The sequence below is a fragment of the Pseudomonas hefeiensis genome (assembly GCF_030687835.1).
Taxonomy (GTDB): domain Bacteria; phylum Pseudomonadota; class Gammaproteobacteria; order Pseudomonadales; family Pseudomonadaceae; genus Aquipseudomonas; species Aquipseudomonas hefeiensis.
Genome location: NZ_CP117449.1, coordinates 4,476,601 through 4,937,973 on the forward strand (window position 1 = coordinate 4,476,601; position 461,373 = coordinate 4,937,973).

The following is a 461,373-nucleotide window of genomic DNA, read 5'->3' on the forward strand; positions in this document are numbered from 1 at the left end:
GGACCTGCTCGAACAGAGGGATTTCAATTTGGTCCTGATGGATTGCAACATGCCGGTCATGGACGGTTACGAAGCCAGTCGCCAGATCCGTCGCAGCGGTCGCTGGCCGGATCTGCCGATTGTCGCCCTGACGGCCAACGCCATGCCCGAGGAGCGTGAGCGATGCAGGGCGGCCGGCATGAACGATTACCTGTCCAAGCCGTTCCGCCGCGAAGAACTGGCAGCGTTGCTGGACCAATGGGTGCCGACTACGTCAGCGCTTTGATCTGCCCCAACAAATGATCGAGACCGTCTCGCAACTCCCCCAGGCGGTCCAGATCAAGCCCGCTGTCGCATAACAGACGGGCCTTGAGCGGCCCGACCTGTTCACGCAAGTTCCAGCCTGTTTGTGTAAGGCTCAGATGCACCTCCCGCTCATCGCGGGCCGAACGCTGGCGCTGGACCAGGCTCAGTTGTTCCAGGCGCTTGAGCAACGGCGTCAGCGTGCCCGAATCCAGCAGCAGTCGCTCGCCCAAGGCCTTGACCGTGGGTTGTTCCGGGGCTTTTTCCTGCCACTCCCACAGCACCAGCATCGCCAGGTATTGCGGATAGGTCAGGCCGAGCTGATCAAGCATCGGCTTGTAGCCGCGGATGACCGCCCGCGACGCGGCGTACAGCTTGAAGCACAGTTGGCTGTCGAGCTTCAGCGCATCGACTGACAAATCATTCATTTGAGCAAGGCTTCGATCTCACCAGTCAGGTCCTGGGGCTTGGTGGTCGGTGCAAAACGCTTGACCACCTGACCGTCCTTGCCGATCAGGAACTTGGTGAAATTCCACTTAATGCCTTTGGACCCCAGTACACCGGGCGCCCGCTGCTTGAGCTGGACAAACAGCGGATGGGCATTGGCACCGTTGACCTCGATTTTCTTGAACAGTGGAAAACTCACACCGAAGTTCAGCTCGCAGAACTCGGAAATCGCCCCCTCGTTGCCCGGCTCCTGCTTGCCAAACTGGTTGCAGGGAAAGCCCACCACCACCAGGCCCTGGTCCTTATAGGTTTGCCAGAGCGCCTCAAGCCCCTTGTACTGCGGGGTGAAGCCGCACTGACTGGCGGTGTTGACCACCAACACAGCCTTGCCGGCGAAATCGGCGAGGGTCTTTTGCTCACCCTTGATGGTGGTGCATGGGATGCTCAGCAGGTTGTCGCTCATGGCAAGGCTCCAGATGGGAAGAAGAAGACACTGAAGATAGCGAGCGATTAAATTGCATGCAATTTAATTATCAAAAATACCCGCATCTCAGACTGTGGGAGCAAGGCTTGCCCGCGATGAAGGCGACACGGTCTTTCAGAGATCGAGGTGCCTGTTTCGCGAGCAAGCTTTGCTCCCACAGAGTTACCCTCGGGCCACCATATCCAGGCACACCGAGTTGATGCAGTAACGCAGCCCCGTGGGTGGCGGGCCGTCGGGAAAGACGTGGCCCAGGTGCGCGTCACACTTGGCGCAGACCACTTCGGTACGGATCATGCCGTGGCTGACATCGCGCACTTCCACGACCGCGCTGCCTTCGATCGGCGCGTAGAAACTTGGCCAACCGCAGCCGGAATCGAACTTGGTCTGCGAATCGAACAGTGGCTCGTTGCAGCAGATGCAGTGGTACACGCCGTCAGTCTTGGTGTCGTTGTACTTACCGGAAAATGGCCGTTCGGTGCCCTTCAGCCGACAGACGTTGTACTGCTCCGGGTCGAGCATGGCGCGCCATTCTTCAAGGGTTTTCTGCAACTTTTCCATCGTCCTACCTCGGCAATTGAAAAAGCCCGATCCGACGCTTTTCCACAGATCGGGCGGCACGTATGATTGCGCCTCGTCAGGCGCCAGTCTGGCAGCCACGTCATGCGCATTCAAACGGATTGTCACGCATGTACCGCGTCAAGCCTGAGCACAGACGCAGGATCCCCAGTACGGTAGTTCACTCGCCGCCTGGATCGTTCATTTTCGGGAACACATCGCCATGCAGGTCAGCAAATCGAACAAGCTCGCCAACGTCTGCTACGACATTCGCGGCCCAGTGCTCAAGCACGCCAAGCGCCTGGAAGAGGAAGGCCATCGCATCCTCAAGCTGAACATCGGCAACCCGGCACCCTTTGGTTTCGAAGCGCCCGATGAAATCCTCCAGGACGTCATCCGCAACCTGCCGACCGCCCAGGGCTACAGCGACTCCAAAGGCCTGTTCAGCGCCCGCAAGGCCGTGATGCAGTATTACCAGCAAAAACAGGTCGAAGGTGTCGGTATCGAAGACATCTACCTGGGTAACGGCGTGTCCGAACTGATCGTAATGTCGATGCAAGCCTTGCTCAACAACGGCGACGAAGTGCTGGTGCCGGCCCCGGACTACCCATTGTGGACCGCCGCCGTGAGCCTGTCAGGCGGCAATCCGGTGCATTATCTGTGCGATGAACAGGCCAACTGGTTCCCCGACCTGGCGGACATCAAGGCCAAGATCACCCCGAACACCAAGGCACTGGTGATCATCAACCCGAACAACCCGACTGGCGCGGTGTACTCCAGGGAAGTCTTGCTGGGCATGCTGGAACTGGCTCGCCAGCACAACCTGGTGGTGGTTTTCCGACGAGATCGACAAGATCCTGTACGACGATGCCGTGCACATCTGCACCGCGTCCCTGGCTCCAGACCTGCTGTGCCTGACCTTCAACGGCTTGTCCAAATCCTACCGGGTGGCAGGTTTCCGCTCCGGCTGGATCGCCATCTCCGGCCCCAAACATCACGCCCAGAGCTACATCGAAGGCATCGACATGCTGGCCAACATGCGCCTGTGTGCCAACGTACCGAGCCAGCACGCGATCCAGACAGCGCTGGGCGGCTACCAGAGCATCAATGACCTGATCCTGCCACAGGGCCGGTTGCTGGAGCAGCGCAACCGCACCTGGGAACTGCTCAACGACATTCCTGGCGTCAGCTGCGTCAAGCCGATGGGTGCGTTGTACGCCTTCCCCCGGATCGACCCAAAGGTCTGCCCGATCCACAACGATGAAAAATTCGTACTCGACCTGTTGCTGTCGGAAAAGCTGCTGGTGGTCCAGGGCACGGCGTTCAACTGGCCGTGGCCGGATCACTTCCGCGTCGTGACCCTGCCTCGGGTCGACGACCTGGACCAGGCCATTGGCCGCATCGGCAATTTCCTCAAATCCTACCGCCAGTAATCCCAATGGCGTGCGAGGGCCTCGCCTCGCACGCTGTTTGATTCAGCAACATATCCGTTTCGCCAACTTGAACAGGCCTTCTACACTGAAGCCTCGGCAAGCAGTGCGCAGCGCGACTCAACGTTCACGGGGTACCGGCGCCCTATTTTTTTTCCACGGTCATTTTCAGAAAAGTCTTTCAATCATTTAGGACAGCTGTAGGACACAGTTTGAAATAGTCGGCGTGTTGAATAGCCTGCGGCGGCACCTTATATACCCCGCATAACGCTACATCTTTAGCATGAGGAGATTTCCACAACCATGATGCGCATCCTGCTGTTTTTGGCCACTAACCTGGCGGTCGTGCTGATTGCCAGCATCACCCTGAGCCTTTTCGGCTTCAACGGGTTCATGGCGGCCAACGGGGTTGACCTCAACCTCAGTCAGCTGCTGATCTTCTGTGCGGTGTTCGGTTTCGCCGGTTCCCTGTTCTCGCTGTTCATCTCCAAATGGATGGCGAAGATGAGCACCAGCACCCAGATCATCACTCAGCCGCGCACTCGCCACGAACAATGGCTGCTGCAAACCGTCGAGCAGCTGTCCCGCGAAGCCGGCATCAAGATGCCGGAAGTAGGCATCTTCCCAGCCTACGAGGCCAACGCCTTCGCCACCGGCTGGAACAAGAACGACGCATTAGTCGCTGTCAGCCAGGGCCTGCTCGAACGGTTTTCGCCGGATGAAGTCAAGGCCGTGCTGGCCCATGAGATCGGCCACGTCGCCAACGGCGACATGGTGACCCTGGCGCTGATCCAGGGTGTGGTGAACACCTTCGTCATGTTCTTTGCCCGCATCATTGGCAACTTCGTCGACAAGGTGATCTTCAAGAATGAAGAAGGCCAGGGTATCGCCTACTACGTGGCGACCATTTTCGCCGAACTGGTATTGGGCATCCTCGCCAGCGCCATCGTCATGTGGTTCTCGCGCAAACGTGAGTTCCGCGCAGATGACGCCGGCGCGCGCCTGGCCGGCACCAGCGCCATGATCGGCGCCCTGCAACGCCTGCGTGCCGAGCAAGGTTTGCCCGTACACATGCCCGACACCCTGAATGCCTTTGGCATCAACGGTGGCATCAAGCAAGGCCTGGCGCGCATGTTCATGAGCCACCCGCCACTGGAAGAGCGTATCGACGCACTGCGTCGTCGCGGCTGACAGGTTCAAGCTTCAAGAGAAAGCCCGCAGCGATGCGGGCTTTTTTTTATCTGCCTGATTTATGAATTGCCTGATCTGGCCCTATCGCGGGCAAGCCTTGCTCCCACAGGGCGCAATGTGGGAGCGAGCGATAAGGCCAGCGGACACGCCACATCAACGACTGGAAACCCGATACACCCGCTCATCCAGCCTTTTGACTCCAGCCTGCAAGAACTTCCAGCTTTCCCCCAGCACATCCTGTTCCTGCAAGACCTCCAGCCGCCAGACATTTCCCAGCAGCCGCAGCACCTCATCGTTTCCTACCGAGAAAGGTGGACCGGGCATTTCATCCTGGTTGTAATCCAGGGTAATCAACAGCCCAACACACTCCGGCAGGATCTTCTGCAAATGGGTCGCGTACCGCTCTCGCATCGCCACAGGCAAAGCGATCAATGCGGCGCGGTCGTAAAGCGCCGCGCAATCGGCCACATCCCCAGCGCCCAAGGCAAAAAAATCACCGCAGCGGATTTCGATATCCCCGGCACGAAACACCTTGAACGCACCCTCCTCACTCACGCTCGGCTCAAGCTGATGCTCAAGAAAGAAATCCTCTGCGGCTTTTTCCGACAGCTCCACCCCCAGTACCGAATACCCCTGCTGGGCGAGCCACAAGAGGTCGAGCGTTTTCCCGCATAGGGGTACCAGCACCCGACTGCCCTGCTCTACCCCCAATTGCGGCCAGTAACATTGCAGATAGGGGTTCACTTCCGGCAAATGAAAGCCAATCTGATTGGTTGACCAGCGCTTGTGCCAAAACTCGGGCTCCATGACTCACTCCAAAAAAACCGATTAAAACGGGCTAAAACTTATATTAGATTTAGATCATAGACCTGACAGAAGATGGCGACATCTTAACGCTCAGGAGTCCGTTCATGCTGCCCAGCCTGTTTATCTCCCATGGCTCACCGATGCTCGCCCTGGAACCCGGCGACAGCGGCCCGGCACTGGCTCGCCTCGCCGCGCAACTGCCCACACCCAAAGCCATCGTCATCGTGTCCGCGCACTGGGAAAGCAGTGAGCTGTTGGTCAGCGCCAATCCACATCCACGTACCTGGCATGACTTCGGCGGCTTCCCGCCAGCTCTGTACGAGGTGCAATATCCGGCGCCGGGCGATCCGCAACTGGCGGTGCAAGTGGCGGACCTGCTCAACGCCGCGCACCTGCCGGCACGCCTCGACACAGAGAGACCATCCGATCATGGGGTGTGGGTGCCGTTGTCCTTGATGTACCCCAAGGCCGAGGTTGCCGTCGTGCAGATCTCCCTGCCCACCCGACAAGGGCCGGCCCTGCAAACCCAGGTCGGCCGGGCCTTGGCAAGCCTGCGCCAGCAAGGCGTGTTGCTGATAGGCTCAGGCAGCATCACCCATAACCTGCGCGACCTGGACTGGAACGCCGGCCCCGATAGTATTGAGCCCTGGGCCAAGGCTTTTCGCGACTGGATGGTTGAGAAGCTGGCGGCCGATGACGAGGCCGCGCTGCATGATTACCGTCGCCAGGCGCCAAACGCCGTGCGCAGCCATCCCAGTGATGAGCATTTGTTGCCGTTGTATTTCGCCCGGGGTGCGGGGGGTGAATTCAGCGTTGCCCATGCGGGGTTCACGATGGGGACGCTGGGGATGGACATCTATCGGTTCGACTGACTGACCGAGTCGCTCCATTCGCGAGCAAGCCCGCTCCCACACTGGACTGCAGCGCACGCAAATGCGCCGTTCACTGCAATCACCTGTGGGAGCGGGCTTGCTCGCGAATGGGACAACGCCAATCGACCTGAAAGAACACCAAACGTCAGGCAAAAAAAATCCCCGAACCAGTCGGGGATTTTTTATGTTCGATCAATCAGCCCGAGAGCGGATCAATCTTCGCGATAGCGACGCAGTTTGAGCTGCTTGCCGGCGACACGAGTGTCCTTCAGTTTGGTCAGCAACTTCTCCAGACCATCTTCCGGCAGCTCTACCAGGCTGAAGCTGTCACGTACCTGGATGCGACCGATGGCCTCACGAGCCAGGCCGCCTTCGTTGAGGATGGCGCCCAGCAGGTTCTTGGCCGCGATGCCGTCACGGGCACCCAGCGCAGTACGGCAACGCGCACGGCCTTCGGCCAGCGGGATCGGTGCGCGACGCTCGCGATCACCACGGTCCGGTCGGTCACCGCTACGCTCTGGACGATCGCCACGCGGTGCGTTGTTCGGCACCAGTGGACGTTCCTTCTCGATCGCAGCCAGGGTCAGCGCCTGGCCATTAGTGGCCTTGCGCAGCAGAGCAGCGGCCAGGGCACGTGGGGTGCAACCGATGTCGGCGGTCAGGCGATCGAGCAGATCACCGTGGGTCGATTCGGCGTCAGCCACCAGTGGCGACAGGCTATTGGTGAGTTTCTTGATGCGGGCATCGAGAACTGCCTGGGCGTCCGGCAGGCGAACTTCAGCGACCTTCTGACCGGTTACACGCTCAATCACTTGCAGCATGCGGCGCTCACGCGGGGTGACCAGCAGCAGTGCACGACCTTCGCGACCGGCACGGCCGGTACGGCCGATACGGTGAACGTAGGATTCCGGATCGTACGGCATGTCCACGTTAAACACGTGGGTGATGCGCGGAACGTCCAGGCCACGGGCGGCAACGTCGGTCGCCACAACGATGTCCAGACGGCCATCCTTGAGGGAGTCGATCACGCGCTCGCGCTGATTCTGGGCAATGTCACCGTTCAGCGCAGCGGCTTTGTAGCCTTTGGCTTCCAGGGCACTGGCCAGGTCCAGGGTCGCTTGCTTGGTACGTACGAACATGATCAGGGCGTCGAAATCCTCGACTTCCAGCAGGCTCAGTACGGCCGAGGTCTTCTGGTCGGCGTGAACCAGCAGGTGAGCCTGCTCGATCGCGGTGACGGTCTGGGTCTTGGTCTGGATCTTTACGTGTTGCGGATCGCGCAGGTGGCGCTCGGCAATGGCGCGGATCGACTGCGGCAGCGTGGCCGAGAACAATACCGTCTGACGGGTCGCTGGCAGGGCCTTGAAGATGACTTCCAGGTCATCCATGAAACCCAGCTTGAGCATTTCGTCGGCTTCGTCGAGAACCAGGTGGTTCACGGTAGCCAGTACTTTTTCGTCACGACGCAGGTGGTCGCACAGACGGCCCGGAGTGGCGACAACGATTTGCGCGCCGTTACGGATGGCTTTCAACTGCGGGCCCATCGGAGCGCCGCCGTAAACAGCCACGACGGTTACACCAGGCATTTGCTTGGAGTAAGTTTCAAAAGCGGTGGCTACTTGCAGCGCCAACTCACGAGTTGGCGCCAGGATCAGGGCTTGCGGTTCGCGCTTAGCAGGATCGATGCGATGCAGGATCGGCAGGGCGAACGCGGCGGTTTTACCCGTACCGGTTTGCGCCTGACCAATCATGTCGTGACCGGCCATGATGATCGGGATCGATTGCTGCTGAATAGCCGAAGGTTCTTCGTAGCCGGTCGCAATGACGGCTGCAAGAATGTTCGGATTAAGATTAAAAGCGACGAAGCCGCCGGTTTCCTGGGTCATGGGTCTGCCTCTAAGTGCATCCGCAAAGACCCATGCTCCAAAGCTGCGCATGCCGTGTTGAGACTCAAGAGTCGCCCTGGCTGCTTTGTCGGCGGGGATTTGCGAAAACGAATGAATGAAAAGAACGTCGTGGAAGCATCCGTTGTGCGGACATGCAGCCGAAGCTGGCTTCGGGAAATTGCGCTACCTTGACGCGGCCCGGCTAAAGGCCGGCGCGCACTATACCGGAATTCGCCAAAAAAGGGAGATTTTTTATTGCCAGAACCCGGTCATGGGCCTCGCTGTCGCAGGCCCTGGGGTTCACGGTACAACCGTTTGTTTTGCACCGGCACGGCGTTGCGGGGGCGGGGTGCTAAAACGGTTCATCGTTACCTGTGGGAGCAAAGCTTGCTCGCGATGCAAACACTGCGCACTTGCGCAAGCACTGAGCTGTGTTTATCGCGAGCAAGCTTTGCTCCCACAGGGGGGTTGTCACACCTTGGACGAGTGTCAAGTCGCCGGGCGAATGGCCTTGATCAACGACTGCAATGAATAACCCAGTCGCGGCGTCAGCCCTTCGGCCCTGGCGAGCAGTGCTTGCATGTCCAGTTCCTGATCCAGATCCGCCGGCACGATCAGGATGACGTTGCCCTCCTTCACTGGCAGCTCCCAGTAATGCCGGTGGTACAGGCCCCGCAGCAGCGCCGCGCCCAATGGCTTGCCATCGTCAGTGGCCCATTGGTTGATCACCAACCAGCCACCCGGGTTGAGGCGTTTCTGGCAGTTCTCCAGAAAACGCCAGGCCAGGTGCCCGACGCCGGGACCGACGTCAGTGTAGAGGTCGACGAAGATCAGGTCCGCAGGCTCGGCGGTTTCAAGCAGCTCCAGAGCATCGCCGACGCGGATGTACAGCCGCGGATCGTCGTCCAGCCCCAGGTATTGGATGGCCAGGCGCGGCACATCGGGGCGCAGTTCGATGGCTTCGACATCTTCCAGCGGCAGAAACTTGAGGCAGGCCTGGGTCAGCGTCCCGGCGCCCAGCCCAAGAAACAGCGCGCTTTCCGGCTGCTCGTGGCACAACGCACCAATCAACATGGCGCGGGTGTAATCATATTCGAGCCAGCTCGGGTCGGCCGTGAACACGCAGCTCTGTTCGATGGCATCGCCAAACTCCAGAAAACGGTAGTCCGCCACTTCAAGAACCCGGATAACACCGAACTCGTCATGCACTTCGGCGAGCAAATGCTCGACGCGCTCCTCTGTCATTTCATCTCCTGTGGCTACGCTGACCCTGAGCGCAACCGGGGGCAAAAGCGCGATTGTCCGCGAAGCGACGCAAACAGGTCACGCACTAATTTGCTGATAACATGGCAGCCCGAGCGTAAACCACCTAGAGATCATGATGAGCCAACCCTGGAGCCCTGACAGCTGGCGCGCCCTGCCGATCCAGCAGCAACCCCGATACCCCGACGCGGCGCATTTGCTGCACGTCGAGCAGACCTTGGCCAGTTATCCGCCGCTAGTGTTTGCCGGTGAAGCCCGGGAGTTGCGCCGTCAGTTCGCCGAAGTCACCCAGGGGCGGGCCTTCCTGCTGCAAGGCGGCGACTGCGCCGAAAGTTTCGCCGAGTTCTCGGCGGCGAAGATCCGCGACACCTTCAAGGTCTTGCTGCAAATGGCCATCGTCATGACCTTTGCCGCCGGTTGCCCGGTGGTCAAGGTCGGTCGCATGGCCGGGCAGTTCGCCAAACCGCGCTCGGCCAACGATGAAACCATCGACGGCGTGACCCTGCCAGCCTACCGGGGCGACATCGTCAACGGCATCGCCTTCGACGAGAAAAGCCGCGTACCGGACCCGGAGCGGCTGCTGCAGTCCTACCACCAGTCCACGGCCACCTTGAACCTGCTGCGGGCCTTCGCCCAGGGCGGATTCGCCGACTTGCATCAGGTACACAAGTGGAACCTGGACTTCATCGCCAACTCGGCCCTGGCTGAGAAGTACAGCCACCTGGCCGACCGTATCGACGAAACCCTGGCCTTCATGCGCGCCTGCGGCATGGACAGCTTGCCGCAATTGCGCGAAACCAGTTTTTTCACCGCCCACGAAGCGCTGTTGCTCAATTACGAAGAAGCGTTCGTGCGCCGCGACAGCCTGACCAACGACTACTACGACTGCTCGGCTCACATGCTGTGGATCGGCGACCGCACCCGTCAGCTGGACGGCGCCCATGTCGAATTCCTGCGCGGGGTAAACAACCCGATCGGCGTCAAAGTCGGCCCGAGCATGAATCCTGATGATCTGATCCGCCTGATCGACGTACTCAACCCGGACAATGATCCGGGCCGGTTGAACCTGATCGCGCGAATGGGCGCCAACAAAGTCGGCGATCACCTGCCACAGCTATTGCGCGCCGTACAGCGAGAAGGCAAGCAGGTGCTGTGGAGTTCAGACCCGATGCACGGCAACACCATCAAGGCCAGCAGCGGTTACAAGACCCGGGATTTCGCGCAAATCCTCGGCGAAGTGAAGCAATTCTTCCAGGTTCACGAAGCCGAAGGCACTTATGCCGGCGGCATTCACATCGAAATGACCGGCCAGAACGTCACCGAGTGCATTGGCGGTGCGCGGCCGATCACCGAGGATGGACTGTCGGACCGTTACCACACTCATTGCGATCCGCGGATGAATGCCGATCAGTCGCTGGAACTGGCGTTTTTGATTGCCGAGACGTTGAAGCAGGTGAGGCGCTGAGTCAGTCAGTCATTCGTCGCTGGTAGGATGGCTATCGCGAGCAGGCTCGCTCCCACATTGACCGCGCCGTACACAAATACTGTGTCCAGCAAAGATCAACTGTGGGAGCGAGCCTGCTCGCGATGGGGCCAGCTCAGTCACCCCCCACCTCAGCCAGCGCCCCCGCCAACCGAACCCCGCCCGCCCGAGCGCAATTGAGCTGGACCCGCGCCAACCCCAGCCAGTCAGCCAAGCGTCGCAGATTCAACGCCAGGGCCTGCAGCCCCTCCTCGTCCAGCCCCGGCTCCTCCTCATGCACGGCATGCACCGCCAATCGACCCAAAGCCCGCTCCGCCCGCAGGTCGACCCGCGCCGCAATACGTTCGTTGTGCAGGAATGGCAACACGTAATAGCCATACACCCGTTTGTGAGCCGGGGTATAAATCTCCAGTCGATAACGGAAGTCGAACAGCCGCTCGGTACGGCTACGCTCCCAGACCAAGGAATCGAACGGCGACAACAACGCACTGACTGCCACCTTGCGCGGGATTTTCACGGTGGGTGGGCACCACGCCGGTTGCTTCCAGCCTTGCACCTGGCAGCGCACCAGCTCACCGGCCTCTTCCAACTCGGCCAGTCGCCCACGGCTATCGGCCGGATCGAGTCGAAAATAGTCGCGCAAATCTTTCTCGGTGCCCACGCCCAAGGCTTGGGCGGCATGCAGCAGCAAGGCGCGCTGGGCCTGAGGCTCGTCCGGCAGCGGTTGTTGCAGGACCGAGGTCGGGAGCACTCGCTCCGGCAAATCGTAAAGCCGCTCGAAGCCCCGCCGCCCCGCCACCGTCACTTCACCCGCCGCGAACAGCCACTCCAGCGCATGTTTCTCGGCGCTCCAGTCCCACCAGGGGCCGGCCTTTTCCTGGCGCGTGGACAAGCTGCCCGCACCCACGGCGCCTTGCTCACGGACCGAAGCCAGCACCCGACGAATGACATCCTGGCGCTCCTGACCGAACTGCGCCAACTGTCGATAAATGCCCTCACCACGGGACGCACGCTCCATGCGCCAGCGCATCAGCGGATACATCGCCATCGGCAGCAGCGAGGCTTCATGGCCCCAGTATTCGAACAGCGTACGACGTCGGCCCTGGCTCCAGGCTGCCTGATCGAGCAAATCAGGGGTGTAGTGACCGAGACGGGAAAACAGCGGAAGGTAGTGCGAACGCACCAATGCATTGACTGAATCAATCTGCAGGACGCCGAGGCGTTCAATCAGGCGGTTAAGGCGCGCCGGTTGCACCGAAGCTGACGTTGGCCGCCCGTCGAATCCTTGGGCGGCCAGCGCCAGACGCCGGGCCTGTTTGAGGGTAAAGGACAGAGTCGCGGGCATGAAGATCTCCTTGTCTGCTCGCAACCTACCTCACCATTAAGCGGTTTGTGTAGGGAAGGATGGCTCATTTGTGCATCGGGTCATCCCAGAATGGCCGAACCACTTCTTTTTCGACGTCGGCACGGCTGACGCCGATGTCCTTGAGCGCCTCATCGCTCATTCCGGCAAGCAGTTCACGTTCGTGGTGCAATTCGTACCAGCGGCTAAACTTGTGCAGCAGAGCGCTGATCGAAAAGCCGTGGGATGAGAGTTTTTCTATCAGTAGATAACCTTTTTGACCTTTCATCGTGATGTCCTCCGTTGGGGATGGCCCAAGTCTCGCGCTAACGCTAAGATCAATCCAACGAATGTTTCTTATGCAATACATCTCGGATATTGATCAATTGTCGAGTTACCCGAGCATCGATACGGAAGTGCTGCGTACCTTTGTCGCCATCGCTGACCAAGGCGGTTTCACTCGTGCCGGGGAGCTGGTCAATCGCACCCAGTCCGCCGTCAGCATGCAGATGAAGCGGCTGGAAGAAGATGTATTGCAGCGCCGGCTGTTCGAGCGTGACGGACGCCAGGTCAAGCTCACCGCCGAAGGCCAGGTGTTGCTCGGCTACGCCCGGCGGATCCTCAAGCTGCACAGCGAAGTGTTCAATACCCTGCGTGAACCGCACATGGTCGGCACGGTGCGCATTGGCACCCCGGACGATTATGTGATGCGTTTTTTGCCGGGGATCCTGCAGCGCTTCGCCCAGTTCTATCCCTTGATCGAAATTGAAGTGCACTGCGAGTCGTCCAAGCAGTTGCTGCTGCGCCAGGATCTGGACCTGTCCATCGTCACCCGCAAACCGGGGGACGAAATCGGCCAGTTATTGCGCAAGGAGCGCTTTGTCTGGGCCGAAGCGGCGTGCTTCAGCGTGCATGAGCAAACACCGTTGCCGCTGGCGATGTTCAACAGTGATTGCTTCTGCCGGCAATGGGCCTGCAATGCACTGGATGCCATGGGCCGCGATTATCGCGTGGCGTACAACAGCTCCAGCCTGTCGGCGCTCATGGCGGTGGTCGGCGCGGGCCTGGCGATCACCGCACAACTGGAAAGCCTGCTGACCCCGGACATGCGCGTGCTGGGCGAGGCGGAAAACCTGCCGGAGTTGCCCGAGGCGAGCATCATGCTGATCCGCAACCTTCATCATCCGTCGCCGATCACCGAGTGCCTGGCCGAGCACATCGTCGAAGGTTTCAAACTTTAAAGGCGAGCAAGATCGCGCACAGCACCAGGAAACCGCAGAACAACCCGCGCAGCAGCCGTTCCGGCATGGCGTGGGCGACCTTCACCCCCCAACTTATACTGAGCAGGCCGCCAGCGGCCAGCGGCAGGCCGATCCACCAGTCCACTTGATGATGCACCGCATACGTGGCAAGGGTCACGCCGGTGCTGGGCAAGGCCAGCGAGAGGGACAATCCCTGGGCGACCACCTGACTGGTGCCGAACAGGCTGGTCAGGAACGGCGTCGCAACGACCGCCCCGCCGACACCGAACAACCCGCCCATGGTCCCCGACGCCGCCCCCAGCACGGCGAGCCACGGCCAGCCATAACGCATCTGCGCCGAAGCCTGCGCGCTGGCGGCGAACATGCGGATCAGGTTGTAGGCCGCCAGGACGACCATGAAGGCCACGAAGCCGATTCGCATGCTCTGCGCGTCGATGCCTACGGCCCAGATCGAGCCAAGCCAGGCAAAGCAAAAACCCATGGAGGCCAGTGGCAGTGCATGACGCATTTCAATGCGATTGCGCTGGTGGTAGCGCCACAAGGCGAGCATCACATTTGGAACGACCATCACCAGGGCCGTCCCCTGAGCGATCTGCTGGTCGAGGCCGAACAACACGCCCAGCACCGGAATGGCAATCAACCCGCCACCGATCCCGAACAATCCCCCCAAAGTGCCTAATGCGGCACCGAACGCCAGATACATCACACCTTCGATCACAGCCGATTCCCCCTTCATCAGGGCGCTTATCCTACGCAGTCGGCGCCCACGGGGGAACGCAACATCTGATCAGCACGTTAGAATTATCTGGCGCATTAAAGGTTCGCCCGCTAGATTTGTAACGATCATTGATTGAAGGTTCTGCCATGAGCACCCAACGCGACACCCCCGAACCCTGCGAAGCCCTGTTGCTCGACAATCAGGTGTGCTTCGCCCTGCACTCCACGTCGCTGCTGATGACCAAAGTCTACAAGCCGCTGCTGCAAGCTCTGGGCCTGACTTATCCGCAGTACCTGGCGATGATGGTGTTGTGGGAAAAGGACGGCCTGACTGTCAGTGAAATCAGCAACCGCCTGCTCACCGATCCGGGTTCACTGACCCCGTTGCTCAAGCGCCTGGAGGCCGAGGGTTTGCTGAGCCGCACCCGCAGCCGTGAAGATGAACGCGTGGTCATCGTCGAGCTCACCAAGCAAGGCCGTGCCCTGCGGGAAAAGGCCCTCGACATTCCCCAGTGCATTCTCGGCGCCAGTGGCCAGACCCTGGAGCAGTTGAAGAAACTGCAGCTTGACCTGCAAGAACTGCGCGGGCATTTGCAAGACAGCCTCTGATTCCAACTCCAGGTACACCGCCGCTCCCACAGGCCCGAAGCCAGATGCTGTGAACACCACAGATCCAATGTGGGAGCGGGCTTGCTCGCGAAGGCGGTGGCACATCCTGAACCATCTTTAACTGACCCACCGCTTTCGCGAGCAAGCCCGCTCCCACAGGGAGAATGATGGCAAGCCTGGATTTTGCGTTCAACCTAGCGTCGCTAAAAAGTTAAATCCTCTGAAACAGCTCTAGCTCAAGGGTTACGCACCCTTTTAGCTTTGCAAATCCAATTTACTTCAAAAATTTATATTGCGCGCAAAATATTAGCGCTATACATTTGCCTCACACCTACTTAGCGCGCAAATATTTTGCGCAAAAACAGCAACCCAGAAACGAGGCTCTCACCATGCAAACTCTCTACACCGCAATCGCAACTTCCACCGGTGGCCGTGATGGTCGGGCAATCTCCAGCGACAACATCCTCGACGTCAAACTCGCCACCCCCAAAGAACTCGGCGGTGCAGGTGGCGCGGCAACCAACCCGGAACAGCTATTCGCTGCCGGCTACTCGGCCTGCTTCATCGGCGCCTTGAAATTCGTCGCAAGCCAAAGCAAGCGCAAAATTCCGGACGACGCCTCGATCACCGCCCATGTCGGCATCGGCCAGATTCCCGGTGGTTTCGGCCTCGACATCGACCTGCACATCAGCTTGCCCGGTCTGGACCAGGCCGAGGCACAGAGCCTGGTGGACGCCGCTCACCAAGTCTGCCCGTACTCCAACGCCACCCGCGGCAATGTCGATGTGCGCCTGCACGTCACTGTTTAACCAACGTCTTACGGCCTGTATTTAAGGAGATGCACATGAACACCTTCAGCAAAGCCTTGACCGGCACCCTTCTGGCACTGAGCGTCGGCAGCGCGTTCGCCGACGGCATCGTCGAACACAACACCCAGGCGTTTCTCGATGCGTTGAATGCCGGCACCGGCAAGCCATTGGAGCAACTGTCGCCCAAGGACGCCCGCGCGGTACTGGTCGGCGCCCAGGCAGGGGTGAAACTGAGCTTGCCCAAGGCCGACGTCAGCGAGAAGACCATTGAGGTCGATGGCCAGCCGATCAGCCTGACCATTGTCCGGCCGGCCGGGGTCAAGGGTGAGCTGCCGGTATTCATGTTCTTCCACGGCGGTGGTTGGGTATTGGGAGATTTCCCAACCCACGAACGGTTGGTTCGGGATCTGGTGGCCGGCTCAGGTGCTGTCGCGGTGTTCGTCAACTACACGCCTTCGCCGGAAGCGCACTACCCGGTGGCGATCAACCAGGCCTACGCGGCCACAAAATGGGTGGCCGAACACGGCAAGCAGCTCAACGTCGACGGCAAGCGCCTGGCGGTGGTGGGCAACAGCGTGGGGGGTAACATGGCCGCTGTCGTGGCGCTGATGGCCAAGGACAAAGGTACCCCGGCGATCAAAATTCCAGGCCTTGTTATGGCCGGTGACCGACGCCAGCTTCGAGACCGCATCCTACAAGCAGTTCGCCGAGGGGCACTTCCTCACCCGCAACATGATGAAGTGGTTCTGGGACAACTACACCACCGATGCCGGGCAACGTAACGAGATTTATGCCTCGCCGCTGCGGGCCACCCCTGCACAACTCAAGGGCCTGCCGCCAGCGCTGGTACAGACCGCCGAGGCCGACGTATTTGCGCGATGAAGGTGAGGCCTACGCGCGCAAACTGGACGCCGCTGGCGTACCGGTCACGGCGGTACGCTACAACGGCATGATTCACGATTATGGTTTGCTCAATGTGGTGAGCCAGGTGCCAGCGGTGCGTTCGGCGATGTTGCAGGTGTCGGAGGAGCTCAAGCAACATCTGAAATAACTTGTGGCAAGGGCTGTGGGAGCAAGGCTGCCCGCGATGAGAGCGGCACAGTACCTCTGGAACCGAGGTGCCTGAATCGCGAGCAAGCTTTGCTCCCACACAAGCTTCGCCACCCGCGCCCTCTGTTCCCGGTGTCTAAACATGATCCAGCAGAAACAAAAAAGCCCGACTCAATGGTCGGGCTTTTTCATACACAAGACTTCGCTTATTTAGCGCGGCCTTTGTAGGAACCGCCTTCGCGGGTATCGATCTCGATCATGTCGCCGATTTCGATGAAGTCAGCGACCGACAGTTCGGTACCGTTCTTCAGTTTGGCAGGCTTCATTACCTTGCCGGAAGTGTCACCGCGAGCGGAACCTTCGGTGTAGTCAACCTGACGCACGATGGTGGTCGGCAGTTCTACGGATACCAGACGCTCTTCGAAGAACACCGCTTCGCAGACGTCGGTCATGCCTTCTTCGATGAACGGCAGAACGCTTTCGATGTCTTCGGCATTCAGCTCGTACATGGTGTAGTCAGTGGTATCCATGAACGTGTAGGTGTCGCCGCTGATGAAGGACAGGGTCGCTTCTTTGCGGTCGAGGATTACATCGTCCAGTTTGTCATCGGCGCTGTAGACGATCTCGGTCTTGTAACCGGTCAGCAGGTTCTTCAGCTTGGTCTTCATGATCGCGCTGTTACGACCCGACTTGGTGAACTCAGCTTTCTGAACCAGCCAAGGATCGTTTTCGAGACGGATCACGGTCCCGGGTTTCAGTTCTTTACCAGTTTTCATTGCGAATATCCGAATTTGGATGGGATTTACAAAAATCTAGGCCGCGTATCATAGCCAATTTACATAAAACTTCACCAGCGCTGCGGCAAGATCGGGTCGCGAGGCCTGTTCCAGACACCATGCCTGGGCATGCTCGAGCAGTTCCTGTTGCTGTTGGTCGACCATTTTCCAGTGTTCGGCCATGTCCTGGCCGGCATTCCAGGATCGCCAGAGGCCGCTGATCGCTTTTTGTGCCGGCTCCGAAAGACCGTGGGTATACAGCCGGAGAAATGCCTCGAGTTTTTCCAGGTGGACGTCTTCTTCCTGCTGGTAGATATGCCAGAGCAGCGGCCGGCCAGCCCATTGGGCGCGTACGAAGGAGTCCTCACCCCGCACGGCGTTGAAATCGCAGCACCATAATAGTTGATCGTACTGATCCTGCCGGACGAACGGCAGCACCTGCACCGTCAGGGCGCCACGTTGATGTACCGCACCGGCCTTCAGGCCATCGATGCCAAGCCAACGCTGGACATCGCCGAGCACCCGCCCTTCGGGGATCAACACATGAGAGGCGTGGGGATCGGCCACCATGGCATCGAACCAACTGGCAAGCCCGGCGTTTTCGTAGGCAAACAGCGAGATCAGGCGTGCGCCCGGCGTCCGCTGGACTCCCAACGCCTCAAGGAAAATCCGTTGCGCCTGGGCATCCTGCTGAAACTGTCGACGCCGCTCCAGAAGGCCGGCTTCACGCAACAGCCCCCCCGTTCCCTCCCGAAAGCCCGGAAAAAAGAAATACTTCTGCACGTGCTTGTATTTGACCGAGGGCAATCCGTGGCACCCAATGACCCAATCCTCCGCACTCAGATAATCGAGGTTCATCCACAACGGCGTGGTCTGACGCTCGGCCATCGCGTCCATATAGGCGCTCGGCAACTGGCAGGCAAACGCGGCGATCACCACATCGGCGGCTTCGGTGGACGGCCAGCTCTCAGGCCAATGGCACACTTGCACACCCTGCTGCCATTGCTCGCACAGCGTGATATCGATTTGCGGACACAATCGCTCGAAGGCTCGCAGGTCATCGACCCATAACCGCACCGCACATTGATGCTCGGCCACCAATTGCCGAGCCAGGCGCCAAGTGACGCCGATGTCGCCAAAGTTATCGACGACGGTGCAAAAAATATCCCAGCGCACGGTCATTCCCGACTCCCTGTGGCAAAGGCCCGATTGTCCCGCATTAAACCGATGATGCAGAAGAGCCGACGGCGATTAATCTTCATGCGACAATCGCCGCCTATCACGTGTTCATTGCCAGGAAGCAGCCATGTCCGATCACCCGCCAGCGCCACGCGTTACCGCCTTGCAATTGACCGTCAGCATTGCCCTGGGCCTGTGGCTGGGGTTCCTCGCCATCGTGTTGACCGGTTGGCTGCTGTCCAGATTCCTGTTCAACGAACAACTGGCGCCAGTGGCAGCGGCCGTGCAGCAATTGGGGCAACCGCCGGCGGTGCAACCGGCCCCGGAACCGCCAACCCCCATGTTCGAGCAATACCAGCAAAACCTGCAACGAAACGAGCAACGGCAGGCTCTGGATCAAGCCCGCAGCGACCCTCGCAACCTGTCCAACCCCAAGTGCCAGTTCTGGCTACAACAGGACCAGAATGCGCCCAGTGAAAAGAGCCGTGCCAACGTTTTGCAATTTTGCGATTGATCATGAACAAACAGATCGTCCACCAACTGATTCTCGACAAACTCAGGGTTGACCTCAGTATCGCCGAGCGCGCCGCGCAGACGGCCTACGAAACCGCGACCCACGAGGAAAACATCGCCGAGAACAAATACGACACCCTGGGCCTTGAAGCGTCTTACCTCGCCGCCGGGCAAGCCAGGCGTGTCGAAGAAATCCGCCAGGCCCTCGCCCTTTGCCAGAACCTGGTGCTGCGGCCCTACGACGAACAGCGCGGCATTCAGATTGGCACGTTGATCGGGCTGGCGGATGAGGATGACCGCCAGCAATGGTTGTTTCTGGGGCCGGATGCAGCAGGGTTGAAAGTATCGCTGGTGGGCCAGCCGATCACCGTCATCACCCCTCGCTCACCGCTGGGACGAAGCCTGCTGGGCAAATTCGAAGGGGATGAAGTGGAGATCGTCGTCGCAGGCGCCCGGCAACAGTTCACTGTCACCGAGGCGATCTAGCGCTCACTGTTCAGTGCACCGGTAATTCCACACCGTCGAACAGCTCTTCGAGTTCCTGCTTGTTGTGGCACTGGATGGCCTTGGCCATGACTTCCCGGGTCAGGTGGGGGGCGAACTTTTCGATGAAGTCGCACATGAAGCCACGCAGGAAGGTGCCGCGCCGGAAACCGATTTTGGTCACGCTGGACTCGAACAACTCGCTGGCATCCAGCACCACCAGGTCGCCATCCAGCTTGGTATCGACGGCCATTTTCGCCACGATGCCCACGCCCAGGCCAAGGCGTACATAGGTCTTGATGACGTCGGCGTCGGCGGCGGTGAACACCACTTTCGGGGTCAGACCACGATGGCTGAAGGCTTCGTCGAGTTTCGAGCGGCCGGTGAAACCGAACACATAAGTCACGATGGGGTATTCGGCCAGGGCTTCAAGCGTCAGCTTTGGCAGTTTGGTCAACGGATGGCCCTGGGGGACAACCACGCAGCGGTTCCAGCGATAGCAGGGCATCATCACCAGGTCGCCGAACAACTCCAGGGCCTCGGTGGCGATGGCGAAATCCACGGTGCCATCGGCCGCCATTTCGGCGATCTGCATTGGCGAGCCCTGGTGCATATGCAAGGCCACGTCCGGGTATTGCTTGATGAAATTGCTGATCACCGGAGGCAGTGCATAACGGGCCTGGGTGTGGGTAGTGGCAATCGACAGCGTGCCTTTTTTCTCGTTGGAAAATTCCTGGGCAATCTGCTTGATGCTTTCGACCTTGCGCAGGATCTCCCCGGCCGTGGTGATGATGCGCTCACCGGCCGGGGTCACGCGGGTCAAGTGCTTGCCGCTGCGGGCGAAGACTTCAACACCCAGCTCATCCTCCAACAGGCGGATCTGCTTGCTGATGCCGGGTTGCGACGTGTAAAGGCTTTGGGCAGTAGCGGAAACGTTGAGGTCGTGGTGCGCCACTTCCCAGATGTAGCGCAGTTGTTGAAGCTTCATATGTATCCCTCAAAGCAGTTGGACGCCACGGGCATCAGCGACGGTATATAACTATATGAATGGTTGCATTAATTAATCTAGAACTTTTTATAAAAAAGCCACTACTTTGCCTCAAGACTCCCCCTGACGTCGCCGCTGCACCAGCGGCACCAGGTAGACCGGTACCCGGGATAACTGCAATACCCGCGCAGCGGTCCTGCCCAGAGGTGTTTCACCGCTCGCCCCTTGACAGTGACTGCCTAGGATCAGCAAATCGACAGAGAGTTTCGCAGCCTGTTCGAGAATGACCTGGGATGGATCGCCCTGAAACACCCTGACCGACTTGATCAGTTTCAAGTCCTGCTGCCCCTCACCCAACTCTTCACGAAAGCTGTCAAGCACCCGCTGTTCAATGTTGGCCATCACCGTATTCAGACCCTGGCGATGAAATTCGTTCAGCGCCTGCTCATCGAGATAACTTTGTAACACCGACTCCGCGAACAGCCCCATCGGCTCTACCGCATGCACCACATACAACTCGGCTTCAAACGTCCGTGCCAACGCCAAGGCATGCTGCATCACATAAGGGGCATAAAGTCCCAGGTCTGTGGCGTACAGCATCGAACCAATCATGTGACCTCCTCGCGTGCCAGAATGGCGGAGATGGATTCAGCTTAGCAGCGCCTTGAGGAGTACGACGTCTAGCGTAACGTCCCAAACAACGGGCAGTTAGAGCTTCACTTCATTACTGATGCCGTGAGGCACATGACCGGTGGCGACCACTTCGCGAGCCAGCTCGCAGTGGCCGGTCTGGTCGTCGAAAAAGACGTCGGCGGCGAAGGCTTCGAGAAACGCCGATTTGGTCAGGCCACCGAGAAACAGCGACTCATCCAGACGAATATCCCATTCGCGCAGCGTACGAATGACGCGCTCGTGGGCCGGTGCCGAACGGGCAGTGACCAACGCCGTGCGAATCGGACAGGCGTCTTCGGGGAACTCGCGTTGCAATGCATTGAGTGCCGCCAGAAACCCCTTGAACGGCCCGCCTCGCAGCGGCTCACGGGCCGCCTGCCGCTCGCTGGCCTGGAACGCAGCCAGGCCACCGCTCTGATAGACACGCTCGGACTCGTCGGAAAACAGCACCGCATCGCCGTCGAAAGCGATGCGCAGTTCCTCGCTCGCGGCGCGGCTGGCACCACCCGACAGAATGGTCGCAGCAGCAAATCCGGCGTCCAGGGCACTGCGCACATCTTCAGCGTGGGTGGACAGAAAAAGATCACAGCCGAACGCCTTCAAATAAGGGTAAGGACTGCGACCGCCGACGAACGCCGCGCGGGAAATCGCCAGCCCATAATGATGAATCGAGTTGAACACTCGCAGGCCGGTGTCGGCGCTGTTGCGCGACACCAGAACCACCTCGACCCGCGCACGCCCCAGGTGCTCGTTGAGACTCAGCAGCTTTTGTACGAGAGCGAAGGCGTCGCCGGGTTCGAGGACTTCATCCTCATGCTCAATCTGATATTGCCGGTAGGCCTCGACACCGCCCGACAGGTACACCTTGTGACTTTCACTCAGATCGAACAGCGCACGCGATGAAATCGCCAGCACCAGTTTGTCGTCGATGTTGTTTGCCATGTCGCTCCCCTTTCGCCCAATCAGCGGTTTCGTCGGTCTATATATGCCAACGCCTGATACAAGGCTTCGATTTTCGGCAGCTCACAACCGGCCCTTTTTGCTGCCGCCAATGGTCGGCTGTAAATAGCCTCCAGCTCCAGCGCGCGCTGGTGGGAGTAATCGTGATACATACTCGGCCAGTAGTCGGGCATTTTTTCGGTCATCGCAAACAGATATTCGGCGTAGCCCGGCGCAATGTGGTGGCCGCAAGCCTGAGCGCCACGCACCACCTCCCCCATCAGAGCCTGGATCAACCCCCGGCTGTCACCATCGGCCATCAACGGCGTGGTACTGGCATCGAGCAGAACCGAAAGGCCGTTGTACGGCACGTTCCACACCAGTTTCTGCCAGCGCGCCTGCTGCAGGTCGGGCATGGCCTGGGAGTCCACACCGGCGGTACGGAACAGTCCTGCCCCCTGCTCGACAATCGCCATGCGTTCAGCCTGATCGCGGCAAGGACCACTGTGGTAACCGATGTTGACTGCACCCAGGGCCTGGTGGGCGATGACGCCAGGAGCGACGCGATGTACACAGATCAGGCACAGACCGCCCAGCAGGTGCAGTGAATCAGGCAGCAACGGTCGAAGGTCGTCTTCAACATCAAGGCCATTCTGCAGCAACAGGACTTTCGCCCCCTCAGCGGCGGCCTGGATGATCGCCGGGGCCAGGTCGGCATTGCTGGTGGTCTTGGCCCCGACCAATAGCCAGTCGCAGGGTGGCATGTCGGCTGCTGAACGATACGCCTGGACCGGGTTGAGCGTCAGCGCGCCGTGAACCGCGCTGTCGACTCGCAAACCGCCCTCGGCCACCGGCCCAAATTCACTGCGCAGTAAAAAGTGCACGTCAAAACCGGCCCGAGCCAGCATCACCCCATAGAACCCGCCGATCGCACCGGTGCCGATTATCCCGATCCGCGGTTTAACGCCTGCCTGCATGATTGCCACTCCTCTGGTAAAACAGCCCATGCGCATCATTACATAGGAGCCGGCCAACGTGGCGGGGGGCTTGCTCCCGCCAGGCCGTTCCACCTTCGAGCGCAGCAGGCCCTTTTGTGAGCACAGCATACTCAAGCGCGAACAAGCTCCTCGGGACAATTAAACCCGTGCCTGCCCATTGTCGAGCAACCTCGTAACGCGCTAAGGTTCGGCTCCCCGACGCGCTTAAATCCGCTGTGCACCGCCGCGCGGGGATCGCTGGCGGCCGGCACCCGTGACCTGACGAGTAACACGATGGCTGATTTACCGATCAATGACCTAAACGTCGCCTCCAACGAGACCCTCATCACGCCTGACCAGCTCAAGCGCGATATCCCCTTGAGCGACGCTGCACTGCGCACCGTGACCAAGGGCCGGGAAGTCATTCGCAATATTCTCGACGGCACCGACCATCGCCTGTTCGTGGTCATCGGGCCCTGCTCGATCCATGACATCAAGGCCGCCCACGAATATGCCGAACGCCTGAAAGTGCTGGCGGCGGAAGTCTCCGACACCCTGTACCTGGTGATGCGGGTGTATTTCGAAAAGCCGCGCACCACCGTCGGCTGGAAAGGCCTGATCAACGACCCGTACCTGGACGACTCCTTCAAGATCCAGGACGGCCTGCACATCGGTCGCCAATTGCTGCTGGACCTCGCCGAAATGGGCCTGCCCACCGCTACCGAAGCCCTGGACCCGATCTCCCCGCAGTACTTGCAGGACCTGATCAGTTGGTCGGCCATCGGTGCACGGACCACCGAATCCCAGACTCACCGTGAAATGGCTTCGGGCCTGTCCTCGGCCGTAGGCTTCAAGAACGGCACCGACGGTGGTCTCACCGTGGCAATCAACGCCCTGCAATCGGTTTCCAGCCCTCACCGCTTCCTGGGCATCAACCAGGAAGGCGGCGTGTCGATCGTCACCACCAAGGGCAACGCCTATGGTCACGTGGTGTTGCGCGGTGGCAACGGCAAGCCGAACTACGACTCGGTCAGCGTCGCGCTGTGTGAACAGGCGCTGAACAAGGCCAAGATCAAGCCGAACATCATGGTCGACTGCAGTCACGCCAACTCCAACAAGGATCCGGCGCTGCAACCGCTGGTGATGGAAAATGTGGCCAACCAGATCCTGGAAGGCAACCAGTCGATTATCGGTCTGATGGTCGAAAGCCATCTGAACTGGGGCTGCCAGGCGATCCCCAAGGATCTGGCGGACTTGCAGTACGGCGTGTCCATCACCGATGCCTGCATTGACTGGAGCGCAACCGAGAACACCCTGCGCAGCATGCACGCCAAGCTCAAGGACGTGTTGCCTAAACGTCAGCGCGGCTAAAAGGATCGCAGCCTCGTTGCACTCGACAGCTCCTACGCCGGCTATGCGTAAGAGCTGACGAAGCCTGCGATCTTTGCTCTCCTCAAGGCATAAAAAAACGCCGGGCTTTTCAGCCCGGCGTTTTTTTGGGGTATCCGTTGAATCAGAGCTTGGCCGCGTGGCGCTGATGACGCTCCATGTAGCGTTCCACATAGGAGCATGACGGGATCACCGTGTAGCCCATTTCGTCGGCGTATTGCAGCGCCCTTTCGGTCAGTGCCGCCGCAATGCCGCGACCGCGCAAGGCGTTGGGCACGAAGGTGCGATAGATATCCAGGGTCTGTTTGCCCAGGTCCATATAGGTCAGATAGGCACGATGACCGTCCACATTGGTCTCGAACTGATGACCAGCCTGGTCATGGTGGATGGACAACGCCTCGCTCATCACTACTCCTCGCGGGTCTGAATGCTGACCCCTACCTTACCGATGTTTTTCCGGCGAAGGAACATCTACGCCACCCCGTGCCTGTCTGGTCACCGAGCGCCAACACCCACCGCTCAACCCCGAGCACGTCGTGAATAGTAGGCACCAATGACGCAAATGCTCAAGGCACGCCCGTCAACGGGGGTAAAACCCGGTCGGGTTTATCGATTGAGCGCCACCGTCACGCGCTAGTCGGCCAAGGCGCAATAGCTGAACATCGCCAGTTGTTGAGTCGTGAGACGAGCGCCGGTTATTAAAGTCACCGCCAACACCAATAAAGATACCCGACCCACTGAGCAAAAAACGCTCAAAAGTGTAGACGAATCAATAAACAACGACGATAACGGGGCTGGGGAAAAGTTCTCATGGGGCGGAACTTTTCGTCCTTCTTGTGCTCCAGCCATGGGCTTGCGGTTGCATATTTTTTAAACAACACCCCAAAAAGTTGCTCGAAAAAGAATCACCGCCTACAATTTTTTTGCTTCTTGCGCTACGTCAGTTTACTTACTACAAGTAATGGGTAGTATGTACGCCGGCTAACTCCTCACTGTGAGGAGACAGTCACTTAATAGAAAGTCCTTGAAGGGGAACACGATGAACAACGTTCTGAAATTCTCTGCTCTGGCCCTGGCCGCAGTTCTGGCTACCGGTTGCAGCAGCGCATCGAAAGAAACCGAAGCACGTCTGACTGCTACCGAAGACTCAGCAGCTCGCGCCCAAGCTCGTGCAGACGAAGCTTACCGTAAAGCTGATGAAGCTCTGGCTGCTGCTCAAAAAGCACAACAGACTGCTGACGAAGCTAACGAGCGTGCTCTGCGCATGCTGGAAAAAGCTAGCCGCAAGTAATAGTCCCCCGGGATTGTTATCGAGCCGACCCATTTTTTGGGTCGGCTTTTTTATTGCCTGGCGTTTCCCCAGGCAATAAAAAACCCGCCGACATCGCGAAACGCCGGCGAGTTTCTATTGCAGGTTTTACTGTTGCAGATCGATCGGTGCGCTCGAGACCATGGGTGTCGAAGTATTCGGAACGGCGATCTCGACCGGCAAACCGTCTTCGGCAGCCACCACGTCACGCACCACATCCCAGTCCATGCGCAGGTTGCTGGTGATGTCTTCACGCTTGAGCATCGTGTTGATCACCGCGGTGTGCTTGTCCACCACCGACGGGTTGCCGTTGTCGTCCAGCGGTGTATGGGCTTCCAGATAAACCTTGCCGCCGCTCACACCCAGCTTGTAGGGATCGTTGATGATCCGTACCGAAGTGCCCACTGGCACCATGCCGGCCATCTGCAGCACATTGTTGTTGAACATGCGGAAACAACCGTGGCTGGTGCGCATGCCGATGCCGAATTTCTTGTTCGAACCATGGATCAGGTAACCCGGAGTGCCCAGGGTGAACTTGAACGGACCCAAGGGGTTATCGGGACCGGCCGGCACCACGTTCGGCAACGGATCACCGTCGGCGGCATGCTCGGCCTTGATCGAGGCCGGCGGAGTCCAGGTCGGGTTAGGAGTCTTGGCAATGATGCTGGTGTGGGCGATTGGAGATCCCCAACCTTCACGACCAATGCCCAGCGGGAAGGTGTAGACCACGTCCCGGCCCTTGGGGAAGTAATAGAGGCGGTACTCGGCGAGGTTGATCACGATGCCTTCACGCGGGCCAGGCGGCAGGATGAAACGGGTCGGCAGCACGACCTCGGTGCCCGCGCCCGGCAACCAGGGGTCGACGCCGGGGTTGGCGGCAACCATCTCGGTGTAGCCCAGGTCGTAGGTAGTGCCCAGGTCGGCGAAGGTGTCTTCGTATTTGGCCTTGATGACCTGCACCTGGCCGACAATGTCTTCGCCTGGCGGTGGCAAAGGCAGCTCCAGAGCGGCAACGGGACCAGCCATGCACAGGGCGGCAAGAGACAGGCAGCGGGTGACGGCAGGCAAGCGCAGCAACATCCGGGAAATCCTTTGCAGGTCGAACAGAGGGTATGAAGATTATGATTGTACACCGCCCCCCGTTATTTCGGGGAGAGAGGCAATGAGGTGTCCGATGCGTAGCATTTCCAGAGACCCAAGAAACTCTGTGGGAGCGGGCTTGCTCGCGAAAGCGGCGGGTCTGCTTGCATTGATTACGAATGTGCCGCCTTCGCGAGCAAGCCCGCTCCCACAAAGGCAATACCTTGAATTGGGGGATTACAACTCGAACCGCAGTTCCGGCCAGATCGGCGAGGTGCCGCGCTTCTGGGACTCCAGGATCGCTCGGCACAATGAACACAGGCGATGATCCTGGAATATCTTGCGATCAACGGCCGACCAGCGCGGCTGGGCCGGCAGCAGGCTGCCGCACAGGGTGCGGTCGGCCGAGCCGCCGAGTTCCAGTTGCCGGGTCACCAGATGCACCCGCACTTCCTGGCAGGCGAACAGGTCCAGCTGTTCGTCAGGCTCGATCAGTTGGTAGGCAAACAGGGACCAGGCGGGACGCGGCATCGGGGGCTCCAAATCGGGGGCGCCACATTAGCCGAAAGACCGCCTGTAGAAAAGCGTCAAAGCAGCGGTTTTAGCGTCGGCCAGACATTTTCCAGCAACTTGCCCTGGGCCGCGACGGACGGGTGCAAGCCATCGCCCTGCATCATTCCCGGAACACCGCCAACGTCCTGAAGGAAAAACGGCACCAGCGGTACTTTTTTCTCTTCGGCCAGGGTGCTGTAGACCCGGGCGAAGGCATCGGTGTAGCGCCGCCCATAATTGGGCGGCAACTGCATGCCCAGCAGCAGCACCTTGGCACCACTGGCGCGGGAGCTGTCGATCATCGCTGCAAGGTTTTGTTGCAATTGCGTGGGTGGCTGTCCGCGCAAGCCATCGTTACCCCCCAGCTCCAGGATCACCAGGTCCGGCTTATGGGCTGCAAGCAGCGCAGGCAGCCGCGCCTGGCCCCCTGCACTGGTGTCGCCACTGATAGAAGCATTGACCACTTTGTCGTCGAAACCTTCGGCCTTGAGCCGTTGTTCGAGCAAGGATACCCAGCCTTGCCGGGTATCCAGGCCGAAAGCGGCGCTGATACTATCGCCAACGATCAGGACTGTACCCGCCGCTGCGTTCTGGGCCATGCACATCAAGGCCAGGCCGGCACTCAAAAACCACACACGCATCGGATTCTCCATGGGCTCAAGCATTCTCACCGCGAAGGACCTTAGCAAAGTGGTTCCCAGCGCGGAAGGTGAACTGACTATCCTGCACGAACTCAGCCTGGAACTGAACAAGGGCGACAGCCTGGCCATCGTCGGCGCATCCGGTTCCGGCAAATCCACCCTCCTGGGCCTGCTGGCCGGCCTCGACCTGCCCAGCAGCGGTGAAGTGACTCTGGCAGGTCAAGCCCTCAGCGTCCTGGATGAAGACCAGCGGGCGCGGATCCGCGCCGAGCATGTCGGCTTTGTCTTCCAGTCGTTCCAGTTGCTCGACAGCCTCAATGCGCTGGAAAACGTCATGCTGCCGTTGGAGCTTGACGGTCGCCAGGATGCCCGCGAACGCGCCACGGAATTGCTGCAGCGGGTCGGCCTGGGCCAGCGCCTGACCCACTCGCCCCGCCAGCTCTCCGGCGGCGAGCAGCAACGCGTGGCGATTGCCCGTGCTTTTGCGGCTGAGCCGGACGTGCTGTTTGCCGACGAACCCACTGGCAACCTCGACAGCCACACCGGTGAGCGCATCAGCGATCTTCTGTTCGAATTGAACAAGGAAAGCGGCACGACCCTGGTGCTGGTCACCCATGACGAACGCCTGGCCCATCGTTGCCGGCGCCTGATTCGACTTGAAGCCGGCCAGATGGTCGCCCCCCTGGAGCCTTGATGGCACGCTTGCCGCTGTTGCGCCTGTTCAGTCTCGCTGTCCGTCAATTGCTGCGCGACGCCCGCGCCGGCGAGTTGCGCGTGCTGTTCTTCGCCCTACTGGTGGCGGTGGCAGCGAGTACCGCCATCGGCTACTTCGGCGCCCGCCTCAACGGCGCGATGATGATGCGCGCCACCGAATTCCTTGGCGCCGACCTGCTGCTCGAAGGCAGCTCGCCTGCCCGCCCCGAACAGATTCGCGGTGGCATCGATCTGGGCCTCGAACATGCCCGGGTGGTGGAGTTCTCCAGCGTCGTGGCCACCGACAATGGCATTCAGCTTTCCAGCGTCAAGGCCGTCGATGACATCTACCCCCTGCGCGGCGAACTGAAAAGCGCCCCCGCCCCGTTCGCCCCGGAAGAAACCGGCGGACGACCGAACCCTGGCGAGGCCTGGGTCGAAGCACGGCTGCTGACAGCACTGGACCTGAAAATTGGCGACAGCATCGACGTCGGCAACCAGCCACTGCGCCTGAGCCGTGTGTTGACCTACGAACCGGATCGCGCCGGCAATTTCTATAGCCTCACGCCCCGGGTCATGATCAACCTCAAGGATCTGGACGCTACCGGCGTCGTGCAGCCCGGCAGCCGCGTCAGTTATCGCGACCTGTGGCGCGGCCCGGCGCCAGCGCTGCAAACCTACCGCGACCTGATCAAGCCGGGCCTGGAGCCCAACCAGCGTCTGCAGGATGCACGCGATGGCAACCGGCAGATCGGTGGCGCCCTGGGCAAAGCCGAACGGTACCTGAACATGGCCAGCCTGGTGGCAGTGCTGCTGTCCGGCGTCGCCGTCGCTCTTTCGGCCAACCGCTTTGCCACCCGACGTTTTGATGCCAGCGCACTGCTGCGCTGCCTGGGGTTGTCACGCCGGGAAACCATGGTGCTGTTCAGCCTGCAATTGACCGTGCTGGGTCTGCTGGCCAGCCTCAGCGGTGCCTTGCTCGGCTGGGTCGCCCAACTGGGACTGTTTGCACTGCTGCATGACCTGTTACCCACCACCGTCCCGCCGGGTGGCCTGCTGCCGGCCATTGCCGGAATCGGCACCGGAATGGTGGCGTTGGCGGGCTTCGCCCTGCCCCCACTGGCTGCATTGGGACGGGTCCCTCCCTTGCGCGTTTTGCGCCGGGACATGCTGCCGATTCCTTCCAGCACCTGGGTGGTCTATGGGGCCGCCCTGGGTGCCCTTGGCCTGATCATGTGGCGCTTGAGCCTGGACCTGGTCCTGACCTTCGCCCTGCTTGGCGGTGGCGTCATCGCAGCGTTGGTGCTCGGCGGCCTGCTGTTGCTGCTGCTCCAGAGCCTGCGCAGGATGCTGGCCCGCGCCTCGTTGCCCTGGCGGCTTGGCCTGGGCCAGCTACTGCGCCACCCGTTGGCGGCGGCCGGCCAGGCGTTGGCATTCGGCCTGATTCTGTTGTCCATGGCGCTGATCGCCCTCTTGCGCGGCGAGCTGCTGGACACCTGGCAAAACCAGTTGCCGAAAAACGCTCCGAACTATTTCGCCCTGAACATCCTGCCCAACGACAAGCAGGCCTTCACCGACAAGTTGCTGGAATTGTCAGCACAATCGGCTCCCCTCTACCCCGTGGTCCCGGGACGCCTGATCAGTATCAACGGCGAGCCGGCCAAGGAGTTTGTCACCAAGGACTCGGCCGGAGACCGGGCCCTGCAGCGCGACCTGAGCCTGACCTGGGCTGCGGACCTGCCGGCGGGCAACGTCGTCACGGCCGGGACCTGGTGGCCACAGCAGCCACCGGACGATATTCCGGGCGTTTCGGTAGAAGACAAGGTGGCCGAGAACCTCAAGATCCAACTGGGGGACCGTCTGGTTTTCAACGTGGGCGGCGTCAATCGCGAGGCGAAGGTCACCAGCTTGCGAGAGATCAACTGGGACAACTTCCAGCCTAACTTTTTCATGATCTTCCAACCCGGCACACTGAAGGATCTACCGGCCACCTATCTCACCAGCTTCTATCTGGCGGCGGGCCACGACCAGCAGATTGTCGACCTGTCCCGGGCCTTCCCGGCGGTGACGATCCTGCAAGTCGAAGCCCTGCTCGAACAGTTGCGCAGCATCCTGGCCCAGGTGACCCTGGCCGTGGAATATGTGTTGCTGTTTGTACTGGCTGCGGGAATGGCCGTGCTGTTCTCCGGCCTGCAAGCCACCCTCGATGAACGGATCCATCAGGGTGCGCTGCTCCGCGCACTGGGTGCCGAACGAACCTTGTTGGTCAAAGCCCGGCGCATCGAGTTCGGCCTGCTGGGAGCGGTCAGTGGCTTGCTCGCGGCCCTGGGTTCGGAACTGGTGAGCCTGGTGCTTTACCGTTACGCGTTCGACCTGCCCTGGCATCCGCATCCATGGCTGCTGGTACTGCCTTTGGTCGGAGCATTATTGATCGGGGCCGCCGGTGTGTTCGGCACGCGTCGAGCCCTCAATGCCAGCCCGCTGACAGTCTTGCGCGAGGGTTGATAGACTCCCGGCTTCGCCACCACAAGAAGTTGCCATGAGCCGTTATCGCCCACCCCGCACCGCCGGCACCGCGCTGATCACCCCCGAGGGCGAGGCGCGGATGCGCGCCGAATTTCATGAGCTGTGGCATGTGCGCCGTCCTCAGGTGACCCAGGCGGTCAGCGAGGCGGCGGCCCAGGGGGATCGCTCGGAAAATGCCGAATACACCTATGGCAAAAAAATGCTGCGGGAAATCGACAGCCGCGTGCGTTTCCTCACCAAGCGCCTGGAAGCCCTCAAGGTGGTCAGTGAAAAACCCAGTGACCCAAACAAAGTGTATTTCGGCGCCTGGGTCACGGTTGAAGATGAGGACGGCAAAGAGTCTCGCTATCGCATCGTCGGCCCCGACGAACTGGACCTGAAGAAGAACCTCATCAGCATCGACTCGCCGTTGGCGCGGGCGTTGATCGGCAAAGCGCTGGATGCTGAGATCAAGGTTCAAACGCCCGCCGGCGAACAACTTTTATATGTCACGCACATTGAATACATATAAAGCTTCAGCGACCCAGGCCCGAAAAACCAAGTCATTACTCTGAACGTCTGAGGGGTCGGCCCGCAGCCTCATTGTGCAAAACTGCATGCTGCCAACTGCCCGGCTCACCTCAACGCCGAGTAATCAGCCCCTGTCGGGCCACGCGGGTCAATTGCCGGATCATTTCGCTGGCGTGCGTCGCACTCGGGGACTGGATAACGGCCAGATCGAAACTGTCGTTGGCAAAACGCGCCAGGGACTCACCGTCTTCGACAAACTGAATAAGGAACGCCGCAGGCCCGTGCTTGCGTCGCGGCCAGCCGTCGAGATAGCGCAACAGCGTTGGCTGGTGAGTACCACCCAGGAGGATTTTTGGATTGCGTTGCAGAAGGTTCGCCGTGATCGGCGCAAGACGTACAAGGGGGCTGGATGCGTTCATCGTGTCGTGTCTCTGCCTCAAAAGTCTGCATGGCAGGTGAGAGGCAACACCGAACCAGCGCTTTAGCGGTATTTCGAAGCCCTGTGTGACCGGCTTCTATCGGTGACTGAATGAGTCACCTGGCGCCCCGCAAGTAGCTGTTTAAATCGGCGCATGAGCGGCATCCTAGAGAAGCTGACCGGCCAGTGTCAAGAATCTGCGCGCACAAAAAAGGCCCGTTCCAGACGGGCCTTCAATGATTCAGGTGTGCAATCAGCGAGCAATGGCCTGGTCGACCGACAGCTTGCCCGCACCTTCGATCAGCACCGCAACGCTGCCTGCCAGCAACGCCAGGGCAAACTCATAACCGTTGTTGGCCATGAACAGCCCGTTGCCAATGTGCACGGAGAAAATCGCCACCAGCGACAGGAAGGCCAGTCCCAACGCCGCTGGACGGGCCAACAGGCCGATGATCAATGCCAGCCCGGCGAAAAACTCGGTGCCGCCGGCCAGTGTCGCCATCAGGTAACCGGGAGTCAGGCCGATGCTTTCCATCCACTGCGCTGTCCCCGTCAAGCCGTAGCCACCGAACAGGCCGAAGAGTTTCTGTGAGCCGTGGGCGGTGAAGATGATCCCGACAACGATGCGCAGGACAGTCAGGCCATAGCCAGCTTGGGTAAACAGTACTTTGTTGATGAAAGTGCTCATTAGGTTCATTCCTTGGGATAAGTGGGTTGGCCGCTATATTAATCAACAAAATGCATGATAAAAGCGGAAAAAATCCGTGATACCAATCAATTTACTCGATCATTTACGTACAACAACCTTTTGCTCCCTGGGTTCTAGCGACTCCCGTTCACGATCAAACGCCAGATAATATTTGTTCACACTATTAACGTAGCTTACCGCGCCCATTCCCACCTGCTCCATGGCGATGCGTTCAACCTGGAAGAACCACTGATTGGGGTTCAGCCCCCGCCGCCTGGCCTCGGCACGCATGCCTTGGACCCGCTCAGGCCCCATGTTGTAGGCGGCCAGGACGAAGGCCATCCGCTCGCGCTCGTTGAGCTTGGGGCTGGCAAAAAACTTGCGGCGGATCATGGCCAGGTACTTGGCGCCGGCCTGCACGTTGGCGTCCAGGTTCTGGATGTTGTGGACCCCGACCCGCCGGGCTGCCGACGGGGTAATCTGCATCAGACCGGTCGGGCCGCTGCCGCTGCGGGCGTTGGGTTGAAGGGAGGACTCCTTGAAGGCCAGCGCCGCCAGGTTGAGCCAATCCATGCCCTGGGCCGCAGCATGCTTTTGCAGCACAGGACGCAATTTTTCAAGACGCTGGCGATTGGCACGGGCCAGCGGATTGTGAACCCGGTACAAGCGGCGATAAATGCGCAGAAACGCGGCGTCCTGATTAGAGGGCGCCTTATAGGTCGTCAGGAATCGGTTGATGCTCGCTCGCAGCATGGCGGCGTCACGGCGGACAAACCAATATTCGTCTGCCGGTTCGCCAATGAGCACCTGCCGGTCGAAACGCAGCTTGGGCAGGAGCTTGCTCCAGCGTTCGGCGATGGGCTGCTCGACGATGGTCAGGTGGAAAATCCCGGCCTGAACCATTTCCAGCACATCTTCTACCGCCAGGGTCGGGTCGACCCACTCGATCTTCACCGGCGGCAGTTTACGCAGCGCCAGCTTCTGGTTGATCTGCCCCAGGGCCTCCCCCGCGGCGCTACCGTTGGGCAACGCCAGGGTCTTGCCCGACAGTTGCTCTACGCGCGTGTAGCGCCGCTGGCCCTTGGCTCCCACCAGAAGCAACGGCACGTCGGTGCGAATCGGATGGCTGGCGCTGACCGAATGGCCTGCCTGGGGCTCGAGCAACTCACCGGGCGCGACCAGGTCGCCCTCTCCGCGCTGCAAGGCGCCCAGCAGTTGGTCCTTAGCCTTGGGAATGATTTTGAGGGTGATTTTCTGGTCATCCCGAGCGTGGCCGTTGAGGTATTGCTCGAAGGCACGTAACCGATGATATTCGACGCCAATGGGTTGCCCCTTGACTTCGCCTGAGCTGTTGCGGCTCTGGTTGACCAGTACCTTCAGGACCCGGCTGCTGCGGATTTGCGCAAGGTCGCGCACCGTCGTCGGCGCTACCACCTGTACCGGCCCGGGCAGCCGCGCCTCGGCCGGCATCGGCAGCAACAGCGAACAACACAGCAGCAATAACACTTGGGGACGTGTCATCCACTCTCCGAAAGGATACTGCGGCCCGCAGCCTTGAAGTATCGAAGCTGGGGTCGACAGAAACAGAGCACCTGAGGCGCTGAAAAGTGCGAAAGACTGGCACAGTGGTGGCGTTTATACCAACCCGACCGGTCTGATGGCCTCAACAGACAGCCTCAACTCGTTGTAGTTCTTGGCTTTTCTTATAAATCTACAGCTCTGATATGCTTTGCGGCCTTTGGGTCGAGGTAGCACCATGCAACTCATCGATATCGGCGTCAACCTGACCAACCCCAGTTTTGCCGACAAACACCAGGCGGTGCTTGAGCGCGCCTATGCAGCCGGTGTCTGCCAACTGGTCTTGACCGGTACCAGCGTCGAGGGTAGCGAACAGGCGCTTGAGTTATGCCAGCGCCTCGACGACACCGGCGAGCGGCTATTTTCCACCGCTGGTATTCACCCTCATAGCGCCAGCGACTGGAACGCCGATAGCGCCAGGCACCTCAAAGACCTGCTGACGCAAGACCGCGTCCGCGCAGTGGGTGAATGCGGGCTGGATTTCAACCGGGACTTCTCCCCGCGCCCGCAGCAGGAAAAAGTCCTGGAAGAACACCTCGCCCTGGCGGTGGAGTTGCAATTGCCGGTCTTCCTTCACGAACGTGATGCCGATCAGCGGCTGCTGGAAATCCTGCGGGAGTTTCGCGACCAATTGCCCGCAGCGGTGGTGCACTGCTTTACCGGTGAAAAAAAGGCCCTGTTCGCCTATCTCGACCTGGACTTGCATATAGGCATCACAGGCTGGATCTGCGATGAGCGCCGGGGGACACATCTGCATCCATTGGTGCGGGAAATACCTCGCAATCGCTTGATGCTTGAAAGCGATGCACCGTACCTGTTGCCTCGCACGCTGCGCCCAAAACCCAAAAATGGCCGCAACGAACCGGCCTACCTGACCGAAACATTGCGCGAAGTCGCCTTGCACCGAGGCGAAAGCCAGGAAGACCTGGCCGCCCATAGCAGCGCCTGTGCCCGCGCGTTTTTCGGGTTGCCCATCATTTCCGATTAAACACGCATCCCCTGTGGGAGCGGGCTTGCTCGCGAATGCGGTGGATCAGTCGCACATGTATGAACTGACCCGCCGCATTCGCGAGCAAGCCCGCTCCCACAGGGGGTGGCGTTGTCTGTTGACCCATATCAACACCCCAAGCCTTGGATAGCGGCAGAATAATGGCACCTTGCCAAAACTGTTTCCGCTATCAGAGAAGACCTTCCATGGGTGCCTGGCTTAGCAATATCTCACTGAAATACAAATTCTGGGCGGTCAATGCGGTCGCCTTTGTCACGACCCTGCTGCTCGTACTCTACGCGGTACAACTCGAACAACAGGCGCGCAACCATGCGGCCCAGACGAACGCCCAGGCCCAGGCGCGATTGCTGGCTGCCTGGCCCGCCGGGCAGCCATTGCCCAAGGCCGACCACCTGCTGGCATTCCAGCGCGGCCAGATCCCCACGTTCAACGATCAATCATTACCCTCCCTGGCAGAGGCCGGCGGCTGGGTAGCACTCTCGGCCAGCCCCCTGTTGGGCGACAATCCACTGCTGGGCGCCGAAGTGATCCGTGGCGGTGACGGCCAACAGCTCGCGGTGCTGGCCCAGGGCGCAAGCCTGAGCCAGGTGTTCGGGGAACGCTTCAGCCATTACGCCGTGGCGGTGTTCGTGCTGATGCTGGCCATGCTGGGCGCATCGCAGTTGCTAATCCGGTTTCTGCTCAGCCAGCTCAATACCCTGAAGGATGTGATGTTGCACGTGGAGAAAACCGGTGACCTGTCCGCCCGCGTACCCCTGGCCTGCAAGGACGAGGTAGGCCAGATGGCCGCGGCGTTCAACGCCATGCAAGCTGGATATCAACGTGTGGTTGACACCGTTGCCAGCACTGCCCGGCAACTGGACAGCGGTGCAGCACGCCTGGCCTCGAGCATGAACGATGTTCGCCACGGTATGCTCGGCCAGCAAAGCGAAACCGATCAGGCGGCCACGGCGATCAACGAGATGTCCGCCACGGTTTATCACATCGCCCAGCATGCCGGCGCCACCCGCGACCTGTCGAAAACCGCCGATACCCTGGCCGGCAATGGCCGCGAAGTGGTCAGCCGGGTGCAACAGTCCATTACCGGACTCTCCTGCGGGGTGCAGCAGACCGCCGAAATGATCCAGCGCCTGGCCGAGGACAGCCAGAAGATCAACAGCGTGGTCAGCGTGATCCACAGCATCGCCGAACAAACCAATCTACTGGCCCTCAACGCGGCCATTGAGGCAGCGCGAGCCGGGGAAATGGGTCGAGGGTTTGCGGTGGTCGCCGACGAAGTGCGTAACCTGGCAAAACGAGTGCAGACCTCCACGGATGAAATCACCACCATGGTCTCTGCCTTGCAGGCCGGAACCCGGGACGCGGTGGATTTCATGCAGGAAAGCTCCTACAAGGCCGACGAATGCGTGCAACAGGCTCTGGAAGCCGGTGAGGCGCTGGCGCAGATCACCGGGGCGGTGGCGCAGATGCGCGAGAGCAACACGCAGATCGCTGTGGCGGCCGAACAGCAAAGCCAGGTTGCCGAGGAAATGAACCGGGCGGTCGTGAGTATTCGTGACGTGACTGAAAACACCGTGCGCCAGACGGTGGACTCGGCCACCACCAGCCATGAGCTGGCGACGTTGGCGGGGGAACTGAACAAGGCGATCGGGCAGCTCAGGCTTTAGGGCACCGCCGCCCGTTGACCTGCCTGACAGAACTCTTGCGGCCTGGGGTTTATCTGTGGGAGCAAGGCTTGCCCGCGATACAGGCGCCTCGCTCCCCAGGGAGACCACGTCGTCTTCATCGCGGGCAAGCCTTGCTCCCACAGCGGGGATGAATCCCCTCCCCACAAAAAAGCAGTTCGTCGGTGAAAGGCTATGGCCACCTATCACGTCGATAGCCAACCGCGATTCGTCGCGCTGCCCGGTCGGGCTTACGCTTGGGTTATTCGGTTTTGCGAACTCAAGGATCAGCATCATGGGCAAACGTCACCCCCACTTCCCGGCCTGGCAATGGCGCACCTGCCTTGACCATCATGGTCACCCGAGCAATCCGGTGTTGCACCAGATTGCCGTACCGCTGTTCATCGTCGCGTTTTTGCTGATGGTATCGGGGGTGTTCAGCCTGAGCCTGGCCAACGTCGCCATCGGCTCCCTCGGCATGATTGCAGCACTCGTGTTGCAGTGCCACGGTCATGAAAAGCCTTAGCCGAAAATGGTCACTGTCTGCCGGCTCATGGCGATCAAACGACCATCAGCGCTCCAGAACCTCGCGGCGACATGGCCGTAGCCGTCCTGGGCATGCTCGATCTCGGCCAGGTATTTACACCAGTCCAGTGTCGTGAGCTCCAGCAGTGGCTGGACGAACTCAATGGTCCAGGTGAGCGTACTGCCCGGCGCCATTTGAGTGAGATGGGGCAGCAGCGCCGGAGGCCAGGCATCGACCAATGCCAGGATGTGTGCCTCGTTCAGCGGCTCCTCTTTGACATCACCGCGCAAGCGCACCCAGCCCCCCATGCTGCGGGATTTGTTGCCGGTAAACGGCAAGCCACCGACACTCCAGCACAGCGCCAGGTGACGCATGAATTCCGGCGTACCGCCCTTGATGTAGGGCAACTCCTGGCATTGCTCCACGCTTTTGAACTCAGGCGCGGGGTCGGCCTGCACCGCCACCACGGAGGAGCGCGATGCGCCGAAGCTGCCTTGTACCACGGTCACTACCTGACCGTTCTGTACCGCTCGCCCCAATACCTGACTGACCGCCTTGCCTTCACGCAATACATCGACTTCGAAACTGACGGGCACGTCGGCCTCTACCGGCCCGACAAAGGTGATCGCCAGCGAACGCACCGGGCGATCCGCCGGGACCCGCGCACGCATCGCTTCATATTGCAGCGCCGCCACCAGCCCGCCAAAACTGGCGCGCCCCTGCCCCCACTCAGGCGCGATGGTCACGGCGTCTGGCCGACGACGCACGGCATCGATCAAATCGGAAAAGCGCATGACAACCTCGAGAACCTGGGAAAAAGATGCAGGAATCTTAACCAGCCCGGACGGGTGGCACAGCACTCATTCCGGCCAAAGAGACTGACAGATAGGTCGCGGCGTCCCAATCCACCTCCAATCCAAATGTAGGAGCGGGCTTGCTCGCGAATGCGGAGGGTCAGTTCATCTATGTGTGACTGATCCACCGCATTCGCGAGCAAGCCCGCTCCCACAGGAAAAATACACAGGGCTCAGGATTTTTTGAAGCAACTGGCAACGAGTTTATCGAGCACTTTATCGGACTTGGCCTCGGCTTTTTCCATGGTGCTGAGCCAGACCGGGACGCAGGATTGCAAGTCGCTTTCCTGCTTGGCCCTGGCCAGCCATTGCCAGCAATCGTGCCAGTCACCCAGTGTGCCCTGGGCGGACTTGAGCCGTGGCATGGCCGCTTCGGGCAGGCGGTCAAGTTCGGGATAGGCTTCGATGGCGTAGCGCACGCGCTTGATCAGCAACCGCAAACGATGGCGGTCATGAGCCGGATCGCGCAGGGCTTCGCCGAGTTTTTTCCATTGTTTGTCCAGGCGCTTTTCGATGCGTTTGCGCAGACCTTTAAGCAGGTCCTGACGTTGCGCCGCGCGAATGAAGCGCGGGAAGGCGTCGAGCACCATCAGCAGTTGGGCCAGCTCCGGGCTGCCGGCAACGGCGGGATATGCATCGGCCATTTGTACCTGGCGCCGCCGCGCGGCTTCGATCTTGCCGTGCTGTTCAAGGTAAGCGGCCAGCACTTCCCGGTCACGTAAGGGCGTGGTCAACGTACCCACCGCCGAAGCCGCTGTTTCCAGCTGTTCGACGCCGGGCAAACCGCGCAACGGACGAAGCAGGCTACGCAAACGGCGAACCGTGGTCCGCAAGTCATGCAGGGCTTCACTGTCGGTATGGGCATTGAGGCGGGCCTGACAGGCCAGCAGCCGGACTTCCAGGCCCAATATCCGGGCCACCAGCCGATCAATCATGGGGACGTACTCCGTACGCAGCTTCGAGGGTCAAGCTGCAAGCTTCAAGTGAGAGCGGCATTGCCCTTCCCTTGTAGCTTGCAGTTGACGGCTTGTCGCTGTTTTTAACGCCCGGCGCGGGATTCGCGGATGTAGAAACGGGCCTTCTCAGCTTTTTTGGTGCACCCCTCAAATGCCTCGAACTGCTGCTGGGTCTTGGCGCCGGTCAACAGCGACAGGGCCTTGGAATAACTCACGGTGCCGGCAAAACCTTCGGCCTTGGCCAGGTCCAGTTCACGCCAGGCGCTGTCCAGTTGACTGCCACAGCTGTCGCGGTAAGCGGTCTTGCCGGCACAACCGGCCAGGGTCAACACCATCAAGGATGCCACCAGGGGCAGACAAATCCGGGCTTTCATCAATTACACCTCAAGTCAGGTCAACAGTCGTGCAGGTAAGACGGTCCAGCCGGCAAAAAGTGCCAAGGCCTGATCGTGTAAATTCAAGTGTGGGTGAGCATACGCAAATGCCGGCACGGCGTATCAAAAAACGACACCTGCGCCACAACGATTGAGCCCAGCCGTCGATGAGTGCATTGTTAAAGTCTGTTTACAAGAGGTCGGGTCATGACAAAACGTGTCGCATTGGTATTGGGTTCGGGTGGCGCCCGGGGCTACGCCCATATCGGGGTGATCGAAGAAATCGAACGACGTGGCTACGACATTGCCTGTATCGCCGGTTGCTCCATGGGTGCCGTCGTGGGCGGGATCTATGCCGCGGGCAAGCTCGACGATTACCGAAACTGGATCGAAAGCCTGGATTACCTGGATGTGCTGCGGCTGGTGGACGTCAGCTTTCGCCTGGGGGCGATTCGCGGCGAGAAAGTCTTCGGGCAGATCCGAAAGATCGTCGGCGAACTCAATATCGAAGACCTGCGCATTCCCTACACTGCCGTGGCCACCGACCTGACCAATCAGCAGGAAATCTGGTTCCAGGAAGGTTGCCTGCATCAGGCAATGCGCGCCTCGGCGGCGATTCCCAGCCTGTTTACCCCGGTGATGCAAGGCAACCGCATGCTGGTCGATGGCGGCCTGCTCAACCCGTTGCCCATCGTGCCGGTGGTGTCGAGCCATTGCGACCTGATCATCGCGGTCAACCTCAACGCCACCAACCAGAAACAATACAGACTGCCAGTCATCCAGCGCCCCGCCGCTTTCAGGCGCCGCTTCGACACCCTCGTCAGTTCCCTGGGTTCGCGCCTGCCGTTTCGTCGCAAGCAGGCCGAGCAGTTACTGCTACTGGAACAGGAGGCGTTAAAAGCCGAGGCCGCCGAGATCAACCCCTGGCTCGGATCCGCCGAGCCCGAAGGCCAACAACCCGCCGCCGCGCCGGAGTCCGAAGGTGCGCCGAAATCGGCGACCGGATCGTTCATCATCGACAACGTCGGCCCGGCCTCGCTGCTGGATTTGATCAACCAGAGTTTCGAGGTGATGCAAACGTCGCTGGCCCAGTACAAGATCGCCGGGTATCCACCGGATGTGCTGATCAACGTGCCGAAACGGGTGTGCCGGTTTTTCGAGTTCTACAAGGCGCCGGAGCTGATCGCCCTTGGGCGGGAAATTGCCAGCGACACGCTGGATCGCTATGAGAATGAGCAGAACTGAATGTGACACTAAACTCTGTGGCGAGGGGATTTATCCCCGCTGGGGTGCGAAGCAGCCCTAAAACCTGAACACTCGGTGTGTCAGACAAAATCATGTCTGATGCCTTTTTCGGGGCTGCTTCGCACCCCAGCGGGGCGGTGCGACGTTTCGCTAAATCCCCTCGCCACAATAGCGCTTGGCTTGAAACCTTGTGGTTAAACACCACCCTCCCCCAACAATCGATACCCAACCCCGGCCTCGGTCGCAATGAACCGGGGCCGGGTCGGGTCGTCAGCCAGCTTTTGCCGCAAATGACCGACCACGATCCGCAGGTAATGAGTGTCTTCAGTGTGGGTCGGGCCCCAAATATCCTTGAGCAATTGCTGCTGGGTAATGACCCGCCCAGGATGGCGCGCCAATTGCGCCAGCACGGCGTATTCCTTGCGGGTCAGGGCCACTTCGGTGCCATCGAGCAGGACCCGGCGATAAGCCAGGTCGACCGTCAGCGGACCGAACGTCAGCGCCGCTTCCCGCGCCTCGCCCGCCGGGGCCTGACGCAGCAGGGCACGAATGCGCGCCAGGAACTCCTGGATACCGAACGGCTTGGTCAGGTAATCATTAGCGCCGTTGTCCAGCGCCTCGACCTTCTGCGCTTCGCTGGCCCGTACCGAAAGCACCAGCACCGGCACCGTGGACCATTGGCGAAACTCGCGCAGCACCTGCTGGCCGTCCATGTCCGGCAGGCCCAGGTCGAGCACCAGCAAATCGGGTTTGTTCAGCGCCGCCTGGGCCAGGCCTTCGGTGCCGGTGCCGGCTTCGAGCACCTTGTAGCCTTGGGAGGTCAGGCTGATGCGCAGGAATTTGCGGATCTGCGGTTCGTCGTCGATGACCAAAAGGGTTGCGGTCTGGCTCATGAGGTCCGTTCAATGCAATCAGGTGGAAAGAGAGTAACCCAGCGCCGCTCAGGCTTCATCGTCCAGGCCCGGTTGTGTCTGTAATGGCAGGTGCAGGGTGATGCAGGTACCGCGCCCGTCCAGGCCGGTGTCCACGCTGATCCGCCCGCCATGGGCACCGACCATGCCCTGACAGATCGCCAGCCCCAGCCCCGTACCCTGCCCGCCGCGATCCCCGCGCGCAGCGGTGTAGAACATGTCGAAGATTTTCTCGCGCTCTTCTTCAGGGATCCCGGGCCCCTCGTCAGCCACGGCGAAGAAAACTTCGCTGTCCGTCGCCCCTGCGCTCAGCAGCAGACGCCCGTGAGCCGGGGAAAATCGTGCGGCATTCTCCAGCACATTCACCAGCGCCTGTTCGATCAGCGCCGCATGCACGTACAACAATGGCAACTCGGCCGGCACCTCGATGCCCACCGCCAACGGCGCCAGCACCGCCCGCAACCGGTTCAACGCGCTGCCGACGATATCGCCCGGCGATACCCAGTCCCGCGCCAGCTTCAGGGCGCCGTGGCCGAGGCGGGTCATGTCCAGCAGGTTCTGGATGTAGCGATCCAGGCGCTCGGCTTCATCGCGGGTGCCTTCCAGCAGTTCGCGGCGATCAGCCAGCGGGATCGCCTCGCCCAACGCCAGCAGGCTGTCGATACTGCCGCGCATGGAGGTCAGCGGCGTGCGCAAATCGTGGGACACCGACGCCAACAACGCACTGCGCAGTTGCTCGGTTTCACCGTGCAGGCGCGCCGCTTCCAGATCCTGGGCCAGTTGCGCCCGAGCCAGGGCCTGCGCCAGTGGCTGACTGAGGGCCGCCAACAGACGACGCCGCTGGCCACTCAACGGCTTGTCTTCTTTCGGGCACACGCCCAGCAATGCCAGTGGCCCCTCCTCTGTCGACAACGGCCACCACCACCAGCGCCCGGACGGCAGTGTTCCGGTACCGGCGCCGGCCGGTTGGTCGTGTTGCCAAGCCCAATCGGCGGCCGCGCGCTCAGCTTCGGTGAAGGTCAACGGTTCAGCCGTCTCAACCTTCCAGCCGCCCTGGCCGTCACGGTTGAGCAGGCACAGTTGCAGGTCGTGCCAGCCGTTGAGGTGTTGCGCGGCGGCGCTGATCACCGCCTGGCGGTCAGTCGCGGCGGTCAGCTTGCGGGACAGGTCAAGCAGCTCGCCGGTTTCCTGCTGGGTCTCGCGCAGCGCCTGCAACTGTCGTCGCTGGCGGGCCGCAAGGTTGCCGGTCAGGGCCGCCATGAGCAAGAAGAACACCAGGGTGAGCACGTCTTCTTCACGCTGGATGGTGAAGGAAAAATTCGGTGGGATGAACAGAAAGTCATAGGCCAGGAATGACAGCGCGGCGCAGGCCAGCGCCGGGCCGAGGCTGCTACGAACCGCCACCAGCAACACCGCCATCAGAAACACCAGGGAAATATTGGGCAAGGGCAGAAGCCCGGAGACCCCCCAGGCCAGCGCACTGGCCGCCGCCGTCGCCAACAGCGCCAACACGTAGTCGAAACCGCTCAGGACGGCGCTTGAACGCACGCGGGCCACAGGGGGCTGTTCATCGCGGTCCAGCACGTTGAGTTCCAGCCCCCTGGTATCGCGCAGCAGGCGGGAAGCCAAGCCACCACCAAACAGCCGCCGGCGCAGTCGCGGCCTGGACTGCCCCACCAGCACCAGCGTGGCACGACGTTCGGTGGCGTGCTGGATCAGGGTCCTGGCGACTTCACCGGCCCGTAGCAGCACTATTTCCCCGCCAAGGCGCTCGGCCAGTTGCTGGGCATTTTGCAGGCGCTGGCGCGATGTTTCGTCCCGCGTGCTGCCGTTGTCTACGTGTACCAGGCTCCAAGGAAGGTGCCGACGCTGGGCGACGCGACTGGCATGGCGCACCAGACGTTCGGCCTGGTCATTACCGTCGACCCCCACCAACAATCGTCCCTGCACCGCCGGAGCTGCCTGGCCCAGTTGCCGGTAGCCCTGGGCAAGATCGTTGTCCACCTGTGCCGCGGCGGTTTGCATGGCCAGCTCACGCAATGCAGTGAGGTTGGTCTGGCTGAAAAATGCATCGATCGCTGCGCGCGCCTGTTCCGGCACATACACCTTGCCATCGCGCAGGCGCTCCAGCAGTTCGCGCGGTGGCAGGTCGATCAACAGCAGTTCATCGGCCTCCTGCAGGACCCAGTCGGGCAGCGTCTCGCGAACTTGCACGCCGGTGATACCGCGCACCTGATCGTTGAGACTTTCCAGGTGCTGGACATTGACGGTGGTGTAGACATCGATGCCGGCGGCCAGCAATTCCTGAATGTCTTGCCAGCGTTTGGCGTGTCGGCTGCCGGGCGCGTTGCTGTGGGCCAGTTCGTCCACCAGCACCAAGGCCGGTCGAGTCGCGAGCAGACCATCAAGGTCCATTTCCTCGAGCATCACACCGCGATACTCCGAACGCACCAGCGGCTGCTGCACCAGACCGCCGAGCAGCGCTTCAGTCTCACTGCGGCCGTGGGTCTCCACCACGCCGGCGACCACCCTGACACCTTGGCGCAATTGCGTGTGGGCCGCCTGCAGCATGGCGTAGGTCTTGCCGACACCCGGCGACGCCCCCAGGAAGACCTTGAGCCGACCACGGTCGGTGCGGGGCAGCTTGGCTAACAGTGCGTCGGCGCGGCCGGAGTCGCTCATGTGTTGGGGTTCTCTTTCAGAGGTTGATCAAACGGCCGGCGGGAGCAGGCCCCACTCCACTCCCACAGAGGTCTAGAGTTTTTCCAGCGCCAGGTTCAGCGCCAGCACATTCACCACTGGCGGCCCCACCAGCGGTTGCTCGATGTGAGCGTCGAGCAGTTGCTGCACGGACGATACCGGTAGATTGCGTGCGGCGGCGACACGCGCCAGTTGATAGGCAATCGCTGCCGGTGGCAAGTGGGGATCCAGTCCGCTGCCCGAGGTGGTCAGCAGCGCCAACGGCACCGGGCCTTGACCGGGCACTTGCAACGCCTGGGCGTCACCGATCACCCGTGCGGCCAGGGCCGGATTGCTCGGGGAAAAGTTGCTGGCGCCGCTGGCCACCGTGGCGAAAGCGCCGGCCGATGGACGCGGATGGAACCAGGCATCGCCCTGGAAATCCTGGGCGATCAACAGGGAGCCACGGACCTTGCCGCCGGCATCAACGATCAGGCTGCCGTTGGCCTGGGCGGGAAAGGCGACTTGCGCCACGCCCGTAACCAGTAAGGGGTACGCAACGCCGGTGATCAGGGTCATCAGAAGCAATAGGCTCAAGGCCGGGCGTATCAGAGTGAACATCCAGAAATCCTCGAATTGAATGAAAAAATTACCTGTGCAAACCCCTTGTGGGAGCAAAGCTTGCTCGCGATGCAGTCACCTCGGTCTGAACCCACACCGCGCCATCGTTCATCGCGGGCAAGCCTTGCTCCCACAAGTTGAAGGTGAGCGTTGGTTATCCGCTCAAACCAGCCCCAACGCCGTCAGCAACATGTCGATCGCCTTGATCCCCACGAACGGCACCACGATCCCCCCCAGGCCATAGATCAGCAGATTGCGCCGCAGCAGCGCCGCCGCGCTGGCGGCCTGCACCCGCACACCACGCAACGCCAACGGGATCAGCACCACAATGATCAAGGCGTTGAACACAATGGCCGACAGAATCGCGCTTTGCGGGCTGCTCAGGTGCATCACGTTCAACACGCCCAGTTGTGGATAGATCGAGGCAAATAGCGCCGGCAGGATGGCGAAGTACTTGGCGATGTCGTTGGCGATGGAAAACGTCGTCAAGGCCCCACGGGTCACCAGCAGTTCCTTACCGATTTGCACCACGTCCAGCAACTTGGTCGGATCGCTGTCCAGATCGACCATGTTGGCCGCCTCTCGCGCCGCCTGTGTGCCGTCGTTCATCGCCATGCCGACGTCAGCCTGGGCCAGGGCCGGCGCATCGTTGGCACCGTCACCACACATCGCCACCAGACGACCGTCATTCTGCTCATGACGGATGCGCGCCAGTTTTTTCTCCGGTGTGGCCTCGGCCAGCACGTCATCAACGCCGGCCTCGGCCGCAATGGCGGCGGCGGTCAGCGGGTTGTCGCCGGTGACCATCACCGTGCGAATCCCCAACTTGCGCAGCTCGGCAAAGCGCTCGCGGATACCGGGCTTGACCACGTCCTTCAGATGAATCGCCCCCAGCAGCCTGCCGTCAACGCACACCAGCAAAGGGGTACCGCCGCTCTGGGCGATCTTGTCCACCTCCCGCGCCAGTGCCGGTGGCAGTTCGCTTTTCGACAGGCCGATAAAACTCAGCAGCGAATCCACGGCGCCCTTGCGGTACACCCGGCCCTGATAGTCGACACCGGACAATCGGGTTTCGGCACTGAACGGCACAGCAGTCAGCAGTTCGGCGCCCGGCTCGGGTTGCGAATGCAAACCCCGCAGGTACTCGACGATGGACTTGCCCTCCGCCGTGTCGTCGGCCAACGACGCGAATAACGCACCTTCGGTCAGCTCCTTGACGCTCACACCGGGCGCGGCGTGAACCGCGGCACAGCGACGATTGCCGAAGGTGATGGTGCCGGTCTTGTCCAGCATCAGCACATGCACGTCCCCCGCCGCTTCCACCGCGCGACCGGACTTGGCGATCACGTTCAGGCGCACCAGCCGATCCATCCCGGCGATGCCGATGGCCGACAACAGCCCGCCGATGGTGGTGGGAATCAACGTCACCAGCAGCGCCACCAGAAACACCAGCGGCAAATTACCGTTGGCGAAATGCGCGAACGGCTGCAGCGTTACCACCACCAGCAGGAAGATCAGCGTCAGGCCGATCAGCAAAATATCCAGCGCCACTTCGTTGGGCGTCTTCTGCCGCTTGGCGCCTTCGACGAGGGCGATCATGCGGTCCAGGGTGGATTCGCCGGGGTTACTGGTGACGCGCACCAGCAGCCAGTCGGAGACCAGGCGCGTGTTGCCGGTGACAGCCGAACGATCGCCGCCGGACTCGCGGATGACCGGGGCCGATTCGCCGGTAATCGCCGCCTCGTTGACGGCCGCGATGCCTTCGATCACTTCGCCATCGCCAGGAATCATCTCCCCAGCCTCGACGCGTACCACGTCGCCCTTTCGCAAGCGGGTGGCGGCTATCACCTCAAAGCCGCTGGCCGTCTGGCGGCGTGCGCTCAGGCCTTCGCTACCGGCCTTGAGGCTGTCTGCGCGAGCCTTGCCACGCCCTTCGGCCAGGGCTTCGGCAAAGTTGGCGAACAGCACCGTGAACCACAGCCACAGGGCAATTTGTGCGGCAACAAAGGTCGGCACGCTGCTGTCCGGAACGAAACACAGCACGGTGGTGAGAATCGCGGTCAGTTCCACCACCAGCATCACCGGGGCACGGTGCAACTGGCGCGGGTCGAGCTTGACGAAAGCTTGCACCAGCGCTGGCCGCCACAGGGCCGAAATCGCGGTTTTCGGTTGCTCCGACGCCTTGGCAACGACGGTTTTGCTCATTGGCATATTCATCATCAGATCCTCAGAAACCCAGGCTCAGGTGTTCGGCAATCGGCCCCAGGGCCAGGGTCGGCAGGAAGGTCAGGCCGCCCACCAACAGAATGGTCACGGTCAGCAAGGTGACGAACAGCGGGCCGTGGGTCGGAAAGCTGTTCGGGCCGATCGGCGCGGTTTTCTTCAGCGCCAGGCTACCGGCCAAGGCCAGTACCGGCAGGATGTAGCCGAAACGACCGATCAACATGCCCAGGCCCAGCATCAGATTGTGGAAGGGTGTATTGGCACCAAAGCCGGCGAAGGCCGAACCGTTGTTCGCACCCGCCGAGGTGTAGGCATACAACAACTGGCTGAAGCCGTGGGCGCCAGGGTTGCTCACCGCAGCAGCAGGCCCGGGCAGGCTCGCAGCAATCGCCCCCAGCCCCAGCACACTCACCGGCATGACCAAGAGGGTCACCACCAGCAGTTGCACTTCTCTGGCAGCAAGCTTCTTGCCCAGGTATTCCGGGGTACGGCCAATCATCAATCCAGCCAGGAACACCGCGATCAGCACGTTCAGCAGCATCCCGTAGAGCCCCGCGCCAACGCCGCCGAAAATGACTTCGCCGACCATCATATTCACCAGCGAGACCATGCCGCTCAGAGGATTGAGGCTGTCATGCATGCCATTGACCGAACCATTGGATGCCGCCGTGGTGGTGACTGACCACAGCACCGTGGCCGTGGTGCCAAAGCGCGCCTCCTTGCCTTCCAGTGGCGCGGTCTGCTCCACCGAAGCGTTGTGCAGCGCCGGGTTGGGTTGGGATTCGGCCCACAACGAGGTGGCACCGCCGATCAGAAACAGTGCGAGCATGCAGGCGATGATCGCCCGGCTCTGGCGCAGGTCCTTGACGTAATGGCCGAAGGTGAACACCAGCGCGGCGGGAATCAGGATGATCGAGGCGACTTCGAACAGGTTGCTCCAGGCCGTCGGGTTCTCGAACGGGTGCGCCGAATTGACGCCGAAGAAACCACCCCCGTTGGTGCCCAGTTGCTTGATCGCGATCTGGCTGGCGGCCGGGCCCAATGGAATCACTTGATCCGCGCCCTGCATCGTCAGCCCATGCACATAGTGCGCGAAGGTTTGCGGCACGCCCTGCCACACCAGGAACAGGGCCAACAACAGGCACAGCGGTAACAGCCCGTAGAGGGTGGCGCGGGTCATGTCGACCCAGAAGTTACCCAGCGTTGCAGCGGATTTACGGCCGATTCCGCGACACAGCGCCACCAGCACGGCCAGACCGGTGGCGGCGCTGACAAAGTTCTGCACGGCCAGGCCAAGCATCTGGCTCAGGTAACTCAACGACGCTTCACCGCTGTAGGACTGCCAATTGGTATTGGTGGTGAAGCTCACCGCCGTGTTGAATGCCTGGGTCCACTCCATACCCGGCACTTTTTCGGGGTTGAGTGGCAAATGCCCCTGTAACAGCAGAATGGCGAACAACAGCGAAAAACCGGCCAGGTTGAAGGCGAGCAAGGCCAGGGTGTATTTCTGCCAGCTCTGCTCAACGGCCGGATCGACGCCGGCCAAGCGATAGCAACCACGCTCCACCGGGCCAAGAACCGGTGAAAGCCAGGTGCGCTGGCCTTCCATCACCCGGTAGTAGAAACGCCCAAGAAACGGTGCAGGGATCAGCACCAGCGCGAAGAAGGCGAGGATCAGCCCGTAGTCATAACCGTGCATAGCCACTCCTAGTTCCGATCCGCGCGCAACAGCGCAATCAGTAGATAAATGAACAGCGCCGCTGCCAGCAGCAGCGACACCCCGTCCAGAAGGCTCATGGGATTTCTCCGTCGTACGGCGTCATGCCGTGTCTGGAGTGATTGTCGGCAGGGAGGGCGTAAAGGAACGAGATCGAGAGAGGGGTTGGGGGATAAAAAATCTGTAAAGAATGAATTTATGGCGTTGTTATAGCGGTGACCGGGTAGGACTCTTCGCGAGCAAGCCCGCTCCCACACTGGACTTGCGGTGAGCAGTAGATTTCATAAACACCACAAATCCCTGTGGGAGCGGGCTTGCTCGCGAAGGCGGCATCACTGCCAACGATGCCCCTAACTGGCGCGCAACAGGGGCACATCAAGCACGGAACATCCCCGATACGACACAATTTCACCCTTTACGACCACAGCCACCACACTGGCACGCCCACTGCACTGCGCCTCCACAGCGCTTTTGCTATCGATCGAGGGGGAGCCACCAATGAACACACAACTCAAACCCACTCTGGGCACCCTGCATCTATGGGGCATTGCCGTCGGGCTGGTGATCTCCGGCGAGTACTTCGGCTGGAGCTACGGCTGGGGCGTTGCCGGAACGCTGGGCTTTCTGGTGACATCATTCATGGTCGCGGCCATGTACACCTGCTTCATCTTCAGTTTCACCGAACTGACCACCGCCATTCCCCACGCAGGCGGGCCGTTCGCCTACAGCCGCCGGGCATTCGGCGAAAAAGGCGGGTTGATCGCCGGTCTGGCAACGCTGATCGAATTCGTCTTCGCACCACCGGCCATCGCCCTGGCCATCGGCGCCTACCTGAACGTGCAATTCCCGGCCCTGGACCCGAAACACGCGGCGGTCGGTGCCTATATCGTGTTCATGGGCCTGAACATCCTCGGGGTGAAACTGGCGGCAACCTTCGAACTGATCGTCTGTGTGCTGGCGGTGGCCGAACTGCTGGTGTTCATGGGTGTAGTCGCCCCGGCGTTCAGCTTCAGCAGCTTCGCCTTGAACGGCTGGGCCGGTTCCGATGTGTTCGGCGCGCCGGCCATTGCCGGGATGTTCGCCGCAATCCCCTTCGCCATCTGGTTTTTCCTGGCCATCGAAGGCGCGGCCATGGCCGCCGAAGAAGCCAAGGACCCGAAACGCACAATTCCCAAGGCCTACATCAGCGGCATCCTGACCCTGGTATTCCTGGCCATGGGCGTAATGTTCTTCGCCGGAGGTGTGGGCGACTGGCGCACCCTGTCCAACATCAACGACCCGCTGCCCCAAGCCATGAAAACCGTGGTCGGCGAAAGCTCCGGCTGGCTGCACATGCTCGTGTGGATCGGCCTATTCGGCCTGGTGGCAAGCTTCCACGGCATCATCCTCGGCTACTCGCGCCAGTTCTTCGCCCTCGCCCGCGCCGGCTACCTGCCCGCCTCACTCGCCAAACTGTCACGCTTCCGGACCCCGCACCGGGCCATCATCGCCGGCGGCCTGATCGGCATCGCGGCGATCTACAGCGACGGCCTGATCAACCTCGGCGGCATGACCCTCACCGCAGCGATGATCACCATGGCCGTATTCGGCGCCATCGTCATGTACATCATGAGCATGCTCAGCCTGTTCAAACTGCGTAAAACCGAACCCAACCTGGAACGCACCTTCCGCGCGCCGGGCTATCCGATCATCCCGGGTATCGCCCTGGTACTGGCAGTGGTGTGCCTGGTGGCGATGGCCTGGTTCAACGCGCTGATCGGGCTGATCTTCCTCGGTTTCATGGCGGTAGGCTTCCTGTACTTCATGCTAACGGCGCAACTGCGCGCCGATGCCCCGGCCGATGCGATGCTCACCGGGCTTTGAGGTGAACCCGGCAGAACGGGCGTAGTATGGAACCACTGCGAACAACCTTCGCTCATAAGTGGTAGGTGCGATGGACAGGCGAAATCTTCGTCATCCATCGCCCCCTCAAGGAGAACCCTATGCCCTGGTACGCCTGGTTAATTCTGATTGTCGCAATCGGCTCGATCGTGGGTGGCTTGATGATGCTGCGCGACACCGCCAACAAGGTCGAACTGACGGATGAACAGCGCAAGCGTGTTGCCGAGCGCAATGCCGAGATGGATGCGAAGGAGGCCAAGGATCGTTGATTGCTGACTTGCCCAACACTTTGGTGGTGAGTTTGTGGCGAGGGGATTTATCCCCGCTGGGCCGCGTAGCGGCCCCTTCAAAACACCATTTCCCTGACACGCGGGATTGGGTGAATTGGGGCTGCTGCGCAGCCCAGCGGGGCGGTGCGACGTTTCGCTAAATCCCCTCGCCACAACGGCCTGCACATAGACGGCCAGCGCCGCGCTACTTCTCCCAATCCGCCTTGGCAATCTGCAAGCCATGCAACCCCTTGTACGCCGCCCGCTCAGGCTGGCTCCAGCCTTCCAGCAATGAATCCTCCAACCGATAAATCTCCACCCCCAACGGACGACAGACACTGAGGGGATCCTGCGCATCCGGCCCCCACATCGCCAGCGACAAATCGCCGCCGGGGCAAGTGGACAAGGCACACAGCAAATCGATCTCGGCAAAAAACTCCAAATAATCGCCCTTCTTCGCCGGACAGGCCTTCATGAAGTACATGTCGTCATGATTGAGCCCAGTACATTGGAAAATATTCAGCACATCGTGCACATCGAACTCGGTCAGGCCATGGGGTAATACCGCACGGGTCAGGTTCGAGTGGCAGTGATGGTGAAAATCCTCGCCGGTCAGCATCCTGTTCACGTACGGATCACAGCGCGTGCCCAGCAGATCGTGCAACCGTCCACCATGCTCGTCGATACCATAATCAGCCAGACTGTCATCGGTAATGGTCACCAACGGCCGCAAAAACGGCAGGTTCGACCACAACCGGTCATGAGTGCTGACGTGGGCGCCCTGGAGCTGACGCGTACGCGCCGCCCACAGGCGCTCCCGCGGATCGTGGGCATTCCAGACGTTGAAGTCCCCTACCTGCGGGCCTACCGGAGTTGTAACGCGAAACACATGACCGGCGGGTACGTTCCAAGCGCGACCGGTGCGGATGGGGACCTCGAACTGTTCGATCAGGGTGCGCTTGTCCTGCTGGGTGCGGATGCGGTCGTAGAAGGGTTTGTCCACCTGCAGGGCTGAGCCTTTGCTGACTTGGTAGGCTGCTGGGTAGTTTTTGTGCATGGGGTGGGTCCTTGATCAGGGGTGATGGGTGGGAGTCAGCAGCTGCAAAAGCAGTTGCTCGGAATCGTCAAGGTAACGACTTATCGCTTCGTGGGCCGCAAGCTTGTCGCCTTCAGCCAGCGAATCATGGATGTGCCGGTCACGGGCCAGCAACGGTGCCTGGAAACGCGCCTCATTGGGTGCGGAGCTAAACACCAGGCGCAGCTGTGCGACCACATTAGTGAAGAACTCATCCAGCAACGGACTGCGCATCAAACCAACGATGTGCTGATGGAACGCCAGGCCATGGGTACCGACCGAACGCCAATCCTCACGCTCCCGAGCCAAATCCGCCGCCTCGAGGGCTTCGAGCATCCGGTCGGATTGATACTCACGTAATGGTTGGCTGCCCAGGATGGCTTGAAGCTCCAAGGCGCGACGGACCTTGAACAGATCTCGCACGTCATCGACACCTAACCTGCGGACCATTACTCCTTTGTTACGTAGGTAACGGGTCAGGCCTTCCTGGCCCAGGCGATGTAACGCTTCGCGAATGGTGTTGCGCGAAGCGTTGTAGGCAGAGACCAGGTTGTTCTCTATTAGCGCCATGCCTGGGAACAGGCGACCACCGATGATGTCGGCGCGTAGCTCCAGGGTGATCTGGTCGGCGAGGGAGAGTGTTTTGGTCATGGGAGGGAGGCCTTTGATTGTTGAACAATCGGTTGGCTGTAGGTAATCATTATTTGTGCCAACGACGGAGAAGACTCCGGAATTTGCATGCACCAGATGGCAAAAATGCCGGTCGATTCGACCGGCCTCCTTCAATCACATACTCAATTCACTTCCAGCTTTTCACGGTTCCTGTCGAGAATCGCCTTGCCGATCCCCTTGACCTCCAGCAGCTCCTCCACCGAAGAGAACGGCCCATTATCCTCACGATACGCAACAATCGCCTCGGCCTTGCCTTTGCCTATTCCCGATAGCTCGCGCTGCAACGTCGTGGCATCCGCCCCGTTCAAATCGACCTTCGCGCCCTGGGTTTTGGCTGGCTGCCCCACTGCTTGCGGCGCAGCGACCGACTCATGCTTGGCCGCTGGGGCGGCGATAGCAGCAATCGAGGCGCTGGTCAGAAGGGCAAAAATCAAAGAGTAGAAGTAGCCTGTACGCATAAATGACGCTCCATGAAATCGTTAAGAGAGAAGCAGCTTTTCCGAAGCTGCTTCTCAAACTTAGGTGATGGAGGTGGGTTGTCAAAGCTCTGAATGTTACAGAACGCGTAATAGAAAGCAGGAATTCATCGTGAGTCCACATAAAGCGGCGCTTCGAGGTCTTCAATCGAAGCAGCCTACGGCAAGCGCTATAGTACGTCACGCAGTAAAAAACAGCCGTAATGTACCGCTCCAGCCGCCTCCGGTTAGTGGCCAAATCACGCGCGGCCTCGCCCAAGGCACATTGTGATGTGACCTGCGGATAAGTTTTCTCCAGCCAATTCTTCAGATGCAAACAGAGGCCAGCTCTTTTCTTGACGCCCGACCGCACGCCAATCGTCCAAGACGTCTTTGCGTTCACCCTCGATGCCTTACAGCATGTTAACCATGATTAGTTAGTCGATATCCGCACGGCCCGTCTTGGATGTGACGACGCTTGAACATCAGGTCAAACGTTCCATGTTTGCGCCAGTCACAAAAATGTTGATTAACCCTAGACCATGTGTCAGTACCGATGCAAAACTGACCCACCCTACCGGTTGAAAACTGACCCACTTGGGCAAAATGCAGCTTTTGCGAGCTGCCCATGCTGTCCAAGGAGCAACACGTGGAAATCAGTGTTCTTGTTCGTCAGGGTTTGTCTATTCGAGCTATCGCTCGGCAGATGGGCTGCTCACGCAATACCATTCGACGCCACCTCAAATTACAAGCCCAGCGCCAACCCGTCGTCTACGGCCCGCGCGCGGAGCGCGTGGGCAAGCTTGCGCCTTTCGAGGCCTTCCTGCGTCAGCGCGTAGATACCGCTCGGCCACACTGGATCCCTGCGATTGTTCTGCTCAGAGAGATCCGAGAACAGGGCTATACGGGCGGTTACTCCATCCTCACCAGCTTTCTGCTGACCTTGAAATCCAAGGCCAACGAGCCCGTTGTGCGCTTTGAAACAGAGCCTGGCGAACAGATGCAGGCGGATTTCACGATCATTCGACGTGGCCGCGATCCGCTGTTGGCATTTGTCGCAACGCTGGGTTGGAGTCGCGCCACTTACGTTGTTTTCTCGCGACGGGAAGACTCCGCAGCCTGGTGCGCTGGCATTGAAAAAGCCCTGCATTTCTTCGGCGGCACGCCACGCAAAGTGTTGTTCGACAACGCCAAGACCATCATCCAAGAGCGCGATGTCTATGGCCCCGGCGAGCACCGTTGGAACCCGGCTCTGTTGAGCTTGGCAGAACGCTATGGCTTTACGCCAAAGGTCTGCCGGCCCTATCGAGCGCAAACCAAGGGCAAGGTTGAGCGCTTCAACCACTACCTGAAAAACAGTTTCGTCGTGCCGCTGGCAGCGACACTTAATCAGGTCGGTTTGGTGCTGGATGTCGAAGTCGCGAACAGCAAAATCGGCCCTTGGCTGATCGATATCGCCAATGCCCGAACTCACGCTACGACCGGTGAAATCCCTCAGTATCGCCTGGATAAAGAGGTGCACTATTTGCTGCCGCTGCCAGCGCTTCAAGACGTTCCGAGCGCTCTGATACAAGCCATTCAGCCCATACCGGTGGAGAGCCTGCAACATCCACTGTCGGTCTACCAAGCCCTGCTTGAGGTGCGAGCATGAGTCTTCAACACCTGCGCATTGAAGCGCTCTGCCAACAGTTCAAACTCGATACCTTCGCCACGGACTGGCCCGCTCTGGCGCAGCGAGCAGCCGAAAAAGAAACGAGTTACGCCGACTTCCTGGAACAACTTCTGTTGGGTGAAGATCGCGCCAGAAACGAACGGCGACGACAGACACTGCTGCACTTGTCCGGGCTGCCGGCTGTAAAAACCGTTGAGCAATACGACTTCAAATTCGCCAGCGGAGCGCCGCAAAGTCAGATCCTTGAACTGGCCGGACTGGCCTTTATCGAGCGTAAGGAAAACGTGGTGCTGGGGCCGTCCGGCGTTGGCAAAACGCACTTGGCCAGCGCGCTAGCTCACCGGGCGATCATGGCGGGCATCTCGACAAAGTTCATCACCGCCGCCGATCTGACATTGCAACTGGTCGCCGCACATCACCAGGGGCGCTTGGCTCAGTATTTCAGTCGAGTGGTGCAGCGCTCGAAATTGCTGGTGATCGATGAAATAGGCTACCTGCCTTTTGGCCGTGACGAAGCAAATCTGTTCTTCAACGTCATCGCCAAACGCTACGAACATGGCAGCATCGTGCTGACCAGCAATTTGCCGTTTAGCCAGTGGGCAACGACCTTTGCGGATGACTCGACACTGACCGCCGCGCTATTGGATCGGCTTCTGCATCATGCGCATATCGTTCAGGTCAGCGGGCAAAGTTACCGGTTGAAGGACAAGTTGAAATCTGGCCAGGTGGTACCGCGAGAGACGGCTTCGCCGAAGCTATAAACAGACTTTAAATACCGCCGGGGTGGGTCAGTTTTACTTCGGTAGGGTGGGTCAGTTTTCAACCGGTGTTGACAACCATGGGCCGAAGCGCTCGGGCATGTCGCGCCAGGCAGCGCTAAAAAAAGCACCCCACAGGATGCCATCGAGTACCAATCGCTCCTCTGTTCTTGGGCGCCCGCTAAGGCGAGGCTCATCGAAGATACCCGTACCAAATCAAAAACTGCATCGGGGAGTTCGTACCGTCTGGCCATCTGGGGTCTTGCCTTTGATGCGTACTTTACTGAATCTGGACGTGCGTGCATTGCAAATAGTTTCGGCTGATTGCGTACAGAACCTAACAAATAGCGGAACTCGGAGCGCATCGGGCAATAGTTTTGGACAGCATTTGCCCCAAATCAGGTAGAATCTCCGCGCTTTCAAAACCTTGGGGTGATCAATGCTTGGTAAAATCAAAGGACTTGACGGGCTTCGAGCCATCTCTGTCCTATTAGTAATCATGTCCCATGCCGAGGCATGGCAGGCGCTTGGAATTACAAGCAGTGCACTACGTTCCGCTCTAAGTGCACAGACAGGGGTTAGTGTATTTTTTGTTTTATCAGGATTTTTAATTACCTACCTTCTCATAAAAGAGAAAGAAGCAACTGGCAAAATAGATATTATCGCGTTTATAAAACGCCGAGCACTACGGATTTTTCCTCTCTACTATTTGGCGATTCTCTTCCTTGCGTATATAGACTACACAGGAAAGGCCAGAATTCCAACTTGCTCTTTTGCTTACGCACTCACATACACAATAAATTTCTATCCAAAAGAATGCGCCTACTCAGCAATGTCACACTTCTGGTCTTTATCTGTTGAAGAACATTTTTATCTGTTCTGGCCATTGATTTTTTGCTTGGGGAAACGAATTGCGGCATTAGTGGCACTGGCCATTGCAACAAGCTGCGTAATTTTTGGAACATCCCTGTATCCAGACAGCACATTGTATTATATGAACAGATGGACCTTCCCCGCTATGCTGCCAATTTTAGCTGGATGCCTATTAGCTTTTATCTGCAACACCGAAACAATTAAGACAACCATGACTAAAAAGCCCACATCGAACATATTGCTTATAGCTATACTTTCTGGCGCTGCTGCACCAGCATTCATCAATTCCGACGTAATCTGGCTAACATCCATCTGCGCTTTAGTTCTGTATGTATTCTACAATCAGAATTCAACATTAGTTAAATTATTGGAGTTTAAGCCACTGGCCAGCCTTGGCATTATTAGTTATGGGCTATATGTGTGGCAAGGTGTTTTCACTGGCAACGGCCCATATAGATCCGGAGCGCCATTTCCACCGAGTGTTGACGTCGGTGTCTGGCTGACATTTATAGTCGCACCATTAAGTTACGTATTTTTCGAAAAACCAATAATGAAGCTCAAGAAAAAATACTCGTGGCGATCAGCAACTCAACCACTTAGCGCACATTGACACTTTAGCCAACAGGGCCTCAAAATTATCTTTACGGACCAGCTTGCCAAATATTTTCGGTCTGAATTCGGCTTGTGGGATACCATGCTCGCCGCTAAAAAAAATGGATGGAATACCTAACTATGAAAACGCCTGTTTTTTTGATCACCCTCCTAGCACTTTCAAGCCCGTTACATGCTTCAGAGAACGTGCAGAAAAGGTTGGCGGCTGGCTCGGACGTTGAACTAGCCCCTTTTCAATGGTCATGGATGGATCCTGTTACATTCAACGAGGAAGGCCTTCAGAAAACTGCTTCCAAGAAAGATCCTCTGCGCCCCTTCTTCCTAGCGTTCCGATTGTTGACGATTTACGAAAAAACCGGCGATCCAGATGCATTGAAAAGCGCAAAGAGAGCCCTGAACTTCATGCTTGACGAATATCAGCCAGCAACTCGTGAAAGCGAAGGCACGCGTTGGTTTTATGGCTTCGACTACGACCGAGGCATCAAAGCCCCTTGGTGGTCTGGCATGGATGGGTTCTTCGGTCCGATGACATTGTTCGCCGGTTGGCAGGCTACGGGTGACGAACGCTATCGCGATGCTGCACTCAAGAGTGCGAAACTGATGCTTCGCCCGCCAACTGAAGGCGGCGTTCTATGGCGCGACGGTGAGAACTGCTGGATTTCCGAATATTCATGGAAGGGAATAACTCGTGACAAGGAATACCATGTATTAAATGGCCATCTTTGGGGGCTTCAAGCATTGTTCATGCTGGCCGACGCCTCTGGCGATAAAGATCTGAAAGAGGCATACAAATGCGCAAGACAAGGTACTATCAACCGACTTCCTGAGTATTACAACGCTACAGGCAGCTGGACGTGGTATCAACTAGTACCGCGTGTTATCAATCCTACGCACTACAACATCATTGAAACGGCTCAATTCAGAGCAATGACAGCACTAACGGGTGACGCTGTCTACAAAGAGCCAGAACAACGCCGCATTGCCATTTTCAAAAATGCCTATCCACTTTACTTGGTAAAAACAACAAAAGGCCTGCAAGTTCAATTCTCAATGATGGGCGCTCCGAATGCATATTGGACGGATACCTATCCCGTAACGGTGTCCTGCAAGGTTGGAAACCAAACGGTGTCTCAAACCAATCGAGATGTCTATAGTAAAAAGCCACTTCCAGAACGTATGGTTCTTCGTTTGCCAGTAAAAACTACCCCTGACCATTGTGCTGTCTCCATCCACAGCAACGTGGAAGTCAGCATGTATAAGCAAGATAAATTCAAGATTATAAAAAATCCAAATGAAGATAAAATCGACTTGATTCCCGTTGTCACAATGCAGGGCATGCTTACGCCAGATCAAAAAATCAGTATCACCCCAGCGAAGGGGGAAGCTGCAACTACTGGAGAGGCAAGGATTACAATGGATATAAATCGTGACGTGTCTGCGTCTGAAAAGATAGCCCTCGTCATCCATTCAACTGAAGACTCACAACTTGGTATTGTTCTTGATGGCGCGAATGGGAAACGCGCATCAAGCTATTATCCGATTTTAAAAGCTGGCAAAGACAACATTGTTGTACTTAACAAGCTTGGCTTTGACAAAGGCGCAGAGCTTGAAGAACGCATTTCAAAAATAATGCTGCGCATCTACACCAAACCCAACAGCAAGGACTTTGAGATCAAAATAAAAGAAGCTTCAGTGATCCGAAACACAGCTAATCTGGAGTTATTTCTTAAGCGCAATGAAGCGGCATATTTTCCTCAACAGTGAAACTGTCTAGTCCTGAAATAGGTTTACACCTATTTCACCCCAACGCCCGATGCATCGCATCGGGCGTTTTGTATTTCAGAGACAGGTGTGGACGCTCGCGGTTGTAGATCGATACCGACTCACTGACCATCTTCTTCGCCTGCGTTAAATCCTGTGGCCGCTGGAGCAAAAGCTCTGTCTTCAATATCCCGTTGACCCGCTCTGCCAAGGCGTTTTGGTAGCAGTCATAGCCATCAGTCATCGAGCACCTGATGCCGTGCTTCGCATGCAACTCCTGATATATTCCCGAGCAATACTGCCTCTATCTGAGTGATGCACCAGCGGCTGCTCCGTTCGACGGTATTTCACCGCTCGGCGCAGCGCCTGCGCGACCGACTTGGTGTGTAGGCTTTCATGGACGTGATAGCCCACGATCTTTCGTGAAAAAGCATCCGTCACAAGGCTCAAGTAGGCCACACCTTCCTGAGTGGGCAGATAGGTGATGTCAGCCACCCAGACTTGTTCCGGGCCGCTGGGAATAACTTGATTAGGGCCGGGTTTGAGCAGGTTTGGATGACGCCGAAAGCGGTGATGGCTGTCGGTTGTCTTGTGATACGCCCGCTTGCGGGCTACCAATAAACGCCGTTCACGCAGAATCGAAAACAGGCGATCTCGACCCACTTGCAGCTCAAGCTGAGGTTGGCACTGCAGCAAGTAATGCAGCTTTCGGGCGCCCAAACGTGGTTGCCGCTGATGTTTTTGCTGAACGAAATCGGCAACTTTCTGATCCAGAGCGAGACGCGCCGCATCGGCGCGATTGCGTTTGTAGTAAGCCTGGCGGCTTATCCCCATGAACTGGCAAGCCCTGCTGATGCTCAGGTTTTGGATTCGTTTTTGGGCGAGGACTTGCCGGGACGCTTTTTTACGACAGAGAGACCGTAGTCATTTTTCAAGACATCCACGACCGCCTCGAAAAACTGCGCTTTCTGATTGGACAGCGCCAACTGCTCTTCAAGCTCTTTGATGCGTTGCTCTGGCGTTAATGGTCGGTTTTTGTCGGGCATAGACCCCATCCTCGGCGAGCCAATGTATGCGCCTGGGCTCCAATCCTGCCGACCGTGCTTGCGTAACCACGTCAGAACGGTCGTTTTGCCTTGAATCCCGTAGCGCTCCTGAGCCTCTTTATAACTCAGCTCGCCTTTTTCGACCTGATCGACGACCGACAATTTAAAGGTCAGCGTGTAGTCTCGCTGACTACGCCTTTTTACTTATTCCATTACGTCCTCCTGAAAAGCAGATCAGAAGGTGTAAACCTTATTCAGGACGGGACAAACACTTAAATAAAAGCAGCTAGCGTCGCAGGGCTGCTTTTTTTTTTTGCCAGCGCTGCATGTACGTAAGCGTCTGGGCAACACACCTTCCTAACCCCGACGCCAAAGGCGATGGTGTCCACCTAATTTGATCTGACCCCGAAATGTTGGACGCCTTCTATGCCCGCCGTGCTTGAGTCCTGTATTCCACAGGGCTCAGGCCACTTAGCTTCAGCCTGATTCGCGAATGATTGTAGTAGTGTATGTAGTCCTCTATACCTGCTTCAAGCTCATCGAGACTGTTGAATTTGTTCAGGTAAAAGAACTCGGATTTCAACGTGCCAAAAAAGCTTTCCATAGCCGCATTGTCATAGCAATTTCCTTTGCGGGACATGCTTGGTTTTACCGCACGCTCGTTCAGCACGCGGCGGTAGATAGGCATCCGGTACTGCCATCCCTGGTCGGAATGCAAGATTGGTTTATCGCGTGGCCGCAGCCTCTCAAAAGCTTGCCGTAGCATCGCACCAACCATGTCGAACAGCGGGCGCCTCGCGGTCTTGAAGGCGATTATTTCGCCGTTATAGAGGTCAAGGATCGGCGAGAGATAAAGCTTCTGCCCCCCGACCCGAAACTCCGTCACATCGGTTACCCATTTCTGGTTCGGTCGTTTGGCATCGAACTTCCGTTTCAGCAGGTTCGGCGCTACCTGACCCTCTTCGCCTCTGTAGGCCCGGTATTTTTTTATGCGCACACGGCTTTTCAACTGAAGCTCGCCCATGAGGCGCTGAACAGTCTTGTGGTTCACGAGGTGGCCAGCTCGCCGAACGGCAGCAGTGATACGGCGATAGCCATATCGGCCCTTGTGCTCGTCGAAAATTGAGCAAATTCTGGACTTCAGCTCCGCGTATTTATCAACGGATTGCTGCACCTTTTGTTGATAGTAAAAAGTGCTACGGGCCAGGCCAGCCAATTTCAGAAGGCCTTCCAGAGGGTGCTCCTGCCTCAGTTCAATCACGATTTGCGCTTTTTCCGCTGCGCTGCTCGTTCCTTCGCTTGAACCAAGGCATCGAGCTTTTTTAAATAAGCAATTTCCATCCGCAACTGGCTCAATTCGGCCAGCAAATCATCACGCGTACGAGCTTCATCGTCCGAAGATTCAAGCTGAATGGACGGGATGGGGTTTGTCATTTTTTTGTGAAGTCCGCTTCCTGGCTGCCGGGACAAGGCCTCCAAACCGCCTTCATCATACCTGCGCTCCCATTCGCCAATGATGTCGGATTTCCGGATATCAAACAGGGCAGCGACTTGGCGATAGGACAGCTCTTCCTCTCGCATGCGCCGCAATACATTCAGCTTGAACTCAGGGCTGTAGTTCTTCTTTCTCTTACTTTTGAGGCCTGCGGCACCAAGCGCCTGATATGCCGCAATCCACTTTCGAAGCGAAGAGGCATTGACCCCGTGACGATGCGCGACCTCTCTGTGACCTGCGCTCCCCGAACAGTAATCTTCAACAACCGACAATTACGCCTGCTCTGTGTACTTTTTCATGACACCCCTGGATGTTGATGTCCAACAATTCGGGGTCAGATCAATTTAAGTGGACACCATTTCTAGCCTTTTTAGCGGGTCTTTCCATGCAGCCACAACGCCGTTCCTATTCCAAATCCTTCAAGGCCCAGGTTGTCCAAGAGTGCGCCCAGCCCGGCGCTTCGATTGCTAGCGTCGCGCAGCACCACAACCTCAACGCGAACCTCGTCCATAAATGGATTCGAGTGCAAACGAACAAAGCCATGGCGCTGCAACCTGCTTTCATTCCGCTGCCCTTGCAGCTAGCCGGAGGGCATTCGCAAGCGGCGTCATCGAGCATCTGCGTTGAAATCCAGCACCCGCGTGGCACCGTCAAAGTGAACTGGCCGGCTGAAAGCGCTGCCGCCTGTGCCACCTTTCTGCGAGACCTGTTGCGATGATTCGCATCGACGCCATCTGGCTTGCCACTGAACCGATGGACATGCGTGCCGGTACCGAGACCGCGTTAGCCCGGGTCATTGCTGTGTTCGGTGCGGCGAAGCCGCACTGTGCTTATCTCTTTGCCAATCGCCGTGCCAATCGGATGAAAGTTCTGGTGCATGACGGCGTGGGTATCTGGCTTGCGGCGCGAAGGCTGAATCAGGGCAAGTTTCACTGGCCAGGTACTCGGTACGGCTCGGAAGTCGAACTCGACAGCGAGCAACTTCAGGCCTTGGTGTTAGGGGTGCCTTGGCAACGAGTTGGCGCGGGCGGCGCGATCACAGTGCTTTAGCACCTGCCATTAGCCCATCGGTTTATCGCCGCTGATCGCCTGCTCTGGCACAATCAGCGGCATGAATTCCTCGCCCAACCTCGACCAGATGACACCGGAACAGCTTCGCGCCTTAGCTGAACAAGCTATGCAGTTACTGTCCCAGGTCGACGCAATGGGCCAGAGGATCCAACGCCTTGAAACGGTCAACGAGCAACTTGCTCACGAGATCGCCATCCTTAAGCGACACAAGTTCGCCAAGCGCAGCGAGCAACTGAGCCCCGACCAAGGCAGTCTGCTCGACGATCTGCTCGATACCGATATCGCAGCTATCGAAGCCGAGCTGAAGGCAGCCAATCCGCCGGCCGCACCGGCCGAGCCACGTCAGAAGCCCAAGCGTGCACCACTGCCACCGCAGTTCCCACGTACAGTGATCCGTCACGAGCCAGAAAACACCCAGTGCGTCTGCGGCTGCCAACTTCAGCGCATTGGCGAAGACGTCAGCGAGAAGCTCGATTACACACCCGGCGTGTTCACCGTCGAGCAGCATGTGCGTGGAAAATGGGCCTGCCGCCAGTGCGAAACACTGATCCAGGCGCCTGTACCGGCCCAAGTGATCGACAAGGGCATCCCGACCGCAGGCCTGTTGGCCCATGTGATGGTGGCGAAGTTCGCCGACCATTTACCGCTGTACCGGCAGGAGAAGATCTTCGGTCGTGCCGGTCTGGCTATCCCGCGTTCGACACTGGCGCAGTGGGTGGGCCAAACTGGCGTGCAGCTTCAGCCCCTGGTCGATGCGCTGCGTGAACAAGTGTTGGCCCAGGGCGTGATCCACGCCGATGAGACTCCGGTTCAGATGCTTGCGCCAGGCGAGAAGAAAACTCACCGCGCTTACGTCTGGGCCTACTGCACCACGCCGTTTTCGGCTCTCAAAGCTGTGGTTTATGACTTCAGTCCCAGCCGTGCAGGCGAGCATGCGCGCAACTTCCTTGGGCAGTGGAACGGCAAGCTGGTATGCGACGATTTCGCTGGCTACAAAGCCGGTTTCGAGAAAGGCATCACCGAAATTGGCTGCATGGCCCACGCCCGCCGCAAGTTCTTCGATCTGCACGTGGCGAACAAAAGCCAACTGGCTGAACAAGTGCTGTGCTCGATTGGCGGCTTGTACGAAGTCGAACGTCAAGCTCGGGACATGAGCGATGAGGATCGCTGGCGAATACGCCAGGACAAGGCAGCTCCAATCATCAAAACGCTGCAGGACTGGATGCTGACCCAGCGCGATCTTGTGCCCAATGGCTCAGCAACGGCCAAGGCCCTGGATTACAGCCTTAAACGCTGGGCAGCGCTCACGCGCTACCTCGAAGATGGGGCCGTGCCCATCGACAACAATCAGGTGGAGAACCAGATCCGACCATGGGCGCTTGGACGCTCAAACTGGTTGTTTGCCGGCTCGCTTCGCAGTGGAAAACGGGCGGCGGCGATCATGAGTTTGATCCAGTCTGCGCGCATGAATGGGCATGATCCGTATGCCTACCTGAAGGACGTCCTCACTCGCCTTCCGACGCAGCGGTCGAGTGAAATTGGTCGATTGTTACCCGATCACTGGCGACAGACGTAGTGGCCAAAAGGTGTGTCACTACAGGTGGGGAATTGCACTCCTCTTGACCAAGCATTTGCGTTGCACTTGCCCATCTCTTCGCATCTTCAACGAAATCGGCCAATAGCGGTCGGTCGACTGATTGGACTGGGACGGTTACGCTGGCGCTTCTCACCTGCACGGAACAGCCTATGACACAGGTATACCAAGGAAGCTGCTTATGCGCTGCCGTCAGTTACGAGCTACTCGTCTCACCAAAAGCAGTGAGTCATTGTCATTGCAGCCAGTGTCGCAAAGGTCACGGGGCAGCATTCGCTTCGTACGGCAGCATTCCGCGTAGCGCGCTTCGAATACTTCGCGGTTCCACCAGCATCAAAACCTATGCTTCGTCAGAGACGGTATTACGCGAGTTCTGCATGGACTGCGGTTCGACTCTGTTCTGGTCACGATCTGAAGGTAAGTTTGCCGACTGGGTCTCGATAGCGTTGGGCACGCTTGATACGCCCTTCCTGCCTCAAAAGCAGAAGCATGTTCATGTCGACTCCGCAGTCCTCTGGTTCAAATCATCTAACCTATGCCCTCAGGTCGACTGACGGCTTTGGGTCGCTTTCTGCCGGTCTAAGTCACCAAGTGTGCTGGTTAAGTCCGATGCAAACGACAGGGCAAGTCGAATACAAATGGTGGGCAAGCCTGTGCAATACCCAGTTGAGAACAATATGAAAGTTCGAAAAGCCTTACTAACCGATGCAGAATCGGTGTCCAAACTCCTGGGCCAGTTAGGCTACCAAGCCTCGCCAAAGCTAATCCGAGATAAGCTTGAGGCGTTAGAATTTAGCGCTCGCGATACCGTGCTGCTGGCACAAGACGGTAAAAACATTATCGGTGTCATAAGTTTACACGTACTTGAACTGTTTCATCAGCCGGGTAGGCTCGGACGCATTACCTCCCTTGTCATTGATGATGACTTCCGAGGACAAGGAGTAGGGGCAATGCTAGTTTCCGCTGCTGACGCGTTTTTTACAGAGCAACTTTGCGTCCGGGCTGAGGTGACTAGCAGTGACCACCGAATACAGGCTCACACTTTTTATCAGCAGCAAGGTTACGCGGTCGACGAGCGTCGGTTTGTCAAACGGTATGATTCTTCAGGGGCATAGTAAGTTTAAATTCGGCGAGCACGTCACCTTGATCAAAATATAAAACTGGTGAGCAGCGTGTATTGCCCGAACGCTTACGCATGTACCCAAGTTTCCGCTCCACGAACTGCATCCATGGTCGCGGTAGGGACGGTAGTTACTTATCGCATCATGGCAGACGGGATTTGGAAATAAATTGAGAGCAAAGCTTCCCAGATCACTTGGTAGCTTTTAATGAATAGTTCATGCGGGCGGGGGGAGAAGTAACAATGAGTTCCCTGTTCTTGCTTGCCTTTATTTCGAAACCAGGCTTTATGAACATAAAACGGAGCAATTAGAATCTGTTACAACTTAATCAAACCCGAACCTAAATCAGGCCGGGCATGCACACTTAATTTAACTCCAATGTCAAGGCTCAAGACGACGTTGCTGGTAGATCCAGTCGACAATCTCCCCGTCAGGGGCGTACCCACTGACAGTGTCACGCAGCAACTGACGAACTCTCGCGTAGTCATCATGCTCGATGGCCGCCAGCAGTTCAGCCAACTTAGCCTTAAGCACATCCCACGGCAGATGATCCTCGTTGGCACTCATGATCATCGGATGGGGGGTTGCGACGACGTTATCGCCAATCAGCAACTCTTCGTAAAGTTTCTCGCCAGGGCGCAGGCCTGTGAATTCGATTGAGATATCACCGTGAGGATTCTTCTCCGAACGAACGCTCAAGCCGGACAAGTGAATCATTTTTTCCGCCAGCTCGACAATTTTCACCGGCTCGCCCATGTCCAAAACAAACACATCCCCACCCAGCCCCATAGAGCCCGCCTGAATGACAAGCTGAGCGGCCTCTGGGATAGTCATGAAGTAACGTGTGATCTTGGGATGGGTGACGGTTAGCGGTCCACCTGATTTGATCTGCTTATGGAACAGTGGGATAACCGAACCGGACGATCCCAATACATTGCCGAAACGGACCATCGTAAAACGGGTCTTATTGACGCGAGATACATTAGCCTTATCGCCGAACAGCACAGGCGCCAGTTCACGGCTAAGCGCTTGCAGGGTCAGCTCAGCAAGGCGCTTGGTGCTGCCCATCACATTGGTTGGACGCACAGCCTTGTCCGTCGAAATCAGTACAAAATTCGATACACCTGCCTGAAGCGCCGCCTGCGCAGTGTTCAGCGTCCCGACCACATTATTTAGAACGCCTTCAGCAATATTATGCTCCACCATCGGCACATGCTTATAAGCGGCGGCGTGATAGACCGTGTCGACATTCCATGTCTTCATCACGTCCAGCAATTTCTCCTGATCCCGCACCGACCCGAGGATAGGTAATAATCGAACCGACAGCGACTCACGAGCGATTCGAGGCTCAAGTTCGGACAAAATGCTATAGAGATTGAATTCGCTATGTTCGAATAACAGCAACGTAGTTGGCTTGAGCGCGAGGATCTGCCTGCAAAGTTCGGAGCCGATCGAACCTCCCGCCCCTGTCACTAAAACCGACTGCCCCGAGACACAATGCTCAAGCAAATCAGCCTGTGCAGGGACCGGATCACGCCCAAGGAGATCGGCGATATCGACTTCCTGGATGTCGTCGACCTTTACCCGACCACTGGCCAAGTCCATGAATCCGGGGACACTACGTACATGCAGCGGAAAACCTTCGAGCAGCGTCAATATCTCCCGACGGCGTCCTCGAGACGAGGACGGAACGGCAAGCAAAATCTCTTGCGCGCCGGTTGTATCGATCATTTTTTGAATGTGTTTAGGTTGATAGACCTGCAGCCCGGCAATGACTCTATCGGCGATGCTCCTGTCATCGTCGATGAACGCGACCGGCCGCATCACTCGCCCCATGCGCAATGCCGCAACAAGTTGGTTACCTGCGGCTCCGGCACCATAAATAGCGACCTTGGGCAGGCCATCATCACGACTGGTAAACGGTACATGTTGGGCTGCGGTAAACCAGTCCCCCAGAAAATACTGCCGCATCACCAGGCGCAACCCGCCAATCATAATCAGGCTCAGCCACCAGTAGTTAAAAATGATAGAGCGAGGCACTACGGTCTTATGATTGCTGTACCAATACACCACAAGAGCCAGCAGCAAGGCTGAAAGGCTGACAGCCTTGCAGATGGTAATCAGCGCATCGTTGCCGAAATAACGCATGACCGCGCGATACATGCCAAAGCGGATGAAAATCGGGATGGCAATCAGCGGAGCGGAGGCAAAGAGCCAAAGATGCGTTTCGATCGGACTGGCCAAAGCTTCGACGCCCAACCGTACGACGAACGCCAGCCATAAGGCCGCCCAAACCAAAACTACATCCGTAGCTACTTGGAGAGCACGCTTGTGGCGTCTTGGCAACCCCAGCAGAGCTACTCTTAATTTATCCATAAACCCTTCACGCACCTTGGCCTGCTCCAAAAGCTAATCCATCCCGACTGTACGGAGATCTAGTATTTAACAATCGACAATAAAAACTCGAATTGTAGTCTGAATCACGTCCTTTCGAGTTCACCGGCATGAAACCTGACCGCCAGCAGCACCAGCGGTACGTAAGCCACTATCAGAGCTAACGCCCCGTCAACATCCCATAACACAACACACGCTGCCAGAGGCAGAAGCCAAAATAGGTTTATAGCCATCACCACTAAGGTCACCGGCAGATGACTTCCGTAGTGGCGCGAAGCGAATTGATAAGCATGGCTGCGATGAGCCTCATACACCTTGTCACCTCGCAATAGACGCCGTATCAGCGTAACGGTGGCATCGACGATAAAAACGCCTAGAAGGATCAGCCACACCCAAAGCAGCTTAGGGGCAAACCACGCGGCCTGCAGCGAAAGCACTCCCAAAACGATCCCAAGAAAACCACTTCCTGCGTCCCCCATGAATATTCGAGCCGGAGGGAAATTCCAATACAAGAACCCCATTACTGACATCGCCAGCGTGAAGGGAACGATAATCAAGCTGTGGAAGCCCGCCAGCCAATACAACAGGCAAGCCCCAAGACAAGCACAAACAGCCTCCACGCTTGCAATACCGTCAATACCGTCCATGAAATTGTAAAGATTCAGCATCCAAATGAGATAAAAAACGGCGAGGATGTGCCCCAAAAATCCTAAATTAATATCCACATTGAATAAAACTAATGGCGGCATACCACCCAAAAAGTACAGCGCCCATATCGCGGCAAAAAAATGCCCCAACAACCGCCAACGTGCCGGGATATGACCATGATCATCAAGAAAGCCCAAGAGCGCGATGCCAGTGCCTGAACCAAGTAATACAAAAGTGAAAGGCCAACTAATCCAGCTATTGGTACCTAAAAACACTACAGTTAATAAGAAGCTTATGACAATCGCTACTCCACCACCACGTGGAGTAGGTACCGAATGCGAGCTACGCGCGTTGGGGATATCGATCAAGCTTCGCGATAACGCGTAACGACGTAAAATACCGGTAAACAGAAGTGAGACGACAAAAACGAAAAAATAAAATAATAGCCATGAATTTATCATTGATAACTCACATTAAGCCTTTGAATTTCTGTCGGCGTATAACCGACCGACTTCTTCTAACTCTGAACAGGTTTTCGCTGTCGGTCGCCATCCAAGGGTACGCTGGGCTTTGGAAGAATCAATCTGCAGAGAACCAAAAAGCTGGGTGTACATTCCCGTTTTCCCAACGATTGCAGCTCCAACTTCAAGAAGTCTGCTCGGTAGAAAGAAAAAGAAATTCTTTTTTCCCATGCCGCAAGCGAGAGATCTGACGATCTGTGTCGTAGAGACATCGTCGCCGTTAGATAGCAGGAAAAGTTCTCCGGCAGCCGATGGATGGTGAATCGCAAGCTCTATAAAAGAAACAACGTCTTGAACAGAGACGAGACTGCGCAAATTATTTATATTCGACAACGGCAACGGCAAATTGGAAGCAACAACTTTTAGCAATCGTCCAAAGTTACCAGGGGCGTCAACACCGAAAATTAACGGTGGCCGAACAATAACCAGCTCCATGCTGGTAGTAGCCGCTAACTCTATGAGGCGCTGTTCCGCTTCAAATTTCGAAACAGCATAATACGCTTCCGGATTGGGCTGAGAAGATTCATCAAAAGGTCTTTCCTCAGTTTTATTTCCATTGACACCAATGGAGCTGATAAAAATAAACCGCCGCACACCCGACAACGCTGCTTGCCTAGCTAAGCGCAATGTCAGTTCGGAATTAACTTGGCGGAAGGCATCCAATGGATCTACTTTTTTTTCACGAAGGACGTGTGCTCGACCAGCTAAATGTACAACACAGTCAACACCTGAGCAAAGATCCACCAATGAGCGCTCAGTAAGCAAATCACTCTCTATGTAAATGACGCCCAAAGTTTGACTAAATTCCTTAGTTCTGTTCCGCACCACCGCACGTACGTCGTAAGACTCAGTGCCCAATTTTCTACATAGCATGCTGCCGACGAAGCCGCCAGCACCAGTAATCAGGACCGTTGATCTGCGCGGATCAGGATTTGGCATGTGGACCCGCCTCTAGTGCCTTCGTGACAGTCAAAGAAAGCTTTTCATAGGCATAAAAAGACATAACGGCCTCATGGCCTCGACGCCCCATCAAAACCCTTTCAGCTTCGGAAGTCTCATAGAGTTTCGAAATAGTCCTTGCGATATCCTCTGCGTCTTCAGGGTCAGCGCTAAAACCACAACTATAATCCTCGACCGGGTCATTTCCGGCTTTACATGCAAAAATAATAGGCAAACCGGAGAGCATATAATCCCATAACTTATTCGGGCTTATCCCAAACCTAAATATCGGTTGTCCTTTTAAAGAAATATAGCCAGCCGTCGCAATACTCAGAGCAGACAGGACCACTTCTTTGGGCTGCTGTTCAAAAAACTCCACCGAATTCAAAGCATTCAACACAACGAAATTCTTCAGCTCTTCTTTTCGTTCTCCCTTCCCAATCAGGAGAATTTTTATTTTAAGTTTTTTTGCTTCAAGAATTTTAGCGGCACGAACAAGCCCCTCTAAGGCATTAGGCTCACCGTGCGCCCCTGCATAAACAAGAATAAAATAACCTTCTTCCTTATAGCGCCGTGCATCCCGTAGCAACTGCCCACCTTCCGGAGTCTTCAGGTTAACTTCCTCTATATCGACACCATTAGGCACCCAAAGAAATTTTTGCGGATCCAACCCCCTTTCCATCATATGTTTATCGGCACAAGGTAATAAACTGATGACCTTATCTGCTTGTTTATATGCAAATTTTTCAATCCAACCCGTTATCCGCACTAGTAGACTATCGGGTCGCAAACCACCAAGCTCCACTAAACTGAGCGGCCAAATATCTCTCACTTCAAAGACAAACTTGGCACGAAAAATTTTTGCTGCCAACCAAGCACTCGGCACACCGAAAGGGTGAGGCGAAGAGTATATAATAACGTCAGGCTTTCCTGTTCTGTAGGCCTGCAGAAAGCAGAACGGAAACAACAAACACGAAAAAACCAGCATCGAAAGAGTTCGTTTAAAACCGTTCTTTCGATATCTAGTCGTTGGTACATACACATACTTAGCACCGTCTCTCTCAAGGGGGGCATGCCGATATTCATCGGGCTCTAAAAGATGGTGATAAGCGGCTGAGATAACTAAAGACTGACAACCAGCTCTATTCCAATATTTGGAGAAATAGTATGGCCGCCAGTACCGTCCAACTCCCGGACCACCCGCGTATGGATGTATATACCAAATTTTCATCATAATCCTTTAAAAACACGTTAAATAATATTTAGCTCCTCAAAAGATGGTCAGCTATACGGACGGCAGCCTGTCCTCCCCCATACAACTGGTCACTGTCGTTAACAGCTCTGTTAAGGTTATTAGTCACAGCGTTAACTATCGATCGACTCTGGGCACCCACCAGCACGTTGGCGCCCAAGGTGACTAGCTCAACCCACTCGGTTTGATCACGGACTGTTACGCAGGCTTTGTTGAAGAAAAACGCTTCTTTTTGCACTCCACCGCTATCGGTTAACACCAAGCCAGCTCTTTGAAGAAGCCAAATCATCTCTAAATATCCGACTGGCTCAATGACATTGACATCTAGTTTCAACCCCGCGCTGGCAAGCGCACTACGTGTGCGGGGATGCAGCGGCATAACCACAGGAGCTATTGATTGATGTATTTCATTCAACGCATTGACGATCGCCCCCAATCGCTGGAGGTCGTCAGTATTTTCTGCTCGATGCAACGTAGCAAGAACAAAACCTTGGGCTTGATCGAGACCTTTTGGAGCGACCGCCCTTTTGGCGAAAAATAATGCGCTATCCTGCATTACGTCGCCAACGTTTAATATTTCTACAGGCTTTTGGGAGAACCCCTCGCGCTGCAAATTATCCACCGCTGTCTGGGTTGGACAAAAAAGAATATCACTCACCTGATCAGTAACAATCCGATTTATCTCTTCGGGCATCCGCATATTATAACTACGCAAACCTGCCTCGATATGCGCTACAGGAACATGTAACTTCGCTGCAACTAAAGCGCCAGCCAAGGTTGAATTTGTATCCCCATAAACCAATACGCGATCAGGCTTCTCTCTGAGCATAACTTGTTCGATTTCTATCATCATACGACCCGTCATTTCTCCGTGCGAACCGCCATGTATATCTAACTGGTGATCAGGCCTAGGTATCCCGAGTTGATCAAAAAAAATATCAGACATATTGGAATCAAAGTGCTGACCCGTATGTATGATGGTTTCCGTCAGACCCTTCTTTTGAGCGATGGCCATAGAGACAACGCTGGCTTTGATGAACTGCGGGCGAGCGCCAATTATAGTGAAAATTTTCATACCAGCCCCTTCGATTTCTTTAAATCAGAGTAGTAGTTAAGCAGCTTACGGCCTTCGACATCCCAGTTGTAATGTGCAAACACCGCCTTTTGACCATTTAAGCCCATTTGCTTGGCACGATCAGGGTTGCCCAGTAAGTAATCTATGCACTCAGCAATAGCTTTAGAATCTAAAGGATCAACGCAAATACCACAGTCGTTTCCTTCTATAATCTCGCGCCACAGAGGAAAATTTGATGCAATCACCGGAATGCCCGAGGACATATATTCAAACATTTTGTTTGGCTGTGCATCTACGTGATTTGGCAATGGATGAAAGGTTACTAAGCCTGCGATCGACCTTCCCAAAACCTCCCGAACCTCCGCACGCCCTAGCTGACCACATTGATTAACAAATGACCAACCTTCCAACTGCTTGCTCTCAGCCTCCAGACCAGGTTCCGAAAATCCACCAACCAAATTCAGACGAACATCACTCTTAACATACTTCAAGGCGGTCACGACCTCTCGGATTCCGCGAATGGAGGTGATGCCGCCGACATAACAGATTTCATTCTTCTTTTGGTCCCAAGGTACGTCTGCATCCAGTTCGCCAATCATGGGAAAGTTGTTGATATCCAGCGTATTGGGATTAATAGCAAAAAACTTGTCACGAATAAATGGCGTTGCAGTAAGAATCCCGTCTAATTTGGGACATGCGAAACGTTCAAAAAAAGAAAAAGCAACAGAAACCAAACGACGAATGGTCGGTGAAAGATAAGGTTTGCTCAGCAGTTGCTTAGGAACGTCTTCATGTGAGTCAAATATGACGACCTTACCTTGTTTCTTCAATTTCAATCCTATTGGCAACAACTCCGGATCATGCAGATGATAAATATCAGCATTTAGCTCCTTTGACCGCCGCAACACATTCCTTGTTGTGCGAAATATACGGTTGAGTCGGCCACGAAGCAGCCCGGCGTCTATAATTTTGACCCCGTCACTAATTTCATCACCTTTTCCATCTGCTACAACTAAAAATACATCATATCCATTTGCTGCCAACGTTCTGCATTCTTTTCTAAAAATGCGTATGTCGTATCTAGAGTGAACTGAAGTCACGTGTGCTACTTTCAACAAAACCTCCAAACCGTCAAATTATTAGGAATAAACGCTGACACGTCGCCCAAGAATTCTCTGCAGCAGCATCTGAGATTTTTTAGCGAGTGACTGCAATTTATCCCAATTCTTAAAATCTGAATAATCATGGATTGGCATATTCATCAACTCATCGAATTGTTGACGGTTGATTCGTACCTTTTTGCAGAAGTAGTCGATATCGACTTCGAGTTCTTGTGGATCATAAAGCGGCTCAGCAAGTTTAGACAAAGCCTCTTCACGAGACAGCTGTCCGGAAAGGATCATGCTTGAGTAATGCAGCTTGCGCTTATCATAACCAAATTTCGTAGGGAGATAATAATTCTGGAACAACTTGGTAAAAATAGACTCGCCATGCTTACGTGCATAGGATCGATACCCTACAGTTTCCTGAAGATATGCCTCAGCCTTCTTTTTATCGTAATCCATAAAATTCAATGGGCGCACCGTGCGCATACCCTTAACAAATGGGTACCAAAAATAGTAGTCAATAAAACTAATAGTCTTATAATCTCTAAGAGGCTTAGATCCGTATCGATGATGAATATCCCTCAGGTTAATAGCGTCCATCGCACTGCCATGCCAATTATCAGGAAAAACAGATTCCGTCGCTAAATTTCCGCCACTGAGGATATATTTAATATTATTCTTTACAGCAAAATGATACATACTTGAAAAGAAAGCATGATCTTGAGGTACATCCTGATTCGCAACCGCAGCCTTCATGTAAGAAAGCTGCAGATCCCGCATTTCTTCCCAATTCATAACATGAGTATGAAGATCATAACCGCAATACTTAATAATTTTCTCGATATTACTAACAGCCAGCTCACTATTCCAACCTGCATCTACATGGACAACTAATGGGCGCAACCCTAAATCTTTAATCTTTACCGCCAAGTAAGAACTATCTACCCCCCCACTCAACCCGATGATGCAATCGTAATCTTTACCTAATCCGTCTTCTTTTATTTTTTTCACAAGGTTCTGCAAGCGAACCTCGCCTTCATTCCCGGTGAATAACTGATGAGACTGTACATCGTCAAATTTATGACAGTGGCTGCAGACGCCATTTTCATCAAACTTAATATTGGTATCAGTTTCATCCATTACACAACGAGCACATACTCTATACACAACTATCCCTCTCAAATTCAGAAATAACAGCGCAGTCTACAAGTTACATTTTATAGACGGCATCTAATTACAAATTCTTAACCCGTTAATCTCTCGAAAAGTTCTGATTAAGATCAGGATAGCTGATTAAAACAGCTTTATGCTTCCCGTGAAAAACGAAGAAACTTCCTGCAGCAACCGCAGACACCCCTGCCTTTTCGAACGGCTCGTTCAGATCAGCTATCGACCCCGCACCGCCACACGCTATGACAGGAATATCCACAGCAGCGACGACTGATTTTATTAAAGATATATCATACCCCTGCATCATTCCGTCACGATCAATGGAATTAAGGAATATTTCACCAGCCCCTGCCGCCTCAGCTTTCCTAGCCCATTCAATTGGCGAAATTTTGGTATCTTTCATGCCTGCTTGGGAATAAACCGAATATCTCCCGAGCAAGCTTTTTTTGCAATCTATTGAGCAAACCACACTTTGAGAGCCAAACTGATCTGCAATCTTTCTCAACAACTCAATATCGGCCAAGGCGGCGGAATTCAACGCGATTTTCTCAATACCTAACGAAAAAATTTTCTGCGCATGCTCAAGAGTACAAATGCCCCCGCCATAGCAAATGGGCATAAAACACTCCCCAGCAACTTCTGCGATTAACTCATAGTCTGGTTCGCGCCCTGATAATGACGCCTCAATATCTAACAGTACCAGTTCATCAACTTCTTTTTCATTAAAAATTCGGATGGCGTTTACTGGATCGCCAATATATTTAGGCGATTTGAATTTTACCGTTTTGACGAGTCCTCTATCCTTTAGTAGAAGACAGGGTATTACACGTTTTCTTTGCATCAGGCTAGCTCTACAAAATTTTTGAATAGCTGCATTCCAAACCGGTGACTTTTCTCCGGATGGAACTGAAATCCAAAAATGTTATTTTTAGCGACCGCCGCAGTAAACTTCTGCCCATAATCAGCAGTCAAAAGTGTGTCCTGATCGTTATCAGGCGACATGTAATACCCATGAACGAAATAAAAACGACTTTCATCAGTCAGCCCTTGCACCAAGGGATGTTCGTAATTTCGCGAAACATGGCTCCAGCCCATGTGCGGCACCTTCCTTTCGGCACGCTTTTCAAACCGCTTGATATCCATGTCGATCCACCCGAGCCCTGGTTCGTCTCCTTCTTCAGAGCCACGCCCCAACATTTGCGCCCCTAGGCACACCCCCATAACAGGTTTTCGAAAAACAACCGCCTGCTGATTGAGAACATCGATGAGTCCGCTTTGACGCAGCGTTCTCATTCCGGCGTCAAAGGCCCCCACGCCAGGCAGAATAAGCTTTTCTGCGCTCTCAATATCCTCAGCCAACCTGGAAGCCTTGGCTTTGGCACCAACCCGCTTAAGCATGTTCAATACTGAAGCAATGTTTCCTACCCCGTAGTCGACGACGACAATCATGAGGGGACTCCCTGAGCACAGCGATACGACACCGCGAAATAAATGGCATACATTATCGCATAGCTCAGGGAGTACCACCACAGGGCTTCCAGCACGTCACCTGCAAGCAAAAAGCATCCGCATGTAATGAATCGCAATGCAGCCTGCCACATCAAGTCCATTTGTTGTTTTTGCGCAATATATATCGTATAGCTTAATGGACTTATAACAAAGCGCATGTAAAACATAGGAATTAGCAACACTGCGTACTTACCAGACTCGTTCCATCCCACACCAAAAAAGAACGTGAAGATCCATTCTCCCAACCACCAAAAAAGTAGGAATGGAGGAATGGCAAGTAGCGCGAGAGCTACGAAAGTTTTAAGAAAAACGGACGTGCAGTTACCTGTATTCCTATAATCTCTAGCAGCCTGCTCTTTAAAGACATCCAAAACTGATGTAGCCAACAATGTGACCGGAGCCCCCATAATTTTCATGGTAAGCGCAAACAATCCCGCGGGCTCAGCGCCAAATCGAGCAGCAATTAATATAATAGGCATCTGACTGGCAATTGTATTTATTAAGTCTGCTGGTAATGAAAGCTGGGGGAATTTTCTGTACTTATGCGCTGTATTTCTTACCGTACCAAAGCTCACGCTCCAGCAACTTTTTAGCCAAGCTCGCTCGAACCACAAACAAACAAAAATTGTTGCTAACAGCACACCTGCTACTTGCCCATAAATTAATCCTGAAACGCCTAGAGCAAAGTACCCCGCAATTACCTGAGCCAAAGCAATCGCTATTGCCAGGAGAATTCTTGCGACGCCCAACTTATTAAACTCTTGCTGTAGCGCCAACACTGAGAGAGCGGCTTTATTGATCCCCATTCCAAAAATCACAAACGCCAGACCCACAGAATAAGATCTAACAACCGAAGGGATTTGCTCTATAAGCACACCAAACAAAACAAGACATAGAGTAGAAACAACGGAAAGAACGATAGCGATCAACAAAATTAACTTTACAATCGCCCTGGAATCATCATTTTTTTCACCGCTAAAAAGAGACAATTCATAACGAGCCGTAACAAGAACGGCCATAATGGTAGCAAATGAAAGCCAAACGTTAAATAAACCTAACTCATCGGGCGTATAAAGACGCACCAGCAACAACATTACACTCAAGGATACCAATTGAGCGCCCAATGTACCGACAAGCACCTTCCTGACACGAGAAAAGAACACACTATTCAAAATGCACTCCTGTCTCGCATCGCACTTCGCTTCGACAATGCCATCAACATTATTAGAAGCAGCATAAAGAAAACGCCTGACCCCAGGAGAACTGTCGGCAAAGACTGCTCAATTATTTTCGTCGCAAAAAGCAAAGCGATGGGCATCGCTGTAAAAGTAGACCGTGTTGAATATAAAAAATTGAGCAGAAACACAATTGCACTGACAATTAAAGCTTCGACGACTACCGCTAAATATCCGAGTCGAAGATAGGCTACGGCCAGGAAATTAATATTTGCATTATTATCTGGATTATTGTACATCCAGCGACCTATCTGAAAGGTGACCGGCTCACTTTTTGAGCCTCCAAAAATCGCCCCAAAAATCGTATCACCGTAATTATTTTCCCCCATCACCTGTACAAAAGTCTCTGCTCCACCTAATAAAGTTGATGGCACAGTAAATGCGCGCCTTATGAAGTAATCATTAATATAAGAATACCCTAAAGCCTCGTATTCAAGAACACCGACTAATAACAAACCTATTACAGCCAGCAAGAGCCAAGAAACATTAACGTGCCCCGCTCGCCTAAAGTACGCCATTAAAAAGTATATCAACACAATAACAAAAAACGGATATTTCTGTCCGAAGGCTCCCCAAAGCACAAAAACGTTAACAACGCCCAACCAAAGGAAAAACTTATCTTTCTTATAAACACCCCATGCAAATAAAACAGGAAATAACGCCTGCGTCCCTATCGAGGCGATATACCCTTCTAGGGATCCAGCAGAGAAAACATCTCGCGCAATAGCGCGTCGAAGATACTGCTCTGAAAAATCGAAAGAAAAGTATGAAGAACTTTTCAATATTATAAACACCAGAACAAAGGAGTTTATCAATGACACGCATAGCAAGTACTGTCGTCCACCCCCCCTTTCCTCATTACCAGAACGGAACTTGATCTTATTAAAAAGCGAGATCACGACACTTCCTAGCAAAATAGAAAAACAAACTCCGGAAAAGGGACTGGCGCCAGGATAAAACATGTTTGCGCCATTCAACACCAACGCGTGCGGCACAACAATCATGATCAAAAAAACTACAACAATATCTCCCGGCTTGCTTATCCTTGGGCCACATAAAAACGAACTAAGCAGCGCGAGTAAAAACAGATAGGCCAGCAACACCCCATCTAATGGCTTGGAGGCAGCCCCCATATATTCATATAACATGTAAACATAATTATTATTTACCCACACCAACAAGAAAAAATATAAAAAAAAGTAAAGGGCGTTAACGAAAATCGCCCTGTCAACCTTCAAAGAGATGTACATAACTTAGCCAACTACCGCAGCACAAATATTTGCAACAGTCTCGTCATCCAGATAAGGATGCATTGGCAAACTCATGACCTGCTCTGCGACGCGGTCTCCCGTAGGTAACTGGGCGCTTGCATCGGCTACAGCAGGCTGTTTGTTCAACGGGATCGGGTAATGAACAGCCGTAGGAATTCCCTGCTTCTTTAACGTCTCTTGTAACTGATCACGTTCGTCAACGAGAATAGTATATTGAGCGTAGGCACTGGTGTTCCACTCTTCCACATAAGGAACTGTGTTTACACCTAGGGCCCTGAGTGACTCATCATACAATTTTGCAACACGCTGACGTTGCTCAAGCTCCTTTTCAAAAATTTCAAGTTTGGGCAGGAGAATTGCCGCTTGCAGCGTATCCAGGCGACTATTAACTCCCACGCGCACATGGTGATAGCGGCGGTCCTGCCCGTGTCTGGCAATTTGGCGCAGTACTTTGGCCAGTTCGTCATCATTGGTAAAAATCGCACCACCGTCCCCATAGCATCCCAGCGGTTTGCTTGGAAAGAAGCTAGTGCACGCTATTGTGGTGAGGTTACAGGAGCGTTTCCCTTTGTAGGTAGCGCCAAAGCTTTGTGCCGCGTCTTCTATTACGGGGATTGAATATTTAGCGGCTATCGCATTGATCGCATCATAGTCCGCACATTGCCCGTATAGAGAAACAGGAATAATAGCTTTCGTACGCGGGGTAATAGCTGCTTCCAGCTTCTGTGGGTCAAGATTATATGTGCGCGGATCAATATCCACATATACCGGTTTTGCACCGAGTAAGGCAACTGTCTCGGCGGTTGCAATATAGGTGAAACCTGGTGTTATAACCTCGTCACTTGGCCCAATTCCCAGCGCCATTTGAGCGATTTGCAAGGCGTCTGTGCCATTGGCGCAGGTTATGCAGTGTTTGGCGCCAACAAACTGAGCAAGTTTTTCCTCGAGTTCCGCTACCTCTGGGCCGAGAATGTACTGGCCGTGGCTCAAGACACGCTGGATGCCGGCATCAATCTTGTCCTTGATACGTGCTTGCTGGCTTTTCAGGTCAATGAATTCAATCATGCTCAGGCATCCGTCTTGTTCAAAAATTTTCCGTTCAGCACGTAGCGCGCCCCCGTGTGCGAACAGAAGGCCTCGCCCTGCTCGTTCAACTGCAATTGCTCGCCAAATTCGCTCATCCAGCCAATCTGCCGCGCGGGCACACCCACCATCAATGCATAGGCCGGTACATCCTTGTTGATGACCGCGCCGGCACCGACGAAGGCATATTCACCAATGGTAACGCCGCAGACGATGGTGCAATTGGCGCCAAGGGTCGCGCCCTTTTTTACCAGCGTATCGAGGTACTGGTCCTTGCGCTCGATCAGCGAACGCGGGTTATAGACATTGGTGAAGACCATGCTGGGGCCACAGAACACGCCCTCTTCCAGCATGACATTGTCGTAGACCGACACATTGTTCTGGACCTTGCAGCGGTCGCCGATCACGACCTTGTTGCCCACAAACACATTCTGACCGAGCGAAACGCCCACACCGATGCGGGCGCCCCCGCAAACATGGACAAAGTGCCAGACCCGGGAGTTTTCACCGATCTGCGCGCCCTCATCGACGATCGCGCTTGGGTGCTGATAGTAATTCATGGCTTCAGACTCACATTGGACTGAGGTTGATCGAAAGCACGCTGCAGTTGCTCGGCAGCATAGTGCCCATAACGACTTGCACCTACCTCGTTGAGGTGGTGGCTGTCACGGTAGATGAGCAAGCCTTGCTGATAAGGCGCAGCGGCAAAGAAGTTGCTATTGGAAAAGTCCAGGAAACGCACGCCCGGCGTGCGGTCGACAATGGCCTGAACTTGCTGGTTGACACCCTGCCACTCGCGATTGAATGTCAATGGCGCCGGCAGGCCAAGCTCGGTAAAGCGCCTTACCCGCTGCACGTCTGTTTCAAACATTGGCACCTGAGCAAGCACCACGATGTGCTTATGGGCTCCCGCAGTATCGCCGAGAAATTCAGAAAACGCCTTGGCGAATGCTTGACTCTGCATCTGGTACTGCCACATGCCTGCGACGATCACCCGCTCCACCTTCGGCAACTCACGAGCCACGGCCTCGATCTGCGCACGGCAAGGTCTTTGCGCCCAGGCTGGCAGGCGTTCAAAGTCGAAGCCAGGGATAGGCACGCAACTGCTGGCAGTGAGCACACGGTAAGCGACGCCCTGCTCTTCGCCCACCTTGTCGAAGAAGTAGTTCAATTGGGCAGCATGGCTATCGCCAATTACCAGGACGGACACTTCGGCATCCGCCTTGCCTCGCTTGCACGCGCCCACTTGTGTGCCATGGCAGATAAGCTCTGGAGCAGCATAACGGGTGAGCTCCACAGGCAACGGAGCGACCAGCGAGGCGTTGACACGTTGCCCCCCCCATACCACCAGCACGACCACAGCACCGGCTACAGCCCACTTGGGCACCTGGCGCATGCCGGAAGCTTTTCTGGCGGGTGTTTCGACCAAGCGATAGGAAATCCATGCCAGCATTACAGAGCTGGCCACGAAAATCGGCAACCATGCAGCCGTCAGCTCGTACTGCCCCGTGTAATAGCGAATGAACGCCAGCACCGGCCAATGCCACAGGTACAACGAATAGGAAATGCCACCGATCCAGACCATCGGCCGAGTGGCCAGCAACGCGCTGACCGGACCACGCCGGGCGACGATGAGCAGCCCTGCTGCGACACAAGGCAGGATGGACCAGAAGCCTGGGAAGTGTTGCTTATCGATAGCCAGCACAGCCCACGCCAGCAGCATTGCGCCCAGCCCACCGAACACGCTTGCAAGTAACAGGGGCAGCTCGCGCTGGCGCATCAGCAAGGCAACGATGGCACCGACCATGAACTCGGGAATCCGTGCCGACAGGGCAAAGTACATCCCATCTTGCGATTCGCCCAGTCCACGGTAGCCGCTCCAGGCAAACAGACTGGCGGCTAGCAAGGCAAACGCCATGAGACGCCATTGCTTTGGCAAGCAAATGACCAGCACAGGGAAGAACAGATAGAACTGCATCTCGATGGCCAAGGACCAGGTATGCAGAAGCGGCAACTCATAGGCCCGCGGCGCGAAATAACTGCCAAAGCCAGAGAAGTACTGGTTGCTGGTAAACAGCGCCGAGGACTTCAGGCTGTCGAGAAAAAATGCAAAATCCTCAGGCAGAAACAGAAGCGCGGACAGCGCGCACACCACCACCAGCATGACGAAATACGCCGGCAGAATACGCTTGATGCGGCTGGCATAGAATGAAACAAGATCGACCTTGTCGCTTCGCTCGGTCAACAATGCCGTTATGATGAAGCCTGAGATAACAAAAAAGATGTCGACGCCAACATAGCCGGCTTTCAGCCAGCCACTATTGGCGTGATAAAGCATGACCGCCAGCACCGCGATTGCACGCAAGCCCTGAATATCGAGACGAATACTGCGCGCGTGGCGCATCGCACCCGCTTCGTTTGGCTTGTTGAAATTATCGTTCGACACGCTGGCTTGCGATCCTGCTTGGGAAACTTGAAACGGGTAGCGCAAGGCCACCCGTGTTGTCTCGCCGATCAGCGAGAAAGGGCTTGGACGAACGGATGCGCTTCGTTGTCCGCTGCCACGACGATGGCCGCACTGCGAATGGTATTGACCGTCTCCACGCAGTGGCGAGCATCCTCGATGCCATAACCACGACCAGCCAGGATTTCCTCGTAGCTGGTGGTGTGCAGGTCAGTGAAGCCTTCGGAGAACTCCATTTCCTCACCGTTGACGGTAATCGAACGGTAAGTCGGCTTCTTGCCCTTCACCGATTCCGGCAGGTCGTTGGCGTCGACCGACAAGAACCAGCGTACGCGTGCTTTCTCGTACTCCAGGTAACCGGCCGCCTTGTGTTCGGAAGTGAAGTGCACAACGTTACGCTGCAGCTTGCCGAAGATGAAATGCAGCATGTCGTAGAAGTGCACGCCGATGTTGGTGGCTACCCCGAACGACTTGCGTGGGTCACCTTTCCAGCTTTGCAGGTACCACTTGCCGCGGGAAGTGATGTAGGTCAGGTCGACTTCGTACTTGTGCGGGTTGTTCTCGCGGGCAACCTTGTCCTTCAAGGCAATGATTGCCTGGTGATGGCGCAGTTGCAGAATGTTGTACAGGCGCTTGCCGGTTTCCTGCTCGATCAAGGCCAACTGGTCCAACTGCTGCGGGGTCGGCACCAGCGGTTTTTCGCAGATCACGTCACAGCCCAGGCGCAGACCTGCGGCAATGTGCGGTTGGTGCAAGTAGTTGGGCGAGCAGATCGACACGTAATCCAAGGCGGTCGCTGGGTCGCGCTTGAGGCTGTGGGCGTGATCAAGGAAGAACTCGAACTCGGTAAAGAATTCGCTTTGCGGTGAAATGCTGTCGCTGATGCCTACCGAGTCATTGATGTCATAAGCGGACACTAATGTATTGCCGGTATCCTTAATGGCGCGCATATGGCGGGGAGCGATATATCCGGCGGCACCAATTAGAGCAAAACGTTTCATCCAGAACTCTCCTGTCATCAAGCTTTGATAATATTCGATTGAGGGGCGCGATATTTACCACGACTATCGATGATCAGTTGAGCATGTTGACTGATAAGCTCATAGTCGAACCTATCATGGTCTGTGGCCAGGATAACAGCATCATAATCCTTTAGGACTTCAGCGGTCAGAGGCTCACTGGAAAGGTCAAAGTGGTGCTCACGCATCTTCGGAAACTTCAGGACGTGGGGGTCGGAATATCCTACGACGCCTCCTTTGGCCTCGATCAACTCCATGATTTCAACCGAAGGCGACTCACGCATATCATCTACGTTCTTCTTGTAGGCGATACCAAGTACCAGAACTTTACTGCCTTTCAAAGGCTTACCGCGCTCATTCAGGCCGTCCATCAGTTTGCTCAGAACGTACTCTGGCATGGCTTGGTTGACCTCACCCGAAAGCTCAATAAAGCGTGTATGCAAACCATACTCACGGGCTTTCCAAGTCAGGTAAAACGGATCGATTGGAATGCAATGACCGCCGAGGCCAGGGCCTGGGTAGTAGGCAGTAAAGCCGAAGGGTTTGGTTGCAGCGGCGTCGACCACTTCGAAAATATCGATGCCCATACGGTCCGCGACCACCTTCATTTCATTCACCAAGCCGATGTTGACCGCGCGGTGGATATTTTCCAGCAGTTTGGTCATTTCAGCCGCTTTAGTAGAACTAACCTGTACGACCTGATCAATTGCGAGCTCATAGAGAGCGACACCCACTTCGAGACACGCAGGTGTATGCCCACCGATTACCTTCGGAATGGTACGAGTTTCAAAGTTTGGGTTGCCGGGATCTTCGCGCTCTGGAGAGTAAACCAGGAAGATGTTCTCACCAACACGCAAGCCTTTCTCCTGGACTCGCGGCAGTAGCTCTTCTTCTGTAGTGCCAGGGTAGGTTGTACTTTCAAGAGATACAATCTGTCCTGCCCTTAAATACGGTTTGATTGCATCAGTCGTGTTTATCACGAAGCTCATGTCTGGCTCGCGATATTTATTTAATGGCGTTGGCACACAGAGAATCAGCGCATCACATTCAGGCACACGAGCAAAATCGGTGGTCGCTTCGAATCCACTTTTCCGAGCAACTTCGATTTTTTCGCCCGGGATGTGTTCGATATAGCTTTTACCTGAATTCAACAGTTCAACTTTTGAGCTGTCGATATCAAGCCCAATCACTTTAAACCCAATCGCATTGTAACGCAGCATCAAAGGCAGGCCGACGTATCCAAGGCCGACGATACCGATGACGGCCACTTTTTCTTTAAATTTGGCGACGCTCGCCTGCTTTATGCTCGACATCCAACTCTCCATTCAACTTGTCAAAATCATGTAATTCATTAGAATCATGAACCAGGCCTGAATCCCACCTGACCCGACCTTCACATCTAGTAAAACCCCATCCCGGTCTGCGGCAGCGCCGGACGCGTTCTCTTCAGCCTTTATCGCTACAGGAGGCAGCCATCTGAGAGACGCTACGCCTCCAAGCGAGCACTGCCAGCATCTCCAGACAGTAAAAACCTCATCAACCAAGACCCAACGCTAATATCAACGCAGCAACAGGTCGCTAGCGACCCGCGAGCTCTTCCCAAACCACCATTATGCCCGTTGTGTAACAAAATGGCTTCCACGGATTGCACGACCTTGGGCGCATAGCTTGTCTTGGCGGCGCTTGCCACGTTAGCTAGCTGAATTTCATGCCCCCTCTGCGAAATCAGCCCAAACTGCTGCGCCATCTTATTATCACAACAGATAGGACCTCGGGGCGCTTCCCTTCGCATACCAAATCCTATCACCTTGTTTTCAAAAACCTACTTCACACGAGCGTTCTATTTCTACCGACAGAACTCTTTATTCCCATTAACGAAAAACCTGTCTATACGAAGATAATCTTCATACAGACAGGCTAAAAACACTATAACTTACAGCAAACCCCCAGAACTCAATACTGATCACTTTAGCCGTGCCACTTACCGCTCTCTATTTCGAACAACGGCAAATCTAACCAAGGCTATCAAGCTACCTAACACACCCCCAACAACGACACCCAACAACAAAATCAAAGCTTTTCTTGGTTTTATCGGACTCTCCGGTACTTCCACACTACCATCCGGCCGATAAACCGAAATACTTTCAGCGTCGATGTTCAATTTACGATAGAAGCTGTATCTCATTTGCAACGATCGCAAATCTTTAATAAAGGCATCGTCGGAAGACCTGGACTCCAGGGCTTCAATCTCCGCCGCCAACGCTTTACTGCCTCGTTGGTAGTCCATTTTATTTCCCGTTTCCACGGTGATATCTACTGCGGCGGTGGAGTTGATAGCAGGTGATGTCAGACCAATGGACTCAGCAATCTTCAACGCTTCGCGCAGCTGTTGAATCCGATCCTCGCGTACGCGCTGCGCATTCTCGCGCAAGCTGACAATCCTCTGCTCCAAATTTCGAGCCCTGACCGACGCTTCGGCTGTGACGTTCTTGATCAACTCCGACTCAGCAGCCTCACTGGCACGTTGGACATAGCTCCTTGCCCATTCAGTGGCTTTAACAGGATCTACACCTTGAACAGTAATCGAAAAGCGATCAGGCGTACCCTTACCAGGCCCCCTTATCGCCAGCTCTCGGGAAAAACGCTCGTATAAACGATCAAGCGCACCCTTTCGCTCATCCTCACTAAGAGACGGAAGGTAGACCTCATTAAAAAATTTCTGGCGAAGAGACTCACCCTGAAGATTTCGAGCAAACACATCATAAACATACTTAATGGAATAAATATTCAGCTCTGTACTTTTCCCACGGCCATAATTCAACTCAGCAATATCATTCTGAGTAGGTGGCATGATAAAAAGCTTGGCTTCATAGACAGGCTTGCTAAGGAAGGCGTAAAGGCCAGCCCCAACAGTAACCAGAAGAGTAACACCCAGAATCAACCATTTCTGAGCCCAAAGCCCCCGAACAAGCTCGATCAGATCAATCTCGTCTGCGTCACGCGCATCAACACGATCATTTTGCATGGAAAGCCTCGCTTGGCATCACGTTCGTGTACACACCAAACGCATCAAAAGGCAAGACGGGCAAGACGGGCAAGGCCGCGTCGGACTGAGCGGCAAACTGAGTTAGATTAAATACGAACAAAACGCACCCAAAGTCAGAAAAAATTGTAGACAGTGATCCTTACCAAGACTGCTGGGCCACACATCCATTTATTTCAATCGCCTACGCGCCCCCATGAACCACGCGAGCAACGGGCCAACCATCATACCAGCGAGAAGTGACACTAGCACGTAAACTGAAACAGGAAGTTGCGGTGCCGTCCAGCCCAGGAACAACAGCGCGACAGGCTGGGTATTTTCAAGCACGAACAGCACGATGGCTGCGGCCACTAGCAACGAGAGCACGACAAGAGAAAAACGTTTAAAGCTGCGCATGAATTCCCCCTTGCATAGACGCCTCCTTACAGCTCATCCCCCTCCTCCTCATTGACACGATCCCTGAGTTCCTTACCCGGCTTGAAATGAGGCACGAACTTGCCGTCAAGGCTCACGGACTGACCGGTTTTAGGATTGCGGCCTACCCGCGGGGCGCGGTAGTGCAGGGAGAAACTGCCAAACCCACGGATCTCAATTCGATCACCCGTGGCAAGGCACTGGGACATTTGCTCAAGCATGGTCTTGATGGCCAGCTCCACATCCTTGGATGAGAGCAGCCCTTGATGGGTGACAATTCGTTCGATCAACTCCGACTTCGTCATATTTTTCCCTTCTTTTTCAAGCAGCTAGGAAAATCGCTTCAAAGGTTTTAGCATGACCGGAGGAATTTGAACAGCCCAAGTCTTGACATATCTTCACCCTGTCGTATTTGCCCCGCTTCTGCACAGGCCTTGCACTTAAGCGCATTCAGCGACAAATGACCAACATCGTGCGGGTCAGGTAACCCGCTGGATTGAAGCCGAAAGGGTATTGATCTTCATCCTTGGCATCATCGGAGCGGGTGATGACTTTGTACCCTGCACCCTTGCACTCCTTCGCCGCGCGCTTGTGGCATTTTTCCCAGCCTGACCCCAGACCGGAACAGTCGACCTCGATGCCACTGACGCCACGCATAGCATGGGTCTTGGCGCTTGTAGTGCAACCTGCCAAGGCCAATACCGCAAATATCAGGATGAGCCTGTTCATTAATCTCCTTGAACATTCAGCACCCGACTGGGTGATGTCTGACCTGGCGCTATCGCGAGCTGGCTCGCTCCCACACTGACCCGGGGAGACTAGGGCAACCGCAGTCTAGCCCTGAATAGGTGATTGATCTGCTTAAAGAAAGAGACAGTTTGGTTGCAGGATTGGTTTCACTGCCGAGTCAGACAGAGGAGCCAACTTACAAACAGACCAGTTTTTGCCAAATCGCGCCCACAAAAAAGGGCGACCGAAGTCGCCCTTTTTCTATGGTCTGACAGAACTCAGTTCTGCTTTTCCATCTGTGCACGCAGCAGGTCGCCCAGAGTGGTAGGACCAGCAGCAATGTCAGAGGTAGCTGGCTTGTCGCGCAGGCTCTGGATTGCTTCTTTCTCTTCAGCGTCGTCTTTCGACTTGATGGAGAGCTGGATTACGCGGCTCTTGCGGTCAACGCTGATGATCTTGGCTTCTACTTCTTCGCCTTCTTTCAGAACGTTGCGCGCGTCTTCAACGCGGTCACGGCTGATTTCGGAGGCTTTCAGAGTCGCTTCGATATCGTCGGCCAAGGTGATGATGGCGCCTTTAGCGTCAACTTCTTTCACGATGCCCTTAACGATTGCGCCTTTGTCGTTCTCTTGAACGTACTCGGAGAACGGATCGCTTTCCAGTTGCTTGATGCCCAGGGAGATGCGCTCGCGCTCTGGGTCAACCGACAGGATAACGGTGTCCAGCTCGTCGCCCTTCTTGAAGCGGCGTACGGCTTCTTCGCCCACTTCGTTCCAGGAGATGTCGGACAGGTGAACCAGACCGTCGATGCCGCCGTCCAGACCAATGAAGATACCGAAATCGGTGATCGACTTGATGGTGCCGGAGATTTTATCGCCCTTGTTGAACTGGCCAGAGAAATCTTCCCATGGGTTAGATTTGCACTGCTTGATGCCCAGGGAGATACGACGACGCTCTTCGTCGATGTCCAGAACCATAACTTCCACTTCGTCGCCGACTTGTACGACTTTCGAAGGGTGGATGTTCTTGTTGGTCCAGTCCATTTCGGAAACGTGTACCAGACCTTCAACGCCTTCTTCCAGCTCAGCGAAGCAGCCGTAGTCGGTGAGGTTGGTAACACGAGCGGTGACGCGGGTGCTTTCTGGGTAACGGGCTTTGATAGCAACCCATGGATCTTCACCCAGTTGCTTGAGGCCCAGGGAAACACGATTGCGCTCGCGATCGTACTTCAGAACCTTGACATCGATCTCGTCGCCAACGTTGACGATTTCCGAAGGATGCTTGATACGCTTCCAGGCCATGTCGGTGATGTGCAGCAGGCCATCGACGCCACCCAGATCGACGAATGCGCCGTAATCGGTGAGGTTCTTGACGATACCCTTGACCTGTTGGCCTTCCTGCAGCGATTCCAGCAGAGCTTCACGCTCGGCGGAGTTCTCGGCTTCCAGGACACTGCGACGGGAAACGACAACGTTGTTGCGCTTCTGGTCCAGCTTGATGACCTTGAATTCCAGCTCTTTGCCTTCCAGGTGCGTGGTGTCGCGCACTGGACGGACGTCAACCAGGGAACCTGGCAGGAACGCACGGATGCCGTTAACGTCGACAGTGAAGCCGCCTTTAACCTTACCGTTGATAACGCCCTTGACCACTTCCTCAGCTGCGAAAGCCGCTTCCAGAACGATCCAGCATTCAGCGCGCTTGGCTTTTTCACGGGACAGCTTGGTTTCACCGAAGCCATCTTCAACCGAGTCCAGCGCAACGTGAACTTCGTCACCGACGTTGATGTTCAGTTCGCCAGCGTCGTTGTAGAACTGCTCAAGCGGGATGAGTGCTTCAGACTTCAGACCAGCGTGAACGGTTACCCAGCGAGCTTGGTAATCGATATCAACGATAACACCGGTGATGATGGAGCCTGCCTGAAGGTTCAGGGTTTTCAGGCTTTCTTCAAAGAGTTCCGCAAAGCTTTCGCTCATTTTAATTCCTGTTGATTAGGGCGAAGAATACGCCCGCCTCCACACCCCAGACGGTGTGGGTTAGTTTCATATAAAAGAAGCACCGCAGGACTATGACTGGTCCCCTGCGGAGCTTCCTGGTCACCCGGCGATATCGCGAATGGCGATCTCGCTCATGATGCGTTGCAACACCTGATCGATGGACAACTCCGTGGAATCCAGCTGTATCGCGTCAGCCGCCGGCTTGAGCGGGGCTACTGCGCGCTGGGTATCACGCTCGTCGCGTGCACGGATCTCATCTAGCAGACTCGACAGACTAACATCCTCACCTTTGCCCTTCAACTGCAAATATCGCCGGCGAGCCCTCTCCTCGGCGCTGGCGGTGAGAAAAATCTTCAGCGGGGCATCGGGAAACACCACGGTACCCATGTCGCGCCCATCGGCGACCAATCCTGGCGGCTCCTGAAAGGCGCGCTGGCGCTGCAGCAACGCCTCGCGCACCGCCGGCAGCGCGGCGACCTGGGAAGCCCCGGCACCCACGCTTTCGGTACGAATGACATTGCTGACTTCGTCACCCTCCAGAATGATGCGCTGCAGCTGACCGTCGGTCGCCGCGATGAACTGCACGTCCAGATGCGCAGCCAGAGCCTTGAGCAACTCTTCGTTGGTCAGATCGACGCCATGATTGGCGGCGGCGAACGCCAACAGGCGATATAAGGCACCCGAATCGAGCAGGTTCCAGCCCAATTGCTTGGCCAGTATTCCGGCGATGGTGCCCTTGCCTGAACCGCTTGGGCCATCGATGGTGATGACCGGTGCCTTGATGTTCACGACTGTGCCTCTTGTGCTACTCGAATACCGACCTGGGCACACAGCGCCAGGAAGTTCGGGAACGACGTCGCGACGTTGGCGCAATCATGGATGCGGATCGGCGCACTGGCGCGCAAAGACGCAACACTGAAGGCCATGGCGATACGGTGATCACCGTGACCATGGACTTCGCCGCCGCCGATCTGGCCGCCGTCGATGATGATGCCGTCCGGCGTCGGCTGGCATTTCACGCCCAACGCGATCAGGCCGTCAGCCATCACCTGGATACGATCCGATTCCTTGACCCGAAGCTCTTCGGCGCCGGTCAGCACGGTGCGCCCTTCAGCACAGGCCGCCGCCACGAACAGCACCGGGAATTCGTCGATGGCCAGCGGCACCAGCGCTTCGGGAATCTCGATACCCTTGAGTTTAGCTGCTCGTACGCGCAGGTCTGCAACTGGCTCGCCGCCCACTTCACGCTGGTTTTCCAGGGTGATGTCAGCGCCCATCAGCCGCAGGATGTCGATCACGCCGGTACGGGTCGGGTTGATGCCCACATGCTCGAGCACCAGATCAGAGCCTTCGGCAATCGACGCGGCCACCAGGAAAAACGCCGAGGACGAGATATCGCCCGGCACTTCAATGTGGGTCGCAGTCAATTTGCTGCCGGACTCTACCGAGGCTGTGGCACCGTTGACCGTGACCGGGTAGCCGAAGCCGCGCAGCATGCGCTCGGTGTGGTCGCGGGTCGGGGCCGGCTCGGTGACAGTGGTCTTGCCTTCGGCATAGAGCCCAGCCAACAGCAGGCAGGATTTCACCTGGGCGCTGGCCATCGGCATGGTGTAGGTCAGGCCCTTGAGCTTGTTGCCACCGCGAATGGTCATTGGCGGACGACCTTCGGCCGCCGTCTCGATCACCGCGCCCATTTCCCGCAGGGGATTGGCCACGCGATTCATCGGCCGCTTGGACAGCGAAGCGTCACCGGTCAGGGTGCTGTCGAAGTCCTGAGCGGCCAGCAGGCCGGACAGCAGGCGCATCGATGTACCGGAATTGCCCAGATAGATCGGGCCCGGGGCCGGCTTGAGGCCGTGCAGGCCAACACCATGGATGGTCACGCGACCGTGGTGCGGGCCTTCGATGACCACACCCATGTCGCGGAACGCTTGCAGCGTCGCCAGGGCGTCTTCACCTTCGAGAAAGCCTTCTACTTCGGTCACGCCTTCGGCCAGGGAGCCGAGCATGATCGAACGGTGGGAAATCGATTTATCGCCCGGTACACGAATACGCCCACTCAGGGAGCCACCAGGTTGTGCCAGGAAAATCAGATCATTGGAGTTCATAGCGTCCACATAGGCCCGACGGGCCAGGATTTTACTGAAATGCTCGCGGGCCACCCTGGCGCGCGTGAAAACGCCCAGCAATTGGTGCCCGTCCCCTGCATCGACCGCGTCGCGCAAGGCGTCGAGGTCGCTGCGAAATGTATCGAGTGTGCGCAGGACAGCTTCGCGGTTGGCGAGGAAGATGTCGTGCCACATGACCGGGTCGCTACCAGCGATTCTCGTGAAATCGCGGAAACCGCCGGCAGCGTAACGGAAGATCTCGAGATTTTCATTGCGTTTGGCCAATGAATCCACCAGGCCGAACGCCAGCAGGTGCGGCAAATGGCTGGTGGCAGCCAATACTTCATCGTGACGCTCGACCTGCATGTGCTCGACGTCCGCCCCCAGCTCGCGCCACAGGCGATCCACCACCGCCAGCGCAGCCGGATCGGTCTGGTCCAATGGCGTCAGTATTACTTTGTGGCGACGAAACAGCTCTGCGTTGGAGGCTTCCACCCCGCTCTGCTCGGAACCGGCAATCGGATGACCGGGCACAAAGCGCGCCGGCATCCCGCCGAAAGCGTCGGTGGCCGCCCGCACGACATTGCCCTTGGCACTGCCGACATCCGTGAGAATCGCTTGCCCCAGGTCCATGCTCGCCAGGCGCGCCAGCAGTTTCTCCATGGCCAGGATCGGCACGGCCAACTGGATAACGTCCGCGCCCTGGCAAGCGATCGCCAGGTCGTCCTCGCAGCGATCGACCACCCCCAGCTCCACCGCCAGCTTGCGCGACTGCGGATCCAGGTCGACACCCACCACTTCACGACACAGACCGCTTTCGCGCAGGCCTTTGGCGAACGAGCCGCCGATCAACCCCAGACCGACCACCACCAGGCGACCGATCATAGGTGCAGCAGGTTGCAGTGAAGTGACATCAACCACGAGCCAGAACCTTGCTCAACGCCTCAAGGAAGCGGCTGTTTTCCGCTGGCAGGCCAATGGTGACGCGCAAATGGTTCGGCATGCCGTAGTTGGCCACCGGACGCACGATCACACCCTCACGCAACAGGCCCTGGAACACCGGAGCTGCGACACGGCCGAGGTCGACGCAGATGAAGTTGCCTTTCGATGGAATCCAGCGCAGGCCCAGCTCACGGAACCCGGCTTCCAACTGCTGCATGCCCGCCTCGTTCAGACGGCGGCTTTCGGCCAGGTAGGCGTCGTCCCCGAGCGCAGCGCAGGCTGCGGCCAGGGCAAAGCTGTTGACGTTGAACGGCTGACGCACGCGGTTGAGCACATCGGCCACCACCGCGGTGGACAGGCCGTAGCCAACCCGCAACGACGCCAGGCCATAGGCCTTGGAGAACGTGCGCGAGACCAGCAGGTTCGGGTAGGCCGCGAGAAAATCCAGGCCATCGGGCAAATCGCTGCCTTCGGCGTATTCGATGTAGGCCTCATCCAGCACCACCAGCACATGCTCGGGCACGTCTTGCAGGAAGTCGTCCAACGCCTGGGCGTCGAACCAGGTGCCGGTCGGATTGTTTGGATTGGCAATAAAGACTACGCGGGTGTTGGCGTCGATGGCCGCCAGCATGGCGGGCAGGTCGTGCCCCCAATCCTTGGCCGGCACCACACGGGCGTCGGCGCCGACGGCCTGGGTGGCGATCGGGTAGACCGCAAACGCATGTTCGCTGAACACGGCATTGAGGCCCGGCGCCAGGTAGGCACGCGCCACCAGTTCGAGAATGTCATTGGACCCGTTACCCAGGGTCACCTGGTTCAGCTCGACGCCACAGCGCTCGGCCAGCAGGCTTTTGAGGGCGAAACCGTTGCCGTCGGGATAACGGGTCAGCTCGGCCAGCTCGTCACGGATCGCCTCCAGCGCCTTGGGGCTCGCCCCCAAAGGGTTTTCGTTGCTTGCCAGCTTGACGATGCTGGCCGGGTCCAGATCCAGCTCACGGGCCAATTCGTCCACCGGCTTGCCTGGAACGTAAGGCGAGAGTTGTTGCACGCCTGGCTGAGCCAGAGCGAGGAAGTTGCCACTCATTAGCTATCCGCCCTTAAAGAACTGCTTTGGGGTAGGAACCCAGCACCTTGAGTGCCACTGCTTCCTGACTGATTTTTTCCAGCACACCTTTTACCAGTGGATCGCGGTGGTGGCCGACAAAATCGATGAAAAACACGTAGGTCCATTTACCGCTGCGCGACGGACGGGTCTCGATCCGTGTCAGATCGATGCCATTGTCATGGAACGGCACCAGCAGCTCATGGAGCGCGCCGGGTTTGTTGCTCATGGAGACGATGATCGACGTCTTGTCGTCGCCGGTCGGCGGCACTTCCTGGCTGCCAATCATCAGGAATCGCGTGGAGTTGTCCGGGCGATCCTCGATTTTTTCCGCCAGGCGGGTCAGGCCGTAGAGGCCGGCCGCCATATCGCCAGCAATCGCCGCCGAGTTCCATTCACCCTTGACCCGCTTGGCCGCCTCGGCGTTGCTGGACACCGCCACGCGCTCGACATTCGGATAATGGGCATCCAGCCACTTGCGGCACTGGGCCAGGGACTGGGCGTGGGAGTAGATCCGGCTGATGCTGTCGGTCTTGGTGTTCTCCCCCACCAACAGGTGATGGTGGATGCGCAGCTCGACTTCGCCGCAGATCACCATGTCGTGCTCAAGGAAACTGTCCAGCGTATGGTTGACCGCGCCTTCGGTGGAGTTTTCCACCGGCACCACGCCGAAGTTCACCGCGCCCGCCGCCACTTCACGGAAGACTTCGTCGATGGCCGCCATCGGCTTGCTGATCACCGCGTGGCCGAAATGCTTCATGGCCGCAGCCTGGGTGAAGGTGCCTTCAGGGCCCAGGTAGGCGACTTTCAAAGGCTGCTCAAGGGCCAGGCACGAAGACATGATCTCGCGGAACAACCGCGCCATTTCTTCGTTGCCCAGGGGGCCCTTGTTGCGCTCCATGACGCGCTTGAGTACCTGCGCCTCACGTTCCGGGCGATAGAACACCGGTACTTCGCCTTCGGCCAGCGAGGCCATTTTCACCCGTGCCACTTCCTGGGCACAGCGTGCGCGCTCGCTGATCAGCTCCAGGACCTTTTCGTCCAGGGCATCGATGCGCAGGCGCAGCGCCTTGAGTTCTTGCTCAGACATCAACCATGTTCCTTCTCGAACTCTGCCATGTAGGAAATCAACGCATTGACCGCATTGATATCGACGGCGTTGTAGATGGAAGCGCGCATGCCGCCGACCGAACGGTGGCCCTTGAGATTCAGCAGCCCGCGCTCGTCGGCACCGGCCAGGAACGGCTTGTCGAGACGATCGTCGGCCAGGCGGAACGGTACATTCATCCACGAGCGATCAGTCTTGTTGATCGGGTTGCTGTAGAGACCGCTGGCATCAATGAAGTCATAGAGCGTGCGCTGCTTCACTTCGTTGAGCTTGCCGATGGCCTCGACACCGCCCTGCTCTTTCAGCCACTCGAATACCAGGCCGGACAGGTACCAGGCCAGGGTCGGCGGGGTGTTGTACATCGAGCCGTTGTCGGCCGCGACCTTGTAGTTGAGCATGGTCGGGCACAAGGAACGGGCGCGTCCCAGCAGATCTTCGCGAATGATGCTGACCAGGATGCCGCTGGGACCGATGTTCTTCTGGGCGCCGGCGTAGATCATGCCGAAACGGGAAATATCCACAGGGCGCGACAGGATGTCCGAAGACATGTCAGCCACCAATGGCACGTCGCCAGTTTCCGGAATCCAGTTGAATTCCAGGCCGCCGATGGTTTCGTTCGGCGCGTAATGAACGTAGGCAGCGTCCTTGGACAGGTTCCACTCGTTCTGGCCGGGGATGGCGAAATAGTCGTAGGGCTTGGCGCTGGCCGCGACATTGACGTGGCCGTAGCGCGAGGCTTCTTCGATGGCTTTCTGCGACCAGATCCCGGTGTCGATGTAGTCGGCCTTGCCGCTTTCGGGCAGCAGGTTCAGCGGAATCTGCGCAAACTGCTGGCTGGCGCCGCCCTGCAGGAACAGCACTTTGTAGTTGGAGGGGATGTTCAGCAGATCACGCAAGTCCTGCTCGGCCTTGGTGGCAATGGACACGAACTCATCGCTGCGATGGCTCATTTCCATGACGGACAGGCCCTTGCCATGCCAGTCGAGAAGTTCACCTTGGGCACGCTTCAGGACCGCTTCAGGAAGCGCCGCCGGGCCGGCACAGAAGTTATAGGCTCTCTTGCTCACATCCAATCTCGCTCTGATCTGGTGGTCACATCAATCTTCAATCAACACACCCCCTGTGGGAGCGGGCTTGCTCGCGAATGCAGTGTGCCAGTCGACATCCAATTGACTGATACACCGCATTCGCGAGCAAGCCCGCTCCCACAAGGGGGATATGCAGTGTCGCAAATTTTCAAACGGGACAAACAACAAGGGGGCGAATCTTCATCCGCCCCCTGCATGTCCGCTTAGTCCTGCGGTTCTTCTTCGTCTGCGGCAGCGTCGAGCGGTTGGTCGCCGGTCATGTCGTCAACGTCGGTAGCAAGAGTACCGTCGAACTCCACGCCCTCCTCGCCTTCCAGCTCCTCGCCTTCGACTTCCGATGGCTCCTGCACCCGCTCAAGCCCTACCAGCTTCTCGTCGCTGGCCAGCTTGATCAGCGTCACGCCCTGGGTGTTACGACCCAGGCTCGACACCTCGGCAACCCGCGTGCGCACCAGAGTGCCCTGGTCGGAGATCAACATGATCTCCTCGCCATCGAGTACCTGGACAGCGCCGACCAGACGACCGTTACGGTCGTTGCTGACCATGGCGATCACGCCCTGGCCGCCACGCTTGTATTCAGGGAACTCGCTGATGGCCGTGCGCTTGCCATAACCACGCGCCGAAGCGGTGAGGATCTGGCTGCCTTCTTCGGGGATCAGCATGGAGATCAGCTTCTGGCCTTCCGGCAGGCGCATGCCACGCACACCGCGGGCGGTACGGCCCATGGCGCGAACGTCGGATTCCTTGAAACGGGTAACCTTGCCGCCGTCGGAGAACAGCATGACCTCACGCTCACCGTCGGTGATGGCGGCGGAAATCAGCACGTCACCTTCGTCCAGCTCCAGCGCGATCAGGCCAACACTGCGCTGACGGCTGAAGGATTCCAGCGGCGTCTTCTTCACGGTGCCCTTGGCGGTGGCCATGAAGATGTAGTGACCTTCGGTGTATTCCTCCACCGGCAACATGGTGGTGATGTATTCATCACTATCAAGCGGCAGCAGGTTGACCAGCGGACGACCACGGGCGGCACGGGACGCTTCGGGAATTTCGTAGGTCTTGAGCCAGTACACCTTGCCCTTGCTGGAGAACAGCAACAGCGTGGTGTGGCTGTTGGCAACCAGCAGGTGAGCGATGTAGTCCTCGTCCTTGACGCCGGTGGCCGACTTGCCTTTGCCGCCGCGACGCTGGGCCTGGTAGGCGGCCAGCGGCTGGGTCTTGGCGTAACCGCCGTGGGAAATGGTCACCACGCGCTCTTCTTCCGGGATCATGTCACCCAGGGTCAGGTCCAGGCGCGCATCGAGAATCTCGGTACGGCGCACGTCGCCATATTCGGCACGGATCACTTCCAGCTCTTCGCGGATCACTTCCATCAGGCGCGTAGCGCTGTTGAGGATGCGGATCAGCTCGCCGATCTGGTTGAGGATTTCCTGGTATTCAGCCAGCAGCTTCTCGTGTTCCAGACCGGTCAGGCGGTGCAGACGCAGTTCCAGAATGGCTTGCGCCTGCTCCGGGGACAGGAAGTACTTGCCGTCGCGCAGGCCGTATTGCGGGTCGAGGTTTTCCGGACGGCACGAGTCGGCGCCAGCACGCTCGACCATCGCCACGACTGCGGTGGATTCCCAAGGCGTGCTGATCAGCGCTTCCTTGGCTTCCGACGGCGTTGGCGAGGCCTTGATCAGGGCGATGACCGGGTCAATGTTCGACAGGGCAACGGCCTGACCTTCGAGGATATGACCACGCTCGCGGGCCTTGCGCAGTTCGAACACGGTGCGGCGGGTGACCACTTCGCGACGGTGACGCACGAAGGCTTCCAGCAGGTCCTTGAGGTTCAGGATCCGCGGACGGCCATCGATCAGCGCCACGATATTGATGCCGAACACCGCTTGCAGCTGGGTCTGGGCGTAGAGGTTGTTGAGAATCACCTCAGGCACTTCGCCGCGACGCAATTCGATCACGACGCGCATGCCGTCCTTGTCGGACTCGTCCCGCAGCTCGGTGATGCCTTCAAGCTTCTTCTCTTTCACCAGCTCGGCGATCTTCTCGATCAGACGGGCCTTGTTCAGCTGGTACGGGAGTTCGGTGATGACGATCTGCTGGCGGCCACCGACCTTGTCGATGTCTTCGATGGTCGAGCGGGCGCGCATGTAAATGCGCCCGCGACCGGTACGGTAGGCTTCGATGATGCCGGCGCGACCGTTGATGATCGCGGCGGTCGGGAAGTCGGGACCGGGGATGTACTGCATCAGCTCATCGACCGTCAGCTCGGGATTGTCGATGAGGGCCAGGCAACCGTCGATGACTTCACCGAGGTTGTGCGGCGGGATGTTGGTCGCCATGCCCACGGCGATACCGCTGGAGCCGTTGACCAGCAGGTTCGGGATACGGGTCGGCATGACCGCCGGGATCATTTCGGTGCCGTCGTAGTTCGGCACCCAGTCCACGGTTTCTTTATGCAGGTCGGCCAGCAGTTCGTGGGCCAGCTTGGTCATGCGCACTTCGGTGTATCGCATGGCTGCGGCGTTGTCGCCGTCCACGGAACCGAAGTTGCCCTGGCCGTCTACCAGCAAGTAGCGCAGGGAGAATGGCTGGGCCATCCGGACGATGGTGTCGTACACGGCGGTGTCACCGTGGGGGTGATACTTACCGATCACGTCACCGACGACACGGGCTGATTTCTTGTACGGCTTGTTGAAGTCGTTGCCCAGCTCGCTCATCGCAAACAGCACGCGCCGGTGCACGGGCTTCAAGCCATCGCGCGCATCCGGCAGCGCCCGCCCGACGATTACGCTCATTGCGTAGTCGAGGTAGGACTGTTTCAGCTCGTCTTCGATATTGACCGGGAGGATTTCTTTGGCCAGTTCGCCCATGAGAAGCCTGATTCCTTTTTCTGGTGAAACCTCGTCACATCCAGATGGGACGAACGAAGCTCGCCGCTGCAGAACAAGTGCCATGCAGCGACTTACGACAAATCAACGAGTTATGCCATGGATCTGCGCAGTAAAGGCTACCTCGCGAGGCAGCCCTGGAAACCGCCGGATGTTATCACAAGAGCCGCCACGCACCTATCCCCCTGATGCGCATGGAGCATAGTTAGTTGACCGGTGACAGGCTGATATGGGACGAGAGGGGCTTAGAGGCGAGGCGAATGAAGATTTGAAGGGTAAATGCAAGGCATTTGTTGACTATTGGGGCCTCTTCGCGAGCAAGCCCGCTCCCACACTGGACCTGTGTCGTGCATCAATCATGCGAACGACGCGGTCACAATGTGGGAGCGGGCTTGCTCGCGAAGGCGATGGACCAGGCAACACCAATCGTCAATGCAACCGCTTGCGACACATCAACTGCGCCATCTTCGCCATGTCCGGGCGCTCGACGATGCCTTTTTCGGTGACAATGGCGTCGATCAGGTCCGCCGGGGTGACGTCGAACACCGGGTTGAAGGCATCCACATCCGCCCCGACCCGCTTGCCGCCAACCTCCAGCAGCTCGCGCCCGTCACGCTCCTCAATCGGAATGTCTTCGCCGCTGGCCAGGTTCATGTCGATGGTCGAACTCGGCGCCACCACCATGAAGCGCACGCCGTGGTGCATGGCGCAGACCGCCAGTTGATAGGTACCGATCTTGTTCGCCACGTCGCCATTGGCCGTGATGCGGTCGGCGCCAACGATCACCCAGGTCACGCCCTTGGTCTTCATGATGTGGGCGGCGGCGGAATCGGCATTGAGGGTCACCGGGATGCCTTCATTGGCCAGTTCCCACGCGGTGAGGCGCGAGCCTTGCAGCCACGGACGGGTTTCGTCGGCGTAGACGCGCTCGACCATACCCTCGAGGAACGCCCCCCGGATCACGCCAAGGGCCGTGCCAAAGCCGCCGGTGGCCAGGGCCCCGGTATTACAATGGGTCAGGATGGCCTGGGCGTTGCCCTGATGCTTGCGGATCAGGTCGACACCCAACTGAGCCATGGTCAGGTTGGCTTCGCGGTCGCTTTCATGGATTGCGACAGCTTCGGCCTCAAGGGCCGCCAGCGGTTCGGCATGCTCTTTCAAGCGCCCCAGCCGGTCACGCATCCGGTCCAGTGCCCAGAACAGGTTCACCGCCGTCGGCCGGGAGTCGGCCAGCAGGGCAAAATCGGCTTCCAGCGCCGCCTGCCAGTCCCCGCCCTCGGCCACCCGCGCCCGCGCTGCCAGCACCACGCCATAGGCCGCGCTGATGCCGATAGCCGGCGCGCCGCGCACCACCATCGAGCGAATGGCCTCAGCCACACCGGCCGCCGTGGTGTAGGCGATCCAGGTTTCCTCGAACGGCAAAATACGCTGATCCAACAGATAGAGGGCGCCATCACGCCAATCGATGGCCTTCACCTTCTCCGCAGCCAACAGTCGATCGCGCATCCCACACCCCGCACTCATGAACAAAAGCCGCCGATTATAGCGATCCCTCCGCGAAGACGCTCGGGTATACTTCGCCATCCTTTATACGCCATGGAACCGTTCCACGATGCCCAAGCCAGCCGTTGCGCTCGACTTATTATTGCTGCCGACCTGGTTGGTGCCTGTCGAACCCGCCGGTGTCGTGCTCAAGGACCATGGCCTGGGCATCCGCGACGGCTGCATCGTGTTCATCGGCCCTCGGGCAGAAGCCCTGAGGTGTGACGCCGCCGAGGTCCGTGAACTGCCGGGCATGCTCCTCAGCCCTGGGTTGATCAACGCCCACGGCCATGCGGCGATGACCCTGTTCCGCGGCTTGGCCGACGATCTGCCCTTGATGACCTGGCTCGAACAACACATCTGGCCGGCCGAGGGCAAATGGGTCGATGAAGAGTTTGTCCGCGACGGCACCGACCTGGCGATCGCCGAACAGCTCAAGGGCGGCATCACGTGCTTCTCGGACATGTATTTTTACCCCAAGGTTGCCAGCGAGCGAGTGCATAACAGCGGTATCCGCGCACAAATCGCCATTCCGATCCTCGATTTTCCGATCCCCGGGTGCCGCCAGCGCCGATGATGCCATTCGTCAGGGTATCGAATTGTTTGGCGACCTCAAGCACCATCCACGGATCAAAGTGGCATTCGGTCCCCATGCGCCCTACACCGTCGGTGACGAAAACCTGGAGAAAATCCGGGTGATCGCCGAAGAACTGGACGCGGCCATTCATATGCATGTTCACGAAACCGCCTTCGAAGTGCAGCAGGCTGTGGATAACACCGGTGAGCGGCCCATGGCCCGGCTGGGACGACTGGGCCTGCTGGGGCCGCGCTTTCAGGCAGTGCACATGACTCAGGTCAGCGATGAAGACCAGGCTTTGCTGGTAGAAAGCAACTGCAGCGTGATCCATTGCCCGGAATCGAATATGAAGCTGGCCAGTGGTTTCTGCCCGGTGGAGCGCCTGTGGCAGGCCGGGGTCAATGTCGCGGTCGGCACTGACGGCGCGGCGAGCAACAACGATCTGGACCTGCTGGGTGAAACTCGCACCGCCGCATTGCTGGCCAAGGCCGTCGCCGGTTCAGCCACGGCCCTGGACGCCCACAGGGCGTTGCGCATGGCCACGCTTAATGGCGCCCGGGCACTGGGCATCGAAGCGACGGTCGGCTCGCTGGAAGTCGGCAAGGCCGCTGACCTGGTGGCCTTTGATTTGTCGGGACTGGCCCAGCAGCCGGTCTATGACCCGGTGTCGCAACTGATCTACGCCACCGGTCGCGACTGCGTGAAACATCTGTGGGTGGCCGGCAAGCCCTTGCTTGAGGACGGCCGCCTGACCTGCCTGGACGAATCGCAGCTCAGTGCCACGGCACAGGCATGGGGTCGTCGCATCAGCGGCCACAACGAATAACCAGGTCCCTTGAGCCACGGCTCGGGGCCTACGATTTTTCAAGTTTTTCGAGGATCTGCACATGAGCAACGTCGACCACGCCGAAATCGCCAAATTCGAAGCCCTGGCCCATCGCTGGTGGGACCGTGAAAGCGAATTCAAACCGCTGCACGACATCAACCCGCTGCGGGTCAACTGGATTGACGAGCGGGTCAACCTGGCTGGCAAGAAAGTGCTCGATGTCGGCTGCGGCGGCGGCATCCTCAGCGAAGCCATGGCCCAGCGCGGAGCGACGGTGATGGGCATCGACATGGGCGAAGCACCGCTGGCGGTTGCGCAACTGCATCAACTGGAATCCGGCGTCAGCGTGGAATACCGGCAGACCACCGCCGAAGCCCTGGCCGAGGAAATGCCCGAACAGTTCGATGTAGTCACCTGCCTGGAAATGCTCGAACACGTGCCGGATCCGTCATCGGTCATTCGCGCGTGCTTTCGCATGGTCAAGCCCGGTGGCCAGGTGTTCTTCTCCACCATCAACCGCAATCCGAAGGCCTACCTGTTCGCCATCATCGGCGCCGAATACATCATGAAGCTGTTGCCACGTGGCACTCACGACTTCAAGAAATTCATCCGGCCTTCGGAGTTGGGCGCCTGGAGCCGCATGGCCGGGCTGACCGTAAAAGACATCATCGGCCTGACGTACAACCCGCTGACCAAGCACTACAAGCTGGCCGCCGACGTTGACGTCAACTACATGATCCAGACCTTGCGCGAGGAGTAAGTCGATGCGTCTCAAAGCAGTTCTCTTCGACATGGACGGCACGCTGCTCGACACCGCGCCGGACTTCATCGCCATCTGCCAGGCCATGCGTGCCGACCGTGGTCTGCCACCGATCAACACGCAGCATATTCGCGACGAGATTTCCGGCGGCGCCCGGGCGATGGTCGCGGTGACCTTTTCCATGGACCCGGAATCGCCGGGTTTCGAGGAACTGCGCCAGGAATTCCTCGACCGCTACCTCAAAGGTTGCGCGGTCCACAGCCATCTGTTTGACGGCATGGCCCAGGTGCTGGCCGACATTGAAGCGGCCAACCTGATCTGGGGGGTGGTCACCAACAAACCGGTGCGCTTCGCTGAGCCGATCATGCAGCAACTGGGCCTGGCCGAACGCTCGAAAGTGCTGATCTGCCCGGACCATGTAAAAAACAGCAAGCCGGACCCGGAGCCTCTGACCCTGGCGTGCAAGATGCTCGACCTGGACCCGGCCAGCGTATTGTTCGTGGGCGACGACCTGCGGGACATCGAGTCTGGCCGCAGCGCCGGCACCAGGACTTGCGCGGTGACCTACGGCTACATTCATCCAGACGACAACCCGAAACATTGGGGCGCGGATGTCGTGATCGACCACCCCTCGGCGCTGCGTGAAGTGCTGGATAACGCGTTGTGCAGTTGCTGAGCTGACCGTACTCACTGTTGTCGCTGCTTTGTGGCGAGGGGATTTATCCCCGCTGAGGCGCGAAGCGCCTCTCCTACAGCATCAGGCCAACCTGCAAAAATTTGGGGCTGCTTCGCAGCCCAGCGGGGATAAATCCCCTCGCCACAGATAAATCCCTTCGCCACACGTGCGCATCGCCACGCATTTGTTCTGTTTCGTGAGGTTTTTTATGTTTGATTATTCCGCCCGCCCCGACCTGCTCAATGGCCGGGTCATTCTGGTCACCGGCGCCGGTCGTGGCATTGGCGCCGCGGCCGCCAAAGCCTATGCCGCCCACGGTGCTACCGTCTTGCTGCTGGGCAAGACCGAAGCCAACCTGACCCAGGTCTACGATGAAATCGAAGCGGCCGGGCATCCACAGCCAGCGGTGATTCCGTTCAACCTCGAAACGGCCCTGCCCCATCAGTACGATGAACTGGCGGCCATGATCGAAACCGAGTTCGGCCATCTGGACGGCTTGCTGCACAACGCCTCGATCATCGGCCCGCGTACGCCGCTGGAGCAGTTGTCCGGCGAGAACTTCATGCGGGTGATGCAGGTGAACGTCAACGCCATGTTCATGCTTACCAGCACCTTGTTGCCGCTGCTCAAGCTGTCCAAGGACGCGTCCGTGGTGTTCACCTCCAGCAGCGTCGGGCGCAAGGGACGGGCTTACTGGGGCGCTTATGGCGTCTCCAAGTTTGCCACCGAGGGGCTGATGCAAACCCTGGCCGACGAAGTCGAGACCGTCGCACCGGTGCGCGCCAACAGCATCAACCCCGGCGCCACCCGCACCAGCATGCGCGCCCAGGCCTACCCGGGGGAAAACCCGCTCAACAACCCTACGCCTGAAGAAATCATGCCGATCTACCTATACCTCATGGGGCCGGATAGCACAGGCGTCAACGGTCAGGCTTTCAACGCCCAGTAACTGCCCACCTTGGCGTCGCGCCGGTTTACCGTCGCGACACCACTGCCCCCGATGCGTAGCCAGGCGAACCGCCAAGCCTATGTCGCCCAATGCCGACGGGCCCCTCACCGCTTGAGGTCAATTCATTGATTTGCAATCGGTTTTTTATTCTAATGAACCGAATGGCACGACTTTCGCTCTAAAGACCCTCAAACACGCCATGTTCGGCGGGTAATGGACGTTGAGATGAGACTTAGGTCTGCCCAGGTAAAGCGGACTAAACTCAAATCAGATGTCTTACGGGACTGAAGGAGTACGACGCGCCGGCCAAAGCTGCCTCACCCAACCTGTCAGGACAGATTTGCTTAGGGGCTCACGCCATATGAAAACGCCAACCCAGATCAACGCGATTGATTTCGACAGCGCCAAACTGCAGCGCCTGGGATTTGGCCAGCCATCACCACTGGTGGCACGCTCCGTCAATCTTTCGCAATTGCGCCAGCAACTGGGCCAGCAATTGCAAACCAGCCTGGAGCCGCAACGGATCCTGGGTCTGTTTTTCCGCGAGGTTCAGCGGCTGGTGCCTCTGGACGCGCTGATCTACCGGCACAGCCCCAGCGATCTGCGCCTGGAGCTGGGTCAACGCGGGCATCACACCCTCACCTATAACCTCAGCCATGAAGGCGAATACTTGGGCGAACTGGTGTTTCGCCGCAACCAGCGCTTCACCGAGACCGAACAAGCCGATCTTGAGTCAGTGTTGTCGACGCTGCTGTTTCCGTTGCGCAATGCCCTGCTCTATCGCGCCGCGACCCAAAGCGCCCTGCGTGACCCGCTGACCGGCACGGGCAACCGCATCGCCATGGACCAGACGCTGATCCGAGAAGTTGATATGGCCAAGCGTCATTTGCAACCGCTGTCACTGTTGATGCTGGACATCGATCATTTCAAGCGTGTCAACGACAGCCATGGCCACGGTATCGGCGATGAGGTATTGAAGGGTGTTGCCGAGGCCATCAAGAATCAGCTGCGCAATGTGGACATGGTGTTCAGATTCGGTGGCGAAGAATTCCTGATTCTGCTCTCGAACACCAGCCGGGACGCCGCGGCCTTGGTCGGAGAACGGCTGCGTCATGCCGCCCAAGCGCAGGATTATTTTGCCGCTGGCACGCGGATCGAACTGACCGTCAGCCTGGGTTGCGCGACGCTGCTGCCGGGCGAGTCAGTCGAAAGCCTGCTGCGCAGGGCCGACAACGCGCTGTACGTGGCCAAGCGCGAGGGCCGTAACCGGCTGGCGATGGCGGGTTGAAACCAGCCATTACCGATTCTGTGAACACCGTCGAAAAATGCGGGAGCGAGCCTGCTCGCGATAGCGGCAGTTCAGCTTGCATCCATCCTGAATGTGCCGCCGTCATCGCGGGCAAGCCTTGCTCCCACATTGGTTTTTCAGGGTTAACCGATTCGGCATCCACCGCAAATACCCTTGTGGGAGCGGGCTTGCTCGCGAAAGCGCTGGGTCAGCTTGCATCCATGCTGAATGTGCCACCGCCATCGCGGGCAAGCCTTGCTCCCACATTGGTTTTTCAGGGTTAACCGATTCGGTGTTCACCGCCAATCCCCTGTGGGAGCGGGCTTGCTCGCGAAAGCGGCAGGTCAGCCTGCATCCATGCTGAATGTGCCGCCGCCATCGCGGGCAAGCCTTGCTCCCACGGGGGTTTTTCAGGGTTAACCGATTCGGTATCCACCGCAAATACCCTTGTGGGAGCGAGCCTGCTCGCGAAAGCGCTGGGTCAGCTTGCATCCATGCTGAATGTGCCACCACCATCGCGGGCAAGCCTTGCTCCCACACTGGTTTTTTCAGGGTTAACCGATTCGGTGTTCACCCCAAGTCCCTTGTGGGAGCGGGCTTGCTCGCGAAAGCGGCAGGTCAGCTTGCATCCATCCTGAATGTGCCGCCGTCATCTCGGGCAAGCCTTGCTCCCACATTGGTTTTTCAGGGTTAACCGATTCGGCATCCACCGCAAATCCCTTGTGGGAGCGGGCTTGCTCGCGAAAGCGCTGGGTCAGCTTGCATCAGCGCTGAATGTGCCGCCGTCATCGCGGGCAGGCCTTGCTCCCACATTGGTTTTTCAGGGTTAACCGATTCGGTATCCACCGCAAATCCCTTGTGGGAGCGGGCTTGCTCGCGAAAGCGCTGGGTCAGCTTGCATCCATCCTGAATGTGCCGCCGTCATCGCGGGCAAGCCTTGCTCCCACATTGGTTTTTCAGGGTTAACCGATTCGGCATCCACCGCAAATCCCTTGTGGGAGCGGGCTTGCTCGCGAAAGCGCTGGGTCAGCTTGCATCCATGCTGAATGTGCCACCACCATCGCGGGCAAGCCTTGCTCCCACATTGGTTTTTCAGGGTTAACCGATTCGGCATCCACCGCAAATACCCTTGTGGGAGCGGGCTTGCTCGCGAAAGCGGCAGGTCAGCTTGCATCCATGCTGAATGTGCCACCACCATCGCGGGCAAGCCTTGCTCCCACATTGGTTTTTCAGGGTTAACCGATTCGGCATCCACCGCAAATCCCTTGTGGGAGCGGGCTTGCTCGCGAAAGCGCTGGGTCAGCTTGCATCCATCCTGAATGTGCCGCCGTCATCGCGGGCAAGCCTTGCTCCCACATTGGTTTTTCAGGGTTAACCGATTCGGTATCCACCGCAAATCCCTTGTGGGAGCGGGCTTGCTCGCCAAAGCGCTGGGTCAGCTTGCATCCATGCTGAATGTGCCGCCGTCATCGCGGGCAAGCCTTGCTCCCACACTGGTTTTTTCAGGGTTAACCGCTTCGGTGTTCACCCCAAGTCCCTTGTGGGAGCGGGCTTGCTCGCGAAAGCGGCAGGTCAGCTTGCATCCATGCTGAATGTGCCACCACCATCGCGGGCAAGCCTTGCTCCCACACTGGTTTTTTCAGGGTTAACCGCTTCGGTGTTCACCCCAAGTCCCTTGTGGGAGCGAGCCTGCTCGCGATGGCGATCGGGCAGTCAACCTCCCCGTTGACTGTCCTGCCCCCTTCGCGAGCATGCTGGCTCCCACATGGGTTGGCTATCGGCTATCAGCTCTCGGCCAGCGCCAGGCGCTCACGGGTCGATGAGGTTTTCCCCACGGATTCCGATTGCTCCAGTTGCATGCAGCGCTCCAGGAAGAGGTACATGTAGTCATAGCTCTTGCAGACGGCCTGACGTAGCTCGGTTTGCAGGGCCGTGCTCGGGTTCATGCCCGCCAGGGTGCAGATGATTTCCAGGGCTTCCCAAGGGTGGGCATCATCATACTGAGCGTGCATCTTCAGCCATTTCATGGCTCGCTTGCGGTCTTCCTCGGCAAAAGCCGCCGCATAGATGCCATTGGAACACACCAATGCCGACCACTCCCCGGTTGCCCCTTCGATGGCATAGTTGGTCGCGGCGATGGCCACGATCAGTGCGTCCGAAGAACTGGTATGCCAGCACCAGTGGCTCAGCGCATGGAGTTCGGGTGGCACCCGTTGGGCTTGTAAATCTTCCAGAGTCACGCCATGGGCGGCGCTCCAGTTGACCCAGTAATCGGCATGGTTGAGTTCGACACGAATGTTGCGCATCAGCCAGCGGCGCGCCATGTCCTCGCCGGGATGGCGGGCAAAGCGCGTCTTGGTGAGGTTCTGTGCCATGTATAAGGCGAACTGTTCAACGACCGGCCAACCACCAATAAGGTAGTGGCGCATGGTCTTGGCACTGAGCTTGTTATCGCGCATGCGCTGATACAGCTCGTGTTCGACAACCCGGCGTTTGCTCTCGCTGCAATCGGTAATGAGCTGTTGTGCCCATTTCGGATAGCTTGTGGCGTCCATGAGCGGGCCTGTTCGGTTGAATGTGTCGATCACTGTCGGGCTCCTTTTGATTGTGATTTTTCCAGATCAACAAGAGGTTCAGCGGAACGTGCCGGGGGCCTTGAATAACAGCGGCTGGGGTCGGGCCGGCCTGCTTTGCAACGTATCACAGGTAAACAATTGCGGGCGTTCGATCACATACCCTTGAGCGTAATCCACCCCGATCTCCAGCAATGCCTGCTCGATCTGGGTGGTTTCAACAAACTCGGCAATCGTGCGCTTACCCATGACGTGGCCGATGTGATTGATCACCTCGACCATTGCACGGTTAATCGGGTCGTCCAGCATATCCTTTACGAAACTCCCGTCGATCTTCAGGAAGTCTACAGGTAAATGTTTCAAGTAAGCGAATGAAGACATTCCGGCACAAAAGTCATCCAGCGAAAAATAACAACCCAAGCTCTTGAGTTCATTGATAAAGCGAATGGCACTGCCTAAATTTGAAATAGCGCTGGTCTCGGTTATTTCAAAACAAATCATTTCTGGTGGAATCGAGTAGGCCACGAACTGTTTACGCAGGAAATCAAGGAATGCCTGATCTCCGATAGTTGTGCCTGACAGATTAATCGCACACATGGCCATCGGTCCCTGTCGCGAATCGTTCAGGCATTGGCGGATGATTTTGAAGACGTTCTCCACCACCCAGCGATCCAGGGAAGTCATCAAACCATAACGTTCTGCCGCGGGAATGAAACTGTCCGGCAGGATCATCCTTCCGGCTTCGTCATGCAGGCGCAGCAGGATCTCGATATGTCCGCCGCCATGGTCACCCGGCCCCAGCGCGGCGATTTCCTGGGCATAAAGACAGAAGCGATTCTCCTCCAGGGCCATGTGCAAGCGCTGGACCCAAGCCATCTCGCCAAAGCGCAGGGACAGTTCAGAATCATCGGCGTGATAGACCTGGACGCGGTTGCGACCCTTTTCCTTGGCCATGTAACAGGCCATATCGGCGGCGCGCAGGGACGACTCCAGCGTCGTCGGGCTCTGCGCGATATGCACCAGGCCGATGCTCACGGTGGTCACGAACGGACGACCCTTCCAGACAAAGTGCAGGTTCTGTACGGTCTGGCGCAGCCCTTCGGCGATCTTTTCCGCGGCGTCCGGGGAGCAGTTCTCCAGCAAGATACCGAACTCATCGCCCCCCAATCGGGCCAGGGTGTCGTTTTCTCGCAACCCCGATTGCAGCAACGCGCAGATATGACGCAACAACTCGTCACCCGCTGCATGGCCGCAGGTGTCGTTGACCAGCTTGAACTGGTCCAGATCGAGGAACATCAACGCATGACGCCCGATCTGGCGTGTCAGATTGTGCAAGGCTTGCTCAAGGCGATATTCAAATTCCCGGCGGTTGGCCAGGCCGGTCAGGGCATCGTGGGTGGCCTGCCACGACAGGTTGGCGATGTATTGGCGTTCCTGGGTCATGTCATGCAACACCAGGACCGCTCCGCTGACCTTGCCGGCATGGCGGATCGGCGCGCCCACCAGGGTGACTGACACGGTGCTGCCATCCAGGCGCTGGATCAGCTTGGAATGCTCGCTGCCGCCACCGAGCCGACCGCTGAGAATGTGTTCGATCAGGGTCAAGCCTTCACTCTGGGCGTTGTCATCGAGCAAATTGAACAGTGCGGCCAAGGGCAGACCCGTGGCGTGTTCAGCCTTCCAGTGAGTCATCGCTTCGGCAGCGGGATTCATGTAAGCGATCGCCCCTTCCACATCGGTGGTGATCACCCCGTCACCAATGGATTGCAACGTGATCTGCGCCCGCTCTTTTTCCAGTTGCAGGGCGTTGGCGAAAACCTGTCGCTGGGCCAACAGTTTATGAGTGCGCAACAGCGCCAGCACGATCAACCCCAGGGCGGTGGCGAAGTTGGTCACCAGCAACAGGCGCAGGATGACGCGCGACCCCTCCCCCAGCGCATCGCTGAACGCCTTGGCCGCCGGGGTGACAGAATCGTTGATGGCAAAGATTTTTGCTTTCCAGCCGCGGATCTCGGCCTCCGAAACCTCACCCGCGGCGATGCGGCTGTGCATCTGGCGGGCGACGTTATCCAGTTCAATCAGGTATCCGTCGCCCACGGTCCAGAGATCGATGGCCTCTTCCAGGTAACTGAAGTGCCGAAAATTCAGGTAGAGCCAGATCACACTGGACACATCGTCCGGGTGGTTGCCGCCCTTGAGGATCCCCGCCCGTGCCGCCTGCAGATCCGGCGGCTGACGGTCCAGGGCCACCCGCAATTCATGACCACCCTCAGGTACGGCAATGGCCCGCTGGTATTTCTGAAAGATTGCGTCGTCGCGGCTGTCGGCATAAAGGTTGAGGTAGTAAATGGCGTCTTTCTGGCCCTTGGACCAAAGGCTTTCTCCTGCCACATAGCCGCGAACCGCGGACAATACATAAAGGCTGACGCCACCCAGCAATGCCTGAAACAGGACAACGGCGATAAAAGGCCAGACGATGCCCAACAACCGGGGGGTTCCGAGAGTCCGCGCTTGAGTCATGAGGTCCCTTGCATAGGCGTAGGCGATCAGCATTCAGACCGCTCATTCCCGCAAGACTAGGAGGCGTAGCAGCTCCCCGCAAGAGGCCGGGCACTATTTGACGCCGCATGCCCCTGGATGCCCGAGACAACACGGGCGATAAGCCCTGGCAAATGGCAAATACAGTTACAACTTTCCTGGGCGCCATACCTATCTACCACCCCCTGATTTTCCTGGACTGTTTTGATACGGGACCTTCTCTGCCTTGCGCCTTATCGAGGCATGTAGAGAAACGTTCGTTAATCACCAGGGAACCTTCATATGCAACCTACAGCCGCCCCAGGCCTTACAGATAACCTGAGCCCGACACCCTCTTATGCCGAACAACATCAGGGATTACTGGGCGATTACGAGGCAATGTTATCGCTTGTCCGAAACAATCAGACGCCGTCGCAGACGTTGACCGATAGTCTGGTCAAGCCCAGGCTTTGTTCACCCATGGCGCTGGAAAACGAAACCGGTCAGCGTGCGCTGCAAACACTCATCCAGGATAAAAGCTATCAGGCCTTGTGCAAAATAGTGCGTGCCCCTCATTACCACTTGATCGTCACCTTAAAAGACGGCGAAGCCATCTACGAAACACTGTCAAGGAACAGGGAAACAACCATCCCGGTTCTACTGAACAAGAAACCCGCCTGGAACGAGCTGCGTGGAAAAATTGAAAAAGCTGCTCGACTATTGGGTGGGCAAATTCGTTTCGACGGCCACGTAACACTTGCCCGGATGGCCTGGTTTTACGGTATTACCCCATGGAATCCGCAAAACACCGAACAACGCAACGACACGGTGAGTGCGCTGGAAGAAAAGCGTGCTCAGCACACACTGGGACTGGGAAACGGAGTAAACATCGACGCACTGAGCACGAATGCTGAAAGCCTGCTCATTGAAACGGTGCGTCAATTCCTGCCTACGCCGCAAACTCCTTTGCTGGCCTACCTCAGCGCTTTGGATATCGACACATTGACGACGACGCAAATCCGGGCGAAGCCTTCGGCGTATCTGGAAGATATCCTGCTATCGATGAACGCCCGGAAACTGGCAACCCAGCTATTGCAAGCGCTGGGCTGGTTTGGCGGCAGGCCCGGTGAGGATACGGCTTCGGGGATATGCACCAAGTTGCTTGCCAAAGCCATTCGTCTTTGGCTCGCGGATGGGCAAAACGAGAGCCCGGACAGTATCGCCGGTTACCCGTGGCAAAGTTCGTCCAACTGGGGGAAAAGCTATAGGCAGATTCGCGCCGAGTTCGAGGCGCATCTGCTTTCTTCAAAACGCGCCGCGTCAGTGAACGAATCAATTCTGCTCGCGTGTCTCTATCAACCGCTGTTCCCGCCGCAATTCCAGATTCGCGATATACCGGCGCAACTGCCTTATCGAAGCTCTACCGTCTGGGTAAATTTTGCCCATGGCGTCTATCTTGCTGACGCGATTGATCCGACATTGCTGCAAAGACTGAGTTTCCAGCAACTGGTCGATTTCCCTGGCAGGTACGCCAGTGAAGCCACGGCTGATGATCTGAAACTGGTCACTCTGACAAGATTGAAACCCATGCTGGAATGGGCCGTGACAAACGGCCTGGTGGTCCATAAGGCCGACGGGCACTACACGACGCAGGACATACAGAGCGCTGTACAAAAGCTCGATTTCAGCATCGACAGCTTGACCCGGGCGGTCAACTGGCTTGATAGCCGTCCCCCCGAGAGGCTGAACATTGCCAGACTTAAAATAGCGAAGCTCTTCGCAGACGGCCGGTTCGTCACGGATGGCAGAAAGCTGGTCAAGGAATCCAGCGCTTATACCGCGCCAGCGACTCGGCTCAGCGGCCCCATCGGGAGACTCGCACCCCAGGCCTACACATTCGCGGATGTGTATGCATCCGGACAACTCACTGAGCATAAATGGTTCATCACCAGGCCCGATGGAAAAGTCGTCACCGATATCTGGTTCAAGATCGATGACGATACGACCCTACAGACTAACTTTGCCGGGCCTGGCTTTACCGCGATTCCCCAGCAGGACAGAACGCTCCCCGATATCGAGCAGACGTTCAAAACCCATTTTGCCATCTACCTCAGCTTCATCAGAAGGTCCTATCGCACGTTAATCATCCATCTGCTCGCCTCCCAGCCCCTGGCTGATCGCCAAGCCTTGGAGTACGGCGTGATGAAGGTCTACACCCTCAGAAAAGAAACCACGGGCATTGAAGCAAACAATGAATCCGAAGATAAGACACTGCCCTTGCGAGCGCGCAACGGCTTCATTCTGGAAGTGACGGCCAACAACAAAACCTCATACTACGAACTCCTCCCACGCGCTGGTGTGATCCGCCCACGCCCGGATATTCAGCCACACCATATCGGCGCGGAGCGGAAAATCGAGAAGTGGAGAGTCAGCCGTGGCTCAGCCGTGAGTGTGGATGTTCTTCGCCATAAAACCCTTCCGTTCGATTGGGATGCCCATGTAAAAGGCACCATCCCCGGCGCTCACGAAGAGTGCCAAGCCATTCTGGACCCGCTTGGCGGCACGTTTGGTGAATCGAATAAAAGCGCCGCCGACCACAGCTTACCGCGGACATTGGAATCGAAAATCGCCCTGGACGTGGCCCGGTACATTTGCGAAAAGCTGCTGTTCGTTGACGAAAAACAACTCTACGACAGTTGTTATGGCGAAACCGAATTCGACCGTCAAAAGGCCAAGCGTGAAAAAACCCTGGACATCATAAAAACGTTTGTGCCCTTCTGGGGCAGTATCGAAGACCTGGTTTCGGGAGACCGTGATCGTCTGGTGAGTGGGGCCTTTGGCCTGTTCACTGACTTTGTTGCATTCGCCCGGCCCATGGGCAAGTTTGCGTCAGGTTCGCTGAAGTTGGTCAGCACGGCGGGTAAGTTAAGCCTCGACAAAACGCTGCCGGCCTTTGCGGCGCTAACAGGTAGTTTGCTCAACGCCACCCTGAACCCGCTCGACGGCATTGCGTCGTTGCTACGAGCAGGCAGCCAGAGTGTGTACAGGCTCAGTAAAAGAGCTTACTTAAGTCTCAAGACGTTGTCCGGGCGCGCCGGCCAGTACGATTTCGTCCAAGGCATGACCCAGGTCACGGACCCGGGCCGCTGGCGGCCACTGACAATGAATGACCAATTGAGCACGGTGCGTGGAGTTGACGATGTTCCTGTGCGCAACACCGCAGCCACAGGCAGAGCCGATTACCGTTTGATTGACCCTTTATCGTCCAGGCCTTACGGCCCCGAGCTGGGCGCTGACGTATCACCGGGCCGCTCCCATTTCAGCACACGGGCCCGAACCGACACCGAGGTCCTCGTCGAGTTGCCGGAAAATGCCCGAGTACGCGAAGTGCTTGAAATCGATGGCGGCCGCCTCTTTTATGTGGATGACGTTCCCTATCGTTTGAAGGCGGGAACCCTGCGCCGCATCGGCCACACGGATGACAGTCCACCCTTAAGGAAACTTGCCTGCCGTGTTCGTCGTGCGCCAGATGAGGTGTGCAAAACCGGATATGTAGTGCCGGACAAACCTGCCGAGCGCCCACCCGCGGGAGAGTTCAGCACTGAGTTAAGCTGGGCCCCCTGGTTTGGTGACGCAACGTTCTATCCCTCTACGCCGACGCACCCCAATGATCGCGCCCTGCTCGCCTTCGAAGGAAAAATCTATGAACTCAAGGACGGCAAGCTCAACACCTACAAAGGCAAACCACAATGGATCGGTCTCTCCAGCAGAGTTCCCATCCCCAAAGAAACAATTGCCGCGACGATAGAGTTTCAAACCGGTTTGTACGCAGGCATCAAAGTCACCGGTTCCGCAGAAAAAATTGACGATATACATCAAACCGGTGCGCTCATCATTCCCTCGATCGATGAGAACTTCACGTACATATTCACCCGCTTGAACACGGATGACTATTACATGACCAGATTGCTCTCCACTGAGAGTGTCGAGTCGCCCCTGAGCCTGAAAAGGCTTGGCCCAAGCGACCTGACTCCCGGCTCTTTGGGAGAAGAGCTACAACGGGTGTACATCGGTTCGTTGAACGCAAACAACGCCGCACGAATCTACGGCAGGGACCAGGTCGAGCGGGCACTGGACAAGATCGATGAAATTTCGATACCCATTGGCGCACCCAGCCATCCGCCCGCCAATATGAAGTGGCTGAAAGTCAGTACCTACCCCGCCGAGGCGGTGTTATTTGATCGTCGCACCAGAATGATTGTCTCTGATTTGCCTAACGGGGCAGCCGTGTGGCAACCCACCACACAGGCGCCCGAAGCCATACAAAAATCAACCGCGAACATCTTCAATGCACTTTTTACCTCGCCGTCCATCGCCGGCCCATCTCAATCAACAACCCGAGCGGTGACCATCAATGACGCCATGCAGGAACTGCAAAAAACCCTTCCCACCAAAAATCAAAAAAACATAGCTTTTGCCCACGTCATCACGGCATCAGGAAACAACGAAATCTATGTCAGTGTTTCCGGAATCGAGGACTACACCAGGCACTTGCCCCTGTTCAAATCCCACAGCGGCTATACGCAAGTAGACTTCAAGGAGGCCACTTACTTTAATGTTGATGGCATCAGGAACGCGATTGACCCTGCCGCCCTCACCCTGAGCGCCGATGGAAAATTGCTCGCTATCCCCCATCTGATGGATGCTCCGGGCACCTCGGACAGGCTCAGTCGAGTGACCTCCGCGGACAGTGAAAGCAAACTGATTGCCTACATCAGCGAAAAATACCCAAACCCTGAAGATATCAAGTCGATCACGCTTGCCACCACCCTGCCGCCCTGCGAATCCTGCGCGATTGTCATGAAGGAGTTCGGTCATGAGCGCGGAGCCGATGCACTGAACGTCATATGGGGACAGCGCCGTAAGCGTCCGGCAGCTGAAATGAACGCTTCAACCGAATCCGATTAACCCCAGGCGATCAATGCTGCTGCAGATGCCCGTAAAGCTTGGCGTATAAACCACCGTCAGCAATCAGTTGCTGATGGTCGCCATCCTCGGCGATTTGTCCGCCGTCGAACACCAGCACCCGATCGGCCTGCTTCACAGCCGACAAGCGGTGCGCGATGATCAAGGTGGTGCGGTTGCTCAAGAACCGCGCCAGCGCCTGATGCAGGTTGTACTCGGTGGCGGCGTCCAGCGCGGACGTGGCCTCGTCGAGGATCACGATCTTGGGCTCGGCCAGCACCATTCGGGCAATTGCCAGACGCTGGCGTTGCCCGCCGGACAGACGCACGCCGGAACGCCCGACGATGCTGTCCAGACCGTTGGGCAGGTTCAGGATCGTATGGTGCAGTTGGGCGATTTCCAGTGCCTGCCAACAGGCCTCGTCCGTGCGTTCACGACCCATGGTCAGGTTGGCCCGAACCGTGTCGTTGAACAGCGCGGGATGCTGCAGGACTACGGCGACATTGTCGCGCACGGTTTCCAGGCCGATTTCCTGCTGAGTCGAACCGCCAAAACGGATGGTCCCGGCCAACGGCGTGTACAGACCCAACAGCAACTGCACCAAGGTGCTTTTGCCACCCCCGCTGGCACCGACAATCGCGACTTTTTCACCGGGGGCAATCGACAGGTTCATCTGGTTCAACACCAGCTCGTCGCCGTAGCCGAAACTCAGCCCCTGAACTTCCATACCCAAGGTATCGCGCCCCTGGAACGGGTTAACACTGCCGATGTATTGCGGTTCGTCGGCACGAGCCAGCAACTCGTTGATCCGCGACAACGCGCCACCTGCGGCATAAAAGGCGTACTGCAGATTGAGCAGTTGTTCCACCGGTCCGATCATGAACCACAGGTAGCTGAACACCGCCAGCATCTGGCCGATGGAGAGGTCGGAAAACAGCACAGTGAGCATCGCCGCGGCGCGAAAAATATCGATACCAAACTGAAACAGCAAACCGCTGGCACGGTTCGAGGCATCGGTTTTCCACTGTGAACTCACTGCGTAATCACGGACCTCTCTGGCGCGCGTCCCCAATCGACCAAGGAAAAAGCCCTGACGGTTACCGGCGCGCACCTCCTGGATGGCATCCAGGGTTTCGGTCAGGGCCTGGGTGAAGCGCGAGGTGCTGTCGTTCTCCAGCTTCTTGAGGTGCTTGACCCGTTTGCCCAACTGCACGGTGGCGTAGATCACCAACGGGTTGAACAACAGGATCAGCAGCGCCAGTTGCCAGTGCATCCACATCAGAATGCCGGCAGTGCCCACCAGTGTCAGCATCGCCACGAGGAAACGACTGAGGGTTTCGCCGACGAATTTATCAAGGGTATCCAGGTCGGTGACCAGGTGCGTGGTCACGGTACCGCTGCCCAGGCTTTCGTATTCGCCCAGGGAAATACGCTTGAGCCGTTCGATCAACCGGATGCGAATGCGATAGACGATGTCCTTGGCCAGCCTGGCGAACAATCGCGCCTGCAGCACGTTGAACAGCAAAGCGCCGCAGCGCAGGGCCAGGGTCACCACCAGCATCAGACCAATATAGCCGGCCGCGCTTTGCCAACCGGTCGGCAATGCATGGTTCATGACCTTCAATGCCGCATCGCCCTGACCCAGCAGCACTTCGTCCACCAAAAGCGGCAACAGCAGCGGGATCGGTACGCTGCACAGCGTCGCCAGCACGGCCACGCCGTTGGCGATCCACAGGGCTTTCTTGTGTTTAAGGGCCAGGCGGCGGATTTCTGACCAGCTCAAGCGGTCGACGCGCTGCGCAGTCGAAGCGTCATCGGCCCGGTCAGGCACAGGCTGCGCGCTCCAGCCAACGGCCCAGCAGTGGAGACAACTGGCTCAAGGGCTGGTAGCCGTTGGTGAGCAAGGCCAACTGACCGTCACGCTCGGCCAACAGCGTAGGGAAACCAGCGATACCAAGATCCTGCACCCAGGTGAAATCCGCGGCAGTGGCCGCATGTTGCTCGGCGCGGTCAAATGCTGCGGCGAACTCGATACGTGGCAGCCCGGCCTGTTCAGCCAGCTCCACCAGGACGCTGGCGTGGGTCACATCACGACCTTCGACATAAAACGCCTGCTGGATCAGCTTCAACAGCTTCCAGGCCAGCTCCGGCGCCAGGCCGCGGGCCGTCACCACCGCCCGGCAGGCCGGTTCAGTGTCATAGACAAAACCGTCTGGCAACGCACCTTCAAGCTTGAACGTCTGGCCGGTGGCCTGGGTGACGGCCTGCCAATGCTCAAGGATGTAACGTCGGGTGGTCGGTTCCAGGGCCGAACCGCTGCCGGTGCGCAAACCGCCCACCACCAGGTGCAGTTCTACCCCGGCGGCCTGCGCCTGCTCGACCAGTGCCTGGGCGACCGGCGCAAAACCCCAGCACCAGGAACACATCGGGTCCATCACATAGAGCAAGCGTGGCGCCATGGTTCAAGCCTCGGAAGGTGATTGCTTATAGTTGTAGCCGATCGGGTGCGGCATGTTGCGGGCCTTGGCCAGTTCGATCTGCTTTTGCCGGTCGATGGCGCTACGACGGGTCTTCTCGCTCAGCTTATCCCAGCAATGCGGGCAACTGATGCCTGGCGCGTAGTGTTCCGAAGCGCGGTCTTCTACGCTCACGGGTGTACGACAGGCATGACATTGATCGTAGTCGCCTTCGCTAAGGTCATGGCGGACGGTCACGCGGTTATCGAACACGAAGCAGTCGCCGCGCCATTTGGTCTGTTCCTGAGGCACCTCTTCAAGGTATTTCAGGATGCCACCCTTGAGGTGATAGACCTCGTCGAAGCCCTGGCCGAGCATGTAGCTGGAGGCTTTCTCGCAGCGAATGCCACCGGTGCAGAACATCGCGACTTTCTTGTGCCTGGCCGGGTCGAAGTTGGCTTTGATGTACTCGGGGAACTCGCGAAAACTGGTGGTCTTGGGATCGACCGCGCCTTCGAAGGTGCCGATGGACACTTCGTAGTCGTTGCGAGTGTCGATCAACAAGACCTCCGGGTCGCTGATCAGCGCGTTCCAGTCTTGCGGTTCGACATAAGTGCCAACCTGCTTGTTGGGGTCCACGCCTTCGACGCCAAGGGTGACGATTTCCTTCTTGAGCTTGACTTTGGTGCGGTAGAACGGCTGCTCATCGCAGTACGACTCCTTGTGATCGATGTCGATCATGCGCGGGTCGTTCTTGAGCCAGGCCAGCAATCCGTCGATACCTTCGCGGGTGCCGGAAACGGTGCCGTTGATGCCTTCTTCGGCGATCAGCAGCGTGCCTTTGATGCCGTTGTCGAGCATGGCCTTGAGCAATGGCTCGCGCAGCTCGACGTAATCTTCCAGGGTGACGAACTTATACAGTGCCGCCACGACAATGGATGGTGTCATGGGTATTTCTCCAGGTGGCTACCCTCGCAAAGGGTGAACCGGATGCGAAAAAAAACGCGCCCTGTGAGGCGCGTTGCCGATTCTAACAAAAAACAGGGGGGGTGCAGACAGCGATTACTGTGGGCACAGTGCTGCGAAGATCACTCTGTGGGAGCAAAGCTTGCTCGCGATGCAGGCACCTCGATTTCTGAGAGACCGCGTCAACTTTATCGCGAGCAAGCTTTGCTCCCACAGCGCTTTGCCCCCACAGCAAGCTTTGCTTCCACAGCAAGCTTTGCTCCCACAGCGCCTTGTTCCACAGTCAGCTTCGCTCCTACAGATTCAGGCTTTGCCCCCCAAGAAGTCCAGTCAGTGCTTGCTGCCACCGGCACAGGTCGGCGAAGCCGGGGCTGTATCGATCTGCGCCCATTCCTCGGGGGTATAGGTGTGCAGCGCCAACGCATGGAACTCGCCCATCAGCTCGCCCAGCGTGCCGTAGACCTTCTGATGACGCTTGACGCGATTGAGCCCCTCGAACTGGTGGCTGACCACCACGGCCTTGAAATGGGTCTGTAGCCCACGACTGTGCATGTGACTTTCGTCCAGCACTTGCAGGTGCTCGGGCTGCAACAGCCCGAGCGTCGATTCGATGCGTTGTTGCATGCTCATACCGGGCTCCGCTTACGGCTTTTTCTTGGCAGGTGCGGCTTTTGGCTCAAGCTCGGCGGTCATGTCCGCCAGCAGCTTGTTGACCACCGGCACCGCGCTTTCCAGCTTGGCCTGGGTCAACTGGGCCGATTGCTGGGTCAGTTGAGGCATTTTCTCCAGGACTTTCTTGCCCAGGGGCGAGCGGTAGAAGGACACCAGCTCCTTGAGTTCCGGCTCGCTGAAGTTGGAGGTATAGAGCTTGACCATGTCCGGCTTGAGCTTCTTCCAGCCGATAGCCTGGTCCAGCGCGGCGTTGGCCTTGGCCTGGTAGGTTTCGAGGGTGGCTTTCTTCGACTCGGGGGCCTTGGTCTGTTCAAAGCGCTGGGCAAACATCTGCTGCACTTGCATGTACACCGGGGTACCCAGTTTGTCGGCGTGCGCCAGGGTCAGGAACTCTTCGGCACTGGCGTTGTGGCTGGCGGTATCGGCAAAAACAGGACCGCTGGCACACACCAGAGCAACTGCGGTACAGATGGCACGAAGACGGGTCATCGAGTTTCCTTTTCTACTGGCGAGGTAAAACCCCAAGGGCGATCATTCTGCGCCTAATAAACGCCGGCCCTCAACCCCATTACTCTGCGCGTCCGATTGACGGGCCGGACCGATTGAAAAACGATTGAGGGAACCCGTGTCGCCCTTCAGGGCCTAAACTGCGCATTCAGACCTACAGGAGTTTGACCCGATGAGCCGTATCGAAACCGACAGCCTTGGCCAGGTTGAAGTCCCGGATGAAGCCTACTGGGGCGCCCAGACGCAGCGCTCCATGATCAACTTTGCCATTGGCAACGAACGCATGCCGCTGTCGGTGCTGCACGCCCTGGCGCTGATCAAGAAAGCCGCCGCGCGGGTCAATGACCGCAATGGCGACTTGCCCGCCGACATCGCGCGCCTGATCGAACAGGCCGCCGACGAAGTCCTGGCCGGCCAGCATGACGACCAATTCCCGCTGGTGGTCTGGCAGACCGGCAGCGGAACCCAGAGCAACATGAACGCCAACGAAGTGATCGCCGGACGCGCCAATGAGCTGGCGGGCAATCCGCGCGGCGGCAAGAGCCCGGTACACCCGAACGATCACGTCAATCGCTCCCAGAGCTCCAACGACTGTTTCCCTACCGCCATGCACATCGCCGCCGTCCAGGCTGTCCATCAGCAATTGCTGCCAGCGATCGCCGAGTTGTCCGGCGCACTGGCGGAACTGGCGGCGCGCCACATGAAACTGGTCAAGACTGGTCGCACCCACATGATGGATGCCACGCCGATCACCTTCGGCCAGGAACTGTCGGCCTTCATCGCCCAACTCGATTACGCCGAACGGGCGATCCGCGCGGCGCTGCCGGCGGTTTGCGAGCTTGCCCAGGGCGGCACAGCAGTAGGCACCGGGCTCAATTCGCCCCATGGTTTCGGCGAAGCGATTGCCGCTGAACTGGCGGCGCTGTCCGGCCTGCCATTCGTCACCGCGCCAAACAAGTTCGCGGCGTTGGCTGGCCATGAGCCCCTGACCACGTTGTCCGGCGCACTGAAAACCCTGGCCGTGACCCTGATGAAGATTGCCAATGACCTGCGCCTGCTGGGTTCCGGGCCACGCGCAGGGTTCGCCGAAGTGAAACTGCCGGCCAATGAACCCGGCAGTTCCATCATGCCTGGCAAGGTCAACCCGACCCAGTGCGAAGCCTTGTCGATGCTGGCCTGCCAGGTCATGGGCAATGACGTGACCATCGGTTTCGCCGCCAGCCAGGGCCATTTGCAACTGAACGTGTTCAAGCCGGTGATCATTCACAACCTGCTGCAATCGATCCGGCTGCTGGCCGATGGCTGCAGCAATTTCCAGCAGCACTGCATCGCCGGGCTCGAGCCGGATGCCGAGCAGATGGCAGCGCACCTGGAACGTGGCTTGATGTTGGTCACCGCCCTGAACCCACACATCGGCTACGACAAATCCGCCGAAATCGCCAAGAAAGCCTACGGCGAAGGGCTGACCCTGCGCGAAGCGGCCTTGCAGTTGGGGTATCTGACCGATGAAGAGTTCGATGCCTGGGTGCGGCCGGAGAATATGCTGGAGGCGGGTAGCCAGGGCTGAGATGTGTGCTTCGTTGGGCGCAAAGAGTGCGCTCAACACAGCCCCCCTGTGGGAGCGAGCCTGCTCGCGATGTGGCCGGTCGGCTCGACATCATTATCGACTACCAGGCCGCTATCGCGAGCAGGCTCGCTCCCACAAAAGAGGTGTGCAGTCTATCGCCCGACAGCCAGTCGCCCGCGCCGGGCCCTGAGCCCGGCAATCAGCGACGGCCCCAGGGCAACCAGCGCCGAACCCAACACCACCAGTACCGCCCCACCATACCCCAACAGATTGATCTGCTCGGCATGCACGTAATCGGGCCACCACCAGGCTGCCAACGCCACTGCGGCGAAGGTCACCAGCGGGGTGATCGCCAGGGTCGCGCTGACACGTGAGGCTTCCCAGTGAGCCAGGGCCTCGGCAAACGCGCCATAGGCGATCAGCGTATTGAGGCAGCAGGCAAGCAGTAGCCAGCCTTGCAACGGGCTCAGTTGCAGCGCCTCCAGCGGATGCACCCAGGGCGTGAGCAACAGCGCGCAGAACAGGTAGATCACCATCATGACCTGCAACGAATTCCACACCGTCAACAGTTGCTTCTGGCCCAGGGCGTAGAAGGTCCAGACCGTCGACGCCAGCAGCACCATCAGCACCCCGGCGGTGTAATCGCTCAGGGAAGTCAGTAGTTCGCCGAGGCGCTGGTTGAAAAACAGCGCGAAACCGATCAACAACACCAGCAGGCCGATGCCCTGCCCCACGCTGAAACGCTCCTTGAACACAAACAGGCTGGCGACCAGCAACATGATCGGCCCCATCTGCACCACCAGTTGCGCGGTGCCGGGGCTCAAGCGATTGAGGCCCATCAGGTACAACACGTAGTTGCCGACCAGCCCCAGCACCGCCATCGCCACCAGCCAGCCGCCGCGAGGGCCCAGCACCTTGCGACTGGGCAAACGCCGGGTGGCCGTCAAATAGATGAACAGCAAGCCGCCAGACACCAGCAAGCGAAACCAGGTTACGGTGACCGGGTCCATCACTTGCAGCACTTGCTTGAGCTTGATCGGCAGAATGCCCCACAGCAGGGCGGTCAGCAGGGCGAGGAACAGGCCGTAGACCCAGCGACCGGACGATATGTGCATGCAATCCTCGAAGCTCAAGACAAAGAGCCTTCATTCTAGGCGCGGATTGTGCGGGGACACAGGGACAGTTAAGTCGTGGACGTCCATGAGACTGTACGGGTCGTTGCCGTCGATCGCCTGGCCAGGCGCGAATCAAGGACTGCACATAAGCTCAGATGGAACCGACTTCGCTGCCCTTTTGGAGACCCGCCATGTTTGGCAAACGCGCCCAGGATCCCGCCCCTACGACGATTTTTCGCAGTGACCGGATCTGCCGGGTAAACGGCGAATTTTATTTCAATACCCGGGAAGGCACCCAGGAAGGCCCGTTCGCCAGCCGCGAGGATGCGTTGCGGGAAGTGGAGGCGTATGTCCAGCGGATGTTGCAATTGACTCAGGTCGCCAGCTAGCGCAGCTGACGCAGCCCCCCTTGTGGCGAGGGGATTTATCCCCGCTGGGCTGCAAAGCAGCCCCAAAGCAGATCACTCTGTCAGCCTGATACACCTCGGTTGTAGATTTTAGGGTTGCTGCGCAACCCAGCGGGGATAAATCCCCTCGCCACAAGTAATCATCTCGCTAACTGTCAGCGCCCGGTTATCTCACCGCCTCGAACAACCCCGTAGCCCCCATCCCGCCTCCCACGCACATGGTCACGATGCCGTAGCGCAGGCTGCGTCGTTGCAGCTCTCGCACCAGATGCCCGACCTGGCGCGAACCGGTCATGCCGAACGGGTGGCCGATGGAAATCGAACCGCCATTGACGTTGTACTTCTCGTTATCGATTTCCAGCCGATTGCGGCTGTAGAGGCATTGGGACGCGAACGCTTCATTGAGCTCCCACAGGTCGATATCAGCGATCTGCAAGCCCTTGGCCTTGAGCAGTTTTGGCACCGAAAACACCGGACCAATGCCCATTTCGTCCGGTTCGCAACCGGCCACGGTAAAGCCACGGAAAAACGCCTTGGGCTTGAGCCCCAGGGCCAGGGCTTTTTCCAGGCTCATCACCAGGGTCATCGAGGCCCCGTCTGACAACTGCGACGAGTTACCCGCCGTCACCGAACCGTCTTCAGCGAACACCGGTTTCAGGCCCGCCAGGCTTTCATAGGTGGTGTCGGGGCGGTTGCAATCGTCGCGATCGACCACGCCCTCGAGCATCTGCACCGCACCGCTGTTCTTGTCCTCGACCTTGTACTTGACCGCCATCGGCACGATCTCGTCGTCGAACAGCCCGGCGGCCTGGGCCTGGGCAGTGCGTTGCTGGCTCTGCAAGGCGTAGCGGTCCTGTTCTTCACGGCTGACCTGATAACGGCGAGCGACAATCTCGGCGGTCTGGCCCATGGGAAAATAAATCCCCGGCACTTGCTCCTTGAGCAGCGGGTTGATCAGGTGATCGGTGTTGACGCTTTTCATCGTCAGGCTGATGGATTCCACGCCACCGGCAACGATGATATCGCTGCAACCGGAGGCAATCTGGTTGGCGGCGATGGCGATGGCTTGCAGGCCCGAGGAACAGAAGCGGTTGAGGGTCATGCCGGCGGTGCCGATGCCCAATTGCGAAAGCACCGCCACGTTACGACCGATGTTATAGCCCTGGGCGCCCTCGTTGGAACCGGCGCCGACGATGCAGTCCTCGACGCTGGCCGGATCGATCCCGTTGCGCGCCAACAATGCATCGACACAATGGGCCGCCATGTCGTCCGGACGGGTCATGTTGAACTTGCCGCGAAAGGATTTGGCCAGGCCGGTCCGCACACTGTCGACGATCACCACTTCACGCATGGCTGTACCTCAATTGTTGTTGTCGGTTAGGAGTGAATCGAGCATAAATCCACTGCATAACCGACCGCGACGATCATTCACCCCGCGTATGCGTTCCCATCGCCCACTACTTGCCCTTCTTCGCTTTGCGCGCCTGTTTCGCTGAGCGCTCGAAGGCCTCCTCCAGCGCTTCATTGAGCGTGCGCAACACCTTGACCCGCGCCCAGCGTTTGTCGTTGGCTTCTATCAGCGTCCAGGGAGAAATCTCAGTACTGGTGCGGTCAACCATGTCGCACACCGCCGCCCGGTAGTCATCCCATTTGTCACGGTTGCGCCAGTCGTCTTCGGTGATCTTGAAGCGTTTGAAAGGAATTTCCTCGCGTTCCTGGAAGCGCTCCAGTTGAGTCTCCTTGTCGATGGCCAGCCAGAACTTGACGACCACGACTCCGGCATCGGCAATCTGCTCCTCGAAATCGTTGATCTCGCTGTAGGCCCGCAGCCAGTCGGCCTTGCTGCAAAAGCCTTCGACCCGCTCCACCAGCACCCGGCCATACCAGGAGCGATCGAACACGGTGAACTTGCCCCGCGCCGGGATATGCCGCCAGAATCGCCACATGTAGGGATGGGCGCGCTCTTCTTCGGTGGGCGCGGCAATCGGCACGATGCTGTACTGACGCGGATCAAGCGCTGCCGCGACCCGCCGGATGGCTCCACCCTTGCCCGCCGCATCGTTACCTTCAAACACCGCCACCAGGGCGTGGCGGCGCATGCGTTTGTCGCGCAGCAGCCCGGAAAACCGCGCCTGCTCGGTGATCAGCTGTTCTTCGTAATCAGCCTTGTCCAGGCGCAGGGTCATGTCCAGGCTGTCCAACAGCGTGACCTGGTCGTCCAGCGGCGGCAGTGGCGCCACATTGACCCTTTCCGCCTTGATCCTTGATCGGTGCAAGGCCTGGCGCATCCCGTCAAGCAGGATCCGTCCGACCGTAAGGCTTCGATAGTAACTGTCCGCGCCTTCGATCACATGCCACGGGGCGTAGTCGCGACTGGTACGGCGCAGTACACGCTCACCGTATTTGACGAACTTGTCGTAGGTCTGGGACTGCTGCCAGTCCAGCGGGCTGATGCGCCAGCTGTGCAGCGGGTCGTCCTTGAGCCCCTTGAGCCGGGCTTTCATCTGTTTCTTGGACAGGTGGAACCAGAACTTGAAGATCAGCGCGCCTTCGTCGCAGAGCATTTTCTCTAACCGTTCAGCCCCATTGATGGCCTGGTCGAGCCGTGGGTCCTTGATCTGGCCATGAACGCGTCCCTGCAGCATCTGGCTGTACCAGTTGCCAAAGAAAATCCCCATGCGCCCCTTGGCCGGCAGCATCCGCCAATAGCGCCAGGCCGGTGGCCGCGCCAGTTCCTCGTCGGTCTGTTGATCGAAGGTACGCACCTCGATCAGCCGCGGGTCCATCCACTCGTTGAGCAATTTCACCGTTTCGCCCTTGCCCGCGCCTTCGATGCCGTTGATCAGCACAATGACCGGAAAACGACTCTGCTGGTGCAGCTCGTACTGGGCTTCGAGCAACGCCTCACGCAGTGCCGGCACTTCGGCGTCATAAGTATCTTTATCGACGACGTGACCGATTTCAGCGGATTCGAACATGGACAGCTCCTTCCAGGGAATGGGGCAAGACTAGCGGATTGGACGCGAGCCGGTGCAGCAGATTCCATCCAGACGAGCGCTGTATTGCGATGGGTCAAGCAAGCCAAGACCGATCGGCTAGAATGGCCTCCCAGTTTTGACCGAGCCTGCCATGACACCCGTACAGCACCACGCCCAACTCGACTGGGACGATCAGGGTCGCCCGCGCTCGCGGGTGTTCGACGATGTGTATTTTTCCGACCAGTCGGGTCTGGAAGAAACTCGCTACGTGTTCCTTGAACAGAACAACCTGGCCGAGCGTTTTGCCGCGCTGCCGGACGACGGGCGATTGGTGATCGGTGAAACCGGGTTCGGCACCGGGCTGAATTTTCTCTGCGCCTGGCAGTTGTTCGAGCAATGCGCACCGGCCGGGGCGCGGCTGCACTTTGTCAGTGTCGAGAAATTCCCCTTGAGCCCGCCCGACCTGCGCCGGGCACTGGATTTGTGGCCGCCACTCAAGCTTCAGGCGGATCAACTGCTTGCGCAGTACGTCGCAATCCATCAGGGCTTCCAGCGCCTGACGCTGGCGGGTGGCCGGGTCACGCTGACTTTGTTGATCGGCGACGCCCTGGAGCAATTGCCGCAACTGGATGCGCAAATCGATGCGTGGTTCCTGGACGGTTTCGCGCCGGCGAAAAATCCCGAGATGTGGACCGCCGAGCTGTTTGCCGAACTGGCGCGCCTGGCCGCCCCCGGCGCGACCCTCAGCACCTTCACCAGCACCGGCTGGGTGCGACGGTTGTTGAACGCGGCAGGCTTCAAGATGAAACGCACGCAGGGCATCGGCCATAAATGGGAAATCCTTCGCGGGGTCTTTCTCGGCTGGCCGCAGCTGACACCCGCACCGCCCCCGGTAAAACCCTGGTACGCCCGCCCCGCTGCGCACAGCGGCGAGCGTCGGGCCTTGGTGATCGGCGGCGGCCTGGCCGGTTGCGCCAGCGCGGCGAGCCTGGCGGCACGTGGCTGGCAGGTGACGCTGCTGGAACGGCATGCCGGGTTGGCCGAAGAAGCGTCCGGCAACCCGCAGGGCGTGCTGTATCTCAAGCTTTCGGCCCATGGCACGGCGTTGTCGCAGATGATCCTCAGCGGTTTCGGTTACACCCGGCGCCTGCTCGAACATCTGCAGCGAGGTGTTGACTGGGACGGCTGCGGTGTCTTGCAACTGGCCTTCAGCGACAAGGAAGCCGAGCGCCAGGCGCAATTGGCCGAGGCCTTTGCCGAGGATTTGCTGCATGCCCTGGATCAGCCCCAGGCCGAGGCGCGGTCCGGCATCGGCCTGGCCTGTGGCGGTCTGTTTTACCCGCAGGGCGGTTGGGTACATCCGCCCGCGCTGTGCCGCTGGCAGGCATCCGCTCCCAAGGTTGAGGTGCAAACCCACCATGAAGTCCTAAAGCTGCGCCGCGTCGACGGCCAGTGGCAGGCCTGGGACGGCGAGCGTTGCCTGGCGAGCGCACCGGTAGTGATCCTCGCCAGCGCCGCCGAGATCAAACGCTTCGACGCGGCCGCCGAGTTGCCCCTCAAGCGCATTCGCGGGCAAATCACCCGCCTGTCGCAAACCACCCACAGCCAGGCACTGCGCACGGTGGTCTGCGCCGAAGGCTACGTGGCTCCGGCACGGTTGGGCGAGCACACCCTGGGGGCCAGTTTCGATTTCAAGAACGACGACCTGACCCCCACCGCCGCCGAGCACGCCGGCAACCTGCAGATGCTGGAGCAAATCTCCACTGATCTGGTAGAGCGCCTGAACGCCAGCACCCTGGACCCGGAACACCTTCAAGGCCGCGCGGCGTTTCGTTGCACCAGCCCGGATTATTTGCCGATTGTCGGCCCCTTGGCTGAGAGTCCGGCCTTCACCCAGGCGTACTCGGCGCTGAACAAGGACGCCCGCCAGGTGCCGGACTGTCCATGTCCCTGGCTCGACGGCTTGTACATCAACAGCGGCCACGGTTCGCGGGGTCTGATCACCGCGCCATTGTCGGGCGAGTTAATTGCCGCCTGGCTGGACAACGAACCTTTGCCCCTGCCCCGAAGCGTGGCCGAGGCCTGCCATCCGAACCGGTTTGCGTTGCGGGCGTTGGTTCGGGGCAAGGCTCAGGGATAGGGAGGATCAGCAACCTGTGGCGAGGGGATTTATCCCCGCTGGGCTGCAAAGCAGCCCAAGATAGTGAGTCCACACTGTTGGCCTTATACACCGTGGTGTCAGGTTTTAGGACTGCTTCGCAGTCCAGCGGGGATAAATCCCCTCGCCACAAATATGCGTTCGGCTGACGTCGGAACCTTAACCCATCGGCCCCTACCTCACCTGCTTATAACGCATTGATCTAAAACTCACGCTAATCCCATCGGTCAGTTTCAAAGTACCCGCCATTTTGGCGTATGCTATTTGACCCTCCCCAACGGAAAAACCGGTAAGGACCTATGTGCGGATTAGCTGGAGAGTTACGTTTCGATCAACAACCTGCGGACCTTGCGGCCGTAGAGCGAATCACCCATCACCTGGCCCCTCGCGGCCCCGACGCGTGGGGTTTCCACAGTCAGGGCCCCATTGCCCTGGGCCATCGGCGCCTGAAAATCATGGACCTGTCCGACGGCTCGGCCCAGCCGATGATCGACAATCAACTGGGCCTGTCCCTGGCCTTCAACGGCGCGATCTACAACTACCCTGAATTGCGCGCCGAGCTGGAAGGCCTGGGCTACGCCTTCTATTCCGGTGGCGACACCGAAGTGCTGCTCAAGGGCTACCATGCCTGGGGCGAAGCGCTGTTACCCAAGCTCAACGGCATGTTCGCCTTCGCCATCTGGGAGCGCGACGCCAAGCGGCTGTTCATCGCTCGCGACCGTCTCGGTGTCAAGCCGCTGTACCTGTCGCGTACCGGCCAGCGCCTGCGCTTTGCCTCGGCGTTGCCGGCGCTGCTCAAGGGCGGTGACATCAGCCCGATGCTCGACCCGGTGGCGCTGAACCATTACCTGAATTTCCATGCCGTCGTCCCTGCGCCCCGCACTTTGCTGGCCGGCGTTGAAAAGCTGCCGCCCGCCACCTGGATGCGGGTCGAAGCCGACGGCACCACCGAGCAAAAAACCTGGTGGACCCTGCCCTACGGCCCACGGGCCGATGAGCAAAACCTGGACCTGCAAGACTGGATCGATCGCGTACTCGACAGCACCCGCGAAGCGGTCGCCATTCGTCAGCGTGCCGCCGTGGAAGTGGGCGTACTGCTTTCCGGCGGTGTGGACTCGAGCATGCTGGTGGGCCTGCTGCGGGAGGTCGGAGTGGAAAACCTCTCCACATTCTCCATCGGCTTCCAGGATGCCGGTGGCGAGCGCGGTGACGAGTTCCAGTATTCGGATCTGATCGCCAAGCACTACGGCACTCACCACCACCAGTTACGCATCGACGAAAAGGAAATCATCGAACAACTGCCGGCGGCGTTTCGGGCCATGAGCGAGCCGATGGTCAGTCATGACTGCATCGCTTTCTACCTGCTGTCGCGGGAAGTGTCCAAGCATTGCAAAGTGGTGCAAAGCGGCCAGGGCGCCGATGAACTGTTCGCCGGTTACCACTGGTACCCACAGGTGGACGGTGCCAGTGACCCGTACGCGGCCTATCGCGCCGCATTCTTCGATCGCAGCTACGAGGAATATGCCGCTACCGTGCAGCCCAAATGGCTGACGGCCAACGACGCGGCCGGCGACTTCGTCAAGGAACACTTCGCCCAGCCAGGCGCCGACGCCGCGGTAGACAAGGCCCTGCGCCTGGACAGCACCGTGATGCTGGTGGACGACCCAGTCAAGCGCGTCGACAACATGACCATGGCTTGGGGCCTGGAAGCGCGCACGCCGTTCCTGGACTACCGACTGGTGGAACTCTCGGCGCGGGTCCCGGCGAAATTCAAGCTGCCCGACGGCGGCAAACAGGTCCTGAAGGAAGCCGCTCGACGGGTGATTCCCGGCGAGGTCATCGACCGTAAAAAAGGCTATTTCCCTGTACCGGGTCTCAAGCATCTGGAAGGCAACACCTTGGCCTGGGTCCGCGAACTGCTGCTGGACCCGAGCCAGGATCGCGGCCTGTTCAACCCGGCGATGCTGGATCGACTGCTGACCGACCCCAACGGCCAGCTCACCCCGTTGCGCGGCTCAAGGCTGTGGCAACTGGCGGCGCTGAACCTGTGGCTCAGCGAGCAAGGAATCTGATCGATGAAACCCCACAACCAACGCCTGCTGCGGGGCCAGGCGCCCTCCTACGAACGCCTGCAGGCACGCTTGGCCGAAGACGGCAGCGAATTGGGCGCCGACCCGATCGCGGTGCACTGCGGCTGGGGCCGATTGCTGATCGGCCACACCTTCCCGGACCCGACGAGCCTGGCCCAAGAGTTGCTCAATGAACAATCCGGCGAGCGTGACATTGCCTTGTACGTCGCCGCGCCCCAGCAAATACTCGGGCTGGAGCCGGCGCAGCTGTTTCTCGATCCATCCGACACCTTGCGCCTGTGGTTCAGCGACTATCGCCAGTCCACCCGGGTATTTCGCGGTTTCCGGATTCGCCGGGCCCAGAGCGACGCCGACTGGCAGTCGATCAACCTGCTGTATCAGGCCCGGGGCATGCTACCCATCGATCCACAACGGCTCACGCCGCGCCATGAGGGCGGGCCGGTCTATTGGCTGGCCGAAGATGATGACACCGGCGCGGTGATCGGCAGCGTCATGGGCCTGAATCACCAGAAAGCCTTCAACGACCCGGAAAACGGCAGCAGCCTCTGGTGCCTGGCCGTGGATCCGCAGTGTTCGCGGCCCGGTGTCGGTGAGGTCCTGGTACGCCACCTCATCGAACACTTCATGAGCCGTGGCCTGAGTTACCTGGACCTTTCGGTGCTGCACGACAATCGCCTGGCGAAAAGTCTCTACGCCAAACTCGGGTTTCGAAATCTTTCGACGTTCGCCATCAAACGCAAAAATTGCATCAACCAGCCGCTGTTCCTCGGGCCAGGCCCCGAGGCGCAGTTCAATCCTTATGCGCGCATCATTGTCGAAGAGGCTCACCGTCGGGGCATCGAAGTCCAGGTAGACGACGCCGAAGGTGGATTGTTTACCCTGGTCCACGGCAGTCGCCGGGTCCGCTGCCGTGAATCCCTCAGCGACCTGACCAGCGCTATCAGCATGACCCTGTGCCAGAACAAAAGCCTGACCCACAAGGTGCTGAAAAACGCAGGCCTGAACTTGCCGGCCCAACAGTTGGCAGGCAATGCCGATGACAACCTGGCATTTCTCGATGAGCACGAACGTTTGGTGGTCAAGCCTCTGGACGGTGAACAGGGCCAAGGGGTAGCGGTGGATCTGCGCACGATTGAAGAAGTGCAGAGCGCGATTGAAACGGCCCGCCAGTTCGACACTCGGGTGCTGCTGGAAAGCTTCCACGAAGGCCTGGACCTGCGCGTGCTGGTGATCGGCTTTGAAGTGGTGGCGGCGGCGATTCGGCGTCCGGCTGAGGTGATCGGCGACGGTCGGCACACCATCGGTGCGCTGATCGAAGCCCAGAGCCGCCGCCGGCAAGCGGCCACGGGAGGTGAAAGCAAGATTCCGATGGACGCCGAGACCCAACGCACATTGAGCGCGGCAGGCTATGACTACGACAGCGTGCTGCCCGCCGGCAAACACCTGTTCGTACGACGTACGGCGAACCTTCATACGGGCGGCGTGCTGGAAGATGTCACGGGCATCCTCCATCCGACCCTGAGCGAAGCCGCAGTACGCGCCGCGCGAGCGCTGGATATCCCCATGGTTGGCCTCGACCTGTTAGTGCCGGCGGCCGATCAGCCCGAATACGTGTTCATCGAAGCCAACGAACGCGCGGGCCTGGCCAACCACGAACCGCAACCCACTGCCGAACGCTTTGTGGATTTGTTGTTTCCCCATAGTCAGGCTGTGGCTCAATAGGTGTAGTGCCTGGGCGGGCCTCATCGCGAGCAGGCTCGCTCCCACCCGGTGGTATGCACCACCGCAGAAACCCTGTGGGAGCGAACCTGTTCGCGATGGCGGCTTGAAGGACACCAACACTTCATAGGTCGGACACATTCCCTTCCTCATCGAAACCATCGATGCGCTCAATTCATCAGGAGTTTCCATGATCAGCAAAATTCCCGAACCGGATCTCGAATACCTGCAAAAGGTCCTGCTGGAAATGCTCGCCATTCCCAGCCCAACCGGCTTCACCGACACCATCGTGCGCTATGTCGCCGAGCGGCTCGAAGAATTGGGTATCGAGTTTGAAATGACCCGGCGCGGCACGATCCGCGCCACCCTCAAGGGCCGCAAGAGCAGCCCCGATCGGGCCGTGTCGGCTCACCTGGACACCATCGGCGCCTCGGTGCGCGCCATCAAGGACAACGGGCGCCTGACCCTGGCTCCGGTGGGCTGCTGGTCCAGTCGGTTTGCCGAGGGCAGTCGAGTCAGCCTGTTTACGGACACGGGGGTGATCCGCGGCAGCGTACTGCCGTTGATGGCCTCCGGGCATGCATTCAATACAGCCGTAGATGAAATGCCCATCAGTTGGGACCACATCGAACTGCGCCTGGACGCCTACTGCACCACCCGCGCCGATTGCGAAACGCTGGGGGTGGGCATTGGCGACTATGTGGCGTTCGATCCTTTGCCGGAATTCACCGAGAGTGGCCATATCAGCGCTCGGCACCTGGACGATAAAGCCGGGGTCGCGGCGCTGCTGGCGGCGCTCAAGGCGATTGTCGACAGCGGCGAAGAGCTGTTGATCGACTGCCACCCGCTCTTCACCATTACCGAAGAAACCGGCAGCGGCGCGGCGGCGGCTCTGCCTTGGGATGTCAGCGAGTTCGTCGGCATCGATATCGCGCCGGTCGCACCGGGCCAGCACTCGAGCGAACACGCGGTGAGCGTGGCGATGCAGGATTCCGGCGGGCCCTATGACTATCACCTGTCACGGCACTTGCTGAAGCTGGCCAGGGAAAACGAACTGCCGGCGCGCCGCGATCTGTTCCGTTATTACTTCAGCGACGCCCATTCCGCCGTCACCGCCGGCCACGATATCCGCACCGCCCTGCTCGCCTTTGGCTGCGATGCCACCCATGGCTACGAACGCACTCACATCGACAGCCTCGCCGCCCTGAGCCGCCTGCTGGGCGCCTACATCCTCAGCCCACCGGTATTCGCCAGCGACGCCCAACCGGCCCAGGGTTCACTGGACCGCTTCAGCCATCAACTCGAACACGATGCGCAGATGGAAAGCGATACCCGGGTGCCGTCGGTGGACAGCTTGATTGGGCAGCGGTCGGATAACTGAGCCAGGCATCGCGATGCCGGCTGACGGCATACCTGGCTCTCTCGGCGTGTACATAATCCAACTGTGGGAGCGGGCTTGCTCGCGAAGGCGGAGGTACGTTCAGCATTTATGCAAACTGACCCACCGCCTTCGCGAGCAAGCCCGCTCCCACAGGGATTTGCAATGGCCGAAAAAACCACAGGCTAGCCGCAAAAGCCCTTTGGTCGTAGCATCGCGACATTGTCTAGCCGAGGTACCCCATGCTGATCCCCCACGACCAACTCGAAGTCGACACGCTCACTCGCCTGATCGAAGATTTCGTGACCCGCGACGGCACCGACAATGGCGACGACACGCCGCTGGAAACCCGGGTATTGCGGGTCCGGCAGGCCTTGACCAAAGGCCAGGCGATGATCGTCTTCGACCCGGACAGCGAACAGTGCCAGTTGATGCTCAAGCACGACGTGCCCAAGCATCTATTCGACTGAACAGACCTTGCGACTGGCCTGGGCCCTTTTTTTCTGAATTTTTTCGTATATCTCGGAGCGATGAACGTCGATATGCCGTGGCGCTTCCACGCCGAAACGAACAGTGCTGCCGTTGACCGAGAGCACTCGGACGGAAATATCATCACCGATGGAAATCAGTTCACCCACAGCGCGGCTAAGTACGAGCATGGTTCTTGTCCTTAAGAATATCTGGACCTTGACCATGCCCGGCCCGCTTGAGGTTCTCAAGACACCCTCAATAATTCAGTAACGCCCTACAAACAACTCTCTGGCGACTGAAGGAAACTTCCTGCAAAACCCTGTCAGATAGCGAGTTTATTCAGGCGGCCGAGATCCGCGGACCGAACAGAATCACACTCGCGCCCACCACGCAGAGCGCCACACCCACCCAGTCGGAAGCCAGCGGTCGCGCTCGCTCCACCACGGCCAGCCAGCCGATCGAGGCGATGATATAGATACCGCCATAGGCGGCGTAGGCACGACCGGCGTATGTCGCTTCGATGCGGGTGAGCAACAGGGCAAACAGCGTAAGACTCAGCAGCGCCGGCGCGATCCACCAGGCGCTCTTGCCCTGGCGCAGCCACATCCAGAACGCGTAGCAGCCGGCGATTTCAAACAGCGCGGCGAGAAAAAACCAAAAGTAGTTGAGCATGGGAGCGTCCATCAGGAGGGCCGAATGCCGCCATCCTGAGGACGCCGGGCACCCAGGTCAACTCGGGTTCTGTCGGGCCTTGGCGCGCATCTTGTCGGCCATGACGGTCATTTCGTCGTACAGCAACTGCGGATTCTTCTGCTTGATGGCCCAGGCCATGCGCCCTTGCTCGTGGGGCAGGATCATGAACTGGCCTTGGGCGACCTGTTCATAGATGTAGTCGGCAATATCGGCCGCGCTGATCGGCGAGCTTTCCAGCAACTTGCCAACCTGGGCTTTCATCGCCGGCGTCGGGCCGCGGAAGGAGTCCAGCAGGTTGGTCTGGAAAAACGACGGGCACACCACATGCACGCCGACTTCCTGCTGCGCCAGTTCGATCAACAGGCTTTCCGACAGCGCCACCACGCCGGCCTTGGCCACGTTGTAGTTGCTCATGGCCGGGCCCTGCATCAGGGCGGCCATGGAGGCGATGTTGATGATCTTGCCGTGGCTTTTTTCCAGCAACGGCAAGAACGCCTTGCAACCCTTGACCACGCCCATCAAGTTGATCGCGATCTGCCAGTCCCAATCCTCCAGTGACAGCTCGCTGAAGAATCCACCCGAGGCCACACCGGCATTGTTGACGATGATGTCGATGCCACCGAGCTTCTCTTCGCAGGCCTGGGCAAACGCCGTCAGTTGGCTGTAGTCGCGTACGTCGCAGCGCTGGACGAAACCGTCACCGCCAGCGTCACGCACCAACCTGAGGGTTTCCTGAAGGCCCGGTTCACTGACGTCCGACAAGGCCAGGCGCCAGCCTTCGCGGGCCCAGCGCAGCGCGATTTCGCGACCCAGGCCAGAACCGGCACCGGTAATCATCATGCGATTTTGCATAGCAAACAGCCTTGTTGTTCCGGGAGAGATGAGCCGAGTGTAGCGAAGGTCCCCGCCGCACCCACGCTCCATCAGATTGCTGAATGGCGGGGGCAAACCTTAATAGGTTTTGAGGGGAACCACCCAGTTAAACCGCCTGTGGGAGCAAAGCTTGCTCGCGATCGGCGCGACACAGTTCTGGAAGATGGTGTCGTTTGCAGCGCAAGCACGCGTTGCTCCCAAAGACAGGTCTTTCACACCCCAAAAAGACTTTGAATTTTTTACAGGACGTTAAGGTCGTACTTGTTAAGCCGCCCGGATTTAACGCATGCGTGCTGGTAGTTGAAAGTTGCATCACTCCAGAACTGACCAATAAGGAAATCAACAATGGGCACAATACTCATCATTATCCTGATCCTCCTGCTGATCGGTGGCCTGCCGGTCTTCCCGCACTCTAGAAGTTGGGGTTACGGTCCGTCCGGAATCATCGGTGTCATACTGGTAGTGCTGTTGATTCTGCTATTACTGGGCAAGATATGAACCACTAAGTGACAAAAAAAAGAGGCCCGTTAAGGCCTCTTTTTTATGCGCTGCACTGCTCAGTCCGGTACGCCATCCACCACGCCGGCGGTGTTATCCAGCAAGCTTTTGGTGGCGGTCTGCAGAAACGCTTCAAGTTTCAACTTCATTTCGGCGGCGTCCGTTGCGTTTGGGATGAGATCCGCCCGCGGATTGGCACCGAGTTGGTAGCGGTACATCTTCGGCGCCATTTCCTTTTCCTTTGGCAGCACCAGGATTTTGTCGTCGCGAATGATCGCGGTGGTCTGGTCGCTGCCCGACGGTTTGATCACGCCAAAACCACTGTCGCCTGGCGGCAGGTTCAACAGATCGCGGCCCCAGCACTGGTTACGCACTTGCCCGCCAATACGGCCCATGATGGTCGGGACGATATCGACCTGAGTGCCCACGGTGTGGTTGCGCTGGCCGAACTTTTCCTGGATGCCCGGCCCGATCAACAGCATCGGTACGTTGAAACGGCCCAAGTCCATTTCGGTAATCTGGTGCTCGTTACCAAAGCCGTGGTCACCGACGATGACAAACAGCGTTTCCTTGAAATAAGCCTCCTTGCGTGCTTTTTCGAAGAACTGGCCCAGCGCCCAATCGGAATAACGCATGGCAGTCAGATGCGTATTCAGGCTGCCACGGTCGGTGACCGGCTCCACCGGCAACGGTGTCGGCAGCGCATAAGGCGTATGGTTGGACAGGGTTTGCAGCAACGCATAGAACGGCTTGCCGTTTTCCCGTGCCTTGAGTTCGATCAGACTACGGTCGAACATATCCTGGTCGGACACGCCCCAGGTCGGGTCGGAGAATACCGGGTTCACATAATCATTACGCCCGATGAACGTGGTCATGCCCTGGCCGCTGAAGAAACCCGACTGGTTGTCCCAGGCAAAATCGCCGTTGTAGACATACACGTCGTCGTAATCACGGGCACTGAGCAGTTGTGGCAGCCCCGAAAACTTGTGGCTGCCTTCAGGTGTCTGCATCAGGTACTCGAAGCCCGGCAGGTTCGGGAAGCAGGCCATGGTGGCAAACATGCCCTGGTGGGTGTGGGTGCCATTGGAGAAGAAGCGGTCAAACAGCAGACCTTCCTTGGACAGCTTGTCCAGATAAGGCGTGATATTGCCCGGCGCGCCCAGGGCACCGACCGAGTGACCCGCCATGCTTTCCATGAGAATCACCACCACGTTCTTGATCGGCAAAGTCTTGTCGGCGGGTGGCGTGTAGTCGCGACGTACGGCAGCGGTGTCGGCATCGACCAGTTTGTCGTCGGGCATCACCAGCATGTCACGTACCGTCTGCTGGGCCAGCGGCTGCTCGAGGGTGGCTTTCCAGATGTTGTCGCGGTGTTCGGACATCCGGCTCTTGGCCGCGGCCACCAGTGACAACGTGCCATTAAGGCCCAACTGATTGGCGAAGTTCGAATCGGTGGTGTAGACATCACCCCAGCGCAGAGGCGGCCCCTGGCGCAGTGTGCCCCGGGCGGCTCCCACGGCCACGACCAAACAGACCATGAACACCGCGACACGCCCGTACCACGGAGCAACCTGACGTGTGCCGATGGTGCCGCCACTGAACGGTCCGCGCGGTCGGGTGGCGCGGTCGGCGCCCTTGAATGCCATACTGAGGATCAGCGTGCCCACGGCCCACGCCAACAGGTAGCGCACCACCGGAAAACCATACCAGAGCATGCTCATTACGGTTTTCGGGTCTTCCTGCACATACTGGAAGACCAGGCCGTTGAGACGCTGGTGAAACTCGCGATAAAAGTCCATCTCCATCAGGCCGAGGAACAGCGCGATGCTGGTGGTCACGGTCAGCCAGAAACGAAAAAAACCGCGAGCCGCCATCGCCCGTGCGCTGAACAATGCCAGCAGCAGTGGGACACACAGGTAGACCACCAGACGCAGGTCGAAACGCAGACCGTTGACGAACGCTTCAACGAAGGTCGAGGCCGGGGTGTCGAGGATCATTTCGCGGTTGTAGACCAGCAGCGCCACGCGCAACAGGCTGAACATGATCATCATGACCAGCGCACAGAGCAACGTGTAGGACAGGTGTGATTTGACGGTCGGTTGCAGCAGGCGATGCGTGGTGCGTTGCTGACTCAGGGCGTCCGGGATTGCCATGTCGTGTAAGGACCTAATGGGATGGGAGGGCGAATAGAACAACGGCGCGTCCTATGCCAACCATCACCCGGGTCCCTGGGTCTCGCGAGTGCGCGAGCGTTGAATGAATGGCTGGGCATCGCCATTCATTCACCGACAGCAACAAGCGCCGGGATTGTCCGCAAGGTCCTGTGAAAATTTTGTTCAATGAATGTTCGAAAACACAAAAGCCGCGGATTGCCCGATGAGTTTGTGCCGAACCTCACTGTGGTGAAAGGAGCCCCCCTCGCCACAGGTCAGTGTGAGTCCTGATCAGTCGTTACCTGGCTTGTTGATCGCCTGCAAGACGTACTGCGGCATGGCGAACGCGCCGAGGTGAACTTCGGGGTTGTAGTAGCGGGTAACGATGCCGCTGCCAATGAAGCGCTCGCGCAGGGTCTCGCGCGACAGCTTGCGATAGGCGGTATCCGTCGAGCCCCAAGCGAAAGTCATGGCACCGCCAATGTAGGTCGGCACGGCGGCCTGGTAGAAATGCCAGTCGGCAAACAGGCCACGCAGACGCCCGGCGGTGGTTTGTACTTCACCCAGTTGCATGAACGGCGTGCCGTTCTGGGTCACCAGAATGCCGCCTTCGTTCAGGCAGCGGTGACAGGCCTGGTAGAAGTTTTCCGAAAACAACACTTCACCCGGACCGATCGGGTCGGTGGAGTCGGAAATGATGACGTCGAACTTCTCCTGGGTGGAGGAGACGAAACGCATGCCGTCGTCGATCACCAGGTTCAGCCGCGGGTCGTCGTAGGCGCCCTTGGAGTGGTTGGGCAGGAACTCCTTGCACATGTCCACCACGGTGCCGTCGATTTCCACCATGGTGATGTGCTCGACGCCCAGGTGTTTGGTCACCTCACGCAACATGCCGCCGTCGCCACCGCCGATGATCAGCACGCGCTTGGCCGCGCCATGGGCGAGGATCGGTACGTGGGTCAGCATTTCGTGGTAGATGAACTCGTCGGCTTCGGTGGTCTGGATCACGCCATCCAGCGCCATCACCCGGCCCATGCGCGGGTTCTCGAAAATCACCAGGTGCTGGTGCTCGGTGCGCACTTCGTGCAGCAGCTTGTCCATCCGAAAACGCTGGCCGTAGCCTTCGTAGAGGGTTTCCAGGTAGTCGCCGGTCGGGGTAGTCGTCATGGTCAGGTGCTCCGATAAATACGCGGTTGGCCGATGAAGGCGCGCAAAGGCGCGCATTCTACGACGCTGGGCATGACAGGTCGAACCTTGAAGACTCATCACCGGCCAAATTGCGTAGGAGCTGTCGAGCCCAGCCGGGGCTAGCCGGCTCGCCACAGGGTGGTCTCTCTTAGCGGAATTGACGCCCCAACCCCGCCGGAACGCCTTCGATGGTGGTTTCTTCCCACGGCCCGTTCGGGCTGACGGAGCGGCTCCAGCCGTTGCTCCAGCGGTAATAGGTGCGCTGGCGATAGAAGGTGTTGGTGTGGTTGTCCAGCACATAGACCCCAAGTTTGGCGTCCCAGTGGCTATTGCCCCCGGGTGGTGGGGCGAAGCTGGCGGAAGTACGAGGCAGCGGCCTGGCCGGTGTGTTCGGCGTGACAGGCTTGCTTGGGGCGGTCGACGGACCCGGTTTGGTGGCCGGGCCGGAAGACGGGATGGGAGGCAGCGGCGCCGACGGCTGCGGCGGACGCTGGACCGCACAAGCACTCAGGCCCAGGACGAGCGTGAGCAGGGTGATACGAGCGATGGCGGTCATGGTGCGAATTCCTGTTATTTATCCGGGCTGTCGATAGTCAGTTGTTGCTGCGCCGTGGTGCTGCTCGCCAGAGGCTTGCTGCGACCGATCCATTCGCCGGCGGTCGGCTGACCGGCCCGGGAAATGCGCGCCACCAGTTGGACTTCGGGGAAGTTCGACAGTTTCAGTTGCGGCATCATGGCGTCCGCATCGCCCAGCTCCACGGTAACAGGCAGGTCAGCGACCGTCAGACGCTTGGCCGCCAGCGGCGCCGGCGGGCCGGAAGCGGCGCGGGCAAAGATGAACACGCTGTCGCCCGGTTGCACCTTGGCCTTGAGCGCTGGCGCCAGCTCGACGCGCACCTTGAGCAATGCCGCAGCCTTGGTCACTGGCGCCTGGGCGACCTTGCCGCCGCTGGCCTCAAGCTTCTCGGTAGCGCGGCTGATACCGCCCTGCAGCGCCTCACGAGACTTGTCGCCTTCCGGCAGTTCCACCAGCAGACGCCCCCAGTAATCAATGGCCTCCTGATAGCGCTCGCCTTCAAACGCGGCGATTCCCAACAGACCCAGGCTGGTGACTTCCTTGGGATCGAGCTTGAGCGCTTCGTCGGTGAGGGCCTGGACCTTGTCCGACCATTTCTTGCCATCGGCGAAATACTGCGCCTGAGCCCACTGCCCCAATAACTCAGGTTGGCGACCGGCCACCGCCACGGTGCGCTCGAAGACCTTCGCCGCATCCGCCGGTCGGTCCTGCGCCATGTAGGTACGACCGAGGAAATACAGGCCCTCGGCGGAGTCCGGTTGCGCGGCCACTGCGCGTTCCAGGCGCAGGGTCATTTCTTCCATCGACTGCGGCGCCTGGGCGAATTCACGGGTCAGTTCGACCTTGTCGCTGGCGCCGAAATGCAGATACAGCCCCAGGCCCAGCACCGGCACCAGCACGGCGGCGAGCAACGGCAACGGCTTACCCAAGCGAGACTCGCGCGGCGCATCGGCGCCTTCGGTGTCGGCGAGCAGCTCACGAGCGGCTTCGGCGCGGCCGGTGTCCAGTTGCGCGGCGTTCAGCACGCCCTCTTCCTGCTCGGACTGCAACTCGGCGACGCGCTCCTGGTACAGCGCCACGTTGAGTGCGGTACGGTCCTCTTCACGCTGGGCGCGGCGAACACGCAATACGGGGATCAACAGAAAACTCAGGGCAATCAGGAGAAGCAGACCTGCGGCGAGCCAGAAATCAATCATGCTTGGTTTTATCCAACAGTTGGTCGAGGCGCTGGCGCTCTTCGACAGAAAGCGTATCCGGGGCAGCCGTGCGCTGGACCCGACGACGGCGCACAATCACCGCGATGACCACCAAACCACCGAACAACAGTCCGGCGGGGCCAAACCAGAGCAGCGCGGTCTTGGAGGTCAAGGCCGGGTTGTAGCGTACGAACTCACCGTAGCGGTCCACCATGAAATCGATGATCTGCTGGTTGTCCTTGCCCTCGCCGAGCATGCGGAAAATTTCCTTGCGCAGGTCGGCGGCAATCGGCGCGTTGGAATCGGCGATGTCCTGGTTCTGGCACTTGGGGCAGCGCAGTTCCTTGGTCAGTTCACGAAACCGCTCGCGCTCGCCCTCGTTGGCGAATTCGTAGGTGTCGATGGCCGCGTGGGCCACACCAGCCAGGCTCACCCCGAGGATGACGGCTGCTAACCAGCGCTTCATGGTTTGGCCTCATCGACCAGCGCCTGATACTTGGCGGCCAGTTTCTCGCGCCAGACCTGTTCGTCGATCACGCCGACGAACTTGTCGCGGATGACACCCTTGGCGTCGATGAAGAAGGTTTCCGGCGCCCCGTAGACGCCCAGGTTCAGGCCCAGGGAGCCTTCTTCATCGCGGATATCCAGTTGATACGGGTTGTGGAACTCGGCCAGCCACTTCAAGGCATCGGCGTTGACGTCCTTGTAGTTGACGCCGTAGATCACCACGCCGTTCTGGGCCAGTTTGTTCAGTACCGGATGTTCGACCCGGCAGGAAATGCACCAGGTGCCCCAGACATTGACCAGCGCCGGTTTGCCCAGCAGGTCCGCCCGCGTCAGTGTCTTGTCGCCCTGCACCGACGGCAGGGAAAACTCAGGGAACGGCTTGCCGATCATCGCCGACGGTAATTCGGCCGGGTTCAGGTAGAGCCCCCGGTACAAAAACACCGCCATCAACAGAAACAGCGCCAGCGGTAACAGCATCAACCAACGTTTCATGCAGGGGCTCCCGTCATGCCCAGGGTTTCACGCACCCGGGTTTTCACCTTGACTCGATAGCGACGATCCAGTGCCGCCAGCACGCCACCCAGGCCGGTAAGCAGGCCACCGAACCAGATCCAGCGCACGAACGGCTTGACGTGGACCCGCACCGCCCACGCGCCATCACCCAAAGACTCACCCAGCGCCACATAGAGGTCGCGGGTGAAGCCGGCATCGATCCCGGCTTCGGTCATCACCGAATTCTGCACGGTGTAGAGGCGCTTTTCCGGATGCAGCACGGTCACTTGCTGACCGTCGCGCAGCACCCGCACGGTGCCCTTGTCGGAGGTGAAGTTCGGGCCTTCGTAATGTTTGGCACCCTCGAACACGAACTGATAGCCACCCAGATCCATGGACTCCCCGGGTGCCAGACGCAGGTCGCGCTCGGCGCTGTTCTGGCTGGACAGCACCACGCCCAGGGCGCAGACGGCGATACCCAGGTGAGCGAGCTGCATGCCCCAGTAGCTGCGGGTCAGGGTTGGCAGGCCCTTGATCAAGCCCTTGTGGCGGGTCTTGTCGAAGATATCCCTGACGCCGGCCAGCAACACCCAGGCCGCCAGCACGAAGGTCGCCAGCACTGCCCAGTTGAAATCGCCATACGCGATCCCGGCGATGACGGCCAGGGCAGCAGTGCCCAGCAGCACGGGCGTCAACATGCCCATCAGCCATTTGACCGGTGTGTCTTTCCAGCGCACCAGCATGCCGATAGCCATCACCACCATCAGGATCGCCATCAGCGGAATGAACAAGGCATTGAAGTACGGCGGTCCAACCGACAGCTTGGCGCCAGTCAGCGCGTCGAGCACCAGCGGGTACAGCGTGCCCAGCAGGATCATCGACGCCGCGACCACCAGCACCAGGTTGTTGCCCAGTAACAGGGTTTCCCGGGACCAGAGGTTGAAGCCGACCTGGCTTTTCACCACCGGCGCCCGCAAAGCGAACAGTGTCAGCGAGCCGCCGACCACCAACAGCAGGAACATCAGGATGAACACCCCACGCTCAGGGTCGGAGGCAAAGGCATGCACCGACGTCAGCACGCCGGAACGCACCAGGAAGGTTCCCAGCAGGCTCAGGGAGAATGCCGCGATGGCCAGCAGTACCGTCCAGCTTTTGAACACGCCGCGTTTTTCCGTGACGGCCAAGGAGTGAATCAGCGCGGTGCCCACCAGCCAGGGCATGAAGGAGGCGTTTTCCACCGGGTCCCAGAACCACCAGCCACCCCAGCCGAGTTCGTAGTAAGCCCACCACGAACCGAGGGTGATGCCGACTCCGAGGAAAGCCCAGGCGACGATAGTCCAGGGGCGCGACCAGCGCGCCCATGCGGCATCGAGACGACCGCCCAGCAGCGCGGCGATGGCGAACGCGAAGGCCACGGAGAATCCGACGTACCCCATGTAGAGCATCGGCGGGTGAACGATCAGGCCGATGTCCTGCAGCAACGGGTTGAGGTCGCGACCGTCCATCGGCACCTGGGGCAGGATGCGCTCGAACGGATTAGAGGTAACGATCAGGAACAACAGGAAACCGATGCTGATCATCCCCATCACCGCCAGCACCCGGGCCAGCATCACCTGGGGCAACTGCCGGGAGAACACCGAGACCGCGAAGGTCCAGCCGGCTAGGATCAACGCCCAGAGCAACAGAGACCCTTCATGGGCGCCCCACACCGCGCTGAACTTGTAATACCACGGCAAGGCGCTGTTGGAGTTGCCGGCAACGTACGCTACGGAAAAATCATCGGCCATGAACGCGTAGGTCAGGCAACCGAAGGCGAACAACATGAAAGCGAACTGCCCCCACGCCGCCGGCTGGGCCAGGCTCATCCACAAACGATCGCCGCGCCAGGCACCGAGTAAAGGCACCACCGCCTGAACGATGGAGAAACACAAGGCCAGGATCATCGCCAGGTGGCCCAGCTCGGGAATATAGAGACCGGTCATCGATCAACCCTCCTTCACGGGAGCGGGCGCCGACTGGCCGCTGTCTTTCAAAGCCTTGGTCACTTCCGGCGGCATGTATTTTTCATCGTGCTTGGCCAGTACTTCATCGGCCACCACCACGCCAGCGGCGTTGAGTTTGCCCAGGGCGACGATGCCCTGCCCTTCGCGAAACAGGTCCGGCAGGATGCCACGGTAGGTGATGGTCACGGTCTTGTTGAAATCGGTGACGTTGAATTTCACGTCCAGCGAATCCCCGGTACGCACCAGGGACCCCTCCTCCACCATGCCGCCGGCACGAATGCGCGTGTCCTTGGGCGCTTCGCCGTTGGCAATCTGGGTCGGGGTGTAAAACAGGTTGATGTTCTGTTGCAGGGCGCTCAGGGCCAGGCCGACCGCGGCGCCGACACCCACCAGGATGGCAAGAATGATGACAAGACGTTTTTTGCGCAGCGGATTCACTGACCGTTCTCCCGGCGCAGACGACGCGCCTCTTGTTGCAGATACCGCTTGCGGGCCAGGATCGGCGCCGCCACGTTGAGGGCCAGCACCGCCAGGCAGATGCCATAGGCGGACCAGACATACAGGCCGTGATGGCCCATGGCGAGAAAATCGCCGAATGATGCAAAACTCATCGAGCGGCCTCCAGGCTGTTCTGTACTTCGGCCTTCACCCAACTGGCCCGGGACTCGCGCTTGAGCACTTCCAGGCGCATGCGTAATAACAGCACCGCGCCAAAAAAGCAGTAGAAACCCAGCACGGTCAACAACAGCGGCAGCCACATTTGCACGGGCATCGCCGGTTTTTCCGTGAGGGTGAAGGTCGCGCCCTGGTGCAGGGTGTTCCACCACTCCACCGAGTACTTGATGATCGGGATGTTGATCACGCCGACAATCGCCAGCACCGCGCAGGCCTTGGCGGCGCTGTCACGATTGCTGATGGCGTTGCCCAGCGCAATTAGACCGAAGTACAAAAACAGCAGGATCAGCATCGACGTCAGTCGGGCATCCCAGACCCACCACGAGCCCCAGGTCGGCTTGCCCCAGATCGCGCCGGTGACCAGCGCCACGGCGGTCATCCAGGCACCGATGGGCGCGGCGCATTGCAGAGCCACGTCCGCCAGCTTCATCTTCCACACCAGCCCGACCACGCCGCACACCGCCAGCATCACGTAGATGGACTGGGCCAACAGCGCCGTGGGAACGTGAATATAGATGATGCGAAAGCTGTTGCCTTGCTGGTAGTCCGGCGGTGCGAAGGCCAGGCCCCAGACCACGCCGACGCCGATCAGCAGCAGCGCGAAGAGGCTCAACCAAGGCAGCAGTTTGCCACTGATGCCGTAGAACCACTTGGGTGAGCCGAGCTTATGAAACCAGGTCCAGTTCATTGCTGTTTCCATCACGGTCGCGGCTCGCCATCACGAGCCGCCAGGTCAGCCTTTACTTCAAAAGAAGTGGTCAGTTCTTGACCAGGCCTCATTATTATTCGCCGACGCTGATCTTCAGGCCAGCGGCTATTGCAAAGGGTGTCAGGGTTATCGCCAGGGCGGTCAGGCTCCCAAGCCACAGCAGATAACCGGTTGCCGGCATGCCTTGCAGCGCGGCTTGCAAAGCACCACTGCCCAGGATCAACACCGGGATATACAGCGGCAGGATCAGCAGTGCCAGCAACAGGCCGCCGCGCTTCAACCCCACCGTCAATGCCGCGCCGACTGCACCGAGCAGGCTCAACACCGGCGTGCCCAGCAACAGCGACACCAACAATACCGGCATGCAGGCGGCGGGCAAGCCCAGCATCATCGCCAGCAGCGGCGAGAGCAGCACCAGCGCCAGGCCGGAAAAAACCCAGTGTGCCAGTACCTTGGCCAAAACCAGAAGGGCCAGGGGGTGCGACGAAAGGACCCACTGCTCCAGGGATCCGTCCTCGAAATCACTGCGGAAAAGCCCGTCCAGCGAGAGCAGGACCGATAAAAGCGCTGCCACCCAGACCAGCCCCGGCGACAAGGTTTGCAACAATTGAGTCTCAGGACCGACCGCCAACGGGAACAGCGCGATGACAATCGCGAAGAACACCAGCGGATTGGCCAGTTCGGCCGGACGGCGGAACAAAAGGCGCGCCTCGCGGGCAAGCAACAGGCCAAACACACTCATACGACCCAGTTCCCCAGATCAATGTTGCGATAACCGGACGGCATCCGCGCCAATGTGTGGTGGGTGGTCAACAGCACCAAGCCGCCACTCTCGCAGTGCCCGGCCAGGTGCTCCTCGAGCTGCGCCACACCCTGCTTGTCCAGGGCGGTGAACGGCTCGTCGAGAATCCACAGCGGCGGGCCGTCCAGATATAACCGGGCCAGGGCTACGCGGCGCTGTTGGCCGGCGGAAAGGGTGTGGCACGGCACGTCTTCGAAGCCGCGCAGGCCCACCGTCGCCAGCGCTTGCCAGATCGCCTCACGCCCGGCCGGTCGATGCAGCGCGCCGAGCCAACTGAGGTTTTCTTCAGGCGTCAGCAAATCCTTGATGCCGGCGGCATGGCCTATCCAGAGCAGATTACGGGCCAGTTCGCTGCGCTGGCTGTGCAACGGTTGACCATTGAGCAGCACCTGGCCGGCGGTGGGCTGCATCAACCCGGCCAACAGGCGCAACAGGCTGGTCTTGCCACTGCCGTTGGGACCGCTGATCTGCACCATATCGCCAGGCGAGAGTCTCAATTCGAGATTTTCGAAAAGCAGCCGCAAATCTCGCTCACAGGCGAGGCCGACGGTTTGCAGGAGAGGACTGGTCAAGGGATCGCGGGCCTTATACGGTTCAAGTCGGCAATGCAGCGGCCGTTAAAGAGGTGCAGCATAGATGCTTTGGTGGCCGGTTCCACAGAGCTGCGTCAAACAATTGCAAGGTTTTCGCCACTCCCTGAAAGACCGGCGGCATTATACATGTCATGCCCCAGGGGGCGTGCTCAATTAGTTTCCCAAGGTAAGACCGCAGATGACAGGCGACATGAACATCCCGCCGCTGCCTCAGGCCCCGGCAACGACACGTATGCCGGCGGTCACGGGTGAACTGCTCAAATTGCTGACGCCGGTCGAAGGCCTGATCGGTGCAGGCCAGACCGCCAAGGCCGAGGTGTTGTCGCTCAAGCAGGCGGAACAGGCCTTCCAGCTGTTGCTCAAGGTCACCCTGGAGAGCGGCCGCCAAACCACCGTGCAAGCCACCAGTACCCAGCCATTGCCCCAAGGCACCAGCCTGGCCGTGACTCAGCCGTCCGCCAGCAACCTGGCGATTACCGTGCAGCAGGCCATCGCCTCCAGCGTCGCCACCCTGACCCGAATCGACACGGCACAGATGCCGGTCGGCACTCTGTTGCAAGGCAAAGTACTCACCAGCCAGGCGTTACCGCAATTGCCGGGGCAACCGGCGGTTTACCGGTCGCTGGTGGGCCTGCTCAACACCGCCCAGGCCGGCAGTACCCTGGACATCGACAGCCCGCAGCCGCTGCGCATCGGCACGCTATTGAGCGCTCAGGTGCAGGACGCCCAGACCTTGAAATTCGTCCCCCTGAGCAACCGCCAGGAACAACTGGCGGTGAGCCAGCAACTGGTCACGCAGATGAACCGCCAGGGCTCGCTGGACAGTTTGATCAGCGCGTTGCAAAAGCTTCCGACCGGCGACGACACTGGTGCCGAGCTGCGCGCCGCAGTGACACGCCTGTTGGCGGGCCTGCCGGATGTCCAGCAACTGAGTACGCCCAAAGGGCTGGCCCTGGCCATGGCCGCCAGCGGCACGTTCCTGGAAAGCAAACTGCTGGCCGGGCAAGTACCGAGCCTGGCACCAGACATGAAGGGCGATCTGCTGAAACTGATCGCCCAACTGACCCCGGCCCTGCCCGCCTCAACCAACCTCGCCGCCATCATTGCCGCCAACACGTTGGCCCAGGCGCTGCCCAGCTTCGTGCGTAACGCTCTGGGAACCCTCGGCCAGGTCAGCGTCAAGCCGCAACCCACCAGTTTCCCCCTGCCTTCGCGCCTGTTGAAAGGCCAGGACGATGAAGGCGACCTGGAACAGCTGCTGCGCCTGGCCGCCGCCGCTGTGTCGCGCCTGCAAAGCCATCAGTTGTCTAGCCTGGAACAGACCGGTCTGACCGACGACGGTCGGCTGATGAGTACCTGGCAGTTGGAAATCCCCATGCGCAACCTGCAGGACATCGTGCCTCTGCAGGTCAAATTCCAGCGCGAGGAAACCCCGCCCCGGGAAGAGTCACAGGAACGCCGTGAAGAACGCGAGCCGAAACAACAGCTCTGGCGGGTTGAGCTGGCGTTCGACATGGAGCCGCTTGGGCCGTTGCAGATTCAGGCCCAGTTGCTCAGCGGCAGCCTGTCGAGCCAGCTGTGGGCCGAGCGGCCGTACACCGCAAGCCTGATTGAAAGCAATCTGACAGCGCTGCGGGAGCGCCTGGTGACCTGTGGCCTGAACGTTGGCGACCTGGACTGCCACCTCGGCTCCCCGCCCCAAGGCCCCAAGACTCGACTGGAACAACGCTGGGTGGACGAAACCGCATGACAACCGACACCGCACCACGCCAGGCCATCGCCCTCAAGTACGACGGCCTCCGCGCCCCGACCCTCACCGCCAAGGGCGATGAAGCCCTGGCCGAGGAAATCCTGCGGATCGCCCGGGAAAGCGAAGTGCCAATCTATGAAAACGCTGAATTGGTGAAGCTGTTGGCGCGGATGGAGTTGGGCGACAGCATCCCGGAAGAGTTGTATCGCACGATTGCCGAGATCATCGCGTTTGCCTGGAACTTGAAGGGGAAATTCCCGCAGGGCTACGACCCGGATGCGCCAAGTGTCGAGAAGGATGTGACAGAGCGCGGCGACGATTATTGATCACTGCGATGCTGTTCCTGTGGCGAGGGGATTTATCCCCGCTGGGTTGCGTAGCAACCCCAAAAAAAACGACTCATTTTCTCTGACTCGCCGGATCGCCCGGATTCAGGACCGCTTCGCGGTCCAGCGGGGATAAATCCCCTAGCCTCAAAAGTGCTCCCCCCAAAAAAAATCGCAGCCTTCAGCAGCGCCTACAGGTGAAGTGAACCCTGTAGGCGCTGCCAAAGGCTGCGATCTCTTGATCTTGCTTGCCGCTTGAAGTTATCAGCCGCCCTTATGCAACTTGCTCATCAACTCCGCCTCGGCCTGGGTCAAGCCGCAGGCCTGGGTCAATTCGTCGACACTGGCGCCCATGCCTACCAGGCGGGCGGCCTGGGCGAAGGACAGGCTCGAGGGATCGCGCTGCTCCAGTTGGGCCAGTTTGTCCGGCAACGGGGCGACCACGGCGCGTAACTCGTGCAGGGCTTCGCCCCATGCGCACGGTGCCGTTCTGGTAATCGTCGACGCGTTTGGCCAGGTCCCTGATGCGTTGATCACGCAACGCATCGCCCTGGGCCTGCTGAGCGGCGATCTGCCGCTGCCCGCGTATGTACGCGACAAACATCGCCAGCGTGCCTGCCCAGAAAAGGAACAGGACAATGACTGCTACCTCAAGAATCAAATCAGATACTCTCCAGTTCCGACCATTCCTCTTCGCTCATCATCTTCTCCAGCTCGACCAGGATCAGCAACTCGTTGTTCTTGTTGCACACGCCCTGGATGAACTTGGCCGACTCTTCGTTACCGACGTTAGGCGCGGTCTCGATCTCCGACTGACGCAAGTAAACCACTTCAGCGACGCTGTCGACGAGGATGCCGACCACTTGCTTATCGGCCTCGATGATCACGATCCGGGTGTTGTCGTTGACCTCGGTGGAGTTAAGGCCAAACCGCTGGCGAGTGTCGATCACCGTGACCACGTTACCGCGCAGGTTGATGATGCCCAGCACGTAGCTTGGCGCACCCGGTACCGGGGCGATCTCGGTATAGCGCAGCACTTCCTGAACACGCATCACGTTGATGCCGTAGGTTTCGTTATCGAGTTTGAAGGTTACCCATTGCAAAATCGGATCTTCGGAACCCTTGAGAGACGACGCCTTATCATTCATACCCTGACCCCTCGAAAAACCGCCTGTGGCGGTGTGTGTTCTGCCCCGTGACGCTGTGCGTCACCGGTTGTCTTATTTCGGTTTCTGGACCGGCTTGGCGCCGCCCAGGTGTTTTGCCCCGCCGCTGGCGATCAGCTCAGCCAGCTCGGAAACGTCCAGCAAGGCGCACATGTGTTCGATCACCGTACCGGCCAACCATGGCCGTTGCCCTCGATGGCTGCGCCACTTGATCTCGTTCGGATCCAGGCGCAGCGAGCGACTGACCTGATGCACCGCCAACCCCCATTCATAACCTTGCACTGAAATCACGTACTGCAGGCCCTGGCGAAAGTCATCGCGATAACGGTCCGGCATTACCCAGCGCGCGGTATCCAGCACTTTCAAGTTGCCGGCCTGGCTCGGCAGGATCCCCAGAAACCATTCAGGCTGGCCGAACAACGGCGTCAGTTCCTGCCCAGCCAGGGAATAAATCGATCCCAGGCATACCAGCGGCACCGCCAGGGTCAACCCGGCCACATCGAACAACAAACACTCGAACGGCTCAGCCGCCCAGGCCGGACGGTCGTCGGTCGGCACCAGCGGCGGTGGGCTACTGGGTGGCAGATGGACTTCCACCACCGGCGTCACCAGGCCCTGCAACAACGGTGCAACGGTCGAGACCGGCGCAAGGATCGGCGCAGGCGCCTCCATCACTGCCACCTGAGGCTTGATGAACGGAGCCTCGACTGCCGCGGCAATCACTGTTTTGTGTGCATCACGAGCCTGCTCTTCGAGCACGGCCGCTTGAAATTCATCCAGCACACCCTCGGCTTCTACGGGCTCGGGCAACGCCTCGGTCACGCTCGCTTGCGGTGGCAATTCTTCGGTTGCTTCCTGCAGCAGCCCATCCAGATAAGACTGCAGGGCCAATTGCGGACGCGAGGTTGTCTTTATCGGGCGGCTCATAGGAACAGTGCGCCACTTGAAAAGGTTATCGGCATGCATGCGCCAGGACTTGAGCGCTCACAAGCGAGTGCAGTGCCTTTGGTAAGCCTGGTCACCTTAAGCCACCTGCTGCGAAACGAGCTGCTGGGCCAGCAGGTGCTTGAGCAGCGCCCGGTAGGCCAGCACGCCGCGGCTCTTGCCATCGAATTGCGAAGGGGTCACGCCGGCACGACTGGCATCACGCAAACGGGTGTCCACTGGAATGTAGCCTTGCCAGATGTCATCCGGGTACATGTCCCGCAGGACGCGCAGGGTGCTCAGGGACGCCTGGGTGCGACGGTCAAACAGGGTCGGCACGATGTTGAAGGCCAACGTTTGCTTGCGCGAGCGGTTGATCATCGCCAGGGTATTGACCATGCGCTCCAGGCCCTTGACTGCCAGGTGCTCGGTCTGCACCGGGATAACCAGTTGCTGGCTGGCCGCCAGGGCGTTGACCATCAGCACGCCAAGTAGCGGCGGGCTGTCGATGATCGCGTAATCGAAATCTTGCCACAATTGCGCCAGACTCTTGGCGATCACCAGGCCCAGGCCGCTTTGTCCCGGCGACTGCCGTTCCAGGGTCGCCAGGGCGGTGCTGGATGGCAGCAGGGAGATCCGCTCATCGCTGGTGGACTGCAACAACTGCCCCGGCAGGCCTTCGGGCACACCGCCCTTGTGCAGGAACAGGTCGTAGTTGCTGTGCTCCAGGCTATCGGGATCATAACCAAAGTAGCTGGTCATCGAGCCGTGGGGGTCCAGATCGACCATGACCACGCGCTTGCCCGCCTCGGCCAGCAATCCGGCTAAAGCGATGGAAGATGTGGTTTTACCCACACCACCTTTTTGATTGGCGACTGCCCAGACTCTCATTCGGATTGTTCCTCCCGGCCGATACAGGCTCGGCCGAGAAATAGCTCAGTTATAAAGCGGGTGACGGAGAATTGACGGCGCTCTGTCTTCCCGGCGACTTGGGCTGGGGCGGTGCAGTTTGTGTGCCAGCGCGCTTCAATGCCGCATCCGGTGTTGCATGGGCCGTGCCGGTCCCGGTCAGGCTGCGGCGCACCTCAAGGTTGCGCGACACCACCAGCACCACCCGCCGGTTGCGCGCCCGCCCCTCGGCGGTGGCATTGTTGGCCACCGGCTGGAATTCACCATAGCCCACCGACGCCAGCCGGCCGGGGTTTACGCCCTGCATGGCGAGCATGCGCACAATGCTCGCCGAACGGGCCGATGACAGTTCCCAGTTGGTCGGGTACTGCGCGGTGCGGATCGGCTGGTCGTCAGTGAAGCCTTCAACGTGGATCGGATTGTCGAAGGGCCTGAGGATCGCGGCCACTTTATCGATGATGTTGAACGCCATGTCGCTGGGCATCGCGTCGCCGCTGCCAAACAACAGGCTGGAGTTGAGTTCGATCTCAACCCACAACTCGTTGCCGCGCACGGTCATCTGATTGGAGCTGATCAGGTCGCCAAACGCCGCGCTGATATCATCGGCAATGCTTTTCAACGGATCGCTGCCGCCGGCGATACCGGCATCGACCTGCTCGGAATCCCTGACCAGCGGCTTGGCCGGCGTGGTGGTCTTGGGTCGCTCATCGCCGATGGGAATCGGTTTGAGGGCGCGGTCGGAGTCGGTAAAGACCCCGATCAGCGCCTCGGAAATAACCTTGTACTTGCCTTCGTTGACCGACGAAATCGAATACATGACCACGAAAAAAGCGAACAGCAGCGTGATGAAGTCGGCGTAAGACACTAGCCAGCGTTCATGGTTGACGTGTTCTTCACGATGCCTGCGACGTGCCATGTTAGAGCGTGCCCATAGTAAATGACGAAACAGAGCTTGCCGCTGCCTTGGTGGCAAGGGGATTTAGCGAAACGTCGCACCGCCCCGCTGGGCTGCGCAGCAGCCCCAAGGCAAACGACTCGATCAATCTGGTACATCGAGGTACCAGGTTTTGGGGCCGCTTCGCGGCCCAACGGGGATAAATCCCCTCGCCACAAGTTTGGCGCAGACCTGAGCGCCCTACGTTTTCCATCAGTCCATGAAGCCCTGAAGCTTCAACTCAATGGAGCGCGGGTTTTCACCTTCGGCGATCGACAGGATCCCTTCCAGCAACATTTCGCGATAACGCGACTGGCGCAACGCAATGGACTTGAGCTTGGCGGCGATCGGCAACAGCACCAGGTTGGCACTGGCCACACCATAAATGGTCGCGACGAAGGCCACGGCGATACCGCTGCCCAGTTGCGACGGATCGGCCAGATTGCCCATCACGTGGATCAGGCCCATCACCGCACCGATGATGCCGATGGTCGGCGCATAGCCACCCATGCTTTCAAAAACTTTGGCCGCTTCGATGTCACGGCTTTCCTGGGTATAGAAATCCACTTCCAGGATGCCGCGGATGGCCTCCGGCTCAGCGCCGTCCACCAGCAGTTGCAGGCCTTTTCGCGAGTAGCTGTCCGGCTCGGCGTCGGCCACCCCTTCCAGCCCCAGCAAGCCTTCCTTGCGGGCGGTCAGGCTCCAGTTCACCACGCGGTCGATGCCACCGGCCAGGTCAACTCGCGGCGGGAACAGAATCCAGATAAGCACCTGCATGGCGCGTTTGAAGGCGCTCATGGGCGACTGCAACAGCGCCGCGCCGATGGTGCCGCCGATCACGATCAGCGCGGCCGGGCCGTTGGCCAAGGCTCCCAGGTGACCGCCTTCCAGGTAATTGCCACCAATAATGGCGACGAACGCCATGATGATGCCGATCAGGCTGAGCACATCCATTACAGGCACGCCTCGATCAGGTGTCTACCTATGTCGTCCAGCCCGTACACCGCGTCGGCCAGATCGGCTTTGACGATCGCCATCGGCATACCATAGATCACGCAACTGGCTTCATCCTGGGCCCAAATGGCGCTGCCGCCCTGCTTGAGCAGGCGCGCGCCTTCACGACCGTCGGCGCCCATGCCGGTAAGCACCACCGCCAGAACTTTGTCGCCGTAGGATTTAGCCGCGGAGCCGAAAGTGATGTCCACGCACGGCTTGTAATTGAGACGCTCATCGCCGGGCAGGATTTTCACCGCGCCGCGGCCATCGATCATCATCTGCTTGCCGCCCGGCGCCAGCAGCGCCAGGCCCGGACGCAGGATGTCGCCATCCTCGGCCTCCTTGACGCTGATACGACACAGCTTGTCGAGGCGCTCGGCGAACGCCTTGGTGAAGGCTGCGGGCATATGCTGGATCAGTACGATCGGAGCCGGAAAGTTGGCCGGCAACTGGGTCAGAACCCGCTGCAAGGCAACCGGGCCACCGGTGGACGTACCAATAGCGACCAGTTTGTAGGCTTTGCGCTTGGGAGCCGGCGACGACGCACTGGCTGGCGCGGAGCGAGCTGGCGCAGGGGCCGCAGCACTGCGCGCAGGGGCCGGATTGAAGCCGCCCGACGAAGCCGGGGCTGGAGCTGGAGCTGGAGCCGGCGCAGGTGCGCTATAGGTGCCGAGACGCCGGTTGCTGCGGGAAATGCTGTGGACCTTCTCGCATAGCAATTGCCGAACCTTGTCGGGGTTGCGCGAGATGTCTTCGAAATTTTTCGGCAGGAAATCCACCGCCCCGGCGTCCAGCGCATCGAGGGTCACCCGGGCGCCTTCATGTGTCAGGGAGGAGAACATCAATACTGGGGTCGGGCAGCGCTGCATGATATGCCGCACCGCCGTGATGCCGTCCATCATCGGCATCTCGTAGTCCATGGTGATCACGTCAGGCTTGAGCGCCAGCGCCTGATCGATTGCCTCTTTGCCGTTGGTCGCCGTACCGACGACCTGAATACTCGGGTCCGCCGAGAGAATTTCCGAGACGCGGCGGCGGAAAAACCCCGAATCGTCCACCACCAGGACTTTAACTACCATAAACACTCCGTTAGACGAGACGCGGCTGCGGGCCGCGCCCCTCCAGAATCAAATACGCCGTGCGGCGTAACGCTTGAGCATGCTTGGCACATCGAGAATCAAAGCGATGCGGCCGTCGCCGGTAATGGTGGCGCCGGACATGCCCGGAGTGCCCTGGAGCATCTTGCCTAGCGGCTTGATGACCACTTCCTCCTGGCCCACCAACTGGTCGACGACGAAGCCGATCCGCTGGGTGCCCACCGAAAGGATCACCACATGGCCTTCGCCCTGCTCGACATGAGCAGCGGAGCTGACCAGCCAGCGCTTGAGGTAGAACAGCGGCAGTGCCTTGTCCCGCACGATCACCACTTCCTGGCCGTCCACCACGTTGGTGCGCGACAGGTCGAGGTGGAAGATCTCGTTGACATTGACCAGCGGGAAGGCGAACGCCTGGTTGCCCAGCATCACCATCAGGGTCGGCATGATCGCCAGGGTCAGCGGGACCTTGATGACGATTTTCGAGCCCTGGCCCTTGGTCGAGTAGATGTTGATCGAACCGTTGAGCTGAGAAATCTTGGTTTTCACCACGTCCATGCCCACGCCACGGCCCGACACGTCGGAAATCTCGGTCTTGGTCGAGAAGCCCGGCGCAAAGATCAGGTTGTAGCACTCGGAGTCGCTCAGGCGGTCGGCGGCATCCTTGTCCATTACGCCACGCTTCACAGCGATGGCGCGCAGCACATTCGGGTCCATGCCTTTGCCATCGTCGGAGATCGACAGCAGGATGTGGTCGCCCTCCTGCTCGGCGGCCAGTATCACCTTGCCGCTACGGGGCTTGCCTGACTCTTCGCGCTCCTGCGGCGACTCGATGCCATGGTCGACCGCGTTGCGCACCAAGTGGACCAGCGGGTCGGCCAGGGCCTCGACAAGGTTCTTGTCCAGGTCGGTCTCTTCACCCACCAGTTCCAGGTTGATTTCTTTCTTGAGCTGGCGTGCCAGGTCGCGAACCAGGCGCGGGAAGCGCCCGAAGACTTTCTTGATCGGCTGCATCCGGGTCTTCATGACCGCAGTCTGCAAGTCAGCCGTGACCACGTCCAGGTTCGACACGGCCTTGGCCATGGCTTCGTCCTGGCTGTTGAGGCCCAGGCGCACCAGGCGGTTACGCACCAGCACCAGTTCGCCGACCATGTTCATGATCTCGTCCAGGCGAGCGGTGTCGACTCGAACGGTGGTCTCGGCTTCGCTGGCCGGCTTTTCCGCCGGTGCAGCCGCCGGTGCACGGGCTGGCGCCGGTGCGGCGGCAGCGGCGGGTTTGGGTGTCTCGGCTTTCGGTTCCGGCGCCTTGGCAGCGGGCTTGGACACTGCAGTCTGCGCCGGCGCAGCGGCAGTTGCGGCAGGCGCAGCCGTTGAGGCCGTGCCGACTTCGCTGAACTTGCCTTTGCCGTGCAGTTCGTCGAGTAGTGATTCGAATTCGTGATCGCTGATCAGGTCGCTGCCAGCCACTGCGGCGGCGGGCTTGGCCGGGGTCGGCGCCGAAGCGATGGCCGAGTCCAGTGCATCAACGGCAAAGGTGCCCTTGCCATGCAACTGATCGAGTAGGGCTTCGAATTCATCGTCAGTGATATCGGAGTTGTCGCCCGCCGCTTTCGGGGCGACCGGGGTCGCCGCCGGAACGGCCGCATCGGGGGCAAACTGGCCCTTACCGTGAAGCTGATCGAGCAGCGATTCGAACTCGGCGTCGGTAATTTCGTCGCTGGCGGCGGCATCGGTGGCTGGCGCGACCGGGGCAGCAGGCGCGGCCGGAGCCTGGGCTTGGGCCTTGACGGCGTTCAGAGAGTCCAGCAGTTGTTCGAATTCGTTATCAGTGATGTCGCCGGACTCCTCGGCGACCGGCTCCTCAACCACTGCTGCGGCTGCCGGTGCGGCTTCGTCAGCCGACTGCGGCTCGGCCAGGCGCGCCAGAGCGGCGAGCAGCTCAGGCGTAGCAGCGGTGATCGGTGAGCGCTCGCGCACTTCGCTGAACATGCTGTTGACCGCGTCCAGCGCTTCGAGCACCACGTCCATCAATTCCGAGTCAACGCGACGCTCACCCTTGCGCAGGATGTCGAACACGTTCTCGGCAATATGACAGCACTCCACCAGCTCATTGAGCTGGAGGAAGCCGGCGCCTCCTTTTACAGTGTGGAAACCGCGAAAAATTGCATTGAGCAGATCCGCATCATCTGGTCGGCTTTCCAGCTCGACCAATTGCTCGGACAGTTGCTCTAGAATCTCGCCGGCCTCAACCAGGAAATCCTGAAGGATCTCTTCATCGGCGCCGAAGCTCATTAATGGCTGCTCCTAAAACAGGGCTAAAACTCAGAATCCAAGGCTGGACAGCAAATCGTCCACATCGTCCTGACCGGACATAACGTCTTCTCTTTTATCGGCATGAATTTGCGGACCTTCACCCTGAGAGAGATGTTTTTGTGGATCTTTTTCCGCAAGCATCGCTTCACGGTCGTGTTCGATGCCTGCAAAGCGGTCGACCTGGCTGGCCATCAACACCAGTTTGAGCAGATTGCTTTCCACTTCGGTGACCAGTTGGGTCACCCGTTTGATCACCTGGCCGGTCAGGTCTTGATAGTCCTGAGCCAGCAGAATGTCGTTGAGGTTGCTCGCCACGGCGCGGTTCTCGGTGCTACTGCGCGTCAGGAAACCGTCGACCCGACGGGCCAGCTCCCGAAACTCTTCAGCACCGACTTCGCGCCGCATGAAACGGCCCCAGTCGGTGCTCAAGGCCTGGGCTTCATCACTCAGGCCATTGACCAGCGGCGTTGCGCTCTCCACCAGGTCCATGGTGCGGTTGGCCGCGGCCTCGGTCAGCTTGACCACATAACCCAGACGCTCGGTCGCGTCGGTGATCTGCGAGACCTCCTCGGCCTGCGGCATATTCGGATCGATCTGAAAATTGACAATCGCGCTGTGCAGTTCACGCGTGAGCTTGCCCACTTCCTGATACAGACCGCGGTCACGGGTCTGGTTGAGCTCATGGATCATTTGAACCGCATCGCCAAAGCGGCCTTTTTCAAGGCTGTCGACCAGTTCGCGGGCATGTTTTTTCAGGGTCGATTCAAAGTCGCCCATTGAAGATTCGTTATCCATAGCTCCCCCGTGGCGCCGTTAACCGATGCGTTCGAAGATTTTTTCGATCTTCTCTTTCAACGCCTGGGCCGTGAAGGGTTTGACCACGTAGCCGTTCACACCGGCCTGGGCCGCTTCGATGATCTGCTCGCGCTTGGCTTCGGCAGTGACCATCAGCACCGGAAGGTGCTTGAGTTTTTCGTCGGCGCGCACATGGCGCAGCAAGTCGATACCGGTCATGCCGGGCATGTTCCAGTCAGTCACCAGAAAGTCGATGCTTCCGCTGTTGAGAACCGGAATGGCAGTGGTGCCATCGTCGGCCTCGACAGTGTTGGTGAACCCAAGGTCACGCAACAGGTTTTTTATGATCCGCCGCATCGTTGAGAAGTCATCAACGATGAGGATTTTCATGTTCTTGTCCAATTCGACCTCCAAGCAGTCTTAAACGCGCCCAGCACCTGAACGCGCCATTTCAATCAATCCGGCACAACACTCGACAACGGTCTGGAGCACAACGGATGGAGACTGGCGCAGCGCAAGCCATGCCAATCCCGTTCGCAGTGTCCCCACACTGCCTGTCAGCGCGCTCGCCACTCCCCCAAACGCCCCCGCAAACGGGCCGCGCACTGGCTGTGTAACTGGCTGACCCGCGATTCGCTGACCCCCAGGACCTCACCGATTTCCTTGAGGTTCAGCTCTTCGTCGTAGTACAGCGCCAAGACCAGTCGCTCACGCTCCGGCAAATTGGCAATCGCATCCGCCAGCGCGCTCTGGAAACGCTCATCTTCCAGATCACGCGATGGCTCCATGTGAGCACTCGCGCCATCCTCGTGCAGCCCTTCGTGTTCGCCGTCCTGCAACAGGTCGTCGAAACTGAACAGGCGGCTGCCCAAGGTATCGTTCAAAATCCCGTAATAATCATCGAGACTCAATTGGAGTTCGGCCGCAACCTCGTGATCTTTAGCGTCACGCCCGGTTTTAGCTTCAATGGCGCGAATTGCGTCACTGACCATGCGGGTATTGCGATGCACCGAACGCGGCGCCCAATCACCCTTGCGGACTTCATCGAGCATCGCCCCGCGAATGCGGATACCTGCATAGGTCTCGAAACTGGCGCCCTTGCTCGCGTCGTATTTGTTCGACACTTCGAGCAGGCCGATCATGCCCGCCTGGATCAGGTCTTCGACCTGGACACTGGCCGGCAAACGCGCCAGCAAGTGATAGGCGATACGCTTGACCAAAGGCGCGTAACGCTCGATCAGTTCGTATTGGGCGTCCCGTGCCGATTTCTTGTAGAGATGGTTGTAACCGCTGGCTGTCATAACACGGGCCCTGCTGTTTGTTGCACGAGACGCTCGACGAAAAACTCCAGATGCCCGCGCGGGTTGGCCGGCAGCGGCCAGGTATCGACCTTCTGGGCGATTGCCTTGAACGCCAGCGCGCATTTGGAACGTGGAAAGGCTTCATAAACGGCACGTTGCTTCTGGACAGCCTTGCGTACGCTTTCGTCGTAGGGCACAGCGCCGACGTATTGTAGGGCGACATCCAGGAAGCGATCCGTGACCTTCGTCAACTTGGCGAACAGGTTGCGTCCTTCCTGGGGGCTCTGGGCCATGTTGGCCAGGACGCGGAAGCGGTTCATGCCGTAGTCGCGATTCAATAGCTTGATCAGGGCATAGGCGTCGGTGATGGACGTCGGTTCGTCGCAAACCACCAGGAGCACTTCCTGGGCAGCGCGTACGAAACTGACGACCGAATCACCGATACCGGCTGCGGTGTCGATCACCAGCACATCAAGGTTGTCACCGATGTCGCTGAAGGCCTGGATCAGGCCGGCGTGCTGGGCCGGGGTCAGGTGAACCATGCTCTGGGTACCGGACGCCGCGGGCACGATGCGGATTCCGCCCGGCCCCTGCAGCAGCACGTCGCGCAGTTCGCAGCGGCCCTCTATCACGTCCGCCAGCGTGCGCTTGGGTGTGAGCCCCAGCAGCACATCGACGTTCGCCAGGCCCAGGTCGGCGTCCAGCAGCATGACCCGTCGGCCAAGCTCTGCCAGAGCCAGGGACAAGTTCACTGACACGTTAGTCTTGCCGACGCCACCTTTGCCGCCGGTCACCGCGATCACCTGTACGGGATGCATGCTGCCCATGTTCGTTCTTTACCTTGTCTTACTTAGACGGAGGCCACATTACTGGCTGCGCGCTCGCATGAAGGAACAATGCATGGCAGACCATCGATGTAGGTACAAAAAATATTCATGATTACCTCAGCCGACCTGCTTGGTCGGGCTGTGGTAGATGTCAGCGAACATATCAGCCATGGCTTCTTCGCTGGGTTCTTCCTGCATTTGCACACTCACGGCACGACTGACCAGTTGATGACGGCGCGGCAGATGCAAATCATCCGGGATCCGCGGCCCGTCGGTCAGGTAGGCCACCGGTAAATCATGACCGATGGCCAGGCTCAACACCTCGCCCAGGCTTGCCGTTTCATCCAGCTTAGTCAGGATGCAGCCGGCCAGCCCGCAGCGTTTGTAGCTGTGGTATGCGGCGGTTAGAACCTGTTTCTGGCTGGTGGTTGCCAACACGAGATAATTTTTTGACCGGATACCGCGCCCGGCCAGGCTTTCGAGCTGCATGCGCAGGGCCGGATCGCTGGCTTGCAGGCCGGCGGTATCAATCAGTACGACGCGCTTGCGCAGCAGTGGTTCCAGCGCCTGGGCCAGGGACTTGGCCCGGATCCACATGGGTCACCGACACATTGAGGATCCGACCCAGGGTCTTGAGTTGTTCCTGGGCACCGATACGGAAGCTGTCCATGCTCACCAGGGCGATGCTCTGAGCGCCGTACTTGAGTACATAACGCGCTGCGAGCTTGGCCAGGGTGGTGGTCTTGCCCATGCCGGCCGGGCCGACCATGGCAATGACTCCACCTTCTTCGAGGGGCTCGACTTCCGGTGTGGCGATCATCCGCGCCAGGTGCGCCAGCAACATGCGCCAGGCCTGGCGAGGTTCTTCGATATCGTTGATCAGCGCCAGCAGGTCGCGGGACAACGGGCCGGACAGACCGATGCGTTGCAGGCGACGCCACAGGGTTAGCCTGGGCCGGACGGTTGCCTTGCAACTGGTTCCAGGCCAGGGAGCCGAGCTGAACTTCCATCAGTTCACGCAGGCTGTTGAGTTCGAAGCGCATTGAGTCCAAGGCACGCGGGTCGACGCCACCGCCTGACGCTACCTGGGTCGGTGCCGGACGACGCGGCTCGGCCTTGGCCTGCTCGACCAGCGGCTCGGCAGCGGTCAACGGCAGTCCGGCGGTCAGTGGCTGGCCGGCGAACAATTGACGATTGGTGCCCGCGCTGGCTTCGCCGTCGCTGCTGCGCAAGCTCAATTCGGCCTGGGCACTGGCGATGCGCGACTGGGTCTTGCGCAGCTCATCCTCAAGTTCCATGTTGGGAACACGTGGGGCCAGCGCCGACAATTTGTAATCCAGAGCCGCCGTCAGCTCGACACCGCCGGCGATCCGGCGGTTGCCGATGATGGCTGCTTCAGCACCCAGCTCGTCACGAACCAGCTTCATGGCCTGACGCATATCGGCGGCGAAAAAACGCTTCACTTGCATAAACCACTACCTCAGCCGTTGGGCCCTACTGTCGCAACGATGGTCACTTGCTTGTTGTCCGGTATTTCCTGGTACGCCAGCACATGCAGCCCCGGGACCGCGAGGCGCCCGAATCGCGAAAGCATCGCGCGAATCGGACCGGCCACCAGCAGGATCACCGGTTGGCCTTGCATCTCCTGCCGCTGGGCTGCATCGATCAACGAACGCTGCAGCTTCTCGGCCATGCTTGGCTCCAGCAGAACGCCCTCTTCCGAGCCTTGTCCTGCCTTCTGCAGACTATTGAGCAATATCTGTTCCAACCTTGGCTCCAGCGTGATCACAGGCAGCTCGGACTCAGTACCTACAATGCTTTGGACGATTGCGCGGGATACGCCAACCCGCACCGCAGCGACCAGAGCGGCGGTATCTTGACTCTTAGAAGCGTTGTTGGCGATAGCCTCGGCAATGCTGCGAATGTCGCGCACCGGCACCTGCTCGGCCAACAGCGCCTGCAACACCTTGAGCAATTGCGACAACGAAACCACGCCGGGCACCAACTCTTCGGCCAGTTTGGGCGAGCCTTTGGCCAGTACTTGCAGCAATTGCTGGACTTCTTCGTGGCCGATCAGCTCGCTGGAGTGCTTGTACAGAATCTGGTTCAAGTGGGTGGCGACCACGGTACTGGCATCCACCACGGTATAGCCGAGGGACTGAGCCTGGGCCCGCTGGCTGATTTCGATCCATACCGCTTCCAGGCCAAAAGCCGGATCCTTGGCGGTAATGCCGCTGAGCGAACCGTAGACCTGCCCCGGGTTGATCGCCAGCTCACGGTCCGGGTAGATCTCGGCTTCGGCCAGAATCACGCCCATCAGCGTCAAGCGATAGGCACTTGGCGCCAGATCGAGGTTGTCACGAATATGTACGGTGGGCATCAGAAAGCCCAGATCCTGGGACAGCTTCTTACGCACACCCTTGATCCGGGCGAGCAATTGCCCCCCCTGATTGCGATCCACCAAGGGGATCAGGCGGTAGCCGACTTCCAGGCCGATCATGTCAATGGGCGTCACGTCGTCCCAGCCCAACTCCTTGGTTTCCATGGCGCGAGCCGGCGATGGCAGCAGTTCCTGCTGGCGCTTGACCTCCTGCAGGGCCTGAACCTTTTGCACGTTCTGCTTCTTCCAGAACAGGTAGGCAGCACCCGCCGCCAGGGCGGCCATGCTCAGAAACGAGAAATGGGGCATCCCGGGGACCAGGCCCATCACGGCCATCAGTCCGGCTGCAACGGCCAACGCTTTGGGCGAAGCAAACATCTGCCGGCCGATTTGCTTGCCCATGTCTTCGGAGCCGGACGCACGGGTCACCATGATCGCGGCGGCTGTGGATAACAACAGTGATGGCAATTGCGCCACCAAACCGTCACCAATGGTTAACAGCGCGTAAACCTTGCCGGACTCGCCGAAGCTCATGCCGTGCTGAAAGATACCGACAGCCATGCCACCGATCAGGTTGATAAAGAGAATCAGCAGACCGGCGATGGCGTCGCCGCGCACGAATTTGCTGGCACCGTCCATGGAGCCATAGAACTCGGCTTCCTGGGCGACTTCCAGGCGACGGGCCTTGGCCTGGCCCTGGTCGATCAGGCCGGCGTTGAGGTCAGCGTCGATTGCCATTTGCTTGCCGGGCATTGCATCGAGGGTGAAACGCGCGCTCACCTCGGAAATCCGCCCGGCGCCCTTGGTCACCACGACAAAGTTGATGATCATCAAAATGGCGAAGACGACGATACCTACCACGTAGTTTCCGCCAATCACCACCTCACCGAAGGCCTGGATCACCTTACCGGCAGCGGCGTGGCCTTCATGCCCGTGGATCATCACTACCCGGGTGGACGCCACGTTCAGCGCCAGACGCATCAGCGTCGCCACCAGCAGAATGGTCGGGAACACCGCAAAATCCAGTGGCCGCAATGCATACACACACACCAGCAGTACAACGATGGACAAAGCAATGTTGAACGTGAAGAACACGTCCAGCAGAAACGGTGGCACCGGCAGCATCATCATGGCGAGCATGACCAGCAACAACAACGGCACGCCCAGATTACCCCGGCTGAGGTCGGCTACGTTGTTGCGCGCGGTGCTGAGTAACTGAGAGCGATCCACCAATAATCCCCGTTCCTGTGAAGCAAACTTTTGACGCCCGAAACGGGCGCAGACGGGGTATTGCAAGAAGCCTTCCAACTTTTGCCAGAGGCTGAAATAGAGGTGCTAACCAGGGCGCTGAATGCAATCCAGTGGGGGCAGGCTCGCCCCCACAGTTTTTCCGAGTCGTGCGTAGGCGCTGTATTCCCCCCAAAAAACTGTGGGAGCAAAGCTTGCTCGCGATAGCGGTGGGTCAGCTTGCCGGGATGCTGAATGTGTCGCCGTCATCGCGAGCAGGCTCGCTCCCACAGTTTCCGAGTCGTGTGCAGGCTTGTATTCACCCAAAAAAACCTGTGGGAGCAAAGCTTGCTCGCGATAGCGGCGGGTCAGCTTGCAGGGATGCTGAATGTGCCGCCGTCATCGCGAGCAGGCTCGCACACAGTTTCCGAGACGTGCGAGGGGTTGTATTCGCCCAAAAAAACCTGTGGGAGCAAAGCTTGCTCGCGATAGCGGCGGGTCAGCTTGCAGGGATGCTGAATGTGCCGCTGTCATCGCGAGCAAGCCCGCTCCCACAGTTTCCGAGTCGTGTGCAGGCTTGTATTCACCCAAAAAAACCTGTGGGAGCAAAGCTTGCTCGCGACTGCGGCGGGTCAGCTTGCAGGGATGCTGAATGTGCCGTCGTCATCGCGACCAGGCTCGCCCCCACAGTTTCCGAGTCGTGTGCAGGCTTGTATTCACCCAAAAAAACCTGTGGGAGCAAAGCTTGCTCGCGATAGCGGCGGGTCAGCTTGCAGGGATGCTGAATGTGCCGCCGTCATCGCGAGCAGGCTCGCTCCCACAGTTTCCGAGTCGTGCGCAGGCTTGTATTCGCCCAAGAAAACCTGTGGGAGCAAAGCTTGCTCGCGATTGCGGCGGGTTAGCTTGCAGGGATGTGAAATGTGCCGCCGTTATTGCGAGCAGGCCGCTTCCACAGGTTCTGCATCCAAGCGGAATCAGCACAGGCCCGAGTCAGGAGTCGCGCCGCAAATCCGGTGGAATCGGCAAGTCCTTTAGGGGCTCGGGACGCTTGCCTTTGCCGGCGCGGTGTTGACGGATCTGATAGACGTAGGCCAGCACTTGGGCTACGGCCAGGTACAGGCCGCCAGGAATTTCCTGGTCGAGTTCGGTGGAATAGTAAATCGACCGCGCCAAAGCCGGAGATTCGAGCAGCATCACTTCGTTGGCTACGGCGATCTCGCGGATTTTCAGCGCCAGGAAATCACTGCCCTTGGCCAGCAACACCGGGGCATTGCCTTTGTCGGGGTCGTACTTGAGTGCCACGGCGTAGTGGGTCGGGTTGGTGATGACCACATCGGCGTCCGGGATCGCTGCCATCATCCGGCGCTGGGACACTTCACGCTGCAACTGGCGAATCCGTTGCTTGACCTCCGGCTTGCCCTCCTGGTCCTTGTGCTCGTCGCGGATCTCCTGCTTGGTCATCAGCAGTTTCTGCTTGCTCTGATACAACTGGACCGGCACGTCGATGGCGGCGATCAGAATCAAGCCGCAAGCCATCCACAATGTACTCCAGCCCACCAGTTGCACGCTGTGGATGATCGCCTGCTCCAATGGTTCATGGGCGATGCGCAGCAAGTCGTCGATATCGGCCTGCAGTACCGTCAGCGCGACAAACAGGATCAGGAAAAACTTCCCAAGCGCCTTGAGCAACTCCATCAGCGCCGTGCTGGAGAACATTCGCTTGAGGCCGTTAGCCGGGTTCATCCGACTGAACTTGGGCGCCAGGCTCTTACCAGCAAACAGCCAGCCCCCCAGGGAAATCGGGCCGATAATGGCCGCAATCAGCAGAAAAATCAGGACCGGTTGCACGGCCAGGAGCGCGATCTTGCCGGAGTGCAGCAGGTATTGCCCCATGGCGCCGGGACTGAGCAGCACCTCGCGGGGCAGGGAAAAATTCAGGCGCATGATTTCCAGCAGATCCAGGGCCAGCCCGCCGCCATAAATCAACAGACCGCCCGCCCCGGCCAACATCACCGCCAGGGTATTGAGCTCCTTGGAGCGCGCAATCTCGCCCTTGTCGCGGGATTCTTTCTTGCGCTTCTCCGTGGGGTCTTCTGTCTTGTCCTGCCCACTCTCGCTTTCGGCCATGGTTCAGCGCGCCTGTGCCATGTCGCGTAACAGCTGCAGGGCCTGGGTCGCCAGCGGCTGATACTGGTTGAGAATATCCCCCAGGCTGATCCAGAAAATCACCAGGCCCAGCACCAGGGTCAGCGGAAAACCGATGGAGAAAATGTTCAACTGCGGCGCCGCCCGGGTCATGATGCCAAAGGCAATATTGACCACCAGCAACGCGGTAATCGCGGGCAACACCAACACCATCGCCGCCCCTAGAACCCAGCCGAGCTTGCCGGCGATATCCCAGAAATGATTGACCAGCATCGCGCTGCCCACCGGCAACGTGGTGAAGCTCTCGGTCAGCACCTCAAACACCACCAGGTGCCCGTTCATGGCCAGAAACAGCAGCGTCACCAGCATCGTCAAGAACTGACCGATCACAGCGCTGTTCACGCCGTTGGTGGGGTCGACCATGGACGCGAAACCCATGCCCATCTGGATCGAAATGATTTGCCCGGCCACCACGAACGACTGGAAAAACAGCTGCAGCGAAAAGCCCATCAAGACGCCAATCAGAATCTGCTCTGCTATCAGCATCAACGCACTGAGGTCCAGGGCGTTGACCGGCGGCATAGGCGGCAGCCCCGGCGCGATGACCACCGTGATCGCCAGGGCGAAATACAGCCGTACGCGGGTCGGCACAAGGGTGGTGCCAAAGACCGGCATGCTCATCAGCACCGCGGTGACACGAAACAGCGGCAGGATAAATGACGCCACCCAGGTACTGATCTGGGTATCCGTCAGTTCGAGCATCGACATCAGGTCAGCCGATCAACTGCGGAATACTGCCGTAAAGCTGCAGGATGTATTCCATGAAGGTTTGCACCAGCCAGGGCCCGGCGACGATCAATGTCACCAGCATCACCAGCAGGCGCGGCAGGAAGCTCAGGGTCTGTTCGTTGATCTGGGTCGCGGCCTGGAACATCGCCACCAGCAAGCCCACCAGCAGGCTGGGTATCACCAGCACGGCGACCATCATGGTCGTCAGCCAGAGCGCTTCGCGGAACAGGTCTACCGCTACTTCAGGCGTCATATTCTTGCTACCCGCACAAATGGCCTAAACACCGCCGAAACTGCCCGCCAGGGTGCCGATGATCAGCGCCCAGCCGTCCACGAGCACGAACAGCATGATTTTGAACGGCAGGGAAATGATTAATGGCGACAGCATCATCATACCCATGGCCATGAGCACGCTGGCGACCACCAGGTCGATGATCAGGAACGGGATGAAAATCATGAAACCAATCTGGAACGCGGTTTTCAGCTCGGAGGTCACGAATGCCGGCACCAGGATGGTCAGCGGCGCCTGATCCGGGCTGGCGATGTCAGTGCGCTTGGACAGGCGCATGAACAGTTCCAGGTCGCTGGTGCGGGTCTGGGCCAGCATGAAATCCTTGATCGGCACTTCAGCCTTGGCCACCGCGTCCTGGGCGCTGAGGGTTTCCGCCAGGTAGGGCTGCAGCGCATCCTGGTTCACCCGGTCGAAGACCGGTGCCATGATGAACATCGTCAAGAACAGCGCCATGCCGGTAAGAATCTGGTTCGATGGCGTCTGCTGCAAGCCCAGGGCCTGGCGCAGGATCGAAAAGACGATAATGATCCGGGTGAAACTGGTCATCAACATGACGAACGCCGGGATGAAACTCAGCGCGGTCATGATCAGCAGGATCTGCAGGCTGACCGAATATTCCTGAGCCCCTTCGGCGTTGGTGCCCAGGGTGATTGCCGGGATCGACAGCGGATCGGCGGCAAACACCAGCGGCGCGGCCAGCATCAGGACCACCGCCAACAGAATGCGCAACGGCATTACTTTTTATCCTTCTGATCTTTACCCAACAGTTCCATGAGGCGCTGGGCAAACTCGGGGGTGGCCTGGTCGGTGGCAGGCACCTGCACCGGCTCCTTGAGAACATGCAACGCCGTAATAGTGCCCGGGCTCAGACCCAGCAGAATCTGCTCATTGCCGACCTGAACCAGCACCAGCCGGTCTCGCGGGCCAAGCGCACGGGAAGCGACGATGTCGATGACCTGCCCCTTGCCGGCGGGCCCCGACTGTTGCACGCGGCGCAGCAACCAGGCCAGGAAGAAGATCAACCCCAGCACCAGCAGCAGACCAAGCACCAACTGCGCCAGTTGCCCGGCTATCCCGCTACCCGCCGCCGGAGCAGCAGCTACGGTGGCTGCCGGTTCGGCCGCCAGCACGCTGAACGGCAGCATCAAGGCTGTTGCGAAAAAACCTTTCACTCAGCGCAGCTTCTTGATGCGTTCGCTCGGACTGATCACGTCCGTCAAGCGAATGCCGAACTTCTCGTTGACCACCACAACCTCGCCATGGGCGATCAGCGTGCCGTTGACCAGTACATCCAGCGGCTCGCCAGCCAGGCGATCCAGTTCGATCACCGAGCCTTGGTTGAGTTGCAGCAGGTTACGGATATTGATGTCGGTGCTGCCCACTTCCATGGAAATCGACACCGGGATGTCGAGAATCACGTCCAGGTTCGGTCCGTCCAGCGTCACCTGTTCGTTGCTTTTGGGCACGCTGCCAAACTCTTCCATCGGCAGACGGCTGGAAGCGTGAGCACCCGTGTCGGCCGCCAGCAAAGCGTCAATGTCAGCTTGTCCGGCGTCGCCGGTTTCTTCCAGGGCTGCTGCCCATTCGTCGGCCAGCGCCTGGTCATCCTGGGTGTTCATATCGTCAGCCATCATTTGTCCTCGGCGGGCAAAAAATCAGTTAAAAACGTAAGGGTTTGACACCGCTCAGCGGCGTTCGATCGGCTCGATCACTTGCAATGCCAGGTTGCCTTTGTGAGAGCCCATCTTGACCTTGAAGGCCGGTACACCGTTGGCGCGCATGATCATGTCTCCAGGCATCTCGACAGGGATAATGTCCCCCGGCTGCATATGCAAGATGTCCCGCAGGCGCAGCTGACGCCGGGCAACCGTCGCGCCGATCGGCACGTCGACATCCAGCACATCCTGACGCAAAGCATTGATCCAGCGCTCATCCTGATCGTCGAGGTCCGACTGGAAGCCGGCGTCGAGCATTTCCCGTACCGGCTCGATCATCGAGTACGGCATAGTCACGTGCAGATCGCCGCCACCGCCATCGAGTTCGATGTGGAAGGTCGAAACCACAATGGCTTCGCTCGGGCCGACGATGTTGGCCATGGCCGGGTTCACTTCAGAGTTGATGTACTCGAAGTTCACTTCCATGATCGCCTGCCAGGCCTCCTTCAGGTCGACGAAGGCCTGCTCCAGCACCATGCGCACTACCCGCAGCTCGGTCGGGGTGAATTCACGCCCTTCGATCTTGGCGTGACGACCGTCGCCGCCGAAGAAATTGTCCACCAGTTTGAACACCAGCTTGGCGTCGAGGATAAACAGCGCAGTGCCGCGCAACGGCTTGATCTTTACCAGGTTGAGGCTGGTGGGTACATACAGCGAGTGCACGTACTCACCAAATTTCATCACCTGCACACCACCGACGGCCACATCGGCCGAACGGCGCAGCATGTTGAACATGCTGATGCGGGTGTATCGGGCGAAACGCTCGTTGATCATTTCCAGGGTCGGCATCCGTCCGCGAACGATGCGATCCTGGCTGGTCAGGTCGTAGCTTTTGACGCTGCCCGGCTCAGCAGCGTTTTCGGTCTGCACCAGGCCATCGTCGACACCATGCAACAGCGCATCGATTTCATCCTGGGACAACAGGTCCTGCACGGCCATGTCGGGTTCCTACTGCAATACAAAGTTAGTAAAGAGCAACTGTTCGATCACCACTTTGCCGAGCTCTTTTTGAGCCACTTCCTGCACGCTGGCCGTGGCTTGCTGACGCAGCATTTCCTGGCCGACGGGCGTGGCCAGGGTGTCGAAATTCTGTCCGGAAAAGAGCATCACCAGGTTATTGCGGATCAGTGGCATATGTACCCGCAGCGCTTCCAGGTCAGCCTGGTTGCGGCCCAACAGGGTGATACTGACCTGCATGTAGCGTTGACGACCGTTCTGGGTGTAGTTGGTCACGAAAGCGGGCGCCATTGGCTCGAAAATCGCCGGCTGCTTGCCTACCGGCGCGGCTTCGACTGCCGCGGCCGGCTTGCTTTGAGCATTGTGCATGAAATACCAGGTGGCCCCCACGGAGACCCCAATGGCCAGGAGCAAGCCCACTACGATCAAGATGATCAGCTTGAGTTTGCCCTTGGTTGCCGGGTCTTTTACAGCTGCTGCTTCGCTCTTCGCCATGCCAATAATCCGTCACTAATCGGGTTTTTCACTGTTGCACGGCAAGGCTGGAGCAAGTGTTATGCCAGAAGTGTTTGGAGACGGGATGTGAGACGAATCTTCAGGGCGCCATAAACTAATGTGGGAGCGGGCTTGCTCGCGAAGGCGTAGTGTCAGTCGATATCATTGCCAACTGAGACCCCGCCTTCGCGAGCAAGCCCGCTCCCACAGGAGTTACTGCATTGAATCAGGCGTAGAAATCGACCGCACTGGTGCCGATCACGCTGGTGGCAGTGGCTGCTACTTCAGCAATGCTGGCTGGCAGGTCTTCCTCTACCGAATCCACCCGTCCACCAGACGATGTTGTGCGCCCAGCCTGGGCCTGTTGCTGCGCTTGCTGTTCCTGCCCTTGGGAACCACGGGATTGATCCGAGACGCTGACGTCGACCTGGCCCATGCCTTGTTGGGCAAAACTGTCGCGCAGGCGATGCATCTGGCCTTCGAGCGCTTCGCGAACGCCGGAATGAGCGCTCATGAACGTCACTTGTGTCTGCTGGTCCGGAACCATGTTCACCCGTATATCCAGGCGCCCGAGTTCGGCCGGCTGCAACTGGATATCGGCCGCCTTGAGGTTAACGCTCGACAGATACATCACCCGGTTGACCACCTCTTCGGTCCAGCCGCTCTGATTCATGGCGATAGGCTGGTTGACCGGTATCGCATTGGCGGTCTTTGGCGTGGCGGCCTGGGTTAGCGCTGCCAGACGGTTGGCGAAATCATCCACTCGGGTATCGCTGGAAGCGGCGGTCAGATCCTTGAGGCCCTCATTGATCAAGCCGCCAAATGCCTTGTCACCGCCCTGGCTGCCGGGGCCGGTACTGTTCTGATCAGCCTGCACGGTGAGCATGCTCGCCATGCCGGCGGCAAAGGTCTGGGCTGATGTCGGCTCACCGTCGAGCGATGCCGGGGCAGGTGTCTTGGACTGCGCCTGGCTGGCAGCAGAAACATGACCGCCCTGCTCCATCGCCAGGCGCAAGGCTGGCAATGCATCGAGCGGATCGGCGGCCGGATCGAATTCAGGATCGACCGCAGCCGCCGAAGCCTGGGCTGAAGCGGTCATTGGGACAACCGGATTCGTAGCGGCTTGAGGCACCGTCGCGACCACCACGGGCGCGGGTTCCGCCTCGGCTGCAGCGACCGGTATCACCCTATCCGGCAGCAACGCGGGATCCACTGTCGGATCGCCTGAATCAGCTTGCGCGACCGGGGTTTCAGTCGTGTCGGTGCTGTCGTCACTGGCCGCCTTATCATCAGCCGTTGCCGGTTTGTCGGCGGGCAAGGATTTGCCGCTATCGGCAACCGCCGGCTCGGGGGCGGCAGCCGTTTCGTTGCCGTCGTCCTTTTTGACGGTGTTATCTGAGGCCTTGTCGCGCCCCGGTTTAACCGATGGCTCGGGGGTCGCCGATGATTTGGCGGGCGCCTGACGGGCGAAGACCTGGGCGAAGCTGGAGGCTCTATCCCCGAACTCCGGGGCCGCTGCCGGTGAATTGACGGCGGCCTGAGGCTTGGCCTGAACGGTGGCCTGAAGCAGTGTATTGGGCGTTACGGGCATAAAAAGGTCTCCGCTGCACTGAAATCATAGGTACAGGCGAGACAGGACAATGCAAGGGCCGGGCCAATGTATCGGCTACGTTTGAATTTCAACAGTGGAAGCCTTCACGCTCTTCCCTGCATAGCTTTCGAACGTGAGCGAACTCACTATCAATTTCGCTGACCAGTTTCTCGATCCCGCCCAATGACGGCTGTTTGGCACGCTGCTCCAGCTCACCACACAGCTCTGCCAGGCGGATGGCGCCCATGTTGCTGCTGCTGCCCTTGAAGCTGTGGGCCGTGGCGCTAAGCTTCTCCGCGTCCCGAGCTTCATGCAGCACACGCAGGCGTGCTTCGGAATCGTTGAGAAAGGTATCCAGCAACTCCAGATACCCGTCCTCCATGACTTCCTTCAACGTACTCAGTACGTCGCGGTCCAGATGAATCTCACTCACTTGTTCGCTCCCTGATCAAGAATAGCGCCGATTATGCCAGAGCCTCCCAGAAAAACTCCACGTGCGCACTACGACCATCGTCGGACCAGCAGGCTTGATGACTCAACTGCCGCACCAGGCTGACGCCGCGCCCCGACAGCCGGTTACAGTCCAACGGGCGCGCCAGCACCCGGGCGACATCGAAGCCCTGGCCACTGTCTTGGACCTCAACGACCAGACGACCACCTTCACCGTGAGGCGTGACGTGAAAATGGACCCGCACATGCCCGGTATTCAATTCATCCAGGCGCCGATTGCGCTCGCTGTAATAACGGGCGAAGCCCGACGCATCACGCTTGATGCTCGAATCGAGCCCCAATACGCCATGCTCCAAAGCATTGGAGTAGAGCTCCGACAGCACGCTGTAAAGGGCGCCACTCTGGGCCCTGAGCCCATGAACCTCAAGCAACAACTGCAACAGGTACGGCATCGGGTTGAACCGCTTGAGCGTCTGCGCCCGGAACTCGAACGTCATCGACCAGTCCAGCGGACTGGACTGGCCGCTATCGGAATAGACCGGCGGCGGAGGGTTGAGTTGCGTCGGCGCGACCAAGCGCACCTCAATCATGCTGAAGTCATCCCGCGGTTCGCCGCGAAAATCCCGCAGGGCCTGCTGGATGTCTTCGAACAGACAATCGGGTTCTCGATTGGCCGCAAATACCTGTTGCAACCGCTCCACGCCAAACAGTTGCTCACTGTCGTCAGCGGTGTCGATCACACCGTCGGACAACAGGAACACTCGATCACCCAGCGACATGGCGTGCACTTCAGTGCGGTCATCGAATAGCTGGGGAGTGAGCACGCCCAACGGCAAGTGCCGCGCCGGCAAGGGCGTACGCACGCCGCTGAGGCTGTCATGCAGGTAGCCATCGGGCATGCCGCCGTTCCAGACCTCCACCGTGCAGCGCTGGAAACTCAGGCATAACAGCGTCGCGCAACAAAACATGTCCACCGGCAAGATACGCTTGAGCTTGGCATTCATCTCTCGCAGGATCTGCGCCAGGCCGTACCCTTTGGCGGTCATCCCGTAGAACACCTCCGCCAGCGGCATCGCACCCACCGCGGCCGGCAAACCGTGTCCGGTGAAATCCCCCAGCAGAATGTGCATGTCGCCCGCCGGGTTGAATGCGGCCAGCAGCAAATCACCGTTGAACAGGGCGTAGGGAGATTGCAGGTAACGTATGTTCGGCGCGCTCAGGCAGCCGGAATGGGCGATCTTGTCGAACACGGCCTTGGCGACGCGCTGCTCGTTGAGCAGGTAATCATGATGCCGGGAGATCTGGTCGCGCTGCTCCACGACGGTGGCCTGCAACCGACGCAAACGGTCCATGGCCTTGATCTTGGCGGCCAGAATGACCTGGTTGTAGGGCTTGGCCAGAAAATCGTCACCGCCGGCCTCCAGGCAACGGGCCAGCGCCTCACTTTCCGTCAACGAGGTGAGGAAAATGATCGGAACCAACTGCTCCCCGGCCAGTTGCTTGATCTTTTGCGCCGCCTCGAAACCATCCATCACTGGCATCATCGCATCCATGAGCACCAGGTGCGGACGCTGTTCGATATAGATCTCGACCGCCTCTGCACCATCGGCCGCAGTGAGGACGTGATGGCCCTGGCGACGAACAATGGTCGACAACAACAGTCGGTCAGCGGCGCTGTCTTCGGCGATCAGGACCGTCAGCGGCTCGAGGTCGGGCAACATGGCTATGGGTCAGGCTTTGCCTGGATGAAGCTTGTCCTGGGGATGACCTGCCAGTGGCTTGTCTTGCTCTGCGGCGTTGTCCTTCACGACGCCTTCTTTCGGGTAGATATCGAACAGCTTGTCGAAATTTGAGATCGCGAGGATTTTCTTGACGTCACTGTTGCTGTTCACGATCCGGATATCCGAATCTTCGCCACCGGCATAATCGCGCAACAGCAGGAGCATGCCCAAGGCGGAACTGTCGAGATAATTGACTTCTTTCAAGTCCACCACGATGGAGGAGGGTATCGTATTGAGCCGTTCGTAAGACTCACGAAACTCCTGATGCCGGCCAAAATCGAAACGACCCTTGATCGAAATCGTCAGCTTCTGCCCATTAGGTGATACTTCGGTAACGACTGACATGTTCGGCTTCCTTGTCATGGACATACGTGTACAAGGTTTAGCACCTGGTAGAAGTCTGAGCAAGGTTTTGGATCACTTACCCACAAAATCCCGCGCCTATGATCAATATGGATCATGACGCGGCAGGCGCTGGGATAATTCATCCAGCAATTTTTGTTCACGCCGGTCCTCCAATCGCCGCGCTTCGTCGATGTAACGCTGTACGAGTTTGCGCAGCCCTTCGACGCGAGCGAAGGCTTCTTGCCAACTCTGACGGGCCTTTTCCAGGTTGTTCTGGTGCCAGACCAGACTCTGACGCTGCTGGTCGATGGCAGTGCCCAATTGCGCAAGAAAGCCCTGGTAACCCAGCAACCATTGACCCGAAACTCCGTGACTGCCACGGGCGATCCACTGCTCCTGATATTCGAGACGGAAGTTTTCCAGGTCCGCCAGTTTGCTCTCGGCGACTGCCACCTGCCCCTGGAAATACGCCAACCGCTGGACGGCGGTTTTTTCGGCTTTTTCCGCCATCTCCACCACGGGCGCCAGACGCGCCGCACGACTCGTGGCCATGGCCGGTTACCCGCCAGCGACCGGAGTGAAGATGCTCTGCAGGTGCGCTTCGCTGGCGCCCATGCCGATGTTGTCGTTCAGGCTCTGGCGCAGGTAAACCGCCATTGCCGGATAGAGATTGATGGCCGTATCGGTCTCGCGGTCACCGCCGGGCACGTAGGCACCGACACTGATCAGATCGCGGCTTTGCTGATAGCGCGACCAGTATTGCTTGAACTGTTGGGCCCGCTTGAGGTGCTCGGCACTGATGACCGACGGCATGACCCGGCTAATGGACGCCTCGATGTCGATGGCCGGATAGTGCCCCTCTTCGGCCAGACGCCGGGACAACACGATGTGACCGTCGAGCACGCCACGGGCCGAGTCGGCAATGGGATCCTGCTGGTCGTCGCCTTCGGACAGCACGGTATAGAACGCAGTGATCGAACCGCCGCCCTTCTCCGCATTACCCGCGCGCTCAACCAGCTTGGGTAACTTGGCAAATACCGAGGGAGGATAGCCCTTGGTGGCCGGTGGCTCGCCGATAGCCAGGGCGATTTCCCGCTGGGCCTGGGCGAAACGGGTCAACGAGTCCATCAGCAGCAGGACATTCTTGCCCTTGTCGCGGAAATACTCGGCGATTCGCGTGCAGTACATGGCGGCCCGCAGACGCATCAACGGCGCATCATCGGCCGGCGAAGCCACGACCACTGAGCGCTTGAGGCCCTCTTCGCCAAGGATGTGCTCGATGAACTCCTTCACCTCGCGACCCCGTTCGCCGATCAGCCCCACCACGATAATGTCCGCCTCGGTGAAACGGGTCATCATGCCCAGCAGCACACTCTTACCCACCCCCGTACCGGCAAACAGGCCCAGACGCTGACCGCGCCCGACCGTCAACAAACCGTTGATGCAACGGATGCCCACGTCCAACGGTACGCTGATGGGGTCGCGCTTGAGGGGGTTGATCGTCGGGCCGTCCATCGGCACCCAGTCCTCGGCCTTCATGCCGCCCTTGCCATCCAGGGCACGCCCGGCGCCGTCCAGCACCCGTCCAAGCATGCTCATGCCCATGGGCAGCCGACCGGTATCGGCCAAAGGCACCACCCGCGCACCAGGCGCAATGCCGGCGACGCTGCCCACCGGCATCAGAAAGACCTTGCTGCCGGAAAAGCCCATGACTTCGGCCTCGACCTGAACCGGGTGATAACTGTCGTCGTTGATCACCATGCAGCGACTACCCATGGCGGCACGCAGGCCCTCGGCTTCGAGGGTCAGGCCGACCATGCGCAGCAAGCGCCCTTCCAGGATTGGCTGTCCGGCCAGCTCAGTGGCCTCGGCGTAGCTACCCAGACGCTTGCCAAAGCTGGTTCGCTCAAGGCGCATCGCGGCCGTCCAGTTCAGGGGTATTGAGTTCAGGGGTATCCGATTCTGCGGCGTCCGGATCAATATGGGTGACGACCTGGGGCTCATCTGGCAATTCCAGGCTCAGGTCGGCAGCGGCCGGGTGCAGCGCCTGTTCGTGCAATTGGTCGAAGAGCTTGGCCATGATCTGGCTGATGCGGGTTTCGATGGTCGCATCAATGCGGCTGTGCTCGGTTTCCACACGGCAACCGCCAGGCAGCAGGGCTTCGTCCTCGACGATGCGCCAGGTTTCCTCATGACGCTCCCGCAGTGCCTTGACCAGTTCGAAATCCTGAGGATTGATGTACAACCGCACATTGCCCACGCCCAGCGGCAAAAGCTTGAGGGCTTCGCGCATGACGTGTTCGATCTGACTCGAATCAACGGCCAGTTCACGCTGGATCACTTGTCGGGTGATGTGCTGCACCAGCCCCACCAGGGATTTTTCGATCTGAGTGTCCTGTTCGGCGATGGGCTCGAACAGGTTGAGCATCAGCGATTCCAGCGCGCGGAGCTTGGCTGTCAGCGCTACGTCGGCTTCCTGGCGAACCTTGAGCGTGGTGCTATGGAAGCCTTCTTTTTCGCCAATGGCGAAGCCTTCGTTGTAGGCCTCCTGACGAATGCTTTCGACTTCTTCGAGAGTCAGTGGCTGGACTTCTTCCAGCGGCACCTCCTCCATTTCCGGCAGTTCTTCCTCAGGCTCCGGTTCTGGCTCGGGCACGTGGGGGTCGAAGCTGGGCAGCGACCAGACGTCAAAACCACCGACGTCCCGAGCGCGGATCAGGTCGCTGGGTGAATCATCACTCTTGGCAGACATAACGACCTTAGATCATCTCTTCGCCGCCCTTGCCACCGAGCACAATCTCTCCGGCTTCGGCCATACGGCGGGCGATGGTGAGGATTTCCTTTTGTGCGGTTTCCACGTCGCTGACACGTACCGGGCCCTTGGCCTCGAGATCGTCGCGCAACAGTTCGGCCGCTCGTTTGGACATGTTCTTGAAGATTTTTTCCTTGACGCCTTCGTCCGACCCCTTGAGGGCCAGTACCAGGACGTCGGAGGACACTTCGCGCAACAGTGCCTGGATGCCACGGTCGTCGACATCGGACAGGTTGTTGAACACGAACATGAGGTCTTCGATCTGACCGGACAGGTCTTCGTCGAACTCGCGGATCGAGTCCATGAGCTGACCTTCGATCGAACTGTCGAGGAAGTTCATGATGTCCGCCGCGCGCTTGATGCCACCCAGGGTGGTGCGCGAAGCATTGGAGTTGCCCGAGAACTGCTTCTCGAGAATCTGGTTCAATTCTTTCAGGGCCGCCGGCTGCACGGTATTGAGCGACGACACCCGCAGGATGATGTCCAGGCGCACCTTATGGTCGAAGTTGCCCAGCACTTCACCGGCCTGATCCGGGTCGAGGTAAGCCACCACGATCGCCTGGATCTGCGGGTGCTCGTAACGAATCACGTCAGCCACCGCGCGCGGCTCCATCCACTTGAGGCTGTCCAGGCCGCTGGTATTGCCGCCCAGCAGAATCCGGTCGATCAGGCCATTGGCCTTGTCCTCGCCCAGGGCCTGGGTGAGCATTTTGCGCACGTAATCGTCGGATCCGACGCCCAGGCTGGTCTGGTCGCCGACGATGTCGACGAACTCGCTCATCACCTGTTCGACTTGTTCACGGTGCACGTTGCCCATCTGCGCCATGGCCACGCCCACACGCTGGACCTCCTTGGGGCCCATGTGACGCAACACTTGTGCGGCGTCGGTCGACCCCAGGGACAGCAGCAAAATCGCGGCTTTGTCGACCCGGGACAGTTTGGCAACAGCGGCTCGATTATCACTCATCTGCGTTAATCCACTCTTTCACGACCTGGGCCACACGACCCGGGTCTTCTGCCACCAGACTCTTGATAGCGTTCAACTGAGCGTCATAGCCTTCGCTCGGGCTTGGCAGCAGAATGCTCTGCGGCCCGCCGAGGCTGACGCGATCATTGGCCAATTCGCCATCCAGGCCGCCCATGCCTCCCAGCTCTACATCACCCAAGCCAGCCAACTGCTTGCTCTTGCCGCCACCGGTGATGTTGTTGAGCACCGGACGCAGCACGCCGAACACCAGTATCAGGATGAACAGCACACCCAATACTTGCTTGACCACATCCCAGAACCAGGGTTGCGAATAAAACGGAATGTCGGCGATTTCTTCGCCGCGCTCTTGGGAGAACGGTACGTTGATCACGCTCACGCTATCGCCACGGCTGGCGTCGAAACCCACGGCGTCCTGCACCAGGCGAGTGAAGCGCGCCAATTCGTCGGCGCTCCACGGGGCACGGCTGGTTTCGCCATTGGCCGGGTTGATCTTGACCTGATCGTCCACCACCACCGCGACCGACAGGCGATTCAAACGGCCCTGCTGTTGCTTGGTGTGGCTGATGGAACGATCAAGCTCGAAGTTCTTGGTCGATTGTTGACGCTTGTCGGCCGGGTACGGCGCGAGCATGGGCTGACCGGTGGCCGGATCCATAATCTGCTGGCCGTTGGCATCGATCAGCGGTTGGCCCGGTTGCACCATGCCTGCCGCCGCAGCAGCGCCCCCCGCGACTTGCGGAGCAGCAGCCGGCGACGGTGGCTGGTTGCTAAGCGCACCAGGCACACCTTGCGGGCCATTGCTGGCGGTGCGTTGCTCGTTTACCGACTGCTCGCTGCGCAACGCCGGTTGATCGGGGTTGAACTGTTCGGACGTCGACTCAACGGAACTGAAATCCACATCGGCCGACACCTCGGCCTTGTAGCGGTCGTTACCCAGAATCGGTTGCAGGATGTTGTGCACCCGCTGGGTCAGCATGCCTTCCATGCGACGGCTGTAATCGAATTGCTTGCCGGCCATGGTCAGCGCAGAGTTCTCTGCCTGATCGGACAACAGGTTGCCTTTCTGGTCGACCACAGTGATCTGGGATTTGCTCAACTCGGGAACACTGGTCGCCACCAGATTGACGATGGCCACAACCTGGCCCGGCTCCAGGGAGCGGCCGGAATACAGTTCTACCAGTACCGAAGCACTCGGCTTGCGCTCATCGCGCACAAACACCGAGCTTTTTGGAATCGCCAGGTGCACACGGGCACCCTTGACGTTGTTCAGGCTGGCAATGGTACGCGCCAATTCGCCTTCAAGGCCGCGACGATAACGGGTCGCCTCCATGAACTGGCTGGTACCCAGGCCCTGATCCTTGTCGAGGATCTCGAAACCTATATTGCCGTCGCTGGGCGTTACGCCGGCAGCGGCGAGCTTGAGGCGCGCACGAGCAACGTCATCGGCCTTGACCAGCAAGGCGCCGGAATTGGGTTCGACGGTATAAGGAATGTCGGCGGCAGCCAGGGTCTCCATGACTTGCTTGGCGTCCATACCCTCCAGGCTGCCGTACAAAGGACGGTAGTCCGGCTGCTGGGACCACAGCACCACGGCAAACCCGATCGCCACGCTCGCAGCCAGACCGACCAACAGGCCCACCTGACGCAGCATGGTCATCTCGGAGAGGTTTTCCAGGAAGGACAGACCGAACAGCGGCGGTTTGCCGTCGGGCGGGGTGGCCTTGGCCGGAACGTTATCTACGACTGCTTCTGCCATGACTCAATAATTTCCTTAGACCGGCATCTGCATGATGTCTTGGTAGGCTTGAACCAGTTTGTTGCGTACCTGGGTCAACGCCTGAAACGAGACACTGGCTTTCTGCGAAGAGATCATCACGTCCGTCAGATCGACGCCACTTTTGCCAATCTCGAAAGCACTGGCCAATTGACTCGATGCCTGCTGGGTATCGTTCACTTTATTGACGGCTTGACCGAGCATGTCGGAAAAACTGCTGCCGCCCACTTCCGGGACCGCGACCGACTTAGGCTGTGCCATGGCGTCCATTTGCATGGCCCGCATGTCCAGCATCAACCGATTAAATTCAATACCTTGGCTCATGGTCTACTCTCTCTGGCGGCCCGCATTTTTTTGACACTTACTCAGCGGGTACACAGGTATTAGCAACAAGGGTGCCAGCTCCGTGGCCGCAGGAAACAAATGCGCACACAAGTGGGAGCGGGCTTGCTCGCAAAGGCGGTGGTTCAGTCAATGCAACGGAGACTGGCAAATCGCTTTCGCGAGCAAGCCCGCTCCCACAAAGGATATTCGGTGCACACCACTCAACTGGCGAACAGATAGGCCTCGACGTCCATGCCGGCATCACGCATTTGCGCCAGTTTGTAACGCAGGGTGCGCGGGCTGATCCCCAGGCGCTCAGCCGCTTCCTTGCGCCGGCCACGTTCGGCCCGCAGGGTATCGATGATCATCTGGAATTCACGACGACGCAGGTCGTCTCCCAAAGCACCGGCCGATTCGCCCTCCACTTCTACCGGAGGGGCGAATGCCGGGACCGCTGACACTGCCGGCAATGGCGCGCAGGCCACCGGGCCGCTCAGGCAGAAATCTTCCGGCTGGATCAAACCGCCCTGCTGCAGAATCAATGCCCGCTGAATGGCGTTATCCAGCTCCCGTACATTGCCAGGCCAACGGTAGGCAATCAGAAAAGCCTGGGCTTCGGGGGACAGCCTGGCCGCCGCGTGCTTCATTTTATTGACGTGTTTGTTCAGCAGACGCTCGGCCAGCGGCAGGATATCGGCGGTGCGCTCGCGCAACGGCCGCCAAGCCAGCGGAAATACTGACAGGCGGTAGTAAAGGTCTTCGCGAAAACGCCCTGCGGCCACTTCGCCGGCCAGGTCGCGGTTAGTGGTCGCCACCACGCGGATATCCAGACTGATAGGCTTGCGCGCACCGACCCGCTCCACTTCCCGCTCCTGCAACACGCGCAATAGCTTGGCTTGCAGGCCCAAGGGCATTTCGGAAATTTCATCGAGCAAAATGGTGCCACGATCGGCTTGCTCGAACTTGCCGGCCTGGGCCGAGATGGCGCCAGTGAACGAACCCTTTTCATGGCCGAACAGCGTCGCCTCAAGCATATTGTCGGGAATCGCCGCACAGTTGATGGCGATAAACGGCTCGCTGGCGCGCCGGGATTGCTGGTGAATGTAGCGCGCCAGCACCTCCTTGCCAGTGCCGGATTCGCCGGAAATCAACACAGTCGAGTCGCTACGAGCCACCCGCGCGGCCAACTCCAGCAACTGCGCGCTGGCCGGCTCAATCGCCACCGGGCCCTCACCCTCGACGGCAGGGCTGCCCAGGGCATGACGAGCCACCAGATCCAAAAGCGCTTTAGGCTCGAACGGCTTGACCAGATAATCCGCAGCCCCCTGGCGCATGGCATCCACCGCGCGCTCGACGGCACCGTGGGCCGTCATCAGCAGGACCGGCAATTGAGGTTGGCGGGCGCGCAACAGACCAAGCAGTTGATGGCCATCCATGCCCGGCATGTTGACGTCACTGACCACCAGGCCGAAGGTCTCTTGCGCCACGGCCAGCAAGGCATCTTCGGCCGAACCGACGGCGGTGTAATCGTGCCCGGCCAGCACCAGCGTATCGGCCAGCGCCTCGCGCAGGGCCCAGTCATCCTCAACCAGTAAGACCTTGATCGCCATGACCTTCACTCCACTCCCGGCGCACTGGAAAATAACGGCAAAAGCACCAGTGCACAGGTGCCACGCCCCAGACGCGAGCGCAGTTGCAATTCTCCCTGATGGGCACGAGCCACTGCCTTGACTACGGTCAGGCCCAGGCCCGTGCCTGTGGTTTTGGTCGTAAAGAAGGGTTCGCCCAAACGCGTCAGCACGCCAGGCTCGATGCCGCTACCACTGTCACTGACACATAAACGCAAGGTATCGCCCCGTGTGTACAAGTGCACTTTCAACCGGACATCGCCGCCACTGGCCTGGATCGCGTTTTCAATAAGATTCAACACCGCGCCTACCAGGGTGTCGCGGTTACACAACACTTCGCCAGCATGACTGTCGCATTGCCAGCGAATCGGCAGGTCCTGCACATGGGTCAATGCAGCAGCTTGCAAGGATTGCAGCAAGGCCTTGGGGGTAACGCGATCGGTAAGTGGCAACTCGCCACGAGCGAACACCAGCATGTCGCGCACCTGATGTTCCAGCTCGTGCAAACGCTCTTTCAGGCGCCCGGCGAAGCGCTGCTGGGTTTCCATCGGTAACTGCTGCTCGGTCAGATGACTGGCGTACAGCAGGGCGGCCGACAGCGGCGTACGAATCTGATGAGCCAGCGAGGCGACCATCCGCCCCAGAGACGACAGGCGTTCATGGCGAGCCAATTGATCTTGCAGGTGACGGGTTTCAGTCAGATCGTTGAGTAACACCAGTTGCCCAGGCTCGGCATCCAGCGAACGAGTAGAGATGGAGAGGCGTCGACCGTCCTTGAGGGATACTTCATGGCCGTCGTCTTCACGCGGGGCGAAGCAGCGGGCAATGACGTGCCGCCACAACTCGCCTTCCAATGGCAGGCCGAGCAGCTCACAAGCCGCCGGATTGGCTTCGCGCACACGCCCATGAGCATCAATGACGATAACGCCACCGGGCAACAGATCGAGGAGATTTTGCAGCCGATTGGCCAGGCGCTCCTTTTCCGCCAGTTCCTGCATGCGCTGGGCGCTGACCACTGCCAACTCGCCCTTGAGCTCGGTGACACGGGCTTCGAGCAGGCTGTAGGAATCGGTCAACTGGCTGGACATCTGGCTGAACAGCGAAAAGGCCTGCTCAAGTCCAAGCCGGCTTGCCTGCTCGGCGGACGGCATGAGCCCCGACTCGGGGACAGGGGACATCTGGGCGGCTTGGGTCATCGTGCTCTCTCGCTTGGCTGACCGTCAGTTAAACGGAACGTTGCGAGGGATGTAGCAATACCCGTGCCGAAAAAAAACCGCCTGAAAATCAGACGGTTGAAAAACAGGCGTCAATCATCCGCCTGTTCATCTCCTTCGCGACGGCTCATGCCGTACTTGCGCATCTTCTCCACCAGGGTCGTACGACGGATGCGCAGGCGTTCGGCGGCGCGGGCCACGATACCGTTGGCATCGTCCAGGGCCTGCTGGATAAGACCCTGTTCCAGGCCTCCCAGATAATCCTTGAGATCAAGGCCTTCTGGCGGCAGCAGGGCATGGGCGGTGAAGTCTGGCGTATGGCCGTTGATCGCCACCCGCTCTTCCAGATCGCTGCGCAGGCTATCGACCATTTGCTCGTCTTCATCGTCGACATAGCGGAATTTCTTCGGCAACTCGACCACGCCGATCACCCCGTAGGGATGCATGATCGCCATGCGCTCGACCAGGTTGGCCAGCTCACGAACGTTACCCGGCCAGCCGTGACGGCACAGGGACATGATTGCCGCCGAGTTGAAACGGATCGAACCGCGCTTTTCGTGCTCCATGCGCGAAATCAGTTCGTTCATCAGCAGCGGGATGTCTTCGACCCGCTCACGCAGCGGCGCCATTTCAATCGGGAATACATTGAGGCGGTAATAGAGGTCTTCGCGGAAACTGCCCACCTCGATCATGCTCTCGAGGTTCTTGTGGGTCGCGGCAATGATTCGCACATCGACGCTCTGGGTCTTGTTGCTGCCCACACGCTCGAAGGTGCGCTCTTGCAAGACTCGCAGCAACTTGACCTGCATCGGCAATGGCATATCACCGATTTCATCGAGAAACAGCGTACCGCCGTTGGCCAGTTCGAACCGCCCGGCCCGGCTGGTGATGGCGCCGGTGAAGGCGCCCTTCTCGTGCCCGAACAGCTCGCTTTCCAGCAACTCGGCCGGAATCGCGCCACAGTTGACCGGCACGAACGGCGCTTCGCGACGCTTGGAGTGGTAGTGCAGGTTACGCGCTACCACTTCCTTGCCGGTGCCCGACTCACCCAGGATCAACACACTGGCGTCCGTATCGGCGACCTGCTGCATCATCTGACGCACATGCTGGATCGCCCGGCTGGTGCCGACAAGGCTACGGAAAAGGTTGGGTTCACGATGCCGGCCGCGCTCGCGAGCCTGGTCGTACATTTCGCGATAAACCTGGGCGCGATGCAGCGAATCGAGCAATTTGCTGTAGCTGGGCGGCATTTCCAACGTGGAAAGCACCCGGCGGCGCTGATCTTCAGGCAAGTCAACGGAAGAATTTTCGCCCATTAACAAAACCGGAAGGAACTCATCCCAGGTTGAGAGTGTCTTTAGCAAGCCCAAAAGCGTTGCGGGCGCATTTACCGTCCCGATAAGGACGCAAATGACTTCACGACTGGACGACAAAGAGCCGACGGCCTGCTGCCAGTCATGGCTTCCGCAGGGTAAATTTTCTTCGCCAAGAAAATTTAAGATCACCGCCAAATCACGGCGGCGGACGCTATCGTCATCGATCAGGAGAATTTTGGTTTCACGCCACATGCAATAGCAACTTCCCTAGTCAACTCAATGCCCGGAATTAGGGGGCAAGCTAGACGCTTGCAGACTTGTCATGCCTGTAGACGCCTGAAATCTGTAAACAGCCACTAGTTAAGTCAAAAAACCGTGCACAGTCAAATTTATGGCGCACTTTGTTCAGATTAACTGAGCGTTAACCGAACAGATGGTAAACCTTTGCCGCGTTCTGCGCTTGATGGATCTGCGACATCTCGTCGACGATCGCCTGACGCTCACCCGTCGCCGCCTCCAGCAATTGCCGGTAGACCCCCAGCAACTCCTCAAGATTGCTCCGCAACGCCGCCTCGTCTACCTCAGGCTCGCTCAGAACGTCTTCCATGCAGGAACGGCAAGCCAGGTCCAATTGACCGATTGCCTCCCAGTTGCGCTCGGCCAGGGCACCGACCAGGGCATCACGGGTTTGTTCGATTCGCTGCAGGACAAGATTCATGAGCGTGCTCCTTAGAATTGCGGACCCGGTACAGCGATGGCATCCCAACCTTCCTTGACCGTGCTCAGCAGATCGGCGACTTCGTCGAGGATCTTTGGATCGGTCTTGGCATTGGCTTCGGCCAGGCGCTTCATCATGTAGGTATAGAGGCTATCCAGCTCGGTGACCGACTCGGCCTGGTTTTCCAGGTCCAGCCCTTCACGCAAACCGCCAACAATGCCGATGGCCTTGCTGATCAGTACGCCTTTGTTGGCGATATCCTTACGCTCCATCGCACCCTTGGCCTGGGCAATGCGATCCAGCCCGCCTTCCATCAGCATCTGCACCAGACGATGGGGACTTGCTTCGGAGGTTTGCGCCTGGGCGCCAATCTTCTGGTATTGGCGAAGGGCTAACATCGGATTCATGTTCTACCTCATCAAAAAAACTTCGGTTCGTATAAACAGCGTATCGACGCCGCGTCAAAAAACTTTAGATCGAAAAAGCCGAAAGCCCGGAGCGTCCTGAGACGCTACCGGGCTTTTGTGTATCAACCGGAATCAGCTGTTTTTCTGCTGTGCCGTCATGGCTTCGAACATGGAGGTGATGTTATTGGCGGTGGCTTTCAGCTTGCCGACCAGGGTGTCCATGTCGTTGTACTTTTTGGTCAGCACTGCAGTGAGGGTTTCGATTCGGCGATCAAGGGCCAACTGATCTTCGCTCAGCTTCGCCTTGAGAACTTCCAGGTTCTTGGATCGAGCCGTCAGGATGTTATCCACGGTCTTCCCGTTGGAGTCCTTCTTACTGGTCTCCGTGTAGGGATTGAGTGCATTCTGCATGCGCTCGATCAGGCCATTCTCCCCGGTGAACAGGGTCTGGATTTCTCCACCCAACTGCTTTTCGTTCACGGCAGTTGCGAACTTTGTACTGTCAAAATCCAGGGCGCCAGTCGTCTGGTTGGTGGTAATCCCCAGCTGGGACAACACGGTCAGCTTATCGCCAGCACCGGTTTCGGACAAAGGCGCGCGAATAGCCGCCAAAAGCGAACGAGGCAATGAGTCGCCGGTCAATGCTGCCGGAACCGAGTTACCCTCGGCATCTGTCGATGGCTTGGTCAGGGAAGTCACGGCCTTCGCGATCGCGTTATAAGCATCGACAAATTTCTGGATCGAAGCTTTCAGACCGTCGGTGTTGGCAGCAACGGTGACGGTCGTCGGGCCGGTATCGGCAACGACTAACGTCATACTCAAGCCTGAGACCACGTTATCCAACTTGTTGGTCGGACTGGTCATCTCCAGGCCGTCGACGCTGAACTTGGCATCCTGTGCGAACACCAGAGAACCTGAAGAAGTCGCGGTGGGGGGTGAAGCCATCGCTACAGAGCCGTCAGCCGCAAGACTGGCAACACCGCTGAGGGAAATATCGTTACCCGCACCAGTTTTAGTCGAGCCCACCACAAGACGTGAACCAAAACTGTCGGTCACGATGTTGGCAGTCAGGCCGCTGGAGGAGTATTTGCTGTTGATAGCGTCCCGAACCGACTGCAGCGTCGAATCAGCAGGTATATCAAGGGTGTAATCCGTACCGCCCTGACTGATGGTCAGCGTACCGGTCTCCACCGCACTGGAAGCACCACCTGCAAAAGCCGCCGTGGCAACTTTTGAGGAGGTTGCCAGTTGAGCGACTTCGACCGAGTAGATACCACTTACCGCCGAGTTCCCGGCTGTCACCGTCAGCGCACTGGTATTGGCCGAAGTAGCGGAAACACCGGTGAATTGAGGCGTGGTCGTGCTGCCCAGGCTTTCAAGTGCGGACTGAAAGGTAGCCAACAGTGACTTCAGGGTGCCGATCCCCGAAATATTGGCCGTATTGGTCTTGGTGGCACGGTCAATCTGACCTTGCTTGGCTGCTTTGTCAGAATCCACCAATGCCTTGACGATAGCACCGGTATCAAGGCCAGAGCCTAAACCCAAGCCAGGTAGAATTGGACTTGCCATGTGGGACTCCCTTCAGTGTGCCGTCGGTCTTTTGACGTTTAAAACGTCAAAAGAACCAAACAACAAAATTCGTGCCAGCTGTCAGGCTTGTGCGCTGAACAACAGGCTGCTTGCATCATTCAAACTGTTCGCCAGTTTAAGCACTTCTTCATTAGGGATCTGGCGAATCACTTCACCGGAGCCACTGGCAATCACTTTGACGACCACTTTGCCTGAAGGCTCATCGATTGAGAACTCCAGGTTGCGCTTGACCGACTGAACGAAGGTTTCGATTTCCTGAACCGCCTTCTTCAGTTTCTCCTGCTCGGTCTCGACATCTTTGGGCTCGTTCTTGACCGGTACCACGGTGGCAGCATCGGCTCGAGGCTTCTCCACTGGCTTTTCGGCAATTGTCGTCGCCGGCTTCGCAGCTGGATAAGACAAGTTCAGCTTCACGCTCATATCCATGCCCATCACCTCTTGAACGGAAAAAGCGAGAGAGTACGCAAGCGCACTCCCCCGCTAAAACTCATCCAGCTATTACTGAAGCAGCTTCAGTACAGCGGATGGCAACTGGTTGGCCTGGGCCAGAACCGAAGTGGAAGCCTGTTGCAGAGTCTGCTGCTTGGTCAGCTGGGCAGTTTCAGCAGCGAAGTCGGTGTCTTGTACGCGACCCAGTGCAGCGGCGGCGTTTTCGTTAACGTTCTGCAGGTTGGAGATGGTGCTGGTCAGACGGTTTTGTGCAGCACCGAGGTCAGCACGGCTGGAGTTGATGGTTGCCAGAGCAGCGTCGATTGCATCGATTGCAGCAGCGGTGCTGGCTTCGGCCGTGGCGCTGTCGTTACCGGTAATGGCGATGGCAGCAGAGTCAACGCTCAAGGTTGCAGCGTCGAAGCCGCTATCCAGGGTCAGAGTGATCTGGTTGGTAGCACCAGTGTTGGAACCGACCTGGAAAGTCATGGTGCCAGCGGAACCGTCGATCAGGTTCTTGCCGTTCAGGTTGGTCGACTCGGCGATACGGGTCAGTTCGTCCGACATCTGAGCAAATTCTTTGTTCAGAGCGTCACGGTCAGCAGTACCGTTGGAGTCGTTTCGAGCCTGGACAGCCAGTTCACGCATACGCTGCAGGATGTTGGTGGATTCCTGCAGAGCGCCTTCAGCGGTCTGAGCGATGGAGATACCGTCGTTGGCGTTTTTGATTGCAACAGTCTGACCGCGAATTTGCGAAGTCATACGGGTAGCGATCTGCAGGCCGGCGGCGTCATCTTTGGCGCTGTTGATTTTCAGGCCGGAAGACAGACGAGTCATCGAAGTGGAGAGAGCATCGGAAGCCCGGTTCAGGTTCTTCTGAACGTTCAACGATGTGACGTTGGTGTTTACTGTTAAAGCCATGACGAATTCCTCGTTGGTTGGGTACTGCGGCTTCCGGCCCTGGCAACCGCCGGGTGTGGCCTAGAGAACCTTCGTAATAGTTATCGTCGTAATCGGAACTTGCTTTAGCGGTTTTTTCAAATAATTTGCCATCAGGGTGCCACCCCTCGTAAATCAAGGACTTGGCAGCGCTCAGAAGGTAAAAAAATGACGTCAGGGAATTGCCGGAGCCGCTATTCGTCCAGACAGCGGTCCTAGCGGAGGGGAAAAAGACTTAAACCGCCTGACCAGCGGTCAATAGCTCAACCAGCTCGTACTCAAGATAATCCGCCAGCGAAAGCCAGTTCTGAGCCTGCTGATCGTTGAACATCAAGCCAAGCAAACCGCCCCACGATGACTGGACATCGCCTGGCATAAGCTCGACAAAAGGCTGGGCCGCCTCGACCACTGCAACCATCGCCAGCCCCGCCTCGACATCGCGGCCAAGACGAAACAGCCGAGCACACCCGCGCGCGTCTTCGATGACCACCTCAAGGCTGCTCATCGCACAAACTCCGGATGAAAAGCAGTGCCCACGATCATCGCTCCATCTCGACTGCTGTTATAAAAGCGCACCTGAGGGTGCCTGGCGACAAATCGCTCCAGCTCACACAAATAGCTACGGAAGTTGAGCTGAGTCTTGATGCGCTGGCCATGGCCATCAAGCACCCAATGCCTGGATGCGTCCAACTGTGGTCCCAAATCGCCGTCGCCCCAACCCGCATGGGTCTTGTCATGGGGAAAGGCGAAATCGGCTCCGAACAAAGTGACCTGCGCTGCGCCCATCCTGACGGCCAGGTCCACGGCCGGATGAATCACGCTGCCACCTACGTACAGCTCGCCCCGAGGCAGTTGCTGGCGCATTTGATGATAGACAGGGCTGGTGGAATAACCGGCATAACGCCGCCCCTGCCAGGCTTCAATCACCGATGGATCCGCCATGGGCAGGTAAACCAGTGCAATGGCACCGGTGTCTTCGGGCGGAAGGTGGCGCGCCGAAATGCGTTGATCAATGCTGACCACGATATCCGGTCGGATGCCCTGGGTGATCAAGGGCCGATAGGCCGTATCTACACAGATCAATAGCGGCCGCTCGGCTTGGCTATTCAAGCCGCGCAGTCTCTCGAAATGTTGCTCAAGGCTGGGACCGGTGGCAACGACGAACGCCTCACGCCCCTTGAACGCGCCGAAGAGCTCGGCAACATCGCGGTCGTCCCGCACGAGATTGAATGTCGATTGCAGCCGCTCGACGATCTCGGGGGCTTGGGAATCGAACTCCCTATTAGTGAAGTCCAGATGAATTTCGCTGATCAGGCGATCACGAATCTTGGCACTGTAATCATCGGCCAGTACCAGCTCGGCGGGGAGCGCGAAGAATGGCAATTGGATTTCCGCCAGATCGCCCGCGTAGAGCAACACCACCCTGGGATCGGCAAGCCATGGCATCTGATCCAGTACCTGCAGCACCAGGGCAAACACCGCGCCGTTGAGAACATGAACATACAACCGCTCGAGCCCTGCCCGCTCCAGCAAGCGGTTTTGCAGGTCACCCAACCCGGTGCCGTAGACATGCACCATGGTGGCATCCTGCGGCAGACTGGCCGCTTGCAGATCAGCTTCGGCGAGACGGTCATGCCGGCTGGTCAGCTGGATGCCGTTGATGCTCAGGGTCGACCCCAGGCCCTCCACCAGATCGGCCTGCAACTCACCGGCATTCTCCAGCAGCAACCGCTGGGCCACGGCCGGCCAGCGTTGCTCGATCACCTGGAAATTGCGCTCAAAGAACTCGCTCATGGCGTCTCGCTTTTCCATCAGGCAAAAAAATAGCGTTCAAGGTTACACCTAGAACGCTATTTTTTGTGCCCGGGCTTTAACGGCTCAAGGACGATAAATGATCGCCGAGCCCCAGGACAGACCCACGCCAAAACCACTTAACGCCACGCGCTTCCAGTCGGAATCGAGCACGTGCTTTTCCAGCAGCAATGGAATGCTCGACGACACGGTGTTCCCGGTTTCGACCATATCCTTGATGAACTTCTCCGGCTCGCCTTCGAAACGCCGCGCCACCGCATCGACAATCGCCGCACTGCCCTGGTGAATGCAGAACGCATCGATGTCGCTGGCTTGCAGATCGGAATCAGCCAGCAACTCATGCAAATGAGCCGGAACCTTGATCAAGGCGAAATTGAACACCTGACGACCGTTCATGAAAAACACACCGTCGCTGACCTTCAGGTGCGGCGCACCGGAGCCGTCGGTGCCGAACTTGGCCTTGCCCAGTTGCCAGGGTGCATCCTCGCCCATCCACGTAGCAGTCGCGGCATCACCGAACAGCATCGTCGTGTTGCGATCTTCCGGGTCGACGATTTTCGAATACGGGTCTGCGGTTATCAGCAGGCCATTCTTCAGGCCGGCGGCTTCCATGAAGCCCTTGATGGCGTAGATGCCATAGACATAACCCGAGCAGCCCAGGGAGATATCAAACGCTGCGACAGTGGTCGGCAAGCCGAGCTTGTCCTGAACAATGGCCGCCGTGTGAGGCAAGCCTTCTTCGTCGCCGTTCTGGGTAACGACGATCAATACATCGACAGATTCACGTTTCAGGCTGGGATTGTTGGCAAACAGCGCATTGGCCGCTTCTACACACAGGTCCGAGGTTTCCTGCCCGTCATCCTTGCGCGGCAAGAAGGCGGAACCAATCTTGCCCAGGATGAACTCTTCATCCTTGTCGAACTTCGCACCTTGTGCGTAATTATCCACGCCGGCTACAGGAACGTAGCTCGCAATGCCTTTTATGCCAATCATTACGGCTTCCCAATTAAAAACAGCCCAATACCACCGCTCGCAAGGATTCGAGGGGCGCCGACAAACGGGAAGTGTAAAGGGCTATCACTGGGCCTGATAAGGGCCAGGCGCCATCTTCCCGGTCAATACAATACAGTGAAGATGCGCGTTATGACTCACAGGTCACGCGATTTTGCTGATTAAGCTCGATCACAAAGCTATTCAACCAGCGCCCAGGCCAGGGGAGTACCCCGCGCGATCGCCTGGCGAGCGCATCGGCCCATCACCGACTCCGCATGCTTGGGAGCCAGCCCCAGGCCCGGGCGAATGGCTCGCAGGTTCTGCGGTGTAAACGCATCACCAGGGTTCATGTCTTGCGTCACGTACAGCGAACGACGATAGACCAGCGACTTGCGCTCAGCCTCCGTCACGCCATAGTGCACCTGCCCCAGCGCCTGCCAGGCGCGCTCGGTTTCGATCACCAGCGCCGCGAGTTCAGCCGGTTCCAGCGAGAAACTGGCGTCCACTCCGCCGGCGGCGCGGTCAAGAGTGAAATGTTTTTCCACCACGGTCGCGCCCAACGCCACGGCGGCGACAGACACCCCGACGCCCATGGAATGGTCCGACAAGCCCACCTCACAGCCGAACAATTCTCGTAAATGAGCGATGGTGCGCACGTTGCTGTTGACCGGCGTGGCCGGATAGGTGCTGGTGCATTTGAGCAGCACCAGATCCTTGCAGCCGGCCTGGCGGGCGGCACGCACGGTTTCGTCGAGCTCTGCGATGCTTGCCATGCCGGTGGAAATGATTAACGGCTTGCCGGTGGCGGCGACCCGACGGATCAGCGGCAGGTCCGTGTTTTCGAAACTGGCGATCTTGTAGGCCGGCACATCCAGACTCTCGAGGAAATCCACGGCTGTCTCGTCAAACGGTGTCGAGAACGCCAGCATGCCCAGCGCCTTTGCCCGGGCGAAAATCGGCGCGTGCCATTCCCACGGTGTATGGGCCTTTTCGTACAAGTCATAAAGCGAGGTCCCAGCCCACAGGCTGTTGGGGTCCTTGATGAAGAAATCACCCTCGCTCAAATCCAGCGTCATGGTATCGGCGGTGTAGGTTTGAAGCTTCAAGGCGTGGGCACCGGCCCGGGCGGCGGCCTCGACGATCTGCAACGCCACCTCCAGGGACTGGTTATGGTTGCCGCTCATCTCGGCAATGATGAACGGTGGCACCTGCGCCCCGATGCTGCGGTGGCCGATCTTGAAACTACTCATGGGGGTGATCCTTCAATACACGCGTAAACACGCAGGTACTTTGAATAAAACCGGCCTGCCGAAACAGGTTCAGGGATGCTTGGTTGCCGGGCAGTATTTGCGCGGTGAGAGTCCGCAGTTGAGGCCAATGGGCGCTGACAAAGGCTTCGCCATGGGCCAGCAGCGCCCTGCCCCAACCCAGCCCCAGGCGACTTTCGAACAGATAAATCGACACCAGCGCGTCGGTGCCTTGCAAGTCATAACGTAAGGCGCCCACGGGCCCGTCCGTGGTTTCACCGACCAGCAACAGGCGTTGTGCGTTGACCAGACTTGCTTGTAGCCATTGGCAATGGCGGTCCCAGTCAATGATCGACGTATCCAGCGATACGCGGCGTACGGCCTCGGCGTTACGACCGTCAAAAAGCAGCTGGGCGTCGGCTTGCGTGGCCGGGCGAACCTGCAGCAAGGCACCGGCCAGCGTCGCGGCGACCCTTTTTGCGCCCAAACCATCGACCAATTGCCGTGAGCGCTGGGCCAAACTACAGCGCAAGCCCTGATTGTCCGCGACGAACCCGATGGCCTGGCGCAACTGCTCGACGCTGACCGCCTCCCGAGGTCCGAGATAAACGTGTGCGCCGAACGTCGCCATCACTTCGCCATTGGCCTGCTGATTATTCGACACCGCAATGCATATCGTAGGCAGGCCCATGGCGGCGCGCTCCCAACTGGTACCTCCACCGGCGCCGACGAACAAATCCGCCTCGAACATGAGCTGATGAAAGTTGCGCACGAAACTGTGCAACCGCCAGCGCGGCCGACTCGCCACCATCGCCTGCATCTGGGCCCAGGCCGGATTGTCGGCACCGGCTACAAAATCGACGTCAAGATCATGAAAATCCGCCAGCGCCCGCATGGCGTGATGGGTTTGCATCGCAGCGTCAAACCCGCCGAAGTTAACCAGTACCCGCCTGGCCTTGGGTTTTGGCTCAATCGCCCGCCCACAAAACTCATCACGCAACAATGCGTACCGCGGCCCGAGCAGTGTCTGGCAATGCTCTGGTAATAACCCTGCGTAGGCGGCCCGGGTACCGGACAGGTTCTGATTGAGCAGTAGATCGACGCTATAGGTACGTGTTGCCAAGTCGTCCAGGGCCATGATCCGGGGCGCAAAGCGCCGTGCGGCGGTTTGCCAATGATGGTCCAGGCCGTAATGGTCGACGATGATCCAGTCGAAACGCTGCTGACCGCTCAAGGCCTGTTCCAACGCAGTGATATCCGCCTGCCAGGGCAGCAAAGACTCGATCGCCTGCTGCGGGTCCTCGCCGGGATAAAGATCCGGCAAGGCAAATGTTTCGAAGCCCTCGGTTGCCAATGCCTGTAATCGATGCCCTGACAGCGAACGACAGGCAAACGCGACGTGCGCCCCCTGCCCGCGCAACACGCGAGCCAACGTCAGGCAACGAGCAATGTGCCCGCTGCCAATGGTTGGCGAAGCGTCCGCGCGAATCAGCACCCTCATTGCAGCTCCCCGCCTGCTTTCAAGGCGGCGTAGAGGTATTCGGCCCGCTTCCAGTCTTCAGGGGTATCGATGTCCTGCACCAGATGGCGGGGCAGGATCACCGGTAGGCTGTTGGGGGAAAACAGCACGTCACCCCGCAACCAGGCCTCCCGACGCCCCCAGTAGAATTGGCCCGCGTCCTGAAACGCTTCGGGCAGGTCCTGGGATCGGCTGTCGCGAAACTGCGGATAGAGCGGCGTCAGCGCGCCCTGCTCATCCAGGGTCAAGGCCCGCTGTACAGGAAAACCGAAACCGGTCACGGAAAACGCGAACGACTTGTCAGGGTGCTCGCGCAGCAACTCAAATCCATCACGCAGGAACCGCGCCTGCAACAGCGGCGCGGTGGCATAGATACAACAGGCAACATCGAACGACCGCTCGTGCAACTCGCCCAACGCATGGGCGATCACCGCTGCCGTCCCGGTGAAATCATCAGCCAGCGCGGCCGGACGCATGAACGGTACCTGCGCGCCATGAACCTGCGCCAGCTCGGCGATTTCTTCGTCATCGGTGCTGACAATCACCTCATCGAACAACCGCGACGCCAGGGCCGTGCGAATCGAGTGGACAATAATGGGCACGTCAGCGAACAGCTTCAGGTTCTTGCGAGCAATCCGCTTGCTGCCGCCCCGGGCGGGAATGATCGCGATGGCGTTCACCTCGTTACTCCTCAAGCAATCGGCGCAGTTGCTCGACCACATAGTCCTGCTGTTCATCACTGAGGGAAGGAAACATGGGCAAGCTGATGGCTTCGCTGTAATAACGTTCGGCCTGGGGAAAATCACCTGTGGCGAATCCCTGGTCGCGGTAATACGGTTGCAAATGAACCGGAATGTAATGCAGGTTTACGCCAATCCCGGCCGCGCGCAAGCCCTCGAATACCTGAAGGTGGCTCAGGGCGATGCCATCGAGTTGCAGGCGCACCACATACAAATGCCAGGCCGACTCCGCCTCGGGCTGTGAGCCGGGCAAGGTCAATGGCAAGCCGCCCAGCAAACGATGGTACCGCGCTGCCAGCTCACGGCGCCGTGCGATAAACCCATCCAGCTTGTTCAACTGCGAGAGCCCCAGCGCGGCCTGCAGGTCTGTCATGCGGTAATTGAAACCCAACTCGACTTGCTGGTAATACCACGGCCCATGGCTGGGTTCGGTCATTTGGCCGGCGTCGCGGGTCATTCCGTGACTGCGCAGGCGTTGCAGGCGCTGTGCCAGTTCCGGGCGATTGGTCAGGACCATGCCGCCTTCGGCGCTGGTGATGATTTTCACCGGATGGAAGCTGAACACGGTCATGTCCGCGAATTCGCCACAGCCCACCGGCCGGCCTGCATAAGACGCCCCCACGGCATGGGAAGCATCTTCGATCACTGTGAAGCCGTATCGCTCGGATAACTGGCCGATTCTGCGCATGTCGCAGCTTTGCCCCGAGAACGCCACCGCCACCAACACCTTGGGCAGCGTCCCATCGCGCTCGGCCTCTTCAAGTTTTGTGGCAAGGGCATCGGCATCGATATTCCAGGTCAGCGGATCGATATCGACAAAATCGACCTGCGCGCCGCAATACCGCCCGCAGTTGGCCGAGGCCAGGAAGGTATTGGGGGTGGTCCACAAACGATCGCCTGACCCTAGCCCCGCCGCCACGCAGGCGATGTGCAGCGCAGCGGTCGCATTGCACACCGCCACGGCGTGATCGGCCTGGCAACGCAGGGCCATGGCCTGTTCGAAACGCTCAAGCGTCGGCCCCTGAGTCAGCCAATCGGAGTGCAATACCGCGACCACCGCATCGATGTCAGCTTGATCGAGGCTTTGCCGACCGTAGGGAATCATGTCGGCAACCGGGCATGAAGGTCGGCAATCTGATCCACCGACAAAAAGTGCGGGTTGGTGTCGGAGCGATACTCGAAATCCTCCGCCACAGGCTTGCCGCGCTCACCCAGCTTGTCCAGCGCGAAATCCACATCCACGCTGGTGAAGCGAATCGACGGCTGAATGGTGTAGTGGTCGGCAAACTCAATGGTCATGCGCGCGTCATCGAGCGGCACCATTAGCTCATGGAGTTTTTCGCCGGGACGAATCCCAACGTTCTTGTGAGGCAAATGCCCAGCCATGCCCAACGCGAGATCGACGATACGAATCGATGGAATCTTCGGCACGAATACTTCACCGCCGTGCATGCGGGCAAAGCTGTCGAGCACAAACTGCACGCCGTGGTCGAGGGTGATCCAGAAGCGGGTCATGCGCTCATCGGTAATCGGCAGCTGCGTCGCACCCTCGGCAATGAGCTTGCTGAAGAATGGCACCACCGAGCCTCGCGAACCGGCAACATTGCCATAACGCACCACGGCGAACCGGGTCTGCTGCTCACCCGCGATATTGTTGGCCGCCACGAACAATTTATCCGACAGCAACTTGGTAGCTCCGTACAGATTGATCGGACTGGCCGCTTTGTCGGTGGACAGCGCAACGACTTTTTTCACGCCGTTATCGATGGCCGCCGCAATGATGTTCTCGGCGCCATTGACGTTGGTGCGAATGCACTCGGTGGGATTGTATTCCGCCGCCGGCACCTGTTTGAGGGCGGCCGCGTGCACCACGTAATCAATCCCACGCATGGCCTGGCGCAAACGATCGGCATCACGCACGTCCCCGAGGAAATAACGCATGCAAGGGGCATTGAAGGTTTGTTGCATCTCGTACTGCTTGAGTTCGTCGCGGGAAAACACCACCACCCGCTTGGGCTGGTACTGCTCCAGCAACCGGCGGATGAAATTGCGCCCGAACGAACCGGTGCCGCCGGAGATGAAAATCGATTTACCGTTGAACATACCTTGAGTCCTTTTGCCTGACAGCCAGGCCTATGCAAGCAACCGCGCCCAGTCCACGGCCGTGGCGGTACCCAGCGCAAAGCCTGTGCCGGTCAAGGCCAGGTTAGGGTTGCGGGCCGGGTCGTGTTCGAAGCGCGCCTGCCACTTGTCCTGCAGGGCGTCGGCAGCCTGTGGCGCTTGGGCGAATGTGCCGGGGTGCAGCATCTGGGCCTGGGGGGTACAAACAGTGAGATAACCCGCATCGGCCGCTTTCAGGCACAGATCGACATCGGCAAACGCGTCAGCGAAGTGTTCCTCGTCCAGGCCACCCACGGCTTCGAACAGGTCCTTGCGGATCATCAGACAAGCGCCCGACACCGCCGAGTAGCTCTGCTCCACTTGATGGCCGTTGAGGTAGCCCTTGGCGTCCTTGCGTTCACCTACAAACACCGAACCCACCTGACCGTCGGGTTTAAGCACCAACCCGGCCTGGGTGGTGACACCGCGGATGTCCATCTGTTTGCTGCCGACGATCCCCACTTCAGGCCGCTGGGCCTGATTGAGCAGACCGTCGAGCCAGTTGGCATTGACCACTTGCACCTGCGCCGACAGCAGCACCAGATAGTCCCCTTTTGCCTGGCCACTGGCCCAGTTGTACAACGCCGAAGTGCTCAAGCGTCGGTCGCTGCGCAAAATACGAACCCGTTCGCTCTTGCCTTCCAGGCTGTCCAGCCACTGGATCAGGTCCTCGGATTGGCTGTGGTTGTCGGCAATCACGATTTCATGATGATGGTAGCGGGTACGTTGCAGCACGCTGACCAACGCCTGTTGGACGTGTTCGAAGTTGTCGCGGCTCTCGAGAATGATCGATACCAGCGGCCGCTCGGCGTGCTGGTAATCGATCTGATAGGTCAGCGGCTGAACCGAGGTGACCTGGGCGCGATAACCCCGGACAGTCAAGTGACGGGTCAGTACCTGACGCTCTTGAGGGTTTTCTTCCTGTGTCGGGGCGTTGCAGATCAACAGCGGCTCGGCCAGATGCGCCAGGCCGCTGAGCCCTTCATCCTCGATCAGGCGCAACAGCAGGTCCAGTTCCAGGGCCTGGGTATATTGCGCGGTGAAGCCACCGGCCTGGGCCAGCACCTCATGGCGAATCAGCCAGTGCCGCGCCATCAACGAAGGCACCGATTGCAACAGATCAAGGTTGACTCCCGGACGGAATACGTCGGTGAGGCCGCCATCGGCCTTGCGCTGGATTTCATCCATGGCCACCGCGCGCACGCCCTCGGCGCCGATCAGTTCGAGGCTGGCGCGCAGCAGGCCGCTTTGGGTGAACTGGTCACCGGCCTCGGCCAGCAGCAACCAGTCGGCGGTGGTTTGCCCGACGATCTGATTGATGCGCTCGACGTAATTGGTGGGGCTGACTTTGACGAAGTGCACGGTGTCACGCACGGTGGTGGTCGCCGGCAAGTCACCCGTGGTGAACACCACTACGTTGAATGCTTTGCAATGGCCGTTGACCAGGCTGTCGAAGGAGGCCTGCAACTTGAACATGTCAGCGTCCAGATCCAGCAACAGGATGCCAAACCGTGGCCCGCCCTGATGTTCGGCCAGATGGGCGGCGATGGATTTGAGCTGTTGTGCATCAGGATTGCGCGCGTCCAGCCAGCTCAACAGACGGCCGGAATGGGTGTTTTCCAGTATCCGGCGATCCTGCTGCCCCGGCACCGAGTCCAGACGCTCGAGCCAGGCTTGCAACTTCACCGCCTCCTCAGGCTCGTCGCTGTTTTTCAACGATTCGGCCAGGCGTTTGACCACGGTACGGTTGAACGCATAAAGACCTTGGGCTTCCCACAAGCGGCTGCGTATCGTGCGTTCGTTGTCGTTGGGTTGCACCTGCATCAGTTCGTGCTGGCGCAGCAGGATGCCTTCCAGTTGCTGAAGCTGAAGGCGACCGGCTGGCATGGCATGCAGCAGGAATTCGAACTGGGTCAGCAGATCGAATACCCGCTGGTTGTAGAAAGGCATCTCGACAAACTGCTGCGGGCCAAACGAACGCACCGGCTCACCACCCGCCTGGGGCCAGGCCGAACGAATGATCTGTGTGCCCTTGAGTGAACGCCCCTGTTGCAGGCAGTCAGCCATGGCCGCGAAGCTGTCCAGGGCGATCTGCTTGGCACGTCCTGGCGCTTGCTCGCACAGCGGCGTCGGAAGGGATGCCAGAAACTCGGCGAATTGCTCGCGCTCGGCAACGCTTTTGGCGTCCTTGTAACTAAGCACGGTCAACACATTGGTGTTGTGTTCGGAACCGCCGTAGTTGAGTTCGCGCACGGCGAACGGAATCGGCAAGATCCGCGCCTTGGCGCACGCCAACAAGTAAAAGGTATGACCGATTTCCTGCCATTCGAAACTGGTGCCTGGCGGCAGCATGCCGTACCACTGCTGCAGCAGGTCGGTGCGGGTCACAGCATAGAACGGCGGCAGGAACTGATCCATGAAACGGATCACCCGGTCTTCGGACAACTCGCTGTTGTAGTCCTCATGGACCTTGCGATCGCGACGGAAATAGTTCACTTCGGTTGCACAGGACAGATACATGATCCCGTAGCCATGACACAGGCCATAGTCAGGATTGGCTTCAAGAAACTCCACCGACTCAGTCAAGGCATCGTGCAGCAGGAAATCGTCATCGGCGGCGAATACCATGTAGGGCGTCGTGACCTGATTGACGCCGTACACCAGCTTGTCTTGCAGCCCCTTGTAGGTGAACTGAGGCAAATGCCGGTAGTCGACCGAAGGAAAGTCCCGGGCAATTTGCTCATCGCGCTCGACCGATGAATCAAGCACCAGCACCGAACACGGATAGCCGCTGTAGTAATGCAATGTCCGGCGCAGGAACGCACTGCGGTTGTGGGAGATCACCACCACTGTGAACCGCTCGTTCAGCGGTGCCACGTTGCTTTGAGCATTGTTTCGAACCTGCATATTTCCTGTCCCCACAACCTGCCAGACGCCAATGATTTGATACGGATGAATTAACGAACCCGACGCAGATAGCCATCCGGTGCAACGGTGATCAGCAGTTTGTTCTGCAACTGCCGGTCAATTTCGAAATCACCATTTTCCTCAAGGTATTTCCACACCGCGGTTTTCGGGTTGTCACCCGGACCCCATGGACGATCCGGGAAAAAGTCCGCCGGCATGTCCTCGACCACGGTGTCCATCACCACGCAATAGCTGCCTACCGAAACCAGCGGCGCGTACAGACGCAGTTCTTCGAGTACATGGTCGTGGGTGTGGTTGGAATCGAGCACCAGGATGACTTTCTTGCCTTTGGCCGCTGCATGAACCTGCTCGGCGATGGCCGCATCGATGCTCGAACCCTCGATCATCGAGATGCGTTTGCTCATCGGGTGGCTCTCGATGGCTTCGCGGTTATGCGGGCGGATATCCAGGTCGATGCCCAGGACTTCACCGTGGCCTTGCAACTCCAGCAGCGAGGCGTAATAGATGATCGAACCGCCGTGGGCGATGCCGCACTCGATGATCAGATCGGGCTTGATCTGCCAGATCAGTTCCTGCATGGCCATCATGTCCTGCGGCAGTTGGATGATGGGGCGGCCCATCCAGGAAAAATGGTAGCTGTACTTGTGACGGGCCGATTCGTTGAAAAACTCCTTGGCCAGGCCAACGAGTTTCTGGTCTTGGCCTTGAGCTGAGATTTCAGCCTGGCATTGGGCTTCGAAAGTTTTATGAAGAATATTGTCGGTCATGTTCGAATCTCGCGGTTATTGGAACGAAGCGCTGTCAACGGCGTGATAGACGTAGCGCCCACCGGTCATCCGCTTGATCTCTTCGAAGTAATTGGAATTCATCACAAACAGATTGGCGCCTTCAGGCAAGGTGTCCATCGCCTCCTGGGGGGAGGACACTCGCACACCACTCAGAGGCAAGTAGCGCCCCTGCTTGGCCGGATTGATATCCACCACGCGATCCACTGCCACGCCTGCACGTTGCAGCGCTAATGAATAGATCACGCCTTTGGACGAAGCGCCCCAGATCGCCGAACCTTGCGCAGGCGCGCCCCGGATGATCTGCACGGCACGGTCGAGGCTGGCGGTAAAATTTTCCGGCAGCATCAGCGGCCGTGGTGCCTCGGCGGGTGTGCTGCGCAAAGTGGAAAGATCGGCAACGATGTAAAGGTATTGGCCGCCAAACAAATGACCCGCCTCGTGCACCGTCCCGAACATTGCGCGCAAATCGGCGAGGCGGAAGTAATTCACGTGTTCGTAGAACACATCGAACCAGGCGCTGTGCTCGACAATCCAGTCGAAACACGGCACTTCGATATAAATCTGTCCGCCCTGGTTGGCAGCGGCGATTTCAGCCAGAAAACCGACCGGATGACTGATGTGCTCCAGCACATGGCGCAACACAATGGCGTCAGCCGCCAGGCCCAAGTCCCGATTGAAGGGAGCCTTGATCACATCAGGGTTGTCACCTTCATAGGAAGGATCGATCCCGGTGATGGCGTAGCCCAAGCCTCGCAGCATCTCCAGGAAGTAGCCTTTGCCACAACCGACTTCAATCAGGCTTTTGTCTTTGAAATGTCGCGCCAGGATCGCTTCGACGTCATTCAGGTGCTGTTGAAACTGCACTGAGTGTGCCTGCTCGTTTTGATAATCGACGTCATAACTGAGTTTGCTGGCGTCGAATGCCTGATTGAAGATCAGACCGCTCTGGCTGTCCTGCACCAGCACGATATCCGCACTGGCCGACGCCTGGGCCTGTTCAGCAGTGGCAAATGTACGGTTCTGCAGGATCGGCAGTCCGCTCGCCCGATACAGTTCATGCTGCATGTTCTTCTCTCCTGAGCTGCGAAATCCGCTGAGCATCACCCCAAAACGCCATGGGTTCATGACCCGAATACCCGTAGTGCCCCAGGTTCAAGGCGATGTCCGCCTGACGTTCGCGCACTCGCTGTTCAACCAAAGCCCGCACCGACACCGGATGACCACTGCAACAGTTGATCACCCCCTCGACATCGCGCCGGGCTATCAGCGAGGCCAATTGAGAAGCGGCTTGTCCGATTTCCAGGTAATCGCGCAACTGGTCGCCCGCAGACATGTTGAACTGCGCATCACCTTCGTCGATCGCCCGATCGAGACTGGCCAACAGACTGTTAGGATTCTGTCCCTCGCCGTGCAAATAAAACAGGCGTGCCCACTGCAACGTGAAGGCGCGCTCCTGCTGCAAGGCTTCAAGGAACCGGCGCAACGTATGTTTCGCCAGGCCATACGGCGTGCAAGGCTGTGCGATCACCGTCTCGCTCAATGGGCCACTTTGCAGCCCGTATTCAAAACAGGTACCGGTGACCAGAACATGGTTGACACCGGCCTCGATCACGCGTTTGAGAAACGCGTAGTCCGAAGGCAAGGTTCGCTCGAAATGGAACAGCGCCTGATAGTTCGGCAGGCCCGGCCAAGCCAGATGCGCGATGGCCTCGACCCCGTCAGTCAGAGCGCCCACGTCCAGGTCCGGTGCGTGGATGTCGGCAGTGCAGAACTCCACATCATCAAACCATGGCATAGCACGCGCGATTTCGACGTTTCGGCCTGAAGCTCGAACCTTGAAGCCTTTGGCGAGTAAAGCACTGACCAGATGCCGACCGACAAAACCGGTGGCTCCCGTAACCAGTACGGTCGAGGAATGACCCATTACAGCTCAACTCCACTGAAGTCTTTGTCCAGCAACGGATGACTCGCGTCTTTGGCCGACAGGTTTTTAACCGGCAGCGGCCAGGGGATGGACAGTGCAGGGTCAATGACTGAGAGGCCGGCTTCATGATCCGGAGCGTAGTCAGCATCGGTCAGGTACAGCACTTCAGCGTCATCGGTCAGGGCTTGGAAGCCATGGGCGAAGCCGGCAGGAATCAACAAACTGCGGCCGTCATCGGCTCGCAGTTCCTCGGCATGCCACTGCAGGTAGGTTGGTGATTGCGGCCTCAAATCGACCACCGCGTCCCATATCGCGCCCCGGACGCAAGTAATCAGCTTGGACTCTGCATACCCGGCTTTTTGGTAGTGCAAGCCTCGTACGCTACCTTTTTCGACCGTACGTGAATGGTTGATCTGGCGGATAGCGAAGGGACGTCCCTGAAGCGTGAGGCGGGACTGACAGAACAATCGGGCAAAACGCCCCCGATCATCGCAGAAGACTTTTTGCCGGATCAGATACAAGCCTTCCAGCGCTAACGCCTGAAGGGTGAAATCAGTCATAACCGACCCCTGTAGAGATTCAATTGATTCAGAGTTATCGCACGCATGTCATCGCCGTTCTGCCACGCCAAATGCCAATCGAGGGTCTGGGCAAGGCACTGCTGCAACGACCAACGCGGCTGCCAACCCAGCAATTGCCGGGCGCGGCTGCTGTCCAGGCGCAACAGGCCGGCTTCATGCAAATCACTCGGTTCGATCCGTAGGCCCGGCGCCAGCGGCCAGCGCTCGGCGAGCAACTGGACGACTTCGCCGACGCTGCACATGTCAGCCTCGCCCGGGCCAAAGTTCCAGGCGCCGGCGAACTCCGGGCCTTGCTCATAGAGGCGCGCGGCCAATTGCAGGTAACCGGCCAGCGGCTCCAGGGCGTGCTGCCAGGGGCGTACGGCCTGGGGATAGCGCAGCGTCACCGGTTCGTCCGCCGACCAGGCCTTGAGCACGTCCGGAATCAGCCGTTCAGGGGCGAAGTCACCACCGCCCAGTACGTTACCGGCCCGGGCCGTGGCCAGAGCCAGGCCGTGTTCGGCGTAACGATCGGCGGAAAAAAACGAGGCAGCGTAAGACTGGGCCAGCAACTCGCAGCAGGCCTTGCTACTGCTGTAAGGGTCGTGGCCGCCCAGGGCTTCGTTTTCGCGGTATGGCCACAGCCATTCCTGATTGGCGTAGACCTTGTCGGTAGTGACCAGAACACAGGCTCGCACGCCGCCAATCTGGCGGACCGCTTCGAGCAGGTTCAGGGTGCCCATGACGTTACTGGAATAAGTGCCCAGCGGATCGCGATACCCCTCGCGCACCAACGGCTGCGCCGCCAAGTGCAGGACGATCTGCGGCTGCACGTCGGCGAGCACTTCCAGCAACGCGCCGAGGTCGCGCAAGTCACCGCGCCGATCATCGATGCCCTCACCCACCCGTGCCAGCTCGAACAGGTTGGGCACGGTGGCCGGATCCAGGGAAAAACCGCTGACCCGGGCGCCCAGGCTTTGCAGCCACAGCGCCAGCCAACTGCCCTTGAAACCGGTGTGGCCGGTGACCAGCACCCGCTTGCCGCGCCAGAACTCCGGGCTCAACCCCATTGTTTCCATGGGGCCTCCCCGCTTTGCCACAGGGCCTCAAGATGATTTTTATCCCGCAGGGTGTCCATCGGGTGCCAGAAACCGTCGTGCTGGAACGCCTGCAGTTGCTGTTCGGTGGCCAACGCCGCCAGAGGTTCGGCCTCCCAGGACGTCTGATCGTCGGCGATATAAGGCAGGACCTTTGGCGAGAGTACAAAGAAACCACCGTTGATCCAGCCACCGTCACCCCGGGGTTTTTCAGTAAAGCCCAGGACCGTATCGCCATTGCGCTCCAGCGCACCGTAGCGTCCCGGCGGCTGGACCGCCGTGACCGTGGCGAGCTTGCCGTGCGCCAGGTGAAAATCTACCAGCGCGCCGATATTGAGGTCCGAAACGCCGTCGCCATAGGTAAAGCAAAACGCCTCTTCGTTTTCCAGATAACGGGCCGCCCGACGCAGCCGCCCGCCGGTCATGGTCTCTTCGCCCGTGTCGATCAGGGTCACGCGCCACGGCTCGCTGTAGTTCTGATGAACGTCCATGCGGTTGTTGCACATGTCGAACGTGACATCGGAGGTGTGGAGGAAGTAGTTGGCGAAGAAATCCTTGATGGCGTAGCCCTTGTAGCCCAGGCAAATGACGAAGTCGTGGATTCCATGGGCGGAATACTGCTTCATGATGTGCCAAAGAATTGGCTTGCCACCGATTTCGATCATCGGCTTAGGCTTGAGGTGCGACTCCTCGCTGATCCGCGTGCCGAGACCACCTGCCAAGATAACTGCCTTCATCGTCTCCCCTCTTGTCCATCACCGGGCTCGGCCAAGCGTTGTTTCGCTTTGCGGGCGCGGGGATTACACCTTCGATGCCGATCCGAGCGCCGCGATTTACCGCAAGCGCTCGTTTTATGGCGATATGAGGGGGGCTTGCAGGAAACGCGCCAGCTCGCTGGAGGGGATTTGAATAGAATCAGGGTTGAATATTGATCTGTGGGGCGAGGGGATTTTATCCCCTCGCCCCAGGCCTCCCGGCCCGAGCAGCTCATACTCAGTCCGGCAACCAACCCCACAACCAATGCTGCAAGTTATCGCCACTTAGCATGTAATCGCGAAGCACCGCTTCGCGCAGTTCATCGCCCATGCGGTAGCTGGCGTCAGGGTCGGCCAGGTGCATGCGGATCGCCGTGATCCATTCCTCAGTGCTGTTGCTGCGTACCTTGGTGCACGGCAGGAAGCCGTCGTAGGCCTTGGTATCGGTGCAGATCACCGGGTAGCCGCAGGCGCCGTATTCCAGCAAGCGCAAGTTGCTCTTGCAGTCGTTGAAGATGTGGAACTCCAACGGCGCCAGTGCCAGGTCGAGGTTCAGGCTGGCCAGTTTGAACGGGTAAGTCTGCAACCCGACGGAGCCGTGGAACTCATGAATGTAGGGACGCAGCGCGTCCGGGCACATCCCGAAGAACACCCACTCCACCTCATTGGCCAGTTCGCGGACGACCTCGGCAATGATTTCCAGATCGCCGCTGTGGCTGGTCCCCCCGCCCCAGCCAACCCGAGGTTTGGAAGATGTTCCGCGCCGGCTGGTCAAGCGGGTCCACGGTTCGGGCGGCAACATGTTGGGCACTACCCGAATTTCGCTATGCATGCTCGACAAGGCATCGGCCAGCGCCTGGGTCGTCACCACCACTCGGTCACACAAACCAATCCCCTCGCGCAGCATCTGCTCGGTGTTGACCGGTTTGTTGCGGGCGTGGGTGTTTTTCTTGGGGGCACTGACCACGTAGTCGTCGAGCTCGAAAACCCGCAAGGCACCGGAGTACTTCTTCATCCGCAGGATGTCACCGGCAGCACCCTCGCTGTAGCGCCCCTGCAACACGATGGTATCCGGGGACAGCCGTTCGATTTCCACAGTCGAAGGCGACTCGTAGGCGACCCGGGCAATCGCCCGTCCACTGGCTTCGAGTTCGGCCAGCGGGGCGGTGACCCGATAGTGGCCGACTGCGGTGGCGTTGACCGGCAGCCCGAGGACCAGTGGCAGCGCACGGGTGCAGAAGGGATTCCAGTTATTGCGCAGTGAAGGTTCCAGACTGAAACTGGAAGCCCCCAGGCTCAGGGAAGGACTGTAAGCCGGGTCACGAGCAATCTGCGGCAACCATTTGCGATAGAAAACTTCACGTTCGTGCTCCTGCAACACTTCTTCCGGCCGGGCTGACGATTGCCCGGTCGCTTGCATGACGCTGGCGTAGGGTGTCCAGACCACCAGGTAGCCATCTTTACCTGCACGCAAGCACAAATCGACGTCACTGAGGCCTTGGGTGAACGTCGCGTCATCGAGGCAACCCAGCGCCTCGAACACCTGCTTGCGCACCATCAGGCAGTCGCTGCTGACCGAACTCCAGTTCTGGGTCGTGTGCAGACGTTGCATGTAGCCACGAGAAGTCGCGGACTCGCCATAAAACGGTGTTCCCACCGGCCCGGCCAACCCGAGAATCTGCCCACCGCCGACAATCGTACCCTGGGGGCTGAGTATCCTTGCACCGACCACCGCGACTTCCGGGCGCAGGGCATGATTGATCAGCTCGTCCAACCAGTCACTTTCGCCTATGACCATCTGCGGGCTCAGCAGCAACAGGTAGTCGCCCCGGGCCTGGCTCGAGGCAAAGTTACGCACTGAGGCGTCATTGTCGTCACCGGCGTAACGCAGCACGCGCAGCATGCTCGCGCCCAACTGCGCCATGTCCGCCAGCCAGCCGAGCATGGCCGGGTCCCGGACGCCGCTGTCCACGATCAGGATTTCATAGTGCGTATAGGCAGTGCGCTCGATCAGGCTTTCGCAGCAGCGCTGCAAGGCCGCCAGTGAATCGCCCGTGCGCAGGATAATCGACACCAACGGACGGGTGTCGTAGCGGTAGTCGATGCGATTGATCAGCGGCAACACGTCCTGGCGAATCTCATGAGGCGCGCCAATACGCTCCAGGTGAGCGCCAACCATAGGGGCGTTACCCTCGATCACCTCGGGCAATGACAACCACTGGGCGAAGCTTAGCGTGGATTCAACCTGGATCTCGGCAATGTGCTCAATGGTTTGCGGACCGGCCTCTTCCACCAGCCGCCAGAGCAGATCGTGAGGCGCCAGCTCACCGCGGGCCGGGTCGAACCCGCCCAGGGTCATGAAGCGTTCACGCTCGAAGGCAAGGGCCCGACCGACGTAGGGATAGGCGCGCATCAGGTCGAGGTTGAAATCAGGCTTGAACACCGGCTCGATGGACTCACCGTTTACCAGTGCGCCTTCGTCGCTGTAAGCGCAGAGCATGCCGGTCTTGCCTGCCACGCGTTCGGCCAGGATCAACAACGCTGAATCACGGAGGGTGTCGCCAGCGCGCAGAAGATAGAACCAATGTGCGCCCTCCAACTGCGCAACAATGGCATTGAGTTGCCGTGCCCAGTCGGGCTGATAAGGCAACTGCAACACCCGATCATTGACCTCGCAACGGGCGTCGGAAAGCACCACGACAGCCTGGGCCGGATAGAGCTGGCCCTCTATGCCGCCCAGCGTGGTCGCCAATGCGACGTCGTCCCCGGCACTGTCGATGACAATCGGCACGATGTTCGGACGCAATGGCCAACTGTCGATGCGCGCAGGCATGACGCGCTGCTCGACCTCGCTGAAGCGACGAATCGACAGCCATTCGCGGTAGAACTGGGCATAACTCTCGCTCTGGGCGCCTACCCGGCCATTGACGACCGTATTACGATTGCCCAGCACGCGGGTCACGCACAGTTCCTGCCAGGCGTGAGGCTGATCGGTGACTTTGTCCAGGTCAACGCAGCGCACCCAGCCAGAGGCCGGAGCCGCTTCACCGTTGCGCGCGGCGAGCATCTGCGCCAGCCACTGCCATTCCACTTTCGCAGCCTTGAGCATTTCCGGGGTCTTGCTCAAACGCTCAGGGTACAAGCGCTCGACGCTCAAAACCGTATTGAGCGTCGCCAGGTTTCCGCGGCGCATCAGACAGACAAACAAGGCAAAATCGAGGGCAGCAACGAAACCGGCACCGCCCTGGACCAGCGCTGGCAGCAGTTCGAGCACATCGGCCCGGCGCATCAGGGCGGAACTGAAATTACCGACGAAATTGGTCGGGGTGCTCTCGAAAATCGCCAGCATGTCATCGCCCTTGAGCAGGGCATCGTTCGGCGAGAACCGGCAATTGTCGACGCGAGGCGGCAAGATGAAGTTGCCGGCGTCACATAACAACCGAAGGGCAAATACCACGCTGGCATCGGCGTGATCAATCAGCACCCGGGCCTGCTTGGCAATGCTCGGCGCAAACAGCCGATCATCGTCGCACAGCACTTTGATGAACTCGCCGCTGGCCTCTTCGACACAACGCAACAGGTTGCCCTGGAGCCCCAATCGCTGCGGGTTTCGCAGATAGCGGATCGGATGAGACGGTTCAGTAAAGGAATCGACTATCCGGCGAATCTCATCGCCAGGCGAATCGTCGCAAACAACGATTTCGATCTGTTCGTAAGTCTGGGCAAGGGCACTGAGCAGTGCCTGGTCGAAGAACCGGGGGTTGTAGGCAGGAATGACAATACTGACGAGGGGCATTGGTTTCACGGCAAAAACTCTCGAGCGGCGGGCCCCGACCCTTTCAGGCCGGCGCCCCGGAACCGCTTAAAAAAGACGGTTGGCGGCTCGGTCGATACCGGCTCAGATCTTGTTGAACAGGCCCAGTTGGGCGATCTTGCTGAAAGCCAGTTGCGAGGCCTGCAACATGGTCTGCTGCAAGGTCAGGCGGGTCATCACTTCGGCCGCATCGGAATCACGAATCGAGGATTGAGTCTGGGTATTGGCTAACAACAGGCTCTGGTTCGTGTCGCTTTGGGTTTCCAGAGCCTGACCCCGTCCACCGACCGAACTCAAGCCGCTGGACAACTGATCGGTGCCGCTGGCCAGGTTGCCAATACCGGAGGCCAGCGAAGCCTGCAGCTTTTGCAGCGCAATCGGATCATTGTTGGTCGGCGTGCTCAACGCGGTTTTCAACTGGTTCACGGTGTCCAGAATGTTCTGGGTCTCGTGGGTATTGACCGCGATGCTGAACTGATCGTCCGCACCGGGCGTACCGTCCAGGGTGAAGCTCACGCCCGAGGCGGTGGCCACGTTGCCGGCCAGGGTGCCGCTGGACACCGGTTGGCTGTTGGCGGTCAACGGCGCCGCGTACAAGTCAAAATCGGTGGCGCTGGTGAACTTCAATACGGCCGAACCGGTAGGGAAACTGGCGTGATACGCCACCGGGTCGGTGATCTCGCTGCCCGTGACCTGGACGGCGGTCGGGTTGCCCGGGCTGCGGGTCGCGGCAAAGGTGTCCGGCTTGGCGGCCAGGGTGAAGGTATGGCCCGGCAACACGGTATTGGCATCATCACCGGTTTGCAGATTGATGTTCAGGGTCAGTTCCAGACCACGGAACTGCACCGCCTGACCGTTTTTGCTGCTGGGATCAAACGCGCCGCCCTGGCTGGCTTCGGCGGTGACGTCGTTGCCGCCGGAGTCGGTGATTCTCAGCTGCGTGCCGCTGGTGAACTCAACGGTATACGGCTCGCCACTGCGGAATTTGCTGTTGTAGCTGACACTGGATGACACCTGACCGTCAGACAGCACGACGCGACCATCGTCCACCGCCGGCGCGGTCAGGGTGACCTGGCTGCGGCTGGTGTTGACGGCCTGCTGGAACACTTCCCAGCCGGTGCTGTTGGTGGCCATCGACATGGTATCGCCGACTGGCAGGTCGAGGGTCACCTGGTCACCGTTGTAGCTGTAGCTGCCATCAGTGTTGCGGGTGAACGGGATGGTGTCGCCCTTGGAACCGGCAAAAATGTACTTGCCGTTTTCGTCCTTGCTGTTCATCAGGCTCAGTAGCTGTTCTTCGATCTGCGCCAGCTCCGAGGCGTTGGCCTGGCGATCGGCGTCGGTGTAGCCAGCGTTGCCGGCGCCGACAGCCAATTCCTTGGCGCGCTGCAGCACGTTGCCAATGCTGGTCATCACCGCTTCAGTGGTGCCCAGGGTTGCCTTGATGGTGTTGGCGTTGGTTTCGTACTGAGCCAGCATCGAGGCTTGTGTGCCCAATTGCAGCAGACGCGAAGCTCCTACCGGATCATCGGCGGCGGTATTGACGCGCACCAGGCTGCTGGCCTCTTCGCTGGTCTTGACCACATTGGCGAAGTTTTTCTGATAGTTCGCAGCCGTGGATTCGTAAAACTGGGCGGTAGAAATTCGCATGGGCTACGACTCCTTAAAGACTGTTGATCAATGTGCTGAAGATTTCCTGCGCAGCCTTGATGATCTGCGAAGACGCGGTGTAGTACTGCTGATACTTGACCAGGTTGCCGGTTTCCTCGTCCAGGTCCACGCCCGACAGCGAGTCGCGAGCGCCCTTGGCGTTATCCAGGATCGCGCCGGTGGCGGCGCTGTCGAGCTTGCCTTGGGCGGCCTTGGAACCGACACCTTCCACCAGCTTGCCGTAGGCATCGTTCAACGAAATGCCCTTGCTGGCGGAACCGGTGTCCACGGTCTTGGCGGTCTGCAAACCGGCCAGGACAGTGCCGTTGCGGTTGTCCAGGCTGCCGGCCTGGCTGACGCTCACATCGATCGCGGCACCGTTGGACGGCGCGCCAGCAATCGACATGTCGAAGGTGACAGTACGCTGCACCGGCGGTGCGGAAGAATCCATGATCGGGTTGCCGCTGGCATCCTTGAGCGGAACACTCAGGCTCAAAGTATTGCTCTGGCCGGGCTTGATCGTGCCATTGCTGATCTCGACGCCCGTGGCATCGAGCAACTGATAACCCTGGCTGGTGCCGTCGGCGGACGTCGCGCCGAAGACCACCTTGACTGGCATCGAGGTCTTGATGCCGTTCTGGATGATGGTGGTGGTGGCTTCGTCGTAGATATCCAACTGCGACGTCATGGTCGGCTGACCGCTGGCCGGAATAGTCAGCGTACCGCTGCCGCCCGGCACGATGGCTGCGCCCAGCGGTGCGGCAATCGCCAGCCGCTTGGAGTCGGTCATCTCGGTCTTGATGCTGGCCGCTGCGTTGCGGGTCGGGGTGATCTTGAACGAATCGCCAGCGGCAGCGGTGCCATTGGCGAAGGTCATCGAGAAGCCGTCGATCACCGGCGGCGGGGTCGTCGCGGTATTGAACGAACCCATCGAAGTGCCGTCGGGCAGGCGCTGGACCGTGTAGTCGGTGCCGCTGGTGAACGTCACCTTGTAATCATTGGTGGTCAGCGCGCCGGTGTCTTCGATGGCCACGTTGAAGTTGCCGGAACCGGCGCTGTTGTCCAGCGCGGCAATGCTGCGCTGGCTCATCTGCGCGGCGCTGTTGATGTTGGTGAACAGGTTGGAACCGAAGGCGCCGTTCTTGTCGATGCCCGAGGCCTGGATCGCGTTCATCTGGTCGGCGACCACCAGGGCCACGCGGCCCAACTCGTTCATGGCCGGATCGAGCACGGTGCTGCGGTAACGCATCAGGCCGCCGATCTCGCCACCGGTGAGCACCTGGGTGAGGTCCATGACACTGGAACCGCTATTGAGCTGGATGCCCAGGCGCCCCGGATCGTTCTTGTCCGGCACGGTTTCCAGGGTATTGACGGTATTGCCCATCACCAGCGGCTGGCCGGACCCCAGGTAGATGTCCAGGCTGCTGCCGTTCTCCACGATCTGAGTGCCGGTGAAGGCCGAGAGCTGGAGAATGGTCTGGTTGCGGGCATCGAGCAGGTCGTTGGGGGCACCGCCGGAGTTGGAGACTTCGGCGATTTTCTTGTTCAGTTGAGCAACAGTGGTGGCCAGTTTGTTGACCTGGTCGACCATGCTCGTCAGGTTGCCGTTGATGTTCTGATTCTGCTCCGTCAATTGGCTGGCGACCGAATTGAAACGGTTGCTCAAGGCTTGCGCATCGCTGAGCAGCAATTGACGGGACGCATCATCGCCCGGCTTGGCGTTGACGTTCTGCACTGACGCAAAAAACTTGGTCAGCGCGCCATTGAGACCGGTGCCGGTGTCCGACAGCAAGGCATCGAGCGGGGTGATCTGCCCTTGATAGGCCGCCGCATCGCTGTTGAGCGAGGTCGTGGTCTTCAACTGCGCTTCAAGGTAGGAGTTATAGACCCGGCGCACATCGGCCAGGGTGGTGCCGGAGCCGATGAACACGTTGCCGTATTGATTGGACGCCTTGGTGGTCTGCACGGTCTGCTGACGCGAATAACCGGCGGTATCAGCGTTGGCAATGTTGTTACCCGTGGTCACCAATGAGGTCTGACTTGCGGACAGACCCGACATCCCGATATTGAGCAAACTCATGGTTCAGACCTTATAAAGTCGTAGTGGCGCCAGCCGAAGCGTAGTTTTGGTAACTGGTCATCTGCCGGGCTATATTCGAAATCTTGCTGGCGTAGTTCGGGTCGGTGGCGTAACCGGCCTTCTGCAACTCACGCACAAACTGTTCCGGGTTATCGGCCGACTTCAGTACATCTTGATAGCGACTGTTGCTTTGCAGCAGATTGACCAGGTCATGAAAACTGTCGCGATACGAGGCGTAGGAACGGAACTGGGCCGTCTCCTTGACCATCTCGCCATTACGGAATTCGCTGGTGATCGCCCGCGCCGAATCGCCCGTCCAGTTCTTGCTGGCCTTGATACCGAACAGGTTGTGACTGCTGCTGCCATCAGGCTGACGCATGACCGATTTGCCCCAGCCGGTTTCCAGCGCTGCCTGGGCCACCAGGTAACGAGGGTCGACGCCGATACGGTCCGCAGCTTCCTTGGCCATTGGCAGCATGGCATCGACGAATTCGTCGGCGTCGCGGAAGGCTTTGCGGGCTGGAGCCAGGGGTGGCTGCGCCACGGCGCGCCCGTACACCTGCATGGACCCGTTCGGTTCTGAGGCCTTGAGCGCGGCCAGCCAATCGCCATTGGCCAGTTCGCCGGTGGCAGGCTTGACGGCGGTGATGGCGCGATCCGGCAAAATGTTCTGCGCCTTGACTTCAGGCGTGGTCGCGGCAGAAGGCACCAGCCCGGCAAGCAGGCGGTCGGCCAGTTTTGGCGGCAAGGCCAGGCGGCGCTGGTTAAGCATTTCCATGTCGTTGCGGTGAACGCCCTCGCCCGCCCCTTGCGGCGCACTCACGGCCCGCGAGGCCCACAGCGGGCGCTGGCCGCTGGAGCGCGACAATGGCCCGTCGGGCAACGTGCCGGCGGCAATTGGCGTCGGCACCGGGGCCTTGATGGCCTCGTCCAACGCTTGTTCCTGCTTGCCGGCCGACAGCGTTGCCGCCTCGCCTGACACCAGGGGTTTGTTCTTGGACATCTGGCGCAGCAGCACGTCGGCCAAGCCGATACCGCCGCCCTCGCGAGACATGGAGACGGCCAGTTGCTGGTCGTACATTTCCTGGTATTGCTTGGCTTCAGCGGTATTGAGCGGATTGTCCTTGCCCATCGACTCGGTGGCCGCACGCATGGACTTGAGCATTTCACCGATGAACAGCGACTCGAATTCCTGCGCCACTTTGCGCAGGTTGCCGTCACTGTTCTTGTCGCCGACCTTGAGCTGGTTCAGACGATTGAGGTCCGAATAGGAACCCGAATCCCCGCTGATCAACGCGCCCTTGCGCATATCCATGGCTCGTTCCTTAAATCACGATCAGGTCGGCTTGCAACGCGCCGGCCTGCTTCAAGGCTTCGAGAATCGCCATCAAGTCGCCTGGCGCCGCGCCAACCTGATTCACCGCCCGGACAATTTCATCCAGGGTAGTGCCCGGGCCGAACTTGAACATCGGCTTGGCTTCCTGCTCGGCATTGACCCGCGAACGAGGCACCACCGCGGTCTGGCCGTTGGACAAAGGTCCAGGCTGGCTGACGATCGGATCTTCAGTGATGGTCACGGTCAGGCTGCCGTGGGTCACCGCGGCCGGTGAAACCTTGACGTTCTGGCCGATCACAATGGTGCCAGTGCGCGAGTTGATGATGACTTTCGCAACCGCCTGGCCCGGATCGACTTCAAGGTTTTCCAGGATCGACAAATAGTCGACCCGCTGGCTCGGATCCAGCGGCGCCGTGACGCGCACCGAACCACCGTCGATGGCCTGGGCCACGCCTGGGCCGAGCATGTCGTTGATCTTGTCGACGATGCGCTTGGCAGTCGTGAAGTCGTAACGGTTGAGGTTCAGGGTCAGGCTGTTGCCCTGGTTGAAACCGCTCGGCACCGCACGCTCCACCGATGCACCGCCAGGAATGCGACCGGCCGACGGAACGTTGACAGTGATCTTCGAACCGTCGCGCCCCTCGGCATCGAAACCGCCCACCACCAGGTTACCCTGGGCGATGGCATAGACGTTGCCGTCGATACCCTTGAGCGGCGTCAGCAGCAGGGTGCCGCCGCGCAGACTCTTGGAGTTACCGATGGAGGAAACAGTGATATCCACCTGCTGGCCAGGCTTGGCGAACGCCGGCAGGTCGGCACTGACCGACACCGCCGCCACGTTTTTCAACTGCACGTTGCCAGACCCGGCCGGCACCTTGATGCCGAACTGCGACAACATGTTGTTGAAGGTTTGCAGGGTGAACGGGGTTTGGGTGGTCTGGTCGCCCGTGCCGTTCAGACCCACGACCAGGCCATAGCCGATCAACTGGTTGGAACGCACGCCGGAAATGCTGGCGATGTCCTTCAGACGCTCGGCTTGAGCGGTGAAGGCCGCCGACATCAGCAGTGCCCCCATCAACAGCTGCTTGAGATTCAACCGCTTAAGATTCAACTGGGCCACCTAGAAAGGGAACTTCGGGCTGAGGAAGAAACGGTCGAACCAGCCTGGCTGACTCGCATCGGCAAAGGCACCGGTGCCCGAGTAGGTAATACGTGCATCGGCTACACGGGTCGACGATACGGTGTTGTCGGTAGCGATATCATCGGCGCGAACCATGCCGGCGATACGCACCAGTTCGTCACCGGTATTGAGCGTCAGCCATTTCTCGCCCCGCACGACGATGATGCCGTTGGGCAACACATCGGCAACGGTGACAGTGATCGAGCCGGTCAGGCTGTTGCTCTGGCCGGACTTGCTGTCGCCCTTGGTGGCCCGGTCGGAGCCATAACCGGCGTTGAGGCTCAGGTCCCCGCCACCGATCGGGTTGTTGGTGGTCAGACTGGAGCCAAACAATGACGTCAGGCCGACACTGGTCTCGCTGGTCTTGTCGATCTGCGAGTTGGCGTTCTTGCTGGCCTGGGTCCGCTCGTTCAGGGTGATGGTAATGATGTCCCCGACCCGGAAAGCCTTGCGGTCGCTGTACAGGTTCTGCTCGAAGCCGGCCTGGTAGATCGAACCGTTGTTGGCGGCGGCCGGCAACGGCGTGCGCGGCAACACCGGAGCGTAATACGGGTCATTGGCCTTGGGCGTTGGCGCGACACAGCCCGCGAGCGCGGTAACCCCACTCAGTGCCAGAACAGATACGAAGCGATTCATGACCCTACCTCTTGGTGTTGCAGGCGACCTCAGGCCGCCTTATAGACGTGATTACAGATTCTGCGTAACGAACGAGAGCATCTGGTCGGCGGTGGAGATCACCTTGGAGTTCATCTCATAGGCGCGCTGGGTGGTGATCATGTTGACCATCTCCTCAACGGTGCTCACGTTGGAGGTTTCCAGGGTGTTCTGCAGCGTGGTACCGAAACCGTTCAGGCCTGGCGTGCCGACTTGTGGCGCGCCGCTGGCGGCGGTTTCCAGGAACAGGTTGTTACCCACCGCTTGCAGGCCAGCCGGGTTGATGAAGTCGGCGGTCTGCAGGTTGCCGATCACCTGGGCGGCCGGGTTGCCCGTCACGGAGATGGACACGGTGCCGTCGCGGCCCACGGTGAACGTCTGGGCGTCGTTCGGAATGATGATGGCCGGCTCCAGGGCAAAACCGCTGGCGTTGACAATCTGGCCATTGGAGTCGAGGTGGAACGTACCGTCACGGGTATAGGACGTGGTGCCATCCGGCTGCAGGATCTGGAAGAAACCGCGACCGTCGATGGCCATGTCCAGCGGCTGCTCGGTGGTTTGCAGGCTGCCGGCGTTGAAGTTTTTCTGGGTGCCGACAATGCGCACACCGGTACCCACTTGCAGACCCGACGGCAGTTCGCTGTCCTGGGTCGATTGGGCGCCTGGCTGGCGTTTGACCTGGTACAGCAGGTCCTGGAACTCGGCGCGATCACGCTTGAAACCGGTGGTCGATACGTTCGCCAGGTTGTTGGAAATAGTAGAAAGGTTGGTGTCCTGGGCGGACAGACCTGTTTTGGCAACCCAAAGAGCCGGAAGCATTCGATTCTCCTCGTACGCCTGTTTTTCGGCGCAACGCTGTAATTAATGATTAGATCTGCAAGACCCGAGCCATGGCTTCGTCGCCTTCTTTGGCGGTGTTCATCATCTTGACGTGAAGCTCGAACTGCTTGGCCAGAGCCAGCACCGAAGTCATCTCGTCCACGGCATTGACGTTGCTCGCTTCCTGGAACCCCGACACCAGCTGCACGTTGGCATCAATGGGCGCCGGCTGGCCGTCCTTGGTGCGGATGGCGCCGTCCAGGCCTTTGGTCATGTTGCGAAGATCCGGGTTGACCAGCTTGATACGGTCGACTTCAGCCATCACGCGCGGGCCTTCACCCATGGCGCGGATACTGATGGTGCCGTCCTGGCCGATTTCGATTTTCTGCTCTGGCGGTACAGCGATCGGACCACCGTTGCCCATTACCGGCATACCGTTGCCGGCCCGCAGCACGCCCAGGGCGTCAACGTTGAGGCTGCCGGTGCGCACGTAGCTTTCACCGCCTTCAGGGTTCTGCACAGCCATCCAGCCCGGTCCGCTGACTGCCACGTCGAGGTCACGACCGGTTTCCACCAGCGCGCCAGGGGTGAAGTCGGTGGCCGGACGCTCGGACATGGCAAATGCCCGCGCCGGAAAGCTGTCGCCAAACACCGGCATCGAACGGGCCTGCTCCAGGTCTTTCTGGAAACCGTTGGTGGAGATGTTCGCCAGGTTGTTGGCATGAGCCCGCTGCGCCAGTGCGTTCTGGCTGGCGCCGGTCATTGCCACGTAAAGGTACTTGTCCACTGTCGTTCCTCTGCATGCCGGACGTTTGCCGTCCACTGCTGTACTGCTGAGCACTAAGCAATTTGCAGACCAACTTTTTTCTGGCGCCGTAAAGCGCCGCAAACAAAGGGCTTCAGGGTTTTTGAAGGGATATGGGGAAATGTATCGAAGACGAAAAACCGGCGGTGTCATGCCGTTTGGTGGCAACGCTTGACCTTGTGGCAATGGTTACTGTCGTCATCGCAAGCAGGCTCGCTTGCACTCTGGATTGTTGCCGTTCGCAAATGACGCGAACACCTCGGTCAAATAATGTGGGAGCGAGCCTGCTCGCGATGAAGTCACCCCAAACACAACAGGCAAGCAATTATGACTCGGCCTTGCCGACCTCATACTCACGCAACTTATTGGCAATGGTCGTATGGGAAACCCCCAGTCGCTTGCCCAGTTGCCGGCTGCTCGGGTGTTCGGAGTACAGGCGCTCAAGCACCGCCTTCTCGAATCGTCCGACGATGTCGTCCAGCCCGCCCTCCAGGGAAAAATCCCCCAGGGGCTGACGCACGCCGTAGTCCGGCAGGCGGATATGCTCAGCCTTCACCGTTCCGCCATCGCACAGGGAAACGGCCTGGAACAGCACGTTTTCCAACTGCCGAACGTTGCCCGGCCAGTGGTAGTGGCTGAGACGGTCCATCGCCGCGGGGGCCAGTTTCGGCAGCGCACAGCCAATTTGCCGACTGGCCTGGTCAAGAAAATGCTCCACCAGCGGCGTCAAGCCATCGAGGCATTCGCGCAGTGGCGGAATGTGCAGGGAAAGGACATTCAAGCGGTGGTACAGATCCTGACGGAATTCCCCTCGGGCACAGAGTTCGGACAAATCCACCTGGGTCGCGCAGATCACCCTGACATCCAGGTAGACCTCTTCATCGCTGCCTACACGACGGAAGCAACCATCCTGCAAAAAGCGCAGTAATTTCACTTGCAGGCGCGGGCTCATTTCCCCCACCCCGTCGAGAAACAACGTGCCCCCCGCTGTCAGCTCCAGCAAACCGAGCTTGCCTTCGGCCCGGGCGCCCTCGAAAGCACCGGGGCCGTAGCCGAACAGTTCAGTCTCGGCCATGGACTCGGGCAACCCTGCACAGTTGAGTGCCATCAACGGTGACTGCCCACGCGGACTCGCCAGGTGACAGGCGCGAGCCAGCAACTCCTTGCCAGTGCCAGTTTCGCCTTCTATCAATAGCGGTGCATCCAGTGGCGCCATGCGCCGGGCTTCCCGGACCACAGCCGCCATCACCTTCGAACTCTGGAAAATACTGTCGAAGCCGCGCAGTTCCTGCTTGCGCACGTTATAAATTCGCTCGCCGACCCGGTCGGCCCGATGCAGCGTCAGCACCGCACCGGCCATGGCCTCGCTGTCGTCGTGCTCAGATTGCAGCGGCGCGATATCCGCCAGAAACACATCGCCCCTGACCTTGACCCGCAGCCCGTTGATGCGCGACTGATTGGCGCGCACCAGCTCCGGCAGATCAAAATCCTCGGCGTACCGGGACAGTGGAATCCCCGGCACCTCGTCCACCCGCACCCCGAGCAACTGCGCTGCCGCCCGGTTGGCGGCGACGATGGAGCCCCCCATGTCGATGGACAGCACGGGAAACTCCAGGGCGCCGAGTAGCGCGTTGAGTTCCATGTGCCGACGCTCACTGGGCATCAACCCGACGCGCTTGACGCCGAAGACCCCGGCAATGCCTTCGAACTTCGGACGAAGCGCCTGAAACTGGATGTTGATCAGATTCGGGCAGTGCAGATAAATCGCATTGCCATGCTCACCGCCCACTTCCCCGCGGGCGACGTTGATGCCGTACTCCACCAGCAGGTTGAGAATATCCCGCAGGATGCCGATGCGGTTCTGGCAATGGACTTTGATGCGCATAAAAAGACCCGGGTGCGTATGAGATAGAAAGGCGCGCCATTCAAGCCCCCTCGCCACAAGACTTTCTGCAGTGGCGCGCAAATAGTCGTCAAGATTATGTGACAGTTGTAGGTCAATTCCCACCCGAAAATCTCCGGCACATGGCTACGCCAGCCAATACGTAACGAAAACTTTACGATATTGACCTTTATCAACGACTGATGTCTTCATCCTGCCGCTGCACCGACGCCTGCTTCGGGTTATCTCTAATGCATCGCTGGACATAACAACAAACAAGCCGTCCCCCAGAGGGAAATCAGCAGGAGAGCAGCATGAAGCAGACGCAGTACGTGGCCCGCGAGCCCGATGCGCAAGGTTTTATCCACTACACCGCCGAAGAACACGCGGTGTGGAACACGCTGATCACCCGCCAGCTCAAAGTCATCGAAGGCCGTGCGTGCCAAGAGTACCTGGACGGTATCGACAAGCTGGGCCTGCCCCACGACCGTATTCCGCAATTGGCTGAAATCAACAAGGTGCTGGGCGAAACCACTGGTTGGCAGGTGGCCCGGGTGCCGGCGCTGATCCCCTTCCAAACCTTTTTTGAATTGCTCGCCAGCAAGCAGTTTCCGGTCGCGACTTTTATTCGTACTCGCGAAGAATTGGATTACCTGCAAGAGCCGGACATTTTCCACGAGATATTTGGCCACTGCCCGCTGCTGACCAACCCCTGGTTTGCAGAATTTACCCACACCTACGGCAAACTCGGGCTACAGGCTTCCAAGGAAGAACGCGTCTACCTGGCGCGCTTGTATTGGATGACCATTGAGTTCGGCCTGGTGCAAACCCCGCAGGGCCGGCGCATCTACGGTGGCGGCATCCTGTCGTCGCCCAAGGAAACCGTTTACTGCCTGTCGGACGAGCCGGAGCATCAAGCCTTCGATCCGCTGGAAGCCATGCGCACGCCGTATCGCATCGACATCCTGCAACCGGTGTATTTCGTACTCCCCGAGCTCAAGCGCCTGTTTGACCTGGCCCACGAAGACATCATGGGCATGGTCAAGCGCGGTCGTGAACTGGGCTTGCACGCGCCGAAATTTCCGCCAAAAGCCGCGTGAACCGCGTCTTTTAATCTCAATTGAGTCTGTTGCATAACGCCGCTTTGCTTTAGCGTGAGTGCATCGACGTTTTTCAAATATTCGATCCAGGAACACACCATGAACACTCTGAACCAAGCCCATTGCGAAGCCTGCCGCGCCGACGCTCCACAAGTCAGCGACGAAGAACTGCCGGTATTGATCAAGCAGATCCCGGACTGGAATATCGAAGTGCGCGACGGCGTGATGCAGTTGGAAAAGGTCTTCCTGTTCAAGAACTTCAAGCACGCCCTGGCCTTCACCAACGCCGTTGGTGAAATCTCCGAGGCCGAAGGTCATCATCCGGGTTTGCTCACCGAATGGGGCAAAGTCACCGTGACCTGGTGGAGCCACTCCATCAAGGGCTTGCACCGCAATGACTTCATCATGGCCGCCCGCACCGATGACGTGGCCAAGAGCGCCGAGGGCCGCAAGTAATGCATTTCGATGCCATCGGCCGGGTACCCGGCGATCCGATTCTCGGCCTGATGGAGGCTTACGCGGCGGACAGCAATCCGCGTAAGTTCGACTTGGGCGTGGGTGTCTATAAAGACGCCCAGGGGCTGACGCCGATTCTTGCATCAGTCAAACAGGCCGAGCAGCGCCTGGTGGACCGCCAGAGCACCAAGACCTACATCGGCGGTCATGGCGACGCCGCGTTCGGCCAATTGATCAATGAATTGGTGTTGGGCGCCGACTCGACGCTGATCAAGGACAAACGCGCCGGTGCTACCCAGACGCCGGGCGGCACCGGCGCCCTGCGCCTGAGTGCCGACTTCATCGCCCAATGCCTGCCAGGCCGCGGCGTATGGTTGAGCAACCCGACCTGGCCGATTCACGAAACCATCTTCGCCGCCGCCGGGGTCAAGGCCAGCCATTATCCCTACGTAGGCACCGACAACCGCCTGGATTTCGACGCGATGCTGGCGACCCTGAGCCAGGCCCCCAAGGGCGATGTGGTGCTACTGCATGCTTGCTGCCACAACCCCACCGGCTTCGACCTGACACAGGAACAATGGCGCCTGGTACTGGAGGTGATGCGCAGCCGCAACCTGCTGCCGTTGATCGACTTCGCTTATCAAGGTTTCGGCGATGGGCTGGAGCAAGACGCCTGGGCCGTACGGCTGTTTGCCCAGGCACTGCCTGAAGTACTGATCACCAGTTCCTGTTCGAAGAATTTCGGCCTGTACCGCGACCGCACCGGTGCGCTGATCGTCTGCGCCGGCGATGCCGACAAACTGGTGGACATCCGCAGCCAACTGGCAAACATCGCCCGCAACCTGTGGTCAACGCCGCCGGATCATGGCGCGGCGGTAGTGGCGACGATCCTGGGCAACCCGGAACTCAAAAGCCTGTGGGCCGACGAAGTGCAGACCATGCGCCTGCGTATTGCGCAGTTGCGCAGCGGCCTGCTGGAAGCGCTCGAACCCCACGGCTTGCGTGAACGCTTCGCTCACATCGGCGTGCAACGGGGGATGTTTTCCTACACCGGCCTGACGCCGGAACAGGTCAGGCACCTGCGCGAACGCCACAGCGTGTACATGGTCGGCACAGGCCGGGCCAACGTGGCAGGCATCGATGCCACGCGCCTGGATTTGCTGGCTGAGGCGATTGCTGACGTGTGCAAGTAACCAGCCTTTGAATAGCTGAACACATCCCCTTGTGGCGAGGGGATTTATCCCTGCGCAGCAGGCCTTAAATCCGTCATCTCGGAGAGTCAGGTTGCCTTGTATCGAAGGTTTTGGGGCTGCTGCGCAGCCCAGCGGGGATAAATCCCCTCGCCACAGATAAGTCCTCTTCACCACAGATAAGACCTCTTCACCACAGAAGCTGCGCCAGACGTTAGACCTGTGGGCCCGTCCACTCCCGGACAAACTGCCCGACATCTTCCTTCGGCGCCGTGCGCGCTTCTTTCTGCGGTGTGCCCAGGTAGAGAAAACCGATCACTTCTTCACCGTCCTCAAGACCAAGCCCCTTGGCCACATGAGGCGAGTACGCCAGCTCACCTGTACGCCAGACCCCGCCCACCCCTTGGGCATAAGCCGCCAACAGGATCCCGTGGGCAGCGCAACCGGCCGCCAGCAGTTGCTCGGCTTTCGGGATTTTGAAATGGTCCTGCAAACGTGCAATCACCACCACAACCAGGGGCGCGCGCAACGGGCCGTTGAGCGCCTTCTCCACGACCGCTTCGGATACCAGCGGATCATTGAACCGCGCCGCTTCGGCCAGGAGTTCGCCCATGCGATGACGCGCTTGCCCTTCGACCGTCAGAAAACGCCACGGCCGCAACTGGCCGTGGTCCGGGGCCCGCATCGCAGCGGCGAACATGACCTCGCGTTGTTCGGCGGTAGGTGCCGGGTCCACCAGGCGCGGGACGGAAACACGGTTGAGCAAAGCGTCGAGAGCCTGCATCGGCCACCTCCTGAAAAAATGTCCAGCTATTCTAGAGGCTTGTGCAACGAGTTCGTTAGCTCAAATTCCAATGCCAGAAGGGCATGGCACAGAGCGCCGGCCTCAAGTGCCTCCGGGTTGCGGTTTACTTGCCGCTTGTCGCGGGTAGAATGACGCCCTTCCCTTTTCAGCCCGAGCGGACTTCATGGCGTTGCCGACCCTGCGGATCATTGGTTTCATCATCGGCATCTTCCTGATCACCCTGGCGATCTTCATGGTTGTGCCCATGGCCACCTTGCTGATCTTCGAGCGCACCAACGACCTGCCATCGTTCCTCTGGTCGAGCATGATCACTTTTGTCGCCGGCCTGGCCCTGGTCATTCCCGGACGCCCGGAACACGTGAACCTGCGGCCCCGGGACATGTATCTGCTGACCGTCAGCAGTTGGCTGGTGGTGTGTATCTTTGCCGCGTTGCCCTTCCTGCTGACCCAGCACATCAGCTATACCGATTCGTTCTTCGAAAGCATGTCCGGGATCACCGCCACTGGCGCCACGGTCCTGAGCGGCCTGGATAACATGTCCCCCGGCATCCTGATGTGGCGCTCGCTGCTGCACTGGCTCGGCGGTATCGGCTTCATCGCCATGGCGGTGGCGATCCTGCCGCTGTTGCGCATCGGTGGTATGCGGCTGTTCCAGACCGAGTCCTCCGACCGCTCGGAGAAAGTCATGCCGCGCTCCCATATGGTGGCGCGGCTGATCGTGGCGTCCTATGTGGGCATCACCATTCTCGGCACCCTGGCACTGTGGTGGGCAGGGATGAGTCTGTTCGATGCCATCAACCATGCGATGTCGGCGATCTCCACCGGCGGATTCTCGACATCGGACCAATCCCTGGCCAAATGGACCGAACCGGCGGTGCATTGGGTCATTATCGTTATCATGATTCTCGGCAGCCTGCCGTTTGCCTTGTACGTCTCGACGCTGCGAGGCAATCGCCGCGCGCTGATCAAGGACCAGCAGGTCCAGGGCCTGCTGACGGTGCTGCTGGTGACCTGGGTGGTGCTAGGCACCTGGTATTGGGCGACTACCGAACTGCACTGGCTGGAGGCTCTGCGGCACGTGGCGCTGAACGTGACATCAATCGTCACCACCACCGGCTTCTCCCTGGGAGACTACAGTCTGTGGGGTAATTTCTCGCTGATGTTGTTCTTCTACCTGGGTTTCGTCGGCGGCTGTTCAGGTTCGACGGCCGGCGGGATCAAGATTTTCCGCTTCCAGGTCGCCTACATCCTGCTCAGGGCTAACCTTAAGCAACTGATCCACCCGCGCGCGGTGATCAAGCAGAAATACAACGGCCACCGCCTCGACGAAGAAATCGTGCGCTCGATTCTCACCTTCTCGTTCTTCTTCGCCATCACCATCTGCGTGATTGCCCTGCTGCTTTCGCTACTGGGGGTGGAATGGATGACTGCGCTGACCGGCGCGGCCAGTACCGTGTCCGGCGTGGGCCCGGGGCTGGGAGAGACCATCGGCCCGGCCGGCAACTTTGCCCCGCTACCGGATGCCGCCAAGTGGATTCTGTCGGGAGGCATGCTGCTGGGCCGACTGGAGATCATCACCGTGTTCGTGCTGTGTATCCCGGCATTCTGGCGTCACTGACCGGCCTGGCCATGGGCTGACCGCGCCCGGTATTCACCGGGTGTCGTGTCGAACCAGCGTCGAAAGGCCCGGAAAAAATTGCTCGGGTCAGCGAACCCCAACAGATAAGCGATTTCCAGCAGGGTCAAGGCCGGTTGCGCCAGGTACTGTTCGGCCAGTTCGCGGCGGGTGTCATCGAGCAGGTTCTGGAAACTGGTGCCCTCTTCCTGCAAGCGTCGCTGCAAGGTGCGCTGGGACAGGTGCAGTGTCTGCGCCACCACGTCACGCTTGGGCTCCCCCCGTGGCAGCAGCCGGCACAGCACTTGCCGGGTCTGGTGAGTCACGCGGCTTTCGGAAAAACGCGCCAGGTACTCACCGGCAAACCGGTCGTGGAGCTGCGCCATGGCCTCGTTGGCGGTAGGTAGCGGTGCCTCCATGTCGCTGCGTTCGAAAATCAACGCGTCGTAGGGCGCGCCGAACACCAGCGGCGCGGGAAACGCCTGTTGATAAGGTGCCAGGTCAACGGGTTCGGCGCCCTGGAACAGCACCTTCATCGGGTGCAGGGTGCGCCCGGTCAACCAGTTGCACATGGCCAGCGCACAGGCCAGGGAAGCCTCAGCACTTTGGCGGGTGGGCGGGAGATGGTCGCCATGCACTGTCAGGACCAATCCGTAGCCACCCTCCAGCAGGCGAAAGCTCAGGTCGGCGCTTTCAGCGATGATCCGCTGATATCGAACGAGCCGCTGGAAACCCTCGACCAACGTGCGACTAGACATCAAGGCATACCCGACCACATGAAACGACGCCGGGCGCACCACTTTACCCATGTTCAAGGCGATGGCCGGGTTACCCGACAACTCCACCGCGCATTGCCAGAGTCGGGTCATCGAATCCTGAGGGAAACGTGCATCCGGATCCTCCAGCGCGTCAAAGTCCAGCCCCAGCTGGTTGAACAGCATTCGACAATCCAGGCCGTCCATTTCCAGTGCCTTGACAATCCCCATCGCCCAGCTTGAAGAAGTTGTTCGTTCGCTCATGACGTTTACTTGCATGACGAGCCGCAGGGTACGGCTTGATTTGCGAAGGATACTAAAGTGGCGCCCATTGTCACTGGTCGTTGCAAGTGATCGCTCTAGACTTCAAGCAAACGTTGGACGCACAGTGTCATCAGAACAATAACCACAGAGCCGACAGTCGTGGAAAACACCAGACGCTTCAATACGTTCGCTGAGTTCTACCCCTATTATCTCAACGAACACAACAACAGCACCTGCCGACGCTTGCACTTCATCGGCACCTCCCTGGTCATCCTGATTTTCGCCCTGGCCCTCATCATCGGGAATGGGTGGTGGCTGATCGCCTTGCCTTTTGCCGGCTACGGCTTCGCCTGGGTCGGGCATTTTTTCTTTGAAAAAAACCGTCCCGCCACCTTCCAGCACCCGCTCTACAGCTTGTTCGGCGATTTCGTCATGTATCGAGACATGCTGCTGGGCAAGGTTCCCTTCTAGATGCCTGCAACCAAAGGATTGTCGATGAGTTCACATGCACGTTTTACCCACATGCAGGAAGGCACCCAGGAAGACTGGGCGATCATCGCGGCCGATTTCAGCGCCTATGCCCGGCAACTACCGGGCCGAATCCTGACCCATTTGAAGTTGCTGGACGGCGACTTCGGCGGTTTTCCGGTGGATCGCCTGACCCATTCCCTGCAAACCGCCACCCGCGCCTATCGTGACGGACGGGACGAGGAGTATGTGATCTGCGCCCTGCTCCACGACATCGGCGACACCTTGGGCACGTACAATCACCCGGACATTGCCGCTGCCATCCTCAAGCCGTTCGTCAGCCCCGAAAACCTGTGGATGGTGGAGAAACACGGGATTTTCCAGGGCTATTACTTCTTCCATCACCTGGGCATGGACCGGCACCTGCGCGAGCAATTCAAAGCGCATCCTCAGTACCAGGCGACCATTGATTTCTGCGCCCGATACGACGCCGCGGCGTTCGATGCCGAGTACGACACCCTGCCGTTGAGTTTCTTCGAGCCGATGCTGGAAAGAGTGTTTGCCGCGCCGAAGCAGTCGATCTACAAGGCGGCGATGGCTGAACAGGTTTGAGCCTGGCTGATTGCTGGGGACCGCTGCGCGGTCCATCGCGGGCAAGCCTTGCTCCCACAGGCTGTGCTTGCTCTCACAGGCTGTACTTGCTTCCACAGGTAGTGCTTGCTCTCACAGCTAGTGCTGCTCTCACAGGCTGTGAATACCTGTGGGAGCAAGGCTTGCCCGCGATGGCGTCAGATCGGCTCACGCCGGCTCGCTGACTTTCAACTCAGCCTGGATCAACGCCTCACGCGCCTGGGCATCGGCCAACCGATACAACTCGATCGACCCGTCCCAGTGTTCGATCAGCGCCGTGCACGACTCAACCCAATCGCCACAATTGAGATACTCCACCTCGCCTACCCTGCGGATCTCGGCGTGGTGAATATGCCCGCACACCACGCCGTGCAGTTCACGCTTCACACATTCATGGGAGATGGCTTCTTCAAAATCACTGATAAAGCTGACCGCCGTCTTGACCTTGTGCTTGAGGTACGCCGACAACGACCAATAACCGTAGCCATAACGGGCCCGCCAATGGTTGAGCCAGCGGTTCAGCGTGAGGGTGAACTCGTAGGCCCAATCGCCAAGGAATGCCAGCCAACGGTGGTACCGGGTAATGACATCGAATTGATCGCCATGGATCACCAGCAAATGCCGGCCGTCCGCAGTGACGTGCACCGCTTCGTCCACCAGTTGGATATTGCCCAGGATCAGCTTGGAATAACGCCGCAGGAATTCGTCGTGGTTGCCGGTGACATAGATCACCTCGGTGCCGCGCTTGCTCATGGTCAGCAAGCGACGTATGACGTTGGTGTGAGCCTGTGGCCAGTATATGCCGCCGCGCAGCTTCCAGCCGTCGATGATGTCACCCACCAGATAGATCTTGTCGGCATGATAGCCCTTGAGAAACTGCGACAAATGCTCGGCCTGGCAGTCCCGGGTGCCCAGATGCACATCGGAAATCCATAGGGTGCGAACACGCTGTTTGCGGCTGGGTCTGGCGAGCTCGGCGCTGGTCATGGGCAACCCTCTGATCGTTTTAGCCACTTTGCCTCCCTGCGGTTAATACCCCATGACAAACACAAGTCGGTTACATGACAGCGCGAAGCACCGTGGCCTCGGTGTATGCTGACGGCCTGCCCCGGGAGACCGCGATGAGACCGATCCTCACGCTACGCCAGTACAGCCACGACCTGATTGTCCACAGCCACGACCATGCACAACTGGTGTTCGGGTTGTCCGGCCTATTGGATTTCGAGGTCGAAGGTTGTGGCAGCCAGGTCGTGCAGCAGAGCTTCGTGGTGATACCCGCCGGCGCCCATCACGCCTGCGGCAGCCCCCGTGGCAGCCGTTGCCTGGTACTGGATGTGCCGGGCGACGACTGGATCGGGCAAGCCTTGGGTGATCACGCCGACGCCAGCCGCCGATTGCTCGACAATACCGCTCGCAGGCCGTTGGATGCGGGGCAAAGCCAATTGGTCAGCTGGCTGGCGGGCAGCCCGGTGGACGACCCGGTGATCGCCCAACAAGGGGCGGTGCTGCTCCTGGCCAGCCTCAATGGCACTGGCCAGGACACCGTCGGTGGCCGGCGCCTGCCCTATGCGGCGCTCAACGCTCACATCGACCAGTATGCCGCCTACCCGCTGCAAGTGGCGGACCTGGCCCAGGTCGCGGGGCTCTCCAGCGCCCGCCTGCATGCACGCTTCGTCGCCGAATGCGGGCAAACCCCGATGGATTACATCCGCAGTCGCCGTTTGCACAAGGCCGTGGAACTGCTGCGTGATTCACAGCTGCCCATCGGGGAAATCGCCCATCGGGTCGGTTATAGCTCGCAAAGTGCCTTTGCCGCCGCCGTGCTGCGCGAATTCGGCGCTTCACCGGGCAAGCTGCGTCGCCAGCGCTAGCTTCGCGCTAAAAACCGCTAGGATCGCGACAGACAAGAACGGCCAGCAACGGGTTCAATACCCTGACGCTCAACCGTTGAACAAGGACTGCAATGACTCCCCGTACCGCCCTAGGCGCCCTGCACATTGGCGCACTCATGTTTGGCCTGACCGGTGTGTTCGGCAAGCTCGCCGCCGCCTCGCCAGCAGTCATCGTGTTCGGTCGTGCCGTATTCGCCGTGCTGGCCCTGGCGGTTTTTGCCCGTTTCGCCAGCAGCGCCCGCTGGCACAAGCTCCACGCACAGGACGTTCGACGCCTGCTGCTGGGCGGCCTACTGCTCGCCGGACACTGGGTGAGCTTCTTCATAGCGGTCAAAGTCGCCGGCGTGGCGATCGCCACGTTGGGCTTTACCAGCTTCCCGGCCTTCACGGTGCTGCTCGAAGGGTTGATTTTTCGCGAGCGGATCCGTGCCAATGAAATCCTGTTGGTGGCATTGGTGAGCATCGGCCTGGTGCTGGTCACACCGCACTTCGACCTGGCCAGCGGCGCCACCACCGGCCTGCTGTGGGCCGTGCTTTCGGGCTTGCTGTTCTCGCTGCTTTCGCTGGTCAACCGCGCCGGCTCCACAAGGGTGCCGCCGGTACAGGCCGCTTTGTGCCAAAACCTGGTGGTCGGGTTTTGCCTGTTGCCCATGGCAGCGCCGCAATTGATTGACGTGCGCCCTATCGACTGGCTGTGGATTGCCTTGTTGGGGGTGTTCTGCACCGGTCTGGCCCACAGCCTGTTCGTCGCCAGCCTGGCGGTGATCAAGGCCCGCACCGCGGCGGTGGTGTTTGCCATGGAGCCAGTCTATGGCATCACCATGGCCTGGTTGCTGTTCGATGAAAACCCGACCCTGCGCATGCTGTTGGGTGGCGCGCTGATCATCGTCGCGATCGTGGTGTCGAGCCAACTCAGTGGCGGCACAAAGAAACCGGGGGTAGGCGCCCAGGCCGCGTCTCACTGAACCCGGTCGTTGTGGCCCAGGTCCCGCTCCGGGTCGATCCGGTCGCGGACCCGCTGCTTGAGGACCTTGGCCTCGGGAAAACCACCATCGACCTTGCGCTCCCAGATCTGCGTGCCGTCGCAACTGATGTGAAACACTCCACCGGTGCCCGGCACCAACGACACTTTGCCCAAATCGTCGCCAAAGGTGCTGAGCAGCTCCTGAGCCAGCCAGGCGGCGCGAAGCAGCCACTGGCATTGGGTGCAATAGGTGATGACGACTTCCGGTTTGTGCTCGGTCATTGCGGGTGAACTCCTGGGGGCAAAGGCATCGCTATAATACCTGCCTTTGATCGCCCGCCCCGAGATTGACGATGCGCCGCCTGCTGCCTTGCCTGCTTCTGTTACTGCTGCCCCTGCTCGGCCATGCCAACGAGCCCGCCGTCGAGGCGTCGCCTCCGAAAATCGGCCTGGTACTGTCCGGCGGCGCCGCCCGGGGCCTGGCCCACATCGGTGTACTCAAAGCCCTGGAAGAACAAGGCATCCAGATCGACGCCATCGCCGGCACCAGCATGGGCGCAGTGATCGGTGGGTTGTATGCCTCGGGTTACAAAATCGACGAACTGGAAAAACTCGCCCTGGGCATCGATTGGCAACAGGCCTTGTCCGACGCCCCGCCGCGCAAGGACGTGCCATTCCGGCGCAAGCAGGATGACCGGGACTTTTTGGTGAAACAGAAACTGAGCTTTCGTGATGACGGCAGCCTCGGCCTGCCCTTGGGCGTCATCCAGGGGCAAAACCTTGCCCTGCTGCTCGAAAGCCTGCTGGCCCACGCCAGCGACACCCGGGACTTCGACAAACTACCAATCCCTTTCCGCGCCGTGGCGACCGACATCGCCAGCGGTGAGAAAGTGGTGTTTCGCAAGGGCCACTTGCCCAAGGTCATCCGCGCCAGCATGTCGATCCCGGCGGTGTTCGCGCCGGTGGAACTGGACGGCCGGTTGCTGGTGGATGGCGGCATGACCGACAACATCCCGCTGGACGTGGCCCGGGAAATGGGCGTGGACATGGCCATCGTGGTGGACATCGGCACCCCGCTGAGCACCCGCAAGCAATTGGTCACGGTGATCGATGTCCTGAACCAGTCGACCACCTTGATGACCCGACGCAACTCCGAAGAACAATTGGCAACGCTGAAAAAAGACGATGTGCTGATCCAGCCGGCGCTGGCGAGCTTCGGCGCCACAGACTTCGGCCGCGCCCAGGAAATGATCGACGCTGGTTACCGTGCCACCCAAATACTCCAGGCCCGCCTGACGCACCTTCGCCCCACAGAGCCGGCCGACCCCGAGCTCATGGCGGCGCGTACTCCGAGCGAGCGCACGCCGGTCATCACCGCCATTCGCGTGGAGAACGACTCGAAAGTCGGCGACGACGTGATTCGCTATTACGTTCGCCAGCAAGTCGGTGAGCCGCTGAACCTGGGTCGTTTGCAGACCGATATGGGCACGTTGTACGGCCTGGATTATTTCGAGCAGGTGCAATACCGCGTAGTGCACAAAGCCCCGGACCATACGCTGGTCATCAGTGCCCGGGGCAAACGCACCGGCACCGATTACCTGCGGCTGGGACTGAGTCTGTCGGACGACATGCGCGGCGACAGCGCTTTCAACCTTGGCGCCAGCTATCGGGTCAATGGCATCAATCGCCTGGGTGCGGAGTGGCTGACCCGGGCACAGATCGGCGACAAGCAAGAGCTGTACAGCGAGTTCTACCAGCCGCTGGATGTCGGCTCGCGCTACTTCATCGCACCCTATGGGCAGTTTGAATCCCGCAACGTGGAGTCCATCCTGGACAACGACCCGGTGGCCCAGTACCGCGTCGAACGCTACGGTTTTGGCCTGAACCTGGGCCGGCAGATTGGCAACAGCGGCGAAATCCGTTTCGGTGTCGGCCAGGCTTGGGGCGAGGCAGATGTACGCATTGGCGATCACGACCAGCCCAGCGAAAGCTTCAATGAAGGCTTCTACGACCTGAAATACTCATTCGACTCCTTCGACAATGTGTACTTCCCCCACGAAGGCGAAGACATCGGCCTGACCTGGCGCCAGTATGAGCCGGGATTGGGTTCCGACCAGCGCTACCGCCAATGGGAACTCAATCTGGACAAGGCGCTGAGCCGCGGCCCGGACACCTTCATCCTCGGCGGGCGTTACGGGCGCACCCTGGACACCGCCGAAGTGGTGACCTCAAGCTTTGTACTCGGCGGCGCGCGGCAGCTGTCAGGCTTTCGCGAAGACGGTATATCCGGGCAGAACATGAGCCTGATGCGCGCCGTGTATTACCGAAGGCTCACACCACGAGCCTACCTGCCGCTGGATTTCCCGCTATACATCGGCGGCTCCCTGGAACGGGGCCGGGCGTGGAACAACGACAATGAGTTCGACAGCGGCTACATCAACGCCGCCAGTATTTTCCTGGGGTTTGATACGCCGCTGGGGCCACTGAATTTCAGCTATGGGTTTAACGATGATGATGAGCAGGCGGTGTATCTGAATCTGGGGCAGACGTTTTGATGGCCATGCAACAAACCAAGGGGTGGCGTAGACACACCCCTGTATCCGCAACAGCTACTGTGTGGGAGCGAGCCTGCTCGCGATAGCGGTGGTTCAGTTGCAATGATGTCGACTGTGCTGCCGCTATCGCGAGCAGGCTCGCTCCCACATTGGCTTCGTGTCGTGCGCAGCATTGGCGTTCACCGTAACTCCCCTGTTGGAGCGGGCTTACCCGAGAAGGGGCCGGTAGGCTCATATCAATAAAAGACTTCAGCGAATCCCCGCCAGCAGCACCCGCGCGGTTTGCTTGAGAGGTTCATTGCCCTCTTCGAGCAACTGCTCAAGCAGCGCGACGGCGGTTTTCAGATCGCCATCGTCGATGCAGTTCTGCGCCTGCTCCAGCTTGTCGGAGTGCTCCGGTACCTGAGGCTCTTGACGGACAGGTTCGAGGACCATCGGCTCCAGTTCCAGCGACTGTTCTTCATCGGCAAACCCGTCGAGAAATGCATCGTCCAGCGATTCGGTTTCCGAGGGTGCGCTCCACTGCAGATCCGGCTCGTCGAAACTCGAAAGCGACAAGTCCCCAAAGCCTTCGGGCGCAACAGGTGTTTTTTCAGTAGCACTGTCCTGCGGCTCGGCAAGGTCCCAACTGGTTTCCATGGACAGCGCATCCAGATTGAGCTCGAACTCGTCACTGGACACAGGGGCGGCATCAGCCAGAGGCGCCGGCGGCTGGGGTTCTGTCACCATGGGCGCGGCCACCGCAGCGACCTTCGGGTAACGCCCGCGGATCTCCTCAAGTGTCCTGACCTCAACGCCCTGCGCCAACAAATGATGTTCCTGGGCCTGGAAACCGATGGTATCGCCCTGCTTGCCCAACACTTCCAGCAACTTGAGGCCCAGGTCGGTGCGCGCGGGCTCTGTCAGTAACGCGGCGCGCAGCAATCCTGCCGCTTCGGTGAAACGACCGTAGGTCAGGTAAATCCCGACCCCCTCCAGCACATCCCCCAAAGGTGCATCACCGTTACTGAACGATGTGGCGGCCTCGGGCTGTTCCGCGTCGGCGCTCGAAGCATAGGTTTGGGTGTCGTCTTCCAGCACCGGTTCAGGACGCTCGGGCATTGGCTCCATTTCGGCCTGCTCTTGCTGCCGGCGACGAAGCAACAGCAACAGCACAAGCAATCCTAAAAGCCCGGCCAGCCCCGTCACCCACAGCCAGTTAATGCCTTCTTCTGGTTCCGGGACCGGTTCGGTAACCGGTTGTACGTCAGCCGCCGGTGCCGGTGCGGGTGCGGGTGCGGCAGGCATTGATTCCGGCTGTGCAGATGCCACAGGGGCTGGGGTGACCTCGGCCAGTTGTGTCTGCAACTCGCTGATCTGCTTGCGCTGACTCGCGACTTCTTGGTCCTGGGCTTGAAGCAGCGCCTGCAGTTGCTCGATGGTTTTTTGTTGCTGCTCGTTGTGCAGCACGTTAGCAACCAGTTGCTCGTCGGACACGGCGGGGGCCGGGGCGGCAGCCGATTCTGCCGATGATGGCAGCACCGCAGAATCGGGCAGCAATAAACGCTGGCCCACGGAAAGCCGGTCGCTGCCGGGGTTCAGGGCCTGGATGCCCTGCATCAGCTCATTGACCGAAGCGTTGCTGCCGGCGTCATGCAGGCGCTTGGCGATGGCCCACGGGTTGTCCCCTTGCACGACGGTATAGCGCTTGCCTTGAGTAGCGGCAGGCGGCTTGGCCGCAGGTGTTGCCTGGGCTGCGGCGGAAGACTCGTCACGAGCCGGCACGATGCCCGGCGTGCCCGGCAGGTCGATCAGCACGGTGTATTCGCGCAGCAGACGCCCGTTGGGCTGATTGAGCTGCACCAGGAAATTGAGGAAGGGTTCCTCCACCGGTTTACTGGAGGTGACCCGAATGTAACTGCGCTCGCCGCGCAGCACTGGCGTGAAGCGCAGGTTATTGAGATAAAACACGCGTTCCACGCCGGCACGGCTGAAATCGTCCGGGCTCGCCAGGCTGGCCGACAAATCCCCTTCACTTACCCCGGCCACATCGACCAGGGCGATATCGGCCCGCAACGGCTGATTCAGGGCGGAATGGAGGGTGATCTCCCCAAGCCCCAGCGCCGATGCCAACGCCGAATATCCCATGGCTGCCACGACTACCAACACGTTGACCCAACTGCGCAACGTGAACTGCAAACTTACAAGCATGGGCATCCCTTTTGATTACCAGACTGAGCGCCTAAGTACTGGTTATAGTTCGCGAACCGCCGAATCTCAAAAGTCTGACGCCAGGGATATGCCTCAGGATTTTTCCAGATTGGCCAGAATCGTGCCATGGACCCGCATGCACACGCGCATGTCGGCTTCATCGACCCCTTCGAACAGCTCCCGCCGCAGTTGCGTGGCAATGGTTTCGATCTGTTCGATCAGCGGCAGCGCCGGCGCGCAGAGCACGATTTTCTTGGCTCGACGATCCTCGGCCACGGCTTGGCGCTGCACCAGGCCCTGAGCTTCCAGGCTGTCGAGCAACCGGGCCAGGGTCGGACCTTCGACAGCGACACTCTGGGCCAGTTCGCGCTGGGTCGGCGCCTGTTCGAAACGGGCCAGGTGCAACAGCACCAGCCAGCGCGCCTGAGACAGACCCAGCCCGGCCAGGCGACGATCCAGCTCGGCACGCCAGCCTCGAGACATCTGCGCCAACTGCATGCCAAAACGGTGTTGATCGGTTAACGGCATAAAAAAACTCATCAGATCTGAAATAGAGAAAAACTAATTATTAGTCAGCTAAGCATGAGCTTCGGATTCAGGCAAGGTTTACCCTGTAGTGAATCGTTAAAGGCACGTAACTCACTGATCAGACTTCAAATTCAGACTGCAACGCAGCCCTGACACAATACAGGACACCTTCCGGAACCCGACCGACAAACAGTGCTGCGACTTCCGACACCGCTGGCAACTCGCCCTCGCCGTCCAGAAACGCGTCCTGCACCTCGCCCATCAGTTCCTCGGGCAAGTCCAATGCCTGCTCCAAAGACAACTGCTGCTTGCCGATGGCTTCGGCCAGCATCGTATACACGTTCTTTTCCGAGCATTGCAGTTGCCCGGCAATCTGCAACGGGGTCATGCCGGCGCGGGCCAGGGTGATCAATTCGTGACGCACATCGGTCACCACTTTGGGCGCCTCGGCCTCGCCGCCCAGCACTTGGAGGAAGGCTTCGCCGTAACGCTCCAGCTTGCGCGCCCCCACGCCACTGACCCGGGCCATTTCCGCCAGGGAGGTGGGGTTGGCTGCGGAGCATTTCCAGCAGCGTCGAATCGGGGAAGATGACATACGGAGGCACGCCATGCTCTTCGGCCAGCTTGCGACGCAAGGCGCGCAAGGCTTCCCATTGGTCCCGCTCTTCGCCGCGCACCAATTGGCTGGCCTGGCTCTTGCTGTTCTTGATCGCCGTTGCCGGCTTGAGATCACGGCGCAGTTCGAGGGAGACCTCGCCTTTGAGCAACGGCCGACAGCTCGCACTCAAGCGCAGGCCGCCGTAGCCTTCCAGGTCGATATCGGCCAGACCGCGGGCTACGAGCTGGCGGAACAATGAACGCCATTCACTCTCCGAGCGCGCCTTGCCCACACCAAACACCGAAAGATGCTGGTGGCCGAAGCTGCGAACCTTCTCGTTGTCCTTGCCCAGCAACACGTCCACCAGATGCCCCACGCCATAGCGCTGGCCGGTGCGATAAATCGCCGACAACGCCTGACGGGCAGGTTCGGTGGCGTCCCAGGTTTCCACGCCGTCGACGCAGTGTCGCAATGTCCGCAAGGCTGGGGCATGTCTTCGTCGAAATAGGCCAGCAAGGTCTGGCGCCGGCAACGGGTTTCTTCGCACAGCGAAAGCATGGCGTCGAGCTTGTGCTGTTCCAGACGCTTGTGGCGCTCGTCACCTTCGGAGTTCTGCAGCATCTGCTTGAGCATCACCACGTCTTGCAGGCCGTAGGCCATCCACGCGTCGGCCGGCAAGCCATCACGGCCGGCACGCCCGGTTTCCTGGTAATACGCCTCGAGCGATTTGGGCAGGTCCAGGTGCGCGACAAAACGCACGTTGGGCTTGTCGATGCCCATGCCGAACGCCACGGTAGCCACCATGATCAGGCCTTCCTCATTGAGGAAGCGCTTCTGATGGTAGGCCCGCAGGTCATTGGGCAGGCCGGCGTGATACGGCAACGCCGGAAAACCTTGGTCGCAGAGAAACGCCGCTACTTCATCGACCTTTTTGCGCGACAGGCAATAAACGATGCCGGCATCGCTGCGTCGCTCGGCAATAAACGCCAGCAACTGCTTGCGCGGCTGCTCTTTGGGCACGATGCGGTAGAAAATGTTGGGTCGGTCGAAGCTGGAGAGGAAGCGCTCGGCGTTCTGCAAGTGCAAACGCTCGACGATTTCTTCGCGGGTGCGTTTGTCGGCGGTGGCGGTCAGGGCGATGCGTGGCACGTCGGGAAACAGTTCGGCCAGTTGCCCCAATTGCAGGTACTCGCGCCGGAAGTCGTGGCCCCATTGGGACACACAGTGGGCTTCGTCGATGGCGAACAAGGCGATTTCCAGGCTCTGCAGGAACGCCAGCATGCGCGGCTGCACCAGGCGTTCCGGGGCCAGGTAGAGCATTTTTATTTCACCGCGTTTGATGCGCGCCGCCAGGTCCCGCTGCTGCTCGGCGCTGAGGGTCGAGTTCAGCGAAGCGGCTGCAACCCCCAGCTCTTCAAGGGTCGCAACCTGGTCGTCCATCAACGCGATCAGCGGCGAAACCACCACCGCCAGGCCATTACGCAACAGCGCCGGCACCTGGAAGCACAAGGATTTGCCGCCGCCGGTGGGCATCAGTACCAGGGCATCGCCACCGCTGGCCACGCGCTCAATAATGGCACCCTGGCGGCCACGGAAACTGTCGTAGCCGAAGATGTCCTTGAGGACGCGTTGAGCCTGTTCGAGCATAAAAACTCCAAAAATCACCGAAACATCCCTGCAAGGCTGGTTCAGAATCAAAAACGCTGCACCGGCAAATCGTAAGTGCGCGTTTCGAAACGCCGGGACGCCGCAGGGCATCACAAAACGCGGCAGTATACCCGAGGCCTTCGTGGCAAAGGGCGCTGCTGACAAGAGGCTCTAATTGGACTTTGAAGATAAGGAAGCCGAACACTGCATTTGTGGCGAGGGGATTTATCCCCGCTGGGCTGCGCAGCAGCCCTCTCGGCTTATCAGGTGGATCGCACACTCGGTGGCCATTTTGGGTCTGCTGCGCAGCCCAGCGGGGATGAATCCCCTCGCCACAGAGACCGAGTTCAGACCTTCTTTTTCGGTACGCCCCCCAATCCAGCCCTCATGGGCAAGGCAAATACGCCACGCGGCTGGCCTGGGCGCTCAAGAAGGCCTAGAATTCCCGCATTGTTTATTCCCCAAGGTAGCCTGTAATGTCCTTCGCTGAGCAACTGACCCGCCTGCAAGTCTTCCTCGACGCCGATGAGCTGCACGAAGAGGCGCTGGATTACGTGGCCGCTCACGGCTACCTGACCGCCCTGTCGATCTGCGCCGAGACGGTACCGGAGCGTGAGTGGATCGACGCCCTGTTCGCCGAAGAGCCGCATTACACCGACGAAGCCCAGCGCACCGAAATCGAAACCACGCTGGTGGGCCTCAAGGCCCATATCGCCCGTCAACTGGCCTCCGACGAAGAATTCGAATTGCCATGCGAGCTGGACTTGGGCGATGACCCGGACGATTCGGAACTGCGTGGCTGGTGCATCGGCTTCATGGAAGGCGTGTTCCTGCGCGAAGCCGCCTGGTTCGAAACCGCCGAGGAAGAAGTCAGCGAAATGCTGCTGCCGATCATGGTCGGTTCCGGCCTGTTCGACGAGCAACCGGAGTTTTCCGACATCGCCGCCGACGCCAACCTGATGGACGACATGATCGTGCAGATCCCTGAAGCCCTCACCGCCCTGTACTTGCTGTGCAACGCCCCGGACGAGAAACCGGCAATCCTCAAGCCGCGCCACCACTGAGTGACCGGGTGCCCGCGCCAGTCGGCAACCGTCCGCTGATCCTGCGTTACGCTCTACTGGCCATCGGCTGGCTGAGCGTGGTGCTGGGGGTCATCGGCATTTTCATTCCCGTATTGCCCACCACCCCCTTCCTGCTGCTGGCCGCGGCCTGCTTCGCCCGCAGCTCGCCACGCTTTTATCGCTGGCTGGTGGGCCATCCGCGGCTCGGCCCCTGGATCGCCGATTACCTCAGCGGCAACGGCATCCCGCTCAAGGGCAAGATCTACGCCGTCGGGCTGATGTGGGCGAGCATCCTCTTGTCCTGCTACCTGGTACCCCTGCCGTGGGCGCGGGCATTCATGCTGACCAGTGCGGTGCTGGTGACGGTTTATATCCTTAGGCAGAAGACATTGCACAAACCTTAAATAGTGAAGGGGCAGCGGGCAGGTATTCAGCTCTTTTCATTCGCAGTAGAATTCGTGTCACATCCATTCGCTGGAACATCACCACTGCCGCAGCCTGGCATCGGTCCACATCGAGGAGAGTCTGTGAAACTGATCAGGCTGGAACTGGAAAACTACCGTTGTTTCCCTTCATTAACTCTTGAGCTGGACCCCCAATTGACCTTGCTCGTTGCACGTAACGGTCAAGGCAAGACGAGTCTGCTTGATGCCATCAAGGTCGCATTGTGGCCCTATGTTCGCGGTTTCGATCTCGGTAGCACAACCAACGACACTACCGGTATCCACCCGGAAGACGTCTTCTTACGCCCCCTCGCAGCCCATCAGATGGAGCCCTCTCTCCCCTCGCGGCTAACTGCCCACGCTTATTTTCAAGAGCAGCCCTGGAAATGGTCACGGCGTCGGGAAAGCATCCGCAAAGGGACGCAAACCCGCGGGGACGCAACGGCAAACTTGCTGGAAACCACCGCCGAGGCGCTTGAAGTGCGGATATTCCACAAAGCAACATCTGGCCAAGAGGCTCCCTTCGACTTGCCAGTCCTGGCGTACTACGGCACAGGCCGGCTCTGGAGTCAGAAGAAGCTGACTGCTGCTCATGAAAAAGCTGAAAACGCCGAGCTCTCAAGAACTTATGCCTATCGCGACTGCCTTGATCCGGCCTCAAGCTATAAACACTTTGCCAAGTGGTACACACGAATCTTTCGCAGCTATCGCGAGGAGCAGATTCGCAATATTGAACGTGGGAAGCTAAGCATTGATGTAAAGGACGAATTCTCACATCCGGTATTGGCTGTACAGAATGCGGTGAATGCCGTCCTCGCTACTCGGACGGGATGGCGAGATCTGGCGTATAGCAGTGAATTTTCCGACTTGGTGCTGGAACATCCATTTCACGGTGTGTTGAAGGTCAGTCAGCTCAGCGATGGGATCCGCAATATTGTCGCCTTGGCTGCGGACATCGCTTATCGCTGCGTAAAACTCAATCCGCATCTGGGCATCATGGCCCCGATTAGAAGTACAGGCGTCGTTTTGATAGATGAAGTCGACATGCATCTGCACCCTGCTTGGCAGCAGACCGTCGTACCAGATCTCCTCAGTGCTTTCCCGCATATCCAGTTCATCGTGACAACCCACAGCCCTCAGGTGATTACCTCTGTACCAGCTCACTGCATCCGCGTTCTTCAAACCGAAACCGACGAAAACGGACGACGGGTAACAGTGAGCAATGTGGATCAACAAACTCAAGGGGTCGCCAGCTCCCAAGTACTGGCGTACGTCATGGACCTCGATCCGACACCCGATAATGAACCCGCTCAAAAAATGAGCGAATACATGGGATTGATCCAACAAAACCTTCATGAAACAACGCGGGGCCAAGACCTGCGCAATTATCTGGATAAGCATTTCGGTAGTCAGCATCCGAATATGCTCGACTGCCATCGTCTGATCCGCTTGGAAACGTTCAAACGCAAGCAGCTGATAAAACAGTAAGACAAGGAAACTGGGTACATGCGAAAGCTTGTTCGAGGTGAGGGGCCGCACTGTCTTACCCGCTACAGACATGGATTGCACAATTGGTCGTTACAATCTCCGACATTGCAGGAACGTGGGCAGATCTGGGAAAGTCTCCAAGCCATGCAAGATACTCGTTGTGCTTATTGCGAGGTCGATATCAGAAAGCCCGGCCACGCACACATTGAGCACTTTCGACAACGAGACAGATACCCACAGGGCACCTTCGATTGGAACAACTTATTTGGCTCATGCTGCCGGGAAGATGCGTGCGGTAAGTTCAAGGACAGTTGCGGCCCGTATGATCACAGTATCTTGCTCAAGCCTGACGTGGACGACCCGGATGACTACTTCGTTTTCGTCAACGACGGCACCATCGTCCCACGGGCTGACCTGGACGATAGGTCACGGCAAAGGGCAATCGATACCTTGCGGATCTTCAACTTGGATGCTCAAAACGGAGCGCTACGTGAAATGAGGCGCGAGGCCATTCGACCCCATCGGGATACGGCACAAGCCCTCATGGAAATGTCTGAGGATTGTCCTGAAACCGATTTTCTTAAGTTCCTTGAAGAGGAAATTCAGACAATCGCGAGCTTGCCGTTCTCTACAGCGATCCGGCACACACTATCGAAAAGGTGTTGAGCGAAACACTACGCAAAAAGGGTGCTTTAAAAGGGTGCTTTGCTGGAAATCGTACGCTGGATTACGTCGGCCTACTCCAGTCAGGACAGCATGCCCCTCGCCACAAGGGCCAGTGTGCTTCCATAAAAATGAGGGGCTACCCAACCCACCTGTCTCCACCAAAACAAACAAAACCCGCCACATCCAAACTGAACATGACGGGTTTTGTCGTTTCAGCTCACCTCACACCGTGTCCACCTTCAACGAATGATCATTCAACATTCCGTTGATGATGGTCGCCGTATCTGCCCCCGCAATCATGCCATCCACGCCAGGCGTGACGCCGTAGTAACTGGCGAGGTTGACGCCGGCCAGGTCGATGGTCTGGTGCGGCGTGGCACCGGCCGTGGAGCTGACGTCGATGCTGGTGATAACCGAGGCGCCACTGCCAGTGATGCTGAAGTGCAGGTAGTCGTCCAGGGACGCGCTGCTGCCATTTTCCCCCAGCAACAGTTGCGACAGGTCGAGTTTGTCGAGGCCGGGGGTGAAGTCCGTGACCAGGTCATGGCCGCTGTTGCCCACTTGCCATTGGAAGGTATCGGCGCCGCTGCCACCGGTCAGGGTGTTGTTGCCCAGGCCGCCGATCAACACGTCATCGCCGCCACCGCCATTGAGCACGTCGTCGCCCAGGCCGCCGTTGAGGCGGTTGCTGGCGCCATCCCCCGTGAGGGTATCGTTGAAGTTCGAGCCGACCAGGTTTTCGATGCCCGCCAGGGTGTCGATGCCGGAGCCCAAGGTGTTTTGCGCGGCCAGCAAGCCCAGGTTCACCGTAACTCCGGCACTGGCGTGGGCGTAGCTGGCGGTGTCGTTGCCGGTGCCACCGTCGAGCAGGTCGTTGCCGGTGCCGCTGTAGAGCAAGTCGTTGCCCGCCTCGCCATGCAAGGTGTTGTTGCCCGAACCCGCGCTGAGTATGTCGTCGCCGTCGCCCGCGTTGAGGATGTTGTCACCCTCGCCGGCCATCAGTACGTCGTCTCCGGTGGTGCCCGTCAGGGTGTGGCCTGCCTGATAGCTGATGCCGACCGCCGCGCTGTCGCTGCCACCGTGATTGTCGCTGGTGGTGTAGCTGCCGTGGTAATCCGGCGTGCTGTCCTGGGCTCCGGCGTAGTTGACGGTCAAGGTCAGTTGGTAGTTTTCCGCGCCTTTGGGGTTGCCGCCACTGCCATTGGCGATGTTGGTGACGTGGATCTGGTAGTTGCCATCCGCCGCCGCAGTGAACGAGGCGCCATCGGTGATCGCGATGAAAGGCCCACCGTTGAGGGAGTATTCCAGGGCAATGCGGCCGGCCGCCAGGTTGTGGTCCAGGGTGAGAGTTTCGCCCTGCTTGAGGCTGATATTGAGCCGGTCTTCATCGTTGGCGTTGTGGTTGGACACCATCCCCAGTGCGCCGCTGACCACCAGCACCGCGGTCATGGTCGCGGCATTGGCGACAAAAGCGCCGCGATTGAGGTTGATCGACTGCACGTTGTTACCGGCGAAGCTGACCGTGCCGGTACTGCCGGTGAAGTCTGCACCTTTGGCGACCCATCCGGTATTGAAACTGGTGGGTGACGCCGTGAGCGGATCGCCGTTGGCGTCGCTGTCGTTGCCCAGCAGCATTTCCCCCGGGATCACGATGTTGCCCGACAGGACGTTGGTGATGATGTTGTCGTCGACCGCCACGGGCGGGCTGTTGGGCAGAACCTTGACCACCAGGCTGGAACTGGCCAGGTCGCCGTCGTTGTCGCTGACGGTGTAGCCGATGGTCTCGGTGATCAATGTGCTGGTGGCCGTCTGGGACGTGTAGCTGTACTCGCCGGTGTCGAGATTCACCAGCAGCGTGCCGTCGTGGTCGGTGGCGATACTCAGCGTGTTGTTGGCGGTATTGAAGGTGCCATGGTTGGCCCCGCCGCTGGCGGTCAGCGCACCCTGTCCGGCGTTGGCGGCCGGATCGTAGCTGTAGGTGGTGCCGTCGACCACCAGGCTTTTGACAAACCCGCCGTCTGCGCCGAACGAGCCGCCCTCGCCCAGCAGACTGCCAGTGACCGGTACACCTTGCACGGTGCCAGAGAGCACCGAGTTGAGCTGGTTCAGGTCGGTGACCAGCACCGCGTCGGTGTCGGTGTGGGTGCTGCCGTCGTAGGCCAGCGGGTCGAGGTGAGTATCACTGACCCCGCCGCCCAAGCCGATGGCGTAGTTCTTGATGCCATTGGCGTCGAGGAAAGCTTTCCACGCCGCTTCGTCCGCCGCACCGGTTCCCTGGCCCGTAGTGGGCTTGCCGTCGGAGAAGAAGTAGCCAATGTTCTGCGCTCCGGTCAGTTGCCCCGAGGTGACAAAAGCGGTCTTGGCTGCTGCCACCGCCGCGTCGTAGTTGGTCCCGCCGCCTGCCGACAGGCCGGTGAGGAGCGACTTGGCGGTCGCCACGTCCACCCACACAGAAGTCTGGTCGGTGGCGCTGCTGCTGAAGGTCACGAGCTGGACTTTCACATCCCCCAGGTCATCGTATTTATCGAGCAAGGCGCTGATCGCCTGTTTCGCCAGGTCCAGCCGCGAGAGCCCCGGCACACCAGAGGGGTCGGCCATGCTCCCGGACACATCGAGCACGATCAGCAGGTTCGAGTCGATCTCCACCGCCGTCACCGAACGCTCGGACGCGACGGCCGTGGGCACGTCGTCGACGATGCTCACCACCAGGTTGCCGGTGACACTGTTGCCCAAGGCGTCCGTAGCCTGATAGGTGAAGCTTTCGCTCAACACATTCGGGCCGTCGTTGGCGTTGGGTGCCGTCGTGGCTGGCGAAGTCAGCGTGTAGGTGTACGAGCCGTCGGGGTTGAGCAACAACTGGCCGTAGGCGCCGGTGGCGTTGCCCACCAGACTGAACGTCAGCGCACCGCTGGCACCGCTCACCGAACCGAGAAGACTACCGGTGGCGGTTTCGCTGGTGGCGCTCGGGTCGCTGCCGGTGACGGTACCGGGGGCCAGGTCCTGGCCATCCTGATTCAGGTCCAGGGCTTTTTCGTAGACGGTGATGTCCTGGTCGGTTTCGGCGACGAGGCAGCTGTTGTGGACATCGATGGTGATGGTGGTAGTGCTTTCATCGCCGTCGGCATCGCGCACGGTGTAGGTGAATACATCGGTGGCTCCCGGCGCGCCGACGCTGTTCGGATTGCTGTGGTAAACGGCGTTGCCATTGGCGTCCAGCGTGAGATAGCCGTAGGTGCCGTTGATCTGGGTGTTGAGGCCACCCAACGCGGGGGTTGAAGTGTCGTTGCCGGCACGAACGCCGATCACCGCACCACCGTCGGCGCCAAGCACGTCGTTGTCCAGCACATTGCCGTTGACCGTGCCGCCCTCCACTACCGAAGCCAAATCGGCATGGGCGGTGGGCACGTCGTCAACGACGTTGATAACGATGGTGCTGGTGACCGTATTGCCCAAAGAATCGGTGGCTTGATAGGTAAAGCTTTCACTCAGGACATTCGGACCATCGTTGGCCGAAGGTGCCGTGGTGGCTGGCGAGGTCAGGGTGTAGGTGTAGGAACCGTCCGGGTTGAGCAACAACTGTCCATAAGCACCGGTGGCGTTGCCTACAAGAGCAAAAGTCACGGCACCGACGGCACCAGTGACCGAGCCGACCAGGCTACCGCTGGCCGTTTCGCTGGTAGCGTTCGGCGTACTGCCGGTGACGGTGCCGGGGGCCAGGTCCTGGCCGTCCTGGTTCAGGTCCAGGGCTTTTTCGTAGACGGTAATGTCCTGGTCGGTTTCGGCGACGAGGCAGCTGTTGTGGACATCGATGGTGATGGTGGTAGTGCTTTCATCGCCGTCGGCATCGCGCACGGTGTAGGTGAATACATCGGTGGCTCCCGGCGCGCCGACGCTGTTCGGGTTGCTGTGGTAAACGGCGTTGCCATTGGCGTCCAGGGTCAGGTAGCCGTAGGTGCCGTTGATCTGGGTGTTGAGACCACCCAACGCAGGGTTTGAAGTGTCATTGCCGGCACGAACGCCGATCACGGTACCGCCGTCGGCGCCGAGCACGTCGTTGTCCAGCACATTGCCGCTGACCGTGCCGCCCTCCACTACCGAAGCCAAATCGGCATGGGCGGTGGGCACGTCGTCAACGACGTTGATAACGATGGTGCTGGTGACCGTATTGCCCAAAGAATCGGTGGCTTGATAGGTAAAGCTTTCACTCAGGACATTCGGACCATCGTTGGCCGAAGGTGCCGTGGTGGCTGGCGAGGTCAGGGTGTAGGTGTACGAACCATCGGGGTTGAGCAGCAACTGACCGTAGGCACCGGTGGCGTTGCCCACCAGGGCGAAAGTCACGGCGCCGATCGCACCTGTGACCGAACCGACCAGGCTACCGCTGGCGGTTTCGCTGGTAGCGTTCGGCGCACTGCCGGTGACGGTGCCGGGGGCCAGGTCCTGGCCGTCCTGGTTCAGGTCCAGGGCTTTTTCGTAGACAGTAATGTCCTGGTCGGTTTCGGCGACAAGGGCGCTGTTGTAGACATCGATGGTGATGGTGGTGGTGCTTTCATCGCCGTCGGCATCGCGCACGGTGTAGGTGAATACATCGGTGGCTCCCGGCGCGCCGACGCTGTTCGGGTTGCTGTGGTAAACGGCATTGCCGTTGGCGTCCAGGGTCAGGTAGCCATAGGTGCCGTTGATCTGGGTGTTAAGGCCGCCAACCGCCGAGGTTGACGTGTCGCTGCCAGCACGAACGCCGATCACCGCGCCACTTGCGGCGGGGCCGTCGGCACCGCCCACATCGTTGTTCAGGACGTTGCCGCTGACGGTCCCGCCTTCGTCCACCGAGGCGGAGTCAGCATGGGCGGTGGGCAAATCATCAACGATGTTCACGTCCAGGTTGCCATTGGCCGTAGTGCCGTTGTCGTCGGTGACCACGACGGCAAATTGTTCGCTGAGGCTGTTGGCGCGTCGTCGGCGTTGGCGTGGGCTTCGTTGTCCAGCAAGGTGTAGCTGTAACTCACCACGCCCGTGGCGGCGTTGAAGCCGGTGATGGTCAGCGTGTTGCCCAATGCCGTGGTGATGGATTGCGGGAAACCGGCTGCAACACCGCCCGTGACGACGTTGATGCCGCCCACGCTCAGGGTCTGCACACCGTCCAGCGCGGTGATGGTGAAGGTGCCGCTTTGGGTCAGCGCCGGAGCGTCCGGGCTGGTGCCGTCGCTGAGGTTTTTCTCCTGAAGATTCAGCTCGCCGCCTTCAGTGTCCAGGCCTTCAATGATCACCGGGTCGTCGTTGTTGTGTACCTGCAACACCAGGTTGGCGGTGCTGGTGTCGCCATCGGCGTCGGTCAGGGTGTAGGTGAAGGTTTCGCTACCGCTGCCGCCGCCGTGCAGGCCTTTGAAGTCTGCGTCGGCAGTGTTGAGCGTGTAGGTGTAGGAACCGTCAGCGTTAAGGACCAGCGTGCCGTAAGTGCCGGTAAAGGTACCGGGCGTGACCGGGCCGGACGCCACACGATCGGCGCCTTCGGTGTCATTGGTCAGCACGCTGCCGGTCAGGGTCAGGTTGGTTTCCGAGGCGGTGCCGGCGTTGCTGTCGTCCACGGCTTGAGGCACATCATCAACGATGTTCACGTCCAGGTTGCCATTGGCCGTGGTGCCGTTGTCGTCGGTGACCACGACGGCAAATTGTTCGCTGAGGCTGTTGGCACCGTTGGCGTTGGCGTGGGCTTCGTTGTCCAGCAAGGTGTAGCTGTAACTCACCACACCCGTGGCGGCGTTGAAGCCGGTGATGGTCAGCGTGTTGCCCAATGCCGTGGTGATGGACTGTGGGAAACCGGCGGCAACACCGCCCGTGACGACGTTGATGCCACCCACGCTCAGGGTCTGCACACCGTCCAGGGCGGTGATGGTGAAGGTGCCGCTTTGGGTCAACGCCGGAGCATCCGGGCTGGTGCCGTCGCTGAGGTTTTTCTCCTGAAGATTCAGCTCGCCGCCTTCAGTGTCCAGGCCTTCAATGATCACCGGATCGTCGTTGTTGTGTACCTGCAACACCAGGTTGGCGGTGCTGGTGTCGCCATCGGCGTCGGTCAGGGTGTAGGTGAAGGTTTCGCTACCGTTGCCGCCGCCGTGCAGGCCTTTGAAGTCTGCGTCGGCAGTGTTGAGCGTGTAGGTGTAGGAACCGTCAGCGTTAAGGACCAGCGTGCCGTAAGTGCCGGTAAAGGTACCGGGCGTGACCGGGCCGGACGCCACACGATCGGCGCCTTCGGTGTCATTGGTCAGCACGCTGCCGGTCAGGGTCAGGTTGGTTTCCGAGGCGGTGCCGGCGTTGCTGTCGTCCACGGCTTGAGGCACATCATCAACGATGTTCACGTCCAGGTTGCCATTGGCCGTGGTGCCGTTGTCGTCGGTGACCACGACAGCAAATTGCTCGCCGAGGCTGTTGGCGCCGTTGGCGTTGGCGTGGGCTTCGTTGTCCAGCAAGGTGTAGCTGTAACTCACCACGCCCGTGGCGGCGTTGAAGCCGGTGATGGTCAGCGTGTTGCCCAATGCCGTGGTGATGGATTGCGGGAAACCGGCGGCAACACCGCCCGTGACGACGTTGATGCCGCCCACGCTCAGGGTCTGCACACCGTCCAGCGCGGTGATGGTGAAGGTGCCGCTTTGGGTCAACGCCGGAGCATCCGGGCTGGTGCCGTCGCTGAGGTTTTTCTCCTGAAGATTCAGCTCGCCGCCTTCAGTGCCCAGGCCTTCAATGATCACCGGGTCGTCGTTGTTGTGTACCTGCAACACCAGGTTGGCGGTGCTGGTGTCGCCATCGGCGTCGGTCAGGGTGTAGGTGAAGGTTTCGCTACCGTTGCCGCCGCCGTGCAGGCCTTTGAAGTTTGCGTCGGCAGTGTTGAGCGTGTAGGTGTAGGAACCGTCAGCGTTAAGGACCAGCGTGCCGTAAGTGCCGGTAAAGGTACCGGGCGTGACCGGGCCGGACGCCACACGATCGGCGCCTTCGGTGTCATTGGTCAGCACGCTGCCGGTCAGGGTCAGGTTGGTTTCCGAGGCGGTGCCGGCGTTGCTGTCGTCCACGGCTTGAGGCACATCATCAACGATATTCACGTCCAGATTGCCGTTGGCCGTGGTGCCGTTGTCGTCGGTGACCACGACAGCAAATTGCTCGCCGAGGCTGTTGGCGCCGTTGGCGTTGGCGTGGGCTTCGTTGTCCAGCAAGGTGTAGCTGTAACTCACCACGCCCGTGGCGGCGTTAAAGCCGGTGATGGTCAGCGTGTTGCCCAATGCCGTGGTGATGGATTGCGGGAAACCGGCTGCAACACCGCCCGTGACGACGTTGATGCCGCCCACGCTCAGGGTCTGCACACCGTCCAGGGCGGTGATGGTGAAGGTGCCGCTTTGGGTCAACGCCGGAGCGTCCGGGCTGGTGCCGTCGCTGAGATTTTTTTCCTGAAGGTTCAGCTCGCCGCCTTCAGTGTCCAGGCCTTCAATGATCACCGGGTCGTCGTTGTTGTGTACCTGCAACACCAGGTTGGCGGTGCTGGTGTCGCCATCGGCGTCGGTCAGGGTGTAGGTGAAGGTTTCAGTGCCACTTCCGCCGCCATGCAACGCCACGAATTGCGGGTCGCTGGTGTTGAGGGTGTAGGTGTACGTGCCGTTGGGGTTCAGCACCAGGGTGCCGTAGGTGCCGGTGAACGTGCCGCCAATGATCGGCCCGCTGTCAGGCCCGGTGGGGATGCGGTCGGCGCCTTGGTGATCGTTGGGCAAGACGTTGCCGGTGAGCGTGACCAGACTTTCCGATGCGGTGCTGGCGTGGCTGTCGTCAATCGCCTGGGGGACGTCGTCGGTGATGTTGACGTCCAGAGTCCCGGTGGCAGTGTCGCCATCGGTATCGACGGCCACGACGGGGAACTGCTCGCTGATGTTATTGGCCCCGCCACCGGCGGGATGGCTTTCATTGTCCGTCAGGGTATAGCTGTAGCTGACCACACCGGTGGCGGGGTTGTAGCCGGTGATGGTCAAGGTGTTGCCCAGTGCCGAGGTGATGGATTGGGGAAAACCTGCGGGTACGCCGCCGGTGATCACGCTGATGCCACCGATGCTCAGGCTGCTCAATCCATCGGGCGCGGAAATGGTGAAGCTGCCGCTTTGCACCAGCGCCCCAGGATTGCTGGCAGAACCGTCAGACAGGTTCGCTTCATTGGCGGTCAACTCACCGCCATCCACGGTCAGGCCATCAAGGGTAACGGGGTTATCCGGGGTTTCAGGGTCTACCGGTGGCACGATTGCATCGTCGCCGCCGTCATCCGGATCACCGGCCAGACGCAGTTCTGGAAACTCGGGTATCCCGTTGAACCCGGCGGTGGGGAAACCGATCAGCGGGTCAACCTCCCCGCCGACTTCCTCCAACAACACAAAACTGTGCCCACCACCCACGCCCCCCGGATTACCACCCTCGGCGCCGGCGGCTGTTGCCTCGCCGGTCTGGGTCGGGTCGGCGCCGGCGGCGATGGCTTGTTGCAGTTTTTGCACATCGGTCAGCTGCGCATCGCTGGGAGTCGGCGCCTCAGACGTATCGCCGGCAGACGCCTGATTGGCGAGCAATTGCGGGCTCAAGGTCAGGTCACTTCCGCGGCCCAAGGTCAACTCCTTGCCGTTCTGCAACTGCACAGCCACCGCCCCTTCGGCCCCGGTGATCAGGTGCTCACCGGCATACAGCCGATCGCCTTCAACCAGAGGCCGTCGCAGGCCACCGACCGCTTCTGCGAAAACCTGCCCTACCACCTTGCTGACGGTACCGATGAGCGCTGCCATGTGCATTCCCTCCGTTGCCAACCGTGGTCGGCACCTGTTTGGGTGAAGAATTCGTGCTCGGTTGGCGGCCAGGAATTTGGAAAATCTGCCAGCCTTCGTGGGTGAAAAAGGCGCTAGCTATTCGCCACAATGACAAAAAACCGTCGCTTTAAACCGCCTCGCATTTCGCCCTTCCAGCCCTTCTTCACGTCGCTTCAAAATGAATACGGAACTTTTATTGACGCCTAAAATCCGTCAGAACCCGCAGATTCAAAGGCTTTCGTTTTGAACAATGTGCCGCTTTTTTCCAAGCACATAAGTTTTTTTTGGCATAAGACTTATGAGAAATTCTTCTTAGGTTTCGCGCAGGATGTTCTTAGCTGTGTTGTTACAAGCTTGAAACGGTTTTGATCTTAAGTACGTCAATATTTTGGCGACAGCGAAGCACAACAGACCTAAGGAGATGCACCCCATGCGCGTTCTTTCCCCCCTCTGCAGCGCGGTTTTGCTGGCCATGGCCTGCTCTTCTTCAGCGCAGGCCATGTCATTGACCGAAGCGATCCAGAGCACTATTGCTACGCACCCGGAACTGGCACAACGGGTCGATAGCCGTCTGTCGGCCAACGAAGACGTCAAGGTCGCCAGAGGGGGGTTCTTCCCGTCGGTGGATTTGAATGCCGGCTACGGTCGCGGCTACAGCGACAACACCAATACCCGGGCGCTGGGCAATCACCACACCAATATCCTGACTTACACCCAATCGGAGCTGCGCCTGCGGCAGATGCTTTTTGACGGGTTCAACACCGCCAATGAAGTGGAGCGGACCAAAGGCGTGGTCAATTCCCGGGCCTACTACGCCCAAGGCACTGCCCAGGATCTGGCGCTGCGCACCATCGAGGTTTATCTGGAAGTGCTCAAGCGGCGCGAGCTGGTGACGCTGGCCAAGAACAACCTGCAGGCTCACCTGCGCGTCAACGACCAGATCGGCCTACGCACCGAGCGTGGCGTGGGCAGTACCGCCGACTCCGATCAGTCCAATGCTCGCCGGGCCCTGGCGGAAAACAACTTCGACACCGCCCAGGTCGACCTGGCCGACGCCGAGGCAAACTTCTACAGCGTGGTCGGGCGCATGCCCGATGAGCTGGAAACACCGCCCTCGACCAAAGGCGAGATGCCCGCTGACCTGCTCCAAGCCCAGCAAAGCATGGTGGATAACAACCCGTACCTGAAATCGGCCCAGGCCGACGTGCAATCCGCCGAAAGCCAGTACGAAGTGGCCAAGTCGCCGTTCTATCCGCGTTTCGACGCCGAAGCGGCAGTGGGCGCCAATAACAACCTCGGCGGTGAAGAGGGTCACGACAACAACTGGAGGGTCGGCGTAGTGATGAACTACAACCTGTTTCGCGGCGGCAGCGACAAGGCGCGGTTGGCGTCCAATGCCCACCAGATCAACCAGGCCATGGACATCCGCAACAACGCCCTGCGCCAGCTCAACGAAGACACCCGCCTGGCCTGGAACGCGATGCTCAACGCCCGCAAACAGACCCCCACCGCCCGGGAATACGCCGAAACCACCTCCCGGGTGCGCGCCGCCTATCAGGACCAGTTCGGCCTCGGTCAGCGGACCCTGCTCGATGTGCTCGACAGCGAAAACGAGCTGTACAACGCCAACCGTCGCTACACCGAAGTACGCTACACCGAGGAATACTCGATGTATCGGGTGTTGGCGAACATGGGCCAGTTGTTGAGCAAACAGCGGGTGGTGCTGCCGGCCGACGCGGTCGCTCAAACAGAAGTCAAAAACGAAGCGCGGTTGCCCGAGCTGAAGTAGGCCCCCCAAAAAATGGGAGCGATCAATGTGACCAGCATGGAACCCGCAACGCCCAGCACGGATCCGCGGCTGAATTTCGATGATCCTTTGCTGGACGGTCTGTTGATCCTCTGCAAACTCCATGGCGCGACAGTCAGCCGCGCCAGCCTTGGCGCCGGGCTTCCAATGGCGCACCAACGTCTGAGCCTGGACCTGCTGCCGCGCGCAGCGGCCCGGGCCAGTTTGCAGGCACGCTTGCTGCGCCGTGACCTGACCGACATTTCGCCGCTCAACCTGCCGGTGATGCTGATTCTGGCCGGTGGTCGCTGCGCCGTGTTGCGGCGCTGGGGCGAGGACGGCCAGGCGCTGATCCTGCCCAGCGAAGCCGATGGCGGCGAGCAGTGGGTCAGCCGCGACGAACTGAGCGCCGTCTACAGCGGCCAGGCGTTGTTCGCCCGGCCGCGCCATGAGCTCGAAGACCTGCGCGCGCCCTTGGTTCCACGGGTCGAGGCGTGGTTTCGTGACACCTTGAAACTGTCGCGCTGGCTGTACAGCGACGCGATCCTGGCGAGTTTCCTGATTAACCTGCTGGGGCTGATGGTGCCGCTGTTCGTCATGCAGACCTACGACCGCGTGGTGCCGAACCAGGCCACGTCCACTTTGTGGGTGCTGGCCGTGGGGCTGTTGATCGGCACCGGTTTCGAACTGGTTTTGCGCGTGGTGCGCGCCCATCTGCTGGACACCGCCGGCAAGAAAACCGACGTGATCCTCTCCGCGACCCTGTTCGAACGCATCACCGGCATGGCGATGAAGGCCAAACCGGTGACCATCGGCGGGTTCGCCCAGAGCATCCATGACTTCCAGGGCCTGCGCGAATTCCTCACCGCTGTCACCCTTACTAGCCTGATCGACCTGCCCTTCGCGGTGCTGATGCTGGTGGTGATCGGGTTGCTGGGTGGCTGGCTGGTGGTGATTCCGGTGGTGGCTTTTCCACTCACCATTATTTTCGCGATGATCATCCAGACGCGCCTGCGCGACACCGTGCAAAAAAGCCTGGCCCTGGGCGCGCAGCGTCAGGCGTTGCTGATCGAAACCCTCGGAGGCTTGGAAACCCTCAAGGCCTGCAGCGCCGAAAGTGAGCGCCAGCATCAGTGGGAAAGCACCCACGGCGCCCTCACCCGCCTGGACAGCCACGCACGCAGCCTCTCGGCGCTGGCGACCAACGGCACGCTGTTCCTGCAACAACTGGCCGGCATGGCGACTATCGTCGCCGGGGTCTACAGCATCATCGCCGGCAACCTCAGCGTCGGCGCGCTGGTGGCGACCTACATGCTCGGCAGCCGGGTGTTGGCGCCGCTGGGGCAGATCGCAGGGCTGATCACCCGCTACCAGCAAGCCCAGCTCACCATGCGTAGCACCGACGCGCTGATGGCGCTGCCCCAGGAGCGCGATGCCAAACAACGGCCGCTGGACCGCACCCAGTTACAGGGCGCGCTGGACGTCAGCGGTGTGACCTTCCATTACGACGGCCAGAACGCCCCGGCGCTGGCGAATGTGAGTTTCAGCCTCAAGCCCGGCGAACGGGTCGGGATCATCGGTCGCAGTGGCTCGGGCAAAAGCACCCTGGCGCGCCTGGTGATGGGGTTTTATGAGCCGCAGGAAGGCCAGTTGCTGCTCGATGGGCTGGACCTTCGGCAACTGGACGTGGCGGACCTGCGTCAACAGATCGGTTATGTCGCCCATGACCTGCCGCTGCTGGCCGGCAGCCTGCGGGACAACCTCACCCTCGGCGCCCGCTACATCAGCGACGCACGCATGCTGGAAGTGGCGGAACTGACCGGCGTCACCGAACTGGCCCGCCAGCATCCCCAGGGCTTCGACCGCCCGGTGGGCGAGCGCGGGCAGTTGCTCTCCGGTGGGCAGCGCCAGGCCGTGCTGCTGGCCCGGGCCCTATTGCTCGACCCGCCGATCCTGCTGCTGGACGAACCCACCAGCGCCATGGACAACAGCAGCGAAGACGTGTTGCGGCAAAAGCTTCATACCCATGTGCAGGGCAAGACAGTGCTGCTGGTGACCCATCGCACGTCGATGCTGAGCCTGGTGGACCGGCTGGTGGTGCTGGACAACGGCCGGATCGTGGCCGACGGACCGAAAGAAGCGGTGATTGATGCGCTGCGCAAGGGACGGGTGGGGGCCGCGGCGGTATAACAGCCCACACAGCCCCTGTGGTGAGGGGATTTATCCCCGCTGGACTGCGAAGCTGCCCCAAGAGCAATCAACTCAATCAGGCTGGCACACCGAGGTGTCTGATTTTAGGGCTGCTTCGCAGCCCAGCGGGGATAAATCCCCTCGCCACAAAAGCCGCACCAACCTTAGTTCTTTTAACTGACGGGTATCGCCCATGTCTGCTCAAACACCCGATTCCGCGGCCCGAAGCTACTTCGGCAGTTTCAGCAAAAGCGCCGAAAGCGAGTTCATGCCGGAAACCGCCGGCGCGGCGCTGCAGGATTCGCCGCGGCGCTCGCGGGTCACGGTGTGGCTGGCGGCCGGGTTGATCATCGCCGCGCTGGTGTGGGCCAAACTGGCGGTGTTGCAGGAAGTCACCACCGGTGAAGGCAAGGCCATTCCCTCGAGCAAGATTCAGGTGATCCAGAACCTGGAGGGCGGCATCGTCACCGAAATTTTCGTGCGCGAAGGCCAGATGGTGAACAAGGGCGACACCCTGCTGCGCCTGGACGACACGCGGTTTCTGTCGAACAAGGGCGAGAGCGAGGTCGACCGCTATGCGCTGACCGCCCAGGTCGAACGCTTGTCGGCCGAAGCCGAGGGCCGGCCTTTCGAATTGTCCGCTGAAGTCATCAGCAAAGCCCCGCAGGTGGCCGAAGATGAGCGCTCACTGTATGAACAACGGCAGCGGCGCCTGGCCAGCGAACAGCGGACGCTGACCGAACAACTGCGCCAGAAAACCCAGGAGCTGGCGGAATTTCGCTCCAAGCAGGGCCAATTCAGTTCCAGCCTGGCCCTGCTGCAAGAGGAGATGAACATGTCGGCGCCGCTGGTGCGCACTGGAGCGGTGTCGCCGGTGGAAATCCTGCGGCTCAAACGCAGCGCGGTGGAAATCCGTGGCTCGCTCAACGCCACGACCCTGGCGATTCCTCGGGCCGAATCGGCGATCAACGAGATCAAGAGCAAGATCGACGAGTCGGAACAGTCCTTCCGTTCCGAGGCGGCCAAGGAACTCAACGAGAAACGCACGGAGTTGTCAAAAATCACTGCATCGAGCATTGCCATCGACGACCGCGTGACCCGCACCACCGTGGTCTCGCCGGTGTACGGGGTGATCAAGCAACTCAAGGTCAACACCATCGGCGGCGTGGTGCAGCCGGGCAGCGACATGGCAGAAATCGTGCCGCTGGAAGACAACTTGCTGATCGAAGCCAAGGTCCGCCCCCAGGACGTGGCCTTCCTGCATCCGGGCCAGAAAGCCATGGTCAAGTTCAGCGCCTATGACTACACGATCTATGGCGGAATGAGCGCCAGGCTCGAACTGATCGGCGCCGACACCATCACCGATGACAAGGGCAACAGCTTCTACCTGATCCAGGTGCGCACAGATAAAAATCACTTGGGCGGCGATGCCAATCCGTTGCTGATCATTCCAGGGATGGTGGCGACGGTGGACATCATTACCGGGGAGAAAAGTGTGCTGGATTACTTGCTCAAACCGGTGTTGAAGGCCCGGACTGAGGCGATGCGTGAGCGGTGATTTTTGCTGGGATATGCGGTGATTGAGAGGCCGCCTTCGCGAGCAAGCCCGCTCCCACAATGGATTTGCGGCAAACACAAATTTTGCGGCCACAGGCGATCAAATGTGGGAGCGGGCTTGCTCGCGAAGGCGCCGGCAAAGACAACCATTATTTCTCAGCATGGTTACGCCGAAACGTCGCCTCCCCCATCGCCGCAATCTGCCCCTCGATCAACGCCTCGAACGGCCTCAGCAACGGCTCAAAACGGGTCGGCGCCTCAAGGGTTTGCAGCGCCTGGACAACCGCCTCCACCGTCGACAAAGCACCAGGCCCTGGCGCCTTGCGCAAGCGGTAGCGAGACACACCGCCATCGGCCAGCGTCACCCTCGGCAGCGCCGCCAACAGAGGGTTGAGGTGCAGCAACTTGCGCGCCTTGCGCCAGGTACCGTCCGGGACGACCAGCAGCAGCGGGTCGTCAGACGGAGCATAAGCGTGCATGGGCTGCGCCTGTTCACCGGGAAACAACAGCCGCGCCTGATAACCCGGTTGATTGAGCAAGCCGGGCAAATCCTCGAACACCTCGCCCACGATCAACTCGGCATTATTAAGCCCCAAGGCCGCCAGCCGCGCGGTGTTCAAGGCGTGGTTCACTTCGCTGGGATGCTGCAACAGCAACACGCGGGTGCGGCTGTCGAGGCTGGGGATCAGCGGGCACAGGCAATGGCTTTGCGGCCTCTGGCAACGCGTGCACTGGATTCTGGACATGACGGCACCTCAGGCCTGGTTGAGTTGCGCCTTGAGCAGGTCGCGAAAAGTCTGGATCAGCGGCTCACGGCTGCGGCCACGACGCACGATCATCGAAAACGGTGCCTGATAACCAAAAGTGGCCGGCAGCAAGACGCGCAAGTCGCCCTTGTCCACCCAGGCCTGGGCGTAGTGCTCAGGCAGGTAACCGACGTAGGCGCCGGACAATACCAGGATCAACTGCGCCTCCATGCTCTCCACCGTCGCCGCGCTGTGCTTGAAGCCATGGCGAGCCAGTTCGGCCTGGCTCCAGTAACCGCGCCCGACCATGCGCTGCTGGGTGATGAGTTGCTCAGGGATACGCCGCTCGTTGAACAGCGGGTGACGGTTGCTGCAATACAACCAGTGCTGCTCACGGTACAGCGGCATGTAGACCAGGCCACTCATGCGCGTGGAAAACGCGCCAATGGCCAGGTCCAGGCGGTTGTCCTGCACGCCCAGTTGCAGTTCGTACGGGCTCATGACCGACAGGTGCAGGTGGACCGCCGGATGCTCCTGGCTGTAGGCGCCGATGGCTTCGGCGAACGGCAGGGCCTTGTCGCTGACGGTGGAATCGATCACCCCCAGATTCAACGTGCCGCGCAACTCGCCCTTCAGCGCGGCGGCGTATTGCTCGAAGCCTTCAAGCTCGCCCAACAGACGCAGGGTTTCCTGGTGGAACAACTCGCCCTTGCTGGTCAGGCTGAACCCACCCCGCCCACGATGACACAGCACCAGGCCCAGGGCCGATTCGAGCTGGCTCATGTAGGTGCTGATGGCCGACGTGGAGAGGTTGAGCTCGTGCTGGGCATTGGCAAACCCCTGGTGCCGCACCACGCTGACGAAAATGCGCAGCAGTTTCAGGTCGGGTAAAGCGTTGGCCATGGGGAACTCCAAATACAGACAGGACACTGCAAACTTTGTGGCAAGGGGGTTTATCTGTGGGAGCAAAGCTTGCTCGCGATACAGGCGCCTCGGTTCCAGAGCAAACCGCATGGACCTCATCGCGGGCAAGCCTTGCTCCCACAGGCTTGCACCCACCATTTAACCTCAACAGATCAATCGCGAGTCTATCGCCCCGCCCCGCATTAGTTTAGAAAAATCTGAACTAAGTATTTGCCCTCAGCGATTCTTCCCTACCCGCGCTTTTCGCAGAATCGACCCCTGATAAATAAAACAACGATGAGGCCCTACCCGTGGACAAGATTCTTCACCAACCACTGGGCGGCAACGAAATGCCGCGCTTCGGCGGCATCGCCACCATGATGCGACTCCCCCATTTGCAAACCGCTGCCGGCCTCGACGCTGCTTTCGTCGGCGTGCCGCTGGACATCGGCACCTCCCTGCGCGCCGGCACCCGTTTCGGGCCTCGCGAGATCCGCGCTGAATCGGTGATGATCCGCCCCTACAACATGGCCACCGGTGCCGCGCCGTTCGACTCGTTGTCGGTGGCCGATATCGGCGATGTGCCGATCAACACCTTCAACCTGCTGGACGCCGTGCGGATCATCGAAGAGTCGTACCACAAGATTCTGGAACACAACGTCATTCCCCTGACCCTGGGCGGCGATCACACCATCACCCTGCCGATCCTGCGGGCCATCCACAAGAAACACGGCAAGGTCGGCCTGGTACACATCGACGCCCATGCCGATGTGAACGATCACATGTTCGGTGAGAAAATCGCCCACGGCACCACCTTCCGTCGCGCTGTGGAAGAAGGCCTGCTCGATTGCGACCGCGTGGTGCAAATCGGCCTGCGGGCCCAGGGCTACACCGCCGATGACTTCAACTGGAGCCGCAACCAGGGTTTCCGCGTAGTCCAGGCCGAAGAGTGCTGGCACAAATCCCTCGCACCGTTGATGGCCGAAGTCCGCGAGAAAGTCGGCGGCGGCCCGGTGTACCTGAGCTTCGACATCGACGGCATCGATCCGGCCTGGGCGCCCGGCACCGGCACCCCGGAAATCGGTGGCCTGACCACCATCCAGGCCATCGAAATCGTGCGTGGCTGCCAGGGCCTGGACCTGGTCGGTTGCGATCTGGTAGAAGTCTCGCCGCCCTACGACACCACCGGTAACACCTCGCTGCTGGGCGCCAACCTGCTGTACGAGATGCTCTGCGTACTGCCCGGTGTGGTCCATCGCTGAGGTGCGGTCATGAACGATCAGGATCAAGTGCTCAAGGCCGCCGCTGAACTGGTGTCGGCCTTCGCCCGCAATGACCGCGACGCCTACTTCGGCGCCTTCACAGCCGACGCGAGTTTTGTGTTCTACACCCTCGAACAGCCTCTGCTGTCTCGCAATGCCTACCAGGCGTTGTGGGACCGCTGGCGGTCCGAGGATGGCTTCGAGGTGCTGTCGTGTACCTCGAGCAACGCCTTCGTCAGCCTGCAAGGGGACGTGGCGATTTTCATCCATGACGTGGCCACCGAGTTGCGCATGCAAGGGGAGCGACACTTTAGCCAGGAGCGCGAAACCATCCTGTTCCGCAAGCAGGAAGGACGCACACAAGAACAACAGGGCCTATGGCTGGCCTGCCATGAACATTTGTCCGCTATGCCGGAAGGGCTGCCACCCCCTTAGCCAAACAGACGACGCTCGCACACGATGAGCGCGCCTTTATGATCGGAGCAGATCATGCATAACAATAACGACAACAGCCTTACGCGAATCGAAACCAACGGGGTTGAACAGATCCCGGACCATGAACGAACCGCTGGCCCGACGGATCTGTTTCGACTGATCTTCGGCGGCGCCAACACCTTTGCCACCGCCGTGCTCGGCAGTTTCCCGGTGCTGTTCGGCCTCTCGTTCCAGGCCGGGGTCTGGGCGATTGTGCTGGGGGTGGTGCTCGGTTCGATCATCCTCGCGCCCATGGGTCTGTTCGGCCCGCTCAACGGCACCAACAACGCGGTCTCCTCCGGGGCGCATTTCGGCGTACACGGGCGGATCGTCGGCTCATTCCTGTCGCTGCTGACGGCCATCGCGTTCTTCTCGCTGTCGGTGTGGAGCTCGGGAGATGCGTTGATCGGTGGCGCCAAGCGCTTGATCGGCGTGCCGGAAACCGACCTGAGCCTGGGCCTGGCCTATGGCCTGTTCGCCCTGCTGGTATTGACGGTGTGCATCTACGGCTTTCGCTTCATGTTGTGGGTCAACCGCATCGCCGTGTGGGCTGCCAGTCTGCTGTTTCTGCTGGGCATCGTCGCCTTTGCGCCGACCTTCGACAGCCAGTTCGCCGGCACCGTTGGTCTTGGCCAACCAGGTTTCTGGGCGGCGTTCATCGGCGCGGCGCTGGTAGCCATGAGCAACCCGATTTCCTTCGGCGCGTTCCTGGGTGACTGGTCGCGCTACATCCCGCGCAACACGCCCAAGCGGCGCATCATGCTGGCGGTAATCGCCGCTCAACTGGCGACGCTGATCCCGTTCCTGTTCGGCCTCGCCACCGCCACCATCGTGGCGATCAAGGCACCGGACTACATCGCAGCCAACAACTATGTGGGCGGCCTGCTGGCAGTCTCGCCGGTCTGGTTCTTCCTGCCGGTGTGTCTGATCGCGGTGATCGGCGGCATGTCCACCGGCACCACGGCGCTGTATGGCACCGGGCTAGACATGTCCAGTGTGTTTCCACGGGTGCTGTCGCGGGTCAAGGCAACGCTGCTGATCGGCGTGCTGTCGATTGCCTTCATCTTCATCGGGCGCTTCGCCGCGAACCTGGTGCAAAGCGTATCGACCTTCGCCGTGCTGATCATCACCTGCACCACGCCATGGATGGTGATCATGATCATCGGCCTGCTGGTGCGCCGCGGCTTCTACTGCCCGGATGACCTGCAAGTGTTCACCCGTGGCGAAACCGGCGGCCGCTACTGGTTCACCCACGGCTGGAACTGGCGCGGCCTGGGGGCCTGGATTCCCAGCGCATTGGTGGGGCTGTGCTTCGTCAACCTGCCCGGGCAGTTCGTCGGACCGCTGGGCGAACTGGCCGGCGGCATCGACATTAGCCTGCCTGTGACCTTGGGTCTGGCCTCGGTGATTTACCTGGTGCTGCTTGGGTTGTTTCCGGAGCCGGCGCAGGTATATGGGCCGGATGATCCGCGTAGCAAGGGTTCGGTCTCACCAAGCGCTGAACCTGTGGCGAGGGGATTTATCCCCGCTGGAGCGCGCAGCGCTCCCAAACCCTGACATCTCGGTGTGCCTGACAGATTGAGTAGGCTGTTTTGGGGCTGCTTCGCAGCCCAGCGGGGATAAATCCCCTCGCCACAAAGGCATCAATCACCCGACTTCACTATAAAAAAGACAATCGGAGACACGCCATCATGGCTTTGGATTTAATCGTCGTTCTCATCTATGCCACCGGCATGATTGCCCTGGGTTGGTACGGCATGCGCCGCGCCAAGACCCGTGACGACTACCTGGTCGCCGGACGCAACCTCGGCCCCGGCTTTTACCTGGGCACCATGGCGGCTACCGTCTTGGGCGGCGCCTCCACCATTGGCACCGTGCGCCTGGGCTACGTCCATGGGATTTCCGGTTTCTGGCTGTGCGGCGCCATCGGCCTGGGCATCGTCGGCCTGAGCCTGTTCCTCGCCAAACCGTTGCTCAAACTCAAGATCTACACCGTGACCCAAGTGCTGGAGCGCCGCTACAATCCGGCAGCGCGCCACGCCAGTGCGCTGATCATGCTGGTTTATGCGTTGATGATCGGCGCCACCTCGACCATCGCCATCGGCACCGTGATGCAGGTGTTGTTCGGCCTGCCATTCTGGGTGTCGATCCTGGTGGGCGGTGGTGTCGTCGTGCTGTATTCCACCATTGGCGGCATGTGGTCGCTGACCCTCACCGACATCGTGCAGTTTTTGATCATGACCGTCGGCCTGGTGTTCCTGCTGATGCCGATGTCCATCAGCGATGCGGGTGGCTGGAACGCGATGGTGGCGGCCTTGCCGGCCAGCTACTTCGACTTCACCGCGATTGGCTGGGACACCATCCTCACCTACTTCCTGATCTACTTCTTTGGCATCTTCATTGGCCAGGACATCTGGCAGCGGGTGTTCACCGCCCGTAGCGAAGGCGTGGCGAAAGTGGCCGGTACCGCCGCTGGCCTGTACTGCGTGTTGTACGGCCTGGCGGGGGCATTGATCGGCATGGCGGCCAAGGTATTGCTGCCGGACCTGGAAAACGTCAACAACGCCTTTGCCAGCGTCGTCCAGACCACCCTGCCCAACGGCATTCGCGGGCTGGTGATCGCTGCGGCCCTGGCGGCCTTGATGTCCACCGCCGCCGCCGGCCTGCTGGCGGCCTCCACCACCGTGGTCCAGGACCTGCTGCCGCGTCTGCGCCAGGGCCGTGAAAGCGGCAATGGCGACGTCCACGAAAACCGCATCGCGACCCTGCTGCTGGGCGTGGTGGTGTTGGGCATCGCCCTGGTGGTGAGCGATGTGATCAGTGCCCTGACCCTGGCCTACAACCTGTTGGTGGGCGGCATGCTGATTCCGCTGATCGGCGCCATCTACTGGAAACGCGCAACCACGGCTGGCGCGATCACCAGCATGTCGCTGGGCTTTCTGACCGCGCTGTTCTTCATGATCAAGGACGGCCTGGACGCCAACACGCCGATCTACTACAGCCTGAGCGTGGCACTGGTGAGTTTTGTGGTGGTAAGCCTGTTGTCGCCCCGGTCGAAGGTGGTGGCCAAGGCGGTCTGAAAGCAGTTTTTCTTCGAAGGGTGTGGCGTCGGTGGCCACACCTTTTTTTTTGCCCTGTATCGCTCAGTTCCAGACGATGAAAACCCTGTGGGAGCGAGCCTGCTCGCGATAGCGGCGGATCAGCCACCATTGATATTGACTGATACACCGCTATCGCGAGCAGGCTCGCTCCCACAGAGATTGTCCTTCAAAAACAAAAAAGATCGCAGTCTCAGGCTGTTTCAACTGAAACAGCCTGAGACTGCGATCTCTCCGATATTCTGCGGTGTCTTTACCGGCGGCGCGGCTGGCGGCGGCGTTGCTCGTCATCGGTGCGGATAGGGATCGGTTGCATAGGCGGCTCGATCAGGCCGAGCGCGACACCCAAGTCATGAAGCCAGTTCTGGATTTTCTCTTTCATCGTGGTGCCCCCTTCAGGGTGGTACTAGCGGCAGAATTCTGTGGCCCCTTCGCACTGATAATAGTCCGAAGTCCTACGCAATGCTCGTCACACATTGCAATGATCTGTTACTGAATCCATCAAAATCCAACACCGGGCGCTCAAGCTGATCGTTCCACCATCAGAGGCGCCCGCGGCCAGGCCTGTTGTTGCAGTTCAATCCAAGCGGTGAGATTGGCCCCCACCATTCCTTTGCGCCACATCAGCCAGGTCGTTGCACGGACAAACGGTTCGGCCAGCGGATGCATCCTTACACGTTCGCGGCCCGGCAGGCTGGCAAGCATCGACTCGGACATCAGCGCCACCCCGGAGCCGGCGATCACACAGGCCAGCATCCCCTGATAAGACTCAATCTCCATCGCCCGGCCCATGGCCGCATGGTCATGGGCAAACCAGGCTTCCAGACGCATGCGGTAGGAACAGCCCTGGCGAAAGGTGAATACCGAACGGCCCTGAACATCCAGCGCACTGCGCACTGGCGGGTGATCGGCTTCGGTGATCAGCACCAACTGCTCGTCGCACAACGGCACCCCGTCCAACCCCGCCAGCTCCAGCGGGCCGTCCACCAGCGCCGCGTCAAGGCGCCCGGTGAGCAAGCCTTCGAGCAGTTCACCACTGGGCGCCGACTGCACCTGCAGGTTCACCGCCGGGTACATGCGGTGATAACTGGCCAGCAGGTCCGGCAAGTGAATCGCCGCTGTGCTGTACATCGTACCCAACACAAAATCCCCCGCCGGTTGCCCGCCCTGCACGGCGGCATGGGCTTCGTCGTGCAGAGCAAAAAGCCTGATCGCATAGTCCAGCAAGACTTTTCCCGCCGGCGATAGCTGCAAACGCTGACGCTCACGCCGGAAAAGATCCACGCCCAGTTGCTCTTCGAGCTGCTTGAGCCGGGTCGAAAGGTTCGACGGCACCCGGTGCAGACGCTCGGCAGCCCGGGTGATGGACCCTTCCTCGGCCACGGCCTGGAAAATCCGTAATTGGCTGAACTCCACGACTTTCTCCAAAAAAGAACAAGTTACTCACTATTATTCATTTTTAATGAAAGTCAATCGGTCCTAGCCTGACGGTCATTCGCCTCACGCTGGAGAACGACCATGTCACCTCTTATTCGTCTGCTCGGCAGTTTCATCGCCCTGATGATGGCCATGGGCATTGGCCGCTTCGCCTTAACGCCGCAGTTACCTCATTTAATCGGCGAAGGTCAGGTCGACTTGACCGCCGCCGGTCTGATTGCCGCCGCCAACTACCTGGGCTATTTCCTCGGCGCGCTGGACGCCATGTTCGCTCACCGCCCGGAACAGGTGCGGAGGCGTTTGCTCGGGGGCCTGTGGTTGTGCGTATTGCTGACCCTGGCCTCGTTCTGGGCCTGGGGCTTCTGGCCACACTTGGCGCTGCGCTTCGGCACCGGAGTGGCAAGCGCCTGGGTCATGGTGATGATCACCGCCCTGAGCCAACCGCTGGCCGCTGCCGCGGGACGGCCGCGCCTCGGCGCACTGGTGTTTGCCGGACCAGGATTGGGGATTTTCCTCACAGGTTTGCTCGCCCTGGGCTCAAACCTGCTGGGCCAGACGTCCGCAATGCTGTGGCTGGTGTATGCCGGCGTGGCATTGGCGATGTTGCTGGTCATTCTGCCGATCCTGCCGCAAGCCGCCACAAGCACGACCGTCGCCGCGCCGGTCACTCCCTCGCCGAACCGTGGCATCGCACGACTTGGCGTGGTGTACGTCCTGTACGGCTTGGGCTACATCATCCCGGCAACGTTCCTGTCGCAGATGGCCTCGGCGCAGTTCCGCGGGCAATGGCAAGCGGACCTGTTCTGGCCCTGCTTCGGCCTGGCCGCCGCCACCGGCGTGCTGCTGGTCAGCTTGCGGCGGCCGAACCCGAACACCACTGGCCGCTGGCTGATCGGTACGCTCTGGCTGCAAGCCGCCGGCGTATTCGCCTGCCTGCTAGGCAGCGGGCCGGGGCTGGTGTTGGGGGTGATCCTGTGTGGCACGCCGTTCCTGGCCTGCATGCAGCTGGTGATGCTGCGCTCGCGGGAGCTGGCGCCCCACACTACCCAGCGCAACGCCGGCCTGTTGACCGCCTGCTTTGCCGTAGGCCAACTCAGCGGGCCGCTGCTGGCGGCGCTGAGCAGCCATTTCAGCGGCGGGTTGCAACCGGCGCTGATCGTCGCCGGCAGCGGTCTGCTGCTGGCCGGCGGACTGTTGCTACGCCCCGCCAGCCGCAGCGCAGTAACCCCCTGCACCCAAACCGCCCTGCGTTGATCAGGCCTGGCCAGCCGGGCTGAGCGATTTGCTCAACTGCGCGGCCGGCTCACGGCGCGCCAGAGCGAAATACAACACCCCGCCCAGGAAGCAACCGGTGAACCAGGCGAAATTGGCCATCGGTTGCAACATCGGCGTGAAGGTAATCGCCACGCCCATCAACGTCGCCGGCACCAGCGCCTTGACCGCCGTCCAGTTGATGCCGCCGCTGTAGTAATAACGTCCGCTCGGCCCGTCGTTGAACAACGCATCCACGTCGATCTGCTGTTTTTTGATCAGGTAGTAATCCACCAGCAAAATCCCGAACAGCGGACCGATGAACGCTGCCAGCACGTCCAGGGTGTAGTGGATCACTTCGGGGTTGTTGAACAGGTTCCACGGCGTAATGAAAATCGACGCCACCGCTGCAATCATGCCGCCGGCACGCCAGCTGATCTTGCTGGGGGCGACGTTGGCGAAGTCGAACGCCGGGGAGACGAAGTTGGCGACAATATTGATGCCGATGGTGGCGGTCACGAAAGCAAAGGCGCCCAGCAAGACGGCCACATTGTTGTCGATGCGCGCCACAGTGGCGATCGGGTCATGGAGCATTTCGCCGAACACCGGCAACGTCCCGGAAACAATCACCACGGTCACCAGGGAGAACGCCAGGAAATTCACCGGCAACCCCCAGAAATTGCCTCGGCGCACGTCAGACATGCTCCGGCAATAGCGACTGAAATCGCCAAAATTGAGGGTCGGGCCGGAGAAATACGACACCACCAACGCCGTCGCCACAATCACCTGACCGAACGCCTGCCAGCCGGATAAGGACTTTTCCGCCAGGGTGAAATTGATGTTGCTCCAGCCGGCTTTCCATACGATCCAGCCGGCCAACAGGAACATCACGGCGTACACCACCGGACCGGCCCAGTCGATAAAGCGGCGAATCGACTCCATACCGGCCCAGAACACCAGCGCCTGGACGAACCATAAGCTGAGGAAACCGAACCAGCCCAAGTAGGACAAACCGGCAAATTGCGGCGTGGCATAGACTTCCATGGAAGGAAAAAACCGCAGCACCACGATGATCAGCGCGCTGGAAGCCAGGTACGTCTGAATGCCGTACCACGCCACCGCGATCAAGCCGCGGATCACCGCTGGAATATTCGCACCGAACACCCCAAACGCCAGCCGACAGATCACCGGATACGGCACCGCCGCTTGCTGGCTCGGTTTGGCAACCAGGTTGGCAATCAACTGCACAATGCAGATGCCGCAGAGCAACGCAATCAACACCTGCCAACTCGCCAGCCCCAACGCGAACAGGCTGGCAGCGAACACATAACCGCCGACGCTGTGCACATCACTCATCCAAAAGGCGAAAATGTTGTACCAGTTCCATTTCTGCGGCAGCGGACCCAGATCTTCGTTATAGAGACGAGGGCTGTAGCCGTTGGGCAATTGCTCGGACATTGCGGGGCTCCTTTTGAGTACCGCCGTGCCCCCGTATCGACCTGCTCACCATACTGCGCACGGGAGCCGGCATGGTTTGTATACGGGTTGCTACGCAGAATGCGTGCCATAGGTGGGGAATATGAGACAAACTGCGGTGTGTGGCGGGGATTAAAGCCGGGCAAGAGCAGGCATGCGCCCACGAACAGGGCGCAGGTGCATGCTAAAGGTGCAGGGTTTTGTATACAGAGGAACGCCGAACACCGTTCCTGTGGCGAGGGATTTGGAGGAACGGCACACCGCTGTGGGAGCAAAGCTTGCTCGCTATGGAGGCGATGCGGTCTTTCTGATACCGAGGCGCCTGTTTCGCGGGCAAGCCTTGCTCCCACAGCAGGCTCTCCTGGTCACATGAATCCTTATTTGCCACAGATGCTGTGGCTCGACTGAAGATCAGCTCAATTCGATGCGATCAGCATGAATGACAATTTGCCCATTCTTGTACAGCGCACCAATGGCTTTCTTGAAGTTACCCTTACTTACGCCGAACAAACTGCTGATCAGCACCGGGTCGCTCTTGTCGCTGACCGGCAGCGTGCCATTGTTTTCGCGCAACTTGGCGAGGATCTTGGCATTGAGGCTGGTCGCCGCTTCCTGGCCCACCGGTTGCAAACTCAAGCTGATCTTGCCGTCCGGGCGGATTTCCTTGATGAAACCTTTTTCCTGCTTGCCGGCGCGCATGAACTTGAAGATTTCGTTCTTGTGAATCAGGCCCCAGTGCTTGTTATTGATGATCGCCTTGAAGCCCATGTCGGTGGCTTCGGCGACCAGCAAATCGACTTCCTGTCCTGGCGTGTAGTTGGCCGGGGTCTTGTCCAGATAACGGTCCAGGCGCGCCGTGGCGGTGATGCGGCGGGTGTGCTTGTCGAGGTAGACGTGCACCACGCAATATTCGCCGGCGGTCATCTGGCGCTTTTCTTCGGAATACGGCAGCAGCAAGTCCTTGGGCAGGCCCCAGTCCAGGAACACGCCGATGCTGTTGACTTCAACCACTTTCAGGCTGGCAAACTCACCGACCTGAACCTTGGGTTTCTCCGTGGTAGCGATCAGTTTGTCGTCGCTGTCCAGATAAATAAAAACATTAAGCCAGTCTTCATCTTCGCTGGGAATATCCTTGGGAATATAACGATTGGGCAGCAGAATTTCGCCGTCCGCCCCGCCGTCCAGATATAAACCGAAGTGAGTGTGTTTAACCACTTGCAAACTGTTGTAGCGCCCGACTAAAGCCATTTCCAATACCCTCATTGCGTGGGCGGCATTCTACCCGGTTTTGCGGCGTGATTCGTGACCTCTGGCGCGGGCGGCCAGAAGGGCCTTGTGCAGCCGTTGATTTCCGTGGGTTTTCCTCGCGAATGCGGCCATTCGTCAGGCAGACAATGGCCCACTAGGCCGTTTCGGCCAGCCGATTTCAAGTTATACAGTCCAGAGGGTTGCTATTTAAAACAGTGGCTTAGGGCAATAATGACGGCATTAATCGCCCCTTATTCCAGCGCCCGGCGTGATAATTGAGGGGTATATTTGCCAAGCAATTGTCAAGTATTTCCTGTACGATGCCTGGCCCAATTAATTATTTACAGGTTAATGGCCGTCATGCGCGTAAAAGCATCCAACAGCAAAGCAAAGCCCGCTCCAGCCGTTGAAACCAGCGAGTCTATCAACGACCAGATCGCTGCATTCCTCAAGTCCGGCGGTGAAATCCAGCAAATTGCCAAGGGCGTCAGCGGCCAGACATTCGGCCCGTCCAAGCAGATCAGCCTGGGCAAGAAGTAACCCGCGCGTCACCTGGTCCCAAAGCGCTTTGAGCTTCGAAGCGCTTGGACTGGAACCTCCCCCGCTTATTCTCATCCTGCAAAAATCGACGAACGGCCTTCGCTGCCGAGCATTCGCCGGTATGCTTGCACCTCTCTAGCTCAAGTGTTTCAGCTTGATGACCGATCCTGCTCCTCGCTATCCATGGAGTGAAGCGTGCGCTTTCCCATTGTCTCCCTGACGCTCAGCCTGCTGGCGTGCCCCTTCGCCCATGGGCAGGTGTTTCAGCACGAGCTCGGCGACTTCGACCTCAAACTCGGCACCACGCCCAGCCGCAGCATGGCCCAGGGCCTGGTCACGCCGTCGAGCACCGGCTCGTTTCATGGCGGCCTGGACCTGAGCCACGACAGCGGCTGGTACGTGGGCCAGTGGTCGCCCAGTGTTGGCCTGAGCCCCTCGAGCAATCTTGAAGTCGATTCCTACATGGGCTTCAAACAGCCCTTCGACCAGACCCTGGGTTACGAAATCGGCCTGATCCACTACAGCTATCCCACTCTTGACACGCTCGACAGCCAGGAATTCTTCGGCGGCCTGACCATGCTGGGCAGCCGTTTCGGCGCAGCCTTCAGCAACGACCCGGACAAACAGAACAGCACCCTGTTTGCCGACCTGGGCGGCAACGTGCCGTTTGGCATTGGCATCAGCGCCAAGTACACCACCCACCAGTACAACTCACCGGTGTCGGTGGAGGACGGCTACGTAGGCAGTTTCAGCGACTGGTCGTTGAAAATTTCCCGCCCCTGGAGAGGCATCGACCTGGACCTGATCTACAGCGACTCAAGCCTGAGCGGCAGCAGTTGCTCGGCGTACTCCGGCCACAACAGCGAATGCGACGGCCTGCTGACCCTCAAGATGGCACACCCTTTTTACTAACCCTTTTTACTAAGCGTTACTTATTCGATCGGCTGAACTGCCGCGCACCTGCCATGCTCAAACAAGACAGTTACGCCTTCGCAACCCATGCCTTCGCAAGGACTCGCTATGTCGCGCTGGTTCACTCGCATCGCCCTGCTCATGGCCCTGCTGCTCACCGTCACCGCCTGCAGCCGCGTGGGCCTGGCTTACCGCAACCTCGACCTGATCATCCCCTGGACGCTCAACGACTATCTGGACATCAATGGCGAGCAAAAGGACTGGTTCAACGACCGTCTCAATGAACACTTGAACTGGCATTGCACCACACAACTGCCCGGCTACCTTGACTGGCTGGACCGCTTGAAGAACATGGTGCAAACCCACCAAGTGACCGACCAGGCCCTGCAACAGCGTACACGGGAGGCCAAGGCCGCCATCGCCGAAACCGCCCGGGAAATCACCCCATCGGCCATCGAGTTATTGCAGGGTTTGAACGACGATCAGGTCGCGGACATGGACGCCGCATTCGTCAAAGACCAACGCAAACGTCAGCAGCAATACCTCAAGCCGACGTTGCAACAGCAGATCCAGGAGCGCAGCGAACGCATGGAAAAACGCCTGAACGACTGGCTCGGCCCGCTCAGCGAAGCCCAGCGCCAACGCGTGCAGGCCTGGTCCCGCGCCTTGGGCGATCAAAACCAGCAATGGATCGCCAACCGCGCCCACTGGCAGAACCAGTTCAGCGAAGCCGTGGCCCAGCGCCACCGCCCCGATTTCCCCAAGCGCATCGAGCAACTGCTGGTCAACCGCGAAAGCCTATGGACCCCCGCCTACCGCCAGGCCTTCGACAAAACCGAAGCCCAGGCCCGCAGCCTGCTGGTAGACGTGATGGCCGACAGCACCCCGACGCAGCGCGAACACTTGCTGAGGAAGATCGACCGGGTGAAAAAGGATTTCAGCGACTTGAAGTGCCTGAAAGCAGCCCGTTCATAAAACCACTGAGATCCAATGTGGGAGCGAGCCTGCTCGCGATAGCAATGTCTCAGTCAACGTAATTGTTAACTGACACACCGCTATCGCGAGCAAGCCCGCTCCCACAATATCTGCGCCCGGCTCTAGGCAATCTGCGCCTTCGAAGCCACCTCATCAAACGTAAACTCATCCAGCGCATCGTCCTGCTCATCCAGCACCTGTCGCGGATGATCATTGCCCGGGATGCTACTGTCGATCAGGCTCAGCAACCGCGAGCCGCGCACCGTCAGCACAAAGTTCTCGCCGTTACCGCCGTCTTCCTCCGGCCGAGGCTCAATATAGCCACGCTCCAGCAGCAACTTTTCGTACTCCCCGGCGACCGTTTTCAGATGATCGAGGTTCTCGATCTCCTCGCCTGCGGCCGCTTTCTGCGCTGCGTACTGCTCCGCATAAGGCCGAGGGGTAAAGCTGTGGCCCGCGCCGTTCTGCACTTCGTGCAACAACCGTTCGATCAAGTCCCAGTTATAAGTCGTCATCCTGGTCCATCCTCCAAAGAGTGAGATGCCTACTTAACGTGTGACCCAGGCGCTGCGCCGCCGTTCAGCCGGGCTTACAGGTGGGCGATTTCAGAAGCCGACCAACGGCCTGTCGAATTCATCCAGGGCCAGACGACCACTTACAGAAAGCCGACTCAGCGGCTCTGCCACGCAGGAGAACTCACCATGAACGTAGAAAATCATGCCGTCGTCTCGCGGGAAGAATGGCTCACCGCCCGTCGCCAGCACCTGATCCACGAAAAAGCCTTCACCCGCGAACGCGACAAACTCAGCGCCGAACGCCGCGCCCTGCCCTGGGTAAAAATCGACAAACCATACCGCTTCCAGGACCCCCACGGCGAACTGAGCCTGGCCGACCTGTTCGGCGGCCGCAGCCAACTGATCATCTACCACTTCATGTTCGGCCCCGGCTGGACAGAAGGCTGCCAGGGCTGTTCGTTCCTGTCCGACCACATCGACGGCGCCAACCAACACCTGGCCCACCACGACGTCGCCGTGGTGGCCGTCTCCCGCGCACCGTTCGCCGAGTTCCAGCCGTTCAAACGTCGCATGGGCTGGGCCTTCGACTGGGTCTCGTCAGAAGGCTGCGACTTCAACTACGACTTCGGCGTCAGCTTCAAAACCGAGGACACCACCGCCGGAAAAGCCACCTACAACTACGAAAAAACCGACACCACCGAAGGCGAACTCCCCGGCCTGAGCGTCTTCTATCGCAACGAAGCCGGCGACATCTTCCACACCTACTCCACCTATGCCCGCGGCCTGGACATCCTGGTCGGCACCTACAACTACCTCGATCTCACGCCCAAGGGCCGCAACGAAGACGAAATCATGGATTGGGTGCGGCATCATGACAAATACGATGAGGGCAAACCCCATAGCTGCTGCCATGGCTGATGAATAAGCTGGCTCACCCAACCCAACTCGAGCACCGCTCCCGTGGCGAGGGAGCTTGCTCCCGCTGGGGTGCGAAGCAGTTGCGTAGGAGCTGTCGAGTGCAACGAGGCTGCGATCTCTTCCCAGACGCTTGAGTCCCAAGCGAAAGATCAAAAGATCGCAGGCTTCGCCAGCTCCTACAGAGCTCAGCGGGAGCAAGCTCTCATGGAATAAACTACAACCTGCTGATTTTTAAAAATAAAATTTTCTGCCAAACACAATTCGGCAATGTGATTTTAGTTAGGCGAGTGCGCCTCCCTTTGTGGCGAGGGGATTTATCCCCGCTGGGTTGCGCAGCAGCCCCGAAACCAGGCAACTCGGTGTGCCAGGAAGATTGAGTTAGCTGCTTTAGGGCCGCTGCGCAGCCCAACGGGGATAAATCCCCTCGCCACAGGGCCTGGCTCACTGCGCGACAGCGCAGCGTCGAAGACTCGGCGGCCACTCCCTCGCCACAAAGGCAGAGCCAATTCAGGTTTGGATTTCAATAAGAACCGGATTCAAGGTCCAGTTCTTTGTCGAAAGGGCTATCGCGCCAGCCTCAGAAAGCAGGGCTATCTCGCTTCGCCGATGTTTGGCGGCTACTTGCCCGCCGCCTCAACGGCTGCCGCATTCTGAGGACCGAAAGAGTATTTCAGGGCCCGTGCCTTCGAGGTCCGCGGATCAGGTAAGCCTACGGTCTCTGGGCCCGCAAAGCCGGTGACACCTTTGCTGAACGTGGGATTGATCGCATCGAACAGGAAGCTGAAACCTTGTTTCAGCGAGCTCTGGGCGATGCCGTGACACCCCATGCAGCCGCCCATGGTCAGGCTTTGAGTGCTGTGAGCATAATCCGGCACATTGATGTTCAGTTGGTTGCGTGCATTGGTCAGGGTGTTGTTCTCTCGAATCGGGAATACGTTGCTCCCACGAAACAGCTGGATCCCCGGCTGGCTGCTTTCGACCATGATGTTGGCCAGGTAGTAATCCGGGTCAGTTTGGGTGCTCGACGGGATGGCCTGCACGCCCTTGAGCCGATAGTGCTTCCAGACCGAATTGTTGAATTCGCTGCTGCCGTCCATGAGCTGCTTGACCTGATTGTTCACCGCTGCGACTTCGGAATGAATGGTTAAGGGTTGCACGACCGAGATCGGCCCGGCCTGGCCTTCGGGGATCCCATTACTGCCTGAGTAGACGGGTAAATTGGGGTTAGAGCTTACGACTTTGCCCTCCGGCGGCAGGGAAACCGTATAGGTTTTGTTGCCGTCAGAGAAGGTGGCGCTCGGCGGCGTGGCTGAATCGAGGCCGGGGTAATCGATCTTGTTGTAGTTGGCGATGTAGTAGAGTCCGGTCGGCGACTTACCGTCGGGCAACGTCAGGGCATCTTCGTGCTCGAACGTGGCGAAGATGAGGGTCGGGTAGTTGGGCGTCTTATGGATGATATGCAAGGCGACCAGTGCGTAGTCTTCGTTCTGCGCCTCCGGGTCAGTGTCGGTGCCCGTATAGGTCACCACCGTCGCCGTATGGTAGCGCGCACGATCCGGTACCGGGATGTCGGCCAGTTTGCGCCATGCAGCCTTGACCTCCACCGCACCGTCGGGCAGCACAATATGATCCGGATAACTGGTCAGGCCTTGCGCATACTTGTAAACGACGGGGTTGGCCTTGGCCTCGAACAGGATCTGGCTGTCGTTTGAAGGGGCGTAGTCTCCCCGTGCATCTGTTGTCTTCGCCACATTGGGAGGCTTAACCGGGAAGAAAATAGCGTTTTGCCCTATTTGGGTCGCCTCATCCAGATTGTTATAAAGGGTGAAGTCAGTGCCTGCCGCCATCCGTATCTTGTTCTTGAGGAACTGGGTATAGGTGTATAGCGGATCAGAACCAAACGAACGCGTAGGACCGCCAACGTTATTGAACCCTACCGCCGGAAACAACTCGCTGCGGTGGGCGAAGGTTTGCCACAACAACGGGCTGGAAGATTTTGGCACCCTGCCCGAATCGGCGAAGCTGCTGTCGGGATTGCCGACGCCGCGGTTAGCGGGCAATGGCGCCTTGGCCGTATTGTTCAGTGCAAAAAAGCTACGCCAGGCGAAGGTGGCATAGTCGGTATGACTGAGGCCCGTCGCTAGATCGGCTGGCAGCTGCGGGTTGTCCGCCATTAGATCGTTTGTGGTAATGACATAGGAAACGCCCAATCCCGATGGGCCGGTCAAACTGTCAGAGAAAAGCCTGGAATAATAGGGACTCCAGTTAACCCCATCGTTTGAACCAAAAGTGGTAGGGCCACTGCTGATAAAAATGCGGTTACCGGTGATGGTTGCACGGTTCAGGAAAATCTCGCTTTTTGCTATGCCCGACAGTCTTTGTTCATCTCCCCAGTGACCGCCCCGGTCGTAACTGCGCACGGCAAAATTACTAAGATCATAAGAGTAATAGACCAACAGCTCACCGTTATAGACCACGGGCACCAGACTCAGCACTCTGAGAGCATTTGCACTGAATCCAGGATTCTCCTTACTCCACAGCAAGCCATCGTCCGAGGTCACATAGTTAATCGTGTGATCGTCCTCCTCGCTGTACAGGACAAATAATTTTCCGTTGTACACCACAGGACTGTTAGTAGCGGCGTCGCTGGAAACCGCGATAGGATTAACATTGGACCAGGTTATGCCGTCCTCGGAGCTGATGCTATTTATATGATTCTCGTCGGTAAAGGTCAGTACCAGCTTTTGCTGAAACACGGTCACCGAGACATTACCCACGATGTCAGATACCGGAATGGGCTGTGGGGGGGACCAATTACTGCCCTGCGCCGAAGTGGAAAAATAGATAGCGGAATCACTATCGTTGGCCCAAAACATATAAACCTTGCCCTTGAACGATTGCACCGCGGGTGTAGCCAACCCTATCGAGGTAAATGGCACCATGCCCGACGAAGAAGGTAAGGCGTTTACGGCATCAGGACTGTCAAACACATCAACTACGATCCCCTCATCGGGTCGCGACGTGGCGATGATCACACTTTCCGAATAAGCCGATGAGACCGCGAATAAACCACACAGGCACAACATCAGTCGACTGAGTATCGATCTAAGGTTCATGAGTTTCATTCCTTTGAATTGTTGACTATGACAGGCCGCGGGTACGTCCTGACAGCACTTACATCCTGTGTTAAGGAGCGACCCTGCGTTGCCGGCACCGGGCTACCCTCGCATTCTCCATGGTAGACGAGTGTTTAATATCGGCTAGGGAAATCCTGAAAAAGACCTCCACTCATGGTTGCGCCTGCGCAGCAAGGGAATGCCAGCCAAGCGCCAGGCTAATGAACTTTCCACCCGGCACCGGCCTCAACCCATTACCTGCCCAACAAGAAATACGAGGCCCCTGCCATGAAAACCCTCCTCAAACTCACCCTCGCCGCCACCCTCACCTGCGCCCTGCCCGCCTGGGCCACTTGCACGCCCGAGCAAGCCACCGCCAAGCGTGAACAATTGGCCAAGGAAGTGACCAGGCTCACCGAACAGGACCCGGACAAGGCCAAGGAAATGAATAAAGAGCTACAGACCATGGACCTGGAGACCGCCAGCAAAGATGTGCCGGATAAGTGCCAGTTGATTGATGAGCGTCTGGAAGTGTCAACACCGGTTGAAAACTGACCCACCCTACCGAAGTAAAACTGACCCACCCCGGCGGTATTTAAAGTCTGTTTATAGCTTCGGCGAAGCCGTCTCTCGCGGTACCACCTGGCCAGATTTCAACTTGTCCTTCAACCGGTAACTTTGCCCGCTGACCTGAACGATATGCGCATGATGCAGAAGCCGATCCAATAGCGCGGCGGTCAGTGTCGAGTCATCCGCAAAGGTCGTTGCCCACTGGCTAAACGGCAAATTGCTGGTCAGCACGATGCTGCCATGTTCGTAGCGTTTGGCGATGACGTTGAAGAACAGATTTGCTTCGTCACGGCCAAAAGGCAGGTAGCCTATTTCATCGATCACCAGCAATTTCGAGCGCTGCACCACTCGACTGAAATACTGAGCCAAGCGCCCCTGGTGATGTGCGGCGACCAGTTGCAATGTCAGATCGGCGGCGGTGATGAACTTTGTCGAGATGCCCGCCATGATCGCCCGGTGAGCTAGCGCGCTGGCCAAGTGCGTTTTGCCAACGCCGGACGGCCCCAGCAGCACCACGTTTTCCTTACGCTCGATAAAGGCCAGTCCGGCCAGTTCAAGGATCTGACTTTGCGGCGCTCCGCTGGCGAATTTGAAGTCGTATTGCTCAACGGTTTTTACAGCCGGCAGCCCGGACAAGTGCAGCAGTGTCTGTCGTCGCCGTTCGTTTCTGGCGCGATCTTCACCCAACAGAAGTTGTTCCAGGAAGTCGGCGTAACTCGTTTCTTTTTCGGCTGCTCGCTGCGCCAGAGCGGGCCAGTCCGTGGCGAAGGTATCGAGTTTGAACTGTTGGCAGAGCGCTTCAATGCGCAGGTGTTGAAGACTCATGCTCGCACCTCAAGCAGGGCTTGGTAGACCGACAGTGGATGTTGCAGGCTCTCCACCGGTATGGGCTGAATGGCTTGTATCAGAGCGCTCGGAACGTCTTGAAGCGCTGGCAGCGGCAGCAAATAGTGCACCTCTTTATCCAGGCGATACTGAGGGATTTCACCGGTCGTAGCGTGAGTTCGGGCATTGGCGATATCGATCAGCCAAGGGCCGATTTTGCTGTTCGCGACTTCGACATCCAGCACCAAACCGACCTGATTAAGTGTCGCTGCCAGCGGCACGACGAAACTGTTTTTCAGGTAGTGGTTGAAGCGCTCAACCTTGCCCTTGGTTTGCGCTCGATAGGGCCGGCAGACCTTTGGCGTAAAGCCATAGCGTTCTGCCAAGCTCAACAGAGCCGGGTTCCAACGGTGCTCGCCGGGGCCATAGACATCGCGCTCTTGGATGATGGTCTTGGCGTTGTCGAACAACACTTTGCGTGGCGTGCCGCCGAAGAAATGCAGGGCTTTTTCAATGCCAGCGCACCAGGCTGCGGAGTCTTCCCGTCGCGAGAAAACAACGTAAGTGGCGCGACTCCAACCCAGCGTTGCGACAAATGCCAACAGCGGATCGCGGCCACGTCGAATGATCGTGAAATCCGCCTGCATCTGTTCGCCAGGCTCTGTTTCAAAGCGCACAACGGGCTCGTTGGCCTTGGATTTCAAGGTCAGCAGAAAGCTGGTGAGGATGGAGTAACCGCCCGTATAGCCCTGTTCTCGGATCTCTCTGAGCAGAACAATCGCAGGGATCCAGTGTGGCCGAGCGGTATCTACGCGCTGACGCAGGAAGGCCTCGAAAGGCGCAAGCTTGCCCACGCGCTCCGCGCGCGGGCCGTAGACGACGGGTTGGCGCTGGGCTTGTAATTTGAGGTGGCGTCGAATGGTATTGCGTGAGCAGCCCATCTGCCGAGCGATAGCTCGAATAGACAAACCCTGACGAACAAGAACACTGATTTCCACGTGTTGCTCCTTGGACAGCATGGGCAGCTCGCAAAAGCTGCATTTTGCCCAAGTGGGTCAGTTTTCAACCGGTAGGGTGGGTCAGTTTTGCATCGGTACTGACATGGAAGAACTGAAGAAGGCAGAAAAGAAAGCCGATTGACGGCTAAAAGCGCGCACAACCCGCCTCTGTGGCGAGGGGATTTATCCCCTCGCCACAGAGTTTTGTGCTGAATTCAAGTTGAACGACATACAGAAGCGGACCACGTTTACATTTCATTTGCGCAGCAGTTTTGATACCCACCCCCGCTTGGGCTCAGGTCGTATTAGGTGAGAGCCAGATCCGTTGGGACGCAAAAGATCACCAGGATAGTTTTCATGCCCCAGACATAGACTGTCATCTAGATCAAATGCTTTGACCGCAGCAACTCCCTCGATGCACCATCGACCGAAGTAGCTACCCTTTTCCAATGGGTGCTTTTCAGGATCACCGTACTGATACCACCATGGTTGCTCTTGGCCGCGTCGGTTGAGTTCCGGGTACCAATAATTGACAAACGCTCGCAACCGTATCGCCTGCTGTTCCTTGGGTGCATCGATGGCCTTAAGCAATCGGTTATAAGGTTTGTCATGCAGCAGGACGCTTCCAATGACACGTGAAGGCTGACGACTGACAATCACCCGATCCAGCAAAATATCTTTACCTTCCTCACCCACGAGAGCTAACAGCCGTCGCCACTGATCGTCAGGAATATCTAATACGAGCGCTAGTCCAACCAGCCAAAAACACCAAATATAATGATTTAGACTGGAAAGTTCGAATATCCAGTCGCGGCAGGTCTCTAAATGATATTCAGCACACACTTCATCAGCCAAACGGTTAGACAACTCCCACACATCCAGAATATCGGGGAACAATTTCTTCAAATCAGAAACAGGATCACCTTGGGAATATCGCCGGAGCACCAGACGCAAGATATCTCTGGACACATCCCATACAAACTGGGGTCGATACACCGGGTTCCCTGAAGGGGTATTAATCTGTGCACGATCCTTGACGATATTATTCTCGCTGTGTTTTATCCATTTACTCCAAAATTCTTTATCCCCCCTAGAATCGCGAATCATGGATGAGCTCCTGGAATATTTGTTTTAAACGCTAGTATTTTGGATGTATCAATGGGCTTTGGCTTACCCAAAGCGTCGAGCCCTTGAATCTCAATAAAACCATTTGCCCCCGTCCTCACCACCCACGTTTCAGTGCGTCCAGCATCAATGGCACGCCTGATATCAGGTGCATTTTGCTCGCCCACTGTCTTCTCTAACCGCCCGGAGCCTAACGTCCAACTGGTACGTCGGTCCGATTGACTCCGTACAAATCGTCAATCCCCGTCTCACCCGCCCTTGTATTCTCGCCGGTTTCAATTATTCATATCGAGGGCAAAAGACTGTCAGCACTTGAATTCTATAAATAAGCCCGGAGATACCTTGGTCTGTCGACAGCTGTGGCGAAACTGAATTGAAATCAATCCGCAAGATATCAACATGCCATTATCTGCATGAAAGTCTATGAACGGAAGTTTTGAAGATCAACGACGTATAGGTGAAGTATTTATTACAATTACAATTCAAACTATAAACGACGAAAATAATGCAGCAGCCTCTATTGAGATACCTCGCAACGTGAGCGGCTGTCAGAAAGATGAGCAAACCGGAAATAAAACTGACACGGCAAAAAGCCAATAAAGAATAGCTAGGGCACCCAATACCACCCATAAAAAAACCGGACCCAAGGTCCGGTTTTTTTATGCAGCACTACCGCCGTTTCACTCAGCCGCTGGCGTCTCTGGCTTGCGCCGCTTGAGTGGGGCCATGCCGTCCTTGCTGACCAGCGACAAGGCGTCGGTCTTCGGGCGGTTGGCGATCTTGCGCTTGGTCGGGGCCTTGGCGCCGGTTTTCTTTTTGTCGCCCTTGGCGTCGACCTTTTTCTTCTTCACGCCAACGGCCTTGCCCGAGGCCTTGACCTTTTTCGGTCCGCCGTAGGTGCCTTTGACTTCCTTGATGGTGCGGCGCTCGAAGCTCTGCTTGAGATAGCGCTCGACGCTCGACATCAGGTTCCAGTCGCCGTGGCAAATCAACGAGATCGCCAGGCCATCGTTGCCGGCGCGTCCGGTACGACCGATGCGGTGCACGTATTCGTCGCCGCTGCGGGGCATGTCGAAGTTGATGACCATGTCCAGGCCTTCCACGTCCAGACCGCGGGCGGCAACGTCGGTAGCGACGAGGATTTTCACGCCACCCTGCTTGAGGCGGTCGATGGCCAGCTTGCGGTCTTTCTGATCCTTCTCGCCGTGCAGCACGAACGCCTTGTATTCCTGGGCCACCAGGCGACCGTAGATGCGGTCGGCCATGGCTCGGGTGTTGGTGAACACAATGGCTTTTTCGTAAGTCTCGTTAGCCAGCAACCAGTTCACAATCTGTTCTTTGTGCTGGTTGTGGTCAGCGGTGATGATCTGCTGACGGGTCGTGGAGTTCAGCTGGCTGACCGCGTTGAGCTGCAAGTGCTCGGGGTTGTTCAGCACCTTGGCGATCATTTCCCGCAAGCCCGAACCGCCGGTGGTGGCGGAGAACAGCATGGTCTGCTGGCGGTTGGTGCATTCATCCACCAAGCGCTGCACGTCTTCGGCAAAACCCATGTCGAGCATGCGGTCGGCTTCGTCCAGCACCAGCACTTCGACTTCCTTGAGGTCGAGGTTGCCGGCGTTCAGTTGCTCGATCATCCGCCCTGGCGTGCCGATCAGGATGTCCGGTACTTTGCGCAGCATCGCGGCCTGGACCTTGAAGTCTTCGCCACCGGTGATCAGGCCGGACTTGATGAAGGTGAACTGCGAGAAGCGTTCCACTTCCTTGAGCGTTTGCTGGGCCAGTTCACGGGTCGGCAACAGGATCAGGGTCTTGATGCTGACGCGAACCTTGGCCGGGCCGATCAGGCGATTGAGGATCGGCAGCACGAACGCCGCGGTCTTGCCGCTGCCGGTCTGCGCCGTCACCCGCAGATCACGCCCCTGGAGCGCGAGCGGAATAGCCGCGGCCTGCACCGGCGTTGGCTCGACAAATTTAAGCTCGGCCACGGCTTTGAGCAGGCGTTCGTGCAGGGCGAATTGGGAAAACACGGATGCTACCTCGAAGAAATGCAAAAAAACAGCTGCATAGGGTAACGGTTTCGAGCGCGAAGGCCGAGTTTCTTTATACGAACGGCGCTAATCAGTGGCTTTTTTGTGAGCCGATTCGTCATCAAGGGTCACTTAACCTGGCTTAAATGCTCTAATCGCACCGTCGCGTCTTTATAGAAGAACCGTTTCGTCCATGGACATCAAACAGCTCTGGGTCAACATTCAAGACCTTTGGGGTGCCCTCGATAAGCACCCTCTCCTGCATTCCAGCCTTGCACTGATATTGCTGTTGGTGATTGCGCTGGTGCTCGGGCGCGTGGCGCGCTACCTGATCCTGCACGGTGCCAAGTTGCTGGGGCGCCAGCCGGCCCTGCACTGGGTCAACGACCTGCGCCAGAACAAGGTTTTCCATCGCCTGGCGCAGATGACGCCCTCGCTGGTCATCCAGTTCGGCCTGCACCTGGTGCCGGAACTGAGCAAGACCAGCATGGTTTTCCTGGGCAATGTCGCCCTGGCCTTCACCATTTTGTTCATGGTGCTGGCCATCAGTGCCCTGCTCAGCGCCCTGCTGGATGTCTACGCCCGCACCGAGCACGCCCGTACTCGCTCGATCAAAGGCTACGTGCAACTGGCGAAGATGGTGCTGTATGTGTTTGGCGCGATCATCATTGTCGCCACCCTGATCGACCGCTCGCCGCTGTTGCTGCTGTCGGGTTTGGGGGCCATGTCAGCGGTGATTCTGTTGGTCTACAAGGACACCTTGCTGTCGTTCGTCGCCAGCGTGCAGCTGACCAGCAACGACATGCTGCGGGTCGGTGACTGGATCGAGATGCCTCAGGTGGGGGCCGACGGTGATGTGGTGGACATCACGCTGCACACGGTCAAGGTGCAGAATTTCGACAAGACCATCGTCTCGATCCCCACCTGGCGCCTGATGTCCGAGTCGTTCAAAAACTGGCGCGGCATGCAGCAGTCCGGCGGGCGACGGATCAAGCGCAGCCTGTTCATCGACGCCGGCGGCGTGCGTTTTTTGCAGGACGAGGAAGAACAGCGCCTGACCCAGGTTCATCTGCTGACCGACTACATCAGCCGCAAACAGGCCGAACTCAAGGCCTGGAACGAAGCCCAGGGCAACGTTGCGGCGATGTCGGCCAACCGCCGACGCATGACCAACCTCGGCACCTTCCGCGCCTACGCCTTGGCGTATCTGAAAAGCCATCCGGACATCCAGCCAAACATGACCTGCATGGTCCGCCAGATGCAGACCACGGCCCAGGGCATCCCGCTGGAAATCTACTGCTTCACCCGCACCACGGCATGGACCGACTACGAACGTATCCAGGGCGATATTTTTGACTACCTGCTGGCGGTGATGCCGGAGTTCGGCTTGAACCTGTATCAACAGCCCAGTGGCATGGATTTGCGTTCGGGGCTGTTGCCGGCGGCGTTGGGGGCCAGCCATCTGCCGGAGCCGCAGAAGCAGGTGATCTGATACTCACAACAAATCCCCCTGTGGGAGCGGGCTTGCTCGCGAAAGCGGTGGGTCAGTCAATTAAGTACCGACTGATACTCCGCTTTCGCGAGCAAGCCCGCTCCCACAAGGGGGATCAGTGGGCAGGTAGCGGCTGGCGTATTCCCAATCGACTGATCCACACCGCCGCCAATATCACCGACCCGCCCAGCAGCAACCGCCCCAGCGCCTCGTGCTGGTTCCAGATCAGCAGGTTGACCAGCAACCCTACCGGCACATGCAGGTTGTTCATCACCGCCAGCGTGCCGCCGTTGACCATGCACGCGCCTTTGTTCCACCAGTACAGTCCCAACGCGGTGGAGACCAGGCCGAGGAATATCAGCACGCCCCACTGCAGCGGTGCTTCTGGCCAGAAATCCGCCTTGCCGAACATCAGGAAGGCCGGCAACGCCACCATCAGCGCACCGAGATAGAAATAGCCGAAACGCCGGTAGTGCGGCAGGTCGCTGGGATGGCGGGCGACCAGATGTTTGTACAGCACCTGCCCGGCCGCATAGGTGAAGTTGGCCAGTTGCAGCAGCAAAAAGCCCATGAAGAAATCCGGGTTGATCCGGTCGTAACGAATCACCGCCGCGCCAGCCACCGCCACCAGCGCCGCGATCAGTGCCCAGGGATTGAAGCGACGATTGAGCGCATCTTCGATCAGGGTCACGTGCAGCGGCGTCAGGATGGTGAAAAGCAGGACCTCGGGCACCGTCAGCACGCGAAAGCTCAGGTACAGACAGACGTAGGTCACGCCGAACTGCAACGCGCCGATCAACAGCATGCCGCGCATGAACGACGGTTCCACCTGGCGCCAGCGGGTCAGCGGAATGAACACCAGCCCCGCCAGCACAACCCGTACCAGCACCGCGAAATAACTGTCGACATGCCCGGCCAGGTATTCGCCGATCAGGCTGAAGGAAAACGCCTGAATCAGCGTCACAAAAAAGTAGATAGCCCATACGCCCCTCGTTTCGAATGGCGGCGAAGATAGCGGTTTTTGCCGGTTGTCGCTAACCGCAGTAGCCAGCCCAGGCACTGAACCCTGTGGGAGCGAGCCTGCTCGCGATGGCGGAGTGTCAGGTGATTTTCTCTTACACAGTCACACTGCAATCGCGAGCAGGCTCGCTCCCACAGGGTTGTGTGGCTGGCCTGGAATTGCAGGCAAAAAAAAGCCCGATCTCGCTAAAGCGTTCAATCGGGCGATTGCACTCAGGAGCAACAAGTGCCAAGGGAGGTTCGATGCGCAAAACAACTTGAAGGGAAGCGCCAGGCCACTAGACCACTTGGCGATTACCTGAGGATTAACGGATCAGGCGACCTGGGACAACTTGGCGTGGGCCTGATTCAAGCCCTTTTCCTGGAAGTCACCGCCCAGGTTCATGCCCTCGGCATGGATAAAGGTCACGTCGTGAATGCCGATGAAGGCCATGACCTGACGCAGGTAAGGTTCCTGATGGTCGGAGCTGGCGCCAGCGTGAATGCCGCCGCGGGCGGTCAGGACGAAAGCCCGTTTGCCGGTCAGCAGGCCCTGGGGACCGGTGGGGGTGTACTTGAAGGTCACACCGGCACGCAGTACGTGGTCCAGCCAGGCTTTCAAGGTACTTGGGATGGCGAAGTTGTACATCGGCGCGGCCATCACCAGCACATCAGCGGCCAGCAATTGATCGGTCAACTGGTTGGAGCGTTCCAGGGAAGCGTTTTCGATGTCGCTACGCTGCTCGACGGGCTTCATCCAGCCACCAAGCAGATTCGCGTCCAGGTGCGGCACCGGATCGATGGCCAGGTCACGAACACTGATTTCATCGGCCGGGTGCGCGGCTTTCCATTGGTTGATGAAGGTCTGGGTCAGTTGACGGGACACCGAGTCTTGCTGGCGGGCGCTGCTTTCGATGATCAGAACGCGGGACATGGGATGTAGCCTCCATCGGAGAATGTTGTCAGTCGATGGAGTGAAGATTAAACATGGTTACATCGATCAAAAAGCGCAAATAATTGCTGCAAAACATCGATAAATTCGTTTATAAGCGAAGCACCGTTTGGCTCGCTCCTGCGCCACCGGCTTATTTCGGCCGGCAGGTCAGTGTGATGCGCAGCTTGATGATGTTGCGGTTGAACTTGGCGGTGGCGTTCTTGAACTTGCCGGCGGCGACTTCGATCTTGCGGGTACGTGGCGCTTCAGGGCCGTTGCGAAACACCACGGCGCAGGCCGCGTCGGTGCCGCCGTAGTTGTTGACCTGAATGGAGCCGATGTCGGCATCGGTGTCATAGGCGGTGTAGTCGATGCTCAGGCCGTTGAGGTGTTTTTCCACATCGATCGGGTACGCGAACGCAGTCAGCGGCAACAGGGCCAGCACCACACAACAGATTTTTTTCATTAGGCAGTCTCCACCAAGGGACCGCCAGCTTAGGACAAGAGGAGCTCAATATGAAAGCGCCCCGCGTGACCCTGGATCAATGGCGAACGTTGCAGGCCGTGGTGGACCACGGTGGTTTTGCCCAGGCCGCCGAGGTGCTGCACCGCTCCCAGTCGTCGGTGAGTTACACCGTGGCGCGCATGCAGGACCAGCTCGGCGTGCCGTTGTTGCGCATTGATGGGCGCAAGGCCGTGTTGACCGAAGCTGGCGGCGTACTACTGCGTCGTTCCCGTCAATTGGTGAAACAGGCCAGCCAACTGGAAGACCTGGCCCATCACATGGAGCAAGGCTGGGAAGCGGAAGTGCGGCTGGTGGTCGATGCCGCCTATCCCAACGCCCGCCTCGTACGCGCCCTGACCGCGTTCATGCCGCAAAGCCGTGGCTGTCGTGTGCGCCTGCGCGAAGAAGTGCTATCGGGTGTTGAAGAAGTGTTGCTCGAAGGCGTGGCAGACCTGGCCATCAGCGGCTTCAGCATTCCCGGTTACCTGGGCGCCGAACTGAGCGATGTTGAGTTCGTCGCGGTCGCCCATCCCGAACACGCCTTGCATCGCCTCAACCGCGAACTGAGCTTCCAGGACCTGGAAAGCCAATTGCAGGTGGTGATCCGCGACTCCGGTCGCCAGCAACCCCGCGATGTGGGATGGCTGGGCGCCGAGCAACGCTGGACCGTCGGCAGCCTGGCCACCGCCGCAACGTTCGTCGGCAGCGGCCTGGGCTTCGCCTGGCTGCCGCGGCACATGATCGAGCGGGAACTCAAGGAAGGCTTGCTCAAGCGTCTACCCTTGGAGCAAGGCGGTACTCGCAACTCCACCTTCTACCTTTTTTCAAACAAGGAAAAACCCTTGGGCCCGGCCACGCAAATCCTCATCGAACTGCTGCGCACCTTCGATACCGCGCCGCTGGATGCACCGTTCGCTGCCCCTGAACAAGCCTGACAAGGACTTCGCCAATGGCCTATTTTGCCCACGAAGATTGCAACCTGCACTACGAGGAATACGGCCACGGCGCGCCCTTGATCCTGGTCCACGGGCTGGGCTCCAGCACCCGTGACTGGGAAAAACAGATCCCGGTATTGTCCGTCCATTACCGTTTGATCGTGGTGGATGTACGCGGCCATGGACGCTCCGACAAACCTCGTGGGCCTTACAGCATTGAAGGCTTCAGCGCCGACCTGATCGCCCTGATCGAACACCTGGACCTGGGTCCAGTGCATCTGGTGGGCTGGTCCATGGGCGGCATGATTTGTTTTCAACTGGCCGTGGATGAACCCGAGCGGGTCAAGAGCCTGTGCATCGTCAACAGCGCGCCGCAAGTCAAAGTCCGCACGCCTGATGACTGCTGGCAATGGTTCAAGCGCTGGAGCCTGATGCGCCTTCTGAGCCTTGAAACCATTGGCAAGGCCCTGGGCGCCAAGTTGTTTCCCAAACCGCAACAGACCGAGTTACGCCTGGAAATGGCCCGGCGCTGGGCAAAAAACGACAAACGTGCTTATCTCGCCAGCTTCGATGCCATCGTGGGCTGGGGGGTTCAGGAACGACTGTCGCAGGTGGCCTGTCCAACCCTGGTCATTTGCGCCGACCACGACTACACCCCCGTAGCACTGAAAGAAGCCTATGTGAAACTGCTGCCCGATGCCCGGCTGGTGGTCATTGCCGACTCACGGCACGCGACCCCGCTGGATCAACCCGAACGCTTCAACCAAACCCTGCTCGAATTTTTGACCGCAGTCGACTCAACTACTCAGGATCACTGAACCCATGCTGAAAAAAATCGCCCTCGCCGCCGGCTCCGTCCTGTTTGCCGCCAACCTGATGGCCGCGCAGCCGACCAAGGCGCCCCACGTATTGCTGAACACCACTAACGGTCAGATCGAAATCGAGCTGGACCCGGTCAAGGCACCGATCAGTACCAAGAACTTCCTTGAGTACGTGGACAGCGGCTTCTACGACAACACGATTTTCCACCGCGTGATCCCGGGCTTCATGGCCCAGGGCGGCGGTTTCACCCAACAGATGCAACAGAAAGACACCAAGCCACCGATCAAGAATGAGGCCAGCAATGGCCTGCATAACGTTCGTGGCACCTTGTCGATGGCGCGTACTTCCAACCCGAACTCGGCCACCAGCCAGTTCTTCATCAACGTAGCTGACAATGCGTTCCTCGACCCGGGCCGTGACGCCGGTTACGCGGTGTTCGCCAAAGTGGTCAAGGGCATGGACGTGGTGGACATCATCGTCAACTCCCAGACCACCACCAAACAAGGCATGCAAAACGTGCCGGTCGATCCTGTGATCATCAAGTCGGCCAAGCGCATCGACTAAACAGCACAGGGCAAGCCTGAGCGGCGGCGGCGATCCCGCGCCGCTCACAGGAACAAAGGAGAGCCCGGCCCGGGCTATGTACCCATGGTTTATCGCCGTTTCGAAACACTGATCGACATTTTCCGCGACGCCCCGACCTCGGCACCACCGAACCGCGTCCTGCCCTTCTACACCTATTATCTGAAACAAGTCTGGCCCAGCTTCGCCGTGCTGCTGGTGGTGGGCCTGATCGGCGCACTGATCGAAGTGGCGCTGTTCAGCTACCTGAGCCGCATCATCGACCTGACCCAGGGCACGCCGAATGTGGACTTCTTCAAGATCCACGGCCTGGAGCTGGCCTGGATGGCGGTGGTGGCGCTGGTTTTCCGGCCAATCTTCGTGGCCTTGCATGACTTGCTGGTGCATCAGACCCTGAGTCCGGGCATGACCAGCCTGATCCGCTGGCAAAACCACAGCTACGTGCTTAAGCAGAGCCTGAATTTCTTCCAGAACGACTTCGCCGGACGCATCGCCCAGCGCATCATGCAGACCGGCAACTCCTTGCGCGACTCAGCGGTGCAGGCCGTGGACGCGCTGTGGCACGTGCTGATCTACGCCATCAGCTCACTGGTGCTGTTTGCCGAAGCCGACTGGCGCCTGATGATCCCGCTGTTGATCTGGATCGCCGCCTACATCGGTGCGCTCTGCTACTTCGTGCCGCGGGTCAAGGAGCGCTCCGTGGTGTCGTCCGATGCCCGTTCCAAGCTCATGGGCCGGATCGTCGACGGCTACACCAACATCACCACGCTGAAGCTGTTCGCCCACACCAACTTCGAACAACAATACGCCCGCGAGGCCATTGAAGAGCAGACCGAGAAAGCCCAATTGGCCGGCCGCGTGGTCACCAGCATGGACGTGGTCATCACCGGCATGAACGGGATGCTGATTGTCGGCACCACGGCGCTGGCCCTGTGGCTGTGGACCCAGTCACTGATCAGCGTTGGCGCGATTGCCCTGGCGACCGGGCTGGTGATCCGCATCGTCAACATGTCCGGCTGGATCATGTGGGTGGTCAACGGTATCTTCGAAAACATCGGCATGGTCCAGGACGGTTTGCAGACCATCGCCCAGCCCGTCAGCGTCACCGACCGCGACCAGGCCAAGCCTTTGGCGGTGGCCCGTGGCGAAGTGCGCTTCGAGCATGTGGATTTCCACTATGGCAAGAAAAGCGGGGTGATTGGCGACCTCAACCTGGTGATCAAGCCGGGGGAAAAGATCGGCCTGATCGGCCCGTCCGGCGCGGGTAAATCCACGCTGGTCAACCTGCTGCTGCGTCTGTATGACGTGCAGGGCGGGCGCATTCTCATCGACGGCCAGGACATCGCTGAAGTGGCCCAGGAAAGCCTGCGCGAGCGCATTGGCATGATCACCCAGGACACGTCGCTGCTGCACCGCTCCATTCGCGACAACCTGCTCTACGGCAAGCCCGACGCCACCGATGCGCAACTCTGGGCGGCGGTGCACAAGGCCCGGGCCGATGAGTTCATCCCCCTGCTGTCGGACGCTGAAGGCCGTACCGGCTTCGATGCCCATGTGGGTGAACGCGGGGTGAAGCTGTCCGGTGGCCAGCGTCAGCGTATTGCCATCGCACGGGTGCTGCTCAAGGACGCGCCGATCCTGATCATGGACGAAGCGACCTCCGCGCTGGACTCGGAAGTCGAGGCGGCGATCCAGGAAAGCCTCGAGACCCTGATGCAAGGCAAGACCGTGATCGCCATCGCCCACCGCCTCTCCACCATCGCGCGAATGGACCGGCTGGTGGTGCTGGAAAACGGCCGTATCGCCGAAACCGGCAACCATGCTGAACTACTGGCCCATGGCGGGTTGTATGCGCGGCTGTGGCAGCATCAGACGGGTGGGTTTGTGGGGATTGATTGAACCGGGTTGGCTTCTACAGGCAAGAGCTGTGGGAATCGTGTGGGAGCAAGGCTTGCCCGCGATGGCGGCCGCACTTTCAGCATCAATGCAAGCTGACCCACCGCTATCGCGAGCAAGCTTTGCTCCCACAGCGGATTTATGGTGAACGCCGAATACATGAGCACTCGGGCCCCATGTGGGAGCAAGGTTTGCCCGCGATGGCGGCCGCACTTTCAGCATCAATGCAGACTGACCCACCGCTATCGCGAGCAAGCTTTGCTCCCACAGCGGATTTATGGTGAACCCCGAATCCCTGAGCACTCGGGCCCCATGTGGGAGCAAGGCTTGCCCGCGATGGCGGCCGTACTTTCAGCATCAATGCAGACTGACCCACCGCTATCGCGAGCAAGCTTTGCTCCCACGGGGATTTGTGGTGAAACACCAAATACATGAGCGCTCGTGCCCCACGTGGGAGCAAGGCTTGCCCGCGATGGCGGCCGCACTTTCAGCATCAATGTAAGCTGACCCACCGCTATCGCGAGCAAGCTTTGCTCCCACGGGGATTTGTGGTGAACCCCGAATACATGAGCGCTCGCGCCTCATGTGGGAGCAAGGCTTGCCTGCGATGGCGGCCGCACTTTCAGCATCAATGCAAGCTGGCCCACCGCTATCGCGAGCAAGCTTTGCTCCCACAGCGGATTTGTGGTGAACCCCGAATCCCTGAGCGCTCGCGCGCCATGTGGGAGCAAGGCTTGCCCGCGATAGCGGCCGCACTTTCAGCATCAATGCAAGCTGACCCACCGCTATCGCGAGCAAGCTCAGCTCCCACAGGGGATTTGTGGTGAACGCCGAATACATGAGCACTCGGGCCCCATGTGGGAGCAAGGCTTGCCCGCGATGGCGGCCGCACTTTCAGCATCAATGCAGCTGACCCACCGCTATCGCGAGCAAGCTTTGCTCCCACAGGGGATTTGTGGTGAACGCCGAATACATGAGCACTCGGGCCCCATGTGGGAGCAAGGCTTGCCCGCGATGGCGGCCGCACTTTCAGCATCAATGCAAACTGGCCCACCGCTATCGCGAGCAAGCTTTGCTCCCACGGGGATTTGTGGTGAAACACCAAATACATGAGCACTCGGGCCCCATGTGGGAGCAAGCTTTGCTCCCACAGCCCAGCGTCCGAGCGCCATTCTGAAAAAATCTGTCCAGCATCCATTGACCCTGCACCACAGCCGCATACTTCCAACCGACCACGGCCGAAACCGCCACCGTCCATGACGCTGGCGGTTTTTTTATGCCGCTGGATTCTTCGCAAAATCCTGCTGTACTCAGCCCAGGTTCTGGAGATGAACCTGTCGTAATTCTGCTGGATGCATAACCGATTATCACGACTGTTTTATCAAGGATGCTTATGTCTTTACTCAAACGTTCAACGACTGAGTTGTTGGGTACGTTCTGGCTCGTATTAGGCGGCTGCGGCAGCGCGGTATTGGCCGCTTCCGGGATTGGCGTGCTGGGGGTTGCCCTGGCGTTCGGTCTGACGGTGTTGACCATGGCGTTCGCCATCGGCCATATCTCGGGTTGCCACCTGAACCCGGCCGTGTCGGTGGGGTTGTACGTGGGCGGGCGGTTTCCGGCCAGGGAATTGCCTGCCTACATCATCGCCCAGCTCGTGGGTGGGGTGCTTGCCGCCGCGTTGATCTACTTCATCGCCAGCGGCAAGGAAGGCTTTGACCTGGCCGCTTCCGGCCTGGCAGCGAACGGTTACGGCGAACATTCGCCCGGTCAGTACTCCATGGTGGCCGGTTTTGTGACCGAGTTGGTCATGACGGCAATGTTCATCCTGATCATCCTCGGCGCCACCGATAAACGTGCGCCAGCCGGGCTGGCACCGATTGCCATCGGCCTGGCCCTGACGCTCATTCACCTGATCTCGATTCCGGTCACCAACACCTCCGTCAACCCGGCCCGCAGTACCGGCCCGGCACTGATCGTCGGCGGCTGGGCCCTCGAGCAATTGTGGCTGTTCTGGGTGGCACCGCTGCTGGGCGCCATCGTCGGCGGTGTTTCTTACCGCTGGCTGGGCAAGGAAAACAGCTGAGTCACGCCGGCGAAGATCAGCACTGCCGATAAGGCAGTGCGGTCTTCGCCTCTTCGGCATACGCCAGCACGCCCTCATGCTCGCGGACCAGAAAGTCTGCAACCGCCGCCTTCAGGCCAGGATGGCGCAAGTAGTGCCAGGAACGGGTGATCACCGGCTCGAAACCGCGAATCAATTTGTGCTCGCCCTGGGCACCGGCATCGAAACGCTGCAAGCCGTTGGCAATCGCGTAGTCCATGCCTTGATAGAAACAGGTCTCGAAGTGCAAACGGTCGAATTCCGCCAGACAACCCCAGTAACGCCCATAAAAACTGTCGCCGCCCACCAGGCTGAACGCCATCGCCACCGGCCGTGAACCTTGCTTGGCCAACACCACGCGAATGGCCTCGGGCATGCGCTCGGCCAGCAGACTGAAAAACGTCCGGGTCAGGTACGGCGCTTGCCGACGCACCGCGTAAGTGTTGGCGTAACAGGCGTAGACAAAATCCCATTGCGCCTGATCCAGTTGATGACCTTCCAGCCATTGGAACTCGATGCCCTGCCCCGCCACTTGCTCACGCTCCTTGCGCATCTGCTTGCGCTTGCGGGAACTGAGCGCGTCGAGAAAATCCTGAAAGTCCCGATAACCGCGATTCTGCCAGTGGTATTGGCAACCGATCCGCTGCAGCCAGCCCGGTTGCCCGGCCAACGCTGCGTCGGTGAAGGCATCGGTGAAGTTGATGTGGGCGCTGGAGAGCGATTCGATTTCCAGATAACCCGGCAGGCTGCCAAGCAACTCCAGCCCGTCTTCCCCACTCGCCGCCAGCAGCCGTGGGCCACTGACCGGGCTGAACGGCACCGCCGTCAACAGCTTGGGGTAATAGTCGATCCCGGCCCGGGCGCAGGCGTCGGCCCAGGCGTGGTCGAACACGTATTCGCCGTAGGAGTGCCACTTGCGATAACTGGGCAGAGCCGCCAGCACACGACCGTCTTCAATATGCAGCAGATGCTCGGCCTGCCAGCCGGATTGCGGCCCCAGGCTGCCACTGTCTTGCAGGGCCGTGAGGAAGGCGTGGCGCAGGAAGGGTTGATTGGCAGGCACCAGTGCGTCCCACTCTTGCGGCGCGATGGCGGACAGGCTGTCCAGAACGTGTAGCGGCATGCAATTCCCCGATATCCAGAATGCGGATGGGGCGAGTATCGCCGATCCTGACCGGACGGGCGTAAAAAAAACCCCGCCAGAGGCGGGGTTCAAAGGAGCTATAACGGATGAAAGATGAAGCTTTGTATCAAGTCAGCACGACTTAGAACACGTACTGGGCGCGCATGACAAAACCGTCGCCATCGTCGTCGCCGTTAGCATTGGTCACGTTGTCGGTCTTGGCCTTGACGTAAGCGGCGGAGATTTTCACCGCCTCGTTGGCGTACCAGTTCACACCCAGGTTGTGCACCTTGGCGTCGGCATCGCCCACGTCACGGGTCGCCGAGGCAGTGGTGATGTTGTCGTCTTCAACAGTCATGCTGTCGTAGCGATAGAACACTTCCCAAGCGCCGATGGACTTGTTGGCGGGCTTGATCGCGTCGAACTTGCCGATCTTATAACCACGGGACTCACCGGTGAGGGTGTAGGCGCCCTGGACATAAAAGCCGTGACCTTTGATGTCTTCAAAGGCGCTGTCGTCGGCCTTGGTTTTGCGGGAGATGTATTCACCCTGGATCGAGGCCGGGCCCATGGCAAAAGCGGCTTCCAGACCGAACGCGGTGTCGGTGTCGTACGAGCCGGCCGGCGAGTTGTTGGCACCACCCAGCAACGGACGGTTGCCGTTAGGGCCGGCATCGTTGCCACCCAATGTTTCGACGCCACGCATGCCCAGGCGGGAACGATAACGCGCATCGAATACGGTGTCAGAAACGTCACGGGAAGCGACGTTCACACCGAAGTGCAGGACGTTGCCGGAGTCGTGCATCGGCGCGAATACGAAGCGACCGTTAACCTGTTTGACGCTGTCGCCGTCGGTGTCGTTGTTATCCTTGGCGAATACGCCAGCGGAGGCATAGAACGAATCGGCGAAGGTGCTGGACGCTTGCAGGCCCAGACCGTTCTGATGGCCGTTGGCCCAGTCGATCAGGTCGTAGGCGGCGTTACGCTCCGGCGCGGTTACCCACTTGGAACTGGTGGCTTTTTCCAGGCCGAAATCCGGGTCGAAACGACCGAATTTGATCGAGACCGGCTTGAAGCCGTTATAGGCCATGGACGCTTCATCAAAGTAACCGTCGTCTGAACTGCCGGCGTTATGAGAGAAGTCGTAGCTGATGGTGTAGGCCCAATCCGTGTACAACACACCGGACAGTTCCAGGAAAGCGCGACGAAAGTAAGCGGCGTCGGCCGAATTGCCATTGTCGGTGTAGAGACCGTCGAACTGGCTGTAGTCAGCCTGCAAACGACCGCCAAGCTTGAAGCTGAACTCTTTGTCGGTGGTAGCGACCTCAAGGCCGCCCTTGGTTTTGACCACGATATCGGCGCCATCGGTAGTGACGGTGCCGGCGAAAGCCTGGGCGGTTACTGCCATTGCCAGTGCGCTGGCGGCAACACCTGCGAAGTGCTTGCGGATCATCGAAGAATTCCCCTGTTGGTAGTCTATGCCGTTAGAAAACACGCGGAACTGAGCCCGCTGGTGTTGGAGGGGATCTTGGCGATGGGTTATGTCAGCGCAGTTGCTATCAGATAAAGATTTTATGACAGGGGAACTTTTTACTTCGAAAGGGAATAACCGATGCGACAGAAGGCGTCGCAGAACCTGTGGGAGCGAGCCTTGCTCGCGATAGCGGTGAATCAGCCAGCATTGATGTTGACTGAAGCAATGCTATCGCGAGCAGACTCGCTCCCACAGGGCGTAAGGGTGTCTGGGACTCAGCGAATATTTTTGCGGCGCTCGACCGCGAGTTTCTCGGCCAGGTGATCCAGGTCGGGAATCGGTGGTTGCGGCAGTTTTTTGAGGGTCGCCTGCATCAGGCGCATCTGGCGGATGAAACGCCGGCATTTGGCACAGAACATCAGATGATGACGCATCATCAAGCGCTCACGGAGACTCAGTTGGCCGTCGAGAAAATCGCTGGAGCGTGCCACTTGTTCCTTGCAGGTCAGCATTCGCCGGTTTCCTCGAAATGTTCCACGGTTGCAAAGACCTTCAGCCGTGCCCGATGCAACAGCACACGTACGTTGGAGAGCGAGATGTCCAGAAGATTACAGATTTCCTCCAATTCCAGGCCCTGACGCTCACGCAAGGTCAAGACACTGCTTTGCAGTTGCGACAGGCTGAGCAGCGTGTGTTCAAGGCAATCGCGCAGTTCGCCCATCGTGAGCAGCGCCTCCGGTGTGTCCTGGTGCCAGGCGAACGGCGCCAGCAGCCAATGGCCATCAGCGGCGAAACGTTCATCGCCCAGGGTGCCGTGAGGCGACGGCAGATCATCGAGCAGCACTTCCCGACGGTTCTGCTTGTAGCGGCCCTTGGCGGCGTTGGCGGTGATGGTCAGCAGCCAGGTCTTGAGACTGGAGCGGCCCTGGAAGCCGTTGAGGTTGCGCACCACTGACAACCAGGCGTCCTGCACCACTTCATCGGCATGACGACTGCCCACGATGGCGTAGGCCACGGCACGCATCGGGCTCTGGTAGGTGCTGACCAGTTCCTTGTAGGCTTGTTGCTCACCGGCCAGTAGGCGTTGGAGAAGAAGGGTGTCGTCGGTGACCGTCATTCAACGTCCTATTGCTGGATAGATCCCGGTTGTTGCAGCTTGTGGGAGCAAGGCTTGCCCGCGATGAGGATGACTCCGTCTTCTGGGTGGCCCGAGGTGCCTGCATCGCGAGCAAGCTTTGCTCCCACAGACCACACAGACCACACAGACCACACAGACCACACAGACCACAGACCACAGACCAGCAGGAATAAATCCGCTGGCCGCCAAAGTGAATCAGTGCTTACGCAGAATCACGCTGCCAATTGAATACCCGGCGCCGAACGAGCTGAGTACGGCGACCGAACCGCTGGGCAAGTCATCCTGGTAGGTGTGAAACGCAATCACCGAACCGGCCGAACTGGTGTTGGCGTAGCGATCGAGGATCACTGGCGCTTCTTCTTCGGTGGCTTCGCGGCCCAGCAGCTTGCGCACGATCAGGTGGTTCATGCTCAGGTTGGCCTGGTGCAGCCAGAAGCGCTTCACTTCACTGACGTTCAGCTGATTTTCTTCCAGGTGGACGCCGATCAACTCAGCCACCATCGGGCAGACATCGCGGAAAACTTTGCGGCCTTCCTGGACGAACAGCTTGTCACGACTGCCGATCCCCTCTTCCCCGGCACGGTTGAGGAAGCCGAAATTGTTGCGGATGTTGTTGGAGAACTTGGTGAGTAGCTTGGTGCTGACCACGTCGAACTGATACGGCGAGGTCGCCTGGTCCGCCCGCTCGATGATCACGGCGGTGGCCGCGTCGCCGAAGATGAAGTGGCTGTCGCGATCGCGAAAATTCAGGTGCCCGGTGCACACTTCCGGATTGACCATCAGGATCGCCCGGGCCTGACCCAGTTGTACGCTGTTGGCCGCGGCCTGGATGCCGAATGTCGCCGAAGAACAGGCGACGTTCATGTCGTAACCAAAACCGTCGATGCCCAGCGCTTCCTGGACTTCAATGGCAATGGCCGGATACGCCCGCTGCAGGTTGGAACAGGCGACGATCACGCCATCGATGTCGGCGGCGGTACGGCCGGCACGTTCCAGGGCCTGTTTCGCGGCACCGACGGCCATCTCGCAAAGCACCGACCACTCGTCGTTGGAGCGCTCGGGCAGGCGCGGCGTCATGCGTTGCGGATCGAGAATACCGTCCTTGTCCATGACAAAGCGGCTCTTGATGCCGGAGGCTTTTTCGATGAACCCCGCACTGGACTCGGTCAATGCCTGGACTTCACCGCGCTCGATGGCCTCGGCGTTGTCGGCGTTGAACCGCTCGACATAGGCATTGAAAGATTGCACCAGCTCTTCATTGGAGATGCTGTTGGCCGGGGTGTACAGGCCGGTGCCGCTGATGACGACGTTATGCATGGTCGTGTCTCTGATCTGTTCAGGCAGAAAGCGTTGGCACCGACGTACCAACACACAAGGAGTCTTTTCCCATCCAGGGGAAGCAGACCTGGCAGCGCTTTATTCCGATCCGCCCGAGGCCATTGAAGCTCAAAACCACGGGACCGGCATTTATAGGCGCGAAGTTTGCCATAAACGCTGGCGTTTGGCCCATTTTCCGTTACTTACGCCCCAAAACCCTGTGGGAGCGGGCTTGCTCGCGAAGGCGGTTGTACATCCAACATTCATGCAAGCTGACCCACCGCTTTCGCGAGCAAGCCCGCTCCCACAGGGATTGAGGTGTTATGCCTCCACCTGCCCCCACTGCTTACTCAAACGCTTATCCGAAATCGGCACCTTGGTCCCCAGTTGCTGGGCAAACAGCGAGACCCGGTACTCTTCCAGCCACCAGCGGTACAGCTCCAGTTGCGGGTCGCGCTTGCCTTCCTGGGTATGTTTGCTGGCGCGCGCTTGGTACTGGGCCCAGAGATTCGACAGTTCACCGCTCCAGACCCGGTCCTTCTGCACCTGGCTGCCGAGTTTCTCGAAGCGCTGCTCGATGGCCTTGAGGTAGCGTGGCAGTTCCTTGAGCCACTGATGCGGGGTTTCGCGCACAAAGCCCGGGTACACCAGATGGCTGAGCTGCTGCTTGATGTCGTTCAGGGCGACGGCCTGGGCCAGGTCGATCTTGCCCTTGAAGCGTTTCTGCAGGCCGTGCCAGAGCTTGAGGATGTCCAGGGTCAACTTCGCCAGGCGTTCGGCGTGTTCGGTCCAGCCGCCGCGTTTGCGCTCGGCCAGGGACGCCAGCGCGGCACCATCACGGGGCAGGCTCGGCTCGCCTTCCAGCACACAACTGTCGAGGCTGACCAGCAGGATGTCCTCCACCAGGCTGTCGATGCGTCCCAGTTCGCGATACAGCAGGCCCAGCTCCGTCAACCCGGGCAGTTTGCCGCGCAGGAACTTGGCCGATTCAGCCAATTGCTGCATCAGCAGCCGCTGCAAGGCGCGACGGTGCTGGAACTCGGCTTCAGCCGGGGTCGGGAAGCGGCCTTCCTTGACCACACCGCCCTCTTCCACCAGCGCCGGGTACACCGTCATCGACAGCCCGGCGATCTTCTGTTGGGTTTTCTCGGCCACCGGGGCGAAGATTTTCGCCTCCACCGGCGCCTGGCTTTTCGCCGTCTGCGGCACGGCCAAGGCGGCCTGGCTGGCTTCGGCAAACCGCGCCGTCAGTTCGGCCAGGTCACGGCCTTCGCCGAGAAACTTGCCCTGGCCGTCGACGATTTCCAGATTCATGCGCAGATGGCTTTCCACCTGCTGCGCCGCTTGCGCCCAGGCTTCGTCACTGACCCGCGCGCCGGTCATGCGCAGCAGTTCGCGGCCCAAAGACTGCGGCAACGAACCCTCAGCGAAGGTGATGCGTTGCAGCGCGGCCTTGACGAAATCCGGCACTGGCACGAAGTTTTTGCGCAAAGCCTTGGGCAGGTTACGCACCAGGGCGATGCATTTGGCTTCGATCATCCCCGGCACCAGCCATTCCAGACGCTCCGGCGGCAGCATGGGCAGCAGCGGTGCCGGCACGCGCAAGGTCACGCCGTCGCGGGGATGGTTGGGCTCGAAGTGGTAGCTCAGCGGCAAGGTCAGCTCACCGACGCGCAAGGTGTCGGGGTAGTACGCGGCAGTGACTTCACTGGCCTCGCGGGCCAGCACATCTTCTTCGCGCATGATCAGCAGTTGCGGGTCTTTCTGGCTGTTGATCCGGTACCAGCTGTCGAACGTCGCGGTCTGGTGGATCTCGGCCGGCAAGCGCGCATCGTAGAAGGCGAACAGGGTTTCTTCGTCTGCCAGAATGTCGCGACGCCGGGCCTTGGCCTCCAGTTCGTCGAGTTGCTCCAGCAGTTGGGTATTGGCGCTCAGGCATTTGGCCCTGGACTGGATCTCGCCGCGCACCAGCGCCTCGCGAATGAACAGTTCCCGCGACACCACCGGGTCCACCGGACCGTAATGCACCGGCCGGCGACCGACCACGATCAGCCCGAACAGGGTGATTTGTTCATACGCCACCACTTGCCCGCGCTTCTTCTCCCAATGGGGTTCGAAGTGGTTTTTCTTGATCAGGTGGCCGGCCAGCGGTTCGATCCAGTCCGGCTCGATCTTGGCCACCATGCGCGCGTACAGCTTGGTGGTTTCCACCAGTTCGGCGGTCATCAGCCATTGCGGACGCTTCTTGCCCAGGCCCGACGAGGGGTGAACCCAGAACCGTCGTTGACGGGCACCGAGGTAGTCGCCGTCTTCGGTTTTCTGGCCGATCTGGCTCAGCAGGCCGGAAAGCACCGCTTTGTGCAGTTTCGGGAAATCGGCCGGCTCTTTATTGAGGCTCAGCTGCATGTCGCGGCAGATCAGGCTCAACTGCCGATGGGAATCGCGCCACTCGCGCAGGCGCAGGTAGTTGAGGAAGTTCTTGCGACACCAGTTGCGCAGCGGGCTGGCGGTCAGGGCCTGGCGCTGCTCTTCGAAACCGCGCCACAGATTGACCAGCCCGGCGAAGTCCGAGTCGGGGTCTTTCCACTGGGCGTGGGCCTGGTCGGCGGCCTGTTGGCGCTCGGGTGGACGCTCGCGCGGGTCCTGGATCGACATGGCGCTGGCGACGATCAGCACTTCCTGCAAGCTGCCCAGCTTCGCCGCTTCCAGCAGCATACGGCCCATGCGCGGGTCCACTGGCAAGCGCGCCAACTGGCGGCCCAGCGGGGTCAACTGACTGTTGCGGTCCACCGCCGACAGCTCTTGCAGCAGGTTGAAACCGTCGCTGATGGCCTTGCCATCCGGCGGTTCGATGAACGGAAAATCGGTGATCTCCCCCAGGCGCAGATGCAGCATCTGCAAGATGACCGCCGCCAGGTTGGTGCGCAGAATCTCCGGATCGGTGAATTCCGGCCGGCCGAGGAAATCTTCCTCGCTGTACAACCGCACACAAATCCCCGGCTCGACCCGTCCGCAGCGGCCCTTGCGCTGGTTGGCGCTGGCCTGGGAAATAGCTTCGATGGGCAGGCGCTGGACCTTGGCGCGATAGCTGTAGCGACTGATGCGCGCGGTGCCGCTGTCAATCACATAGCGAATGCCCGGCACGGTGAGCGACGTTTCGGCGACGTTGGTCGCCAGCACCACGCGACGGCCCGGGTGGGACTGGAAGATCCGCTGCTGTTCGGCTGGCGACAGCCGCGCATACAACGGCAGGATTTCGGTGTGCTTGAGCTGGGCCTTGCGCAGCATTTCCGCGGCGTCGCGAATCTCCCGCTCGCCCGGCAGGAACACCAGCACGTCACCGGGGTTGCGGCGTTCGCTGCGCTCATAAGCGGCGATTTCATCCAGCGTGGCGAGGATCGCCTGGTCGACGGTCAAGTCGTCCTCAACCCGATTGCCCTCCTCGTCCTGCTCCAGGGTCAACGGGCGATACCAGGTGTCCACCGGGAAGGTGCGGCCCGAGACCTCCACGATCGGCGCATCATCGAAGTGCTTGGAAAAACGCTCCAGGTCGATGGTCGCCGAGGTGATGATGACTTTCAGGTCCGGGCGGCGCGGCAGTAGGGTCTTGAGGTAGCCGAGCAAAAAATCGATGTTCAGGCTGCGCTCATGGGCCTCGTCGACGATGATCGTGTCATAGCGTTCCAGGTAACGGTCGTTCTGGGTCTCGGCCAGCAGGATGCCGTCGGTCATCAACTTGATCAGGGTGTTGGCGTCGCTCTGATCCTCGAACCGCACCTGGTAACCCACCAGCGCGCCCAAGGGTGTGGCCAGTTCTTCGGCGACACGGCTTGCCACGCTGCGTGCGGCGATGCGGCGCGGCTGGGTATGGCCGATCAAACCGTGCTGGCCGCGACCGATCTCCAGGCAGATTTTCGGCAACTGCGTGGTTTTGCCCGAACCGGTTTCGCCGGCGATGATCAGCACCTGGTGCTTGAGCAACGCGTCCTTGATTTCGTCACGCTTGGCGGCGATCGGCAAGCTGTCGTCATAACGAATGACCGGCAGGCTGGCCTTGCGCGCCAACACCTGATCGCACGACGCTTGCATGCGCGTCACCCACTGGGCCAGCCTGGCCTCGTCGGGTTTCTTGCGCAGCTCGAGCAACTGACGCCGCAACCGGTTACGGTCGGCGAGCATGGCGTGGTCGAGGTTTTTCAGCAGCTTGTCGATAGCGGGGGCTTGGTCAGTCATCAGGTACGCAAGGGTCGTCGGTTTGAGCAGGGGGCGATTGTCGCAGATTTGCGCACATGTGGGAGCAAGGCTTGCCCGCGATGAAGTTGACGCGGTCTCCCAGGGACCGAGGCGACAGTATCGCGAGCAAAGCTTTGCTCCCACAGGTTTTTTGAGGGCGCTCTTACCGGGTTATTCGTTGTCCAGGTCTTTGCGCCGATACGGGAACACGTCGATCACCTTGCCCGCGCGAATCGCCTCTTGCAGGCTCTTCCAGTAATCGGCGTTGTACAACTCGCCGTGCAGTTGATCGAACAGCTTGCGTTGCCCCGCATCGGCGAACAGGAACGGTGGGAATTCTTCGGGAAAAACGTCCAGTGGCCCGATGGAATACCACGGCTCGGAGGCCATTTCGTCTTCCGGGGTCCGCGGCTGGGGGATGTGACGGAAGTTGGCTTCGGTGAGGAAGCAGATTTCGTCGTAGTCGTAGAACACCACGCGACCGTGGCGGGTCACGCCGAAGTTCTTGAGCAGCATATCGCCAGGGAAGATGTTGGCCGCCGCCAGTTGCTTGATCGCCAGACCATAGTCTTCCAGCGCCTCACGCACCTGGTCCTGGTTGGCGTTTTCCAGGTAGAGGTTCAACGGCGTCATGCGTCGCTCGGTCCAGCAGTGACGAATCAATACCGTGTCGCCTTCCACCGACACCGTGGACGGCGCCACGTCCAGCAGTTCCTCCAGGCACGCCGGTTCGAATTTGCTCAAGGGAAAACGGAAATCAGCGAACTCCTGGGTATCGGCCATGCGCCCGACCCGGTCGACGCTTTTCACCAGCCGGTACTTTTCGATCACGGTCGCGCGGTCGACGTTCTTCGACGGCGAGAAGCGGTCCTTGATGATCTTGAATACGGTGTTGAAGCCCGGCAGGGTGAATACGCTCATGACCATGCCGCGCACGCCAGGGGCCATGATGAACTGGTCGTCGGTGTTCGCCAGATGGTTGATCAGCGCCCGGTAGAACTCGGATTTGCCGTGCTTGTAGAAACCGATGGAGGTGTACAGCTCAGCGATGTGCTTGCCCGGCAGGATGCGCTTGAGAAAGCCGATGAATTCCGCCGGCACCGGCACGTCCACCATGAAGTACGAACGGGTGAACGAGAAAATGATCGACACCTGCGCCTCGTCGGTGATCAGCGCGTCGATCTGGATGCCCCGGCCTTCGCGGTGCAGCAGCGGGATGACCAATGGCCATTGGTCATCCTGGGTGTAGATCCGGCCCACCAGATAGGCGCCCTTGTTGCGATAGAGCACCGACGAAAACAATTCCACCGTCAGTTGTGGGTCCTTGCAGACCCAATCAGGCAGGTTCTCCCGCAACTGGGCTTCAAGGCGCTGCAAATCGCCCGGCAAGTCGGCGTAATCTTCGCTGAAACGGTAGTCGGCGAAGATGGCCGCCAGCATCCGGTCCAACTGGCCCTCTGGTTTGTAGATACGGGTCTGGGCGGCGCGAGCGCGGCGCAGACTGGGCCGGGTGGTATGGATGAACATGGTGCCGTCGCTGATCAGGTCATGACTGAACAACCCGCAGAAAATCGAGTTGTACCAGGTCTCGGACAGCTCATCGTCGAAACGCAGGTCGATCAGGCTGATGTAGGCGCTTTTGACCAGTGGCCAGCAACTGACATCCATCAGCGCCTCGGCTTCGAAGGCCTTGCGCAAATGGGCCACGGTTTCGAAGACTTTTTCTTCGTACAAATTGATCCGCGCCGCCGACGCCTCTTGCGCCTCCTGCCATCGGGCCTGCTCGAACCGGGCGCGGGCGCCATCGGTGATTTGCCGGAAATGCTCACGGTAATCGTCAAAGCCTTCGAGGATCGAACGGGCGATATCGGCGGCGGGCCATGGCTGCGGCATAGGGTAAACCTCGGCGGGTCATGCTTGTTATTGGCGACTGAGCTTAGAGGCCAATCGCGCGGCAACGCAACCATTGCCATCGGTCTTTAGCGGGGCGACACTTGCGACCCGATCAAGGAAGGAATGCGCTGTGAACCCCGTTGATATCCTGCGTTTGCTGTCATTGGCCGCCATCTGGGGAGCCAGTTTCCTGTTCATGCGCATTATCGCCCCTGTCATTGGCACAATCCCCACTGCATTTTTTCGCGTTTCCATCGCTTTTGTCGGGTTGCTGGTGATCCTGGCATTGATGCGTATCGACTGGAATTTTCGCGGCAAGCTGAAAATCGTGATGGTGCTGGGCCTGATCAACTCGGGCATTCCGGCAACGTTTTATTCGGTGGCGGCCCAGGTGCTGCCGGCCGGTTACTCGGCGATCTTCAACGCCACCACACCGTTGATGGGGGTGTTGATCGGCGGGTTGTTCTTCAGCGAAAAACTCACCATGGCCAAGGTCAGCGGCGTATTCCTGGGGCTGTTCGGCGTCGGCATCCTGACCGGTGCGGGGCCGGTGGCTTTCGACCTGCAATTGCTGATGGGCGCCCTCGCCTGCCTGCTCGCCACCACCTGCTACGGCTTCGCCGGGTTCCTCACCCGCCGCTGGCTCGACCATCAAGGCGGGCTGGACAGTCGTCTCGCGGCCCTGGGCAGCATGTTCGGCGCCACGGTATTTTTGCTGCCACTGTTTGGTTACAGCGTTATCAGCCAGCCGCCGGCCAGCTGGGGTGGCTGGAGCGTCTGGCTGTCGCTGCTGGGACTGGGCCTGGTGTGTACGGCGCTGGCGTACATTCTTTACTTCCGGTTGCTCAGCTCCATCGGTCCGGTCAAATCCATGACCGTGACCTTCCTGATCCCCCCGTTCGGCGTGCTATGGGGGGCGTTGCTGCTGGATGAGCCGTTGGGGATGGCGCACCTGTATGGCGGGGTGTTGATTGCGGCGGCGCTGTGGCTGGTATTGAAACCAGCGGCGGCAGCAAGTGCGGTGAAGGGGCCTGCAAGGTAGGGCATCGGCGCGGCGCAATAGGTCATCGCGGGCAAGCCTTGCTCCCACAGAAGCTCCCCCCACCACAACTTGCTCCCACAAAAGCTCTCCCCACCACAATAAGGTTCACTCACGAGTCGCAGGGGGACACGATTACTGCTGAGTCTCCTGCTCGGTAAACAGGTCGCTGAACAACATGCTCGACAGGTAGCGCTCGCCCGAATCCGGCAGGATCACCACGATGGTCTTGCCCTGCATTTCCGGCTTTTGCGCCAGGCGCACGGCCACAGCCATCGCCGCGCCACAGGAAATGCCGCAAAGGATGCCTTCCTCCTGCATCAAGCGCAGGGCCATGGCCTTGGACTCTTCATCAGTCACCCGTTCGACCTGATCGACGATCGACAGATCGAGGTTTTTCGGCACGAACCCGGCACCGATCCCCTGGATCTTGTGCGGGCTGGGCTTGATTTCCTCCCCCGCCATCGCCTGGGTAATCACCGGCGAAACCACAGGTTCCACCGCTACCGACAGGATCGGTTTGCCGCAGGTGTTCTTGATGTATCGCGAAACCCCGGTAATGGTCCCGCCGGTGCCAACGCCCGCGACCAGCACGTCCACAGCGCCGTCGGTGTCGTTCCAGATTTCCGGGCCGGTGGTTTTTTCATGAATGGCCGGGTTGGCCGGGTTATCGAACTGCTGCGGCATGAAGTATTTGGCGGGGTCGCTGGCCAGAATCTCGGCAGCCTTCTCGATGGCACCTTTCATACCCTTGGCCGGATCGGTGAGCACCAACTCCGCGCCCAAGGCCTTGAGGACCTTGCGTCGCTCGATGCTCATGGAAGCCGGCATGGTCAACATCAGCTTATAGCCACGGGCCGCGGCCACGAACGCCAGGCCGATACCGGTATTGCCCGAAGTGGGCTCGACAATGGTCATGCCGGACTTGAGCTTGCCCGAGCTTTCGGCGTCCCAGATCATGCTTGCGCCGATCCGGCACTTGACCGAGTAACCTGGGTTGCGCCCTTCGATCTTGGCCAGGATGGTCACGCCACGCGGGGCAATGCGATTGATCTGCACTAGTGGCGTATTGCCAATGGAATGGGCGTTGTCAGCGAATATGCGGCTCATGACTGGGTCCTTAATGCAGCGGGGATTTAGCGCTTAAAGGTATGCCTGTTGCCCATGGGCGTCCAGTTGCACCGAACGTTCCAGTTGTTACAACAGTCAATGGTTTAACAACGCTGGAGACTGACTGAGATGAAGCGTCGATACAGCTGGCCACTGTGGACTTTCGCCGCCATCGTTGCGGTGCTGGTGGCCCTGCATTTCACCTTGCCGCTCCTGGTGCGCGACTACCTGAACGACAAACTGGCCGACATGGGTGACTACCGCGGCCAGGTGGCCGATGTCGACCTGGCGCTCTGGCGCGGGGCCTACCGGATCAACGGCCTGGAGATCGTCAAGGTCGACGGCAAGGTCCCGGTGCCGTTTGTCGAGGCGCCACTGATCGACCTGTCGGTCAGCTGGCATTCGCTGTGGTACGACCATGCGGTGGTGGCCGAGGCGGAGTTCGTGCGTCCCGAGGTGAATTTCGTCGACGGCGGAGCCGACCGGCAGAACTCCCAGACGGGTCGGGGCACCAACTGGCGCGAGCAACTGAGCAAGCTGCTGCCCATTACCTTCAACGAAGTGCGGATCCGGGACGGCAAGGTGACGTTCCGCAACTTCAACTCCAAGCCGCCCGTGAACCTGCGGGCTATCGACGTCAATGCCAGCTTCTATAACCTGACCAACGTGGTCGACACCGAAGGCAAGCGCGACGCTCGCTTCGAGGGCAAAGCCCTGGTGGCCGAACATGCGCCGCTGGAGGTGCAGGCGACCTTCGACCCGTTGAGCGATTTCGAGGATTTCGACTTCCGTTTGCGCGCCAGCAACATCGAACTCAAGCGGCTCAACGATTTCGCCGCGGCCTATGGCAAATTCGATTTCAATGCCGGCCATGGCGACCTGGTGGTGGAGGCAGAAGCCGAGAACGCCCGGCTCAGCGGCTACATCAAACCGCTGTTGCGGGACGTTGACGTGTTCGACTGGCAGCAGGATGTGGAAAACGAAAAAAAGAACATCTTCCGTTCGGTCTGGGAAGCCTTGGTCGGCGCGGGCGAAACGGCCCTGAAAAACCAGCGCAAGAACCAGTTTGCCACCCGGGTGGAGCTCAGCGGCAATGTCCATCAACAGGACATCAGCGCCTTCGAAGCCTTCCTGCAGATCCTGCGCAACGGTTTCGTCCAGGCCTTCAATGCCCGGTATGAGCAGCCGCCGCCGTCGGCCGATTAGGGTGTTTGCGGCTTTTTTGTGGCAGAGAGTGCTCGCCGCGTCTTTGACGCCGCGCTGTCGCACAGGTCCTGTGGCGAGGGGATTTATCCCCGCTGGGCTGCGCAGCAGCCCCCAAACCAGGCAACTCGGTGTGCCAGGAAGATTGAGTTCATTGCTTTAGGGCTGCTCCGCAGCCCAGCGGGGATAAATCCCCTCGCCACAAGACTGAGTCAACATGTGACGCCCCATTCAGAGACTGAATACAGCGTCTGCGTTCACAGTCGGCGGGGCGCCGCGTTATAGTCAGACACGACATTTATTTCGCGCGCCCCGCCTCGTCAGGCCGGCGACACGTTCGAGGAAACTGCAGATGAAGTTCGAAGGCACCAGCGCCTACGTGGCCACCGATGACCTGAAGCTGGCCGTCAATGCCGCCATCACCCTGGAGCGTCCCTTGCTGGTCAAGGGCGAACCGGGCACCGGCAAGACCATGCTGGCCGAACAACTGGCTGAATCCTTCGGTGCGCGCCTGATTACCTGGCACATCAAGTCCACCACCAAGGCCCATCAAGGCCTGTACGAGTACGATGCGGTCAGCCGCCTGCGGGACTCGCAGTTGGGCGTGGACAAGGTTCACGACGTGCGCAACTACCTGAAGAAGGGCAAGCTCTGGGAAGCGTTCGAGTCCGAAGAGCGGGTGATTCTGCTGATCGACGAGATCGACAAGGCCGACATCGAGTTCCCTAACGACCTGCTGCAAGAACTCGACAAGATGGAGTTCTACGTCTACGAGACCGATGAAACCATCAAGGCCAAACAGCGGCCGATCATCATCATTACCTCCAACAACGAAAAGGAACTGCCGGACGCCTTCCTGCGCCGTTGCTTCTTCCACTACATCGCCTTCCCCGACCGCGTCACCCTGCAGAAAATCGTCGACGTGCATTACCCGGACATCAAGAAAGACCTGGTCAGCGAAGCGCTGGACGTGTTCTTCGACGTGCGCAAGGTGCCGGGCCTGAAGAAAAAACCTTCCACCTCCGAACTGGTGGACTGGCTCAAGCTGCTGATGGCCGACAACATCGGCGAAGCGGTGCTGCGTGAGCGTGATCCGACCAAGGCCATTCCGCCCCTGGCCGGCGCCCTGGTCAAGAACGAACAGGACGTGCAACTGCTCGAGCGCCTGGCGTTCATGAGCCGCCGTGGCACCCGCTGAACCCTCTTCGTTTCAACAAGAGCGAGGGCGATTGCCATGCTGCTTAACCTGTTCAATGAAATGCGCGCCGCCAAGGTGCCGGTGTCGGTGCGTGAACTGCTGGACCTGATCAACGCTCTGAAACAGCGGGTGATCTTCGCCGACATGGACGAGTTTTATTACCTGTCCCGGGCGATCCTGGTGAAGGATGAACGGCATTTCGACAAGTTCGACCGGGCCTTCGCCGCTTACTTCAATGGCCTGGAGAAACTCGATGATCATCTCCAGGCGCTGATTCCCGAAGACTGGCTGCGCAAGGAATTCGAACGCTCGCTGTCCGACGAAGAGCGGGCACAGATCCAGTCCCTGGGCGGCCTGGACAAGCTGATCGAAGAATTCAAGAAGCGCCTGGAGGAACAGAAGGAGCGCCATGCCGGCGGCAACAAATGGATCGGCACCGGCGGCACCAGCCCGTTCGGCTCCGGCGGGTTCAACCCCGAAGGCATTCGCGTCGGCGACGCCGGCAAGCGCCAGGGCAAAGCCGTGAAGGTCTGGGACCAGCGCGAATACAAGAACCTGGACGATCAGGTGGAACTGGGCACCCGTAATATCAAGGTCGCCCTGCGCCGCCTGCGCAAGTTTGCCCGCCAGGGGGCCGCCGAAGAGCTGGATATCGATGGCACCATCGACCATACCGCCCGGGACGCCGGCCTGCTGAATATCCAGATGCGCCCGGAACGACGCAACACCGTCAAGTTGCTGTTGCTGTTCGACATCGGCGGCTCGATGGATGCCCACGTAAAAATCTGCGAAGAACTGTTCTCGGCCTGCAAGACCGAGTTCAAGCACCTGGAGTATTTCTACTTCCACAACTTCGTCTATGAATCAGTGTGGAAAAACAACCTGCGCCGCACCTCGGAGCGCACCTCGACCCAAGACTTGCTGCACAAGTACGGTGCCGACTACAAAGTGATCTTCATCGGTGACGCCGCCATGGCCCCATATGAAATCACCCAGGCCGGCGGCAGCGTCGAGCACTGGAACGAAGAGCCGGGGTATGTCTGGATGCAGCGCTTCATGGAGAAGTACAAGAAGCTCATCTGGATCAATCCTTACCCGAAGGACACCTGGGGCTACACCGCGTCGACCAACATCGTGCGCGAACTGGTGGAGGACCGGATGTTCCCGCTGACCTTGCGAGGGCTGGAAGAAGGGATGCGGTTGCTTTCCAAGTAAGATTTTTTCTGCCCTTCAGGGCAGAGCAGGCTCACCGCCACACCGGATCTTCGTCACACATGGACTGGCGCAACGCTATTGTGGCGAGGGGATTTATCCCCGCTGGGCTGCGCAGCAGCCCCCAAACCAGGCAAACCGGTGTGCCAGGAAGATTGAGTTAACTGCTTTAGGGCCGCTGCGCAGCCCTGCGGGGATAAATCCCCTCGCCACAGGACCTAGTTCACTGCGCGACAGCGCAGCGTCGCAGACGCGGCGGCCACTCCCTCGCCACAAGAAGCCACCTGGCCGGTCCAAACAAAGCCCTTTGATTCAAGCGATTACAACCCGCGCAAATCGCGCTCTTCAATCGGTCGGCTCTGGCGCAGACGCCTGCCGCCCAGCACCACCCAGTCGATCAGGCGGAACAGACACTCCAGGCCGAACGACAGCAACATGGCGCCACTGAGGCCCCAGATCATCGCCTCTGGGGTCAGGAGGATCTGGTAGCTGTAGCCATTCCAGGTTTCCTTGCGAATCTCCGGGTCGGCGGCCAGCGCCACTTGCAGCAAGCGGATGTACCACGGACCTTGCATCGCCTGGAATTGCTTGTCCAACGCCTGCTGACGGACGAGCAAGGTGTTCAGGCTGTCGGCATCACTGCGAAAGATCGGGTCTTCGCTGGCACGGTAATGAGCCACCAACGCCTGCATGTCGCCTTTGAAAAACTGATTGGCGGTGCCCTGGAAACCTTGCAGCCCGGTCTGCGCTTCGATCAGGTGCGCCTCGACCCGCTTGGCGTAATCACTGATGAAACCAGGCACCTGCACCCCCACCAGCAAGCCTACCGCGAACAACACCAGCCGTAGATAACTGAGCAACATAATCATGACGTCCTTATTCGGTCTGGCCGTGGCTGACGCATTCGCCGCGCCGCCACAGGCTCCATTGGCCCGGTTCGTAGCGGGTCCAGGTTTCGTTTTCGGTCAAGGGTTCGGTGGCAATTACCGTGACCACGTCGTTGGGCGTGGTTTCGGCGTGGAAATCCACGATCACGTCGACATCCTTGAGCCGCGCCGGGCCGAACGGCGCGCGACGGGTAATCTGGGCCAGTTTGGTCGAGCAATAGCAGAACAGCCAGTCGCCATCACTGAGCATGCAATTGAACACGCCCTTGCTGCGGTATTCGGTGCAGGCCTGGATCAACGACGGCAACAGTTGCTCCACCACCACCGGTTCCGGGAACGCCTGGCGCACGCGGTTAAGCAAATCACAGAACGCCGCCTCGCTGTCGGTATCGCCCACCGGACGATAGAAGCTTGCGCCCGGCTGGAAATCGGCGAGTTGACCATTGTGCGCGAAGCACCAGTTGCGGCCCCACAACTCACGCACGAACGGGTGGGTGTTGGACAGGCAGACCTTGCCGACATTGGCCTGGCGGATGTGCCCGATCACCACTTCGCTCTTGATGGGATAGCGCTGCACCAGGTTCGCCACTTCCGACTCGCTGCTGGCGGCCGGGTCCTGGAACAGGCGCAGGCCACGACCTTCATAGAACGCGATGCCCCAGCCGTCCCGATGCGGTCCGGTCTTGCCGCCGCGCTGCATCAGCCCGGTGAAGCTGAATACGATATCGGTCGGCACGTTGGCACTCATGCCCAGTAACTCACACATGCTCGGACCCTCGCTTCAATGGGGCAAGCCTGGTTACAGCCGCGGTTCGATACGCGAACGCTGAGGGTTGCTCGGTACTGGCGGGCGACCGTAACGGTCATCACCCGCCACGCCGAACGGTTGCTCATCCTGCTGCTCATCCTGTAGCTCATCAGCTGCGGCGGCGGCTTTGGCGGCAGCGGTTTTTTCCTTGCGAGCGCTGGCCGCACGCTCGATGGGGAAGCGGATCAGCACGACAATCAAATAGAGACCAAAGGCGATCATGCCGTACATGAACAGATCGGACACAGCACGCCAGGCGTTGTTGCCGACCTTGAACAGTACGTCCAGGGCGACGATGGCCAGGGCCGGGGCAACCTGTTCCTTCACGGGGTCGACGATAGTGGGGCTGAACAGCAACACCGCCATCAACAGGCGCAGCGGCTCGCGCAGCCAGCGCCAGATCCAGCGGGTCATGCGCATCCATACCAACAGGCAGCCCAGGGCGGCGAAGGCATAGAGGCCCCAGGCGATCAGATAGTCGTTCTCGGTCATGGTGTCCATGGCAAGGCAGGCAAATAGGCGCTTATAGTAACGGCTTTTCGCTCGTCAGGCTGCCCCGGCGTCTGTCGAGTGGTCTGTGCCGCGGTATCTGTCGGTTAATTTCTGGCGCCGACGGTGGCTGACAGAACTAACCACAGCGACCACCAGTCCCTATTTCGTACAATGTTCGAGAGCCTTTCATGCCCCTATCTGCCCACGTCTGCAACGCCCCGATTGCCCGCCGGGACGCCGGCGTTGACCCCTACGCCTGGCTGCAGGAGCGCGACACCGACGCCGTGCTCGACTACCTCAAGGCTGAAAACAGCTATCAGGACGCGCAACTGGCTGACCAGGGCGAACTGCGCGAAACCCTGTTCCAGGAAATCAAGGGCCGGATTCTGGAGACTGATCTGTCCCTGCCTTCGCCCTGGGGTCCGTACCTGTATTACACCCGCACCACGGCCGGAGACGAATACCCGCGTCACTACCGCTGCCCGCGTCCGGTGGATGACAGCCTGACCGTGGATGAAAGCCGCGAACAATTGTTGCTGGACCCTAACGTGCTGGCTGGCGGTGGTTTCTTTTCCCTGGGTGCCTTCAGCATCAGCCCCGACCACCAGCGCCTGGCCTACAGCCTGGACACCACCGGCGACGAGATCTACACCCTGTTCGTCAAGGAGCTGGCCAATGACAAAGTCAGTGAACTGTCCTTTGAGGATTGCGACGGCAGCATGACCTGGGCCAATGACAGCCTGACGCTGTTCTTTGGTGAGCTGGATGACACCCATCGCCCGCACAAACTCTTGCGCTATCGCCTGGACGGAACGGCTGCCGAAGAAGTGTTCCACGAGCCGGACGGGCGTTTTTTCCTGCATTGCTACCGCTCAAGTTCCGAGCGGCAGTTGATCCTGTCCCTGGGTAGTAAAACCACCAGTGAAGTCTGGGTCCTGGACGCCGCACAACCAGACCAGCCTTTCACCTGCCTGGCGCCACGGGTGGAAAACCATGAATACGACGTCGACCATGGCTTGCTCGATGGTCAGTGGAGCTGGTTGATCCGCAGCAACCGCGACGGGATCAACTTCGCGCTGTACCAGGCCCCCGACACGGGCCTGGCGCCGACCGAGGCCGACTGGCAGAACCTGATCCCCCACAGCGACACAGTGATGATCGACGGCCTGAGCCTGAACGCCAGCGCCATGACCCTGAGCCTGCGTGAAGGCGGCCTGCCAATCATCGAGGTTCACCCGCAAGGTTTACCAGCGTATCGGGTGCAACTGCCGGACGCGGCCTACAGCCTGCATGTGCAGAACAGCCTGGAATTCGTCAGCACCCGCATTCGCTTGCGCTACGAGGCGCTGAACCGTCCGGCACAGATCCGCCAATTGGATCTGACCAGCGGCGAACAGGTCGTACTCAAGCAAACCCCGGTCCTCGGCCCATTCGACGCTGATGACTATGTAAGCCAGCGGCTGTGGGCGACGGCACCGGACGGCACGCAGGTGCCTATCAGCCTGGTGGTCAAGCGCCAAGCCCTCGGCCAGCCGGTGCCGCTGTACCTGTATGGCTACGGCGCCTATGGCGAGAGTCTTGATCCGTGGTTTTCCCATGCGCGGCTGAGCCTGCTTGATCGCGGCGTGGCATTTGCCATTGCCCATGTGCGTGGGGGCGGTGAACTGGGGGAAGCCTGGTATCGCGCCGGCAAGCAGGAGCACAAACACAACACCTTCAGCGACTTCATCGCCTGCGCCGAGCATTTGATCGCCAACGGTGTCACCCGCGCCGATCAACTGGCGATCAGCGGCGGCAGCGCCGGTGGCTTGCTGATCGGCGCGGTGCTCAATCAACGGCCGGATCTGTTCAAGGTCGCGATTGCCGAAGTGCCGTTCGTCGATGTGCTTAACACCATGCTCGACCCGGACCTGCCGCTGACCGTCACCGAATACGACGAGTGGGGCAATCCCGAAGAGCCGGCCGTCTATGATCGGATCAGGGCCTACGCCCCGTACGAAAACGTCAGCGCCCAGGCGTATCCGGCGCTGCTGGTGATCGCCGGTTACAACGACAGCCGCGTGCAGTATTGGGAAGCGGCCAAGTGGGTGGCAAAATTGCGCGCCACCAAGACCGATGACAACCCCTTGCTGCTCAAGACCGAACTGGGCGCCGGCCACGGCGGAATGAGCGGGCGCTACCAGGGGTTACGTGACGTAGCCCTCGAATATGCATTTGTTTTGAAGGTTTTGGGATTGGTCTGAGGAACTCTGTGGCATGGCTGGGTCTTAGCTCCATACGCAGGGCTCTGATACCACCATCCAATGTGGGACGAGCCTTTGTGGGAGCAAGGCTTGCCCGCGATGGCATCAGCTTGATCTGACAGACAGACCGAGTCGTCTGTATCGCGGGCAAGCCTTGCTCCCACAAAGGAATCGCCTTACATCCAAACCCTTGCAACCGCACCAGCCACAAGAAAAAGACCGTGACGCCATGTCAGAACCCACTTTACTGAACAACGAAATCCGCGACTGGCTGATGGACTGCGGTCTGTTTGACCAGTTACAGCCTGTCGACTTCGCCGCGGCGTCGGGCTACTTCAGCATCAGCGCCATTGCCCAAGGAGAAGCGATTTTCCGCGAGGGCGATGCCGGCAGCTTCATGTGCATCATCCATTCAGGGCAGGTGGCCGTGCAGAAAACCGGCCCCGACGGCCAACCCGTCACCATCGCCACGCTGCGCAGCGGCCGGGCATTCGGGGAAATGGCGGTGCTTGACGGAGAACGGCGCTCGGCCAGTTGCATCGCCGCCAGTGATTGCCAATTACTGAACCTGGGCAAGGATTCCCTGGAAAAAATGCTCAACGATGCACCGAAGATCGCCGCCAAAATCATCCGCGCCCTCGCCGTCTCCCTGTCCAAGCGCCTGCGCATGGCCGATGGGCAGTTGCTGTCGCAGCAGGTCTGACTCGCTCTATCAGTTGAAACACAGAACCTGTGGGAGCAGCCCTGTGGGAGCAAAGCTTGCTCGCGATAGCGGTGTTGCCTATGCCGACGTCATCGCGAGCAAGCTTTGCTCCCACAGAGTTCACCGCAATGCCCGAACCCCCAGGGTTTTGCCATTCAGTTATTTCACCGACTGGCTTCAGACCTACCCCCCCGGCGATTTGGCCTTCGCGGGTTTCGGCTCCAGGCCCGGTATCGGCTGGTCCTTGGGCGGCTTGGGCATTTCAATTGGCGGTAGCAACGGCGGTCCGCTTCCGGGGCCGGGCGTAGGTACGCCGCTGGGCGTGACCGGTGGGTATGGCATCGGTGTGGGGGTGCCGGGCGAACCGGGAATGCTCGGTGGGTTCACCGGAATCGTGGGCTGCTGGGCCTGCGCCCAACTTATCGAGAGCGCTGCCAGGGCAATGGCCGTTAGAATGGTGCGCTTCATCAATGGCTCCGTGGCTATTGTCTGTCTTCAGGCTAGTCCTTACCGCGCCGCTTTGCCCCTCCTTTGCATGAGACATCCATGAAACGTTTCGTTCTACTGGACACCACCCCCATCCCTGATAACGGCGGTGCCCTGTGCCTGTTCGAGTACGGCGACGACTTCGTCATCAAGATCCAGGGCGGTGACGGCGGCCAGTTGATGAATACGCGCATGCACGGCTCCGAAGACGCCCTGGCAGAGATTCCTTGCCGCAAGGTCGCCGGCCGTCCCGGCTCGCGCGTACTGATTGGCGGTCTCGGCATGGGTTTCACGCTGGCCTCGGCCCTCAAGCACCTGGGCAAGAGTGCCGAAGTGGTGGTGGCCGAACTGGTGCCCGGCGTGGTGGAGTGGAACCGCGGCCCTTTGGGCGAAAAGGCCGGTCGACCACTGTCGGACCCGCGTACCGTGATCCGCATGGAAGATGTCGCCAAGGTGCTGCAAGCCGAACCCCAGGGCTTTGATGCCATCATGCTGGACGTCGACAATGGTCCCGAAGGCCTGACGCAGAAAGCCAACAGCTGGCTGTATTCAGCCGGTGGCCTGGCGGCCTGCGCCAAGGCCCTGCGACCCAAGGGTGTGCTGGCGGTATGGTCGGCCAGCGCTGACCGGCAGTTTTCCGACAAACTGAAAAAGGCCGGCTTCAAGGCCGAAGAAGTGCAAGTCTTCGCCCATGGCAACAAAGGCACCCGCCACACCATCTGGATTGCCGAGAAGCTCAAGGGCTGAGCTAAACTCTGCTCAACCGTCATCAGTCTTTTTTACAAAGGTGAACCCATGAGTTCGTCAACGCCACCGTCCAACACCGCCAAGCTGGATCGCATCCTGGCCGATGCCCAGCGTGACCGGGAAATGGGTTACCGCGACAAAGCCCTGAAAATGTACCCCCACGTCTGTGGCCGTTGCGCCCGTGAGTTTTCCGGCAAGCGCCTGAGTGAACTGACCGTTCACCACCGCGATCACAACCACGACAACAACCCGCAGGACGGTTCCAACTGGGAACTGCTGTGCCTGTACTGCCACGACAACGAACACTCGCGCTACACCGACCAGCAATATTTCGGCGACGGCTCCCTGAGCACCCCGAAAATCGCCAAGGCGACCCACAACCCGTTCGCAGCGCTGGCCGGGCTGATGAAAAAAGACGAGTAGCCTGCCATTGTGGCGAGAGGATTTATGTGGGAGCAAGGCGTGCCCGCGATGAAGCCGATGCGGTCTTTCAGAAACCGCGGCGGCTGTTTCGCGAGCAAGCTTTGCTCCCACAGGATTTTGTGAACAACACGAATCCACTGTGGGAGCGAGCCTGCTCGCGATGGCGATCTTCAGAGCAATACATCACCAGAACCGAGCCCAGCCCGGACATTCCCCGTATAATCGCGCCTTTTCCCCAAAGGCGCCCCGCCCGTGGCCAACAAACGCTACAGCTGCATCGGTTTGTTCAACCCCAAATCTCCGGAAAACGTCGGTTCGGTCATGCGTGCCGCCGGCTGCTACGGCGTGGCGTCGGTGTTCTACACCGGCAAGCGCTATGAGCGCGCCGCGGACTTCGTCACGGACACCAAGAAAGTCCACTACGACATCCCGTTGATCGGCATCGACGACCTGAAAAAAATCCTGCCCCTGGGCTGTGTGCCGGTGGCCGTGGAACTGGTGGAAGGCGCTCGCCCGTTGCCTGAATACACTCACCCGGACCGGGCGCTGTATATCTTCGGCCCGGAGGATGGCTCGCTGGATAAAGACATCCGTGACTGGTGCGAAGACGTGGTGTACATCCCCACCACCGGTTGCATGAACCTGGCAGCCACGGTCAACGTCGTGCTGTACGACCGCATGGCCAAAGGCAACAACACCCGTTCGGGGCCGCAACTCCGCTGATCGGTGCGAAATCCGATTGAACGAGGGAATTGCTCGGGCAGTCAGTTTTATACCAATCCCCACACCGGAGACAGATCATGAGCGATAACAATCCGTTCGAGCCGATTGAGACCACCCCTTTTCAATCCCATAGTTCGCAGAACGTGCATGGCTGGGAACGCGTTGGCTCATTGGCCGGGGGCGTGCTGATGATGGGCAAGGGCTTGCGTCGAGGCGGTGTGATCGGCCTGGCTCAACTGGCCATTGGCGGCATGGCCCTGGCGCGAGGCATCACCGGGCACTGTTCGGCCAAGACTCTGCTGGAAAAAAATCGTCAGAACCTGCACCACGCCCGTGCCCGGATCGAGCAGGCCGGTGAAGAGTTGAGCCGCATGAAGGCCAGTGCCGAGGCCGCGACCGGCACGGCTACGGTGACAGGGAATGATTCGTTGAATTCGCCGAAGGTTGGGCTCTGACTTTGCAGTGGGGCTGATGGCCTCATCGAGGGCAAGCCTTGCTCCCACAGGATCGAGTTGAATTCGCCGAAGGTTGGGCTCTGACTTTTGCGGTGGGGCTGATGGCCTCATCGCGGGCAAGCCTTGCTCCCACAGGATCGAGTTGAATTCGCCGAAGGTTGGGCTCTGACATTTGCGGTGGGGCTGATGGCCTCATCGCGGGCAAGCCTTGCTCCCACAGGATCGAGTTGAATTCGCAAGGTTGGGCTCTGACTTTTGCGGTGGGGCTGATGGCCTCATCGCGGGCAAGCCTTGCTCCCACAAGATCGAGTCGTACCAAATATTTCATCCGGCAAAGATCCAGTGTGGGAGCAAGGCTTGCCCGCGATAGCGGTATTACTGAAGTAACTTGCTATCCAGAACGGTGGAGCCCCCGCCCAATACACTTTCACTGAGTTGCACAAACTCCCGGGTATCGACCGTCTCCAGACGCATGGCGGCCTGCAGTACGTCATCAAGCGAGCGCTTGTTGCGGGTTTTCAAACGAATCTCGCGGTCCAGTTCCTGCAACAGCAACACCGCCTTGGCCACCGTCGCCGGGCGGATCTGCTCGCCGCGCAAGGTGGTGACGCTTTTGCTGTCCCGAGCGAGCCGGTCATTCAGGCTCTGGTAGCGCTCATCACTCATACCCCCGGCCCGGCGCAGCAATTCGATGGCGTAGTACTCGGCCAGCCCTTCGCTGATCCAGTCACTGCGCTCACGATCGTTGACGCGCACCAACATCTGCACCAGCTCCCGCAACATCGGGCTATTGCCGCGTTCGTTGACCAGAGGGAGGCGACTGTGCAGATAAATCGATTCATGCCCGGCCCGGGTACCACGCCACATCGGGTCTGACGCACCGATGATCAGCAGCTTGCCGGGATGACGCGGCACCAGCGCCTGCACCTGCGGCCAGACGAACGTCAGCAGCGTCAGCACATCCATTCGGCGCATGCCCTGGCCTTGGGGCGAGGCCACCGTCACCTCGGTTTCTCCCAGGCGCGTGCGGCGGCTGCCGAGTTTTCCGGCGAGCATCCAGCCGGTGGGGCGATCGAACAGCCGCGCGGGATTGTCGATGCGAAAGCGTTGCTTGCCGATGCGCGGCCAGGGCGTTTCGATGCTCTTCCAGCCTTCAGGCAGTTCAAACTCCAGACGTGCAACCAGCTCGACACCGTCCTGCTGGTCGAGCCGGGCCGATGGCACCAGGTCATCGCCGCGCAGCAAGGCCCAGCCGGGAGACATGCGGGTTTCGAAAGTGCCATTCTTGCGGGCCTGGCTGATGCGCACGCGATAGGTCAGGCTCGCCTTGTCAGCGGTCGGACGCCAAACACCGCGTGTTTCCTTGCCGGGGATGAGTTGCCATTGCCCGTCGGCCTTGAAGTGGCTGTAGCGGCTGCCATCGCCGAGATCGAAGTCCAGGCTGCGCACCGCCGAGCCCCGTGCCAATGTCAAGCGCACTTCGGCCTGATCGCTTTGCGGCAACAGATGCACGTGATAATCCAGATCGACTTTCTGCGCCGCCCACAGCGGCCCGCACACCGCCAACAACCCGGCTGCCAGTATCCGTTTCAATCCTGCCGCCATGGGTTCTCCCTGATGGTGCGATGCCCGGCCGTTCAGCCAGCGCGAAAAATCAGATGATCTTCCCAATCGTCTTCGGGCACGCTGCCTTCGGCCAGCATGCGCCCGGACTGAGAAATGCGTTCGTGGTGCACGGCATCGCGATCACCGCAGACCAGGTGGTGCCACAGCGGCAGATCCTTGCCCTCGCTGACCAGGCGATAACCGCAGGTCGGCGGCAACCATTTGAACTCATCGGCCTTGCCCGGCGTGAGCTGGATGCAATCGGGAACAAAGTCGCGGCGCCGGGGATAGTCGGTGCACTGGCAGGTCTTCAGGTCCAGCAATTTGCAGGCGATGCGCGTGTAGTAGACGCTGTTGTCGTCTTCGTCTTCGAGTTTTTGCAGACAGCACAGGCCACAGCCATCACACAGCGATTCCCATTCCTGCGCATCAAGCTGATCGAGGGTTTTACGTATCCAGAACGGTTCGACTTTGGCGGCCATGGCTCAAGCAATCAGCATCAGGTGGTGAAAAGGCCGTCAGTCTAGTGCCGGGGCCTCTTCAGGCCAAGCATGGGCGACTGTCGGTAGGGCGTTGTGTTGGCGAAGTCCGCAAGTGGATTGGCCGAGAACACCGATTGAATGACCGTTGAAGATCAACTGTGGGAGCGAGCCTGCTCGCGATAGCGCCAGATCAGCCAGCATTGATGCCGGCTGGCAAACCGCTATCGCGAGCAGGCTCGCTCCCACAAGTTGATTCGGGTCGGTCTAATAGCCCCGATCGAAATCCACTTCCCCACGCAATGCTGTTTCGCCGTCCTGGTAGGCCCGCAGGTTCTCCAGAAACAACTGCACCATCATCGCAGGCGACGTCGGTGCCGAGCTATGGCCAGTCAACAGCAAGCCCCAGGCCGTCCAGAACGGATGCCGCTGAGGCAAGGGTTCCTGACGGCAAACGTCAATGACCGCGCCGGCCAGGTGCCCTTCCTTCAAGGCTTGCACCAGATCCGCATCAACCACGGCCACGCCGCGCCCGACATTGATGAACAGCCCGGTGGGCTTGAATTGCCTGAACAGCGTCGCATCGTATATATCGTGGGTATCCGGCGTGTTGGGCAGCAGGTTGATCACGTAATCCACCTCGCCCACCATGCGCGGCAGATCCTTCAGCGCCCCAACCTCGATGAACGGCGCCAGCTCCCGGGCTTCGCTGGCAATGCCATACAACTGCACCCCAAACGGCAGCAGGAACTGCGCTACGCGCTGGCCGATATCGCCAGTCCCGACGATCAGTGCCTTGCGCCCGGCCAGGCTCTGGCCCTGACGGTTGTCCCACTTGCGCTCCACTTGGCTGACCAGCCTCGCCAGCACCTCACGCTCATGGCCGAGCATATAGGTAAGGACGTACTCGGCCATCACCTGGCCAAAAATGCCCACCGCACGGGTCAGACGATAATCGCGCGTCAAGCCCTCAGCCAGCAGCGGTGTGATGCCCGCCCAGGTTGATTGCAGCCAACCGGGTTGATGGCCTTGACGCAACAGGGTGGCCAGCAGGTCGGGCTGGCCCAGCCAGACCGGGCAGTCGGCGGCCAGTCGCGACAGTTCGGCGGAGTCGCCGCTGGTCAGGACTTCTAGATCGGGTGCAGCCTGTCGCAGAAGCTGGGCGTACACCGCGTGGTCGTGTTCGGCAATCAGAACGCGCATGGATCAAACCTTTCAAAAACTATGCAGACGACCGCCGACAGAGTGTCGCTCCATCCTTGCGGCCATCGTCAATAAACCATTCCAGTGTTTCAAGAGGCCGGGAAAGGGGCCTCAGGGTTCCGTCAGACCGGGTCGTTGCGTCGCAGCAACTCCTCAGGCAGATGCTCGATGTATTCGTCTTCGGCCGGCGGCATCTGCAGGTGATAACCCTGGGTATCGAGGTTTTCCAGCACCAGGCTGATGTCTTCCCGGGACAGTTTGCGCTCGGGGCTCAGCACCAGGTCAAAGGCATGGATCGCCTTGCCAAAGGCCGCCATCAAGGGCTCAGGCACACGCTCCAGGGCATCGCTTTTGAGCACATACAGGTACATCTCGTTTTTCTTCGAGCTTCGGTAGATCGAGCAGATACGTTTCAAGGCTGTTCTCCGGCGGTGGCCAGGCTATCGAGCAGCGCCTGGCCCATCAATTCGCGGCGCCAGCCACGCAGCGAATCGGGCAATTGGTAAGGGCCCTCGGGAAAGCCGCTTTTGATCAGCGCTTCGAGGGTTTTCTTGCGCAGCATCAATTCAGGGGCGATTCCCAGGCGCTCGGCCTCAGCCTGCCCCAGTGCCCGTAAACGCTTGACCAGCGCCGTGGCCTCGATGGGCAAGGGTTCGGCCACGGCTGGCGGCCATTGCTCGGGCGACACGCTGGCGGCGCGTTTAATCAGCTCCAGCAGAAACTCGCCGTCCTGGCGTACGGTACGCGGGTGCATGTCTTCAATTTTCGCCAGCGCACCGAGATTATCCGGCTGAGTACGGGCCAGAGGCCACAGCGAATGCTCGCGAATGACCCGGTTGCGCGGCAGGTCGCGAGCCCGCGCTTCCCGCTCGCGCCAGGCACATAGCTCGCGCAGCACGGCCAGTTGGGCACGGGAAAGTTTCCAGGCCAGCTTGGCCTCGCGATAAACCTCATAGGGGTCGACTTCGCGACGCAGGTTGGCCACCAGCTCGGCGCCATCCTCCAGGACCCAGGCGTATTTTTCGTCAGAAAGCTTCGGCCGCAGTTGTACGAAAACTTCCGCCAGATGCACTGCATCTTCAGCGGCGTAGCTGATCTGCGTTTCGGACAGTGGCCTTTGCAACCAATCAGAGCGGGTTTCGCCCTTGGGCAACTCGATGCCCAACACTTCCTGTACCAGCCGGGAATAACCCATGGAAAAACCCAGGTTCAGGTAGGCGGCCGCCAATTGAGTGTCGAACAGCGGCGCGGGCAGGCTGCCGGTCAAGCGCAGTAGCACTTCAAGGTCTTCGCTGCAGGCGTGCAGCACCTTGAGCACTGCCGGGTTTTCCAGCAACGCGGCCAGCGGTTTCCAGTTGTCGATGGTCAAGGGGTCGATCAGATAGGCGCGCTCGCCGTCGCCGATCTGCAACAAACCGGCAATGGGATAAAACGTGTCGACCCGCATGAATTCAGTGTCGAGGGCGACGAATGGCAACTGCTGCCATTGGGCGCAAAACTGACCGAGGCTATCGTTGTCGCGAATCCAGTGAATATCGATGGCCACACGGCTCTCCCTTGAAGAATGGCGCGCAGTATATATCGCCGTCAGCGATTGCGAGCATCCATAGAGCGGGAGCCTGAGAGAAATCGCCTGCGTGAAGGCAAGAATAGTCCTACATCGGCAATTAACCGGCCTTGCACAACGCATAAACCCGCTTCAGCGCAAACCCTGGCAAAAAATCCTGGTACCACAGCAAGGTGAAACCGGCCTGGCGAAACTCGGTTTCAACTTCAGCCTTGTCGGCCAGGCCGCGGTGCGGCGCAGGTCCGATGTTGAGGTGACCTTCAATTTGCACCGACACAATCACCGTGTCACGGCTGACCCGATGAAATTCGCGCAACAGCGCCAGCCGATGTTCACTGTCCCTGACGTGCCGAAACAGTTGCAGACACAAAATACAGTCCACCGCGTTAGCCGACAGGCCGAGGGTGAATGCCGAACTGGGAAAGGTCGTGACCCGCTCCAGCAACGCGCCGCCATGGTGGGTTCGGGCATGATCAAGCATGTCCGGCGAAGGGTCCGCTGCCAGGATCACCCGGTTGGCATGTTCGGCCAGCACCGGCCAGAACCGACCCGCGCCACAGGTCACATCCAGCACCAGTCCCGGTTCACCGGCGGCTTTCAAGGCATTGCGCACCAGTTGCTCGTCACGCCAGAACGCCAGGCGCAGTCGCTTGGGCACCGTTTGACGACAGATGCGCGCGTGTTCCCGGTCATGATGCCTGGCGAACTCGATCTCTACGGGGGATGGGGGTTGCCCGGACATACCAACCGCTCTTGGGAAAGATGAATAGGAACAGGCTAACCACCGGTACGTGAAAAAAAAGTCGAGGCACTCACTGCCGGGCCAACACGCCGTCAATGACCGCGCCACGGCAACCGGCGAACAGGTCCAGGTCCCGGTTGTAGACCTTGCTGTTGACTTCCAACAGCCCGAGCATCGAATGAAACAGATTGTCCTGGCTCAAGGGCTTGTCCCGGCTCAGTTGCAGGCAGTGGGTATCGACCGAGAAGGACTTCTGGTAGCTGTCGGAAAACCAGGCCAGCATCGCCACGTGTTTCTGTTGTTCCGGGGCGAGCATGTAGGGCGTGCCATGGAGAAACAGGTTGTACTCGCCCAGGGATTCGCCATGGTCCGACAGGTACAGCATCGCGGTGTCGACCTTGTCCTGATTGGCCCGCAGCAGGTCGATCAGGGTCGATAACACATGGTCGGTGTACACCAGCGTGTTGTCGTAGCCATTGACGATGCTCTGGCGGCTGCAATTGTTCAGCGCATTGCTTTGGCACACCGGGGTGAAATGTTCGTATTGCTTGGGATAGCGCTTAAAGTACTCCGGCCCGTGACTGCCCATTTGGTGGAGCACCAGCACGGTGTCCTTGTCCAGGTTGTCGATGAAATGCTGCAGGCCCTGGAGCAGAATTTCGTCGCGACACTCACTGTTGGCGCACAGGGCCGGGTCCTTGAGATTACTGACGTCCTGCACGGTGACCCGATCGCAAGTGCCTTTGCAGCCCGACTGGTTGTCACGCCAGATCACCTCCAGCCCAGCGCGCTTGAGCACATCCAGCAGGCCTTCTTCATTCTTCGCCTTGCTGGCGTCGTAGTTCTTGCGGCCCATGTTGGAAAACATACACGGTACCGATACCGCGGTTTCGGTACCGCAGGAGTGCACATCAGTGAAGGCGATCAGGCCGGTTTCTTTATTCAGTTCCGGCGTGGTATCGCGGTTATAGCCCAGGATGCCGAAGTTCTCGGCACGGGCGCTCTCCCCCACCACCAATACAGTCAGGGACTTGCGGGCATGGGATTGCCAGACCGGATTGCGACTCGCATCTTCACCCAAGGTGATGAACGGCTGTTTGGCCGACGCGACCTGCTCACGCAAGTACCCGATCGACGCACCGATGTAGTTGCTCGGCACCACCATCAAGTGCAACTCATGATGATTGCGAAACAATGAAGACAACCCTTGATAATTGGCCAGGGCGACCACGCCGATCAGCGCAGCCGACACCACACTCACCACTAACTTGCTTAATAACTCTCTGGGCCAGCGACGATACTTGATCGGTGTTTTCAATAATAACCAGGACGGCAACACGCCTAACAAACCGATGTAAAAAAACAACTTTAACGACAGTAAATCACGCACTTCCGTGGCATTGGTTTCCGCGAAGTTACGGAACATGCCGGCATCGATCAGCACACCATACTGAGCCATGAAATACGCCACACCGGCGCTGATCAGAAAAAGCATTATCAGCACAGGCTTGAGCAACGCACGGAACGCCACCAGTGTCAGCATCAGGTTGAAGGCGAACAACACCAGCAGCGCAAACGCCACGCCGATCAGCACGCCCCCGCCGTCACCTGCCGTAATGGTATGCAGGTGCTGCCAGAGCACGACGTTAAAGCCCACTAATAAAAAGGCACTGGCGACCAGCGTCACCCACTCGGGACGCACGGGTTTAAGAGTCAGCATGATGGTTGACCGTTTCCTGAAAGTTGCTCTTTGTAAAAGAAGTGCCGAAGGAAAGTATGAAAAAACCTTTCCCTACGGCAACGCAAACTTTAGGCAGCCCACTATCAATTTTTCGTGAAAAGGGTGCTCATAAATAATTTTTTAAGCCGCCCTTTTTAACGGTAAACCACACGCTTTAACCCATGTGTAGCGTATCGCTGAATTCAGGCCTGATTCAGATACCAACGCCAGTCCTGCTCTCCCACCTCGCCCATGAACTGGCGATATTCGGCGCGCTTGACCGCCAGGTAAACATTGAGGAATTCATCACCGAAAGCCTCCCGAGCCCAAATCGAAGCTTCAAGCGTGCGTAAGGTAGTGAGCCAGTCAGTGGGCAGCAATTCGCTCGCCTGGGCATAGCCATTGCCCTGCACCGGCGCACCGGGATCACACTGCTCACGGATGCCACGGTGGATGCCGGCCAGTATCGCCGCAGCGGCCAGGTAGGGGTTGGCGTCGGCCCCACAAATGCGATGTTCAATGTGCCGCGAGAACGCCGGGCCACCCGGTACCCTCAGGCTCACGGTGCGATTGTCCACGCCCCAGGTCGCCGCCAGCGGCGCGTAGCTGTTGCTCTGGAATCGCCGGTAGGAATTGGCATTCGGGCAGAACATCAGCAGTGAGTCGAGCAAAGTATCGAGCATCCCGCCCACCGCATGGCGCAGCAGCGGCGTGCCATCGGCGGCTTCGCTGGCAAACAGATTGTGGCCGTCGCGGTCCGCCAGGCTGACGTGCATGTGCATCCCCGAACCGGCCAGTTCCTCGAACGGCTTGGCCATGAAACACGCCTGCATGCCGTGTTTATGCGCCACGCCTTTGACCAGACGCTTGTAGCGCACCGCTTCATCCATGGCTTGCAAGGCATCGGTGCGGTGTTGGAGAGTGATTTCCACCTGACCCGGCGCGTATTCGGAAATGGCCGTTCGGGCCGGAATCCCCTGCGACTTGCAGGCGCTATAGAGGTCCGCCAGGAACGGCTCGATCTGTTCCAGTTCGCGCAAGCCATAGACCTGCGTGGCGCGGGGTCGGCCGCCATCAGCGTCCCGCGCCGGTTGCGGCCGGCCCAGGCTGTCGCGCTGCGCGTCCAACAGATAGAACTCCAGCTCCGCCGCCATCACCGGGTAATAACCGTCGGCCTGCAAAGCGTCGATCACTTGGCTGAGCAGGTAACGCGGATCGGCGATGGTCGCCGGCATGCCTTCCTGAGGATGCATGCTGACCTGCACTGCGGCAGTAGGAATCAGCCGCCACGGCATTCGCTGCAAACTGCCGCTGATGGGATACGCCCGACAATCGATGTCGCCAACATCCCACACCAGCCCGGAGTTTTCGACGTCATCGCCGTTGATGGTCAACCCGAGAATGGTACTGGGCAAGGGCCGCCCACTTTCGTAGACCGCCAACAACTCGTCGCGGTGCAGCAGTTTGCCCCCGAGGTACACCGTTGCTGTCGAGGATAAACAACTCGAACAGCTCGATATCCGGGTTTTGCGCCAGGAACGCCTGTGCTTGTTGCAAGGGGGCAAAAGAGAGAGGGGTAGAACTCATGAGAACGCTCGTATTTTCATGTCGGACGGGCGCCAACGCACCGTCAGTCTGTGCTCGCGGCGGTCAACGAACACTGTTTAACGATCAACAGGAAATACCAGTATCTGGAGGACGGGCGTGGCGACAATGCCAGAGTGCCCAAAAAGCCAGTTCTGAGGGCAGCGCACAAAGCGTGGGAGAGACACCGGACATAAACCTGCCGACCGGCCCCATTGCGGCGAATGACGGGTATTGGATTGCTGCAGGCCAACCGTCCATAAGGAACATCACAGGAAACACACCCTTGCAGCGTCCCACGTCACCCACGCCGGTTAAACCTTGATTTGATGAAGCTTGGATCGCAACGAGCTAAACAATCGGTAAACGGACCAAGTGATGATCGATCCGTCGTGTTCGTTACATTATCTGTCCCACTCCCGACCGTGAAACCGCTTGGCCGGCATTCTCCTGGGACGATCGTTCCGTTAGGATCAAAGGTCTGGTTTGCGCAAGATCCGCGCAAGGAGCACAGCGAGAGACAGAACGGATGCTGAACAGTAACTCCCTCAGAAAACTCGATATGCAAGACCTCATGGTGTTTAACGCTGTGTACGAGCAAAGCAGCGTCACCGGTGTATCCGAGGCGTTGTGTGTCAGTCAGTCAACAGTCAGCTACTGCCTCAAGAAACTGCGGACCTGTTTCGACGACGAACTGTTCATCAATACCCGCACCGGCATGCGCCCCACCTATAAAGCCGAGGGCATGTATTGCCATGTGCGCGCCATCTTGCAGAGCATCAACCTGTGTCATGCCGGTGCGGCCACGGTTGATCCCGCCCGGCAAGCCATCACGCGCCTGAAGGCCTGCCGGGATTTACCTTGATCAGGCCGTGCAGCCAGATCGCTGAAAGCGCCGAAGCCTGGCTGCGCAACAGGTCATCAAGGCGCGAGGCAATCTGGCCCTCAAACGCCGACGACAGCCTTGGCATAAGGGCCTCGATCAATGTCGAGGATTTCTACGCACAGCTGCACGGAAACGTCAGTTGGCCAGTCGCCTAGATCCTGGATCACCGCCAGCAGATTTTCGGCCAACTGCTTCTTGGTCTCTGGCGAACGGCCACTCAACAAGGCCAGCTTCACATGCACGAAACCTCGCTTTTCGAAAACAGTACCCACCAGGAAATTCTCTATTTTCACAGCCCGGCTTTTGATGTCCGATTCGGCAGCGAACTGACCGGATGCCACCAGCGCATTATTCAGGCGCAACAGTACGACACCTTCGTCCAGCTTGGGCAGGTTGGCGGTGTACTCCATGTGCAGGTGAGGCATGTGTTCGACTCCTGTTCGAAATATGACGATGTGGTTTCAGCCGTCGCAACCATACCTCGACTTTACTTTGCTCACGCAGGTTTTGTTTCGTGGAGCGGTTTCGGGATTTGCGCCGAGCCCCCGCGCTCACTCATGAACGCCTCCAGCCGTGAGCGCAACCAGCGTTCGGCCGGATCACTGTCGACATGGCTCAGCCAGACCATGGAGAGGTCCAGGGTCGGGGTTTTGAACGGAAAAGGTTCACTGAACAACTGGCCCGAAGCGGCCATGGCGGCGGCAGTATAGTCTGGCAGGCTGGCGATCAGATCGGTGCCCGCCAGCAACGCAGGCAGCGCACTGTACTGCGGCACGGACAGCACAACCTGGCGCTTGCGTCCGATTTCGGCCAGCCACTCATCAACAAAACCGGCGACGTTGGCGGTATGGGACACCAGCACATGAGGCCGTGAGCAATATTCGTCCAGGGTCAAGGGTGTGTCCGATGCATCGGCCCGCAGCACACTGGGCTGAATATGGCGCAACAGTTTGCGCTTGGCATTGGCCGGTAACCCGCGTGTCTGACTGATGCCCACGGTGATGTCGCCCGAGGCCAACAAATCAGGGATGCGCCAGTAATCGACATGCTGGACCACAAATACAATCTGCGGCGCCTCCTCGCGCAGACTGCGCAACAGCGGCGGCAACAGGCCAAACTCGACGTCGTCCGACAGCCCGATGCGAAACGTCATGGTGCTGCTGGCGGGGTCAAAATCGTGGGTCAGGCTCAGCGCCACCGACAGCGAGTCCAGCGCCGGTGACAAATGCTGGATGATCTCCTCGGCCCGCGCCGTGGGCTCCATGCGATGACCGACGCGAATGAACAGCGGGTCGTTGAACATCTTGCGCAACCGATTGAGGGCCGAGCTAATGGTCGGCTGGCCCAGAAACAGTTTTTCCGCCACCCGTGTCACGTTGCGCTCAAGCATCAGCGTTTCGAAAACCACCATCAAATTGATGTCAGCCTTGCGCAATTCATTGCGGTTCATCCACCGTCCCCGATTCGTATCATTTGAGCGAAAGCGCTGCAATTATTGGCAATATCTCATAATCATTGGAAACGAATTTCCAATAGCGAAAAGCTCCAGCTTGGCTAGGCTGCGACAACATGTTCAAAACATGTCTTGAATGAATTAATCGCAGGGAGCGAACCCATGTATTTTGAGATCTACAGGCAAAGCCGAGGCACCCAGAGCACTGGAAAAGGCCAGTGGCGGTGGCGCTTGAGAGCCGGCAACCACGAAACGATCGCCAGCGGCGAATCCTATGTGAACAAGGCCGATTGCCTTCACGTCATCGGGCTGATCAAGAGCGCCCAAGGCGAGACACCTGTGAAAGAAATCTGAAACAGCGACGCGCTGTACGGATCAGTAAGCTGCTCTGCGTGACGAGCAGCTTTCTGCGACCTGAGTCCGGCTCTCGCTTTTTACTGCTCCAACGCCTATCAGACAGGTATCGTGTACAGACAAAAGCGAGAGGCCGGTCTAAATGACTCAATCAAACCGTGATCGCGACTGGCTGGTGCGGGCTCCTGAATCGGGAAACATGGAACGCATCGAAGCCTATTTCAGTGGCCATGGCTACACCACCCACCGGCATGACACCTACGCCATCGGCGTCACGCTTTGCGGTGTTCAGAGCTTCAATTACCGCCATAGCAAACGCCATAGCCAGCCCGGCGGTACCATCGTCCTGCACCCGGATGAAGTTCACGATGGCGAAGCAGGCACGAGCGACGGCTTTCGTTACCGGATGTGCTATGTAGAACCCTCCGTGATCCAGCAAGTGCTGGGCGGCAAACCCTTGCCCTTCATCGAAGGAGGGTTGTCGAACGATCCTCACCTCAATGTCGCTACCCGCAGATTATTGAGTTGCATGGATCATCCGCTCGATCCGCTTGAGGAAGAAGACGGCATCTACGATGTAGCCCAGGCACTCGACAGCGCAGCGGGTAACCGGCGTGGACGGCGGTTGATTGACTACTCGGCGGCAGAGCGTGCACGACTGTTCATTCACGATGCTCTTGACCAGCCCATCAGCCTGGATGATCTGGTCTATGCGAGTGGCCGGGATCGATGGAGCCTGTCCCGGGACTTTCGAGCGCTGTACGGCACCAGCCCTTATCGGTATATCAACCAGCGTCGTCTGAATAAAGCCCGTCGTCTGGTCATTAATGGCATGCCATTGAGTGAAGCGGCCCTGGCTTGCGGCTTTTTCGATCAGAGCCACATGACCCGGCTGCATACCCAGGCGTTCGGCATTTCACCAGCCCGCTGGCTGAAGATGCTGCGCTAACTTCGGGCGCCATGCCCTGCGGATTCCACGCGCATTTGGACACCCATTCCACGAACACTTGGACAGCGATTCCACGCTGACTTGGACACTCATTCCACGGCCACTTGGACACTGATTCCACGAGCACTTGGACAGTGATTTCTCACTGAACCGACCCACGCTCAGGCAGGCGGCAACGCAGGACTATTCACTACCATCGGCCTCTTTTATCGAAGCGAAGAGGTCGTCGTGGAGCGTATATCCATGCGTAAAATCCGAGAGGTACTACGCCTAAAGTTCGACGCCGGCCTGTCCGTGCGCAAGATCGCCGCCAGCCTGCGCATCAGCAGCGGCAGTGCCGGCAATTACCTGCACCGTTTCAACGCTTGCGGGCTGACTTGGCCGACATCATTGTCGGACGCCGAGCTGGAGCGATGCCTGTTTCCGCCAGCACCAACAGTTCCCAGCGATCAAAGGCCGATGCCTGATTGGGCTTGGGCGCATGCCGAGCTGCGCCGCCCCGGCGTGACTCTGGCCTTGCTCTGGCAGGAATATCGACTGGCGCACCCGCAAGGCTTCCAGTACAGCTGGTTCTGCGAGCACTACCGCCTCTGGGCGGCCAAGGTCGACGTAGTCATGCGCCAGGAACACCGTGCCGGCGAAAAACTGTTCGTCGATTACGCGGGTCAGACCGTGCCGATCATCGACCGGCGAACCGGAGAGATCCGCCAGGCCCAGATTTTCGTCGCCGTCCTCGGCGCCTCCAGCTACACCTTCGCCGAAGCCACCTGGTCGCAGAAACTGCCCGACTGGCTGGGCTCGCACGCCCGCTGTTTTGCTTTTTTCGGCGGCACCGCACAGATCCTGGTGCCCGACAATCTGCGCAGTGGCGTGACCAAGGCGCACCGTTACGAGCCCGATATCAACCCCAGCTACCGCGATCTGGCCGAGCACTACGGCGTCGCCGTATTGCCCGCTCGCTCACGAAAACCCAAGGACAAAGCCAAGGTCGAAGTCGGTGTTCAAGTGGTCGAGCGCTGGATCCTGGCGGTGCTGCGCAATCGGCAGTTCTTTTCGCTGGGTGAACTCAACACGGCCATCGGACTGCTGCTGGATCGCCTCAACCAAAAGCCCTTCAAAAAGCTGCCCGGCTCACGCCGTTCGGCCTTCGAGGCCATCGACCAACCGGCGTTGCAACCGCTACCGGAACACCCTTACATCTACGCCGAATGGAAAAAAGTGCGGGTGCACATCGACTACCACGTCGAAGTCGACGGCCATTTTTACTCCGTGCCGTACCAACTGGTGAAACACCAACTCGAAGTACGCCTGACCGCACAGACCATCGAGTGCTTCCACGCCAACCAACGCGTGGCCAGCCATCTGCGCTCGCCACATAAAGGCCGCCACACCACCCAGATCGAGCACATGCCCAAGAGCCACCGCGAACACGCCGAATGGACACCGCAACGGCTGATCCTCTGGGCTGAGCAGACGGGCCCGAATACGGCCGGTGTCATCGCCTACATCCTCGAACGCCGAATCCACCCGCAGCATGGCTTCCGCGCCTGCCTGGGCATCCTGCGCCTGAGCAAGCAGCACGGCGAAGCGCGGCTGGAAGCCGCGTGCCAGCGTGCGCTGGCCCTAGGCGCATGCAGTTACAAGAGCCTCGAATCGATCCTGCGCCAAGGCCTGGAACGGCTACCTCTTGCCCAGCAAAACCTGCCGTTACTGCCCGACGAGCACATCAACCTGCGTGGCCCCGGCTACTACCACTGACCTGAAAAAGGAGCACCCAAATGCTGCCCAACCCGACCCTCGACAAGCTACAAACCCTGCGCCTGCACGGCATGATCAAGGCGCTTGGCGAACAACACGCAACGCCCGATATCAATGATCTCAGCTTCGACGAACGCTTCGGTCTGATGGTCGATCGCGAGCTGACCGAGCGCGAAGACGCCCGCCTGACCACTCGCCTCAAAGCAGCGCGGTTGCGCCATAACGCCTGCCTGGAAGACATCGACTACCGCAGCCCTCGTGGCCTGGACAAGGCGCTGATCCTGCAACTGGGCAGCGGCCAGTGGCTGCGCGACGGCCTGAACCTGATCATCGGCGGCCCAACTGGCGTAGGCAAAACCTGGCTTGCCTGCGCGCTGGCTCATAAGGCCTGCCGCGACGGTTATAGCGTGCGTTATCTGCGCCTGCCGCGCTTGATGGAAGAGCTGGGCCTGGCCCACGGCGATGGCCGCTTCGCCAAACTGATGGCCGGCTACGCCAAAACCGACCTGCTGATCCTGGATGACTGGGGCTTGGCGCCGTTTACCGCTGCTCAGCGGCGCGACATGCTTGAACTGCTGGACGACCGCTACGGCAACCGCTCGACGCTGGTGACTAGCCAGATGCCGGTGGACAAATGGCACGCACTGATCGGCGATCCGACCTTGGGCGATGCGATCCTTGACCGGCTGGTGCACAACGCATATAGGATCGAACTGAAGGGCGAATCGATGCGCAGGCGCGTGACGAAATTGACGACGGCAGGGACTTCAGACTAACAATGCAAACCTGCGTCGCTGCGCTCCGACTGCCTGTCCGAATGAGCGTGGAACGAGTGTCCGGATGTTCGTGGGCTGAGTGTCCAAGTGTCGTGGAATCCGCACCATGCCCCACAAAAAGCTGCACAATCATCCAATACCCGCTCAGGCTCAGGCAGTAAGGTCGCTCTCACCACCTTCACAAGACGAGCATTCCCCATGAGCACTCACTATTCCCCCATCAACTTCGCTCAGAAATACACACTCTTCCAGGAACAGTGGGCCCCGAAAGTCGTGGCCGAAATGAACGACTATCAGTTCAAGATCGTCCGGCTCGAAGGTGATTTCGTCTGGCATGCCCACGCCGATACCGATGAGACCTTCATCGTGCTGGAAGGCGAGCTTCGAATTGATTTTCGTGACGGTGCGGTGACGATTGGCGCGGGCGAGATGTACGTGGTAAAAAAAGGTGTCGAGCACAAACCCAGCGCTGCACTGGAGGTGAAATTGCTATTGATCGAACCTCGCGGCGTCATCAATACGGGCGATGAAACCAATGAGCGAACAGCGGTGAATGATGTCTGGATCTGACGTCGCGCCGTGACGCAACCGATGCCAAGAGGTCAATCGTACTCAGCCTCCTGATGCTCACCCAACAGGCGCTGCTGGCGAGGTGTCGCGGTACTCAACACCGCGGGCATCAGGACGAAACCGTCCTGATGCAGGGCGCGCAAGCGGTCGCCGGTGAGCGCCGCCAAGGATGGGACGGTGGCCAGGATCGCGCCTGGGCTCAGGTGCGAAAACGGCCGGTCAATTCCGCCAATGTCCTCGACAGGCCGGAAAGCTGCTGACTGGCATGCATGCTCTGGGCAGAGTTCTGTGCCGCTTCGTTGGACAGGTCGCGGATGTCGGAGATGTTGCGGGCGATTTCCTCGGTGACGCTGCTCTGCTCCTCACAAGCGTTGGCGATCTGTGCGGCCATGTCGTTGATCCGCTGTATGGAACCGCCCGTGCCGCTGAGTACCTGATCGACACTCGCAGCCCGCTCGACGCTGTCACGGGCCTTGGTGCTACCGACGTGCATCGCTTGCACGGCCTTAGCGACACCGGACTGCAGGCGCTCGATGCGAACCTGGATATCCTTGGTCGAATCCTGGGTCCGCGCCGCCAGCGCCCTGACTTCGTCAGCCACGACGGCAAAACCGCGGCCTTGCTCGCCGGCTCGCGCAGCCTCGATGGCGGCGTTCAGCGCCAGCAGGTTGGTCTGTTCAGCGATGCCACGGATCACCTCAAGGACCGCACCAATGCTGGAGGTTTCCTGGGCCAAGGCTTCGATCGTTCCCGACGCGCTTTCCACCTCCTGAGCCAGTTGGCGGATCGATTCGATGGTGCTACTGACAACCTCGGCACCATCACGGGACTGACTGGTGGCCTGTTGGGCGGCGTCCGAGGCATTCAGCGCGTTGTGAGCGACTTCATGCACGGCGGCGCTCATCTGCGTCGCGGCGGTGCTGACTTGGTCGAGTGCCGCATGCTCGCTACTGATCAGTTGGTCATTGGTTGCGGCCATGCTGGCCATGGCGCGTGCCGCGGCATCGACCTCCCCGGTCACCCGGCCTACCTCGGCAATCAGCGGCTGCAGTTTGTCGAGAAAGCGGTTGAACGCGCTGCCGAGCTGACCCAGTTCGTCAGCCGAACGGACCTCAAGACGCGCCTTCAAATCACCGCCACCCTCTGCAATCTGCTCGACGCGACTGAGCAAGCGACGCATAGGGCGCAGCACGACCATTGGCAGGGCAACAACGACCAGAATGCAACCCAGCAGACCGATCAACAGAATGCCGCCCTGATGCAACCCCACGTCCTCGCCGTTTTCTATCGCCGCGTCCCCCTCGCGATGGGACGCCTGGTCTTCCAGTTCGCCAAGCTTGTCGATGGGATCACGCATGGCCTCGAACAGGCGTTCGCCGTCACCAAAACTCAGCGTGCTGGCCGCCTCCATATCCCCCACGGACAGCTCCATTACCCGCCGCGAAACCTGCTTCCACTTTACAAAAGCGTCATTGAACTGACTGACCAACGCCAGCGCCTCGGCACCGGGCTGCATCGCGGCATATTGCTGCACGCGATCGTAAGCCTGCTTCGCATTCTCCTCATGACTGGCGCTCAGCGCCGTCAAATGCTCGTCCGCATGACCATCGAGCAGACTTCGCTCGGCAACAAAAGCCTGGTAAAGATCGCGATCGGCATTGAGCAGCAGGCTGATGGCCGGCAAGTAACGCTTGGTCAGCTGTGTGCTGGACGCCGTCACCTGGTCGATGCCTCGCATGCCCGACCACCCCATCAACACCAGCAACAGCGCCAGGAAAGCAATCGGCAGGGTAATTTTCCAGCGAAAACCCAGGTCGGCAAAAAACCGCATCATGGGGGCACTCCTTCTATGGGGGTTAGCTTACCTATCGGCAGGCATGCCTTGAGCTATAGACCATTAGTCTGATTGACACAAAGCTTTCAGCCTGGGAAACACTGTGGTTATGCGGGTTGCGGAGGGGTTGGCCGGGATAGAAAAAGGAGGGGAGACGCAATTGCTGCGGGGAATTTTCTGACATTTCCCGCCCACATAATTCAGGGAATTTTCTGACTCATCATCTGATTGATGATTTCTACAGAAGGGCCCTATAGTCCAAGCGTCGTTCGTAAGAGCGGCTATGGTTTGGCGACCCGATGACAAATGGTAAGAAGGCCCCCAATCAAATGGAGTTTAAATGAATAGATACATGGCTCTTACCAGCAATGCCGACGATCAACCCCTCTTCGTCGATACCTCCGCGCCTTTGCACATCCTGCTTGATACGGCGGGCTATAGAATTCGCGCAGTTACCCAGCTTTTAGAGAACCTCGCAATGCGAGGTGATATTCCCAGCGACTCCGTAATCCTTCAGGATTTTGCACAGCTGTGCTGTATCCCCTTGAGGGATGGTTGCGACGTACTCGATGTCATCGCCCGACGCTTGGATGCAGAGCCGGCCTAGTATTGAAGGGTCTCTACGAAGTGATGCCGATCAGTTACCTGTGGCGAGGGGATTTATCCCCGCTGGGCTGCAAAGCAGCCCTAAAAGCCAGACACCCTGTATGTCTGGCTGATTGAGTTGATGCTGGGATTGCTTCGTAGCCCAGCGGGGCGATGCGACGTTTCGCTAAATCCCCTCGCCACAAACTCAGTGCCTGACTCGATCGCTCTTAACTGACTGGCATTATCTCTCATGGGGCCATTTCGTCGGAGACGAGCATGAATCCCTGGCGCTGAAACCCTCTCCTTCCGGTTCGCCCGGACACGATTAATCACACCTCGGAGGCTCTGATGGCCACTATAAAAAAAGTCGACAAGACGCCCAAAAAAGTCACTCCCAATGAGCTGACATTTCTTGATGTTCGGCAAGCTGCACGTGATGGTCAGAAAGCTTTCGATAAATTTGTAATCACTGGCAAGCTTCCTATCAACTAGTGATTCCCCTACCCGCGCTCAGGCTGCTGGACGCCAGCGAGGCGCCACCCGGCCGCGATATCTGGATGGGTTATCACCACAATATGCGGCAAATGGACCGGCTTCATACACTCGCCGATCTGGCGGGGGAGATGATGGGTACAGCCTGAGCCAGCGGGTTCCAGTCATGTCCTGAAATAAACGCCAGAAACGAAAAAGCCCCTGAAATCTTCAAAAATTTCAGGGGCTTAGTCGTATTCAATAATGGCGGAGAGATAGGGATTTGAACCCTAGGTACTGTCGCCAGTACAACGGATTTCGAATCCGTCCCGTTCGGCCACTCCGGCATCTCTCCAGTGGCGCGCATCATACCAGCACATTCGCCGGAAGCGAACCCCCGGGCGAAATTTTTTCCGTGCTATCAGATGCTTGCGTCGATTACAGCGGTACGCCCAGACGCTGGGCGACTTCTTCGTAGGCTTCGATGACATCACCCAGACCCTGGCGGAAGCGGTCTTTGTCCATCTTCTTCTTGGTGTCCTTGTCCCAGAGGCGGCAGCCGTCCGGGCTGAATTCGTCACCCAGGACGATGGAGCCGTCGCTGAACACGCCGAACTCAAGCTTGAAGTCCACCAGCAGCAGGCCGGCGTCGTCGAACAGCTTGGTCAACACTTCGTTGACCTTGAGGGACAACTCCTTCATGCGCGCCAGTTGCTCGGTGGTGCCCCAACCGAACGCCACAACGTGGGATTCGTTGATGAATGGGTCGCCCTTGGCGTCGTCCTTCAGGAACAGCTCGAAGGTGTAAGGGTTGAGCTTCATGCCCTCTTCCACGCCCAGGCGCTTGACCAGGCTGCCGGCGGCGTAGTTACGCACGACGCATTCGACCGGGATCATGTCCAGCTTCTTGACCAGGCATTCGTTGTCGCCCAGCAGCTTGTCGAACTGGGTCGGCACGCCAGCGGCTTCGAGCTTCTGCATGATGAAGGCGTTGAACTTGTTGTTCACCATGCCTTTGCGATCGAGCTGTTCGATGCGCTTGCCGTCGAACGCCGAGGTGTCGTTGCGAAACAGCAGGATCAAGCGGTCTGCGTCGTCGGTCTTGTACACCGACTTGGCTTTGCCGCGGTAGAGTTCTTCACGTTTTTCCATGATGGGCTCCGCTTGCTAAGTAGATGGGCTAGGCGATATGTCGCCAGTCGAGCCCTGAATCTTGATCGGCCAGTTGCAGCCAGTCCGGGTCGCACCCGAGGGTGTCGACGAAACATTGCCGGGCCAGCTGCGGCAGGTTGTTCTTGCTGCTCAGATGGGCCAGGACCAGGTGTTGCAGGCCTTGCCAGCCCAACTCGGCCACCAGGAACGCCGCCTGGTGGTTGTTCAAATGTCCGTGCTCCCCGCCTACCCGCTGCTTGAGAAAGTACGGGTAGTACCCGCGCGCCAGCATGTCACGGCAGTGGTTGGACTCGATCATCAAAGCATCGAGGTCCCGGTAGCTGTCCATCACCCTGTCGCAATACGAACCCAGGTCGGTCAGCAACCCAAAGCGCCGCTCACCGTCGCTGAACACATACTGCGTTGGCTCCCGGGCATCGTGCGCCACGCTGACCACGCTGACATCCAGGGCACCAATGCGCAGTTGCTCGCCACCGGCCACGAAGCCAGCAGGTTCGATGGGCTTACGCAGACCCGCCAGTGTTCCGCGGCTCAGGTATACCGGCAGATTGTAGCGCCGAGACAGCAAACCCACGCCATGCACGTGATCGGCATGTTCGTGGGTTACGAGTATCGCGCTCAATTGCGCCGGGTGCACACCCAGGCGCAACAGGCGTTTCTCGGTTTCTCGCAAAGAGAAACCACAATCGACCAGCACATACGTGCCGGCGCTGGCTATCAGCGTGCCGTTCCCTTGGCTACCGCTGCCGAGAACGGCAAAACGCACCGGATCAGCCCAGGTTGTCCTGAATCACGCCCAACACCTTGCGGGCCACATCGGCCGGCGCCACGGTGTTGATGTTTTTCTCGACGGTCACCTGAACGCTCTCACCCACCTTGCTCAGGCGAACCTGATAACGCTCGGCACGGGCTTCAATTTCTTCCTTGTCCGGCGCGCTGCCGAACAGACCACTGAAGAAGCCAGGCTTCTCATCTTTATTCTCGGCCTTTTCGGCGAGGTTGATGTAGTACAGGCCCAGGCTGCGGTTGATGTCTTCAACCCGCCACTCACCCTGCTCCAGCGCGCGACCCACACTCGACCAGGCGCGATCCAGGTCGGAGCCGACGTTGAGCACCGGGTTGCCGCTGCCGTCTTCGCTCAGGCTGACGCGGCTCGGCACGTCGAAATCCCGGGATGCAAGCATCGAAACCGAACCGCCCTGTTCTGCGGTGCGGCTCATGCTGGCGAGCATGTCGTCCACCAGCGCGGCGTCCAGGCCGGTGTTGACCGAACGGTTGGTGAAGGCCACATCGGCGGTGCTGCCGGCAGGACGTTCGGCGCTGACCACGTAGATTTCACTGGTGTTGCGCTGCACGCCTGGCTCGATGCGAACCCGCACGCGGCTTTCGCTGTCGGCACCGACACCGGCGGCGCTCAGGCGCTTGGCCATGGCGGCGGACAGCTCATCGGCACGTTGCCAGGTCGTGGTGAACTCGCCCGTTTGCGGGCGCTGTTCGTCCAGGCGGAAACCGTTGTCCTGGAAGAACTGGATCGCCACGGGCCAGACTTCGGCCGGTGGATGCTGGGCCATGACCCAGCTTGAATCGCCACTCTTCTGCAGGGTGTAGTCGCTGGCATCGGCCATGGCCGTGAGCGGCTGTGGACGGGGGACGATGTATTCACCCTTGACGCTGTCGTCAGCCACATTACGCGGGATCGGCAGCAACGGATCCAGACGCTTGGCGACATTGACATCGGGGGGCAGTTGCATCGGTGCAGTCTGTTGCGCTTCCAGGTAATCGCTACCACGGTCGCGGAAGTAACCTTCCGGGCCCCAGACCCATCCGCAGCCGCTGGTGCTGGAGATAATCAAGGCAAGTGCGGAAAGTCCGGCCATTCGCTTCATGCGTTGTACTTCCTCAATTAAACCAGGACGCCCGACTGGCGCATGGCCTGCCGAAGCGGTTCGTGACAGGCTTCGCTCAGCCAGGTGAGCGGCAGGCGGATGCCTTGATGCATCAGGCCCATTTCAACCAAAGCCCACTTCACCGGAATCGGGTTGGCTTCGATGAACAGGTCCCTGTGCAGCGGCATCAGTTTTTCGTTGATGGCCCGCGCGGTCTCGGCGTCGCCCTTGAGCGCAGCCTCGCACAGGTCGGCCATTTCGCGCGGAGCGACGTTGGCGGTGACGGAGATATTGCCCTTGCCACCCAGCAGGATCAGTTCGACCGCGGTCGGATCATCGCCGGACAGCACGATGAAGTCATCGCTCACGCCAGCGAGGATGGCTTTGGCGCGGTCCAGGTGGCCGGTGGCTTCCTTGATGCCGATGATGTTCGGCACGGTGGAGAGGCGAATCACGGTCTCGGCCTGCATGTCGCAGGAGGTACGGCCAGGAACGTTGTAGAGAATCTGCGGGATGTCCACAGCCTCGGCAATGTGCTTGAAGTGCTGGTACAAGCCTTCCTGGGTTGGCTTGTTGTAATACGGCACGACGAGTAGGCAGGCGTCGGCGCCGGCTTCCTTGGCGTTACGGGTCAGCTCGACGGCTTCGCGGGTCGAATTGGCGCCGGTACCGGCGATCACCGGAATCTTCCCGGCTACCTGCTTGACCACGGCACGGATGACTTCGATGTGCTCATTGACGTCGAGGGTTGCCGACTCGCCGGTGGTACCGACGGCGACAATGGCATGGGTGCCGTTTTCAAGGTGGAAGTCCACGAGTTTGCTGAGGCTGGCCCAGTCAAGACGCCCTTGTGCATCCATGGGTGTGACCAGTGCCACCATACTGCCCGCAATCATGAAACCGCTCCTGCCGGAAAAAGAGAGCGGTAATGGTACTGGCGCCAAGATGCTTGTACAAGCGAACTACCATTCCCCTTGGCGATGGTTTTCGCTACCCTTCAGGCTTTGATCGGTACCGATAAGCTCATACGCCGGTTCCCAGCCTCCGTTTTCGTCGCCACAAGCCCCATTCCTGCGTTTGTCTTGCCGCATTCCCGCCGTCCCGGAATGCAGCGCAACCCCAGGCACAGGGCTTGAGTCGTTCGTTTCTCCAGGTCTGTCACCGTGCCGAGCTACAAAAGTGCCGACCGCTCATCGTTTTAGGAATGCTGCATGTCCACCCCCACAGTCCGCGAACAATTCCTTGTTATCAGTGCCCTTGGCGCCAACCCCATGGAGCTGACTAACGTCCTGTGCCGCGCCAGCCATGAAAATCGCTGCGCCGTCGTAACCTCACGCCTGACCCGTCACGGCGAATGCAGTGCGCTCGTGCTTGAAATCTCCGGCAGCTGGGACGCCCTGGCCCGCCTGGAAGCCAGCTTGCCAGTGCTGGCCAAGAAACACGCCTTCACCGTCAACGTGGTGCGCAGCGCCGCCCTGGAAAACCGTCCCCAGGCGCTACCCTATGTCGCATATGTGAGTTCGGCCTATCGCCCGGACATCATCAACGAGCTGTGCCAGTTCTTCATGGACCACCATGTCGAGCTGGAAAACCTGACCTGCGACACCTACCAGGCTCCGCAGACCGGCGGCACCATGCTCAATGCCACGTTCACCGTGACACTGCCGGCCGGCACCCAGATCAGTTGGCTGCGCGATCAGTTCCTGGATTTCGCCGACGCGATGAACCTCGATGCCCTGATCGAACCGTGGCGCCCTCAAAACCCAATGTAAGGAAGCGTTCATGGCCGTTGCCATCGACCAACCGGTTACCGATTTCCAGGCGCCCGCCACCAGCGGGCACACCGTCAGCCTCGCCGCCCTTAAAGGCAAGCAGGTGGTGATTTACTTCTACCCCAAGGACAGCACCCCGGGCTGTACTACCGAAGGCCAGGGTTTTCGTGACCAGTACGCGCAGTTCCAGGCTGCCAACACCGAAGTGTTCGGCGTATCGCGCGATAGCCTCAAGTCCCACGAGAACTTCAAGTGCAAGCAGGAGTTCCCGTTCGAACTGATCAGCGACAAGGACGAGGCCGTCTGCCAGCTGTTCGACGTGATCAAACTGAAAAAGCTCTATGGCAAGGAATACCTGGGCGTTGATCGCAGCACGTTCCTGATCGACAAGGATGGTGTGCTACGCCAGGAATGGCGCGGCGTGAAGGTGCCGGGACATGTGGAGGCGGTGTTGGCGGCGGCTCAGGCTCTGAACAAGGCCTGACTTTTGGGAGCGCCTGCTCCACCTCCTTCGCGAGCAAGCCCGCTCCCACATGGATCTGCGACAATCTAACCATGTGGGAGCGGGCTTGCTCGCGAAGGGGCCATCAGCCTCACCAGCTAATTCAGATTGACCGCTACAACAACGGCGCCACAACCGGCTCCCGGCTCGGCCACGCATCCAGCACCGCCTTGAACAGGGTCGCCAGGGGAATCGCAAAGAACACCCCCCAGAACCCCCACAGCCCGCCAAACAGCAACACCGCGCAGATGATCGCCACCGGATGCAGGTTCACCGCCTCGGAGAACAGCAGCGGCACCAGTACGTTGCCATCGAGCGTCTGGATGATCCCGTAGACCGCCATCAGATAAATGAACTGATCGCTCCACCCCCACTGGAACAGCGCAATCAACGCCACCGGCACGGTCACCACCACGGTACCGACGTAAGGCACCACCACCGAAATACCCACCAGCAGCGCCAGCAGTGCGGCGTAATTGAGCCCCAGGGCCACGAAGCCGATATAGGTCACGCCGCCGCAGATGAAAATCTCGATGACTTTTCCGCGAATGTAATTGGCGATCTGGTGATTCATTTCCTGGGCCACCCGAGTGATCAGCGCCCGCTCGCGGGGCAGATAGCCACGAACCCAGCGCCCGATCATTTCCCGATCCTTGAGAAAGAAAAACACCAGGATCGGCACCAGCACCAGGTAGATCATGATGTTCACCAGAAGCGGCAGGCTGGACAAAGAAAACGTCAGCGCCCACTGACCGAACGTGCCGATCTGGCCACGCACCACCTCAATGGCCTGCAGTACCTGTTCATCGGAGACCAGATGCGGATAGCGCTCAGGCAACAGCAATAACAGCGACTGCCATTTGACGAGCATCCCGGGCAATTCGTTGAACAGCGTCACCAACTGATGCCAGAGCAGCGGCATGATCACGACGACGAACACCACCAACAAACCCATGAACAGGGCGAATACCAGCCCTACCGCCATGGCGCCAGGCAGCCGCATCCGTTCCAGCGTCGTGACCAGCCCTTGCATCAGGTACGCCAGCACCATCCCTGCCAGCACCGGCGCGAGCATGCCGCCGAGCGTGAGGACTGCCGTGAATGCCAGGAACAGCAACACTGCCAGCACGACTGCCTCTTCGTCGGAGAAGTAGCGCTGGATCCAGTCGCGTAACACCTTGAACATTAAAAATCCTTAAGGGCCACTGTCGGTTTTTCAGGCTTTCTTCAGCCAGTAACGGTAGACGCCGTTGTCGTCTTCTTCACGCAGCAGGGTATGACCGGCCAGACGGGCAAAGGTGCGGAAATCACGCTGGGAGCCCGCATCCGTTGCGGTCACCTTGAGCACGGCGCCGCTGGCCAGACGATTGAGTTCCAGCTTGGCCTTGAGCAGTGGTAACGGACAATTCAGGCCACTGGCGTCCAGTTCGGCATCGGGGGCTACAGCATCGGTCATCGGTTCACTCCGCAGCAGGTCGTTGAGCGACTTAGAATATCTGGTCCCAGGCCTGGTGTCCGGCTACAGTAGGGTCTTTGTCAACTAAGGCTTCGTGCATGACATTTCTGCGCCCCACCCTGCTGACGCTCGCTTGCCTGCTTGCCTCACCGGGCTTCGCCGACGACCTGCCGTCACTTGGCGACGCCAGTTCTGCCATCGTCTCGCCACAACAGGAGCACCAGTTGGGTCGCGCCTGGCTGGCCTTGCTGCGCAGTCAGGTCTCACAGCTCAACGATCCACTGCTCAAGGACTACGTCGAGTCCAGCGTTTACAAACTGGTGGAGACCAGCCAGGTCAACGACCGACGCCTGGAATTCATCCTGATCAATAGCCCACAGCTCAACGCCTTCGCCGCACCCGGCGGAATCGTCGGGGTAAACGGTGGATTGTTCCTCAACGCGCAAACCGAAGGCGAATACGCCTCGGTCATGGCCCACGAGCTGGCGCACTTGTCGCAACGCCACTTTGCCCGGGGCGTCGAAGCCCAGCAACGCATGCAGGTGCCGATGATGGCAGCGCTGCTGGCCGGCATTGTGATCGCCGCCGCCGGGGGTGGTGATGCCGGGATCGCGGCCATTGCCGGCACCCAGGCGGCCGCCATCCAGGAACAACGGCGCTTCTCTCGTCAGAACGAGCAGGAAGCCGACCGCATCGGCATCCAGAACCTGGAAAAGGCCGGCTATGATCCGCGGTCCATGCCGAGCATGTTCGAGCGGCTGATGCGCCAGTACCGTTTCGACGCCAGGCCCCCTGAATTCCTCCTGACTCACCCGGTGACCGAATCCCGAATCGCTGACACCCGCAACCGCGCCGAACAGGCAAGGCCAGGTGGCATCGAGGACAGCATGCGTTATCAATTGATTCGCGCACGGGTCAAGTTGATCTACGAAGAAACTCCGGGACTGGGCGCCAAGCGCTTCCGGGCGCAGTTGGATGAAAACCCGAAGAACGACGTGGCCCGCTATGGTTTGGCGATCGCGCAGATCAAGGGCGGCCAGTTGAATGAGGCCCGGGAAAACCTCAAGCAGCTGCTGGTCAAATCGCCCAACGAGATCATCTATAACCTGGCCCAGGTCGATCTGGACATCACCAGCAACAAGCTGCCAGACGCTCAGGCTCGCGTCGACCGGATGCTGACCCAGTACCCGGGCAACTATCCATTGAATCAGGTGCGTGTCGACCTGCTGCTCAAGCAGAACCGTCCCGCCGACGCCGAGAAAGCGCTTGAGGACCTGCTCAAGACTCGCCCCGACGATCCGGACGTCTGGTACATGGTGGCAGAGACTCGGGGGCTGTCGGGCAATATCATTGGCCTGCATCAAGCCCGCGCCGAATATTTCGCACTGGTAGGCGACTACCGTCAGGCCATCCAGCAACTGGACTTCGCCAAACGGCGCGCCGGTAGCAATTTCCCGCTGTCGTCACGCATCGACGCCAGGCAGCGCGAGCTCATGGAGCAGGAGCGCATGGTCAAGGACATGATGGGGTAAGCCTTGAGTCAGAAAGGCGCCCCTCGTTTCAAGGACCTGTCCCGATCAGGTCTCCAGATGCGGTTTCATGAGTGCTTCGAACCACTCATGAAAGACCGCCAACCGTCGTGAACGCTGGCGCCGATGCGGGTAGAGCAAAGAGACCGGCATGGATGCCGCACGATAATCCGGCATGACCTCCATCAACTCACCTGAATCCAACAAATGCTGGACATCGAAGCGAGGAATCTGAATCAGCCCCAGGCCTCCACGACAGCAGGCGATGTAGCTTTCGGCATTGTTCACAACCACCTGACTGGGCAGCTCGATCAGATGTTCACTGTCATCGCTGGACAGGTACTCCCAGGGCAGTTCTCTGCCTGATTTCGGCGATGCGTAGCCCACAGCCCAATGTCCGCTGGACAGTTCCTCCGGCTTAAGCGGCTCTCCGTACTCACGCAAATAGTCGGGGCTTGCGCAATTGACCAAGGCAATGTGGCCCAGCGATCGCACGACGAGGCTGCTGTCATGCAGTGCACCGATGCGCACCGCGCAGTCCACACCTTCGCGCACCAGATCGACGGCACGATCGGTTGAACCCAGCGTCACGTGCAATCGAGGATAGCGACGCAGCAATCCGGCTAGCGCCGGGGCAATAAGGCGGCGGGCAATACGGCTGGGCGCATCAATGATCAATCGGCCGGAAACCTGATGCTTGCTGGCCTGAAACAACTGATCGATGTCTTCCACTTCGGCGAGCAGGGACCGCACGCGCTCCAGAAGCTGCTCGCCGTCAGCTGTCAGCCGCACCTGTCGTGTCGTCCGATGCAATAAACGCCCACCCAGGTGCGCCTCCAACTGCTGGATGGCCGCCGACACTGAAGCGCGTGGCAACTGCAGGGCATTGGCCGCCCTGATAAAGCTACCCATTTCCGCCACTTGCGCGAACACGCGGTACTGGTCGAATCTGTCCATTCATCTGCCCTGTCGATATTCCTGGGCTGGCAACGAGCCAACCGCAACGCCTACCTGGCGCCCAGCCCTCGGCTCATAAGCCACCAAAGCCCTGAACTTCCATTTTTGCCAAATGCGCACACGACAAGTAGAAGAATAGCCACAGTTGCGGGTCGCCCCACCTGTCCAACCCGCGCGGTGTAAGCCCAACGCGAGAGGGCCGGTATCAGCCAGATCAAAAGCGCAGTCAGCAACACGCCTACCGCGCCAAGCATCATGCTCTGAATGATCGGCTCACTTGGTGGTGTAGCCGCCGTTGATAAGGATGGTCTGCCCAGTGATCCACCAGCCATCGCTGACCAGATGACGAATGAAAGGCACGACGTCTTCAATATCGGTCAGACCCGTCTTGCTCGAGGACGACAGTGCGGCAGCTGTCTTGTGGTAGGCCACCGCGTCGGCACCTTCGGCCGGGTAGAAGAACGGCGTATCCATTGGACCGGGCCCCACGGCAGTCACCGAGATACCCCGTGCACCGAACTCCTTGGAGGCCGCACGAGTGTAATGCTCAACCGGTGCCTTGGTACCGGCATAGGCCGCATAGAACGGGGTGAATGCCCCCAGAAGAGAAGTCACCAGCGTACAGATCTTGCCATTGTCATTGACGTGCTTGCCTGCTTCCTTGAGAAAGAAAAAGGCCACCTTGGAATTGACCGCTGTCATCTCGTCGTAATCGACTTCGCTGACCTCGGCGAGTGGTTTTTTGAGTACTTTGCCCACGGTATTGATGGCGATGTCTGGCCTGCCGACCACGGCAATGGCGTCGGCAAACAGCTTTTCGACAGCACCGGCCGTCCTTAGGTCGCCCTGCAAGGCCACGGCCTGTGCACCGCAGGCCTGGATCGCTGCCACGGTCGCATCGGCGTCCGCTTTGGAAGCGGCGCTGTTGTAGTGGATCGCAACGGCTTTGGCGCCTTGCTCGGCCAAATCACGGGCGATCAAGCCGCCGAGGTTTTTGGCGCCGCCAGCGATGAGAACGATTTTGCCTTGGATGGAATGGTCTGGCATGGGATATCTCCTTCATGAATCGATGGAGATCGGAGCTTAGGCGACCCAAGCAAGCTGATAAATCGCCTGCGGCTGGATACATCATCCAGAAAAAACATCCAATCAAGGGCAATTGATCAGGTGTGACATGCAATCGACCAGCAATCCAAGCCACCAGCCAGGCCTGACACCCATAAAAAAACCGCCTCTATCGAGGCGGTTTTTTTGGGGTAGCTAAGCGATCATTCGGCCAGTTTGAAAGTAATGAAACTCGCACGGCCTTGACGCAGAACCCGCATCGAGACCGAACGATTTTTCGGCAACGCCTTGGCGATGTCGGTGAACTCCTTGGTCGAACCGATTGCCTGGTTGTTCAAATGAGTAATGATGTCGCCTGGTTGCAGGCCGATCATGGCCGCAGGACCGTCCTGCACCTCCTTGATCACTACACCACCTTGCAGCTCCAGGGTCCGCTTTTGCTCCGGCGTAAGCTCCGCTACCGCCACGCCCAGACGATTGCTGCTACGTTCCGCGCCTGACTTGGCCAGCGAATCCAGCTCCTTGCCTTCCTCAGGAATGGCGCCAACGGTCAACTCGACGTTTGTGCGTTTACCTTCGCGGATCACTTCCAAATTAGCCTTGGAACCGGCTTTGAGGGCGCCCACCAGATGTGGCAGGTCAGCGGACATGACGATCGGCTGGCCATTCATGCTCAGGATCACGTCGCCCACTTGCAGGCCACCTTTGGCAGCCGGACCATCCTCCTGAATTTGCGCCACCAGCGCACCGGCAGGTTTCTCCAGACCGAACGACTCGGCCAGGTCTTTGTTCACTTCCTGGATGACCACGCCCAACCAGCCGCGGCTGACCTTGCCTTCGGTTTTCAGTTGGTTGGATACGTCCATGGCAACATCGATCGGAATCGCGAAGGACACGCCCATGAAACCGCCCGAACGGGTATAGATCTGGGAGTTGATTCCCACTACTTCACCGTCGAGGTTGAACAGCGGGCCACCAGAGTTACCTGGGTTGATCGGCACGTCAGTCTGGATGAACGGCACGTAGTTTTCGTTCGGCAGGCTGCGACCGATTGCGCTGACGATGCCCTGGGTTACGGTATGGTCGAAGCCGAACGGCGAGCCGATGGCCACGACCCACTGGCCAGCTTTCAGGTTCTGGGATTTGCCCAGTTTGAGCACGGGCAGGTCTTTACCTTCGATCTTCAGCAGCGCCACGTCAGAACGCGGGTCAGTGCCGATCAGCTTGGCCTTGAGTTCACTACGGTCTGCCAGGCGTACCAGGATCTCGTCGGCATCGGCAATCACATGGTTATTGGTCAGGATGTAACCGTCGGGCGAAATAATGAAGCCTGAGCCCAGGGACTGCGCTTCACGTTGGCGGCCACCACCGGGAGAGCGCGGTTGCGGCATCCCGCGCTCGAAGAACTCGCGCAACATCGGCGGCAAACCTTCCAGATCCGGCATCTGCTGGTCCATCACCCTGCGTTCCGGCAGTTTCTGGGTGGTACTGATGTTCACCACCGCGGGCGAGGCTTGCTCGACCAGCTCAGTGAAGTCAGGCAATTCGACCGCCATAGCGGGAACGGCCTGACCGAGCACAAGCACAGTGGCAAAGATGGAGAGATAGGTTTTCAAGCGTGGTATCGACATACGGCTCCCGTTACGACGAGCGTGGTTAAGCGATATGGAGCAAGAAATACCAGGGGAAGATACGCCGGTATTTTTGTTCCGCAAACAGGCAAGGCCAGAGCCGAGCGGCTCTGACCTATAGAAAAAAAAATGGGATTTTGCAAATGAAAATACTGACAGGAAGTTTCGGCATTTCGATCAAGTCCCGGCATTACAAGCCTCTTTCCTAATCGAACCACCCAGGCAGCTATTGAGTCGCCGTGGCATCGGAACGCATGGAAAGCGCGATCCGTTCCGCTGTGCCAATGGGAATTTCGCCGACCACCGTAACCATCATTTCCCCTTGGGGTGTCGTGAGTCGACGCGAAACGGCAGCCGTCGGGCCGAGCTGAGTACGGGTATCAGTCACGGTAGCACCGTTCAATGGCTCCAGAAACACTGAGAAGCGAGCCAGGCCATCGTCGTACATCAGGCTGCTGACCTGAACCTTGGTCTCCGGGTCCTTTCTCATAGCGCTGCTGCTCAGCTCAAAACCGGGGGGCAGCCAGTCCGAATGCCAGGCAGTTTTCACGATCGGGTTCTTACCGGCGTTCTGCGCTACAACCTTGCATTCGGCAGTCGCTTGCAAATCGCCCTCTGACGGCTCGGTAATGTTCAAACGCGTGAACTGGAAACGTTCGAGCAATTGGCCCTTGTCATTGAGCAACAAAGACTTGAGGGGCAAGCCAGTCTCTCTGTCCAGATGCAATTCGAAACCATAACGATGCTGGTCCTTGGGCGTCAGCGCCACAATCACCGCCGGGCGCCCGGCCACACGCGACTTGCCAATGACGGCAAGGTCATACCAATTCTTGAGTTTTTGCGGATCAAGCGCACGTGCCGTGCCTTCAGGCGTATTCCCCACCCCTGCAACCAAGGAGCCACTTACGCATTGAGTACGTCCATCAATGCGCAGGACTTCCTGTGCCGAACCGTCGAGCTGGAGTAGCCGCTCGCGGACTTTGCCATCCTGGACACGATGCCAGATGTTATGGGTAGAAAAACTACCGTTGCGCTCGTAAACGAAAGTGCCCTGAAAGCTTTGCTGTTGCTCGGCTTGACTCAGACGATTCAGCCAGTCCTGAGCCTCACCGGCATGGGCTGGAATGACGCACCAGGCACCAAGCAGAACTGAAAAGAGAGGTATGGCGCGCAATGGTCCTCCTTAGCGGTTTTCCAGACTGGCTGCACGGGCGTAAGGCAGCGCGCTTTCGGTACCTTTCAGAGCAGCTTCTTGGGCATGCTGACGCAGGTAATTGGGCAGACGCTGATCATGCCAGCCTGGTTGGCCTTGCAGCACACCGTTGGCCATCGGACCTGCGACTTCTGAGCTTTCGCTGTAACCGGCCAACACTGCCGGCCCCTTGACCTGCGGAGCGGCCAAGCCTGGCTGATTGGACTGCTGCGCCATCTGCACGCCAGCAATCTCATCCTGGTTGTACAGGCGCACACCGGCCAGAACAGCTACGGTAACCGAAGCGGCAACCGCCAGACGACCCAGGTTACGCCATGGGCTACGGGAGGCTTTTGCCGGAACAGCTTCATCAGCCAGTGCAGCAGAAACAGCCGCAGCGATGTCCAGACGCGGAAGCAGCAGGTCCTTGTGCATGACAGCCCGGGCGATCTGGTAACGAGCCCAGGTCTCACGGGTTTCAACATCGTCGAAGGCATTCAGTACCCGACGCAATTCCAGTTCGTCCGCTTCGTTATCCATCACTGCGGACAGCGATTCCTGCAGGGCTTCACGACTCATGGCGTTCCTCTCTTGGCTGTCGCCGCTGTCTCAGTTTTCCTGCAACAATGGTTGCAGGGCTTTATCAATGGCCTCCCGAGCGCGGAAAATCCGGGAGCGCACGGTGCCCACTGGACATTGCATGACGCTGGCAATGTCCTCGTAAACTCAGACCGTCGAATTCACGTAAAGTTAGAGCCGTACGCAAATCTTCGGGCAGTTGCTGGATGGTTCGATGGACAGTGCCTTCGATCTCATCGCGCAGCAACGCTCGTTCTGGTGACTCAAGATCCTTGAGGCCATGATCGCCATCATAGAACTCTGCATCCTCAGAACTCACATCACTATCCGGCGGCCGGCGGCCGCGTGAAACCAGATAGTTTCGCCGTGTTAATGGCGATGCGGTAAAGCCACGTGTAAAACGCGCTGTCTCCGCGAAAATTACCAAGTGCACGGTAAGCCTTGATGAAGGCTTCCTGAGCAACATCCTGGGCTTCATGGGTGTCGTGCACAAAACGCACGATCAACCCGAGAATTTTGTGCTGGTATTTCAGCACTAGCAGATCGAAAGCTCGCTTGTCGCCGCGTTGAACGCGCTCGACCAGTTGCTGATCCTCTTCCTGGGTTAGCATGAACACTCCTCGATAAGCTCGAAGGAGGCCTGCATTACTAATCGACCGGGCTTGCAACCATAGACTCGGGCTTTTCGCAAAAGTTCTCCCCCTTCAAGCAAGTTTCCGGCGTGCTCTGATCCGGCACGCACGAAAAGCGCAGCACGAGATTCCCCGGCTGCGCGAATAATCTGTCGCCGGGCCTGTCGGCAAAGATTCAAATCCTAATCTTGCACCAACCCGACGTTGTTCCCTTTTGCAGACAACCGTCTATTGAACCCGGTCGCTCGGCAAAAGTTCCAACTATTTATAGCCGTGTGTATGGAACATCGGGGAACCCTGACGAGATAAACAGCCTTTCATCCTCGAAACGGTCGCCTTGTCGCCCATCCACCAAAATCGTGACCCGACGAAGCGCATCGCTTTTCTGTCATCTTGGTTTCACATTGCCATGAATACGCCGCTATTGTGCCGATCCCCCTCTCTATATACTAGTGGGCTGCATGGCTGCCTGACCCATTGAAACGGATGTCTTGCGCCAACCCCGACCCGGGTCGTTTTGAGCGGAAACCTTTCAAATGAGCCAACAGTTCCAACACGATGTTCTGGTAATCGGCAGCGGCGCCGCCGGATTGAGCCTTGCGCTGACCCTGCCTGAACATCTGCGCATCGCAGTACTGAGCAAAGGCGACCTGGCCAACGGTTCGACGTTCTGGGCCCAGGGCGGGGTCGCGGCCGTGCTGGATGACACCGACACTATTGAATCGCATGTCGATGACACCCTCAATGCCGGCGGCGGCCTGTGCAATCCAGACGCTGTGCGTTTCACCGTCGAGCACAGCAGGGAGGCCATACAGTGGCTGATTGACCAGGGTGTGCCTTTCACCCGTGACGAGCAATCGGGCACCGAAGACGGTGGTTTCGAATTTCACTTGACCCGCGAAGGCGGTCATAGTCATCGACGCATCATTCACGCGGCCGATGCCACCGGCGCGGCGATTTTCAAGACACTGCTGGCCAAGGCCCGCCAACGGCCAAATATTGAGCTTCTGGAACAACGAGTCGCGGTCGACCTGATTACCGAAAAACGCCTGGGCCTGGACGGTGATCGCTGCCTGGGCGCCTACGTACTCAACCGCGGCACCGGCGAAGTCGACACCTACGGCGCACGTTTCGTGATCCTGGCTTCCGGCGGCGCAGCGAAAGTCTATTTGTATACCAGTAACCCCGATGGCGCCTGTGGGGACGGCATTGCCATGGCCTGGCGCTCGGGTTGCCGGGTGGCGAACCTGGAGTTCAACCAGTTCCACCCTACATGCCTCTACCATCCGCTGGCCAAGAGCTTCCTGGTCACCGAGGCCCTGCGCGGTGAAGGTGCTCACCTGAAGCTTCCCAATGGCGAGCGCTTCATGCAGCGCTTCGATCCCCGTGCCGAACTGGCACCCCGGGATATCGTCGCCCGCGCCATCGACCACGAAATGAAGCGCCTGGGCATCGACTGCGTCTACCTGGACATCAGCCACAAACCCGAAGCGTTCATCAAGAGCCATTTCCCGACGGTGTACGAGCGTTGCCTGGAGTTTTCCATCGACATCACCAAGCAACCGATTCCGGTGGTGCCGGCGGCGCACTACACGTGCGGTGGGGTGATGGTGGACCAACAGGGTCGCACCGACGTACCAGGCCTGTATGCCATTGGCGAAACCAGTTTCACCGGCCTGCACGGCGCCAACCGCATGGCCAGCAACTCGCTGCTGGAGTGTTTCGTCTACGCCCGCTCGGCGGCGGCGGACATTCTTGAACAACTGCCGCAGATCGCCATTCCAGCCGCCCTCCCCTCGTGGGATGCCAGCCAGGTCACCGATTCGGACGAAGATGTGATCATTGCTCACAACTGGGACGAGCTGCGGCGCTTCATGTGGGACTACGTCGGCATCGTGCGCACCAACAAACGCCTGCAAAGGGCGCAGCATCGGGTGCGGCTGTTGCTGGATGAAATCGATGAGTTCTACAGCAACTACAAAGTCAGCCGCGACCTGATCGAGTTGCGCAATCTGGCACAGGTGGCTGAGTTGATGATCCGCTCGGCCATGGAACGCAAGGAAAGTCGGGGGTTGCACTACACCCTCGATTACCCGGACCTGCTGCCCGAAGCGCTGGACACTATTCTGGTGCCGCCCACCTACGCCGGCTGAACTTGAGCCGAACCCGCAGGCGCCGGTGCAGATCCGGCGCCAGCGCATCGCGGGGCACACACAGCGAGCGGACCCGCCACTCACCCCGCAAGCGAAAACGCAGCACGATAATCATCGGCAACGCCAGGCTGTCCGGGCGCAATTGCACCGCCTGCCAGCCAGCGGCCCTGTTCCACAGCTGCCAGCCATCGGCATCACGACGCAACCGACAAAAAGCCTGATGATGGGTCAACAATAGATGTCGCGGTAGCGTCCAGGCGCCATGGGCCAGGCACAGCACCACGCCAAGGGCGATTAACCAGAGCGGGACCGACAACAGCAACAACGAACCCAGAGCGAAGGCCTGAGCCAGGAGATAGGCCGCCAGCAGTTGCCCGGAGGCCTGCCAGCGGCATTCAAAGCGATTACTTGGGCTGGACACGGTCCAGGATCATCCGAACCATGCGCTGCAGCTCCGGGTCTTCGGATTCACTGCGCTCCATGAACCAGCCGAACATGTCCTCATCCTCGCACTCGAGCAGGCGCACGTAGCACGCACGGTCCACGTCGTTAAGGTGGGGATAGACTTCTTTCACGAACGGCACCAGCAACACATCAAGCTCAAGCATGCCGCGACGGCTGTGCCAGTAGAGGCGATTCAGTTCAACATCTTCGACCATGGAGCGCTCCTCAAATAGAGCGCAAGTATACAGGCCCCGCCGCGATGGAACAGACGGCTCAGCTCAGGCACCACCGATCCTTTGTGAACTACCCATTTCAAGGGCGCCCCCTTATGATGTCCACCAGACTATTTACCCTGCGATGACCCATGGCTGATTCCGCTTTTTTCTGCACCCTGTCCCACGAAGGCGTTCTCGCGGTCCGCGGCGTGGATGCTGGCAAATTCCTGCAAGGCCAATTGACCTGCAACCTCAACTACCTGAGCGACAGCCGGGCAAGCCTTGGTGCCCGCTGCACCCAGAAAGGCCGGATGCAATCGAGTTTCCGCATCCTGCTCCAAGGCGATGGTGTACTGATGGCAATGGCCACCGAATTGCTCGAACCGCAACTGGCGGACCTGAAAAAATATGCCGTGTTCTCCAAATCCCGACTGACCGATGAAAGCACCGCCTGGGTTCGCTTCGGTCTGGAAAACGCCGACACGGCACTCGTAGCCTTGGGCCCTCGAACTGCCGGCCGACACCGACAGCGTCGTTCGTCATGATTGCCTGATCGCCATTCGCGTCTCTCCCAACCGCGCCGAACTCTGGGCACCCGCTGAACAGGTCGAAACGCTTGTAGCCCGGCTGCGTCAACAGTTGACCGAGGGTGAGCTGAACCAGTGGCTGCTGGGCCAGATCCGCGCCGGGATCGGCCAGGTCATGCCGGCCACCCGTGAACTGTTCATACCGCAGATGCTTAATCTGCAAGCCGTCGGCGGTGTGAGTTTCAAGAAAGGCTGCTACACAGGCCAGGAAATCGTCGCCCGCATGCAGTACCTGGGCAAGCTCAAGCGGCGCCTGTATCGCCTGCAACTGGACGCCAGCGAGCTGCCCGAACCCGGTACCCCTTTGTTTTCCCCCACGCACGGCAGCTCCATCGGTGAAGTGGTGATGGCCGCTCGCGCCGAACGAAACATTGAACTGCTGGCCGTGGTACAGGGCCGAAGCTGCAGAAGATGACAATTTGCACCTCGGCGCGCTGGAAGGCCCGGGCCTGCAATTGCTCGACCTGCCTTACGAACTGGACCGCGACCGCGAAATCCAGCGCTGATCGCAGCATTTTGTCGTAACACCCTAGAGAAACGAAATGAGCGATTTGGCGGATAAGGTCCAACGGGATTTGGTGGAGGCCATCGATAACGATGACCTGGTTCTGCCAACATTACCGGAAGTGGCCCTGCAGATTCGCCGGGCCGCCGAAGACCCGGAGATCAGCGTCAGCAACCTGAGCAAAGTGATTGGTCGTGACACGGCGCTTTCAGCGCGCCTGATAAAAGTGGTCAACAGCCCACTGCTGCGAGCTACCCAGGAAGTCACAGACCTGCACACAGCCATTACCCGGCTGGGGGTCAACTACAGCAGCAACCTGGCCATCGGTCTGGTCATGGAGCAGATTTTCCATGCCCGTTCCGAAGTGGTAGAGCAGAAGATGCGCGAGGTCTGGCGCAAAAGCCTGGAAATCGCCGGCGTCAGCTATGCGTTGTGCCGTGTCTATACGCAACTCAAACCCGACCAGGCCGCGCTGGGCGGGCTGGTGCATCAGATCGGCGTACTGCCGATTCTCACCTACGCCGAAGACAACAATGAATTGTTGTCTGACCCGGTCAGCCTCACCCATGTCATCGAAACGATTCACCCGGTGCTGGGGGACAAGTTGCTCAGTGTGTGGGAGTTTCCAGAAAGACTGGTGAAGCTGCCGGGGTTGTATCTGGACTTCACCCGAGATTCGAAACAACTCGATTACGTCGACTTGGTGCAGGTCGCTGCCTTGTATTGCTACAAGGACACCGACCACCCCCTCGGCAGGATTGATGCCTTCGCGGTACCGGCTTTCAAGAAGCTGGGCATCGACCCGGAAAACAAAGCCAGGTGTGCGGAGATCGAAGAAGCGCGGTCGATGTTTTATTAAGCAACCAAGCTGAAGCCCATGAACTTGAGCCCAGGCACTGAACCTGTGGCGAGGGGATTTATCCCCGCTGGGCTGCGAAGCAGCCCCAAACTGGCGATTCAGGTGTATCAGACAGAGCGCCAGGGGCCGCTTCGCGACCCAGCGGGGATAAATCCCCTCGCCACAAATAGAGTTCGGCTCTGGATCAGTCTGAGCCTGGGATAAAACTCACCCGCACCTTCAACCCACCCTCCTGCCCGTCATGCAGCGTGATTTGCGCCAGATGCGCACGGCAGATTTCGCCAACGATCGCCAACCCCAAACCAGAACCAGCCACTTGCTGGTTACGTCGATAGAAGCGCTCGAACACGCGGTCCCGTTCATGCAGAGGGATGCCCGGCCCGTCGTCCTCGACCTCGAGCACCGCAGGCGCTGTAACCCGCAGAATCACATTGCCGCCCGACGGGGTATGGGCCAGGGCATTGTCCACCAGATTGCTCAACAACTCGTTCAACAAGGTCGGCTCACCTCGCAGCCACACCGGCTCGTCGGCTTCCAACGCCAACGCCACGCCGCGGGCATGGGCCAACGGGGCCATGGCCATGCCTAGCTCCCGTGCCAGTTGGCTGAGATCAAGCAACTGCGCGCCGCCCTCGGCGATGGCCCGGGCACCGTTCTCGACACGTGCCAAGGACAGCAACTGATTCGCCAGATGGGTCAACCGATCCGTGCCCTGGGCTGCGGTTTCCAGAGTTTCTCGCCAAGTCGCCGGCTCGCTGGCGCGTAGCCCCAGCTCAAGCCGAGCCTTCAACGCGGCCAAGGGCGTGCGCAGTTCATGGGCGGCATCGGCGATGAATTGCGCCTGACGCTCGAACTGCCCACGAAGACGTTCGGTAAAATGGTTGAGGGCTCGCACCAGTGGCCAGAGTTCATGCTGGACCTCCACCAGGGGTAACGGGCGCAGGTCGTCCGGCTGGCGCTCCTCCACCGCCGTGCGCAAGCGCTCCAGCGGGCGCAGGGCAGCACTGACGGCGAACCACACCATCAACAGCGCGCCCACCGCCAGCATGCCCAGGCGCAATAGCGTGTCAGCCATCAGGCCGCGGGCCATGCTGATCCGCGCTTCTTCGGTTTCCGCCACGCGAATTTCCGCCATGCCATTCATGTTTGGCTCACTCACCGCCTTGAGCAAACTCACCACCCGCACATCCTGTCCCTGATAGCTGGCGTTATAGAAGCGCGCCAGGGCCGGGTAATCGTCCGTACGCGGCGTACCGGGCGGTGGGCCCGGGAGGTTTTCGTAGCCGGAAATCAGTTTCTGGTGAATGTCATTGACCTGGTAGTAAATGCGCCCGGCGCTGTCGTAGGCGAATGTATCCAGAGCCACGTAAGGCACGTCCGCGCTAAGACTGCCGTCGCGTTGCGACAGGCCAGCGGCGATCGTCCGGGCGGAGGCCAGCAGCGTGCGGTCGTAGGCCGTGTCCGCAGCCTCGCGACCGTTCCAGTAAGCGCTCAGGCCACTGGCGAGCATCAGCACCACCAGCAACAGCGCCAGGTTCCAGAGCAGTCGCCAACGCAGGCTGTCGGGCTTATGCATCGCGGGTTTCCAGCAAGTAGCCCAGTCCCCTGAACGTCACGATCGCCACGGCATGGCCGTCGAGTTTCTTGCGCAGGCGGTGGACGTAGATTTCAATGGCATCGGGGCTGGCCTCTTCGTCCAGGCCAAACACCTGGGCCGCGAGTTGCTCCTTGCTCATCACCCGCCCGGGCCGGGCGATCAATGCCTCCAGCACGGCCTGCTCGCGGGAAGTCAGGGTCAGCAATTCGTCGTCGAGGGTGAAGCGGCGGGTGTCCAGGTCATAAATCAACCCACCACAGCGCTGTTGGCGTTCGCCACCCAGAACGCTGCGGCGCAACAGTGCCTTGACCCGAGCTTCCAGCTCAGTGAGTTCGAAGGGCTTGGCCAGGTAATCGTCAGCGCCCAGGTTCAGCCCATGGACCCGATCCTTGACGTCGCTACGGGCGGTCAGCATCAACACCGGCAAAGTCTTGCCCCGGGCCCGCAGCCGGGCCAGCACCTCGAAACCGTCCATACGCGGCAGCCCCACATCGAGAATCGCGACCGCGTACTCCTCGCTGCTCAAGGCCAGGTCGGCCGCCACCCCGTCGTGCAGCACATCCACGGTCAAACCGGTGCTCTTGAGCGCCTGGGCTACACTTTCGGCCAGCTGGAGATGGTCTTCGACGAGCAGGACACGCATTGGGTTTCACCTCGATTCAGGGATGGTCGGCACCCTTCTGTGGCGCGGAGTTTACAGCCGCATCCGCCTCTGTGAAGCCAAAAACATCGTGAAAGCTTTTGAAAGGTTAGCGAAAGGTTGGCCGGTTAGAGTCCTCCAACGGTCAGTTTCGACTGCCAATCGCGAGACACCTCGCGAACGAAAAACGCCCCGAAGCGTTTTCGCCAAATAAGAACAATAGAGCGGAGTATTCACCATGCTGTCCATACAGCTCCAGGCCCCGACGCCTGCTCGCCCTTCCCGCTTCAAGCAGACCACCTTCATTTGCGCCGCCGCTTTCGCCGGTCTTGCACCGTCGTCCCTGTGCGTCTGCGCCACGTGACCTCTTGCTCCTGATGGCCCGTTGTCGATTCCCGAAGGGTCCGGCAACACCAAATGTGCAACACACAACAACAACTCCTGTGGAGACAAAAATGAACCTATCACTGCGTAAAGTAGCCCTGGCCGCTGGTTGCCTGATGTTCGCCGGGCAGTTGCTCGCCGAACCCAAGCGTCCGGAATGCATCGCCCCGGCCGCGCCTGGCGGCGGCTTTGACCTGACATGCAAACTGGCCCAAAGCGCCCTGGTGAACGAAAAATTACTGACCAAACCGATGCGCGTGACCTACATGCCCGGCGGCGTCGGTGCGGTGGCCTACAACGCAGTGGTCGCGCAGCGCCCGGCCGACGCCGGCACGCTGGTGGCCTGGTCCAGTGGCTCGTTGCTGAACCTGGCCCAAGGCAAGTTCGGTCGTTTCGACGAAAACGCCGTTCGCTGGCTGGCAGCCGTTGGCACCAGTTATGGCGCCATCGCGGTGAAGAGCGATTCGCCCTACAAGAACCTCGATGATCTGGTACAGGCACTGAAGAAAGATCCAGGTTCCGTGGTGATCGGTTCCGGCGGTACCGTCGGCAGCCAGGACTGGATGCAAACCGCGCTGGTCGCCAAGGCCGCGGGTATCGACCCGCGCAAACTGCGCTACGTGGCACTCGAAGGCGGTGGCGAGATCGCAACGGCGCTGCTGGGCGGCCATATTCAGGTAGGCAGTACGGACATTTCCGACTCCATGCCACACATCCAGAGCGGCGACATGCGCCTGCTGGCAGTGTTCGCTGAGAAGCGCCTGGATGAGCCGGAAATGAAAGACATCCCGACTGCCCGCGAACAAGGCTATGAGATCGTCTGGCCGGTGGTTCGCGGCTTCTACCTCGGGCCAAAGGTCAGCGATGAAGACTACGCCTGGTGGAAAAACGCGTTCGACAAGCTGCTGGCTTCCGAAGACTTCGCCAAGTTGCGTGACCAGCGCGAACTGTTTCCGTTCGCCATGACCGGCCCGGAACTGGACACCTACGTGAAGAAGCAAGTGGCCGACTACAAGATGCTGGCCAAAGAGTTTGGCCTGGTCCAGTAATCGCCTCTGTTCTCGCGGCGGCGCCTGCATCACTGCGGCGCCGCCCAGGAGTTAGTCATGCTCATCCAACGTATTTTCGCTTCAGTGCTGCTGCTGGTTTGCGTCGGCCTCGCGCTGATGGCCTGGCCCTACCATGCGGCCTTTTCCTATGAGCCGGTCGGCCCGCGCGCCTTCCCCTTGCTGATGATCGGGCTTCTGAGCCTGGCCCTGCTCTATATGGTGTTTCGTCCGACGCCCATCGTGCACAGCGACGACGATCCGCAACTGGATCGGGAAACCCTGCAAAAAATCGGTATCTGCGTCGTACTGCTGCTGATATTCGCCGGGACCTTCGAACCCCTGGGTTTCATCCTCGCCAGCATTGTGGTCGGGGTTCCGATGGCGCGCCTGTATGGCGGTCGTTGGGTGCCGAGCGTGGTGATCATCAGCCTGATGGCCATCGGTCTCTATCTGTTGTTCGACAAGCTGATGGACGTGCCGCTGCCCTTGGGCCTGCTCGACGTTCTGGAGAATTGATATGGATACCCTGAATTATCTCGGCCAGGGTTTTGGCGTTGCACTGACCCCCTATAACCTCGTTACCGCCCTGAGTGGCACCCTGATCGGCACCGTGGTCGGCCTGCTGCCGGGCCTGGGACCGATCAATGGCGTAGCGCTGCTGATCCCGATTGCATTCGCCCTCGGCCTGCCACCGGAGTCGGCGCTGATCCTGCTGGCGGCCGTGTACCTGGGTTGCGAATACGGCGGACGAATCAGCTCGATCCTGCTCAATATCCCGGGTGAAGCCTCCACCGTCATGACCACCCTGGACGGCTACCCGATGGCCCGCAAAGGCATGGCCGGCGTCGCCCTTTCGCTGTCAGCGTGGAGCTCGTTCATCGGTGCGTTCATTGCCACCTGCGGCATGGTGCTGTTCGCCCCGCTGCTGGCCAAATGGGCGATTGCCTTCGGACCGGCGGAATACTTCGTCCTGATGGTGTTCGCCATCGTCTGCCTCGGCGGCATGGCCGGTGACCGCCCACTCAAGACCTTCATCGCGGCGCTGATCGGGCTGTTCCTGTCCTGCGTCGGGATTGATGCCAACAGCGGCGTGTACCGTTTCACCGGTGACAACATCCACTTGACCGACGGCATCCAGTTCGTCGTGCTGGTGCTGGGCCTGTTCTCCATCAGTGAAATTCTGTTGCTGCTGGAGAAGACCCATCGCGGCCAGGAAGCGGTGAAAGCCACCGGGCGGATGATGTTCAACTTCAAGGAAGCGGCATCGGTGTTCTGGGTGAACGTGCGATGCGGCGTGCTTGGCTTCGTCATGGGCGTGTTGCCAGGCGCCGGTGCGACCCTGGCCAGTGCCGTGGCGTACATGACTGAAAAACGCATCGCCGGTGCAGACGGTACGTTCGGCCAGGGCGACAAGCGAGGCCTCGCCGCCCCGGAAACCGCCATCGGCGGCGCCGCCTGCGGTGCATTGGTACCGATGCTGACCCTGGGTGTTCCGGGTTCCGGTACCACGGCGGTGATGATTGGCGCACTGTCGCTGTACAACATCACTCCGGGTCCGCTGCTGTTCCAGCAACAACCGGACATCGTCTGGGGCCTGATCGCTTCGTTGTTCGTCGCCAACATCATGCTGGTGATCCTCAACATCCCGATGATCCGCGTCTTCACCCGTATCCTGGCCGTGCCGAACTGGGCATTGGTACCGGTCATCGCGATCATCACCGGGATCGGCGTCTACGCGGTACACGCCACCACGTTCGACCTGTTCCTGATGATCGGTATCGGCATCTTCGGTTACATCCTGCGCAAGCTGGACTTCCCGTTGTCGCCGGTCCTGTTGGGCTTCATCCTCGGTGGCCTGATGGAACAGAACCTGCGTCGTGCGCTGTCGATTTCCAACGGTGCGCTGGAAATCCTCTGGTCGAGCCCGATCACCCTGGGTTGCTGGGTATTGACCGTCATCATGCTGCTGATGCCAGTGCTGCGGATCTGGCGCCGTCGTTCGGCTCAACGTCGCGCCCTGGCCAATGTCTGAGGCAACCCTCAGACAATGGTGGGGAACACCGCTGGTCGGTCTGGCCGGCGGTTATCTGGCCAGCCTGATCGGCTGGCCTTTGCCCTGGATGGTTGGCTCGTTGCTGGCGATCATCCTGGTGCGCTGCCTGACGCCATGGCAACTGATGGAAATCCCCGGCGGCCGTAAATGCGGCCAGTGGGTGGTAGGCATCGGTATCGGCCTGCACTTCACCCCGGTGGTGATGGAGCAGGTGTTGAGCCATTTTGGCCTGATCTTTTTCGGCGCGCTGATCACCAGCGTGTCCAGCGTGGTGAGTGTGTGGCTGATGCGCCGCACCGGCGAAGACCGCGCCACCGCTTTTTTCTCCAGCATGCCGGGCGGTTCCGGCGAGATGGTCAACCTCGGTGCCCGCAATGGCGCCGATCTGAGCCGCGTCGCTGCGGGGCAAAGCCTGCGGGTACTGGTAGTGGTGCTGTGCGTGCCGGCCGCTTTCAAGTACTTGCTCGGCGAAGGCGCCCCGGTGCAGCACGCTGCCACGGTGGACTGGCTGTGGCTGGCAGTGCTGTTCCCTGCAGGCGCCCTGCTCGCCTGGATCTGGGAACGTTTGCGCCAGCCCAATCCATGGCTGTTCGGGCCGTTGCTGGTGAGCGCGGCGGTGAGCATCAGCTGGGACCTGCACATCAGCCTGCCCGACGGTGGCAGCCAGATCGGCCAATGGTTGATCGGTAGCGGCTTGGGTTGTCATTTCAATCGGCAGTTCTTCCGCCGTGCGCCGTCGTTCATGGGACGTACCCTGATCGGCACGGTGTTGACGATGCTGATCGCCACCCTCGCGGCCTTGGGCCTGAGCACGCTGACTCATCTGGACTTGCGTTCGTTGACTCTGGGCATGATGCCCGGCGGTATCGCGGAGATGAGCCTGACGGCGGAGACGCTACAACTGTCGGTACCGCTGGTGACGGCGTTGCAGGTGATGCGGCTGCTGTTTGTGCTGTTTCTGGCGGAGCCGTTGTTCAGGTACTGGACTCGCAAGCCGGGTTCGGACTGATGCATTCATCGCGAGCAAGCAATTGCGGCTCACGCTGATCAATGTGGGAGCGGGCTTGCTCGCGAAGGCGCCGGCACATTCACCATTGATGCAAGCTGATCCGCCGCTTTCGCGAGCAAGCCCGCTCCCACAAGAAATAGTGGCGAGCCCCATTTTTGCGCCCCCCACAAACCCCATGTGGGAGCGAGCCTGCTCGCGATGAGGCCAGCCCGGTCAACGCATTAAACCGCCGGCAACCGCCAGTCGATCGGCGTCTCGCCCTGTTGCTCGAGAAATTTGTTGGCCCGGCTGAAATGCCCACATCCCAGGAAACCACGGTAAGCCGACAGCGGCGACGGGTGGACGGAGGTCAGCACCAGGTGTTTGGTGGCATCAATCAATTTCTGCTTGCCCTGGGCATGGGCGCCCCACAGTAGAAAGACCAAACTCGGCTGGTGCTCACTGACCACTTCAATGACCCGATCAGTAAAGTGCTGCCAGCCCTTGCCTGCGTGGGAATTGGCATTGGCACGTTCCACGGTCATGGTGGTGTTGAGCAACAGCACACCCTGGTCGGCCCAGCTTTGCAGGTAACCGTGATTAGGGATGTCGATATTCAGGTCGCGTTTCAATTCCTTGTAGATGTTCACCAGCGAAGGCGGTGCTGGCACGCCCGGCTGCACCGAAAAGCACAAGCCGTGGGCCTGGCCTGGGCCGTGGTAGGGGTCCTGGCCGAGGATCACGACCTTGACCTTGTCCAGCGGCGTGGAATTGAGGGCATTGAAAATCAACGATGCCGGTGGGTAAATTTCCTTGCCGGCCGCGTATTCCTGACGCAGGAACTCGCGCAACTCTGCCATGTAGGGCTGGTCGAACTCGGCACGCAGGGCTTGCTTCCAGCTCGGTTCGAGTTTGATACGGTCGTCAGCAGTCATGATTGCACCCGGTAAAAACAATGGGCGCACCCTAGGAAAGCCTACATGGCTTGTCAATTGATCTGACGCAGAACCGGCACTTTCCTACGCAGCGGTCATACTGATCATTCAAATTTCTGATCGAGGTCACGATGAATCTGCACTTCGAAGAACTCACCGGCATCAACGGCGCCCGTATCGGCATCGCCACTCTGGATGCTGAAAAATCCTTGAATGCCCTCTCCTTGCCGATGATCAACGCCCTGCGCGATCGTCTGGATGCCTGGGCCAGAGAACCGCAAATCGTCTGCGTATTGTTGCGCGGCAACGGTGCCAAGGCATTTTGCGCCGGCGGCGAAGTGCGCAGCCTGGTGGAGGCCTGCCGCGCTCAACCAGGTGAAGTACCGCCCTTGGCGGCGCAATTTTTTGCAGCGGAGTACCGATTGGACTTCAACCTGCACACTTTTCCCAAACCCTTGGTGTGCTGGGGCCATGGCTACGTGCTTGGCGGCGGCATGGGATTGTTGCAAGGCGCGAATATTCGGATCGTCACACCGAGCACGCGCCTGGCGATGCCGGAAATCAGCATCGGCCTGTACCCGGATGTCGGCGCCAGTTGGTTCCTGTCGCGGCTGCCCGGCAAGCTTGGTCTGTTCCTGGGCCTGACGGGCGCTCACATGAATGCCCGGGACGCCATTGACCTGGGTCTGGCCGACCGTTTCTTGCTGGATGAACAGCAGGACGACCTGATCGAGGGCCTGCTGCAACTCAACTGGCAGGAACAAACACCCATGCAGCTCAACAGCCTGCTCAAGGCCTTGCAGCAGGAAGCCGTCGCTCAGCTGCCCGAGGCACAATGGCTACCGCGCCGGCAGAAAATCGACGAATGGCTGGATGTCAGCGATGTACGTTGCGCCTGGAAAGCCCTCAGTCTGCTGGTTGACCATCCAGACCCGTTGATCGCGCGAGCGGCCAGGACCATGACCGAAGGCTCCCCGCTGACCGCTCATCTGGTCTGGGAACAGATCGCCCGAGCCCGGCATTTGTCATTGGCAGGAGTCTTGCGCATGGAGTACACCTTGAGCCTCAACTGCTGCCGACACCCTGAATTCAGCGAGGGCGTGCGGGCGCGGCTGATCGACAAAGACCATAAGCCCCACTGGCACTGGCCGGACATCAACCATGTACCCGACGCGACGGTCGAAGCGCATTTCCACAAGGCCTGGGAAGGGCGGCATCCGTTGGCGGATTTGTCGAATGAGTAAAGAACCTGGGTGACATCCTGTGAGAGTGACACCTTGTGAGAGTGACATCTGTGGAAGTGACATCTGTGGAATGTGACATCTGTGGATGTGACATCTGTGGGAGTGACATCTGAGGAAGTGACATCTGTGGAAGTGACATCTGTGGAAGTGACATCTGTGGGAAGTGACATCTGTGGAATGTGACATCTGTGGGAGCAAAGCTTGCTCGCGATAGCGGTATGCCAGTCACCGGGAAGCTGACTGATCCCCTGTCATCGCGAGCAAGCTTTGCTCCCACAAGCGTGATCCCATCGGGTTTGTTACAGGCACAAAAAAGCGGCGTTCAATGCGCCGCTTTTTTCTGCCGATGGATCAGCGGTGGTTACGCCGTCCATCACGATCACCGCGTCCCCGATGATCACGCCCGCCTCGACCACGACGGTCGTCATTCCAACCGCCCCGGTTATGGCCGTCCCAGCCGCCCCGGTGTGGATGAGACCGGTACGCCGTACGCGGTGGCGAGTAATGGCGTGGCACCGGCTGGTAATAACGCGGCGCCGAGTAATAGCGCGGTGCCGGTTGGTAATACCGCGGTGCGTAATAGCCACGCGGTGCCGAGTAGTAACTCCCGCCACCGTAATAGGCCGGCGCCGGTGAGGTGTAGACCTCGGAACGGTAGTAGCTTGAGCCTCCGTCGTAAGGAACACATGCCGAAAGTGTCAAACCCAGAAACGCAATGAGCAGAAGTCGTCGATACATGGCGGCCTCCTGGACCGCTAATGAGCCACATCAGCGACGCTGGCGGGCGGCAGTCATCTATTGGGTGACTGACGATTAATCTGACAGCGAAATCCGAATCTGGTGCGCCCTGGCAATAAGTTGAAACATGTAGCTCTGTGCCTCATCCCGGTGCAGGAAAGCACCACAACTATGCAGAACCTCCATCCGCCGCTCGTTCCCTCCAACACCCGGCCCCTCTGGACCGGGCCTTTACCTTACTTGGCACGGCTCTCGCTTTAACAAACTCCGTGCAGGAGTCATCACAGGTTCGCGGCACCACAATTTGCAATGGCTGACTAGGGTTCCGGCTCGCCTCTGGCGAGTGGCTGGTCCGAGAGTTGGCGACCTCCAGTTGAGGTTACACGGCGGGACAAAAGCCCGGGAGACAAGCCACCGTTCACGGTGCCGCGTTGCTCCTGTCCGCCCTTGATCAACTGGAGAACCACCATGCTCAAGCTTCGTCTTTGCGCCCTGCTCCTCGCCGCCCTCTCGGCCCTCGCGAGCTTCTCATCCGCCGCCGCACAAAAAGACCACTTCAGCGTCTGCTGGACCATTTACGCCGGCTGGATGCCCTGGGAATACGCCGGTAGCCAAGGCATTGTCGATAAATGGGCAAAAAAATACGGCATCAGCATCGATGTCGTGCAGCTCAACGACTACGTCGAATCCATCAACCAATACACCGCCGGCCAGTTCGACGGCTGCACCATGACCAACATGGACGCCCTGACCATTCCCGCCGCCGGGGGCGTGGACAGCACCGCGCTGATCGTCAGCGACTTTTCCAATGGCAACGACGGCATCGTGCTCAAGGGTGACGGCAAGCAAGTCGCTGACCTCAAGGGCATGGACGTCAACCTGGTGGAACTGTCGGTCTCCCACTACCTGCTGGCCCGCGCCCTGGACTCGGTCGGCCTCACCGAAAAAGACCTGAAAGTCGTCAACACTTCCGACGCCGATATCTCCGCGGCCTTCAATACCGATCAGGTCAAGGCCGTCACCACCTGGAACCCGATGCTCTCGGACATCAAGACCCAGCCCGGCGTGAGCGAGGTGTTCAACTCCAGCCAGATTCCGGGGGAGATCATGGACATGATGGTGGTCAACACCCGGACCCTGCAGGACAACCCGGCCCTGGGCAAAGCGTTGACCGGTGCCTGGTTTGAAGTGGTGGCGTTGATGAACGCAAAAAACGCGGCCAGCAAAACGGCACTGGAACACATGGCCAAAGCCTCGGGCACCGATCTGGCCGGTTTCCAGTCGCAACTGGGCACCACCAAGCTGTTCGCCACGCCCAAGGAGGCCCTGAGTTTCGCCACCAGCGAGCAACTGCCCGCCACCATGCGCAAGGTCGCCGAGTTCTCGTTCCAGCACGGTTTGCTCGGCGAAGGCGCCAAGGACACCGACGCGGTCGGCATGGCGTTCGCCAATGGCGTGACCCGCGGCGACAAGGCCAACCTCAAGCTGCGCTTTGACCCGACCTACGTGCAACTGGCCGCCGACGCCAAGTTGTAAACCGGAGGAGCTGGCATGCGCCTGATCAACCACTACCCGGATCGTCCCAGCCGCCTGTTGTTGGTGATCCTGCCCTTCGCGCTGGTGCTGTTCGCCTACTTCATGGGCTCGGCCGAACGGTTGACGGACAATCCCAACGACAAGCTGCTGCCCAGCGCGGTGCAGATGGCCGATGCGGTGAAACGCCTGGCCTTCACCGCTGACGTGCGCAGTGGCGATTACCTGCTCTGGCAAGACACCGCGTCGAGCCTGCGCAGACTGGCAATCGGCCTGGGCATCAGCGCCTTGGCCGGCCTGTGCCTGGGCATTGCCGCCGGTACGCTGCCGCTGTTCGGCGCACCGCTATCGCCTTTGCTTACCGTGCTGTCGATGGTGCCGCCGCTGGCGATCCTGCCGATTCTGTTCATCGTCTTCGGCCTGGGGGAATTGTCGAAAGTGATGCTGATCGTCATTGGCATCACCCCGTGCCTGGCCCGGGATCTGGAACAGCGCGCCCGGGAAATCCCGGTTGAGCTGCTGATCAAGGCGCAAACCCTCGGTGCCTCGACCTGGACCCTGATGTTGCGGGTGGTGCTGCCGCAATTGCTGCCACGCCTGTTGATTTCCCTGCGGCTGATGCTCGGTTCGGCCTGGTTGTTTCTGATCGCCGCCGAAGCCATCGCCTCCACCGATGGCCTGGGCTATCGGATTTTCCTGGTGCGGCGCTACCTGGCGATGGACGTGATCTTGCCGTACGTGGTGTGGATCACCCTGCTCGCCTGGCTGATGGACTGGGGTCTCAAGCGCCTGACCCGCCAAGCGTTCCCCTGGTATGAGGGGGCGAAGGCATGAGTTTCATCAAGGTCAACAACGTCTGGCAGCAATACGCCGATCAGGTGGTGCTCGAACGCTTGAACCTGAGCGTCGCCGAAGGCGAGTTCTGCACGCTGGTGGGGGCGTCGGGTTGTGGCAAGTCGACCTTTCTGCGGCTGCTATTGGGCCAGGAGCGCGCCAGTCGCGGGCAGATTCTGCTGGATGGCGAGCACCTGGCAGGCGAGCCGGACGCCAGCCGCGGTGTGGTGTTCCAGCGCTACTCGGTGTTCCCGCACCTGACGGTGCTGAACAACGTAGCCCTGGGCCTGGAACTGCCGCGCTCGCCGCTGCTGGGGCGCCTGTTCGGCAGCGCCAAACGCCAGGCCCGCGAAGAGGCCGCGCATCTGCTGAACAAGGTCGGCCTCGGCCACGCGCTGGACAAATACCCGGCGCAGTTGTCCGGGGGCATGCAACAGCGGCTGGCCATCGCCCAGGCGCTGATCATGAAACCCCGTGTCCTGCTGCTGGACGAACCCTTCGGCGCCCTCGACCCGGGCATTCGCAAAGACATGCACGCCCTGTTGCTGGAGCTGTGGCGCGAGACCCGGTTGACGGTGTTCATGGTCACCCATGACCTGTCCGAAGGTTTCAGCCTCGGCACCCGCCTGCTGGTGTTCGACAAGGTTCGCGTCGACCCCCATGCCCCTGGCGCCTATGGCGCGCGCATCACCTACGACATTCCACTGAACAGCGACCGCCGCACTGCCCGTGCCGCCGTCGACGCCCTGCCCGCCGAACTGGCCGGCACGTTGCGTATCGCTTGAAAGGAGTTTTCCCATGACCGATTCAATCCAATTGTTTCCGCCCTTCGCCGAAGAACTGCTGCCCGGTGGCGGCCACCGCTCTTTCGTGCTCAAGCGCGGCCAACTGCTGCGTCTTACCGACCTGCGCGGCGGGGCCAACGTGAGCCTGACGCTGCTCAATGCCAACGAAAAAACCGAGCGCCTGAACCTGCCCGACAGCCTCAAATGCCAACACACCGCCAAACTCACCACCGGCCATTGCCTGTACTCGGACATGGGCCGGGTGCTGGCAGCCATCACCGCCGACACGTGCGGCTGGAGCGATAGCCTTGGCGGTGTGCTCTGCGCCGAGGAAGTGGCCGAAAAATACGGCCAGGGCCGCTATCAGGAACTGCGCAACGGGTTCTTTCGCAACGGCACTGACAACCTGTTGGTGGAGCTGGGCAAATGGGGGTTGGGTCTGTCGGACCTGTTAATGACCCTCAACCTGTTCAGTCGGGTCAATGTCGATGAAGCCGGGAACTTTCACTTCGTAGAAGGCCATTCCAAGGCCGGCGATTACATCGAGCTCTACGCACCGATGGACACCCTGGTAGTCCTGACCGCGCTGCAACACCCCATGGACCCGAACCCGCAATACGCCCCGCAGCCGCTCAAGCTCAGCTGGATGAACGCCGAGCCCAGCGTCGCTGAGCACTGTCGTAACTCGCGCCCGGAAAACCAGCGCGGATTCATCAACACCGACCGCCTGTTCGCCTGAGGATCGCTGCCATGTCACTTGCCATCGCCACCCTGCAAAAGCAGCCTGACACCGCCATCTACCGCGCCACCATTCCCGCCGGGGAACCCTGGCTGGTCGAGGTCAAGGCCGGCCAGACCCTGCGCATCCTCGACCTGGAAGGCAACCAGGCGGTCGATACGCTGTTCTACAGCCTGGCCAACCCCAAAGAACGCTACGACGTGCAGCGCACCCTGCGCCGGCAGAACAGCGTGTACCTGAGCACCGGCAGCGTGCTGTATTCCAACCTCGGCCAGCCGATGCTGACCATCGTTGAAGACACCTGCGGGCGCCACGACACCCTCGGCGGTGCCTGCGCCCAGGAAAGCAACACCGTGCGCTACGCCCTGGAAAAACGCTACATGCACAGCTGCCGCGACAACTACCTGCGGACCTGCGCCCACGACGGTCGTCTGGGCAAGGGCGACATCGGGCCGAACATCAACTTCTTCATGAACGTGCCGGTCACCGCCGACGGCGGCCTGACGTTCGAGGACGGGATTTCGGCGCCCGGCAAATACGTCGACCTGCGGGCCGAGATGGACGTGATCGTCCTGATCTCCAACTGCCCGCAACTGAACAACCCGTGCAACGCCTACAACCCCACGCCAGCGGAGCTTTTGATATGGAACTGAAACTCACCCGCCTGCGGCGCTGGCTGTTTGCGCTGTGCCAGAGCCGGTCGGGGCAGTGCATCAAATAGCATTAACACCCACAACCCCATGTGGGAGCGGGCTTGCTCGCGAAAGCGATCCGACAGTGACATTGATGTTGACTGACACACCGCTTTCGCGAGCAAGCCCGCTCCCACAGGGTTCAGCGGTGTTTTGAAGTTGATTATTTCTCCGCCCGGGACGACCCCGGCGGCCATCGAAAACTGCGGGACGGCCCGCATCCCAGTTCAGGCTGACATGCATGCCTGAGGGGGTTACGCCATGTTCAAAAAAATCCTCATCGCCAACCGCGGCGCCATCGCCTGCCGGATCCTGCGGACCCTGCGCGAGCTGAAGGTCGAAGGCGTCGCGGTGTATTCCCAGGCCGACGCGGCCAGCTTGCATATCCTGCAGGCCGACGAAGCTCACTGCCTGGGCGAAGGTGCGGCGGCCGGTACTTACCTGGCGGTGGACAAACTTTTGGCGATTGCTAAAAGCAGCGGCGCGACCGCGATCCATCCCGGCTACGGCTTTCTCTCGGAAAACGCCGCCTTCGCGCAGGCCTGCGAAGCCGCCGGCATCGCTTTCATCGGCCCGACGCCAGAGCAACTGCGCGTGTTCGGCCTCAAGCACACCGCCCGCGACCTGGCGCGCCGGCACGGCGTGCCACTGCTCGAAGGCAGCGAACTGCTCGACAGCGTCGACGCCGCGCTCCTGGCCGCACCCCAGATTGGCTATCCGGTCATGCTCAAAAGCACCGCCGGGGGCGGTGGCATCGGCATGCGGGTCTGTCGCAATGCCGCCGAGTTAAGCGAGTCATTCGAAGCGGTCAAACGCTTGGGCCAGAACAACTTCAGCGATGCCGGCGTGTTCATCGAGAAGTACATCGAGCGGGCGCGCCATCTTGAGGTTCAGGTATTCGGCGACGGCCAGGGCCAGGTGATCGCGCTGGGTGTGCGCGACTGCTCGGTGCAGCGGCGCAATCAGAAAGTCATTGAAGAAACCCCGGCGCCGAACCTGCCCGAAGGCATGGCCGAGGAGCTCTGCGCAGCGGCGATCCAACTGGCCCAGGCGGTGAACTATCGCAGCGCTGGCACCGTGGAGTTCGTGTTCGACAGTGACGCCGGGCGCTTTTACTTTCTGGAAGTGAACACCCGCCTGCAAGTGGAGCACGGCGTCACCGAACAAGTGTGGAACGTCGACCTGGTGCGCTGGATGGTGCAATTGGCCGCCGGGGACCTGCCGCCACTGAGCGAGTTACGCCAGGGTTTGCAAGCCCAGGGCCACGCGATTCAGGCACGGTTGTACGCCGAGGATCCGGGCCGGGATTTCCAGCCAAGCCCTGGATTGCTGACCGCTGTGCAATTCCCGACGGCCGACGGCAAACAACTGCGCATCGACACCTGGGTTGAGGCCGGTTGCCAGATTCCACCCTACTTCGACCCGATGATCGCCAAAGTCATCCGTTGGGCGCCGACCCGTGAGCAGGCACGCCTGGGTTTGCATCAAGCGCTGAATGAAAGTGTGCTGTACGGCGTGGAAACCAACCGCGACTACCTGCAACAGATTCTCCTCGATGCCCCCTTTGCCAGCGGCCAGCCCTGGACTCGCTGCCTTGAGGCGCTGGTCTATCGCGCCAATACGTTTGAAGTACTCAGCCCCGGCACCCAGACCAGCATTCAGGACTACCCCGGCCGACTCGGCTATTGGGCGGTGGGTGTTCCGCCATCGGGACCGATGGACAGCCGCTCGCTGCGCCTGGGCAATCGCCTGCTGGGCAATGCAGAAGGCGCCGCGGCGCTGGAAATCACCATGAGCGGGCCGTTGCTGCGTTTCAACTGCGCTGCCAGGGTGGCTGTGACCGGCGCGGTCATTGCGCTGACCCTCGATGGCGAAGCTGTGCCGATGAACACTGCCCTGTCGATTCCTGCCGGTTCCACGTTGGCGATCGGCACCATCGCTGGGGCCGGGGCGCGCAGTTACTTGTGCCTGCAAGGCGGCGTGCAAGTGCCGGATTACCTGGGCAGTAAAAGCACCTTCACCCTCGGCCAGTTCGGCGGCCATGGCGGGCGGGCCTTGTGTACCGGCGACGTGTTACACCTGGCGCCCCTGGATGAGCGCGCAGCATTGCCGCAAACGAGCGAACCCACTCTGGAGCTGCCCGAGGTGCGGCAGATCCGCGTGATTTACGGCCCCCATGGCGCACCGGAATACTTCACCGAGCGCTACATCCAGACCTTCTTCGACACGTCCTGGGAAGTGCATTTCAACTCCAGCCGCACCGGTGTGCGCCTGATCGGGCCGAAACCCGAATGGGCGCGCGCCGACGGCGGCGAGGCCGGCCTGCATCCTTCCAATATCCATGACAACCCCTACGCCATCGGCGCCGTGGACTTCACCGGCGACATGCCCGTCATCCTCGGCCCCGACGGCCCGAGCCTGGGCGGCTTCGTCTGCCCGGTGACGGTGATCGAGGCGGATCTTTGGCAACTGGGGCAACTCAAGGCCGGGGACAGGGTGCGGTTTGTGCCGGTGGATGTATCGACCGCCCGATCTCTGGCCCTGCAATGGGCCCCCTGTGGGAGCGGGCTTGCTCGCGAAAGCGGTGTGTCAGATACATCAATGCTGAATGTGCCCTCGCTTTCGCGAGCAAGCCCGCTCCCACAGGGGTTTGGGTCGCCTGTGGTGTTGGATATCGGTCAGGACGACACCCGTCTGGTGGCGAGATTGGCCGGCGACACCCACCTGCTGCTGGAGATAGGTGCTCCTGAACTGGATCTGGTGCTGCGCTTTCGCGCCCATGCCTTGATGCAGGCGTTGGAACACAAACAGTTGCACGGCGTGATCGACCTCACGCCGGGCATTCGCTCGCTGCAAGTGCATTACCAACCCGAACAACTGCCGCTGGCCGAGCTACTGCAAATCGTCATCGGTGAATGGGACGCGGTGTGCGCCGCACAGGATCTGCAAGTGCCTTCACGCATCGTGCACCTGCCGCTGTCCTGGGACGATCCGGCCTGCCAACTGGCCATCGAAAAATACATGACCACGGTGCGCAAGGACGCGCCCTGGTGCCCGAGCAACCTGGAGTTCATCCGGCGCATCAACGACCTGCCCGACCTCGACGAAGTGCAACGCACGGTGTTCGACGCCAGCTACCTGGTGATGGGCCTTGGGGACGTCTACCTCGGCGCACCGGTCGCCACGCCACTGGACCCTCGGCATCGGCTGGTGACCACCAAATACAATCCGGCCCGCACCTGGACTGCGGAAAACTCGGTGGGCATCGGCGGCGCGTACATGTGCGTGTACGGCATGGAGGGCCCGGGGGGGTATCAGTTCGTCGGGCGCACGTTGCAGATGTGGAATCGTTATCGCGAGGTCGCCGCATTCGACGGTAAACCCTGGCTGCTGCGGTTCTTCGACCAGATCCGCTTCTACCCGGTCAGCGCCGATGAACTGCTGCGCATCCGCCGGGACTTCCCGCTGGGCCGCTTCGACCTGAACATCGAACACAGCCAGCTCAACCTTGCCGACTATCAGCGCTTCCTGGCCCAGGAGGCGGACAGCATCGCCGCGTTCCGAGCACAGCAACAAGGCGCCTTCAATGCCGAGCGCGAGCGCTGGATTGCCAGTGGCCAGGCGCACTTCGACAGCGAAGAACCGGTACCCGCGCCCAGCGAGGATTCGCTGCTGAGCGAGGATCAACTCAGCGTCGACAGCCACATCGCCGGCAATCTCTGGCAGGTCCAGGTGCAGGTGGGTGCTCGGGTCAGCGCGGGTGAAGTATTGGTGATTCTGGAGTCGATGAAGATGGAAATCCCGGTGCTCGCCCCCGTGTCCGGAGTGGTACGCCAGATTCGTGTACAGCCCGGCTCGGCGGTGCGCGCCGGACAACGTGTGGTGGTGCTGGAACGTGACTGAACTCAACAAAGGATTAATGCCATGAACCTGTCTTTACGCCTGGACGATCTGCGCGACGCCTACCGCAGCGGCGAACTTACACCTCGGAATTTACTGTTGAGCCTGCGGGAAAAAGCCGAGGCGCTGAACCCGGACTACCACCTGTTCATCCACCTGCTGACGCCCGGGGAACTGGAACCCTACCTCGCCGCGCTGGAGGACCAGGACCTGGAAAACCTGCCGTTGTATGGCGTGCCGTTCGCGATCAAGGACAACATCGACCTGGCTGGCATTCCCACCACGGCCGCCTGCCCGGCGTTCAGCTACGTGCCGCAACGTTCGGCCACCCTTGTCGAGCAGCTACTGGCCCTGGGCGCGATTCCCCTGGGCAAGACCAATCTCGACCAGTTCGCCACCGGGCTCAACGGCACCCGCTCGCCTTACGGTGCCTGTCGCAACAGCGTACTGCCCGACTATCCGGCCGGCGGTTCAAGCGCCGGCTCGTCGCTGGCGGTGGCCCTGGGTGTGGCAAGTTTTGCCCTGGGCACCGATACCGCAGGTTCGGGTCGGGTGCCGGCGGCGCTGAACAATCTGCTGGGATTGAAAGCCACCAAGGGCTTGATCTCCACGGCGGGTGTGGTGCCGGCCTGTCGCACGCTGGACTGCGTCACGACCTTCACCGCCACGGCGCGGGAAGCCAGCCAATTACTGGCACTGACCGCCCGCCTCGACCCTCGCGATGAGTACAGCCGCCGCAACCCGCTGTGGAACGACGGCACAGCGTTCGGCGCGCCACGGCGCTTTCGCTTCGGCGTGCCTCGTGGGCAAGACCTGGCTTTTTTCGGCTGCAACGAAGGTCCACGACTGTTTCAAGAAGCCATCGAGCGACTCAAGGGCCTGGGCGGTGAAGCAGTGGAACTGGACCTGTCCCCGTTTCTGGAGGCCGCCCGGCTCCTTTATGAAGGGCCTTGGGTGGCTGAGCGCTACACCGTTGCCGGGGAGTTGATGGAGCGCGAGCCCGACGCTGTGCTGCCGGTTATCCGCGCCGTATTGGCGAAAGCGCCTACCGTGGATGGCGTACAAACCTTCCGTGCCCAGTACCGTTTGCAAGCGCTCAAAGCCCAATGCGACCGCGTCATGGAAACGCTCGATTGCGTCCTCACACCGACCATCGGTCGCCCGGTGACTCTCGCCGAACTGGTCGCCGAACCGGTGCTGCGCAACTCGGAGCTGGGTTACTACACCAACTTCATGAACCTGCTGGACTACGCTGCCGTCGCTGTTCCCAGCGCATTCATGGCCAACGGCTTGCCCTGGGGCGTGACGCTGTTCGGTCGGGCCTTCACCGATCAATATTTGTTGAGCGTCGCCGATGCCTTGCAGCGTCAGCAAGAGCCGGCCGTGCCAGCGCCCGCCAACCCGGCTCGCCATGACCGGGCGCGGCTGGTGGTGTGCGGGGCGCATCTGGACGGATTGGCGCTGAACTGGCAGCTCAAGCAACGCGGTGCCCGTCTGATCGAAGCCACCCACAGCTCAGCCGATTACCGTCTCTACGCACTGGCCGGCGGCCCGCCTCTGCGCCCCGGCATGCTTCGGGTCAGTGAAGGCGGCGTGGCCATCGAGGTGGAGGTTTGGGAACTGCCGAGCAGCGAACTCGGCTCGTTCCTGACCGGTATCCCCGCGCCGCTTGGACTGGGCAAGGTACAACTGGCCGACGGCCGCTGGGAAAGCGGATTCATTTGTGAGCCGTATGGTTTGACGGGGGCGCAGGACATCAGTCATTTGGGCGGATGGCGGGCTTACCTTAATACCCGTCAATAAACATAACCCTGTGGCGAGGGGATTTAGCGAGACGTCGCACCGCCCCGTTGGGCCGCGAAGCGGCCCCAATGCACTTTGTCTGATACTCCGCGCTGACAGGCTTTAGGGCCGCTTCGCGGCCAGCGGGGATAAATCCCCTCGCCACAATTTTACAAACCTGCAAATCCGAGCACCTTTTCCTGCAAGGCCACTAAACTGACTTCATTGGGTCTGCGCCAAGGAAATCGCCATGTCGCTCCGTTCACCGTTGTATTCCCAGCGCAAGCCGCTCCTGCTCGTGGTGGGGCTGCTAGGTGCAGGCTTTCTGATCATTTCATTGTTGGGCTACCACGCGGCCAATACCTCGGTACGGGACCACACGCTCAGGATGCTGTACCTGAACCTGCTGATCGGCCTGCTCGTGACGCTGGCCGTGTTGGCAATCCTTTATCAATTGATCAACAACTATCAACGCCGCATCGACGCCCAGAGCACCCTCGACAGCCTGACTGAACTGCCCAACCGCCGTGGTTTCGACCTGCTGGCGGTGCAGGCCCTGCACGAAGCCCAACGCGAGCCCAAACCCCTGGCGGCGCTGCTGCTGGAGCTGGACGAGTTCAAGCGACTGGACACCACCCATGGTCATATCGCCAGCGACCAACTGTTGACCGGGTTCGCTCGCGACTTGACCGACAGCCTGCGGCATTCGGACATTGTGTGTCGCTGGAGTGGCGAGACGTTTATTGTGCTACTCAAGGACACCGACGGGCAGAACGGTCTGAAGATCGCCGAGAAAATTCGTCAACGGATCGAACAACAACGTTATTTCTGCAGTGGCAAAGAGCTGCGGGTCACCGTCAGCATCGGCCTCACCACCTTGCAGGACGAAGATACCTTGCACAGCCTGCTGTCGCGGACCGATCATGCGCTGCAACGCGCCCGGCAAACCGGGAACAACCGAACCTGTGTACAGATGCCTCACTCCAGCTATGAATAAACCTGACCTGTGCCCCGCCTGTGGCGCCAGCAACGACTGCACTCTGGCCGACCCACGAACCGCCGACCGCGCCTGCTGGTGTTACGGCGTGAGCATCGACCCGGCTGTGCTTGAAGCATTGCCGGCCGAGCTGCGCGATCAGTCCTGCCTGTGTCCACGTTGCGCCCAGGTCGAAGCCCAGTTGCGGGCCAAGCCGCAGCCGATCGCGTAAGATGCCCGCCCTCCGTTCTCTTGCCTGACCTGCCCCATGCGCCTTGACCGCTTCCTCAGTAATCTGCCGCGCTTCAATCGCCAACAAGTCCGGCTGTTATTGGTGGAACGCCGGGTGCGGATCGACGGGCAGATCGTCAGCGACCCTCACGCACAGGTGCGCGAATTCAGCCGGGTCGAAGTCGATGACCAGGTGCTGCAAGCCGGTCGCCCACCCCGGTACTTCATGCTGCACAAACCGCCCGGTTGCGTCAGCGCCACCCGCGACCCGCAGCACCCCACCGTGCTGGACCTGCTGGACGAGCCAGACAAGGACGACCTGCACATCGCCGGGCGACTGGACTTCAACACCACCGGACTGATGCTGATCACCAATGACGGCAGTTGGTCGCGGCGCCTGACCCAACCGCAGACCAAACTGCCCAAGGTCTATTACGTCGAGACCGAGCAACCCATCACCGCCGAATACGCCGTCACCTTCGCACGCGGGCTGTACTTCGCTTTCGAAAACCTCACCACCCAACCTGCGGAACTGCTACTGCTGGGGCCAAGATCGGCGCGACTGAGCATCGTTGAAGGCCGCTATCACCAGGTCAAACGCATGTTCGGCCACTTCGACAACAAGGTGTTGCGCCTGCACCGTGAATGCATGGGACCGCTGCTGCTGGACGCCGAACTTGAGCCGGGCCAATACCGTGCCCTGAGCCCTGAAGAGATCCAGCTGATCTGATCGTATGACCGCTCGGCAGAAGTGTCGGGCAATTGTCAAACAACACTTGCGCGACGGCCGGTCCACTGCTTGAATCAAACCGTCGGCCGAAATGTGACCGATGAGTCACCACATACTTCCAAGAAACTTTTTGCCGGCCGGAGCCTCCTCGGGTTCCTTCTTAACTCCGGCAAACTGCCCGCCATAACAACACCCGTCGACCGGCTTTTGTGGATCGACATGGGCCTTATCTTTCAGGCGTATGCCTACCTGTCACATTGCTCGTGCAATCTCATTGCGCGCATACCCGCTTGCCAGGAGTCTTATGACATGAGGCCAGAAATCGCTGTGCTGGATATACAGGGTCAGTATCGGGTTTACACGGAGTTCTATCGCGCAGACGCCGCGCAAAAGACCATCATCCTGGTCAACGGCTCAATGGCCACCACTGCGTCGTTTGCACAGACCGCCAAAAACCTCTACCCGCAATTCAACGTCGTGCTCTACGACCAACCCTATGCGGGCAAGTCCAAGCCCCACAACCGCCATGGAAAAATGCTGACCAAAGAGATCGAAGGCCAGATCCTCCTGGAGCTGATCGATCACTTCGCCGCTGAGCATGTGCTGTCTTTTTCCTGGGGCGGCGCCGCCACCCTGACCGCCTTGGCCCAGCGTCCACGGCGCATCGAAAAAGCCGTGATCAGCTCGTTCTCCCCAGTGCTCAATGCACCGATGCGCGACTACCTGGAACGCGGCGTGGATTACCTGGGCAGCCTGGACGGCGACCGTGTGGGACACCTGGTCAACAGCACCATCGGCAAACACTTGCCGCCGCTGTTCAAGCGTTTCAACTACCGCCACGTCAGCAGCCTGGCCGAGCATGAATATGGGCAGATGCACTTCCACATCAGCGATGTGCTCCACAGTGATCGGTTGTGCTACGTCAATGCGGCGAAAAAAATCAACGTGCCGGTGCTGTTCCTGAACGGCGAATGGGACGAATACACCTCAGCCAGCGATGCCAAGGTTTTTGCCGACCACGTGCAACACAGCACCTTCAGCACGCTGCAAGCCACCGGGCATTTCCTGGACATGGAACACAAAGCCGCCTGCCGCGACAGCCGCGACGCCTTGCTGGGTTTCCTCAAGTCGCCCCATCAAGAAAGCCGACCGCGCTACAACTACGTGCAGGACTACCATGCCCTGGCTATGTGAAACCGAGTCCTCGCGAGCAAGCCCCGCCCTGCCCCGACAGACACGGGGCTTGCCCGCGAACGACCGCTCTGGTTTGAGGCTTGCGTAGACGGTTAACTTCACCGTCCGTAAAGAAAAACTTCAAATCCCTGGCCACATCTGGTACAAAGTCAGCCGCTCTGAGCGGGTGTCGTATAATGGCATTACTCCAGCTTCCCAAGCTGATAACGAGGGTTCGATTCCCTTCACCCGCTCCAATCGAATTCTGGTCTCACGCCGTGTGGTTTTGGCGGGGGATACGAAAAAAACCGGCTCTTGGTGGCCGGTTTTTTTTGGTCTGGAGTTTGTGGGGCTCCGCCCTTAAAGCACAGTGTTTACAGTAATAGCGACCCAAGATGAGAGCGAAGAAAACCCGACCTGTTTAATTATCGTAAACACATCCAGCGAAGACACGTTTAAATACATTCCACGTTACGCCCAAGAGGCTACGAGACCTTGCGTCCTTACTTACGCGTGCGTCAGAATCCGCCGGCTTGTGCGCTTTGCCCCCGGCCTCTATCGTTTACCTGCCACTGCCCATCAGTGGTCGGGTTTAGTCGCTCGGTCGGTTTTAGTAAAGTGCATGAGTACCATTCAGTCAGGTCATTCTATTCCTGTACTTGATGGTGGTTGTGCGCAGGGCGCCCTTGGGCGCGCCGGGTTTGCTAATTCCACCGGTCGACTAACCTGCGTACAGCCGCCACCCTCTTTTAGTCGAGAACGGTTGCGGCCCCAACTCTGGAATTAGACATATGTTCAAGGTTACCCCCAACCCCCCGGATATTGATTCGGTACTCTACGGCGACTCTCTCGACCCCGAAAAGTTGAAAGAGGCGGCAGACCGCGCGCTCAAGCACTACCTGAACCCCGGGGCACCGAAAACGCAGATACGGCCCCGCAAGCCCAGCACGATCTTCACCATCGACGCAACGGTGGATGACGAAACGTTGCTCGTTGAAGCGTGTGAATCCCTGGCCTCCGCCAGCGTAATGGTCAGCGATCTCGCCGACTTGACGGACGGCCCCAGACGCCAAACGATGCTGGTGCTGCAACGGGTCATCATGTTGGGTGAGTTAGCGGTCAATCGAGTACTGGATAACCACAAGCCTGGGTAGTCGCCAGGTAATGTTGTGGGGGCGCTTGCGCCCCCACAACAGTCATTCAGTCCAACAACGAAGCCTGTTTGAGCAATTCGAAAAGTCCTTCAGGGACTAGCTCAGACGTAGCGGTGAAGCTGGAACCCAGGCACCACGTGGCTTTGAACGAAGCACCGTTGCTTTCATGACCGTCTAACCAAGATCGCTCATAGACGTCTACATCATCAAACCTTGCATCGTAGACCTGAACGATTTCATGTCCTGGCTTGCCTGCGTAGGTGAAAATGCTTTCCAACGTGCCAATCAATCGAACATCACTGATCGAAAGAGCCAGTTCTTCCTGCACTTCACGGACGATGGCATCGATACCTCGTTCGCCGAACTCAATGCCGCCGCCAATCGGGCGAAAGAGGGTTCGCTGTTCAACGGCGTCATAGAATTGGTTAACCAGTATTTTTCCGTGATGATGAAAGATACAGAGCGCGAGGGCACGAATGCGTGGTTCTGACATGAGTAAATTCCCTTTTGACTTGATGAGCTGACGGCACTGGATTCCCCCAACGTGAGGCATGAAATCCAGTAGAGGTGAGATCGCGACCCACAATACTCAATGTGCGAACAGACATTCTAAGCGGAGCCTGGCTGCCAATTATGCGCAAGCAGCTCGCCAATTTCACTTGTCCCGTGTGTGAGCGCGAAATCAATCGCTGGCTCGAACTGGCCGACAAAGCCAGTGGCTGATCAGCGTCACAACACCCACCACCAGACCCGCCAGCAACGCGCCGCCCGCCGCAGGTTGCGCACAGCAGGCACCTCAAAGCGTCGATAGGCTGGTGAGCGGTAGTATGACGGACGGTTTGCCGATTTCCCTCTGCTATATAGCTTGTCCGACGATGGCTGTCCGGCGCGAAAGGCCGTAATCGGCCAGAAGTGGACGATGGACACCGTGATGGCGAATGAGTAGTGTCACGGGAGTGCATTCGAGTCTAGAAGGCAGCAGGGGTTGCCGTCATCCATGTTGCGTGTCTCCTTGAGCAAGGACGGACTAAAATCCGCCCCTTAACCAAACATTACGACATCTGAGCATGGAAAAAATAGCCAAAGCCCCTAAAGACTGTAGCAGCACAGAGCTTAATACATTTGAGAGGTTAGTCTCCGATGGCGGAGAGGTTTCGCTGGCAGGTTTGCGACAGCGAATTCAGCGCGCAGAAAAACTTCTCTTCATCAACAACGGCGAGTGTGTTGCTGTTGGAGCAATTAAAAACCCTAATGCTGGGTATAAAATTGGTGTCTTTGAGAAATCTAACGCTCCAGAACAAAGCAAGTATCAATATGAGCTAGGTTGGTTGTACGTGTCGAGTGCGGCGAGAGGCAAAGGTTACGGGCGTGTTTTAATGGAAACAATTAAAGAGTCACTAGCTGGCAAGGCATGCTTTGCCACTACACGTGAAGATAATGCCCCTATGCGTTACTTGTTTAGCCAGTTTGGCTTTTCGAAGCTCGGGCAGCCTTACAAAAGCGAAAACGGAGACTATTCTCTTGTCCTCTACGCAAAAACATAACAATTGGTTCAACCCGCTCGCTTCGCTCACTCGGGACTGCGCTCCGAAACCCTTAACCTGAACGTTAGCGGGTAGGAATATCCGACTTGACCAGTACACACCGTATCGATGAGGGGTAGAGAATGGCCCAAAGCTGCCTTTACGATGGACAGCAATTGGTATAAAAACGGCCTCTCGAGCCCACACGCGACTAGGACCGCAGACTACGATAGTGAAGTATTAGGAAGCGCTAGTGAACCCAGATAATGATCAATGTAAAACATTTGAAAGGTTGCTCTCGACCTGAATCAGCCGGTCGAATGCGTAGGTAAGATAAGCCAGTGGTCTCGGCATCTCGATTTCCTTCGCACGGGTATATTAACTCATCTAAAAAGGATGTTTCAGTTATGGCAATTACTCAAGGCATGCATCCGCAGCCGGCTATAGCGATCACGGAGGTTATCCAGCAGGCGTGCGATGACTATAGGCATTACATTGAGTTCATTCTCGAACCTGCAAGGGACGAATTAGAGGGCAAAGTTCGTAACGACGAGGTGAAGCTGCACCATGCTTTCGGGGCAAACCTGATTTTAGCCCACAGCGTTGATTACCTTCAGGCTGTCCGAACAGCTATAGGCATAAAAGAAACGCGGAAGGATTTAGTTAAAGCATTTGACGAAAAATTTTCGATCGCTGGCGCCTACATTGACAACCGCAAAATGGAGTTAATTGACGCAATTAATAACGCGCTTAAACACATCAGGGTCGATCCAGTAAGATATAAAAAACTGGGTGATCAGTACGGCCAGATCTCTTTCAAAAGCCTTATTGAGGACGAAGGAGGCGTGGTTTGTCATATTGAAAAATATCGATTCGACTACTGCCGCGTTGTATTGCTAGCAGCTTTACGAGCATTATCAAATTGGAATTTTGAGCTCGCCGAAGATGTTTTAGACTTTGCGCAAGGACACATAACATTCAACACGATCACTTATTCGGACACCTACGATTCTGATGACCCATCTACGGCTATCGATCGTATGATTGAGCTGTGTTCATCTCCCTGTATGAATTGTGAAGAGGAGGCAGAAGACTGTCGTTGCTCTCAGTATGTATTTGATGGTGAAGAGGGGCACTTCGACCCACTTCATTCAGTTTCCAATGAGCAGTTCGAATTCATAATGGACCAAATTTCGCCATCTTACAGTCGATCTTAATCGGCTCCGATTAGAGATCTATCCTAGCCTTTTAGGTATCTAATATAGCTGCCTTCCTAAAGTGGCAGCTACGGATTGAAAGCGGTTCGTCCGGGCATGGAGGCATCAAGATAGACTCCTGCAAGCCTCACGAAGGTCAATATAAAGATAAGTGGTATAAACTTGCCTTACTACAGAAGAGTGCGAAATTCTCGCTGGAGACATAGAAATTGCATTGAATAGATGAGATGCGTGCCATGTCGATGCAAAAAAATTAATTTAACCAACTATCCACAAGGATGTTTCAGATGAGCAAATCAACATTGGCCGAAAGCTTTGGGTTTTCGGCCATGCCAAGAAATAATGAAGAGAGGGAATGGCAAATCCGCTTCATTACGGAGGTGGAATCAGAAACCACGAGAGGCGCAGTACTCAATATAACTTCATTCATAGATGAATTACTAATCAAACTTCTTTCAAGCTACTTCCCAAATACCCAGCACGCCGACTCATTACTAAAAAACCTTGACAGCTGCATTAGTTCGATAATGAGCAGAGCCCACATTGCGTACGCTTTGGCACTCGTGAGAAGGAAGGAGTTCGAAGCGATTAAAATCATCGCCCGAATTAGAAATGAATTTGCTCATAAATGGGACGGCTCGGGCTTTGATGCTGGCGAGTTGCCAAAGCTAATAGAAAAGCTGCCGAAAGATTATTTTGAATATGTTGATGGAAGCAATAAATCTAAATTCAACTTTGTATGCTCTCAAATAATACAAGAGTTATTGGAGCGCCATCATTATGCATCGGAGCTAAGACTCCGTTTGCCGGAAGAATACATGGATATTTTTGAGCTCCCTTTAGAGGAACGTCAAAAAATATTGAACAATCAAAAATCTTTAATATCTTTACTTCTCACTAGAAACAAATAGCTAATTAGTTATTTTCGCCGTAAAGCATGCTATTGGCTCACTGTATCCCCTTTCCGAAAATGAGACATGGGGCCAATAGCAGGCGCTCAAAATTAGGCTAGTCAAGCTAGGCTCAGGCAAGCCTGATGAAGGGCAATATGAATGCGCTTAAAGATTCCTACGAATCTAGAGTTCATTGCTATGAGAAGAAGAATGCTTGCTCTTCTATTTTTTCAAATAGATCGTCGGACACTACATAGCAATTTTGGCGCTCCCGAATTAAAGCTCGCTCAAATAAGTTGCTGATCTCAGGATCGTCGTCATCACCGAGCGCTCTCCACTCCTCCCCGTAATATTGTTTGAACACCAACATCGAGAAGGCGAGAGGCGTCAGGATTCTCTTAAGTGGCCAACGATTGTCAGAGTGGAACCCAATATGAAAATGTGAGCACGGATGAAAAAAACGCTTGCGTTGATCAGGGGCGTTTTCGTATCTCCACATAGGCTTTCCGTTCAAGCTCTTTTTGCTGTCCAGTAGACTAAGGTACTGTTCATGGGAAATAAACTCGTTTTCGAAGAGTTCGGTGATCTTTCTGAATGAATTGGTTTCTGACTCTGTTCCTGAGATAAATGGATTAGGATAATAGGCGTAACGCACGTACCCATCACGTTCCATACTGAACTGAAAATATGAGTAGTCAGACAAAATTATGTTGTGATGAGATAAGTTCATCGCTGTAAGATATACATCTATGTACGTGCTCTCTGCCGAAAGAATTGCATCTCGAAACTCAATGTTTAATGGGAGTAAGTTTGGATTGCTAAAAGCTGCAGCTAATCCAAGCTCATCCGCCAGATCCCAACTTTTGTTGATTCCTGACTGAACCTCCTGTCTATTCATCATCGTAATCCAAGTCGGCGTCTTCTTCCGACAATCCTTCACGACGAAGACTCTCTAAATAATCAGCCCTCAATTTCTTGGCTTTGATAGAGCGCTGACTTAGATCCCTCTGAATCATATCCAGTTTTGAGAGGTCAGGCATGGTGAAACGCAAGGCTGGGAAGTTTTGCTCTGCCTGAGACATCTCTTTGATAATTTGGCTCGTAGAGCCTTGCATCCCGGAAACACGAAGCCAAGCTTTAGTACGTGTGAGGGCCGTGAATAGCTTGTTACGATCTCCCCGTGTTTTAAGTGAAATCGCGTCGACACCAATCACGAATACTACAGCTGCCTCATTTCCTTTGGCGCGATAAATTGTGGAAAGCGTTACCTTATTCGGTATTGTAAAGGGTGGGTCAGAATATGGGTCTGCGTGAATGTTATTCGACGCAACCCCCAGATCCGCCAGCTTTGAAGACAGCTCTTTGAAGTAACCCTTCATGTGGCGGTCATCCAGAGCAACAATCATTATGTCTTCCGGATTTAACCCTTGCTCTAAAAAGTCAGATATCGAGGCTATGACCCAGTTAGTTTCATCATCCATCGACTGTGCGTTGTACTGCTCTATCAGTTCGGGTAGTTTTTCTCCAGACAAGCTGACCGGGCTGTTTTCAGCAGGACGTACTACTTCCACTTTTGCGTTGGCATAATAGTTTGGTGACGTGACTTCGTAGCCTACATCTTTCCAATGATCAGCACTTTCAAGTAGCTGCACGATGTTGGAATAAATTCCAAATCCGAGCGCGTGAGCAGTGATGAGGACTTCTCTCTGGTTGCGATAGCACTTGCTAAGAACAGTGTCATTGGTGAATTTGAAGGGCAGGCCTATTGCTGCCCTCTCAAGTGATATGCGCGGTTCAAGGTCGTGATCTATGCCAAATAGTTCAGCAGCACTCCGCATTCGGACCTTCATGATATTTTGAAGGTCGTCATAAGCCCATACGATGTTCTTTTTGTCTCGGTGGCCCTTCGCAAGCCGAAAACTTAACTCATAAAATCCAGCCGGAAAATCTTGCCCCTCATCGATTAGGATGTGGTCATAGTACTCTTCAACGTCACTTTTCTGCATGAGGTCTTGGCATGCGAACTCAAACGGGTCCACTCCATTAGGTGCACCACTGCGTGCTGTACTAAAGGTGAGAGGCGTTCTTCCTGCGCGTAAGCAGGCGTCGGAATAGGCACCACTTGTGTTAGAACCGCCCCAACCGTGCAGTATGTGGATGTTGTTCCAGTCTGGATCGACTTCCTTATAGTGCCTGTAAAATTTCGTGACTAAATTCTTAATGGAGGATTTCAGACTCTTTGTATAAAAGGTTAGGAGGATTTTGTCATTTGGCCTGTTCATATGAAGGTGTGCGGCCTTCATTGCCAAAATGATAGTTTTCCCTGAGCCAGCAAGCCCGCGTATCCGTTGAGGACCGTTAATGGTTATTAAGGCCGCAGAGCGTTGCTTCTGGTCAAAGTTTGCGATTTCAGATTCGAGCTCAGCTAGCGCACTAGCTGCGCGCTGGAGCTCTGGGTTTTCGACCAGGCGCTTATTCGAGCGAGTAAGGGCTTTAGCGCCTTCAATCACAGACCTGGCTTCGTCGTATGCCTCCGAACCTAAAAGCTCTTCTTCAAGATCCTGAATCAAGTCTTTCAATGAGTCCATTGAAGAGACAATCTCAGAGTCGCTTGAATCAAAAATCCTATCTGCTAAATTGCTGTCGCAAAAAATAATAGGTGTGACTTTCAGTGAGAGCTGTGACCGTGATTTCCTTAATATCTTACTTTTTAATAGCCTTCCTATTAGGAGGCTACAAAATTGATTGAGCGAATCGTCGACTGCTAAAAGAGTACTGGTGTTATCACGATCCGCCTGGATTGCAGTGATCACTCGGATGGCAATAATCCCGCAACTACGACTAAGCACCAGAATATCTGGCTTGTGATCTGCGCCATCGTAGTCTGAATACACAGGAAAATCATAGTAAAGCGCCGAGGGCGAGGAACTTATAGCGCTTTCTGAATTCTTAAGCGATTCAATAAGGTCTCTGCCCAGCGGGTCTTCTTGCAATCTTTCTGTCGTGACGAGAATATCTACTGCCATGCCAGGTACATCCTTGATGAATTTTTTTAGTTGGCAATCGTCGTTTTTTTTTGAAGCTATGGTTGCTATCTCAGGTGATCAATACATGATCGGGCCTAGAGCGTTGTACCCATACTAGCGGAGTGAGCGTAATACGCCACACCCTTTAGGATGTTTGATCTGCATAGCGACGTAGTTTGCAGCCAGTCGCGGACGGTAACCGGCGATGGACCGCTCCCCTGAATGCCCCGCAGCGGTGAAGACGTCCCTCATGACTGCTTTCGTGTGTAATCCAGCGAGGATGCGCTACAAACCTTGTTTGTTAGGTACCTGTGAAAGACTGCTCCTGGCCGATTGCGGCCTCTTGCGAATGGCTGCAGTCGACCCAGAGTGTGTAAAAACGTCAGATTGAGTTTTCTGTATCGACGTCAGCAGCCCGTGCTTTCGTTTCGCAAACTGATCAACATCACGACGCTTCCAGAAGCAGTCAAAACGACTCAGCAGCCTCTTAAAGTCCTTTGGGCGGGGCAAAAAGAGCGGTTTTTACGCCGCTAACGCTTTCATCAAATCAGCGGTGCCGATGATTTTCATGACCCTTTTCAAATTGTAGGCGAGCACGTTCAGACTCATCTCTGCACTGACCCCGTTGAGCTTTCGCGTGAGGAAGTGCGTTGCACCCATCCATTGTTTGAGCGTCCCGAAGGGATGCTCAACAGTCCGTTTTCGGATCCGCATCATTTCCGGCGCGTTGCTCAGCCTGTTCTGCATTTCCTCCAGGACGGCTTCATGCTCCCAGCGTCGAACCCGCCGTTCCGTGCTCGGTGTGCACTGCGGTTTCATTGCGCAACCCCGGCATTTCGAACTCCAGTAACGGTGCAACGCCAGGCCTTTTTCAACGTTGGTATAGCGCCAGATCAGGGCCTCTCCAGCCGGGCAAATGTATTCGTTTTTTGCCGCGTCATAGATGAAGGCATCGTTATTGAAACGCCCGTCTGCTTTGGCTCCAGAGGTCATCGGCTTGGGCACATAGGCGGTGATGCCTGCATCGTGGCAAGCCAGGATTTCTTCGCTTTTGAAGTAACCTCGGTCAGCCACTACCGAAAGCGTTTCTGACGCCATCGCTTCGCGGGCCTGCTTGGCCATCGCGCTGAGTTGATCACGGTCGGAACCGACGTTGGTAACCTCATGGGCAACGATCAAATGGTGCTGGGTATCGACCGCTGTCTGCACGTTGTAACCGACGATTCCAGTGCCGCGCGTCATCATGGAACGGGCGTCGGGATCGGTCAGTGAGACCTGTTTATCCGGTGATTCGTTGAGCTGAGTTTCAATGACCTGTAACTCTTTCATCTGAGCTTTGAGCTTGTCGATTTTCTCTTGCAGACGGGCAGCCTTGGGCTGAGCGATCGAGGGTTCTTGCCGATCGGCTTCGTCGAGCGCAGTCAGGTACCGATTGATACCCGATTCAATTTCTTCCATCCGCCGCTTCAGCTTGGCGCTGGTGAAATTGCGATCGCGGTTGTTGACGGCCTTGAATTTACTGCCGTCGATGGCGACCAGACATTTCTCCGAACAGTCCCAGTTGCTGGCACAGCACCACGAATTGGCGGCAGACGCCTCGGATGGCTTTGCTGTTGTCTTTTCGGAAGTTGGCGATGGTCTTGAAATCGGGTATCAAACGCCCGGTCAGCCACATCAGCTCGACGTTGCGTTGGGCTTCTCGTTCAAGACGCCGGCTCGATGGAATGCGGTTTAGATAGCCGTAGATGTAGATCTTCAGCAGGATCGCGGGATGGTAAGCCGGCCGGCCAGTATCAGCCGGTATGGCGCCCTCGAAACCCAGTTTGACCAGGTCGAGTTCGTCGACAAAGACGTCGACTACGCGCACCGGATTGGTATCGCTGACGTAATCGTCGAGGCTCTCCGGAAGGAAGGTACCTTGGCCTCGATGTTCACCTTGGATAAAGCGCTTCATGGGCGGTCCCTGCGATGAAATCCTCAGAAATCATAGCAAGGGTTTGCGAAAGCGTTTTTACACACTCTGGACCCGAAGCGGACGTTTACCAAGGCTGCTCTTCCGGCATCTCGATATTCGATTCGATCTTTTTGCCCATACTGATTCGCGGCTCGGTCGAGTAGCCCAGAGATTCGTAGAAGGTTTTGACATTTTCATTTGAGCTGACGATTTGCAGGTTGATTTTCATGCAGCCTCGCGCGGTCAGAGCATCCTCTGCATGACGGACTAGACTCATCCCTATGCCTTTTCTGCGGTGCGACGGGTGCACCGCCACCGAGTACAACCATCCACGATGGCCGTCGTATCCGGCGAGAACGGTGCCAACAACTTCATGTCCTGACAGGGCCACAAAGAAAAGGCCATCCGCTGCGGCCAGTTTTTTGTCGATAGCCAAGCTGGGGGTGTTATGCGCGGTTTCGTAACCGAATACGGTTTCCCAGAGTTCCACGACGCAACGGCGATGGTGTTCATTTGAGTAGTCGGCAATAGCATCCATGGTGTAGCCCTCGAATTGAAGGGGCTGACGCTAGCGCCTTGGCGTGGGTAATGTCCACTGTCTCTTTTTGGCCGAAAGGCGCATATTCGTGTGGAAGGTTCGAGCTTGAAAGATTGACAGACCGTTCGTACGTTTAAGTCCCTTTACTGTGGTTGCCTGAAGATGGAAAGCAATTTGTCTTTGCAGATCGAACAAGCCGCCTATGAGGAGTTCATTCGGCTGTGGGCCATAGGGAGCTTCGAGCATCAGCGATTGGGCCAAGCGTTCTATAACCATTTCAACCTGCACAAACTCACCGATCAAGCTTCATTGCGCGGCCTCTACGAGGCCGACGGTAAGAAAGCCTCGGGCCTGATCTTAAAGCTTTTCCATCTTCACTAAGCGTCAGCTGTCGACCCATTGCAGCCGGTCAGCACCGGCAGAAATCGGCCAAAAGCGGTCACTCACGTTTGAGTTAGGGTGATTCAAGGCTGTCTCCCAGAGACTATCAATCGAAGCGAATCGATCTCCGTTTGCAACGCTTTATTAGCTTCTAAAAGGGCAGCATTTTCTTTCTTTAAAATAGATTTTGAGGGCTTTTCAGGGTTTTCAAAGCTCGGAATGTCAAAAATCAGCTCCATCTCATCTTTATATGGCATTAACGGTTGATACAATTGATAGAATGCGCGACCTACGGCGCCGCGAAACAGCTCAAGCTCGGGTTTGTTTTTTCCAGCTGACAATATATGCTGGGTTGCGATACCAGGGTAAGGGTCGATATATATAATTTTTTTGAAGCCCAGTTGGTAAGCTTTTTTTGCACATAGTTCACAGGGGCTGGCGGTTGTAAAAAGCACACCCCCCAATAACTTCTGACCTCCGTGCTTGGAAATTTGCAAGAAGGCATTTTCTTCGGCGTGAAGCGCTCTTGTATGAACTTGGTTTTTCTCGCCCTCAATCTCATTTTGAATGCTTTTAAAACAAAATGAAAAATTTCTATTTGCATTTTTTGTTTGTCGCTATTAAGTTTGAATATTTAGAGGTAAGCGCTTTTCTGAAAGTCGGATTCGTTAGCTCATATTCACTGAAGTCTGATTTGTTTCGGCCGTGAATAAGGTCTTCTGCACTTCGTAGCAAGCAAGGCAATTGCCCTTGAGGAGTGCTATTCCAGCCTATTGCTTTTACACTATAAGATTCGTCTGTAACAACGGCACCCACCTGTCTTGAAATACAACCAGAACTCTGCTTGGCGGTGTACGCAATTTGCATGCAGTTCTCAATGGATGTAGGCATCACAAGGCCGGGATGCATCATTAGTGTGACATACCAAGCTAATTGGCTTACTAAGTCGTTTTGGGTGTATTCGCTGATTTTTGAATTATGAATATGTATATCAGATACTTCGATACACTCTTGAATATTCTGAACGACAAATTTTTTGGCGCCCGAAATTTTTTCTGGATACTCCTTATTGTCCAGAACTCTGATTTCGTCATCAGTTAACTTTCTGTACTCTCTGAGACTGCGTAAGCGCTCGGTGTTGGTTGTATTTATTGAGACTAGGTAGAAATTGGCGTAGCGTCTTTTTAAATAAAACGCTTCATAAGGATTTCTTATTGCATCGATCACAATCCTACACGGCACATTGTTTGCTCGAGCTTTTTTATGTGCCAGCTTTATTAAAAAATTCAAGTGTTTTGGGAAGTTGAAGAGCTGTTCAGGGTTGAAATTTTGATCGTTAGCTCTGCCGGAAGCCCTAACATTATCACCAGCACGTTGATAAAACTGAGTGAATTTAGCCTTACCTAATTTTGACTGAATTATTTTTGTTAATTCAGGAATGTCGATAAAATGGAAATCAAAAAATGTTTCGATTTCATGTTCTTGGATATGGTGCTTATTTCGTGTAGTGAGATTTTTTTTGCGGATTGACTCAAGCATCGAAAAAAGACTTGATGCTTCTTTTTGACTTAGTGGGTTGTCAAATGTTTGGCTGGAAAAATAAGCTATAAATTCGGACTTCGAAAGCTGTAATAATTGATAGGTAATTAAGCCACTGGCTTCTATTTTATAAAAAGGTATCCAGTCCACGCCATCTAAATATTTTTTTATTATCTGATGCTTTTTTAACTCGTTACGAGTTAGACCATCATAACCATCGGTTGGAATATTAAATTCGTCGCCACATAGTTTCTGAGCTGTTGTAGTGCATCCTGAGCCTGTGCGACCAGTTAGCCCAATGATCAGAAAATCCTTTGTATCTTCATATACGCTGTTAATGGCTGATGAGGTCTCCTGCATTTAATCTCTCCCTGTATAGTGCGGCTTAATAATTAAAAAACGCCAATTTTCAGTTTTTATATTTAAAATGATCACCTATAACTTTGTGATTGAATTCGGCTAAGCCTCAGGCGCTCATTACGACGAGAGTATGGCAAAGTGACTTCATTGCATAGCTGGATATTGAATTTTTTCATGTTGATTGAACGTTCTTCTGGCACGCTTACAAAACAATATCGCAATTAAGAAGCGTTATTATCCGAACCTACTTAGCGTCTAAGGATGTGTACGGCATAAGCTTTTGGCCCCCCTTGAGGACTCATTTTTGGCCAATATGCCCTAGGCCTAAACGTCCAATTTTGGCCGTTTTCAGCCCTTCGCGACAGGCAGAAATCGGCCATTTGCGGCCTGTTGCAAAGGTGGGCTACCGATCTATAGCTGCATCCTTTCGTTATCAGAATCAGGTCGAAGGCTCACACCGACAAGCTAAAGTTTTTCATACATCACCTCGAATTCTTCACCCAATTCCTGTTGGATGGATTTCAGTAATTTAGCGGCGGCCTCGTCAAATCTTGCGTAATCGTCTGCACTCCAAGGGCCGGGATCTGGTGGGTAATCCCAGTTCAGCGAGGTGTCATGCCACTGTGAAAGCTCGTTAAGCATTGCCTGGACTTCGTTACTGAGTGGTAGCCTCTCTTCAATAGGCCCTACAGAAAATTTATCCCGGGCAATATTGTTTCCACACCAAAGGCAACCGCCGCCCCATTCGAACATTAAGCGAACACGATAGCGTTCTGCCCCCATCATTGGGCTCCATTTTTTTGTGGGTACATGGTGCGCACAATAGGCTGGCAAAGATATCCACGCTAGGCCAGCAACTGGACGCAGGGTTTCTTCAATTTCCGTCAATCGACATTCCGACTTCAGCGACGCCCTCCCACACTGAAATACCTTGCAACCCTTACCTGATTGAGAAATCCCCCGCGCCTCTCTAAATTTTTTCCCACAACGCCGGGCCCCTCTGACAGCGAATCGCTGCCATGTCGGAGTTGCAGTTTGTACAACTTCGACACTGAGAGGAGGGGCTTATGACTGCCCTGGAACCGTTCTTTTTTGCCGAGTTTCTCGGCACCGCCACTTGGTTGTGGCTCGTTTTTATCAGCATCGTTATCAGCCTGTTGGTCTTCGACCTCGGGGTGCTACACCGTGAGCATCGAGAAATCGGCGTTCGTGAAAGCCTGCTGCTGTCTGCTGGCTATATCACGGCCAGCTTGCTGTTTGGGCTCTGGGTCTGGCAGGTCAAGGGCGGTGATGCCGGGATGGATTTCTACACCGGCTTTCTGATCGAGAAATCGTTGTCGATGGACAACGTATTTCTTATGGCGATGATCTTCAGCTTTCTCTCAATCCCGCGTAAGTATCAGCACGAGGTGCTGTTCTGGGGTATTCTCGGTGTGATAGTGCTGCGCGCGATCATGATTGGCCTAGGTGCGGCGCTGATCGCCGAGTTCAGCTGGATTCTCTATGTATTCGGCATCTTCCTGCTGTTGACCGGCGCCAAGATGCTGTTCAGCAAGATCGATGACCATCCGGACCTTAGTGAAAACCTGCTGGTGAAGTTCCTGCGCAAGCACATGCGGGTGACCGATCGCTTGCATGAAGGGCGCTTCTTCGTCCGCCAGGCGGATGCCAGTGGTAAGTCCGTGCTCTGGACGACGCCGTTGTTCCTGGCCCTGGTGCTGATTGAGTGTGCCGACTTGGTGTTCGCTGTGGACAGCGTGCCGGCGATCTTTGCCATCACCCAGGATCCCTTCATCGTCTACACCTCTAACATCTTCGCCATCCTTGGCCTGCGTGCGTTGTATTTCGCTCTGGCGGCGATGATTCACCGCTTCGCCTATCTCAAGTACGCCCTGGCGCTTGTGCTGGTGTTTATCGGCGGCAAGATCTTCCTGGTCGGCATCATCGGTAAGATTGCGCCGGTGATTTCCCTGAGCGTGACCCTGGCTTTGTTGCTGGGCGGTGTGCTGCTATCGCTTTGGAAAACCCGCGACCAGGCCTCTGCTCGCTCGCAGGTTTAGATCCAAACAGGCGGCGGCCGCTACACGAAAACAATATTTGCGCCTGCCATCGGGGGGTCATAGGCCGATGTCGTTGAATGGGTGAGGGGCAGCCGAAAGTGAGCAGCCCCTCGTCACTTAAACGCGATGTACTGTTGTGTAGGCGCGTTGGTGAATAGTCCGCCCCCCTTCGATGCGTTCTCGAATGCAGACGCGAATTGGTAGAGTCCGATATCGTTCATCTGCACGACCTTGCTTTCATTCACCGATCCGTGGAGCGAGTGAAAGACAATGCCTCGAACGGGAATCCCTCCTGGGTTGATTAATGCGTTGAGGATTTTTACAGGTAAATCCGTCTTCGTTTCAGGCCCTATGTACGATGCGTTTTTGTTTGCCATATTGATAAGGCACCAGAACAACCATTTGGGTGACATTTGCTGGCCGTTGGTGGGATGACCCAGTGTCGCGTTGACGCTTCCTTTCGCTTCAACAATCAGGTACTCAATTACGTTGCCTGTGCGCATGTCGCGCTTGACCCAAATCTGGTCTATTCCATTGGGGCGCATCCCGTTTGCGGACTTCCCCATTTTCATCTGGTAGTCCGTGCCACACACGGTGATCAGGAGTTTGCTTGCTGCATATTCCCCGCGGGCCGACGTTATAGACTGCGGGGTATTCAGATCTCCACCAAGGTTCGTGTAGTGGGTGCTCAAGCGATTTCCAGATTTGACATCGTTTCTTTTGAACCGGTCCCAGCCGAGGCTGTGATCCTCCCCCCGAAGCCAGGTGTTCACCGCTTCCTTGGTCGTGGCGTCAAGCCTGGAAACGGCGTCGTAGTGACCCCACGCTTCTTTTGCCTGCCGACGCACGATCCCTTGCTGCCGTATATCCTCGAATGCCCGCAACATCTGCTCACGATGCATCCGAATCCATTGCACATGCTGATTAGTTGAGTCGAACAGCAAATGACTATGGGCGCTACCTTGGGTATGACGCGCATCCCGCCTCAGTGCCTGTGAGATTTCAGTTTGGCCCTGCATGTCGAGTAGAACGAGTTGGTCGGCGCTGGAATTGCTCGGAAGGACGGCGTGACGGTTCACGATCTGGCTGACCAGGCTACTCTCGGGCGGATCCAGCAACTTTCGTATGCCTATCGTTCCGAGGGCTGTGTAAGGGTATTGCTGGCTCGATAAAAGCGTCAGGTTATTTGTAGTCAGATCCAGCGTAGGTTGGTCACCCAGATAAAGATCTACTTTCAGACCGCCAGGACGCCCCGCTTCCAGGTTGTTCAAGATGCGTTGATTCAACGGGTCGTTGATGTTGGTATAACTTGTCAACTGGTTCATATCAGGCGCCGTCCGTTGGCAAGGGTAAAGGCCGGATACAGAGCCGCAGTGAACGGTCGTTTACGGTCACTATCACTACGCGGGGCTTGATAGCAGCATAGAACACTGTGTCTGGAGTGTGAGTCTGAATTCAAAACCGGTGTAACGGGGGCTCAGGGGCATTCAGCGGGAATACGCGGATGCCTGCAACAAGCCGCCTGCGCAAGCGGCATGACGCGAAATGGGCCGGCCGCACATCGCCAACATGCACAGAGTGCTGGATCCTATTGTTTACAAGGTTCCGGTCAGTCGAAAAACCATCAACGTGCTCAATCAGAACCTTCAGTACCGTAGCGCCAGACTGAAGGCTATCCGCTCGGCCCTTAAAGGCCGTGAGTCACTACGCCAAAAGGTACAGTGATGGATGATAATCAGAGTCAAGGCTCACCAGTCCAGATGGTCAAGTGAGATGCAATGCCCCACTCGCGTCAGCCCTCCGCTAACAAGCAGAAAATGGGTTGACGAACGTGGCAATTCTCCCTAGATTCATCCCCATCGAAGCGACTGACCAGATGAGATTGAGCGCTTCCCAGCGACGAAAGTCGTAACCGCGCAAGGCGGTTCGTAAGTGGTGTCTGGATCTGCTTTACCGAATACGAAAAAGACGCCTGCGGCGTCTTTTTTCGTTTCTGTCTCTAACGCTTGGTCGATGTCGGCTGCCGCATGTGGATCTTACCGCACAGCAATATAAAGCCCATCCTGCCCAGTAATCGAGGCGGTTTGTCAGTTTGATGATAAGCGCTTTCAACGACAAGGTTCAGGTCCTGAGGCTTATCCTTGGCAGCCCGACGTATCTCAAAAAACATGTGGCTCGAAAAGGTGACGTGCACACCCAAATCACGTCCCGCCAAATCACTCTGTACTGTGAATGTAAACGGCTCAAGATGAGCAAAATCGTAAACCTGACCACCGATGGTCAGCGGTGGAAGATAGACGGTCACTGAGGTCTCCGTTCCGGCCAGCGAGTCAAAGTAAAATATCGAATAGTTCTGGGGAGGTTTGTAGGCAAACTCCGAGAGTTGCGTAGGGGGCCCAGCAAACCCCATCCGATAGGCAGCAAAAAGCCCCGATGCTTTCGCACCGGTGCGGATTCCACGCGCATTTGGACACCCATTCCACGAACACTTGGACAGCGATTCCACGCTGACTTGGACACTCATTCCACGGCCACTTGGACACTGATTCCACGAGCACTTGGACAGTGATTTCTCACTGAACCGACCCACGCTCAGGCAGGCGGCAACGCAGGACTATTCACTACCATCGGCCTCTTTTATCGAAGCGAAGAGGTCGTCGTGGAGCGTATATCCATGCGTAAAATCCGAGAGGTACTACGCCTAAAGTTCGACGCCGGCCTGTCCGTGCGCAAGATCGCCGCCAGCCTGCGCATCAGCAGCGGCAGTGCCGGCAATTACCTGCACCGTTTCAACGCTTGCGGGCTGACTTGGCCGACATCATTGTCGGACGCCGAGCTGGAGCGATGCCTGTTTCCGCCAGCACCAACAGTTCCCAGCGATCAAAGGCCGATGCCTGATTGGGCTTGGGCGCATGCCGAGCTGCGCCGCCCCGGCGTGACTCTGGCCTTGCTCTGGCAGGAATATCGACTGGCGCACCCGCAAGGCTTCCAGTACAGCTGGTTCTGCGAGCACTACCGCCTCTGGGCGGCCAAGGTCGACGTAGTCATGCGCCAGGAACACCGTGCCGGCGAAAAACTGTTCGTCGATTACGCGGGTCAGACCGTGCCGATCATCGACCGGCGAACCGGAGAGATCCGCCAGGCCCAGATTTTCGTCGCCGTCCTCGGCGCCTCCAGCTACACCTTCGCCGAAGCCACCTGGTCGCAGAAACTGCCCGACTGGCTGGGCTCGCACGCCCGCTGTTTTGCTTTTTTCGGCGGCAGCAGATCCTGGTGCCCGACAATCTGCGCAGTGGCGTGACCAAGGCGCACCGTTACGAGCCCGATATCAACCCCAGCTACCGCGATCTGGCCGAGCACTACGGCGTCGCCGTATTGCCCGCTCGCTCACGAAAACCCAAGGACAAAGCCAAGGTCGAAGTCGGTGTTCAAGTGGTCGAGCGCTGGATCCTGGCGGTGCTGCGCAATCGGCAGTTCTTTTCGCTGGGTGAACTCAACACGGCCATCGGACTGCTGCTGGATCGCCTCAACCAAAAGCCCTTCAAAAAGCTGCCCGGCTCACGCCGTTCGGCCTTCGAGGCCATCGACCAACCGGCGTTGCAACCGCTACCGGAACACCCTTACATCTACGCCGAATGGAAAAAAGTGCGGGTGCACATCGACTACCACGTCGAAGTCGACGGCCATTTTTACTCCGTGCCGTACCAACTGGTGAAACACCAACTCGAAGTACGCCTGACCGCACAGACCATCGAGTGCTTCCACGCCAACCAACGCGTGGCCAGCCATCTGCGCTCGCCACATAAAGGCCGCCACACCACCCAGATCGAGCACATGCCCAAGAGCCACCGCGAACACGCCGAATGGACACCGCAACGGCTGATCCTCTGGGCTGAGCAGACGGGCCCGAATACGGCCGGTGTCATCGCCTACATCCTCGAACGCCGAATCCACCCGCAGCATGGCTTCCGCGCCTGCCTGGGCATCCTGCGCCTGAGCAAGCAGCACGGCGAAGCGCGGCTGGAAGCCGCGTGCCAGCGTGCGCTGGCCCTAGGCGCATGCAGTTACAAGAGCCTCGAATCGATCCTGCGCCAAGGCCTGGAACGGCTACCTCTTGCCCAGCAAAACCTGCCGTTACTGCCCGAAGAACACATCAATCTGCGCGGCCCCGGCTACTACCACTGACCTGAAAAAGGAGCACGAACATGCTGCCCAACCCGACCCTCGACAAGCTACAAACCCTGCGACTGCACGGCATGATCAAGGCGCTTGGCGAACAACATGCAACACCGGACATCAACGATCTCAGCTTCGACGAACGCCTCGGCCTGATGGTCGACCGCGAGCTGACCGAGCGCGAAGACGCCCGCCTGACTACGCGTCTCAAAGCCGCACGACTACGCCATAACGCCTGCCTGGAAGACATCGACTACCGCAGCCCGCGCGGGCTGGACAAGGCGCTGATCCTGCAATTGGGCAGCGGCCAATGGCTACGCGATGGCCTGAACCTGATCATCGGCGGCCCGACTGGTGTAGGCAAAACCTGGCTTGCCTGCGCGCTGGCTCATAAGGCCTGCCGCGATGGTTACAGCGTGCGCTATCTGCGCCTGCCGCGCTTGATGGAAGAACTGGGCCTGGCCCACGGCGATGGGCGCTTCGCGAAACTGATGGTGGGTTATGCCAAGACCGACTTGCTGATCCTGGACGACTGGGGCCTGGCGCCGTTTACCGCAGCGCAACGGCGCGACATGCTCGAACTACTGGACGACCGCTACGGCAACCGCTCGACGCTGGTGACCAGCCAGATGCCGGTGGACAAATGGCATGCACTGATCGGCGATCCGACCCTGGGCGACGCGATCCTAGACCGGCTGGTGCACAACGCATATAGGATCGAACTGAAGGGCGAATCGATGCGCAGGCGCGCAACGAAATTGACGACGGCAGGGACTTCAGACTAACAATGCAAACCTGCGTCGCTGCGCTCCGACTGCCTGTCCAAGTGGACGTGGATCAGATGTCCAAGTGCGCGTGGAACGAGTGTCCAAATGATCGTGGGCTGAGTGTCCAAGTGTCGTGGAATCCGCACGCACCGGGGCTTTTTGTGAATATCAATATCGCTCGCCCTTTCACGGTTTCCCGCTTATCCCGCTCCCTCGGGTATCTGAGCGATAGAGAATCAAACATGCTTTGCGACAAAAGCGACGACGGCAAACAGGATCAGAGCGAACGCTGCACCGATGCTGAACGGCAACAACGTAACGCGCATTGTGGTCGGGGTCGGGCGCCTCATCTCTTCGGCTAACGCCTCTACCTCTTGATGCAATTGCTCGATGCTTGCTTGATAACTACGATGTGTAGGCATGTCTCATTTTCCTCCGAGGCCGCAGGCCGTGCTGAGCCTGTGAACCATTTCGATCGAGCTCTAAATTATCGCACTCGTTCTGAAGCATTGATCATCCCTCCAGGGTTTGAGCCACCGCCTCAGCGTCGCTTTCTGAGAAGCCAGCAAAATCTGTCGGACGTCCATCACCCATTGCCAATCGTGCAGCACATTTGCTAACCGCCAGCCTGAGTGTCCGCTTCAACCGAGTTGACACCCGCAAGATCATAAGAACCTGGATCGATCAGTTGTTTACGCATGGGTATGCAAGCCAATTGCAGCCCAGACGGAGAGTTGTAAACACTTTGGGCACCTGCGGTGAAGCCACACCGGCGATAGAAAGCTGCAGCGTTTAGAGTCGTTTCAAGATGGATCTCAGCAAGCCCCCCCTCCCGGGCCAGATGCTCGAGATAACTGACCATACGTTTACCAATGCCCTGCCCCATGAACTGCGGCAGCACAAAGACTGCGCCCAGTTCACCGCTTTGGAAATCTATCAGACCTGTCCCAACGGGAACCCCATCCAACAACGCCAGGTGATAGTCCTTTTCCACCCACGCCCTGTACTCGTCCGTAAATGGCACAGAAGTCCAAGCCATCACTTGATCGTTCGTGTAAGCAGTCATGCACTGGTGCTGTATTGCTTGAAGGCGGATATCAAAAGCAACCTGCGCGTCACCTCGTTTGGCTGGACGAATTTGCAGCATTTTCACGCTCCTTTCCTTGGCGACTATGGACGGGAAATCAAGTAAACAAGCCCAGATCAATGCCTTCAGTGGCCAACGCGCGTCGAACAGCCGGCCGCTCAATTACAAGGCTCATGGTATGTGCCCACATCGGATACTTCTTGCTCATATCCAGACCGATGCATTTACCCCAAAGCCAGAACACCAGAAGCACGGGATGCACGATCGTGAAGCTTTCAGTATCGGGTAATGTCCTCAACTGATGTTCGATAAAGGCATAGTCCCGCTCGACATTCTTTATGCCCATTGCAACGACATCGGGAAAGCACGACGGATCGTCGAGGACTCGCTGGGGCCTCCAGATCTGTCCGTATGCCAGTGTGTGCACGGTGCCCGACAGCCAATTCAACCATTCGATACAACGTGCCTGCGCGCCAGGCTCGCAAGGAAGGAGGTGGCCTTCCGGATGCCGGACAGCGAGAAAAAACAGAATGGCGGGCAGCTCGGTCAGGACACCACCGACGCCGCCGATATCCCCCGAACTTGATTGCAAGGCAGGCACTCGGCCCTTCGGGTTGACCGATAAATATTCGGGTGTCTGGGTCCCGCTGCCTTTGAGCGCAGAACGTAATTCCAATTCGAAGGGTAGCCCCAACTCTTCCAAGATTATATGTGCCGCCAACGAACAGGCGCCGGGAGAATAGTAAAGCCGATACATATGCATTCCTTGGATATCCTTATCGAGGCGCAGATTAGCCGCCGTAAATATTCAGCCCCCCGGCAAATGCCCCAACGGCAACGCCCCCGGAGTCTTCACCGTATGAATCGCAAAATTACTCCGGATATCACTCACCCCCGGCAACTTCAGCAGCCGGCCAGTGAGAAAACGGTCGTAGGCGCGCAAGTCCGGCACCACCACTTGCAACAGAAAGTCCGATTCGCCTGACACCAGAAACGCTGAAATCACTTCCGGCAACGCCGTGACCGCTTGGCGAAACGCTTCGGCCTGTTCGTCGTTGTGCCGTTCAACCTTGACGCCGACAAAGATCGTCAACCCGAGCCCCACTTCATCACGGTCGAGGATGGCTTGGTAGCCGCGAATCACGCCGGCTTCTTCCAGCATCCGCACGCGGCGCAGGCATGGCGATGCGGACAGGCCGATTTCCTCCGCCAGTTGCACATTGCTCAAGCGGCCGTCGCGTTGCAGCGCGGCGAGGATTTTGCGATCGAAGGCGCCCAGCTTCATGGGTTGGCAGTTTCCGATTTAACTTCACGATTACTTAGCAGGTTATGCCAATTACATAAGCTTCAGAAGCTGACTTCGCAACCACCTGCCCTCCCCGCCAGCCATAGACTGGCACTACCGAAATCGTCGAGTTTCGGGTAATCAAGGAAACTGCACGCTAACTCTCAAAGTCTTTGTGCAGCTTCGCCAAGACGTTGAAGATGGGCTCCCCTGCTTTATGTGGGATCTTCAATCGAGTGAATACCTCTTTCCAGTCTGACAGCGCGGCCAGGGTCTGCTCGATGTACTCCTCGGCTTTGAGGTATTTGTAATCCCTGCAGATCTCCATGATCCTCTTCCTCGTCGGTTTACCGGGAATGCGACCGCCGAAGTCAGTGGTGTGCTCACCCATAGCGTTTGCGAACGTAACGTCGTACGCGGGGGAAAGCGTCCAGGTCTCCTTTTCGCCAGGCTTTGCGGGATCGTGGCAAAGGAAAGCAAAGTTCTTCGCGTGATCGTCATGGTTGTGTGACAGAGCGTTGAAGATCATCAACCTGGCCATTTTTTCGACTTCGACAGAGCTTTTGGTCAGCATCTGGGTGAGCTTCAGCAGATTGGGGTAGTCGATGGATGACAAAGCGCGATAATTCGCATACACCAGTGCCGCTACGGTCATCATGTGTATCTTGCGCTCGCCATCTCGGTCGAAACGCTTGGTCGCGAAAAAATGCTCAAACTGGCCGTCGGGCATCTGCATGTTCAAGAGACTCGACTCAGCCATGGTCACTCCGGCGGCCCTCGCCATCTCTGCGTAGGCGAACTCAATTGATCCTGTTTCCCCCGGCTCGTGCAACGCTCTGAACTTAACGATCCAGTGTGCATAGCCCTCGGGCAGAGGCCCGAAGGGCGAGGTTGCATTAGCGCCATCGGCAGAGAGAGCCACAATCGCCTTTGGACGAGCACCACCTGGTGAACCACCGGCAAGCCGTAGTTTGGTGAGCACCGCTTGGGTCTCGCCCTCCTGAACCTCGATGGACGCCTCATATAGCTGGCAAAGATCAACAGGGCCAACTAGCACGGTTTTTTCAGCCTTCGGCTGATACTCAAAAGCGCCCATGCCTCGATCGCCCATGTAGGCAAGGCGATCCAGGGCGGTGACCGTGAGGTGGGTGCCGTCACCGAAGGTGCTGTTGAAGTATCGGTCCATCAGCAGCACGCCCCAACCATCTGGCAGGGAATCAGCGAACGGCCCATGGAGCCCTTCGAAGAGGCTTGTGTCTTTGGCTAGCTGGGGTTTTTCGTCCCAGGTCATCGTGAGCGGCGACAGATTGTAGCCAGTGGCGAGCCAAACCTGATCGTAAGCGAAGTAGATCCCCCTCCCTTCGGCTTTAAAGAGTTCCCCTACCTTAACGCCACTTTTCAAGACGGTCAGCGCTTCGGTGCGTTTGAACGCCTTCGTCATCACCTCATCCCCCGCTTGCGCTTGGCATTCTTGAGTTCATCAATTGAATTCGGATGCCCAGGCTTGAAGAGCCTGGTCACGCAAGCGAGCTCATCAAGCGCTGTGGCCAAAAGGATCAGAGCTTCCAGGGTCACCACTCCCGTCGTCTCAAATCGCTTGATGGTGGACTCAGACACCCCCGACTTTTCGGCAAGCGTCTTGCGGGAGAGGTTTTTAGAGAGACGGAGTGTCTTCGCGTTCTCTCCAACATTCCTGGCGATCTCAGCCGGCGAATAGAGCAAGTGCATGAACGACATGACCACCCTCAAAATTATCTGTTAATGGCTATATTTGACCAATTATAGATATAAATTGTCATATCGTGGTCGTATATGACCCTTTTTACCTCAACGCGCAACGACGCTTCTATTCATCATAAAAATGGTCATATAAGAGCTATATGGATAAAAATATACCGATAATGGATCATAAATGATCTTTTTAAAGAATTAACCAGCAAAATCCTGGAGATAGCAAATACCACCACCTCCGGCTTGATCACAAGATCGAAAACCCGCTCAGCTCATCCCCGGAATCAGTTCGAAGCACTCCCGGCATAGGCGTGGCGCAAACTGCCGATGCCCCTGCTGGTTTGCAAGGTTGCGGTCCGTGCTGGCGGACAGACCCTAATGGTAAACCCGGCAATATCAGCCGCCCCCTGGCAAATGCCCCAACGGCAACGCCCCCGGAGTCTTCACCGTATGAATCGCAAAATTACTCCGGATATCACTCACCCCCGGCAACTTCAGCAGCCGTCCTGTGAGAAAACGGTCGTAAGCGCGCAAGTCCGGCACCACCACTTGCAACAGAAAGTCCGATTCGCCTGACACCAGAAACGCCGAAATCACCTCCGGCAACGCCGTGACCGCTTGGCGAAACGCTTCGGCCTGTTCGTCGTTGTGCCGTTCAACTTTGACGCCGACAAAGATCGTCAACCCGAGCCCCACTTCATCACGGTCGAGGATGGCTTGGTAACCGCGAATCACGCCGGCTTCTTCCAGCATCCGCACGCGGCGCAGGCAGGGTGAGGCGGACAGGCCGATCTCTTCCGCCAGTTGCACGTTGCTCAAGCGGCCGTCGCGTTGCAGCGCGGCGAGGATTTTGCGATCGAAGGCGTCCAGCTTCATGAATTGGTAGTTTCCGATTGAATTTTGTGAATATGTAGCAGGTTATGCCAATTTCAGGAACTTTAGAAGCTGACTTCGCAAGCACCTGCCCTGCCCGTCAGCCATAGACTGGCACTACCGAAATCGTCGATGCAGGGGGTGTGGTGTGGCAGAGCTCTGGTTGTTTTTGATGGCGTTAGTGGTGGTGTATCTGTTGCCTGGGCCGGACATGATCCTGCTGCTGCAAACCGGCGCCCGTCAGGGTAAGGGCGCGGCGCTGGCGACAGCAGTGGGTCTGGGGATCGCTCGGGGGTGTCATGTTGCGCTGGCAGCCTTGGGGCTTTCGGTGTTGTTCAAGACCGCGCCCTGGACCTTTGACGCGGTGCGCCTGGCCGGCGCCGCTTATTTGTTATGGATTGGCGTTCAGTGCCTGCGAACCACGTTGTTGCCGAATTTTGAAAGTGCCGGCGTTGAGGCTGGAAAGCGGCATTGGCGCCAGGCGATTCGGCGCGGGTTGTTGACCAACTTGCTCAATCCCAAGGCGCTGCTGTTTTGCTCGGTACTCTTGCCGCAGTTCATCGACCCACAGGGCGGGCCGGTGCTTGGGCAGTTTGCGACCCTCGGGGTGGTGTTGGTCAGCGTCGGCTTTTTGTTTGATAGCGCCTATGCACTGATGGGCGTGGCGCTCGGGCGCTGGCTCCAGCGGTCCCCTTCGGCCCAACGCATGCAGCAGTGGTTGTTTGGGAGTCTTTTGATTGGGTTTGCGGTGCGGCTGACGTTTGTGCAGCAATCGTAGTGCTTTTGGACAAGCTGATTGAGGAGAACGAAGCAATCGGAGTCGAAAATCTGACCGACTTTTGGTGGTTATAGTGTTGATCATCAAAATAAAGTAGTTATAGTAACCACCAAAAACACCACGCAGAGGTGATGTGAATAGCCGATTTGCCCGTTACCCTGCACTCCCGGAGAACGATTGACATGCTTTACCCGATTGCAATTTCCATGGGCGATGAGAAGCACGCCTGGGGTGTTGAAGTACCGGATATTCCGGGTTGTTTTTCAGCAGGCGATGACCTGGACGATGCCATGGCGATGGCCCGCGAGGCTATTGAGGGGCACTTCGAGATTCTGGCTGAGGACGGCTCGCCGATTCCATCGGCCAATACAGTCACCTTGCATGCAGCCAATCCTAAATACACCGGTTGCACCTGGGCGCTGGTGGACATTGATGTGACCAAGTATTTGGGCAAGGCGCAGAAGCTCAATATCACCTTGCCTGGCTATCTGCTGAACCGTATTGACGAGTACGTGCTGCACCATCCTGAAGAAAAAAGCCGTTCCGGGTTTCTCGCTTCGGCGGCGCTGAAGGTGTTGCAGCAAGGACGTTGAAACCCAACCTGCCCCTAATCCCTTGTGGGAGCGAGCCTGCTCGCGATGGCGCCATGTCAGCCAAGAACAATCCTGCTGATCTGCCCACCGCGAGCAAGCTCGCTCCCACAGGTTCTTTGCAATAAGCCGGTTATTTTTTCTCCGAACCGGACTCCTGCATCTGCACCGACGACTTGGTGCCATCGGTGTTGTCCTTGGTCTCGTTGTCCGAGTTGTCGAAGCAGCCCTGCAGGGCGAACAGGCAACAGGTGAAACAAAAGGTGCGCGTGAGATTCATGGTGTACTCCGATTGATTGAGGGCTTTAAGGAGTGACCTCTGAATACGGTAAATGGTTGCGACGGCCTTGCAGGTCAATGAACTTAGGGCTGCGCCGCAAATGTAAGTAGAATTTTCATCGCTTCGTTGCTGTCACACCAGACAGGTGCATCCCAGAAGGAAACGCAGCAATGAACTTCGCAAAAATCGCACAAAAACTAGCCCTGTGGGCGGGCAGCCCCAAGACATTTTTGGGGGCGCTGGTGTTGTTGGTGCTCTGGGCAGTCAGCGGGCCGTTTTTCCAGTTCAACGACACCTGGCAACTGATCATCAACACCTCGACCACGATCATCACATTCCTGATGGTGTTCCTGATTCAGAACACGCAGAACCGTGATACCGACATCCTGCACCTGAAGGTCGACGAACTGATACGAGCGAACAAGAATGCGCACAATGCGATGCTCGGGCTGGAATCGCTGGACCTCAAGCAGTTGGAGGCGATGAGAAGGCACTACCAGGCCATGGGCGAGAAGGAGGCCAAGAATCTCGGCGCCGAGCAAGGCCTGGAGCCAAAAAACAAGATCGATCTGAATCAGTGCTGAGACTGGCGCACGCGAGCAGCGTTCGCCACTCGCGCGACCAAGCGTGAGGTCAGGGCAGCGGATTGCCGCCCGTCACACCGAACACTTCCCCGGTGATGTAGCTCGATTCCTGTGACGCCAGCAGCACATAAAGCGGTGCGCATTCGGCCGGTTGGCCTGGGCGTTTCATCGGCACCTGAGAGCCAAAGGTGGGAATTTTCTCCTGGGGTTGTCCCCCGCTGGGTTGCAGCACGGTCCAGATCGGCCCCGGTGCCACGGCATTGACCCGTATGCCCTTGCTGATCACTTGCCCCGCCAGCGCCTTGGTGAATGCGACGATGGCCGCTTTGGTGGTGGCGTAATCCAGCAGTGTTGCGGAAGGATCGTAGGACTGGATCGACGCGGTATTGATCACTGTCGCCCCTGCCGGCATCAGCGGCACTGCTGCCTTGCAGATCCAGAACATCGCATAGATGTTGGTTTTCATGGTGTCATCGAATTGCGCGGTGGTGATATCGGCAATGTCTTTCTGTGCTTCCTGCTTACCGGCGACATTCACCAGAATATCCAGGCCGCCCAGTTGCTCGTGGGCGCTGTTCACCAGTTGGACGCAGAATTTTTCATCCTTCAGATCGCCCGGGATTGCGATCGCCTTGCGCCCCTCGGCCTCAATCAGCTCAATGACTTGCCGGGCGTCACGCTCTTCGCTGGGCAGATAGTTGATCGCTACATCCGCGCCTTCCCGGGCGTAGGCAATGGCGGCGGCGCGACCGATGCCCGAGTCGCCACCGGTCACCAAAGCCTTGCGCCCTTCCAGGCGCCCAAAACCCTGGTAACTTTTTTCACCGTGATCGGGTCTTGGCACCATCTCCTGATCGATACCCGGCGGCGACTGTGGCTGGTCGGGGAAAGGGGGCCGGGGATATTGGGTCAACGGATTCTGCATCGCGTATTGGTTAGGTTCTCGGCGTGTGGACATCGAGCTTCTCCTTTTCGGCGGGCAAGATGAGCCGGGACGCGAGCGCCCCGGTCCTAAAGGTAAACAATGCGGCGAATCAGCGACTGGCCTGGAGCGCCCTCGCCATTTCGAGATGGGTCTGCAACTTAGGCAGGGTTTCGTCGGCAAACGCCTTGATTTCCGGCACTTCGGTGGTCTTGGCCTGCTCCTGGATCTGCGCGATGGCTTCCTCGGTGGCCTTGACCTGGTTGGCGGCATAGGCAGCCTCGAACGACTCGCCTTCCGGCACTTGTGGCATCAGAGCCTTGGCTTTGTCGGCTACTTCCTCCCGGGGTGCGACAGGCAGGTCGAGCTTTTTCGCAATCTTGGCCAAATGCTGGTTGGCGGTGGTGCGGTCGTTGATCACCATGATGGTGTAATCCTTGACCTCCCTGGATTCAGCTTTCCCATGGGCCATACGGCTGGCCTCGATGTCGGCCATGCCTTTGGCCGAAGCATCGTTGATGAATTCGGCAGGCGATTGTGCCCAGGCACTGTTGACACCCAGGCCCATCAGCACGACGAGACTGGTGGTGCGTAAAAAGGTGGCCATCCGGCTCATGGTCACGCCCTCCTCTAAAAAGTTGCGGCAGATTTCCCGCCACTGAATCAGAACCACCGGTAACGATCTGGACAAACGTCTGTCCCGAATACGGCCGATTCCGGCTTCATCGGGTGCATCTCGACGGACGATGAGGTTGGTGGTTCTCCCACATGTGCGACCCGATCCAGACGCCTTCGTTCGATCCAGGGCAATGTTTCCGGCGAGCGGGCCCTACCTGATATTGGAAAGGGTTGCGGACTGAAAGGTTTGGAAAATCGTCCCGCGCCACGACGAACGGTGGCCGTGGTCAAATACCGAACGCTTTGTGATTCTGGCGCTTAGCGGCGTACATCGCCTCGTCGGCGTGGCGGAACAGCGCCACGTCTTCGGCGCCGTGCTCGGGAAAACAGGCCACTCCGATGCTGGGTTCGATGCTCAGGCAGTGCCCGTCCAGGCGCAGCGGCTGGGTCAATGCATGACGGACTTTTTCCTGCACGCGATGGGCATCTTCCAAAGCCTGGACGCTGTGGAGCAGGACGACGAACTCATCACCGCCAATGCGCGCCACGGTATCGGTGTCGCGCACACAGCCCTGGAGCCGGCTGGCCACCGCCTGCAACAACATGTCGCCCACCGCGTGGCCGTAGGTATCGTTGATCTGTTTGAAGCGATCCAGATCGATATACAGCAGCGCCATGCACCCAGACGCGGCGCGGGCGGTGGCCAGTGCGGCCTTGAAGCGCTCGCGCAGCAATTCGCGGTTTGGCACCTGGGTCAACTGATCGTACTGAGCCATGCGCTGCAACCGGGCGTGCAATTGTTGGCGCTCAATGGCGATAGTCAGCTGTCCACAGACGTATTGCAGCAACTCCTTGTCTTGCTCGGTGTAGTGCTGGTTGTCTTGCGCGCTCTTGACGATCAACGCACCGATCGTGCCGTTCTGCGAGATCAGTGGTACACCCAGCCAGCAAGGCGCGTTCGGTTGCGCCACAAGGTCGCAAAACCCTGATGGCAACTGACTGCTACCGGGCGTCAGCAGGATCGGTTGGCCAGTGCGAATCACTTCTGCGCACAGGCGCTTGGTGACCGAGCCCGGTACATCGGGCTGTCGTTCCAGGTCATCGACGTGATAGGCAAAGTTCAACTGCGCGCACTGCTCGTCATACAGCGCCACTGAAAAATTCAGCGCCGGTAGCCACTCGCCAATGATCAAGTGAATGCGTTTGAACAACGCCAGCATGTCCGCCGCAGTGTTGGCGGCCTCGGAAACTGCATACAACGCCGCCTGCCGGGACTCGGCCTGCTTGCGTTCGGTGATATCCCGGGCCACGGCGATCCGCAATTGGTCCGCCGGCGACCAACGCGCCGACCACAAAATATGCACCACCCGACCGTCCTTGCGCAGGTAGCGGTTCTCGAAATTGAGCTTGGGTTCGCCGTCCATGATCTCCCGCGCCGCTTCAAGAGTCCGCTGGCGGTCGGCCGGATGCACCAGGTCGATCATTGGCTGGCCGATCAATTCCTGCGGGGTGTAACCGAAAATGCGCTCACAAGCGGCGCTGACAAACACGAAACGCCCCTGCCCGTCGACGGCGCACACGGCGTCCATCAAAAGGTCGATGTAACTGGCCAACGGTGCGCCACTGCGAGTGTCCATGGGGCTGGTGGTCATCCGATAATGCAGCGTTGAGAAGAACCTTACGTGCGACAGTCGGTACGTTGGTCTTACGTCCTGCTGGTCAACAAGCCCGGAACGGCATGCCACAAGGCGTTGATGGCAAACCCTATGAACATCACGCCGCACAACCGGGTGATTGTCAGTTCGTGACGCTGGTACAACGTGCGGATCCGACTCGCGCCCACAACACCAATGAGGATAGCGTAAGCAACCAGACCGCCGAGGAAACTGAGTGCGATCAGCCAGGGCAACATCGACCAATGCAGCAGCTCGGCACGGCTGGACAGCAACGCCGTGAAGGTCGCCACCGCCACCGGATATGCCTTGGGATTGGTCAGGCCGAATATCACACCGTGCCAGAACGGCTGACGCGCCGGACCTTGCGGCGCATCGGCGCTGCCCGCGCGAGCACGAACGGCGCGCAATCCCAACCAGAACAGATAAAGCCCGCTGAGCACTCCCAAGGCATCAAAAGCCGTGCTGCCTATCTCACGCGCTCCGACAATCGCTGCCAGCGCGGTGCCACACCAGACCACATCTCCCAAGAGGTGCCCGCAGAGAAACCCCGCCCCGGCCCGCCGCCCTCGCGCCGCGCCAATGCCGAACACCGCCAGCACCCCGGGTCCTGGCGTGATGCCATAGATGAAGCCGGAGGCAACGATGGTGAATAGTAGCGAGGGAGTCATGACGGACGGTCCTGTTGAAATTCGGCGTCGTGCAGTTTATCCAGCTCTGGATGACGGATCACGGAGCTGTGAAAAATTCCATAGCGACATAAGGCGCCTGCCGACAGGCCTGCAGGCGGGACGCCAGGTCCCCCACGTGGACTTCGAGTTTGTGCCCGTCCGGGTCGAGAAAGTAAAACGAGTCACCTTCGCTGCGATTGTCTCGCCAAGGTGCCACCTGGGCTGCGTGCAAGCGCGCCAGCAATAGCGGGAAGTTTTCAGCACTGATGCTGAATGCGTAATGGGTGTAGTCCGCCGCCGGCTCGGGATTGCGCAACGGATCAAGGGACAGGCACAACCACAGCCCAGGCAGCGACAAATAGGCCCCTTTGTCCCACTTGGCCTCCAAGCGAAGCTGCAACAGCTCGCTATAAAAAACCACACTTCGGTCCAGATCCGTGACGGCAAGTGTCAAATGATTGAGGCCTGAGAGCATCGACGAGCAACCTTTGGAAAGAATATGGATGAACCAAACCCAGTGGGCTTAGGGGGAAAACAGCGCCTTACCACGCTCCGACAGCGCAAATGGATTCCCCGCCCAGCCCCTTAGGCAAGATCCTACACAGAAGTCTCCGGTAACACTCAAACACGCCGGAAACGGCCGATTCAAAGCCCCGCATAACGATCTGTAAAGTCTGGAAACATACAAATGTCGTACCACTCACGGACAGCCACTCAACCAAGGAATGTAATCGCGCCATGAACCAGACTGCACAGCCGACCCATCGCTTTACCAACTACCGTAAGGTCATTTCCCTGGCGGACCAGGACTGGCGGAGCGCCGAAGTCGGAAAAATCTCAGGGCTGAACGTCGAGGTCAAGACACCCAACGTCCTGGTCGACCAGTACGGCCGAACCTTTCATCACTTTTGCACAACTTCCTACCTGGGCCTGGATCACCATCCGGCGTTGCTGGACGGTGCCATGACGGCCCTGTGGGAAACCGGGACCTTGCGCGTCGCCAACTCGAAAAATCGCTGCAAGCTGGCGATCCTGGACCGATACGAAACCCAATTGTCGGAGTTGTTTGGCGCCAGTTGTCTCAGCGCCCTGTCATGCAGTGCCGCGAGCGCCGGGATCCTGCCATTGCTGGCCAGCGGCGCGTTCACGGACAACCGGCCGCCGGTCATGGTGTTTGACAAGCATGCCCATTACTCGATGAATCACCTCAAGGCTGCTTGCGCCGATGAAACCCAGGTCATCACCGGGCCACACAACGACATGGATTTCCTTGAGGACGTGTGCAAACGGCAGCGCAACGTGGCGTATGTGGCCGACGGTGCCTACAGCATGGGTGGGGTGGCGGATCTGGATAGCCTGTTGTATCTCAAACGACGCTATGGCCTGTTTCTCTATCTGGACGACTCCCACGCGTTGTCCGCCGTAGGGCAATGCGGGGCTGGGCTGGTCCGTTCACGCTTGCACACCGTGGACGAGCGCACGCTGATTGTCGCCTCCTTGGCCAAATCATTCGGGGCCAGTGGCGGTCTGGCGATGTTTGGCAGTGAACGGCACAAAGCACTGGTGCAGCGCTATGGAGGGCCGAGCAATTGGTCCCAGAGCCTGAACGCAGCGGCCATTGGTGCCGGCATGGCCTCGATCCGCCTGCACAGAAGTCGAGAATTCAGCGCTTTGCAGGAGCGTTTGCAGGCTAATATCCGCTTCTTCGACAGCCTCATTCGCACCGAACAGCACGGCAGTGCCATGGCGATCCGTCTGGTAACTTGCGGTGAAGCAGCCCTGTCCAACAGCCTGGCGGTCGAACTGGCCGACCTGGGGTATTTCACTTCAGCGGTCTTTTTCCCGGTTGTGCCGCAAGACAAGGCCGCAATCCGCATCACCCTGCGCGCCGACATGGAGACGAACGTGATTCGCTCGTTCTGCGAACGAATCACCGATCTGCTGCTGGCACACGGGCGTGACATCCGTCCTTGAACGAGCGCCTTGATGAAGAATCGCACGACCCTGATCATCACCTGCACCACCGTCTTCCTGGCACAACTGGGCATGAGCATCTACTTGCCGGCCCTGCCTGACATCGCTCGGGATCTGGAGGCCGATGCGTCCCGGGTTTCCTGGGGCTTGTCGGTTTACCTGATCGGCATGGCGCTGCCGATGTTGCTGTGGGGCAGCGTGAGCCAGCGTCTGGGACGCAAACCGGTGTTACTGGCGGCATTGGGGCTGTATGGCCTGAGCAACCTGGCCTTACCGCTGGGCTCGACAGTGGAGGCGTTCCTGACGCTCAGGTTGATTCAGGGCATCGGCGCCAGCGGTATCTCGGTGATGGCCCGGGTATTGATCCGTGACAGTTTCAGCGGCGACCTGCTGGCCAAGGCCCTGTCATGGATCTCGATAGCCTTCGTGATTGCCCTTGGCATCGGTCAGTATCTGGGCTCTTTGATCCAGGTTGCCTTCGGCTGGGAAGCGATCTTCTACGGGTTGGGTGCGGTCAGCCTGGCCATGGCGGTCGCAGTGTCCCGGGTCGGGTTTCCAGTGCTGGCAGAAAGCAGCAACGGGCAATCGGCGTGGCGCGTGTACGGCAGGATACTCAGATACCGAGGTTTTTTACTGCCGGCATTGGCCGGTGGCCTGGGCTACGGCGTGATCGTCGCGTTCAACACCGCCGCGCCACTGATCCTGCAGGAAAGCTTTCATTGGTCAGCGATTGAGTACGGCCTGCTGGGCTGGCCGATCAGTGCGGCGTACCTGTTCGGCGCGCTGGCGGTAAATGCCTTTGTGCTTCGCACCGGCCAGCGACGGCTGATGAGCTGGGGCATTGCGCTGGTGCTGGGTGGCAGCGCGACCATGCTGCTGGGGAGCGTCGCGCTGAGCAGTGTCGCGTTGCTGTTCTGGTTGCCGTACTGCTTCGCGGTGTTCGGTCAATCGTTGAATTACCCCATCAGCCTGTCCCTGGCCAACGAGGGTTCACCGGTGACCGGGGCTTATGCCATGGCGTTGAGCGGTTTTCTGCATCAACTGATGGCCTCGGTGATCGGCGCCATGGCCAGCCTGTTGTTGAGCCAACAGGCCTGGCCGCTGGCGGCGTTGTGCACGCTGTTGGCAGTGGCGGCACTGCTGTGCGGGCGGTTCATGCCGCCACGGGTCGCTTAAAATGCACTGCGGAAAATCTCCTCGATCTGTCGTTGATCCCCCGCCCGCGGGTTGGTCAGGCCGCAAGCGTCTTTCAAAGCGTTGGCCGCCAGCACCGGCACGTCGTTGAGGCGCACGCCCAACTCCCGCAGGCCGGCTGGAATGTCTATGTCCAGAGCCAGGCTGCGGATCGCGGCGATGGCCACGCGTGCGCCCTCCTCCGGGTTGAGCTCGCGCGTATCGGCGCCCATGGCATGGGCCACGTCGGTCAGTCGAGCAGCACATACCGAGGCATTGAAACTCTGTACATGGGGCAACAGCACTGCGTTGCATACGCCGTGGGGCAAGTCATAAAAACCGCCCAGTTGATGGGCCATGGCATGCACGAAACCCAGCGAAGCATTGTTGAACGCCATCCCTGCGAGGAACTGCGCATAGGCCATGTTCTCCCGCGCCGTCAGATCGTTGCCGTCGCGCACCGCCTGGCGCAAATTGTTGCTGATCAACGTGACCGCTTTCAGCGCGCAGGCATCGGTGATCGGATTGGCGGCAGTGGATACGTAGGCCTCGATTGCGTGAGTCAACGCATCCATGCCAGTGGCGGCCGTCAATCCCTTGGGCATCGCCACCATCAACGCCGGATCGTTGACTGACATGAGCGGCGTCACGTTGCGGTCGACAATCGCCATTTTCACGTGGCGGGTCTCGTCGGTGATGATGCAAAAACGGGTCATCTCGCTGGCAGTACCTGCCGTAGTGTTAATGGCGATCAGCGGCAACTGCGGTTTACTCGAGCGATCAACGCCTTCGTAGTCACTAATCTGCCCACCGTTGGTGGCGCACAAGGCGATGCCCTTGGCGCAATCGTGGGGCGAGCCGCCACCCAGCGACACCACGAAATCGCATTGACTCTCCTTCAACAACCCCAGCCCGCGCTCGACATTGGCGATGCTGGGATTGGGCTTGGCACCGTCGAAAATCACCGAGTCGATGTCCTGTTGCGCCAGCAACTCGGCCACCTTGCTGGCGACGCCGGCCTTGGCCAACCCTGTGTCAGTGACAATCAGGGCCTTGCGAAAGCCGTAGTTGCGGATAGCGGTCATGGCCTCGTCGAGGCAACCCAGACCCATGACGTTCACGGAGGGAATGAAAAAAGTGCTGCTCATGGGAGATATCTCCTGGAAGAGGCCGGGATTGGCAGGGCTACCAGAATGACCGACTGGTCACGGCGCATCTTGATCTGGCTCAAGACTGGGTCGTGATAAAGTCGCGCCCTGCCTTAACCACGTTTTGAGATAATTTTCGCAATGACCGACTTCCAGGAATACGACGCCCGGCTCGAAGACTGGAGTGCCTTGCGCGCCAGCACCGCCTTCAGCGGCTTGCTGCTGGGGAACGGTGCCAGTCGCGCCGTGTGGGACGATTTCGGCTATGACTCGCTGTTCGAAAACGCTCGCACCGTCGAGGAAAAGCCTCTGAGCCCGTCGGAACTGAGCGTGTTCGACGCGATGCAGACCCGCAGTTTCGAACAGGTGCTCGGCGCGCTGAAAACCACCAGCCGGGTCAACAAGGCGCTGGCCGTCAGTTCCGCGGCCCCACGCAATCGTTACTACGCAATCAAGGAAGCGCTGATCAACACCGTGCACGCGGTGCATATCCCGTGGCGACTGGTACAACCCTCGACCCTGGCGACGCTTAGCCAGGAGCTGAGCCGCTATCGCACGGTGTTCACCACCAACTACGATCTGCTCAACTACTGGGCGATCCAGCATGCGCCCGAGACCGTCACCGACCTGTTCCTGGGCAGCGACCACAGTTTCGATCTGAGCCAGGTGGCCACGGACAAACCGCGCCTGCTGTACCTGCACGGTGGTCTGCACCTGGTGCGCAACCAGGACGGCACGGCGCGCAAACTCACGTCCACCGAGGGTACGCTGCTGGGCAGTTTCGCCATCAACAATACGATCAAGACCCTCGACGATGTGCCGTTGTTCGTCAATGAAGGCCCGAGCCAGGACAAGCTCAAGACCATCCGCAGCTCTGATTACCTATCGTTCTGCTACGACCAGTTGCTGCACCACGGCGACAACTTGTGTCTGTTTGGCCATGCCTTGGGCGAGCAGGACAGTCACATCGTCCACGCCCTGCGCCAGGCCGCGCCGAAAACCGTGGCAATCTCGATCTACCCCCGCAGCCAGGCGTTCATCCAGCACCAGAAGCGCCATTACGCCAAGGTATTCCAGGGGTTGGCGGTTGAACTGCGGTTCTTCGATGCCAAGACTCATCCGCTGGGCAACCCGCAACTGTCGGTGCCGGTGGAGGTTTAGAGCAAAGGCGGCCCGGACAGTAACGTGTGGGGAGAGGATTTATCTGTGGGAGAATTTATCTGTGGGAGCAAAGCTTGCTCGCGATGAACGATGCTTCGGTGTTTCCCGCACAATCGCAGCACCTACATCACAGGCAAGCCTTGCTCCCACATTGACCTTCGACTTTTGGCGTCCTGTCAAAGCGCCGCCAGCGTCTTGTCCTTGATCACCGTCGTCGGTCCGTTGGCCATGACGCTGGCAATGCCCTTGTCCCGGGCGGCGTCAGAGGAATAGCTTTCGCTGCTGCCGATCACTTCGTGATTGCCAGCCTTGAGGTTGAAGTAAGGATGGCCGTCCTTGGTGATCTTGAGCTCATAACGTTCGGCCAGTGGGCTGTTCTTCTGCACCGAAGCGATGCCGCCGTCGGCACCGCTGCGGGTCGTATACAGTTCGCTGGTCAAAATCGTTTCGGCGTTGGCCGCCTTGAGCACAAACCTAAACTGGCCGTTGCTGCTTTTGCTGACTTCGTACCATCCGGACATGTTCTTTCTCCTGGGCGGTTGAGACATCCCCGAGAGTAAAGACCCGCTGCGCTTGTTCTGCCAGTGCCTTACAAGGTGATGGCCGTGCCCAGCAGTGTCAGGAACCCCGCCAGCCAGTTCGGGTGCGCCGGCCAGGCTGGCGCGGTTGCCAGATTGCCCTGAACGTGGCCTTCGGTGACCGCGCGGTCGATAAAGGTCCCACCCGCCAGGCGCACCTCCGGGGCGCATGCGGGATAGGCACTGCATTCGCGCCCTTCCAGGATGCCCGCCGCTGCCAGCAATTGCGCACCATGGCATACCGCCGCAATCGGCTTGCCCGCCTGGTCGAAATCACGCACCAGTTGCAGGACTTTCTCATTCAGGCGCAGATATTCCGGCGCACGTCCGCCCGGCACCAGCAACGCATCGTAATCAGCGGCCTCGACACCGACGAAATCATGATTCAGCGCGAACAGATGTCCCGGTTTTTCGCTGTAGGTCTGGTCGCCCTCGAAGTCGTGGATCGCCGTACGTACGGTTTGCCCGGCGGTTTTGTCCGGGCACACGGCATGCACGGTGTGACCAATCATTTGCAAGGCCTGAAACGGCACCATCACTTCATAGTCTTCGACGTAATCGCCGACCAGCATGAGGATCTTTTTAGCGGCCATGGGGTGGGCTCCTTTGGGGATGCGTTAGGGGGAACGCATTAAAGGTAGACCGGTACGTCGGTAGATGAGGGATAAGCGGCGATTACCTGACGGGCTGCACATCTCTGGGTGCTGAATGCAACTTGTGGGAGCGAGCCTGCTCGCGATTCAGGCGACGCGGTTTTTCAGGTGCACCGCGTCATCGTTCATCGCGAGCAAGCTTTGCTCCCACAGGTTTGCTCCCAGTGTTTTGTTCCCACAGCTTTGCTCGCACAGCTTTGCTCCTAAAGGCTCGCTCCCACAGGGTAATGTGCCAGTCGCTCAGGCGAGGTAACCGTCGGCGCGCAGCAGGGTTTCGAGGCAGTGCTCGGTGATGTGGTAGAACGCCTTGAGTTCCTGGATCTTCGCCAGCAACTCTGCCGGGGCCACCGGTTCGGCGCGTTTGACTGCCAGGATCATCTTGTTCTTGTTGGTGTGGTCCAGGGAAATGAACTCGAACACCTTGGTTTCGTAGCCACATGCCTCCAGAAACAGCGCCCGCAGACTGTCAGTGACCATTTCTGCCTGCTGGCCCAGGTGCAGGCCATATTGCAGCATCGGCTTGAGCAACGCCGGACTCTGGATTTGCAAACGAATCTGCTTGTGGCAGCACGGCGAGCACATGATGATCGAAGCGCCCGAGCGAATGCCCATGTGGATCGCGTAATCGGTAGCGATATCACAGGCGTGCAAGGCAATCATCACATCCACCGCAGCCGGCGCGACGCTGCGCACATCGCCGTGCTGGAAGCTCAGGCCCGGGTGCTCCAGCCGCGCGGCGGCTGCGTTGCACAACTTGACCATGTCCTCTCGCAGTTCGACGCCGGTCACGATCCCTTCAGCCTGCAAGGTGTTGCGCAGGTAGTCATGGATGGCGAACGTCAGGTAGCCCTTGCCCGAGCCAAAGTCCGACACCCGCACCGGTTGATCCAGGGCCAGCGGCGAAGATGTCAGCGCATGGCTGAAGACTTCGATGAACTTGTTGATTTGCTTCCACTTGCGCGACATCGCCGGGATCAGCTCGTGCTTGTGGTTGGTCACACCCAAATCCGCCAGGAACGGTCGGTTCAGGTCGAGGAAGCGGTTTTTCTCGCGATTGTGCTCGGCCGATGGCACTTCTCGCAGTTGCTGGGGCTTGCTCTTGAACAGCGAGCTCTTGCCCTTCTTGCTGTATTCCAGTTGCGCTTCATCGGTGACAGCCAGCAGATGCGCATTCTTGAACGCCCCTGGCAACAGCGCGGCGATGGTCGCCACGCCTTCGGCCAGCGGGAAATTCTTGGTGATGTCGCGGGTTTTGTAGCGGTAAACGAAGGACAGGCATGACTGATCCTTGACCGTCAACTGCTTGATGATCAGCCGTTGCAAGTCCGCTTCGTCACCGACGTACTTGGCCAGCACCAGTTTGATGAAGGCGTTTTGCTCAAGGCTGGTTTGCAGCAACTCGATGAACTGGGCATGGTGATCCGGCGCAGGACGGGCGGGGGTAGCGGTGACAGACATGGAAAAAGCGGCCTCGGGGCGGGCGGATCGGGATTGGCGGTTATTTTAGGGGCGATGGGCAGCGAGGGCACGGAAAAGTTCGTGTGGCGAGCAGTAGCCTCTGTGGGAGCAAGGCTTGCCCGCGATGAACACGCCGCGACTCAGCAGGCCAAACCGAGTCATCGTTCATCGCGAGCAGGCTTTGCTCCCACAGGCTTGTGCTGGCAGAAATTTTTCAGCCCAGCACCACCAACCGATTCGGCAATTCATTACGTGCGTGAGTCACCGGGACGTGCTCCTTGAGCAATTCGCCGCAGGCCTCGATGCAGGTGACGAAGCCCTGCAACGTCTGTCCCTGGCGGACCTGTTGGGTGAACGCCGCGACAATGGCCTCCCAGTGCTTGTTGTCGAGTCGATTGGAAATGCCTTCGTCCACCAGGATCTCCACATACCGCTCGGCCTCACAAACGAAGATCAACATCCCGGTGCTGCCCACGGTGTGGTGCAGGTTTTGCTCGAGAAACTGCCGGCGCGCCAGATTGGAGGCGCGCCAGTGGCGCACGGAACGGGGGATCAGGTGAGTGGTGATTGCAGGAATGCGAAACGCCAGGCACAGCACGATAAACAGGACCCACTGCACCAGCAGCAGACTGTGCGTGGTCAGCGAGCCCGTGAGGTAATGCACCATGCCGGGCACCACCAGGGCGAGCAGGCTGGCCCACAGCAGCGGGATATAGGCATAGTCGTCGGCACGGGCGGCGAGCACGGTGACCAGCTCGGCGTCGGTATCGCGCTCCACCCGGGCGATGGCCTCGGCGACCTTGCGTTGTTCGTGTTCAGTCAGTAATGCCATGGTTATAAGTGCCTGCTCATTATTATTGTCACCAGCCGCCCGACGAACCGCCGCCCCCGAAACTGCCCCCACCGCCACTGAAGCCGCCGCCCCCACCGCCGAAACCACCGCCACCGCCATAGCCACCGCCATGGCCGCCCCCGGAACCGCCGCGTCCGGCCGGCAGGATACCGAGCATCTGGCACACGAACACCGTTACGATGAACAGCAGCACCAACAACACGAACAGCCCCGGATGACGCCCGACGAAATCGCCCTCCTCCTGGCCATCGGCACCGTAGGCCGCAGCCGGCTCATCCAGCGCGTTGCCGCCCAGCACCACCAGCATCGCCGCCACGCCGTCACTGATACCCTTGTTGAAATTGCCGGCCTTGAACGCCGGGGTGATCACCTGGTTGATAATCACCGAACTTTGGGCATCAGTCAGGCGGTCTTCCAGGCCATAGCCCACTTCGATCCGCAGTTTACGGTCATCCCGGGCCACGATCAGTAGCGCGCCGTTGTTTTTATCCTTCTGCCCGATGCCCCAGTGACGACCCAGTTGATAGCCGAAGTCTTCGATGCTGGTGCCTTGCAGGTCCGCCAGCGTGACAACGACCACCTGTTCACCGGTGGCCTGCTCATGGGCCTTGAGCTGCGCATCCAGTTGCGTGCGCACCGACGGTTCAAGCATCTGGGCAGTGTCCACGACCCGCCCGGTCAATGCCGGAAACTTCAGCTCGGCCTGGGCCGTGATGGCAAAGACCCAGAGCAACAGCACCAGGCCAAATTTCAACACTCGCATCGTAACTCCTGTGTGGGAACGAGCGGGTGTGGGAGCTGAGCGTGCTCGCGATGAAGGCACCTCGGTCTTTCTAATGACCGCGTTATCGTTCATCGCGAGCAAGCTTTGCTCCCACAGGCTCCCACGGTTTTTTTCAGAACTTCACTTCAGGGGGCTTTTTCGGCGTTGGGGCTGGTGGCTTCGAAGGTTTCGCGAATCGGCAGATCGCTGTACATCACGCTGTGCCATAGCCGGCCGGGGAAGGTGCGAATTTCGGTGTTGTAGTTCTGCACCGCCAGGATGAAGTCGCGGCGAGCCACGGCGATGCGGTTTTCGGTGCCTTCGAGTTGTGATTGCAAGGCCAGGAAATTCTGGTTGGCCTTGAGATCCGGATAACGTTCGACCACCACCATCAGCCGGCTCAACGCACGCTCAACTGGTCCTGGGCCTGTTGGAACTGCTTGAGTTTTTCCGGATTGTCCAGAGTGCTGGCATCGACCTGGATGGAGGTGGCCTTGGCCCGCGCCTCGACCACCGCCGTCAGGGTTTCCTGCTCGTGCTGCGCATAGCCCTTGACGGTTTCCACCAGGTTGGGGATCAGGTCGGCACGGCGCTGGTACTGGTTCTGCACCTGTCCCCAGGCGGCCTTGGCCTGTTCGTCCAGGGTTGGAATGTTGTTGATGCCGCAACCGGCCAGCAGCGTGGTGAACAACATCAGCGCCAGCATTTGCAGGCCGCAACGGTGGTTCAGTCGTAGATTCATCGAGTGAAGCTCCCCTATACAGTCCATTGAAAAAACACAGCCACCTATCGCACCGGTGTCTGGGGCATAATCTGCCGCCGCCACGGGATTGAATCGGGTCGATGGGCTAAAAGATGCCCGGTGCGAAACTAAGTTCATCCGCGTGCGTTCGAAAACAGTGCTGCTCTTATTCAGACAATACTCGAACAACAATAGCCGCTCCTCACATTTTGCTGACCGGCGTGTCCTGATTACCGCCCTTAGGCTTGCGAGAAACCATTCATGAAGAAGCTGTGTTTGCTGGGCCTGTTTGTCACACTGGCCAGTCAATCCGTATTAGCCGACAACCTGCCAGCCCCCATAGAGAACAAGGATGCCTTCATCAGCAACCTGATGAAGCAGATGACCCTTGAGGAAAAGATCGGCCAGTTGCGCCTGATCAGCATCGGCCCCGAGATGCCTCGGGAGATGATTCGCAAGGAAATCGCCGCCGGCAACATCGGCGGAACGTTCAACTCCATCACCCGGGCTGAAAACCGCCCGATGCAGGATGCGGCCATGCGCAGCCGGCTGAAGATCCCGATGTTCTTCGCCTATGACGTGATCCACGGCCACCGCACCATTTTCCCGATCCCCCTGGCCCTGGCCTCTAGCTGGGACATGGACGCCATCTACCGCTCCGGCCGCGTCGCCGCCCAGGAAGCGGCGGCCGACAGCCTGGACATCACCTTCGCGCCGATGGTGGATATTTCCCGCGACCCACGCTGGGGCCGGACCTCCGAGGGCTTTGGCGAGGACACCTACCTGGTGTCGCGCATCGCCGGGGTGATGGTCAAAGCGTTCCAGGGCAGTGGCGCCAACGCGGCCGACAGCATCATGGCCAGCGTCAAGCACTTCGCCCTGTACGGCGCGGTGGAAGGCGGCCGGGACTACAACATCGTGGACATGAGCCCGGTGAAGATGTACCAGGACTACCTGCCACCCTACCGCGCCGCCATCGATGCGGGTGCCGGCGGGGTGATGGTCGCGCTGAACTCCATCAATGGCGTACCCGCCACCGCCAACACCTGGTTGATGCACGACCTGTTGCGCAAGGAATGGGGGTTCAAGGGCCTGGCGGTCAGTGACCACGGCGCCATCTTCGAACTGATCAAACATGGCGTGGCCCGGGACGGTCGCGAAGCGGCGAAGCTGGCGATCAAGGCCGGCATCGACATGAGCATGAACGACTCGCTGTACGGCAAAGAGCTGCCTGGACTGCTCAAGGCCGGTGAAATCGAGCAGAGCGACATCGACAATGCGGTGCGCGAAGTCCTCGCCGCCAAATACGACATGGGCCTGTTCAAGGATCCGTACCTGCGCATCGGCAAGGCCGAGGACGACCCGGCCGACACCTACGCCGAAAGCCGCCTGCACCGCGACGATGCCCGTGACGTGGCCCGCCGCAGCCTGGTCCTGCTGGAAAACCGCAACCAGACCCTGCCCTTGAAGAAGAGCGCAAAAATCGCCCTGGTCGGACCGCTGGCCAAGGCACCGATCGACATGATGGGCAGTTGGGCCGCTGCCGGTCGCCCTGCGCAATCGGTAACCTTGTTCGACGGCATGACCCGTGCCCTGGGTGCCGAATCGAAGCTGATCTACGCCCGTGGCGCCAACATCACCGGCGACAAGAAGGTGCTCGACTACCTGAACTTCCTCAACTTCGACGCCCCGGAAGTGGTGGATGACCCTCGCCCTGCTCAAGCGCTGATCGACGAAGCCGTGAAGGCCGCCAGGCAAGCCGATGTAGTGGTGGCCGCCGTGGGCGAGTCCCGCGGCATGTCCCACGAATCCTCGAGCCGCACTGAACTGAGCATCCCCGCCAGCCAGCGCGAGCTGATCAAGGCCCTGAAGGCTACCGGCAAACCGCTGGTGCTGGTGCTGATGAACGGCCGCCCGCTGGCGTTGGTGGATGAAAAGCAACAGGCCGATGCGATCCTGGAAACCTGGTTCAGCGGCACCGAAGGCGGCAACGCCATCGCCGACGTATTGTTCGGCGACTACAACCCGTCGGGTAAACTGCCGATCTCCTTCCCGCGCTCGGTAGGACAGATTCCGACCTACTACAACCACCTGAGCATTGGCCGGCCTTTCACGCCGGGCAAGCCGGGCAACTACACCTCGCAATACTTCGATGACACTACAGGTCCGCTCTACCCGTTCGGCTACGGCCTGAGCTACACCGAATTCAGCCTGACGGACATGGCCCTGTCGTCCACCACGCTGAACAAGACCGGCAAGCTCGATGCCAGCGTGACCCTGGAAAACACCGGCGAGCGTGACGGCGAAACCGTGGTGCAACTCTATATCCAGGATGTGACCGGCTCGATCATCCGCCCAGTGAAGGAACTGAAGGACTTCCGCAAGGTGATGCTCAAGGCTGGCGAGAAGAAAGTCATTCACTTCACCATCACTGAAGACGATTTGAAGTTCTACAACGCCCAGCTCAAATATGCCGCTGAACCGGGCAAGTTCAACGTCCAGATCGGCCTGGATTCCCAAGTGGTGAAGCAACAGAGTTTTGAATTGCTCTGATCCTCAAGCTACACAAACTCCCTGTGGGAGCGGCGGTGCGGCGATCCGACTTGCTCGCGAAGGCGGTGTATCAGTCAGCAATTGAGTCGACTGACACACCGCCTTCGCGAGCAAGCCCGCTCCCACACTGGGTTCCAGTGTTTTCAAGGATTGCGCTTACCCCCGCCGCCCCAGCACATTCACCACCAACCGATCCACCAACCCCCATACCCGCTGCTTGACCCGTTTCCACAACGGGCGACGTTGCCAGGCCTCGAGGCTGACCTCCAGGCTCTGGGCGAAGTCGCGTTCGAAACTCGCTGCCACCGCAGTGCTGAGTGCGGAGTCGAGGGCTTCAAGATTGGCTTCCAGGTTGAAGCGCAGGTTCCAGTGATCGAAATTACAGGAGCCGATGCTGACCCAGTCGTCCACCAGCACCATCTTCAGGTGCAGGAAACACGGCTGGTATTCGAAGATCCTCACCCCGGCCTTGAGCAGACGCGGGTAATAACGGTGTCCGGCGTAGCGCACGGACGGGTGATCGGTGCGCGGGCCGGTGAGCAGCAGGCGCACGTCAATGCCCCGGGCGGCAGCCTTGCGCAAGGAACGGCGCACGTTCCAGGTGGGCAAAAAGTACGGGGTCGCCATCCAGATCCGCTTTTGACCGCTGTTCAGGGCCCGGGACAACGATTGCAGAATGTCGCGATTCTGGCGGGCATCGGCATAAGCCACCCGCCCCATGCCCTCGCCCATCGGCGGAACCCGGGGCAAGCGCGGCAAGCCGAAGTTGGACGCCGGCTTCCAGGCACGGCGATGTCGGTTGGCAATCCATTGGCGGTCAAACAGCAACTGCCAGTCCAGCACCAAGGGGCCGACGATTTCCACCATGACCTCGTGCCACTCGCAGCGGTCATCCAGCGGGCTCCAGAACTCATCGGTGACACCGGTGCCGCCAACCACCGCCAGGCGCTGGTCCACCAACAGCAGCTTGCGGTGGTCTCGGTATAAATTGCGTACCCAGCGGCGCCAACTCAGGCGATTGTAAAAACGCAACTCCACGCCCGCCTCGATCAGGCGGTTGCGCAGGCCCAGGGTAAACGCCAGGCTGCCGTAGTCATCGAACAGGCAACGCACACGAACACCGCGCTCGGCAGCCTGGACGAGTGCCTGGACCATCGCCTCGGCGCACGTCCCCGCTTCCACCAGGTACAGCTCCAGTTCGACCTGTTCCTGGGCGCGGGCGATTTCCACCAGCATGCGTGGGAAAAACTGCGGGCCGTCGATCAACAGCTCGAAGCGATTGCCTTCGCGCCACGGAAAGACCGGGCCGCTCATGTCAGCGCGCCGTGAAAATCAGCACCGCACTCACCGGCACCGCGAGGCTGATGGCCGACAGTCCGGCCTGCTTGCGCAACTTCTCCAATCCCGGCGCCAAGTCGAAATCCGCCGCATGGAGCACCACCGGCTCCAGGGTCACGACCTGGAACCGTCGTTCATCCAGGCGCGTTGCCAGCAGTTCGGCCTGATACACCTGTTGCTTGCCGTGCAGGTCCACGGTCAGCGGCAAGCGCAGTTCCAGTTGAGCGCCGTTGGCCAGGTCCTGGATCGGTAGCAGGTCGAGCTGCGCGGTAATGGAGGCGTCGGCAAATTGCTTGATCTCAAACAACTCGGCGCGCATGCGCTCGTCACGCAGGGGGATACCGCTGTTGACCGACTCCAGCTCCACTTCCAGCCGTACCATCCCCTTGGGCTGGACCTGGCCATGAAGCACCAGGAAGCGCTGGACCTCGGAAACGTTGCCGTTTTTGCTGCTGATAAACGACAGCCGCGACGATTCGCCGTCCAGGTACCAATTGGCCTGGGCCGGCAGCGCGGCGCAGGCCAGTAGCAAGGTCGCGACAGCGTGAGAAAAAGACCGCTTGAACATACACACTCGGAGGGCAGATAAACCTGTGGCGAACCTTAACCGGGCCGAGGGCACTTGCAAACTGTCCGTTTCAACAACGACCCAGGAATACAGAGAACCTGAGGTGATGGGTTTTATCTGTGGGAGCAAGGCTTGCCCGCGATGGCGTTCTCGGAATCGCCATCGCGGGCAAGCCTTGCTCCCACACTAGGATCGGCGTCAGGCCTTGCTCCATACCAGGATCGGCGTCAGCTTTGTTCCTAAAGGTTAGTTCAGGGCTCCAACCGACACCCCTGCCGCGTCCCCTGCCATCGTGCGCTATTGCTTCGCCCCAACCCGGCGACGGTGATGCGTTTGGCTTCAGGCGTCTCGAGAAAATCGCTGATGGGCACCCACTGTTTTACATAGCCACGGCAATAGTCAGCCGGTTGCTCCATCACGTAACGACACGAGCAATACTCCTTGGCGGTGTAGGCGCTGATGATGTCGGGGAAGGCCCGCAGCGCCACCCGCTCGAGCCAGATCCAGCCGAGCAGCGCCACAACAAGCACCGACATCAGCGTGAGCAGCGGTCTGCGTCTCATGGCTGCACCGTCCCGGCAAACGCGGCCATGGCTCGCTTGAGCAATTCGTTGTGGCGGTAGCTGCCGTCGCGGTCGTCACCGTAGCGCACGATCACCAGCCTGGCGCTCGGGATCACGTACAGCGCCTGGCCCCAATGGCCCAGCGCGGCAAACGTATCCGGCGGCGCATCCGGGGCCACGGGCGGATGACCGGATCGGCCGCGCGGTTGAGCCACCAATGTCCACCGGGCACCGCTTCGTCCTGGCCGGCCTGGAAGCGGGCGAAGGGCTCGCGATTGAACGCCACCCAGGCTTGAGGGATCAGTTGCCGCTCGCCCCAGCGTCCTTCCCGTTGCATCAACAGCCCCACCCGCGCCAGGTCCCGCGCCGTGAGGTAGGCGTAGGACGACCCGACAAAAGTGCCAGCGGCGTCGGTTTCCCAGGTGGCGTGGCGGATGCCCAGCGGTTCGAACAGGGCCGTCCAGGGATAATCGGGATACCGCGCCGGGCCAACGATATTTTTCAATGCCGCCGCCAGCAGGTTGCTGTCGCCGCTGGAGTAACGAAACACCTGCCCTGGCGGGCTGTCGCGTTCATGCTGCGCGGTGAACGCCGCCATGTCATGACGCCCCCGGGTATAAAGCATCGCCACCACCGAGGACTTGAGCGGTGCGTATTCGTAATCCTCCTGCCAGTCCAGCCCCGAGGCCCAATGGAAAAGATCGGCCAAGGCCATGTCCGGATACTTGCTCAACGCCGGGTAATACCTGGCGGCAGGATCCTGCAGACTGAACAGCTTTTGCCCATAGGCCACGCCAAACACCGTCGCCATCAGGCTTTTGCTGATCGACCAGGTCAGGTGCGCAGTGTCGGCGCTGGTGGGCCCGGCATAACGTTCGTAGACCAGCCGACCATCCTGGATCACCAGCAGCGCATCGGTACGGATGCCCTGGCGTGTGGCATCGTCGCGAGGTGCAAAGGCGTATTGCTCCAAGGCTTCGATGGCCGGCCCGGTGAGGGTCGGGCCACTTGGCCATTGCTCACCGGGCCAGTCTTCGGCCTGGGCAGGCAGGTTGAGCAATAGCAGCGGGATCAGGAACCAGCCTTTGGACATGCTTGGGGCTCGCAGGATTGAACCTTCGGAGCCTATTCAGACTTGATGACAATTTGGGTATTTGTGTCGACAGTACTGGCGCCATCGCGGGCAAGCCTTGCTCCCACAGGTTCAGTGCCAAATGACAGTCTGCCGTAGACCTGTGGGAGCAAGGCTTGCCCGCGATGAGGCCCTTCAACCCAATGAAGATCCCAACGCCTTGGCCAACCGCTTGGCCCGCGCACCCGCCGCCATATCCATTACGGCTTTATCCCGCGTCCACATCTCGTGCCACAACGCCGGGCCGACGACCAGGGCGTCGTTCAGTTCGCCATCGAGACCGTTGAACTGGGCGAACAACCCACCCAGCAACACATGCCCGGCCGCGCTGGACGGGTTGTGCCGGCTCACTTCAGCGCAACCTGCCAGCAACCCCAGCAGGCGCAACTGCAGGGCTTGGGGCCAAGCGCACTCCTGCCCCACGCCATACAGCCAGGCGGCCATGGCACTGAGCACATAAAGGTCTTCCAGGGTGCGGAACGGTTTGACGTAGGCGTCCCAGCCGTCCCCGGCCAACAACTCGCACAGCGCACCATCAAGCACTACCCGTCCATGGCTGATGTCTGGCATCAGGGCGATGGCCGGGAGTTTTTCCAGGGTCACACCCGGCTCTCCAGGATAAACCACCGCAAGATTCAACTGCGGCGGCTCGCCGAACGCTTCGCCGCGGGCGGCGACCAGCAGCCACTCGGCGGCATCGCCCGTGGTAACAAAATCCTTGCGCCCGTTCAAACGCAGGTCGGTGACGCGAGTCTGCATGTCCGCCGGGCGCAGGCTGCGCTGCTCCGTGGCGCACAAGGCGCCCAGGCTCTGCGGTGCGCTCGGCCAAAGCACTCGCAGCGCCGCCTGATACCCCACCAGAAAAGCCAACCCCGGCGTTGCCATCAATCGCGCCCCCGTGACGGCCAGTTCGAACGGCGTCACCGGCCCCAGGCGTTGCAGCAAGGACGCATAACCCTCGGCCAGGTCCGGATGGGCGGGCAGTCGTTCGCCGCGTTCGATCAGGTTTTGCCAGGGCATAGGAGGCTCCTCAATGGCTGTCACATAAGCATCACCAAAGCTTCATGGCGATGACACCGGGGCTACATAGCCTGACTTTGCACAACATGGCTGCATAAAGAAAGTCGATCGGCTGCAACTGAACAGCCCGCACGGAGATTCGCTATGACTCAGATCGCCCGCATCAGCGACACTGGCAATGAACGCCGCCTGCAAGCCGAACGCCTGATTGGCGCCAAGGCTTTGCAAGAAGCCCAGGCCCTGCGCTTCAACGTCTTCAGCGGCGAGTTCAACGCCAAGCTCAAAGGCGCGGAAATGGGTCTGGACATGGATGACTATGATGTTCACTGCGCCCACATCGGCGTACGCGACCTGAACACCGGCCGCCTCGTGGCGACGACGCGTCTGCTCGATCACCACGCCGCCAGCAGCCTGGGCCGGTTCTACAGCGAAGAAGAGTTCAGCCTTCACGGCCTGGTCCATCTCAAGGGCCCGATCCTGGAAATCGGCCGCACCTGCGTCGACCCGGCCTACCGCAACGGCGGCACCATCGCGGTACTTTGGGGCGAACTGGCCGAGGTGCTGAACGAGGGCGGCTACAGCTACCTGATGGGATGCGCGAGCATTCCAATGCAGGACGGTGGTGTCCAGGCCCAAGCGATCATGCAGCGTCTGCGCGAACGGTATCTGTGCACCGAACACCTGCGGGCGGTGCCGAAAAAACCATTGCCGGCCCTGGACGTGCCGTCCAACGTCATCGCCGAAATGCCACCTCTGCTCAAGGCTTATATGCGCCTGGGCGCGAAGATTTGCGGTGAGCCGTGCTGGGATGAAGATTTCCAGGTGGCCGACGTGTTCATCCTGCTCAAGCGCGACGAACTCTGCCCACGCTACGCCCGCCACTTCAAGGCAGCGGTGTGATGAGTCGGTTGCGGGTGTACGCGCGAATCGCGCGAGTGTTGCTGGTGGTGACGCTGGGCCTGAGCATGGCCAGCGTGTTCGGGCTGTTTGAACGGTTGGGTGTGGCCAACTCCATGCTGCGCCGCCAGCGCTGGTCGCGTTTTTTCATGGCGCGCCTGAGCCATGCCCTGCCCTTCTCCGTGACGGTGCACGGGCAAATGCCGCAACAACCCATGCTGTGGGTCAGCAACCATGTGTCCTGGACCGATATCCCACTGCTGGGCATGCTCACGCCAATGTCGTTCCTGTCCAAGGCCGAAGTGCGCACCTGGCCCGTGGCCGGATGGCTGGCGGCCAAGGCTGGCAGTTTGTTTATCCGGCGCGGCTCGGGTGACAGCCAGTTGATCCGCAAACAGATGAGCCGGCATCTGGAGCAGGCCCATCCGCTGCTGATGTTTCCCGAAGGCACCACCACCGATGGCCGCTCCCTGCGCACCTTCCATGGTCGTTTACTGTCGGCGGCCATCGATGCTGACGTGGCGCTGCAACCGGTGGCAATCCGTTATCTGCGCAACGGCGAGCCTGATTCACTGGCACCGTTCATTGGCGATGATGATCTGTTGTCGCACCTGATGCGGTTGTTCGCCAATGACCGGGGCGACGTGCATATCCATCTACTGCAACCCATCGCCTGCCACGGCCAGGAACGCGCGGCACTGGCGTTCCAGGCTCAGCAGGCGGTGCATAAGGCGTTGTTTGGGGCGATTCCCGAGAAACAGCAAGCGCCGATGCGACCCGCTGCAATTGCGGCCTGATCTGGATCTCTGCGGAGCCCCCCTGTGGGAGCGGGCTTGCTCGCGAAGACGGCGGTACATTCAACACAGATGTTGACTGATCCACCGCCTTCGCGAGCAAGCCCGCTCCCACAATTTAGTTATTTGGTGTTGTCTGGCTCAATGCAAAATCCTGCAACTGCGGGTAGAACAACCGAAAGTCTTCGCTCAACGGCTCATAAAGCATGATCAATTCTTCCATCGCCCCGGCCAGTTCCTCCGGCCGGGACAGGCGTCGGGAAATGCCTCGCAGCACCTGCCCCATCACTTCGAACTCCCGGTAAGACCCCAGCCAGTCATCCGCCGCCATATAAGGCGCGATTTGCGCCAAGCGCCCAGGCAACTGCGGCTCGGCGGCAAGCACGCGATAGACCTGAGAGGTGAAGTCCAGCAACGGCCCTTCTCCATACAGCGTCCAGTCCCGGGCCAGGCAATGATCGAAAAACACGTCGAGCACAATTCCGGCATAGCGCCGCCGCACGGTGGAAAAACGCGACAGAGCGATATCCACCACCGGGTGGTGATCGGTGTACATGTCGATGCGCCGATGCAGGGCAATCGCCGCTTCGATCTGCGGATCGTACAACCCTTGCAGCGGCCCTTTGACGAAGTCGCCATAGAGGCTGCCGAGCAGTTGTTCCCGGCCGGGGCCGCCGAGGTGCAGGTGTGCGAGATAGTTCATGGCGCCAAGCTTAGCACCGCCGCCTCCATATCGTTATAACCCGATATAGCGATTTATTCAGCTTTCAGATCAAATTCATATTGGTGTATCGCGAAATAACGATTTAAGGTTCGCCTCATCGCGATATAGCGTTTTACTCATCCCGAGCTGCCAACCATGACCCCCGACCTCGACGAAATAATAAAAGCCCTGGCGCACCCAGTACGGCGAGACATCCTCAACTGGCTCAAAGACCCCAAGATCCAGTTCCCCGAACAGTTGCACAACCACGAATTCGGCATTTGCGCCGGACAGATCGACCAGCGTTGCGGCCTGTCGCAGTCCACGGTGTCCGCCCATCTGGCGGTGTTGCAACGGGCGGGGCTGATCACCAGCCAGAAGGTCGGCCAATGGCATTTCTTCAAACGCAACGAGGACGTGATCCAGCAGTTCCTCAAGCAAATGAGCCAAGAGCTCTGACCCGACAAGGATCCACCATGCCCCTCTCACTTCTCATTCTGGCCCTGAGCGCCTTCGCCATCGGCACCACCGAGTTTGTCATCATGGGCCTGTTGCCTGAGGTGGCGGCCGACCTGGGTGTATCGATTCCCGGCGCTGGCTGGCTGGTGACCGGTTATGCCCTGGGTGTGGCCATCGGTGCACCGTTCATGGCCCTGGCCACCGCGCGCTTGCCGCGCAAGGCTGCCCTGGTAGCGCTGATGGGGATCTTCATCATCGGCAACCTGCTCTGCGCCATCGCCAGTGACTACAACGTGCTGATGTTCGCCAGGGTCGTCACCGCCCTGTGCCACGGTGCGTTCTTCGGCATCGGTTCGGTGGTGGCCGCCGGCCTGGTGGCACCCAACAAGCGCGCCTCGGCCGTGGCCCTGATGTTCACCGGCCTGACCCTGGCCAACGTGCTCGGCGTACCGCTGGGCACCGCGCTGGGTCAGGAAGCCGGCTGGCGCTCGACTTTCTGGGCCGTGACCGTCATCGGCGTGATTGCGCTGATCGGCCTGATCCGTTTTCTGCCAGCCAAGCGCGATGAAGAAAAACTCGACATGCGCTCGGAACTCGTCGCCCTCAAGGGCGCAGGCCTGTGGCTGTCCCTGAGCATGACCGCACTGTTTTCCGCCTCGGTGTTCACCCTGTTCACTTACGTCGCCCCGCTGCTGGGAGAAGTCACTGGCGTATCGCCCCGCGGCGTGACCTGGACCCTGGTGCTGATCGGCCTGGGCCTGACCCTGGGCAACATCATCGGCGGCAAGCTGGCGGACAAGAGCCTGGCGAACACGCTGATGGGGGTTTTCATCACCATGGCCGTGGTGTCCACCGTATTGAGCTGGACCAGCGTCGCGCTGATCCCCACTGAAATCACCCTGTTCCTCTGGGCCACCGCCTGCTTCGCCGCCGTGCCGGCCCTGCAAGTCAACGTGGTGACCTTCGGCAAAGCCGCGCCAAACCTGGTTTCCACCCTGAACATCGGCGCCTTCAACATCGGCAACGCCTTGGGCGCCTGGGTCGGCGGCAGTGTCATCAACCACGGCCTGGGCCTGACCAGCGTGCCCCTGGCCGCCGGCGCGCTGGCCGTACTGGCGCTGCTGGTCACCCTGATCACTTTCCGTCAGGGCGGCAATGCCGACCTGGCCCCTGCCACTCACTGACTTTTAACCCTTAACTTTCGAGGTTGTAATTGATGACGACTATTTTCGATCCGATCAAACTCGGCGACATCGAGCTGAAGAACCGCATCATCATGGCGCCGCTCACCCGCTGCCGCGCCGACGCGGGCCGTGTACCTAACGCACTGATGGCCGAGTACTACGTGCAGCGAGCCTCCGCAGGTCTGATCCTCAGCGAAGCCACCTCTGTCACCCCCATGGGCGTGGGCTACCCGGATACCCCCGGCATCTGGTCCAACGACCAGGTGCGCGGCTGGAGCAACGTGACCAAGGCAATCCACGGCGCAGGCGGCAAGATTTTCCTGCAACTGTGGCACGTGGGCCGGATCTCCCATCCGTCTTACCTGAACGGCGAAATGCCGGTAGCGCCGAGCGCCATCCAGCCCAAGGGTCATGTGAGCCTGGTGCGTCCGCTGGCCGACTACCCGACGCCGCGCGCGCTGGAAACCGAGGAGATCGCCGATATCATCGAGGCTTACCGCGTCGGCGCCGAGAACGCCAAGGCCGCCGGTTTCGACGGCGTGGAAATCCATGGCGCCAACGGCTACCTGCTCGACCAGTTCCTGCAAAGCAGCACCAACCAGCGCACTGACAACTATGGCGGCTCCTTGGAAAACCGTGCCCGCCTGCTGCTGGAAGTGACCGACGCCGTCATCGAAGTCTGGGGCGCCGGCCGGGTTGGCATGCACCTGGCACCACGTGCCGACTCCCATGACATGGGCGATGAGAACCGCCTGGAAACCTTCAGCTACGTCGCCCGCGAACTGGGCAAGCGTGGCATCGCCTTCATCTGCTCCCGCGAGAAGGAAGGCGAAGACAGCATCGGCCCGCAGCTCAAGCAAGCTTTCGGCGGCCCGTACATTGCCAACGAACGTTTCACCAAGGACAGCGCCAATGCCTGGCTGGCCGAGGGTAAGGCTGATGCCATCGCCTTCGGTGTGCCGTTCATTGCCAATCCGGACCTGCCAGCACGCCTGAAAGCTGACGCCCCGCTGAACGAGGCGCATCCGGAAACCTTCTATGGCAAAGGGCCGGTGGGGGTATATCGATTACCCTGTACTCTAATTAATACGCCAGTCAGAAGCCCTGCCTCGAAAGAGCCAGGGCTTTTTATTTGAGTTAAATATCCAGTCAAACATCCAAACTTTCTAAAACCCGTTCAACTACTCATAGTATCGCCAACAACAAAATGAACTGCCTTATTACAGCGCAGCCACTAGCAACCACTACTGAAAAGGAATTCAACGTGAACAACTCCACTGAAAACACCCAGCCGGCCAGCAGCAGTTTTTACGAAAACCTGCTGTCTCAGTTCAACTACGCGCCACTGACGATTCTGTACGAATACCTCAAGTCGCTCGACACGCAAGATTACACCCAGGTGCTCAAAGCCTTGATGGAAAAGGCCAGGCAGAACGACGAGGTCAACAGACAGCTTCAAACCTGGGAGCAGCAAAGCGTGCGCCCAAACCGCAGCCGTTTCCTGGTGAAGTTAATCAATCATACCGACCAGCCCCTTGAAGTCGGTGAAAACAATCTTAGCTTGGATGCCAACGAGCAAGCATTCATGAACATTCTCCCCTGGGACATCCAAGCCTTGAAGTTCGACTTCGCTTATTCCAGACCCTTGGGCAGTCGCAGCAAGGATATATTCCAGCGCTTTATTATATTTGGCGATCAGACTCTCGGCTTTCGCTTCGACTTCGGTTTACGCGTCAATACTTCTTTCGGCGTTATTTCGCCGACGCTGACGCCTGTCCGGACAAATAAGGTGAGTTCCATCGGCGCAACCCCCATCAAATGCGTGACGCGTATCACTCACTCGTCCAGTGAAGAACCCTACGGTTTTACCGTGGAAATTACCCTGAGTTGAAAATGCGCTCCCGCCAGGCCAGTCTGGCGGGACATCCGTCTGCCGCTTCGGACGCCCTTGTCGACCGGGCTTTCATCCGTATTCACAAGTGCGAAACAAATTTTCTACAAAATTCGCCGCCGATTGCCTATCAACCGAGCCAGTGTCGGTTTATAAAAGCATCCTTACGCGGATGTATTGACATAAACCGATGCAATTATACATTTTGCTTCATTTACGCAGGCTGGGGCTCAGGCACAGCATGTCCAGCCCGATCTCCACCCAGCGCTCGGCCTCAGCCGCCAGTGCGAAGCTGTCGGGGGCCAGTAGCCACTGGTATAAAATGCCGTCGATGTAAGCATGAATGGCGACCGCCGCCCTTTCGGGATCCAGATCGTCCGGCAACTGGCCGCGATTCATTGCATTGCGCAACGACAACGCGATACGCACATTGCAGTCGAGACTGACCTGGCGCCGTTGCTGGCGCAAATCGCACATTTCATCGGTGAATTCGCACTTATGAAACAGAATCTCATTAATGCGGCGGGTTTTAGGATCCAGGGCCACCTGTTGAAACAATCGCACCAGCAGCTTGCGAACACAGCCCAGCGGATCAAGCTCCTCTTCACGCTCACTGGCGCGGGCCAGGTCATCGAGCGGCTCGTGCAACGTATCGAGCATGGCCTGGAGCAGGTCAGCCTTGTTGCTGAAATGCCAGTAGATGGCCCCGCGCGTTACACCGGCCAGCGTCGCGATGTCAGCCAGTGTCGTGCGCGCCACACCGCGCTCGAAAAAGGCTTTCTCGGCCGCTTCGAGTATCTGGCTGCGAGTCTCCAGGGCTTCCTCTTTGGTACGACGAACCATGGCAGTAAACACCTCAATCAGGATGCGTAAGCAATGCGTAAGAATCAGCTGAACAAAATGTGAGGCGGCGTGTTCCGGAACGCGTCCCCGTCATGCCCAGGCCTTTTGTCAGGCTTTTGTAAATACGGATGGTACGCAATTTGGGTGTTTACAAACAACCGTGTACGTAAGTATATTTCTTAGCATCCTACTAATTGTTTATCTCGCTCTTTTCACCTTCCACTTTCGAGTGCGCCTGTTACGCGCCTGGACCCGAGGATTTCCATGCAATTCAAGCCAGCTGTTACCGCTCTGGTTACCGCCATCGCCCTGGCATCGCTGCTCAGCGGATGTAAAAAGGAAGAGGCGGCACCTGCCGCACCGGCTCCTCAGGTCGGCGTCGTAACTCTCAAGACTCAGCCTTTTACCCTGACGTCAGAGCTTCCCGGCCGCACCAGCGCGTTCCGCATCGCGGAAGTTCGTCCGCAAGTCAACGGCATCATCCTCAAGCGTCTGTTCAAGGAGGGGGCCGACGTCAAGGCCGGCCAACAGCTGTATCAGATTGACCCGGCCATGTACGAAGCGACCCTCAAAAGCGCAGAAGCGAACCTGCGGTCAACCAAGTCCATTTCCGATCGCTACAAGCAGTTGGTGGATGAACAGGCTGTCAGCCGTCAGGAATACGACACCGCCGTGGCCAACCGCCTGGAGTCGGAAGCCAACCTGCAAACCGCGCGGATCAACGTGCGCTACACCAAGGTCTACGCGCCGATTTCCGGTCGCATCGGTCGCTCCTCGGTGACCGAAGGTGCGCTGGTGAGCAACGGCCAGGCCGATGCCATGGCGACCATCCAGCAACTGGACCCGATCTACGTCGACGTGACGCAGAGCTCGGTGGAACTGCTGCAATTGCGCCGTGAACTGGAAAGCGGCCGCCTGCAGAAGGCTGGCGACAACGCCGCCATGGTCAAACTGACCCTGGAAGACGGCAGCGAGTATGCCCATGAGGGCAAGCTGGAGTTCTCCGAAGTGTCGGTAGACCAGACCACCGGTTCGGTGACCCTGCGCGCGGTGTTCCCTAACCCTGACCACACGCTGCTGCCGGGCATGTTCGTCCACGCGCAATTGAAGGCCGGGGTCAACAGCGCGGCGATTCTTGCGCCGCAGCAAGGCGTCACGCGCGACCTCAAAGGCATGCCGACCGCTCTGGTCGTGGGCCCGGACAACAAGGTCGAGCTGCGTCAGCTCAAGGCCAGCCGCACCGTCGGTAGCCAGTGGCTGATCGAAGACGGGCTCAAGGCTGGCGATCGCCTGATCACCGAAGGGTTGCAATACGTACGGCCAGGGGTGGAAGTCAAAGCCACTGAGGCCACCAACGTTGGCGAAAAGAACCCGGCCCCCGCACAGGCAGCTGACAAAGCCGCCGGCGGCAAAGGGGAGTAAACCATGTCGAAATTTTTTATCGACCGTCCGATTTTCGCCTGGGTTATCGCCCTGGTGATCATGTTGGTCGGGGCTCTATCGATCCTCAAGTTGCCCATCAACCAGTACCCCAGCATCGCGCCGCCGGCCATTGCGATCCAGGTAACCTACCCGGGCGCATCCGCGCAGACCGTGCAGGACACCGTGGTGCAGGTCATCGAGCAACAGCTCAACGGCATCGATAACCTGCGTTATGTCTCCTCGGAAAGTAACTCCGACGGCAGCATGACCATCACGGCGACCTTCGAACAAGGCACCAACTCCGATACCGCACAGGTCCAGGTCCAGAACAAGTTGAACCTGGCGACCCCGCTGCTGCCGCAAGAAGTGCAGCAACAGGGTATCCGCGTGACCAAGGCGGTGAAGAACTTCCTGATGGTGATCGGCGTGGTGTCGCGCGACGGCAGCATGACCAAGGACGACCTGTCCAACTACATCGTGTCCAACATGCAGGACCCGATCTCGCGCACCGCCGGTGTCGGTGACTTCCAGGTCTTCGGCGCCCAGTACGCGATGCGGATCTGGCTCGACCCGGCCAAGCTGAACAACTACAAACTGACCCCGGTGGATGTGAGGACCGCCATTGCGGCGCAGAACGTCCAGGTGTCGTCCGGCCAGCTCGGCGGCCTGCCTGCCCTGTCCGGTCAGCAACTGAACGCCACCATTATTGGCAAGACCCGCCTGCAGACCGCCGAGCAGTTCAAGGCCATCTTGCTCAAGGTCAACCCGGACGGCTCGCAAGTGCGCGTCGGTGACGTCGCCGATGTCGGCCTGGGCGGTGAGAACTACAGCGTCAGTGCCCAGTTCAACGGTGCCCCTGCTTCCGGTCTTGCCGTGAAGCTGGCCACCGGCGCCAACGCCCTCGACACAGCGAAAGCCCTGCGCGCCACCATCGACAGCCTCAAACCGTTCTTCCCGCAAGGGATGGAAGTGGTGTTCCCGTACGACACCACCCCGGTGGTGAGCGAATCGATCAAGGGTGTGGTTGAAACCCTGATCGAAGCGGTCGCACTGGTGTTCCTGGTGATGTTCCTGTTCCTGCAAAACTTCCGCGCCACCATCATCACCACGATGACGGTGCCGGTGGTTTTGCTCGGCACTTTCGGGATCCTCGCGGCGTTCGGCTTCAGCATCAACACCCTGACCATGTTCGGCATGGTGCTGGCCATCGGATTGCTGGTGGACGATGCCATCGTTGTGGTGGAAAACGTCGAACGGGTCATGAACGAAGAAGGCCTGTCGCCCAAGGAAGCCACCAAAAAATCCATGGGCCAGATCCAGGGCGCCCTGGTGGGTATCGCCCTGGTGCTGTCGGCGGTGCTGCTGCCGATGGCGTTCTTCAGCGGTTCCACCGGGGTGATCTACAAACAGTTCTCCATCACCATCGTCTCGGCCATGGCCCTGTCGGTACTGGTGGCCCTGATCTTTACCCCGGCCCTGTGCGCCACCATGCTCAAACCCATTCCCAAGGGTGAGCACGGCACGCCGAAACGCGGTTTCTTCGGCTGGTTCAACCGCACCTTCGACCGTGGCGTCAGAAGCTACGAGCGCGGTGTGGGCAACATGCTCAAGCACAAGGCGCCGTACCTGCTGGCTTATGTGATCATCGTGGTCGGCATGGTCTGGCTGTTCACCCGCATCCCGACGGCGTTCCTGCCGGAAGAGGACCAGGGCGTGCTGTTTGCCCAGGTGCAGACACCAGCCGGTTCCAGCGCCGAGCGGACCCAGGTGGTGGTGGACAAAATGCGTGAGTTCCTGCTGCGTCCGAGCAAGGACGGCGGTGAGGGCGATGGCGTGGCCTCGGTATTTACCGTGACCGGCTTCAACTTCGCCGGTCGTGGCCAGAGCTCCGGCATGGCGTTCATCATGCTCAAACCGTGGGACGAGCGTAACGCCGATAGCAGCGTGTTCAACGTCGCCGCCCGTGCCCAGCAACACTTTTTCACCTTCCGCGACGCGATGGTGTTCGCCTTCGCTCCGCCGGCGGTGATGGAGCTGGGTAACGCCACCGGTTTCGACGTGTTCCTGCAGGACCGCGCCGGCATCGGCCATGAGAAGTTGATGGAGGCCCGTAACCAGTTCCTCGGCATGGCCTCCCAGAGCAAGATTCTGTCCCAGGTGCGTCCCAATGGCCTGAACGACGAACCGCAGTACCAGCTGGAAATCGATGACGAGAAGGCCAGCGCCCTGGGCATTACCCTCTCGGACATCAACAACACCCTGTCGATTGGACTGGGCAGTAGCTATGTAAACGACTTCATCGACCGTGGCCGGGTGAAGAAGGTGTACATCCAGGGCCAACCGGGCGCTCGCATGAGCCCCGAAGACCTGCAGAAGTGGTATGTGCGCAACAGCGCCGGGACCATGGTGCCGTTCAGCGCATTCGCCAAAGGCGAGTGGGTCTACGGCTCGCCAAAACTGGCCCGTTACAACGGCGTGGAAGCGATGGAAATTCTGGGGGCGCCGGCGCCGGGTTACTCCACCGGTGAAGCCATGGCCGAAGTCGAGGCCATCGCGCAGAAGCTGCCGGCCGGCGTCGGTATTTCCTGGACGGGCCTGTCCTACGAGGAACGTCTGTCCGGCTCCCAGGCCCCAGCGTTGTACGCCTTGTCGCTGCTGATGGTATTCCTCTGCCTGGCGGCGCTGTATGAAAGCTGGTCGATTCCGATCGCGGTCATGCTCGTGGTACCACTGGGTATCATCGGTGCCTTGATGGCGACCAGCCTGCGCGGCCTGTCCAACGACGTGTACTTCCAGGTGGGCTTGTTGACGACCATCGGTCTGGCGGCGAAAAACGCCATTCTGATCGTGGAGTTCGCCAAGGAACTCCACGAACAGGGCCGCACACTGGTGGAAGCCGCCATTGAAGCCTGTAGGATGCGTCTGAGGCCGATCATCATGACGTCCCTGGCGTTCGTCCTCGGCGTGGTGCCGCTGGCGATTTCCACCGGCGCAGGCTCAGGCAGCCAGCACGCCATCGGCACCGGTGTGATCGGCGGTATGTTGACCGCCACCATCCTGGCGATTTTCTGGGTGCCATTGTTCTTCGTGACCGTGTCGTCGATAGGCCGTCGCAAAAATATCGACCAGGACGACACTCCTGAAACTTCTAAAGAGGCTGGCCAATGAGCAAGTCGCTCCTCTCTCTGACCATCGCTGCCGTCGTGCTCAGCGGCTGCTCGCTGATCCCCGATTATCAGCGGCCCGAAGCACCGGTCGCCACGCAATACCCGCAAGGTCCGGCCTACGAGCCGGCCAAGGCGGCCAGCCAGGCCGCCGCCGAACAGGGCTGGAAACAGTTTTTCCATGACCCGGCCCTGCAACAGCTGATCCAGGTTGCCCTGGAAAACAACCGCGACCTGCGCGTCGCGGCGCTGAATATCGATGCCTACGCCGCGCAATACCGCATCCAGCGGGCGGACCTGTTCCCGGCGGTCTCGGCCACCGGCTCCGGCAGCCGCCAGCGAGTGCCGGCACGGGCATCGCAAACCGGTGAAGCGGGCATCACCAGTTCCTATTCGGCAACCTTGGGCATCAGCGCCTATGAACTGGACCTGTTCGGCCGGGTGCGCAGCCTGAGCGAGCAAGCGCTGCAAAGCTACTTCGCCACCGAAGAGGCTCGTCGCAGTACCCAGATCAGCCTGGTGGCCAGCGTTGCCAACGCCTACCTGACCTGGCAGGCCGACAAGGAACTGCTCAAGCTGACCCAGGAAACCCTGGGCACCTATGAGCAAAGCCTCAAGCTGACCTCCCGCAGCGCCGAAGTCGGCGTGGCCTCGGCCCTGGACCTGAGCCAGGCACGCACGGCGGTGGAAAACGCCCGCGTACAACTGGCGCGCTACACCCGCCAGGTGGCTCAGGATGAAAACAGCCTGACCCTGCTGCTGGGCACCGGTCTGCCATCCAACCTGAGCACCCAACCGCTGAGCGATGACCTGCTCAGCGAAGTGCCGGCCGGATTGCCGTCAGACCTGTTGCAACGTCGCCCGGACATCCTCCAGGCTGAACGCAACCTGCTGGCCGCCAACGCCAACATCGGCGCCGCGCGGGCCGCGTTCTTCCCAAGCATCAGCCTGACGGCCAACGCCGGCACTTTGAGCCCGGACCTGTCCGGCCTGTTCAAGGGTGGTTCGGGCACCTGGACCTTCGCCCCGCAAATCAACCTGCCGATCTTCAACGCCGGCAGCCTGCGGGCAAGCCTGGATTACGCCAAAATCCAGAAAGACATCAACGTCGCGCAGTATGAGAAGTCGATTCAGACCGCGTTCCAGGAAGTCTCCGACGGCTTGGCGGCGCGCCAGACCTACAACGAACAGTTGCAGGCCCAGACCGACTTCGTCGCCGCCAACCAGGACTACTACCGCCTGGCCGAGCGTCGCTATCGCATCGGCGTCGACAGCAACCTGACCTTCCTCGACGCCCAACGTCAGTTGTTCAGCGCCCAACAATCGCTGATCACCGACCGCCTGGCGCAACTGACCAGCGAGGTCAATTTGTACAGGGCGTTGGGTGGCGGCTGGAATGCCGAGACCGGCAAGAACGAACCGGTGGCGGAGAAAGCGCCGCCGCTGAAATTGTTCTGACTTGATGCCTGAACGCTGAAACACGAAGCCCACCGAAAGGTGGGCTTTTTATTTGTGCGTGCTTTAACGCCAGCCTGTGTGGGAGCAAGGCTTGCCCGCGATGGCGGTCTGACAGTCGGCCAGGGTTTTGTTGATCGAGGACATATCCATTGCTGCGGTAACGGCCACTTAGGGTTCCGCCCTTACGGCGGCTCACTTTTGAAAAGCCCGGGAGCCGGCCCAGTCAAAAGTAAGCAAAACGCTTCTGCCCCACCACTCGGTGCCTCGCCTAGGCTCGGCATGCCCGCACTCCGGCATTGCTCCGTGGGCCGCCGCGAAGGGCCATCCATGGCCCAGCGCGGCTACCTCGGCATCCATGCCGAGGTGCCCACTGCGCAATGCCTGCGTGCGGCCAGCGTGGTTAACGGGGCGCCCGAGATCAACGTCCACCGCGAGGCGGCCTTATAGCCGACCTGATTTTTTGGTGATCGCGTTCCTCCTGTGAGAGCGGGCTTGCTCGCGAAGAGGCCGGAGCATTCAACATTATTCATCGACTGTGCCATCGCATTCGCGAGCAGGCTCGCTCCCACAGTTGATCGAAGTCTAGCTGCCAGAGCCTGGTCGGCTGTAAGGCCGCCTTCGCGAGCAAGCCCGCTCCCACAATTGGACCGGGATACGACCGGGAGAGCCAGGTCGGCTATCAGGCCGCCTCGCGAGCAAGCTTTGCTCCCACAGATCTGACAGGTGTACGACCGGAAGAATCAGGCCGGCTATAAGGCCGCCTCGCTTTTGATTTTGATCTGGGCGCCCCGTTAACCACGCTGGCCGAACGCAGCAGGCATTGTGGAGTGGGCATCCCGGCATGGATGCCGGGATAGCCGCGCTGGGCCATGGATGGCCCTTCGCGGCGGGCCCACGGAGCAATGCCGGAGTGAGGGCACACCGAGCCTAGGCGAGGTGCCGAGTGGTGGGGCAAAAGCGCTTTGCTTACTTTCGCGCTCTTCGAAAGTGAGTCGCTGTAAAAGCGAAACCATAAGTGGCCGTTACCGCAGCAATGGATATGTACCCGATCAACAACCCCCTGGCCGGCTGTCAGGCCGCCTTCGCGAGCAGGCTCGCTCCCACAGAGATCCAATCAGTTTTTTGCCGTTCGATAATCGCCCAAAACCCGCAAACGGCAATTGAACCGATCCCGGGTGGCCCTTCACCATCGCTCGCACAAAACCAATAACAACAGGTTCGACGCCATGCCCATAGGCCCCGCCTCGCCCGGCTGATCCTTCGATCGCCTTACCGTCCGGTTCCACCGTGCCGACTGCAACCCAAGGTTGCGGCAGCGACCCGCTTTGCCCACAAAAACTAGAGACATGCCCATGAAACCTACACAGCATTTGTTTCCCAGCCTTATCGCCATCGCCCTGTCTGGCGCCGCCCTGCCCGTTCTGGCCGCAGAGTCGGGGTTTGTTGAAGACGCCAAGGTCAACCTCAACCTGCGCAACTTCTACATCAACCGCAACTTCACCAACCCGGACAACGCCCAAGGCAAAGCCGAGGAATGGACCCAGAGTTTCATTCTCGACGCCAAGTCCGGCTTCACCCAAGGCGTGGTCGGTTTCGGCGTGGACGTGCTGGGCATGTACTCGGTCAAGCTCGACGGTGGTCGCGGTACTGCCAATACCGCCTTGTTGCCGGTGCATGATGATGGCCGTCCGGCCGACGACTTCGGTCGCCTGGGTGTCGCCCTCAAGGCCAAGGTGTCGAAAACCGAACTGAAGGTGGGCGAATGGATGCCGGTGCTGCCGATCCTGCGCTCGGACGACGGTCGCTCCCTGCCGCAAACCTTCCGCGGCGGCCAGGTAACCTCCACCGAAATCAGTGGCTTGAGCCTCTACGGCGGTCAGTTCCGCGCCAACAGCATGCGCAACGACGCGAGCATGGAAGACATGTCCATGAACGGCCGCGGTGCGTTCCTTTCGGACCGCTTTAACTTCGGCGGTGGCGAATACGCCTTCAACGACAAACGCACCCAGGTCGGTGTCTGGTATGCGGAACTGTCCGACATCTACCAGCAGAAGTATTTCAACCTGACCCACAGCCAGCCCGTCGGTGACTGGACCCTCGGCGCCAACCTCGGTTACTTCATCGGTAAGGAAGAAGGCAGCGCCTTGGCCGGCGACCTGGACAACAAAACCTTGTCCGCCATGCTCTCGGCCAAATACGGAGGCAACACCTTCTACGTCGGCCTGCAAAAACTCAGTGGCGACGATGGCTGGATGCGTGTCAACGGCACCAGCGGCGGCACCCTGGCCAACGACAGCTACAACTCCAGCTATGACAACGCCGAGGAAAGATCCTGGCAAGTGCGCCACGACTTCAACTTCGCCGCCGTCGGCGTACCGGGCCTGACCCTGATGAACCGTTACATCAGCGGTGACAACGTACACACCGGCACCATCACCGACGGTAAGGAATGGGGCCGCGAAAGCGAACTCGCTTACACCGTACAGAGCGGTGCGTTGAAGAGCCTCAATGTGAAATGGCGTAACTCGACGATGCGCCGGGATTACAGCACCAGTGAGTTCGATGAAAACCGCTTGATTGTCAGCTACCCGATCAGCTTGCTGTAAAAACCAACATGGATGGAGGCTGTACCACCGTCATCGCGAGCAGGCTCGCTCCCACAGGAGATCAGCGTTGAGCATAAAATTTGTGTTCACTGAAGATCCCGTGTGGGAGCGAGCCTGCTCGCGATGGCGTCATCACATTCAACATCGTCACAAGCTGACCCACCGCTTTCGCGAGCAAGCCCGCTCCCACAGGGGGATCAGTGTCGGGCACAAATGTGTGCTCACTGAAGATCCAGCGTGGGAGCAAAGCTTGCTCGCGATGGCGGCGGCACATTCAGCATCGTCACAAGCTGACCCACCGCTTTCGCGAGCAGGCTCGCTCCCACACAGGGGGATCAGTGTCGAGCATAAAATTTGTGCTCACTGAAGATCCAGTGTGGGAGCGGGCTTGCTCGCGAAGGCGGCGGTCCATCCAACATCATCGCCAACTGACCCACCACTTTCGCGAGCAAGCTTTGCTCCCACAGTCTTGACTCCCACAGGGGTTAGCGGTGGATGTTAAGCCCGTGATTCGACGCCCAGTTCATCCCACACCGACTCGGCCAGGTGGAAGGTGGCGTTGGCCGCCGGGATACCGCAATAGATAGCACTCTGCATGATCACTTCCTTGATCTCGCCGCGGCTCACGCCATTATTGGCAGCGGCGCGCAGGTGCAGTTTGAGTTCTTCGTTGCGGTTCATGCCGATCAGCATGGCGATGGTGATCAAGCTGCGGGTGTGGCGCGGCAGGCCCGGGCGGGTCCAGATGTCGCCCCAGGCATGACGGGTGATCATCTCCTGGAACTCACTGTTGAACTCGGTCAAGGCATTGAGGCTGCGGTCGACGTGGGCATCGCCCAGCACCGCGCGGCGTACTTGCATGCCTTCGTCGTAACGTTGCTTCTCGTCCACAAAATACTCCCTCAAGAACGACTGGAATCGAGCAGGAAAGCCAGCACCCGCTCGCTGAACGCAGCGCCGGCCTGGACATTGGACAGGTGCGCGGCATGGAATTGGGCGTACTCGGCGCCGTTGACCCGCTCCTGGATAAAGTGCCCACCCGACGGTGGCGTCACGGCATCTTCGGTGCCGGCGACCACCAACAGCGGTACGCGAATCGACGACAGCTGCTCACGGAAGTCGGCATCGCGCACCGCCGCGCAGTTAGCCGCGTAGCCCTGGGGCGAAGTGGCGGCAAGCATGTCGGTGATTTTCCTGGCCTTCTCTGGATGAGCCTGGGCAAAGTCCGGTGTGAACCAACGGGCAATCGAGGCATCCCGCAGCGCGACCATCGCCGCCTTGCCATCACGCAGTACGGTTTCAATCCGCGGGTCCCATACGGACGGGTCGCCAATCTTGGCGGCAGTGTTGCATACCACCAGTTTGTGCAGCCGCTCGCCGGCATTGATCCCCAGCCATTGGCCGATCAATCCGCCCATGGACAACCCACAAAAATGCACCTTGTCGATGTTCAACTGATCGAGCATCGCCAGCACGTCGCGGCCCAGTTGTTCAATGCTGTACGGGCCCTCTGTGACCAACGACTGACCGTGGCCGCGCGTGTCGAAACGCAGCACGCGAAAGTGTTCGCTGAAGGCGGCGATCTGCTCGTCCCACATGTGCAGGTCGGTACCCAGGGAGTTGGAGAGCACCAGCACCGGGCCATCTTGCGGCCCATCGAAGCAATAGTTCAGTTCGCCTTCGGCGAGTTTGACCAATCCCACAACAATCTCCTTTCAGGCGTTCAAGGCAAGGTGTTCAGCTACTGCGCGAGCGACCCAGGTCTGGGCCTGGCCCAGGTAATGGGCGGGGTCGAGCAAATGATCCAGCTCAGCGGCGGACAGTTGTGCGGTGACCTGGGGCTCGCTCCCCAACACGTCCCGTAAATGACGTTGCTCAGCCACTGCTCGTTTGCAGCATTGCTCCAGCAAATGGTGCGCGGTGTCGCGCCCCACCCGCTGGGCCAGGACGATGCTCACCGCCTCGGCCAGCACCAGCCCCTGGGTCAGTTCCAGGTTGCGAACCATGCGTGCCGCGTCCACTTCCAGGCCATCAGCCAGCAGCCGCGCCTGTTGCAGAGCACCGGATACCAGGCAGCAGATCTCCGGCAGGGTTTCCCATTCGGCGTGCCACAGGCCCAGGCTGCGTTCGTGCTCCTGGGGCATGGCGCTGAACAGCGTCGACAACAGGCCAGGGACCCGGGTCGCGGCGCCAATCAACACCGCCGCCCCCACCGGGTTACGCTTGTGCGGCATGGTGGACGAACCGCCCTTGCCCGACGCCGAGGGTTCGAACGCTTCACCGGCCTCGGTCTGCATCAACAAGCTGATGTCACGACCCAGTTTGCCCAGGCTGCCAGCGATCAACCCCAGTACCGAACCAAACTCAACCAGACGATCGCGCTGGGTGTGCCAAGGCTGCTCCGGCAAGCCCAGTTGCAGCTCGGCGGCCAGGGCTTCGGCGATGGGCAAGGCCTGTTCACCCAGTGCGGCAAGCGTCCCGGAGGCGCCACCGAACTGCAACACCAGCAAGCGCGGCTTGAGCTCATTCAGGCGCTGGCGGCTACGGGTGATCGCTCCCAGCCAACCGGCGATTTTCATGCCCAGGGTCACCGGTGTCGCATGTTGCAACCAAGTGCGCCCGGCCAATGGCGTGGCCGCGTAACGTTCGGCCTGCCGGGCGAGAATGATCGCCAGTTGCGCCAGTTCGTCTTCGATAAGTCCAAGAGCCTGGCGCAGTTGCAGCACCAACCCACTGTCCATCACGTCCTGGCTGGTAGCGCCCAGATGCACATAACGCTCAGCCTCGGTGTCCTCGTTCGCGATGCGCTTGCCCAGCGCCTTGACCAACGGGATCGCCGAATTGCCGGCACTGGCAATCGCTTCGCTCAACGCCAGAAAATCGTACAGCCGGGCGTGACAAGCGTTCTCGATCGGCGCCACCGCGCTCTGGGGAATCAACCCTACCCGCGCTTCAGCCCTGGCCAATGCTGCCTCGACATCCAGCATGGCCTGTAGCCGGCCCGCGTCGCAGAACACCTCGCGCATCGCGCGCGCTGTGAAGTAGGCATCGAAGAGCTGATTGCCCGGTCGTTCGTTCATAAACAATCCTTGGATGCGCCCGCCTCTCGGTCGGACGCGGTTAAGTCAAAGGTCATGATGCAAATACGCCGGTTGCTTGGGCAGGCGCAGGCTGAACAGAAACGCCACCACCATCATCACCGTGACGTACCAATAAAAGGTGTTTTCCATGCCTTGGGCCTTCAGGCTCAGGGCGACGTACTCGGCCGAGCCACCAAAAATCGCATTCGCCACCGCATAGGCCAACCCTACCCCCAGCGCCCGTACTTCGGGTGGAAACATTTCAGCTTTTACCAACCCGCTGATGGAGGTGTAGAAGCTGACGATCGCCAGCGCCAGGGTAATCAGCACAAACGCCAGGAACGGGCTGCTGATACTTTTGAGGGTCAGCAATATCGGCACTGTGCACAACGCGCCCAGAGCGCCGAACCAGAGCATGGAGTTACGCCGACCGATCTTGTCCGCCAGCATGCCGAACAGCGGCTGCATGCACATATAGAGGAACAACGCGCCGGTCATGATGTAGCTGGCGGTCTTGGCGTGCAGGCCGGCGGTGTTCACCAGGTATTTCTGCATGTAAGTGGTGAACGTGTAGAAAATCAGCGAGCCGCCAGCGGTGTAGCCCAGCACGGTGATGAACGCGGCCTTGTGGTCGCGAAACAGCGCGGCGATGCTACCGGCGTCCTTGTTCTCACGCATTTCCTTGCTGCTGGTTTCCTTCAGAGAGCGGCGCAGCAACAGAGAAATCAACGCCGCCACCGCGCCGACCACGAACGGGATCCGCCAGCCGTAGGCGCGCAGTTCGTCTTCGTTGAGAAACTGTTGCAGGACCACTACCAGCGACACCGCCAGCAATTGCCCGCCGATTAGCGTCACATACTGGAACGAGGCAAAAAAACCGCGCTGGCCCTTGAGAGCGACTTCGCTCATGTAGGTGGCCGTGGTGCCGTATTCACCGCCCACCGACAGGCCTTGCAGCAAGCGCGCGAGCAACAGCAGCACCGGCGCCCAGACGCCGATGTCCTTGTAGGTGGGCAGGCAGGCGATGAGCAACGAGCCGAAGCACATCATCAGCACCGAAATCATCATCGAGTTCTTGCGCCCGTGACGGTCCGCCACCCGGCCGAAAATCCAGCCGCCGATGGGTCGCATCAGGAACCCGGCGGCGAACACACCCGCGGTGTTGACCAGTTGCACCGTGGGGTTGTCCGACGGGAAGAACGCTGGCGCAAAATAAATCGCGCAGAACGCATAGACGTAGAAGTCGAACCATTCGACCAGATTGCCGGATGAGGCGCCGACGATGGCGAAGATGCGCTTGCTGCGCTCTTCGCCGGTGTAGTGACTGATTGGGACGGCCATGGGTTACTCACTCGTTGGGGACTGAACAACTCTAGACACACTTTGTAACATCCCCGTTCCACAATATTGCATTGCCTGGACTGACGCTATCGCGGGCAAGCCTTGCTCCCACAGAGGTGGTTGCCGTTGCCCACCGCATGTCGTGTAACCCTGTGGGAGCAAGGCTTGCCCGCGATGGCGCCACTGTTGGCACACTCAATAATCGAAGAACACCGTCTCGGCATCCGTTCCCTGCAGGACCACGTTCCACTGATACACGCCCGAAGCATCGGACTTGCTCACGATAGTGGCGCGACGCTCCTCGGGCACGCAGGCCAACAGCGGATCGGTTTCGTTGGCCTGTTCGCCATCGAAGTAGATTCGCGTCAGCAAATGCTTGACCAGGCCGCGGGCGAACACCAGCACGACGAGGTGCGGTGCCTGGGTCGTGCCGCCAAGTCCCGGCACGGAACCTGGCTTGATGGTGGTAAAACGAAAACGTCCTTCGGCATCCACCGGCACCCGGCCAAAGCCTTCGAAATTCGGGTCCAGGGGTTTGTCCTGATCATCTTCCGGGTGCGCGTATTTTCCGGCGGCGTTGGCTTGCCAGACTTCCAGCATCGCGTCATTGACGAACTCGCCGTTGCCGTCGATCACCTGCCCGGTGATCGCCACGCGCTGGCCGAGGGTTTGGGCGACGGTCAGGTCTTCGCGGTTCAGCCAGGTCAGGCCGATGTGGTAATAAGGACCAACGGTGTGGGAGGTGGTAGCGGTGAGCGTCATCTTATTTCTCCATCGGCGTGGCATCGCGGCCGCGCAATACGATGTCCCAGCGATAACCGAGGGCGTAGTGAGGAATGGTTTTTTCCAGGTCGAAACTGGCGATCAGACGTTCCTTGGCGCGGGTGTCCGGCACGCAGTTGTAGATCGGGTCGTAGGCCAGCAGCGGATCGCCGGGGAAATACATTTGCGTCACCAGGCGCGTCAGGATGCTCGGGCCGAACAGTGAGAAATGGATGTGCGCCGGGCGCCAGGCATTGTGGTGGTTACCCCAGGGATAGGCGCCAGGTTTGATGGTCTGGAACTGGTACCAGCCTTCGGCGTCGGTGACGGTGCGACCAGTGCCGGTGAAGTTCGGGTCCAGCGGCGCGTCGTGCTGGTCACGGTCATGGTTGTAACGACCGGCGGCGTTGGCCTGCCAGATCTCTACCAGAATGCCAGGCACGGGTTGGCCATGCTCATCCAGCACGCGCCCGTGAATGATGATGCGTTCCCCCAGTGGCTCGCCGACATGCTGGGCAGTCAGGTCATTGTCCTTCTCCTGCAGGCGATCGGCACCTACGGTCGGACCGGTAATTTCCGACAGCGAATGGGGCAGGTACACCAACGGCTTGGACGGCGAACGCAGGTTGGTGGACTGGTACGGCGGGTGCAGGTACTCCGGTTGGGTGCCCGCTTGGGGACGACGATAACCAGGCTTGTCAGTCATGAAGCATTCCTCGGTTTCTTATTAGTAGAACGACGTGTCAGACGCGTTCGATTGCCAACGCCAGACCCTGGCCGACGCCGACACACATGGTCGCCAGGCCTTTCTTGCCGCCGGTCTTTTCCAGATGATGCAACGCCGTCAGCACCAGCCGTGCTCCGCTCATACCCAGCGGATGGCCAAGGGCGATCGCGCCGCCATTGGGGTTCACTTGCGGCGCATCGTCCGCCAGGCCCAGATCGCGCAGCACCGCCAGGCCCTGGCTGGCGAAAGCTTCGTTGAGCTCGATCACGTCAAAGTCTGCGACCGCCAGGCCCAGGCGCTCAGTGAGCTTGCGCACTGCGGGCACCGGGCCGATGCCCATCACGCGTGGTGCCACGCCGGCGCTGGCCATGCCCAACACTTTGCCCCGAGGCGTCAGCCCGTGTTTCTTCACCGCTTCGGCCGAAGCCATGATCATAGCCGCCGCGCCATCATTCACGCCCGAGGCGTTGCCGGCGGTGACGGTTTTGTCCGGACCGTTGACCGGCTTGAGTTTGCTCAAGGTCGCCAGCGTGGTGTCGGCACGAGGATGTTCGTCCTGCTCGACCACGGTTTCGCCTTTCTTGTGGACTACGCGCACCGGGACGATTTCCTCGGCGAAATACCCTGCGGCCTGGGCCGCCGCCGTGCGCTGCTGACTGCGCAAGGCGAAAGCGTCCTGATCGGCGCGGGACACCAGGTAATCATCGGCCACGTTATCGGCGGTCTGGGGCATCGCGTCCACGCCGTACTGGGTTTTCATCAACGGGTTGATGAAGCGCCAGCCGATGGTGGTGTCTTCCAGTTTCATGTTGCGCGAGAACGCGGCATCGGCCTTGCCCATCACGAACGGTGCGCGGGACATCGACTCCACGCCGCCGGCGATGGCCAATTCCATTTCGCCGCTGGCGATGGCGCGGAACGCCGTGCCGATGGCATCCATGCCCGAGGCGCAGAGGCGGTTGAGGGTCACGCCGGGAATGCTCTGCGGCAGACCGGCCAGCAGCAGCGCCATGCGCGCCACGTTACGGTTGTCTTCACCGGCCTGGTTGGCACAACCGAGGAACACTTCGTCCACGGCACTCCAATCCACCGACGGGTTGCGCTCCATCAGCGCCTTGATCGGTACGGCGGCCAAGTCATCGGCGCGCACCGCGGACAAACCGCCACCGAAGCGTCCGATGGGCGTTCGAATCGCATCACAGATATAAACGTCACGCATCACGCTTCTCCCGGTGCCTGGCCGTGGGCCGCGGCGGTGCGAGCTTCCAGGTCGCGCAGCGCGCGCAGCTCTGTTTCGGTCGGCTCGGCGGTGGTCTGCACCTGGTCGGCAAAACGAATCGCCCAACCGGTGGCGGCAACGACTTGCTCGCGGGTCACGCCGGGGTGCAGCGCGGTGACCACGAACTCATGGCTGCCGGCTTCCGGCTCCATGATGCACAAGTCGGTGATGATACCTACCGGACCTGCGCCCGGCAGGCCCAGGCGTTTACGGGAATCCCCGCCCTCGCCGTGACCGACCGAGGTAATGAAGTCCAGCTTGTCGACGAAAGAGCGCGCCGACTGCTTGAGGATGATCAGCACGCTCTTGGCCGAACCGGCGATTTCCGGTGCACCACCGGCGCCCGGCAAGCGGACTTTCGGTTGATGGTAGTCGCCCACCACTGTGGTGTTGATGTTGCCAAAACGGTCAACCTGGGCTGCACCGAGGAAGCCGACGTCGATGCGTCCGCCCTGCAACCAGTAGCGAAAAATCTCACCGGTGGGTACGACAGTGTCCGCAGTTTCAGCCAGCTCACCATCACCGATGGACAGTGGCAATACGCTGGGTTTGGCCCCGATCGGACCGGACTCATAGATCAGAACAACATCCGGCGACGAGGTCAGCCGCGCCAGGTTGGCCGCCTTCGATGGCAGGCCGATGCCCACGAAACACACAGCGTTGTTTTGCAATCGACGGGCTGCGGCGACGGTCATCATTTCATTGGTGGAGTACGTCATTATTTCACCTGCGAAGTGGCAGCCAGTCGGGCCTGGAATTCACTGAAATCTTTCGTTGCGTGGATGTATTCGTTGATCCATGCGGTAAAAGTCTCACGGTCCCGGGCGATCGGATCCCACGCCTGGTAGAAACGGTTGTCACGTTCGGTGTAGCCGTGCGCGTAAGAAGGATGAGCGCCGCCCGGTACGTGGCACACCGCGCTTAACGCCCAGGTCGGCAGCACGCAGGCGTTCATTGGCGCGTTCAGGTCATCGACAATCTCTTCCACGGTGACGATGCAGCGCTTGGCAGCCAGGGCGGCTTCTTTCTGCACCCCGAGAATGCCCCACAACAGGACGTTGCCCTTGCGGTCGGCTTTTTGAGCGTGGATCACCGTAACGTCCGGGCGCACGGATGGCACGGCAGCCAGCACTTCCCCGGTGAAGGGGCAGGTCACGCTTTTGATCAGCGGATTGACCTTTGGCAGGTCGGAGCCGGCGTAGGCCCGCAGCACCGCGAATGGCAGGCCCGAGGCCCCGGCGACGTAGGCATTGGCCAGGTCGGCATGGCTGTGCTCTTCGATTTCCAGCGGGTGCGGCCATTGCTTTTCTACCGCATCGCGCAGCCGGTGCAGGGAGCCCACCCCAGGATTGCCGCCCCAGGAGAAGATCAGCTTGCGAGCACAACCGGCACCGATCAACTGATCGTAGATCAGGTCAGGCGTCATCCGCACCAGGGTCAGGTCTTTCTTGCCCTGGCGAATGATTTCATGACCCGCCGCCGTCGGAATCAAGTGAGTGAAGCCTTCGAGCGCGACGGTATCGCCGTCATTGACGAATTGCTTCACTGCGTCGTGCAGCGAAAGGATTTCAGCCATGGGGCAGGCTCCCGTTTTTCAGTAGACCAAGATGAAGAAAAAGGCGCGAGGTTAGGCGCCGCAATGACTGAAGATTAAGCTGAGGGTGGTAGCCAAACAATCCGATAATCGACTGAGTGTTCGTTTATCGAACAGATTGTTGTTTGGCTATCGATTCATCCAAGTACACAGAGACCCTATGGGAGAGGACCCTGTGGGAGCCAAGCTTGCTCGCGATAGCGATGTGTCAGCGATGGATACATGCCTGATCCACCGCTATCGCGAGCAAGCTCGGCTCCCACAGGGGTCCTGCCTGCCCTCAGGTTTGTCTTCCCACAGGGGTTATGCCGTGGGCTTACGTCGCATCCGCATGACTGACCATGCCCTTGATCACCACCGCCGCAGTCGCCAGGGCTGCGGGAATGACCAGGGCAGTCAGGACCTGTTCGAAATTCCAACCCAGGCCCAACAGCGTGGCGCCCATCCAGGCGCCGAGGATCGCGCCGAAACGACCGATGCCCAGCATCCACGACACACCGGTGGCCCGGCCTTGGGTCGGATAGAACCGCGCCGCCAGCGACGGCATCGCCGATTGCGCGCCGTTGACGCACATACCGGCCACCAGCACCAGCGTGGCGAGCAAGGTGATGTTGCCCAGGCTCTGCCCTACCGCGTAGGCAAATATCCCGGCCATCAAGTAGAAAATGCCGATGACCTTGTGCGGATTGAACCGGTCCATCGCCCACCCCACCCCAACAGCGCTCAATACGCCGCCGAACTGAAACAACGCCCCGATAAACGCCGCCTGCTCCATGCTCGCGCCGCTGTCGCGCATCAGGGTCGGTAACCAACTGGTCAGCAGGTAAACAATCACCAGCCCCATGAAATAGGTCAGCCACAACAATAGGGTCCCGGCGCTGTAGGTGCCGGAGAAGATCACCGCCAGCACATTGCGGGCTTTTACGGTTTTCTGTTCCGGTACGCTGAAGCTCGCCGCTTGGGCGACGGTATTCGGGTCGATCGGGGCCAGGGTCTTGCGCACTTTGTCAGTGCCGCGATTGCGCACCACCAGATAACGGGCCGACTCCGGCAGCCAGAACACCAGCACCACCGCCAGGATCAACGGCAGGATCCCGCCGATCAGCAGCAGGCTGTGCCAGCCGAACGCCGGTATCAACTTGGCCGAGATGAATCCACCGCCGGCCATACCCAGGTTGAAGCCGCAGAACATGCTGGTCACCAGCAACGACTTTTTACGCTCTGGGGTGTATTCCGACAGCAAGGTGGTGGCGTTCGGCATGCCGGCGCCCAACCCCAGGCCGGTCAGAAAACGCAGCACCAGCAATTGATCGATATTGGTACTGTAGGCCGATGCTAGGCTGAACGCGCCGAACAGCACGACCGCGCCTACCAGCACAACTTTGCGCCCGAAACGGTCTGCCAACGGACCGGAGCCGAGCGCACCGAAGACCATACCGATCAGCGCCGCACTCATGACCGGCCCCAGGCTGGCCCGATCAATGCCCCAGTCCTGGGAGAGCGCCGGAGCGATGAAGCCCATGGCTGCAGTGTCGAGGCCGTCGAGAAAAACAATCAGGAAGCACAGAATCACTACCCGCCACTGATAGCGCGAGATGGGTTGAGCGTTGATGAAGGACTGCACGTCAAGGCAATTGCCTACGGAGGTCTGGGGTTGGTTCATCTTGTTTTTATTCCACGCAAGAAAACGCAGGCGAACAGAGGCCCGGCAAAAAACCGGAAGGCTGTAAAGAAGGTGTTGGGTTAGCGAACGATCTGGGACGGGCAGGCCGGTCGATCATCAAGGTGAAGGCCGAGGGAGGTATGCATGGCAGGTGTGCCTCTCATTATTATGGGGTCGCCATCCATCGGTCGAGCCGGGCTCGATCACGCCGGATGACGCTGCCGCGACATTAATGATCCGAGGCAAATACCGTCAATTCGTCAGAGGCAACTCTGTGCGTTTATCGAACAGCTTAAGCGAACAGTTGCGCGCTCAAGTCGCGGCTGGCCCCCAACAGGCCCGGCAGGAAGCGCTGTTCCAGTTCGTTGCGGCTAACCCGCCCGGCATGGGTACTGACATTCAGCGCCGCCACCACCTGGCCGGAGGCATCGTAGACCGGCACGGCAATGGAACGCAGCCCCTGTTCCAGTTCCTGGTCGACGATGCACCATCCCTGCTGCCGCACCTCTTGCAAACACTCCAGCAACGCCTGGGGTGTGTGCAGGGTCCGGCTGGTCTTGGCCTGCAGGTCGGCATGGTCGAGGTAATCTCGCAGGGAAGCGTCGTCCAGTGCCGCCAGAAGGATCCTGCCCATGGAGGTGCAATAGGCCGGCAGGCGTCCACCGACGGACAGGTCCACGGATATCAGCCGCTGGGTGGTGGCCGACCGGGCGATATAAAGAATGTCGTCGCCCTCAAGCGTCGCCATATTGCAGGCCTCATGCAGCTGTTCGCTCATGCGATCCAGATATGGCTGCGCGGACACGGCCAGGGGCGTCGATGACAGATAGGCATGACCCAGGGTCAATACTTTGGGCAGCAGCGAATAGGTCCTTCCGTCCGTGGTGGCGTAGCCGAGTTTGATCAAGGTGTGCAGGCAACGTCTGACGGCGGCGCGGGGAATTTCCGTGCGGTGGCTGATCTGGGCGATGGTCAGGTGCCGCTTGCGCTCCTGGAACGCCTGAACCACGGCCAATCCACGAGCCAGCGACGTCATGAAATCCGGGTCGCCGGTCAGGGCCTGGATGCGCTTGGCCGGCGAGGCGACGATCGGTGGCGCTACAGAAGTGAAGGCATTGCGCATTTGGTCGTTCATGTCTGGTCCTTCCGGGGAATGACGGCTATTACAAGCGGCTGCCCAAGGACAGACAAGAGCTGACCACCAGGACCGTTCGATTATCGAACCCTCAACCGATAATCGCAATCAGCGCAACACCATCGGCCATCCGCTCTGACGTTAGCGCATGGCGGGCTTGATAAATAAGTTGAGGCACGACCCGCAGTATTGAACGTATTGCCGAGTTTGGCGTCAGGACACCGACATTGCCTGTCAACGCCTGAAACCTAATCGCCACAAGTTGCACATACAAATATTGATTCACACAACTACAGACTCTTTTAACTTTTCCCGATAGTGTTATTCAGGCAGGCCGCTATAATGCACCCCAGTGACGGTGCGGCAATCGACCGCTCCCGTCCGCAGGCATTGCGGGTTTCTATCCTGCGTGGTGCCGGCAGCCGGTGCCTGAAGCACCCGGATGGCGCTTCCCCCGTATCGGCGATATACGAAAGTCCTGATGCTACGTCAGCTGTCAGTTCTGGTGCCGTGGCCGTCTGCATGTCGACATGCAGTGCGTATCACCAGATCCATTCAATCCATTAGGTAATACTGTGACGAAAGACGAACTGCGCGCGGAACTTGAGCGCCAGGAACAACGTTACAAGGAAGTTTACGGCGGGGAAATCACCACCTACGCCGCGCAACCTGAACCGGAACGCAAACCCTGGCGTAAACGCGCCACTGTTCAGGACCAGGCCTTTACCCAGGAACTTCAGAAAATGGAACAGGAACTCAAAGCGGAAGAGCAGTGATGCTCGGCGCTTGATGTTCTTGTGAAGCGGTATCCGGCCGACACCCTGGCCGGGCCCGTATCGGACGCCCGCCACGAGTGGGCCGCCATTCCCCGACAACAGTCGAGGAATGGCTATGGCTTACCTTCTTTTCGGATTTTTCGCACAACCGCTTGAGAGTCTTTCAACGTTGGGGCGCCCCTTGCCTGGCGCGGTTTCCGTTCCCGAATCAATGGGTTGCGCCACCCGCTGAAAACCCGGGCTCGAAGGGGTTCTTGCAAATTATTTCGTTGAAGAATGTTACCGATGAGCAGGCAATGCATCGATTACCGAGGTTTTCTGGCATAATCGCGCCCCCTTACGACCGGGTCAGAAAACCTTCATGATCGATTTATTCAGCGGACTGGATGCTTGGGTGCTTGTGAGCCTCTTGCTCGCCCTGGCCTTTGTCCTCGCCTTCGAGTTCATCAACGGCTTTCATGACACCGCAAACGCGGTGGCCACTGTTATCTACACCAAAGCCATGCCGCCTCATCTGGCGGTGTTCTTTTCCGGTGTGTTCAACTTCCTCGGCGTGCTGCTGGGCGGTGTGGGCGTGGCGTATGCCATCGTTCACCTGCTGCCGGTGGAACTGCTGATCAATGTGAACACCGGACACGGGCTGGCCATGGTGTTCTCGCTGCTCGCAGCGGCCATCACCTGGAACCTGGGCACTTGGTACTTCGGTATCCCGGCCTCCAGTTCCCATACGCTGATCGGCTCGATCCTCGGCGTGGGCCTGGCGAACGCGCTGATCAACGATATCCCGTTGGCCGACGGGGTGAACTGGCAGAAGGCAATCGATATCGGTGCCTCCCTGGTGTTCTCACCCATGGCAGGCTTTCTGGTTGCCGCCCTGGTATTGATTGGCCTGAAGTGGTGGCGTCCGCTGTCGAAGATGCACAAGACGCCGGAACAGCGTCGCAAGATCGACGACAAGAAGCATCCACCATTCTGGAATCGTCTGGTGCTGGTAATTTCGGCCATGGCTGTCAGCTTCGTCCACGGCTCCAACGATGGTCAGAAAGGCATCGGCCTGATCATGCTGGTGCTGATCGGTATCGTACCTGCGCAGTTCGTGCTTGACCTGAACAGCACCACCTACCAGATCGAGCGCACCCGCGACGCGACTTTGCACCTGAGCCAGTTCTACCAGCGCAACAGCGAATCCCTGGGTGAATACCTGGCGCTGGGCAAAAGCGTGAAGGGTGATCTGCCAGAGAAATTCCGCTGCAACCCGCAGCAGACCGAACCCACCATCGCAGCCCTGCTCGACACCCTCAAAGGCGTGGCGGATTACCACTCGCTGTCGTCGGAAAGCCGCATCGAAGTGCGTCGCTACCTGCTCTGCCTGGACGACACGGCGAAGAAGGTTGGCAAATTGCCAGGGCTCGCCGCCCGTGAAAAAGATGACTTGAACAAGCTGCGCAAGGACCTGACCGCCACCACCGAATACGCCCCGTTCTGGGTGATTCTGGCAGTCGCCCTGGCCCTGGGCCTGGGCACCATGGTTGGCTGGAAGCGTGTGGTACTGACCATCGGTGAGAAGATCGGCAAGCAGGGCATGACCTACGCCCAAGGCATGTCGGCGCAAATTACCACCGCGTGCATGATCGGTGCGGCGAACATCTTCAGCCTGCCGGTATCCACCACCCACGTGCTGTCGTCCGGCGTGGCGGGCACCATGGTCGCCAACAAGAGCGGCCTGCAAAGTGGCACGGTACGGACCATCCTGCTGGCCTGGGTACTGACCCTGCCGGCGACGGTGGCCCTCTCGGCCGCGCTGTTCTGGCTGGCGTCCAAGGCCCTCGGCAGCTGATATCAGCGGCTCGTAAAAAAGGTGCGATCCTTGCGGATCGCACCTTTTTTTATGCCCAACACAGAACAACTTGTGGGAGCGGGCTTGCTCGCGAAAGCGTCAGTTCAGTCAGCTATTCAGGGGCTGACACACCGCTTTCGCGAGCAAGCCCGCTCCCACGGTAGTCTTGTGTGGAACAGAAAACTTGCCCAAAAAAAAGGGCGACCGAAGTCGCCCAAAATGCCTTGCGTGCTCGTTGTAGCTGGAAAGACCTATGGCTTTTTGCGCTTGTGTGCATCTTTCCAGATGAATAATCCAAAACCTGCGAAAAACACGACCATGAGGCCAACGGTCAACACCCCGGCAAACACCACATTATCGAAAAACATGACTGGCCTCCTGATCTTGCCCCTGTTGCGATGGGTTCAAGTTAACCAATCAGGCCTGGATGGAAATTGACCGGGGTCAATAACGCTCGCAACGCGGCGAAAAGGAGAGGAAATAACTGATCTGCATCAATGGATCGAGGGGGGGGGTCAGCGCTTTTTCGGTTTTTTCTTCGGCTTTTTCTTGGCCTTGCCCAACGGCATGGCTTGCTCGAAAGCCTGGCGGACTTCGTTAAGGCGTTTTTCGTTGAGGTCGTGAACGCGCTTGGCGCGCTCAGCACTGAGGTCGATCAGTTTGTCGTCTTGGCTCATGGCGTGTCGGCATCGTACGGTGAACTGCGGATGCTCCCATGATGAGGGCTGTTGACCGGGTTGACCAGCCTGTGTGCGTCGACAAAAGCCTGGATCAGACCTGGATATCGACCCACAAACCCTGACGCTCCTCCCCTTCCACCAGCGGCACCACTGGCACGGTGTTATCGGCGTTCAATTCAGTACCCGGTACGGCCAGGTGCTCTTCGGGATCTTCGTCAGCTTCACGGCGGCGCTTGTTGCGTTCCTGCTGGCGGCGCTGCTCCTCGCGCAATAACAGCGCGGTTTCTTCCGGGTCACGCTTTTGCAGGTCAATGGTGCTTTCGTTGGAGCTTTGCTGCACCGGGACCACGGGCGGTATGTCCGGTCGCTGGCGGACCGGATCCTGTTGAGCGGTGACGGGTACGGCGCTCAAGGGGAGCATGGGTGGCAACATAAAGGTCTCCTGTCTTCAGGTTGTCGGCTGAGGCGGTAACAGCTTGAACCGCTGGTCTGAAACTTGTGACCCGGTTGGCATTATCACAATAGGCCGGGCCAAGCTCGTTTGATCACTCAATACACTTTAGTTCCGCACCGCCGGTAAGCAATCAATGCCGATGGCAGCCCGATGTCTACGTAAATCCTTTGGTCTGAGGGATCATTCCGTTAAGATAACCGGCTTTTTCAAGGCGGGAGTCAGGCAGCATGGCGCAGCAGTATCAACCGGGGCAACGCTGGATCAGTGACAGCGAAGCCGAGCTGGGTTTAGGCACCGTTCTGGCACAGGACGGCCGCTTGTTGACCGTGCTCTATCCGGCCACTGGCGACACTCGCCAGTACGCGCTACGGAATGCGCCCCTCACCCGCGTGCGGTTTTCGCCGGGCGATGTGATCACTCACTTCGAAGGCTGGAAAATGACCGTGCGCGAAGTCGATGACGTCGATGGGCTGCTGGTCTACCACGGCCTCAATGGGCAGAACGAAGTCGTCACCCTGCCGGAAACCCAGCTGTCGAACTTTATCCAGTTCCGCCTGGCCAGCGACCGTCTGTTCGCCGGCCAGATCGACCCGCTGGCGTGGTTTTCCCTGCGTTACCACACCCTGGAACACACCAGCCGCCAGTTGCAATCGCCGCTCTGGGGCCTGGGTGGCGTCCGTGCCCAGCCTATCGCCCACCAGTTGCACATCGCCCGTGAAGTGGCCGACCGCATTGCGCCGCGGGTATTGCTGGCGGACGAGGTGGGCCTGGGCAAGACCATCGAAGCCGGCCTGATCATCCACCGTCAACTGCTCTCCGGCCGCGCCAACCGTGTGCTGATCCTGGTGCCGGAAAACCTTCAGCACCAGTGGCTGGTGGAGATGCGTCGGCGTTTCAACCTGCAGGTCGCCTTGTTCGACGAAGAACGCTTCATCGAAAGCGATGCCAGCAACCCGTTCGAAGACACCCAACTGGCCCTGGTGGCGTTGGAGTGGCTGGTGGACGATGAGAAGGCTCAGGACGCACTGTTTGCCGCCGGTTGGGACCTGATGGTAGTCGACGAAGCCCACCACCTGGTCTGGCATGAAGACCAGGTCAGCCCGCATTACGCCTTGGTCGAACAGCTTGCCGAGACAATCCCGGGTGTGCTGCTGCTGACCGCGACCCCGGAACAACTGGGCCAGGACAGCCACTTCGCGCGTCTACGCCTGCTGGACCCGAACCGTTTCCACGACCTCAAGGCCTTTCGCGCAGAGAGCGAGAATTATCGCCCGGTGGCCGAGGCCGTGCAGGAGCTGCTGGACAAGGGCCGTCTCTCGCCCGAAGCCCACAAAACCATCCACGGCTTCCTGGGCAACGAAGGCGAAGCGCTACTGACCGCCGTCAATGATGGTGATGTAGAAGCCAGCGCCCGCCTGGTCCGTGAGCTGCTGGACCGCCACGGCACTGGCCGCGTGCTGTTTCGCAATACTCGCGCCGCCGTACAGGGTTTCCCGGAGCGCAAGCTGCACGCCTATCCGCTGCCATGTCCGGATGAGTATCTCGAACTGCCCTTGGGCGATCACGCCGAGCTGTACCCGGAAGTCAGCTTCCAGGCTCAGCCGGACGCCAGTGAAGAACAACGCTGGTGGCGTTTCGACCCGCGGGTCGAGTGGCTGATCGATACGTTGAAGATGCTCAAACGCACCAAAGTGCTGGTGATCTGCGCCCACGCCGAGACCGCCATGGATCTGGAAGATGCCTTGCGGGTGCGCTCCGGCATCCCGGCGACGGTGTTCCATGAAGGCATGAACATTCTGGAGCGCGACCGCGCGGCGGCTTACTTCGCCGACGAAGAGTTCGGTGCCCAGGTGCTGATCTGCTCGGAAATCGGCAGCGAAGGCCGCAACTTCCAGTTCGCCCATCATTTGGTGCTGTTCGACCTGCCGTCGCACCCGGACTTGCTTGAACAACGGATCGGTCGTCTGGACCGGATCGGCCAGAAACACACCATCGAGCTGCACGCGCCGTACCTGGAAACCAGCCCGCAAGCCCGGCTGTTCCAGTGGTATCACGAGGCCCTGAACGCTTTCCTCAATACCTGCCCGACCGGTAACGCCTTGCAGCATCAGTTCGGCCCGCGCCTGCTGCCATTGCTGGAAGAAGCCGACGATGGCCAGTGGCAAGCGCTGATCGACGAAGCCCGCGCCGAACGCGAACGCCTGGAGGCCGAGCTGCACACCGGCCGCGACCGTCTGCTGGAGCTCAATTCCGGTGGTGCCGGTGAAGGCGATGCGCTGGTGGAGGCCATTCTCGAACAAGACGACCAGTTCGCCCTGCCGATCTACATGGAAACCCTGTTCGATGCGTTCGGCATCGACAGCGAGGACCATTCGGACAATGCGCTGATCCTCAAGCCGAGCGAAAAAATGCTCGACGCCAGCTTCCCGCTGGGCGACGACGAAGGCGTGACCATCACCTACGACCGCAACCAGGCGCTGTCGCGCGAAGACATGCAGTTCATCACCTGGGAACACCCGATGGTGCAAGGCGGCATGGACCTGGTGCTGTCCGGCTCCATGGGCAACACCGCTGTGGCGCTGATCAAGAACAAGGCCCTCAAACCCGGTACCGTGTTGCTGGAACTGCTCTATGTCAGTGAAGTGGTTGCCCCGCGCTCACTGCAATTGGGCCGTTACCTGCCGCCGGCCGCCCTGCGCTGCCTGTTGGACGCCAACGGCAACGACCTCGCGGCCCGTGTCTCGTTCGAGACCTTGAACGATCAATTGGAGAGCGTGCCCCGAGCCAGCGCCAACAAGTTCATCCAGGCCCAGCGTGACCAGCTCTCGCCACGGATCAACGCCGGCGAAGAGAAGATCGCCACGCGTCACGCCGAACGCGTGGCCGAAGCCCAGCGTCGCCTGGCCGCCGATACCGACGAAGAACTGGCGCGCCTGACCGCCCTGCAAGCGGTCAACCCGACCGTACGCGACAGCGAACTGGTGGCCCTGCGCCAACAGCGCGAGCAAGGTTTGGCGATGCTTGAGAAGGCAGCGCTGCGCCTGGAAGCCATTCGGGTGCTGGTGGCGGGCTGATTGCCGCAGCTACTCAACAAGAGGCCCGCAGCGATGCGGGCCTTTTTTTGTGCAAACTGCCAGACAAATACGTTCCCTTAACTGAGGGGCTTCAGCCTCATGGGCTGTAACACCCAAAATTCTGGAGGCGCCATGGCTCACAATGTGGGAGCGAGCCTGCTCGCGATGGCGGTGGCACATTAGACATTGATGCAAACTGACCCACTGCTCGCGACTACAGCTTTGTCACTGAGCCCGGCTGCCGAGTTGCTGCTGCAGGTTGCGGATCTGCGATTGCAGCGTGTTGATGTTGCGGGTGACCTGGCCGCGGAAGGCGTCGAACTCGGCGGTGCTGGTGCCACCGTTGTCCTGCTGGCTCTTGAGCACGATCATGTCCTGTTCCAGGCGGTCGATGGCAGAGTTGGAGGTGGCACGTTTCAGGGCGGTGATATCGGCCCCGATGCTCTTGAGCCGGGCATCGAGAGCACCATCCTCGCCCTGGTTTTTCAGGGCGGAAACTTCAGCCGCCAGCGCCTTGACCTGGTCCTGGAGCTCCTTGTTGGAAGCTTGCAACTGAGTGTTGGCGTTCTGCTGCTCAGTGGTCTGGGCAATGATCTGGGCCAGTTCCTTGTCCAGGTCGGCGGACGGACCGAACGCGACCATCTGTTGTTTGTACTGCTCCTGCAGCTTGCTGTCGAATTGCTTGCCCTGATCCTGAAGCTTTCCTTCCAGCTGTTTGATCTGCAACTTCAAGGCTTCGCTGTCGCTCATGACATTGGACTGACCGGCTACCACCTTGCCGGAAATGTCCTGCAAGCGCCCTGCCGCATCTTCACTGATACGGGCGAAACTTTCCTGGGTGGCCACCAGTTGCTGTTCCATCAGGGATATCTGCTGGAAGCTCCACCACGCCAGGAAGGCAAGCGCACACAACAGCGCACCGACCAGCGCCCACAACGGCCCGGTGCTGGGGCCCTTGACCTTGGCCGCCGCAACGGGTGCCGGGCGCGCTTGCACGTGGGGCGGGCGTTCGCGCTCAGGCAGAAAATCATCGTCATCGGGAATGTCGGCCCGCATCCGCAAGCTCGGTACATCATCGAAGTCGTCGTTGGCATCGTTACGCATGGGCATTGGGTTCAACCTTTGGGAAACCGGTGATGGCTTGATGCGGCGAGTATAACCCCCTCGCCCGCCGCACCGATTGACCCCGAACCTGGCACTCGGTTCATGACGGGGCGATCAGCGGGCATCCTGGGCTTTCCACCAGGCGCAGAACTCATCAAGAGCGGTCCACAGGCTGACCTGTGGATCGTAATCCAGATAATGCCGGGCCCGGCTGATGTCCAGGGTGAAACTCTTGTTCATGACCTGCATGCCCAGGCGCGACAACGTCGGTTCGGGACGGCCCGGCCATAACGTGCAGAAGCCTTCATTCAGGGCGGCGACGCTGTAGGCCAACCCGTAGGAACGATAACGCCGGACCTGTGGGACTTCCATTTGTCGCATCACATAATTGACCACATCCCACAACGGCACCGGCGTGCCGTTGCTGATGTTGTACGCCTTGCCAAGGGCCGATTCACTGGCCAAAAGACTGCTGAGCAGCGCTTGGTTGAGGTTCTGCACGCTGGTGAAGTCCACCTTGTTCAACCCGTTGCCGACAATGGCCAAGCGGCCCTTGCGTTGCATCTTCAACAGCCGGGGGAAAATGCTCATGTCGCCGGCGCCGGTCACGAACCGAGGGCGCAGGGCCAGCACTTCGAGGCCGAACTCCTGGGCACCGAAGACTTTCTGTTCGGCCAGGTATTTGGTGGCGGCGTAGGGATGCTTGAAGCGCTTGGGCACTTGTTCTTCGGTCAGGTCCAGATGGTCCCGGCCATCGAAGTAAATCGACGGCGACGACAGATGAACCAGGCGCCGGACCTTCTGCTTGAGGCAGGCTTCAACGACATTTTCCGTGACCTGGACGTTGCCCTGATGAAAGTCCTGGTAGCGGCCCCAGAGCCCCACGGCGCCGGCGCAATGCACGACGCTGTCTACACCCAGGCACAGATCGCGGGCCAGCAATGGGTCACTCAGGTCCCCCTGGATGAACTGCGCCCCGCGACGCACAAGGTGCTCAACGCTCTCGGCCCGGCGACCGGTGACCCGCACATCCAGGCCCTGCTCCAAGGCAAAACGCGCAAAGCGTCCGCCAATGAAGCCGCTTGCGCCGGTGACCAGAATTTTCATGAAGACTCCTAAAATCAGATTCGAGCTACAAGCTTCAAGCCAATCGCTTTCAACTAACCGCTTGTAGCTTGCTGCTTGCCGCCTTGATCAATCGTTCAGTCAACAAACCAAGCAACTGCCCACCATTGCGCCAATGATGCCAGTACAACGGCACATCGATCGGTTTATCTGCCAGCAATTCCACCAACTCGCCCCGCTCCAGTTGCTCACGCATTTGCAACTCCGGCACCAGCCCCCAGCCAAGCCCCGCTTCGGCGAGCCGAATAAAACCTTCGGACGACGGGCACAGATGGTGCTCGAAACCGCCTTCCACCCCAAGGGAAGCCAGGTAGCGATGCTGCAGAAAATCATCCGGGCCGAACACCAGCGCCGGCGTGCGCGCCAGTTGATCGGCGCGAACCCCATCGGGGAAGTGCCTGGCAATGAACGCCGGGCTGGCCAACGCCCGGTAACGCATGGCTCCCAACAATACGCTACGGGCACCGGCCACCGGACGTTCACTGGCGCAGACGCACGCCGCCACCTCACCGGCACGCATGCGCTTGAGCCCGACGTTCTGGTCTTCCACCACCAGGTCGAGCAACAGATGATGTTCAGCGCAGAAATCCCCAACGGCCACCGCCCACCAAGTGGCCAGACTGTCGGCATTCAAAGCGATGCGCAGTCGCTCGGGCAGGCCTGCTTCATCCAACGCCGGCACCAGGCTTTGCAGGTCGCGTTCCAATAGCCGCACCTGCTGCACATGGTTGAGCAAGCGGCGACCGATTTCGGTCGGTGCCGGCGGCGTGACGCGCACCAGCACCGGCTGGCCGACCCGCGCCTCCAGCAGTTTGATCCGCTGGGAAATAGCCGACTGCGACAAACCCAGCACCTGGGCGGCACGCTCGAATCCGGCCTGTTCGACAACCGCCGCCAGAGCGGAAAGCAATTTGTAATCGAACATCAGTTTTCCTAATGAGCAATCAGCAGGATTGGTTTTTCTTATACCGCTTTGCACCGGAGAATGACACCAGCATTCATACCTACTCGGGGAATAATTTATGTGGCAAAGCTACATGAACGGACTACTGGTGGCCCTCGGGCTGATCATGGCCATCGGCGCTCAGAACGCCTTTGTGCTGGCCCAAAGCCTGCGCCGCGAACATCACTTGCCGGTCGCCGCCCTGTGCGTGACTTGCGATGCTTTGCTGGTGGCCGCCGGGGTGTTCGGGCTGGCGACGCTGCTGGCCCAAAGCCCGATGCTGCTTTCGATTGCCCGTTGGGGCGGCGCGGCGTTCCTGCTCTGGTATGGCAGCCTGGCGCTGCGCCGGGCCTGTTCGAAACAGAGCCTGCAACAAGATGAAAAACAGGTGGTGCGCTCGCTACGGGCCGTGCTGCTCAGCGCGTTGGCGGTGACGCTGCTCAACCCACACGTGTACCTCGACACCGTGCTGCTGATCGGCTCACTCGGTGCCCAGCAAAGCGTGCCCGGCGCCTATGTCGTGGGAGCGGCCAGCGCCTCGTTGCTGTGGTTTTTCACCCTGGCTATCGGCGCGGCATGGCTGGCACCGTGGCTGGCCCGGCCGAGTACCTGGCGGATACTGGACGTGCTGGTGGCGACGATGATGTTCAGCGTGGCAATACAGTTGATAGTCTCTGGCTGATTATTCCAAACCGCTCTGGAACCTCTATTCCACACAGTTGTTGCGTGGTTATGCCGTTCCCCCGGTGCTATGATCCGACTCCTGCGCCGCAATGAGTACAAACTCCCCGGCGCTAGTCTGGCCGCCCGTGATCGGCCTTGCGCTCACCGCAACTGACCTGGTTAGGAGAATCACCATGGCTTTCGAATTGCCGCCGCTGCCTTATCCACACGATGCACTGCAGCCGCACATCTCCAAAGAAACTCTGGAATACCACCACGACAAGCAC

404 protein-coding genes, 2 tRNA genes, 23 pseudogenes and 1 riboswitch (2 of these 430 cut by a window edge) are annotated in these 461,373 nt (G+C 59.1%); of the genes and pseudogenes, 151 read left to right on the forward strand and 278 right to left on the reverse strand.

What is annotated here, in order from left to right:
* On the forward strand, window positions 1-265 hold the final stretch of the coding sequence (locus PSH57_RS20030; protein ID WP_305385059.1) for a hybrid sensor histidine kinase/response regulator. 2,057 nt of this gene lie to the left of the window's left edge; the window shows 265 of its 2,322 coding nt (coding positions 2,058-2,322); the start codon falls outside the window, past its left edge; it ends in the stop codon at window positions 263-265.
* On the opposite strand, the gene PSH57_RS20035 is transcribed toward PSH57_RS20030, so the two are convergent.
* The 3 genes from PSH57_RS20035 to msrB form a co-directional block, all read right to left on the reverse strand.
* Entirely contained in the window at window positions 249-710 is a 462-nt protein-coding gene (locus PSH57_RS20035) for a MarR family winged helix-turn-helix transcriptional regulator (RefSeq protein ID WP_305385061.1), read from the reverse strand. The two genes, PSH57_RS20030 and PSH57_RS20035, sit on opposite strands and share 17 nt — an antisense overlap.
* Window positions 707-1,192, reverse strand: coding sequence for a glutathione peroxidase (locus PSH57_RS20040; protein ID WP_305385062.1), 486 nt, complete (start codon window positions 1,190-1,192; stop codon window positions 707-709). Before PSH57_RS20040 ends, PSH57_RS20035 begins: the two co-directional genes overlap by 4 nt.
* Window positions 1,193-1,375: 183 nt before the next feature.
* Entirely contained in the window at window positions 1,376-1,771 is a 396-nt protein-coding gene (gene msrB, locus PSH57_RS20045; RefSeq protein ID WP_305385064.1) for a peptide-methionine (R)-S-oxide reductase MsrB, read from the reverse strand.
* 220 nt (window positions 1,772-1,991) lie between these two features.
* Here msrB and PSH57_RS20050 point away from each other — a divergent pair.
* Both PSH57_RS20050 and htpX read left to right on the forward strand, forming a co-directional pair.
* Window positions 1,992-3,201 (forward strand): annotated as a pseudogene (locus tag PSH57_RS20050) (pyridoxal phosphate-dependent aminotransferase).
* A 300-nt stretch (window positions 3,202-3,501) separates the two neighbouring features.
* Complete coding sequence (htpX, locus tag PSH57_RS20055; protein ID WP_047226371.1) at window positions 3,502-4,389, forward strand: protease HtpX; 888 nt, start codon at window positions 3,502-3,504, stop codon at window positions 4,387-4,389.
* A gap of 153 nt (window positions 4,390-4,542) precedes the next feature.
* On the opposite strand, the gene PSH57_RS20060 is transcribed toward htpX, so the two are convergent.
* Entirely contained in the window at window positions 4,543-5,196 is a 654-nt protein-coding gene (locus PSH57_RS20060) for a thiopurine S-methyltransferase (RefSeq protein WP_305385066.1), read from the reverse strand.
* Window positions 5,197-5,300: 104 nt separating this feature from the next.
* Here PSH57_RS20060 and PSH57_RS20065 point away from each other — a divergent pair, with 104 nt between their 5' ends.
* On the forward strand, window positions 5,301-6,068 hold the full coding sequence (locus PSH57_RS20065) for a DODA-type extradiol aromatic ring-opening family dioxygenase (protein ID WP_305385067.1): 768 nt from the start codon (window positions 5,301-5,303) through the stop codon (window positions 6,066-6,068).
* A 212-nt stretch (window positions 6,069-6,280) separates the two neighbouring features.
* On the opposite strand, the gene PSH57_RS20070 is transcribed toward PSH57_RS20065, so the two are convergent.
* Both PSH57_RS20070 and PSH57_RS20075 read right to left on the reverse strand, forming a co-directional pair.
* Window positions 6,281-7,954 carry a DEAD/DEAH box helicase gene (locus tag PSH57_RS20070; protein WP_047226368.1) on the reverse strand — a complete coding sequence of 558 codons (1,674 nt, stop codon included), beginning with the start codon at window positions 7,952-7,954 and terminating at the stop codon, window positions 6,281-6,283.
* Between the two features lie 489 nt (window positions 7,955-8,443).
* The gene (locus tag PSH57_RS20075; protein ID WP_305385070.1) at window positions 8,444-9,199 is read right to left on the reverse strand and encodes a spermidine synthase; all 756 of its coding nucleotides are present in this window, start codon (window positions 9,197-9,199) and stop codon (window positions 8,444-8,446) included.
* 136 nt (window positions 9,200-9,335) lie between these two features.
* On the opposite strand from PSH57_RS20075, the gene PSH57_RS20080 reads away from it, so the two are divergent.
* Complete coding sequence (locus PSH57_RS20080) at window positions 9,336-10,682, forward strand: class II 3-deoxy-7-phosphoheptulonate synthase (RefSeq protein WP_305385072.1); 1,347 nt, start codon at window positions 9,336-9,338, stop codon at window positions 10,680-10,682.
* Between the two features lie 133 nt (window positions 10,683-10,815).
* Here the strand turns inward: PSH57_RS20080 and PSH57_RS20085 are convergent, their stop codons facing one another.
* Both PSH57_RS20085 and PSH57_RS20090 read right to left on the reverse strand, forming a co-directional pair.
* Window positions 10,816-12,045 (reverse strand): winged helix-turn-helix domain-containing protein, encoded by a 1,230-nt coding sequence (locus PSH57_RS20085; RefSeq protein ID WP_305385074.1) that lies wholly within the window; start codon window positions 12,043-12,045, stop codon window positions 10,816-10,818.
* Window positions 12,046-12,109: 64 nt separating this feature from the next.
* A complete protein-coding gene (locus PSH57_RS20090; protein WP_047226364.1) occupies window positions 12,110-12,331 on the reverse strand; it encodes a DUF1127 domain-containing protein in 222 nt (73 codons plus the stop codon).
* Between the two features lie 97 nt (window positions 12,332-12,428).
* Between PSH57_RS20090 and PSH57_RS20095 the strand changes: the two genes are divergently transcribed.
* On the forward strand, window positions 12,429-13,283 hold the full coding sequence (locus PSH57_RS20095; protein ID WP_256231500.1) for a LysR substrate-binding domain-containing protein: 855 nt from the start codon (window positions 12,429-12,431) through the stop codon (window positions 13,281-13,283).
* On the opposite strand, the gene PSH57_RS20100 is transcribed toward PSH57_RS20095, so the two are convergent.
* A complete protein-coding gene (locus PSH57_RS20100; protein WP_305390434.1) occupies window positions 13,273-14,007 on the reverse strand; it encodes a sulfite exporter TauE/SafE family protein in 735 nt (244 codons plus the stop codon). The two genes, PSH57_RS20095 and PSH57_RS20100, sit on opposite strands and share 11 nt — an antisense overlap.
* 161 nt (window positions 14,008-14,168) lie before the next feature.
* On the opposite strand from PSH57_RS20100, the gene PSH57_RS20105 reads away from it, so the two are divergent.
* The 3 genes and pseudogenes from PSH57_RS20105 to PSH57_RS20115 all read left to right on the forward strand — a co-directional run bounded on the left by PSH57_RS20105 (window position 14,169) and on the right by PSH57_RS20115 (window position 16,490).
* Entirely contained in the window at window positions 14,169-14,630 is a 462-nt protein-coding gene (locus PSH57_RS20105; RefSeq protein ID WP_305385076.1) for a MarR family winged helix-turn-helix transcriptional regulator, read from the forward strand.
* Between the two features lie 389 nt (window positions 14,631-15,019).
* Window positions 15,020-15,439: an organic hydroperoxide resistance protein gene (locus PSH57_RS20110; RefSeq protein WP_305385078.1), complete on the forward strand. Its 420-nt coding sequence runs from the start codon at window positions 15,020-15,022 to the stop codon at window positions 15,437-15,439.
* A 35-nt stretch (window positions 15,440-15,474) separates the two neighbouring features.
* Window positions 15,475-16,490: pseudogene (locus PSH57_RS20115) on the forward strand (alpha/beta hydrolase).
* Window positions 16,491-16,695: 205 nt separating this feature from the next.
* On the opposite strand, the gene PSH57_RS20120 reads toward PSH57_RS20115, so the two are convergent.
* Window positions 16,696-17,265 carry an elongation factor P gene (locus PSH57_RS20120; RefSeq protein ID WP_003199385.1) on the reverse strand — a complete coding sequence of 190 codons (570 nt, stop codon included), beginning with the start codon at window positions 17,263-17,265 and terminating at the stop codon, window positions 16,696-16,698.
* 48 nt (window positions 17,266-17,313) lie between these two features.
* Window positions 17,314-18,447, reverse strand: a complete 1,134-nt coding sequence (earP, locus tag PSH57_RS20125) for an elongation factor P maturation arginine rhamnosyltransferase EarP (RefSeq protein ID WP_305385081.1) — start codon at window positions 18,445-18,447, stop codon at window positions 17,314-17,316.
* A gap of 124 nt (window positions 18,448-18,571) precedes the next feature.
* Here earP and PSH57_RS20130 point away from each other — a divergent pair, with 124 nt between their 5' ends.
* Both PSH57_RS20130 and PSH57_RS20135 read left to right on the forward strand, forming a co-directional pair.
* Window positions 18,572-18,958 (forward strand): hypothetical protein, encoded by a 387-nt coding sequence (locus PSH57_RS20130; RefSeq protein ID WP_305385082.1) that lies wholly within the window; start codon window positions 18,572-18,574, stop codon window positions 18,956-18,958.
* 2 nt (window positions 18,959-18,960) lie between these two features.
* Window positions 18,961-19,443 carry a GreA/GreB family elongation factor gene (locus tag PSH57_RS20135; protein ID WP_305385084.1) on the forward strand — a complete coding sequence of 161 codons (483 nt, stop codon included), beginning with the start codon at window positions 18,961-18,963 and terminating at the stop codon, window positions 19,441-19,443.
* A 10-nt stretch (window positions 19,444-19,453) separates the two neighbouring features.
* Here PSH57_RS20135 and cysB read toward each other — a convergent pair whose 3' ends face one another.
* The 4 genes from cysB to PSH57_RS20155 form a co-directional block, all read right to left on the reverse strand.
* Window positions 19,454-20,428, reverse strand: coding sequence for an HTH-type transcriptional regulator CysB (cysB, locus tag PSH57_RS20140; protein WP_018603112.1), 975 nt, complete (start codon window positions 20,426-20,428; stop codon window positions 19,454-19,456).
* 111 nt (window positions 20,429-20,539) lie between these two features.
* Window positions 20,540-21,040, reverse strand: a complete 501-nt coding sequence (locus PSH57_RS20145; protein WP_305385086.1) for a universal stress protein — start codon at window positions 21,038-21,040, stop codon at window positions 20,540-20,542.
* 96 nt (window positions 21,041-21,136) lie between these two features.
* On the reverse strand, window positions 21,137-22,042 hold the full coding sequence (locus PSH57_RS20150; RefSeq protein ID WP_305385088.1) for a 5'-nucleotidase: 906 nt from the start codon (window positions 22,040-22,042) through the stop codon (window positions 21,137-21,139).
* Window positions 22,043-22,062: 20 nt separating this feature from the next.
* Window positions 22,063-23,016, reverse strand: a complete 954-nt coding sequence (locus tag PSH57_RS20155) for a putative 2-dehydropantoate 2-reductase (protein WP_305385089.1) — start codon at window positions 23,014-23,016, stop codon at window positions 22,063-22,065.
* Window positions 23,017-23,310: 294 nt separating this feature from the next.
* Between PSH57_RS20155 and PSH57_RS20160 the strand changes: the two genes are divergently transcribed.
* Window positions 23,311-24,387 (forward strand): 3-deoxy-7-phosphoheptulonate synthase, encoded by a 1,077-nt coding sequence (locus PSH57_RS20160; protein WP_003199364.1) that lies wholly within the window; start codon window positions 23,311-23,313, stop codon window positions 24,385-24,387.
* Between the two features lie 142 nt (window positions 24,388-24,529).
* Here PSH57_RS20160 and PSH57_RS20165 read toward each other — a convergent pair whose 3' ends face one another.
* On the reverse strand, window positions 24,530-24,811 hold the full coding sequence (locus tag PSH57_RS20165) for a GNAT family N-acetyltransferase (protein ID WP_047226353.1): 282 nt from the start codon (window positions 24,809-24,811) through the stop codon (window positions 24,530-24,532).
* A 633-nt stretch (window positions 24,812-25,444) separates the two neighbouring features.
* On the opposite strand from PSH57_RS20165, the gene oprI reads away from it, so the two are divergent.
* The gene (gene oprI / locus PSH57_RS20170; RefSeq protein WP_256231415.1) at window positions 25,445-25,696 is read left to right on the forward strand and encodes an outer membrane lipoprotei OprI; all 252 of its coding nucleotides are present in this window, start codon (window positions 25,445-25,447) and stop codon (window positions 25,694-25,696) included.
* A 126-nt stretch (window positions 25,697-25,822) separates the two neighbouring features.
* On the opposite strand, the gene PSH57_RS20175 is transcribed toward oprI, so the two are convergent.
* The 3 genes from PSH57_RS20175 to PSH57_RS20185 form a co-directional block, all read right to left on the reverse strand.
* Window positions 25,823-26,794, reverse strand: coding sequence for a L,D-transpeptidase family protein (locus PSH57_RS20175; RefSeq protein WP_305385092.1), 972 nt, complete (start codon window positions 26,792-26,794; stop codon window positions 25,823-25,825).
* 237 nt (window positions 26,795-27,031) lie between these two features.
* Window positions 27,032-27,325, reverse strand: coding sequence for a hypothetical protein (locus tag PSH57_RS20180; protein WP_047226351.1), 294 nt, complete (start codon window positions 27,323-27,325; stop codon window positions 27,032-27,034).
* A gap of 56 nt (window positions 27,326-27,381) precedes the next feature.
* Window positions 27,382-27,987: an arylesterase gene (locus tag PSH57_RS20185; protein WP_256231417.1), complete on the reverse strand. Its 606-nt coding sequence runs from the start codon at window positions 27,985-27,987 to the stop codon at window positions 27,382-27,384.
* 10 nt (window positions 27,988-27,997) lie between these two features.
* Here PSH57_RS20185 and PSH57_RS20190 point away from each other — a divergent pair, with 10 nt between their 5' ends.
* The 3 genes from PSH57_RS20190 to greB are packed head-to-tail and all read left to right on the forward strand — an operon-like array spanning window position 27,998 to window position 31,717.
* A complete protein-coding gene (locus PSH57_RS20190) occupies window positions 27,998-28,681 on the forward strand; it encodes an ABC transporter ATP-binding protein (RefSeq protein ID WP_092397715.1) in 684 nt (227 codons plus the stop codon).
* Window positions 28,681-31,185 (forward strand): ABC transporter permease, encoded by a 2,505-nt coding sequence (locus PSH57_RS20195; protein ID WP_305416029.1) that lies wholly within the window; start codon window positions 28,681-28,683, stop codon window positions 31,183-31,185. The genes PSH57_RS20190 and PSH57_RS20195 overlap by 1 nt, the downstream gene beginning before the upstream one ends.
* Window positions 31,186-31,219: 34 nt before the next feature.
* Window positions 31,220-31,717, forward strand: a complete 498-nt coding sequence (greB, locus tag PSH57_RS20200) for a transcription elongation factor GreB (protein ID WP_047226347.1) — start codon at window positions 31,220-31,222, stop codon at window positions 31,715-31,717.
* Between the two features lie 109 nt (window positions 31,718-31,826).
* Here the strand turns inward: greB and PSH57_RS20205 are convergent, their stop codons facing one another.
* The 3 genes from PSH57_RS20205 to PSH57_RS20215 form a co-directional block, all read right to left on the reverse strand.
* Window positions 31,827-32,135: a class I SAM-dependent methyltransferase gene (locus PSH57_RS20205; RefSeq protein ID WP_305385094.1), complete on the reverse strand. Its 309-nt coding sequence runs from the start codon at window positions 32,133-32,135 to the stop codon at window positions 31,827-31,829.
* A 252-nt stretch (window positions 32,136-32,387) separates the two neighbouring features.
* Complete coding sequence (locus PSH57_RS20210) at window positions 32,388-32,822, reverse strand: DoxX family protein (protein WP_305385095.1); 435 nt, start codon at window positions 32,820-32,822, stop codon at window positions 32,388-32,390.
* Between the two features lie 99 nt (window positions 32,823-32,921).
* Window positions 32,922-34,343: an MltF family protein gene (locus PSH57_RS20215; RefSeq protein ID WP_305385096.1), complete on the reverse strand. Its 1,422-nt coding sequence runs from the start codon at window positions 34,341-34,343 to the stop codon at window positions 32,922-32,924.
* A gap of 235 nt (window positions 34,344-34,578) precedes the next feature.
* On the opposite strand from PSH57_RS20215, the gene PSH57_RS20220 reads away from it, so the two are divergent.
* The 3 genes and pseudogenes from PSH57_RS20220 to PSH57_RS20230 form a co-directional block, all read left to right on the forward strand.
* Window positions 34,579-35,388, forward strand: a complete 810-nt coding sequence (locus PSH57_RS20220; protein WP_305385097.1) for a TatD family hydrolase — start codon at window positions 34,579-34,581, stop codon at window positions 35,386-35,388.
* 206 nt (window positions 35,389-35,594) lie between these two features.
* Window positions 35,595-37,076 (forward strand): methyl-accepting chemotaxis protein, encoded by a 1,482-nt coding sequence (locus PSH57_RS20225; protein ID WP_305385098.1) that lies wholly within the window; start codon window positions 35,595-35,597, stop codon window positions 37,074-37,076.
* 292 nt (window positions 37,077-37,368) lie between these two features.
* A pseudogene (locus tag PSH57_RS20230) lies at window positions 37,369-37,587 on the forward strand (terminase); the annotation flags it as partial.
* 8 nt (window positions 37,588-37,595) lie between these two features.
* Here PSH57_RS20230 and PSH57_RS20235 read toward each other — a convergent pair.
* The 3 genes from PSH57_RS20235 to PSH57_RS20245 all read right to left on the reverse strand — a co-directional run bounded on the left by PSH57_RS20235 (window position 37,596) and on the right by PSH57_RS20245 (window position 39,783).
* On the reverse strand, window positions 37,596-38,393 hold the full coding sequence (locus PSH57_RS20235; protein ID WP_305385100.1) for an acyl-CoA thioesterase: 798 nt from the start codon (window positions 38,391-38,393) through the stop codon (window positions 37,596-37,598).
* Window positions 38,394-38,626: 233 nt separating this feature from the next.
* Entirely contained in the window at window positions 38,627-39,388 is a 762-nt protein-coding gene (locus PSH57_RS20240; protein WP_305385101.1) for a CHAD domain-containing protein, read from the reverse strand.
* A gap of 104 nt (window positions 39,389-39,492) precedes the next feature.
* Window positions 39,493-39,783, reverse strand: a complete 291-nt coding sequence (locus tag PSH57_RS20245; protein ID WP_305385102.1) for a hypothetical protein — start codon at window positions 39,781-39,783, stop codon at window positions 39,493-39,495.
* A 207-nt stretch (window positions 39,784-39,990) separates the two neighbouring features.
* Here PSH57_RS20245 and PSH57_RS20250 point away from each other — a divergent pair, with 207 nt between their 5' ends.
* Entirely contained in the window at window positions 39,991-41,028 is a 1,038-nt protein-coding gene (locus PSH57_RS20250; RefSeq protein WP_305385103.1) for a patatin-like phospholipase family protein, read from the forward strand.
* Between the two features lie 194 nt (window positions 41,029-41,222).
* Here the strand turns inward: PSH57_RS20250 and PSH57_RS20255 are convergent, their stop codons facing one another.
* The 6 genes from PSH57_RS20255 to kdpF all read right to left on the reverse strand — a co-directional run bounded on the left by PSH57_RS20255 (window position 41,223) and on the right by kdpF (window position 49,259).
* Window positions 41,223-41,921 carry a response regulator gene (locus PSH57_RS20255; RefSeq protein ID WP_305444718.1) on the reverse strand — a complete coding sequence of 233 codons (699 nt, stop codon included), beginning with the start codon at window positions 41,919-41,921 and terminating at the stop codon, window positions 41,223-41,225.
* Window positions 41,922-41,969: 48 nt separating this feature from the next.
* On the reverse strand, window positions 41,970-44,621 hold the full coding sequence (locus PSH57_RS20260) for a sensor histidine kinase (protein ID WP_305385106.1): 2,652 nt from the start codon (window positions 44,619-44,621) through the stop codon (window positions 41,970-41,972).
* A gap of 72 nt (window positions 44,622-44,693) precedes the next feature.
* Window positions 44,694-45,239, reverse strand: coding sequence for a potassium-transporting ATPase subunit KdpC (gene kdpC / locus PSH57_RS20265; protein WP_305385107.1), 546 nt, complete (start codon window positions 45,237-45,239; stop codon window positions 44,694-44,696).
* A gap of 162 nt (window positions 45,240-45,401) precedes the next feature.
* Entirely contained in the window at window positions 45,402-47,456 is a 2,055-nt protein-coding gene (gene kdpB / locus PSH57_RS20270) for a potassium-transporting ATPase subunit KdpB (protein ID WP_305385108.1), read from the reverse strand.
* 10 nt (window positions 47,457-47,466) lie between these two features.
* Window positions 47,467-49,161 (reverse strand): potassium-transporting ATPase subunit KdpA, encoded by a 1,695-nt coding sequence (gene kdpA / locus PSH57_RS20275; RefSeq protein WP_305385109.1) that lies wholly within the window; start codon window positions 49,159-49,161, stop codon window positions 47,467-47,469.
* Window positions 49,162-49,169: 8 nt separating this feature from the next.
* Window positions 49,170-49,259, reverse strand: coding sequence for a K(+)-transporting ATPase subunit F (gene kdpF, locus PSH57_RS20280; protein WP_047226333.1), 90 nt, complete (start codon window positions 49,257-49,259; stop codon window positions 49,170-49,172).
* Window positions 49,260-49,677: 418 nt separating this feature from the next.
* Here kdpF and eat point away from each other — a divergent pair, with 418 nt between their 5' ends.
* Together eat and PSH57_RS20290 are read left to right on the forward strand one after the other, a co-directional pair.
* Complete coding sequence (gene eat / locus PSH57_RS20285; RefSeq protein WP_305385110.1) at window positions 49,678-51,042, forward strand: ethanolamine permease; 1,365 nt, start codon at window positions 49,678-49,680, stop codon at window positions 51,040-51,042.
* Window positions 51,043-51,161: 119 nt separating this feature from the next.
* Complete coding sequence (locus PSH57_RS20290; RefSeq protein WP_003183831.1) at window positions 51,162-51,329, forward strand: DUF2897 family protein; 168 nt, start codon at window positions 51,162-51,164, stop codon at window positions 51,327-51,329.
* A 205-nt stretch (window positions 51,330-51,534) separates the two neighbouring features.
* Here PSH57_RS20290 and PSH57_RS20295 read toward each other — a convergent pair whose 3' ends face one another.
* The 4 genes and pseudogenes from PSH57_RS20295 to PSH57_RS20310 all read right to left on the reverse strand — a co-directional run.
* Window positions 51,535-52,386 carry an urea carboxylase-associated family protein gene (locus tag PSH57_RS20295; RefSeq protein WP_305385111.1) on the reverse strand — a complete coding sequence of 284 codons (852 nt, stop codon included), beginning with the start codon at window positions 52,384-52,386 and terminating at the stop codon, window positions 51,535-51,537.
* 15 nt (window positions 52,387-52,401) lie between these two features.
* Window positions 52,402-53,055, reverse strand: a complete 654-nt coding sequence (locus tag PSH57_RS20300; protein WP_305385112.1) for a GntR family transcriptional regulator — start codon at window positions 53,053-53,055, stop codon at window positions 52,402-52,404.
* Between the two features lie 143 nt (window positions 53,056-53,198).
* A complete protein-coding gene (locus PSH57_RS20305; protein WP_305385114.1) occupies window positions 53,199-53,534 on the reverse strand; it encodes a ComEA family DNA-binding protein in 336 nt (111 codons plus the stop codon).
* A gap of 207 nt (window positions 53,535-53,741) precedes the next feature.
* Window positions 53,742-53,944 (reverse strand): annotated as a pseudogene (locus PSH57_RS20310) (IS66 family transposase); the annotation flags it as partial.
* Window positions 53,945-54,159: 215 nt separating this feature from the next.
* Between PSH57_RS20310 and istA (PSH57_RS20315) the strand changes: the two are divergent.
* Window positions 54,160-55,182 (forward strand): IS21 family transposase, encoded by a 1,023-nt coding sequence (gene istA, locus PSH57_RS20315; protein ID WP_305385343.1) that lies wholly within the window; start codon window positions 54,160-54,162, stop codon window positions 55,180-55,182.
* A complete protein-coding gene (gene istB / locus PSH57_RS20320) occupies window positions 55,179-55,964 on the forward strand; it encodes an IS21-like element helper ATPase IstB (protein WP_305444720.1) in 786 nt (261 codons plus the stop codon). The genes istA (PSH57_RS20315) and istB (PSH57_RS20320) overlap by 4 nt, the downstream gene beginning before the upstream one ends.
* Before the next feature lie 51 nt (window positions 55,965-56,015).
* Here istB (PSH57_RS20320) and PSH57_RS29375 read toward each other — a convergent pair whose 3' ends face one another.
* Window positions 56,016-56,117, reverse strand: coding sequence for a transposase (locus PSH57_RS29375; RefSeq protein ID WP_422766047.1), 102 nt, complete (start codon window positions 56,115-56,117; stop codon window positions 56,016-56,018).
* 283 nt (window positions 56,118-56,400) lie between these two features.
* Between PSH57_RS29375 and PSH57_RS20325 the strand changes: the two genes are divergently transcribed.
* Together PSH57_RS20325 and PSH57_RS20330 are read left to right on the forward strand one after the other, a co-directional pair.
* Window positions 56,401-57,444: an acyltransferase family protein gene (locus tag PSH57_RS20325; RefSeq protein WP_305444722.1), complete on the forward strand. Its 1,044-nt coding sequence runs from the start codon at window positions 56,401-56,403 to the stop codon at window positions 57,442-57,444.
* Window positions 57,445-57,566: 122 nt separating this feature from the next.
* Window positions 57,567-59,210: a D-glucuronyl C5-epimerase family protein gene (locus tag PSH57_RS20330; RefSeq protein WP_305444723.1), complete on the forward strand. Its 1,644-nt coding sequence runs from the start codon at window positions 57,567-57,569 to the stop codon at window positions 59,208-59,210.
* A 34-nt stretch (window positions 59,211-59,244) separates the two neighbouring features.
* Here the strand turns inward: PSH57_RS20330 and PSH57_RS20335 are convergent.
* A pseudogene (locus PSH57_RS20335) lies at window positions 59,245-60,427 on the reverse strand (IS3 family transposase).
* 250 nt (window positions 60,428-60,677) lie between these two features.
* Window positions 60,678-62,020 (reverse strand): IS3 family transposase gene (locus PSH57_RS20340; RefSeq protein ID WP_305385117.1). Its coding sequence is split into 2 segments (ribosomal slippage): window positions 60,678-61,579 and window positions 61,579-62,020, totalling 1,344 coding nucleotides; the frame shifts between segments, so codons are not numbered across the junction.
* Window positions 62,021-62,064: 44 nt separating this feature from the next.
* Between PSH57_RS20340 and tnpA the strand changes: the two genes are divergently transcribed.
* The 5 genes from tnpA to PSH57_RS20365 all read left to right on the forward strand — a co-directional run bounded on the left by tnpA (window position 62,065) and on the right by PSH57_RS20365 (window position 65,528).
* On the forward strand, window positions 62,065-62,466 hold the full coding sequence (gene tnpA / locus PSH57_RS20345) for an IS66-like element accessory protein TnpA (RefSeq protein WP_305385119.1): 402 nt from the start codon (window positions 62,065-62,067) through the stop codon (window positions 62,464-62,466).
* Entirely contained in the window at window positions 62,463-62,798 is a 336-nt protein-coding gene (gene tnpB, locus PSH57_RS20350) for an IS66 family insertion sequence element accessory protein TnpB (RefSeq protein ID WP_305385121.1), read from the forward strand. Before tnpA ends, tnpB begins: the two co-directional genes overlap by 4 nt.
* A 61-nt stretch (window positions 62,799-62,859) precedes the next feature.
* Window positions 62,860-64,395 (forward strand): IS66 family transposase, encoded by a 1,536-nt coding sequence (gene tnpC / locus PSH57_RS20355; protein WP_305385122.1) that lies wholly within the window; start codon window positions 62,860-62,862, stop codon window positions 64,393-64,395.
* A gap of 170 nt (window positions 64,396-64,565) precedes the next feature.
* Window positions 64,566-64,967, forward strand: a complete 402-nt coding sequence (locus tag PSH57_RS20360; RefSeq protein ID WP_092147704.1) for a GFA family protein — start codon at window positions 64,566-64,568, stop codon at window positions 64,965-64,967.
* Between the two features lie 123 nt (window positions 64,968-65,090).
* Window positions 65,091-65,528, forward strand: a complete 438-nt coding sequence (locus PSH57_RS20365) for a GNAT family N-acetyltransferase (protein WP_305385124.1) — start codon at window positions 65,091-65,093, stop codon at window positions 65,526-65,528.
* A 387-nt stretch (window positions 65,529-65,915) separates the two neighbouring features.
* On the opposite strand, the gene PSH57_RS20370 is transcribed toward PSH57_RS20365, so the two are convergent.
* The 28 genes from PSH57_RS20370 to mtnA all read right to left on the reverse strand — a co-directional run bounded on the left by PSH57_RS20370 (window position 65,916) and on the right by mtnA (window position 100,139).
* Window positions 65,916-67,910 carry a polysaccharide biosynthesis protein gene (locus tag PSH57_RS20370; RefSeq protein WP_305390435.1) on the reverse strand — a complete coding sequence of 665 codons (1,995 nt, stop codon included), beginning with the start codon at window positions 67,908-67,910 and terminating at the stop codon, window positions 65,916-65,918.
* A 104-nt stretch (window positions 67,911-68,014) separates the two neighbouring features.
* Window positions 68,015-69,037, reverse strand: a complete 1,023-nt coding sequence (locus PSH57_RS20375; protein ID WP_305385126.1) for an MraY family glycosyltransferase — start codon at window positions 69,035-69,037, stop codon at window positions 68,015-68,017.
* 12 nt (window positions 69,038-69,049) lie between these two features.
* Window positions 69,050-70,036 (reverse strand): NAD-dependent epimerase/dehydratase family protein, encoded by a 987-nt coding sequence (locus PSH57_RS20380; RefSeq protein WP_305385128.1) that lies wholly within the window; start codon window positions 70,034-70,036, stop codon window positions 69,050-69,052.
* Window positions 70,023-71,270: a glycosyltransferase family 4 protein gene (locus PSH57_RS20385; protein ID WP_340368591.1), complete on the reverse strand. Its 1,248-nt coding sequence runs from the start codon at window positions 71,268-71,270 to the stop codon at window positions 70,023-70,025. Before PSH57_RS20385 ends, PSH57_RS20380 begins: the two co-directional genes overlap by 14 nt.
* Window positions 71,271-71,298: 28 nt before the next feature.
* A complete protein-coding gene (gene wecB, locus PSH57_RS20390) occupies window positions 71,299-72,363 on the reverse strand; it encodes a non-hydrolyzing UDP-N-acetylglucosamine 2-epimerase (RefSeq protein ID WP_305385132.1) in 1,065 nt (354 codons plus the stop codon).
* A complete protein-coding gene (locus tag PSH57_RS20395) occupies window positions 72,360-73,481 on the reverse strand; it encodes a glycosyltransferase family 4 protein (protein ID WP_305385134.1) in 1,122 nt (373 codons plus the stop codon). Before PSH57_RS20395 ends, wecB begins: the two co-directional genes overlap by 4 nt.
* Before the next feature lie 21 nt (window positions 73,482-73,502).
* Window positions 73,503-74,609, reverse strand: a complete 1,107-nt coding sequence (locus PSH57_RS20400; protein WP_422766048.1) for an N-acetyl sugar amidotransferase — start codon at window positions 74,607-74,609, stop codon at window positions 73,503-73,505.
* 112 nt (window positions 74,610-74,721) lie between these two features.
* On the reverse strand, window positions 74,722-75,480 hold the full coding sequence (locus tag PSH57_RS20405; protein ID WP_305385138.1) for an AglZ/HisF2 family acetamidino modification protein: 759 nt from the start codon (window positions 75,478-75,480) through the stop codon (window positions 74,722-74,724).
* Entirely contained in the window at window positions 75,480-76,088 is a 609-nt protein-coding gene (gene hisH / locus PSH57_RS20410) for an imidazole glycerol phosphate synthase subunit HisH (protein ID WP_305385140.1), read from the reverse strand. The genes PSH57_RS20405 and hisH overlap by 1 nt, the downstream gene beginning before the upstream one ends.
* Complete coding sequence (locus PSH57_RS20415; protein WP_305444926.1) at window positions 76,085-77,311, reverse strand: lipopolysaccharide biosynthesis protein; 1,227 nt, start codon at window positions 77,309-77,311, stop codon at window positions 76,085-76,087. Before PSH57_RS20415 ends, hisH begins: the two co-directional genes overlap by 4 nt.
* A gap of 5 nt (window positions 77,312-77,316) precedes the next feature.
* Complete coding sequence (locus PSH57_RS20420) at window positions 77,317-78,633, reverse strand: hypothetical protein (RefSeq protein ID WP_305385142.1); 1,317 nt, start codon at window positions 78,631-78,633, stop codon at window positions 77,317-77,319.
* Between the two features lie 3 nt (window positions 78,634-78,636).
* Window positions 78,637-79,719, reverse strand: coding sequence for a DegT/DnrJ/EryC1/StrS family aminotransferase (locus PSH57_RS20425; RefSeq protein ID WP_305385144.1), 1,083 nt, complete (start codon window positions 79,717-79,719; stop codon window positions 78,637-78,639).
* Window positions 79,720-79,721: 2 nt separating this feature from the next.
* Window positions 79,722-80,297, reverse strand: coding sequence for a UDP-2-acetamido-3-amino-2,3-dideoxy-D-glucuronate N-acetyltransferase (wbpD, locus tag PSH57_RS20430; RefSeq protein ID WP_305385146.1), 576 nt, complete (start codon window positions 80,295-80,297; stop codon window positions 79,722-79,724).
* The gene (locus PSH57_RS20435) at window positions 80,294-82,141 is read right to left on the reverse strand and encodes an acyltransferase family protein (protein ID WP_305390439.1); all 1,848 of its coding nucleotides are present in this window, start codon (window positions 82,139-82,141) and stop codon (window positions 80,294-80,296) included. Before PSH57_RS20435 ends, wbpD begins: the two co-directional genes overlap by 4 nt.
* Before the next feature lie 110 nt (window positions 82,142-82,251).
* The gene (gene wbpB, locus PSH57_RS20440; RefSeq protein ID WP_305444725.1) at window positions 82,252-83,202 is read right to left on the reverse strand and encodes a UDP-N-acetyl-2-amino-2-deoxy-D-glucuronate oxidase; all 951 of its coding nucleotides are present in this window, start codon (window positions 83,200-83,202) and stop codon (window positions 82,252-82,254) included.
* Window positions 83,203-83,219: 17 nt separating this feature from the next.
* Complete coding sequence (gene wbpA, locus PSH57_RS20445; RefSeq protein ID WP_305385150.1) at window positions 83,220-84,533, reverse strand: UDP-N-acetyl-D-glucosamine 6-dehydrogenase; 1,314 nt, start codon at window positions 84,531-84,533, stop codon at window positions 83,220-83,222.
* Window positions 84,534-85,201: 668 nt separating this feature from the next.
* Window positions 85,202-86,245 carry an LPS O-antigen chain length determinant protein WzzB gene (locus PSH57_RS20450; RefSeq protein WP_305444728.1) on the reverse strand — a complete coding sequence of 348 codons (1,044 nt, stop codon included), beginning with the start codon at window positions 86,243-86,245 and terminating at the stop codon, window positions 85,202-85,204.
* Window positions 86,246-86,434: 189 nt separating this feature from the next.
* On the reverse strand, window positions 86,435-86,659 hold the full coding sequence (locus tag PSH57_RS20455; protein WP_305385154.1) for a lipopolysaccharide assembly protein LapA domain-containing protein: 225 nt from the start codon (window positions 86,657-86,659) through the stop codon (window positions 86,435-86,437).
* 26 nt (window positions 86,660-86,685) lie between these two features.
* Entirely contained in the window at window positions 86,686-86,982 is a 297-nt protein-coding gene (ihfB, locus tag PSH57_RS20460; RefSeq protein ID WP_003199243.1) for an integration host factor subunit beta, read from the reverse strand.
* 145 nt (window positions 86,983-87,127) lie between these two features.
* Complete coding sequence (locus PSH57_RS20465; RefSeq protein ID WP_305385157.1) at window positions 87,128-87,406, reverse strand: hypothetical protein; 279 nt, start codon at window positions 87,404-87,406, stop codon at window positions 87,128-87,130.
* Window positions 87,407-87,684: 278 nt separating this feature from the next.
* Entirely contained in the window at window positions 87,685-89,379 is a 1,695-nt protein-coding gene (gene rpsA / locus PSH57_RS20470; RefSeq protein WP_014337228.1) for a 30S ribosomal protein S1, read from the reverse strand.
* 120 nt (window positions 89,380-89,499) lie between these two features.
* Complete coding sequence (cmk, locus tag PSH57_RS20475) at window positions 89,500-90,189, reverse strand: (d)CMP kinase (RefSeq protein WP_047226311.1); 690 nt, start codon at window positions 90,187-90,189, stop codon at window positions 89,500-89,502.
* The gene (locus PSH57_RS20480; RefSeq protein ID WP_305390440.1) at window positions 90,186-92,393 is read right to left on the reverse strand and encodes a bifunctional prephenate dehydrogenase/3-phosphoshikimate 1-carboxyvinyltransferase; all 2,208 of its coding nucleotides are present in this window, start codon (window positions 92,391-92,393) and stop codon (window positions 90,186-90,188) included. Before PSH57_RS20480 ends, cmk begins: the two co-directional genes overlap by 4 nt.
* A 28-nt stretch (window positions 92,394-92,421) precedes the next feature.
* Window positions 92,422-93,534: a histidinol-phosphate transaminase gene (gene hisC / locus PSH57_RS20485; RefSeq protein WP_305416046.1), complete on the reverse strand. Its 1,113-nt coding sequence runs from the start codon at window positions 93,532-93,534 to the stop codon at window positions 92,422-92,424.
* Between the two features lie 13 nt (window positions 93,535-93,547).
* Window positions 93,548-94,642 (reverse strand): prephenate dehydratase, encoded by a 1,095-nt coding sequence (gene pheA / locus PSH57_RS20490; protein WP_003199233.1) that lies wholly within the window; start codon window positions 94,640-94,642, stop codon window positions 93,548-93,550.
* Window positions 94,642-95,727, reverse strand: a complete 1,086-nt coding sequence (serC, locus tag PSH57_RS20495) for a 3-phosphoserine/phosphohydroxythreonine transaminase (RefSeq protein WP_305385162.1) — start codon at window positions 95,725-95,727, stop codon at window positions 94,642-94,644. The genes pheA and serC overlap by 1 nt, the downstream gene beginning before the upstream one ends.
* 224 nt (window positions 95,728-95,951) lie before the next feature.
* Window positions 95,952-98,615: a DNA gyrase subunit A gene (gene gyrA, locus PSH57_RS20500; RefSeq protein WP_305385164.1), complete on the reverse strand. Its 2,664-nt coding sequence runs from the start codon at window positions 98,613-98,615 to the stop codon at window positions 95,952-95,954.
* A 447-nt stretch (window positions 98,616-99,062) separates the two neighbouring features.
* Window positions 99,063-100,139: an S-methyl-5-thioribose-1-phosphate isomerase gene (mtnA, locus tag PSH57_RS20505; protein ID WP_305385166.1), complete on the reverse strand. Its 1,077-nt coding sequence runs from the start codon at window positions 100,137-100,139 to the stop codon at window positions 99,063-99,065.
* Window positions 100,140-100,473: 334 nt separating this feature from the next.
* Between mtnA and PSH57_RS20510 the strand changes: the two are divergent.
* The 5 genes and pseudogenes from PSH57_RS20510 to PSH57_RS20530 all read left to right on the forward strand — a co-directional run bounded on the left by PSH57_RS20510 (window position 100,474) and on the right by PSH57_RS20530 (window position 105,251).
* Window positions 100,474-101,578, forward strand: a pseudogene (locus PSH57_RS20510) (TRZ/ATZ family hydrolase).
* 61 nt (window positions 101,579-101,639) lie between these two features.
* Entirely contained in the window at window positions 101,640-102,338 is a 699-nt protein-coding gene (ubiG, locus tag PSH57_RS20515; RefSeq protein ID WP_135844350.1) for a bifunctional 2-polyprenyl-6-hydroxyphenol methylase/3-demethylubiquinol 3-O-methyltransferase UbiG, read from the forward strand.
* Window positions 102,339-102,342: 4 nt separating this feature from the next.
* Window positions 102,343-103,014, forward strand: a complete 672-nt coding sequence (mupP, locus tag PSH57_RS20520; RefSeq protein WP_256231457.1) for an N-acetylmuramic acid 6-phosphate phosphatase MupP — start codon at window positions 102,343-102,345, stop codon at window positions 103,012-103,014.
* Between the two features lie 208 nt (window positions 103,015-103,222).
* The gene (locus PSH57_RS20525; protein WP_305385172.1) at window positions 103,223-103,963 is read left to right on the forward strand and encodes a YciK family oxidoreductase; all 741 of its coding nucleotides are present in this window, start codon (window positions 103,223-103,225) and stop codon (window positions 103,961-103,963) included.
* Window positions 103,964-104,324: 361 nt separating this feature from the next.
* Window positions 104,325-105,251 carry a GGDEF domain-containing protein gene (locus PSH57_RS20530; protein WP_256231459.1) on the forward strand — a complete coding sequence of 309 codons (927 nt, stop codon included), beginning with the start codon at window positions 104,325-104,327 and terminating at the stop codon, window positions 105,249-105,251.
* Window positions 105,252-107,035: 1,784 nt separating this feature from the next.
* Here the strand turns inward: PSH57_RS20530 and PSH57_RS20535 are convergent.
* Together PSH57_RS20535 and PSH57_RS20540 are read right to left on the reverse strand one after the other, a co-directional pair.
* A complete protein-coding gene (locus PSH57_RS20535; RefSeq protein WP_422766049.1) occupies window positions 107,036-107,806 on the reverse strand; it encodes an iron-containing redox enzyme family protein in 771 nt (256 codons plus the stop codon).
* A 78-nt stretch (window positions 107,807-107,884) separates the two neighbouring features.
* On the reverse strand, window positions 107,885-110,344 hold the full coding sequence (locus PSH57_RS20540; RefSeq protein WP_305390442.1) for an EAL domain-containing protein: 2,460 nt from the start codon (window positions 110,342-110,344) through the stop codon (window positions 107,885-107,887).
* Window positions 110,345-110,644: 300 nt separating this feature from the next.
* Between PSH57_RS20540 and PSH57_RS20545 the strand changes: the two genes are divergently transcribed.
* A complete protein-coding gene (locus PSH57_RS20545; RefSeq protein WP_305416048.1) occupies window positions 110,645-115,309 on the forward strand; it encodes a deaminase domain-containing protein in 4,665 nt (1,554 codons plus the stop codon).
* 10 nt (window positions 115,310-115,319) lie between these two features.
* Here the strand turns inward: PSH57_RS20545 and PSH57_RS20550 are convergent, their stop codons facing one another.
* From PSH57_RS20550 to PSH57_RS20570, 5 genes are all read right to left on the reverse strand, one after another.
* Entirely contained in the window at window positions 115,320-117,137 is a 1,818-nt protein-coding gene (locus tag PSH57_RS20550; RefSeq protein WP_305444731.1) for an ABC transporter ATP-binding protein, read from the reverse strand.
* Window positions 117,130-117,765: a DsbA family protein gene (locus tag PSH57_RS20555; protein ID WP_256231462.1), complete on the reverse strand. Its 636-nt coding sequence runs from the start codon at window positions 117,763-117,765 to the stop codon at window positions 117,130-117,132. The genes PSH57_RS20550 and PSH57_RS20555 overlap by 8 nt, the downstream gene beginning before the upstream one ends.
* Window positions 117,766-117,768: 3 nt before the next feature.
* The gene (gene trhO / locus PSH57_RS20560) at window positions 117,769-118,710 is read right to left on the reverse strand and encodes an oxygen-dependent tRNA uridine(34) hydroxylase TrhO (RefSeq protein WP_305385179.1); all 942 of its coding nucleotides are present in this window, start codon (window positions 118,708-118,710) and stop codon (window positions 117,769-117,771) included.
* A 348-nt stretch (window positions 118,711-119,058) separates the two neighbouring features.
* A complete protein-coding gene (locus PSH57_RS20565; RefSeq protein ID WP_047226295.1) occupies window positions 119,059-119,358 on the reverse strand; it encodes a BolA family protein in 300 nt (99 codons plus the stop codon).
* Between the two features lie 12 nt (window positions 119,359-119,370).
* Window positions 119,371-119,889 carry a DUF2059 domain-containing protein gene (locus PSH57_RS20570; RefSeq protein WP_256231465.1) on the reverse strand — a complete coding sequence of 173 codons (519 nt, stop codon included), beginning with the start codon at window positions 119,887-119,889 and terminating at the stop codon, window positions 119,371-119,373.
* Window positions 119,890-120,079: 190 nt separating this feature from the next.
* On the opposite strand from PSH57_RS20570, the gene PSH57_RS20575 reads away from it, so the two are divergent.
* Window positions 120,080-121,474, forward strand: a complete 1,395-nt coding sequence (locus PSH57_RS20575; protein WP_305385181.1) for a class II fumarate hydratase — start codon at window positions 120,080-120,082, stop codon at window positions 121,472-121,474.
* A 152-nt stretch (window positions 121,475-121,626) separates the two neighbouring features.
* Here the strand turns inward: PSH57_RS20575 and PSH57_RS20580 are convergent, their stop codons facing one another.
* Window positions 121,627-122,589 carry a DMT family transporter gene (locus tag PSH57_RS20580; RefSeq protein WP_305385182.1) on the reverse strand — a complete coding sequence of 321 codons (963 nt, stop codon included), beginning with the start codon at window positions 122,587-122,589 and terminating at the stop codon, window positions 121,627-121,629.
* A gap of 191 nt (window positions 122,590-122,780) precedes the next feature.
* Between PSH57_RS20580 and PSH57_RS20585 the strand changes: the two genes are divergently transcribed.
* Window positions 122,781-122,978, forward strand: a complete 198-nt coding sequence (locus PSH57_RS20585; RefSeq protein ID WP_305385184.1) for a DUF6316 family protein — start codon at window positions 122,781-122,783, stop codon at window positions 122,976-122,978.
* Window positions 122,979-123,162: 184 nt separating this feature from the next.
* Here PSH57_RS20585 and PSH57_RS20590 read toward each other — a convergent pair whose 3' ends face one another.
* Both PSH57_RS20590 and pap read right to left on the reverse strand, forming a co-directional pair.
* Complete coding sequence (locus PSH57_RS20590) at window positions 123,163-124,347, reverse strand: thiolase family protein (protein ID WP_305385185.1); 1,185 nt, start codon at window positions 124,345-124,347, stop codon at window positions 123,163-123,165.
* A gap of 106 nt (window positions 124,348-124,453) precedes the next feature.
* Entirely contained in the window at window positions 124,454-125,974 is a 1,521-nt protein-coding gene (gene pap, locus PSH57_RS20595; protein ID WP_305385187.1) for a polyphosphate:AMP phosphotransferase, read from the reverse strand.
* A 151-nt stretch (window positions 125,975-126,125) separates the two neighbouring features.
* On the opposite strand from pap, the gene mnmC reads away from it, so the two are divergent.
* From mnmC to PSH57_RS20620, 5 genes are all read left to right on the forward strand, one after another.
* A complete protein-coding gene (gene mnmC / locus PSH57_RS20600; protein WP_305385189.1) occupies window positions 126,126-128,114 on the forward strand; it encodes a bifunctional tRNA (5-methylaminomethyl-2-thiouridine)(34)-methyltransferase MnmC2/FAD-dependent 5-carboxymethylaminomethyl-2-thiouridine(34) oxidoreductase MnmC1 in 1,989 nt (662 codons plus the stop codon).
* 317 nt (window positions 128,115-128,431) lie between these two features.
* A complete protein-coding gene (locus PSH57_RS20605; protein ID WP_305416051.1) occupies window positions 128,432-130,204 on the forward strand; it encodes an N-acetylglutaminylglutamine amidotransferase in 1,773 nt (590 codons plus the stop codon).
* Window positions 130,205-130,207: 3 nt separating this feature from the next.
* Entirely contained in the window at window positions 130,208-131,944 is a 1,737-nt protein-coding gene (gene ngg / locus PSH57_RS20610) for an N-acetylglutaminylglutamine synthetase (protein WP_305444733.1), read from the forward strand.
* Between the two features lie 187 nt (window positions 131,945-132,131).
* The gene (locus PSH57_RS20615; RefSeq protein ID WP_047226286.1) at window positions 132,132-133,322 is read left to right on the forward strand and encodes an osmoprotectant NAGGN system M42 family peptidase; all 1,191 of its coding nucleotides are present in this window, start codon (window positions 132,132-132,134) and stop codon (window positions 133,320-133,322) included.
* A gap of 239 nt (window positions 133,323-133,561) precedes the next feature.
* Window positions 133,562-133,789 carry a YheU family protein gene (locus PSH57_RS20620; RefSeq protein WP_305385193.1) on the forward strand — a complete coding sequence of 76 codons (228 nt, stop codon included), beginning with the start codon at window positions 133,562-133,564 and terminating at the stop codon, window positions 133,787-133,789.
* On the opposite strand, the gene csrA is transcribed toward PSH57_RS20620, so the two are convergent.
* The 3 genes from csrA to PSH57_RS20635 all read right to left on the reverse strand — a co-directional run bounded on the left by csrA (window position 133,778) and on the right by PSH57_RS20635 (window position 135,335).
* Complete coding sequence (gene csrA, locus PSH57_RS20625; RefSeq protein WP_256231474.1) at window positions 133,778-133,978, reverse strand: carbon storage regulator CsrA; 201 nt, start codon at window positions 133,976-133,978, stop codon at window positions 133,778-133,780. The two genes, PSH57_RS20620 and csrA, sit on opposite strands and share 12 nt — an antisense overlap.
* Before the next feature lie 151 nt (window positions 133,979-134,129).
* Window positions 134,130-134,462: a YnfA family protein gene (locus tag PSH57_RS20630; RefSeq protein ID WP_305385196.1), complete on the reverse strand. Its 333-nt coding sequence runs from the start codon at window positions 134,460-134,462 to the stop codon at window positions 134,130-134,132.
* A 57-nt stretch (window positions 134,463-134,519) separates the two neighbouring features.
* Window positions 134,520-135,335: an SDR family oxidoreductase gene (locus tag PSH57_RS20635; RefSeq protein ID WP_305385198.1), complete on the reverse strand. Its 816-nt coding sequence runs from the start codon at window positions 135,333-135,335 to the stop codon at window positions 134,520-134,522.
* A 366-nt stretch (window positions 135,336-135,701) separates the two neighbouring features.
* Between PSH57_RS20635 and PSH57_RS20640 the strand changes: the two genes are divergently transcribed.
* The gene (locus PSH57_RS20640) at window positions 135,702-135,854 is read left to right on the forward strand and encodes a DUF3309 family protein (protein ID WP_305385200.1); all 153 of its coding nucleotides are present in this window, start codon (window positions 135,702-135,704) and stop codon (window positions 135,852-135,854) included.
* Window positions 135,855-135,913: 59 nt separating this feature from the next.
* Here the strand turns inward: PSH57_RS20640 and PSH57_RS20645 are convergent, their stop codons facing one another.
* The 12 genes from PSH57_RS20645 to ccmA form a co-directional block, all read right to left on the reverse strand.
* Window positions 135,914-138,007: an LTA synthase family protein gene (locus PSH57_RS20645; RefSeq protein ID WP_305385201.1), complete on the reverse strand. Its 2,094-nt coding sequence runs from the start codon at window positions 138,005-138,007 to the stop codon at window positions 135,914-135,916.
* A gap of 291 nt (window positions 138,008-138,298) precedes the next feature.
* Complete coding sequence (speE, locus tag PSH57_RS20650) at window positions 138,299-139,174, reverse strand: polyamine aminopropyltransferase (protein WP_305385203.1); 876 nt, start codon at window positions 139,172-139,174, stop codon at window positions 138,299-138,301.
* Window positions 139,175-139,343: 169 nt separating this feature from the next.
* On the reverse strand, window positions 139,344-139,751 hold the full coding sequence (locus tag PSH57_RS20655; RefSeq protein WP_305416055.1) for a hypothetical protein: 408 nt from the start codon (window positions 139,749-139,751) through the stop codon (window positions 139,344-139,346).
* A gap of 14 nt (window positions 139,752-139,765) precedes the next feature.
* Window positions 139,766-140,968 (reverse strand): c-type cytochrome biogenesis protein CcmI, encoded by a 1,203-nt coding sequence (ccmI, locus tag PSH57_RS20660; protein WP_305416057.1) that lies wholly within the window; start codon window positions 140,966-140,968, stop codon window positions 139,766-139,768.
* Window positions 140,961-141,434 (reverse strand): cytochrome c-type biogenesis protein, encoded by a 474-nt coding sequence (locus PSH57_RS20665; RefSeq protein ID WP_305385205.1) that lies wholly within the window; start codon window positions 141,432-141,434, stop codon window positions 140,961-140,963. The genes ccmI and PSH57_RS20665 overlap by 8 nt, the downstream gene beginning before the upstream one ends.
* The gene (locus tag PSH57_RS20670) at window positions 141,431-141,967 is read right to left on the reverse strand and encodes a DsbE family thiol:disulfide interchange protein (RefSeq protein WP_047226276.1); all 537 of its coding nucleotides are present in this window, start codon (window positions 141,965-141,967) and stop codon (window positions 141,431-141,433) included. Before PSH57_RS20670 ends, PSH57_RS20665 begins: the two co-directional genes overlap by 4 nt.
* A complete protein-coding gene (locus tag PSH57_RS20675) occupies window positions 141,964-143,949 on the reverse strand; it encodes a heme lyase CcmF/NrfE family subunit (RefSeq protein ID WP_305385208.1) in 1,986 nt (661 codons plus the stop codon). The genes PSH57_RS20670 and PSH57_RS20675 overlap by 4 nt, the downstream gene beginning before the upstream one ends.
* Before the next feature lie 3 nt (window positions 143,950-143,952).
* Complete coding sequence (gene ccmE / locus PSH57_RS20680) at window positions 143,953-144,408, reverse strand: cytochrome c maturation protein CcmE (protein ID WP_305416059.1); 456 nt, start codon at window positions 144,406-144,408, stop codon at window positions 143,953-143,955.
* Window positions 144,405-144,581 (reverse strand): heme exporter protein CcmD, encoded by a 177-nt coding sequence (gene ccmD, locus PSH57_RS20685; protein WP_007939192.1) that lies wholly within the window; start codon window positions 144,579-144,581, stop codon window positions 144,405-144,407. Before ccmD ends, ccmE begins: the two co-directional genes overlap by 4 nt.
* Entirely contained in the window at window positions 144,578-145,333 is a 756-nt protein-coding gene (locus PSH57_RS20690) for a heme ABC transporter permease (protein WP_256231485.1), read from the reverse strand. Before PSH57_RS20690 ends, ccmD begins: the two co-directional genes overlap by 4 nt.
* A 94-nt stretch (window positions 145,334-145,427) precedes the next feature.
* The gene (ccmB, locus tag PSH57_RS20695) at window positions 145,428-146,096 is read right to left on the reverse strand and encodes a heme exporter protein CcmB (protein WP_003183957.1); all 669 of its coding nucleotides are present in this window, start codon (window positions 146,094-146,096) and stop codon (window positions 145,428-145,430) included.
* Entirely contained in the window at window positions 146,093-146,728 is a 636-nt protein-coding gene (gene ccmA / locus PSH57_RS20700) for a cytochrome c biogenesis heme-transporting ATPase CcmA (protein WP_305385210.1), read from the reverse strand. Before ccmA ends, ccmB begins: the two co-directional genes overlap by 4 nt.
* Window positions 146,729-146,927: 199 nt before the next feature.
* Here ccmA and fliK point away from each other — a divergent pair, with 199 nt between their 5' ends.
* Together fliK and PSH57_RS20710 are read left to right on the forward strand one after the other, a co-directional pair.
* Window positions 146,928-148,499: a flagellar hook-length control protein FliK gene (gene fliK, locus PSH57_RS20705; RefSeq protein ID WP_305385212.1), complete on the forward strand. Its 1,572-nt coding sequence runs from the start codon at window positions 146,928-146,930 to the stop codon at window positions 148,497-148,499.
* Window positions 148,496-148,825 (forward strand): EscU/YscU/HrcU family type III secretion system export apparatus switch protein, encoded by a 330-nt coding sequence (locus tag PSH57_RS20710; protein WP_305385214.1) that lies wholly within the window; start codon window positions 148,496-148,498, stop codon window positions 148,823-148,825. Before fliK ends, PSH57_RS20710 begins: the two co-directional genes overlap by 4 nt.
* Window positions 148,826-149,089: 264 nt before the next feature.
* On the opposite strand, the pseudogene PSH57_RS20715 reads toward PSH57_RS20710, so the two are convergent.
* From PSH57_RS20715 to PSH57_RS21030, 64 genes and pseudogenes are all read right to left on the reverse strand, one after another.
* Window positions 149,090-149,486 (reverse strand): annotated as a pseudogene (locus tag PSH57_RS20715) (DUF2802 domain-containing protein).
* A gap of 1 nt (window position 149,487) precedes the next feature.
* Complete coding sequence (locus PSH57_RS20720; protein WP_024778681.1) at window positions 149,488-149,973, reverse strand: chemotaxis protein CheW; 486 nt, start codon at window positions 149,971-149,973, stop codon at window positions 149,488-149,490.
* 72 nt (window positions 149,974-150,045) lie between these two features.
* Complete coding sequence (locus PSH57_RS20725; RefSeq protein ID WP_305385217.1) at window positions 150,046-150,918, reverse strand: CheW domain-containing protein; 873 nt, start codon at window positions 150,916-150,918, stop codon at window positions 150,046-150,048.
* 96 nt (window positions 150,919-151,014) lie between these two features.
* Entirely contained in the window at window positions 151,015-151,806 is a 792-nt protein-coding gene (locus PSH57_RS20730) for a ParA family protein (protein ID WP_256231492.1), read from the reverse strand.
* 49 nt (window positions 151,807-151,855) lie between these two features.
* A complete protein-coding gene (motD, locus tag PSH57_RS20735) occupies window positions 151,856-152,740 on the reverse strand; it encodes a flagellar motor protein MotD (protein WP_305385218.1) in 885 nt (294 codons plus the stop codon).
* A gap of 231 nt (window positions 152,741-152,971) precedes the next feature.
* A complete protein-coding gene (locus PSH57_RS20740) occupies window positions 152,972-153,712 on the reverse strand; it encodes a flagellar motor protein (RefSeq protein WP_305385219.1) in 741 nt (246 codons plus the stop codon).
* Window positions 153,712-154,833: a protein-glutamate methylesterase/protein-glutamine glutaminase gene (locus tag PSH57_RS20745; RefSeq protein WP_305444735.1), complete on the reverse strand. Its 1,122-nt coding sequence runs from the start codon at window positions 154,831-154,833 to the stop codon at window positions 153,712-153,714. The genes PSH57_RS20740 and PSH57_RS20745 overlap by 1 nt, the downstream gene beginning before the upstream one ends.
* A gap of 48 nt (window positions 154,834-154,881) precedes the next feature.
* Window positions 154,882-157,140, reverse strand: a complete 2,259-nt coding sequence (locus tag PSH57_RS20750; RefSeq protein WP_305385221.1) for a chemotaxis protein CheA — start codon at window positions 157,138-157,140, stop codon at window positions 154,882-154,884.
* Between the two features lie 30 nt (window positions 157,141-157,170).
* Complete coding sequence (locus PSH57_RS20755) at window positions 157,171-157,956, reverse strand: protein phosphatase CheZ (RefSeq protein ID WP_057448511.1); 786 nt, start codon at window positions 157,954-157,956, stop codon at window positions 157,171-157,173.
* A gap of 18 nt (window positions 157,957-157,974) precedes the next feature.
* A complete protein-coding gene (locus PSH57_RS20760; RefSeq protein WP_003183998.1) occupies window positions 157,975-158,346 on the reverse strand; it encodes a chemotaxis response regulator CheY in 372 nt (123 codons plus the stop codon).
* A gap of 167 nt (window positions 158,347-158,513) precedes the next feature.
* Complete coding sequence (fliA, locus tag PSH57_RS20765; RefSeq protein ID WP_003184000.1) at window positions 158,514-159,257, reverse strand: RNA polymerase sigma factor FliA; 744 nt, start codon at window positions 159,255-159,257, stop codon at window positions 158,514-158,516.
* On the reverse strand, window positions 159,254-160,084 hold the full coding sequence (gene fleN, locus PSH57_RS20770; RefSeq protein ID WP_003184001.1) for a flagellar synthesis regulator FleN: 831 nt from the start codon (window positions 160,082-160,084) through the stop codon (window positions 159,254-159,256). Before fleN ends, fliA begins: the two co-directional genes overlap by 4 nt.
* 117 nt (window positions 160,085-160,201) lie before the next feature.
* Window positions 160,202-161,553, reverse strand: a pseudogene (gene flhF / locus PSH57_RS20775) (flagellar biosynthesis protein FlhF).
* Between the two features lie 11 nt (window positions 161,554-161,564).
* A complete protein-coding gene (gene flhA, locus PSH57_RS20780; protein ID WP_305385230.1) occupies window positions 161,565-163,694 on the reverse strand; it encodes a flagellar biosynthesis protein FlhA in 2,130 nt (709 codons plus the stop codon).
* 987 nt (window positions 163,695-164,681) lie between these two features.
* The gene (flhB, locus tag PSH57_RS20785; protein ID WP_305385232.1) at window positions 164,682-165,818 is read right to left on the reverse strand and encodes a flagellar biosynthesis protein FlhB; all 1,137 of its coding nucleotides are present in this window, start codon (window positions 165,816-165,818) and stop codon (window positions 164,682-164,684) included.
* Between the two features lie 3 nt (window positions 165,819-165,821).
* Window positions 165,822-166,604, reverse strand: coding sequence for a flagellar biosynthetic protein FliR (gene fliR / locus PSH57_RS20790; RefSeq protein WP_305385234.1), 783 nt, complete (start codon window positions 166,602-166,604; stop codon window positions 165,822-165,824).
* 4 nt (window positions 166,605-166,608) lie between these two features.
* On the reverse strand, window positions 166,609-166,878 hold the full coding sequence (gene fliQ / locus PSH57_RS20795) for a flagellar biosynthesis protein FliQ (protein WP_047226258.1): 270 nt from the start codon (window positions 166,876-166,878) through the stop codon (window positions 166,609-166,611).
* A 24-nt stretch (window positions 166,879-166,902) separates the two neighbouring features.
* Window positions 166,903-167,652: a flagellar type III secretion system pore protein FliP gene (gene fliP, locus PSH57_RS20800; RefSeq protein WP_256232226.1), complete on the reverse strand. Its 750-nt coding sequence runs from the start codon at window positions 167,650-167,652 to the stop codon at window positions 166,903-166,905.
* Entirely contained in the window at window positions 167,652-168,089 is a 438-nt protein-coding gene (fliO, locus tag PSH57_RS20805) for a flagellar biosynthetic protein FliO (protein WP_305385237.1), read from the reverse strand. The genes fliP and fliO overlap by 1 nt, the downstream gene beginning before the upstream one ends.
* Entirely contained in the window at window positions 168,090-168,548 is a 459-nt protein-coding gene (gene fliN, locus PSH57_RS20810; RefSeq protein WP_305385239.1) for a flagellar motor switch protein FliN, read from the reverse strand. It abuts the gene before it with no gap.
* Between the two features lie 54 nt (window positions 168,549-168,602).
* Window positions 168,603-169,571 (reverse strand): flagellar motor switch protein FliM, encoded by a 969-nt coding sequence (fliM, locus tag PSH57_RS20815; RefSeq protein ID WP_305385241.1) that lies wholly within the window; start codon window positions 169,569-169,571, stop codon window positions 168,603-168,605.
* Between the two features lie 9 nt (window positions 169,572-169,580).
* Entirely contained in the window at window positions 169,581-170,084 is a 504-nt protein-coding gene (gene fliL / locus PSH57_RS20820) for a flagellar basal body-associated protein FliL (protein WP_305385243.1), read from the reverse strand.
* Between the two features lie 226 nt (window positions 170,085-170,310).
* A complete protein-coding gene (locus PSH57_RS20825; protein ID WP_305385245.1) occupies window positions 170,311-171,675 on the reverse strand; it encodes a flagellar hook-length control protein FliK in 1,365 nt (454 codons plus the stop codon).
* Window positions 171,676-171,763: 88 nt separating this feature from the next.
* Window positions 171,764-172,108, reverse strand: coding sequence for an Hpt domain-containing protein (locus PSH57_RS20830; protein ID WP_092458410.1), 345 nt, complete (start codon window positions 172,106-172,108; stop codon window positions 171,764-171,766).
* Window positions 172,109-172,139: 31 nt separating this feature from the next.
* Window positions 172,140-173,846: an ATP-binding SpoIIE family protein phosphatase gene (locus PSH57_RS20835; protein WP_305385247.1), complete on the reverse strand. Its 1,707-nt coding sequence runs from the start codon at window positions 173,844-173,846 to the stop codon at window positions 172,140-172,142.
* A gap of 105 nt (window positions 173,847-173,951) precedes the next feature.
* Window positions 173,952-174,251, reverse strand: a pseudogene (locus tag PSH57_RS20840) (STAS domain-containing protein); the annotation flags it as partial.
* 102 nt (window positions 174,252-174,353) lie between these two features.
* Window positions 174,354-174,803: a flagellar export protein FliJ gene (fliJ, locus tag PSH57_RS20845; protein WP_305385250.1), complete on the reverse strand. Its 450-nt coding sequence runs from the start codon at window positions 174,801-174,803 to the stop codon at window positions 174,354-174,356.
* A 6-nt stretch (window positions 174,804-174,809) separates the two neighbouring features.
* Window positions 174,810-176,168, reverse strand: coding sequence for a flagellar protein export ATPase FliI (fliI, locus tag PSH57_RS20850; RefSeq protein WP_047226249.1), 1,359 nt, complete (start codon window positions 176,166-176,168; stop codon window positions 174,810-174,812).
* Window positions 176,158-177,003: a flagellar assembly protein FliH gene (gene fliH, locus PSH57_RS20855; protein ID WP_305385252.1), complete on the reverse strand. Its 846-nt coding sequence runs from the start codon at window positions 177,001-177,003 to the stop codon at window positions 176,158-176,160. Before fliH ends, fliI begins: the two co-directional genes overlap by 11 nt.
* A gap of 7 nt (window positions 177,004-177,010) precedes the next feature.
* On the reverse strand, window positions 177,011-178,030 hold the full coding sequence (fliG, locus tag PSH57_RS20860) for a flagellar motor switch protein FliG (protein ID WP_003199086.1): 1,020 nt from the start codon (window positions 178,028-178,030) through the stop codon (window positions 177,011-177,013).
* Window positions 178,023-179,807, reverse strand: a complete 1,785-nt coding sequence (gene fliF / locus PSH57_RS20865; protein WP_305385254.1) for a flagellar basal-body MS-ring/collar protein FliF — start codon at window positions 179,805-179,807, stop codon at window positions 178,023-178,025. The genes fliG and fliF overlap by 8 nt, the downstream gene beginning before the upstream one ends.
* Before the next feature lie 15 nt (window positions 179,808-179,822).
* Window positions 179,823-180,149, reverse strand: coding sequence for a flagellar hook-basal body complex protein FliE (gene fliE / locus PSH57_RS20870; protein WP_256232214.1), 327 nt, complete (start codon window positions 180,147-180,149; stop codon window positions 179,823-179,825).
* A gap of 221 nt (window positions 180,150-180,370) precedes the next feature.
* Entirely contained in the window at window positions 180,371-181,759 is a 1,389-nt protein-coding gene (locus PSH57_RS20875; RefSeq protein WP_305385257.1) for a sigma-54-dependent transcriptional regulator, read from the reverse strand.
* A gap of 5 nt (window positions 181,760-181,764) precedes the next feature.
* Window positions 181,765-182,973, reverse strand: coding sequence for a sensor histidine kinase (locus PSH57_RS20880; protein ID WP_305416062.1), 1,209 nt, complete (start codon window positions 182,971-182,973; stop codon window positions 181,765-181,767).
* A gap of 110 nt (window positions 182,974-183,083) precedes the next feature.
* A complete protein-coding gene (locus PSH57_RS20885) occupies window positions 183,084-184,559 on the reverse strand; it encodes a sigma-54 dependent transcriptional regulator (protein ID WP_305385259.1) in 1,476 nt (491 codons plus the stop codon).
* A 169-nt stretch (window positions 184,560-184,728) separates the two neighbouring features.
* The gene (gene fliT / locus PSH57_RS20890; RefSeq protein ID WP_305385261.1) at window positions 184,729-185,025 is read right to left on the reverse strand and encodes a flagellar protein FliT; all 297 of its coding nucleotides are present in this window, start codon (window positions 185,023-185,025) and stop codon (window positions 184,729-184,731) included.
* Between the two features lie 11 nt (window positions 185,026-185,036).
* Window positions 185,037-185,432 (reverse strand): flagellar export chaperone FliS, encoded by a 396-nt coding sequence (fliS, locus tag PSH57_RS20895; RefSeq protein WP_256232208.1) that lies wholly within the window; start codon window positions 185,430-185,432, stop codon window positions 185,037-185,039.
* A gap of 132 nt (window positions 185,433-185,564) precedes the next feature.
* Window positions 185,565-187,001 (reverse strand): flagellar filament capping protein FliD, encoded by a 1,437-nt coding sequence (gene fliD, locus PSH57_RS20900; RefSeq protein WP_305385263.1) that lies wholly within the window; start codon window positions 186,999-187,001, stop codon window positions 185,565-185,567.
* A gap of 81 nt (window positions 187,002-187,082) precedes the next feature.
* A complete protein-coding gene (locus PSH57_RS20905) occupies window positions 187,083-187,448 on the reverse strand; it encodes a flagellar protein FlaG (RefSeq protein WP_305385265.1) in 366 nt (121 codons plus the stop codon).
* Window positions 187,449-187,520: 72 nt separating this feature from the next.
* Window positions 187,521-188,372, reverse strand: a complete 852-nt coding sequence (locus tag PSH57_RS20910) for a flagellin domain-containing protein (protein WP_047226238.1) — start codon at window positions 188,370-188,372, stop codon at window positions 187,521-187,523.
* A gap of 253 nt (window positions 188,373-188,625) precedes the next feature.
* A complete protein-coding gene (locus PSH57_RS20915) occupies window positions 188,626-188,895 on the reverse strand; it encodes a hypothetical protein (RefSeq protein ID WP_305385267.1) in 270 nt (89 codons plus the stop codon).
* The gene (locus PSH57_RS20920) at window positions 188,892-190,184 is read right to left on the reverse strand and encodes a motility associated factor glycosyltransferase family protein (RefSeq protein ID WP_305385269.1); all 1,293 of its coding nucleotides are present in this window, start codon (window positions 190,182-190,184) and stop codon (window positions 188,892-188,894) included. Before PSH57_RS20920 ends, PSH57_RS20915 begins: the two co-directional genes overlap by 4 nt.
* 84 nt (window positions 190,185-190,268) lie before the next feature.
* Complete coding sequence (locus PSH57_RS20925) at window positions 190,269-191,195, reverse strand: ketoacyl-ACP synthase III (RefSeq protein ID WP_305385270.1); 927 nt, start codon at window positions 191,193-191,195, stop codon at window positions 190,269-190,271.
* Between the two features lie 197 nt (window positions 191,196-191,392).
* Complete coding sequence (pseI, locus tag PSH57_RS20930) at window positions 191,393-192,445, reverse strand: pseudaminic acid synthase (protein WP_305385272.1); 1,053 nt, start codon at window positions 192,443-192,445, stop codon at window positions 191,393-191,395.
* Window positions 192,438-193,943: a UDP-2,4-diacetamido-2,4,6-trideoxy-beta-L-altropyranose hydrolase gene (pseG, locus tag PSH57_RS20935; RefSeq protein WP_305385273.1), complete on the reverse strand. Its 1,506-nt coding sequence runs from the start codon at window positions 193,941-193,943 to the stop codon at window positions 192,438-192,440. The genes pseI and pseG overlap by 8 nt, the downstream gene beginning before the upstream one ends.
* The gene (gene pseF / locus PSH57_RS20940) at window positions 193,940-194,641 is read right to left on the reverse strand and encodes a pseudaminic acid cytidylyltransferase (protein WP_305385274.1); all 702 of its coding nucleotides are present in this window, start codon (window positions 194,639-194,641) and stop codon (window positions 193,940-193,942) included. Before pseF ends, pseG begins: the two co-directional genes overlap by 4 nt.
* A 4-nt stretch (window positions 194,642-194,645) precedes the next feature.
* Window positions 194,646-195,806, reverse strand: a complete 1,161-nt coding sequence (gene pseC / locus PSH57_RS20945; RefSeq protein ID WP_305385275.1) for a UDP-4-amino-4,6-dideoxy-N-acetyl-beta-L-altrosamine transaminase — start codon at window positions 195,804-195,806, stop codon at window positions 194,646-194,648.
* Window positions 195,803-196,804 carry a UDP-N-acetylglucosamine 4,6-dehydratase (inverting) gene (pseB, locus tag PSH57_RS20950; protein ID WP_305385277.1) on the reverse strand — a complete coding sequence of 334 codons (1,002 nt, stop codon included), beginning with the start codon at window positions 196,802-196,804 and terminating at the stop codon, window positions 195,803-195,805. The genes pseC and pseB overlap by 4 nt, the downstream gene beginning before the upstream one ends.
* A gap of 30 nt (window positions 196,805-196,834) precedes the next feature.
* Entirely contained in the window at window positions 196,835-199,768 is a 2,934-nt protein-coding gene (locus PSH57_RS20955; RefSeq protein ID WP_305385278.1) for a TIGR00180 family glycosyltransferase, read from the reverse strand.
* A 50-nt stretch (window positions 199,769-199,818) separates the two neighbouring features.
* Window positions 199,819-200,556, reverse strand: coding sequence for a cephalosporin hydroxylase family protein (locus PSH57_RS20960; RefSeq protein ID WP_305385279.1), 738 nt, complete (start codon window positions 200,554-200,556; stop codon window positions 199,819-199,821).
* Window positions 200,557-200,571: 15 nt separating this feature from the next.
* Window positions 200,572-201,642 carry a class I SAM-dependent methyltransferase gene (locus PSH57_RS20965; RefSeq protein ID WP_305385280.1) on the reverse strand — a complete coding sequence of 357 codons (1,071 nt, stop codon included), beginning with the start codon at window positions 201,640-201,642 and terminating at the stop codon, window positions 200,572-200,574.
* Complete coding sequence (locus tag PSH57_RS20970; RefSeq protein WP_305385282.1) at window positions 201,632-202,501, reverse strand: NAD-dependent epimerase/dehydratase family protein; 870 nt, start codon at window positions 202,499-202,501, stop codon at window positions 201,632-201,634. Before PSH57_RS20970 ends, PSH57_RS20965 begins: the two co-directional genes overlap by 11 nt.
* The gene (gene rfbC, locus PSH57_RS20975) at window positions 202,501-203,061 is read right to left on the reverse strand and encodes a dTDP-4-dehydrorhamnose 3,5-epimerase (RefSeq protein WP_305385284.1); all 561 of its coding nucleotides are present in this window, start codon (window positions 203,059-203,061) and stop codon (window positions 202,501-202,503) included. Before rfbC ends, PSH57_RS20970 begins: the two co-directional genes overlap by 1 nt.
* Entirely contained in the window at window positions 203,058-204,140 is a 1,083-nt protein-coding gene (gene rfbG, locus PSH57_RS20980; RefSeq protein WP_305385286.1) for a CDP-glucose 4,6-dehydratase, read from the reverse strand. Before rfbG ends, rfbC begins: the two co-directional genes overlap by 4 nt.
* Window positions 204,122-204,895: a glucose-1-phosphate cytidylyltransferase gene (rfbF, locus tag PSH57_RS20985; RefSeq protein WP_186654069.1), complete on the reverse strand. Its 774-nt coding sequence runs from the start codon at window positions 204,893-204,895 to the stop codon at window positions 204,122-204,124. The genes rfbG and rfbF overlap by 19 nt, the downstream gene beginning before the upstream one ends.
* Window positions 204,896-205,151: 256 nt before the next feature.
* Entirely contained in the window at window positions 205,152-208,718 is a 3,567-nt protein-coding gene (locus tag PSH57_RS20990) for a glycosyltransferase (RefSeq protein ID WP_305385288.1), read from the reverse strand.
* 93 nt (window positions 208,719-208,811) lie between these two features.
* On the reverse strand, window positions 208,812-210,377 hold the full coding sequence (locus PSH57_RS20995) for a flagellar hook-associated protein 3 (RefSeq protein WP_305385290.1): 1,566 nt from the start codon (window positions 210,375-210,377) through the stop codon (window positions 208,812-208,814).
* 13 nt (window positions 210,378-210,390) lie between these two features.
* Entirely contained in the window at window positions 210,391-212,457 is a 2,067-nt protein-coding gene (flgK, locus tag PSH57_RS21000) for a flagellar hook-associated protein FlgK (RefSeq protein ID WP_305385292.1), read from the reverse strand.
* A gap of 10 nt (window positions 212,458-212,467) precedes the next feature.
* Window positions 212,468-213,772: a flagellar assembly peptidoglycan hydrolase FlgJ gene (gene flgJ / locus PSH57_RS21005; protein ID WP_305385294.1), complete on the reverse strand. Its 1,305-nt coding sequence runs from the start codon at window positions 213,770-213,772 to the stop codon at window positions 212,468-212,470.
* Between the two features lie 10 nt (window positions 213,773-213,782).
* Window positions 213,783-214,868: a flagellar basal body P-ring protein FlgI gene (locus PSH57_RS21010; RefSeq protein WP_256232234.1), complete on the reverse strand. Its 1,086-nt coding sequence runs from the start codon at window positions 214,866-214,868 to the stop codon at window positions 213,783-213,785.
* 45 nt (window positions 214,869-214,913) lie between these two features.
* On the reverse strand, window positions 214,914-215,609 hold the full coding sequence (gene flgH / locus PSH57_RS21015) for a flagellar basal body L-ring protein FlgH (RefSeq protein WP_047226218.1): 696 nt from the start codon (window positions 215,607-215,609) through the stop codon (window positions 214,914-214,916).
* Between the two features lie 51 nt (window positions 215,610-215,660).
* The gene (gene flgG, locus PSH57_RS21020) at window positions 215,661-216,446 is read right to left on the reverse strand and encodes a flagellar basal-body rod protein FlgG (RefSeq protein ID WP_305385295.1); all 786 of its coding nucleotides are present in this window, start codon (window positions 216,444-216,446) and stop codon (window positions 215,661-215,663) included.
* A 49-nt stretch (window positions 216,447-216,495) separates the two neighbouring features.
* Entirely contained in the window at window positions 216,496-217,233 is a 738-nt protein-coding gene (locus PSH57_RS21025) for a flagellar basal body rod protein FlgF (RefSeq protein ID WP_256232180.1), read from the reverse strand.
* A 343-nt stretch (window positions 217,234-217,576) separates the two neighbouring features.
* Window positions 217,577-219,136, reverse strand: a complete 1,560-nt coding sequence (locus PSH57_RS21030) for a sigma-54-dependent transcriptional regulator (protein ID WP_305385298.1) — start codon at window positions 219,134-219,136, stop codon at window positions 217,577-217,579.
* Window positions 219,137-219,447: 311 nt separating this feature from the next.
* Between PSH57_RS21030 and phhA the strand changes: the two genes are divergently transcribed.
* From phhA to PSH57_RS21045, 3 genes are all read left to right on the forward strand, one after another.
* Window positions 219,448-220,233 carry a phenylalanine 4-monooxygenase gene (gene phhA, locus PSH57_RS21035; RefSeq protein ID WP_305385300.1) on the forward strand — a complete coding sequence of 262 codons (786 nt, stop codon included), beginning with the start codon at window positions 219,448-219,450 and terminating at the stop codon, window positions 220,231-220,233.
* Window positions 220,234-220,332: 99 nt separating this feature from the next.
* Window positions 220,333-220,689: a 4a-hydroxytetrahydrobiopterin dehydratase gene (locus tag PSH57_RS21040; RefSeq protein ID WP_305385302.1), complete on the forward strand. Its 357-nt coding sequence runs from the start codon at window positions 220,333-220,335 to the stop codon at window positions 220,687-220,689.
* Window positions 220,689-221,882: an amino acid aminotransferase gene (locus PSH57_RS21045; protein WP_305385304.1), complete on the forward strand. Its 1,194-nt coding sequence runs from the start codon at window positions 220,689-220,691 to the stop codon at window positions 221,880-221,882. The genes PSH57_RS21040 and PSH57_RS21045 overlap by 1 nt, the downstream gene beginning before the upstream one ends.
* A gap of 211 nt (window positions 221,883-222,093) precedes the next feature.
* Here PSH57_RS21045 and PSH57_RS21050 read toward each other — a convergent pair whose 3' ends face one another.
* Window positions 222,094-222,663, reverse strand: coding sequence for an NAD(P)H nitroreductase (locus tag PSH57_RS21050; protein WP_305385306.1), 570 nt, complete (start codon window positions 222,661-222,663; stop codon window positions 222,094-222,096).
* A gap of 184 nt (window positions 222,664-222,847) precedes the next feature.
* Here PSH57_RS21050 and PSH57_RS21055 point away from each other — a divergent pair, with 184 nt between their 5' ends.
* Window positions 222,848-224,302 carry a TrkH family potassium uptake protein gene (locus PSH57_RS21055; RefSeq protein ID WP_305385308.1) on the forward strand — a complete coding sequence of 485 codons (1,455 nt, stop codon included), beginning with the start codon at window positions 222,848-222,850 and terminating at the stop codon, window positions 224,300-224,302.
* Here PSH57_RS21055 and PSH57_RS21060 read toward each other — a convergent pair.
* Window positions 224,259-225,318: pseudogene (locus tag PSH57_RS21060) on the reverse strand (AraC family transcriptional regulator). The gene PSH57_RS21055 and the pseudogene PSH57_RS21060 overlap by 44 nt on opposite strands.
* A gap of 159 nt (window positions 225,319-225,477) precedes the next feature.
* Between PSH57_RS21060 and PSH57_RS21065 the strand changes: the two are divergent.
* Together PSH57_RS21065 and PSH57_RS21070 are read left to right on the forward strand one after the other, a co-directional pair.
* On the forward strand, window positions 225,478-225,789 hold the full coding sequence (locus PSH57_RS21065; protein ID WP_305385310.1) for an Mpo1-like protein: 312 nt from the start codon (window positions 225,478-225,480) through the stop codon (window positions 225,787-225,789).
* Window positions 225,790-225,813: 24 nt separating this feature from the next.
* The gene (locus tag PSH57_RS21070; protein WP_256232172.1) at window positions 225,814-226,398 is read left to right on the forward strand and encodes an HD domain-containing protein; all 585 of its coding nucleotides are present in this window, start codon (window positions 225,814-225,816) and stop codon (window positions 226,396-226,398) included.
* A gap of 186 nt (window positions 226,399-226,584) precedes the next feature.
* Here PSH57_RS21070 and PSH57_RS21075 read toward each other — a convergent pair whose 3' ends face one another.
* On the reverse strand, window positions 226,585-227,403 hold the full coding sequence (locus tag PSH57_RS21075) for a UDP-2,3-diacylglucosamine diphosphatase (protein ID WP_305390449.1): 819 nt from the start codon (window positions 227,401-227,403) through the stop codon (window positions 226,585-226,587).
* 134 nt (window positions 227,404-227,537) lie between these two features.
* Here PSH57_RS21075 and PSH57_RS21080 point away from each other — a divergent pair, with 134 nt between their 5' ends.
* Both PSH57_RS21080 and PSH57_RS21085 read left to right on the forward strand, forming a co-directional pair.
* Window positions 227,538-228,287 (forward strand): helix-turn-helix transcriptional regulator, encoded by a 750-nt coding sequence (locus PSH57_RS21080; RefSeq protein ID WP_305385312.1) that lies wholly within the window; start codon window positions 227,538-227,540, stop codon window positions 228,285-228,287.
* A 92-nt stretch (window positions 228,288-228,379) separates the two neighbouring features.
* Window positions 228,380-229,273 carry a DMT family transporter gene (locus tag PSH57_RS21085; RefSeq protein ID WP_305385313.1) on the forward strand — a complete coding sequence of 298 codons (894 nt, stop codon included), beginning with the start codon at window positions 228,380-228,382 and terminating at the stop codon, window positions 229,271-229,273.
* On the opposite strand, the gene PSH57_RS21090 is transcribed toward PSH57_RS21085, so the two are convergent.
* A complete protein-coding gene (locus PSH57_RS21090; protein ID WP_305385315.1) occupies window positions 229,267-229,554 on the reverse strand; it encodes an Rdx family protein in 288 nt (95 codons plus the stop codon). The genes PSH57_RS21085 and PSH57_RS21090 overlap by 7 nt on opposite strands.
* Before the next feature lie 71 nt (window positions 229,555-229,625).
* Between PSH57_RS21090 and PSH57_RS21095 the strand changes: the two genes are divergently transcribed.
* A complete protein-coding gene (locus PSH57_RS21095) occupies window positions 229,626-231,827 on the forward strand; it encodes a patatin-like phospholipase family protein (RefSeq protein ID WP_305385316.1) in 2,202 nt (733 codons plus the stop codon).
* A 249-nt stretch (window positions 231,828-232,076) separates the two neighbouring features.
* Here PSH57_RS21095 and PSH57_RS21100 read toward each other — a convergent pair whose 3' ends face one another.
* From PSH57_RS21100 to recQ, 3 genes and pseudogenes are all read right to left on the reverse strand, one after another.
* Window positions 232,077-234,017 carry a motility hub landmark protein FimV gene (locus PSH57_RS21100; RefSeq protein WP_305385317.1) on the reverse strand — a complete coding sequence of 647 codons (1,941 nt, stop codon included), beginning with the start codon at window positions 234,015-234,017 and terminating at the stop codon, window positions 232,077-232,079.
* A gap of 93 nt (window positions 234,018-234,110) precedes the next feature.
* Window positions 234,111-234,545 (reverse strand): MarR family transcriptional regulator, encoded by a 435-nt coding sequence (locus PSH57_RS21105; protein WP_047226202.1) that lies wholly within the window; start codon window positions 234,543-234,545, stop codon window positions 234,111-234,113.
* Window positions 234,546-234,663: 118 nt separating this feature from the next.
* A pseudogene (recQ, locus tag PSH57_RS21110) lies at window positions 234,664-236,790 on the reverse strand (DNA helicase RecQ).
* A 476-nt stretch (window positions 236,791-237,266) separates the two neighbouring features.
* On the opposite strand from recQ, the gene PSH57_RS21115 reads away from it, so the two are divergent.
* The 4 genes from PSH57_RS21115 (at window position 237,267) to ptuB (ending at window position 240,451) form a co-directional block, all read left to right on the forward strand.
* Window positions 237,267-237,854 (forward strand): YecA/YgfB family protein, encoded by a 588-nt coding sequence (locus PSH57_RS21115; RefSeq protein ID WP_305385319.1) that lies wholly within the window; start codon window positions 237,267-237,269, stop codon window positions 237,852-237,854.
* 8 nt (window positions 237,855-237,862) lie between these two features.
* Window positions 237,863-238,258 (forward strand): YbaN family protein, encoded by a 396-nt coding sequence (locus tag PSH57_RS21120; protein WP_305385320.1) that lies wholly within the window; start codon window positions 237,863-237,865, stop codon window positions 238,256-238,258.
* Window positions 238,259-238,381: 123 nt separating this feature from the next.
* Window positions 238,382-239,785, forward strand: a complete 1,404-nt coding sequence (locus tag PSH57_RS21125; RefSeq protein WP_305385321.1) for an AAA family ATPase — start codon at window positions 238,382-238,384, stop codon at window positions 239,783-239,785.
* Between the two features lie 18 nt (window positions 239,786-239,803).
* Window positions 239,804-240,451 (forward strand): retron Ec78 anti-phage system effector HNH endonuclease PtuB, encoded by a 648-nt coding sequence (gene ptuB, locus PSH57_RS21130; protein WP_305385322.1) that lies wholly within the window; start codon window positions 239,804-239,806, stop codon window positions 240,449-240,451.
* 222 nt (window positions 240,452-240,673) lie between these two features.
* Here the strand turns inward: ptuB and PSH57_RS29380 are convergent, their stop codons facing one another.
* Complete coding sequence (locus PSH57_RS29380) at window positions 240,674-245,371, reverse strand: beta strand repeat-containing protein (RefSeq protein WP_422766050.1); 4,698 nt, start codon at window positions 245,369-245,371, stop codon at window positions 240,674-240,676.
* Window positions 245,323-249,249, reverse strand: coding sequence for a retention module-containing protein (locus PSH57_RS29385; protein WP_422766051.1), 3,927 nt, complete (start codon window positions 249,247-249,249; stop codon window positions 245,323-245,325). Before PSH57_RS29385 ends, PSH57_RS29380 begins: the two co-directional genes overlap by 49 nt.
* A gap of 451 nt (window positions 249,250-249,700) precedes the next feature.
* On the opposite strand from PSH57_RS29385, the gene PSH57_RS21140 reads away from it, so the two are divergent.
* The 3 genes from PSH57_RS21140 to PSH57_RS21150 all read left to right on the forward strand — a co-directional run bounded on the left by PSH57_RS21140 (window position 249,701) and on the right by PSH57_RS21150 (window position 254,804).
* Window positions 249,701-251,059: a TolC family outer membrane protein gene (locus tag PSH57_RS21140; protein ID WP_256232155.1), complete on the forward strand. Its 1,359-nt coding sequence runs from the start codon at window positions 249,701-249,703 to the stop codon at window positions 251,057-251,059.
* A 27-nt stretch (window positions 251,060-251,086) separates the two neighbouring features.
* Entirely contained in the window at window positions 251,087-253,246 is a 2,160-nt protein-coding gene (locus PSH57_RS21145; protein ID WP_305385325.1) for a type I secretion system permease/ATPase, read from the forward strand.
* A gap of 193 nt (window positions 253,247-253,439) precedes the next feature.
* A complete protein-coding gene (locus tag PSH57_RS21150) occupies window positions 253,440-254,804 on the forward strand; it encodes an HlyD family type I secretion periplasmic adaptor subunit (protein ID WP_305385326.1) in 1,365 nt (454 codons plus the stop codon).
* Window positions 254,805-254,952: 148 nt separating this feature from the next.
* On the opposite strand, the gene PSH57_RS21155 is transcribed toward PSH57_RS21150, so the two are convergent.
* Entirely contained in the window at window positions 254,953-255,549 is a 597-nt protein-coding gene (locus PSH57_RS21155; RefSeq protein WP_305416069.1) for a tRNA-uridine aminocarboxypropyltransferase, read from the reverse strand.
* 9 nt (window positions 255,550-255,558) lie between these two features.
* Complete coding sequence (locus PSH57_RS21160; protein ID WP_047227898.1) at window positions 255,559-256,452, reverse strand: LysR family transcriptional regulator; 894 nt, start codon at window positions 256,450-256,452, stop codon at window positions 255,559-255,561.
* 311 nt (window positions 256,453-256,763) lie between these two features.
* Here PSH57_RS21160 and speB point away from each other — a divergent pair, with 311 nt between their 5' ends.
* The 4 genes from speB to PSH57_RS21180 all read left to right on the forward strand — a co-directional run bounded on the left by speB (window position 256,764) and on the right by PSH57_RS21180 (window position 261,268).
* Window positions 256,764-257,714, forward strand: a complete 951-nt coding sequence (gene speB / locus PSH57_RS21165; protein ID WP_003198979.1) for an agmatinase — start codon at window positions 256,764-256,766, stop codon at window positions 257,712-257,714.
* A gap of 9 nt (window positions 257,715-257,723) precedes the next feature.
* Complete coding sequence (locus PSH57_RS21170) at window positions 257,724-258,149, forward strand: YybH family protein (protein ID WP_305385328.1); 426 nt, start codon at window positions 257,724-257,726, stop codon at window positions 258,147-258,149.
* A 51-nt stretch (window positions 258,150-258,200) separates the two neighbouring features.
* On the forward strand, window positions 258,201-259,745 hold the full coding sequence (locus tag PSH57_RS21175) for a purine-cytosine permease family protein (RefSeq protein ID WP_305390450.1): 1,545 nt from the start codon (window positions 258,201-258,203) through the stop codon (window positions 259,743-259,745).
* A gap of 134 nt (window positions 259,746-259,879) precedes the next feature.
* On the forward strand, window positions 259,880-261,268 hold the full coding sequence (locus PSH57_RS21180; protein WP_305385329.1) for a sodium:solute symporter family protein: 1,389 nt from the start codon (window positions 259,880-259,882) through the stop codon (window positions 261,266-261,268).
* A 271-nt stretch (window positions 261,269-261,539) separates the two neighbouring features.
* Here the strand turns inward: PSH57_RS21180 and PSH57_RS21185 are convergent, their stop codons facing one another.
* On the reverse strand, window positions 261,540-261,668 hold the full coding sequence (locus tag PSH57_RS21185; protein ID WP_256222727.1) for a PA1414 family protein: 129 nt from the start codon (window positions 261,666-261,668) through the stop codon (window positions 261,540-261,542).
* A 140-nt stretch (window positions 261,669-261,808) separates the two neighbouring features.
* Complete coding sequence (ptrR, locus tag PSH57_RS21190; RefSeq protein ID WP_305385331.1) at window positions 261,809-262,702, reverse strand: putrescine utilization regulator PtrR; 894 nt, start codon at window positions 262,700-262,702, stop codon at window positions 261,809-261,811.
* 102 nt (window positions 262,703-262,804) lie between these two features.
* On the opposite strand from ptrR, the gene PSH57_RS21195 reads away from it, so the two are divergent.
* On the forward strand, window positions 262,805-263,977 hold the full coding sequence (locus PSH57_RS21195; RefSeq protein WP_305385332.1) for an MFS transporter: 1,173 nt from the start codon (window positions 262,805-262,807) through the stop codon (window positions 263,975-263,977).
* On the opposite strand, the gene PSH57_RS21200 is transcribed toward PSH57_RS21195, so the two are convergent.
* Both PSH57_RS21200 and PSH57_RS21205 read right to left on the reverse strand, forming a co-directional pair.
* Window positions 263,978-265,432, reverse strand: a complete 1,455-nt coding sequence (locus PSH57_RS21200; RefSeq protein ID WP_305385333.1) for an NCS1 family nucleobase:cation symporter-1 — start codon at window positions 265,430-265,432, stop codon at window positions 263,978-263,980.
* 429 nt (window positions 265,433-265,861) lie between these two features.
* Entirely contained in the window at window positions 265,862-266,698 is an 837-nt protein-coding gene (locus tag PSH57_RS21205; RefSeq protein WP_047227905.1) for a CvfB family protein, read from the reverse strand.
* Window positions 266,699-267,049: 351 nt separating this feature from the next.
* On the opposite strand from PSH57_RS21205, the gene PSH57_RS21210 reads away from it, so the two are divergent.
* The 3 genes from PSH57_RS21210 (at window position 267,050) to PSH57_RS21220 (ending at window position 269,125) form a co-directional block, all read left to right on the forward strand.
* Window positions 267,050-267,238: a hypothetical protein gene (locus tag PSH57_RS21210; RefSeq protein WP_018607615.1), complete on the forward strand. Its 189-nt coding sequence runs from the start codon at window positions 267,050-267,052 to the stop codon at window positions 267,236-267,238.
* Between the two features lie 195 nt (window positions 267,239-267,433).
* Entirely contained in the window at window positions 267,434-268,150 is a 717-nt protein-coding gene (locus PSH57_RS21215) for a TorF family putative porin (RefSeq protein WP_256232142.1), read from the forward strand.
* A 108-nt stretch (window positions 268,151-268,258) separates the two neighbouring features.
* Entirely contained in the window at window positions 268,259-269,125 is an 867-nt protein-coding gene (locus tag PSH57_RS21220) for a DUF6279 family lipoprotein (RefSeq protein ID WP_305385334.1), read from the forward strand.
* 122 nt (window positions 269,126-269,247) lie between these two features.
* Here PSH57_RS21220 and PSH57_RS21225 read toward each other — a convergent pair whose 3' ends face one another.
* The gene (locus PSH57_RS21225) at window positions 269,248-269,640 is read right to left on the reverse strand and encodes a transcriptional regulator (protein ID WP_305385335.1); all 393 of its coding nucleotides are present in this window, start codon (window positions 269,638-269,640) and stop codon (window positions 269,248-269,250) included.
* A 186-nt stretch (window positions 269,641-269,826) separates the two neighbouring features.
* Between PSH57_RS21225 and PSH57_RS21230 the strand changes: the two genes are divergently transcribed.
* The gene (locus tag PSH57_RS21230) at window positions 269,827-270,558 is read left to right on the forward strand and encodes a DUF899 domain-containing protein (protein ID WP_305385337.1); all 732 of its coding nucleotides are present in this window, start codon (window positions 269,827-269,829) and stop codon (window positions 270,556-270,558) included.
* A gap of 617 nt (window positions 270,559-271,175) precedes the next feature.
* Here the strand turns inward: PSH57_RS21230 and PSH57_RS21235 are convergent.
* Window positions 271,176-273,674: an exo-alpha-sialidase gene (locus PSH57_RS21235; protein ID WP_305385339.1), complete on the reverse strand. Its 2,499-nt coding sequence runs from the start codon at window positions 273,672-273,674 to the stop codon at window positions 271,176-271,178.
* 288 nt (window positions 273,675-273,962) lie between these two features.
* On the opposite strand from PSH57_RS21235, the gene PSH57_RS21240 reads away from it, so the two are divergent.
* Window positions 273,963-274,229, forward strand: coding sequence for a hypothetical protein (locus PSH57_RS21240; protein ID WP_305385341.1), 267 nt, complete (start codon window positions 273,963-273,965; stop codon window positions 274,227-274,229).
* Window positions 274,230-274,280: 51 nt separating this feature from the next.
* Here PSH57_RS21240 and istB (PSH57_RS21245) read toward each other — a convergent pair whose 3' ends face one another.
* The 3 genes from istB (PSH57_RS21245) to PSH57_RS21255 form a co-directional block, all read right to left on the reverse strand.
* On the reverse strand, window positions 274,281-275,069 hold the full coding sequence (gene istB / locus PSH57_RS21245) for an IS21-like element helper ATPase IstB (protein WP_123359355.1): 789 nt from the start codon (window positions 275,067-275,069) through the stop codon (window positions 274,281-274,283).
* Window positions 275,066-276,088, reverse strand: coding sequence for an IS21 family transposase (gene istA / locus PSH57_RS21250; protein WP_305385343.1), 1,023 nt, complete (start codon window positions 276,086-276,088; stop codon window positions 275,066-275,068). The genes istB (PSH57_RS21245) and istA (PSH57_RS21250) overlap by 4 nt, the downstream gene beginning before the upstream one ends.
* A 234-nt stretch (window positions 276,089-276,322) precedes the next feature.
* On the reverse strand, window positions 276,323-277,174 hold the full coding sequence (locus tag PSH57_RS21255) for a PoNe immunity protein domain-containing protein (RefSeq protein WP_305385344.1): 852 nt from the start codon (window positions 277,172-277,174) through the stop codon (window positions 276,323-276,325).
* A 441-nt stretch (window positions 277,175-277,615) separates the two neighbouring features.
* On the opposite strand from PSH57_RS21255, the gene PSH57_RS21260 reads away from it, so the two are divergent.
* Entirely contained in the window at window positions 277,616-277,792 is a 177-nt protein-coding gene (locus PSH57_RS21260) for a hypothetical protein (protein ID WP_305385346.1), read from the forward strand.
* An 80-nt stretch (window positions 277,793-277,872) separates the two neighbouring features.
* Here the strand turns inward: PSH57_RS21260 and PSH57_RS21265 are convergent, their stop codons facing one another.
* The gene (locus PSH57_RS21265) at window positions 277,873-279,219 is read right to left on the reverse strand and encodes a DEAD/DEAH box helicase (protein WP_305385348.1); all 1,347 of its coding nucleotides are present in this window, start codon (window positions 279,217-279,219) and stop codon (window positions 277,873-277,875) included.
* Between the two features lie 193 nt (window positions 279,220-279,412).
* Between PSH57_RS21265 and PSH57_RS21270 the strand changes: the two genes are divergently transcribed.
* Window positions 279,413-280,711 carry a mechanosensitive ion channel family protein gene (locus PSH57_RS21270; RefSeq protein ID WP_305385349.1) on the forward strand — a complete coding sequence of 433 codons (1,299 nt, stop codon included), beginning with the start codon at window positions 279,413-279,415 and terminating at the stop codon, window positions 280,709-280,711.
* A 115-nt stretch (window positions 280,712-280,826) separates the two neighbouring features.
* Here the strand turns inward: PSH57_RS21270 and PSH57_RS21275 are convergent.
* The 3 genes and pseudogenes from PSH57_RS21275 to PSH57_RS21285 all read right to left on the reverse strand — a co-directional run bounded on the left by PSH57_RS21275 (window position 280,827) and on the right by PSH57_RS21285 (window position 283,110).
* Window positions 280,827-281,694, reverse strand: a pseudogene (locus PSH57_RS21275) (carboxylate/amino acid/amine transporter).
* Between the two features lie 350 nt (window positions 281,695-282,044).
* Window positions 282,045-282,644: an FMN-dependent NADH-azoreductase gene (locus tag PSH57_RS21280; protein WP_305385353.1), complete on the reverse strand. Its 600-nt coding sequence runs from the start codon at window positions 282,642-282,644 to the stop codon at window positions 282,045-282,047.
* A 151-nt stretch (window positions 282,645-282,795) separates the two neighbouring features.
* The gene (locus PSH57_RS21285; RefSeq protein ID WP_305385355.1) at window positions 282,796-283,110 is read right to left on the reverse strand and encodes a 3-phosphoglycerate kinase; all 315 of its coding nucleotides are present in this window, start codon (window positions 283,108-283,110) and stop codon (window positions 282,796-282,798) included.
* 50 nt (window positions 283,111-283,160) lie between these two features.
* Between PSH57_RS21285 and PSH57_RS21290 the strand changes: the two genes are divergently transcribed.
* The 5 genes from PSH57_RS21290 to aqpZ all read left to right on the forward strand — a co-directional run bounded on the left by PSH57_RS21290 (window position 283,161) and on the right by aqpZ (window position 289,467).
* Window positions 283,161-284,084 carry a PA3225 family LysR-type transcriptional regulator gene (locus PSH57_RS21290; RefSeq protein ID WP_305385357.1) on the forward strand — a complete coding sequence of 308 codons (924 nt, stop codon included), beginning with the start codon at window positions 283,161-283,163 and terminating at the stop codon, window positions 284,082-284,084.
* A gap of 14 nt (window positions 284,085-284,098) precedes the next feature.
* A complete protein-coding gene (locus PSH57_RS21295; protein ID WP_305385359.1) occupies window positions 284,099-284,902 on the forward strand; it encodes an alpha/beta fold hydrolase in 804 nt (267 codons plus the stop codon).
* A 4-nt stretch (window positions 284,903-284,906) separates the two neighbouring features.
* Window positions 284,907-285,470, forward strand: coding sequence for a peptidylprolyl isomerase (locus PSH57_RS21300; RefSeq protein ID WP_305385361.1), 564 nt, complete (start codon window positions 284,907-284,909; stop codon window positions 285,468-285,470).
* An 84-nt stretch (window positions 285,471-285,554) separates the two neighbouring features.
* Window positions 285,555-287,387: an ABC transporter ATP-binding protein gene (locus tag PSH57_RS21305; protein WP_305385363.1), complete on the forward strand. Its 1,833-nt coding sequence runs from the start codon at window positions 285,555-285,557 to the stop codon at window positions 287,385-287,387.
* A gap of 1,390 nt (window positions 287,388-288,777) precedes the next feature.
* Window positions 288,778-289,467: an aquaporin Z gene (gene aqpZ / locus PSH57_RS21310; protein WP_305385365.1), complete on the forward strand. Its 690-nt coding sequence runs from the start codon at window positions 288,778-288,780 to the stop codon at window positions 289,465-289,467.
* Between the two features lie 16 nt (window positions 289,468-289,483).
* Here aqpZ and PSH57_RS21315 read toward each other — a convergent pair whose 3' ends face one another.
* The 7 genes from PSH57_RS21315 to aceK form a co-directional block, all read right to left on the reverse strand.
* Complete coding sequence (locus tag PSH57_RS21315; RefSeq protein WP_305385367.1) at window positions 289,484-290,608, reverse strand: GNAT family N-acetyltransferase; 1,125 nt, start codon at window positions 290,606-290,608, stop codon at window positions 289,484-289,486.
* A gap of 142 nt (window positions 290,609-290,750) precedes the next feature.
* On the reverse strand, window positions 290,751-292,061 hold the full coding sequence (locus PSH57_RS21320) for an OprO/OprP family phosphate-selective porin (protein WP_305385369.1): 1,311 nt from the start codon (window positions 292,059-292,061) through the stop codon (window positions 290,751-290,753).
* A gap of 296 nt (window positions 292,062-292,357) precedes the next feature.
* Window positions 292,358-292,594 carry an anti-sigma factor family protein gene (locus tag PSH57_RS21325; RefSeq protein ID WP_305385371.1) on the reverse strand — a complete coding sequence of 79 codons (237 nt, stop codon included), beginning with the start codon at window positions 292,592-292,594 and terminating at the stop codon, window positions 292,358-292,360.
* On the reverse strand, window positions 292,588-293,199 hold the full coding sequence (locus PSH57_RS21330; RefSeq protein ID WP_305385372.1) for an RNA polymerase sigma factor: 612 nt from the start codon (window positions 293,197-293,199) through the stop codon (window positions 292,588-292,590). Before PSH57_RS21330 ends, PSH57_RS21325 begins: the two co-directional genes overlap by 7 nt.
* Before the next feature lie 216 nt (window positions 293,200-293,415).
* Window positions 293,416-294,537 carry a beta-ketoacyl-ACP synthase III gene (locus tag PSH57_RS21335; RefSeq protein ID WP_305385373.1) on the reverse strand — a complete coding sequence of 374 codons (1,122 nt, stop codon included), beginning with the start codon at window positions 294,535-294,537 and terminating at the stop codon, window positions 293,416-293,418.
* Between the two features lie 321 nt (window positions 294,538-294,858).
* Window positions 294,859-298,770 carry an ATP-dependent RNA helicase HrpA gene (hrpA, locus tag PSH57_RS21340; protein ID WP_305416073.1) on the reverse strand — a complete coding sequence of 1,304 codons (3,912 nt, stop codon included), beginning with the start codon at window positions 298,768-298,770 and terminating at the stop codon, window positions 294,859-294,861.
* Between the two features lie 171 nt (window positions 298,771-298,941).
* Entirely contained in the window at window positions 298,942-300,663 is a 1,722-nt protein-coding gene (gene aceK / locus PSH57_RS21345) for a bifunctional isocitrate dehydrogenase kinase/phosphatase (RefSeq protein WP_305385375.1), read from the reverse strand.
* 130 nt (window positions 300,664-300,793) lie between these two features.
* Between aceK and PSH57_RS21350 the strand changes: the two genes are divergently transcribed.
* Window positions 300,794-301,705: a DMT family transporter gene (locus PSH57_RS21350; RefSeq protein WP_305385377.1), complete on the forward strand. Its 912-nt coding sequence runs from the start codon at window positions 300,794-300,796 to the stop codon at window positions 301,703-301,705.
* A 132-nt stretch (window positions 301,706-301,837) separates the two neighbouring features.
* Here the strand turns inward: PSH57_RS21350 and cysK are convergent, their stop codons facing one another.
* Window positions 301,838-302,812: a cysteine synthase A gene (gene cysK, locus PSH57_RS21355; RefSeq protein WP_305385379.1), complete on the reverse strand. Its 975-nt coding sequence runs from the start codon at window positions 302,810-302,812 to the stop codon at window positions 301,838-301,840.
* 129 nt (window positions 302,813-302,941) lie between these two features.
* Here cysK and PSH57_RS21360 point away from each other — a divergent pair, with 129 nt between their 5' ends.
* The 3 genes from PSH57_RS21360 (at window position 302,942) to PSH57_RS21370 (ending at window position 306,428) form a co-directional block, all read left to right on the forward strand.
* A complete protein-coding gene (locus tag PSH57_RS21360) occupies window positions 302,942-304,018 on the forward strand; it encodes a DUF748 domain-containing protein (RefSeq protein ID WP_305385382.1) in 1,077 nt (358 codons plus the stop codon).
* A 349-nt stretch (window positions 304,019-304,367) separates the two neighbouring features.
* A complete protein-coding gene (locus tag PSH57_RS21365) occupies window positions 304,368-305,213 on the forward strand; it encodes an AAA family ATPase (RefSeq protein ID WP_003184225.1) in 846 nt (281 codons plus the stop codon).
* A gap of 36 nt (window positions 305,214-305,249) precedes the next feature.
* On the forward strand, window positions 305,250-306,428 hold the full coding sequence (locus PSH57_RS21370) for a vWA domain-containing protein (protein WP_305416076.1): 1,179 nt from the start codon (window positions 305,250-305,252) through the stop codon (window positions 306,426-306,428).
* Window positions 306,429-306,745: 317 nt separating this feature from the next.
* On the opposite strand, the gene PSH57_RS21375 is transcribed toward PSH57_RS21370, so the two are convergent.
* From PSH57_RS21375 to PSH57_RS21385, 3 genes are read right to left on the reverse strand one after another with little or no spacing between them, the layout of a single operon-like run.
* Window positions 306,746-307,288 carry a DUF2937 family protein gene (locus tag PSH57_RS21375; RefSeq protein WP_305416078.1) on the reverse strand — a complete coding sequence of 181 codons (543 nt, stop codon included), beginning with the start codon at window positions 307,286-307,288 and terminating at the stop codon, window positions 306,746-306,748.
* A gap of 13 nt (window positions 307,289-307,301) precedes the next feature.
* Complete coding sequence (locus tag PSH57_RS21380; protein WP_305385383.1) at window positions 307,302-308,078, reverse strand: class II glutamine amidotransferase; 777 nt, start codon at window positions 308,076-308,078, stop codon at window positions 307,302-307,304.
* Window positions 308,079-308,111: 33 nt separating this feature from the next.
* Window positions 308,112-308,621, reverse strand: a complete 510-nt coding sequence (locus PSH57_RS21385) for an MFS transporter (RefSeq protein ID WP_305385384.1) — start codon at window positions 308,619-308,621, stop codon at window positions 308,112-308,114.
* A gap of 179 nt (window positions 308,622-308,800) precedes the next feature.
* Here PSH57_RS21385 and PSH57_RS21390 point away from each other — a divergent pair, with 179 nt between their 5' ends.
* Both PSH57_RS21390 and PSH57_RS21395 read left to right on the forward strand, forming a co-directional pair.
* Window positions 308,801-310,855 carry a S9 family peptidase gene (locus tag PSH57_RS21390; protein ID WP_305385385.1) on the forward strand — a complete coding sequence of 685 codons (2,055 nt, stop codon included), beginning with the start codon at window positions 308,801-308,803 and terminating at the stop codon, window positions 310,853-310,855.
* Between the two features lie 229 nt (window positions 310,856-311,084).
* A complete protein-coding gene (locus PSH57_RS21395) occupies window positions 311,085-311,558 on the forward strand; it encodes a cyclic nucleotide-binding domain-containing protein (protein ID WP_047228036.1) in 474 nt (157 codons plus the stop codon).
* A 183-nt stretch (window positions 311,559-311,741) separates the two neighbouring features.
* Here PSH57_RS21395 and PSH57_RS21400 read toward each other — a convergent pair whose 3' ends face one another.
* Window positions 311,742-312,026: a hypothetical protein gene (locus PSH57_RS21400; RefSeq protein ID WP_305385386.1), complete on the reverse strand. Its 285-nt coding sequence runs from the start codon at window positions 312,024-312,026 to the stop codon at window positions 311,742-311,744.
* A gap of 78 nt (window positions 312,027-312,104) precedes the next feature.
* On the opposite strand from PSH57_RS21400, the gene PSH57_RS21405 reads away from it, so the two are divergent.
* From PSH57_RS21405 to PSH57_RS21420, 4 genes are all read left to right on the forward strand, one after another.
* A complete protein-coding gene (locus PSH57_RS21405; RefSeq protein ID WP_256231755.1) occupies window positions 312,105-312,791 on the forward strand; it encodes a spermidine synthase in 687 nt (228 codons plus the stop codon).
* Between the two features lie 48 nt (window positions 312,792-312,839).
* Window positions 312,840-313,214: a YajD family HNH nuclease gene (locus tag PSH57_RS21410; protein WP_003184246.1), complete on the forward strand. Its 375-nt coding sequence runs from the start codon at window positions 312,840-312,842 to the stop codon at window positions 313,212-313,214.
* A gap of 252 nt (window positions 313,215-313,466) precedes the next feature.
* Window positions 313,467-313,937 (forward strand): RNA methyltransferase, encoded by a 471-nt coding sequence (locus PSH57_RS21415; RefSeq protein WP_305385388.1) that lies wholly within the window; start codon window positions 313,467-313,469, stop codon window positions 313,935-313,937.
* A gap of 77 nt (window positions 313,938-314,014) precedes the next feature.
* Window positions 314,015-314,392, forward strand: coding sequence for a YgaP family membrane protein (locus tag PSH57_RS21420; RefSeq protein ID WP_256231756.1), 378 nt, complete (start codon window positions 314,015-314,017; stop codon window positions 314,390-314,392).
* Between the two features lie 375 nt (window positions 314,393-314,767).
* On the opposite strand, the gene PSH57_RS21425 is transcribed toward PSH57_RS21420, so the two are convergent.
* The 8 genes and pseudogenes from PSH57_RS21425 to PSH57_RS21460 all read right to left on the reverse strand — a co-directional run bounded on the left by PSH57_RS21425 (window position 314,768) and on the right by PSH57_RS21460 (window position 323,295).
* Window positions 314,768-315,997: a hypothetical protein gene (locus tag PSH57_RS21425; RefSeq protein WP_305385389.1), complete on the reverse strand. Its 1,230-nt coding sequence runs from the start codon at window positions 315,995-315,997 to the stop codon at window positions 314,768-314,770.
* 32 nt (window positions 315,998-316,029) lie between these two features.
* Window positions 316,030-316,479 (reverse strand): YcgN family cysteine cluster protein, encoded by a 450-nt coding sequence (locus PSH57_RS21430; RefSeq protein ID WP_186656064.1) that lies wholly within the window; start codon window positions 316,477-316,479, stop codon window positions 316,030-316,032.
* Window positions 316,480-316,743: 264 nt separating this feature from the next.
* Entirely contained in the window at window positions 316,744-317,679 is a 936-nt protein-coding gene (locus PSH57_RS21435) for a D-2-hydroxyacid dehydrogenase (RefSeq protein WP_305385394.1), read from the reverse strand.
* A gap of 122 nt (window positions 317,680-317,801) precedes the next feature.
* Window positions 317,802-318,095, reverse strand: a complete 294-nt coding sequence (locus PSH57_RS21440) for a YcgL domain-containing protein (RefSeq protein ID WP_305385395.1) — start codon at window positions 318,093-318,095, stop codon at window positions 317,802-317,804.
* The gene (gene rnd, locus PSH57_RS21445) at window positions 318,092-319,225 is read right to left on the reverse strand and encodes a ribonuclease D (protein ID WP_305385397.1); all 1,134 of its coding nucleotides are present in this window, start codon (window positions 319,223-319,225) and stop codon (window positions 318,092-318,094) included. Before rnd ends, PSH57_RS21440 begins: the two co-directional genes overlap by 4 nt.
* A 121-nt stretch (window positions 319,226-319,346) precedes the next feature.
* Window positions 319,347-319,988 carry a class I SAM-dependent methyltransferase gene (locus PSH57_RS21450; protein ID WP_305385398.1) on the reverse strand — a complete coding sequence of 214 codons (642 nt, stop codon included), beginning with the start codon at window positions 319,986-319,988 and terminating at the stop codon, window positions 319,347-319,349.
* Window positions 319,989-320,058: 70 nt separating this feature from the next.
* The gene (locus PSH57_RS21455) at window positions 320,059-321,708 is read right to left on the reverse strand and encodes a phosphoethanolamine transferase (RefSeq protein ID WP_305385399.1); all 1,650 of its coding nucleotides are present in this window, start codon (window positions 321,706-321,708) and stop codon (window positions 320,059-320,061) included.
* A gap of 203 nt (window positions 321,709-321,911) precedes the next feature.
* A pseudogene (locus PSH57_RS21460) lies at window positions 321,912-323,295 on the reverse strand (glutamine synthetase family protein).
* A 526-nt stretch (window positions 323,296-323,821) separates the two neighbouring features.
* Between PSH57_RS21460 and PSH57_RS21465 the strand changes: the two are divergent.
* Window positions 323,822-324,127 (forward strand): annotated as a pseudogene (locus PSH57_RS21465) (LysR family transcriptional regulator); the annotation flags it as partial.
* A gap of 110 nt (window positions 324,128-324,237) precedes the next feature.
* Here the strand turns inward: PSH57_RS21465 and PSH57_RS21470 are convergent.
* Window positions 324,238-324,603 carry a 5-carboxymethyl-2-hydroxymuconate Delta-isomerase gene (locus PSH57_RS21470; protein ID WP_305385402.1) on the reverse strand — a complete coding sequence of 122 codons (366 nt, stop codon included), beginning with the start codon at window positions 324,601-324,603 and terminating at the stop codon, window positions 324,238-324,240.
* 71 nt (window positions 324,604-324,674) lie between these two features.
* Window positions 324,675-325,628, reverse strand: a complete 954-nt coding sequence (locus PSH57_RS21475; protein ID WP_305385403.1) for a LysR substrate-binding domain-containing protein — start codon at window positions 325,626-325,628, stop codon at window positions 324,675-324,677.
* 165 nt (window positions 325,629-325,793) lie between these two features.
* On the opposite strand from PSH57_RS21475, the gene PSH57_RS21480 reads away from it, so the two are divergent.
* The 5 genes from PSH57_RS21480 (at window position 325,794) to PSH57_RS21500 (ending at window position 330,038) form a co-directional block, all read left to right on the forward strand.
* Window positions 325,794-325,985 carry a YegP family protein gene (locus PSH57_RS21480; protein WP_305385405.1) on the forward strand — a complete coding sequence of 64 codons (192 nt, stop codon included), beginning with the start codon at window positions 325,794-325,796 and terminating at the stop codon, window positions 325,983-325,985.
* 142 nt (window positions 325,986-326,127) lie between these two features.
* Window positions 326,128-326,934 (forward strand): helix-turn-helix domain-containing protein, encoded by an 807-nt coding sequence (locus PSH57_RS21485; protein WP_305385407.1) that lies wholly within the window; start codon window positions 326,128-326,130, stop codon window positions 326,932-326,934.
* 243 nt (window positions 326,935-327,177) lie between these two features.
* Window positions 327,178-328,692 (forward strand): IS21 family transposase, encoded by a 1,515-nt coding sequence (gene istA, locus PSH57_RS21490; protein WP_305385409.1) that lies wholly within the window; start codon window positions 327,178-327,180, stop codon window positions 328,690-328,692.
* A gap of 20 nt (window positions 328,693-328,712) precedes the next feature.
* Complete coding sequence (istB, locus tag PSH57_RS21495; RefSeq protein ID WP_305416080.1) at window positions 328,713-329,468, forward strand: IS21-like element ISPsy14 family helper ATPase IstB; 756 nt, start codon at window positions 328,713-328,715, stop codon at window positions 329,466-329,468.
* Between the two features lie 198 nt (window positions 329,469-329,666).
* Window positions 329,667-330,038, forward strand: a complete 372-nt coding sequence (locus PSH57_RS21500; RefSeq protein WP_305385412.1) for a cupin domain-containing protein — start codon at window positions 329,667-329,669, stop codon at window positions 330,036-330,038.
* A 32-nt stretch (window positions 330,039-330,070) separates the two neighbouring features.
* Here PSH57_RS21500 and PSH57_RS21505 read toward each other — a convergent pair whose 3' ends face one another.
* From PSH57_RS21505 to PSH57_RS29395, 3 genes and pseudogenes are all read right to left on the reverse strand, one after another.
* Window positions 330,071-330,205 (reverse strand): hypothetical protein, encoded by a 135-nt coding sequence (locus tag PSH57_RS21505; protein WP_305385414.1) that lies wholly within the window; start codon window positions 330,203-330,205, stop codon window positions 330,071-330,073.
* Window positions 330,206-330,237: 32 nt separating this feature from the next.
* Window positions 330,238-331,026, reverse strand: a complete 789-nt coding sequence (locus PSH57_RS29390; protein WP_371134788.1) for a methyl-accepting chemotaxis protein — start codon at window positions 331,024-331,026, stop codon at window positions 330,238-330,240.
* Window positions 331,027-331,143: 117 nt separating this feature from the next.
* Window positions 331,144-331,872 (reverse strand): annotated as a pseudogene (locus PSH57_RS29395) (MCP four helix bundle domain-containing protein); the annotation flags it as partial.
* Between the two features lie 340 nt (window positions 331,873-332,212).
* Between PSH57_RS29395 and PSH57_RS21515 the strand changes: the two are divergent.
* A complete protein-coding gene (locus tag PSH57_RS21515; protein ID WP_047227960.1) occupies window positions 332,213-332,479 on the forward strand; it encodes a hypothetical protein in 267 nt (88 codons plus the stop codon).
* 717 nt (window positions 332,480-333,196) lie between these two features.
* Here the strand turns inward: PSH57_RS21515 and PSH57_RS21520 are convergent.
* The 5 genes from PSH57_RS21520 to dapA form a co-directional block, all read right to left on the reverse strand.
* Window positions 333,197-333,286: transfer RNA gene (locus PSH57_RS21520), tRNA-Ser, on the reverse strand.
* An 83-nt stretch (window positions 333,287-333,369) separates the two neighbouring features.
* Window positions 333,370-334,083: a phosphoribosylaminoimidazolesuccinocarboxamide synthase gene (gene purC, locus PSH57_RS21525; RefSeq protein ID WP_057449754.1), complete on the reverse strand. Its 714-nt coding sequence runs from the start codon at window positions 334,081-334,083 to the stop codon at window positions 333,370-333,372.
* A gap of 28 nt (window positions 334,084-334,111) precedes the next feature.
* Window positions 334,112-334,870, reverse strand: a complete 759-nt coding sequence (locus PSH57_RS21530) for an MBL fold metallo-hydrolase (RefSeq protein ID WP_305385419.1) — start codon at window positions 334,868-334,870, stop codon at window positions 334,112-334,114.
* A 4-nt stretch (window positions 334,871-334,874) separates the two neighbouring features.
* Window positions 334,875-335,990, reverse strand: coding sequence for an outer membrane protein assembly factor BamC (bamC, locus tag PSH57_RS21535; RefSeq protein WP_305416084.1), 1,116 nt, complete (start codon window positions 335,988-335,990; stop codon window positions 334,875-334,877).
* A gap of 17 nt (window positions 335,991-336,007) precedes the next feature.
* Window positions 336,008-336,886 carry a 4-hydroxy-tetrahydrodipicolinate synthase gene (dapA, locus tag PSH57_RS21540; protein ID WP_305385421.1) on the reverse strand — a complete coding sequence of 293 codons (879 nt, stop codon included), beginning with the start codon at window positions 336,884-336,886 and terminating at the stop codon, window positions 336,008-336,010.
* A gap of 315 nt (window positions 336,887-337,201) precedes the next feature.
* On the opposite strand from dapA, the gene PSH57_RS21545 reads away from it, so the two are divergent.
* A complete protein-coding gene (locus PSH57_RS21545; RefSeq protein WP_047227965.1) occupies window positions 337,202-337,762 on the forward strand; it encodes a glycine cleavage system transcriptional repressor in 561 nt (186 codons plus the stop codon).
* Between the two features lie 10 nt (window positions 337,763-337,772).
* A complete protein-coding gene (locus tag PSH57_RS21550) occupies window positions 337,773-338,246 on the forward strand; it encodes a peroxiredoxin (protein WP_305385422.1) in 474 nt (157 codons plus the stop codon).
* 133 nt (window positions 338,247-338,379) lie between these two features.
* Here PSH57_RS21550 and PSH57_RS21555 read toward each other — a convergent pair whose 3' ends face one another.
* Window positions 338,380-339,450 (reverse strand): AI-2E family transporter, encoded by a 1,071-nt coding sequence (locus PSH57_RS21555; protein ID WP_305385424.1) that lies wholly within the window; start codon window positions 339,448-339,450, stop codon window positions 338,380-338,382.
* Window positions 339,451-339,480: 30 nt separating this feature from the next.
* Window positions 339,481-339,720: a sulfurtransferase TusA family protein gene (locus tag PSH57_RS21560; RefSeq protein WP_047227968.1), complete on the reverse strand. Its 240-nt coding sequence runs from the start codon at window positions 339,718-339,720 to the stop codon at window positions 339,481-339,483.
* Between the two features lie 98 nt (window positions 339,721-339,818).
* Between PSH57_RS21560 and PSH57_RS21565 the strand changes: the two genes are divergently transcribed.
* On the forward strand, window positions 339,819-341,252 hold the full coding sequence (locus PSH57_RS21565) for a M48 family metalloprotease (RefSeq protein WP_305385426.1): 1,434 nt from the start codon (window positions 339,819-339,821) through the stop codon (window positions 341,250-341,252).
* A 45-nt stretch (window positions 341,253-341,297) separates the two neighbouring features.
* Here PSH57_RS21565 and PSH57_RS21570 read toward each other — a convergent pair whose 3' ends face one another.
* The 6 genes and pseudogenes from PSH57_RS21570 to rpoE form a co-directional block, all read right to left on the reverse strand.
* Window positions 341,298-342,206: a LysR family transcriptional regulator gene (locus PSH57_RS21570; protein ID WP_305385428.1), complete on the reverse strand. Its 909-nt coding sequence runs from the start codon at window positions 342,204-342,206 to the stop codon at window positions 341,298-341,300.
* A 273-nt stretch (window positions 342,207-342,479) separates the two neighbouring features.
* Complete coding sequence (locus tag PSH57_RS21575; RefSeq protein WP_305385430.1) at window positions 342,480-343,253, reverse strand: SDR family oxidoreductase; 774 nt, start codon at window positions 343,251-343,253, stop codon at window positions 342,480-342,482.
* 221 nt (window positions 343,254-343,474) lie between these two features.
* Entirely contained in the window at window positions 343,475-344,902 is a 1,428-nt protein-coding gene (locus tag PSH57_RS21580; RefSeq protein ID WP_305385432.1) for a DegQ family serine endoprotease, read from the reverse strand.
* A gap of 226 nt (window positions 344,903-345,128) precedes the next feature.
* Complete coding sequence (locus PSH57_RS21585) at window positions 345,129-346,076, reverse strand: MucB/RseB C-terminal domain-containing protein (RefSeq protein WP_305385433.1); 948 nt, start codon at window positions 346,074-346,076, stop codon at window positions 345,129-345,131.
* Window positions 346,077-346,085: 9 nt separating this feature from the next.
* A complete protein-coding gene (locus tag PSH57_RS21590) occupies window positions 346,086-346,673 on the reverse strand; it encodes a sigma-E factor negative regulatory protein (RefSeq protein ID WP_256231798.1) in 588 nt (195 codons plus the stop codon).
* A gap of 30 nt (window positions 346,674-346,703) precedes the next feature.
* Window positions 346,704-347,284 (reverse strand): annotated as a pseudogene (gene rpoE, locus PSH57_RS29400) (RNA polymerase sigma factor RpoE/AlgU).
* A gap of 557 nt (window positions 347,285-347,841) precedes the next feature.
* Between rpoE and nadB the strand changes: the two are divergent.
* Complete coding sequence (nadB, locus tag PSH57_RS21605; RefSeq protein WP_305385434.1) at window positions 347,842-349,458, forward strand: L-aspartate oxidase; 1,617 nt, start codon at window positions 347,842-347,844, stop codon at window positions 349,456-349,458.
* Here the strand turns inward: nadB and PSH57_RS21610 are convergent.
* Window positions 349,427-349,879: a protein YgfX gene (locus PSH57_RS21610; RefSeq protein ID WP_305385435.1), complete on the reverse strand. Its 453-nt coding sequence runs from the start codon at window positions 349,877-349,879 to the stop codon at window positions 349,427-349,429. The genes nadB and PSH57_RS21610 overlap by 32 nt on opposite strands.
* Entirely contained in the window at window positions 349,863-350,117 is a 255-nt protein-coding gene (locus PSH57_RS21615) for an FAD assembly factor SdhE (RefSeq protein WP_305444738.1), read from the reverse strand. The genes PSH57_RS21610 and PSH57_RS21615 overlap by 17 nt, the downstream gene beginning before the upstream one ends.
* A gap of 149 nt (window positions 350,118-350,266) precedes the next feature.
* Between PSH57_RS21615 and ygfZ the strand changes: the two are divergent.
* Window positions 350,267-351,210, forward strand: a pseudogene (ygfZ, locus tag PSH57_RS21620) (CAF17-like 4Fe-4S cluster assembly/insertion protein YgfZ).
* A gap of 36 nt (window positions 351,211-351,246) precedes the next feature.
* Window positions 351,247-352,068 (forward strand): HDOD domain-containing protein, encoded by an 822-nt coding sequence (locus tag PSH57_RS21625; protein WP_305385448.1) that lies wholly within the window; start codon window positions 351,247-351,249, stop codon window positions 352,066-352,068.
* Between the two features lie 184 nt (window positions 352,069-352,252).
* Here the strand turns inward: PSH57_RS21625 and PSH57_RS21630 are convergent, their stop codons facing one another.
* Together PSH57_RS21630 and PSH57_RS21635 are read right to left on the reverse strand one after the other, a co-directional pair.
* Window positions 352,253-353,644 (reverse strand): sensor histidine kinase, encoded by a 1,392-nt coding sequence (locus PSH57_RS21630; protein WP_305385449.1) that lies wholly within the window; start codon window positions 353,642-353,644, stop codon window positions 352,253-352,255.
* Complete coding sequence (locus PSH57_RS21635) at window positions 353,637-354,308, reverse strand: response regulator (protein ID WP_047227978.1); 672 nt, start codon at window positions 354,306-354,308, stop codon at window positions 353,637-353,639. The genes PSH57_RS21630 and PSH57_RS21635 overlap by 8 nt, the downstream gene beginning before the upstream one ends.
* 235 nt (window positions 354,309-354,543) lie before the next feature.
* Between PSH57_RS21635 and PSH57_RS21640 the strand changes: the two genes are divergently transcribed.
* The 5 genes from PSH57_RS21640 (at window position 354,544) to PSH57_RS21660 (ending at window position 358,800) form a co-directional block, all read left to right on the forward strand.
* Window positions 354,544-354,669 carry a hypothetical protein gene (locus PSH57_RS21640; protein WP_305385452.1) on the forward strand — a complete coding sequence of 42 codons (126 nt, stop codon included), beginning with the start codon at window positions 354,544-354,546 and terminating at the stop codon, window positions 354,667-354,669.
* A gap of 91 nt (window positions 354,670-354,760) precedes the next feature.
* Complete coding sequence (locus tag PSH57_RS21645; protein WP_305385453.1) at window positions 354,761-355,738, forward strand: Bug family tripartite tricarboxylate transporter substrate binding protein; 978 nt, start codon at window positions 354,761-354,763, stop codon at window positions 355,736-355,738.
* A 57-nt stretch (window positions 355,739-355,795) separates the two neighbouring features.
* On the forward strand, window positions 355,796-356,254 hold the full coding sequence (locus PSH57_RS21650; protein WP_305385454.1) for a tripartite tricarboxylate transporter TctB family protein: 459 nt from the start codon (window positions 355,796-355,798) through the stop codon (window positions 356,252-356,254).
* Between the two features lies 1 nt (window position 356,255).
* Window positions 356,256-357,770, forward strand: coding sequence for a tripartite tricarboxylate transporter permease (locus PSH57_RS21655; protein ID WP_256231808.1), 1,515 nt, complete (start codon window positions 356,256-356,258; stop codon window positions 357,768-357,770).
* The gene (locus tag PSH57_RS21660; protein WP_305385455.1) at window positions 357,763-358,800 is read left to right on the forward strand and encodes an AbrB family transcriptional regulator; all 1,038 of its coding nucleotides are present in this window, start codon (window positions 357,763-357,765) and stop codon (window positions 358,798-358,800) included. Before PSH57_RS21655 ends, PSH57_RS21660 begins: the two co-directional genes overlap by 8 nt.
* A 221-nt stretch (window positions 358,801-359,021) precedes the next feature.
* On the opposite strand, the gene ung is transcribed toward PSH57_RS21660, so the two are convergent.
* The gene (gene ung / locus PSH57_RS21665) at window positions 359,022-359,714 is read right to left on the reverse strand and encodes a uracil-DNA glycosylase (RefSeq protein ID WP_422766052.1); all 693 of its coding nucleotides are present in this window, start codon (window positions 359,712-359,714) and stop codon (window positions 359,022-359,024) included.
* Window positions 359,715-359,845: 131 nt separating this feature from the next.
* On the opposite strand from ung, the gene PSH57_RS21670 reads away from it, so the two are divergent.
* Entirely contained in the window at window positions 359,846-360,958 is a 1,113-nt protein-coding gene (locus PSH57_RS21670) for an enoyl-CoA hydratase/isomerase family protein (protein WP_305385457.1), read from the forward strand.
* Between the two features lie 351 nt (window positions 360,959-361,309).
* Here the strand turns inward: PSH57_RS21670 and PSH57_RS21675 are convergent, their stop codons facing one another.
* Window positions 361,310-361,696: a hypothetical protein gene (locus PSH57_RS21675; protein WP_305385458.1), complete on the reverse strand. Its 387-nt coding sequence runs from the start codon at window positions 361,694-361,696 to the stop codon at window positions 361,310-361,312.
* 306 nt (window positions 361,697-362,002) lie between these two features.
* Window positions 362,003-362,104: riboswitch (guanidine-I (ykkC/yxkD leader) on the forward strand.
* A 60-nt stretch (window positions 362,105-362,164) separates the two neighbouring features.
* Here PSH57_RS21675 and PSH57_RS21680 point away from each other — a divergent pair.
* The 13 genes and pseudogenes from PSH57_RS21680 (at window position 362,165) to PSH57_RS21740 (ending at window position 376,225) form a co-directional block, all read left to right on the forward strand.
* The gene (locus tag PSH57_RS21680; RefSeq protein ID WP_305385461.1) at window positions 362,165-363,232 is read left to right on the forward strand and encodes a putative urea ABC transporter substrate-binding protein; all 1,068 of its coding nucleotides are present in this window, start codon (window positions 362,165-362,167) and stop codon (window positions 363,230-363,232) included.
* A 15-nt stretch (window positions 363,233-363,247) separates the two neighbouring features.
* Window positions 363,248-364,063: an ABC transporter permease gene (locus PSH57_RS21685; protein ID WP_305385463.1), complete on the forward strand. Its 816-nt coding sequence runs from the start codon at window positions 363,248-363,250 to the stop codon at window positions 364,061-364,063.
* Window positions 364,060-364,848 carry an ABC transporter ATP-binding protein gene (locus tag PSH57_RS21690; RefSeq protein WP_305385464.1) on the forward strand — a complete coding sequence of 263 codons (789 nt, stop codon included), beginning with the start codon at window positions 364,060-364,062 and terminating at the stop codon, window positions 364,846-364,848. Before PSH57_RS21685 ends, PSH57_RS21690 begins: the two co-directional genes overlap by 4 nt.
* Window positions 364,849-364,861: 13 nt before the next feature.
* Entirely contained in the window at window positions 364,862-365,587 is a 726-nt protein-coding gene (locus PSH57_RS21695; RefSeq protein ID WP_305385466.1) for an urea amidolyase associated protein UAAP1, read from the forward strand.
* Between the two features lie 11 nt (window positions 365,588-365,598).
* Window positions 365,599-366,240, forward strand: coding sequence for an urea amidolyase associated protein UAAP2 (locus tag PSH57_RS21700; protein ID WP_305385468.1), 642 nt, complete (start codon window positions 365,599-365,601; stop codon window positions 366,238-366,240).
* A 300-nt stretch (window positions 366,241-366,540) separates the two neighbouring features.
* Window positions 366,541-370,182: an urea carboxylase gene (gene uca / locus PSH57_RS21705; RefSeq protein WP_305385470.1), complete on the forward strand. Its 3,642-nt coding sequence runs from the start codon at window positions 366,541-366,543 to the stop codon at window positions 370,180-370,182.
* 21 nt (window positions 370,183-370,203) lie between these two features.
* A complete protein-coding gene (gene atzF, locus PSH57_RS21710; protein WP_305385472.1) occupies window positions 370,204-371,982 on the forward strand; it encodes an allophanate hydrolase in 1,779 nt (592 codons plus the stop codon).
* 370 nt (window positions 371,983-372,352) lie between these two features.
* Window positions 372,353-372,958, forward strand: a pseudogene (locus PSH57_RS21715) (GGDEF domain-containing protein); the annotation flags it as partial.
* A complete protein-coding gene (locus PSH57_RS21720) occupies window positions 372,951-373,169 on the forward strand; it encodes a cysteine-rich CWC family protein (RefSeq protein ID WP_305385473.1) in 219 nt (72 codons plus the stop codon). The pseudogene PSH57_RS21715 and the gene PSH57_RS21720, both read left to right, overlap by 8 nt.
* A 36-nt stretch (window positions 373,170-373,205) precedes the next feature.
* Entirely contained in the window at window positions 373,206-373,898 is a 693-nt protein-coding gene (locus PSH57_RS21725; protein WP_305385474.1) for a pseudouridine synthase, read from the forward strand.
* Window positions 373,899-374,207: 309 nt separating this feature from the next.
* Complete coding sequence (locus tag PSH57_RS21730) at window positions 374,208-375,092, forward strand: alpha/beta fold hydrolase (protein WP_305416089.1); 885 nt, start codon at window positions 374,208-374,210, stop codon at window positions 375,090-375,092.
* A gap of 162 nt (window positions 375,093-375,254) precedes the next feature.
* A tRNA-Gly gene (locus PSH57_RS21735) sits at window positions 375,255-375,328 on the forward strand.
* A 534-nt stretch (window positions 375,329-375,862) separates the two neighbouring features.
* Window positions 375,863-376,225 carry a DUF6124 family protein gene (locus PSH57_RS21740; protein WP_305385477.1) on the forward strand — a complete coding sequence of 121 codons (363 nt, stop codon included), beginning with the start codon at window positions 375,863-375,865 and terminating at the stop codon, window positions 376,223-376,225.
* A 46-nt stretch (window positions 376,226-376,271) separates the two neighbouring features.
* Here the strand turns inward: PSH57_RS21740 and PSH57_RS21745 are convergent, their stop codons facing one another.
* On the reverse strand, window positions 376,272-376,718 hold the full coding sequence (locus tag PSH57_RS21745; protein ID WP_092397277.1) for an NUDIX hydrolase: 447 nt from the start codon (window positions 376,716-376,718) through the stop codon (window positions 376,272-376,274).
* Window positions 376,719-377,292: 574 nt separating this feature from the next.
* On the opposite strand from PSH57_RS21745, the gene PSH57_RS21750 reads away from it, so the two are divergent.
* The 3 genes from PSH57_RS21750 to PSH57_RS21760 all read left to right on the forward strand — a co-directional run bounded on the left by PSH57_RS21750 (window position 377,293) and on the right by PSH57_RS21760 (window position 379,876).
* Window positions 377,293-377,769 carry a GNAT family N-acetyltransferase gene (locus tag PSH57_RS21750; protein ID WP_305385479.1) on the forward strand — a complete coding sequence of 159 codons (477 nt, stop codon included), beginning with the start codon at window positions 377,293-377,295 and terminating at the stop codon, window positions 377,767-377,769.
* A 386-nt stretch (window positions 377,770-378,155) separates the two neighbouring features.
* Window positions 378,156-378,965 carry a hypothetical protein gene (locus tag PSH57_RS21755; RefSeq protein WP_305385480.1) on the forward strand — a complete coding sequence of 270 codons (810 nt, stop codon included), beginning with the start codon at window positions 378,156-378,158 and terminating at the stop codon, window positions 378,963-378,965.
* A gap of 287 nt (window positions 378,966-379,252) precedes the next feature.
* Complete coding sequence (locus PSH57_RS21760; protein WP_305385482.1) at window positions 379,253-379,876, forward strand: hypothetical protein; 624 nt, start codon at window positions 379,253-379,255, stop codon at window positions 379,874-379,876.
* Window positions 379,877-380,054: 178 nt separating this feature from the next.
* Here PSH57_RS21760 and PSH57_RS21765 read toward each other — a convergent pair whose 3' ends face one another.
* From PSH57_RS21765 to PSH57_RS21780, 4 genes and pseudogenes are all read right to left on the reverse strand, one after another.
* Window positions 380,055-380,756, reverse strand: coding sequence for a DUF2290 domain-containing protein (locus tag PSH57_RS21765; RefSeq protein ID WP_305385483.1), 702 nt, complete (start codon window positions 380,754-380,756; stop codon window positions 380,055-380,057).
* Window positions 380,749-382,884, reverse strand: coding sequence for a DEAD/DEAH box helicase (locus PSH57_RS21770; RefSeq protein ID WP_305385485.1), 2,136 nt, complete (start codon window positions 382,882-382,884; stop codon window positions 380,749-380,751). Before PSH57_RS21770 ends, PSH57_RS21765 begins: the two co-directional genes overlap by 8 nt.
* A gap of 522 nt (window positions 382,885-383,406) precedes the next feature.
* Window positions 383,407-384,838: pseudogene (locus PSH57_RS21775) on the reverse strand (IS1182 family transposase).
* An 85-nt stretch (window positions 384,839-384,923) separates the two neighbouring features.
* A complete protein-coding gene (locus tag PSH57_RS21780; protein WP_305385487.1) occupies window positions 384,924-385,376 on the reverse strand; it encodes a GNAT family acetyltransferase in 453 nt (150 codons plus the stop codon).
* A gap of 162 nt (window positions 385,377-385,538) precedes the next feature.
* On the opposite strand from PSH57_RS21780, the gene PSH57_RS21785 reads away from it, so the two are divergent.
* On the forward strand, window positions 385,539-385,757 hold the full coding sequence (locus tag PSH57_RS21785) for a hypothetical protein (RefSeq protein ID WP_305385488.1): 219 nt from the start codon (window positions 385,539-385,541) through the stop codon (window positions 385,755-385,757).
* An 83-nt stretch (window positions 385,758-385,840) separates the two neighbouring features.
* On the opposite strand, the gene PSH57_RS21790 is transcribed toward PSH57_RS21785, so the two are convergent.
* The 3 genes from PSH57_RS21790 to PSH57_RS21800 all read right to left on the reverse strand — a co-directional run bounded on the left by PSH57_RS21790 (window position 385,841) and on the right by PSH57_RS21800 (window position 388,544).
* The gene (locus tag PSH57_RS21790) at window positions 385,841-386,254 is read right to left on the reverse strand and encodes a hypothetical protein (protein WP_305444741.1); all 414 of its coding nucleotides are present in this window, start codon (window positions 386,252-386,254) and stop codon (window positions 385,841-385,843) included.
* Between the two features lie 97 nt (window positions 386,255-386,351).
* On the reverse strand, window positions 386,352-387,656 hold the full coding sequence (locus PSH57_RS21795; RefSeq protein ID WP_305444743.1) for a hypothetical protein: 1,305 nt from the start codon (window positions 387,654-387,656) through the stop codon (window positions 386,352-386,354).
* 465 nt (window positions 387,657-388,121) lie between these two features.
* Window positions 388,122-388,544 (reverse strand): hypothetical protein, encoded by a 423-nt coding sequence (locus tag PSH57_RS21800; RefSeq protein ID WP_305385491.1) that lies wholly within the window; start codon window positions 388,542-388,544, stop codon window positions 388,122-388,124.
* A gap of 179 nt (window positions 388,545-388,723) precedes the next feature.
* On the opposite strand from PSH57_RS21800, the gene PSH57_RS21805 reads away from it, so the two are divergent.
* Window positions 388,724-389,716 carry a TerC family protein gene (locus PSH57_RS21805; protein ID WP_305385492.1) on the forward strand — a complete coding sequence of 331 codons (993 nt, stop codon included), beginning with the start codon at window positions 388,724-388,726 and terminating at the stop codon, window positions 389,714-389,716.
* 113 nt (window positions 389,717-389,829) lie between these two features.
* Here the strand turns inward: PSH57_RS21805 and PSH57_RS21810 are convergent, their stop codons facing one another.
* Window positions 389,830-391,041 (reverse strand): hypothetical protein, encoded by a 1,212-nt coding sequence (locus tag PSH57_RS21810; RefSeq protein WP_305385493.1) that lies wholly within the window; start codon window positions 391,039-391,041, stop codon window positions 389,830-389,832.
* A gap of 674 nt (window positions 391,042-391,715) precedes the next feature.
* Window positions 391,716-392,021, reverse strand: a complete 306-nt coding sequence (locus PSH57_RS21815; protein ID WP_305390452.1) for a hypothetical protein — start codon at window positions 392,019-392,021, stop codon at window positions 391,716-391,718.
* A 369-nt stretch (window positions 392,022-392,390) separates the two neighbouring features.
* On the opposite strand from PSH57_RS21815, the pseudogene istA (PSH57_RS21820) reads away from it, so the two are divergent.
* Both istA (PSH57_RS21820) and istB (PSH57_RS21825) read left to right on the forward strand, forming a co-directional pair.
* Window positions 392,391-393,901, forward strand: a pseudogene (istA, locus tag PSH57_RS21820) (IS21 family transposase).
* A gap of 20 nt (window positions 393,902-393,921) precedes the next feature.
* The gene (gene istB, locus PSH57_RS21825) at window positions 393,922-394,677 is read left to right on the forward strand and encodes an IS21-like element ISPsy14 family helper ATPase IstB (protein WP_305385494.1); all 756 of its coding nucleotides are present in this window, start codon (window positions 393,922-393,924) and stop codon (window positions 394,675-394,677) included.
* Between the two features lie 218 nt (window positions 394,678-394,895).
* Here the strand turns inward: istB (PSH57_RS21825) and PSH57_RS21830 are convergent, their stop codons facing one another.
* The 7 genes from PSH57_RS21830 to PSH57_RS21860 form a co-directional block, all read right to left on the reverse strand.
* Window positions 394,896-395,081, reverse strand: coding sequence for a hypothetical protein (locus PSH57_RS21830; protein ID WP_305385495.1), 186 nt, complete (start codon window positions 395,079-395,081; stop codon window positions 394,896-394,898).
* A gap of 194 nt (window positions 395,082-395,275) precedes the next feature.
* Entirely contained in the window at window positions 395,276-395,806 is a 531-nt protein-coding gene (locus tag PSH57_RS21835; RefSeq protein ID WP_305390453.1) for a GNAT family N-acetyltransferase, read from the reverse strand.
* A gap of 37 nt (window positions 395,807-395,843) precedes the next feature.
* On the reverse strand, window positions 395,844-396,503 hold the full coding sequence (locus PSH57_RS21840) for a glutathione S-transferase family protein (protein WP_305385496.1): 660 nt from the start codon (window positions 396,501-396,503) through the stop codon (window positions 395,844-395,846).
* A 51-nt stretch (window positions 396,504-396,554) separates the two neighbouring features.
* On the reverse strand, window positions 396,555-397,031 hold the full coding sequence (locus PSH57_RS21845) for an Lrp/AsnC family transcriptional regulator (RefSeq protein ID WP_305385497.1): 477 nt from the start codon (window positions 397,029-397,031) through the stop codon (window positions 396,555-396,557).
* Between the two features lie 157 nt (window positions 397,032-397,188).
* The gene (locus PSH57_RS21850) at window positions 397,189-398,472 is read right to left on the reverse strand and encodes a type II toxin-antitoxin system HipA family toxin (RefSeq protein ID WP_305416100.1); all 1,284 of its coding nucleotides are present in this window, start codon (window positions 398,470-398,472) and stop codon (window positions 397,189-397,191) included.
* Window positions 398,472-398,768, reverse strand: coding sequence for a helix-turn-helix domain-containing protein (locus PSH57_RS21855; protein ID WP_305385499.1), 297 nt, complete (start codon window positions 398,766-398,768; stop codon window positions 398,472-398,474). Before PSH57_RS21855 ends, PSH57_RS21850 begins: the two co-directional genes overlap by 1 nt.
* A 390-nt stretch (window positions 398,769-399,158) precedes the next feature.
* Entirely contained in the window at window positions 399,159-399,638 is a 480-nt protein-coding gene (locus PSH57_RS21860; RefSeq protein WP_047228001.1) for an Lrp/AsnC family transcriptional regulator, read from the reverse strand.
* A gap of 145 nt (window positions 399,639-399,783) precedes the next feature.
* Between PSH57_RS21860 and PSH57_RS21865 the strand changes: the two genes are divergently transcribed.
* Window positions 399,784-400,413 (forward strand): LysE family translocator, encoded by a 630-nt coding sequence (locus PSH57_RS21865; protein WP_305385500.1) that lies wholly within the window; start codon window positions 399,784-399,786, stop codon window positions 400,411-400,413.
* Window positions 400,414-400,595: 182 nt separating this feature from the next.
* Window positions 400,596-401,006: a type II toxin-antitoxin system HicB family antitoxin gene (locus PSH57_RS21870; RefSeq protein ID WP_256231832.1), complete on the forward strand. Its 411-nt coding sequence runs from the start codon at window positions 400,596-400,598 to the stop codon at window positions 401,004-401,006.
* Between the two features lie 130 nt (window positions 401,007-401,136).
* On the opposite strand, the gene PSH57_RS21875 is transcribed toward PSH57_RS21870, so the two are convergent.
* On the reverse strand, window positions 401,137-401,283 hold the full coding sequence (locus PSH57_RS21875) for a hypothetical protein (protein WP_305385501.1): 147 nt from the start codon (window positions 401,281-401,283) through the stop codon (window positions 401,137-401,139).
* Window positions 401,284-401,453: 170 nt separating this feature from the next.
* Here PSH57_RS21875 and PSH57_RS21880 point away from each other — a divergent pair, with 170 nt between their 5' ends.
* Window positions 401,454-401,867 (forward strand): low affinity iron permease family protein, encoded by a 414-nt coding sequence (locus tag PSH57_RS21880; RefSeq protein ID WP_256231833.1) that lies wholly within the window; start codon window positions 401,454-401,456, stop codon window positions 401,865-401,867.
* A gap of 49 nt (window positions 401,868-401,916) precedes the next feature.
* On the opposite strand, the gene PSH57_RS21885 is transcribed toward PSH57_RS21880, so the two are convergent.
* From PSH57_RS21885 to fos, 5 genes are all read right to left on the reverse strand, one after another.
* Window positions 401,917-402,825: an SDR family oxidoreductase gene (locus PSH57_RS21885; RefSeq protein WP_256231834.1), complete on the reverse strand. Its 909-nt coding sequence runs from the start codon at window positions 402,823-402,825 to the stop codon at window positions 401,917-401,919.
* A gap of 76 nt (window positions 402,826-402,901) precedes the next feature.
* Window positions 402,902-403,405 (reverse strand): DUF4142 domain-containing protein, encoded by a 504-nt coding sequence (locus PSH57_RS21890; RefSeq protein ID WP_305385502.1) that lies wholly within the window; start codon window positions 403,403-403,405, stop codon window positions 402,902-402,904.
* A 289-nt stretch (window positions 403,406-403,694) separates the two neighbouring features.
* Window positions 403,695-405,044, reverse strand: a complete 1,350-nt coding sequence (locus PSH57_RS21895) for a sensor domain-containing protein (protein WP_305385504.1) — start codon at window positions 405,042-405,044, stop codon at window positions 403,695-403,697.
* A 68-nt stretch (window positions 405,045-405,112) separates the two neighbouring features.
* Window positions 405,113-405,751 carry a LysE family translocator gene (locus tag PSH57_RS21900; protein ID WP_305385505.1) on the reverse strand — a complete coding sequence of 213 codons (639 nt, stop codon included), beginning with the start codon at window positions 405,749-405,751 and terminating at the stop codon, window positions 405,113-405,115.
* Window positions 405,752-405,809: 58 nt separating this feature from the next.
* Complete coding sequence (gene fos / locus PSH57_RS21905) at window positions 405,810-406,226, reverse strand: fosfomycin resistance glutathione transferase (RefSeq protein ID WP_305385506.1); 417 nt, start codon at window positions 406,224-406,226, stop codon at window positions 405,810-405,812.
* Between the two features lie 263 nt (window positions 406,227-406,489).
* On the opposite strand from fos, the gene PSH57_RS21910 reads away from it, so the two are divergent.
* Both PSH57_RS21910 and PSH57_RS21915 read left to right on the forward strand, forming a co-directional pair.
* On the forward strand, window positions 406,490-407,725 hold the full coding sequence (locus PSH57_RS21910; RefSeq protein WP_305385507.1) for an aminotransferase class I/II-fold pyridoxal phosphate-dependent enzyme: 1,236 nt from the start codon (window positions 406,490-406,492) through the stop codon (window positions 407,723-407,725).
* Window positions 407,726-407,737: 12 nt separating this feature from the next.
* Complete coding sequence (locus PSH57_RS21915; protein WP_305385509.1) at window positions 407,738-408,901, forward strand: MFS transporter; 1,164 nt, start codon at window positions 407,738-407,740, stop codon at window positions 408,899-408,901.
* Here the strand turns inward: PSH57_RS21915 and yiaY are convergent.
* Complete coding sequence (yiaY, locus tag PSH57_RS21920; protein WP_305385510.1) at window positions 408,898-410,046, reverse strand: L-threonine dehydrogenase; 1,149 nt, start codon at window positions 410,044-410,046, stop codon at window positions 408,898-408,900. The two genes, PSH57_RS21915 and yiaY, sit on opposite strands and share 4 nt — an antisense overlap.
* Window positions 410,047-410,187: 141 nt before the next feature.
* Between yiaY and PSH57_RS21925 the strand changes: the two genes are divergently transcribed.
* Complete coding sequence (locus PSH57_RS21925; protein ID WP_305385511.1) at window positions 410,188-411,207, forward strand: DUF4917 family protein; 1,020 nt, start codon at window positions 410,188-410,190, stop codon at window positions 411,205-411,207.
* 176 nt (window positions 411,208-411,383) lie between these two features.
* On the opposite strand, the gene PSH57_RS21930 is transcribed toward PSH57_RS21925, so the two are convergent.
* The 6 genes and pseudogenes from PSH57_RS21930 to PSH57_RS21955 form a co-directional block, all read right to left on the reverse strand.
* Window positions 411,384-411,728: a YegP family protein gene (locus PSH57_RS21930; RefSeq protein WP_305385512.1), complete on the reverse strand. Its 345-nt coding sequence runs from the start codon at window positions 411,726-411,728 to the stop codon at window positions 411,384-411,386.
* A 68-nt stretch (window positions 411,729-411,796) separates the two neighbouring features.
* Window positions 411,797-412,378, reverse strand: coding sequence for a DJ-1/PfpI family protein (locus tag PSH57_RS21935; protein WP_305385513.1), 582 nt, complete (start codon window positions 412,376-412,378; stop codon window positions 411,797-411,799).
* A gap of 300 nt (window positions 412,379-412,678) precedes the next feature.
* The gene (locus PSH57_RS21940; RefSeq protein WP_305416103.1) at window positions 412,679-413,896 is read right to left on the reverse strand and encodes a class I SAM-dependent methyltransferase; all 1,218 of its coding nucleotides are present in this window, start codon (window positions 413,894-413,896) and stop codon (window positions 412,679-412,681) included.
* Between the two features lie 214 nt (window positions 413,897-414,110).
* Window positions 414,111-414,728: a TPM domain-containing protein gene (locus tag PSH57_RS21945; protein ID WP_305385514.1), complete on the reverse strand. Its 618-nt coding sequence runs from the start codon at window positions 414,726-414,728 to the stop codon at window positions 414,111-414,113.
* Window positions 414,729-414,756: 28 nt separating this feature from the next.
* Complete coding sequence (locus PSH57_RS21950; RefSeq protein WP_305385515.1) at window positions 414,757-415,512, reverse strand: TPM domain-containing protein; 756 nt, start codon at window positions 415,510-415,512, stop codon at window positions 414,757-414,759.
* Window positions 415,513-415,645: 133 nt separating this feature from the next.
* Window positions 415,646-416,254 (reverse strand): annotated as a pseudogene (locus PSH57_RS21955) (LemA family protein).
* Between the two features lie 261 nt (window positions 416,255-416,515).
* Between PSH57_RS21955 and bglX the strand changes: the two are divergent.
* Entirely contained in the window at window positions 416,516-418,807 is a 2,292-nt protein-coding gene (gene bglX / locus PSH57_RS21960) for a beta-glucosidase BglX (protein ID WP_305385517.1), read from the forward strand.
* Between the two features lie 156 nt (window positions 418,808-418,963).
* Here bglX and PSH57_RS21965 read toward each other — a convergent pair whose 3' ends face one another.
* From PSH57_RS21965 to PSH57_RS21985, 5 genes and pseudogenes are all read right to left on the reverse strand, one after another.
* Window positions 418,964-420,121 (reverse strand): phospholipase D-like domain-containing protein, encoded by a 1,158-nt coding sequence (locus PSH57_RS21965; RefSeq protein WP_305385518.1) that lies wholly within the window; start codon window positions 420,119-420,121, stop codon window positions 418,964-418,966.
* A 1-nt stretch (window position 420,122) separates the two neighbouring features.
* Window positions 420,123-420,713: a YceI family protein gene (locus tag PSH57_RS21970; protein ID WP_305385519.1), complete on the reverse strand. Its 591-nt coding sequence runs from the start codon at window positions 420,711-420,713 to the stop codon at window positions 420,123-420,125.
* A gap of 251 nt (window positions 420,714-420,964) precedes the next feature.
* Window positions 420,965-421,276 (reverse strand): amidase, encoded by a 312-nt coding sequence (locus PSH57_RS21975; protein ID WP_305385520.1) that lies wholly within the window; start codon window positions 421,274-421,276, stop codon window positions 420,965-420,967.
* A pseudogene (locus PSH57_RS21980) lies at window positions 421,273-422,369 on the reverse strand (serine hydrolase domain-containing protein). The gene PSH57_RS21975 and the pseudogene PSH57_RS21980 overlap by 4 nt, the downstream one beginning before the upstream one ends.
* Window positions 422,370-422,543: 174 nt before the next feature.
* Window positions 422,544-423,428 (reverse strand): acyl-CoA dehydrogenase family protein, encoded by an 885-nt coding sequence (locus PSH57_RS21985; RefSeq protein WP_305385523.1) that lies wholly within the window; start codon window positions 423,426-423,428, stop codon window positions 422,544-422,546.
* Between the two features lie 144 nt (window positions 423,429-423,572).
* Between PSH57_RS21985 and olsB the strand changes: the two genes are divergently transcribed.
* Together olsB and PSH57_RS21995 are read left to right on the forward strand one after the other, a co-directional pair.
* Window positions 423,573-424,328, forward strand: a complete 756-nt coding sequence (gene olsB, locus PSH57_RS21990) for an L-ornithine N(alpha)-acyltransferase (protein WP_256231855.1) — start codon at window positions 423,573-423,575, stop codon at window positions 424,326-424,328.
* Window positions 424,328-425,122, forward strand: a complete 795-nt coding sequence (locus PSH57_RS21995; RefSeq protein ID WP_305385524.1) for a lysophospholipid acyltransferase family protein — start codon at window positions 424,328-424,330, stop codon at window positions 425,120-425,122. The genes olsB and PSH57_RS21995 overlap by 1 nt, the downstream gene beginning before the upstream one ends.
* 115 nt (window positions 425,123-425,237) lie before the next feature.
* Here the strand turns inward: PSH57_RS21995 and PSH57_RS22000 are convergent, their stop codons facing one another.
* Window positions 425,238-425,822, reverse strand: coding sequence for an acyl carrier protein phosphodiesterase (locus PSH57_RS22000; protein ID WP_305385525.1), 585 nt, complete (start codon window positions 425,820-425,822; stop codon window positions 425,238-425,240).
* A gap of 156 nt (window positions 425,823-425,978) precedes the next feature.
* On the opposite strand from PSH57_RS22000, the gene PSH57_RS22005 reads away from it, so the two are divergent.
* From PSH57_RS22005 to PSH57_RS22020, 4 genes and pseudogenes are all read left to right on the forward strand, one after another.
* Window positions 425,979-426,281 carry an ArsR/SmtB family transcription factor gene (locus PSH57_RS22005; protein ID WP_305385526.1) on the forward strand — a complete coding sequence of 101 codons (303 nt, stop codon included), beginning with the start codon at window positions 425,979-425,981 and terminating at the stop codon, window positions 426,279-426,281.
* Window positions 426,282-426,298: 17 nt separating this feature from the next.
* Window positions 426,299-427,465 (forward strand): MFS transporter, encoded by a 1,167-nt coding sequence (locus PSH57_RS22010; protein WP_305385527.1) that lies wholly within the window; start codon window positions 426,299-426,301, stop codon window positions 427,463-427,465.
* Between the two features lie 32 nt (window positions 427,466-427,497).
* Window positions 427,498-428,548: pseudogene (locus tag PSH57_RS22015) on the forward strand (alkene reductase).
* Window positions 428,549-428,729: 181 nt separating this feature from the next.
* Window positions 428,730-429,356 carry a hypothetical protein gene (locus PSH57_RS22020; RefSeq protein WP_305385530.1) on the forward strand — a complete coding sequence of 209 codons (627 nt, stop codon included), beginning with the start codon at window positions 428,730-428,732 and terminating at the stop codon, window positions 429,354-429,356.
* Window positions 429,357-429,566: 210 nt separating this feature from the next.
* On the opposite strand, the gene PSH57_RS22025 is transcribed toward PSH57_RS22020, so the two are convergent.
* Entirely contained in the window at window positions 429,567-430,199 is a 633-nt protein-coding gene (locus tag PSH57_RS22025) for a TetR family transcriptional regulator (RefSeq protein WP_305385531.1), read from the reverse strand.
* A 264-nt stretch (window positions 430,200-430,463) separates the two neighbouring features.
* Here PSH57_RS22025 and PSH57_RS22030 point away from each other — a divergent pair, with 264 nt between their 5' ends.
* From PSH57_RS22030 to PSH57_RS22045, 4 genes are all read left to right on the forward strand, one after another.
* Entirely contained in the window at window positions 430,464-431,621 is a 1,158-nt protein-coding gene (locus tag PSH57_RS22030) for an efflux RND transporter periplasmic adaptor subunit (RefSeq protein ID WP_305385532.1), read from the forward strand.
* 3 nt (window positions 431,622-431,624) lie between these two features.
* A complete protein-coding gene (gene emhB / locus PSH57_RS22035) occupies window positions 431,625-434,789 on the forward strand; it encodes an efflux RND transporter permease subunit EmhB (RefSeq protein WP_305385534.1) in 3,165 nt (1,054 codons plus the stop codon).
* Window positions 434,786-436,243, forward strand: a complete 1,458-nt coding sequence (gene adeC / locus PSH57_RS22040) for an AdeC/AdeK/OprM family multidrug efflux complex outer membrane factor (protein WP_305385535.1) — start codon at window positions 434,786-434,788, stop codon at window positions 436,241-436,243. The genes emhB and adeC overlap by 4 nt, the downstream gene beginning before the upstream one ends.
* Window positions 436,244-437,595: 1,352 nt before the next feature.
* Window positions 437,596-438,849: an OprD family porin gene (locus PSH57_RS22045; protein WP_256232129.1), complete on the forward strand. Its 1,254-nt coding sequence runs from the start codon at window positions 437,596-437,598 to the stop codon at window positions 438,847-438,849.
* Window positions 438,850-439,347: 498 nt separating this feature from the next.
* On the opposite strand, the gene pcaC is transcribed toward PSH57_RS22045, so the two are convergent.
* From pcaC to PSH57_RS22105, 12 genes are all read right to left on the reverse strand, one after another.
* Entirely contained in the window at window positions 439,348-439,740 is a 393-nt protein-coding gene (pcaC, locus tag PSH57_RS22050) for a 4-carboxymuconolactone decarboxylase (RefSeq protein ID WP_053178395.1), read from the reverse strand.
* A gap of 11 nt (window positions 439,741-439,751) precedes the next feature.
* On the reverse strand, window positions 439,752-440,552 hold the full coding sequence (gene pcaD, locus PSH57_RS22055; RefSeq protein ID WP_305385538.1) for a 3-oxoadipate enol-lactonase: 801 nt from the start codon (window positions 440,550-440,552) through the stop codon (window positions 439,752-439,754).
* Window positions 440,553-440,564: 12 nt separating this feature from the next.
* On the reverse strand, window positions 440,565-441,929 hold the full coding sequence (locus PSH57_RS22060; RefSeq protein ID WP_305385540.1) for a 3-carboxy-cis,cis-muconate cycloisomerase: 1,365 nt from the start codon (window positions 441,927-441,929) through the stop codon (window positions 440,565-440,567).
* 45 nt (window positions 441,930-441,974) lie between these two features.
* Window positions 441,975-443,270, reverse strand: coding sequence for an MFS family transporter (locus tag PSH57_RS22065; RefSeq protein ID WP_305385542.1), 1,296 nt, complete (start codon window positions 443,268-443,270; stop codon window positions 441,975-441,977).
* Between the two features lie 195 nt (window positions 443,271-443,465).
* The gene (gene pcaG / locus PSH57_RS22070) at window positions 443,466-444,032 is read right to left on the reverse strand and encodes a protocatechuate 3,4-dioxygenase subunit alpha (RefSeq protein WP_305385544.1); all 567 of its coding nucleotides are present in this window, start codon (window positions 444,030-444,032) and stop codon (window positions 443,466-443,468) included.
* A 1-nt stretch (window position 444,033) separates the two neighbouring features.
* A complete protein-coding gene (gene pcaH / locus PSH57_RS22075; RefSeq protein ID WP_305385546.1) occupies window positions 444,034-444,738 on the reverse strand; it encodes a protocatechuate 3,4-dioxygenase subunit beta in 705 nt (234 codons plus the stop codon).
* A 37-nt stretch (window positions 444,739-444,775) separates the two neighbouring features.
* Entirely contained in the window at window positions 444,776-445,981 is a 1,206-nt protein-coding gene (gene pcaF / locus PSH57_RS22080; RefSeq protein WP_305385548.1) for a 3-oxoadipyl-CoA thiolase, read from the reverse strand.
* On the reverse strand, window positions 445,978-446,760 hold the full coding sequence (locus tag PSH57_RS22085; RefSeq protein WP_171061413.1) for a CoA-transferase subunit beta: 783 nt from the start codon (window positions 446,758-446,760) through the stop codon (window positions 445,978-445,980). The genes pcaF and PSH57_RS22085 overlap by 4 nt, the downstream gene beginning before the upstream one ends.
* Window positions 446,757-447,614 carry a CoA transferase subunit A gene (locus PSH57_RS22090; protein WP_305385549.1) on the reverse strand — a complete coding sequence of 286 codons (858 nt, stop codon included), beginning with the start codon at window positions 447,612-447,614 and terminating at the stop codon, window positions 446,757-446,759. Before PSH57_RS22090 ends, PSH57_RS22085 begins: the two co-directional genes overlap by 4 nt.
* Before the next feature lie 334 nt (window positions 447,615-447,948).
* Window positions 447,949-449,295 (reverse strand): 4-hydroxybenzoate transporter PcaK, encoded by a 1,347-nt coding sequence (gene pcaK, locus PSH57_RS22095; protein ID WP_305385550.1) that lies wholly within the window; start codon window positions 449,293-449,295, stop codon window positions 447,949-447,951.
* 292 nt (window positions 449,296-449,587) lie between these two features.
* Window positions 449,588-450,430 (reverse strand): pca regulon transcriptional regulator PcaR, encoded by an 843-nt coding sequence (gene pcaR / locus PSH57_RS22100; RefSeq protein WP_305385551.1) that lies wholly within the window; start codon window positions 450,428-450,430, stop codon window positions 449,588-449,590.
* Between the two features lie 91 nt (window positions 450,431-450,521).
* Window positions 450,522-450,716, reverse strand: a complete 195-nt coding sequence (locus tag PSH57_RS22105) for a hypothetical protein (protein ID WP_305385552.1) — start codon at window positions 450,714-450,716, stop codon at window positions 450,522-450,524.
* Between the two features lie 289 nt (window positions 450,717-451,005).
* On the opposite strand from PSH57_RS22105, the gene PSH57_RS22110 reads away from it, so the two are divergent.
* Window positions 451,006-451,206: a hypothetical protein gene (locus tag PSH57_RS22110; protein WP_305385554.1), complete on the forward strand. Its 201-nt coding sequence runs from the start codon at window positions 451,006-451,008 to the stop codon at window positions 451,204-451,206.
* 361 nt (window positions 451,207-451,567) lie between these two features.
* A complete protein-coding gene (locus PSH57_RS22115; RefSeq protein ID WP_305385557.1) occupies window positions 451,568-453,043 on the forward strand; it encodes an inorganic phosphate transporter in 1,476 nt (491 codons plus the stop codon).
* Window positions 453,044-453,294: 251 nt separating this feature from the next.
* Here PSH57_RS22115 and ccoM read toward each other — a convergent pair whose 3' ends face one another.
* The 3 genes from ccoM to PSH57_RS22130 all read right to left on the reverse strand — a co-directional run bounded on the left by ccoM (window position 453,295) and on the right by PSH57_RS22130 (window position 454,156).
* On the reverse strand, window positions 453,295-453,411 hold the full coding sequence (gene ccoM, locus PSH57_RS22120) for a cytochrome c oxidase subunit CcoM (protein WP_014336959.1): 117 nt from the start codon (window positions 453,409-453,411) through the stop codon (window positions 453,295-453,297).
* Window positions 453,412-453,558: 147 nt separating this feature from the next.
* Window positions 453,559-453,720: a hypothetical protein gene (locus PSH57_RS22125; protein ID WP_256232117.1), complete on the reverse strand. Its 162-nt coding sequence runs from the start codon at window positions 453,718-453,720 to the stop codon at window positions 453,559-453,561.
* Between the two features lie 94 nt (window positions 453,721-453,814).
* Window positions 453,815-454,156: an aspartate-semialdehyde dehydrogenase gene (locus PSH57_RS22130; protein WP_256232116.1), complete on the reverse strand. Its 342-nt coding sequence runs from the start codon at window positions 454,154-454,156 to the stop codon at window positions 453,815-453,817.
* Window positions 454,157-454,404: 248 nt separating this feature from the next.
* Here PSH57_RS22130 and rapA point away from each other — a divergent pair, with 248 nt between their 5' ends.
* Entirely contained in the window at window positions 454,405-457,251 is a 2,847-nt protein-coding gene (rapA, locus tag PSH57_RS22135; RefSeq protein WP_256232115.1) for an RNA polymerase-associated protein RapA, read from the forward strand.
* A gap of 225 nt (window positions 457,252-457,476) precedes the next feature.
* Here rapA and PSH57_RS22140 read toward each other — a convergent pair whose 3' ends face one another.
* From PSH57_RS22140 to PSH57_RS22150, 3 genes are all read right to left on the reverse strand, one after another.
* Window positions 457,477-458,361 carry an ATPase gene (locus PSH57_RS22140; RefSeq protein WP_305385558.1) on the reverse strand — a complete coding sequence of 295 codons (885 nt, stop codon included), beginning with the start codon at window positions 458,359-458,361 and terminating at the stop codon, window positions 457,477-457,479.
* Between the two features lie 108 nt (window positions 458,362-458,469).
* Entirely contained in the window at window positions 458,470-459,462 is a 993-nt protein-coding gene (locus PSH57_RS22145; RefSeq protein ID WP_305385560.1) for an NAD-dependent epimerase/dehydratase family protein, read from the reverse strand.
* A gap of 49 nt (window positions 459,463-459,511) precedes the next feature.
* A complete protein-coding gene (locus tag PSH57_RS22150) occupies window positions 459,512-460,405 on the reverse strand; it encodes a LysR family transcriptional regulator ArgP (RefSeq protein ID WP_305385561.1) in 894 nt (297 codons plus the stop codon).
* 97 nt (window positions 460,406-460,502) lie between these two features.
* On the opposite strand from PSH57_RS22150, the gene PSH57_RS22155 reads away from it, so the two are divergent.
* Window positions 460,503-461,105, forward strand: a complete 603-nt coding sequence (locus PSH57_RS22155) for a LysE/ArgO family amino acid transporter (RefSeq protein ID WP_305385562.1) — start codon at window positions 460,503-460,505, stop codon at window positions 461,103-461,105.
* Window positions 461,106-461,280: 175 nt separating this feature from the next.
* Window positions 461,281-461,373: the 5' portion of a superoxide dismutase gene (locus PSH57_RS22160; protein WP_256232111.1), read on the forward strand. Its footprint extends 504 nt past the window's final position; 93 of the gene's 597 nt are visible here — the first part of the coding sequence; its start codon is at window positions 461,281-461,283; its stop codon lies off the right edge, out of view.

Coding starts and splice junctions, on each gene's coding strand:
- PSH57_RS20035 (WP_305385061.1), bottom strand. CDS start 710: ATGAATGATTTGTCAGTCGATGCGCTGAAGCTCGACAGCCAACTGTGC.
- PSH57_RS20040 (WP_305385062.1), bottom strand. CDS start 1,192: ATGAGCGACAACCTGCTGAGCATCCCATGCACCACCATCAAGGGTGAG.
- msrB (WP_305385064.1), bottom strand. CDS start 1,771: ATGGAAAAGTTGCAGAAAACCCTTGAAGAATGGCGCGCCATGCTCGAC.
- htpX (WP_047226371.1), top strand. CDS start 3,502: ATGATGCGCATCCTGCTGTTTTTGGCCACTAACCTGGCGGTCGTGCTG.
- PSH57_RS20060 (WP_305385066.1), bottom strand. CDS start 5,196: ATGGAGCCCGAGTTTTGGCACAAGCGCTGGTCAACCAATCAGATTGGC.
- PSH57_RS20065 (WP_305385067.1), top strand. CDS start 5,301: ATGCTGCCCAGCCTGTTTATCTCCCATGGCTCACCGATGCTCGCCCTG.
- PSH57_RS20070 (WP_047226368.1), bottom strand. CDS start 7,954: ATGACCCAGGAAACCGGCGGCTTCGTCGCTTTTAATCTTAATCCGAAC.
- PSH57_RS20075 (WP_305385070.1), bottom strand. CDS start 9,199: ATGACAGAGGAGCGCGTCGAGCATTTGCTCGCCGAAGTGCATGACGAG.
- PSH57_RS20080 (WP_305385072.1), top strand. CDS start 9,336: ATGAGCCAACCCTGGAGCCCTGACAGCTGGCGCGCCCTGCCGATCCAG.
- PSH57_RS20085 (WP_305385074.1), bottom strand. CDS start 12,045: ATGCCCGCGACTCTGTCCTTTACCCTCAAACAGGCCCGGCGTCTGGCG.
- PSH57_RS20090 (WP_047226364.1), bottom strand. CDS start 12,331: ATGAAAGGTCAAAAAGGTTATCTACTGATAGAAAAACTCTCATCCCAC.
- PSH57_RS20100 (WP_305390434.1), bottom strand. CDS start 14,007: ATGTATCTGGCGTTCGGTGCCGCATTAGGCACTTTGGGGGGATTGTTC.
- PSH57_RS20105 (WP_305385076.1), top strand. CDS start 14,169: ATGAGCACCCAACGCGACACCCCCGAACCCTGCGAAGCCCTGTTGCTC.
- PSH57_RS20110 (WP_305385078.1), top strand. CDS start 15,020: ATGCAAACTCTCTACACCGCAATCGCAACTTCCACCGGTGGCCGTGAT.
- PSH57_RS20120 (WP_003199385.1), bottom strand. CDS start 17,265: ATGAAAACTGGTAAAGAACTGAAACCCGGGACCGTGATCCGTCTCGAA.
- earP (WP_305385081.1), bottom strand. CDS start 18,447: ATGACCGTGCGCTGGGATATTTTTTGCACCGTCGTCGATAACTTTGGC.
- PSH57_RS20130 (WP_305385082.1), top strand. CDS start 18,572: ATGTCCGATCACCCGCCAGCGCCACGCGTTACCGCCTTGCAATTGACC.
- PSH57_RS20135 (WP_305385084.1), top strand. CDS start 18,961: ATGAACAAACAGATCGTCCACCAACTGATTCTCGACAAACTCAGGGTT.
- cysB (WP_018603112.1), bottom strand. CDS start 20,428: ATGAAGCTTCAACAACTGCGCTACATCTGGGAAGTGGCGCACCACGAC.
- PSH57_RS20145 (WP_305385086.1), bottom strand. CDS start 21,040: ATGATTGGTTCGATGCTGTACGCCACAGACCTGGGACTTTATGCCCCT.
- PSH57_RS20150 (WP_305385088.1), bottom strand. CDS start 22,042: ATGGCAAACAACATCGACGACAAACTGGTGCTGGCGATTTCATCGCGT.
- PSH57_RS20155 (WP_305385089.1), bottom strand. CDS start 23,016: ATGCAGGCAGGCGTTAAACCGCGGATCGGGATAATCGGCACCGGTGCG.
- PSH57_RS20160 (WP_003199364.1), top strand. CDS start 23,311: ATGGCTGATTTACCGATCAATGACCTAAACGTCGCCTCCAACGAGACC.
- PSH57_RS20165 (WP_047226353.1), bottom strand. CDS start 24,811: ATGAGCGAGGCGTTGTCCATCCACCATGACCAGGCTGGTCATCAGTTC.
- oprI (WP_256231415.1), top strand. CDS start 25,445: ATGAACAACGTTCTGAAATTCTCTGCTCTGGCCCTGGCCGCAGTTCTG.
- PSH57_RS20175 (WP_305385092.1), bottom strand. CDS start 26,794: ATGTTGCTGCGCTTGCCTGCCGTCACCCGCTGCCTGTCTCTTGCCGCC.
- PSH57_RS20180 (WP_047226351.1), bottom strand. CDS start 27,325: ATGCCGCGTCCCGCCTGGTCCCTGTTTGCCTACCAACTGATCGAGCCT.
- PSH57_RS20185 (WP_256231417.1), bottom strand. CDS start 27,987: ATGCGTGTGTGGTTTTTGAGTGCCGGCCTGGCCTTGATGTGCATGGCC.
- PSH57_RS20190 (WP_092397715.1), top strand. CDS start 27,998: ATGGGCTCAAGCATTCTCACCGCGAAGGACCTTAGCAAAGTGGTTCCC.
- PSH57_RS20195 (WP_305416029.1), top strand. CDS start 28,681: ATGGCACGCTTGCCGCTGTTGCGCCTGTTCAGTCTCGCTGTCCGTCAA.
- greB (WP_047226347.1), top strand. CDS start 31,220: ATGAGCCGTTATCGCCCACCCCGCACCGCCGGCACCGCGCTGATCACC.
- PSH57_RS20205 (WP_305385094.1), bottom strand. CDS start 32,135: ATGAACGCATCCAGCCCCCTTGTACGTCTTGCGCCGATCACGGCGAAC.
- PSH57_RS20210 (WP_305385095.1), bottom strand. CDS start 32,822: ATGAGCACTTTCATCAACAAAGTACTGTTTACCCAAGCTGGCTATGGC.
- PSH57_RS20215 (WP_305385096.1), bottom strand. CDS start 34,343: ATGACACGTCCCCAAGTGTTATTGCTGCTGTGTTGTTCGCTGTTGCTG.
- PSH57_RS20220 (WP_305385097.1), top strand. CDS start 34,579: ATGCAACTCATCGATATCGGCGTCAACCTGACCAACCCCAGTTTTGCC.
- PSH57_RS20225 (WP_305385098.1), top strand. CDS start 35,595: ATGGGTGCCTGGCTTAGCAATATCTCACTGAAATACAAATTCTGGGCG.
- PSH57_RS20235 (WP_305385100.1), bottom strand. CDS start 38,393: ATGCGCTTTTCCGATTTGATCGATGCCGTGCGTCGTCGGCCAGACGCC.
- PSH57_RS20240 (WP_305385101.1), bottom strand. CDS start 39,388: ATGATTGATCGGCTGGTGGCCCGGATATTGGGCCTGGAAGTCCGGCTG.
- PSH57_RS20245 (WP_305385102.1), bottom strand. CDS start 39,783: ATGAAAGCCCGGATTTGTCTGCCCCTGGTGGCATCCTTGATGGTGTTG.
- PSH57_RS20250 (WP_305385103.1), top strand. CDS start 39,991: ATGACAAAACGTGTCGCATTGGTATTGGGTTCGGGTGGCGCCCGGGGC.
- PSH57_RS20255 (WP_305444718.1), bottom strand. CDS start 41,921: ATGAGCCAGACCGCAACCCTTTTGGTCATCGACGACGAACCGCAGATC.
- PSH57_RS20260 (WP_305385106.1), bottom strand. CDS start 44,621: ATGAGCGACTCCGGCCGCGCCGACGCACTGTTAGCCAAGCTGCCCCGC.
- kdpC (WP_305385107.1), bottom strand. CDS start 45,239: ATGTTCACTCTGATACGCCCGGCCTTGAGCCTATTGCTTCTGATGACC.
- kdpB (WP_305385108.1), bottom strand. CDS start 47,456: ATGAATATGCCAATGAGCAAAACCGTCGTTGCCAAGGCGTCGGAGCAA.
- kdpA (WP_305385109.1), bottom strand. CDS start 49,161: ATGCACGGTTATGACTACGGGCTGATCCTCGCCTTCTTCGCGCTGGTG.
- kdpF (WP_047226333.1), bottom strand. CDS start 49,259: ATGAGCCTTCTGGACGGGGTGTCGCTGCTGCTGGCAGCGGCGCTGTTC.
- eat (WP_305385110.1), top strand. CDS start 49,678: ATGAACACACAACTCAAACCCACTCTGGGCACCCTGCATCTATGGGGC.
- PSH57_RS20290 (WP_003183831.1), top strand. CDS start 51,162: ATGCCCTGGTACGCCTGGTTAATTCTGATTGTCGCAATCGGCTCGATC.
- PSH57_RS20295 (WP_305385111.1), bottom strand. CDS start 52,386: ATGCACAAAAACTACCCAGCAGCCTACCAAGTCAGCAAAGGCTCAGCC.
- PSH57_RS20300 (WP_305385112.1), bottom strand. CDS start 53,055: ATGACCAAAACACTCTCCCTCGCCGACCAGATCACCCTGGAGCTACGC.
- PSH57_RS20305 (WP_305385114.1), bottom strand. CDS start 53,534: ATGCGTACAGGCTACTTCTACTCTTTGATTTTTGCCCTTCTGACCAGC.
- istA (WP_305385343.1), top strand. CDS start 54,160: ATGCTGTCCAAGGAGCAACACGTGGAAATCAGTGTTCTTGTTCGTCAG.
- istB (WP_305444720.1), top strand. CDS start 55,179: ATGAGTCTTCAACACCTGCGCATTGAAGCGCTCTGCCAACAGTTCAAA.
- PSH57_RS20325 (WP_305444722.1), top strand. CDS start 56,401: ATGCTTGGTAAAATCAAAGGACTTGACGGGCTTCGAGCCATCTCTGTC.
- PSH57_RS20330 (WP_305444723.1), top strand. CDS start 57,567: ATGAAAACGCCTGTTTTTTTGATCACCCTCCTAGCACTTTCAAGCCCG.
- tnpA (WP_305385119.1), top strand. CDS start 62,065: ATGTCCAACAATTCGGGGTCAGATCAATTTAAGTGGACACCATTTCTA.
- tnpB (WP_305385121.1), top strand. CDS start 62,463: ATGATTCGCATCGACGCCATCTGGCTTGCCACTGAACCGATGGACATG.
- tnpC (WP_305385122.1), top strand. CDS start 62,860: ATGAATTCCTCGCCCAACCTCGACCAGATGACACCGGAACAGCTTCGC.
- PSH57_RS20360 (WP_092147704.1), top strand. CDS start 64,566: ATGACACAGGTATACCAAGGAAGCTGCTTATGCGCTGCCGTCAGTTAC.
- PSH57_RS20365 (WP_305385124.1), top strand. CDS start 65,091: ATGAAAGTTCGAAAAGCCTTACTAACCGATGCAGAATCGGTGTCCAAA.
- PSH57_RS20370 (WP_305390435.1), bottom strand. CDS start 67,910: ATGGATAAATTAAGAGTAGCTCTGCTGGGGTTGCCAAGACGCCACAAG.
- PSH57_RS20375 (WP_305385126.1), bottom strand. CDS start 69,037: ATGATAAATTCATGGCTATTATTTTATTTTTTCGTTTTTGTCGTCTCA.
- PSH57_RS20380 (WP_305385128.1), bottom strand. CDS start 70,036: ATGCCAAATCCTGATCCGCGCAGATCAACGGTCCTGATTACTGGTGCT.
- PSH57_RS20385 (WP_340368591.1), bottom strand. CDS start 71,270: ATGATGAAAATTTGGTATATACATCCATACGCGGGTGGTCCGGGAGTT.
- wecB (WP_305385132.1), bottom strand. CDS start 72,363: ATGAAAATTTTCACTATAATTGGCGCTCGCCCGCAGTTCATCAAAGCC.
- PSH57_RS20400 (WP_422766048.1), bottom strand. CDS start 74,609: ATGGATGAAACTGATACCAATATTAAGTTTGATGAAAATGGCGTCTGC.
- PSH57_RS20405 (WP_305385138.1), bottom strand. CDS start 75,480: ATGCAAAGAAAACGTGTAATACCCTGTCTTCTACTAAAGGATAGAGGA.
- hisH (WP_305385140.1), bottom strand. CDS start 76,088: ATGATTGTCGTCGTCGACTACGGGGTAGGAAACATTGCTTCAGTATTG.
- PSH57_RS20420 (WP_305385142.1), bottom strand. CDS start 78,633: ATGTACATCTCTTTGAAGGTTGACAGGGCGATTTTCGTTAACGCCCTT.
- PSH57_RS20425 (WP_305385144.1), bottom strand. CDS start 79,719: ATGATTGAATTCATTGACCTGAAAAGCCAGCAAGCACGTATCAAGGAC.
- wbpD (WP_305385146.1), bottom strand. CDS start 80,297: ATGAATTACTATCAGCACCCAAGCGCGATCGTCGATGAGGGCGCGCAG.
- PSH57_RS20435 (WP_305390439.1), bottom strand. CDS start 82,141: ATGCGCCACGCGCGCAGTATTCGTCTCGATATTCAGGGCTTGCGTGCA.
- wbpB (WP_305444725.1), bottom strand. CDS start 83,202: ATGAAACGTTTTGCTCTAATTGGTGCCGCCGGATATATCGCTCCCCGC.
- wbpA (WP_305385150.1), bottom strand. CDS start 84,533: ATGTCGAGCATAAAGCAGGCGAGCGTCGCCAAATTTAAAGAAAAAGTG.
- PSH57_RS20450 (WP_305444728.1), bottom strand. CDS start 86,245: ATGCAAAATGATCGTGTTGATGCGCGTGACGCAGACGAGATTGATCTG.
- PSH57_RS20455 (WP_305385154.1), bottom strand. CDS start 86,659: ATGCGCAGCTTTAAACGTTTTTCTCTTGTCGTGCTCTCGTTGCTAGTG.
- ihfB (WP_003199243.1), bottom strand. CDS start 86,982: ATGACGAAGTCGGAGTTGATCGAACGAATTGTCACCCATCAAGGGCTG.
- PSH57_RS20465 (WP_305385157.1), bottom strand. CDS start 87,406: ATGAACAGGCTCATCCTGATATTTGCGGTATTGGCCTTGGCAGGTTGC.
- rpsA (WP_014337228.1), bottom strand. CDS start 89,379: ATGAGCGAAAGCTTTGCGGAACTCTTTGAAGAAAGCCTGAAAACCCTG.
- PSH57_RS20480 (WP_305390440.1), bottom strand. CDS start 92,393: ATGATCGGTCGCCTGGTGGTGGTCGGTCTGGGGTTGATCGGCGGCTCG.
- hisC (WP_305416046.1), bottom strand. CDS start 93,534: ATGAGTGGCAACTTCCTCGCTCTGGCTCAGCCAGGCGTGCAACAACTC.
- pheA (WP_003199233.1), bottom strand. CDS start 94,642: ATGTCTGAGCAAGAACTCAAGGCGCTGCGCCTGCGCATCGATGCCCTG.
- gyrA (WP_305385164.1), bottom strand. CDS start 98,615: ATGGGCGAACTGGCCAAAGAAATCCTCCCGGTCAATATCGAAGACGAG.
- mtnA (WP_305385166.1), bottom strand. CDS start 100,139: ATGCGCGATCGACTGTTGGCTGCGGAGAAGGTGAAGGCCATCGATTGG.
- ubiG (WP_135844350.1), top strand. CDS start 101,640: ATGAGCAACGTCGACCACGCCGAAATCGCCAAATTCGAAGCCCTGGCC.
- mupP (WP_256231457.1), top strand. CDS start 102,343: ATGCGTCTCAAAGCAGTTCTCTTCGACATGGACGGCACGCTGCTCGAC.
- PSH57_RS20525 (WP_305385172.1), top strand. CDS start 103,223: ATGTTTGATTATTCCGCCCGCCCCGACCTGCTCAATGGCCGGGTCATT.
- PSH57_RS20530 (WP_256231459.1), top strand. CDS start 104,325: ATGAAAACGCCAACCCAGATCAACGCGATTGATTTCGACAGCGCCAAA.
- PSH57_RS20535 (WP_422766049.1), bottom strand. CDS start 107,806: ATGGACGCCACAAGCTATCCGAAATGGGCACAACAGCTCATTACCGAT.
- PSH57_RS20540 (WP_305390442.1), bottom strand. CDS start 110,344: ATGACTCAAGCGCGGACTCTCGGAACCCCCCGGTTGTTGGGCATCGTC.
- PSH57_RS20545 (WP_305416048.1), top strand. CDS start 110,645: ATGCAACCTACAGCCGCCCCAGGCCTTACAGATAACCTGAGCCCGACA.
- PSH57_RS20555 (WP_256231462.1), bottom strand. CDS start 117,765: ATGGCGCCACGCTTGCTCTATGTGATGGACCCGATGTGTTCCTGGTGC.
- trhO (WP_305385179.1), bottom strand. CDS start 118,710: ATGACACCATCCATTGTCGTGGCGGCACTGTATAAGTTCGTCACCCTG.
- PSH57_RS20565 (WP_047226295.1), bottom strand. CDS start 119,358: ATGAGCATGCAACAACGCATCGAATCGACGCTCGGGCTGTTGCAGCCC.
- PSH57_RS20570 (WP_256231465.1), bottom strand. CDS start 119,889: ATGACCCGTCTTCGTGCCATCTGTACCGCAGTTGCTCTGGTGTGTGCC.
- PSH57_RS20575 (WP_305385181.1), top strand. CDS start 120,080: ATGAGCCGTATCGAAACCGACAGCCTTGGCCAGGTTGAAGTCCCGGAT.
- PSH57_RS20580 (WP_305385182.1), bottom strand. CDS start 122,589: ATGCACATATCGTCCGGTCGCTGGGTCTACGGCCTGTTCCTCGCCCTG.
- PSH57_RS20585 (WP_305385184.1), top strand. CDS start 122,781: ATGTTTGGCAAACGCGCCCAGGATCCCGCCCCTACGACGATTTTTCGC.
- PSH57_RS20590 (WP_305385185.1), bottom strand. CDS start 124,347: ATGCGTGAAGTGGTGATCGTCGACAGTGTGCGGACCGGCCTGGCCAAA.
- pap (WP_305385187.1), bottom strand. CDS start 125,974: ATGTTCGAATCCGCTGAAATCGGTCACGTCGTCGATAAAGATACTTAT.
- mnmC (WP_305385189.1), top strand. CDS start 126,126: ATGACACCCGTACAGCACCACGCCCAACTCGACTGGGACGATCAGGGT.
- PSH57_RS20605 (WP_305416051.1), top strand. CDS start 128,432: ATGTGCGGATTAGCTGGAGAGTTACGTTTCGATCAACAACCTGCGGAC.
- ngg (WP_305444733.1), top strand. CDS start 130,208: ATGAAACCCCACAACCAACGCCTGCTGCGGGGCCAGGCGCCCTCCTAC.
- PSH57_RS20615 (WP_047226286.1), top strand. CDS start 132,132: ATGATCAGCAAAATTCCCGAACCGGATCTCGAATACCTGCAAAAGGTC.
- PSH57_RS20620 (WP_305385193.1), top strand. CDS start 133,562: ATGCTGATCCCCCACGACCAACTCGAAGTCGACACGCTCACTCGCCTG.
- csrA (WP_256231474.1), bottom strand. CDS start 133,978: ATGCTCGTACTTAGCCGCGCTGTGGGTGAACTGATTTCCATCGGTGAT.
- PSH57_RS20630 (WP_305385196.1), bottom strand. CDS start 134,462: ATGCTCAACTACTTTTGGTTTTTTCTCGCCGCGCTGTTTGAAATCGCC.
- PSH57_RS20635 (WP_305385198.1), bottom strand. CDS start 135,335: ATGCAAAATCGCATGATGATTACCGGTGCCGGTTCTGGCCTGGGTCGC.
- PSH57_RS20640 (WP_305385200.1), top strand. CDS start 135,702: ATGGGCACAATACTCATCATTATCCTGATCCTCCTGCTGATCGGTGGC.
- PSH57_RS20645 (WP_305385201.1), bottom strand. CDS start 138,007: ATGGCAATCCCGGACGCCCTGAGTCAGCAACGCACCACGCATCGCCTG.
- speE (WP_305385203.1), bottom strand. CDS start 139,174: ATGACGACTACCCCGACCGGCGACTACCTGGAAACCCTCTACGAAGGC.
- PSH57_RS20655 (WP_305416055.1), bottom strand. CDS start 139,751: ATGACCGCCATCGCTCGTATCACCCTGCTCACGCTCGTCCTGGGCCTG.
- ccmI (WP_305416057.1), bottom strand. CDS start 140,968: ATGATTGATTTCTGGCTCGCCGCAGGTCTGCTTCTCCTGATTGCCCTG.
- PSH57_RS20665 (WP_305385205.1), bottom strand. CDS start 141,434: ATGAAGCGCTGGTTAGCAGCCGTCATCCTCGGGGTGAGCCTGGCTGGT.
- PSH57_RS20670 (WP_047226276.1), bottom strand. CDS start 141,967: ATGAAACGTTGGTTGATGCTGTTACCGCTGGCGCTGTTTCTGTTGATG.
- PSH57_RS20675 (WP_305385208.1), bottom strand. CDS start 143,949: ATGACCGGTCTCTATATTCCCGAGCTGGGCCACCTGGCGATGATCCTG.
- ccmD (WP_007939192.1), bottom strand. CDS start 144,581: ATGAGTTTTGCATCATTCGGCGATTTTCTCGCCATGGGCCATCACGGC.
- PSH57_RS20690 (WP_256231485.1), bottom strand. CDS start 145,333: ATGAACTGGACCTGGTTTCATAAGCTCGGCTCACCCAAGTGGTTCTAC.
- ccmB (WP_003183957.1), bottom strand. CDS start 146,096: ATGAGTGTGTTTGGCCTGTTGCTTGCCCGCGAGGCGCGCCTTTTGTTC.
- fliK (WP_305385212.1), top strand. CDS start 146,928: ATGACAGGCGACATGAACATCCCGCCGCTGCCTCAGGCCCCGGCAACG.
- PSH57_RS20710 (WP_305385214.1), top strand. CDS start 148,496: ATGACAACCGACACCGCACCACGCCAGGCCATCGCCCTCAAGTACGAC.
- PSH57_RS20720 (WP_024778681.1), bottom strand. CDS start 149,973: ATGAATGATAAGGCGTCGTCTCTCAAGGGTTCCGAAGATCCGATTTTG.
- PSH57_RS20725 (WP_305385217.1), bottom strand. CDS start 150,918: ATGAGCCGCCCGATAAAGACAACCTCGCGTCCGCAATTGGCCCTGCAG.
- PSH57_RS20730 (WP_256231492.1), bottom strand. CDS start 151,806: ATGAGAGTCTGGGCAGTCGCCAATCAAAAAGGTGGTGTGGGTAAAACC.
- motD (WP_305385218.1), bottom strand. CDS start 152,740: ATGGCACGTCGCAGGCATCGTGAAGAACACGTCAACCATGAACGCTGG.
- PSH57_RS20740 (WP_305385219.1), bottom strand. CDS start 153,712: ATGGATGTGCTCAGCCTGATCGGCATCATCATGGCGTTCGTCGCCATT.
- PSH57_RS20745 (WP_305444735.1), bottom strand. CDS start 154,833: ATGGTAGTTAAAGTCCTGGTGGTGGACGATTCGGGGTTTTTCCGCCGC.
- PSH57_RS20750 (WP_305385221.1), bottom strand. CDS start 157,140: ATGAGCTTCGGCGCCGATGAAGAGATCCTTCAGGATTTCCTGGTTGAG.
- PSH57_RS20755 (WP_057448511.1), bottom strand. CDS start 157,956: ATGGATAACGAATCTTCAATGGGCGACTTTGAATCGACCCTGAAAAAA.
- PSH57_RS20760 (WP_003183998.1), bottom strand. CDS start 158,346: ATGAAAATCCTCATCGTTGATGACTTCTCAACGATGCGGCGGATCATA.
- fliA (WP_003184000.1), bottom strand. CDS start 159,257: ATGACAGCCAGCGGTTACAACCATCTCTACAAGAAATCGGCACGGGAC.
- fleN (WP_003184001.1), bottom strand. CDS start 160,084: ATGGGCAGCATGCATCCCGTACAGGTGATCGCGGTGACCGGCGGCAAA.
- flhB (WP_305385232.1), bottom strand. CDS start 165,818: ATGGCCGAAAGCGAGAGTGGGCAGGACAAGACAGAAGACCCCACGGAG.
- fliR (WP_305385234.1), bottom strand. CDS start 166,604: ATGTCGATGCTCGAACTGACGGATACCCAGATCAGTACCTGGGTGGCG.
- fliQ (WP_047226258.1), bottom strand. CDS start 166,878: ATGACGCCTGAAGTAGCGGTAGACCTGTTCCGCGAAGCGCTCTGGCTG.
- fliP (WP_256232226.1), bottom strand. CDS start 167,652: ATGCCGTTGCGCATTCTGTTGGCGGTGGTCCTGATGCTGGCCGCGCCG.
- fliN (WP_305385239.1), bottom strand. CDS start 168,548: ATGGCTGACGATATGAACACCCAGGATGACCAGGCGCTGGCCGACGAA.
- fliM (WP_305385241.1), bottom strand. CDS start 169,571: ATGGCCGTGCAGGACCTGTTGTCCCAGGATGAAATCGATGCGCTGTTG.
- fliL (WP_305385243.1), bottom strand. CDS start 170,084: ATGGCGAAGAGCGAAGCAGCAGCTGTAAAAGACCCGGCAACCAAGGGC.
- PSH57_RS20825 (WP_305385245.1), bottom strand. CDS start 171,675: ATGCCCGTAACGCCCAATACACTGCTTCAGGCCACCGTTCAGGCCAAG.
- PSH57_RS20835 (WP_305385247.1), bottom strand. CDS start 173,846: ATGTTGCCCGACCTCGAGCCGCTGACGGTCCTGATCGCCGAAGACAGC.
- fliJ (WP_305385250.1), bottom strand. CDS start 174,803: ATGGCCACGAGTCGTGCGGCGCGTCTGGCGCCCGTGGTGGAGATGGCG.
- fliI (WP_047226249.1), bottom strand. CDS start 176,168: ATGCGCCTTGAGCGAACCAGCTTTGGCAAGCGTCTGGGTAGCTACGCC.
- fliH (WP_305385252.1), bottom strand. CDS start 177,003: ATGTCTGCCAAGAGTGATGATTCACCCAGCGACCTGATCCGCGCTCGG.
- fliG (WP_003199086.1), bottom strand. CDS start 178,030: ATGAGTGATAATCGAGCCGCTGTTGCCAAACTGTCCCGGGTCGACAAA.
- fliF (WP_305385254.1), bottom strand. CDS start 179,807: ATGGCAGAAGCAGTCGTAGATAACGTTCCGGCCAAGGCCACCCCGCCC.
- fliE (WP_256232214.1), bottom strand. CDS start 180,149: ATGAGCCAAGGTATTGAATTTAATCGGTTGATGCTGGACATGCGGGCC.
- PSH57_RS20875 (WP_305385257.1), bottom strand. CDS start 181,759: ATGGCGATCAAGGTCTTACTGGTTGAGGATGACTGGGCCCTGCGCGAG.
- PSH57_RS20880 (WP_305416062.1), bottom strand. CDS start 182,973: ATGACCCAAGCCGCCCAGATGTCCCCTGTCCCCGAGTCGGGGCTCATG.
- PSH57_RS20885 (WP_305385259.1), bottom strand. CDS start 184,559: ATGTGGCGTGAAACCAAAATTCTCCTGATCGATGACGATAGCGTCCGC.
- fliT (WP_305385261.1), bottom strand. CDS start 185,025: ATGAATCTTGTCCTGCAGCGAATCGAACAAACCCGTGATGCCCTGGTC.
- fliS (WP_256232208.1), bottom strand. CDS start 185,432: ATGAATCCGATGTTAGCCCTTCGCCAATACCAGAAGATTGGCGCCCAG.
- fliD (WP_305385263.1), bottom strand. CDS start 187,001: ATGGCAAGTCCAATTCTACCTGGCTTGGGTTTAGGCTCTGGCCTTGAT.
- PSH57_RS20905 (WP_305385265.1), bottom strand. CDS start 187,448: ATGGATATGAGCGTGAAGCTGAACTTGTCTTATCCAGCTGCGAAGCCG.
- PSH57_RS20910 (WP_047226238.1), bottom strand. CDS start 188,372: ATGGCTTTAACAGTAAACACCAACGTCACATCGTTGAACGTTCAGAAG.
- PSH57_RS20915 (WP_305385267.1), bottom strand. CDS start 188,895: ATGAGCAGCCTTGAGGTGGTCATCGAAGACGCGCGCGGGTGTGCTCGG.
- PSH57_RS20920 (WP_305385269.1), bottom strand. CDS start 190,184: ATGAGCGAGTTCTTTGAGCGCAATTTCCAGGTGATCGAGCAACGCTGG.
- PSH57_RS20925 (WP_305385270.1), bottom strand. CDS start 191,195: ATGATTGGCATAAAAGGCATTGCGAGCTACGTTCCTGTAGCCGGCGTG.
- pseI (WP_305385272.1), bottom strand. CDS start 192,445: ATGAGTAGTTTCAAGATCGGCCACCGCAGCATCGGGGCGCAGGTGCCA.
- pseG (WP_305385273.1), bottom strand. CDS start 193,943: ATGAGGGTGCTGATTCGCGCGGACGCTTCGCCAACCATTGGCAGCGGG.
- pseC (WP_305385275.1), bottom strand. CDS start 195,806: ATGATTCCCTACGGTCGGCAAAGCCTCGATCAAGCTGACATCGATGCG.
- pseB (WP_305385277.1), bottom strand. CDS start 196,804: ATGTTCAACGGTAAATCGATTTTCATCTCCGGCGGCACCGGTTCGTTC.
- PSH57_RS20955 (WP_305385278.1), bottom strand. CDS start 199,768: ATGCAGGTTCGAAACAATGCTCAAAGCAACGTGGCACCGCTGAACGAG.
- PSH57_RS20960 (WP_305385279.1), bottom strand. CDS start 200,556: ATGACCGACAATATTCTTCATAAAACTTTCGAAGCCCAATGCCAGGCT.
- PSH57_RS20965 (WP_305385280.1), bottom strand. CDS start 201,642: ATGCAGCATGAACTGTATCGGGCGAGCGGACTGCCGATCCTGCAGAAC.
- PSH57_RS20970 (WP_305385282.1), bottom strand. CDS start 202,501: ATGGGTCATTCCTCGACCGTACTGGTTACGGGAGCCACCGGTTTTGTC.
- rfbC (WP_305385284.1), bottom strand. CDS start 203,061: ATGACTGATTTCACCCTTCAGGCGTTAGCGCTGGAAGGCTTGTATCTG.
- rfbG (WP_305385286.1), bottom strand. CDS start 204,140: ATGGAAACAATGGGGTTGAGCCCGGAGTTCTGGCGCGGCAAGCGGGTG.
- rfbF (WP_186654069.1), bottom strand. CDS start 204,895: ATGAAGGCAGTTATCTTGGCAGGTGGTCTCGGCACGCGGATCAGCGAG.
- PSH57_RS20995 (WP_305385290.1), bottom strand. CDS start 210,377: ATGCGAATTTCTACCGCCCAGTTTTACGAATCCACGGCTGCGAACTAT.
- flgK (WP_305385292.1), bottom strand. CDS start 212,457: ATGAGTTTGCTCAATATCGGGATGTCGGGTCTGTCCGCAAGTCAGACC.
- flgJ (WP_305385294.1), bottom strand. CDS start 213,772: ATGGATATGCGCAAGGGCGCGTTGATCAGCGGGGATTCGGGTTCCTAT.
- PSH57_RS21010 (WP_256232234.1), bottom strand. CDS start 214,868: ATGGGGGCACTGCTGATGTCGGCGGCCTTCACCGCTCAAGCCGAGCGT.
- flgH (WP_047226218.1), bottom strand. CDS start 215,609: ATGAATCGCTTCGTATCTGTTCTGGCACTGAGTGGGGTTACCGCGCTC.
- flgG (WP_305385295.1), bottom strand. CDS start 216,446: ATGCTTCCGGCTCTTTGGGTTGCCAAAACAGGTCTGTCCGCCCAGGAC.
- PSH57_RS21030 (WP_305385298.1), bottom strand. CDS start 219,136: ATGCGCATCAAAGTCCATTGCCAGAACCGCATCGGCATCCTGCGGGAT.
- phhA (WP_305385300.1), top strand. CDS start 219,448: ATGAAGCAGACGCAGTACGTGGCCCGCGAGCCCGATGCGCAAGGTTTT.
- PSH57_RS21040 (WP_305385302.1), top strand. CDS start 220,333: ATGAACACTCTGAACCAAGCCCATTGCGAAGCCTGCCGCGCCGACGCT.
- PSH57_RS21045 (WP_305385304.1), top strand. CDS start 220,689: ATGCATTTCGATGCCATCGGCCGGGTACCCGGCGATCCGATTCTCGGC.
- PSH57_RS21050 (WP_305385306.1), bottom strand. CDS start 222,663: ATGCAGGCTCTCGACGCTTTGCTCAACCGTGTTTCCGTCCCGCGCCTG.
- PSH57_RS21055 (WP_305385308.1), top strand. CDS start 222,848: ATGGCGTTGCCGACCCTGCGGATCATTGGTTTCATCATCGGCATCTTC.
- PSH57_RS21070 (WP_256232172.1), top strand. CDS start 225,814: ATGAGTTCACATGCACGTTTTACCCACATGCAGGAAGGCACCCAGGAA.
- PSH57_RS21075 (WP_305390449.1), bottom strand. CDS start 227,403: ATGACCAGCGCCGAGCTCGCCAGACCCAGCCGCAAACAGCGTGTTCGC.
- PSH57_RS21080 (WP_305385312.1), top strand. CDS start 227,538: ATGAGACCGATCCTCACGCTACGCCAGTACAGCCACGACCTGATTGTC.
- PSH57_RS21085 (WP_305385313.1), top strand. CDS start 228,380: ATGACTCCCCGTACCGCCCTAGGCGCCCTGCACATTGGCGCACTCATG.
- PSH57_RS21090 (WP_305385315.1), bottom strand. CDS start 229,554: ATGACCGAGCACAAACCGGAAGTCGTCATCACCTATTGCACCCAATGC.
- PSH57_RS21095 (WP_305385316.1), top strand. CDS start 229,626: ATGCGCCGCCTGCTGCCTTGCCTGCTTCTGTTACTGCTGCCCCTGCTC.
- PSH57_RS21100 (WP_305385317.1), bottom strand. CDS start 234,017: ATGCTTGTAAGTTTGCAGTTCACGTTGCGCAGTTGGGTCAACGTGTTG.
- PSH57_RS21105 (WP_047226202.1), bottom strand. CDS start 234,545: ATGCCGTTAACCGATCAACACCGTTTTGGCATGCAGTTGGCGCAGATG.
- PSH57_RS21115 (WP_305385319.1), top strand. CDS start 237,267: ATGTCCTTCGCTGAGCAACTGACCCGCCTGCAAGTCTTCCTCGACGCC.
- ptuB (WP_305385322.1), top strand. CDS start 239,804: ATGCGAAAGCTTGTTCGAGGTGAGGGGCCGCACTGTCTTACCCGCTAC.
- PSH57_RS29385 (WP_422766051.1), bottom strand. CDS start 249,249: ATGGCAGCGCTCATCGGTACCGTCAGCAAGGTGGTAGGGCAGGTTTTC.
- PSH57_RS21140 (WP_256232155.1), top strand. CDS start 249,701: ATGCGCGTTCTTTCCCCCCTCTGCAGCGCGGTTTTGCTGGCCATGGCC.
- PSH57_RS21150 (WP_305385326.1), top strand. CDS start 253,440: ATGTCTGCTCAAACACCCGATTCCGCGGCCCGAAGCTACTTCGGCAGT.
- PSH57_RS21155 (WP_305416069.1), bottom strand. CDS start 255,549: ATGTCCAGAATCCAGTGCACGCGTTGCCAGAGGCCGCAAAGCCATTGC.
- PSH57_RS21160 (WP_047227898.1), bottom strand. CDS start 256,452: ATGGCCAACGCTTTACCCGACCTGAAACTGCTGCGCATTTTCGTCAGC.
- PSH57_RS21170 (WP_305385328.1), top strand. CDS start 257,724: ATGAACGATCAGGATCAAGTGCTCAAGGCCGCCGCTGAACTGGTGTCG.
- PSH57_RS21180 (WP_305385329.1), top strand. CDS start 259,880: ATGGCTTTGGATTTAATCGTCGTTCTCATCTATGCCACCGGCATGATT.
- PSH57_RS21185 (WP_256222727.1), bottom strand. CDS start 261,668: ATGAAAGAGAAAATCCAGAACTGGCTTCATGACTTGGGTGTCGCGCTC.
- PSH57_RS21195 (WP_305385332.1), top strand. CDS start 262,805: ATGTCACCTCTTATTCGTCTGCTCGGCAGTTTCATCGCCCTGATGATG.
- PSH57_RS21200 (WP_305385333.1), bottom strand. CDS start 265,432: ATGTCCGAGCAATTGCCCAACGGCTACAGCCCTCGTCTCTATAACGAA.
- PSH57_RS21205 (WP_047227905.1), bottom strand. CDS start 266,698: ATGGCTTTAGTCGGGCGCTACAACAGTTTGCAAGTGGTTAAACACACT.
- PSH57_RS21210 (WP_018607615.1), top strand. CDS start 267,050: ATGGCCGTCATGCGCGTAAAAGCATCCAACAGCAAAGCAAAGCCCGCT.
- PSH57_RS21220 (WP_305385334.1), top strand. CDS start 268,259: ATGTCGCGCTGGTTCACTCGCATCGCCCTGCTCATGGCCCTGCTGCTC.
- PSH57_RS21225 (WP_305385335.1), bottom strand. CDS start 269,640: ATGACGACTTATAACTGGGACTTGATCGAACGGTTGTTGCACGAAGTG.
- PSH57_RS21230 (WP_305385337.1), top strand. CDS start 269,827: ATGAACGTAGAAAATCATGCCGTCGTCTCGCGGGAAGAATGGCTCACC.
- PSH57_RS21235 (WP_305385339.1), bottom strand. CDS start 273,674: ATGAACCTTAGATCGATACTCAGTCGACTGATGTTGTGCCTGTGTGGT.
- PSH57_RS21240 (WP_305385341.1), top strand. CDS start 273,963: ATGAAAACCCTCCTCAAACTCACCCTCGCCGCCACCCTCACCTGCGCC.
- istB (WP_123359355.1), bottom strand. CDS start 275,069: ATGAGTCTTCAACACCTGCGCATTGAAGCGCTCTGCCAACAGTTCAAA.
- istA (WP_305385343.1), bottom strand. CDS start 276,088: ATGCTGTCCAAGGAGCAACACGTGGAAATCAGTGTTCTTGTTCGTCAG.
- PSH57_RS21255 (WP_305385344.1), bottom strand. CDS start 277,174: ATGATTCGCGATTCTAGGGGGGATAAAGAATTTTGGAGTAAATGGATA.
- PSH57_RS21260 (WP_305385346.1), top strand. CDS start 277,616: ATGAACGGAAGTTTTGAAGATCAACGACGTATAGGTGAAGTATTTATT.
- PSH57_RS21270 (WP_305385349.1), top strand. CDS start 279,413: ATGGACATCAAACAGCTCTGGGTCAACATTCAAGACCTTTGGGGTGCC.
- PSH57_RS21280 (WP_305385353.1), bottom strand. CDS start 282,644: ATGTCCCGCGTTCTGATCATCGAAAGCAGCGCCCGCCAGCAAGACTCG.
- PSH57_RS21285 (WP_305385355.1), bottom strand. CDS start 283,110: ATGAAAAAAATCTGTTGTGTGGTGCTGGCCCTGTTGCCGCTGACTGCG.
- PSH57_RS21290 (WP_305385357.1), top strand. CDS start 283,161: ATGAAAGCGCCCCGCGTGACCCTGGATCAATGGCGAACGTTGCAGGCC.
- PSH57_RS21295 (WP_305385359.1), top strand. CDS start 284,099: ATGGCCTATTTTGCCCACGAAGATTGCAACCTGCACTACGAGGAATAC.
- PSH57_RS21300 (WP_305385361.1), top strand. CDS start 284,907: ATGCTGAAAAAAATCGCCCTCGCCGCCGGCTCCGTCCTGTTTGCCGCC.
- PSH57_RS21305 (WP_305385363.1), top strand. CDS start 285,555: ATGGTTTATCGCCGTTTCGAAACACTGATCGACATTTTCCGCGACGCC.
- aqpZ (WP_305385365.1), top strand. CDS start 288,778: ATGTCTTTACTCAAACGTTCAACGACTGAGTTGTTGGGTACGTTCTGG.
- PSH57_RS21315 (WP_305385367.1), bottom strand. CDS start 290,608: ATGCCGCTACACGTTCTGGACAGCCTGTCCGCCATCGCGCCGCAAGAG.
- PSH57_RS21320 (WP_305385369.1), bottom strand. CDS start 292,061: ATGATCCGCAAGCACTTCGCAGGTGTTGCCGCCAGCGCACTGGCAATG.
- PSH57_RS21325 (WP_305385371.1), bottom strand. CDS start 292,594: ATGCTGACCTGCAAGGAACAAGTGGCACGCTCCAGCGATTTTCTCGAC.
- PSH57_RS21330 (WP_305385372.1), bottom strand. CDS start 293,199: ATGACGGTCACCGACGACACCCTTCTTCTCCAACGCCTACTGGCCGGT.
- PSH57_RS21335 (WP_305385373.1), bottom strand. CDS start 294,537: ATGCATAACGTCGTCATCAGCGGCACCGGCCTGTACACCCCGGCCAAC.
- hrpA (WP_305416073.1), bottom strand. CDS start 298,770: ATGACTGACCAAGCCCCCGCTATCGACAAGCTGCTGAAAAACCTCGAC.
- aceK (WP_305385375.1), bottom strand. CDS start 300,663: ATGCCGCAGCCATGGCCCGCCGCCGATATCGCCCGTTCGATCCTCGAA.
- cysK (WP_305385379.1), bottom strand. CDS start 302,812: ATGAGCCGCATATTCGCTGACAACGCCCATTCCATTGGCAATACGCCA.
- PSH57_RS21360 (WP_305385382.1), top strand. CDS start 302,942: ATGAAGCGTCGATACAGCTGGCCACTGTGGACTTTCGCCGCCATCGTT.
- PSH57_RS21365 (WP_003184225.1), top strand. CDS start 304,368: ATGAAGTTCGAAGGCACCAGCGCCTACGTGGCCACCGATGACCTGAAG.
- PSH57_RS21370 (WP_305416076.1), top strand. CDS start 305,250: ATGCTGCTTAACCTGTTCAATGAAATGCGCGCCGCCAAGGTGCCGGTG.
- PSH57_RS21375 (WP_305416078.1), bottom strand. CDS start 307,288: ATGTTGCTCAGTTATCTACGGCTGGTGTTGTTCGCGGTAGGCTTGCTG.
- PSH57_RS21380 (WP_305385383.1), bottom strand. CDS start 308,078: ATGTGTGAGTTACTGGGCATGAGTGCCAACGTGCCGACCGATATCGTA.
- PSH57_RS21385 (WP_305385384.1), bottom strand. CDS start 308,621: ATGGACACCATGACCGAGAACGACTATCTGATCGCCTGGGGCCTCTAT.
- PSH57_RS21390 (WP_305385385.1), top strand. CDS start 308,801: ATGCCCCTATCTGCCCACGTCTGCAACGCCCCGATTGCCCGCCGGGAC.
- PSH57_RS21395 (WP_047228036.1), top strand. CDS start 311,085: ATGTCAGAACCCACTTTACTGAACAACGAAATCCGCGACTGGCTGATG.
- PSH57_RS21400 (WP_305385386.1), bottom strand. CDS start 312,026: ATGAAGCGCACCATTCTAACGGCCATTGCCCTGGCAGCGCTCTCGATA.
- PSH57_RS21405 (WP_256231755.1), top strand. CDS start 312,105: ATGAAACGTTTCGTTCTACTGGACACCACCCCCATCCCTGATAACGGC.
- PSH57_RS21410 (WP_003184246.1), top strand. CDS start 312,840: ATGAGTTCGTCAACGCCACCGTCCAACACCGCCAAGCTGGATCGCATC.
- PSH57_RS21420 (WP_256231756.1), top strand. CDS start 314,015: ATGAGCGATAACAATCCGTTCGAGCCGATTGAGACCACCCCTTTTCAA.
- PSH57_RS21425 (WP_305385389.1), bottom strand. CDS start 315,997: ATGGCGGCAGGATTGAAACGGATACTGGCAGCCGGGTTGTTGGCGGTG.
- PSH57_RS21430 (WP_186656064.1), bottom strand. CDS start 316,479: ATGGCCGCCAAAGTCGAACCGTTCTGGATACGTAAAACCCTCGATCAG.
- PSH57_RS21435 (WP_305385394.1), bottom strand. CDS start 317,679: ATGCGCGTTCTGATTGCCGAACACGACCACGCGGTGTACGCCCAGCTT.
- PSH57_RS21450 (WP_305385398.1), bottom strand. CDS start 319,988: ATGTCCGGGCAACCCCCATCCCCCGTAGAGATCGAGTTCGCCAGGCAT.
- PSH57_RS21455 (WP_305385399.1), bottom strand. CDS start 321,708: ATGCTGACTCTTAAACCCGTGCGTCCCGAGTGGGTGACGCTGGTCGCC.
- PSH57_RS21470 (WP_305385402.1), bottom strand. CDS start 324,603: ATGCCTCACCTGCACATGGAGTACACCGCCAACCTGCCCAAGCTGGAC.
- PSH57_RS21475 (WP_305385403.1), bottom strand. CDS start 325,628: ATGAACCGCAATGAATTGCGCAAGGCTGACATCAATTTGATGGTGGTT.
- PSH57_RS21480 (WP_305385405.1), top strand. CDS start 325,794: ATGTATTTTGAGATCTACAGGCAAAGCCGAGGCACCCAGAGCACTGGA.
- PSH57_RS21485 (WP_305385407.1), top strand. CDS start 326,128: ATGACTCAATCAAACCGTGATCGCGACTGGCTGGTGCGGGCTCCTGAA.
- istA (WP_305385409.1), top strand. CDS start 327,178: ATGCGTAAAATCCGAGAGGTACTACGCCTAAAGTTCGACGCCGGCCTG.
- istB (WP_305416080.1), top strand. CDS start 328,713: ATGCTGCCCAACCCGACCCTCGACAAGCTACAAACCCTGCGCCTGCAC.
- PSH57_RS21500 (WP_305385412.1), top strand. CDS start 329,667: ATGAGCACTCACTATTCCCCCATCAACTTCGCTCAGAAATACACACTC.
- PSH57_RS29390 (WP_371134788.1), bottom strand. CDS start 331,026: ATGGCCAGCATGGCCGCAACCAATGACCAACTGATCAGTAGCGAGCAT.
- PSH57_RS21515 (WP_047227960.1), top strand. CDS start 332,213: ATGAATAGATACATGGCTCTTACCAGCAATGCCGACGATCAACCCCTC.
- purC (WP_057449754.1), bottom strand. CDS start 334,083: ATGGAAAAACGTGAAGAACTCTACCGCGGCAAAGCCAAGTCGGTGTAC.
- bamC (WP_305416084.1), bottom strand. CDS start 335,990: ATGAAGCGAATGGCCGGACTTTCCGCACTTGCCTTGATTATCTCCAGC.
- dapA (WP_305385421.1), bottom strand. CDS start 336,886: ATGATTGCGGGCAGTATGGTGGCACTGGTCACACCCATGGATGCACAA.
- PSH57_RS21545 (WP_047227965.1), top strand. CDS start 337,202: ATGTCCACCCCCACAGTCCGCGAACAATTCCTTGTTATCAGTGCCCTT.
- PSH57_RS21550 (WP_305385422.1), top strand. CDS start 337,773: ATGGCCGTTGCCATCGACCAACCGGTTACCGATTTCCAGGCGCCCGCC.
- PSH57_RS21555 (WP_305385424.1), bottom strand. CDS start 339,450: ATGTTCAAGGTGTTACGCGACTGGATCCAGCGCTACTTCTCCGACGAA.
- PSH57_RS21560 (WP_047227968.1), bottom strand. CDS start 339,720: ATGACCGATGCTGTAGCCCCCGATGCCGAACTGGACGCCAGTGGCCTG.
- PSH57_RS21565 (WP_305385426.1), top strand. CDS start 339,819: ATGACATTTCTGCGCCCCACCCTGCTGACGCTCGCTTGCCTGCTTGCC.
- PSH57_RS21570 (WP_305385428.1), bottom strand. CDS start 342,206: ATGGACAGATTCGACCAGTACCGCGTGTTCGCGCAAGTGGCGGAAATG.
- PSH57_RS21575 (WP_305385430.1), bottom strand. CDS start 343,253: ATGCCAGACCATTCCATCCAAGGCAAAATCGTTCTCATCGCTGGCGGC.
- PSH57_RS21580 (WP_305385432.1), bottom strand. CDS start 344,902: ATGTCGATACCACGCTTGAAAACCTATCTCTCCATCTTTGCCACTGTG.
- PSH57_RS21590 (WP_256231798.1), bottom strand. CDS start 346,673: ATGAGTCGTGAAGCCCTGCAGGAATCGCTGTCCGCAGTGATGGATAAC.
- nadB (WP_305385434.1), top strand. CDS start 347,842: ATGAGCCAACAGTTCCAACACGATGTTCTGGTAATCGGCAGCGGCGCC.
- PSH57_RS21615 (WP_305444738.1), bottom strand. CDS start 350,117: ATGGTCGAAGATGTTGAACTGAATCGCCTCTACTGGCACAGCCGTCGC.
- PSH57_RS21625 (WP_305385448.1), top strand. CDS start 351,247: ATGAGCGATTTGGCGGATAAGGTCCAACGGGATTTGGTGGAGGCCATC.
- PSH57_RS21630 (WP_305385449.1), bottom strand. CDS start 353,644: ATGCATAAGCCCGACAGCCTGCGTTGGCGACTGCTCTGGAACCTGGCG.
- PSH57_RS21635 (WP_047227978.1), bottom strand. CDS start 354,308: ATGCGTGTCCTGCTCGTCGAAGACCATCTCCAGCTGGCCGAAAGTGTA.
- PSH57_RS21640 (WP_305385452.1), top strand. CDS start 354,544: ATGCTGTCCATACAGCTCCAGGCCCCGACGCCTGCTCGCCCTTCCCGC.
- PSH57_RS21645 (WP_305385453.1), top strand. CDS start 354,761: ATGAACCTATCACTGCGTAAAGTAGCCCTGGCCGCTGGTTGCCTGATG.
- PSH57_RS21650 (WP_305385454.1), top strand. CDS start 355,796: ATGCTCATCCAACGTATTTTCGCTTCAGTGCTGCTGCTGGTTTGCGTC.
- PSH57_RS21655 (WP_256231808.1), top strand. CDS start 356,256: ATGGATACCCTGAATTATCTCGGCCAGGGTTTTGGCGTTGCACTGACC.
- PSH57_RS21660 (WP_305385455.1), top strand. CDS start 357,763: ATGTCTGAGGCAACCCTCAGACAATGGTGGGGAACACCGCTGGTCGGT.
- ung (WP_422766052.1), bottom strand. CDS start 359,714: ATGACTGCTGACGACCGTATCAAACTCGAACCGAGCTGGAAGCAAGCC.
- PSH57_RS21670 (WP_305385457.1), top strand. CDS start 359,846: ATGAATCTGCACTTCGAAGAACTCACCGGCATCAACGGCGCCCGTATC.
- PSH57_RS21675 (WP_305385458.1), bottom strand. CDS start 361,696: ATGTATCGACGACTTCTGCTCATTGCGTTTCTGGGTTTGACACTTTCG.
- PSH57_RS21680 (WP_305385461.1), top strand. CDS start 362,165: ATGCTCAAGCTTCGTCTTTGCGCCCTGCTCCTCGCCGCCCTCTCGGCC.
- PSH57_RS21685 (WP_305385463.1), top strand. CDS start 363,248: ATGCGCCTGATCAACCACTACCCGGATCGTCCCAGCCGCCTGTTGTTG.
- PSH57_RS21690 (WP_305385464.1), top strand. CDS start 364,060: ATGAGTTTCATCAAGGTCAACAACGTCTGGCAGCAATACGCCGATCAG.
- PSH57_RS21695 (WP_305385466.1), top strand. CDS start 364,862: ATGACCGATTCAATCCAATTGTTTCCGCCCTTCGCCGAAGAACTGCTG.
- PSH57_RS21700 (WP_305385468.1), top strand. CDS start 365,599: ATGTCACTTGCCATCGCCACCCTGCAAAAGCAGCCTGACACCGCCATC.
- uca (WP_305385470.1), top strand. CDS start 366,541: ATGTTCAAAAAAATCCTCATCGCCAACCGCGGCGCCATCGCCTGCCGG.
- atzF (WP_305385472.1), top strand. CDS start 370,204: ATGAACCTGTCTTTACGCCTGGACGATCTGCGCGACGCCTACCGCAGC.
- PSH57_RS21720 (WP_305385473.1), top strand. CDS start 372,951: ATGAATAAACCTGACCTGTGCCCCGCCTGTGGCGCCAGCAACGACTGC.
- PSH57_RS21725 (WP_305385474.1), top strand. CDS start 373,206: ATGCGCCTTGACCGCTTCCTCAGTAATCTGCCGCGCTTCAATCGCCAA.
- PSH57_RS21730 (WP_305416089.1), top strand. CDS start 374,208: ATGAGGCCAGAAATCGCTGTGCTGGATATACAGGGTCAGTATCGGGTT.
- PSH57_RS21740 (WP_305385477.1), top strand. CDS start 375,863: ATGTTCAAGGTTACCCCCAACCCCCCGGATATTGATTCGGTACTCTAC.
- PSH57_RS21745 (WP_092397277.1), bottom strand. CDS start 376,718: ATGTCAGAACCACGCATTCGTGCCCTCGCGCTCTGTATCTTTCATCAT.
- PSH57_RS21750 (WP_305385479.1), top strand. CDS start 377,293: ATGGAAAAAATAGCCAAAGCCCCTAAAGACTGTAGCAGCACAGAGCTT.
- PSH57_RS21755 (WP_305385480.1), top strand. CDS start 378,156: ATGGCAATTACTCAAGGCATGCATCCGCAGCCGGCTATAGCGATCACG.
- PSH57_RS21760 (WP_305385482.1), top strand. CDS start 379,253: ATGAGCAAATCAACATTGGCCGAAAGCTTTGGGTTTTCGGCCATGCCA.
- PSH57_RS21765 (WP_305385483.1), bottom strand. CDS start 380,756: ATGAATAGACAGGAGGTTCAGTCAGGAATCAACAAAAGTTGGGATCTG.
- PSH57_RS21770 (WP_305385485.1), bottom strand. CDS start 382,884: ATGGCAGTAGATATTCTCGTCACGACAGAAAGATTGCAAGAAGACCCG.
- PSH57_RS21780 (WP_305385487.1), bottom strand. CDS start 385,376: ATGGATGCTATTGCCGACTACTCAAATGAACACCATCGCCGTTGCGTC.
- PSH57_RS21785 (WP_305385488.1), top strand. CDS start 385,539: ATGGAAAGCAATTTGTCTTTGCAGATCGAACAAGCCGCCTATGAGGAG.
- PSH57_RS21795 (WP_305444743.1), bottom strand. CDS start 387,656: ATGCAGGAGACCTCATCAGCCATTAACAGCGTATATGAAGATACAAAG.
- PSH57_RS21805 (WP_305385492.1), top strand. CDS start 388,724: ATGACTGCCCTGGAACCGTTCTTTTTTGCCGAGTTTCTCGGCACCGCC.
- PSH57_RS21810 (WP_305385493.1), bottom strand. CDS start 391,041: ATGAACCAGTTGACAAGTTATACCAACATCAACGACCCGTTGAATCAA.
- istB (WP_305385494.1), top strand. CDS start 393,922: ATGCTGCCCAACCCGACCCTCGACAAGCTACAAACCCTGCGACTGCAC.
- PSH57_RS21830 (WP_305385495.1), bottom strand. CDS start 395,081: ATGCCTACACATCGTAGTTATCAAGCAAGCATCGAGCAATTGCATCAA.
- PSH57_RS21835 (WP_305390453.1), bottom strand. CDS start 395,806: ATGCTGCAAATTCGTCCAGCCAAACGAGGTGACGCGCAGGTTGCTTTT.
- PSH57_RS21840 (WP_305385496.1), bottom strand. CDS start 396,503: ATGTATCGGCTTTACTATTCTCCCGGCGCCTGTTCGTTGGCGGCACAT.
- PSH57_RS21845 (WP_305385497.1), bottom strand. CDS start 397,031: ATGAAGCTGGGCGCCTTCGATCGCAAAATCCTCGCCGCGCTGCAACGC.
- PSH57_RS21850 (WP_305416100.1), bottom strand. CDS start 398,472: ATGACGAAGGCGTTCAAACGCACCGAAGCGCTGACCGTCTTGAAAAGT.
- PSH57_RS21855 (WP_305385499.1), bottom strand. CDS start 398,768: ATGTCGTTCATGCACTTGCTCTATTCGCCGGCTGAGATCGCCAGGAAT.
- PSH57_RS21860 (WP_047228001.1), bottom strand. CDS start 399,638: ATGAAGCTGGACGCCTTCGATCGCAAAATCCTCGCCGCGCTGCAACGC.
- PSH57_RS21870 (WP_256231832.1), top strand. CDS start 400,596: ATGCTTTACCCGATTGCAATTTCCATGGGCGATGAGAAGCACGCCTGG.
- PSH57_RS21875 (WP_305385501.1), bottom strand. CDS start 401,283: ATGAATCTCACGCGCACCTTTTGTTTCACCTGTTGCCTGTTCGCCCTG.
- PSH57_RS21880 (WP_256231833.1), top strand. CDS start 401,454: ATGAACTTCGCAAAAATCGCACAAAAACTAGCCCTGTGGGCGGGCAGC.
- PSH57_RS21885 (WP_256231834.1), bottom strand. CDS start 402,825: ATGTCCACACGCCGAGAACCTAACCAATACGCGATGCAGAATCCGTTG.
- PSH57_RS21890 (WP_305385502.1), bottom strand. CDS start 403,405: ATGAGCCGGATGGCCACCTTTTTACGCACCACCAGTCTCGTCGTGCTG.
- PSH57_RS21895 (WP_305385504.1), bottom strand. CDS start 405,044: ATGGACACTCGCAGTGGCGCACCGTTGGCCAGTTACATCGACCTTTTG.
- PSH57_RS21900 (WP_305385505.1), bottom strand. CDS start 405,751: ATGACTCCCTCGCTACTATTCACCATCGTTGCCTCCGGCTTCATCTAT.
- fos (WP_305385506.1), bottom strand. CDS start 406,226: ATGCTCTCAGGCCTCAATCATTTGACACTTGCCGTCACGGATCTGGAC.
- PSH57_RS21910 (WP_305385507.1), top strand. CDS start 406,490: ATGAACCAGACTGCACAGCCGACCCATCGCTTTACCAACTACCGTAAG.
- PSH57_RS21915 (WP_305385509.1), top strand. CDS start 407,738: ATGAAGAATCGCACGACCCTGATCATCACCTGCACCACCGTCTTCCTG.
- yiaY (WP_305385510.1), bottom strand. CDS start 410,046: ATGAGCAGCACTTTTTTCATTCCCTCCGTGAACGTCATGGGTCTGGGT.
- PSH57_RS21925 (WP_305385511.1), top strand. CDS start 410,188: ATGACCGACTTCCAGGAATACGACGCCCGGCTCGAAGACTGGAGTGCC.
- PSH57_RS21930 (WP_305385512.1), bottom strand. CDS start 411,728: ATGTCCGGATGGTACGAAGTCAGCAAAAGCAGCAACGGCCAGTTTAGG.
- PSH57_RS21935 (WP_305385513.1), bottom strand. CDS start 412,378: ATGGCCGCTAAAAAGATCCTCATGCTGGTCGGCGATTACGTCGAAGAC.
- PSH57_RS21940 (WP_305416103.1), bottom strand. CDS start 413,896: ATGTCTGTCACCGCTACCCCCGCCCGTCCTGCGCCGGATCACCATGCC.
- PSH57_RS21945 (WP_305385514.1), bottom strand. CDS start 414,728: ATGGCATTACTGACTGAACACGAACAACGCAAGGTCGCCGAGGCCATC.
- PSH57_RS21950 (WP_305385515.1), bottom strand. CDS start 415,512: ATGCGAGTGTTGAAATTTGGCCTGGTGCTGTTGCTCTGGGTCTTTGCC.
- bglX (WP_305385517.1), top strand. CDS start 416,516: ATGAAGAAGCTGTGTTTGCTGGGCCTGTTTGTCACACTGGCCAGTCAA.
- PSH57_RS21965 (WP_305385518.1), bottom strand. CDS start 420,121: ATGAGCGGCCCGGTCTTTCCGTGGCGCGAAGGCAATCGCTTCGAGCTG.
- PSH57_RS21970 (WP_305385519.1), bottom strand. CDS start 420,713: ATGTTCAAGCGGTCTTTTTCTCACGCTGTCGCGACCTTGCTACTGGCC.
- PSH57_RS21975 (WP_305385520.1), bottom strand. CDS start 421,276: ATGAGACGCAGACCGCTGCTCACGCTGATGTCGGTGCTTGTTGTGGCG.
- PSH57_RS21985 (WP_305385523.1), bottom strand. CDS start 423,428: ATGCCCTGGCAAAACCTGATCGAACGCGGCGAACGACTGCCCGCCCAT.
- olsB (WP_256231855.1), top strand. CDS start 423,573: ATGACTCAGATCGCCCGCATCAGCGACACTGGCAATGAACGCCGCCTG.
- PSH57_RS21995 (WP_305385524.1), top strand. CDS start 424,328: ATGAGTCGGTTGCGGGTGTACGCGCGAATCGCGCGAGTGTTGCTGGTG.
- PSH57_RS22000 (WP_305385525.1), bottom strand. CDS start 425,822: ATGAACTATCTCGCACACCTGCACCTCGGCGGCCCCGGCCGGGAACAA.
- PSH57_RS22005 (WP_305385526.1), top strand. CDS start 425,979: ATGACCCCCGACCTCGACGAAATAATAAAAGCCCTGGCGCACCCAGTA.
- PSH57_RS22010 (WP_305385527.1), top strand. CDS start 426,299: ATGCCCCTCTCACTTCTCATTCTGGCCCTGAGCGCCTTCGCCATCGGC.
- PSH57_RS22025 (WP_305385531.1), bottom strand. CDS start 430,199: ATGGTTCGTCGTACCAAAGAGGAAGCCCTGGAGACTCGCAGCCAGATA.
- PSH57_RS22030 (WP_305385532.1), top strand. CDS start 430,464: ATGCAATTCAAGCCAGCTGTTACCGCTCTGGTTACCGCCATCGCCCTG.
- emhB (WP_305385534.1), top strand. CDS start 431,625: ATGTCGAAATTTTTTATCGACCGTCCGATTTTCGCCTGGGTTATCGCC.
- adeC (WP_305385535.1), top strand. CDS start 434,786: ATGAGCAAGTCGCTCCTCTCTCTGACCATCGCTGCCGTCGTGCTCAGC.
- PSH57_RS22045 (WP_256232129.1), top strand. CDS start 437,596: ATGAAACCTACACAGCATTTGTTTCCCAGCCTTATCGCCATCGCCCTG.
- PSH57_RS22060 (WP_305385540.1), bottom strand. CDS start 441,929: ATGAACGAACGACCGGGCAATCAGCTCTTCGATGCCTACTTCACAGCG.
- PSH57_RS22065 (WP_305385542.1), bottom strand. CDS start 443,270: ATGGCCGTCCCAATCAGTCACTACACCGGCGAAGAGCGCAGCAAGCGC.
- pcaG (WP_305385544.1), bottom strand. CDS start 444,032: ATGACGCTCACCGCTACCACCTCCCACACCGTTGGTCCTTATTACCAC.
- pcaH (WP_305385546.1), bottom strand. CDS start 444,738: ATGACTGACAAGCCTGGTTATCGTCGTCCCCAAGCGGGCACCCAACCG.
- PSH57_RS22090 (WP_305385549.1), bottom strand. CDS start 447,614: ATGGCTGAAATCCTTTCGCTGCACGACGCAGTGAAGCAATTCGTCAAT.
- pcaK (WP_305385550.1), bottom strand. CDS start 449,295: ATGAACCAACCCCAGACCTCCGTAGGCAATTGCCTTGACGTGCAGTCC.
- pcaR (WP_305385551.1), bottom strand. CDS start 450,430: ATGAACGACCAAATGCGCAATGCCTTCACTTCTGTAGCGCCACCGATC.
- PSH57_RS22115 (WP_305385557.1), top strand. CDS start 451,568: ATGATCGATTTATTCAGCGGACTGGATGCTTGGGTGCTTGTGAGCCTC.
- ccoM (WP_014336959.1), bottom strand. CDS start 453,411: ATGTTTTTCGATAATGTGGTGTTTGCCGGGGTGTTGACCGTTGGCCTC.
- PSH57_RS22125 (WP_256232117.1), bottom strand. CDS start 453,720: ATGAGCCAAGACGACAAACTGATCGACCTCAGTGCTGAGCGCGCCAAG.
- PSH57_RS22130 (WP_256232116.1), bottom strand. CDS start 454,156: ATGTTGCCACCCATGCTCCCCTTGAGCGCCGTACCCGTCACCGCTCAA.
- rapA (WP_256232115.1), top strand. CDS start 454,405: ATGGCGCAGCAGTATCAACCGGGGCAACGCTGGATCAGTGACAGCGAA.
- PSH57_RS22140 (WP_305385558.1), bottom strand. CDS start 458,361: ATGCCCATGCGTAACGATGCCAACGACGACTTCGATGATGTACCGAGC.
- PSH57_RS22145 (WP_305385560.1), bottom strand. CDS start 459,462: ATGAAAATTCTGGTCACCGGCGCAAGCGGCTTCATTGGCGGACGCTTT.
- PSH57_RS22150 (WP_305385561.1), bottom strand. CDS start 460,405: ATGTTCGATTACAAATTGCTTTCCGCTCTGGCGGCGGTTGTCGAACAG.
- PSH57_RS22155 (WP_305385562.1), top strand. CDS start 460,503: ATGTGGCAAAGCTACATGAACGGACTACTGGTGGCCCTCGGGCTGATC.